Consider the following 461373-nt stretch of genomic DNA (forward strand, 5'->3'; position numbering starts at 1 on the left):
ACTGTGAGACTAAACAACGTTGGCGTGATGGATTTCGTTCTGTAGATAAATCGTCATAAGTAGAGTAAGCATAAAAAAACCCGCAACATTGCGGGTCTTGAATCATCTGTGTGCAATTATGCAACTTGAACAGGGATACAGTTTGCTGTGTGATTTACTGTATTGTCTGGATTTGCATATACAAGACGTGGTTTATGCGCATCAGCTTCAGCATTGGTAAAATCACCAAATGTGGCAATAATCATTAAATCACCAACATCAGCTTGAAGTGCAGCGCCACCATTGACTGAAATGATGCCTGAGCCTTCTTCGCCACGAATCGCATAGGTTGTAAAGCGCTTACCATTAGTCACGTTCCACATATGAATTTCTTCATATTCACGGATACCAGCTAAATCCAAAAGAATACCGTCGATTGCACAAGAACCTTCATAATGTAATTCTGCTTGTGTAACAACACAACGATGGATTTTTGCTTTTAATAAACGAGATAGCATGATTTGCGTCTCCAGAGTAGCCCTTACAATTGTTATCTTGTGTTGAATCAACAATTTTCAATGGGGGGATGCATTTGAAAGCGCATTTTGCTCTTAAAAATGAATCATGGCAAGAAAAATTGTTGAACAAAGAACATAAAATTTAGGTTTAAATTATGCTTTATAAGCATTGATTTGATTCATTGCTTGCTGAATCTCACCATTAACCAATAATTTTGTTTTGCCTAAAGCATGGTGTATTGCATCATCCATTAAAGTCTGTTCACTGCTTGGTGCTTTACCAAGTACATGTCCTGAAACTTTTTCTTTAGCGCCGGGATGACCAATGCCAATACGTAAGCGATGAAAATTAGAACCAATATGAGGAACAATGTCACGTAGACCATTGTGACCACCATGTCCACCGCCAGTTTTTAAACGAATGACGCCCGGATTCATATCCAGTTCATCATGAGCGATGAGAATTTCTTCTGGTTTAATTTGGTAGAATTTTGCAAAGGGAACAACACTTTGACCAGAAAGGTTCATAAACGTTGTGGGCAATAGTAGACGAACATCTTGTCCTTCAATATTACCGCGACCACTGATTCCTTTGTACTTTGAATCAGTTTTTAATGTAATACCATATTGTTCTGCAAGGCGTTCGACGAACCAAAAGCCTGCATTATGGCGGGTTTGGGCATATTCAGAACCTGGATTACCCAAACCAATAATCAGTGAAAGTTTACTCACTCATTTACACCATTTAACACTTATGCGCGTTTAAAGTCAGCGTGCATTGGTGTGTTTTTAGCTGGGTGACGTTGTAAAGCTTGGATTTTAACGCTTTCAACTTTACCTTCGATGTTAAGATCGATAACTTCTTCAAAGAAAGAGTTGTTTTCTAAAGCTTTAACAAGCTCGCGAAGTTCTAAAGTAACCGCTACAGGTTCAGCAGAACCACCATAGATGATTGCTGGAACTTTATTTTGAAGACGAAGGCGGCGGCTCGAACCTTTCCCTTGAACTGCTTCTTCACGTGCTACTGCATTTAATACGAAGTTTGCCATGATGACATTTCCTCATTGAGTGTAATTGACTGAACTTTCGACCAGCCCAGTGATATAAAGCCCTACCAAAGAGTAGGGCTTTGAAAATTTGGCGCTATTATAGATAAGAATCGAACATTGCGCTAATAGATTCTTCGTTGTTAATACGACGAATTGTTTCAGCAACCATACTTGCTACTGAAACTTGGCGAATCTTACCAAGTTTTAATGCTTCATCTGAAAGTGGAATTGTGTCAGTAACAACCAATTCATCAATTACAGATTTGCTTAAATTTTCGAGTGCTTTACCTGATAGTACAGGGTGCGTTGCATAAGCAACCACTTTACGAGCACCAAAAGTTTTAAGTGCGTCGGCAGCTTTACACAAAGTACCAGCTGTATCAACCATGTCATCAACAATCACACAGTCACGATCACGTACATCACCAATCAAATGCATCACTTGTGATTCATTAGCTTTTTGACGACGTTTATCAATGATTGCAAGGTCGATATCACCCATTTGTTTTGCAACAGCACGTGCACGAACTACACCACCAACGTCAGGTGAAACCACCATCAAGTTATGATGTTGTTGTTGACGTAAGTCAGCAAGCAAAGCAGGTGTACCGTAGATGTTATCTACAGGAATATCAAAGAAACCTTGGATTTGGTCAGCATGCAAATCGATCATTACAACACGGTCAATCCCCACAGTGGTGAGCATGTCTGCTACAACTTTTGCAGTAATTGGAACACGAGTTGAACGAGGACGACGGTCTTGGCGTGCATAACCGAAGTATGGAATTACAGCAGTAATACGACCAGCACTTGCACGACGCAAAGCATCTGCCATTACTAAGATTTCCATAAGGTTATCATTCGTAGGGGCACAAGTGGGCTGTACGATAAACACGTCTTTACCACGCACATTTTCAGTAATTTCGACAGTGATTTCACCATCAGAAAATTTACCTACAGCAGCAGCTCCCAGAGGGATGTGCAAATGGCTAACGACTTTTTGGGCGAATTGTGGATGCGCAGTTCCACTAAAAACGACAAGATTGGGCATGAAGCACCCTTGGCGGTTGGCAGATTTGAATTAGATGGCAGGGGCGGCTGGATTCGAACCAACGGATGCCGAGATCAAAACCCGGTGCCTTACCACTTGGCGACGCCCCTAATGCGGCAGAATTTTAGTGTTTTTGTATGTCTCTGTCAAGGTAAATCAACATTAAATACAAATTACTACGTTCTGTCTTTTTTGAGAAAATGGCAGGGGCGGCTGGATTCGAACCAACGGATGCCGAGATCAAAACCCGGTGCCTTACCACTTGGCGACGCCCCTAATTTGATGTTGTATTTAATGGCAGGGGCGGCTGGATTCGAACCAACGGATGCCGAGATCAAAACCCGGTGCCTTACCACTTGGCGACGCCCCTAAAATACAACGATCTACAGATGAAAAATGATGGCAGGGGCGGCTGGATTCGAACCAACGGATGCCGAGATCAAAACCCGGTGCCTTACCACTTGGCGACGCCCCTATCATTACACTGTAAAATGAGTGAGTGGTGATTCATTCAAACTGTTGACCAAATAGGCTTTGCAGGGTGAATGATTTAAAACATCATCAATCTTCATTTGTTCAGTGACTTCAACAAAAACACAAGCACCTGTACCTGTAAGCTTTGCTGTACCGAACTGATCTAAATACTGCATTGCTTCATCAACTTCAGGATATAAATTTCTTGCCAGTGGCTCAAAATCATTTCTAAAATTGGATGGCTTTAGCTGATAGGCGCAAAATTTAGTAGGCTTCGTATCTCTTGTCAATGTTTTTTGCGAAAAAAGTCGTTGAGTGCTGATAAAACAATCAGGTTTTAACACAATGTATTGTTTTTGATCTAAGTCTATGAATGTTAAGTGTTCACCTATACCTTCCGCCCAAGCATTACGACCATGAACAAAGATTGGAACATCTGCACCCAATTTAACCCCAAGCTCAGCCAGTTGTTCAGTATTTAAACCACACTGCCAAAGTTGATTGACCACAATCAATGTGGTGGCTGCATTGGAAGAACCACCACCTAGACCTGCACCCATTGGAATATTCTTTTCGATACGAATTTTTAAACCAGTCGGCTGTGTAGCATAAGGTTTTAAAATTTGAATCGCTTTATAGATCAGATTATGTTCCAAATCGACGTTACTCAAACCTTCAAGACTGAATTCAGGTTGAGAATGTTCTGTTTGGGTGAATTCTAACCAGTCATACAAATCAATCAGCTGAAAAATACTTTGCAACTCGTGATAGCCATTTTCACGTCGACCTGTGATATGCAAAAACAAATTCAATTTTGCTGGAGAGGGAACACGAATCATAGATTTCATTGTCTAAGGTAAAGATTTAGCGGTTTTGAATCACCATTGTAATACGATTTTCCTGACCAGATTCAAGTTGTTGTTTTAAAATCAGCTTATTGGGCAAGCTCGCTTGATTGTTATAACTAAAATCTACAGTCCAGCCATCTTCAATGATTTGAGCAATACGTTGAGTATTATCTCGGGTGATTTGTGCATTTTCAGTGGCAGGGTAAGCTTGAACCCAATCGACAATATGGGTAATAGGTGCAGTCCAGCCTGTGGCTTTTTCAAGCAGCTCTTCTGGTGTTTCAGCCGAAATCGAACCTGTTTTAGCGCTATTGAGGGTAACTTCTCCAGATTTTCCTTCAATAATAGTTTTGCCAATACCTAAGATCCCATTCAACTGGATATTAAAATCTTGTTGGTCTTGTGTCCATGTATAGAATGCACTGCCAGACTGTTTCGGTGTTTTTACCCCAATTTTCCCTTCAAGATTAAATTGATTTGACGGTTTTTGTGGGGGCGTTGTGGCATCAGTGGGTGCTGTAAGCGTAGGTGTGGTTTGTGCTGGTTTTACGACTTGTTGACAACCTGTGAGGGTAAAAGCGGTTACAGCAGTTAGGGTGCAAAAGATCTGTGGAATGTGACGCATACAAGTCATTAACTCTTTTTAATATGTTGCGGTAATATTAATGAATCTAATTGATTTAATTGAGGATCATTTGGATGGTTTTGTTTGAGTTGTTGTAACACTTCATTAAATTGAGCTAAGGCACCTTGCATATACAACGATTTTGCATATCGAATACCAATGTTTACACTATGACTCAAATTATAAGCTTTCGATAAAATGTTCGAGGCGGCATCAAAATCATTTTGCAAGAATGTAATATATCCCAGCGTATCTAAAATCGAAGCCTGATCTGGCGCAGAATCTAAGGCATGTTCAGCATACTTTCGCGCTTCATCTAGACGTCTATTTTGTAGTGCAAGCGTATAGGCATAAGCATTTAAATAAGCAGGATTATTTGGCTCTAAAGTTAAGAGTTGTTTCAATGCTTTATCAAGTAAATCACGATCCTCAAATGGATCAAGAAGCAGTATTTCTGAATAGAGAATTTCAGGATCATCAGGCAAGTTCTTCACTGCTTCCGTGAGTAATCTCAGCGCTGCTTTTTTATTGCCCATGCGTTTTAAAATCTCGGCTTGAGCCTGATATAAGAAACTTGCATGTTGTGGATAATTGACACGTTCTTGGGTTAAAAACCGCAAAGCATCATTCATCTTGTCTTGTCTTTCAAAAATCGAGACCAGATTACGGCGTGAAACCGTATATAAGTTCCCATCAACCAAACGATAATAGGCTTTTGCCGTTTCATCATTTTGCTTTCGTTCAGCATTTACTGCCAAATAAAAATAAGCTTCGTTTTGATAACGTGACGAGTAGCGTAACTCCACTAAATACTGTTCAGCTTGATCCAGCTTTTTTAAATCAATCGCAGTTAAACCTGCAATAAATAGAGCCTCTTCAGCATCTGGCCAAGCTTGGATAATCGATTCTAATTTGCTTAAGGCCAATTCAGATTGATGAATCTTGATCAGATATTTGACTTCTGCCAGACGGATATCATAGTTGTACTTGTTTTTACGACTGCTTCGATCATACCAATTTAAAGTCGCCTCTTGGTCACCCAAAGCCTCTAATAAATTGGCTTTCATCAGAATAAAGCCAGTCACTTTTGAACGTTTTTTTAACGCTTTATTGACGGTTTTTAAGGCTTGTTCGATTTCATCGTTTTGCGCTTCCAAACCCGCAATTAGAATTAAAACAGAAGGGTTGTTTTTTTCTTTACTTGCTCTCAGCGTATTGAGCAGATTTTGACGATCTACTTCTGATTCTGGTGCAATTCCCTCTAAAATCTTTTCTAAATCAGCGTTGGGGTCAATATTGAGAATACTGTCCAGAGTCTCCGCTGCAAGCTCATATTCATGTGATTTGAGCGCGATATGCGCCAAATAAAATTTTGCAGGAACGTCCTCAGGTTCTTGTACAACCCAATGGGTGGCAATGTCTAAAGCTGCTTTTAAATCGTTTTGTTCAATTGCAACATTCAAGGCACGTTGCTTAATGGTGGTTGAATTACTACGAATTGCGAGCACAGTATAATTGTGTAAAGCAGTTGCAGTATCATTATAAGCCAATGAAAATTCAGCAATAATACTTTGTTTTAATGCATTAGTATTATATTTAGCATGATAAAATTCTCCAGATGCTCTAATATGAGCACTAGAAGCCATGCTACCAACCAGTAAGAATGTGGTAGAATATTGCTTAATTGTCATGCCGCTTAAGCGGTTGTTTATTTGACGCAATTTTTCCGAATCCAAGTATGCTTTTTATGACACCGTTATTGCACAATAGCACAAATTTAGCGAAATGATGATCTGATATGTCTTTCTTTGCATTGGGTGTCAACCATCAAACTGCTTCTGTTGAGCTACGTGAGCAAATCGCTTTTAATCCAGAACGATTAAAAGATTTATTTGCCGTAGAAAGCCTTCGCCAAAATTTGAATGATATGGTGGTGGTGTCAACATGTAACCGCACTGAAGTCTATGCCATGGCTGAAAATGCCGATATGGTATTAAATTGGCTCGCCCAAACCAATGGTATTGATGTAAAGCAATTGTCAAATCATGTATATCGTTATGAAAATACCGATGCAGTTTCGCACTTAATGCGGGTTGCCAGTGGTTTAGATTCATTGATGCTGGGTGAACCGCAAATTCTTGGGCAGGTTAAAACAGCACTATCAATCGCAAAAGATGCTGAAATCGTTTCGCAAAATCTGAATCAAATATTTGAATATGCTTTTTATGCAGCCAAACGTGTACGTTCTGAAACGGCAGTCGGTAGTCATGCTGTCTCAATGGGATATGCTGTTGCTCAACTCGCATTGCAAGTGTTTAGTAAGCCTGAACAGCTTACAGTCATGGTGGTTGCCGCAGGTGAAATGAACAGCTTGGTGGCAAAACACTTGGCTGAAATGGGCGTTGCAAAAATCCTGATTTGTAATCGAAGCCGTGGACGGGCAGAGAAATTAGCACAAGAAATAGCGCACCGTGTTGAAGTGGAGATTATTCCATTTAATGAACTCACTACTCAGCTTTATCGTGCGGATGTAATTTCCAGTTGTACAGGCAGTTTGCATCAAGTCATTGCTTATGCAGATGTGAAATTCGCTTTAAAAAAACGTCGTTATCAACAAATGCTTATGGTCGATTTAGCTGTACCTCGTGATATAGATCCAAAAGTTGAAAGTTTGGATGGTGTGTATTTATACGGTGTGGATGACCTACAAAGTGTAATTGATGAAAATTTAGCACAACGACGTCAAGCTGCGGTTGAAGCAGAGGTTATGGTCAATCAATTGGTAACTCAGTTGGTGACACAGCAAAAAGTAAAAGATGCTGGTGGGACGATTCAACAGTTTCGTGAGCACGGTGAGGAACAACGCCAGATGGAGTTGTCGCATGCCTTAGAGCGTATTCAGGCAGGTGAGGATACGCAACATGTACTTGAGGATTTTGCACATCGTTTGACGCAAAAGTTATTGCACCCATCTTCAATTTTGCTACGCCAAGCAGCACAGGATGAAGATCCTTCACATTTTGAATGGATGAAAGAAAATATTCAGGATATTTTTGAACAAGAAAGAAAACCAAAAGCGAAGTGATTATTTTTTAAAACGAATGTGATTTAATGTTTTTGCTTCACCAGCTATTATTGGTGTATATATTAGTGCCATCAAATTAGAACCAAGCAATTAAGGATCTACATAGCCTCTCTACGCAGGGTGGAATTATGGGGGTAATTGATTCAGTTGATCGATGCTATAAGAATCCCAAAAAACCTAAACTATATTGCTTTTATCTAGATTATTCAGGGCGGATATTTGATGCACTTATGGTCGAAAGTATAAATGCACACTCAGATTCTAATTACCCCACCAATGCGTTTTTTAGTGATGAAAACTTTCAAAAACGTATATTTATAAACCTATATAAGCCTTATGACTCCTCAATGGAAGAGGCCAATAGCCATATGAATTTTTTGTATTTCAAAATACTTGATAAGCTCAATGAAGCGTTTATAGAAAATTAATGATGTACCAACTTTAAACTAATTTGTTTAGTCAGTTCATTGAGCTGTTTACGTAAATTACGTGATTCACTCAATGAGGTTGGTGCTTTAAGCTTTAATTTTAAATATTTCTCTTGCAAGGCCAAAGAGTAATCTGAAGCCAATTTATCTGCCATTTCAGGCGCTTCAGCCAAAGCCTGGATATTGGTACGTTGTATGATTTCAGAGAGTTCCAAATGATAAGCACCACATGCACCTAAAATATAATAGGTTGCAAGTTCCTGATCATCTGGTAGATCATCAAAGATACGGTCAAATACCGCTAAGATTTGCGCCAATAACTCATCTGGTTGAATCAATGCACGTAATACTTCAAAGTGAATATATAAAAACGGATGTTGCATCAAAATCGCCACAGCAAAGTCTTCATCTTTGGTGCGAATATTAAAAGACAATGAGGCATCTAAGCTGACTTGAGGTTGCCATTTTCGATTAAAACCTAACTTTTCTTTAAAAAATTGTCTTAATAAATAGCGGTAAGAACCTTGTTTAGGCAATAATTCAGTCAGTTGATTGAGTTCAGCCATCACCTGACTTTTACCTTCAGGTGTAGCAACATCATAATTTTGACTCAATAAAGCAAAGACGAAATCCGATAATAAAGGGGATTGTTGCCATATTCGTTGAAACGTTTCAAAACCTTCCTTACGAATCAACGAATCTGGGTCATGTTCTTTGGGTAGAACAAAGAATTTAAGTTCACGGCCATCATTCAATAACGGTAGAGCAATTTCTAAGGTTCGACGTGCTGCTTTTTGTCCAGCGGCATCACCATCAAATGCAATCGTGATTTGATTGTTCTGCTTAAATAAAATAGTTAAATGATCTGCATTACTGGCCGTACCTAATGTTGCTGTCGCACCAGAAATCCCGTTTTGTTGTAAGGCGATCACATCCATATAGCCTTCAACCATGAGCCAATTTTGCGCACGGTCTTTACGCCCTTCATACAAGCCGTAAAGCAGTTGGTTTTTATGGAACACTTCAGAATCAGGTGAGTTAATATATTTCGGTTTGATTTCGTCATTCAATGCACGACCACCGAAACCTACAACACGACCTTTGTTGTCTCGAATCGGGAAAATCACTCGATCACGCAACAAATCGAAGTCACGACCACTATCACTGGTACGAATCAGACCCAGCAGTTTTAAACCTTCAATATCTTGTGGGAAAGCTTTTTCTAAATGTTGCCAATCTTCTGGCGCATAGCCTAAGCGCCAATATTGGATTGTTTCGGCGCTTAAACCACGATGTTTAAAATAATTCTGCGCCACTTTACTGTTTGGTAATTGGCGTTCATAAAACTGCGCAATATTTTCTAACAGATCATAAAGGTTGCCATCTTGAGGGATCTGATCAAAACCTACTGAGTCAAACTGGGTTGGATCGAAATGCTCAGGATCTGGATATTGGCTAAAGGCTTCAAAAGGGTCAATTTCAAGGGGCTGAACAGAATCTATTTTTTGCTCAGCGGGTTTAGAATCGACTACTTTATCTTCTACAGCCTTCACTGCTGGTTTAGGCTTGGATACTTCACGCTTATACGACAGTTTTTTATTGTCATGATTGTCTTTGGGAAGTTCGACACCTGCATGGCTGGAGAGTTCTTTCATGACATCGACAAAATTTCGATTATCAATATCCATTAAGAAGCGAATGGCATTGCCATTTGCCTGACAGCCAAAGCAGTGATAATACTGTTTATCACGGTAGACATGAAAAGAGGGTGACTTTTCCTGATGAAAAGGGCAACAGCCTGAATAGGTGCGACCAGTTTTTTTCAATTTCACACGTTGACCAATCAGATCGACAATATCTGTGCGATCCAAAATTTGATCTATCGTGTGCTGAGGAATAGCCATAAATTTAATGTCATGTATCGTTTAAACCAATTTAAAGTTTAACGTAGTTTTGAGTCTAAAAATATCTATGAATAAAAAAGACGGGTAAAAACCCGTCTTGATTTGTCGCAATCAATATTTATTTACGTTGTCCATCATACAAACTTTCATCTGCACGTGCTGGCTCTTTAGACACTTCACGATTTGGACGATCAAGTAAGCCAAAACTCACTTTATTTAACAAGCTTGATTTTTGTTCTGCTTGATCAGACGTTTCAGAACTCGCTTCTTGTGATACTTCTGCTTTATCACCACGACCTAAAATACCTAATGTTGCACGGTTCCACCAACTTGCTTCTTTACGTGCTGCGCGGATATTCACTTCACCATTAGATTTAACAAGGTTTGGGTAGTTTTGCTTAAGCACGCTAATGTACTGTTGTGAGGTTTCTTTATCGCCCAACTTGTCATAACCATATGCCATTGTTGCTAAGGCTTCAGGAACTTGAGGCGTTTGAGGATAGTGTTCAATCACCCATTGTGAACGTTCAATCGCAGCCAAATAGGCTTTACGTTTAATATTGAAACGTGCAGTATTCATTTCACTTTCAGCCAGTTCTTGCCCGATGTATTTCATTCGTTGTGCAGCATCAACTGAATATTGGCTTGAAGGATAGCGACGAATTAAGTCGACAAAATTTTGATAGGCAATTTTTAAATAACCTACATCACGATGTGCTTGTTTTAATGAGGTATAGCGAAGCAAACTGTCATAATTTTGCTCCATATTGGCTACGCCACGGACATAGTAGGCATAATCTAAATTCGGATGTTGAGGATTTAAACGAATAAAACGATCTGCCAGTGCAATTGTGCCTTCATAATCTTTTTGCTTAAATTTTGTGTAAAGCAATTCAAGCTGAGCTTGTTGTGCATATTGCCCAGTCGGGAAATAAGTATCCATTGCTTCTAATGCTTTTGCAGCATCGCCATATTGTCCACGGTCTAATGATTTTATCGCATTATTGTAATAAGTCTGCTCATTTGATTTCGGGCCTGTATCAACAACATCCTTCTTCGGATTGCTGCTACAGCCGACAAATGCAGTTGCTAAGCCTACAGTTAAAGCAAGCATTGTGACTTTATAACGTGGTAGCGACATAAAAATTCCTCTGTTTATACGGGCAATAGGCTACAATTGCGCTATTAAACCACTTTTGTCCGAATGAGCAAATGACTTCAGCACACTCTTCTAATTCTAATTTCCCAGAAAATGATTTCAATTTACTTGAAGATTCTGAGGATGCAGATAATCATAATTCTGCGCCGACTGCAACACGTTTATCGTTGCAATTTCAACTGGATGAAAGCTATTTAGGGCAACGTATTGACCAAGTCGCAGCACTGGTTTGGAACGAGTTTTCTCGTGAAAAACTCAAGCAGTGGATGAAAGAAGGTCATTTGTTGGTAAATGGTAACATTGTCAAGCCTAAGTATAAATGCGAAGGCAATGAACTTCTATGTTTAGATGTTGAATTGGAAGCACAAACGTCGGCACAACCTGAAAATATCCCTTTAAACATTGTTTATGAAGATGACGATATTATGGTCATCAATAAACCTGTTGGTATGGTTGTTCATCCTGGTGCGGGTAATCCAAATGGTACTTTGGTGAACGCCTTGCTTTATCATTACCCAAAATCTGCCGAATTAACTCGTGCAGGTTTAGTACATCGTATCGATAAAGATACCAGCGGTTTATTGGTTGTTGCTAAAAATTTAGAAGCACAATTTTCTTTAAGTAAACAGTTGGCTAAAAAAACAGTTTACCGTGTATATGACTTGATTTGTTATGGTCATATTATTGCGGGTGGAACGATTGATGAACCGATTAAACGTCATCCTGTAGATCGTGTAAAAATGGCTATTTTACCGGGTGGTCGTGATGCTGTGACGCATTACAATGTTAAAGAACGTTTTCAGCATTTCACCCGAGTACAGGCACAACTTGAAACAGGGCGTACTCATCAAATCCGGATTCATTTCACCTATATTGGTTATCCATTGGTGGGTGATCCAGTTTATGTTAGCCGTGTTAAAGTACCAGCAGGTGCTTCTGAAAAATTGAGCAGTGCATTACGTAACTTTAAACGCCAAGCTTTACATGCCTCTAAATTGGGCCTAGTTCACCCACGTACACAAGAAGAAATGATGTTTGAAGCACCGTGGTCAGACGATTTCGTTGAGTTGGTTGAAGTGTTACGCTCTGAAAATAAAGCCTATTAATTGATTTGCATGATAAAACTGCTCAATGAGAGCAGTTTTATACATTGATTTAGTTAGCACAAGCATCTTTTGTACCTGTAGGAAAAGTATTGGTAAATTTTGATTTATCCGTGACCAATTCTAATGACATGGTTTTATTTAGGTATGGAGAGTTGGCTTCAAAACCACTGAATAGTGCTTGAGGTTGAAAAGTTAGTGACTTAATTTTTGAATTAATCGTAGCTACATAACCTAAATTTTGTTTATTTAAAATAAATCCAATTTGATTGGCATTTTGATTGATATACACCCCTACATTTTGTGTAGCTGAAGCATCGTAAGGTTGTAGATAAGCATAGGTAATATCATTTTGATTTGTGATAGGATTCTTTTGCATCACCCAAATCAATAACGGTTTCTTATAATTCTGTATTGCTGAATTATTTCAATACATAATGGCGATAACACCCATGGTTTGATTGTTTTGATCAAACATTAATAAATTCATCCCTTTGCCGATATTATTAGTTCCTGTTAATTCATTTGAAATTGTATCAATATTAAATTCCAATCCAACAATCCCCGTATTTGCAATCGGGAGTGTTCCTGTCGCAATATTATTGCTGGAGCTGAAATTGCTATGGGTTGCTGAATATGTGATTTGGTTGGGTGCATTCAGTATTTTATAAGCAACTTTTTGACCTGATACAGTAGGAAATTTTTGTGCTGCTGGATTAGCAGGTTCAGGCAAAAAACCTTCTAAATCATAACGACATAGTGCAAATCCTTGCGTGCTGATAACACTCAGACTCAATAAAATAGAAAGCTTTAATTTTTTCATGGTTTTTCTCACTTTATTCTTTTATCAAACTTTGCTTAAGTTCTGAAATTTCATTAAAAATAAAACTTTAAGCTAAATTATTTAGTTCCCACAAATATCTTTTGTTCCTGTTGGGTAGGTATTTTTAAATTTAGATTTATCTGTTACCAATTCAATTGATACCTCCTGATTTAAATCTGATGCTGCAATATTACCGTATACAACAGGGATCATAAAAAATAAGTTGTCTAGTTTTGATGGGAGTGTCCCGATATAACCATAATTTTGATGATTAAAGATTAGCCCCACTTGGTTTGTTGATTGATTAATATAAACACCCATTCTTTGATAACCATCAAGTGTATTTTGCACATCTAATGATGATGAAAAGTTTTCAGGGGTAATAGCGGATGAACCATGTTGAAAAAATGCTCCAAGAAAATTGGTAGTATTTGTCTCATCTGGATTATTCATATAAAGAATATAAATACTTGTTAGCTTATTGTCTTGCGATTTACCTGAAATCATAATTGGGAAAGATAGTAATTTGCCCTTTCCTTTTAAAGCTTTTGGAACTTTAAAGTTGAGTTCAAAAGCAACAATACCCGTAGACGGAATTATTTGGTCTCCAACAGCAGCAATGGCATTACCCGCCAATATATCTTTAAGTGCATTGGTTTGTTTAGAATTAAAAGCCATAAAAGCTGTATTTGAGTCTGTTAATTTAAAGCTAACTTTTGAACCACTTTGCTGGGGGAAGCGACCAATTGTTAGAGAATCTAAGGCTTGTGGATTGCCTGGTTGTTGATTGATTGCAATAACTTGTTCAGTAGTTGCATCAAATTTATACTCACAAACTGCTGAATGGGCATTAGTTATGCCTAAAAACGAAGTAACAATAGCCAATGTAATTTTTTTCATATCCACGCTCCGTGTGTTTTAATTTTTTTTAAATATAATATTAGAATAAATTAACAATTGTTGGTTTTTTGTATAAATTTTACTCAATCAAAAAAGGATTTTCAAAAGCTTTGTTAAATCAGCTTATGATAAGTTTAATAAAAATATTTCAATGAGCGTCACATGAAATTTGTTCAAGGATTACCTCAAGGTGTATATGCAGGCCAGACACATATACATCACCCAAAGGCTTTGCCATCTGTACAGCCTGAGCTTGAAGGTTTTAATTTGGCATTGCATGTAAATGACGATCCTCAACGGGTACAACAACACCGTATGATTTTATTGGATGAGTTTGCAGAATTGGGTGTTAGTAAAATTACATGGATGACGCAAACCCACAGCACAATATGTCATACCATCAATGAAGAAATGACATTTACTGCATTGGAGGGGGATGGCTTGGTCACACAGACTCAGGGGCATGCCTTGATGATGATGACTGCTGATTGCTTACCCGTTGTTTTAGGCAATGCCGCGGGTACTGAGGTTGCCAATCTACATGCAGGTTGGCGCGGTTTAGCAGGGGGAATAATTGAAAATACCATTGCCAATATGAAGTCTCCACCTACTTGGGCTTGGTTGGGTGCAGCAATCAGCCAGCCTTGTTTTGAAATTGGCGCAGAAGTGAAAGCTGCTTTTTGTTCTAAATATGCTGAACTAGACACTGCATTTATAGAGAGTGAGCAAGCAGGTAAGCACTATGCGGATTTGTATGCGATTGCGCGTTATATTCTTAAACAACATGGGGTGAATGTGGTTATAGGAGGAGATCAGTGTTCTTATCGTCAAGATCAGGATTTCTATTCTTATCGTCGCCATGCAAAAACAGGGCGTATGGCTACTTTTGTATTTATTCGAAATTAAATCTTTATTTTTAAATAGATTTATCGTTGTTTTAAGCGTTATGTCATAGGTTTTCTGAAGATTACAAGAATTGTTTAAAAATGAATTGATGTTAAACTTGACCAAATTTGTTTGTTTTCAATTGATATGTCTTTATCTGCTAAATCTATCGCGATCGTTTACCACAGTCCATTTGGTCATACTGCAAAAGTTGCGAATTATATTGCACAAGGTGCAGAGAAGATCGGTGTAACTGTTCATCAAATGGATATTGAGCATATTGATTGGGATATTTTAGATCAAGCGAATGCCATAATTTTTGGCTCACCGACCTATATGGGAAGTGTTACAGGTCCATTTAAAATGTTTATGGACTCTACATCTAAACGTTGGAAAAATCGTGATTGGCAGGGCAAACTAGCTGCTGCATTTACCAATTCAGGTGGTTTAAGTGGCGATAAGCTATCTGTACTGCAACAGATTAATATCTTTGCAATGCAGCATGGTATGTTATGGTCTGGACTCCCTTTAATGCCTACCGGTGTTAAACCCACTGATTTAAACCGTATGGCGGGTTATTTAGGGTTAATGACACAATCAGATAATGCACCAGTTGAAATTACACCGCCTTCTGGTGACTTGCAAACCGCAACATGGTTTGGAGAGTATATTGCGTTACTCATAAATAAAATTACGCCGTAATTGTTCGGTGTAATTACATAAAAAAACAAAAAACATCATAAATAAAAAGCCTTTAGAATCATTGTAAAAGTTGAATTATTGAGTGAAATATTTTGTTAATTGAAGGCTAAACTGGGTTTTGCCTTTTTTTTATTGTCGTTTTCATATAATTTTTACCAATAAGAAAAAATCTGAGAAGATGATATGGGTATTAAAGATAGAAAAACAATTAAAATCATAAGGATGTTTTTAACTTATGGTCTGTTGTTTTCTCCAGTTTATTGTTTTGCAAACTCTTTTCAATCTGAAGGATTAACTGAATTAAATGACGCTGAGCTTTCTAAAGTTAGTGGTCAAGCCCTGATGAGTTTGAGTTATATTGCACCTAATGATTCCGTCAATAAAATGCAAGGGCAAGGTATCGGTTTTTATAAACTTGGACTCGAAGCTGATCTTGAATTAAATGCCAATATTAAAAAATTGCAGCTCGGTTGTGGTGGGGTAAACGGTGCAGGCGGTTGCGATATAGATATTGATAATTTGAGTCTTTCAGGTATAGCAGATACCCGTGAAGGACGTGTAGGTTCAAGTGCAAAATTGACCAATCCATTTATAGAGTTTGCGATAAAAAATCCCAATTCTGCGTCAACACGAGAAGTAGTTGGTCTAAGATTAAGTGCTGAAAAAGCATTAGGTTTGTTAACAGCAGGTACTGAAAACTCAGATTTGCCAAATGGTATTAATAGCCTGAGTGGTGCTTTAAAAATTAAAGCAACAACAGGTAGTGCAAATACGACTGCACGGAATTTACAATATGCTGATACAAATATGTCTATTAAAGGGAACATTAAATTAGGTATTCTTCCGACAACAAGTTTTCAGACAAATGACTATAATCTAGGATTGCAATCGACTGGCGCTACATTGGCTGTTAATGGGAAAACTTTATACGGCAATCGTATGACGAGTGCTCTTTTGACTGGAACAGCTAAAATTGATGAACTATTTTTTAGAGGTTCAATCAAACCAATTCTTGCAGGTATAGATTTATCATTTTTAACATTGAATGCGAGTGGTAGCATATCGGGTTTAACTGCAAATTTAGATATTAATCAAAGCTTGGGATATATTCATAAGCTGCAATTGAATAATCCATTTTCTTTATCATTACAACAACAGTCTGTGTGGTGGCCAAATGCTGAAATTGCTGCTCAAAGAGGGTGGTGGTTAGCGATTGAAGATGAAATTGATATTGGTAAAGTCACACCATCAAATACGATTGATGTAACCAATGATGTTTTAAAACAAGTTGTACCAAGTTTAAATGAATATCTTGCTAAATCTGAGAATACTGTGAAATGTCCAGGTTTAATTGGCTTATCTTGTATTGCGAGTGAGGTGGCAATTGGGCAAATTAATTTATCAGGTTCAAATCCACTATATTTCCCGATTAATGATTTGAAATTGGCGACTCAAGATTTTGCGCCTAACTGTTATGGCAATCTAAAATTCTGTTAAATCTTTGAGACTAAAGAAAGCCTCCAGATGGAGGTTTTTATTGGGTATAGCTTGATATGCGTTATATCGCAGGAGTCAATAATCCACTTGTTGAAAACGTATTATGCATTGGTGATTTATGATCAGCTTTGGACGGATTATTGCAATACTATTAAGTATAAATATACAATTGTTAAAATTAGTTACATAAAGTAATATAAGTAAAAAATCCTTTAGAATCATTATGAGAGTGATATTAAATCATATAAAAATTATAAAATATAAATATTTACGATGAAGTGTTATTTTCTTTATTTAACACTTAGTATATTTTTTATCCATAATAAGATCTGAGAAGATGGTATGGATATCAAAAAAAACCGAGCAATTGATAAGAAAATCATTAAAATTGCAAAACTGGCTTTCATTTGTACAGGATTGTTTTCTTCAATCCATTGTTTTGCAAGCACTCTACATTCTGAGAGTTTAATGCAATTAAATGATGCTGAACTTTCGGATGTGAGTGGTCAGGCACTGATGAGCTTGAGTTATATTGCACCTAATGACTCAATCAATAACATGCAAGGACAGGATGTCGGTTTCTATAAACTTGGACTGGAAGCTGAGCTTGACCTAAATGCCAATATTAAAAAATTACAACTGGGTTGTGGTGGGGTAAACGGGGCAGGCGGTTGCGACATTGATATTGATAATCTGAGTCTTTCGGGTATAGCCGATATGCGTGAAGGGCGTGTGGGTTCAAGTGCAAAATTAACCAATCCCTTTGTAGAATTTGCGATAAAAAATCCCAATTCAGCGTCAACACGAGAAGTGGTTGGTCTACGTTTAAGTGCTGAAAAAGTTTTAGGCTTATTAACTACAGGAATAGAGAACTCTGATCTTCCCAATGGGATAAATAGTTTAAGTGGGGCAATTAAAATTAAGGCGACCACAGGAACGGGATTTACAGCTCCAAGAACGATGAGATTTAATGATACAGGAATGGCTATGAGTGGCCGAATTAGAATAGGTTTTGTTGCACCAACTTTTACTACAAATAACTATAATTTACAGTTGCAATCAACTAAAGCTAATTTATTGATCAATGGTACAACCTTAACAGGTACACGTTTAACTTCTGCAAAATTATCAGGTACTGCATTGATCGATAATTTAAACTTTGGTGGAAATATTACTGCAAGAGTAAATCTACCATTCGTTTCATTGATTCCTTTGAGTATTAATTCAAATGGCTATATATCAGGCTTAAGGGCTGACTTAGATATTGAACAAGATCTTGGATATATTCATAAATTCCCTTTAAACAATCCATTTTCTTTATCACTACAGTCGACTCAAGTTCACTGGCCTGGTGCTGAATACGCCTCGAATCGTGGATGGTGGTTAGCCATAGAAGATGAAATTGATATTGGTCAAGTTGTACCTAAAAATCAGATTGATGTAACCAATGATATTCTTAAACAAGTTGTACCCAGTATTAACAATTATTTGACAAATAACCCACCGACCTGTCAGTTAGCAATTGGATGTATAGCTCTTGGTCTGAATATTGGTAATGTCAATTTATCATCGGCAAAACCACTATATTTCCCAATTAAGGATTTACCATTAGCAACTCAAGGCTTTGCACCTAATTGCTATGGTAATCTAAAATTCTGTTAGACCTTTAAGACTAAAGGAAGCCTCCAGATGGAGGTTTTTTTATTGTTTGATCAGGATTGAGCTTTATCTCTTTACCAACTATGACGACTTACAATAACCCCTTTGATGACTTGAAAACCATACGATGTGCTGAAAAGTAGATTGTATTACTATTAAGTATAAATATACAATAATTAAAATTAGTTACATAAGTAAATATCAATAAAAAGTCTTTAGAATCATTGAGAAAGTAATCTTGGTTTGCATAATTATTATAGTATTGAGATATTTAATTCACTTTTCTATTTGCTTTATTTGTATTTTAGTATATTTTTTATTCATAATAAAATGAGATTAGCTGATATGGATATCAACTATAATAGAATGATTGATAAGAAAATCATTAAAGTCGTAAAGAATGTTGTAATTTATGCTGGATTGTTTTCTTCAATGCATTGTTTTGCAAATTCTCTATACTTGGAGAGTTTAACTCAATTGAATGACTCTGAGCTTTCCGATGTTCATGGTCAGGCACTGATGAGCTTGGGTTATATTGCGCCAAATGACTCAGTCAATAAGATGCAGGGGCAAGGCGTTGGTTTTTATAAACTCGGACTTGAGGCCGAACTTGAATTGAATGCCAACATTAAAAAGTTACAGCTCGGTTGTGGTGGGGTAAACGGGGCGGGTGGTTGCGACATTGATATTGATAATCTGAGTCTTTCAGGTTTGGCTGATACGCGTGAAGGGCGTGTGGGTTCAAGTGCAAAATTAACCAATCCATTTGTAGAATTTGCGATAAAGGATCCCAATTCTGCTTCAACAAGAGAGGTGGTTGGCCTACGTTTAAGTGCTGAAAAAGTTTTGGGAATGTTGACTGCAGGTACTGAAAATACAGGTTCGCCAAACGGAATTAATAGTCTCAGTGGTTATATGAAAATTAAAGATACTACTGGCACAGGCTATACTCAGGCACGTAATATGTCTTATTCAGACACAGGTAAAACTATTGATGCAAATATTAATGCTCAGATTTGTGTAATTCTTTGCTTAAATATTCCTCTTGGGGTGAGGTCAAATAACTATAGTTTAAATTTAGATTCAGCTAAGGCTGATATTTTTATTAAGGGACAAACTATATCTGGAAATAGAATGAATAAGGTACTTTTAAATGGTTATGCAAATATTAATAGAATTAATTTTTCGGGTAATCTAGAAGCATCGTTGAATATTACAGCTGGCTTATTTAAGCTTCAAAAAACGGTTGATGGTAATATTACGGGGTTAAAAGCGAATGTGTCTGTTGATCAAAATTTAGGTTATATCCATAAAATTAATTTAAATAACCCTTTTTCATTATCTCTGCAAAATCAAAATGTATGGTGGCCAGGAGCTGAAGTTGCTGCGCAAAGAGGCTGGTGGATGGCATTTGAAGATTCTATTGATATTGGAGATGTTACACCTAGTCAAAAAATTATTATTACCAATGATGTACTTAAACAAGTGGTAGATCCGATTAGTAATTACTTAACCTCAAATCCGATTCCATGTAGTGGATTGGGTGGGTGTTTAGGTGGTTATTTGGGTATTGGAAATGTCAACTTACCCAATACATCAGTAAACTTTCCATTAAAAGATCTACAACTTAAAAATCAAGACTTTGCTCCAAACTGCTATGGTTCGTTAAAATTCTGTTAAAAAGAAAAAACCTCCATTTCGGAGGTTTTCGTATATCAAACAGATTATTTATGCATGATTCGTGATTTATCACGTTGCCAGTCGCGATCTTTTTCAGTGGCACGTTTGTCATGTAACTGCTTACCTTTTACCAAAGCAATCTCAAGTTTAGCCAAATGACCTTTCCAGTAACACGCCAAAGGTACGCAGGTATAACCTTTTTGATTGACAGCACCCAGTAGCTTTTCAAGCTCACGGCGCGAGAGCAACAGTTTACGGGTACGTGTCGCTTCAGGGACTACGTGCGTAGATGCTGAAAGTAAAGGTTGAATTTGAGCACCGAAGAGAAATGCTTCGTTATTTTTAAAGGTGATATAGCTTTCAGTAATGGTCATCCGCCCAGCACGTAATGACTTGACTTCCCAACCTTGTAAAGAAAGCCCAGCTTCAAATTTTTCTTCAATAAAATAATCGTGGCGTGCACGTTTATTTTGTGCAATCGTCCCACTATTATTTTTTTTAACGACAATGTTTTTCGACATAATACAAATATTCCAAGAATAGCCTTATTTTGCCTCAAACTTGGCTTCAGGTGAAGTCATTTCACAATTAAAGCCAAAGCTAAATCAAAAGAGGTTATTCGCTAATATTTAAGTTTTTGTTAAACTATAGCCCTACATAACAAACTAGAGTACAAATGGATGTCTAAAACTCGTGTCATCTATCCAGGAACTTTTGATCCAATTACCAATGGCCATGTTGATTTAGTCGCACGTGCTTCACGAATGTTTGATGAAGTTGTGGTCGCAATTGCAATTGGGCATCATAAAAATCCAGTCTTTAGTTTGGAAGAGCGTGTAGAGTTAGCAAAGATATCACTCAAACATTTACCCAATGTTGAGTTTGTCGGTTTTGATGGGTTATTGGTCAATTTTGCACGTGAACAACATGCTACAGCAGTGTTACGTGGCTTAAGAGCTGTTTCAGATTTTGAATATGAATTTCAGCTTGCGAATATGAATCGTCAGCTTGATCATGATTTTGAAACAGTATTTTTAACACCATCAGAGCAATTTTCATTTATTTCTTCGACGATGGTTCGAGAAATAGCACGATTGAAAGGTGATGTGGCAAAGTTTGTTCCTCAATGCGTTGTCGAAGCCTTCCATCGTAAACATCAACAAGGTTGGTAGCGTGTCTTTAATTATCACTGATGAATGTATCAATTGTGATGTATGCGAGCCTGTATGTCCAAATGATGCCATTTTTATGGGGGAGGAGATTTATGAAATCCATCCAAACCTATGTACAGAATGCGTCGGGCATTTTGATCAGCCACAGTGTGCGCTTTTCTGTCCAGTCGACTGTATTCCGCTCGATCCGAATCATGTAGAGAGCCAAGACGACTTGATGGAAAAGTATAAAAAACTAATTGCTCAAAAAAGCGCAAGCAATTAGCCGAGAAATTTGTTAAGATACGCCCCGAAGTGAGCCAGACGATCGCTGCTGTGGAGATCTCCGTGATTGAAGCAGGGGAGGAAAGTCCGGGCTTCATAGGGCAAGGTGCCAGGTAACGCCTGGGCGGTGTGAACCGACGGAAAGTGCAGCAGAGAGTAGACCGCCTTCAATAACGTTTCTTTTCGGAGAAATGGAAGGTAAGGGTGAAAGGGTGTGGTAAGAGCGCACCGCATGGCTGGTAACAGTTCATGGCATGGTAAACCCCACCGGAAGCAAGACCAAATAGGGATCCTATAGGCATGGCCCATGCTGGATCCGGGTAGGTCGCTTGAGCGTATGAGTGATCATGCGCCTAGAGGAATGATCGTTCTAGACAGAACCCGGCTTATCGGCTCACTTCGATGAATTTTATTTTAATTAGTGCTTGACGTAACATTGTTTACAGCAGATAATGCGCGCACAGTTTTAGGCTATGTAGCTCAGTTGGTTAGAGCACCGCACTCATAATGCGGGGGTCACAGGTTCAAGTCCCGTCATAGCCACCATTTTTATAGACCACGTTTCCAAAAACGTGGTCTTTTTTTATCTACAAGATTTAAACTTTAACAACGAGACTAGGTCTTGTTTAAAAACCAAGGTTTAGCCTTGTACTCTCCCCAATATAACTTAAGCTACTTTTAGGCGTCTTTTTATAATCATAAAGCGTTGTTTTTGATAATTTAGCCAAGCCAAATTGATAAGAAAAGTTAAATTGCACCTGATTGATGTGGTATTGCGTTAACACCTCAGCGTGTTGTTGATCAATCTTTTTTAGCAATGTTTCGGCACGCTCAAGGTCATCCAGATAATCTGGCTGATTCACATTTAAAATAAAAACCTGATTTGTGGATTCGGCTTCTCCGATGTATGTATGGCGACTTTCAACTTGAGCATTTTTAATGTCATCGGAGATCAAATTAAAATCATTGGCTGACATTGCTTTGCTTTGGAAATAACCCCATAAATTGACGGAAAAAATCACAATCGATAACAGTGCAATGATGTAATAATGAATACGCCACACAGATTGGCGTGGAATATTGGATTGAGCATTTCTAAGGATTTGAGTTTTACTGAGCAGGTCGTGCAGAGATTGTTGGCTATTTCCATTAAAAATAGCCAAGTAGAAACAGGCAAAAACAATACTTTGAAAAAATGCCACAAGTAGGCTGAGTGAAAGATGCTGAGTTGAATATGTTTGTAAATAACCTGCAAAGCAAAATGGAATGATAAAGATACTTGATCTAACCAGAGAACGCATAAATGGAATTGAAGCACCATTTAAATCTTTTACCCTAATTTTGCAAAGGATTTTCCCAATGGTTTTACCATTACCGATATGGCTGTTAAAAGCAGCAAAATAAAATAGACAGAGAAGCGTACCTATATATTGGAAAATAAAAGGAGAATTTTCAAAATATGGGTAGAGTATTTTACCCATCACTAAACAGGCTACGCCGACGGTAATACAGTCGATGATAAATGCGAATATTCGCGGAAATATAGGGGCGGCTTTTTGAGTTTCAGGAGTAATTTTAGACATGGTATTGGTTTAATTAAGCTTATGAAAATATTAATAATTAATATAAATTCATTATATTATAAGTTTTTTAATGAAAAATAACCAGAAAAATATAGTTGAGCTACCACGCTTTTTAGCAAGACGTATTGAACTTTGCGTTATTTGTAAATTGGCGATTTATAGATGATTTACAAATTTTAGGCATAAAAAAACCAGCTTATCACTGGGTTCTTTATTGCACCATTTTAATAAGATTTAAAATGGTGCCCGAGGCCAGACTCGAACTGGCACGCTTTGTGGGCGGGGGATTTTAAATCCCCTGTGTCTACCGATTTCACCACTCGGGCATGTGCGCAATAATAAAGGACAGTTTTTCTCTTGGCAAGCGTATTTATATCGATTTGCTTTCTTTTCAATCAATTCATGTGCTTATGTTTGAAAATAAAGCATTTTAAGCCGTTGAATGGGTATTTTGTCATGATTTTTTCATCAATTTGAGATTAAAGCGAAATATTAAGCCTTTAAATTGATTGGATAAAAAAACTTAGAGGAAACCAACTTCAATGCCAAACTCAATTTCACGCCGTGAACTTATTCAAAAGTCATTAGCCAGTTTTGGGGCATTATCTATACCAGTGTCGTTGACTGCTTGTGGGAGTGATAACAACGATTCAACATCTCCTACAACAAAAGTTGAATTTTTACATGGTGTTGCCAGTGGCGACCCATTAAAAGATCGTGTGATTTTGTGGACGCGTATTACCCCGCAGGATACGTCTTTGCGTTTAGAAGTGGTTTGGGAAATTGCTACAGATGATAAATTTACGCAAGTGATCAATACTGGAAAAGTACAAACAGCATCAGCTCAGGATTTTACTATTAAGGTCGATGCAGACAAGCTTAAGTCTGGGCAAACTTATTATTATCGTTTTAAATTTGGTTCGGTGATTTCACCAGTAGGGCGTACCAAAACATTACCTGAAACCACCAGCTCGGTGCAGTTTGCGGTGTGTTCATGTTCAAACTATCCTGCTGGCTATTTCTATGTATATAAGGAAATGGCAAAACAAGAGGTCGATGCGATCATCCATTTAGGGGATTACATCTATGAATATGGTAAAGATGGATATGCCACAGAAGAGGCGGTAAAGCTGGGTCGTACCCTCGCTGCTGACAATGATAAAGAAATTATCAAGTTGGATGATTACCGTAAGCGTTATGCACTTTACCATACTGACGCCGATCTACAGGCCGCACATGCCCGTCATCCTTTTATCGTGATTTGGGACGACCATGAACTGGCAAATGACGCATGGAAAGACGGTGCAGAGAACCATCAAGCCAATGAGGGTAATTTCTTAGACCGTAAATTGGCAGCTTTACAAGCCTATTTTGAATGGATGCCGATTCGTCCTGTATCTGCAACAGATCACTTGAATATTTATCGCCAGTTTGACTTTGGTTCATTGGTACAATTGACCATGTTAGATACCCGTATTTTGGCACGTGATAAGCAACTCGATTATGCCAATTATATGACGGCTTCGGGCTTGGATATTGCTAAGTTTCAGGCAGATTTAACCAGTACTACGCGTACACTGATGGGTTATACCCAGCGTGAGTGGCTACAAAAGAAACTGGCACAATCTACAGCGACTTGGAATGTATTGGGTCAGCAAGTGTTGATGGCAAAAATGTTAATCCCTGCTGAATTGCTATTGTCTTTATCTGCAATTACCAGTGGAAATGTCACAGCCGAAACTTTGGCAAAAATGAATCAGCAGATCATCGAGTTAGTTACTTTAAAAGTTCGTTTGAAAAGTGGTGATCCAACATTAACCGCTACAGAAAAAGCCCGTGTAACCACAGTTGCACCCTATAATTTAGATGCTTGGGATGGCTACTATGCAGAACGTGAAATTTTATATGGCACACTTAAAACATTAAATAAGAAAGTTGTGGTGTTGGCGGGGGATACCCATAATGCATGGTCTGCTGACTTGCATACTCAAGCAGATGATTTTGTTGGGGTTGAATTGGCAACCAGTTCGGTCTCTTCACCTGGGATGGAAAAGTATTTAAGTATTCCTTTGGCACAGTTACAACAATTTGAAATGGCCTTCACCACACTCATTGATGAATTGAATTACACCAATTTAAATCAGCGAGGCTACTTAAAAGTCAGCTTTACAGCACAACAGGTACAAGCGGATTGGATTTTCTTAAATAGCATTAAGGAAAAAACCTATTCAGTGGATACGGCTCGTGCCCATCAAGTGGTTTTAAATAACAATTTGGTTGATGTAAAGACTGTTCAGAAAAGTGCATAAATTTTCAAGCCTAAAAAGCCGAGTTTAGATCACTCGGCTTTTTTAACGCTATAGATGGATTACATCATACTGTCCATATAGGCATCTAAATCTTCATATTTATAGGTTTTACACATTTCATTTTCATATTTTAATAGTTCTAAATGTAATTCTAAAAAGGTGACTAAGCGCTTTTGATAAAATTGATATTTCTCAGAATCTTTGCCTAAGAATCGCATTTTGAATTTGGCTTTCTTGGCTTGTTTATAAGCCCATAAACAGCTTTTTCGAATTTGTTGTAATTGGTAATATTCAGTGTCTTTGGTGCTATCTCTAAATAAATTTTCTTTATAAAATTTGACAAAACCAAAGCTCATTGCAAAGAAAAATAACAGGCCTTGTAGCAGGGTGCTTTCTATAAAATAAAGATTGAGTGCTTGTAGGACGATCAGTACCGCAAGCTTAAGCGGAATATTATTGAGTTGTTGGTATAAATGCGTTGAACTGTGTTTTATTTGTTTGATAATGATCGGAACAATAATCATAAAAAATAACATAATCGCTAAAGCGGCAATGCCATTGGCTTGAAAGCTGTCGAATTGAGGAAAATGATTAGCAATATACTGACCTAAACTAAAATAGATGCTGCAAAAAATCATAATCGACAAAATCCAAGGAATAAATTCCTTTGCTTCATCTAAAAGCCCTTTGGTTTTAATTTGACTATAAAATAGAAAGTTGCGCTTAAATGCTTGTGGGTATTGTTGTTGTAATTGATTTAAATAGAGGGAAACTTGCTTGTTTTGAATCATATAGGCTTCGCTTATCTAAATTTCACTTTGGATATTAACATAAAAAACAATATAAAATTTTAGGCATAAAAAAACCAGCTTATCGCTGGGTTCTTTATTGCACCATTTTAACAAGAATTAAAATGGTGCCCGAGGCCAGACTCGAACTGGCACGCTTTGTGGGCGGGGGATTTTAAATCCCCTGTGTCTACCGATTTCACCACTCGGGCTTTACAAGATTGGAGGCGGAGGTCGGAATCGAACCGGCGTACACGGAGTTGCAGTCCGCTGCATGACCACTCTGCCACCCCGCCATGTCTTGGTGATGCACATATTAGCAATCTTTGAAAAAAAAACAATACTATAATTCATGCATATGCACATAAATTCAGCATATGAAAGAAAATTGTCTAAATAATCATGTATTATTTGCAAAATTGATTCATATCTACTTTGGAGATGTGCCGTGGCATTGGTATTGGATGGTCGCGCATTAGCGAAACAAATTGAAGCAGACTTGTTGACTCGTGTTGAAGCTATAAAAGCAAAAACAGGTCGTACCCCAATTTTAGCGACTATTTTAGTGGGTGATGATGGTGCATCTGCGACATATGTACGCATGAAAGGAAATGCTTGCCGTCGTGTTGGTATGGATTCTTTAAAAGTAGAGTTAGGTAAGGAAACCACAACTGAACAATTATTGGCTGAAATTGAAAAATTAAATGCCAATCCTGATGTTCACGGTATTTTGCTCCAACATCCTGTGCCTGAACAAATTGATGAGCGTGCTTGCTTTGATGCCATTTCACTTGAAAAAGATGTAGATGGGGTAACTTGCTTAGGTTTTGGTCGTATGGCAATGGGTGAGGCTGCTTATGGTTCGGCAACACCTGCAGGTATCATGACGATTCTTCAAGAAAACAAGATTGAAATTGCTGGTAAACATGCAGTTGTGGTAGGGCGTTCGGCTATTTTAGGTAAGCCGATGGCAATGATGCTACTTCAAGCCAATGCAACAGTGACAATCTGTCATTCTCGTACACAAAATCTTGCTGAATTGGTAAAACAGGCTGATATAGTTGTCGGTGCAGTCGGTAAAGCTGAATTAATCCAAAAAGACTGGATTAAGCAAGGTGCTGTTGTAGTTGATGCTGGATTCCATCCTCGTGACGGTGGTGGTGTGGGTGATATCCAATTGGTCGGTATTGAAGATGTTGCTTCAGCTTATACACCAGTTCCAGGTGGTGTAGGCCCGATGACGATCACAACATTGATTCGTCAAACTGTGGAAGCAGCTGAAAAAGCGTTAGCTTAAGTCCTGTTTTTATTCTGGGCACAGTGAAAGCCATGCATTCACTGTGCTTAAATTCAGCCTACATTTACACAGCAATGTTTATTTTTCAGTAAAAGTAGGCAATATTGTCATTAGTTTAATGGTCATTGGCTTAACGCGTTTAAGATCTACTTTTAAGTATCTGTATCTGAGACTTAACAAGAAGTATCGTCTCGAACCTTAGCACATGGTGTTACTGTCTATCGAATATGAGGAAGAAGCTGTATTTCCTCAATATCAAAATAATAATTTTGGTCATATTTTGCATGAGCTGTACTTATCAATTTTCTAAAGCCCCGCAACATTTACTTGATGCTTTGCATGAAGTAATTCCTCAATGCGAATTATTGGCACAGCAGTTGCCTGAAAGCCCAATTTCATTATGGTTGATTCCACCAGTTTTTCCAACAGATCGTTTGGATGATGAGGTGATTCGCCGTATTTGGAATGATACACCGTATTGGATTTTTTGCTGGGCTTCAGGTTTAGCAATGGCGCAATGGTTGATTGCAGAGCCACAGCATGTAAAAGATAAAGTAGTGCTGGATTTTGGTGCTGGATCAGGTGTGGTTGCAATTGCTGCCAAAATGGCAGGTGCAAAACGTGTCATCTGTTGTGATATTGACCCAATAAGTTTGGATGCTTGTCGTGAAAATGCCTTGCTCAATGATGTTGAGCTTGAATATCTAGATGATTTATATAAAGCAGAACAGGTTGATGTCTTATTGGCTGCCGATGTTTTATATGATCAATCTAACCGGTTCTTCTTGGATGAGTTTTTAAAATTTGCACCAGAAGTATGGGTGGCAGATAGTCGAGTGAAAAACTTTAGTCATCCAAATTACCAAAAATTGGATGAACGAAGTGCAACCACTTGGCCTGATTTAGATGAAGCCAAAGAATTTAGAAATGTGAGTTTTTATAAGACGCTATGACAGCGTCTTATTTTATTCTGCGATACAAATACTTTAAATTAAGAACAGGTATAACGTACCACATGTAAAGTGCTTGGACGGGTATCTAAGGCTTGGCGTGTTGCATAATCTTCACTGTTATTTAGACTTGGCGTGTTGGAAAGCCCAAAAGATGTACGGCTATGCCCAAGTTGAACGCCAGCCTGATCTTTTGCAGTTTGCGGATTGATAATTTCATTGGTACTTAATACAGAAATTTTATAGTTTTTGTTTGCACCCAAAACTTTTTGACATGCGCGCTGTAATTTATCCGCATCCAAATCACGATCAGCACGACCTGAAAGGGTATACGCAAGTGTTGCACTATCTGCTGTTTGATTTTCAATTTGATAACCTGTTACGCCATTGTATTGACGCGGGGTTGTTTGACATGCAGATAAAGCTAAAACGATTAATCCTAAACCTGCATAAGTGATTTTTTTCATCTTTTAAAGTCCTAGCTTTTTGAATTATTTTTAGTATGCCATAGCTTTGCAATTTTCACGATAAGTGAATTGCTTAAATAAAACAGCTTTTTCATGTGAATAAAAAAGCTGTTTTAAATGAATTAGATTGCAAAGTTTACTTTGAATTAATCATCTGTAATCAGGCTATGTTTTTTGGTATCTTTCATAAACACATAGGTGATTAGAGATAAACCGATCATAAAGGTAATGTAATAAAAGAAATAGTTTTCATGCCCGGCATTTTTAAAGCTTAGTGCAACTAATTCAGCCGTACCACCAAATACAGTGTTGGCTAGTGCATAAGGTAAGGCAACACCTAAAGCACGAATATGCGGTGGAAATAATTCAGCTTTTACAACCGCATTAATAGCTGTATATCCAGTCACAATGACCATACCACTCATACATAAGAAGAAAGCCGTTTTAGGGTCCGTTGTCGAGCCTAAACAATTGAAAATAGGAACGGTAAATAACACACCGAGTACACCAAAAGTGATCATAATTGGTTTACGACCAATTTTGTCTGAAAGTGCACCGACTGCAGGTTGAATCAACATAAAAATAAAGATTGCAGCTGTGGTAATTTCAGTTGCGGTGGTTTTTTCAAAACCCGAAGTGTTGACTAAGTATTTTTGTAAATAAGTCGTAAATGTATTGAAGGCTAAGGTACCGCCTGCTGTTAGCATAATGACTGTAAATGCTTGTTTAGGATACTTGGTGAATAAGGCTAAAGCACCAGATGTTTCACCACCATTTTTAGCTTGTTGTTGCGCTTGTTTAGATGATTCTGTTTCAACCAGACCACGACGAATCCAGAACACAACAATTGCAAGTAATGCACCGATAAAGAAAGGAACACGCCATCCCCATGCATGTAAGGCATCTTCAGAAAAATTATGTTGCAGGATAATCAGCACGCAGAGTGCAAGTAATTGACCTGAAATCAGGGTGACATATTGGAAACTTGAGAAAAATCCGCGGTGATTTTTACCTGCCATTTCAGTTAAATAGGTGGCACTAGAGCCATACTCACCACCAACACTTAAACCTTGTAATAAGCGCGCAAATAAAAGCAGTGCAGGAGCAAACATTCCGACTGAATCATAAGATGGCGCACAAGCAATGATTAATGAGCCAACACACATCAATGAAACAGAAAGTGTTAAACCCGCTTTACGACCTTTACGGTCAGCATAAACGCCCATGATCCATGCGCCGATCGGACGCATTAAAAAGCCTAAAGCAAAAACTGCAGCAGCTTGGAGAAGTTTGACCGTTTCATTACCTTCTGGAAAGAACACAGGGGCAAAATAGAGAGTAAATGCGGCATAGACATACCAATCATACCATTCGACTAAATTACCAGCTGAACCACCAAGTATAGATTTGAAACGAGTTTTTCTATCAAGTTGCGAAATGGCAACTTGAGGAGATGAATTGGACAAGGCAATTCTCCAAAAGAATATGCAAAATATAGCCTGTTTAACTTTCATTTTGGATGAAAATCAAAGCAGAAAAATCAAAAAGAGAGAATTTCAGTCAGTATGACGAGGGAGATACAAATAATTACAATGCTCGTTATACGCTTGAATGAAAGCAGATCTTATTAGACTTTGGTCTTAGCTGTGTTGAGGGTTTATTGTTGATCTAGAATGAGAAATTCTAGAAATAAATGAATAATTTTTTTAAAACAGCTATTTAATTTGAAATATTTTATAAATTATAAGAATTTAGCTTAAAGTTAAAGCATATTTTCTTGCGTCTAAATGTATGAAATGTACACAATTTAATAAGCTGAATTGGATGAATTTAAAAATTTAATCTAGTCGTACAGTAAGCAGTCATGCTATTTATAACAGCTAAATGTTCATTTTTGAAAATAAAACAATAAGGTTTCACATCTATGGACTTGATGATTCGACAACAGCAAACATTAGCGTTGGTTAAGGCTCGGGGCTATGTCAGTATTGACGAGATTGCACAGCATTTTGCAGTTACCCCGCAAACTGTACGGCGGGATATCAATCAATTGGCAGATGCCGGACTGTTACGCCGTTATCATGGTGGTGCTGCGGTAGACTCAAGCGTCACCAATACAGCGTATAGTCAACGGATTAGCCATAATTTAGCGGAAAAACAGCGTATCGCAACAGCGGTCGCAAACGCAATTCCCGATCACGCATCTTTGTTTATCAATATTGGTACCACAACCGAAGCTATTGCCCATGCTTTATTGCAACATCGCGGTTTGAAAGTGATCACCAATAATTTAAATGTGGCGAAAATTTTGAGTATGAATGATGATTTTGAAGTACTGATTGCCAGCGGAAAAGTGCGCCCCGATGGTGGTGTGATAGGGCAAGCCACCTCTGAATTTTTTAAACAGTTTAAAGTTGATTATGCCCTGATTGGTATTAGTGGGATTGATGAAGATGGAACCATGCTCGATTTCGATTTTCAAGAAGTGTCTGTCTCGCAAGAAATTATTTTAGGTGCTCGGCAGGTATTTTTAGCAGCAGATGAGAGCAAGTTTGGTCGTCATGCAATGATGCGTTTAGGCCATCTTTCTGAAATAGATCGGCTTTTTACCAATAAAGAACCCACTGAGAATTATTTAAAACAAATTCATGCAGCAGAAGTGGCTTTAACTGTGGTTTAGGCTAAATTTAAAACCGATAGTGAAAACATGATAAACGTGAAATTGATCATTTTTTGATAGACATCGATTAAAAAACTATCTATTATTTTCTTAAATGAAAACAAACGAAAATATATTCTCACAAATGGTTGTGAATATATGCAAATGATCAAAGGTGGTGGCGTTTATGACACAAATCAATGAGCAACAAACTTATTATGATATTGCTGTAATTGGTGGTGGAATAAATGGTGTTGGTATTGCCAATGATGCTGCAGGGCGTGGTTTATCAGTGTTCTTGTGTGAAAAAGATGATTTAGCCAGCCATACCTCATCTGCAAGCAGTAAGTTGATCCATGGTGGTCTGCGTTATTTGGAACATAAAGAATTTCGCTTAGTGCGAGAAGCCTTAGCTGAGCGAGAAGTCTTACTGGCAAAAGCACCGCATATCATTCGTCCTATGCGTTTTATCATGCCACATCAACCTCATTTGCGTCCTGCTTGGTTGATTCGTACGGGGCTGTTTTTATATGACCATTTGGGCAAAAGAGAGAAGCTTGCAGGTTCACATTTGGTTGAATTTGATCCTCATACTAGCCCACTAAAAACAGAGATCACACGCGGATTTGAATACTCAGATTGTGCTGTAGATGATTCACGCTTAGTGATTTTAAATGCAATGCAAGCACGTGAAAAAAATGCCACTGTGGTTACGCAAACACGCTGTATTTCAGCACAGCGTGAAGATGGTTTATGGAATATCCAGTTTGAAAATGAGCAGGGCATTTATCACATACAAGCGAAGGCTTTGGTCAATGCTGCGGGGCCTTGGGTTGCACAATTCATTAAGCAAGAGCTTCAGTTAAAATCGCAATATGGAATTCGTCTAATTCAAGGCAGTCATATTATTGTGCCGAAAATATATGACGGCGATAAAGCCTTTATTATGCAAAATGATGATCAACGTATCGTGTTTGCAATTCCTTATCTCAATCAATACACCATGATTGGTACAACTGATCGTGAATATTTAGCAGATCCGAATAATGTTGAAATTAGTCAGCAAGAGATTGATTATCTGCTTGATGTATCCAATGATCATTTTAAAGTGCAACTGACTCAAGCCGATATTATTCAGACATTCTCAGGGGTACGTCCATTGTGTGATGATGAGTCTGATAATCCAGCCGCAATCACCCGTGACTATACTTTGGCTTTATCACAAGATCATGAAAATGATGCACCCTTACTTTCTGTGTTTGGTGGCAAGTTAACTACCTATCGACGCTTGGCTGAATCTGCCATGGAGCATTTGCAGAAGTTCTTCCCTAACGCTGGGAAAGCTTGGACTGAAAAATCATTACTGCCAGGTGCTGAGAATTTAGTTTCAATTGATGGATTGGTTTTAGAAATTCAAAATAAAATCAAAGGGCTTGATCATGAAACTGCAAGCCGTTGGGCACATGCCTATGGAACTTATACATGGAAATTTTTAAATCATTCGACATCTGTTCATGAACTTGGTCAAGATTTTGGCCATGGTTTATATGCCCAAGAGGTCGATTATTTGGTTGACCAAGAGTGGGCGATCACCAGTCAGGATATTTTAAAGCGCCGTAGCAAGTTATATTTAAAATTTACCGAAGCTGAAATTCAAGCATTGGATGAATATTTGCTTGAATTGCATGAACGCCGCTTACAGAAAGATGTTGCCTAAGCAAAAGTGGAAAATATATAGCTTTGCACAAGGTACGTTATGACCAATCAAAGGTATATAAAACGCGTCGGGTTTCAGGTTGGTAATACATTAAAATCCAATCTGCCCCATGTGAACAATATTCCCAGCCAGCAACAGCTGCAATAAAATAATAACGCTTGCCATCACGGTCATAAATATGAACTTCTTGATCATCGCGGTCTGCGGTGATGTAGCGTAAATCAAAATGTTCATCAATCGGATAAGTCCAGTTTCCACCGCCACATTCACCCCCTAATTGGTCAAGCAGGGTTGTTGCAGAATCATTTTGGTATTCAATGCGTGATGTTGAAATGACTTTTCCAGTTTCAGCAAAGCGCTGTTTAAGCTGCAAGTAATCTTCATACATTTCTTTATGATGGGTTTTTAGATCGGCCTCGCAATCAGGATTCTCTAAAGCAAAATATCTTTTGTTTGCTAACCATTCATATTGATTTTGTTGATTTAATTGCATAATAAACCAATTTTCATTGGCAAATGCATCAGAAAATTCTGTGGTATCACTTCCGATATAGCATTCATAAGGCTCAATCGGATTGAGCAAATGAATTTTTCCTTGCCATGCTGGATTGATTGCAGATAAATCAATTGAAATAAGTGGAAGTAAATGCTGAGCTAGAAATAGACTTGAAGGGGCGAAGACGACTTCGTGGTCAGGTAACAGAGTTAGATAAGGTTGAGTTGTGGTAATGTTTTTAATTGCTGTCATTGCGCTTATTTTTAGATATTGAATGGTTGCATTAAATCACAAAAAAGACCGAACACGTCGGTCTTTTTGCTCGGCTTAATCAGTCAGCCATAAAGCGCCTAACTTTTCATCCCACTCACTTGGGGTGATGACCATACGACCTGCATTGGGGGTTAAGGTAATCTCACTAAAGAAAACATCGTCTTGAGATAATAAGAAATCGATTCGGCTATAACCATATTTAAAACAAAGATCTTCTGACAGTTGAAGCATTTTATTTAATTTTTGCGGTCGTGCTAAACAGCTTGGCGTATTGCTTTTTAGATCAACGGTAAAGGGTTGCAGCACCCAAGATGTGTCATACATATTTGAATAATCCACGCCTTGGCTGTCTTGTACATCGACTTCAATATATCGAGGCTGACCTTCAAAACAATGAACACGGCATGTTGTAATGGTCAGCTTATTGTCTTGATCAACAAATAAATCAATATGTTGTTCGGCCAAAATTAGAGGAACAATATCTTTGTAATGCCATTCTCGTTTTCTAAAATACATATTTTGTTTAAGGTGGTGATTGAGTTTGTGCTGCGCTTTTTTGATATCAAATTGCGCTTTATCATTACAGACAATCGCACTGCCACTGTCATGATTGCATTTTAAAACAAACTTGTTAGGAAGTTGATTAAAGTCAATTTCCTCAAAGCACTTATATACACCAATCAGTGGAACAAAATGGGAACAACAAATTTTCTCTGCAAGCATTTCGCGTACAGCAAATTTATCTGCTAATTTCGTATGTAAAGGTGCTCTTTCATAGATCATTCTGGCGGTGACTTTTTCATTGAAACTTTTAGGCTGATCAAAGTTCGGGGTATAACCCAATTTAGCAATAAATCTTTTGGTGAGATAACTTCTATCTGAGACAAATTTGGCTCTAATAACTTTTGCCGAATAAATAATATTTTCTAACATGATTAAAAAAAATCAATAAAATAAAGTAATGTTTGAATTATAGAGAAAATATGAATTTTGTACATGGAAACAGTAATCATTTGTATTTTTATTACATAATTGTAATGAATACCAAAGCAATAAAGTGAACTGTATCACACTAAGCAAAAAAGACCGCTATGTAGCGGTCTTTTTGTATGTCTTAATTTTTAGCGATTAAGCAGATTTTTTAACAGCCTCTAAAAGCTCATTTTGACGAGTTTTAAGTGCAGCTGGTAAGCGCTCACCAAGTTTATCAAATAACTCAGTGTGGCTCTCAATCTCTTTGATCCATTGATCTTTGTTTTGAGAAGTCACAAGATTAAATTGATCTTTAGTGAAGTCAGAACCTGTCCAGTTCAATTGCTCATAAGTTGGAACAAAACCAATCGGTGTTTCCACTGCTTCAGCACGACCTTCACAACGGTCAATGATCCACTCAAGCACACGCATGTTTTGACCAAAACCAGGCCATACAAAGTTCCCTTCAGCATCGCGACGGAACCAGTTTACGTTATAAATGCCAGGAAGTTTATTGCCTGCAGCTTTTGCTTTAGCACCAACTTCTTCACCCATTTCTAACCAATGAGAGAAATAGTCAGCCATGTTATAGCCAGCAAATGGAAGCATTGCAAATGGGTCACGGCGTACAACACCTTGTTGACCTACTGCAGCTGCAGTTGTTTCAGAACCCATTGTTGCTGCTTTATAAACACCATCAACCCAGTCAAAAGCTTCTGAGATTAAAGGTACTGTATCTGCACGACGACCACCGAAGATGAACGCAGAAATTGGTACGCCAGCTGGATTTTCCCAGTCAGCATCAATAGAAGGGCATTGACCCGCTGCAACGGTGAAACGCGCATTTGGATGTGCTGCTTTTTCACCAGCAACATGCGGTTGGCCTTTCCAGTTGGTCAAGTTAGCAGGCGCTTCTTTGGTTAAACCTTCCCACCATACGTCGCCATCTTCTGTTACAGCAACGTTTGTATAGATGACATCTTTGTGAAGTGTCGCCATACAGTTTGGATTTGTTTTGATGTTTGTACCAGGTGCGACACCAAAGAAACCAGCTTCAGGGTTGATTGCATATAAGCGACCATCTTCACCTGGTTTGATCCAAGCAATATCGTCACCTACAGTTTCAATTTTCCAACCTTCATAACCTGCAGGTGGAATCAACATCGCAAAGTTGGTTTTACCACATGCAGATGGGAATGCTGCTGCAATATAGTGTTTCTCACCTTGTGGATTAGTCACACCAAGGATCAACATGTGTTCAGCTAACCAGCCTTGTTGACGACCCATAGATGATGCAATACGTAAAGCAAGGCATTTTTTACCCAATAATGCGTTACCGCCGTATCCTGAACCGTAAGACCAGATCTCACGAGTTTCTGGATAATGCACGATATATTTTTCTGGGTTACAAGGCCATGCAACATCTTTTTGACCTTCAGCCAGCGGAGCGCCAACAGTATGTACGCAAGGAACATAGTCGCCATCAGTGCCTAGTACGTCATAAACAGCTTTACCCATACGAGCCATTTTACGCATACTTACAGCAACATAAGGAGAATCTGTAATTTCGATACCGATGTGAGCAATGTGAGAACCTAATGGACCCATAGAGAATGGAACCACGTACATGGTACGTCCTTGCATTGCACCATCAAACAAACCGTTAAGGCGAGTACGCATCTCAGCAGGAGCTTCCCAGTTGTTTGTCGCACCAGCATCTTCTTGTTTTTCAGAGCAGATGTATGTACGACCTTCAACACGCGCTACGTCAGACGGATCAGAATTCGCTAAATAAGAACCAGGATGTTTTTCTTGGTTCAACGCTTGCATAGTGCCGTTAGCGATCATCAAGTCGATATAACGTTGATTCTCTTCTTCGCTTCCGTCACACCATTCAATTTTTGCAGGTTTAGTTAATTTAGCAATTTCTTCAACCCATGCAATGAGCTTGGGATGACGAACGAATTCTGGTGCGTTCACTTGGGTCATGGTGAGGCCTATCTAAAATATGTACAATTTTGTGTACAAATAATAATCTGAATGAAGGGATACTACATTCAAATTTAAGTATGAAAAAAAGTGGTGGTATTAAAACATATATTCATAAAAAAAATAAGACTAAAGGCTTAAAAGATACCAATGCTCGAATTTTCACTAAGTGTTTGATTTGTATTATCTAACATGGATTATTGTTTGATTTTTATTGGTATTTTTAAATAGAATGTAGGGTATTTTAATTGTAAATAATAATAGTTTACAATAAGTTGAAATTATAAGATTTACTAAATTAATTATTGATTTAATAAATGGGCATAATTCGAATTTTACATAAAGGTGCTTTTATTTGTTTAGAAAATCGACGAAATTAGTGCAAATACTTCAAAATAATCAAGCTTATGGACACAGAACTCAAGCCTCTTTCAATGATTTACAATGAAAAGTCAGGTTTTCATGCCAATCAGAAAGATGATATTTATGAAAAACTCATGACCATCTGGACTTCACATGGTTTTGAAATTCAAGTTTTTGATATTGGTTCAGAGCCTGATATAAAAACCCTGATGCAAAAAATCTTTCAACGTCATGCACAATACTCAGATTGTGGTGTCATTGTCGCTGCTGGTGGTGATGGTACGTTGAATGCAGTCGCCTCGCAAATGTTAAAGCAAAAAATTCCTATGGGAATACTACCTTTGGGTACTTTTAATTATGTGGCGCGTGTTCTACATATCCCTTTGAACATTTTAGAGGCAGCCAATGTGATTGCCACAGGGGAGCCGCGTGCCTCACATGTGGCCTGTATCAATGATCAAATTTATTTAAATAATGCCAGTTTAGGTTTATATCCTTTGTTTATTAAAAAACGCGAAGAATATAATCGTCGGTTTGGACGCTTTCCTTTAAATGCGTATACGTCTGGTTTGGATGTCCTGATTCGTGATCGTAAAGAACTCAAATTAGAGATCGAAGTAGATGGGCAAAAGTATCCTGTAAAAACACCACTGATTTTTTTTGGTAATAATCAACTGCAATTAAAAGAATTAAATTTAAAAATTTCGAAATGTGCAGAGGTGGGGGAGATTGCCGGTGTGGTGATCGCCAAAGGAGATAAAGCCACTTTATTTAAAACCTTGTTTCAAACCATTCGTGGAAAATTGGAAAACGCTTCCGATGTGTATAGTTTTGGTGCACAAAAAGTCATTGTCTATTCAAAAAAGCCTAAACTGACCGTTGCTGTCGATGGAGAAATTGTTTCAATGACGACCCCATTAACCTTACACGTAGAAAAAAATGCTTTAAAAATTATGGTGCCGCATGTTATTGCATCTGTCTGATCTACATTTTGGTACTGAGCGTCCAGCGTGTATACGGGCGATTCAAAAGTTTTGTGCTGTGCATAAACCAGAAGTGGTTGTGGTGAGCGGTGATTTAACTCAACGTGCTAAATTTAAAGAATTCTATGCATGTAAGCAGTTTTTAGAATCACTAAACATCCCTTATTTTGTGGTGCCTGGCAACCATGATATTCCTTTGTATCATGTCTGGAATCGTGCCTTTAGACCATTTGGCTTATATCAACTGTTCTTTGGCAGTTTAGAACGCAGCTTATTTACAGAGCATTTTTATTTAATTGGCATGAACAGTATTCGTCGCCGTTATCACACACGCGGACATATTTCTTTTGAGCAAATTCAAAATGTAAATCAGTTGTTGGCCAATGCACCAAAAAATAAATTAAAAATAATCGTTAGTCATCAACCTTTTTATACCTCAAATGAAGACCATCACTTAAAAGATTGTCCAGCTTTAGGGCAGTTTGCCATTAAAGAATGGGGACAACATCAACTGTATGCTTTATTGCACGGTCATTTACATTTAGTTGCGGTCTATGATCTGAATCAAGCCTTTGCGCTAAATTTAAAACAACCGGTTTATGAGGTTCATGCGGGTACAGCAGTTTCTCGACGTTTGCATAAAAATATACCCAATAGCTTTAATGTGATTCACCAAGATGGGCGCTTTGAACATTATTTTTTTGATGAACAATTACAGGAATTTATTGCCAAAACTGCGCTAAAAAATTCTGAATTAGACATGATTTGATACAAAAGAAGAAAAAACATACAAATTAAATAAATTTTTTTTCGTTTTCCCCTTGAAGCGTTTATTTCCATCCCCACAAATGTGACATACAAATATTTTGTCGATGACCTAGGAATAAGAAGTCATCTTCGCTGAGTAATCAATGACATTTTAAAATGTCTATGGAGTTAGAAATGAGCAAGATTCGTCCTTTACATGACAACGTTGTGATCCGCCGTGTTGAAAAAGAAACTAAAACAGCAGGTGGTTTGATTTTAAGTACTTCTGCAGCTGAACAGCCTGCTCAAGGTGAAATTCTTGCTGTAGGTAATGGCAAAATCACTGATAACGGTGTACGCGCTTTAGACGTTAAAGTCGGCGATAACGTACTGTTTGGTGCTTATGCGGGTACTAAAGTTAAAGTTGATGGTGAAGAACTTCTTGTGATGAAAGAATCTGACATTTTAGCGGTATTGGAAGGTTAATCTTCTGCTGTTGAGATGGGTTTTCATCCAAACATATTGGTCAAAATTTAAAATTTATAAAGATATCTGGAGTTTAGTATGTCAGCTAAAGACGTAAAATTTGGTGATTCAGCGCGTTCAAAAATGATCGCGGGTGTAAACGTACTTGCAGATGCAGTAAAAGTAACTTTAGGCCCTAAAGGTCGTAACGTTGTTATTGATCGTTCTTTCGGTGCACCGCACATCACTAAAGATGGTGTAACTGTTGCTAAAGAAATTTCTTTAAAAGACAAATTCGAAAACATGGGTGCGCAATTGGTTCGTGAAGTTTCTTCAAAAACCAATGATATCGCAGGTGACGGTACAACAACTGCAACTGTACTTGCTCAAGCGATTTTAAATGAAGGGATCAAATCAGTCACTGCGGGTATGAACCCAATGGATTTGAAACGTGGTATCGACCTTGCGGTTAGAGCTGTTGTTGAAAATATCAAAGCAACTGCTAAACCAGCTTCTGATACTAAAGCAATTGAACAAGTCGGTTCGATTTCTGCAAACTCTGATGAAACTGTAGGTAAGTTGATTGCGCAAGCAATGGAACGCGTTGGTAAAGAAGGCGTGATTACCGTTGAAGAAGGTTCAGGCTTTGAAGATGCGCTTGATGTTGTAGAAGGTATGCAGTTTGACCGTGGTTATATCAGCCCGTACTTCGCAAACAAACAAGATACTTTGACTGCTGAACTTGAAAATCCGTTCATTCTTCTTGTTGATAAGAAAATTGGTAATATCCGTGAATTGATTACAGTTTTAGAAGCTGTTGCAAAAACAGGTAAACCATTACTCATCATCGCTGAAGATGTTGAGGGTGAAGCGCTTGCAACACTGGTTGTAAACAACATGCGCGGTATCATCAAAGTATGTGCGGTTAAAGCACCTGGTTTTGGTGATCGTCGTAAAGCAATGCTTCAAGATATCGCAATCTTGACAGGTGCTACTGTGATTTCTGAAGAAGTGGGCATGACTTTAGAGCAAGCAACACTTCAAGATTTAGGTACTGCACATAAAATCACGATTTCTAAAGAAAATACTGTGATTGTTGATGGTGCTGGTGATGCAAATCAAATTGCTGAACGTGTAACTCAAATTCGTGCTCAAATCGAAGAATCAACATCTGAATACGATAAAGAAAAACTTCAAGAGCGCGTAGCTAAACTCGCTGGCGGTGTTGCTGTAATCAAAATTGGTGCTGCAACTGAAGTTGAAATGAAAGAGAAAAAAGACCGTGTAGACGATGCGCTTCATGCAACGCGTGCTGCGGTTGAAGAAGGTGTTGTTGCAGGTGGTGGTGTTGCGTTGGTACGTGCAGCTAAAGTACTTGACGGTCTTGTTGGTGCAAATGATGACCAAACTGTAGGTGTGAACATCCTTCGTCGTGCGATCGAAGCGCCACTTCGTCAAATCGTGTCTAACGCTGGCGATGAGCCATCAGTTGTGATCAATGCAGTGAAGAGCGGTGAAGGTAACTTTGGTTACAATGCTGCAACTTCACAATATGGCGATATGTTAGAAATGGGTATCCTTGACCCTGCTAAAGTAACGCGTTCTGCACTTGAGCATGCTGCATCTGTTGCTGGTTTGATGTTAACAACTGAATGTATGATTACTGATATCCCAGAAGACAAACCTGCTATGCCTGATATGGGCGGCATGGGTGGTATGGGCGGAATGATGTAAGTCATTCTGATCTCAGATCATAAAAAATCCTCGCTTTATGCGGGGATTTTTTATGTAAGTTGTTTCATCCTTGTCTTTTTGTGTGTTTTTTATTATGATTTTGTACTGTTCGGTAAATATAAATACAACACGAAAACTGAGGGGAACTAAAATGAAAAGATTAATCTTCATTATTGCAATCAGCCAGATGCTAACGGGATGTTTAAGTATCATGGGACAAAGACCCGAAACAAGAAATGATTTGATGCAGTCTTGGGTGGGGAGTACAGAAGAAGAACTAATCAGTAAATGGGGCCCACCGTATAGAAGCTATGCACTCCCAAATGATGCAAAAATTATTTCATATAACGATGGCTGGAATGCTTGTACAAGGAAATTTATGTTTGAACAAGGCAAGGTCACCAAATGGGGATATAGTAATTGTTCTATGCATCTCAATCGACCTGGCAAAATTGACAAGAATATCCCAATTCCAAAACCATCACTTTAATCCATTGTTTACAGAGATAATTTTAAGCTAAAAGTGCGCTGTTCGAGTTAAAAGTTCGTGGTGCTTAGACTGGATTAGTGCAGCAAAGCAAAATTAGGCTGTTATCAATTTTTATCAATTGACATTTTACCTGTGGGCGAATGTCAATATTCTCTCTAATTTTTTAAAAGAATACTTACCTAACAAGATTATTTGATCTAGAAAAAATAACTTATCTAAAAAGAATAACCTATCTAAAAAGAATAATGGCCCAGGTAAAGAAAATAATGGCTTGAGCTACGAACTGTGCAGCACTTCCCATATCTTTGGCATTTTTTGACAGTGGATGGCGTTCTAAAGAAACACGGTCAACCACAGCTTCTAATGCTGAATTAAACAATTCTACAATGATTGCCAATAAGCACACCGCAATCATCACTGCCTGTTCAACAGAAGAGACATCGACAAAAAACGTAATCGGAATTAAAACAATATTAATCCAAACAATTTGACGGAAAGCCGCTTCATTTTGATATGCAGCTTTAAATCCTGCTAAAGAATAGCCTGTTGCATTGAGAATGCGTTTGAAACCCGTCGTACCCTTAAATGGAGAATAATCACTCATAAATCAAAGCAGCTAAAGTTTTTAAGAAGTGTATTATTCTAAACTTAAATCGGAATTAATTTTAAACAAAAAACACCAAGTTTAGAAACAATTAAGCAAATGTTTGAATCATTTGCTTAATTGTTTGAAAAAATCAGCTGTTACTTGGTATTTGGATTGGCTTTCCAGTACGCATCTAAAGCTTTGCGACCTAAACCGGGATCATCGGTAAATACACCATCCACGCCAGCTTTAAAATACATCTCATATTCTTTGTTCGCTCCAGCTTCACAACGCTTGGCTGCATCTGCTTCAGCTGTACTACATTTTAAATTGCTGGCAAGGAAATTATTTTCAGGACGGAAAGTATACGGATGGACTTTTAAGTTCACTGCATGCGCATCTGTAACGAAAGAAGAGGGTGCAGTATAGCTATCATTAAAAATATAGGGTTTCCATGGACCAACACCATCAGCATATTTGGCGACGTCTTTTAAACCTTGTGCTGTGGCCATATCGCCATAAGTGGTTTTAATTCCTTGCGCGACATAATCTGCTGGGCTGATTTTCTTATCATCATAAAGCTGAATGATTTTGGCATGCTTTAAACTTTTATGCGCTGTCAATTGCTCCTTAAAATACTTTAAATTATTAACTTCGAAAGACTGTAGATAAATCGGCGCAATTTCACGGCTATATTGGTACTTTGCCAAAGTCTTCAGCAATGGATCTTCCATGGCTAAATTTAATTTTTGAAAATATGTTGGGTGCTTGGTTTCGATGTAGAGCCCAACCACTTTACCGGTTTTTTTATAATTCTTTTCCGCCAGTTCAATAATTTGCTCAAGGGTAGGGATATTCAACTGATCATTGTATTGGGTATTGTTTGGGCGTAACGCTGGAATACGCTCGCGGGCTTTAAGTTGATTTAACTCACTTAAAGTAAAGTCTTCTGTAAACCATCCCGTTAATGATGTCCCATCGATGATTTTTGTTTTCTTGCGATCTGCAAATTGGCTGAATGTGCTGACATTGGTTGTGCCACCAATTTCATTTTCATGACGTGCAACCAATACGCCATCTTTGGTCGATACCAAATCTGGCTCAATAAAATCAGCACCATCATCAATGGCTTTTTGATAACTTTCAAGGGTATGTTCAGGGCGTAAAGCACTCGCCCCTCGGTGACCAACAATAATGATTTTAGGTTCTTTGTATTCTGGTGTGACGTTTTCTGATTTTTTATCATCATCATTACAAGCGGTTAATAGCGCCATAATACTGATCATTAACCCAGTATTTTTAATCATATTTTTCTCAAATTCTTATATGGAAACTGTGCATAGCTTATGTCATTAAATTGACACTGTGATGACATCAAGATGAAAAATTAATGAAATGCTTTTGGTAGATTTATGCCTAGAAGAAAAAAATTCTTCATAGTTTCTTCATATTTAAACTTATCATTCGCTTTTCTGTTATTTTTCCTTGAGTTTTTAGTTTAAGTCACAGAATATCCATATAAAGTCGATTTAATTGCTCCAACAACTTTACCTCAATCCTTTGACGCAGAACCTACTCTGATGCTCTCAAAATTTTTTATTCAACGTCCTATTTTTGCCTGTGTACTTGCAATTATTGTCATGGCTTTAGGCGTATTTTCAGTCTTGAATTTACCGATAGAGCGATATCCAGATATTGCTCCGCCAAGGATTACTGTTTCTACAACCTATACAGGTGCAGATGCTGAAACTGTTGAAGAGAGTGTTACTCAGGTTTTAGAGCAGCAAATTAAAGGGATCGACAACCTGCTGTATTTTAGTTCGAGTAGTGACTCATCGGGTCGTGCCAGAATTAGTATCAGTTTTGAAAACGGAACGGATCCAGATACCGCACAAGTCCAAGTACAAAATAGTATTAATGGTGTACTCAACCGCTTACCAGATGATGTACAGCGTCAAGGTGTAACGGTGAATAAATCGCTTGGCGATACCTTTATGGTGGTGGGTTTGTATGATGAAACAGGTAAAAGTAACAATATCGAATTAGGTGACTATTTATCTGACCATATAGAACAAGAAATATCACGGATTGAAGGGATTGGTGAAGTTGATGTCTTCGGTTCTCAATACGCCATGCGAATTTGGCTGAATCCGAATTTACTGCGACAGTATCAATTGATGCCCAGTGATATTCGCACAGCAATAGAAGCACAGAATACACAGGTTGCTGCTGGTGGTGTGGGGGATTTACCGGTAACTGCTGACCAATATTTAAATGCAAAAGTCACCGCTGGTTCACGTTTAAGAACAGTCGACGAATTTAAAAATATTATTGTTAAATCCAATACCGATGGTAGCTATATCTATTTAAAAGATGTGGCGCGTATTGAGTTGGGTGCGGAAAATTATCAGTCGTTTAATACCATTAATGGTTATCCTTCATCGGGCATGGGGATTTCTTTATCTTCAGGTGCAAACGCTTTAGCAACCTCTGCATTAATTAAAGCCGAATTGGCAAAGATTTCTGAAAAACTGCCACAAGGCTATAAGATTGTTTATCCACGAGATAACACGCCGTTTGTGCAAGAATCGATTAAAGAGGTGGTCAAAACCTTATTAGAAGCCATCGTATTGGTGGTTCTGGTCATGTTTATTTTCCTACAAAGCTGGCGTGCCACGCTGGTTCCAACCATTACTGTACCGATTGTGATTTTAGGTACCTTTGCAGTACTCAATGTGCTTGGTATGAGTATTAATACATTGACTTTATTTGCCTTGGTGTTGGCAATTGGTCTGTTGGTTGATGACGCTATTGTGGTGGTGGAAAATGTTGAACGTTTGATGCATGAGCAGGGCTTAACTGCAAAACAGGCATCTATCGAGTCTATGCAGGAAATGACGGGAGCTTTGATCGGGATTACTGTGGTCTTGACCGCAGTATTTATTCCGATGGCGTTCTTTACCGGTTCGACAGGCGTGATTTATCGTCAATTTTCCATCACCTTAGTGGCGGCAATGGCTTTGTCATTGTTAGTTGCATTGATCCTAACCCCAGCACTCTGCGCCATTATTTTAAAACCCAATCCTAAACCTATGCGTTGGGCCACTTGGTTTAATCGCAAACTTGAAAATCTAAGACAAGGTTATATTCGCCTGATTCAAAAGACTTTAAATTTGAAATGGGTGATTTTGACGATTTTTGTGGCTTTGATTGCTGTATTTTCACTGATCTATCGGGCTTTACCCACCAGTTTTATTCCAAGTGAAGATCAGGGCATGTTGAGTGTACAGTTCCGTTTAGCTGATGGTGCACCGATGTCGAGTAGTCAGGTGGTTGGGGAAAATATCCGAAAATATTTCCTTGAGCATGAGAAACAGAATGTTGATATTGTCTTGATTCGTTATGGGCGTAATTTTTCAGGTACAGGACAAAATTTAGGAACAGGCTTTGTGGCTTTAAAGCATTGGGATGATCGCTCAGGTACACAAAATTCTGCGCAAGCGATTCGTGAACGTGCGACAAAGTATTTTAGTCAAGATCGCAATGCTCGGATTACAGTCAGTTTGCCTGCTTCTGTAAATGGTTTGGGGGATAGTGATAGTTTAGAATTTTGGATTCAGGATATTAACGGTCAAGGACGGAAATATTTAGACCAACAATTCACTACATTGCAGGCACAAGCCAAACAGTTCCAATCCTTTGAAAATTTGGATAAAAAATCCAATCCCGATAAATCTAAGTTAAAAGTTGATGTCAATCAAAAATTGGCATTGGCAAATGGACTGAGTCAAACCGCGATTAACAACACCTTATCAGCAGCATGGGGTGGTTCTTATATAAATGACTTTATTGATCGTGGACGAATTAAACGCGTGATGATGCAGGGCGATGCAGAGTTTCGTTCAAAGCCTGAAGATCTACAGGTATGGACAGTGCGTAATGCACAGAACCAGATGGTGCCATTTAGCAATTTCGCAACGACGCGCTGGGAAGGTGGGCCAGATGTGGTCAATCGTTTCCAAGGTTATACCGCCTTGCAAATGGAAGCCAATGCTGCAGCGCATACAAGTTCAGGTCAAGCCATGAAAGATATTCAGACCTTGATTAGTCAACAAGATGGAATAGATGTTGCGTGGAGTGGCTTGTCATTTGAAGAACAAAAATCAAGTAGCCAAGCATGGTTACTGTATTTGATTTCGATCGGCTTTATTTTTCTTTGTCTCGCAGCCTTATATGAAAGCTGGTCGATTCCAACTGCTGTGATAGCGGCAATTCCTTTGGGGATTGGGGGCAATATTATTTTCAGTAAATTGGCGGGTTTTCCAAACGATATTTATTTTCAAATTGCATTGCTGACCACGATTGGTTTGTCGTGTAAAAATGCAATTCTGATTGTTGAGTTTGCCGCTCTGTCTCAGGAAAAAGGTAAAACAGCGATTGCTGCTGCATTAGAAGGCGCAGGGTTGCGGTTACGGCCAATTCTGATGACATCCTTGGCCTTTGGTGCAGGGATTATTCCCTTGGTTGTTGCATTTGGTGCAGGTGCTGCCAGCCGTCAAGAAATAGGGGTAAGCGTATTGGGTGGGGTGATCTTCGGAACAGTTTTAGTTTTGCTGTTTATCCCATTTATGTATGTGCTGGTTCGTTCAATTTTTAAATCAAAAGCACCCTATGAGTAAGGGTGTTGATTGATGAGCTTCGCTTGTTCAATGCTCTTTGATGAGGATTGAGCAAGCTTAAAATCATATAGAATCTTTAAAATATGTTTCACAACAAAAAACATCTTTATTTTCGTGGGATTGCAGTCCAACATGTGGCAAAAGTTTGATGGAATTTGGATCATCCTATGCAATTTTCTTTGGCACTCGTTTCAGAAATAGAAAAAGCCATTCAAAACCATCAATTTGATCTCATTGAAAAACAATTTGAACAAATCAATGACGCCGATATCGCGAAAATTTTGGCAGATTTATCTTTAAATGAACAGCTGGCATTGGTGGAGTATTTACCCAATGCTGCCTATATTCTCGAGTTTTTATCACTCGAACAACAACTTAAAATTTCTGAACATTTACCAAAACAGCTACTGGTCAATATCATTTCTGAGATGCACTCGGATGATCGTACAGATTTATTTAAGTACTTGCCTTATGCATTACAGCAAGCTGTTTATGCCGATTTAAGCCCTGAAATACAACAGCAGATCCAACATTTAGCCAGATACCCAGAAGAGTCTGCTGGTGCAATCATGAGTTCAGATTATGTGACATTGTCACCTGATTTGAACATGACACAAGCCATCAAGCAGATCAGAGCAATTGCCACAGATCGTGAAACGGTCTATTTGATTTATGTGGTCAATGCACAAGGTAAGTTACTCGGGGTTGTGTCCTTACGTGAAATTATTCTTGCTGAGCCTGAGCAAACCATTGCTGAAGTCATGAGTACGGATTTGATTGTCGGGGACGTGAATGAAGACCAAGAAAGCATTGCAGAAAAGCTGCATTATTATGACTTTATTGCGCTGCCAATTGTTGATGAGCAACAACGTCTTCTAGGTATTGTTACTTATGATGATGCCATGGATGTCGTCACTGAAGAAGCCACAGAAGACTTTTTAAAATCCAGTGCAGTCTCATCGTCTCCTAAAATGAGCATTAAGACAGCGCCGATTCATTACCTGTATAAAAAACGGGTATTTTGGTTGGTGATTTTAGTTTTTGGTAGCTTATTGTCTGGATTCGGGATTGCCCATTTTGAGGATATTATTGCAAAGAATATTGTGCTGGTATTCTTTTTGCCGCTTTTGGTCGGGAGTGGCGGGAATGCTGGCTCACAATCGGCCACCTTAATGGTACGGGCATTGGCAACGGGTGATGTGCATTTAAAAGATTGGATGTATCTGATTGGGCGTGAAAGCTTGGTTGGTTTATGTTTGGGTGGAACAATGGCAATTGCAGTGTCCATTCTTGGTTACTTTAGAGGCGATGCAATGGTCGCTTTGGTGTTAGCTTTAAGTATGATGGGTATTGTATTGATGGGCTGCTTAATTGGGATGAGCCTGCCATTTATATTGAATCGTTTAAAGCTGGATCCAGCAAGTGCTTCGGCACCTTTGGTCACCTCGATTTGTGATGCAACAGGTGTCATCGTTTACTTATGTATTGCATCGATTATTTTATAAGACATGGCTGAATGGTTAGCTTTAGAAATGCTTGGCTGATCATGTTCAATCCGCAATGTCTTTTCTTAAATCTCGACAACTGGGAATATCGGTATAGCGATATACCTGATAACCTGCTTGTTCTAACATCTCGTCACGTTGTGCATCGATATGTTCTTTGCCAAGATGACTGGGATCATCGAGTTCAATAATAGCAATCACTTCAAGCTGTTTGTCGAGTAGCACAAAGTCAGTCACTTTACGATTGAATTTGGAACGCAATTTAAATTGATTGCAATCAATTAACGCGCTAAACGCGACTTGCGCAAGTACATGATGTTGAGGAAAGGCTTCATTTAAACGGAAAAACATTTTCTGTTCAAAAGGGGTGATCACACGTTTTGCATAATAATGTTTATTTCGAAATAAATACTGACCAAAGCAGGCTAGCAATAAAGCAATGGTTGCGATACTGCCAATCAATAAAAATAAAATTTGATGTAAATCGAGAGACATAGGGGATCGGTATCGTATAGACAAGAAAAAACCCACTCAATCATGAGTGGGTTTTTAAAATCTGGCTCTCCAACCTGGGCTCGAACCAGGGACCTGCGGATTAACAGTCCGTCGCTCTACCGACTGAGCTATTGGAGAATCTGGAACGCATTTTAGGGATGAAATGGGAATGGGTCAAGGAAAAATTGTTAAATTCATCATAAAAAAGCATTATTTGCTAAATATTTGATCATTCTGAATAAAAGTAAATCTGAATAAAAGCAAAGTTGTTTTAAGCGTTCTAAAATTTAGGTGTAAGCCGAAAAGCGCTTAAATCTTTTCTTTATAGAAAATAAAGATATAAAAAAGCCCACTTCATTATGAGTGGGCTTTTTAGAATCTGGCTCTTCCACCTGGGCTCGAACCAGGGACCTGCGGATTAACAGTCCGTCGCTCTACCGACTGAGCTATGGAAGAATAGATGGCTCTCCAACCTGGGCTCGAACCAGGGACCTGCGGATTAACAGTCCGTCGCTCTACCGACTGAGCTATTGGAGAATCTGATGCGCATTTTATGGATGAAAGCCAAAGTGGTCAAGTGAAATGATAAGAAAAAAGGCTTAAATGTTTTTTTATTGTCCGAATTTAAAGAGTTTGTATATATATTGATTATTTTTAAAGTTTTCCAGTTCTTTATTCGAGATTAAATGATCATAAGTGATTAAATTTTGTTGCAGCTGAAGAAGGGTTTGTATTCGTTGTGATGTTTTCATTCGGACTAAAGCGCTAAAAATAATCGCGATTTCTAAGATTTGAATATTTTTAAAAAGCAAGTTTGATGAAATCACTATATTTTTAACCCTATAGGCTTTTTTCCACAAAAAATGTTGTTGCATAATGTGATCAATAAAAATTAAGTCAAGTTCGTAACACATACCAAAAGAAAAGCCTCGATGTTCTTGCTGTATTTTACGCATGCTGAAAGCAGAAATTTGTGCATAATTAATGGTGATTTTTATTGCATACATTTGAATTTGGCAAAACTCGGAATGAAAACATATCTGTGGTCGTCCATGTTTGATCAGCAAAGACAATGAAATAAGTTCAAACAACACAATAAACAGCCAAAATAGGACCACAAAAATAAAAGTGAAGCTGATATCGTCCGTGTCGGTAATATAGAGATAACAGGGGATCTGAATAGCGCTAAGCATTGCATAACTATAAAAGATTTTTATTGGATCTGCTTTTACCGTGTAATTAGGATTGATCATATTTGAATTGAAAAAATTGAATCGCATAAAAAGGCCATTCTAATCAGAATGGCCTTTTTACAAAAATAAAATGCTGAGATCTTATTTTTCAACACCAGCTTCTTGGCCCGCATATTTCGCGTTTGCATAGTCCCAGTTTACAAGGCTTTCTAAGAAAGTCGAAATGTATTTAGGACGAGCATTACGGAAGTCGATGTAATAAGCATGTTCCCAAACATCAATTGTAAGTACCGCTACTTTGCCATGTGCAAGTGGAGTATCTGCATTTGAAGTTTTAAGAATAGAAAGCTCGCCATTCACTTTATCAGCAACTAACCAAGCCCAACCTGAACCGAATTGAGTTGTTGCAGCAGCTGCGAACTCTTCAGCAAATTTTTCGTAAGAACCGAAAGCTTCATCAATTTTAGCAGCTAAAGCGCCAGTAGCTTTACCGCCACCGTTTTTAGCCATACAGTTCCAGTAGAATGTGTGGTTCCAAACTTGTGCAGCGTTGTTGAATACACCTGCTTTAGAAGCATCGCCAGCAACAGCAACAATGATCTCTTCTAAAGTTTTACCTTCAAGATCAGTACCCTTGATTAAGTTGTTTAAGTTTACAACATAAGTATTGTGGTGCTTGTCATGATGGAATTCTAAAGTTTCTTTGCTGATGTGCGGCGCAAGATCTTCATAGCCGTATGGTAAAGCAGGTAAAGTAATGGTTGTCATGTTTTAAATTCCTTGCATTTAGCTGGGTTTTAACATTAAGTGGCTTTATTGTAATGGATTCTTTCAACAATTGTGCAAGATGTTAAATAACAATACACAATTTATTTCGATTTAATACGTATATAGAAAATCTAAAAAGTGCATCGCATTTTTATGGAAAAGTGTCTAATCGGCAGAGCAATATTTGCCAAAAAATACGCTACATTTTTTAGGATAACGCTTAAATCGGGTTGTTGAGTTCGAAATAACTAGCGTCAATATTGAACTGTTCCGCGATCGCTTGAGCAAGTTGTTGAACACCATAACGCTCTGTTGCATGGTGACCACATGCATAGTAATGCACATTTAACTCTTTGGCTTCATAAAAAGTACGCTCGCTGACTTCACCTGAAATATAGGCATCACAATTCATTGCTGCCGCTTTGCCAATAAAATCCTGTGCTCCACCTGTACAGAAGCCGACTTTTTGAATCAATGATTTTTCTGCATTGAGATGAATGGTATCAAAGCCTAATTTTTCAGTAAGAATATGTTTAAAATCCTCTGGTGAGATCGGGTTTTTTAAATAACCAATATTACCAATCGGGTTACGTTCGCTTGGGTCTAAAGCTTCAATATTTTCCAGCCCCAGGATTTTGGCAATCATTGCATTATTCCCCAATATTGGATGCGAATCTAAGGGGAGGTGGTATCCAACAAGTGAAATATCATTTTGGATTAATGCTTTGATTCGTTTGCCACGCATACCTGTGATTGGATAGGGTTCACCTTTCCAGAAATAGCCATGATGAACCAAGAGCAGGTCTGCTTGTTGTGCAATCGCTGCATCAATTGCATCCTGTGACGCCGTGACTGCACACAGAATTTTTTTTACTTCAGATCGTCCTTCGATTTGTAATCCATTGGGTGCGTAATCTTTAAATTCATGTGATTTTAAGGTTTGATCACACCACTGGATGATATCTTTGAGTAAAGCCATGAATAACCTTTATTTAAATGAAGTGTGTTAAGAACATCAAAACATATTTTAAATTGTAACTAAAGCTGAACAAAACTCTTTGTGTTTTTTATGTTTCTTGATTGATTTGCTTTACAATATACAAATTGCTTTTGCATCAACGAATTAAAAAATTCTTAGAGGAATAAAAACGTGCGGCGTTCATTTACTTGGCTCCCTTGGGTTTTACTGATACTGGTTATTATTTGTTTTGTGGTTTGGCAAAAACTTCAACAGCCCAAAGCACCGATTGCTGCTGATGGTGTGAAGATGCCTGCTGAGAAAGTTGAGCCTTTGGTCAATACATCTCGAACGGGTGGTGTGGTGTCCTATAGTGCTGCCGTTAAGGTTGCCGCACCAGCAGTGGTGAATATTTTTACCACTCAAAAAGTAAAACAAAATCATCCATTGCTCAATGATCCTGCGTTTAGAGAGTTCTTTGGAAATCAGATCCCTGAACAAAATCAAAACCAGAATGAAAACAGTTTAGGTTCTGGAGTGATTGTGCGTCCAGATGGTTATATTTTGACAAATAACCATGTGATTGCTCAAGCAGATCAAATCGTTGTTGCCTTGCAAGATGGTCGCCGTGCAGAAGCCACTGTAATCGGAACGGATCCTGATACAGATTTGGCTGTGATCAAAATTGAATTGAAAGAATTACCTGTCTTGCCATTTAAATTGAGTGGCAATGAAGTTGGTGATGTTGTGTTGGCCATAGGAAATCCATTTGGTGTCGGGCAAACGGTAACGCAGGGGATTATCTCTGCGACAGGTCGTTCTGATCTCGGTATTAATACTTACGAAGACTTTATTCAAACAGATGCAGCCATTAATCCGGGTAATTCGGGTGGTGCATTGATAGATGTGGCTGGGAATTTGATTGGTGTTAATACTGCAATCTTCTCACAGTCAGGTGGTTCGTTGGGGATTGGCTTTGCCATTCCTGCCAAAATCTGTCAGCAAATTTTAAATTCAATTTTAAAAGATGGTCGTGTGATTCGTGGATGGATGGGCATTAGTTTAGTTCCGCCAACGCAAGCGGATGTATTACAGCCCCGTCAACCAGGTGTTGTGGTTGCTGATGTATTGAAAAAAGGTCCTGCGGCGGAAGCGGGGATTAAAGTGGGCGATCGTATTGTTAAAGTGAATAATGAAGATATTACTTCAACCTCACATTTAATTAATTATGTTGCACTCCAAGCACCGAATACCGATATTCAAGTTGAAGTCATTCGTGGCGAACAAACCGTCAATCTCACGGTTAAAGTGGGTGAGCGTAAAGTTCAAAGTGCTGACTCACAATTTATCCCTTTACCACGACGTTAAGTATCGCGAAAATTTTAGCCCTGATGAATCAGGGCTTTTTTATTTGAGATTGCGTATTTGAATGACTTTATCAATGTTGGAGAATAGAGCGTTCGTAGTTGTTGATTCATATCGGCATGCAATAACGACTGCATGTATGATTAAATAAATTAAAAAAGCAAAAACAGCTTAGGGTATATATGTTGAATGTTCACTTACCAAAATTTCCACCAAGCTTTATCTGGCCAATTGGCACAAGGGTTAGGTAATACATTGTAAATTTTGATAATTTCATCGTCTGTGAGTTTTCCATCTTGATTTTCATCTAGATAGTTAAATAATTTAATGTTTTTATCTTTGCCTTGAAACTGTCTGTCATCTGGCCAAGGATAGGGTTCAAAGTCTTTAACCTTTAAAAATTCATTGAGCTCAAAGGTATCATTCTTATTTAAATCATAGGTTTTATGGAATTTCTCCCAGTCTAAAGAAGCCGGATCACAGGCAAAGCTAAAGCTTGAAAGTGCGCTACAACTGAGAATGAGACTATAGATTATTTTATTCATTTGTTTTATCCCATTTTTTTAATTAGCTTTGATTATAAAGACAAAGTGATTTTAAACGAATGGCTGCATCTCAACAAAACTATTTCCGTCTTGATTTAATCTATTCGATAGAAAGTACTATATTTTTAAAACAAAAAAACAGTGCCGAAGCACTGTTTTTTAATTGCAATAAAATGCTATTCAATTAACTTTCTTGTTGAATTCCAGCAACTAACCAGTCTTGCGTAGACCCTGCTGGTTTAACAAAGTGCCATACTTCTGAGAACGGTACAGGTTGACTATTTAAGTCTTCGCTGACAGTGCCAGTAAAACGAACACTCACCACGTATTGTCCATTTTCTGTCGCGCTATCCAATACCAATGCATTTAAGTTTGAAAACTCAGCCACATCTTGATCTTGGTTTGCCATGATATCGCTGTACATTGACTGATAAAGATCGGCTGTTAAATAGCGTTGAATTTCAGCAATATTGCTCACTGAGTTCATTGACTGAATATGGTTAAAGCGTTGACGAGCAACACGCAAGAAAGCAGCAGGTTCAGTTCCATCCGGAAGTTGATTGCCACTTTGCATAGACGCTGCGCCAAACGGTGCTTGGGTTGTAGTACCACCATTGACAGACTGACCAAAAATATTGGTCGCGTCGTTTGAACTACGTGCCGTATTGTTTTGCCCAAATGGCGCAGATGTTGGACCTGTGCTATTTGGTGCATACGGATTATTGCTGGCTAATTTTTTTTTTGCGCCGAATTTGCGGAACAAGAAGAATGCAGCACCTGCGATCAGGATTAACCAGATCCAGCTTGGAATTCCACCTTTTTTCTCTTCTTGTTGAGCAGCTGCTTGTTGTTTCGCTAATTCAGCATCATTGGTTTGTGCTTGGGCATTACCATTATGATCATCAGCCATTGCATTTGCCGCAATCGCACCTACTGCTGCACCTGCAACACCAGCAGCAACCATTTTACCTACACCAGAACCTGATTTTTGTTGTCCAGGTTGAGCAGGCGTTGGTTGTTGAGCAGGCGTAACTTGTCGAGGTTGAGAATAAGACTGACTTGAACTCGAAGAACGGCTCATGCCATGGCTTTTACCACCACCTGCACGTTTTGCTTCAGCCAAAGGTGCTACAGCCAAAGTTGCCATTAAAATACCTGCGACCAAGCCGCGCTGTCGAACTTCCATTGAATCTACCTATATTAAAAAAATATGTTGATGAATATGAGTGCAAGCACATTACTGTAATTGCTTTTCATAGTTCTCTTTATGCAGTCTTTTTAAGAGAATTTCAATGTTTTTAAGATTTATTTGCACATATATTCACATAAACATAACGAATATATTGCTGGGCTTTTAAAGTCCAATACGGATTTTCTAATCTATTGAAATAATTAAAACTATCAATTTAAAAAGGCTTTTATCATATCGGTGGAATTGTGCTGTGATATACAAATTTAATGCAGCAATTTATGACAAAAATTCTCATGATTTAATGGATAATTTATAGCGTGTAGTAGCCAGTCTTTTACCTTTAAATTATTTGAATAAATATCGATCGATCAATCCGTTATAAAAATGATTAAAGCAAAACTGTTGTTTTAACTTTAGTCAGAGATTTAATTTTTATTAGATCTGTGAGGGTTCATTTAATGAGGGAGAAGAGGAAATTTTTTATTTAAGCTCTCTATCAAAGCAAGCTTACTTCCTTGTAAGGCTTGGTGTTATTTTATCACGTGATAATTAGACCTCATCACTCAATTGCATGGCTTCTGTTAATGCCTCATGCAGTCGAGCCACTGCAATGATTTGTACACCTGCAATAGGCTTTTGTGGTGCATTGCCTCTAGGTACGATGATGTATTTAAAACCATGTTTTATGGCTTCTTTTAAGCGTTCTTGCCCATTGGGAACAGGGCGTATTTCACCTGATAATCCCACTTCACCAAACACAGCCAATTGTTGCGGTAAAGCTTTAGAGCGTAAACTTGAAGCACAGGCCAAAAGTACCGCAAGATCAGAACCTGTTTCGGTAATTTTTAAGCCACCCACGACATTGACATAAACGTCTTGTCCAGATGTCTGTACACCACCATGGCGATGCATAACCGCAAGCAACATATTTAAGCGGTTTTGTTCTAAACCCAGTGCGACCCGACGCGGTTGTCCATGCGCGTCATCAACCAGTGCTTGAACTTCAACCAATAATGGCCGTGTACCTTCACGACTGATCATCACCACTGAACCGGGAATCGCTTCATCATAACGACTTAAAAAGATGGCAGACGGATTGGCGACTTCTTTTAAGCCCTTATCTGTCATGCCAAATACACCAAGTTCATTGACCGCACCAAAACGGTTTTTAACAGCACGAATCATACGATAGCGGGAGTCAGATTGCCCTTCAAAATACAGTACACAATCGACCATATGTTCAAGTACACGTGGACCGGCCAAGGCACCTTCTTTGGTGACGTGACCAACAAGAAATAACGCTGTACCACTATTTTTTGCAAATCGAGTCAATAGTGCAGCTGACTCACGAATTTGCGAAACACCGCCGGGAGCAGATTGTAAGGTTTCGGTATATAAGGTTTGGATTGAGTCAAGGATGGCAACAGCAGGGCGCAATTGTGCGAGGGTATCACAAATTCGTTCTACACACGTCTCAGCCATGACTTGTAATTTATCGGTAGCTAAGTCAAGACGATTGGCACGTAAAGCCACTTGTGAAAGTGATTCTTCCCCTGTGACATAGAGCGCTGAATTCTTCGCAGCAGCCATATGGGTTGCGGTTTGCAACAGAATCGTTGATTTACCAATACCGGGGTCACCCCCGATCAGGACGACAGAACCTGTGACTAAACCACCACCAAGTACTCGGTCAAACTCGCCTATACCCGTAGCTAAACGTGTTTCATTGGACACGGTAATCTGGTTAAGCAAGGTGACATTGGCTGCTTGTCCAGCATACCCACCGCCCATAGGTTTGGCACGATGTGATACGACAGGTTCAATGCGCACTTCAGTCAGAGAATTCCATTCACCACAGTCTGAACATTGACCTGCCCATTTTGGATGGTCTGTACCACATTGTTCACAACGATAAACAGTTTTGACTTTGCCCATTTTGAGTGCGTTCACCTTTTGAATGATGTGCTGAATGTACCAATAGCGCCATTGAAATACAATTTTTTGCTTAACATCTCGCCAAAAACTATTTTGGCACGTAAACTGCAAATCGAAGGAACGGTAAAAATAAGAAAGGTAAGGGATAGTCGTATGACTATTAAATAAGCTAAAAGATGAAAAAACTTAGATATTTTAAGTATTCATTGAAAAAGGCTTTTTTATTTTTTTTGTTTTAAGCTACTTTTAAACAACGAAATCTGAGAGAAGAATATAACAATGTCAAATGAAAACCTCAGTTCTTCTGCGGAAACAGGTGAACTAGCAAGAAGTTTATCGAATCGTCATCTACAATTAATTGCAATTGGTGGTGCGATTGGTACAGGCTTATTTATGGGTTCAGGGAAGACGATCAGTCTTGCGGGACCATCCATATTATTTATTTACATGATCATTGGTTTGATGGTTTTTTTCGTCATGCGTGCGCTTGGTGAACTGTTACTTTCAAACTTGCAATACAAGTCATTTATTGATTTTTCTACAGATTTGATCGGACCATGGGCCGGCTATTTTGTCGGATGGACTTATTGGCTGTGCTGGATCACAATTGGTATCGCAGATCTATCTGCAATTATCTATTACTTACAGTTCTTCAATAATGGGGTGCCCTTTACCCCAACTGAAGGGGCAATGATCAGTGTTGCCGCAATCTTCTTTATTTTAGGGTTGAACTTAGTCACAGTAAAACTGTTTGGTGAATTGGAATTCTGGTTTGCACTGATCAAAATTATTGCCATTGTGGTGTTAATTTTGGTGGGTTTCTGGATGATTTTTACCGGCTTTACTTCGGCAGCAACAGGTCAAGTAGCGTCATTTACCCATCTTTGGGATCATGGAGGAATGTTCCCGAAAGGCTTTGAAGGCTTCTTGGCAGGCTTCCAAATCGCCATTTTTGCTTTTGTCGGTGTTGAACTTGTTGGTACCACCGCAGCAGAAACCAAAGATCCAGAGAAGAACCTACCTAAAGCAGTTAACTCAATTCCAATCCGTATTATTTTCTTCTATGTATTGGCGTTAGTGATTGTTATGTCAGTTACACCATGGAATATGATTGATCCTAAAGTTAGCCCATTCGTGAACTTATTTAGTCAAGCGGGAATTGCTGCGGCTGCAATCATTATGAACTTGGTGGTACTTTCTTCTGTAATGTCTTCAATGAACAGTGGTGTATTCTCAACAAGTCGTATGCTGTTTGGTCTTTCTCGTGAAGATCAAGGTCCTAAAGCATTTGGTCTGTTAAATAAACGTGCAGTTCCAGCGAATGCTTTATATTTCTCTGGTGTATGTCTATTGGGTGGTGCGGCATTACAATACTTTGTTCCAAATACAGTCGAAGCATTTACTTTAGCAACCACACTGTCCACGATCTTGTTTATCTTGGTATGGATCATTATTTTGTGGAGTTACTTGGTGTACTACAAAACACGCCCAGAACTTCATGCAAAATCAGTGTTTAAATTACCAGGTGGACCGATTACTTGTTATATCGTGATCATTTTCTTTGTCGGTACGATTGGTATTCTTGCATTAGAACCAGATACAATGAAATCATTGATGGTCAGTCCGATCTGGCTCATTATCCTTGCGATTGGTTATTTCTGTTTTTATAAGAAAAAATAGTCATTAACGATTTCAATGATATTGATAAGAAAACGTCAGTAATTTACTGGCGTTTTTTTTATTCTCATTTTAAGCTTTAAGGCTTCCGCTTTGGTCTATATTTTAGATTCAAGGTATAAGGTATACTGACGAAAATTTTGGAAATAGGTGAACAAATGCGTTTTGCAATTTGTGGCATCGGTTTAGTTTTAGCAAGTGCGGTGTTGGTGGGTTGTGGTCAATCAGGCAATTTGCAGTTGGCAAACAGTCAAGACTATGACAAACGTGCCAAATATTTGCTTTATTCAAAAGATGCCAATAAAGCTGCCCAAAGCAAGGCAAAAGTGCAAGATCAGACAGCCATTGCAGATCAATCTGTGCCAGCGTCTCAAGCCACTTCAAACTAAACCTAATTACACTTTCATTGAAAGGATAGATTCATGAGTTTCTCCCGCATTCATGGGGTATTGCATGCAGAGCAATGTTCTTTAGATCAACTCGCGCAGCAATATGGCACACCGCTTTATGTTTATTCAAAGGCAACTTTTGAAAAGCATTATTTGGATATGGATCAGGCATTTAGCTTTATCGATCATCAAATTTGTTTTGCGGTGAAGTCAAACTCAAATCTTGCGGTATTGAATGTATTGGCAAAATTAGGCTCAGGCTTTGATATTGTTACAGGTGGTGAGCTTGCGCGAGTCCTTGCCGCAGGTGGAGATGCTACAAAAATCGTATTCTCAGGTTTAGGCAAACAAGAAGCAGATATTCAAAAAGCCCTAGAAGTGGGGATTGCATGCTTTAATGTGGAATCCCATGCTGAACTTGATCGTATCCAGAAAGTTGCGGCAGGTTTAGGCAAAAAAGCTCCGATTTCGTTACGGGTAAACCCAGATGTAGATGCGAAAACCCATCCGTATATTTCGACAGGTTTAAAAGAAAATAAATTTGGTATTCCATCAGATTCAGTTTTTGAAACCTATCAATATGCGGCGTCTTTACCCAACCTTGATGTGATTGGGATCGATTGTCACATTGGTTCGCAATTAACTGAAACACAACCTTTCGTAGATGCGCTTGACCGCGTCATTATGATGATTGCAAAATTAAAAGAATTGGGCATCCAGCTGAAACACATCGATATTGGTGGCGGTTTAGGGGTGACCTATAAAGATGAAACACCGCCAAGTGTTGCAGAATATGCCAACGCAATGCGTCCAGCTTTAGAGAAATTAGGCTTAAAAGTCTATATGGAACCGGGGCGGAGTATTTCAGCAAATGCTGGGGTATTGGTGACGAAAGTTGATTTGTTAAAACCAACCAATTATCGTAATTTCGCAATTATTGATGCTGCAATGAATGACTTGATTCGTCCATCGCTTTACCAAGCGTGGATGGACATTCAAGCTGTGGTATCGCGTACAGATGTTGAAGCAAAAACTTGGGATATCGTGGGTGCCATTTGTGAAACAGGCGATTTTCTCGGTAAAGAACGTGAACTTGCCATTCAGGAAAATGACAATCTTGCTGTTTTAGGCGCAGGTGCGTATGGTTTTGTTATGAGTTCAAATTATAACAGCCGTGGTCGTGCTGCTGAAGTCATGGTCGATGCTGACCAGTCGTATGTGATTCGTAAGCGAGAAACCATTGAATCACTTTGGGAAAATGAAAGCTTATTGCCTTAAGGAGCCATTTTAAATGTTATTAGAATTTACCAAAATGCATGGTCTGGGCAATGACTTTATGGTGGTTGATTTAATCAGCCAGCGTGCATTTTTTGATGCGATGACCATTCGCCGTTTGGCTGATCGCCATTTCGGGATTGGTTTTGATCAACTGTTAATTGTTGAACCACCAGATTTTCCCAATGTTGATTTTAAATATCGTATTTTCAATGCAGATGGTTCTGAAGTAGAGCAATGCGGCAATGGGGTGCGTTGTTTTGCACGGTTTGTTTATGAACGTCAGTTGACCAATAAAAAGCGTTTTAAGGTTCAAACCAGTGCTGGTATTGTCGAACCTGAGTTGGGTGAAAATGGTTGGGTGCGTGTCAACATGGGCTATCCAAAATTTTTACCCAATGAGATTCCATTTCTTGCAGAAGAACCAGATGCATTGTATGACATTGCATTGCAAGATAATGAATTACTGACTATTGATGTGGTCAATATGGGCAATCCACATGCGGTGACAATCGTTCCCGATGTTTTAACTGCAGACGTTGCCAAAATTGGTCCTCAAGTAGAAGCACATGCGCGTTTTCCGCAACGAGTAAATGCAGGCTTTATGCAAATTGTTGATGAAAAGCATGCGCGCTTACGTGTGTTTGAACGTGGTGTCGGCGAAACGATGGCATGTGGTACAGGTGCTTGTGCAGCCGCAGTCTCTGGAATGCGTCGTGGTTTACTTGCCAATAATGTCGAAATTGAGTTGGCTGGTGGTAAATTACAAATCGAATGGAAAGAAGGCGATGTGGTTTGGATGACAGGGCCGACTGCAACCGTTTATGAAGGTCGTTTAGATTTACGTTATTTCCAAGGTTGATCTGCTTTTCTTTTTACAGCTTAGAGCAAAGCCCTGAATTAATTTTGGGGCTTTTTTTATCTTTAATTGCTTAGTTTTTGGATTAAAAAATATAAAATAAGTGTTTATACTGTTTAAAGATCTAAATAAATAATCACAAGGAAAAATAAATAATGGCAATAGATCGTATTGATTGGCATGGCGAATCCGCAGAGCAAGCAGGCTTTCCATATGAAAATGGTGGGACACATATTGGAATTTATTTAGCCTGGATTATCAATAACCAATTGGAAGGTGAGTTTCATCAAGAAGAAAGTGTTGATGAATTAGAACAAGTCCGCACACGTCAAATGACTGGACGGCAGTTTTTGATCAATATGTGTGATGAAAAATTTTGGGAAGAAGATTTAAATGAACAAGGCTTTGAATTTACCCAAGCCTATTATGAGAGCCATGAATATTTTAAAGATTATGATGAAATCTTAGTTGATGCTAAAGGTTTGACAGATACCTATGCTGTGGATGATACATGGGATAATTATGATTTGATGGCAGTCGTGATTAGTCAAAAATATGCACAATGGCAGCAGAACCGGTCATAAATCTATGCGCTTTAAGCCAATAGATACTTTCTCTAAGATAAGCTTTTGTAATCAGTCTCTAATTTACCCATAAAAAAACACAGTCCAAAATGGGTAGGACTGTGTTTTAACGTAGATCTGTCTGGAGACCAAATCAACGTTAAGTAACCACACTTACAGCGCGCATACTTGTATAATTTATATATGAGGATACTTGTGTATTTTTCAACCAGTTCAGTTGCCAATTTTAAATTGGCAATAGTCGTTATGTTCACTCATCATTAATTCATTGAGTGAATACCGAACATATTGCCTTCAGTATCAATGGCTAAAACAATATGCCCATGAGGCCCAATCGACATTTTTGTTTGATGAACTTGACCGCCAGCGGCTGCTACTCGGGCTTCTTCAATGGCACAATCCTCACTACTAAAATAAACAATTGTACTGTTTCCACCAGCAGAAATGCCTTCCATTTTAACCAATGAGCCTGTTGCGCCGTATTGGCTCATATCCGATGGAAATGTCCACATTTCCACTGATGAATCGTTTGGATCACTGAGTAAACTCAGCTCAACACCAATCACCGTTTGATAAAATAATTTTGCCCGTGCCATATCATTGACATAGATTTCGAACCAACACACTGGATTTGACATAAACGTGTCCTTTTATTTTGCTGTTATCGGTTTTATAACCATACATGGCTGTATTTATAAGCTTAAGGGCAGTTGAGCCTTTAAACACTATTTTTAGACTTTATTGTGATTAGCTTATGACAAACTTAACTCAAGCGTAGCTGTATTTTGTAAATAAGTTTATTTTTTAATCAAAATTATAAGGAAAAATTTAGAGAAACAATAGATTATAAACACAAAAAAAGAACGCCGAAGCGTTCTCTTTTTCGATCATTGGATCAATGACGTGCAGCTTTTTTGCCTTCATCAACCGCTTTAACGATTGGTGCTTTGACCAATGGCGTAGGTTGTTCAACCAAAGCAAGTGGAAGAATCTCATCGATGCTTTTCACTGCTTTAATTTCCAAACCATCTTTCACGTTCTGAGGAATTTCAGCTAAGTCACGAACGTTTTCGTGTGGGATAAACACCAGTTTAACGCCACCACGATGAGCTGCTAAAAGTTTCTCTTTTAAGCCACCAATACGCATTGCTCGGCCACCTAAGCTGGTTTCACCTGTCATTGCAATATCAGGACGAATTGCAATCCCTGTGAATGCCGAAACCAGAGCAGTGGTTAATGCCAAACCTGCAGATGGTCCATCTTTCGGTGTCGCACCTTCAGGTAAGTGAACGTGTACATCAGTTTCTTCAAAACGAGAAGCTTCAATACCCAATTCATCAGCACGTGTACGAACCACAGTCATTGCCGCAGTAATCGACTCTTTCATTACATCGCCGAGTGAACCCGTGGTAATAAATTTACCTTTACCTTTTACTGCTGCAACTTCGATAGTCAATAACTCACCACCGACAGAAGTCCATGCCAAGCCATTTACACGACCCACTTGAGCTTCTTCTTCCGCCATACCGTAATCAAATTTATGCACACCTAAATATTCAGGTAAGTTTTCAGCAGTGACATCAATATGTAAGTTTTTCGCTTTCTTACTGACTGATTCTTTTACCACTTTACGTGCAATCTTAGATACTTCACGTTCAAGGCTACGTACACCAGCTTCACGGGTATAACGACGTACAATGTCACGAATCGCTTCTTCATGAACAGTCAATTCTTTGCCACGTAAGCCATTGTTCTTGATTGCTTTTGGAACAAGGTAACGATCAGCAATATTGACTTTTTCGTCTTCGGTATAACCCGGCAAACGAATTACTTCCATACGGTCCAATAAAGCCTCAGGAATATTCATGCTGTTTGCAGTACAGATAAACATCACTTCAGACAAATCAAGATCAAGATCTAAGTAGTGATCGTTAAACTTGTTGTTCTGTGATGGATCAAGTACTTCAAGCAGGGCAGAAGCTGGATCACCACGATAATCCTGTGCCATTTTGTCCACTTCGTCGAGCAAGAACAGTGGGTTCTTAACGCCAACTTTGGTCAATGACTGCACAATTTTACCCGGCATCGCACCAATATAGGTACGACGATGACCACGAATTTCTGCTTCGTCACGGACACCACCGAGTGCCATACGAACGAATTCACGACCAGTTGCTTTGGCAATTGATTCCCCGAGTGAGGTTTTACCAACACCAGGAGGACCAACTAAACAAAGGATTGGACCTCGAAGTTTTTTCACGCGTGATTGAACTGCTAAGTATTCAACAATACGTTCTTTAACTTCATCCAAACCATAGTGGTCTGTATCTAAAATTTCCTGAGCTTTTGCTAAGTTAATGCTGACTTTGCTGGCTTTATTCCAAGGCGTATCTAAAATAGCCTCAATATAGTTGCGTACAACAGCTGCTTCACTTGACGCAGGTTGCATTGCTTTGAGTTTACGGAATTCATTTTCAGCTTTTTTACGCACATGTTCAGGTAAATCAGCTTCCGCTAAACGTTTTTCAATTTCAGCAACATCATCTTCCGCACCACCATTCATATCGGAAAGTTCACGCTGAATGACTTTCATCTTCTCATTGAGGAAGTATTCGCGTTGGTTCTTTTCCATTTGGCGTTTTACAGAGTCATGCAATGTTTGCTCAATCTGTTGTTCTTCAGATTGTTGCAATAAATAAGTCATCAGCTCTTGTAAGTGTGCTTCAAACTCATCGTGCTCTAGGAATTTTTGTTTTACATCGATATTTAAAGGTACACGGGTTGCAACAAAGAACAACAATTGTAATAAATCGTCGATTTTATTTGCTGCTGCAATCAATTCACGTGCATTACGTAATTTGGCTTCTGCATACTGTGAAAACAGTGCACGTAATTCTTCTACACGTGTTGCTTGAGTATCTTTATCTACAGATATGGTCATTGGGCTTAATGCATGTTCAGCCGATAAGTATTCATCATTGTCGATGATTTCAACCAGCTTAGAACGATGTAAGCCTTCAATCAGTACCTTGATACAGTTTTCATCATTTTCATGATTCACAACTTGTACAATCTTTGCGACGGTACCATATTGATATAAGTTGTCGTGATCAATTTCTTCTGTAAGCGAATCTTTTTGCGCAACTACAAATACTAAATTGTCACTGTTACGAGCCACATCAACTGCATTGATCGATTTTTCACGACCCACAAATAGCGCAATTTGCATATGTGGGTACACAACCACGTCACGCAACGCTAAAAGCGGTAATACACTTGGAACCTGTGGCTCTAAGTTTTCTTGATTCATAATAATCTCAGACATGGGCACTCCTAATGAGTGACAACGGTGTTGCCATGTTTTTTATAGTGATGTGTATTTCAAAAATTACAAGGGCTTTGCCAAATAAAAAGTTTAAAAAATCGCAACTATTTGATTAACAATTAAACCTATTTACATTTATTGGTCAAATTAACGGCGAAAATAATAGGTTTTTGCTGGGGTAATTAAGCTATCTAAGGGCTGATCCCATGGATTTCTTTTTAGCTCATGGGTGAGTAACTGAAAATTATGCGCTAAACCAAGCCGATGTGGGCGGTGTGTAGCTGATGCAAGCGTTCGATCATAGAAACCGCCTCCCATACCCATACGACTACCTTTTAAATCACAAGCCAATAAAGGCATGATCACCAGATCGAGTATTGAAATATGTTTAGCACGACTTGCCATAGGTTCTAACATCCCAAGACGATGTAAAGAAAAGCGTCGATTGCGAAACTGCCGATTTGATATTTTGACCCAAACCAGTTTTTTGTTCATATTGCAGATCATGGGCAAATACACGATTTTTCCAATCGCACAGCAATATTCGATAAGCAATTTGGTTTGAATTTCACCAAAAGCATCTAAATATAATCCGATTTTCTGCGCATTCAAAAAATGGCGATGGCGTAGCATCTGTTTAAAGCATTGCCGTTCAATCGTTGTGTGTTGATTACGGGTCAGCTTTTGTCGTTGTTGTCTTAAAGATCTACGCAGTTGTGAATTTTGATCCATGTTCTGAATGCTAAAACTAAACTGTTGCCAGTATACAATGAATTGATAAACAGCATTTATAAGGAAATGATCAAGATGTTATTTTGATTATCTTTTATTCATCAGAGTTTGCGATAAATGGGTGGTTTTAAGCTATTATTCTAATCGTTTGATAAAACAAGATTAAATATTGATGTTCTACATTTTAATTCCAGAGTATCTATTCTGACAAATGTAGGATTTTGCTCAGTCAATTGCAAATGAAAGCACTTCAATTAGGCTGAGAAGAAATTCACGTGAGTGATGATTATGGATAAGCACGAAAATAAACAGGAAAACACCATGCAAAGTCAGCTAAAACAACAATCTCATACCTTGTCACGACGGTTTGTTATCTCAATGCTCGCATTGGCAAGCAGTTTACCGCTGATGAGCTATGCCGCTCCAGCAGCGCCAAAATTGGACCTTGAGTTATCTGCACATTCAAAAAATAAAATTAAAACCTTAATGAATGATCCAAAAGTTTGGCAACAGATTCCCAAAACAGTCACGCTGTGTGTGTATTCTCCTGATGGCGCCAATAGTGAAGCTTTTGAACAAGCGACCAGTTATATCAGTGAATTGCCACGAATTACACAGATTGCTAAAGAATTTGGGGTGGATATGAAAATTACCCGTCCAACCAAATTGTCGATGCATATTGATTTAAATTATCCAAAATTAAAGAAAACCGCATCTACGGATATTAATTTAAGAGTTTATACCGATGAGCGTGTATTGACTGAGGATTTCCGCAGTAAACGCTGTGATGGTGCTGGAATCAGTAACATTCGTGCACGTCAATTTAATCCGTTTGTTGGCAGTATTGATGCCATTGGGGCAGTACAAAACTATAAGCAATTAACCACTGTGATCCAGTTACTTGCACGGCCTGAGTACGATGCAAAAATGGTCAATCGTGATTATGAAGTGGTGGGGATTATTCCTTTAGGTGCTGCGTATATTATGGTCAATGATCGCCGTATTGATACCTTATCAAAAGCAGCAGGGAAAAAAGTGGCGGTCATGAACTTTGACGGTACTCAAAAGAAGTTGGTGCAAAATGTTGGTGCACAACCTGTTTCAGTTGATCTATTAACTGTGGGTGGAAAGTTTAATAACAAAGAAGTGGATATTATGGCGGGGCCTGCTTTGTTATTTAAGCCTTTAGAATTGAAAAAGGGTATGACTGATAAAAATGGCAATGTGGTCGGTGGTATTATTCGCTTTCCTTTGATACAGGTGACAGGCACATTAATCATGCATCGGAATAAGTTCCCTGCAGGTATGGGACCAATCGCACGGGAAATGATTTCTAAACAACTCAGCCCAGCATTTCAGTTTGTCGATAAACTGGAGCGAGAAGTTCCAGATAAGTATTGGTTTGATATTCGTGAAGCAGATAAACCGGGCTATATCAAGATTATGCGTGAAGCACGTATTCAGATGACCAAAGAAGGCTTCTACGACCCAACAATGATGAAAATTTTGAAAAAGGTTCGATGTGGTCAAACCCCAAGTAGTTTTGAATGTGCTTTAAATGATGAATGATCGTGTTTTGCTCTTGTCTTGATGATGGATTAAGTTAAAAGCAAAATCACAAACAGCTGATGTTTTTGATTTGAATTAAAAGCTAAAGGAGCAAAATGAAAGTTTATTTTGCTCCTTTTTTATTGCAAAGTTTAGGCAATGCTTTACTACTCTGTTAGATTAAATCCAAGATAAATAAGATCAAAATTAAGATTTAAATGATGTTAAGAAAACCGTTCAAACTCTTGTTGCTGACAGTGTTGTTTTACGTTAACTCGATATATGCCGCAGAGTATCAGACAGGGGATATTATTTTTCATAGCTCTAAATCTGCACAAAGTCTTGTGATTCAAAAAGCCACCCATTCGCCATATAGCCACATGGGAATGATTGTGATGAAACAAGGTCAAGCTTTGGTTTTGGAGGCGATTCAGCCTGTGAAATATACGCCGCTTCAACAATGGATCAATCGCGGTGTAAATAAAGCCTATGTCGTAAAGCGTTATCAAACGCAGTTGACCGTAGAGCAACAACACAAGTTAGTCAAACAGGCCGAGACTTATTTAAATAAACCCTATGATGTTTATTTTGAATGGAATGATGACGCAATTTATTGCTCTGAAATTGTATGGAAAGCTTATCAATATGCTTTAGGAATAGAATTGGCGCCATTGGAAAAATTACAAAGTTTTGATCTCACAGATCGAAGTGTTAAAGCACTTATGCAACAACGCTATGGACAGCATATTCCATTGCGAGAAACTGTGATTGCGCCAAGTGCAATTTTTAATTCAAAGAAATTGAAAATGGTTGACTCGGTTGCTGGGTTGAATTGATTGAAAATATAGCAGACATAAAAAAACCTGAGTCATGATGCTCAGGTTTTTTATAAGAAGCGGTATATACATACATTCTTGAATGTGGCGACCCTACGGGGATTCGAACCCCGGTTACCGCCGTGAAAGGGCGATGTCCTAGGCCTCTAGACGATAGGGTCAATAAATTGAGGCAGACACTTGAAACTAAACCATTAAATTAATGGCGACCCTACGGGGATTCGAACCCCGGTTACCGCCGTGAAAGGGCGATGTCCTAGGCCTCTAGACGATAGGGTCGTTTCAGAGGTGGGCGTATATTAGGGCGAATACCGGCAGGTGTCAAACTTTTTTCCACAATAAAAACTGAAATTGCGTTTATATGGATAAAAACAAAGCAATATGAGCAAAGTGGTTAAAATTAAGACCATTATTACGGCTTGGGGTATAGAATGGGATCTAAAATATTTTGAATCACCGCAGGATGTTGTAAATAGCCCGCGATTTGATGAGGAGTATGAATAAACGTTGAAATCGCGGTATTTAAAATTGCCGGTTGAAAGTCAAAGGGTGCATTGATCAACGGAAAAGCGGTTAAAAAATCATCTGGAGAATAGAAATTATGCCAATCACCATTTAGACAATTTGGTCTTTTGATGGGAAGTGTTAGTTTAGACTGAATCACTTTAAAGGCGAGTGGTGAGCCTAAGGTAATAAAGCGTTGTATCTGGTAGTTTGCTTGTAGCTGTTGTAAAAGATTATAGGCAATCACGGTTCCTAACGAATGCGCAACAATAATATGCGGTTGATCGGGTTCTAAGCTAGCGAGTATCCGTTGGTGGACTTCATCCATAAACTGAGGATTGGCGAGGTATAAATAAGTTTCGATCAGAAATTTATGAATCAGACTTTCATGAAGTTTTGGAAAATTATTTAAAATTAAAGAGAACTCTTTAAGCGCCTTATCTTTTAACAATTGCGAAGCCAAATACAAGCGTTTAGACAGTTTTAAGTCATGCTCAGGCATGAAGTAGGGCAGTATTGGAATTGCGGGAGCGACATTTAAAGTTGTCGTGGCTGGCGTTGTTGTATGTTTATGAAAGTGAAAGTTTACCCATGATTTAGGCAGAAAGCTTTCTAAGTCAAAGCGATTGCTTAATTGGTGTTTACTGATTAAATCACCATAAAAAGCCAAGCGAATATCTAATTGTGCGGTTGAAATAGGCAGTTTAAGTTCATCGATTCCCTGTTGAAGAATATCAACCCAATGTTGCTTTAAACTCTCAGCATTATAATTCTGCTGGTTCATACCATGAATAAAAATAATCTTCATTGGGGTTTTTATAGATTGTTATGTTTAACTATTAAATTACGAGTTTAAACTAATTTTGACTATCTATGAATGTACAAAAAGTGTAGCCAATGGCTACACTTTTTGTTTAGGCATGATCAGTTAGATCTTGTTTAGGGTTGTGATTGATCTTTATATAAAAATGCGTAGCTGATATAGCAAATGGCAATAAAGATTAAACAACAAATAAAGCCAACCACCATCTCAGGGTCAAATACCATACTGATACAGGTAATTAAACAGAAGATAAAACCTAAGATCGGCACAATTGGAAACAATGGTGCAGCAAAGCCTAATTCAGCTTTGGTATGACCTTGTTTGTACCATTGACGTCTAAAATTAAACTGGCTCAGACAAATACTCATCCACACCACAACCATGGTAAACGCAGCCACACCCAACAAGTTTTTAAAAATAGTCTCAGGTGCAAATTGCTCTGAAAGCAGACCAGGTAATGCACCGAACATGGTGACAATCACCGCAATATATGGAATACCGCGTGCATTGACCCTAGAAAATAATGCTGGAAGCTGTTTCTTGGCTGAGAGCGACCACATCATACGTGATGCAGCAAATAGCCCTGAGTTGGCCGCAGACAACAACGCAGTGATGATCACAAAACGGATAATGTCTTCTGCATATGGAATACCAATATGATCAAATACCGTAACAAATGGGCTGCTACTGACCCCTTCAGCATGTAATCCTGCCATTTGGTGAGGTAGCAGTGCACTAATTACGATGATCGTACCGACAAAGAAAATCAATAAACGCCAAATAGCAGTATTGATGGCTTTAGGCACATTTTTCGCAGGATCTTCAGTTTCACCTGCTGCAACACCAATTAACTCTGTACCAGAGAAGGCAAAGTTTACGATTAACATGGTGGTGAAGATTGGGAATAGACCTTGTGGGAACCAGCCTTCATCAGTCAAATTACTAAATAACGGTGCTGAAGTATGTCCTTGATAATTTAAAATACCAAAAATTGCCAAGAGACCAAAAAGAATAAAAGCGATTACCGTGATGACTTTAACCAAAGAGAGCCAGAACTCAGATTCGGCAAACCATTTGGTTGAGCTCATATTTAAGCCAAACACGATTGCTGCAAAAATCAGGGTCCATAACCACATCGAGATATGCGGAAACCATTCTTGCATTAACAAAGCCGCAGCAGTAAATTCAGTGCCTAGTGTTGCTGACCATGTTAGCCAATACAGCCAAGTAACGGTGTATCCAGTACCTGGACCAATGTATCGTTGTGCATAAGTACCAAATGAACCAGACTCAGGCATATGAACCGCAAGTTCGCCTAAGCACAGCATTACCATATAGGCAATTACACCGCCGAGGATGTAAGAGATAATGGCACCAATCGGACCGGTTTGTGAAATTACTTCACCAGAACCTAAAAAAAGCCCTGTACCGATTGCACCACCAAGCGAAATCATCACCAAGTGACGAGTACTCATTGCTCGTTTGAGTGGTGAAGAATTAGATGATACCTGAGCATCATTTTGATTTGGTGATGACTGCATAAGCTTCAGATGGAAATAAAACAAGAAGCGCGCTATTTTAGCCCAATTCATAAATAGTGCAATGATTGAGTGTTGCTAATGCTCAATAAGCAATACTATAAATCACCGTGATTTTATGGTTTTTATAAATAAATATTTAAATCAATTATTTATATTTAACTCAGCACTGATTATTTTAAATTAAAAATTCAGATTATTGATGAAAAAACAATTTTTTAAATATGAAGGGATGGTAGTTTTTAACTGCTTTAAATATGATAGATATAAAAAAGCCTGAGTCGTATTGCTCAGGCTTTTTTACGAGAAAGTTTTATGTTGGAAACAATCTCAAATATGGCGACCCTACGGGGATTCGAACCCCGGTTACCGCCGTGAAAGGGCGATGTCCTAGGCCTCTAGACGATAGGGTCGTAATGAGGTGATGCGTATATTAAGGATAAAAGACATTTTTGTCAAAATGGATTTATCGAAAAAGCGTTTAACTGATGAATCTATAAGCGAATTATCATGTATTTGTTTTTAATTTAGCCATAAAGCTATTTTTTGTTTTTTAGAAGAATCCAAATCAAATAAAAACGGCTTGATTTATATATGAATGACTTAAAAATTATGCTGCGGATTAAAAGCCTAAAATAGAAAAGCCCGTATGAATACGGGCTGATCAGTAATTTACACTGCGACTTAATTTTTCTGATGATAAAGCCAGTAATAAGTTGCATAACATGCTGCCATAAACACTAAACAACCAATAAAGCCAGAAAGCATTTCCGGATCTGCTGCCATACTTAAACCGGTTGCGGTACAGGTAATAAAGCCAAGAATTGGTACAACAGGATACCACGGCGTTTTAAATTTTAAATCAGCCAGTGTTTTACCGCTGGCTAGCCATTTACGACGGAAATTAAACTGACTCCAGCAAATACTCATCCACACGATAACCATGGTAAATGCTGCCACACCGAGTAAGTTTTTAAAGATGACATCTGCGCCAAATTGCTCCGACAGTAAACCGGGTAAACCTCCAATCATGGTCACAAAAATCGCAACAACAGGGGTGCCTGATTTGGTCAGTTTGGAAAAAACTCGAGGTAATTGTTTTTGAATTGAAAGCGCCCACATCATACGAGATGCCGCATATAGGCCTGAATTTGCAGTGGACAAAAGTGCTGTAATGATCACAAAACGCATGATGTCTTCTGCGTAAGGAATTCCAATCAAGTTAAATACAGAAACAAAGGGACTATTACTGATCCCTTCACCATGCGCGGCTAGGCCAGCATCTTGATAGGGCAATAATGAACTGATGACAATAATAGTACCAACAAAGAAAATCATTAACCGCCAAACCGCAGCATGAATCGCTTTTGGGACATTTTTTTCAGGATTTTCAGTTTCACCAGCAGCAATCCCAATCATCTCAGTACCGTTAAAGGCAAAATTTACAATCAGCATGGTGGCAAAAATAGGAAATAAACCATTGGGTAGCCAGCCATGTGCGGTTAAATTACTGAATAAAGGTGCAGTTTCATGACCATGGAAGGGGATTAACCCAAATATTGCGGTTAGGCCGAGTAAGATAAATACCAATACCGTTGCAACTTTAACAAAAGACAACCAAAACTCTGACTCTGCAAAAAAGCGTGTTGAGGTTAGATTGGAAATCAAGACGGCAACAATAAAGACCAAGGTCCATAACCAGATGGAGGTTGTTGGAAACCATTCCTGCATCAGCATGGCTGCCGCGGTAAATTCAGTCCCCAAGGTGGCAGACCAGCCAAGCCAGTACATCCACGACACCATGTAACCTGTACCCGGTCCAATATTTTTAGCTGCAAAAGCACCAAAAGATCCAGTCACAGGTTGATTGACGGCAAGTTCGCCTAAGCACAGCATCACCATATAGGCAATTAAACCACCGATAATATAGGCAATCACTGCACCAATCGGCCCAGCTTGTGCAATCACTTCACCTGAACTTAAAAATAAGCCTGTACCGATCGCACCGCCTAATGACAACATGATCAGATGGCGTTTGGTCATGGATCTTTTTAAGACAATAGTTTGCCCATCAGCGACAGTGTGCTGATTCGATTGATCAGGTGATTGCATATTTGATGTCATTGAACTTTAAAGAGATATTTTAGATTAAAATGCCAAAATTGACAAAATAAAATAAACCGTCAGCTTCTAAAGTCTAAAGAAAAGGGATGAAATAAAATAATTGAATCAAGAAGATCAAAAAAGAGAGAAAGAAATTATAAGAAGAATTAGATGGCGACCCTACGGGGATTCGAACCCCGGTTACCGCCGTGAAAGGGCGATGTCCTAGGCCTCTAGACGATAGGGTCGTTTAGAAGATGGCGATATCTTATTGATCCGCCACCAAATTGTCAAGTAAGTGAGGTGCCAGTTTGTTCAAAATATAGCAAAACAGTTCAGCCGTCTTTTGAGTATCGTACAAGGCCGAGTGTGCTTCTTTACCATCGAACTCGATTCCAGCTTGAATACATGATTTAGCCAAAACAGTTTGACCAAACATGACCGCACTTAAAGTCACAGTATCAAATACAGAAAAACTATGAAAAGGGTTTTGATTTTTACTGCCAGTTCGCGCAATTGCAGCTCTTAGGAAGCCTAAATCAAAGTGGGCATTGTGTCCGACCAAGACCGCATGGGTACAATGTTGCTGACGACGTACTTCATTGACCGCCTTAAAAATACGCTTTAATGCTGTTTTCTCGTCTTCAGCCATTGCCATACGCATGGGATTAAATGGATCTACACCAATAAAGTCCAAAGAACGGCGATCTAAATTTGCACCTTCAAAAGGATTGATGTGTGCATGATGTGCTTCACCTGGAACAAATTTTCCTTCAGCATCATACACAATCGGGATGCATGCGATTTCAAGCAATGCATCGGTATCTGCATTAAAACCTGCTGTTTCAACGTCAACCACAACGGGTAAAAAACCACGAAAGCGTTGTCCAATCACAGGTAATGTTTCAGTTGTCACACCTTTCTCCATTGGATGGTTTTTCCAGCATAAAGTGGAATAATGTGTTCACCATCCAAATAATCTAAACTTTCAGGGATTACCTGATCTTCTTTCACAAGGGTAATCTTATTTGTGTTGCGAGGCAAACCATAGAAGTCTGCACCAAACATACTGGCAAAACCTTCTAGGCGTTCGATTTTGTTGACTTGATCAAAAGCCTGAGCATAAAGCTCAATTGCTGTAGGTGCACTATAGCAACCTGCACAACCACATGCATTCTCTTTGGCATTTTTAGAATGTGGTGCACTGTCAGTACCTAAGAAAAACTTAGGGCTACCGCTTGTGGCAACTTCAAGTAAAGTTTGTTGATGAGTTTGACGCTTTAAAATCGGTAAACAATAAAAGTGCGGTTTTATACCACCGACCAACATATCATTACGGTTAAACAGTAAATGTTGTGGTGTGATCGTCGCAGCAACATTACGATCTTGTTCAAGCACAAAATGCGCGGCCTCACTGGTGGTAATATGTTCTAACACCAATTTTAATTGCGGAAATTGTTTCAGTAACGGTGAAAGTACTTCGTCTAAAAAGCGTTTTTCACGATCAAAAATATCCACATGCTGATGAGTAACTTCACCATGTAATAGTAATGGCACTTGATGTTCTTCAAGCTGTTCAATCACTGCATAGACTTTACGAATGTCACTGACACCATTATCCGAGTTGGTTGTTGCACCAGCAGGATAGAGTTTAATTGCATTGACGAATTGAGACTCTTTGATTTTGCGAACTTCATCTGGAGAAGTATGGTCGGTAAAATACAGTACCATACGTGGGTCAAAATCAACCCCTTCAGGGACATGTGCCATAATACGGTCACGATAAGCATTCGCTTCATCTACAGTTTTCACAGGTGGAACGAGGTTCGGCATACAAATCGCACGGGCAAATTGTTTGGCTAGATCTGGAACTGTACGTTTTAAGGCAAGACCATCACGCAGGTGGGCATGCCAGTCATCTGGCTGAAGCAAAGTGATCGTATTCAAGGCAATTCTTACTGACAAAATAAATGAGATGATAATCTATAACACTTTAAAATGATAACAGCTATTTCTAATCAATAATTCAAATTAAATGATTAAAAACAAATCTAAAGCTTATATTTTGTTCGGATTGGTCATGTGTGTGTCATGATTGGGTGCTAATGCTGAGTAGAAAATCTACAATTGTATAACATGGCAATGATTTTCAATTGCTTAATTTGAATTTATTTTAAAATTACCGTTTTTAAATGATTAAATAGTCAAAATGTACTATTGCATATTTTTCTTAAAAAATGATAATAAAGTCATACAAAGATAAACTTCCAGCATACATAATTTTCATTTTATGAATAAACACACTATTGATTTTATACAATTGTGTTTAAAGCCTTGAGAATATAAATGATCGTTCAAGGTGTGTGTGACGTCGCTTTTATTGTTCGAGATCAGTATACTATGTATCTGTAATACAATAGTTTATTAGATAAGTACATCAATTATAATATTGAGTTAATAGAGAGCTTTATATGGGCAAGTTTCTGCCAAACCTGATTTGCATCATGTGTCTTGTGGGTTTAAATATTCAAAGTCAAATTTTTGCCAAACAAAATGTAAAAGCTGATAAAAGTCAAGAAGCGATAAAAGCGGACTTAAAACAAGATTGGTCAGTGAATAGTATCAATACCGCCAATTGGTCTGAAAATATTGGCAGAGGGCAATTCCCTGTTTATGCCCGTGCACAAGTGATGCTCAATAATTTACATGCTTCGCCAGGGCCAATCGACGGTAAAAGTGGCAAGAACTTTTTAAAAGCACTTGCTGCGTATCAACAGATTAAAAGTTTACCGATTAGTGGTGAACTGGATAAACAGACTTGGGACAGTTTGTTAAAAAATCAAAAATCCGCAGCGTTTGGAACTTATCAAATTACTGCAGCGGATATTAAAGGGCCTTATGCCAAATCAATTCCGCGAAATTATGCCCAACAAGCAAAAATGCCGGGTCTGTATTACACCCGTGTGACTGAAATGTTAGGTGAAAAGTTTCATATTGATGAAGACTTTCTTAAACAACTCAATCCAAAAGCTAACTTTAAAAAAGTAGGCGAAACCATCAATGTACCGATTGTACGCAATGATTTGCCTGAAGGTGTGGCCTTAATTATTGCGCATAAGCCTGCTCGACAACTTTATTTATACAATAGTGCAAATCAAATGATTGCATCTTTTCCTGCCACAATTGGGGGTTCTGGTACACCATCCCCGAAAGGGACGCATAAGGTGATTAAAGTTGCGCCAAATCCAGTTTATGGCTATAACCCGAAAAACTTTGTCCAAGGGAGCAACCGTCAAAAGCTGGCATTACCACCTGGGCCAAATGGTCCTGTTGGCAATATGTGGATTGCTTTAAGTAAACCGACATTTGGTATTCATGGTACGCCGAATCCTTCATTAATTTCAAAGACCGCTTCTCATGGTTGTATTCGTTTGACCAATTGGGATGCCAATGATTTAGGTCGTAAGGTTCAACCGGGGACTGTGGTTAAGTTCTTAGATTAATCCAGCTGTATATCTGAAAAGGCTGAGTACTTTAAAAGAGGGCTCAGCTTTTTTTATAACGCTGATAAGATTTTGCTACTGTAAATATTAAACTTATACACAACATACTGAATTTATTGGGTATGATCAATTTAACTTAACCATGTCAAAAAGATTGAAATCTTTATGGGTACAGAAAAAAAATTATCTACTCAAGAAGTCATTAAACTTGAACGAGATTTGGCTAAATTTGCCAATATGATGGATTCAGTGGTGCGTATTCCATTTACCAAACAAGGGGTTGGGGCAGATGCCGCACTCAGTACTATACCGATTGCTGGTGATGTCGCGGGTTTTGTATTGACCTGTTATGCGGTTTATAAAGCCAAACAGATAGGTGTGCCTCAAGCAAAACTCAATGGGGTATTAAAACTGGCTGTGATTGACGGCGTTGTGGGGTGTATACCGATCGCTGGTACTTTATTTGATATTTTTATTCGGCCCAGTCGTAGAGCTTTAGACGTTGTACATGATCATATTCAAGAAGAATATCAGATTTATAGCGATGATCATGTGGTTCACCCATTTTTACATGAGAAACTAGAACAAAAGCAACAGCAATCTGCATTTTGGCGTAATCCTGTCATTGCTTGGATTTGGATTCATATTCCCGATATTTTAGGCTTGATTGTTTTGATCCTGATTGGACTTGCGATGTGGTTTGGCGTAAATATGTTATGGGATTGGTATCAAAGCTATCGTGCTTAAATTTCAACATTGAATTGATTTGAAAATGTAGATATTAAAATACAGAGGTGATCATGCAAGATTATATTTCGGCCAACCTTCCTGCTATTGATTTTGATCATACTCGTAAATTTTATGCATTTTTAGGCTTTCAGTGTGATTATCAGTCCGCAGAATGGATGATCTTAAGTAAAGACAGTTTGCTGGTTGAGTTTTTTCATCACCCCAATTTAAATCCAAAAGAATCATGGTTTAGTGCCTGCTTAAGAACACATGTGTTGAAAGATCTGTTTCATTTTTGGCAAGGCTTGGATTGGACACAATTCCCAGAAGCGCGAATAACTGAAATTCAGTATCTCGAAGAAATTGATATGTTTTGTGTGATAGATCCGAATGGAAGTTTAATCCGTTGTATCCAATTAGATTAATTCCTCAAATTGGTATTGGTATTGAAAGAAAGATAGTAAATAAATAAGAAAGATAGCAATTGCACGTTAAATATCGAACAAGCAAAAATTAAAAATATGATGTGCACATAAACAAAGCCTCCATATTGGAGGCTTTGTTTTTCTAACGATCACTACGATTGAGCGAACGTGTATAGATTAAGGTAAATTGAGTTGGCGTAAAGCGGCAACACGTTGCTCGATGCTTGGGTGAGTTTGGAATAAAGCAGCCAAACTAAAACCTTGCTCTTTACCTTCTGCAATCGCAAAAGCTTTCATTTCTTTCGGCATTTGATCTGGCATTTCAGATTCAGCCTGTAGACGCAATAAAGCGGAAATCATGGCTTCTTTACCTGCAAGTTGAGCACCAGCTTCATCTGCACGGTATTCACGATAGCGAGAGAACCACATTACGATTGCCGAAGCCAATATACCGAAGACGATATCAAGCACGATGGTAATTGCAAAATAAGCCAATCCAGGCGCTTCACCATCTTGACGACCAAAGACATTACGGTCAATAAAATCACCAACCACACGGGCAAAGAACATTACAAAAGCGTTCACTACACCTTGAATAAGGGATAATGTGACCATGTCACCATTGGCAACGTGACCAATCTCATGCGCAAGTACGGCACGCAATTCATCTTTGTTCATGCGTTCGAGCAAACCTGTTGAAACCGATACCAGCGCATCGTTTTTGTTCCAACCTGTCGCAAACGCATTGGACTGATAAGATGGGAAAATACCAACATCTGGCATTTGAATACCAGCACGTTGTGAAAGTTGAGCAACCTCTTGTAATAACCAAACTTCGGCTTGGTTACGAGGAGCATTCGGGTCGATTAATTCAGTACCTGTGGTTTTTAGCGCCATCCATTTGGACATAAATAGGGAGATTAAAGAACCTACCATACCAAACACTAAACAGATGACCATCAGGTTGCCTAATTTAAGACCGCCAGCGCCGTAGTAACTACCAACACCTAATAATGATAGGATAATGCCAGCTACAACCAGTACCGCGAGGTTGGTTAGCAAAAACAAACCAATCCGCATCATGGAGAGAATCCTCTTATAAATAATAAATAATATGACGTATTAAATAAATCATGAAATTCAATATGAGGTTTAGATGATTAAAATTCAAGAATAATGGGAAAAATCTAGCGGGCAAAAAATAACAAATTCAAATGAAATGGATAGTGGATAAGCAATTTATTTAAAAAAATAGGCAAGTTAAAAAAAGATTCTCTGTATTAGAGAAAACATTATTTTTTTTAGCAATTTGTTGAAAATATGTAATTGCACAAATTAAGTGCATTATTTACTATTTTAGCAACATAATTTTGGGGATATTAAGCGCTTAAGTGATTAGTTGCCAATGGTGATTTGTGCTGTCGCACTGGCATGTGCTGTTGAATAAGAACCCGCAGGAGCATCTGTGTATGTTCCATCCGAAGCAATAATAATTGGTCGAGAACTGTATTTTAAGGGTTGAATATTTGAACTGTTGTTGATTTGCGGTGTTGGCTCTACTTGATTGGAGAAATCATTTTGATTTGATTGGGCAATGATTTGTCCAGTACTGGTTGAAGTGCCAAGATTATTTGCAGATAAATTTAAACCACCAGCATATAGGTTGTTTAAACGACTGGTGACACGTTTGACATAGTCTTGGGTTTCACGGAAGGGAGGAATACCGCCGTATTTATCGACATTCCCTTCACCCGCATTATAAGCCGCTAAAGCTAAACTGGTATTGCCATTAAAGCGTTTCATTAACCAACTGAGATATTTGGCACCACCAAAAATATTTTGCTGTGGATCATAAGAATTGGACACATTGAAGCGACGAGCCGTTGCAGGCATCAGTTGCATTAAGCCTTGTGCACCGACAGGAGAACGGGCATTGGTATTAAAGCCAGACTCAGTATGCATTACTGCTTTGATTAAGCCTTCAGACACACCATGCGTCTGCGCAGCTTGGCGGATAATACTGTCAAAAGAGTTTTTACTTTTACTATAACTTGGTAGTACTGCGGATTCTGAGCTGCCCCAGTTGCTATAACTATGAATATTACTGTCTTTATAATAAGTCACTTTGACTTTTTGCAGTGAACGATCCGAATTTTTGCGATTGGTTAGTAAGGTTGTCCCATTTTGGTCTTTGTAGAAATAAATTTGACCTGCAAATGTTTGCGATGTAAATGAAGCAAAGCTCATACACCCTAAAATAGACACTAGCGAACCCGTAATTAATTTTTTCATTTTGTAGTAATTAAAATATTTCCCCAATTTTTGGGAGTTTAACAAAGTTATTGAACAAGAAAAACTATGAATTGAGTTTTAACAATACAATCGCGAAAAAGCAAGTGCTATTTGTTGGCATATTAATCAAAAAAAATTTTATATTTTTTTTAAAATATATTTATTGACTATGCTAAACAATTGAAAAATATATATAAAATATAATGGTTAAAAAATGATCAATCTAAAGAGAATGCCCATCATTGCGTGAGAAAACTTTGTCAAGCCCCAAACAATCCACAATTTTATCCACAGGTTTTGTGGAAAACTGTGGAAAAGTCCAAAAGATAAGCACTTCGGCTAAAAAATGAACTGAGCCGTCTATTTTAAATGTGGAAATACGACAGGAAGATGACCAGATAAAAATTGATGCAAAATAAAAAAATCTTTAGATGCGGTTAACGTTCAAATCAGATAAAATTGCCCAGTATTTTTTTATGGGTTTATCTCGTCTATGTACTCGCCAGTTGAGTCCGAACAAGGATTTAATTTTAAACCAGAGCTTCCAACAAGTTCAGCTTATTATCGTCTTTTGAAAAAACTTCGTCGTCAAGTCGGCCATGCAATTCGTGACTTTAAAATGATTGAGGAAGGCGATAAGGTAATGGTCTGTGTTTCTGGTGGGAAAGACAGTTACACCTTGCTTGATATTTTGTTGCAATTTAAACGTATTGCACCGATCAACTTTGATGTTGTCGCAGTGAACTTGGATCAAAAGCAACCTGGTTTTCCTGAAGATGTGTTACCGAAATATTTGGAAGAAAACAATATTCCTTATTATATTTTGGAAAAAGACACCTATAGCATTACCAAGCGTTTGACACCTGAAGGGAAAACTTACTGTGCAGTGTGTTCACGTTTACGCCGTGGTTCACTCTACGGTTTTGCGCAAGAGATTGGTGCGACCAAAGTGGCATTGGGTCATCATCGCGATGATATCATTGCAACGTTCTTCTTGAATCTATTCCATGGTGGTAGTTTAAAAGCGATGCCACCAAAATTATTGTCTTCGGATAAAAAGAACATTTTGATTCGTCCTTTGGCTTATGTCGAAGAAAAAGACATCATCAAATATGCTGAAATCCGTAAATTCCCGATTATTCCATGTAACTTATGTGGTTCTCAGGAAAACTTACAACGTGCCATGTTAAACGACATGCTACGTGGTTGGGATAAACAATATCCAAAACGTTTGCATAGTATTTTTGGTGCATTACAGAATGTTTCACCATCACAATTGGCTGACCGTGATTTATTTGATTTTGAAAAATTGGATGAAGAACGCGAATTCGATATGAAATGTGATACGGAAGAAATGAAAAAGCGTTTAGATGTTGTAAACCTTAGTTTTGCAGCAGATTGATCTTTTTTGCCAATTAAATGAACGAATCGGGCATTCATATTGAGATGAGTGCCTGATTTAAAAAAATAAAACGATAAAACCGATAAAACATGAACAGTCCGTACAAAAAACTTTAGCCCAAATTGAAATTATCATGCTATAACATTGGGCAAGCAAAACTGCTTCAACCTGATGTTGTCTGGATAGATAACACAATAAATTGAATAAATAATTTGAGGAATGAACATGCCTGCATTTTTAACTGATGATTGGTTTGCAAATGTTGAAAAATTAACTGCTGAAGCAGGTGATTTAAACTTACCACCAGCACTTTCAGGTTTAGCAATTAATTTGGTTGTTGCAGATGCAGATGGCAACACAGAGCTTGCTTTAGACGGCGGAAAAATCGTCAAAGGTAGTTCTGCAAATGCGAAAACAACATTGAACATGGATGCTGAAACACTTCGTAAAGTATTCTTAGAATTTGATATGGCTGCTGCAATGCAAGCATTTATGACAGGCAAAATCAAAGTTCAAGGTGATATGTCTCAATTGATGGCTTTACAAACAGCGAAGCCAAGCCAAGAGCAAAAAGATTTATTTAAGAAAGTATTAGAGCAAACTGCTTAATCTTTTTACAATAAAAAAGCTTACCCGAGAGTAAGCTTTTTTATTGTCTGATTTTTACAAATCCAATCGATTTAAAATACAGATTAAATTTCAAGTAACCGAGGTGTGGTCTTAATGTGTTCTAAATAAGCCCGGATACGTGTGACATACTGTACAGCTTGTTTATAACGACCATTGCTTGCTTGATTACGTGTCAAATAATTATAAAGATTCATCCAGTCATTGGGATCTTTACCTTGTGCTTTAATGCGCTTTTGAATACCTTCAACTGCACCAGGCCCCATATTGTATGCAACCAAAGCATACCAATGACGATCTGGATTACGAATATAAGAATAACGACTCAACATCATATCAAAATATTTTGCGCCGCCTTGGATACTCTGAGCGGGATCACTACGATTACTGACACCCATTTCTTTAGCTGTAGTATTGGTCAACATCATCAAACCACGGACACCTGTGGGAGAAACAGAGTCTGGTTTTAAATATGATTCTTGATAACCAATTGCAGCAAGCAGGTGCCAATCTAGGCCATATTGCTGCGCAGAGCGCTTAAAGCTGGCTTTATAAATCGGTAGACGAGAACTTAGGTCACGTTGGATCACGTTCCAATCGTCTTTCTTAACGACATTACGATTATAAAATGAGGCAAGTTGCTGGGTTGAGCCATTTTGTTTGCTTTGGCAAATGAAACCACTTGCTGTTGCTGTTAATGGATCTTCAGCTTGTTTAAATACCCAATTTAATTCTGGGTTTAAACCATTACTTTTTAAACTGTTGAAATCACCACAGCTTGCTGAAAATGAGGTTAAGCGTTCTGCTTCGATGCTTTGCATATTTGCGGTGGTAATCGCAAAATTCGCCTTACCTTGAGCAACCATTTTCAATGCCGTTGCATTGTCAGAAACAGTTTTAAACTCAAGTTTAACATTTAAACTTTCAGCATAGTTATGGGCTAAGTCATAGCCGAAGCCATGCTTATAGTCTCCATCCTTAAACACGATGCTTGGATTGGAAACCGCAACTACAGTCAATTTACTCGAATTAACTACAGCATTGTATTGATTGTTCTTACTCGCATTAATACTAAAAGGAATTAATGCAGTGGATAAAACTAAAGTTTTGATTGGCAGCGCACGAAAAAATGAGTTAAGGCTAAGCCTCGACCCAGAGGTTGAACTACTGTGCATGTTGTCTCCGCTACAAGTAATTTATTGCCCTAAAAAGTAATAAGCACAAAAACGCTTAAAAACTTCTTATAGTTGGTAAATTCAATAAGGGTGGGCAGTCATGAACGTCATTCAAAAAATGACATGTGGGATAGAAAGATTTTGCAGAAAAACTACAAAATTAAAAAAATAAACTCATAAAACATGTGCGCATAATATAGGCGGTTTTTAGATCTGTCAAACTTTGTATGAAAAATGATCAATTTAAAATATTTAAGATAATGATTTTTAAAGAAATATTTTTTTAAAAATTGTAGGAATTTTAAAACTGAAATACGCTGCCAAAAACTGTAAGCAAATGTTCCAAATGTAAGTTAAGAATTACCGCTTTTAAAAGGTTTTCCGATTGAATTTTCTGCCTGAATTTAAATAGGAAAAAAACGATTTTATTGCTTTTTAAAACTTAAAATGCGCTATTTTTGAGCTGACATCTTTACGCTATTGGCTGTAGACTGTAGCAACATTTTTTAAAAAATAAGTATCAAGTGCATATGTATTTTAAATGGTTTTAAATCATGAAATCTAATTTAATTACCCGTTCAGGGCATGATCTGTTGGTCGCTGAGTTACAACATCTCTGGCGCGAAGAGCGACCTGAAATTACCAAGAAAGTGACATGGGCTGCCAGCCTAGGTGACCGTTCTGAAAATGCTGATTACCAGTATAATAAGCAGCTACTTCGAAAAATCGATCGTCGTGTACGTTATTTGGGGAAGCGTTTAGAAGAATTACGAATTATCGATTTTTCTCCAGAACAAGCAGGTAAAGTGTATTTTGGTGCTTGGGTTGAAATAGAAAATGACGAAGGAGAACAAAAAACCATACGTCTGGTCGGGGTAGATGAAATTTATGATCATCATCCGCAACATGTCTCAATTGATTCACCGATGGCAAGAGCTTTATTGTCTAAACAAGTCGATGACGAGGCAGAAGTGGATACACCGTCAGGGAAAAAACGTTGGTATATCAATTCAATTCGTTATGAATAGCTTGAATATTCATCAAATTAGCGAGATTTGACTTTATTTTGTACATTTGATTGAAGAAATACTGAAAAAGATTTGCCAAGTTGCAATTTTATTTATATGATAGCCGCCATTGGAAGCGTGGCAGAGCGGTTTAATGCACCGGTCTTGAAAACCGACGAGGGTGTGAGTCCTCCGTGAGTTCGAATCTCACCGCTTCCGCCAAATATTAAAAAAAGCCCTTGTATTAACAAGGGCTTTTTTCTTACCTAAGTTTTTGTCCCACATAGTAACCCACATAAAACTCTGGATTGAATAGAGCAGAATTAGAATGGATTGGATAGATTTAGACTCCAGTTTAATTCTCTGTTTTATAATTAACTTTTTGAATCTAATTCCTGAACTTTTATCACTGAAATTGCTTCTTCTATTTTTATTTTAATATCTTTATATAATTTGTCTCATTTGCACTTAATCAAATGGCTTAAGATCAGATGGTAAGGCTGCTTTAGTAATGCAAATTTTGAGATGAGTTAAATTAAAGCAATATTCGATACCTTAATTATTTAGCTCTAATTCTTTTTACACTTTTTCTTTTAAAAATAAACGCTTCACACAATAATCTAGACTTAGGTAGCGCCCACCGCCAAGCACAATTAATGCTAACAGCATGACTAAGTAGGTTACGGCAAACTCAATACCATTATTTAAGATGACAAATGATCCACTTGAGGTTAACCAATCATAATTTCCATACGTTTCTAAGATTTGACGCGCCTTTTCTAACTTTTCAGTTGAAGCGAGGACTTGAGCACTAGCAAATGGAGCATTGGAATCAGCAATTGCTTGCCATCCATTTGGTAAATGTACTGTAACGATGGCAACAAGCATGGTGATAATGAGTGGAATGCTAATTAAGCGGGTCAAGAAACCAAGGGCTAATAGAATTGCTCCTATAATTTCAACTGAAGTAGCAAGGGTTGCTAACAGCATCGGGAATGGTAAACCTAAGCCCCAATCTGTATTACCAAACCATTCCACTGTTTGTTGAAAATGCGCAAGTTTGTTTGTACCTGCCATCCAGAATATAGGGACTAAATAAAGTCTCAGTGTAAGTGCTGCGATACCATCACCATGTTTTATGAGACTACAAAATATTTGGTATTTTTTTGATAAAGCATAAATAAAATTGTTCACGATAATTTCACACCGACTGCGATTGAATAGTAATTAGTCGGGTGATAACTGTGTTTCTTACACAATTTTTAATTTGGACTGTAATAAATGGCAGTTTAAGTCGTCTAACTATATGTACCTGAGTACAACACGGTAAATTATCTTAAAGGAATAGAACAATGAACAAACTCAACTCAATCACATCAGTCGCAGCACTGCTAGCTTTATCTGTAGCTGGTGTAACTCAAGTATCAGCAGCGCCAACAACGCATGCGACAGAAACCCATGCGAAGAAAGCCAGTGATGCAAAATGTGGTGAAGCCAAGTGTGGATCGAACAAAATGACTAAATCACAAAAAGCGGCTGAAGCAAAATGTGGTGCTGATAAAAAAGCAGCAGATGGTAAATGTGGTGCAACGAAGAAAGCAACGGATGCGAAATGTGGTGCTGATAAAAAAGTTGCTGATGGCAAGTGTGGTAGTAAATAGTCAATCAGTTAAACAATGATGTCGCTGTGAATCACATAGACGGCATCATTTCCAAAGTTGGAGTATCACCATGGTTAATTTGGCTGGTGTAGGGCTTGGGCTAAGAAGAGATTTTATTGATGAATTTCTAAGTGCTAAAAAAGTGCCAGATTTTATTGAGATCGCGCCTGAAAATTGGATAGGTTTTGGTGGCCGGCATGCAAAGTTATTAGCTCAGTGTGTGGAAAAAGCTCCTTTAATCTGTCATGGGCTGTCTTTATCCATTGGAGGACCACATCCACTCAATTTAGAATTTATTCAAAAAATTAAAGGGTTTTTAGATGATTATCATATCCCGATTTATTCCGAGCATTTAAGTTATACCCATGATCGTGGTTACTTATACGACTTGATGCCAATTCCAATGACTGAGGCTGCAGTTAAATATGTAGCAGAACGTATTTTACGTGTCCAAGATATTTTAGGCAAAAGGCTGGTGATCGAAAATGTCTCAACCTATTTGATGCCAAATGCTGAAATGAGTGAGGCCGATTTTGTATCTGAAGTGCTTCAGCAGGCGGACTGCGAGTTATTACTCGATGTGAATAACGTCTATGTAAACAGTATAAACCACGGCAGTGATGGGTATGCCTTTATTCGAGCAATGCCAAAACAGCGGATTCGTTATATACATATTGCTGGGCATGAACAAGTTGAACCAGATCTATTGATTGATACACATGGTGCAGAAGTATGCGATTCTGTCTGGCAATTATTACAATATACTTATCAAGTGTGTGGCGTAAAACCAACATTACTTGAGCGTGATTTTAATATTCCAGCATGGCAAGAGTTACAAGATGAAATGACGAGAATTAAAACAATTCAGCAGCAGGAGAGTGGTGATGAAAACAGAGCAAATATCTTTCCAAGCTACACAGCAGCAGTTTTGTAATTGGATTCGCTTTCCTCAATCTGTGTTACCCAAAGCTCTTCCTGCGGAACGAATGCAGATTTATCGAGATTTACTTTTTAATAATGTTTGTTCTTTTATTGATTTGGTCTATCCCATTACTCGTGCAATATTGCCTAAGATACAGTGGGAAAAGCTATTAACTGAATTTTTTCAAAAAGCACAATGTGATTCACCATTTTATAATGATATTTCCTTACAATTTAGGGAGTATCTGACAGATTGCCAACATCCCAGTTTACAAGAATATCCTTGGTTAGCTGAGCTATTACAGTTTGAATGGCTTGAACTCTATTTAGATACAGTTGAAATTGAAAAAAAATCCCTTCGGCGGAGTGAATGGCAGTTAAATACTCAAGTCTGGGTGCTCGTTTATCAATATCCAGTTTATCAATGGTCGTCAAGCATGATCATTGCTGAAGCTGAGCCTATGCCTAGTGTTATATTGGTTTGGCGAAATGATCAAGATAATATCTGCGTAGAAAGCTTATCTGTTTTATTCGCTGTGGTGATTGAACAACTCAATCAACAAGAGTTAGTTGAACAAGATATTAGAAATTTAATAAAAGCGACGTTTCCTGATTTTTCTAGCATTCAAATACAAACTCAGATCGATGAGTTAAAAGTACTATTAATTCGATTGAAATTGTTAGATCTACCCCATAAAAATGATGAGGAAAATGGATGAGCGTAGAGCCTGCAAATGCGAATCAAGAAATATTACAACAACTACAAAATCCAGCCTTTGTAATAGAATTACGACAACAAATGTTGAAGTTTGCAATTCTACAACTGTCATCATTACAGCAGGCTGAAGATGCTGTTCAAGAAGCATTAATGAGCGCATTTCAACATATTGATTCTTTTACTGGCCGAGCAGCTTTTAAAACGTGGGTTTTTGCGATTTTAAAAAATAAGATTTTCGATTTAATTCGGCAAAAATCTCGTTTAATGACGATGAGTGAATTGTTTAATGACGAAGACAGTGAACAAAGTATAGATGCATTATTTGATGCTTCTGGACATTGGAATAAATATGAAGCACCTCAAGCATGGCCCAGTCCAGAAGAAATATTGGAACAACAAGATTTTTGGCTTATTTTTGATGCCTGTTTGAATCATTTACCAGCCAAATATGCACAAGTTTTCATGCTCAGAGAAATGATTGAACTCAGTTCAGATGAAATTTGTGAAAAGCTAGGACTGACTGTGACTAATTTAAATGTGCTCATGTATAGAAGTCGAACAAGATTGCGTGAATGTTTAGAAAATAAATGGTTATTGAAGGATGATTGCTCATGTTAACCTGTCGCCAAGCCACCCAGTTATTATCTGAAAGATTAGACCGAACACTTCAATTTCGAGAGCAGGGCAATTTACAAATTCATTTATTGCTTTGCCGTTCATGCCGCCGCTATGGAAAACAAGTTAAAACACTAAGTCAGCTCTCTAAAGCATTTAAAAAGTTTGATGACCGTAAGTAGCTAGTAAAGACCCTTTCAATATAAAGTTGCTTGCGCTCAAGTTGCTGTGAATAAGGTAAGCAAGCCATTACTTCGAGTTATTGAATAGTGTCATAATTTGAATTATTTTTTAATAACCAGCATCAGCCTAAAGATCTGTTTTATTTTTTGAATATAAAACCAATATAATCATTTTATAATATCAAGTTGATTGTTTTTGTTCCTTATATTCTGTTCACAGCCTGAATAGGGTATCGTATTAAAGTGAATATAAAAGGTCTAAAAATTGACATTGTTAGCTCCATTCAGTTGTCAGTACCATTAAAAAAATTATTTACTTCACATAAATTTCATTTCGAATTGATTAAACTCTTTTATACAAAATCTGATGATTAGAAAATTAGGATCAGTCTATGTTGAATCGTGTTATGCAGTGGATAGACAGTTGGTCCAAACCGATTCAGGCACAGTCCATTTCATCTGAGAATAAGCAGATTCAATGGGTGCGTATTATTCCTTTTATCATTTTGCATATTGCATGTCTGGCGGTTTTTTATGTGGGGATATCTTGGTTTGCCCTTGCTTTTATGCTGATGTTTTATCTGATTCGGATGTTTTCTATTACTGCATTTTTCCATCGTTATTTATCTCATAAGACTTTTAAAACTTCTCGAGTCGTTCAATTTATTTTTGTATTGATTGGAACAATGAGTGCCCAGCGTGGACCATTGTGGTGGGCAGCGCATCACCGTTATCATCATCGATTTACGGATACAGCACAAGATCCACACTCGTCTACACATGGTTTTTGGTACAGCCATATAGGGTGGTTTTTAAATGATTATAATTTTGCCACACGTAAAGAGGTGATTAAAGATTGGCTCAAATATCCTGAACTAGTTTGGTTGGATCGTTTTAGTTTGATCATTGTGCTTCTTACCGCAGTAGCGATTTATGCTTTCGGTGAATGGCTGGCGGTCGTATATCCATCACTTGCAACATCAGGTTTACAGCTGTTGGTTTGGGGGTTCGTTGTTTCAACAGTTTTATTAATTCACGCGACGTTATGTATTAACTCTCTGGCGCATTTATATGGAAGTCGAGATTTTGAAACAGAAGATCAAAGTCGAAACAACTTATTTTTATCTATTATTACTTTGGGGGAGGGATGGCATAACAACCACCATTATTATGCAGGAAGTGCAAGACAAGGTTTTTATTGGTGGCAAATTGATATCACCTACTATGTTCTAAAAATTATGTCTTGGGTCGGTTTGGTCTGGGGGTTGAAACCAATACCTGCACGAGTGTATGAGGTCAGTAAAATTGCTCAATCAGCAAGTAAAGTAAACATATTTATTAAAACAAAGACCAAGAAAAATTCAACTGGGGAATCTACATGAAAATTGCGATTATTGGTTCAGGTGTTTCTGGATTGTATGCCTCATGGAAACTTTCAAAGCATCATCAGGTAACTGTATTTGAAAAAAATAATTATTTTGGGGGACATACTGATACTCATGACTTGATGATTGATGAGCAAAAACTCGCTATCGATAGCGGATTTATCGTATTCAATAATTATAATTATCCATTGTTTAGCAATATGCTCACCGAGCTAGGAGTAAAAGCACAAAACAGTGATATGAGTTTTTCAGTCAATAATCAGGTCTCAGGATTACAATATAATCCGTCGAAAAAAATTTCTTTGCTGAGCAGGCCACAAAACTTTTTAAAATCTAATTTTAGAGCCATGCTCTCTGATCTTTTTAAATTTTATGCCGCAAATAAAGACGTCATTGTGGATGAGCATGATACGACATTGAGTATTGAAGCCTATTTAAATCAAAATGCTTATTCCGAGGCTTTTCGCCGAGAGCATTTATATCCAATGTGTGGGGCATTATGGTCATGTCCAATTGATCAAGTGGGACAAATTCCTTATAAATTCGTTGTGAGCTTTTTTCAACATCATCGCATGTTACAGCTTAAAGATCGTCCACAATGGCAAACCGTCAAAGGTGGTTCTGCACGTTATGTTCAAGCCATCCAGCAGCAGTCAGCAAATATTGAGTTTAAAAAACTGGCGGTGATCGGTGTGTCTCGCTTAGCTGATCAAGTGATTGTGCAAACAGAATGTGATGCACAGCAATTTGACTGGGTGGTTTTTGCTAGTCATGCCGATGATAGCCTAAAGTTATTAAATGATCCTACCGCACAAGAGCAAGAGGTGTTGTCTAATTTTGCTTATCAAGATAACAAAATGGTGCTACATCGTGATTTGACTATTATGCCAAAGTGTAAATCTCAATGGGCGAGTTGGCATGTGCATGTTACTGCAGATCAAGCTAATTTTGATAGAAGAAGTTCGAAGTCTACGGTTCATTACGCGTTTAGTTATTGGATGAACAAACTACAAAATTTATCCTGTCAAACACAAATATTTGCAACGTTGAATCCTAACTTTCAAATTGATCCAAAGCAAATTTTAGTCGAACGTGATTATCGCCATCCTGTATTTAATGCTCAAGCTATAGAAGCGCAACAACGTTGGTCAGATATTAATGGCCAAAATCGAACATCATTTTGCGGTGCTTATTGGGGCTGGGGTTTCCATGAGGATGGGGTACGCAGTGCTGCTCAAGTAGTAGAGCAATTAGAAAAACATATGGCTGATGTGATTTAGGAGTAGGCAATGTTGATGACTAAACTCGCTGTAGCCCCTGTAGTGATACGGCATCGACGCTATTTGCCTAAGTCACATAAATTTGAAGCTCAGTTGAATTATTTATGGTTTGATCCAGATCAAATCCTATCTATTACCCAGCAATCTTATTTATGGTCATCTAGCCGATGGAATCTGCTTAAACTTGATCCAAATGATTTTTTAATCGAAGAACATGGTTCAATTCGGCAAAAGATTCAAAAAATAATATTAAAACAAGCCAATAGTTTAGTGGCTTCAGATACACAGATCCGAGTTTTAGCGCTACCGCGGACTTTAGGTTTTCGTTTTAACTCAGTGGTTTTTTATTTTATTTTTGATGCCCATGAACAGCCACTGTTTATTCTGAGTGAAATAACCAACACGCCGTGGGATGAACGTAAAGTATATGTGCATGATTGTCGTAACAAAGTAGTACAACATTCGCAGTTTAGCAGCTATCGATTCAAGTTTAAAAAATCATTTCATGTCTCGCCTTTTATGCCAATGGACATGAATTACCTGTGGAATTTTAGTTTTTCTAGCCAGCAAAATGTCATTCATATGCAACTTTTTCAACAAGATGTACTGCAATTTGACGCGACTATGCAATTTTTATTAGTACCCATCACAGTTTCTTCACAGCAGCATCGATATGCTATTTACAGTGTCTTTGAACCTTTCAAAATGATGGCAGGAATTTATCTGAATGCTTTTCGCTTATGGAGGAAAAAAGTACCATTTTATCGACATCCTAAAAAAGACAAAGGAAAAACAATGCCATGAAAGCACTTATTTCCACTGAACAAGACTCACTGCCTTTGGTTTTACAAAGTTTATTAAAGCTCCGTCATGGTCAAATTATATTTCAAGGGGTGTGGAATGGTTTTGTCGGCGACAATATGGAGTTAATTGCGGTTGTTCAGGTTCATGATAAAAAACTGGTGGACTTGATTTTTAAGCATGGCGTTTTAGGTGCAGCCGAAGGCTATATTCGAGGTTATTGGAGTACTGATCATTTGGTTGAGATGATTCAAATTTTGGCACGTAATCGTGATCTTTTGGATACGCTAAATCAAAATATTATTGCTCAGGCAAGTCAATTTTTTTTAAAAGCTTGGTATAAAAAACGCAACAACTCAATTGATGGCAGCCGTAAAAATATTGCAGATCATTATGACCTGAGCAATGATTTCTTTAAATTATTTCTTGATCCATCAATGATGTATTCCAGTGCTGTGTTTAAAGATGCTGAAATGACTTTGGAGCAAGCTTCTGAGTATAAAAAAGATTTGATTTGTCAAAAATTACAACTAAAACCGATGGATCATTTGGTCGAAATTGGTAGTGGCTGGGGTGGTTTTGCCCTTTATGCTGCACAAAATTATGGTTGTAAAGTGACTACGATTACTATTTCACAAGCGCAATATGATGAAGCAGTAGCCCGGATTCAAGCAGCAGGTTTAGCACATCGGGTAGAAGTGCAATTAAAAGATTATCGCTTACTGGAAGGTAAATTCGACAAACTGGTTTCCATTGAAATGATTGAGGCAGTAGGTGAGCAATATTTATCAACCTATTTTAAACAATGTTGCAGTTTGTTGAAACCGCAAGGATTAGGACTGATTCAAGCGATTACCATTGAGGATGCACGTTATAAAAAAGCCTTAAAAACTGTGGATTATATTAAACGTTATATTTTCCCTGGCAGCTTTATTCCGTGCATCAGTGTATTAACTCAAACTGCATCTGAACAAAAATTGCGTTTAAAACATTTAGAAGATATTGGGCAAAGCTATGCACAAACATTACATCTTTGGCGGAAAAACTTTTTAGCTGCCCGTGAACAGGTTCTAGCACTTGGATTTGATGAAAAATTTATTCGGATGTGGGATTTTTATTTGTGCTATTGCGAGGGCGGTTTTAAAGAAGGAGTGATTAGTGATGTGCATATGTTGTTTGAAGCCAACGTTTATTAACTTTTAAACATCCATGGATATGCCAAGGGGTGAGCAAAATGTTACTCAAGTTGTTGTTACTAGATGTCGTGATTATGCTGATATGTTGGCTCATCGTGACCTATAACAGTCGTGCAGGTTTAGTCGATGTTGCATGGAGTTTCTGTATTACGCTGAATGTCATCATTGCAGCATTTTTGCTGAATACAGCACCTATCGCTGTACGTATATTTATTGGACTTGCAAGCAGCATTTGGTTCTTACGTTTGACTTCGCATTTAGTGCGCCGTTACTGGCATGAAACAGAAGAAGACCGTCGTTATGCCAATATGCGTCGTGCAATGGGGCAATTTAAACATCTGGGCTTTTTGAGCTTTTTTATGTTTCAAGCAGGACTGGCGCTTTTGTTTTCTTACCCTATGCTGTCCTTACTGAGTTCCCCAGCTACACAGTGGAATGAATGGACGAATTGGGCATTGGTCGTTGCGATAATCATTATGTTGCTGGCTTTCATTGGTGAAAGCACGGCTGATCAACAACTGTATCATTTTAAACAGAACCCAGATCATCACGGTCAAACCATGGATCAAGGTTTATGGAAGTATTCACGGCATCCAAATTATTTTTTTGAATGGTTACATTGGTTTGCCTACCCCATTTTAGGTTTGGCCGCAGGGCTTTATCTGTTATGGATTTATCCATTACTGATGTGGGCATTTTTATATTACATCACAGGTATTCCGTTTAGCGAACAACAAGCATTACGTCATCGTGGTCAAAATTACCGAGATTATCAACAACGAACGTCAATGTTTATTCCGTGGCAACCTAAAGAGTAGATCACAACATGGATTTTATTATTCAGCAGTCTTTAAAACTGGTCGAAAGTGGCTTGGTTCCAGATCAGGCGATACGTGCAGCGATACGGAGCTTAAGTAAAAAGCGCTTAATTCAAGAAGGTCGTTATGATCCTGAACAGGGCAGCAAGCGTTATATGGATGTCCTGCGTATGCTAAAGTGCAGTGAAATTGCGATTGAAACGGATAAGGCCAACCAACAGCATTATGAGCTTCCCACTGAGTTTTTTCAGGCAGTACTGGGTAAACGCTTAAAATATAGTGCGAGTTTATTTCGCGATGCTCAAACGAGTTTGGATGAAGCCGAAGAATTGGCTTTAGCAGGTTATTGTGAACGGGCACAATTAAAAGATGGTCAACATATTTTGGAAGTTGGCTGTGGTTGGGGATCTTTAAGTTTATGGATGGCAGAGCATTATCCAAATGCAAAGATTACTGTTGTATCGAACTCCACAACCCAACGAGCCTATATTCAACAACAAGCTAAACTACGACAGTTCAATCATTTGACGGTCATCACCTGCGATGTCAATGTGCTAGAACTTGAAAGCGGTTCATTTGATCGTGTGGTGTCGGTGGAAATGTTTGAGCATGTGCGTAATTATCAAAAGCTATTTGAAAAAATAAATACTTGGCTTAGACCTGATGGATTATTGTGGTGTCATATTTTTTGCCATCGTTTTTTGCATTATCCATTTGAAATTAAAAATGAATATGATTGGATGTCGAAATACTTTTTTAGTGGTGGCCTGATGCCATCTGCATCAACTTTCTTACATTTTCAAGATCACTTGCAGTTAGAACAGCATTGGCAGTGGTCAGGTACGCAGTATGAAAGAACGGCGAATGCTTGGCTTGAAAATATGGATCGACAGCAACAACGTTTAAAACCATTATTTGAAAAAACCTATGGCAAAGATGCAGCAGCTTGGTGGCAACGTTGGCGAATCTTCTTCATGGCTTGTGCTGAACTGTTTGGTTTTGAACAAGGGCAAGAATGGGTGATTGGTCACTTTTTGTTTCATAAGAAAGCCGTATAATCTAAATTGAATGTGTTGTTCAGTGGGTCATACAAGGGATATATTTATGCTGAGGCTTTTTAAGGGCAACCGTACTCATCCCTTGGGTGAAGTTTTTAATCGTTATTACTGGTTGCAAATCGGATTGATCGCTTTGTCGATTGTGATTGGTATTGCATGTAGTGCATGGGTGATTAAAGGCACGTTATTGAAAACTGCGCTTGAACAGGAAATGGAACATTATTGGATGCGTGTGGAACGTAATCCAAATGCAGATTTGCCTGACACCAAAAATTTATATGGATATCGCTGGAGTAATGTCACCCCCACTAGCTTTCAAAACATGCATTTAAAAGCAGGAGTTGGTCGCCATTTTGTCGATGGTAAAGAACGTATGACCGTCTATGGTGAGCGTAATGGACAGCATGTTCTTTTGGTTTTTGGTGAAAGTAATGTCAATAAACTAATATGGCTGTTTGGTTTAGCACCGTTAATGCTGAGTTTGTTTGTACTTTATAGTGTGTTGTGGTGGTGGAATCGGCGTGCGCGTCGTTATTTTTCTCCGATTACTCGACTTGCCAATGCTTTAGAACACATCGATTGGGAACATCAGAACAAAGAAGCATCACCTTTTAAAGACATCAGCACTGATGCAAATATGGAAGCAGAATATTTAAAACAAGCATTAGAAAAATATCATCAGGTTTTGAGTGAATTTATTAATCGTGAACGTGAGTTTAGCAGTGATGTTAGTCATGAACTACGGACACCATTAACAGTTCTAAAAGGCAATGTTCAGCTTTGCCAAGCCCGTTATGGCGATAACAAAGCTTTTATTCGTCTGGGTAATACCATTGAAGATATGCAGTTACTGGTTGATACCTTATTGGCAATTGCGCGTAATACCACCAATACGCTCACTCCAGAATACAGATCAATATTCAATATATTACATGAATTACAAGTTGATTTAGAAAGTGTGGGGCAGGTCAAGGGAATACAGATCAATCTTCAACAGGATCTGAATGAACAGACACGGCTATTGTATCCATCTATGACAAAAATGGTTTTTGGCAATATTTTACGTAATGCCTTAAATTATTCTCAAGGTTCAGAAATTGATATTATTGTGCAAAAAAATAAAGTCCTGATCGCCGATAATGGTATAGGCATCAATTTACCCAATGACGTTAAAGTACACGAGTTATCTTGCCCTCAATTAAAGTTACAAACCAAAGGGCATGGTATTGGACTACAATTAGTACAGAAATTGTCTAGGCAATTGGGTTGGCGTGTGGAGTTGTTTGATCGTCAATATTATTTAACTATTCACAATGATATTGCTTTAATGCCTTCCACGGGATTGGTCGTGGTGGTCTATCTTAACTAAGTGAGTCTAGTTCAAGCGAAATTTTTAAGCCAACGCCAGACACTGTATGAATCAATTTCTGATTAAAAGGCTTATCAACCATTTTACGTAAATTATAAATATGGCTGCGTAGAGCATCACTTTCAGGCTCTGTATCACCCCATAATTCTATTACAATTTCTTGTTTAGTAATGACTTTAGGTGAGTTTCTCATCAATAACTTCAAGAGCTTAAATTGAATCGGTGGAAGTTCAATATTTTGACCAGCACGGCTAATAGTTTGTCGTGCACTATCTAAAATTAGGTCGTGAATTTGTAATTGGCTATTAGAAACCTCACCCATTGATCTTTTAATCAAAGCCCGAACTCGCATAACCAATTCGTTAAAGTCGAATGGTTTGACCAAATAATCATCGGTACCTGAACTAAAACCTTTCATTTTGTCATCTAAGGTATCACGTGCTGTGAGCATGAGTACGGGGATGTCTAAGCCTTGTTCTTTCCTTAACCAATGACAGAGATCGTAACCTGAGCCATCTGGTAAATTAATATCCAATAACAGAATGTGATAAGGATTGTGTTTTAATAAATTTCGAGCTGTGTCTAAATTACGGGCATGATCTATTACAAAACCATGTGCTTCTAAAAACTCACAGAGGGTAGATGCTAATTCGTAATGGTCTTCGACCATAAGGATAAAATGCTTTGTCATTACAATAACTTTATGTCGTTAATTTAAGAGCTGTTGTTTCAATTTAGCATTAAAAGGCTGTGAACCTAACCAAATTTTAAAATATTGATTGGCATCATCATTTTGGAGATGACCTAGTGTTTTCTGATTCAGTAAAAGGGTTAATGTGTGGGATGAATGGACGTAGCTTAAAGTGTATAAATCGCCATTTTTAACTGGTTTATAAAGCTGTGTAATTTGGTTTAAAGCATATGTCTCTTTAAAATCAGGAATATTTTTCTTTAAAAAATGTTTGGCTGCACGTTTAAATGCCCATTCTGGAATATCTTGAGTATAAGAAAAATTCATTTGAATACTTTGCATATCCCAGGCTTTTTTACAAGACTCTGCAAAGTAGCTTACTTGACCGACTTGTTTTTTCCCGATTAAAAGGGCTGCTGTTGCACATTGTTGTATAGAGGCAGCATGAGTTGTTGACGTGCTGATGGATAAACCAGTCATACACACAATACTTAAGATGATTTTTTGAATGTTAATAACCATGAATAAGCACCTCCTACATAAGGCAATTGACGATATAGACCATTTGCAGGATCCCAAAAGTCTTGTTGAAAAATAATTTGGTTATCTTTATTTACCTTAATTTCACTAATGCCATATGACGCCATTTTTCTTTGCACACCAAAAATTTTGAACTCATAAGCCATATACCAATGTATATATGCAGAATCTTGCTGATAGGTAGTGTTCAATAATTTTACTTTGACATTGCTAACACGCTTATTCATACCTTTGAAATGTTCTAGTAAATTTTGTCTTGATGAGAACTGGGAAAGTGTGTCATTGATAAAAAGGTGCTCTGCATATAGAGAACTGGCTTTATTTATGAATTCTGGTGTACCTAAAGTATTGAAGGTAGATATGAAACGAGTGCCAATCTCTAATGCTTGGGTTTCTGTCAATGTCATACCCGTAATATTATTTCTGGCGGAACTATAATCTGAGGAATAACTTGGAATGCTTTTACATCCTGATAAACACATCAGTGCCAACATAGAGGCAAAGATTTTTTTTGGGTTTTTCACGATCATTATCCATTTTGAATCTTATTTAATACTGTAGATAAATCGGTGTGAACGAGATGTGAAGTTGGATAAAAAATTATCATTTTCGCTACATTAAAGCTGTCAGAGACATAGCTAAAAGTATGTCAGTACCACGAATCCAAGTGTTATAGGGATGCCGCTTCCGCCAAATATTGAAAAAGACCCTTAAATTTTTAAGGGTCTTTTTTTGCTTAGATTTTGTCTCACGGACTCTATATAAATTTTGGATTGAAATAGAACAGATCAGATTGAGTTAGATGATCATCATGTTGAATCTCTTTTTACAGGCGAGGGCAACAACCCAAAAATTTACATTCATTTATAATTATTCCATTTAAATTCAGCATTGATAAAATAAGTACGTTCCAGACCATTTAAACCACTATACGCAGCTCTATAGGTGGTATTGCCGAGGTTACGGATCCCCGCACTTAAATTGACATATTTATGATTAAAACCCGCATACAGGCTACCGATGGTATAAGAATTAAAGCCGCCTTTTTGTATGACTTGAGGTTCATTAAATACGGTCTGAATTTTGCCTTTCACCCATGGCTGTAACGGCAATTGGCTAAAGGTATATTTATAATGGCTGTTAATATCAATTGGATGTGCCGCAGCTTGTACAAAAACATCTTCAGAATCAATTTTATTAAAACTACCTGAAATACCAAAGTCATGCACTTCATCCATATAATTGGCACTGAATTCCATCCCCCAATTATTGACTTGGTCGGCATTATAATATCGGGTGGTGTCTTGGAAAAAGTCAGATTCACGATCATTAAAATCGCCTGTCGCTATATTGCATTTACCGATGCGGATACAACTTTCCAAACCAGCCCGATCAATAACTCTACGATTGGTTTTCGTCCAAATATATTGGTCAAAGTCGCTATAAAACACACTGGTATTTAAGGCCCAATGATCATTGAGGTATTTCCAAGCCACTTCGGCATGGTAGCCTTCTTCAGGTTGTAAAGCTAAACCTCCACCCAAAAAGCCACCAAACGTATAGCGTTCATACAAATCAGGTGCGCGGAAAGTACGGCTGATGTTGGCAGAAATATTTTGAGTATCGGTGAGGTGATATTGTGCTCCAAGTGCCCATGTTGGTTCGAATATGGTTTTTTCAGGGGTAATTCCTGAAATACCGATGAGTTGTGAGGCAAGTTCAGCATTTGCACCTGGCAGTAATTTTTGTCGGGTTGCCCAATAATTGGCGCGTACTCCTGCAAAACCTGTCCATGTGCCGAAGTCATATTCTAAATTGGTAAAACCTGCATAATAATCTTGTTCAGAAAACACCGCAGTGACGGCTTTATCTAAAATAGCTTCCAGACCAAAACTGGCTTGTAATTGATGCCAGTTTAAAAATAGATTGGCGTTAAAATTATCACTGTCTAAGGTTTCGGTATAACCGCCTTCTTGTTGGCGTTCTAATAAGGACTGTTTGTTATATTTAAATGAGAAGTTATTAAAAATACCCAGATTGTCTTTACGATAAGTGATGGATTTTGATTCACGCTCTTTGCGTGCCAACAGCATCACCATTGCATCTTGCATGGTATTTCCATGCGCTGATGCAATATCTTTACCGATCCATTGGTCATAATCGAGATCAATTTGGCTATCTGCAGCAAATTTTCCTGATAATTTGGCACTCAGTGATTCGGCGTCATAACCCAAATCTTTGACGGTTACTGTGCTATTCACTGCATTTAATGCATTGGTTTTACTAATCGCATATTTTTTATCAGCATCACCACGGACCCGATAGTCATTGGACGATTCTTTGGTATAAGTCACCTTTGCACCAAAATTATCCATGCCTGCGTTTAGACTGGTGGTGGAACTGGTTTTGTCATAACCCTCATCATAAGCGAATTTTTGACTGACCCCGATGCCTTGACTCATTTGTACAGGTTTGGTCTTGACGATAATCACGCCACCTGATGCACCCGGGTCGTAAATCACCGCAGGACTACCTTTTACCACTTCAATCATTTCAACGTTGTTAATATCCACCTGATTGATTTCACCAGAACCTGAATGGTCTAAACCTTGATTGGCGATTTTGATGCCATCGACAACACTGACCACGCGTTGCCCAGTCAGACCACGAATTTTTACATTTTTACCGAAAGCCCCAGTTTCGGTAATGGAAACACCCGGAATATCCCGAATCGCTTCTTTGACATCGGCTAAGCCTTCCTGTTGAATTTTTTCCTGACTGATGATCTGTTTGGAATAGGGTTTGTTAAACATTTCTTGTTGATTTTGTCGCTCTGCCTTGAGGACTTTTTCTGCTGTGACTTCGATGACAGGCAGTTTAGTGGGGTGTTCATCATTTATGTCGGTATCTTTCTTATTTTCTGCTGCATAGAGATGATAGAAAGGAGAGTATCCACCAGCAATACACATGGCCAATAATAGATAGCGTGGGAGAAAGGGAGGTGTGTTCATGACAGAAATCCAGTCAAAATAAACGCAGGGTTGCTGCCCCATCTTAAGAATGGAAACAGCAACCCGATTGAATGAGTATGTATGGCTTAGTCAGTAATCCAAGAACCATTAATTTCATTGACTTTTTTCAATGATTTTTCTTTTTCTGAGAAGCCACTGGTCAGTAAAGGAACACCAGCATGACTACCTGTCATATGCAAGCCAAATAGACCACCAATCCCAGCCAAAGTGACATTACCTGAAGCGTCAGCAGTGACATTGGTAATTCCACCCTCTAGATCCTTGATGTTACCCATGAGTTTGCCCGTGGTGGCATTGACAATACTACCGACTGTGTCAGTTGGATCTGTTGCCTGATTGGCACGTTTGTTCCATAACAATACATTGCCTTCATAAACACCATTGGCACGGAATGCAGTGCGTTCAAAGTACATACGGCCAATCGTTGGAGTGACGCTGGTTTTGCTGGCTGTTGGCGCATTGAGTGGTAATTTATAAACGTTATAAACACGGGTTGCTGCTGCAGTTGGATTGGTCTCATTGATATAGACATAATCACCGACTGCCACCGCAGGTACTCGCATTGAAGTAAAGTATGGAATATCCTGATCAATGACAGCATTATCCAACGCTGTTTTTGTGGTTGTGGTTGCAGTATTTAACCAGCCTTGTTGATAGTTAAGGTTCATCTTGTCTTTAGATAACTTGGCCGCTTCGACAAATAAATAACCATTTTTGACCGCAGTAAGGTTCAGGTTATATGACAAAGCCACATTGCTTGAATTATTGGCTAAATCCGTACCAGTGCCATTATCATAAATTTTGCTTGCGCTGGTGCCTGTCAATTTCAGAATTTCGGCATTTTTAAAGACATAGGCGTTGCCAAATATGGTATGGGTGATCGCTGCATTTTGTGTATCAAGGTTATAATTAATCAATAAATAACCAGTATTACCTTCTGCCAAATTATCGACTACATTTGGCATGTTAAAGAAATTACTAAAGATACCCGCACCACCATGTCCACCACCAAATTTAAGTTGATGATGTTCAGGATTATAATTTGCAGGGTATTCTGCACCTGTTACATTCGCTAAGGTTTTTGCAGTTTTATCATAAGCATAAAGTGTTTTTACCCCTTCTTTTGCCAGATAAATATGGCTATCATTTTGCGCTAAGAAGTAGTATTGACCTGTTCCTCCACCAATATCAGTACAGGTGACCAAATCAACGGTACAGCTTTGTAAACGCGCAGCTTCATTACTTGCGGTTGGGTAGCTTCCTTTGACATAGGCAGCACTGTAGTTGACCAATACTGAATCAGTATTACCAGTCGTGTTATTGACAACCGGCTTAATGGTTCGACCTTGTGTCACTTTGCCATCTGATAAGCGTACAGTGATATAGGCATTTTTAATATTGTCAGACAGTTCGCCTCTAAAAATATCAGGTAGTTTGGCAAACGTACGCAATTGCACATAGGAATTATCAATATCGATTTCATTGAGATACATGGTTTGTGTATCACCAATCGCGGTCATTCCTGCGGCTGTTAATGCAGCTGGTAATGATGTTTTACTAAAAATGATGGCTTGACTGTTTGGATTACTTGCATCAAATCGTTTTAGAATATTGTCGGTATAGAATGTATATTCAGTTGCTGTTGTTGCACCAGCTGGTGTGTAATTACGCGTTTCTTTAGATGCATTTGGGTCAAGGAAAATCGCATATTCTCGTTTTTTATAAACCGTCTTATCGCCATCTTTTGCAGCACTCATCACAAAGACACGATTACCTAAAATCACATTGCTGATACTGCTGTAATAGTCCTGTTTTTCGTTGTTAGGGTCATAACGGACAATTTGAGAGTTACCTGTTTCTGGGTTGGTGACTTTGTAGAATTGATAATCAAACACCGACTCAACTTGGGTATTAATCGTAATGCTCAGATCTGTGCTCAGTGAACCATCACTCACACTCACCACAAGTGTATCTGCGCCAACCACATTGCCTGCAATATAAGTAATCACACCTGTTTTACTGTCAATGCTGGCAGTGCCTAATTTTGGCGCAGTTTTGATGCTATAGGTGAGCGCGTTGTTCTCAGCATCTTTCGCCGTTACGCTAATTTTTTTACTATCTAGGGTTTGTATGGTCAATGGGCTGATTGCATCAATTGTGGGCGCAGTATTGCTCGGTTTGCTTTCTCCACCACCACTACCACCGCCACCACAACCAGCAAGAATGGTACAGATTGAACTCGCAATCAGGGTTTTATGACCTATTTTCATTTTAGATAACAACATTGCTTTATCCTTTGCTTGATAAAAAAACTGGACAATCATCGTGGCTAGAAAGGGCAATGCTTTGTTGGCTATATGATAATGATAATTATTTACATTAAAAATACTAATCTAATACAAAAACAGAGTCAATATAATATTTCTGTTTAGCATGTTGATATTTATTGTGAATTGATGAAATGTCTTTTAACTAGATTAGCGTGGTGCCCAATTTTTAAGCGTGGAAAATTTTTATTGCTGTCACACAAGTACTTTAAGATGAAGCGATATTTTGCAAGCCTTCACTCACAAAATATGTCCAATCTAGCTAATTTAAATTATTGTATAGTCACCAATTTTTTGACTACTTCTTCGCCTACTTCACGTGGTGATTGAGGATTTTGCCGTCAGCAAATAATAGTGTATGCATATTATGATATTCAGGGCTGTCCAATTTAAACCGCAAAGCTAAATAAGCTGCTACAGATTGGTTTGTGCAACAAAAGCGAGTTGGACAAGGGCGTGGTTAAGATGAAAATAATGATTGAATTTAGCCATTAAATTACTGATAATAATTATCATTCGCTTAAATAAACTGTTTCCATGTCTGCGTCGCTTTCCAATCATGATATTGCTCAGCTTTATCAAGAACATCATTCTTGGGTATATGCATGGCTATATAAAAAGTTAGGCAATAGCTCTGATGCAGCTGATTTGGCACAAGATACTTTCTTAAGAGTGATGGCACGACGACAGCAAATTGAATTATTGCAACCACGTGCTTATTTGACCACTGTAGCCAAAGGCTTGATGATTAATTGGATTCAACGGAAGCATATTGAGCGAGCATATTTAGACGTACTGGCGCTACAACCTGAACTCGAAGAAATCTCTCCAGAACAGCACTGTTTGATTATTGAAAGTTTGCTTGAAGTGACACAATTGCTAGAGCAATTGCCTGCGGTGGTACGCGATACTTTTCTCTATGCACAGCTCGAAGGGCTGAAATACAATGAGATTGCAGTCAAATTGGATATTTCGCTAAGTTCAGTCAAACGCTATATGAAAAAAGCGTATGTACATTGTCTGTCTGCGATGTTGGACGACTAAACCAATGTCAAAGCAGAATGAATCTGAACAACAACACAATCAAAAATTAGTTCAAAAACAAGATCAACAACAGACGCAACAAATTTTAAATGAAGCGGCTGATTGGTGTATGCGTTTAAGCCAAGGCGAGTTGAGTCCGCAAGAATTACAGCAATTACAGATCTGGCAGCAACAAAGTTCAGTGCATGCTAAAGTTTGGCAAAAAATGCAGCAACTGCATCATACTTTTGATCAACTGCCAACAGAAGTAGCACGGCCTATTTTAAAGCAAAGCACATCATCCTCATGGAGAAAACGCCGTCATTACATGTGGGTTTTGGCTTGTTTACCCTTACTGTATTTAGGCTATAGCTTAAATCAGCAGCAACAATGGACGGCGGACTATCGTACAAAAGTGGGTGAAATTGAAAAAATTAAACTCCCCGATGGCGGTGAACTGTATTTAGACAGCGCATCGGCAATTGATCTGGACTATAGCGCTAAGCAACGTAATGTCGTGCTAAGAAAAGGTCAGATCTGGATTAAAACTGCGAAAGATCAACAGCAACGCCCATTCTTTGTGCAAACCCAACATGGGCAAATGCAGGCTTTGGGTACTGAATTTTCAGTAGAGCTTGATCCAAAGCAGTCGTGGGTGTTCGTCGAACAAGGTGCGGTGAAATTACAACCACAACGTCATCCAACTCAGGCAGTGATTGTTGCGGCGGGTCAGCAAAGTCATTTGAATCACGAGCAGGCCGCCGAGGTTACAAGTGCTGATCTTACACGCAACAGTTGGACGCAGGGCTGGATGATCGTGAATGATCTGCCGTTGTCTGAATTCGTACAGCGTATAGGAAAATATCAAAAGGGTTATATTGCTTTAGATGATGATATTGCTCAGATTAAAATATCAGGGACTTATCCAATCAATGATTTGCCAACGCTATATAACATGTTGGCTGTCACCTATAAGTTAGACATCAATCGCTATGCACAGGGCTATTGGGTCAGTATTGGTGAAAAAAAATAATTTAAGGTTGACACTTTTTTAAAACTCAACTGGCAAGGCTAATAAGAGAACTCATTGGTATTCAATAGGGGGTTATGGTGTCTCTAGCATTGCAACACGCAAAAAAATTGAAAAAACCGAAGCCATATAAAATAAGCCGCGAGAAAAAAATGCGTTATTCAGTCATGCATTTATTGGTACTGAGCAGCATGTTGGGTGTCAGTGCATTTAGCCATGCTGAAGCAGCAGCAAGTCAAAAGCATTATCAAGTGGCTTCAGGGGATTTGGGACAGGCGCTTTCTAATTTTGCTCTACAGTCTAATATTGCATTGTCTTTTGATCCGAAATTGACGCAGGGGTATAAAACCAACGGTTTAAGTGGCAGTTTTGATATTGCTCAGGGTTTTCAACAGTTATTAAAAGACACAGATCTACAGCTTGTTCAACAAAGTCCACGGGTGTGGCGAATTGAACGACGTCAGATGTCGAAAACCACAACAGTTGCAAACACGGCAACGGATTCAGCCGTGGCAACAAATTCTCACACTGACAATCCAGCAGCGAAACTTGAGACCATTGTTGTGACTGCTAATCAGTTGGGGGAAATTACTGAAAATAGTGGTTCTTATACACCCGGTAAAATTGCCACCGCCACGCGTTTAGTGCTTACACCGAAAGAAACACCACAAACCATTAGTGTGATTACGCGACAGTTGATGGATGATTTTCAGTTAAATAATATTGATCAAGTCATGTCGCATACCCCCGGGATTACCGTATCAGCTTACGACAGTGAACGCACCAGTTATTACTCACGCGGTTTTGCCATTAATAATTTCCAATATGATGGCATTCCTTCTACGACTCGAAATGTCGGTTATGCCGCAGGTAATACGCTCAGTGACTCTGCTATTTATGACCGTGTCGAAGTACTCAAAGGGGCAACCGGCTTACTTACAGGGGTGGGCTCTTTAGGGGCAACCATCAACTTAGTACGTAAAAAACCAACCGCAGAGACTCAAGCATCGCTGAGTTTAAGCGCAGGTTCTTGGAATAATTACCGTGCTATGGCAGATGTCAGTGGTTCACTGAATGATGAGCAAAGTATTCGTGGACGTTTTGTGGCTGCGGGTCAAGACAAAGAATCTTTTATGGATCGTTATGAACGTAAAAGTGCTGTATTTTATGGCATTGTTGAAGCTGATTTAGGCGATAAAACTTTAGTTACACTGGGTGCAGATTACCAGAACAATGACCCTAAAGCATCGACATGGTCAGGCTCTTTTCCTTTATTTAATGGTGAAGGGGAACGTAATCCTGATCCAGATCGCTCTTTTAATAATGGTGCCAATTGGAGTGAATGGAAACAATATACCCGCACTATTTTTGCCAATGTACATCATAAATTTAATGACGATTGGGCAATGACTCTGCAATATGACCATAAAATTAATGGTTATGATGCAACGCTAGGCACCATCCAAGGCTATTATCCTAAATTAGATGGTTCCGCTAATCTTTGGCCTTCTCAATATATCGGTCGTACCGTCAGTGATTCATTGGAGTTGTATAGCACAGGTAAGTTTGCGCTGCTTGGTCGGCAACATGATTTGGTCTTAGGCGCAAGTGGGTCTTACTCTCGTTGGAAGGGGAAAGATTGGTACGGTGGCATGCAGGGTTATGATTCACATATTCCCGATTTTAGCCAATGGGATGGCAATATTGCACAGCCAAATTGGGGTGAGCCAAATGCCTATACCCATGACCGTACTTCGCAATATGGTGCCTACGCCAGTACACGTTTAAATCTGGCGGATGATTTAAAGGTGCTTTTAGGCACCCGTATGATCAACTATAAAATGAAAGGCTTACAAGGTGCTGTGGAGGAAAAGAATCGGTTCATTCCTTATGTGGGGGTGGTCTATGACATCACTGATCGAGTCAGTGCTTATGCCAGCCTCAGCGATATCTTTATGCCTTATGATATCTGGTATAAGTCTTCAGCCAATAAAATCCTAGATCCAGACGAAGGTAAAAACTACGAAGGCGGCTTTAAGTTTCAATCCGATGATGCCAAGTTAAATGCCAGTATCGCTTATTTTGAAATCCATGAATCCAATCGTGCCATCGAGGACATTGTTTATAATGGTGCGCCAAGTAATCCCGCTGTTGATTTTGCATGGATTGGTGCGAAAGCCAAAACTAAGGGGATAGAGATCGAAGCTTCAGGTGAGGTTTTCCCCAATGTCCAAGTGCAAAGTGGTTATACCTACAAGCAAATCAAGGACCATGATGGTGAAAAGATTTCTACATGGGAACCAGAACATCAATTTAATCTCTCTACCCAGTATAAATTTGATCAGCAACTTGATGGTTTAAGCGTGGGCGGGAATGTGCGTTGGCAGAACCATGGATGGCAAACGGTGTATAACAATGTCAAAAAACGTAGTGAAGTGATTGATCAGAAAGCCTTTGTATTGGTCGATCTAATGGCCAACTACCAGTTTAATGAACATTTAAGCACTGCGATTAATTTAAATAATATTTTTGATCAACACTACTTTACCAACATCGGCTTCTATAACTCTGGGGTCTATGGTGAGCCACGTAATTTTATGCTCAGCGTGAAATATAAGTATTAAGTCGTAAATGAAGGTGGGGAGAAAACTGCTCATCTGAAACCAATACTCAACTAGGCAACTACTCCTCCCTTTTTTGAAAAGGGAGGTTAAGTATAATGCTGCTTAGTTTAAAAAAAATGTTTGTGAGACTGGTTATGATCAGGTTGTACAGAATGGCTTATACAACACAATCATGCTGAATAAGCCCATTTAAGATCGTTAATCAATATCTGGATGCTGCTTGGCGAGATGATCACGCTTTTCTTGCAACTCTTCAATTTTTTGATCAATTTTTTCGATTTTTTGCTCAATATTTCCATGATATTGTTCGAGAAGTTCTTCAGCTTCTTCAGTATCAACAGCCATTGGTTTTGCACCTTTGAGCGGTAAGTTGGCTGTTTCTTTAAGATAAATTGCAGTAATCACCCCAAAGCAACCACAAATTATCAAATAATAGGCAGGCACCATAATATTTTGAGTGGTTTCAACCAATGTCGCTGTGATGGTCGGGGTTAAACCTGCAATCACCACAGAAATATTAAACGCGATTGCAAGTGCACTATAACGAATTTCAGTTGGAAACAATGCAGGGAGGGTTGAAGCCATTATCCCAATCAACATATTCAGTGAAAGTGCCAACATCAACAGACCTAAGAAAATTAAGTAAACATTATTGGTGGCAAGCAATATAAAGGCAGGGTATGACAAAACAATCAGGGCAATGCTCCCTGCAAAGACAAATGGGCGACGGCCAATTTTGTCACTAAGCATACCTACAAACGGCTGTACAAAGAGCATTCCGACCATTACTGCAATAATAATCAGAACGCCGTGATTTTCTGAATAGCCTAAGTTATGTGAGAAATAACTTGGTAAATAGGTGAGTAGCATGTAGTAGGTGACATTGGTACATAGTACGAGTCCAACACAGACCAGTAGACTGCGTTTATGTTCACGGAAAATTTGTTTAAAACCGACTTTTTGCGGTTTTTTCGATTGTGACTGTTCTTCAGCATGCGCCTGAAAGGTTGGTGTCTCATCTAAAGAGTGACGTAAATATAAGCCAATCAGTCCCAGCGGTAGTGCTAAATAAAAAGGAATACGCCAGCCCCAATCGACAAAGGCTGCCTCTCCCATGGAAAAGCTGATCATTGAAACGACGCCCGCTCCAACAACAAAACCTAAAATAGAACCAAAATCCAGCCAGCTTCCCATGAAACCACGCTTTCGATCTGGAGAATATTCCGCGACAAATATTGCTGCTCCAGCATATTCTCCTCCGACCGAAAAGCCTTGAGCAATTTTTACAATGAGCAGCAAAATAGGGGCCCAAATCCCTATACTTTCATAAGATGGAATCAAACCAATACCAAAGGTACTGACCGACATGATAATAATGGTGATGGCCAGAATTTTTTGACGACCGTATTTATCGCCTAAATGCCCGAAAAATAATCCACCCAAAGGTCGAAATATAAAGGGTATAGAAAAGGTGGCAAGGGCCGCAATCATTTGTATACTGGGTGATGAATTGGGGAAAAAGACTTTACCCAATACATAAGCGACATAGCCATACACACCAAAATCAAACCATTCGATGGCATTCCCTAAAGCTGCGGCTTTAATGGCTTTTTTAGTCTTATCATAATCAATAATTTCGACATCATCGATTTCAAGTGGTTTGATTTTTCTTTTATACATAAATGGCTTAATCCTAATGAATGACAGTGTTAAAAAACCTCTTTAAAACACAATCAAAAAAAATTCATCATGAGCAGAAATGATTAAAAAATATAACGCTAGGTTACATTTAAGATTTCAATGTCATAGAATTTTAATAAATATCAATTGATTATAATTTTAGTTTTTTTGTGAATTTTATGTGTTGGGTAATCATGAACAAAATGTATGAGATCTGATGCAATTATGTAATAAGTTTAACGTATATAAATCAATCAAAAGGCTTGAGAATAACAGTTGTGTCTCCTTTAGCTAACTTTGTTTTAACAAGGCTTAAAACTAAATTGAATAATAAAAAAATACTGAGATTAGAAACAGGGTATTAGGATGGTGACTAAAGTAATGGATAGGCATTGACCCTCACAATTCAGCAAAACACATCAAAAAATTATTTCACATAAAACTTCTACTTATACAGTCGAATTATAAAAAATCCGGATTTTTGACAACCTGCAACAGCTGAGGATTATCGATTGGAATTAAGAATATCACTCCATTGGTACTTTGAACAAAAACAATATGGTCTTTAATAATCGCCTTACAAAAAGGGTTACTGTTCTCCAAAAACAAAAACCACTGTAACTCATTTTTTAAAAACAGACCGACCACACCATCCCCACCAAAACTACCCTCACCATATCTTATCTAATAGTCTGCATAACTAATCTGTCCCATATAATCAAAATCAATAAGATCCGCTTTCTTCACTTCGTCATCAAAGAAATTTAATTTCCTTACGATATCCACAGTTGCGTTATCTTTGTTTCTATAATCGAGAACAAATATTTCTCCATTGTGCAGAAAAATTCCATTTATAAATGGACATTGAAAATTATTGAATATCTCTGTTCGTTTCATATATGCAGTCCTTGACTCGTTGCTGAACCCCGTTTGTGTAAGTCCTGATTATATTTTTTGTAAAAATAAATGACTGAATCTTAATAAAATTTACAATTTTAATGATTAGTTAGACAAAGTATCCCCTTGTTGAGAAGTACAATTTTAGCAAAGTAAGCTCTTTTTTTTGATTTTGTTTCCTGATTTTGTTTTATGGAAAGCCATTATGTTTTCAAATTATATCCATCCATTTGTTTTGTTTTTTTCATTACTCAATCCGTTTTTAATGAGTATCTATATGATCGGGATGATTCGTCATACTGAAACCCATGTATTCAATAAAGGTTTAGCCCAAGGTGCCTTGATTGCTTATGTGGTTTTTATGCTTTTTGCATGGGGTGGTGAAGCCATTTTTAGTACTTATTTAAATGTTCGTTTTGAGTCATTTCAGATTTTTGGCGGATTAATTTTCTTAGTGATTGGCTATCGCTTTGTATTTCAAGGCGCGGATACCATCGGAGAAATGAGAGGAACACCTGCACATTTGGCCAGTACTATGGCGATGCCATTTATGATTGGTCCTGGCACAATCAGTGCAGCTGTCGTAACAGGAGCGAGTATGTCTTTACTCGAATCCGCTGTGTTGATTGCTTTTACCTTATTTATTAGCTGTGGCATTTTAATGATCATGAAGTATGGGCATGACCATTTACGTTATAGCCATGCAAAATATATTGATCGCTATTTTGATATTGTTGGACGTTTATCTGCCTTGTTAATTGGCACAATTGCGATTGATATGATCGCGACTGGGGTTATTGGTTTGCTTGAAAAGTATTAATAATTATTTATTGGTTTTCATATTTTTTGAGGTAATTATCAAATAAATGCGATGACATGATTTACGCTGAGGTGAGGGATCTACATCAGGCCATGTCAAAGTTTATTCAGTAATATCATCGAGAAATCTTCGTCTTAGCCTTTCAATCTGAAAGGCTTTTCATTTCATAGCTTTGTCTAACAAAACGAATTTGAATTAGAAAATAATGGAGGAATGTAGAGATATATGTTGTTTTTATGTGAAATATAACGATAATGATTTTTATTTAGATTAAGAGTTTTATTTCGTGAATAAATGGATTTCTCAAAATCGAATCTTTGCTAAAAGTGCAATTTATCTTGCACTTTATAGTTGTTGGATTGGGACAGCTTATGCTGTGACAGAAGCAACAGCAGAACAAACACATGCTTTACCCATGATCGTTGTCACAGCAGAAAACAATACAGAAAATAACTACACTAAAAAGAATGCCAGTACATCAACTAAACTCGATTTGAGTATAAAAGAAACCCCACAATCGGTTTCAGTGATTACCCGCAAACAAATCGAAGATATGGGTGCCACAAATTTGGGTGATGCACTTTTAAATACAACAGGGATTTTGCTAACAGGGGATAATACGGAGAGGACCAACTTTTCAATCCGAGGCTTTAATGTTGGAGATGCTTGGAATTCAAATATATTGCAATATGATGGCGTTGCTGTAAATGCAAGTAATGTCACCTCCTCTAAACCAGATATGGCAACCATTGAAAGTATTGAAGTATTACGAGGGGCAGCAGGATTGATGCAAGGATCAGGAGAACCTTCTGGTGCAATTAATCTTATTCGTAAAAAGCCAACGGAAGCTTTTCAGGCGAGTGGTGCTGTCAGTTATGGTTCATGGAACACAGTACGTGGAGAAATGGATGTTTCTGGTCCATTGAATCACTCTGGAAGCGTGAGTGGTCGTTTAGTGGTGGCAGGTCAAGATGGTGATTCATTTATGAAATCTGTTACTCGCGATTCTAATGTTTTGTATGGAATCGTGAGTAGTGATTTAACTAAAAATACGCTATTGAATATTGGATATTCACGTCAAGGTGAACATGCAGTTCCCGTCAATACAATACCTAACTATTTCAATGGTAGCAAAATAGGCATCGATAACTCTAACTGCGGTTGTGATTACAGAGATTTTTGGGATAAAACCAATACACAAGCTTTCTTAGATATAAGCCATAAATTTAATAATGGATGGGAAGTAAAAGCCAGCTATATGAAGGCAAACTATGCCATGGATATGGCATTTACTTCATTGAGCGTGGCTCCAAAAACCACAAGTGCTGATGATGCTTTAGCAACTGTTTATAAGTACGGATATAACTATGAGCAAAAATTAGATATTTATGATTTTTTTGCAAAAGGGACATATCAATTATTCGGTCGTGAGCATGACTTGGTATTTGGTGCAAACCACAGTAAAAGTAATATTACAGGGGCATGGACAAGTTGAGATCAAGTGCTAGAAGATTATAGTTTGGTTGGCGGAGGGGAAACACCGACACGTGACTATTTATACGTCAATATTAAAAATTACAGTCCTTATCAGCTACCTTATATCGCACCACGTTATCAAAATAGCCGCGTTGATCAGGTACGTCAGACAGGATACTACCTTACCACTCGTTTAAATATTATTGATCCCCTCAAAGTTATTGCAGGTGTGCGCCAAAGCAATTATGAAAGTGTCAATGAATATAAGAAATCAAATATTTTAACACCATACTTTGGGCTTACTTACGCTATCACTGATGCATTGACTGCATATGCGAGTTATACCGATACTTTTGTTGTACAAAATGTCAAAGATCGTAATGAGACATTACTTGATCCAGTACAGGGTAATGTTTATGAAATTGGGTTAAAAGCAGGGCTTTGGGATGATCGTTTAATTGCATCAGTTGCAGGATTTAAAACCAACCAAATTAATCGCTCAATACGAGATGAAAGCACCAAAGGCCAATGCCCATTTAATGGTGGCGAGGCTTATTGTAATGTTGCATCGGGTGAGGTGATTAGTAAAGGGATTGAAACTGAGATTCGTGGTGAAATTATACCCAATCTTAATTTGAGTCTTGGCTACACGTACAATACTACGGAATATGCGAATGATCCTACAAATCAAGGTTTGGTTTTTAATGAGGATACGCCTGAACATATTGCGCGCTTATTTGCGACCTATAAATTTGCTAATAATTTAATCCTAGGCGGCGGTGCAAATTATCAAAGTACTTGGAAAGTGGGTCGTTATAGCGAACATCCTTATAGTCAGCCCGGATATACGATTGCTAACTTGGTGGCAAGCTATCCACTAAGTGATAAAGTGAATATTGCATTGAATATCAATAATATTTTTGACAAAGAATATTATTCACAAATTTATAGCGATGGAACTATTCGTTTTGGTAATCCTCGAAATGCAACGCTTACCTTACGTGCAAAGTTTTAAACCAATCGAAGGATGGCTGATATTTTCAGCCATCCTCTCAAATAATAATCTAATTTACTCTCTAATAAGCACTTAAGCCCTTCGACTATCTTACTTAATTAAATTTTTTATAAATTTATAGACGACTGGTCTATTATTGATTTATAGTGTGTACATGAAACGATCAGATAAAAGTGAAGCGACTCGCCAGCATATCTTAAATACCAGTTTTAAGCTGGTATTACATAAAGGTTTTGTTGGCGTTGGCTTGCAGGAAATTTTAACGACTTGTGGTGTACCCAAAGGTTCGTTCTATTATTACTTTGCTTCCAAAGAAGCATTTGGTTGTGCACTTTTACAGCAATATCTTGCTGATTATAAAGTGAAAATCGATCAATTGATTCTACAAGAAGAGCGGAGTGCTTATGCGCGCTTAGTTGCGCTTTGGCAAGCATGGATTGATGATCCATGCCATAACGATGGTGGCTGGGCTGAGAATTGTCTGATTGTAAAACTTGCCGCAGAGGTCTCTGATTTATCGGAAGATATGCGTCAGATTTTAAATTTTGGTGTGACAAAGCTGACAGAACGCATTGCAAATTTACTCAGTGACGGGCAACAGGATGGCTCAATTCCACAACATATTGAGCCTGAGAAAATGGCACAAACCATGTATCAACTCTGGTTAGGCGCAGCTTTATTGGCGAAACTGGCGCAGAACAAACAACCACTTTATTTGGCTTTAGAAACCACACAGCAATTACTAAAACCTATATAGGAACAACAAATGAAAAGTATTATTCATCAAGTTTTTGGCGAACCTGTCGACGTATTAGCATCTGCAGACATGCCAAAGCCAGAGCCTAAAGCAGGCGAAGTTCGTATTAAAATGATTTTATCTCCAATGCATAACCATGACATTTGGACGGTGAGAGGCAATTATGGCTACAAGCCGACACTTCCTGCGATTGGTGGGAGTGAAGCTGTTGGTGTGATTGATGCTGTCGGTGAAGGTGTCGATGCAGTGTCCGTCGGGCAGCGTGTTGCAGTTGCAGCAGTCCACGGCAGTTGGGCTGAATACTTTATTGCACCTGCACATGGTGTTGTGCCTTTAATTGATGCAATAGATGATGAAACCGCTGCTCAATTGATTGGTATGCCGATTAGTGCACTGATGCTGTTAGATTTTATTGATTTAAAACAAGATCAGTGGCTTATCCAAAACACAGCCAATGGCGCTGTGGGTAAAACTGTTGCGATGATTGCAAACGCCCGTGGTCAAAAAGTCATTCATTTGGTTCGCCGTAGTGATGCGATTGCAGAAATGAATGGTTTAGGTATTCAAAATGTAGTGGCGACTGATCAAGCGGATTGGAAAGATCAAGTAAAAGCGATACATGCAGATCAACCTTTAATCGCTGGGGTAGATTCGATTGGCGGTAAAGCCAGTGGTGAAATGTTAGCTTTACTCAGTGAAAATAGTGTCTTGGTTTCATTTGGTAGTATGACGGGTGAACTGATGCAAATTTCATCAGGTGATCTTATTTTTAAACAAGCGACAGTCAAAGGCTTCTGGGCAAGTGTGGTCAATAAGCAATTGTCTGCGGAACGCAAAAAAGAGTTAATTGTAGAATTGGTGACTTTAGCTGCACAGAAAAAATTAATATTACCTGTTGAAGGGGTATTTAGTTTTGATCAAATTCAACAAGCCGCTACCAAAGCAACCCAAGGTGCACGTCAAGGCAAAGTGTTATTAAAACCATAAATGTATTTGACATAGATCAGTTGCAAGACTGATCTATCAGCGTTTTTAAAAATAAGGAAAAAACGATGATTGGACAAATTTTAATTGCCTTAATTGCACTGCTACATGTGTATATTTTAGTTTTAGAGATGTTTCTATGGGATAAACCTTATGGTTTAAAAGCATTTGGCAATACACCTGAAAAAGCACAGCTCACCAAAGTCATGGCACAAAATCAAGGCTTATATAATGGCTTTTTAGCAGCCGGCTTATTTTGGTCTTTATGTGCACCTACAATTTATGCCTTATCGTTAGCGAATTTCTTTTTAGGCTGTGTATTGGTTGCTGGGATTTATGGCGGCCTAACTGCAAGTAAGAAAATTATTTATATACAAGCGATTCCAGCAGCGTTGGCGTTACTTGTCGTAAATTTGCATTACTAAAGTAAGGGGAAAATCTCGCCCTTACTTTAAATTTATTGATAAAATCAATTTCATAAGATTATCAGAGAGATCAATAAGTTTTCTCGCTTCATCTGAATCGTTCAGAAGATGATCTTAATTGATTGCTATCCCTGATGTTGGTGAATTTCAATTGATGGTAATCAATGTACTATCGTTAAGCTGTTAAAAAAACTCAAACACAAGAATTTAATTTAATTAATATTTTTAATTAAATCAATCACATAGAAAAACAAATTATTTGATGATAAAAATGCTTGCAATGCCATATCTTACATTCAAAGTTTAAAATCCCTTTGCGTAGGCGATGCCTCACTCTTGCTCATGTTGGGCGAGGGTATGTCCTGATGAGAACGTTTGGAAATCAAATTGATGGATAATTTACACTCAGCTTACAAGTGGCTGATTAACAATCTTCGTAAAATGATTTGATCTTTTATATTTCTGAGATTTCGTTTAAAAATATTTCAGACTCATCATTGAGTTTAAAACGAATATGAGCTTAACTGTCCATCAAGTTTCTTAATTTATCTAAATCAGATTTATTTTGCTTCTAAAAAGAATATAATTCAAATAAAAACCAAGAATCATCACCATAAAAATTTTGAAAATAAATTTCGATTTCATCTTTTTTAAAAGTAAAACCTTTGTCCAACTTGTTATTTTAACTTTGGATTTATGATCTGTTTTTATTATTTTAGTGGACTATTAAATTTTTTTAAGTTATTTTTAAATATAAAAACAGTAGGTTTTTGACATTTTTTAATTTCATATTTAATCTTTGTGTGGGTAAGGAAGCTTAACTTTAAGGTGTATTTAATCAGGTTTTTATTATGAATATAACTCTGATATTGATTATTTTTTATTTGTATGTAAATGTAATTTTTGAATTTAATTTTAGGGGTTGCTAATTTTTATTTGAGGTTTAAATTTTTTTAATGGATAAGATTAATTTATTGAATATTTATGTAATATTTTATGTTCTAATACTTGGCTGTTTTTATAAAAATGAATTTATTTTTGTTAATTTTTGATTTTTGTTTTAAAGGTTTTTACAATGATTAATTGTCACATAATAAGTATTTTTTAAAATTTATTTCTTATTAAGATTGGTTTTTATAATGCTTTGGTTTTTATTTTGGAAATATTTTATATGATTAATTTCTCAAAAAATATAAATTTATTCTATTGTTTTGTATTTTTATTATTGTTCATCTGGAATATAGATAAATAAAAGATTTTTTTATTTAATTTACAATTGGTCTTATTTTTTTTCATAGAATAACATATTTTTATTTTGATGAAATAGGATGGATATTGACTCAAAACACCGGCGATCAATAGATTGTTGCTAGTAAATAATTTCATAATAATTATACACTTGCTTTATGTTTTTTGTGTATTTAATTCAGTGAAATTAAATACTTAACTTTGAAATATTATGAGTTTGGTGATAAATAATACTCACGAATTTGAAATGGAAAATTTTTCATCAACCTATTGAGCGATAAACAACTCTACTCATAAATAGTGGGTGTGTATGATAAAGATCTATGAAATGATTTTTCATAAAGGAATGGATGAAAACTCTCATTTTTTTATGCGGTTAATAATCAGGCATCTCGTCAGCATTTTATTCGAATGCTGAGAAAAGAGATTGATGGTGAGCTGGGTGATTTTAAACAGAGTTGTATGAAAGATAATCGACATGACCTCACATGGCTTTATGAGGAAGTGAGCAGGGAAAGTCATTTTTACTTGGATATTATGGAAAATGATTTTATTTATAATGCCGTTGCTGCATTAGGTTTACATATTTCGCTGAGAGTGGAAGAACAAAATGTATTGGAAGCACAAGAAGGAGATGAATTTTTATAGAATTATATTTAAGTTAAATTATTGAAATTTAAATTGACGAATTTTATCTTTTTTGTCAATTAAAAGTTTTCGATCAGCATGTTATAATGCCATATCGTCGCCCATTCTCCCCCTAAAAATTGAATGGGTTTTTTTTGCTCAGCATGTTTGTAAATCTTGGGTTTGTAGTTAATTATATAGGTATATATCTATAATAATCTTAATTATTTTAGTGTTTTTTATGTGTTTAAATCTTTGGTGTAATTTAATTCATATTAATTTGAAAATTTATTTTAAAATATAAAAACTTATATTTAATCGATGGTGTTTTTTAGTGTATTTATTGAACACATATTTATCACATGCAATTATGTAGATGCTTTCACACTTCTTGTGTAAAAGTTAATAAATAATACATACCATGGGATTTAATATGAATATTTTTACAAAACTAACCCTTACTATTTTATTGGGTACAGGGTATATCGCGACTACACAAGCAGCAGTGACGGGTCAGGTTGATGTAAAACTGAATGTTTCAACGGGTTGTACTGTTGAAGGTTCTACAGTGAATGGCAATATCAACAAATTTGGTGAATTGAATTTTGGTAAAACTTCTGGCACTTGGACCAATACCCTTACTGCACAAGTTGCTTCATCTGGTACGGGCAGCCATCTCAATGTGAAATGTGATGGTACAACAGATGTTAACTTTACTGTTGCCATTGATGGTGGTCAACGCGCTGATCGTAGCCTTAAACATGCAACTGCTGCAGATGTAGTTAGCTATAACGTTTATCGTGATGCTGCTCGTACCAATCCATATGTCATTAATACAGCTCAGACTTTCACTGCTGCGTCAGGTGTATCTCAAGAAGTTCCAATCTTTGGTGCAATTGCTGCAAATAGTGGCACTGCAAAAGCACAGGGTGATTATACAGACACTTTATTGGTGACTGTTAATTTCTAATCAGTATACGTAACAGTGAACAGGCTTGTTGTTGAACAGGCCTGTTTTAAGGAGGAACGTATGCACCTGTTACTTAAACAATGCGTGGGATTGCTGGTTTGTGGTTTTATTTCGTCATTCACCAGTGCAGCACAGTTGGCAGCCAAATTAAACTTACAGATTGAATTAGAACCCTCATGTGAAATTAATAATCAGTCTGTCAATAATGGAACAAATGGTTTGAATTTTGGTCAACTGGATTTCGGAGAAACCACAGCCACATTTAATAAAGTGATTGAGACCAGCTTAAGTAATGCTTCTACTTCAGGTTTGACCATTCAATGCCCTGGAAATTCCCCAATAAAAGTTACTTTTGGTGCGGGTCAGAATGACAGCAAGGTTCCAGCGCCTTTTAGCGCAAATTATTTTCGTGCAATCAGTAATGGCACAGATTTTCTTGCCTACAACATCTTATATGGAACTGCTCGCGAAGCACTCAAACCCAATCAATCGATTACTTTGACCAATAATGGTCAGCCGCAAACGCTTAATCTCATGGGCCAAACTGTTAATAATGGTCGGTCAGTCTCGCTTGGGCAATATACCGACACTATTCCAATTACCATCGAATTTTAAAGAACGAAATCATGAAAAAAATAGGTTTAAGTGTTCTGCTGATGTTGGCTGTGCAGTGGGTATATGCTGAAACAGATGCAACTTTTACAGTCCAAGCAACCATTGCTAATGGGTGTGGGTTAAGCAATGTTGAACAACAACTGGATTTTGGTCGTCATCCTGTTGTGACGCAGGGAAAGTTGAGTGGATCAGTGATCAATACGACACAAAGTTGGAATATCCAATGTACTGCACGGCTACCCGTACAGGTGATGTTGAATGGTGGCGATCACTTTTCAAATAACTTTCGGCGGATGAAACATGAACAGCAGAATGAGTTTGTGTCTTATCAGCTTTATCAAGACAGTAATTCTCAGCGTGAATATACCAGTGGAGACACTTATCCACTCACGGCAACAACTGCTTTGGACACCGTACTGGGTTTTGCAGTTTACGGTGTTGCAGACTTGAATAATAACAATCAACCACGATCAGCAGGCCTTTATAAAGATACGGTCGCAATAACGATTACATGGTGATTCTATGAGCTTAAATAAAATGAAAATATGGTCGGGCAGGACTTTCTCTGCGGCCGCGATATTGATGGTTACTTCACCGGTATTCGCACAGGCCACTTTTTTAATCTGGCCAATCTATCCAAAAATTGAAGAAAATGAAAAAGCCACTGCAGTATGGCTACAAAATACCGGTAACTCTGATGCCATGGTACAGATTCGGGTATTTAAATGGGATCAGAATCATCAGCAAGATGCTTATGCGGAGCAAACTGAGGTTATTCCAAGTCCGCCAGTGGCAAAGATTAAAGCGGGTGAAAAGCATATGTTGCGTTTGACCCGCTCGGCTGCTGTACCTGATGCCAAAGAACTGGCCTATCGAATTATTGTTGATGAATTACCGATTAAGCTCAATCCAGAAAAGGATAAAGAAGTATCTACGGTCAGTTTTCAGATGCGTTATTCCATTCCTTTGTTTGCCTATGGCAAAGGGCTTGGCAGTGGTTTAACCGAAGTTTCACAAAAAGCCAATGCTAAAAACCCCTTGGCTAAACCGATATTAAGTTGGTGGATCAAGAATAATGAACAGGGCAAACCTGAACTTTATATTAAAAATACCGGTTCAAAATTTTCACGACTTTCGGGCATTAAATTAACCCCGACTTCAGAACAAATGGCTTTTGGGAAAACCACCTTTGGTTATGTGTTGGCAAACAGCACCATGAAGTTTGATTTGGACAACAAGTTTGTGAATAGCCTGAGTGGTCAAACCAGCTTGTATGGGGTTGACAGTTCAGGGGCGAAACAAGACTTGATCGAGATTAAAAAAGAAGGGGGAGGATAAATGGGTTATCTATCAGGGTTAAATTCACCTTCCTTTTTATGCAAAAGCCTGACGTTGATATTGTTTGTGAATATCCCATTGTGGAGCTGCAATGTCTATGCAAATGGTTTACCCCCGCCACCACGAGATGTTTCAGAAGTGAATAGCTTATTTAAGCTCTATCTGGACTTGGTGATCAATCAATATTCGACGCGACAAGTGATCCCCGTCATTGTCAAAGGAGATCATTACTTTATCCAACAATCGAAACTGGATGAGTTACAGATTAAGCTGCCTAGGGATGCACTTCAGCAACAATCAGAAAAAAACCTGACCGATCTGGATGTGTTTACACTCGGCTTTTCGGGCAAGGCTGCAGATTGGGTCAGTCTCAATCAGATCCCAGAATTAAAGTATGAGTACAATTCAGCGCAACAGTATTTTAGTCTGGATCTACCTGCTAGCTGGATGCCGGTGCAGATACGCGGCTTAGATTCTTGGTATCAACCTGAAACAGCGCAGTCGGGTATCGGTTTATTAAATAACTATGACTTTTATACCTACCGCCCAGAGAATGGTGGCTATAGCAGTACGCTGTTTACAGAGCAACGCTTTTTCTCACCTTATGGGTTACTAAGAAATTCAGGGGTTTATAGCAAAACTGATTTTGACTCATCCAATCAAAACAATGATGGCTACCGTCGTTATGACACCACTTGGCAATATGATGATCCTGTCAGTGTGCTTTCATTCTTAGCAGGTGATGTGATTACGGGAAGTAAAAACGCATGGGGAAGTTCAGTGCGTTTAGGTGGATTACAGCTCCAGCGTAATTTTGGTACCCGTCCAGATTTGATAACCTATCCTTTACCTCAGTTTAAAGGCGAAGCGGCCTTACCAAGTACCGTAGATTTATTGATCAATGGACAGAAAGCCAATTCAACTGATGTTCAATCTGGTCCTTTTATTCTCAATAATGTTCCGTTTGTCAACGGTAAAGGCGAGGCGGTGATTGTCACCACCGACAGCGTGGGTCGTCAGGTGGCAACCTCAGTGCCATTTTATATTTCGAATACTTTGCTTAAACCCGGATTATTGGATTATTCCGTGTCCATGGGGCAGATCCGCGAAGATTATGGGATAAAAAACTTTGAATATGGCAAATTTGCCAGTTCGGCGGATGTACGTTACGGGATTAACGATTGGCTCACGGCTGAAGGGCGGGTTGAACTATCAGATTCAATTCAGTTGGCTGGACTCGGTTCAGTGCTTAAGCTAAATCAGTTTGGGGTATTAAGTGGCTCAGCAACTCAAAGCTGGGCAGATCGTGAGTTTAATCGAATCAGTAGTCAAGACCTAAAGGGAAATCAATATACTTTAGGCTATAGCTATAACCAGCAGCGTTTTGGATTTAGTCTCAATCATACCCAACGTGATCAGGGTTATTATGATCTTTCACGCTTGCAATATAGCAATTTGATCTCAGCCAACAATCATAAAAGTTCGGTTGCCAACACGTATTTTGCCACAGATAAATCAGGGACTTTTGGGGTGGCTTATATCCAGACCAAGAACCGTGACATTGGAAATAAACTGATGAATCTGTCGTGGGCACCGATACTCCCGTCTTATATGCGTGGTGCGACAGTGTCGTTAAGTGCCAATCGGGATTTTGTAGAAAAAGAGTGGAGTGCTGCATTTCAGTTGTCGGTTCCATTTTCCAAGAGCAGATCCATAGCCAGTCTAGGCTATAGCCAACAATCCAGTGGCGATTATGGTTATGTCAACTTTAACCGTAGCACACCGTTGGCAGGTGGTGTTGGTGTTGATTTAAGTCGACGTTTTAATGAAAACAGCGATGACTACAATCAAGCACGTGTGAGCTACCGTAACCAATATTTTAATAGCGATGTTGGTATGTCGGGTAGCAATGATTACAACTATTGGTTTGGACTTTCCGGTTCGGTGGTGTTGATGTCAGGCAATATTTTCGTTGCCAATCGACTGGGCGAGTCATTTGCTTTGATTGATACTAATAAAGTTGCAGATGTACCCGTGCATTATGAAAACAGTCTAGTGGGGCGGAGTAACGCCAAGGGCTATGTTTTTGTACCGTCAGTGACGCCTTATTACGCGGCTAAATACAGCATCAACCCGATCGATTTACCTTCCAACTTTAATGCAACCCAAGTTGAAAATCGGATCGCAGCAAAACGAGGTTCAGGTGTGGTGATTGGCTTCCCAATCAAACAGTCTTATGCGGCAAATGTGTACTTGGTACAAAGCAATGGGCAAGCGGTTCCAGTGGGTGCGGTGGTACATCGAGCCGATCAAGAATCGAGTTATGTGGGAATGGATGGGATTGCTTATCTTGAAGATCTGAGTGCAGAAAATAGCATTCGGGTGCAACTATCAGATCAGCGCATATGTGAAGCAAACTTTTCGTTGGATTTAAAACAAGCGCAACAACAGATTGCAGTGGTTAAGTCGGTTGTTTGTCGTGAGGTGGCTCAACCATGATTACTTTAAAAAAATTAATGCCTGCAGGTCTATTATTCTCTGGGTTGATATTGCTTACTGCTCAGAGTCAAGCGGCTTGTGTTATCACCTCAAGTGGTAATGTTTCTATGGGTACGATTTCATCTATGACGCTGACGGAGCAAGGAACTAAATCCCATCAGTTTAGTGCGGGTTTAAGGTGTGAAGGGTTTAGTATGGCTTTTGCGAATATGACTTATTTGAAGTATCGGGTTGATCAAATACCAGACAATTATGAAAATAGCCTGACGGGTGAAACTTTGTTTGTCAATTATTTGGATACTAATAATCAAGCAATTGGTCTGGGTAAAGAAATTGATATGAGTACGTTTACTCTCCTTAAAATCTTTTCTGGCGTAGATGGCTCTTTACCATTTTATGCTGAAATTAACCCAGGACAGACTGTATCACCTGGGAGATATACAGCGAACAAACCTTTTAAAGTCAAATGGTATTACTCTGTACCTTCGTTTGCATTTATAGGAGTAGGCACCTTTTTTGAAAGTCCGGGTTTTAACCGTGGTGGTCTAATTACTGCTTTCAATTGGGGCGCCGGGAGTGATGCAAACTTGAACTTATATATTGACGTTTTACCTGATTGCCGTATTTCCACCAATGCTGTTAATTTTGGAACATCACCTTTTGCAGATGTTTTTACACCAGTTCAAACCTCTCTAGGCGTACGTTGCTCAGTATATACACCTTATTATGTTGGTTTAAATAATGGACTCTATCCACAAACTGGCAATCAACGTGCAATGAAGGCGAGTAATAGCAATAATTTTCTACGCTATGAGATTTATAAAAATGCAACGACGGAACGTTGGGGCAGTAATGGCAATGAACGCTGGTCAAGTCTCGAGGCGACAACGAATCCGGGGCAGCATAATACCAACCAGCAGGGTTTTTCCTTTACTGCAAAAGTTCTGGACACGAATTCACCAAGTCTGCCGGCTGGTAATTATTCAGACACCATAACGGTAAATGTTGAGTTTTGACGATATAAAGCCATGATAATAGTTTTTATCATGGCTTTATTAAGTGGTAATTTTACAGTTTATTTTTTTATTGATATTAAATAAAAACTCTCTTTAATTATATTTTTTTATAAAAATATGGTAGCTGTTCACTTTATTTAAACCCTTTTTTAAAATTATTTATTATACATATACAAGTGTATTTTATTTTTTATTATGCATTTTTTATGTGAAATATCTCAATATTAAAATAATTTGGTGAAGGTGTTTAAAGGTGTTGGCATTGGCACAATATTTGTTTTTTTTGTTTTTCGACTATTCTTTTATGGTCTTAATTTGTGTTTTAATTTTTTAATTAAAATATGGGTTTAAATAATTATTTATTATAATGGTGGGTGGTTATTTGGCTGTGTTTTAAATCAATTGTATGTTTTATACATATTTGTTTTTCTAAAAAATACTGAATATAACTGTTATTATTTGAAGAGGGCTTATTGTGCGGACTTATGCATACTTCAGAATTGATGAATTCTCAATGGATGAATTTAATTATGCTGACTATATTCTTGGGTATGGTTATGAAATACCGAAAAATAGGCTTGTATTTGAACAGGTGAAAATAGGTATACCTTTAGAATTTAGGCATAAGCTTATAAATTTGATTAATTACACACTGGAAAGCGGAGATCTTTTATTAATAGATGGAATAGATTCTTTGGGTAGTGATTTCAAAGAAATATATTCGAGTGTCAATTTTATTTTTAAAAAGGGAATACGTTTAGTCTGTTTGGAATTTTCAAAGAAAGAGATTAAAGGAGACATAAAAAAGATTTTTTTTCATTTTCTAAAAATCTGTTCTGACTTCGATGGAAAACTTCAATCGAATAGAAAGATTGGTAACAAGAATATAAACAAAGTCGGTCGGCCAGAAATTTTGAATAAAGCCCAGAAAGATGAGGTTTTAGAAAAGTTTAAAAATGGTCAAAGTGTCTATTCTTTAGCTAAGCAGTATTCAGTTACAAGAACAGTCATTCAAAGACTACTTTCAAAATCATCAGACCACGTTATTGGTGAGGATTAAATGACTATGAACGTTCAAATGAATAACAAGGCTAAAACAAGTAGATTGGTTGTTGCAAAACAAATGAGCAATCTGGATAAGATATTCGTTGTTCAACTCAAATATTGCCTAAATAATAAGTCGAGAATTGTTGATGATGCCAATGAAATTGAAATTAGCTCTGTAAACGGATTGATTGATTATGAAATTCACAAAATCGAACATGAGGAAAAGAAAATCATTTTTTTATATGGTTCTAGTCCATATGTTATAGATTTAAGCCGTTAATGGTTTAATTAATTTTATTTACGGTCATAAGTTAAAAGCTAAGTGTTTTTAGGTTTGAGGTTGTGATTGATTGTTTTAAAATTTATTCGGATTTTTGTAGATAGCTAAACAAAAACATTCAAAATACTTTCTAATAAATATTTTAGGGTTTAAGATTTTTATTTTGGCTGATTTAAGTTTTTATAATTCTTTATTGAATTTAAAAAATCACGTCAACTATGCAAGAATTTTAATCTTTTATATAAAGTGATTTTTTTATAAGTTTTTTATTTGAAAGCTTAGTTGTCTTAATGTTATATTTAAGCGTGTTGAGCTAAAATTTATTTTAAAATCAGGTCGGAATTACATTTAATTAATTTTTAAATTTAAAATACTAAAAATAATTAACTTTCAATTATTCTGAAATAATTTTACTTATCTGAATTTATGTTGAATAGGAGTAAAAATCATTTTAAAAAGATCAGTATAAGCTATTGATAATATATTTAAATAGCATCTGCTACTGCTTTAAATATTTGAAATGAAGTTTTGGGTAAAGAAATATTATTTGTTTAAAACGACATGAAATGTCGCTTTAAATAATAAAATAGATTAGAAATATTGAGATTTTCAATTAAATTGTTTCTATAAAAACTTTATGACCACTAATAATATGGAACAACTTAACCCATCAGACTTAAAAGCCATTCTTCATTCAAAAAGAGCAAATCTTTATTATTTAGAACATGCACGGGTGATGCAAAAAGATGGCCGTGTTTTATATCTAACTGAAGCAAAAAGTGAAAATCAGTATTGGAATATTCCCATTGCCAATACGACTGTGATTTTGTTGGGAACTGGAACGTCGATCACTCAGGCTGCAATGCGAATGCTCTGTAGCGCAGGTGTTTTGGTTGGTTTTTGTGGTGGTGGGGGTACACCATTATTTTCAGGCAGTGAAGTGGAGTGGTTAACGCCACAAAGTGAATATCGTCCAACTGAATATATGCAAGGCTGGATGAGCTTTTGGTTTGATGAAACGAAACGTTTAGATGTGGCAAAACAGTTTCAGGTTGCGCGGGTTGAATATATTCGTAAAGTTTGGGCAAAAGATCGGGACTTACAGGCAGAAGGATTTTATTTAGATGATCAGGATATTCAGCTGGCTTTGACTGGTTTTGAAAAGAAGATTCCCAATATGAGCAAAGTTGGCGATTTACTTCTTGCAGAAGCTCAGACCACCAAGCAGCTTTATAAAATCGCTGCAACACGTTGTAAACTCAAATTTGAACGAAATGCTGAATATGGTGATTTAGCCAATGACTTCCTTAATCATGGTAATTATTTGGCCTATGGTTTGGCTGCAACCACACTTTGGGTCTTAGGCATTAGTCATTCATTTGCAGTGATGCATGGTAAAACTCGACGCGGTGCTTTGGTTTTTGATATTGCTGATTTAATCAAAGATGCAGTGGTACTGCCATGGGCATTTATTTGTGCCAAAGAAGGTTTTAAGGAGCAAGACTTTAGAGCCTTGTTATTACAGAAATTTACCGAGCACAAGTGTCTGGATTGGATGTTTGATCAGGTGAAATTGCAAGCTTGTAAAAATCATGATGACGAGGATGAGGCATTATGATTGTAACCTTCATTTCCCAATGCGAAAAGAAAGCTCTTTCTCGAACGCGTCGTGTACTGGATGCATTTGCCGACCGAATTGGTGATAACACTTGGCAAACGGTGATTACCGAAGATGGTTTAATTGCAGTTAAAAAGCTGCTTAGAAAAACAGTGACTAAAAATACAGCGGTGTCTTGTCATTGGATTCGAGGGCGACGTCGAAGTGAGTTGTTGTGGATTGTTGGGAATAGAAATAAGTTTAATAGTGAAGGCATAGTGCCTGTAAACACGACCAAGAAAAGCCTTGCTCAAAATAAATGGGAAAATGACTGGCATTATTTGCCTTTAATTAAAGCACTAGTGGCTGTGTCTGCCTTATTACATGATTGGGGTAAGGCAACGGTTTTATTTCAAAAAAAATTATTGGAAAAAAATAATCAGTTTAAAGGTGATCCCTTACGGCATGAGTGGATTTCATGTCTATTGCTAAATGCTTTAGTGCATTCGTCTGGCAATATTGAGTCTGATGACGCATGGCTAAAATTATTGATACAACAAAGTTGGGATGAAGAACTTCTCAAGCAAACCATTAGTAAAAATTCAGATCAATCTAAAGTTTTAGATCAACTTCCACCTTTAGCACAGTTGGTTGCATGGTTGATTATATCGCATCATCGTTTACCTGCGTTAAAAGAAGAACAACGACGCAAAGATTATGCTGAACTGAACAAAGAAACGGTTACAAGTTTATTTAAAAGCATAAAAGCAGACTGGGGTTATCAAAATAAATTTGATGAAGATGATTACAGGCAACGATTAAAGCTTTGTTTTGAGTTTGATCAAGGGTTATTAAGTCAGTCTATTGAATGGACAAAGCAAATTAAAAAATGGTCAGCACGTTTATTACAAGCGTCTGATGTCACAGAACAAATTTTTGCAGATGGCAGTTGGCGAGTCATTTTACATCATGCCCGATTGTGTCTCATGTTAGGTGATCACTATTATTCATCGTGCAATGCCGATAAAAATTGGAAAACAAATTTATTGTTGAGAGCAAATACTGATCCAAAAACTAAACAGGCCAAACAATTTTTAGATGAGCATCTTGTTCGGGTGAGCGACAATGCTATGCGAGTTGCACAATCATTAAGTCGTTTGGCAGATGAGATGGAGCCAGCTTATGATATCCAAAAATTAAGAAAGAAGAGTCCTCAAGGTTTTGAATGGCAAGACCAAGCTGTAAAGGGAATTCAGCAATTTATTCAAAAAAATGAAAGTGCTGCAAATCAAGGCTGGTTTATTGTCAACATGGCGAGTACTGGTAAAGGTAAGACCATTGCCAACGCCAAAATTATGCAAGCCTTGTCTAAAGATGCTCAATCATTACGTTATATTCTGGCTTTAGGACTAAGGACATTAACCTTACAAACGAGCGATTCTTATCGCCAAGATATTGGTTTAAGCCATGATGAGCTTGCGGTTTTAATTGGTTCAAAAGCCGTTCAGGAATTGCATCATAAAAATACAAATGAACGTCATCAAGATGAATTTTATACTGTAGAAGAAATAGGTTCAGAATCATTAGAAGCTTTATTGGACAATGAATTGAATTATGAATCTATGCCACAAGCAGACTTTATGAATGCATTATTTCCACAACATCAGGAGGAACGAAATAAAGCCTTTTTATATAAGCCAGTTTTAGTATGTACGATAGACCATATTATGGCTGCTACAGAAACCAAACGTGGCGGAAAATATATTTTACCAAGTTTAAGGCTTTCATCTTCCGATCTGGTGATTGATGAAGTCGATGATTTTAATGGTCAGGACTTAATTGCAATAGCTCGGCTTATACATTTAGTTGGGATGTTAGGTCGAAAAGTAATGATTTCTTCAGCAACGATTCCACCTGCTTTAGCTGAAGGTTTTTTTAATGCATATCAGCAAGGTTGGGCTTTGTACTGTGCATTTAAGAAATTAAAGAATACCGATACAGTTTCGATGTGGGTTGATGAGTTTAAAACACAAATTCAAACGATAGATTTGGCTCAGCAAAAAGAGGCAATACAACAATATAAAAATGCACATGATCGCTTTGTAGACATTCGTGCAGCTGCATTAAGTAAACAAATAATTAAGCATAAAGCTTATCTTATTGATTGCTCAGATCTTGTTGCAGAAAAAGAAATCCAGCGTATAGATCAAAGTTTACAAGCTGAATATTTTAAACGGATTCAACAGAATGTTGAACATTTACACCATGACCATCACAGTATAGATGTTAAAACTGGAAAAAAAGTTTCTTTCGGTGTCATACGGGTTGCCAATATTTCCCCATGTGTTGCTTTAACTCGATCTTTGCTTAAGACCGAATGGTCACAAGATATTATGCCTCGTGTGATGGCATACCATAGCCGTCAAGTTTTATTGTTACGCAGTAAACAAGAACAACATTTAGATCATATTTTAAAACGTAAAGAAAAAGCAGGAGAACAAGCAGCTGCATTTTCAGATGAGGTGATTCGTCAACATTTAGATTCGACGACTGGTGAAAATGTCATTTTTATCTTGGTTGCCACACCTGTGGAAGAGGTGGGGCGAGATCATGACTTTGATTGGGCAATTGTTGAACCCTCTTCTTATCGCTCGATTATCCAATTGTCAGGACGAGTTTTACGACATCGCAAACGAGATGTAGACATTCAAAAACCAAACATTGCCTTATTGCAATATAACTTAAAAGGCTTGCACCGAGCTAAAGTTGCCTTTGAGAAACCTGGCTTTGAAGTTAATTCTGCTAAAGGAAACTTTATATTAGAAACAAAAAATTTATCAGAATTGATTGATACTGAACATTTACAGCAAATTAATGCCATTCCAAGAATCAAAGCAAATCAGCCACTACAATCCATAAAAAAATTGGCAGATTTAGAGCATGCTGTTATGGCAGATGCCTTAACTTCATATAACAAAGTCGGGGCAAAACCACTCAATGCTTGGTTAACTCAAAAATGGTTTTTAACAGCTTTGCCTCAGCAATTTAATCCGTTTAGGCAAAGTTCAGCCAATATTCAGCTTTTCGCAATCTGGAAAAATCACAAGCTTATATTTTGTGAAAAAGATGATTTTGGGGGGTATATTGATCGAAGTGGTTTATACAAGATTCGCGAGATTGACTATTCTAAATTGAGTGAATTAGAACAACAACGATTATGGTTGAATCGAGATTATCACGACATCTTACGTCGTTTAGCACTTGATAAATTTCCTGAAAATGAAGATATTGAGGAAAAGATAGAAAGATTATCAGAGCGTTATGGGGAGATTATGCTGCCCGAATATGACGAAGATAAGCAACTTATATATTCAGAACAGTTTGGACTTGTTGTTTTAGATCAATAATTAAAGAGGGAAGCATGACAGAACATATTCATCATTTTTTAAATGAACGAAAAGATCTTTGGTTGAAATACCGTTTAAAAAAAGCAGAAAGTGAAACTGTAATTGCAGAATTACAACGTCAAGCAGATGATAAATTTAGTTTGAAAGTGTGGTTACCTGACGCAGCAAAACGTGTTGCGCAGCTTTTTATGGTCAGTCATCCAAGTAAATTTAGTCATCCAAGCGCAAAAACGTCAAGTGTTATTGCTCAAGCGAAACAGCAGAATGATGGTTACTTACGTAGCGGAAATGTGAACTATTCATTCGATGTATTTGGTAATGCTGCTGCAATGGACGTATTTAAATTTTTATCTTTACCGCTGACAGAAAAACTTACGGTATTAGAAGGTTTTGAACAACAAGATGAAGATTTAAAAAAGCTGCTTATGGATGATAATTTAGATTTTGAGTCATTCAGCGCAGCATTTTTAAAAATAAAGGCAACAGATACATCAGTAAAAACCGATCACTTAGTGAAGCAGGTTTATTTTCCCATTGATCAGGACGAATACCATTTATTGTCGATCTTAACACCATCAGGATTGGTGACTAGATTAAAGCAAACAATAGATGAAATACGTTTTTCAGAGGCAACTAAACAAGCCAAAGAATTTCGTAAGAAAAATGAGCATCATACAGAGGGATACGCCGATATTTATGAGCTTACAGTAACTGCGTATGGCGGTACACAACCTCAAAATGTCAGTGTTTTAAATAGTCAAAATGCAGGGCGAGCTTATTTGTTATCTAGTTGCCCACCTGTTTTTGAAAAGCGTAAAGTCAAACTGCCTAATAAAGACTTTTTTAAACAGTGCCTTTATCGGAAAAATTTTACTAGTGAATTTAATGAGTTGAAAAAATATATTCATGCTGGTGATAAAGAGCTAAGTATAAATAATAGACACACCCGCAAAAAAATAAAAAGGCTATTGCAACAAATTATTCAAGAAATTTTATTCAATGCATTTTGTATTCGTAAAAATTTAAGAGGTTGGACCGAAAGGGAAAATTATCAGAATTTAATTTTAGAGCAAAAGATTTGGCTTGATGATTTGAATTTTGAGAAAAGAGAAATCGAGAGTGAGTGGCGTGATGAAATTGCTCGAAGGATAGCGAAATGGATATTAGATAGTTACGAAGATTTTTTAGGTTCAAAAATGTTTGGTAGTCCTGAACTTATAGAATTAAAAACTATTGTTGTCGAAGCGTTAAATGAAGATAAGGAGTATTTTTAATGCGTCATTTTTTATTGATTCCTCATTTAAAGCTTCACAATGCCAATGCAATGAGTAGTCCTTATACCATTGGATTTCCAGCGATGACGGCTTGGCTGGGCGCAGTCCATGCCTTGCAGCGTAAGTTAAAAAGTAAAAACTATGACATTTCTTTAAACAAAGTGGCGGTGAGTTGTCATGACTTTAATTTGCAAACCTATAAAGGGCGAGGAGATTTTGTTCATTCGATCGTAGCTACAGCGAATCCTTTAGATAAAGATGGTAGTAGACCCGCTTTTATTGAAGAAGCACGTTGTCATTTGGAGGTGTCTCTTTTAATTGAATGTCAAAGTATAGATCCAGATGAAAAAGAACAATTTTTAGAGGATGTTTATAAGCTTATTTGTAGTATGAAGTTTGCCAGTGGAGATGTTTTAGATGTTAAAAACTGCCAAATACTGCAATTTGATGAAGAAGAACATCAGGATCGGGAATTAAAGCCAATTTTAAATAAATTGATGCTTGGACATGTGCTGATTGAGTGTCGAGATTTAGTGATCGAAAGTATGAATGAAGGTAAAGATGCTTTGGATGCTGTTTTAGATTATTTAAAAGTCACACACAGTTCTGAGGTTGATGATGACGATAAAGTGACATGGGCATCAAAGCGTAAAATGAGACGGTGGTTAGTTCCAATTGCCGTAGGCTTTCAGGGGATTTCTAATTTGGGGTTGGCGAAAAATCAACGTGATGTCAGTACACCACATCGTTTTGCTGAAAGTGTTCTTACATTAGGCGAATTTGTAATGCCTTATCGTATAGAACATATTGATCAATTGTTATGGCAATATCATGTTGACTTAGAAAACAATTTATATCTTTGCGAAAACATCACAACAAACTAATTTGATATCAAAAAGAGGAAAAACTCATGGCTAAAAATGAAAAAGCGGTTGCAAGTGTGCTCGCATTTGAAAAGAAACTTGTCCCATCTGATGGTTATCTCTATGGTACGAGTTGGGAGAAACGGACTGAACAAACAGCATTAAAACTAATCGAAAAATCAGTGCGAGGGACAATTTCAAATCGCTTAAAACCCGCTGTAGCAAGTGATCCATTAAAATTAAATGCAGAAGTTGAAAAGGCAAATTTACAAAAAGTAGATGCATGTGCTTTAGGTGAAAATCAAGATACTCTAAAAGTTTCATTCACACTTAAAGTTTTAGGTGGTGTTGAAAATCCATCTGCTTGTAATAACGAAAGTTTTTTAAATTCATATCAAGCTGCTGCTAAAAATTATATTGAGCAATATGGCTTTAACGAGCTTGCTAAACGTTATGCATTAAATATAGCAAATGCGCGTTTTTTATGGCGTAACCGTGTAGGCGCTGAAAAAGTTGAAGTTGTTGTAACGATTAATGATCAACCTGCGATTACATTTAATGCATTAGCATATCCATTAAATAATTTTGATCAAGCGGATGAAAAAGTACAAGTTTTAGCAGATCAGATTGCACAGGCGTTAAAAGGTGAAACACCTTATTTATTGATTAAAGTTGATGCTTATGCACTGGTGGGTAAAGCTCAGCAAGTTTATCCAAGTGAAGAGTTAGTACTAGATAAAGGTAAGGGAGACAAAAGTAAAATTCTTTATCAGGTTAATGATGTTGCAGCAATGCATTCTCAAAAAATAGGGAATGCATTGCGTACTATTGATACGTGGTACCCTGAATTTGATGAGAAAAAAATGGCAATTGCAATTGAGCCATATGGAGCCGTAACCAATCTTGGAAAAGCTTACCGTACACCAAAAGACAAAAAAGACTTTTTTACCTTATTCGATAAATATGCTTTAGGTGAATCTTTAGAGAATACAGAGCAAGAACATTATGTTATGGCTGTTTTAGTTCGTGGTGGTGTATTTGGTCAAAGTGCTAAGGACTAATAATGAAATGTTATCAAGAAATCACACTGATTGATCAGGCTGAGATTTCGCCATATTTTCTTTGGTCAAAAATCTATACCCAGCTGCATATCGCTTTTGCTGAACAGACAGATGAGCAGCAAAAGATCCCTTTCGGTGTATCTTTTCCTCAATATGTTTACGAGAAGATAGAAGGCAAGAAATCTCGTATTGGTATTGGTAAAAAAATACGCGTATTTGCCCAATCAGAAGTAGCACTGGAAACATTGAATATAAGAAAATGGTTAGATCGGTTTCCTGATTATGTGCATATCACAGGTGTGCGGCCCGTTCCTGAAAAAGTAATGGGTTACGCAGTTTATAAACGTAAACAAGTTAAAACCAACGCTGAGCGTTTGGCACGCCATCGAGTGAAAAGAGGGGATATCAACTTTGACGAAGCATTGAGTCGTTATCTTCAAGTGGTGACGACAACTGATTTACCTTATGTTCAGATGCTAAGTTTAAGTACATCGGATGAACAAGATAAAAAGCGCTTTAAGCTATTTATAGAAAAGCAGATCACTGAAAAATCTGAAACTCAGGTTTTTAGTACGTATGGGTTAAGTTCTGTGTCTACAGTACCCGAATTTTAACCCAATATTTTTTCACTCTTTAACAGTTTAATAAAATCAATAAGTTATGATTGTGGGTTAAAACTTTGGTCTTTTATAGGTTTTTAGTCTTAACTCACTGTTATAACTTTATTTTTTGTTTTAAAATTATAGTTCACTGCCGCATAGGCAGCTTAGAAAATCGAGTTGATTGCTGCATTGCATAGCGTTGGGTTCACTGCCGCATAGGCAGCTTAGAAATGTCTGCCGTTTATAATTCTGTTGCATCTGAGGTTCACTGCCGCATAGGCAGCTTAGAAAAAAGGTAATAGATATAAAGCATTAGGCAATTCGTTCACTGCCGCATAGGCAGCTTAGAAAATTTCAGTAGGTTGCTCACTGATTACATAAGGGTTCACTGCCGCATAGGCAGCTTAGAAAAATTGCAATCTGTTCTCATGGCGGTCATGCAAGTTCACTGCCGCATAGGCAGCTTAGAAAATACTCAAGCCCTCAATAATCAAACTGAAAACGTTCACTGCCGCATAGGCAGCTTAGAAATAATTTCGATAATGGTGATGCGTTTGTATTGCGTTCACTGCCGCATAGGCAGCTTAGAAATCATCAACATTTTCGCCAAATGCTTTACTAGAGTTCACTGCCGCATAGGCAGCTTAGAAATATTTAGTTCAACACTGGATCACAAACGCGGGGTTCACTGCCGCATAGGCAGCTTAGAAAATATTGGCGTTTTGTATCTATACGAAAGCCTGGTTCACTGCCGCATAGGCAGCTTAGAAAGAATGACTGACTTGACCACCCAGACCAAATGTGTTCACTGCCGCATAGGCAGCTTAGAAAGCAGATTCAAGATAGAAATACATGCGCTTGGTGTTCACTGCCGCATAGGCAGCTTAGAAATCTGCATCGGTTAAAGCCCCCAAGCCTCTCATGTTCACTGCCGCATAGGCAGCTTAGAAATGTTTGCTCTTTAAGTTTGTATGATAAATTTAGTTCACTGCCGCATAGGCAGCTTAGAAAAATTTTTTCAACTCGACAACTGCACTGATCAAGTTCACTGCCGCATAGGCAGCTTAGAAATGTTTTGAATATTGAGACTGGACGTATGTATTGTTCACTGCCGCATAGGCAGCTTAGAAAATTTGGTGTATCAAAAGCAATACCATCCGATTGTTCACTGCCGCATAGGCAGCTTAGAAAATAGGCTCAAGACGACAATACTTCCAACCTAAGTTCACTGCCGCATAGGCAGCTTAGAAATTGGCTGGGTAGTGATTCGAGGTACTACAGAAGTTCACTGCCGAGTAGGCAGCTTAGAAAAATCGTGCGGTGGATGTTCAAAGTTTGGGAAAGTTCACTGCCGAGTAGGCAGCTTAGAAATTAGTAAATGGATTGAGCTTGTATTGATTAGCGTTCACTGCCGAGCAGGCAGCTTAGAAAGTTACCATTGTCTGTAAAAACCAGTTTATTACGTTCACTGCCGAGCAGGCAGCTTAGAAATTATCAAGTAATATTTTCAACAGATGCAAGTTGTTCACTGCCGAGTAGGCAGCTTAGAAATATACAGAACGAACGACCTTTACCGTTAGGACGTTCACTGCCGCATAGGCAGCTTAGAAAAAACAGGTATTTTCCATTCGATCTTTTGAATCGTTCACTGCCGAGTAGGTAGCTTAGAAATGTTGGATATTTATCATCGCATCGACTTGGGTTGTTTACTAGCAGAGGTTTAGCTAACTTAGCTTCTGTAAACTACAATGAACTTGATTGAGAAGATATTAATAAATGTCCAGTTATTTTAGATGTTCTAGAATATCAATCCGACGAGTAATTAATTTGATTTTGGGGGAGCAATAGCCCAAGCTATAGAGGGCTTTATGGATACAAGATTCACCATGACTATTAAAAATTGGACTCCACCAATCTCATTAGAAATTAAGCAATTACGCATTGCTAATGATTTAACACAAGCTAAGGCTGCTCATTTATGCAGGATCGGTTTAAAAACTTATCAAAAATGGGAATCTGGTGATGCAAGTCCAAGCCAGTCAGCATGGACTATTTATCAATTCGAATTACAGGCTAAGAAATTAGGTTTTTTTTCACTCGAGCATTTGGTTGAAGACGTTGAAAATAACCTGAATAAATAGGTTAAAGAGTTTGAGACGGTAATCGCACTGTCTGACGTAATTAAGTAAAAATAGGTATTAATATAATCTTTAAAAGCGCTGCAAATGAGTGTTTGAAAAAAATCGTACTGCTCGTTGATTATTTCCAAAATATTTAATCACTTTATTGTTAATAAGTATTGTGGACTTAACCAATCACTATCAATCATAGATGTAATGCTGTCATACAAAGATCATTGCCACAAGCAACCTAGAAAACACAAGTACATCAAATCATTTTTACAGCAATATTTACTGCCACATAGGCAGCTTAGAAAATAAAGATTGGCAGCAACAAAAAATCTTGTTTAGTTGATAGTGGAAAGGTTTGGGATTGCAGGTTGGTTAGAAATATTTTTTAAAATAACTTTGGGGTTGTTGAATTAATATAACTCTAGGGTTATATTTTACTCATCAAGACAGATGGAGCTGAAATGAAAAGTCTGGAATTGATTAAGATGATTGAAGCAGGCGGTTGGTATGAGGTTAGGGTTAAAGGTAGTCACCACCATTTTAAACACCCGGCCAAAGAAGGTCTGGTCACAGTACCTCACCCTAAAAAAGATTTACCAACTGGAACTGTTAAAAGCATTTTAAAGCAAGCAGGTCTTGAGTGACCCACTGCATCCAAACTTCATTTTCTCCAAAAGAGGTGAGTATGTTATATCCAATTGCAGTAGAAAAAGGTTCGAATGATGAAGCCTATGGCGTGATTGTTCCTGATATTCAGGGATGTTTCTCTGCTGGAGATACTTTTGAAGAAGCATTAAGCAATGCTAAGGAAGCAATTGCAGATCATTTGGAAATTCTTGCAGAAGATGGCAAAAATATTCCATTGGCATCAGAAGTAAGTAAGTTTCTTAATGATGAAGATTTTAAAGGCTTTATCTGGGCGGTTGTAGAAGTTGATGTGAATCGTTATTTAGGTAAGGCTGAAAAAATTAATGTCACCTTACCAAGTCGATTGATTTATCTCATAGATGATAAAGTGGGCAAAGATAAGCAGTATAAATCCCGTTCTGCATTTTTAGCAGCTGGTGCTGAAAAAATATTGCAAGCTTCATCTTAGCTAACCAAAGAAACCCACTCAATTGAGTGGGTTTCTGAATATTTAAAGAAAAGTGAGTGAGTATTAAAACTAATAAGCTACAAGGTGCAAAACATTTTTAGAAAGGCCTCCGTTCACTGCCGAGCAGGCAGCTTAGAAAATCCAAGCCAGAAAAGGAACTTTCCTTTCAGCGTTCACTGCCACATAGGCAGCTTAGAAAACCACGCCATTTGCCAAAGTTGAAAGTAAAGTGTTCACTGCCGAGTAGGCAGCTTAGAAAATATGATTGGCGATTTTGGCTTCCGTTTTACTGTTCACTGCCGAGCAGGCAGCTTTAAATAAGCCAACACAACACAAATATTAATATGTTAAATAATTCACATTTTTATGAGAAAAAATATTTATATGATTTTGAACAGTAAAAATTTGAATATCATATAGACTGTTTTGAAAAATTCATTCCTTAAACTCATATATAAATACCATGATCGGGCATCTTAACAGCGTTACTTTGCAAACGCTGGTTAGCGAAAATACAAAATTCAAGCGCAACATCAATGATTAAAACAGTGCCTAAAGCATGGATATGCCTTGTTTGATGGACTTTGTGGAGTCATAAAGGTAAGTTTTTGAATTGCTATTTTTAGCCTAAATTTCTAAATATACATGGCTAAATTGGAATAGGGTCGATGAGATCAATTTACATAAAAGCATGAGCTAAACGCATCAATTTAATTCTAAATTGATGCTGAAATAACGTGAGGTTCAATTTTTTATGTAAAATTTACAAAAAAAAATTCTTTAAATAAAACTGAAATATGAATTTAATAATTATTTAACATACTGAAATATATAATTAAAATATTTTGCTCAAAAAATACAAATTTATATACGCTTGTATCTATTTGCTGTAAAAAGTGTGACATTGTTTACATTTTTGTTTCAGTGTGCATAATAGCCAACGACCGAAACGAATCATTTTTTTGTCTGTATAGGATACTTGGTATGAAAAATATTTTTTTAGCAGCATCAGTTTCAATTTTAGCAATGTCTAGCGCTTTCGCAGCGGACGGCACAATCACAATCAATGGTCTAGTAACTGACAAAACTTGTGATATCGTGACTCCACAAGGTAAAGATTTCACTGTAACGCTTCCAACAGTTTCTAAGCAAACTCTTGCTAAAACTGGTGATATCGCGGGTCGTACGCCATTCACAATCAACTTGGCTAACTGCTCTGAAGGCAAAGTAGCAACTTATTTTGAACCAGGTTCAACAGTTGATTTTGGTACTGGTCGTTTAAATAACACAGATGCAACTGGCGCGAAAAACGTTCAAGTTCAATTGTTAGGTTCAAATAACCAATTCATTCCTGTACTTGCTGCTGGTGCTTCTGGCGCGCAAACTAACTCTCAATGGGTAGATGTTGCGGATAAAGGTGCAGCTGATCTTAATTACTATGCTGAATATTATGCAACTGATGCATCTGCTGCTGGTAAAGTAACAACATCTGTTCAATATACTATTATCTATCAATAATTTTTTATTGAATGGTACGGAGCTAGGTTGTCTGGCAACCTAGCTCTTTTACTTTATTTTAGATATAGAGATAATCGTTATGTTCTTGAATCATTCCTTTCTTAAAAAAGGTTTACTCGCATTTTTAATTCCGTTTGGTGCAGCGAATGCTGAAATCATCATTCATGGTACTCGTGTCATCTATCCATCTGATGCACGTGAAATTACTTTACAGGTAAGTAATAACGGAAATAATCCTGCATTGGTTCAAGCATGGATTGATGAAGGAGATGCGAAATCTACTCCAGATCAATCGAAAGCGCCTTTTATGATTACACCGCCTATATCGCGTGTGGAAGCTAAAAAAGGGCAGTCTTTACGTATTACTAGTTTGCCGAATGCAAATGAGTTAAGTAAAACTCAAGAAACACTATTTTGGTTAAATATTCTCGATATTCCACCAAAGCCTTCTGCGAAAGATCAGAATGTTGTACCAGATAACTTTTTACAACTTGCGATTCGATCGCGTATTAAGTTTTTTTATCGCCCAGCTGGACTTAAAGAAGATGTCGCTTTGGCACCTGAAAAATTACAGTGGAGCAATAACGGTACTCAGTTAACCGTAAAAAACCCAACACCATTTCATATTACCTTGACCTCTATTATGCAAGATCAATCAGGCAAACGCGTTGATTTGATTTCTCAAGGCTTAATGTTGAAACCATTTTCTGATGGAACGGTGAGTTTAAAAAATTCCAATGTCGCTAAGATGACCTTTACCACGATCAATGATTATGGTGGTCGTGTAGAGCGAAATATTAAGTTTTAATAGATTGAACAAGTCGTTAAATTTCTTCAATGCAAGAAATTTAAAGCACCTTCGCAATGATGATTTAATCATTTCATTTATCTGAGAGTAAGCGAGTAAAAAAACCTATTCATTTGTTGATAGGCAGACTTCTTTATGCAAAAAAATGAACAAAGCTACAAGTGGATCAAGCGACATATCAGTTATTATGTGGCTTGTGGGGTTATTACGCTCAGCATTCCTGCTTTAGTTAATGCATCTGAAACTGACTTAAAAGAGGCTGAAAAGTCTCCGACTGCTGCAGAAGCAGAATTTGATTCGGCTTTTTTAATTGGCGATGCCAAAAAGATAGATGTAAATCGCTTTAAATATGGCAATCCTGTGTTACCAGGTGACTATAATGTGGATATTTATGTCAATGGTAACTGGTTTGGTAAACACCGTATGGTGTTTAAAGCGACTGAAAATAATCAAAATGCGTTTACCTGCTTTAGCTCAAACCAATTATTAGAATACGGCGTTAAAGCAGACGTGTTAAAAAAAGGCGAAAGTTTTGCTTTGACTGGTTGTCAGAAAATTGAACAGTGGGTTGAAGATTCGTTTTATGAATTTGATACTTCACGTTTACGTGTCGATATTTCGATTCCACAAGTTGCGATGCAAAAAAATGCGCAAGGCTATGTCGACCCTAGTGTTTGGGATCGAGGGATCAATGCTGCATTTCTTTCTTATAATGCCAGTGCATATAAGACATTTAATAAAACCCAAGGTGGCGAAGAAACCACCAATGCATTTACTTCGATAACTGCTGGTGCAAATTTAGCAGGTTGGCAATTGCGCCATAATGGTCAATGGCAATGGCAAGACCGCACCACCACAGATAATCAATCTAAATCAAGTTATGACGCGATTAACACCTATGTGCAACGCGCATTCCCGCAATACCGTGGTGTATTGACTTTAGGTGAAAGCTTTACCGATGGTGAAATCTTTGATTCATTTGGTTATCGTGGTTTCGATTTTTCCAGTGATGACCGTATGTTACCTAACAGTATGATTGGTTATGCACCTCGTATTCGCGGTAATGCAAAAACCAATGCCAAGGTTGAAGTACGTCAGCAAGGTCAGTTGATTTATCAAACGACTGTTGCACCGGGTAGTTTTGAAATCAATGACCTCTATCCGACAGGATTTGGTGGTGAACTCGAAGTTTCTATTTTAGAAGCCAATGGTGAGATTCAACGCTATTCAATTCCTTATGCATCTGTTGTACAAATGCTCCGTCCAGGAATGAGCCGTTATTCTGTGTCAATGGGTCAATTCCGTGATAAAGATATCGATCTAGATCCTTTTATTGTACAAGGGAAATATCAACGCGGTATCAATAACTCGATCACGGCTTATGGTGGTGTACAGTTCTCAGAAGACTATTCAGCAGTGACATTGGGCAGTGCTTTTGCAACACCGATTGGTGCAATTGCACTCGATGTAACGCATTCACAAGCAGATTTTGAACGTCGTAAAAGTGAAAGTGGGCAAAGTTTCCGTATCAGTTATAGTAAATTAATTACACCGACAGATACCAATTTGACCTTGGCAGCATATCGTTATTCTACAGAAAACTTTTATAAGTTACGTGATGCGATATTGGTACAAGACCTTGACAATAAAGGTATTAGTTCAGCTCATGTGGGTAAACAACGCAGTGAGTTTCAGATCACGCTGAATCAGGGTTTACCACGTGATTTAGGCAATATTTATGCAACAGGTTCGTGGGTTGATTACTGGAATCGTCAGGAAACAACCCGTCAGTATCAAGTCGGTTATAGCAACAGCTATCGTGGTTTGACTTATGGTTTGTCAGCAATCAAACGTATTGTTGAAAACAATGCCACAAGTATCAGCAATAGTGATACTGAGTATATGCTGACCATGTCCTTACCGCTTTCATTTAAGAAAAGCTCAGCGAACCTTAACTCGATTATGACGCAAGATAATGCGACTGTTGGTGTGAGCGGTGTGGTTGGTGATCGTTTTAACTATGGTACATCTGTATCGACACGCTATGGTGATAATCCAAGTGCCAATTTAAATGCTCAGTATCGCACCAACTATGCCACTGTTGGCGGATCATTCAGTGCGGCTGACAGTTATCAACAAGCAATGTTGACTGCACGTGGTAATATTGTCGCGCATCCTGAAGGTGTCTTGTTTGGACCAGATCAGGGGCAGACCATGGTGTTAGTCTATGCACCTGAAGCAGCTGGTGCAAAAGTAAATAACGCGACAGGTTTAAGTATCAATAAATCTGGTTATGCGGTGATTCCATATGTAACACCATATCGTTTAAATGACATTACCCTTGACCCTCAAGGAATGTCGACAGATGTAGAGTTAGATGGTACAAGTCAGCGTATCGCACCCTATGCAGGTTCAATTTCACAAGTGAGTTTTGCAACGAAAATTGGTAAAGCAATTTATATTCGCAGTAAAAAACAAAATGGTGAAACTTTACCTTTTGCAGCAGAAGTATTTGATACAAAAGGTGAAAATATTGGAATGGTTGCACAGGGTAGTATGGTTTATTTAAGAACCAATACCACTGCAGACTCGGTTACAGTGAAATGGGGCGAAAATGCCAACGAACAATGCCGAATTCAATATGACGTTTCTGCGCAAGCAGCAGACAAAAAGCAAAATATGATTATGGCGGAAGGTGTATGTCAATGAACGTTAAAGTTTTAAATCGTATGCTCTTGCTCATTGCTGGGACCGTGAGTTCAGGCGCATATGCAGCTTGTGTACCCCAACGTGGATTTACACCACAAGATGTGAGCATGTCTGTTGGTCGTGTTGTGGTGAGACCGAGTGATGCCGTTGGAACGATTTTACGTAAAGCGACATTTCCAATTTCATCGAATGGATCTACATATTCTTGTGATTCTTCAGCAGGCACAATTGAAGCCGTCTTGCAACAGAGATATCCTATAAGCCCATCAGGTAATTCAATTTATAGTACCAATATTGAAGGAATTGGTATTCGTCTATACCGAGAAGCGGCAGATAATTCTAACTTTTCAGGTTATTACCCTTATACCAGAAGTTTATCTAGATATACCACTTATCGTTTATCGCCTGGATATTTCGTTGTAGAAATTGTTAAAACTGCACCATCCACAGGATCAGGTGCATTGGTCCCAGGACAATATAGTCGTTATAACGTGATTGGTTATCCGAATCAGCCTTTTTTAACCAGTACGGTATATGGTAATGCGATTACCATTGCTTCTTCATCATGTGAAATCCAAGGCAATATTAATAAAACGGTGACACTGCCAACGGTAAATAAGGTTGATTTTAAAGGTGTCGGCTCAACGCAAGGTGAGCAAGCCTTTGATCTCAACATTTTGTGTAATGGTGGAAAAAACCCAACGGGTTATGAAGAAAGCAATAAAATCAGCCTAAGCTTTGATTATGATGCTGTAACCAATACCACAAATGTTATTAGCAACAATGCTGCTGCGGGAAGTAATGCATCAGGTGTTGGCGTACAATTGCTTTCTCAATATAAAAACTCGAATAAAGTGATTGCTAAAAATGACAAGCTAGAATTAGGCACGTTAAAGTCAAATGATAATATTCAATACAATGTGCCAATGACTGCGCGTTACTATCAGACTGCAACTAAAGTGATGCCCGGAAAAGTCCGAGCTATGGCAACCGTCACAATTGAATATGATTAATTGACGTGAATCATATTTTTTAAAATTATTTTTTTATTTATTGATTGGAAAATCTTGTATTAATAATAAGGTTATGTAATTAATTAACTACACCATTTCTTTAGAGGGGAATGAGATGGAGTTAAATAAAAAACTATCCTTTTTATTAATAACATTTACAACGATATCGAGTTTAAGTTTAGCCACATACGCAGAGGAGGTTCATTTTCAAGGACAGATTGTAGAATTTACATGTGAAAAGGATTCTAATAATTCTAATTGCAAAGTGATTGATAATACAATTGATGTGCTGAGAAAAACCACAACATTAAATAGCTTTAATTTCAATAGTTTAATTGAGAAAAAAGCCAATAGTATGGCACATTTAAAAATTCAAGATTTAGAAAGCGACCAGCATAAAATATTGGTGGTGGATTATTATTAAGTCAGTTAATTTGTGAAATAAATAACATAAATTAAAAATTATGCTACGCGATAAGTTAAAATATAATCTGATTATTTTAGTTGGATTATATTTTAATTCGTATTAAAAATAGTCAAATTTTTAAACTATATTAAATGGCTGTACATTATTTTATCGGTTGAACGATTTTCTTTAATATATGCATAAAGGTTTTTAAGATAATATTGTAGTTTTTCCCTTTGTGGGTGATTAAGCATATCGGTGTACTGTAATGCATTCTCTCTTGTAAAATCGGTTGCATCAAACCATCTTCGACCCATTTCTTTGCATAATGATCAGGTAAAAAACCCATAAATTTTCCTGAGAGAATTAAAAACGCGATACCTTCTCGGTCACTGGCTGTCGCTGAACAGTTTAGTCGTTGATGCAACTTCATTGCATCGGGGGTGATGGCATAATTCGGAAGAACCGTATTGCATTGTTTTAAGTCTTCTAAACTTATTTCACCTAAATGCTGAAAGAGCGGGTGGTTTTGCCCACAATAAAGAGAAGATTCTTCGTTATATAAATGAAAATAATCTAGACCAGATAGTGGACTGACCAAAGGAATCGCCCCAGCATGTAATCGATTGTCCAAAACACGACACTCAATATCTGACAGTGTGCTCATACTAATATTAATAACCACCTCAGCATTTTCTTCTGCAAGCTGTGCCAATGTATTGGTGATATAGGCACTGGGCATCGTGACTAAGTTATTAATAATGCCAATATTAAATTCGCCTTTAAGCTGATTATGCATTTGATTGATTTTGGCACGAAAGTCCTCAATCGAAGCGGTCAGTACTTCTATATATTCTAAAACTTCCCGACCTTCATCGGTGATGGAAAAGCCTGCTCGACCGCGTTGGCAGAGGCGAATCCCTAGGCGATTTTCCAGATCACTCATATGCAAACTTATCGCAGAACGGCTAATTCCAAGGATACTTTCGGCAGCAGTGAAGCTGTGACAATCACAGACAGTTTTAAATATTTTAAGTAACTTTATATCAAAATCAGTCACTTGGTTTAATTTTTTAGGTTTCATTTAGTTTTGCTTTTTTATATCTAAACTCAAGATATTTTGAATTTATCAAAACTATAGCGCTTTGTACACTCAACAGATAACCACAAAACAAGAAGAGTGCTTATGTTTGATATCGATACCTCAAATGACCGTGATGACGCATTGGAAGCCAGTCAGTCAAATGTGCAGATGAACTTAAATTATCAAGCCCATTGGATGCCATTTTCTGCAAATCGTAATTTTCATAAAGATCCGCGCATGATCGTGGGTGCAAAAGGATCGTATTTAGTTGACAGTAATGGACGAGAGATTTATGACTCATTGTCAGGATTATGGACGTGTGGTGCAGGACATACACGACCTGAAATCCAACAGGCTGTGAGTAAGCAATTGGCAAAATTGGATTATTCACCTGCATTCCAATTTGGACATCCTTTATCTTTTCAATTGGCTGAAAAAATTATTCAGTTGATGCCTGAAAAACTACAACATATATTTTTTACCGACTCAGGTTCAGAATCTGCGGATACTGCGATCAAGATGGCACGTGCATATTGGCGTATTCAGGGCAAACCAAGCAAAACCAAATTGATTGGACGGGCACGTGGCTATCACGGTGTAAACGTAGCGGGAACCAGTCTAGGTGGCATTGGCGGAAATCGTAAAATGTTTGGTCAATTGATGGATGTTGATCATTTGCCTCATACCTTGCAAGCGCATTTAAGTTTTACCAAAGGCTGTGCGGAGACGGGTGGGGTTGAGCTGGCAGATGAAATGCTCAAACTGATTGAATTGCATGATGCTTCTAATATTGCAGCAGTGATTGTAGAACCAGTTTCAGGTTCCGCAGGCTGTATCGTGCCACCAGTCGGCTATTTACAACGTTTACGTGAAATTTGTGACCAACACGATATTTTACTGATTTTCGATGAGGTGATCACTGGCTTTGGGCGTATTGGTAAATGGACTGCGGCTGAACATTTTGGGGTTACACCAGATCTTTTGACCTTTGCTAAACAGATTACCAATGGCGCAATTCCATTAGGTGGTGTGGTGGCAAGTCATGAAATTTACAATGCGTTTATGCAGCAAGAGCTACCTGAACATGCGATTGAATTTACCCATGGCTATACCTATTCGGCCCATCCTGTTGCCTGTGCCGCTGCTCTCGCCACCTTAGATGTACTCGAAAAAGAAAATTTAATTTCGCAATCTGCTGACTTAGCGCCAATTTTAGAAAAGCTTGTCCATGAATTAAAAGGTTCCCCCCATATTGTCGACATCCGTAACTGCGGATTGATTGGTGCCTTGCAATTGGCACCGCGTGATGGTGATGCCACGATTCGAGGTTTTGAAATTGGAATGAAGCTGTGGAAAGCAGGTTTTTATGTGCGTTTTGGCGGGGATACCCTTCAGTTTGGTCCTATGTTTAACAGCACAGAAGCGCAATTAAGCAGCTTGATGAATGCCGTAGGTGAAGCACTTTATCAGGTGAAATAACTTGGGTGAGCCCCCTAAGCAAAGCTACACGGAACAGATAGACCATAGACAAGGAAAAGTAATGAACAATTTAGAAAATTTTAGTGATGGCGAGCCGTCTAATACCGAAACAGTTGAAGCAGTGCAACCGATCACACTGGTTGGGCATTTTATTCAAGGGGGACTTGTAAGCAAGACCTCAAGAACACAAGCTGTATACCACCCAGCCACTGGTGCGATCAGCAAAGAAGTTGCGCTTGCAGATAGCGACTTAGTCAATCACGTGGTTCACATTGCACAACAGGCTTTTCCAGCATGGCGTGATACCCCTGTGATTAAACGTGCACGAGTGATGTTTAAGTTTAAACAACTGCTAGAAGACAATGCTGAAAAACTCTGTGAGTTGATTGGACAGGAACATGGAAAAATTTGCCATGATGCGCAAGGTGAGTTACAACGCGGAATTGAAAATGTTGAATATGCATGTGGTGCACCTGAGTTTTTAAAAGGTGAATACTCAAAAAATGTTGGCCCAGATATTGATTCATGGAGTGAATTTCAACCTTTAGGCGTGGTTGCTGGGATTACACCATTTAATTTTCCAGCAATGGTGCCATTGTGGATGTTCCCAATGGCGATTGTTTGCGGAAACTGCTTTATTTTAAAACCTTCTGAAAAAACCCCATCCGCAGCATTATATTTGGCGGAATTACTTAAACAGGCAGGTTTACCCGATGGTGTGTTTAACGTCATCAATGGTGATAAACAAGCAGTGGATGCCTTATTACATCATCCAAATATTCAAGCGATCAGCTTTGTTGGTTCAACCCCGATTGCTGAATATATTTATCGTACAGCAACTTCAGCAGGCAAACGCTGTCAGGCACTAGGTGGGGCAAAAAATCACGCGATTATCATGCCCGATGCGGATATTGATAATGTGGTGAACTCATTATTAGGTGCAGCTTTTGGCTCCTCAGGTGAACGCTGTATGGCTTTATCTGTTGCCGTGGCAATTGGCGATGAAATTGCGGATCTGGTGATTGAAAAACTGACTCACGAAATGCAACAACTCAAGTTTGGTCATTATACAGATCAACAAAATGACTTTGGACCGCTCATTTCTCAAGCACATAAAGATAAAGTTCAAGCTTTTATCCAAAGTGCTGAACGCCAAGGTGCTAAAATCGTTGTCGATGGTCGTGACGCCAAACCTGTCGGTTATGAAACAGGTTTTTTTGTTGGCCCAACGCTGATTGATCAGGTTTCATCAGACATGACCAGTTATCAGCAAGAAATTTTTGGCCCTGTTTTACAAGTGATTCGTGTAGAAACCATGCATGAAGCAATGCAACTGATTAATGACCATGAGTATGGAAATGGTACCTGTATTTATACCCGTGATGGGGAGGCTGCGCGCTATTTTAGTCACCACATTCAAGTGGGAATGGTCGGTATAAATGTGCCATTGCCTGTACCTGTTGCATATCATAGTTTTGGTGGCTGGAAACGTTCGTTATTTGGTGACCTCTATGCCTATGGGCCAGATGGAGTGCGTTTCTATACACGTCGTAAAACCATTACCCAGCGCTGGCCAGCTACACACGTTCGTGAAGCCAAGCAGTTTTCAATGCCAACTTTAAATTAATTTTTGCTGTATAGAGGGAAGATTATCGATTTTCTCTCTTTTGAATAAGGATTTAATAATGTAAATCACGATTTTAAAAGTATTTTTAAGGAATAAAATATGAATGGTGTTAAAACAACAAAATTAGGTGAAGGACTTTCCAACCGACATATCACGATGATTAGTATCGGTGGCGTTATTGGTGCAGGTTTATTTGTCGGCTCTTCAGCTGCAATTGCCAAAGCAGGGCCTGCTGCTGTACTGGCTTATATTATTACCAGTATTATCGTTTTTTTTGTGATGCGTATGCTCGGTGAAATGGCCGTTGCTCAACCAGATACAGGTTCATTTTCCACTTATGCACGTAAAGCAATTGGCCCTTGGGCTGGCTTTACCGTGGGTTGGTTGTATTGGTGGTTTTGGGTTTTGGTAATCCCTATTGAAGCAATTGCTGGTGCGGAAATTTTACATGCATGGTTTCCTCAAGTTTCCAGTGCTATTTATGCTTTTGCTTTTATTATTTTACTCAGTTTAGCCAATTTCTTTAGTACTAAAAGTTTTGGTGAGTTTGAGTTTTGGTTTGCTTTAATTAAAGTGGTTGCGATACTGCTGTTTATTGTGATTGGTGCATCGGCTGTATTCGGTCTTTGGCCTTTGGCTCGTGATGTCAGCGGTGTGGGGCATTTATTTTCAAATGGCGGTTTTATGCCGCATGGCATGGGTGGTGTTCTCTCGGCGATTTTAATTTCAGCATTTTCATTTTTTGGTGTTGAAATTCTGTCGATTGCTGCGGCAGAGTCTAAAAATCCACAAGAGAAAATTAAACGTGCCACCAATCTGGTGCTGTATCGCATCATTTTATTCTTTGTCGTTTCGATTTTTCTAGCAGTGGCTTTAGTCGATTGGCGTTCGCCTGATTTACAAAAATTGGGGACCTTTCAGTATGTCTTGGTCAGCCTCAATGTGCCGCAAACCAAATTGATTATGGACATGGTGGTGTTTATTGCGGTGGCAAGTTGTATGAATGCGGCTGTATATACTTCTTCACGGATGCTGTTTGCATTGGGTGCACGTCAAGAAGCCCCGAAAGTTGTGACTAAAATTAATGATGCAGGTGTACCAACAATCGCAGTGTTTGCTTCAACCTTGGTTGGACTGATTTGTTGCGCCGTGAATTATATGTTTCCTGGGCAAGTTTTTGGATTTTTACTTTCAACAACCGGTTCAATTGCCTTAGTGGTTTATTTAGTCATTGCTGTGTCACAACTACGCTCAAGAGCTAAACTGGAAAAAATAGGCGCTCAAGTGACCTTTAAAATGTGGTTATTTCCTTGGCTGACATGGTTTGTCATTGTGGTGATTATGAGTGTATTGGGCTATATGTTTTTATCGCCTCAATATAGTTATGAAACGACTTTGTCCTTAGGGGTAACCTCCATTGTGGTGATTTGTGGTCTGATGGTGACACGCAAGAATAAAACCGCGAAGCGTATGGCCGTCCATTTGGATTAAATCATCATTAAACAGCGCAGAACAAGCAGCAAACTTTGTAGGTTAAGGATAAAACCAGCAGTACAAAGTTTGCTTGTTATAATTTCATTTATTAAAAGTAAAAAAATCAATAACTTAAACTATATCATCTACGTTACTTTATCGTGAGTTAAGCGATTTTAGCCAGTTAGGCATCAAACCTATCGAGTTCCGTGTCAAACTTTTCATTTATATCGCGTTTATTATTGATGTTTTGTTTTCTCCACATGGAAGGTGAGACGCCATTCCAGTCTTTAAAAGCACGATTAAACGAGGTTTGATCTTTATAGGCGAGTAAAAAAGCAATTTCTGTAATGGAGATTGTAGGATTTTGAAGATGTTTTTTGGCTAAATTTTGACGAATATTACTGAGGATGTCTTTAAATGATAGCCCTTTGCTTTTTAAATTTTTTTGCAACATGCGGGCAGAGGTATTTAACGATTTTGCGATAGTGTGAATTTGCACATCATTGCGTTCAAGTGCTTGTATCGTCCTTAGTGTGATCAGCTCTAAAAAAGAATCTTCTTGTGGCATTTTACTGAGCATTATATCGGCATGATTCAATAATATGTCTAAAAGAATAGGGTCATAATATTTTAATTGGACATCCAATAATGAGTTGGGTAAAACAATCTGAGTTTTTTTCGCATTAAATCTAATGGGGCATTTAAACAGTTGTTGGTATTTTTTTATATCATTGGGCCTAGGTATCGCAAGCTCTAAACGATGAAAAATATTTTCATCTGAATCAATGAGTTGTTGTAAATGGTGGTAGAGCGTAGATACCTGTATTTCTTCAACGATGGTGGTTTCTTCAATATATAAACCCACTTGCAAATAGGCGGGTTTGTCCCACGAGATTGAAAAGTAGTGTTCGTCAAGCTGGACTTTTTTGGGGATGTAGTTAAACCAAAGTTTTTCGTATTGAGACAGTATTTCAATATAGTCAAATAAAGTGTCACTTGATTGTGCCATATAAGCCACAATGCCGATGTGTTTTGGCTGAGCTAAAGCACCAATGTCTAATCCAACACCAATTTGGGGAAATTGTTTATTGATTTGTTTTATTCTCTTAAGCCATTCTCCAAATGGAATGTGATCATTGAGTGAATATTCAGCATCGCTTGAAACATCTAAGCCTTTTTTTTTACAGAAATCGTCTAATAAAAGTGCCATTCCTTTATTCACACTTTTTATTTTAAAAAAAGTTTTCATGAATTCTCCCAATACTCATTCGATGTTTCTGTGTATTTATTTTTTATTTAAAGTAATCAAAGATTTGTCTTTGTATTCGCGCTATTCATTTTTCTTTAAAGCGGTGCGGAGATTTGAATGATGAAAATAGATAAAAGTTGTCAGCTATTTTCTATGTTGTTCAAATAAGAATGATGAATTCTTAATGCTTCGCCTTAAAGAGTTTGAATATTCAATCGTGTTAACCGTCAATCATGAATCGCGTTATGCGTTTAATCATATTGAATAGAAAATTGAGCATTTGCATTTGCAATGCCTGCAAGGGCTTGCGCTTTGGTCACAATATAATTTGCATAAAAGAGTGCTGAAACATTGCCATTGATATCTGTACTAAAGGCTTCGCTTTTCTTACCTAAAGGCAGTCTTTTTTTATCTTGATCTCGGATTTCTATGGCAATATTTTCAGCTTTATTGGTTAAGGCATCGAGCGCTAAAAGTTCAGCATTTTCGTTATTTCGAGGCCCTTCAAAAGTGATGGTCACAGATCCATTCGGTGGGCAGTTACTCATCTCAAAATGGATTGGTGTAGGCTTCGATTGGCTGCCTACACTGGGTAAGTCTTTGCTGGCAACAGTGCCAAGCTGTATATATTTATCTTGTTCAGAACTTAACACGCCACATGTTGCTGTCGTCACGATCCCTGAAAGCTCAATATTCACTCGACCCAGCTCTACATTGCTATTTTGAGCATGAGAGAGTTGATGAATATTTAAACAACATATCGTTGTGGCAACTGCCATATATCTTGCTCTGTTTTTCATGGTGGTCTCCTAATCAAAATCCACTCTGAGATATCCTCTAGACTTAAACGGACCAATTACTGGTTTATTTCCAGTGATACTGACGGGCCAAGCTTTGATGGTCACGTTGGCTGGTTGTTGATTGAGATTAAACGGAATCACACTATTGATATTATTGGGCAATAACACATTGTCGTTTTGATCTGACATCTTAAAGCCAATATCTGGATTATCTGAGATCATCATATCTCCAGTGGCTTTTTCAGCCTCAAGCCGAAGTGTCAGCATTGCTTGGGCATCAATATTGGTACATTGAATTGCTAAGGTATGACTCTGTTTATTGACATTGTTGGGTTTATTGCCTGGACCTGCCTGACTAAAGGCATAGGCTGGAATTTCCCCAAACTTAATTTCTAAAAAGTCACCTGTGCCAATTTTGCAACTTTGTGGAACCGTAATAGAACCGCTGTAACTGATCTTATAAACAGGGATACTTAAAGGATCTGCTGAACCTGTTGTGACATACACAGTAAACATGGTTTTTTTCGGAATAGGCACAAAGTCAATAAAAGGTTTAATCACTTTGAGGCGGAAGGTAAAGTTTGAATCCCAAATACCAAAGGGTTGACCTCTACTTACATTGGGGTCTGTACCCATCTGTACATAGTTTGCAGGCGGATAAAAGTCTCCTGCGAAGCTATCGGTAATTTTCATGGCACCGACCAAATAATCGTTGATCGGCAAGTATTTATATCGATCAATGGTTTCTACCACAGAGTGGTCAGAAACATAACTACGCATGGTTCTATTTCGACTAATACTGGAGTTATGAACTGGGCAGGTTCCATAGACCTGTGAACTAAAGTTTCTTTTAAGCTCTACAATTTTACCTACAGCATTATTGGAGCTGTTGAAACTATTGGATAGATCATAAAAAACTTCATCCACCACACCGTTCCCTTTACTGTTCCAACAGACAACTGCAAAAGATGGGGCAGAAGTAAGCAACAACATACTAGAAATTAAAAGCTTAAATTTCATATGATCTCTCCTTATTGACATTCAAGATCAAATTGAATAACGGGTTTGCTGAGATCCATGTCTGAAATATCGTAGTTTGCCAAACATTTTCCTTCAGCAGATTCACCCCAATTCACTTGCAGTGTGCCTTTGAGCGGAAGTCCTGTTAAATAAACTCGTCCATCATCTGCAACGATACTGGTGGCTGAACTTTCCTTTTCGATTACACTGCTTGCATACGGGATAAACTTGCCGTTATGCGATAAGGTGATAAGTGCTCTAACACCTAAACTGGTATTAAACGTCGCTCTGGCAATCGCCCCTTTGATTGGAACGACATTTTCAACGTTATTGCTGATTTCGAGATTATTACTGAAAGTATTTGAATTGAGTGCAACACGATTGGCACGATATTCAGTGGCATAAGGAACGATGGCATATCCACGCCAATCGGTTTTAACGCCGGTATAGTTTTCGATATTTACACCTTTTGCACCGGGTGCTTTGACCAAAATTGAGGTGCTACCTAACGGTTGACCAAAGGTAATCCCATCACGGTGCGCTAAAATACCGCCAGATGCGTTATAGGTAAATTGATTTGAGTTCTTTTCGTAGCTATAACCTGCACCTAAAGTACCGTAACTGCCATTGTAATTTAGGCTGACTGAACCAATATCGCCTTGCTTACTGACTTGTCCCTGATTGATGCTATAACTTAAATTACGATCTTTCAGTAAGGTGCCACTTAAACCTGCCATATAGGACTCATTCCCATTTGAATTTTGTGTGGTCGAAAAAGTGCTGTATGCATTTTGGATTGGATGATTACGGAAATTCGCTTTCGGCCATAATTTATCTAATGGGAAAGACAGATTCATGGCATACATGGTGTCACTTTGATTAATCTCAGAATATTTATTACGGCTGACTGAGAATGAATAATTCAGTGCTTTCCATGAGTTTGCATAACCCGCTTGAACCCATTCATTTTTTTTGTTGGTGTCCCAATAGGTTTGCTGATTTCCGGAGACAAATAAAGAACCATAGTTGCCAAGTGAATGCGAGATATTGACTTCAAAGCGACCTTTTTTAGAATTATATAAATTGTAGTAATCCGTAATGATCGGGGTATTGGCTTGATTTCCGTCTTGAGTTTCGGAAACGTGATAGCCACTCATACGATTATAAGCAACATCATTTAAGGTATAGAAACCTTTGGTGGAATAACGATAGCCCAATAACTGGAAGGTGGTTCCAGAGCTTAATAATGATTTTGAATATAAAAAGCGCAGAGACTGCCCACTGCTCGTGGATCGATCCGCCAACTCGCTGTCCGCATGAGTAAGGTCAAAAGACAGAGCACCATAATCGCCGAGGTTAGCACCTAGACCCACCAATGCACTCTTATATTTTTCTGATAATTGTGTCCCCGCATAAACGGATATACCATTTTTTAAACCGTGAATTGCTGTTGCCTGTAGCAATGACGGATTATCTTGAGAATCCAATCCGCTACGGTACTCACCCACCACCACACTATATTTTGTACGTCCTTCACGTTGTAGCACTGGAAGGCTTGAATAGGGCACTTGAAAGCTTTGAATCGAACCGTCATTTTCTTCAATCGTAACCAAAAGGTCACCACTGATTGAGGTTGGATTTAAATCTTGGATAAGGAATGGTCCGGGTGCGACATTTACCTGATGGATTACAAAACCATTTTGTTTAATCACCACTTTTGCATTGGTTTTTGCAACCCCACGAACTGTAGGGGCATAGCCTTGCTGACTGTCTGGATACATTGCTTCAGAAGTCGACAAATGTGCGCCACGGAAACCAAAGCTATCAAAAATTTCGCTACTTGTTGAGCCGTCACCAATCACCAGTTGGCTTTTTAAAGGAATAATGGTTTTTTGTACATAGGTGTTTAAATTATTCCATTGATTTGTGGTTTTACCATTGTGTGAATTGGCGTTAAAACTGCCTGAATGTCGGAACTGCCATGAGCCAATATTGAGTCCATTATCCAGACGTAAAAATAAACTGTTGGTATCTGTTTTAGAGTTGTCATAACCCGAAATATTATAGTTGGTATAAAAGCCGTTGATCCCTTCATCCCATTGATCGGGTGGAATATAGCCGCGAATTTGGTTGCGTAAAGACGCTTGTGGCAAGCTGATCAATAATTTTTGTTTATCAAATTGAAAGTGGCTATTTGCACCGTCAATGATTGAAATAAAATCTACACATTGTGGGTTTGAGCTAGACAATTGCTCGTATTGGGCAATATTGACCCCAAATCCCTGCAATGTTTTGCTGTCTAAACACGGAAATAACCCCGTTGTATCTTGAATGCCTGATTTTTCAATAAAATTGATGTCGCGGGTAAACGCATATTGATCGTTGACATACACATCAACCCGGTACACGCCCGGCAATTGATGGGTCGATTTCTCAAATCTGCTCAAATCAGAAATTTGTGAATTGGATAAGTTATCTGTTAAAAATGCAGGGTTAAACACCTGTTCTGCATGACTGGTTCTTGGGACTACGATTGAAATCAGCATAGTCACTGCGATACCCACTGGATATCGCTTGATATTTCTCCTTACGCATACAACATTGTATGGCATTGAAAATAGACTATTCATAATTATTACTTCAGTTCTAAATCAACTTTAGCCGTTAAACCACCGTAATCATTGACCGTTTGATAACTCAGCTTATTGCCTGAAGTCGCTGAAATTTTTGTTTGAGCAAAAGGACTCGCCATCACATTTGGCACTTTTTGGTTATCAACAAAAACGTTCACAAAAGAAACGTGATAAGGAGATGGATTATTCACCATGATTCCTTCTGCTGATTTTGAAAACTTAAGTGTTTCTAATGCGGCTTCAGGTTTGGTTTTTAGATTTATTGGACGAACAAACAGTTTGATTCGAGATAAAACAGCAAGTTGTAAAATATTCTTGTCAGTCAAAGTCGATTTATCAATCGAAGGAATTGCCTTGACATTGACCCAAAATACCGACTCTCTATCTTGTGCTAAGTTGGTGGCAACATTGACAATTCTTAATGTATTTTCGCTATTTGCTTCTGCGACAAATAAGGGCGGAGTAATCAGAAAATCTTTTGATTTTTCATCTAAATTATTTTCAATCCATGAGTTAATTAAAAAGCGTTCTTTATTGTTGCTGTTGACAATAGCTAATGAAACTTGCTTGGCATCGGTTGGGTAAATAACACGAGTTGCCCCAAGTGATATACCGCCAATAATATTGTTATTGGCCAAGCTGGTAGATGCTAAGCAGGCTAAGGTTATACTAAGAACACCATTTTTAAATAAGTTCAGTTTCATATAAGTCCTTAGAATTCATTTATGGATAAAAAACAGAAATTAAAATATTCGATGCTTGAGCGGATGGCTTTTCTGAGGTTTGGTTGAGGAGAATACCAATCCTATTTTTAGCGAAACTGTCATAACGTTCAGGTCGATCAATTTGTCGAATAAATTTCTGATCCAGACGGGTCTGTTCAAAATCTTGAATGTTTAATTCTTGATGAATATCAAAATCATTTCTTGCTTTTGGATCTGTATAAAACATCTCATGGGTTGGCTTATTTTGTTGAGATAAACCAATGGCAAGATTGTCGTAAATGCTCACAGGACATAATGAAAAATTGATTTGAATTGGAGAATTGGGAGTTTTAATAGATACAGCAGCATTATTCTCAATCAAGATTGAGCAGCTTTGATTTATCAAAACTCCCTGAAAATGAGCTCTTCCACCAAATACATAACTCTCTGCGTAAATATGAGTACTTACTAATATTCCAACAATCAGGGTTATATACTTTTTCATGGTAAATAAGCTCATGTAATCAAGTAGTTAATAATTATCTTAGGCAGATAAATTATTCATATTTCACTACAAAAGTTGCATCAGCATTTGCTTGACCAGGTGTAGATGCACCAGTCGCTACATAACGAGCGCTGAATTGAAGTGTGTTATCACCAGTGATCAATGTTTTAGGTGTAGAGAAACTAGCACCAGTAACACCTAGGATTTTTGAAGTGTCATCAGCAATCTCAATCCCTACATTTGTTGCAGCAGTAGAGTTTGTACCACCAGCAGCAACTGAAAGTAAGTTTGCATTAGACGTTACAGACTGACCATAAAATGCAACAGCAGCAGTTGCTTGAACTGTTGGATCACAGTCAACAAGTTTGATTTGGAACGGTACTGGAGTTGTTTTATCGCCAGCAACAGCTAAACGTGCAGTACGGTATTGGCCTAAATCAACAGTTTGATTTGAAGATTCTGTACTTACAGCACATGCTGCATTTACGATTTCACCAGTAAAATGTACTGTACCGCCGTTAACTGTTACAGGATCAGCAGCAAAAGCTGAAACAGAAAGCGTTAACGCAGATAAAGTTGCAGTACTTAATAGAGCTAATTTCATAGTAAAACCCATTCATTTTTGAAGGTTGATTTTTAATATTTATTTAAAATCATTTTTTATGATTTCAATAAATTACATTTAGTCGCACTGTTTAATAAAATAGTAATGTACTTAAATAAATGCAGTGTTATAGTGACGCACATCACAATAGATAACTTTGTATTTTGTGCCTGATTATTTTGTATTTGACGACCTTATCTTTTTTTATGAAAAGTATATGAGTTAATATGATTAGCCGAAGGGCTTCTTTTTAGATGTGTTGTGTAGAGTGTTGTTACCTGATATTGATATAAGTTGGGAGGGGTTTTTGATCAAAAATGCTCATTGCATTTGTAGATCTAAGCTGAGTTCGAGATAAAATTCTTGATGAAATAGGATATTCGAAGTTGGGCGAGGGTACGTCCTGTACCTCCGCATTCCCACACACAAGGGCGCGACATCCATGTCGCCACACGTTAGGATCATCATCTAGGATTCAAAAGTACAAAAAATGAATTGATAACCAACTGTTTATAAAAGTTCATTCAAAACATAATTTTCATTTATGCTTGATGACTTGATGCAAATCACTTGTATGAATAATTAGGTGCTTTGACTATAGCTCGGAAGACAGACTTAACCCATAAGCGTCAGCTGTATCACAACAGCACTCAAAACTAGACGATTTATACATCGGTTTATTGTGTATAACGCTTTATTTTTTTATCTGAGATGGCATTCCAATTTGTGCAGCCAAAGGCGAAAAAATCACTTTAATTGGAGAATTAGCTTGGCTTTGCTGTACATCAGGCCCTATATAATTCTTTCCTTGAGATGTTGCAAAACTACGATGCCACACACTAAGTTCAGTGTCTGACAGCCACGCTATGTGCAAAGCATTATCCTTTGCGCCAAAGTCGATGGTTTTTACATCAAATTGCGCCAAAGCATGAATAAATGAACGACATTTTTCAGTTTCACCTTTTTTCAGAACTGAAATCTGAACTTGGGTTGCGCCACCAAACATTACATCATTGGCTCGGCACTGAAGAACTTCCACATGAAAACGACCATCAGGAGAAGGCAGATCTCTTGTCAGCTTATTCACAGTACTGGATTGGCATGCCGTTAATACCATGGGCAATATCAGTAAAGTGCTTATCCTAGTCAGTTTCATTTCATTCCTTGCTATGTAAATACATGACGATTTTTGTTTTATCGCTTTATTCAAATCGGTCAGTCTGCTTTTAGACAATCCGATGAGTGATCAAATTGCACTATTTTTCACAATTCAGGCTAGTCATTATATGTGTTGCATGTTTGCTGGCGATTTAATGAGTGATTACGTGTTTAAGTTTATCTATATTTTTCTGTTTTAAAAATATGTTTCTGTGTTGATTTTTCACATGATTTAATTATTGTGTTTAGCCGTTCTGCATTTAATCTTACTGGGAATGCTTAGAGAAAATTTAATGAATAAAAAAGGGCTTGCAGAAAAAAGTTGTAGAAGTTTTAATCTAAGTTTGAACGTTAGATAAAATATTAACATTCCATCAATCAGAAAATTGATCATATATTGTTTGTTATTTTGGATAGTAATCATTCAATTTGTTAATGATTATTGGCCATGAGGGCTTTTATTATGTTTAAAACATTCACGATCACAGAGCAACACTATTTTAAACAATTCATGGGGATTGCAAACACGCTTGTGTTGGCGTTTGTTGTTTTGATGTGGTCAGGCCATGTGGCCGCAGAGGGCAATTGTCCTCCTGGTTATTATCCAATTGGTGGGCAAGGCCTGCAAGGGTGTGCACCGATTCCAAGTGGCGGTAGTAATGGTGGTGGCGGTGGTGGCACATATAAATGGGAACCCTCACTTTGGGAAAAACGTTGGGGCGCGATTGCTGAAGATAAGACAGCACCTTCTCGACCTACAGGTTATGCCCAAGCGACACGAACCGAACGTGGGGCAAAAAAAGTAGCCTTGGAAAATTGCCAAAAAAAGGGAGGTAAAAATTGTGAAGTCATCTTTACCTATAACAATAAATGTGTTGCCTTGGCTGATCCGACTCAAGGTGGTCAAGAGTCTGTGATTAGAATTGATCGTACGCCCGCAGGCGCCAAAGCATTAGCTGCTTATGAATGTCAAAGTAAAAACAAGCAAGAGTGTAAAGTGGTTTACTCAGCATGTAGTACTTATTACGAGCCGGGCGCCAGTATATTTTATTGGTGGTAATACATAGCGGTTCTGCTTTAAGTAACATCGCCTATTGTGATAAACCCGAGATAAGTATTTGAAGTAAAATATATTTAAATAAAAGATCGGATCTTTTTAAAGGATAAAAATGATGAAAGCGGTTAATTTTTTACTGGGCAGTATTTTAGCTTTGCCCTTGTTTGCACATGCAGATGCCTTGAAACTGCAAAAAAGCACACAGGAATTTGATCAATATCGTGGTCAAATTACAGTGAATGGAGAATATTCATATTATTTTGATGATGAAGTGGCAGGTGATGTTATCTGTTTTCATCCGAGTGCACCTTCAGATCAGTTGATACCGCGTAAGCCGGATGATCGCCGTTCACGCTGGTTTTGTTTCAGTGACACTCAACAGGTAGCTCAGGCATTAAAACTCAACAAAAGACCTAAGGAAGGCTATATTGGCTATACAGGACATGCAACTGTAACGGTTGGAGAATATGCGGTTTATAAGGGCGAAAGTGATGGTACTGATCTGGCAAAATTGGTATCAGTCCAAAAAGCAGATACAGCTAAACTGGTTAAAAGCTCAGGTTATTAAAGCGCATTGTTATCGCGATGTTAAATTAAATACATATTTAAAGTTTAAAGGAAATAAATCATGAAAATTGTTAGTTTTTTACTGGCGGGCATGCTGATTACGCCAATTGTTGCACAGGCAAAAACACCACAACAATGGGCTGACTGTGCCGATAAGGTTGGGCGTACTATCGATGTACAAGAAGTTGGTAATATCGGCTATGAGTCAGAAATCAAAAGCAAGTGCGGTACACGTCCTGTTTCAACAACGGGTATGGCGAAACCAGATGGTAAACACCCGCATGACGTTATACAGGCAGCACCTTGGAAAGCTCGTTTTCAGCAATTAGTTGGTAAATCATATGCAAATATCACTTCAGCTTTAGTGGTATCCAGTGCAATGCAGCGTCAAGGTGATTGGCTGGTAGGCAGTGGTTATGATCCACGTGGGGCGGGTGCAAGTAAGGCTGTCATTGCGATCAATACCAAAACAGGTAAAGTCATGGCAGCTTATTCAGATACTGAAGATGGTGTTAAGTTCTTTGGCTTTGATGAAAATACCAAAGGTGTTCCAAGTAAATTTTCACAATGGGTTGCGGAAAGTGCAGCAGGCTGATTTGTTATAGTCAACCTGTAAAAAAACTCATATACAAGAAAATAATTTCTTTTAATTAATATTTTTAATTAAATCAATTGTATTGGGAAATAAATTGTTTGATTATCAAAAAGCTTGCAATGCCACTCCTTACCTTCAAAGTTTAAATATCTTTGCGTAGGCGATGCCTCACTTTTCGTAGGGATATGCCAAACATGAGCAAAAACAAAGCCGTGCTTTGTTTTTGCTCATGTTTGGCGAGGGGTACGTCCTGTACCCCCGCATTCCTACACACATAGGGCGACATCCATGTCGCCCCCACGGTAGGACTAACCATCTAGGATTCAAAAGTATAAAAAAAGAATTGAGAACCAATTAAAATATTCATTGTGATTTAAAATCAGCAATTACAGGAAAATTACAATCTAGTGTTGTATAAATAGCTGTGTTCAAAGCTTAGGTTTGTTGTAGCAAAGATATGCTGGTTAGAGAGTAATCGACTGTTCAAAATACTGTGTTATTTCGAATTAATATTTTGTATAAAACCCTGAGTCTGTCATCAACACAGTCATATAAAAAAATAGCATTACTTAGCGATAATTAACAGTAAACAAGCTTTTAAAATAAGTTTTATAAGTATAATACGCCACTTGATGAAATGGGATTGAATAAACTGTTGCAGTAAAAAATAGTGTTGCAAGAGGATCTTTTAATTAAGAAACCAATTGTTAGACAAAGTTCAATTGTATTTTTTGTATTTATTGTTATTCAAATGTTATAATTTGTCTAAAGAAGGCTTTTTAAGCCAATTAAATTAGCTTATGTTGATGAATAAAACATGCTTCAATTAAATATTTCTAGGCTCACCTTGAGCGAAGATGGTGATACATTTTTAGCACTTGAAAAAATTCCTGCGATGCAACGTAGACGGTTATCAAGTATTGCTAAAATTGCACTGAATAGTGCAATTCAAAGTTTGCAGGGGATTCAGGTCGACTATATTGTTTGGAGCTCACAATATGGCGATGAAGAAAAAACACTTAAAATTTTACAAGATGTCTTGTCAGACCAAACCCCATCTCCGACACTTTTTTCAACCTCTGTACATAACGCAGTTTCAGGTTTGTATTCTATATTTTGTCAAGATGATACGCTCGCGACCAGTTTGGCAGCGTCATGGTCTGAAGCTTTAGTCGAAGCTTATGCTTATTTAAAAAACCACCACAATGCCAAAAATGCCTTGGTGATTTATTATGACCAAGCCTTACCAGAAATATATGATGAGTATCAAAATTTTAAAGCTTTTTCATTGGCTGGAGTGGTCAGTTTAGAAAATGCCAATTTAAAAATTGCTGTAGAAAATCTGCAACTGCAACAGAGCAAATATTTAGAGGCTCAAGATTTTAATGCGTTTTGGCACAATCAAAACCTGATAGAAAAGGGTGCTTGGGTCAAATGCTAAATATCAATAAAGTAAAGAAAAAGTTAAATTACGCTTGGCGTGTTGGTGCTACAGGTTTTAGTTTTGCAAGTTTTGGCTTGGGCGGAATTGTGATTGGGGGTGTGGTTGCACCATTGGTGAAAGTCAGCACATTTGATACAAGAAAAAGACAAGATCGTGCGCAAAAAGCCATTAAATATAGCTTTAAAGGCTTTACTGAAATGATGGTTAAATTGGGCATCATGACCTATGAAGTCGAAGGCTTGGAAAAGCTGGCCCATAGCCGTCAAGAGTTAGTCATTGCAAATCATCCAACCTTGATTGATGTGGTGATTTTGATTGGCTTAATGGAGAAGGCCAACTGTATTGTAAAAAAAGCACTTTGGCGCAATCCATTTACATTGGGGCCAGTACGTAGTGCAGGTTATATTTTAAATGAGGGATCTGAGCAATTCATTTTGGACTGCGTTAAAAAACTCCAAGAAAAAGATGCAGCCTCATTATTGATATTTCCAGAAGGGACACGAACAGAAAAAGGCGCATCACTGAATGAATTCCAACGTGGTGCGTCAAATATTGCGATTCGAGCGAATGTTCCAATTCGTCCGATTTTGATAGAATGCACGCCCTCGACACTGACCAAAAATGAAAAGTGGTATCACATTCCAAATGAACCATTTCACATTCAGATTACAGTGTTAGATGCGGTACATGTACAGGATATATTGGATGATGCTGCTGTGAACTCAAAACAGGTGAAACAGCTCAATCATTTTTTGCACAACTTATTTAATCAAGCGTTAATTAAACAAGAGTTATCTACAAATGAGCAATCTTGCTGATGAGTTAAAAGAAATGATCATTGATGTGCTGGCATTGGAAGATATTTCAATTGAAGATATTGATACCAATGCACCACTCTTTGGTGATGGATTAGGGCTGGATTCTATTGATGCCCTAGAATTAGGTTTAGCTTTGAAAAAACGCTATAACATTCATTTAAATGCTGAATCACAGGAAACCAAGCAACATTTCGCCTCTGTGCAAAGTTTAGTGGACTTGGTTGAAGCGCAACGCGCTGCTTAAGAGGTCGTTATGTTATCTGAAGAAATCGTCTTAACAAATCTACGTGAGTGGATGGAAGAACTATTTGAAATTGAACCTGCTGATATTCAGCTTGAGTCAAACCTGTATTCTGATCTGGATGTTGATAGCATCGACGCTATTGATTTAGTTGTTAAAATTAAAGAATTAACCGGTAAGCAAGTTAAACCTGAAGATTTTAAAAATGTCAGAACAGTGCAAGATGTTGTGGTTGTGATTCAAAATATGTCTGCAGAATGAAGCATTTGATCCGCAGTGGAGTCACCGTCTTATTTCTACTTTACCCATTTATCGTGGGCTACAGCCTAGCGCATGGTCATTTTATTTGGGTGAGTGCTTTGTTGGTTCTGCTCGGTGGATCACGCTTATTTTTTAAAAAAAGTGATCTTATGTGGCCATTAACTTGGTTTGCCATTATTTGTGGTGGGCTGAGTTTGATTTTAAAAGATCATGCTTGGTTAAAGCTGTACCCAGTATTGATGAGTGTGGGCGCGTTGATAATTTTTGCGACCACCTTAATCAAACCACCCTCAATGATTGAGCGTTTTGCACGTTTGGTTGAACCTAATTTACCCGCGTCTGGGGTGATCTGGACCAAAAATGTTACGATTGTTTGGTGTGGCTTTTTTATTTTAAATGCCTGTATTGCGCTTTATACAGTGTTATTTAGCAGTACTCAAATGTGGGTACTTTATAATGGTTTTATTTCTTATCTTTTGATGGGTTTGTTATTTGCAGGTGAATTCGTACTGCGAAAAATTCATCAAGCTAAAAATCATACGAGTTAAAATAAACGCTTATGTTGTGTCATTTTCAAAGCCACATTCATGCTGAAAAATGTCTGTGTATCACCTCTGATTTTAGTGTCAAAACATTCTCCCAATTTTGGCAGGAGGTGTTGAGTGAAAAAACACACATTGAACAATCCGCTGAAAGTGCATGGGCCTTGTGGCAAAATGACAGTTATGATTTTTTAGTGTTATTTTTTGCAGTTTTACTGGCAGATAAACAGGTGATTCTCCCGCCAAATCGTGTGCGTGATTTGGAAAAAAGCTTAGCAGCTCAGAATATTTATTTTATTGAACGACAAAATAAACAGATTAATCCTGTGGTTGAAGACACTCAACACATTGATCTAAATGATGATTTTTTAAATCGTGCAGCAGTGTTTTTTTATACTTCGGGTTCTACAGGGCAACCTAAAAAGATTCCGCGTACCCTAAAACAGCTGCTTAATGAAGTACAGGGTTTAGATCAAAGTTTTGATCTAGCAGAAAATGCACTAGCGCTTGCTACAGTCAGTCATCAACATATTTATGGTCTATTGTTTAAATTACTTTGGCCACTTGCCAGTGGCAGAGCTTTTTATAATCCGCAATTGGCATTTCCTGAAGATGTGGTTGAAGCACAAAAAAAATTACAGCATTTAAGCCACGATCACTTTGGTTCAAATCATTATGTGGTTTCCAGCCCAGCACTTTTAAAACGTTGGACCTCTGATGTATTACTTGAACAGTATTCAGTGGTTTATTCTTCAGGTGGTAAACTGGATGCTGGAGTGCGTCCGCTGCTCAATGCCAGTATCACCGAAATTTTTGGTAGTTCCGAAACGGGCGGTATTGCTTATCGCACACAAGATGAGGCGCTTTGGACCCCGTTTGCAGATGTCGAAATTAGTGTTACAGATGCGGGTGAACTGGGTGTCTTGACTCAACATGCCTATATCAATGATTGGATCTATACCGCAGATAAAGTTGAAGTGTCTGTGCCTAATGATCGAAAAAGTCAGTTTCAGCTTCAAGGACGCTTAGACCGTATTGTTAAACTTGAAGAAAAGCGTTTAAGTCTCGATTCTATTGAAAGTGCTATTATTGAATTGCCAGAAGTCAGTGAATGTCATACATTGATCTTTGAAAAGGATCATCGACAAATTTTGGCATGTGTGGCGGTATTGTCTGAACAAGCTCAATTAGAACTTAAACACAGCCATAAGCGTGCATTTGTCGCAAAAATAAAACAACAACTTGCAGATAAATTGGAATATATTGCGATACCGAGGCAGTGGCGTTTTTTAAGCCAATTACCGAAAAACGCCCAATCAAAGCTCAATAAAAATTATATGAAATCATTATTTGAAAACTTAAATTTACCCGTGGTTTTAGCATCGCATATTGATGCGAATAGCGCAGAATTTAAATTAGAATTTATTCCTGAACTGGCTGCTTTTAGTGGGCATTTTCCTGATCACCCGATTTATCCTGGTGTTGGGCAAATTGCTTTTATTCAAAAGTTCGCTAAAGAGATCTGGGCTGATCTAGATTGGTGTACAGCATTAGAACAAATTAAGTTTCAGGAATTGATCCAACCGCATGCCGTGGTTTTGCTTAAACTTGAGCGTAAAGCAGATAAAATCAGTTTCCAGTTGCAGCAGGCTGAACAATCTTTAGCATCAGGACGTTTGGTTTTTGCAACTACGGTTAAAGCTTAGGAGACAGATGATGCAGCAATATCAATTGGGTTTTGTGATTCCTGTGTATAACCATCCACATTATATCAAAGCATTACTGGACTATATTCATCCTTATGGTTTGCCAGTGGTTTTGGTCAATGATGGTAGCGATATTGAATGTTCGACCTTGTTGCAAGAATTGGCGCAGCAGCATAAAAATGTATATCTGGTCGAGCACGCGACCAATCAGGGCAAAGGTCAGGCCGTGATGACAGGTTTATATCAGGCACAAGATCTTGGCTGGACACATGTTTTACAAATTGATGCAGATGGACAGCACGATTGGCAGGATATTGAAAAATTTATCACCATCTCAGCACAACATCCTCAAGCAATGATTTTGGGACAGCCGATTTTTGATGAAACGGTGCCGAAAAAGCGTTTGTATGGTCGTTATGTTACCCATGTCTGGGTTTGGATTAATAGCTTGTCACTTGAAATCAAAGACAGTATGTGCGGTTTTCGTATTTATCCGCTTGATCAAACTATTCACGTCCTCAATCGAGCAAAATTCCAACCACGCATGGGCTTTGATAGTGAAATTTTAGTGCGTTTAAAGTGGGAACAAGTTCAGTTTATCAATGTACCCACTGCCGTGATTTATCCAGAACAAGGTATTTCACATTTTAATGTGTGGAAAGATAATTTAGGACTCAGTAAAGCACATGCGCGGCTTTTTGCAGGCATGTTAATTCGCTTACCTAAATTATTGGCACAAAAAACCAAAGGTTCAGCACATGACTGAATCACATACAAAACGATGGAGTGAGCTTAAAGAAAAGGGTGGAATGTGGCCTTTGATGTTAATGCTGTGCTTCTACCGTTTTGGTGGGCGTTTTTTATGTAAGCTGGTGCTGTATTTCATCATCATGTGGTACTGGATTTTTTCTCGCACAGCGCGTCAGGCTTCATTGCTTTATTTACAAAAGTTGCATCATTTTGCTCAAGAAAAGTCACCATTTTCACATCAACCGAATATGAGTCATTCGTATATTCATTTGATGACATTTGGTGAGTGTATTTTGGATAAAATTGAAGGCTGGCTGGGAAAAGTAGCAGAAGAAAAGCTGATCTTGCATGGGCATGCGCATTTTCGGGAAAATTATAAAAAAGGTGCGATCATTGTGGTATCGCATTTTGGCAATATCGAATTGCTACGTGCGATCAAATCTGATCACCAACAAAAAATCAATGTATTGGTTTATCAAAAACATGCCAGTAAATTTAATGAATTTCTTAAAAAGCTCAATCAAAAAGCCGATGTGCATTTGATTTCGGTTGATGAACTTGGCGTTGATACTGCGATTCTTTTGCAGGAGAAACTGGATCAGGGTGAGTGGATTATCGTGGCAGCAGATCGCGTTCCAGTTCAATCGCAACGTGTCGAAAATCTTAAATTTTTAGCTGATGAGTCCGCTTGGCCGCAAGGACCTTGGATTTTAGCAAGTTTACTGAAAGTTCCGATATTGGCGGTTTTCTGTTATCGCAAGCAAGACAACTTTCATGTGCATATCCATTCAATCGCTCAAAAACTTAATTTTCCGCGGCAAACCCGCAACCAAGCCATAGCTGAAGTCATGCAACGCTATGCTCAACTGGTCGAACAGCATTGCGTAGATGCACCTTATCAATGGTTTAATTTTTATAATTTTTGGAACAAATAAAAATGCAGTCACTTGTCATCGGAGAAAAACCACTTTCAATTGAAGAGGTTGTTGCTGTCGCAAATCAACAGCTCAAAGTGGCGCTGCCTAAGTCTGAAAGTTGGCAGGCATTGATTCAACGAGGTGCTGATTTTCTCGATCAATTATTGCAAGAAGAAGGCGTCATCTATGGGGTAACCACAGGTTATGGCGATTCTTGTTTGGTTGAAGTGCCTGCACATCAGGTCAATGAATTGCCTTTGCATTTATCTCGTTTTCACGGTTGTGGTTTAGGGCAAAATCTGGACTTGATCACTGCTCGTGCTGTGATGGTGACTCGATTATGTTCTTTGGCGCGTGGCTATTCAGGGGTATCGCATGCTTTACTTGAGCGTTTGGTTTGGATGCTCAATGAAAATATTATTCCAGTGATTCCTTCAGAAGGTTCAGTCGGCGCCAGTGGTGATTTAACCCCATTGTCCTATATTGCAGGGGCATTGGTCGGTGAACGGGATGTTTACTATCAAGGCAATATCGTGGCAGTCGCAGATGTTTATGCTGAATATGCGATACAGCCTTTGGCACTCAGACCCAAAGAAGGGCTTGCCATTATGAATGGTACTGCGGTGATGACCGCAATGGCCTGTTTAAATTATAAAAAAGCTGAGCAGATTAGTTTGGCAAGTACTTTAATCACAGCATTAAATGTGTTGGCATTAGAGGGCAATCCAAGCCATTTTGATGAAGTGTTATTTGCCCAGAAACCACATGCAGGTCAGCAAGAGATTGCCAAGCAACTGCGTGAATGGTTAAACGATAAAGTACAAACAGAGCATCAAAGCCCACGTTTGCAAGATCGTTATTCGCTGCGTTGTGCACCACATATTATTGGAATCTTTGAAGATTCTAAAACTTGGCTTAGACAATTTATTGAAAATGAATTGAACTCAAGTAATGACAATCCGTTAATTGATCCGATCAATTTACGCGTGTTACATGGTGGGCATTTCTATGGTGGACATATCGCACAGGCTATGGATAGCTTAAAAATTATGATTGCCAATATTGCTGATTTGATGGATCGTCAGCTTGCACAGTTGGTCGATCATAAAATGAATCATGGTTTACCGCGCAATTTGACTGGTGCTAAAACTGATCGCTTACCGCTCAATCATGGTTTTAAAGCCGTACAGATTGGAGTGTCAGCTTGGACTGCCGAAGCGCTTAAACAGACACTTGCAGCTTCAATTTTTTCACGTTCAACCGAGTGCCATAATCAAGATAAAGTCAGTATGGGTACGATTGCCGCACGTGATGCCAGTCGGGTGATTTTATTGACCGAACAAGTGATTGCTGCATTGAGCTGTGCTGCGGTTCAAGCAATTGAACTGAGAGGATTGGCACAACAATTAAGTCCAGTGCTGGGTTTGTTTAGACACTGGGTACTGAAAGAATTTCATTTTGTTGAAGAAGATCGTCCATTACAAAAAGAGCTACAAGCGATAGTGGATCATCTTGAAAATCTCAGTCTGTTAAACTGCAATCTGTTGCAGCACAAGCAGGAGAACGCTGATGTATGCTGATGTCATTATTGATATTCCATTTCATGATGTCGATACCATGAATGTGGTTTGGCATGGGCATTATCTCAAATATTTTGAAATTGCCCGTTGCAAATTATTGGATCAATTTGACTATAACTATAATCAAATGAAAGATTCAGGTTATGCATGGCCAGTGATTGAAAGTTATGTCCGTTATGCGCAGGGTATTATTTTTGGGCAACATATTCGAGTACGTGCGACTTTAAAAGAATGGGAAAACCGTTTAAAAATCGAGTATCAGATTTTTGATGCAGAATCGGGTAAACGCCTCACCAAAGGTTTTACCAGTCAGGTGGCAGTCGAGATAGAAACTCGAGAAATGTGCTTTCAGTCACCACAAATATTTTTAGACCGCCTATATGCCTGGTCTGAATTTAAGACCAAATAGGGGGGCATAAAAAATGTTGAATTTTAAAAATAGAATCAAACTGATCATTACCAGTATGATGTTTATGGTTATGACGACACTTCCTTTGGCAAGTTATGCAGAAAGTTCTAAAGTTGGGCAAATTTTTCAACAGCTTTCCCAAACACCTGTTGTTCGTGCCCATTTTGAGCAGCAAAAAAAGCTCACCTCGTTAAATAAAACTTTTAGCTCAAATGGGCAGGTTTTATTTTCCAAAAGCCAAGGGGTAATTTGGCAGATTCAAAAACCTGTTCAAGCAGATTTGATTGTTACCCCCAAAAAGTTGCTACAAAAAACCCAGCGAACCATGAGTCAACTTGAGATTAATAATAGTCAATATGGTTCAGTGGCGACCATGTTTTTACAGTTAATGGCAGGTGATGAAACGGCCTTAGCCAAAAATTTTAATGTGGTTGCCGCCAATTACACAACATCGGCTTGGGATGTCACATTGACCCCAAAAAGTGCGTTGTTTAAAAAATTGTTTGTCAAAGTGAATGCGCAAGGTGGACGTTATGTCAATCGTATTGTGATTACTGAACAAGCCAATAATATGACGATTATTAATTTTAGTCAGCAGACGGCTCAACCTCAAACTTTATCGGCGTCTGAGAATGCACTTTTCCAATTGGCAAAATAAACTCACTGCAATTTGGTTGATATTTTTAGTCATCATTGCGATCGGACTGGGATTTACATGGATGCAAAAAGGCATTCACATCCAGACCAATATTTTTGCTTTACTGCCAAAAGTAAAGCAGGACAAACAGCTTGAGCAAACCGAACACTATGTCAGTGAGCAATTGAACAATAAAGTGTTCTTGGTGATTGATGCAAAATCATCTGAACAAATTGATCAAGCAACACAGATATTAAGGGCTGGTGTTCAACAGTCGAATTTGTTTGAGCCATTAAAAGCACAAGTTGATACCGAAGATTTTGCCAGAACTTTATATGCACATCATGCAGGCTTAATCAGTTCGCAAGATCAAGCAATCTTAAAACAACAGGATTATGCGGCACTGACTGAACAAAGTTTGATGCAAATCATGAGCCCGGGTATGCCAATCACTGAGGGCTTACTTCAACAAGATCCATTGTTATTATTTCCACGTTATGCCATGGGGCTTGCAAGCCTGCAACAGCATTCAAATATCGAAATACAAGATGGTTTTGCCACAATTGCGGATGAGCAAGGTTATTCCCGACTATTTAATTTAGAACTTTTAAAAAGTCCTTATGATATTGAGTATCAAGAACAAACTACCCAATGGATGACTAATGTTAATCAGCAATTGAGCAAGATCGGGGTGAAACCGCACTGGACTGGAACAATTGTTTTTTCGCATTTTGGTACCCAATCTGCAAAGAATGAAATTTCTACAATCGGCGTGGGTTCGAGTATCGGTGTCTTGCTTTTGGTCTGGTTTGGCTTCCGCTCCATTCGCCCGATGTTGACTGAGTTTATTGCGGTTGCCACTGGGTCAATGGTGGCTTTTGCTGTAACCCACTGGATATTTTCCGAAATACATCTGATGACTTTGGTTTTTGGTGCAAGTCTGATTGGGGTATGTGTCGATTTTTCCTTTTACTTTATGGCGATGCAATCGCAGCAACGACATCTCAATGGATTTGCCGTATTAAAGCCGATTTTACCCAGTTTGTTGATCGGGCTTTCAACCACATTGCTGGCTTATTTATTTTTAAGTTTCACCCCTTTTCCGGGCTTTAAGCAGATTGCCGTATTTTCAATGGTGGGCTTAACTGCCGCTGGAATCACCAGTCTATTATTACTACCGCGTTTACCTGCCTTAAATGCTGAACCCGCAATACGCAGATTAAGCTTTATTGGCACATGGCGTAATTATTTTTTAGCGCACGCAACAAAGCGTTATCTGTTGATTTTTGTGATCTTTGTGGTTTCAGGATCAAGTTTGCTGCTGATCAAAAGTAATGATGATGTGCGTAATTTACAAAGTATGGATCAACATTTAAAGCAGGAAGATCAATATATCCGTTCTCGTTTTGGGCAAGCGCAGGGCAGTGATTATTTTGCAATTTATGCAAATTCAGCAAAGGACCTTGCAAGGCAAGAACAACACTTGATCCATGCGCTTTTTCAGTTAAAACAACAGGGCAAAATTGACGGATTTCAAGCAATAGGGCAAACGATTCCTTCGCTGGAACAGCAACAGCAGAATGTTGAAGCGCTACAGAAAATTCCAAAATCAGTACTGGTGGAATATGCAAGCGCGATGCAACTTGATCCTAAAGATGTCCTGAGTTGGCAAGCAAGATTGTCTCAACAATCATTGTTAAATTTAGATCAGTTTGCTGCCCATCCTTTGGCATTCTTACAGGTTAATTCGCAGCAAAGATTGATTTTGATTCAAGGCATAAAAGATGTAACAGCTGTAGAGGCTTTGCAAGATCAGCAGAATAAGCTGGTTCGCCCTGTACATAATTTATCGCGCTTATTCCAAGACCATCGGATCCAAGCTGAATATCTTTTTGTTTATGCATTAATTGCCTTAGCGATCGGTTTAATGCTGATCTATGGGATTAAATCGGTGTTTGCTTTGATGGTGCCTGTGACTTTGGCGTTGATGAGCACTTTTGCATTACAGGCATGGATGGGCGTTGAGATTAATCTATTTAGTGTAATGGGGGTTTTTCTCATCTTGGGGATTGGTGTGGATTACGCCATTTTCTACCGTCAAGGGCACAATCATCCGCATGTGGTCGGGATGGCATTATTTCTCTGTATGATGTCGACGTTGTTGGGGTTCGGTTTATTGGCGTTAAGCCATACTTATGCAATACATTGTTTTGGGTTAACGGTTCTTTTTGGGGTAATTTTTTCGTTTATCTATGCCACGCTGTTTACTCCGGCAGACTCAAAATTAAATCAAAATCAATTAATCAGTCAAAGAACTGAACATTAAGGTGAATACATGAAGGGTTTAGATTTACAACAAACAGATGTCGTGATCATCGGGGCAGGACCATCGGGAAGTTCCGCAGCAGCACTGCTTCGACACAAAGGTTATCAAGTGGTGATCATTGAAAAGCAGCATTTTCCTCGCTTTTCGATCGGTGAATCACTTTTGCCACAATGTATGGTGTTTTTAGAAGAGGCCGGTTTATTAGACACAGTTCGTGAACATGTTGAAGAATATGCATTTCAATTTAAAAATGGAGCAGCATTCTTACGTGGTCATCAACGCAGCTACTACGATTTTACTCAAAAATTTAGTGAAGGTCCTGGAACGACATGGCAGATTAGACGTGCCAATTTCGACCATCTTTTAGCACAGCAAGCTGAACAATATGGGGCTGAAATTCGTTTTGGACATGAGGTTGTTGCAGTTGATGTAGAGCTTGATCATCCTCTATTAACGGTTAAAGATGAGCAGCAAAATATCTATCAAATTCAGGCTAAATTTTTACTGGATGCCAGTGGCTTTGGCCGTATTTTGCCGAAACTTCTTGATCTGGAAAGTCCTTCAAATTTTCCAGTACGCCGTGCGGTGTTTAGTCATATTGAAGATGGGATCTTGGATGATCCTGAATTTGACCGAAATAAAATCCTGATTACGGTACATGAAAAAGATCACCGTGGCTGGTATTGGTTAATTCCGTTTGCAGATGGTCGTTGTTCATTTGGGATTGTGGCTGAACAGGATTTCTTTGATCATTATGGTTATATCTCTGATGAGCCTGAAGCCTTATTGGCTTTATTTAAAGATATTCTTGCAGATGAACCGAGTTTGTCGCAGGTACTGCGCAATATGAAGTTTGATACGCCAATCCGTACTTTGGTGGGCTATTCAGCAAATGTTAAAACCTTGGCACAGCGCAATTTTGCTTTGCTGGGCAATGCGGGTGAATTTTTAGATCCTGTGTTTTCATCTGGGGTGACCATTGCACTCAAGTCTTCAAGTTTGGCGGTACCTTTAGTCGATCAAGTCTTACAAGGTGGGCAAGTAGACTGGATGCAAGAATATGAAAAACCTTTGCGTAAAGGAATCAAAGTATTTCGCGCTTATGTAGAAGCATGGTACGACGGTGAGTTTCAAGATGTGGTATTTTCAAAAAATCAAAATGAAAAAATCCGTCGTATGATTGCGTCATTATTGGCGGGCTATGCTTGGGATGAAACTAATCCAATCTATCGCAATGCACGACAACGCTTAAATACCTTGGCTGAGTATTGTCGTCATGATCTGGAACAGAGCAAAATACTTGAGAGCGAATAATGCAAATTTGGTTAAAAACAATGAGCATCAGTCTGTTGTTAGCGCTGGGTGCCTGTCAAAGTATGTATCCACAGCCACAAGGTCTGGTTCCTGTGGTTTGGTCTGCTGATCCAGCCTTGGCGCATTATCAGCGTCAAGATCAAGTTGAAGTTGTCTGGAAAAATCAAAGTTTTAGCTTTTTACTCTACCAAGAACAGCAGGCGAAAAACTTGCAAATGTTTGCTTTAAGCTTAACTGGACAGCAACTGTTTAGACTGGATTTCGATGGTCAAAAAGTACAGGTGCATGAAAGGATAAAACCGATGCGTTTGTTACCCTTTGATTTTGTGGTTCGAGATATTCTGTTTGCAACTTATCCTGATTTTGCAAAAAATCATTTAGAAAATGTTAAAGTGAAACAGGGCGTTGATCAGACTGAAATTGAGATTGATCAAAAAAATGTTTTAACGATAAAAACGCGTGCTGATCATATTGAGCTGGATAACCTGCAAGTTCCTTATCAAATGATCTTTAGCCCTGTGGAAAATACTTTAAAAGACAATTCATTAGAGCAAAATGAAGTGGAAGATCTGCAAAAAAATGACAAAAAAGATTGATTTAAACCATCCCGCTGTAGGCATTCATTGTTCAGCCAGTTTATCTGCTTTAGGTGATCATCCTGAACAGGTCAAGGCACAATTGACCTCATTGGAAAACAGTTTAACCCTGAATAAATCTTTGATTTTTGATCAGCCCGTATGGGTGGGTGCTTATGCACATCCGTTATGTAGCGATATTCCAGTTGCGCTACAAAACTATGACTCGCGTAATTTACGTTTTGCTTTAACTGCGCTTGCACAATGTGAATCTGAGTTACGTGACTATGTGGCTAAGTTTGATAAAAAACGACTTGCGATCATTGTTGGGACTTCAACTTCGGGTATTTCGGACAATGAACCCTTATTAAAAGCTTACTTTCAAGGCCAAACTGAAACCGTGATTCAACAGCAAAAGCAGGAAATGGGTAATCTCGCCAAAGCTTTGCAAATTTATTTGGGCTGGGACGGTCTTGCGTATACGATTTCTACGGCTTGTTCTTCAAGTGCTAAAGCTTTTGCCAGTGGGCAACGTTTGATTAATGCAGGGCTTGCCGATGCTGTATTGGTGGGTGGCGTAGATACCCTCGCTAAACTGACCTTGAACGGCTTTAACAGTCTGGAAAATTTGAGTACAGGTATCTGTAGCCCGTGTGGATATCAGCGGGATGGGATCAATATTGGTGAGGCCGCAAGCTTATTTTTACTCAGTAAAGAACCAGCGCCGATCATGTTGATTTCTGCTGGTGAATCCATGGATGCATGGCATATTTCTGCTCCGCATCCAGAGGGCAAAGGCGCAGCAACTGCAATGCAAAAAGCACTGGATCAGGCACAGTTAAAATCTTCAGATATTCATTATCTTAATTTGCATGGCACCGCAACCACGCACAATGATGATATGGAAATTAAAGCAGTCCGACAGGTCTTTCAGGACTATGCTGTTCCATTGAGTAGTACTAAGCATAAAACTGGACATTGCTTGGGTGCTGCGGGTGCATTGGAGGCCTATATTTGTACACAAGTGCTTAAAGATCAAAACTGGTTACCCCTTCATCAAAATGGTGTGATTGATCCTGAATTGGATGATCAGCATTACGTTGAACAGGATGATTTAAATCAAACTACTCAATCTGATCCTGTGCGTTTTGTGATGAGTAATTCATTTGCCTTTGGCGGTAGTAATGTCAGCCTTATTTTTGGAACTGAAATCAAATGAGTTTAGATGCTATTCAATTTATTCCGCATGAAAAACCGATGGTTTTTGTTGATCAACTGCTTGAGCTAGGGGAAAATTTTGCACTTGCCAACCTAACCATTACACCTGAATTGATGTTTAGTGATGAACAAGGTTTGCCGACTTGGAGTAGTATTGAACTCATGGCGCAAACCATTAGTGCCTTTGCTGGTGCAAAAGGACAAAAAATGGGGCAAACGCCACAAATTGGCTATTTGCTCGGAACACGCAAATTAAATTTACCTTTGGCTTATTTTGAATTTGGTAAAACATTGACCATTCGGGCTGAACAACAATATTTACATGAAGGCTTGGCACAATTCTCTTGTGAAATAAGCTATGAAGAACATAAAATTAGCGCAGTTTTAAGTGTTTATGAACCACCTGTGAAAGCTGAGCAATAAGTAGGAATTAAGTGTGTCGAGAAGAATATTAGTGACGGGATCTAGTCGAGGAATTGGTAAAGCAATTGCTTTAACTTTAGCAAAATCTGGCTTTGATGTGGTGGTGCATGCACGTTCTAGACGTGCAGATGCTGAGCAAGTGGTCGCTGAAATCCAAGCGTTGGGGCAAAACAGTTATGCGCTACTTTTTGATGTCACCCAACGTGAAAATACCCGACAGATACTGGAACAAGATATCGAGCTTCATGGTGCATTTTATGGTGTAGTGCTAAATGCAGGTTTAACCCATGATGGCGCATTTCCAGCTTTAACCGACAATGACTGGGATGAAGTAATTTCGACCTCATTGGATGGTTTTTATAATGTATTAAAACCTTTAGTGATGCCGATGATTCGCCTAAAACAAGGCGGGCGTATTGTGACGCTTTCTTCTGTTTCTGGCATTATGGGTAATCGTGGTCAAGTCAATTATAGTGCGGCAAAAGCGGGATTGATTGGTGCGACCAAAGCTTTGGCTTTAGAACTGGCAAAAAGAAAAATTACCGTGAATTGCGTTGCACCGGGGCTGATTGAAACGGAAATGGTCACAGAAGAAGTAAAAGAACATGCTTTAAAAATGATTCCCTTACAACGTATGGGACAGGTCGATGAAGTGGCGCATACCGTGAACTTTCTCTGCTCTGATCACGCAAGCTATATTACTCGGCAAGTCATTTCTGTGAATGGGGGATTGATTTAATGAAACGTGTTGTTGTGACGGGAATGTCGGGAATCACCTCACTGGGTGAAACGGCAGATGAAATTTTTGCCCAATTCCAAGCATCAAAAAATGGCATTCGTGCGATGCCTGATTGGGAAATTTATACCGATTTACGTTGTAAAATTGCAGGCCCAGTAGAACACTTTGAGATACCCAAACATTTTAATCGTAAAGTGACACGAGGTATGGGACGAGTTGCATTGATGTCGGTGATTTGTGCTGAAAAAGCATTGGCAGATGCAGGCTTGATCGATCATCCTATTTTGAAAAGTGGCGATGCTGGCGTTGCTTTTGGCTCTTCTGCGGGAAGTGTCGATGCGGTCAAAGAGTTTGGGAAAATGCTCATAGACAACGACATGAGCCGTTTAAATGCGACCACGTATATTCGAATGATGTCACATACCAGCGCTGTGAATATGACGGTTTATTTTGGTTTAAAAGGTTTAACCTTACCCACATCAAGTGCCTGCACTTCAGGTTCAATGGCCATCGGACAGGCGTTTGAAGCAATTAAACTAGGTAAACAAACGCTGATGCTTGCGGGTGGTGCTGAGGAGCTCAGTGCGACAGGTTCAGCTGTATTCGATGTGTTATTAGCCACCAGCGGGATGAACGACACCCCTGAAAAAACACCACGGCCATTTGATAAAAATCGTGATGGATTGGTGATTGGTGAAGGTGCTGGCTGTTTAGTGCTAGAAGAGTATGAACATGCACTGGCCCGTGGTGCAACGATCTATGCAGAAGTCATCGGTTATGCCAGCAATACCGATGGTGAGCATGTCACTCGTCCAAATTCAGAAATGATGGAAAGATGCATGCGCATGGCACTTAAAGATGCCGCAATTTCTGCGCAAGAGGTTGATTATATCAACGCGCATGGGACTTCGACAGATCAAGGCGATGTTGCCGAAACCCAAGCCACTGCACGTATATTTGGTAAAAAACCGATCAGCTCATTAAAAAGTTATTTTGGACATACTCTAGGTGCATGTGGTGCAATCGAAGCTTGGCTGAGTATAGAAATGCTGCAACGCCAACAGTTTATCCATACTTTAAATTTGGATGAAATTGACCCATTATGTGGTGATTTGGATTATATCGTGCAAGAGCCACGAGAGATGAATGCAAAAACCATCATGACCAATAATTTTGCATTTGGAGGGATCAACACCTCCATTATTTTAAAACATACTTAAAAGAGGAAAAAAACGATGTCATTTAAACACTTGGTTGTTGCTTCAACTTTATGCTTTGCTGGAATCGTCTCTGCACAGGCTGCGGACACTGTTCATAATCTCAATTTTAAAGCAGCTGTAGATCAAGCTGTGGCTGATGGATTTTTAGATGGATCGGTAAAATTTTATCTTGCTGGGACTAAATCTGGCGGTCAAGTTTTAGAAAAAGCGGTTGTCAGCAATAAAAAAACCAATGGTTTTGGAAAGTCTGCGGAAAAGGCTTGTGATCATGTATTACGTTCAGCATTGATCCAATTGCAAAGCGCAGCAAAAGACAAAGGTGCTAACGCAGTGACCAATATTGTGAGCTATTTCAAAGCAAATGAATCAAAAAACACCACCACATATCAATGTTATAAAGGTACAGCACTTGCGAGTGTGGCTTTAAAAGGCGATATCGTTAAATTCTAAGCTGTAAACATGTGCCAATGTCTAGTAATCTTTTAGAATAAGATATGGACATTGGCTCATACTTTTGAATCTATTAAAAAAATAATATTTAACGATTAAAAATTTCATTAGCCTATTCATTTAAATGTCCCGTGCATTGTGCCGAAATGTTTTTGATTTGTGCCGTATCCAGTTCTAAGTTATCCCATTTGCACATTTGTTGAATAATCCATTCAAAATCATCTGGTTTAGGTCGCTCCTGTGTCCCAAAAGAACGAATAATATTTTGTATTTTATGAAACGCATAGGTATGCACCAAATGTGAACAGTTGAAGCGGATAATCTCGCTGTCTTCTAACATGTGCCATATAGGTTGCAGTGATTGCAAGGTGCTTAAATCATGCTGTGCTTGCTGAATCGCCGTCTGCAATGCATTTAAGGTATTCGGATGTTTGTTTGCCCATTCATGGGTGGTCGCCAAAACTTTATCCGCGACTTCAGGAATAATCTGTTTACTCTCAGCAATCACATAACTATAACCTTCAATCTGCGCTTGGATATTCCAAGGTTCACCGACACAGAATCCATCAATCAGTTGTGATGAAATCGCATCCACCATATAGGAAGGGGGCAGTGTGGAGGGTTGATATTTTTTTGCCAAATCTGGGTCTGCCAAAGCCAACCATTCTCTTAAACAATAATGGTGGATGGACTGTTTAAACACATGAGCCAGTTGTATTTTATCGCCTTGTTTTAAGGCTTGAACCACTTTCACTGCTGACGCTTGCGCAGTATCTTGCGTGTGAATTTTTAACTCATAACACAATTTTTGACTCAAGCTGATAAATGCGCGATTGGTACTCAACACCAATGCGGTCTGTAAGGGAATGCCCAGTTGATCATTACCTGTTGCAGCAGCGGGAAGCATGGCAGAAAGACAATGTGCGGCATCTAAAATACCAAAAGCTAAACGGTCACGTAGACTGGCCCATGAAGGCTCTTTTACCAACGTAACATTCAGACCTTGCTCGGTAAAATAGCCTTGATGGTGTGCCCAAAGTATTGCAGTGCAATCCAATAAAGGAATATAGCCTAATTGAATGTCTGTGGTTTCAAGTGTATGCATTGTTTATTCCTTGAAATTAGCTTGGAGCAAGGCTTGGGCGTCGATTAACTTTCTTGCCATTTCCCCCATGGTGATACGGTGACTCATGGCATTTTTTCGTAACAAACTGAAGGCTTGTTCTTCTTTAATTTGATGCATTTGCATCAGCATCACTTTGGCTTTTTCAATATCTTTACGGTCTGCCAGTTTACATTTGGTTTCATTGAGATCTTTTAACAGTTTTTTATGTTTTTTAAATTGCTCAATCGAAATTTCTAAAATACTTTCCAGTTTTTCAGGATCAATCCCATCGACAATATAGGCGGTTACACCCGCTTCAATGGCACTTTTGATGGTGTCTTTTTGCGAGTTTTTAGTGAAAAGCACAGTGGGCAAATCAAACTGACTTACACAGCTTTCAATAATATCTCGTTGTGGATGGTCCATATCCAGCAAAATTACATCGGCATGTAATTGTTGAAGATCGGTACTGTTTAAATGGTCAATCATCAGACATGCGACCACCTCGAAACCATGTTCGATTAAAGAGGATTTGATAAAAGATGCCCGCTCTATATCATCATCGATCAGGGCAATTCTTAATTTTGGCATGTCGCTACTCAAGTATGTCCTGACATGAACTTTCAGCATATAAGCAATTTAGATGCCAATATCTCTGGTTAAAATTGCTGTTTAAAGCATAGCCGCAGGATGTTAAAGAAATGTGATGCACTTTATTGACGCAATTTGCTTCCTAAACATGCAGTTTTATGGCTTACATTTTAGATGCACTGATCAACAGTGTGACGTTTTATTGTGCAATCTAGGTACGATCATTTAATCATAAGTACTGAGTATTCAAGCAAAATAAAACCATAAACAGTCAAAAATATAAAATTGGCATGAACCATGCATATATTTAATCAAGTCAAAGAAGACTTTCAAAATTTGTAAGACGGCCAACGACGTCCGTTCTGATCGTTACTGATATGCCTCGTGCATAACAGCAACTTATATACGTTCAGTTCAGGAGATCGAAGCTATGTCTTCAAATTTAGATGCGAAAAAAGCAACAAAGATTCATCTTTTCAATTTTAGCAGCGCAGCAATGCGGGCCTTCCATATGAGTTGGCTCGCCTTTTTTGTCTGTTTCTTTGCATGGTTTGCTTGTGCGCCGTTAATGCCTGTGATTGCAGGTGAATTCCATCTGACTAAAGATCAAATTGCCAATATCAATATTGCCGCGGTGGCCATCACGATTTTAGTCCGTCTGATCGTGGGTCCCTTATGCGACAAATACGGTCCGCGTAAAACCTATACCGCATTACTGATTATCGGCAGTATCCCTGTATTTGGTGTGGCATCTGCCAATAGTTATGAATCCTTTCTATTTTTCCGTCTATTGATAGGTGCAATTGGTGCCAGCTTTGTCATCACGCAATATCACACCAGTATTATGTTTGCGCCAAATGTGGTGGGAACTGCAAATGCAACCACCGCTGGTTGGGGCAATGCGGGCGGTGGCGCAACTCAAGCCTTGATGCCATTGATGCTTGCCGCATTGGTGATGTTTGGGGTTGAACAAGCCATGGGCTGGAGAATTGCACTGATTGTACCTGGTGTGCTGATGTTAATCGTCGGTGCAATGTATTGGAAGTTTACGCAAGATTGCCCACAAGGTGATTTTAAAGAACTTCGTGCACAAGGTCTGCATGTGGGCAGTGATAAAAAAGGTGGTATGGCGATTTTACTGCATGCTGCAAAAAACTATCGTGTTTGGATTCTGTTCGGTGCTTATGCAGCTTGTTTTGGTATCGAAATTTTTATTCACAACATTGTCGCAATGTACTACGTAGATCATTTCAAATTTGGTTTAAAAGAAGCGGGTATGGCCGCAGGGATTTTTGGCTTACTGGCGCTGTTTGCCCGTGCACTTGGCGGTATTGTTTCAGACAAGGTGGCGACTAAAAAAGGTCTCGATGGCCGTACTAAAGTATTGTTTGCCATGATCCTGTTAGAAGGCGTATTTCTGATTGTCTTTTCTCAAATGAATACCGCAATTCTGGCGATTTTGGTCATGACCGTATTTGCTTTATTTACCCATATGGCTTGCGGTGCGACCTATGCACTGGTTCCATTTATTGATCGTGATGCTTTGGGTGGTGTGGCTGGCATTATCGGTGCAGGCGGTAATGTCGGTGCTGTTGCTGCTGGTTTCTTATTAAAAGGCATGTTGGATATTCAAACGACGCTGATGGTTTTAGGTGGTTTGGTGGTGATTGCTGCAAGTTGTGTATTGATGATCCGTTTCTCGGTTGAACATAAAGAGAAAGAGCAAAAGTTATTTGAAGCTGCAGTGCTTGAGCGAAATAGCATGGAACAAAATGCTGTAAGTCTTAAACAAAACAGTGCGACTTAATTGAATAACAACAGCAAGAATTAAGGAGAATCGATATGAAATTAGTGATGATTGGTCATGGAATGGTTGGGCACAAATTTATTGAATCTGTGCTGGAACATGCAGGTGATGAAGTTGAAATCACGATTTTGGCAGAAGAGCCCCGTTTAGCCTATGACCGTGTGCATTTGACCGAATATTTTACAGGCAAGTCTGCCAAAGATTTAACCCTCTGTCGTGCTGACTTTGCCGATGCTTATGGTATCGATCTGCGCTTAAACACCAAAGCCACGGATATAGATACCCGTAATAAATGCATCACCACCAATCATGGCGATGTGATTGGCTATGACAAATTGGTGCTTGCGACGGGTTCCTATGCTTTTGTTCCGCCAATTTCAGGTCACGACCGCAGCAACTGTTTTGTTTACCGTACTATTGATGACTTGGATGCGATTCGGGCAGCGAGTTTATCGGCAAAATCAGGTGTGGTGATTGGCGGTGGTTTACTGGGTTTGGAAGCGGCCAAAGCGCTTCGTGATTTAGACTTGGAAACCCATGTTGTTGAATTTGCCCCCCGTTTAATGGCAGTACAAATTGATGATTTGGGCGGTAAAGTTTTACGCGCCAAGATTGAAAATTTAGGTGTGAAAGTCCATACCCAAAAGGCCACTTCGGCTATAGAAGACGGTGTGAATAGCACCCATGTGATGAAGTTTGCAGATGGTTCAGAACTTGAAACAGATATTATTTTATTTTCCGCAGGGATTCGCCCACGTGATGAATTGGCGCGCCAAAGTGGTTTAGCTTTAGGTGAACGTGGCGGTATCGTGATCAATGATTACTGCCAAACCTCAGATGCAGACGTATATGCAATTGGTGAATGTGCCTTATGGAACAATAAAATTTATGGTTTAGTGGCGCCTGGCTATGACATGGCACGGATTGCGGCAAAACATGTGATGCAACAAAGTTGCCCTACATTTGCTGGCGCAGACATGAGCACCAAGCTAAAACTGATGGGTGTCGATGTGGCATCGGTAGGCGATGCGCATGCCATGACTGCAAATGCATTGAGCTATTTCTATGCTGATGAAGATGCAATGGTCTATAAAAAGATCGTGGTCAATGCAGAGAAAACCCAGTTACTAGGTGCGGTACTGGTTGGTTGCGCCAAAGAATATAACGACTTATTGCAAATGATGCTCAATGGACTGGCTATACCTGAAAATCCAGAAAGTTTAATCATGCCGGGCTATGCGCAATCTTCAGCAAAAGTGGGAGGTAGTGGTGTAGATTTATTGCCAGACAGTGCCACGATTTGTTCATGTAATAACGTGTCTAAAGCCGATATCTGTAGTGCAATTGCCGAGGGTTCGACCTCATTAGGTGCATTAAAAAAATGTACCAAAGCCGCAACCGCATGTGGTGGATGTGCACCCTTAGTGACCCAAGTTTTAAAATCTGAATTACAACGCCAAGGGGTAACGGTCAATAATCATCTTTGTGAACACTTTGCTTACTCACGCCAAGAGTTGTATCACTTGGTACGGGTCAATGAAATTAAAAGCTTTGATGATTTGATTCAACAACATGGGCATGGTTTAGGTTGTGATATTTGCAAACCAACAGCGGCCAATATCTTGGCATCTTGCTGGAATGACTTTGTTCTCACCGCAAATCATGCTGGGTTGCAAGACAGTAACGACTACTATCTAGGCAATATTCAAAAAGATGGTTCTTATTCTGTTGTACCACGTATGGCAGGCGGTGAAGTGACGCCAGATGGTTTGATTGCAGTCGGTCAGATTGCCAAAGAATATGGTTTATATACCAAGCTAACCGGTGGGCAACGGGTAGACTTATTTGGAGCACAAGTCCATCAATTGCCAGAAATTTGGGAAAAGCTGATCAATGCGGGGTTTGAGTCTGGTCATGCCTATGGCAAGTCATTACGTACCGTTAAATCTTGTGTTGGGAGCACATGGTGTCGTTATGGTGTCGATGACTCGGTCGGTTTAGCCATCTTCCTTGAAAATCGCTACAAAGGTTTACGTTCCCCACATAAATTAAAAATGGCAGTTTCGGGCTGTACCCGTGAGTGTGCCGAAGCACAAAGCAAAGATGTTGGGGTGATTGCCACTGAAAAAGGCTGGAACTTATATGTTTGTGGCAATGGGGGAATGAAACCTCGCCATGCAGAACTTTTAGCTTCTGACCTAGATACGCAAACTTTAATTCAATATATCGACCGCTTTTTTATGTTCTATATCCAAACAGCGGATCGTTTACAACGGACTTCAGTATGGCGTGACAATATGGAAGGTGGTTTGGATTATCTTAAAGATGTTGTTGTGCATGATTCCTTAGGGGTTGCTGCTGAACTTGAACGTCGAATGAGCCATGTGGTCGGCACTTATCAAGACGAATGGCGCACTGCGGTGGAAGATCCTGAAGTACGTAAACGTTTTGTGACCTTTATTAATGCCAAAGCTGAGCAACAGCAAGATCCACATATTCAGTTTGCCCAAGTCCGTGGGCAAATTCGCCCAAAAACTGAATCAGAACGTGATCAGAGCCGTATTCCTGTAGTTGAAGCATAAACATATGAACACTGGGTTTATTGGCCTTATTCCACAGCTTAAAAACAAGTCTCGTGGAAGATCTGATCAACGGTGTTAAAAGGATAAATACAATGACCATTTTAAAAGATATGAATGAACTCGACTGGCTGGATATTTGTGCATTACAAGACATTACGCCCAATACAGGTGTAGGCGCATTACTCGGACAACAACAAGTGGCTATTTTTCGGGTAGGCAGTGAAAAGCGTGTATATGCGCTGAGCAACCAAGACCCATTTAGCAAAGCCTTTGTGATGTCGCGTGGAATTATTGGTGATTTACAAGGTGAACGTGTAGTTGCATCACCGATTTATAAGCAACATTTTAGTTTAGCAACAGGCCGTTGTTTAGAAGACAAAGATCAAAAATTATTGGTTTTTCCAAGCAAAATTGAAAATGGTCGGGTTTGGGTCAGTCCAACCCCACAAAAAACTTATATCACCAATAATGGTACGGCTCAGGAAAAAATCAATTTAGTTCTGGTGGGGAACGGATTGGCAGGCATGCGTTGCTTGGAAGATTTGTTGGATATGGCACCTGATCGTTATGAAGTGACGGTGATTGGTGAGGAGCCTTGGGGTAACTATAACCGGATTATGCTGTCGCCTGTCTTATCAGGGGATAAAACCATTGATGACATTATGCTACATCCCCATTCATGGTATGCCGAGAAAAATATTCGCTTTATTGCGGGTGATGCTGCGGTACGTATTGACCGTCCGCGTAAGCAGGTCTATACCGCAAAAGGTGTGGTGGTGAGCTATGACCGTTTGATTTTAGCAACGGGTTCAAAACCATTTATTCCACCAGTCAAAGGCTCAGATTTAGATGGCGTGTTGAGCTTTCGTGATATTTATGATGTCAATAATATGCTCGACTACTGCAAATCTAAAAACAATGCCGTGGTGATTGGTGGTGGTCTATTGGGGCTAGAAGCCGCATATGGTTTAAAGCAACGTGGTATGAATGTGACGGTTTTGCATTTGATGGATCGCATTATGGATCGCCAACTTGATGCCAAAGCCAGTCAAATGTTGAAAACAGCAATTGAGCAAAAGGGCATTCCGATCATCACCGAAGCCAATACAGAAGAATTACTCGGTGAAAATGGTCATGTCACCCAGGTTCGGTTAAAAGATGGCACGCTTTTAGATGCAGATCTGGTGGTTTTTGCCGTGGGTATTCGCCCAAATATGGCTTTGGCACAAAGCGCGGGTTTACGCTGTAATCGCGGTGTGTTGGTCAATGACACCATGCAAACCTATGATCCAAGTATTTATGCAGTGGGTGAATGTATTGAGCATCGTAACCAAACGTTTGGTTTGGTAGAACCTTTATGGGGTCAAGCCTTTATCTGTGCATCACATTTGGCTGAACACGGCAGTTTGACCTTTAAAGCACCGACTGTTCCAACCCAGTTAAAAGTCAGTGGTTGTGATGTTTTTTCAGCAGGCCGCATTGATTTAGAAAACAGTCAACCGCTAGAAGATTTCGAAGACATTATTCTGAATGATGAAAAACGCCAAATCTACAAACGCATTATTATTCAAAAAGATAAAGTCGTGGGTGCAGTACTGTTTGGTGATACAGAGGATGGTACTTGGTACGCTGAATTGATTGCTGATCAAACCCCAATTTCTTCGATTCGCAATAAATTGTTATTTGGTCGGGATTTTGCATTAAAAAAAGCAGGCTGATTTATATCGCTTAACCCTCTTCATTTTAACAGCAGGGGGAGATTAAAAATGAAAGTCATATTTAAGTGAATGTATAGCATTGAGGAGCACAGCAGCAATGAATAGTATCCCTGTAATGGAACTGCCTAGCTCCACAGAACATAAGATCATAAGCACACAAACCACTTGTCCTTACTGTGGTGTAGGCTGTGGTGTCACAGCAACAGTGCAAGACACCACGCTAGGACAAAAAGTGTCTGTGGTTGGCGATGTCAATCATCCCTCGAATTACGGGAAACTGTGTATTAAAGGCAGTAATTTAGCCGATACGCTGGGGTTGGGCACACGTGTTTTACATCCGATGCTTGGGCGTCATCCCCATCAGCAAGTCACAGATTGGGATAGCGCAACAGATTTAATTGCCAATAAATTCCAACACTATATCGAGCAATATGGTCGTGACAGTGTCGCATTTTATGTTTCGGGTCAGTTGTTGACGGAAGACTATTATGTGGTAAATAAATTCGTTAAAGGCTATTTGGGCACAGCCAATATCGATACCAATTCAAGATTGTGTATGTCTTCGGCGGTTGCCGCACATAAGCGTGCTTTTGGTGAGGATCTAGTACCTGCAAGTTATGATGATTTTGAACATACTGATATGGTGATTTTGGTCGGTTCAAATACAGCATGGTGTCATCCCGTGATGTATCAACGCATCATGAAAGCCAAAGAATTAAGACAACAAAAGCAAAGTGATTTATTTGTGGTGGTGATAGATCCACGCTTTACTGCCACATGTGAAGCAGCTGATTTGCATTTGCCTATTTTGATTGGTCAAGATGTTTCCTTGTTTAATGGGTTATTACAATATTTACATCAACAGGGTTATGCGGATAGCGCATTTGTTGAGGCTCATACCCAAGGGCTAGATACGGCACTAAAAAGTTCGCAAGCTGAAACAGATATCCAAGATGTTGCAGTGAAAACAGGAATTTCGCTAGAAAAACTCCAGCTCTTTTTTGAAAAGTTTGCCCAAACTGAAAAAGTCATGACCCTATTTTCAATGGGGGTAAACCAGTCTTCACGTGGTGTGGACAAAGCCAATAGCATCATTAATTGTCATTTGTTGACGGGTAAAATTGGAAAGTTGGGCGCAGCACCGTTCTCTATAACAGGACAACCTAATGCAATGGGTGGGCGTGAAGTGGGTGGTCTTGCCAATATGCTGGCAGCACACATGGACTTAGACAATCAACAACATCAACAGCTTGTGCAAAGTTTTTGGAACAGTCCAAGCATTGCCAAACACGTTGGATTAAAAGCCGTTGATCTTTTTGAAGCAGTGGAAAGTGGCAAGATTAAAGCCATTTGGATTATGGCGACCAATCCGGTGGTCAGCCTCCCCAATGCCGATCAGGTCAAACGTGCTTTAAACAGTTGTGAGTTTGTTGTGGTCTCTGATATTTGTAAAGATACCGACACCACTCAGTTTGCCGATGTGCTCTTACCCGCATTGGGGTGGGGGGAAAAGGATGGTACGGTCACCAATTCAGAACGCCGTATTTCACGACAACGTGCTTTTTTAGACCCACCTGAGCAGGCCAACGCGGATTGGTGGGCTGTGGCACAAGTGGCTAAAAAGCTTGGATTTACTGGCTTTGATTTTGCAAATAGTCACGAGATTTTTAAAGAACATGCACAGTTATCTGCCTATCAAAACGCAGAGATTAATGCGCGATCAAATACACAAAGCTTTCGTTACTTCAATTTACAAGGTTTAACTGATCTTACATTGGATGAATATGATCAATTGGCGCCCATTCAATGGCCTGTGATCATGCGCAATCAGGCTGAGCATGCATACGCACAATTGTTTTCACAGGGGCAGTTTAGCCATGCAGATGGCAAAGCTAAATTTATTGCCACGATGGCGATAAATCCAGTCCATCAAAGCAATACTGAATATCCTTTAATTCTCAATACAGGACGGATTCGAGATCAGTGGCACACCATGACCCGCACAGGTTTATCTGCCAATTTAAGCACCCATAAAGCAGAACCCTTTTGTGAAATTCACCCCAATGATGCATTGAAATATGGCTTGAAAGAAGGCGAATTGGTCGAAATCAAATCGGCTTGGGGCAATTGTGTCTTACGTGCTGTACTCAGTGACAATATCCGCCGTGGACAAATTTTCGCCCCGATTCATTGGAATGATCAATTTGCTTCGGATGCCCGTATTGGCAAAGTGGTCAATCCTGTAGTGGATGCAATTTCAGGCGAGCCGGAATTCAAACATACCCCTGTGCTGATTCAGCCATTTTATACCCAGTGGCAAGGGGTATTTTATGTCCGTGAAGGGTATGAACATATTGTTAAAAATAGCATCGAAAATACGGTGTGGTGGACAAAAATTCAGACCGCCAAAGCAGTGCGCTATGAATTGGCGGATCGTCGTCGTTTTACCCAAACCACTCAACATCTCAAACAACTTTTACCCTTTGAAGATGAGAGTTTTGAGTGGCTGAACTTGGAAGATCAAACTGCACATATCAGCCATAGTGTGGTGTTAAAAGAAGGTCGCCTTATTGCAAGTTTATATATCGCACCCAAAGCCTTATTGCCTGATCGTGATTGGGTTGCCAGCTTATTTAAACGTGATCGTTTAAGTGCGATGCATCGTAAAGCCTTACTTGCTGGACAAGCCATGTCGATGGGCAATAGTGATGGGCCGTTGGTGTGTAGTTGCTTTAAAGTGGGTAAAAATCGAATTATTCAAACCATTAAAGAAAACAATATCAATCATGAAAAACAAGTGACTGCATGTTTAAAAGCAGGTGGTAATTGTGGTTCATGTCTACCTGAAATTCGCGGATTGATTAAAGCCTGTCAAGCGGAGCTTACACAATGAAAAGATTCATAAAACCGAGAAGACCGAGCCAATATCCACAAACTGATCTTGTCATTCTTGCGGGTGGTCAGGCAAGGCGTATGAATGGAATCAATAAACTGTTACAGAAGTTTGATGATCAAATTCAACTAATTAAGATCCATCAACAACTAAAAAATCGAGTCGCGCAAATTTGGGTCAATAGCCACCGTGATTATTCAATTTATCAAAAACTTATTCCCAGTTTGTATTGCTATCAGGATGATGAAAAAGGCTTTTATGGCCCGCTGATGGGAATAAAGAGTGCCTGGTCTTATGTGACATCTGACTATGTACTTTTTGTGCCCTGTGATGTGACCTTTATTCCACCTGGTGTTCTTGAAAGCTTACATATGGCTTTAGCGGGTCATCCCTTAGCACAAGTGGCTTATGTCAATATCAATGGCAAAGCCTTATATCCATTTTGCTTGTTAAAGCGCAGTGCTTTAAATCAAATCTGCACTCATCTTGAACAAGGACAACGTAGTTTAAAGGCATGTTTTTCTGATTTGCACGCTCAGGAAGCGTTATTTGAAAATTATGCACTGTTTTTTCACAGCATCAATTCTTTGGACGAATTACAGCAATATCAACAGCTCAAGTTTTTACATTGATTGGCTTGGTTTGGACTCGTTTTTTGCAAATCTCTATTTTTGAGAGAATTCGAGCAGGTTTTAGCTGAAGCGCATTGGTGAATGATCAAAGTTGGAACACTTTTTGCAATTTCAAGATCAATAAAATAGCGCAGATTTTAAATTTTAAACAATCTTGAATTTAAATCGTGCTTGGGATGTGTAAATGAACGCAATGACACAATACGAAGTGGGTACGGCTTTTGTCGATCAATATGGTCGTAGCAAGCGTAAACTCCGAATTTCAGTGACAGATCGCTGTAATTTTAAGTGTGTCTATTGTATGCCCGAACATCCTGAATGGATGAAAAAACACGATTTACTCAGTTTTGAAGAACTTTATGTGTTTTGTGAGTTTATGGTGCGACATGGTATTGAACAGATTCGGATCACTGGTGGTGAGCCGTTAATGCGTCAAGGTGTGGTGCACTTTATTGATGAGCTACAAAAATTAAGAAAGCTGGGGCTTAAACGTATTTCAATGACCAGCAATGCACACTATCTTAAACAATACGCAAGCCAGTTAAAACAAGCGGGTTTAGATGACTTGAATATCAGTCTGGATAGTCTAGATCCAGCACAATTTAAGGCACTGACTCAAAAAGAATTACATCCCGTGTTAGCGGGCATTGTCGCAGCACAACAAGCAGGCTTTAAGATCAAGATCAATGCTGTATTGATCAAAGGCATCAATGATGATCAGATTTTGCCCTTAGCACACTGGTCGATTCAACACCATTTTACCGTGCGATTTATTGAATTTATGCCTTTGGATGGTGCTGGTCTTTGGTCGCAAGCTAATATTGTCAGTGAGCAAGAAATTTTAGCTCAATTAAAGCAGGACTTTGTTGTCACTTTACAGCAAGGACAGTCTTCCGAGCCTGCACGGCAGTATTTTATTGATGGTTATCCGATTGGCATCATTTCGACCATTACCAATTCATTTTGTGGCACATGTGACCGTGTACGCTTAACTGCACAAGGTGATTTTTATAATTGTCTATTTGCGCCAAAGGGGATCAGCCTCAAAGCGCAAATTAAGGCATTGGATCAGGATTTCCCTGTTTTAGAGCCTCTCCAATTAGCACAAATCAGTTCACCAAATGCAGCTGTATATTCGCCAATAACATTAGATTCGCCACAGCATCGACAATTACAAGATACTTTATCAGATTATATTTGGCAGAAAAAACAAGGCTTTGATGAGATTTATCAACAGCCAAAATCAAAACATTCATCATCTCGAAAAATCAGTATGTACATGATTGGAGGTTAATATGTCAGATCAATTTACCATTCTAAATACACCAGACTCGGCAAATATTGCCAATCAATTCAAAAATATTCAGCAGCAGATGACTGTAAAAATTGAATGCTTTGGTGCAATTGAACGTTTACTGCCGAATGATTTAACCCTGCAATGTGAGTCTGAAATGAGGATTTCGGATGTTTTGGATTATGTGGTACGTGCTTATCCACATGCAGGAAACATGCTTGAGCGTTGTGCATGTGCAATGGGCGAAGACATTATTCCACGTCAGACCTTATTAACATCGGACAGCACCGTGGTTTTACTGTCACCTGTTGCGGGAGGTTGATATGCATACATTTGTACAGACGCTTAAACAATTCAACAGAATTCAGGATACTCCTTTAAGCCAAGACAGTTTTGATCCGATTCAAGACTTTCCTGAATGCGGAGGTATTGGCATCTTTATTGGAACAGTACGTAATCACCATGAAGGCAAAGCAGTCAAAGCGTTGAAATATACTGCCTATGCACCTGTTTCAGAAAAAATGATTCGTCAAATTGAACAAGAGGTTCAACAAAAATTTACGGTGGCTTATGTACGGGTTATTCATCGTATTGGTGCTTTAAACATCGGTGAAAAAGCCATTATTGCGATTGCTTATGCAGCGCATCGCCGTGAAGCATTTGCTGCCTGTGAAGAAGCCGTAGAACGAGTAAAACATGAGGTTCCCGTATGGAAAGAAGAGTTTTATCTGGATGGCACGAGCCAATATGTTGCGGGTTGTTGTATTCGAAAAGATGATATGGAGCAGGATCTGCCAATACAACAGGATTTATCTAGCCAACATATTTGTAAACATGAACATGGCGCTTCTGATGACCATTTATCTCAGCACCATTCATCTCAGCACAATCACCCTCAACCTCAGCATTCTTTAGTAGGTCATTTCACATCTGTACATTTAGGACACACGCATTCAGAACACAGCAGTCAACAACAGGATCATGAACGAGAACAGCACGTGTTATTTCGCAAACAGTGTGAACAGACAATTTATCAATGGCATATGTAAAACATATTTAGCAACTTGGTAAAGTGTCTTCTTCACAAAATATATTTTGCCATGTAAAAGATCTCGTCATACGATTACACAGGTGATGTATATGAATCAGGGGAGCATCCTTGAAACTCCCATGAATTTTTTATCTCAATATTGAAAGTACACTCAACAACAAAAGCACGTTTATTATTTTGAACGTGATTCATTATGCTTATTTTTTAATTTTTCTACATAATAAATAATTTTTAACCTTGGATTTGGTTAAAAAATCTTATATATTTTTTCATTGAACGCTTTCAATCATATCCAGTAAGTCAAACAACAATACATATATCTAAGAAAAACAGATCAATTCACTGAACAGTAATATTAAACATACCCTCGGGCAAGCACCACAATAGATCTATACAAAAAAGATGATGAGCAATCATTTGACCCTCAGAGAAAGCAATTGCTCCATTATTTTAAACCATACTGAAAAGAGGAAAAATAATGTTATTCAAACACTTAATTTTAGTTTCAACTTTATATTTTGGAGGAGTCATATCTGTACAGGCTGTTCAGCATATTGGCTCTAAAACAACTGTAGATCATACTGTTATTGATGGACTTTTGGCTAAGTCGACGACATTCGATATTGTTGGAATTAAATCAGCTGGTCAAATTTTAGGAGTAGAGCGTGTGAGTAATCAAAAAAACAATAGTTTTGAAAAACCTGCTGAAAATGAAATACAGCTAAACAGATATAAACGCGGTTGGGACAAACTCAAAGAAATTGATGGAGAAGCAGGCGAAAAAGTTATTAATAGCCTAAAAGATATTTCGCCTGATTTAGGAACATATATCATTGAATATGCTTTCGGCGATGTTTATTCAAGAGATGGACTTGACTTAAAATCCAAAGAAATTGCCGTTGTGTCTGCCTTGACAGCTATGGGGAATGCGCAACCACAGTTAAAAGTTCATATAAATGGCGCATTAAATACTGGAAGTTCGATTAATGAAGTCAAAGAAGTGATTTTACAAATGTCTGTTTATTCAGGTTTTCCAAGTAGTATCAATGCAATGAATGCTTTAAAAGAGGTTTTAGCAGAAAGAGAAAAACACGGAATTAAAGATCAAATCGGAAAAGCAGCAAGTAAAGCCAAGCAAACCAATCGATTAAAATTGGGTGAACAAGAATTATCTAATTTGGACAGTCGTCAAGTTGAACGATTAAAAGCGGCTTATAATACTTTTTCACCTGAATTGGTAAAATTCACGCTTGAATATGGTTATGCTGACATTTTTTCAAGAGATAATTTAAGCAAAAAGTACAGACAAATCGCCACGATTTCAGCATTAACTGCGTTGGGGACAGCACAACCACAATTGAAATTTCATATTAATGCGGGTCTAAACATTGGACTGACCGAAATTGAAATAAAAGAAATCATGCTTTTGATGACCGTCTATTCAGGTTTTCCATCAGCCATAAATGGAATGCATGTGCTCAAAGAAGTATTGGCAGAGCGTATGAAAAATCAAAACAATTAAAGCTATGCGTATTTACTGTATTTTCAAGTTTCATTGATGCCGATGAGTTGATCTATTTAAATGCACTGTCGTTATAGATCGATCAAGGGAGCATTCTTGAAACTCCCATAAATTAGTTATCTCAACAGATGCTAAATCACTTGGCGTAAATCTCGTGCTGTTTCTTGCAGTAACGGCAAGATATGCGTAATTAAATAATCTTTGGTGGTGCGTATAGTGGGGGAGACAATATTGAGTGCGGCAACAACAACCGCATTTGAGTCATAAATCGGAACTGCCACAGCATGCACCCCCAATTCGTGTTCTTCACAGGAATAACACCAATCTTGTTCTTTAATCTCATGCAGTAATTCTATAAAGGCAGCACTTTCTGTATGGGTGTATTTAGTGAAACGCTTTAATGGATATTGGGTCAGCCACTGTTTTTGTTCTTCAATCGTTAAATGCGCCAATAAAATTTTCCCCGCAGAGGTTGCATGCGCAGCTAGACGATTGCCTAAATGTAAGCCATAGGGATTAACTCGGTCTGTTTGTTGGTGTGCAGCACTCCGTGCAATAGTAATCGCTTCATAACCATCGAGAACCATTACGGAATAAATCAGCGAGGTTTGGTTGGTCAATAAATTTAATAAGGGTTGGCAAATTTTAGGTAAAGGGGAACCATCTAAATAAGCGCCAGAGAACTTGAGAATTTTCGGGGTTAAATAATAATAATGTCCGTCAAAGTCTAAATAGCCTAAGTATTCTAATGTTAGTAAATGGCGACGCGCTGCGGCACGGGTCATTCCTGTTTTCTCAGCTGCCGTGCTGATGTTAAAACGATGCCGTTCAGGTCCAAAACATTCCAAAATCGCCAAACCTTTTGCAATCCCTGCAATAAAATCCTCATGGCGAATGATCTTTTTATTTTCAGTATGATGGATAAATCGGGTGGTTTTTTTTTGGTCATTGTCCATAACGCAGATCCTTATTTTAAATCAGATTCCATAAAATTATTTTAAACCGAAAGTAGACTGTTTTAGTGGGATAAAGTTCGATCATCGAACATAAAAAATAATGATCGAACAAAACCTCCCTTCAAGCCTAGAAGTAAATACAAAATTTATCAAGAATGAAGATAAGAAATCCGAACAAAACACTCAACTTATGTTTCATCGGTTTCTAGGATGAAACAAATGAGTGATTCATAGTACAGGAAGTAGTCAGATGATTGATAAAAGCGCGACCTCATTGATCGAGGTTCTGTCCCACATCAAAGATGGTGCAACCATTATGATTGGTGGCTTTGGAACAGCAGGACAGCCCGCAGAGCTGATCGATGGGCTGATTGAACTTGGCGTTAAAGATCTGGTGATTGTCAATAACAATGCAGGCAATGGCGATTATGGTCTGGCTAAACTGCTTAAATCAGGTGCAGTCCGCAAAATCATTTGTTCTTTCCCGCGTCAGTCGGACTCTTGGGTATTTGACGAACTCTATCATGCGGGCAAGATCGAACTGGAACTGGTTCCTCAAGGTAATCTCGCGTGTCGTATTCAAGCCGCAGGAATGGGCTTAGGGGCAGTATTTACCCCAACAGGTTTTGGCACCTTATTGGCAGATGGCAAAGAAACCCGACATATCGATGGCAAAGACTACGTGCTTGAATATCCAATTAAAGCAGACTTTGCACTGATTAAAGCACATCAAGGCGACTGTTGGGGCAACTTGGTTTATAACAAATCAGCACGTAACTTTGGCCCAATTATGGCGATGGCTGCAGATGTCACCATTGCACAGGTTTCGGAGATTGTCGAATTAGGTCAACTTGATCCTGAGCATATTATTACCCCAGGGATTTTTGTTCAGCATGTGGTTGCAGTTGATGCAGCCAATGGTAATGGAGAATAACAATGAGCTACCAAAAACTAAGCCGTGACCAAATTGCTGAACGTGTTGCCCAAGATATTCCCGATGGTGCTTATGTCAATTTAGGTATTGGTTTACCGACCAAGATTTCAAAATATCTACCAACAGACAAAGATGTGTTTCTACATTCTGAAAATGGTTTATTGGCTTTTGGCCCTCCACCCGCCAAAGGTGAAGAAGATCCTGAGCTGATTAATGCAGGCAAGGAATATGTCACCATGCTAACGGGTGGTTCATTTTTCCATCATGGTGATTCTTTTGCCATGATGCGTGGTGGACATCTGGATATTGCTGTACTGGGTGCATTCCAAGTGGCGGCTAATGGTGATCTTGCCAATTGGCATACCGGTGCGCCAGATGCGATTCCTGCGGTGGGTGGTGCAATGGATTTGGCTGTAGGGGCCAAGAAAGTCTTTATCACCACAGATCATGTGACTAAGCAAGGTGAACCTAAGATTGTTGAAGAACTGACTTATCCAGTAACAGGTAAGCATTGTGTTGATCGTATCTATACTGACTTATGCGTGATTGATGTGACCACAGATGGCTTAAAAGTACTTGAAAAAGTTGCAGGTCTGAGCTTTGAAGAATTACAGGCTTTGACGGGTGCTCAATTGATTGATGCGACACAACAGAATTAATGGATGAAATCCCCCATTGCGGAATGATTAAATCTCTCCTAACGGAATGATTAAATCTCCCCTAACCCCTCTTTATGAAAGAGGGGAACTTCTTCTTTTACAAAGAGGTGAGCTGCGGTAGTAGCAGCGCAAGGGAGATTATTTAAGGATATAAACAACATGAAAAACGCTTACATCATAGATGCCATCCGTACTCCATTTGGTCGTTATGCTGGTGGTCTTGCGCCAGTACGTGCAGATGACCTCGGTGCTATTCCAATTCAAGCATTGATACAACGTAATCCAACGGTAGATTGGCAGCAAGTCGATGATGTGATTTATGGCTGTGCCAATCAGGCCGGTGAAGACAATCGTAATGTTGGGCGTATGTCAGCATTATTGGCAGGTGTGCCATACCAAGTGCCAGCAACCACTGTGAACCGTCTATGTGGATCGTCACTGGATGCGATTGCCATGGCAGCTCGCGCCATTAAAGCCAATGAAGCAGATTTAATCATTGCCGGTGGTGTAGAAAGCATGAGCCGTGCGCCTTATGTGATGGGCAAGTCGGACAGTGCTTTTGGACGTAGTCAAAAGATTGAAGATACGACTATGGGCTGGCGCTTTATCAATCCAAAACTCAAAGAATTGTATGGTGTGGACAGCATGCCACAAACCGCTGAAAACGTGGCAGAGCAATTCAATATTAACCGTGCGGATCAAGATCAGTTTGCGCTGAATAGCCAACAACGTACTGCGGCAGCACAAGCTCAAGGCTTTTTCCAAAATGAGATTGTGCCTGTCACTATTCCACAGCGTAAAGGTGATGCTGTGCTTGTGGATACCGATGAACATCCACGTGCATCAACCACTTTAGCAGCACTGACAAAACTTAAAGGCGTGGTCAAAGCTGATGGTACGGTTACGGCGGGTAATGCATCAGGGATTAATGATGGTGCAGCGGCATTATTAATTGCTTCAGATGAAGCCGTAGAAAAATACCAATTAAAACCACGTGGCAAAATTATTGCAGCAACCACGGTGGGGGTTGAACCAAGAATTATGGGCTTTGCACCTGCGCCTGCGATTAAGAAACTGCTTAAACAAGCTGATCTTAGTTTAGCGCAAATGGATGTGATTGAGCTGAATGAAGCTTTTGCAGCCCAAGCTTTGGCCGTAACCCGTGATTTAGGTTTGGCAGATGATGATGCACGTGTCAATCCCAATGGTGGGGCGATTGCTTTAGGTCATCCTTTGGGTGCATCAGGTGCCAGACTGGTGACCACTGCCTTAAATCAACTTGAACAGATCAAAGGTGAATATGCCCTATGTTCAATGTGTATTGGGGTAGGTCAGGGTATTGCATTAATTATTCAACGTGTTGAGTGAGGTATCTGATGAGCCAGTTATACGCCAGCTTATTTTATCAGCCTGATGTGACAGCAATCTTTAGCGATCATGCCTTATTGGCTTATATGATCCAAGCCGAAGTGGCTTTGGCAAAAGCACAGGCGCAAGTGGGTGTGATTCCACTATCTGCAGCCAACATCATTGAACAAGTTGGACAACAGGCCCTAGCAAAAATTGATTTTGAAGCATTGGCAACCGCGACGGCTCTTGCGGGAAATATTGCGATTCCTTTGGTTAAGCAATTTACTGCGATAGTAAAACAACAGGATGAAGACGCAGCGCGTTATGTACATTGGGGCGCAACCAGCCAAGATATTATTGATACAGCCACGATTCTGCAATGCCGTGATGCTTTGGGGCTGATCGAAAAACAAGTACAACAGGCTTATCAAGTTTCATTAGACCAAGCACAACAGTATCGTGCCCAAGTCATGATTGGTCGGACTTGGTTGCAACAAGCCTTACCAATTACTTTAGGGCATAAGTTTGCACGTTGGGCTGCGGCATTTAAACGTGATCTTGATCGTCTAAGCGAGATGAAAAGTCGCGTTCTTACTGCTCAACTCGGTGGGGCTGTGGGTTCATTGGCATCATTACAAGACCAAGGTTCCGCGGTGGTTAAAGCCTATGCTGCGGCATTGAATTTAACCTCTCCTGAGTGTACATGGCACGGTGAGCGTGACCGTATCGTTGAAATTGCCAGTGTACTTGCCCTGATCGTCGGTAATGTTGGCAAAATGGCAAAAGACTGGTCTTTGCTGATGCAAACTGAAATTGCTGAAGTTTTTGAACCCACTGCAAAAGGCCGTGGTGGCTCATCCACCATGCCACACAAACGTAATCCAGTTGCAGCCGCTTGCGTACTTGCAGCAGCCAACCGTGTGCCTGCATTAATGGCAAGTGTCTACCAAAACATGTTGCAAGAACATGAACGTGCTTTAGGTACTTGGCATGCAGAATGGTTGGTGATTCCTGAAATTTTCCAGTTATGCGCAGGTGCTTTAGAACGCACGACAGATGTACTTGAACATATGCAAGTCGATGCAGAAGCGATGCAGCGCAACCTTGAGTGTACTCAGGGCTTAATCATGGCAGAAGCTGCAATGATGGCATTGGCAGCTAAAATCGGACGCTTGAATGCGCATCATTTGGTTGAGCAAGCTTGTCAGCAGGCTATTGCGCAACAGCAGCATTTAAAAACAGTGTTGTCAGCAATGGCTGAGGTGAATGTTCATCTAAGTGCACAGGAATTAGCAGAGATTTTTAAACCAGCCGCTTACTTGGGCAATATTCAGGCACAAATTGATGCCGTACTACAAGCAGCACAAGGAGTGTCTAAATCATGAAAGTCAGTATGAAAATTAAAAATCGTCAAGGACAGCAATTTGCCGTTCAAATCCACGGCGTAAAAGATGCACCCGTGATTATATTTTCGAACTCACTCGGAACAGATCATGGGATGTGGCAAGCACAAGTAGATGCTTTAGCACAACACTATCAGATCATTACTTATGATACTCGTGGGCATGGTGCAAGTGATGTGATTGCCAACAGTACGCTGCAAAACTTTGCCGACGATGTGATTGATATCTTAGATACATGGCATATTGAAAAAGCACATTTTTGTGGAATTTCAATGGGTGGCATCACTGCACTCACACTGGCTATTCAATACCCTGAACGCTTTTATAGCATCACTGTGGCAAACTCAGCCGCCAAAATTGGTACAGCTGAAGCATGGAATAGTCGTGCTGATAGCGTAGAGCAAGATGGGCTGGCTGAAATTGTTAAAACCACACATACCCGTTGGTTTAGTGGGCATTTTGATTATGCACATGATGTGCTTGCTCAAAAAACCATACAAAGTTTAGCGGTGACACCTGCACAAGGCTATGCCAATGCCTGTCGAGCTTTGGCAGGTGCTGATGTTCGAGATCAGCTCAATCAAATTCAAATCCCAACTTTAATTATCGCAGGTCAATATGACCCTGTAACGACGGTTCAAGATGCAGAGTTTATGCATCAATCCATTCCAACCAGTCAACTTGAAATCTTGGCAGCGTCTCATTTGTCCAATATTGAACAACCACAAGTGTTTAGTCAGGCATTGTCTAAGTTTATTCAGAACATATAACCGTCTAGGGTTAGAAAGGAATTCGCCTACAAGGAGGCAACTATGGCACAGGAATTTGCTGCCCCAAAAAACAGTATGGATGCTCAGGCACTCATTAATGATGCACCGATCAGCAAGTATCAATGGATGATTGCAATCATTTGTTTTCTGATTGTATTTGTTGATGGAATCGATACGGCTGCAATGGGCTTTATTGCACCAGCTTTGGCACAGGATTGGGGGATTGATCGCTCTCAACTTGGGCCTGTGATGAGTGCAGCACTGGGTGGAATGATCATTGGTGCATTGGTTTCAGGACCTACTGCGGATCGTTTTGGACGCAAGATTGTATTAACTATCTCAATGTTGATCTTTGGTGGCTTTACCTTGGCATCAGCTTATGCGCCAAACTTAGACAGTTTGGTTGTACTGCGCTTTTTAACTGGTATTGGCCTAGGCGCAGCAATGCCAAATGCCACCACATTGTTTTCAGAATACTGCCCGAATCGTGTTCGTTCACTGCTCGTGACTTGTATGTTTTGTGGCTATAACTTGGGTATGGCAACAGGCGGTTTTGTCAGTAGTTGGCTGATTCCTACCTTTGGATGGCACAGCTTATTTTTGCTCGGCGGTATTTCACCGTTGATCCTGATGCTGTTGGTAATTGTACTGTTACCTGAGTCATATCGCTTCTTGATTGTTAAAGGTCGAGATGCTGCAAAAGTTCGCAAAATTCTAAGCCATATTGCACCTGAAAAAGTACAGCTTGCTGACAGCTTTTATATCCCAGAAGAACAGTCTGCTGTGGCACAAAAGAAAAATGTATTTGGCATGTTGTTTTCGCAAAAATTTGCCAAAGGCACAGTGTTGTTATGGTCAACCTACTTTATGGGTTTGGTGATGATTTATCTACTGACCAGTTGGTTACCAACTTTGATGCGTGAAACCGGCGCAACCATGGAACGCGCAGCATTTATTGGCGGTCTATTCCAGTTTGGTGGTGTGTTGAGTGCGTTATTTATTGGTTGGGCAATGGATCGTTTTAACCCGAACCGCATTATTTCAGCATTCTATTTTATCGCAGGCTTATTTGCTGTTGCCGTAGGTCAAAGCCTCAGCAACCCAACATTATTGGCCATTTTGGTGCTATGTGCTGGTGTCGCAATCAATGGTGCGCAATCTGCAATGCCAGCATTAAGTGCCCGTTTCTACCCAACTCAATGTCGTGCAACTGGCGTGGCATGGATGACAGGGATCGGTCGTTTTGGCGCAGTGTTTGGGGCTTGGATTGGTGCTGTTTTACTGGGCAATGATTGGTCTTTTACCGCAATTTTAAGCTTATTGATGATTCCTGCAACCGCTGCGGCTGTGGCAATTTTTGTTAAATCCTTAGTGGCGCATACCGATGCAAGCTAACTTTCTCAAGATCAGAAATAAGATCACAAAGAGGGACAATTTCAATGAATGATGAACAACGTTACCAACAAGGACTACAGGTCCGCACCGAAGTATTGGGTGAAAAACATGTCGGTCGTTCTTTAGAAAACTTGAATGACTTTAACCAAGATTTTCAAAACTTTATTAGTCGTTTTGCTTGGGGGGAGGTGTGGTCACGTGAAGGTTTACCACGGCATACCCGCAGTTTAGTCACCATTGCCATCTTATTGGCATTGGGACGAGAAGATGAACTCAGAATGCATCTACGTGCTTGCTTTAACAATGGTGTTACCAAGGACGAACTCAAAGAACTGATTTTACACAGCTCACTGTATGCAGGACTACCAGCCGCAAATGCAGCAATGCACATGGCTGAAGATGTTTTTAAAGAACTCGGAATAGAAGTGCAACCTGTCGCTGCACAACAACAGGATTAAGGAGATAGGCATGTTAAGTCATACATTGGGTGCATATCCGCAACGGAATACAGAAGATCACCCGTCAGCATATACACCAGGCTATAAAACCAGTGTATTACGCTCGCCCAAAAATGCATTGATCTCGATTAATGAAACATTAACTGAAGTCACTTCACCGCATTTTTCACCTGAAATTTTTGGTGCAAAAGATAATGATTTGATTTTGAACTATGCCAAAGAAGGGCTCCCAGTCGGTGAGCGAATTATTGTGCATGGTTATGTGCGTGACCAGTTTGGTCGCCCTGTAAAAAATGCCTTATTGGAAGTTTGGCAAGCCAACGCATCGGGTCGTTATCGCCATCCAAATGACAAATTTATTGGCGCAATGGATCCTAACTTTGGTGGTTGTGGTCGTACCTTAACTGATGAAAATGGTTTTTATATTTTTCGTACCATTAAACCGGGGCCATATCCTTGGCGTAACCGAATCAATGAATGGCGTCCAGCGCATATCCATTTTTCATTGATTGCCGATGGTTGGGCACAACGTTTGATTTCGCAATTCTATTTTGAGGGCGATACCCTAATAGATACTTGCCCGATTTTAAAAACCATTCCATCTGAAGATCAGCGTCGTGCCTTGATCGCATTAGAAGATAAAAACAATTTCATTGAATCAGATAGTCGTTGTTACCGCTTTGATATTCATCTGCGTGGTCGTCGTGCGACTTATTTTGAAAATGATTTGACTTAAGGAACTCAGACAATGAATGCATGGAATTTTCAGGAAATTAAGGAAACCCCATCACAAACAGGTGGTCCTTATGTGCATATCGGTTTATTGCCACAACAAGCCAATATTGAAGTATTTGAACATAGCTTCGATAACCAGTTGGTGAAACAACACACTCAAGGTCAACGTATCCGTATTGAAGGTCAAGTGTTTGATGGACTGGGTTTACCATTAAGAGATGTATTGCTGGAAATCTGGCAAGCCGATGCCAATGGGGTTTATCCAAGTCAGGCCGATACCCAAGGCAAAACAGCCGATGCTCATTTTCAGGGCTGGGGGCGTACAGGCGCAAATTTTGAAACAGGTTTTTGGAGTTTTGACACCATTAAACCGGGGGCTGTCGCAGGGCGTAAAGGTTCAACTCAGGCACCACATATTGCAGTCGCACTCTTTGCTCGTGGAATTAACATTGGTTTGCATACCCGTATTTATTTTGACGATGAAGTGGAAGCAAATGCCAATGACCCTGTACTCAACAGTATTGAGTGGGCAGTCCGCCGCCAAACCCTGATTGCTAAACGCAGTGAAGTCGACGGTGAAATCGTGTATCGCTTTGATATTCGCATTCAAGGTGAAGACGAAACCGTGTTTTTTGATATTTAACAATCCTCAAGATCTCTCTTTTTGAAAGGGAGGTCTTGTTTTGGAATCATCTCAGTCTTGAGATTCGCGATACTCCTCTTTTTTTAAAGGTAAGGAACGATTGAGGTTCCGCAAGAGAGGGATTTGGAGGAGTTAAGATCGACGAAAAGCACTTAAATGAAATCGCAATCAAGCGAAAACGCGATATACAAACGGATAATTTATTCAGGAAGATGAAAATGAAATTACAAAAACTTGCGGCATTGATGCTTGCACTTAGCCCAATATTTACCCTTCAAATGGTACAGGCTCAACCTGTTTCACCAAGCCCAGTTGAACTTGCAGAACTGGCAAAACTCCCAGTAAAAACCATCGTCCCGATTACAGCAAAAACCAAAGAACAAGCCTTAGCACAGGCAAAAGTCATTGCCAGCAATCCAGATGCTGATTTGGCAGAGTTCCGCATAGATCTGCTTAACTTTGCCAGTGACACCAAGCAAGTGATTGCTTTGGGACATGAGCTAAAACAGATTTTAGGGTCTAAACCCATGATTGCCACTATTCGTACCCATAACGAAGGCGGACAACTGACCATCAGCGATGCGGATTATGGCAAAACTTATCAAGCCTATTTACGCCAACCCTTTATGGACATGCTGGATGTGGAAATGTTCCGAGATCCGCAAGTGGTGAAAAACATCGTTAAATTGGCACATCAGCAAAAAGTATTAATTGTGATGTCCAATCACGACTTTAAAAAGACCCCTGATGAGGCAGAAATCGTTCAACGCTTGCTTAAACAAGATCAGCTTGGTGCCGATATTCTTAAAATTGCAGTGATGCCACAAAGCAAACAAGATGTATTTACTTTGATGAATGCGACCTTAAAAGTCAGTCAGCAATCTAAAAAACCATTGCTCACCATGTCGATGGGTAAACTCGGCACGCTTTCTCGAATTGCCACCGCCAATATGGGCGGCAGCTTTAGTTTTGGCATGATCGGTGAAGCTTCTGCACCCGGTCAAATTGATGTGACTCAACTGAAACAGTTATTAAAAACCGTTCAACCTACACCATAAATTAAAAGGATTTTTTAGACATGAAAATGATTTCATTACGTTTAACCACATTGGCACTGGGCTTAGCGATTTCTGGTTTGGCGATGGCTGAAAGCTATGTGGTAGACCGTTATCAGGATGACAGTGAAAAAGGTTCACTGCGTTGGGCGATTGAACAAGCCAACAGCAAGCCAAGTGAAGCCAGTGAGATTTTGATTCAAGCGGTTGGACAAGCACCCTATGCCATTAAGGTCAACAGTCCACTGCCAGAAATCAAAGCACCGGTAAAAATCATCGGTACACCGTGGGCAAAAACCGGTGAGTTTATCGCGATTGATGGCTCAAATTATATTAAAGGTACAGGCGTAGAAGCTTGTCCGGGTGCGGTTGAAGGGCAGTTCGGGACCAATGTTCGTACCACGACTTTACCGGGGATTGTGTTACGTGACATCAACGGGGTCAGTATTCAAGGACTAGAGATTCGTCGTTTTTGTATTGGGATCTTGATGAACCGCGCCAGCAATAACCTGATTCAAAATAACCGAATTATGCACAACTACGGTGGTGCAGGGGTAATGTTGACAGGCGATGATGGCAAAGGTAATCCGACTGCGACCACCACCAATAACAACAAAGTGCTGAATAACTATTTCCAAGACAATGGTGATGGACTTGAGTTAACCCGTGGTGCCGCATTTAACTTGGTTGCCAATAACCACTTTATCTCAACCGCTGCCAACCCAGAACCATCACAAGGCATTGAAATTTTATGGGGCAATGACAATGCAGTGATTGGCAACAAGTTTGAAAACTATTCAGATGGCTTACAGATCAACTGGGGCAAACGCAATTATATTGCCTATAACGAACTGACCAATAACTCTAACGGCTTTAACCTGACGGGTGATGGCAATATATTTGACAGCAATAAAGTCCATGGCAATCGTGTCGGGGTTGCGATTCGTTCAGAAAAAGATGCCAATGCACATATCACTTTAACTAAAAATCAAATCTGGAATAATGGCAAAGACATTAAACGCTGTGAAGCGGGTGGAAGCTGTGTGCCAAATCAACGATTAGGTGCAATTATCTTTGATATTCCGGGATTAGAACATGCGCACTTTGTTGGTTCACGTGGTCATGGCGTAAAAATTGATCCAGCAAACTTACAAAAGACTTGCCAGCAACCCAATGAACAAGGCTGTAATCCACAACCAAATCAAAATATTCAAGCACCTAAATTGACCTTAGCAAAAGGTCAAATTGCGGTAGAAGTAAAAGGACAACCAAATCAACGTTATCAAGTTGAATTTTTTGGCAACTCACAAGCAAGCGCAAATGAAGCCGAGTTTTATTTAGGCTCAAGCACTGTTGCAACCAATGCCCAAGGCACAGCAACAGTGACTTGGAAACCGACAATGAAAGTTGCATCAATCACAGCCAATATCACAGATCGTCTAGGCGCAACATCTGAACTTAGCTCAGCGGTAAAACTGAAATAACAAATAATAAGGAAGTAATATGAGTTTAAATGGATTATCGATCAAACTGAGCTGTTTAGCCGTTGCATTGTGTATGGCTCAGAGTAGTTTTGCTGAGCAAGCTTGGTCACAAGATCGTCAATGGTTATTGGGCGATTGGAATGGACAACGTCAACAACTGGAAAAAGACGGTTATAAATTTACGGCCTCTATTATGAGCCAAGCTGCAACCAATTTAGACGGTGGCTATCACGACAACAACAGCTTTGAAAATGCAGCGCAATTGGCGTTGGGTGCAAACTTTGATTTAAATAAAATCACGGGCTGGAAAGACACCACAGCCAATATCTTAATCACCAAACGTGATGGTAATGCTTTAACTTTAGAAAGCATTAAAGACCCACGTTCTGGTGCTTTAGGCAATTCACAAGAAATTTATGGACGAGGCAAAATCTGGCGCCTGACCCAAGCATGGGTCAAAAAGGGCTTTGCTGACAATACGGTTCAATTCAAGATTGGTCGTATGGGCATGTCGGATGACTTTAACGGTTCACAATGTGAATTCCAAAACCTATTACTTTGTGGCGGACAACTGGGCAAATCCATTGGTTCAATTTGGTACAACTTACCCGTAGGTTTATGGGGAACCAATGTGAAGTACCAATTTGCACCAGAGTGGACACTCGGTGTCGGTGTTTATGAAGTCAATCCTGACAACATTAAAACTGGCAAAAACGATGGTTTTAACTTGGATATGCGCAATGTTAAAGGTGCCACTATTCCAGTAGAGCTGGCATGGCGTCCAAAACTAGCAGCATTTGATGGTTTAGCAGGCGAGTATAAAGTCGGTGCGCTGTACTCGACAGCTGAAGCCAATGATATTGCGATCGCAGGAAAGGTACATGATAGCAAACATAGTTTTTGGCTTAATGCACAACAACAACTGAGCCAAAAAGGGCAGGACCCTAAACGTGGTTTGTTCGTGAGCTTTAATGCAGTTGTTAATGATAAAGCCACCACGGCAGTACAAAGTACCCAACAACTTGCACTCTGGTACAAAGGACCTTTTGACAGTCGCCCTAATGATTCAATCGGATTTGGGCTTGCAAATTATATGGTCAATGATCGTTATAAAGATCGTCAGATTGCCATCAATAACAGCCGTGGTTATGACCAGTACGATAGGTTTGCAACAGATTATGTGCCTGTGCAACGTGATGAGCTCAATGTTGAATTGAACTATACCTATCAATGGTCACCTGCAATCATGCTACGACCAAACCTACAATATATCCATCAGCCTGCGGGTGTAAAAGAAGTGGATGATGCATGGATTGCTGGTTTAAGCATGCGTGTGAATTTCTAATTTAGGAGTATGACCTATGACTGAATCTACAAGGACACATACCGTATTAAAAATATGGTGTTTTATCTTAGGTTTGGCTTTGCTTGTGACAGGAGCCTTTTTTACTGTAGGCGGAGTTAAGTTGGCGACACTGGGAGGATCATGGTATTTCGTGATTTCTGGTGTAATCACATTGGCATCAGCAATTTTTATCTTTAAGAAAAAAGCACTCGGTGTCTGGCTGTTTAGTTTGGTTTTTGTGGGCACCATCATCTGGTCATTGCTGGATGCAGGTTGGGAATTTTGGCCATTATTTTCAAGACTGATGTTTCCAGCAGGTTTATTCGCTGCATTGATGTTTACTTTGCCCGCGATTCGCCGTTACCAGTTTCAACCGAGTGCAAGCTTGCCAGCTTTTGGCTTGGGTGCACTCACGGTTTTAGGTATGTTGATTGGCCTTTATCAAATGTTCCAACCGCATCCAACGGTTGCCGCATCTGGTCAGGCATTGCCATTGGTTCCTGTTCAAGCAGACCAGCAACAAAGCAATTGGCAACATTATGGTCAGGATTCTGGCGGCAGTCGCTTTGCTGCACTTGATCAAATCACCCGTGAGAATGTCCATCAACTTAAAGAAGCATGGCGTTTTCGTACAGGTGATTTCACTACAGGTTCAGGCAACGGTGCAGAAGATCAAATGACCCCTTTACAGGTGGGCAACAAGATTTACTTATGTACGCCACATAACAATATTTTTGCTTTAGAGGCTGACTCAGGTAAACAGCTTTGGAAAGCCGAAGTAAACTCTAAATCGGATGCATGGGAACGTTGTCGTGGTGTGGCTTACTTCGATTCAACTGAACCTTTAACCCAACCGACGTTGGCAGGTGCAACACCTGTTCAAGCTGTTGCAAACAATACCGCTTGTTTACGCCGTGTGTATACCAACACACCAGATGGCCGTTTAATTGCGGTCAATGCTGACACGGGCGAGCGTTGTAAAGATTTTGGTGTAGATGGAACGGTTGACTTACTTAAAGGCTTGGGTGAGGGAACCACCGCACCACGTTTTGAAGTGACCTCTGCACCAACCATTGCGGGCACAGTGATTGTGGTGGGTAGCCGTATTGCCGATAACCTTGCCGCAGATATGCCGGGTGGGGTGATTCGTGCTTATGATGTGATCACAGGTCAATTACGCTGGGCATTTGATCCACGAAATCCTGATCCAAACCATGTGTTAAAAGAAGGCGAAACCTATAAACGCAGTTCAGCTAACTCATGGGCTGCGATGTCGTATGACCCAAAAATGAACACGGTATTTATGCCAATGGGGAGCTCATCTGTAGATGTGTGGGGAGGCAACCGCCAACCTTTGGATCATAAATATAATTCATCTGTCTTGGCATTAGATGCAAGCACAGGTAAAGAAAAATGGGTTTATCAAACTGTTCATAATGACCTATGGGATTTTGATTTACCGATGCAACCAAGCTTGGTCGATTTCCCAATGAAAGATGGTAAAAATCAACCTGCTGTGGTGATTGGAACCAAATCTGGACAATTCTTTGTGTTGGATCGCTTAACAGGTAAACCATTAACCCAAGTGATTGAACAACCTGTTAAAGCTGCCGATATTCCAGGCGAACAATATAGCCTAACCCAACCACGTTCAGTTGAAATGCCACAAATTGGCAATCAAACTTTAACTGAATCGGATATGTGGGGTGCAACGCCGTTTGACCAGCTGATGTGTCGTATCGGCTTTAGATCCATGCGTTATGAAGGACTATATACTGCACCGGGTACAGATAAATCGTTAAGCTTCCCCGGCTCTTTGGGTGGCATGAACTGGGGCAGTATTGCCTTTGATCCAAGCCACCAATATATGTTTGTCAACGATATGCGTTTAGGTCTATGGATTCAGTTGGTTGAACAAACCCCTGAAGATTTGGCAATTCAGGCAAATGGTGGTGAAAAGGTCAATACAGGTATGGGTGCTGTACCGATGAAAGGTACACCATATAAAGTCAATAAAGATCGCTTCTGGTCGAAGTTGAATATTCCATGTCAAAAACCACCTTATGGCACCATGACAGCCATTGATATGAAAACGCGTCAGATCGCTTGGCAAGTACCAATGGGAACAGTGGAAGACACTGGACCTATGGGCATAAAAATGGGATTAAAAGCACCGATTGGTATGCCAACCATTGGTGGTCCAATGGCAACACAAGGTGGCTTAGTGTTTTTTGCTGCAACGCAAGATTACTACTTACGTGCCTTGGATTCTTCTTCAGGTAAAGAGTTGTGGAAATCACGTTTACCTGTCGGTAGCCAAGGAACACCAATCAGCTATGTTTCACCTAAAACAGGTAAGCAATATGTAATGGTGACTGCGGGCGGTGCTCGACAATCTCCTGACCATGGTGACTATGTGATTGCCTATAGTCTGAAGTAAGCTTTAAAGTAAGCTAAAACTGTTTAAAAAATGGAACTGCAATCGTTAATCGATTGCAGTTTTTTTATGGGTTTAAAATTGAATTGGCTGGGTGCCAATTAAGTCGCTTTGCTTTTTACATCATTGAATTACACCGGGTCTAGCTACCGCATGGCGACATGGATGTTGACGTTGGGGCGATGGAATTAAGTGAAACACAATTAATTTGAGTAATGGAAAGCTCCCTCCTTTGATAAAGGTGAGAAGTATTACTTCGCAAGGGGGAGGATTTAAATCCTATTTAACTTTTTGCTGCGCAAGTGGAGAAACAGAGAGAGAATCATTTTGATGGTAGCTTTCTTGAAGCTCAATATCCTGCTTTTGCAAACCCTCAAGAATTGGACAATTCGGTCGATGATCACCCGCACAACAATTGATGAGGTTTTGCAAAGTATTGGTCATCTTCTGCAATTCAGTAATACGGATTTCCAATTTTTCGATATGCGAGAGCGCGAGTTGCTTTACATCCGCACTGTGTCGATTTTTATTGTTCCATAAATCCAGAAGATCTGCGATTTCTGCAACCGAGAAGCCGAGCGATCTTGAGCTTCGAATAAACTTGAGCCGTTCAGCATCTTGGTCGGAATAAGAGCGATATCCTGCATTACTTCGCCCCACGGCTGGAATCAGACCAATTTGCTCATAATAACGAATCATTTTGGCAGAGATTCCAACAGTTTGAGACAGTTTTCCAATATTCATGGTGATTCTCTCTACAAGCTTCTACTCGAAAGTAGAAGCGGGTTGAAAGCGACGTAAACGTAAGGCATTGGCCAAGACGAATACACTGGATAAAGCCATTGCACCTGCTGCAAAGATTGGCGAAAGTAGGATTCCATAAGCAGGATAGAGTAGTCCTGCCGCAACTGGAATCAGCATGGTATTGTATGCAAATGCCCAGAATAAATTCTGATGAATATTGCCGATAGTGGCTTTTGATAAAGCAATGGCATTGGCAACACCTTGCAAGTTACCTGACATCAATACAACATCCGCCGACTCAATTGCAACATCGGTACCTGTACCGATGGCAAGCCCAACATCGGCTTCAGCCAGAGCAGGGGCATCATTGATCCCATCACCGACAAATGCAATATTGCCATATTTTGCTTTAAGGCTTTGTACCGCTGTTACTTTTCCTTCAGGTAAAACTTCCGCAATCACTTCGTCAATGCCCAATTGTCGAGCAATCGCTTGGGCTGTACGGGCATTATCACCTGTGACCATGGCAACTTTAAGACCGAGTTGATGCAAGGCTTTAATTGCACTTGGCGTGGTTGATTTAATTGGATCTGCAACCGCGATAATTCCTGCCAGCTTGCCATTGATTGCCACATAAAGTGGTGATTTGCCTTCATCACCTAAACGTTGTGCCGCACTTGCAAAAGGTGAAATATCAATATTGAGCTGGAGCATATAGCGATCCGCACCTATATGAATTTCGCCATTTTCATCTATAGCTGCATAGACGCCCATACCTGTCACAGAATCAAATTGATTGACTTTGGGTAAGGTTAGGTTTTCTTTGGTTGCGGCATCCACAATGGCTTTGGCAATTGGATGTTCAGAACGAGATTCAACGGCTGCCACCATACTTAAGATATGATCACGTTGAAAAAATTCAGTGACCTCAAAATCTGTTAGTACAGGATGGCCTTCAGTTAATGTACCTGTTTTATCTACAGCAACCACTTTGGCATCTTTCAGTAGTTGTAATGCTTCACCTTTACGGAACAGTACACCGAGTTCGGCACCACGTCCTGTCCCGACCATAATTGAAGTTGGGGTTGCTAAACCCATTGCACAAGGGCAGGCAATAATCAGCACAGCAACAGCATTGACCAAAGCAAAAGTTAAAGCAGGGGAAGGGCCGAAAATCAACCAAATCAAGAAAGTCAGTACAGCAGCAGCCATCACAGCAGGTACAAACCATAAGGTAATTTTATCAACCACAGCTTGGATCGGCATTTTCGAGCCTTGTGCTTGCTCAACCAAACGAATGATTTGTGCAAGCATGGTTTCGCCACCTACAGCGACAGCTTTAAAGCTTAAGGTGCCATTTTGATTGATGGTACCACCGACAACATCACTGTCTACTTTTTTCTCGACAGGGATGGGTTCACCCGTAATCATCGATTCATCGACAAAGCTTTTGCCTTCAATAACTTTTCCATCTACAGGAACACGTTCACCCGGTTTAACAATGATAAAGTCACCAACTACAACTTGGTCAATCGGAATATCTATGATTTGATTCTCACGAGAAACATGTGCAACTTTGGCTTGTAAACTGACTAAGCGTTGAATGGCTTCAGAAGTACGCCCTTTGGCTTTTGCCTCAAGAAAACGACCGAGTAAAATTAAGGCAACGATAACCGCAGCGGCTTCATAATAAACATTGACTGTTCCAGCTGGTAAGATGCTGGGCATAAATGTTGCGACGATGGAAAATAGATATGCTGCCAAGGTACCTACAGCAACCAATGAATTCATATCTGGTGCTAAACGCAATAAAGCGGGTAAACCATGTATATAGAATCTACGCCCCGGAATCACCAACACCAGTGTGGTCAGAATAAACTGTAAATACCAGCTATTTTGTACCCCGATGGTCTGAGCAATCAGGTGATGCATGCCGGGAATAAGGTGTGAACCCATTTCTAAAATAAAAACTGGCAGCGCAAAAATCGTGGCAAGTATCAGATCACGTTTTAGTTCAGCACGTTCTTGATCTTTTTTTTCGAGATGTTCTACTTGATCTGGAATAGCGTTTTGAATTTGTTTGGCGTCATAACCCGCCTTATCAATCGCTGCAATTAAAGCTGCGACATTGGCTGTGCCTGTGATTGTTGCACGTTCAGTTGCAAGATTTACATTTGCTTCTTTGACACCGGGAACGGCTTTGAGCGCTTTTTCAACACGACTGACACATGAGGCACAAGTCATGCCATCAATCGATAATTCAGTGGCTGCATCAGCAACTTCATATCCAGCATGTTCAATCGCATTGATCAGTGCTTGGCGATCAATGCTGATATTCGATGTAATATCAGCACGTTCAGTGGCTAAATTCACGGATGCTTGAGTGACGCCATCGACTTTTTTAAGCGCTGTTTCTATTCGACTGACACAACTTGCACAGCTCATGCCCTTGATTTGTAAACTACTTTTCAAATCAGAAACACGATCTTGTGATCTATTTTCCATAAGTCATACCTATAAGTCTTATTCCATGATCTAAATCCTAAACTTTGACATAATGGTAAGGTCAAGTAAAACAATTCAAGTTTTTATAGGTTATTGTTATAAATGTAAATTTTGTTTAAGGGTGACCGTCAATAAGATTATTTAAAGACAATATGTAGCATATACAGGCTGTCTTTAAATGATGGCTCATTATTGTTTATATATTAGTCTTCTTTTATTAATCATTTTTAAAAGCAAAAATTAACATAAAAGCGCTCTCATCCTAGCCTTCTCCCGAAGGGAGAAGGGACGTTCAATACCCATATAATTCATTCAATATGATCATCTTTCATTTAAGCAAAAGCAAAGCTTGCTTTGCTTGTAGCGCAAGATAATAACATAAATTCAATAACCTATAATGTTTTGTCTCGTTTGGAAAAACATCTAAAGCTATACTCTCAACGTTTATTCATATCCGTATTTTTTAATCAATCCCAACCACTGTGGTGATGTAACTTGTGGTAAGTAGAATCAATAAACCCAAATACATTTCAAATAAAATGGCACAACTTAAATATTGCGCAAATAAAGGTTCTTCAATTCGTGGAGTAAGAAACCATTTATTGAAAGCAGCAAGTAATAAAATACTCCCCACAAATGCCAGTTTAAGAACAAAACCATGACCATATGAGGTATAGATTAAAGTATTCAGATCCTTAAATAAAAATAATGCAATGGTGATACCACAGAGGATTAATATTCCGACAACAAAGGCTGCAATTCGGCCAAATGCCTCCATGAGTTTTCTTAACGATCGACCACTGATTTTATGGCTCATTTTCCATAAAGGATAAAGTGAGCCCATCCATAACGACATGAAAAAAACATGAATGCTGAGTAGAATTTGAGCAAAAAATGCTAAGTTGGTGACATGCCCGATTTGGGAATAGCTATAAAGAATCGGAATCAGCAATACCGCAAATAGTATTTTTTCAAAAGTAGTAATATGGGTGGTTTTTTTGCCCAATTTGATCGTTAAAAGCAGAAAAATTAAGGCAAAACTGATAATTCTGACAATGTGTATTTGTCCAGTGTCTGTATTTAAAAGGATACTGAGATAGGTTTGATCAAAAATGCCAGAAAGCCCCGCATTGGCAAAGCTACCTACTAAAATAAAAAAGCCTAAAGTGCTTCCAACCAGACCTAATGTCGCACCTAAGTGCATATACTTGAGTAGTGTTACTTTTATGCTGGAATAACGCCAAAGTAAAAAATAACAAAAAGCACCGCCAATCATAAAAGCAGTACTGAGATATAAGGTAATTTTTGTTAGCCAAGTTGACCAGATCCAGAATTCGAACATTATTTTTTTCCTTTATTCGAGTCTGTTGACAATTCGTCTCAGTTTGCGACAATTCAGACCATTGATGAAATGCCAACACACCCTAACAACAGTTCAGTCGCTTGCTGAATGTTGTTTATCAATCTTCAATTTCTTTGGTTTTATTTAATTGTGAAGCTATATTCATTGTTCATGTTATGCCCATCTTTGCCCATTGTTGTCCAAACAACAAAATATTTGCCTTTTTTAAGTGCGGGAACAGGAACATTAAATATTTTTTTTAGATCATGATTCACTTTATAGTTAAGTGGAATATTGGTTCTTTGTGCATCCAGGACCTTAATATTCATTAACATGACTTCTCCACTAAAATTAAGCACTAAACTTTTCGGCGCAGTGGTAATGGATGCATTCATTGCAGGGGTACTGCTGGTTAAATCAACATGAGCCATAGCATTGGTCGCGCTAATGAGTATCACTGTACCCAATAAGGCATTACGTAGTTTGGTCATGTTATTTTGTGAGGATTTCATTGAATGTTCCTTTTACTGGTGTGTTTAGACCTTGATTATTAAAGAGCGTGATAGACATCAGAATGACTTTAAAATTACACTTTTGTTATTTAGAATAGCTAAACAATTTGTGGTATTAAAAGATTTTTAAGGCAAATTAAATACATACTAATCATAAAGGTTTATTTTTTTTTAATAATGAGTTTGTGCTTCAATTTTTACAGCTGTATTTTCAACAGCTGCTTAAAGGTGTGATTTTATTTAAGATACTTTTGCGCTGTATATCATGTTGGAAGATATTCATTTTTAAAAACAACTGTGAAGATCACTAAACCATCTCGTGATTCTGCTTGGATGGTTGCACCATGTAAGGCCAATATAGACTTGGTAATGGCAAGTCCTAAACCTGTACCATCTTCAACACGTTGACGAGAGGCATCTGTTCGATAGAAACGGTCAAACAGCCGAGATAATTGTTCAGGGGATAAGGTAGGACCTTCATTTTCAACTGAAAAACTGGTGTGATCTGCTGTTTGTTGACATTTAATCTGAATAACAGAATTCGACTTGCCATATTTAATTGCATTGGAGATTAAATTGCTCAACGCACGGCGTAGCATCGCAATATTTGCATTGACTTTTCCGGTACCGACCAGATGAAAGGTCATATATTTTTCGGCTGCTAAAGCATCATAAAACTCAAACAAAGTGTTGAATTCTTCGTATAAATGAATGGTTTGTACATTTTTAAGGTTAAGGCCATTTTCTGCTTTCGCCAAAAACAGCATATCTGAAACGATTCTTGCCAGATGTTCAAACTCTTCTAAGTTTGAAAACAAGACTTCTTTATAGGCATCGATATCTCGACTACGAGACAAACATACTTGGGTTTGTGTCATTAGGTTGTTGATAGGCGTGCGAATTTCATGTGCAAGATCCGATGAAAAGTCGGAAAGTTTTTCTAAAGCAAACTCTAAGCGGTCAAGCATTTCATTAAAGGCGATGGTCAGTGATTTTAATTCTGTTGGAGTATTCTCAACTTCTAAACGCTCAGATAAATTTTGTGCTGAGATCCCTTCTACAACTGCCGCTATTTTTTTGATCGGGCGTAATCCTCGCCAAACCGCAAACCATCCTAAAAACATTAAGCAAAGTGCACCAATTAAACAAATATAAACCAGTTGACGTTTGAATGCATTTAAAAAAAGCATGTGTTCTGAAGTATCAATCGCAACAACAATTTGGGTAGATTGTGCATCTTCATCATCTTCAAAAATATTTTGATAGACTAATCCACGATAATTTTTATCTTGGACCTCCCATCTAATCCATTGATCCAGATCTGGGTTGGCAATGACCTGTGGTGCGATCGCCATTTGTGCAGAATTAAATACAATTTGATTCAACGGTCGTTCAACTTGCACAATCAGATTATCATGTCCAATAAGAGAATCTTTTAATGCAACATTGAGTTCTTTAGAGTTGCTTGGATTCTGTTTTAATAGATTTTGTATAAGCTGAATTTTTCCCTCAAGGAGTACTCGATCTTCACTTTCAAAGTGTTGTGTGACTCCGAGGTGTATCACGAAGCCCATAATAATTAAAATCGTTACAGTGGAGAGGGAAAAAATAATGGCGATTCGGAAACTAATCGCATTGAACAGCTTACGCCTCATCTTCAACCTCTAAAACGTAACCCATTCCTCGAATATTCTGAATCAGTTTAGGTGTAAAGTTACTGTCAATTTTATTTCTTAAACGTTTAATCGCAACTTCGACCACATTGGTGTCACTATCAAAGTTCATATCCCAAACTTGTGAGGCAATCAGTGCTCGCGGCAAAATTTCACCACGTCTACGCATAAATAATTCCATCAATGCAAACTCTTTCGCGGTCAGGTCAATACGTTGTCCTTCACGCGTTACACGTCGTTTTCTGATATCAAGTTCAAGATTGGCAATACTAATTAAGTTACTGTCTTCTCTTTGCTGTCCTCGACGAAGTAAGCTTTTTATTCTTGCGAGAAGTTCAGCAAATGCGAAAGGTTTTACCAAGTAATCATCCGCACCCAACTCTAATCCTTTTACGCGGTCTTCAATTTGATCTCGCGCTGTTAAGAATAAAATCGGCATGGTTTTTCCATTTTTACGGACAGCTTCTATAATATGCCAGCCATCTACCCCAGGTAGCATCACATCTAATATGATGACATCGTAATCTTCAGAAAGTGCATACTGTTTACCTGTGAGCCCATCTGTAACCCAGTCAGTAATATAACCTGCTTCAGATAAACCTTGCTTAAGGTAGTCCCCAGTTTTTTGCTCATCTTCGACTAATAATATTCTCATGTTTGCTTCCTAGAATACTCTTTAAAAATATAATAGCGTGATAAAACTAAAGAAAGGTATAGATTACATAAATGTCATTTTCAAGTCATCTTAATGTTCAATAGTTCGATTTATTGTACCACTTAAGAATCTCAAGCTTGGAGAGGTACAAATGCGAGCGATTTTACCCCGCAGTTTAATCAACATGGTCTGTATGGGGAGTCTGATAATTGCGACTCAATCTTGGGCAGATGCCTCTAAAATGCCGAATAAAACGGATCCTCAAACTGCAGAAAAAATGCCAATGCAATGCTCTATAAAGCCTTGTAATGCGCAGCATGAAACCAAAAAGTCTAACAATGAACATGCAGAGCAACAGCATGTACATTCAACTGAAATGGCACAAACAACTCAATCGAGTGGGGTTGATATGGCACATGTGATGATGAAAATGGATCATTCAAACATGACGATGCCTGTTGCCTCTGCGACAGCAAGTAAGTAACACAATAAAAGATTCATGTTGAAATTCAAAGCTTAGGGGATAGATGGCAAAGTTGGTTCATCTATTTTGAAAGAAAGTAAAATTCGCAGGATGCGTTTAATTATAAATTTTATTTAAAAACGATATTTTTTAAGTATTTAAAAGTTTTGGGAGCGTAATATGTCTAAAATTCAAACCTTACAAGATCCGCTGTTAAATTCTCTCCGAAAAAAGCATATTCCAGTTTTTATTTTTCTGACCAATGGGATTAAATTACAGGGGCATATTGAATCTTTTGATTCATATGTCGTGTTACTAAGGAACAGTGTAGGGCAAATGCAAATTATCTATAAACATTCAATTTCTACTGTTTTGCCTACACGCCATCCTCGTTCAAATATTAAAGCCTCCCTTGCAAAATTTGATCATCAACACAGTTACAATACCTTTGAAAATGATCGTGAATATTCATTTAATAGCCAAAATGACTTTGGTTATGAAAATGGTTTTAATGATGAAAAACACTTTGAAGATATTCCTGAAGATGAAAATACTTGAAAATTAGATTATCAAAGGCTTGATCAAATATATCAACAATTGAGTGGCTTTATCTAAGTGGTCGTTTGTCTATATAGACTGTATGAGGATTTTAGTCTGAGTTTTTAAGTCTTTAACATTCTCTGTTAAATATTAGGCTTCTTTATATAAGGCTTTTTAAAATCCATAGAGCAAGATGAAATCGCCCTCATCTTATAGTCAAACCACTTAATTATTCATACGAGTGATTTATATCAAATCACTGATCATAAATGAAGCTCATGTTTTTGTATGAATTTTTAGAAACTATTGATTATTCCTTCGGTTTTTGTACTTTTGAATCCTAGATGGTTATCCTATCGTGGGGCGACAGGGATGTCGCCGTTAGGCGGGGGTACAGGACGTACCCCTCGCCAAACATGAGCAAAAACAAAGCACTGCTTTGTTTGCAGCGCAAGGTTTGGCATCCCCAGCAAAAAGTGAGGCATCGCCTACGCAAAGCTATTTAAACTTTGAACGTAATGTGTGGCATTGCAAGCTTTTTTATAATCAAATAATTTAATTTTCTATGTAATTAATTTAATTGAAAAATATTGATTAAGAGAAATTATATTCTTGTTTTTGAGTTTTTGAGTTTTTGAGTTTTTGAGTTTTTGAGTTTTTGAGTTTTTGAGTTTTTGAGTTTTTTGAGTTTTTTGAGTTTTTTGAGTTTTTGAGTTTTTGAGTTTTTGAGTTTTTGAGTTTTTTGAGTTTTTGAGTTTTTGAGTTTTTGAGTTTTTGAGTTTTTGAGTTTTTTGAGTTTTTTGAGTTTTTTTGATAGGTTGACTATATTTAAGAGATAAAAAAAGACCCACAAGATAAGTGGGTCAATAAGATAAAAAACATAGGCAGATTTAAATTTATCTGCCTTCAATTCACATAATTATAAAAATACAAACAGTAAAATAATACCCAATACCACACGGTACCAAGCAAACACTCTCAACGTATGTTTTTCAACAAATTTTACCAAAGCTTTGACCACCAAGAGCGCAGCAATAAATGCAGCCACAAAACCCACTGAAATATTAATCAGATTGTCTGAGGTTAAAACATCTGCATTTCGAATTAAATCATAGGTTGCTGCGCCTAACATGGTTGGCATTGCAAGGAAAAATGAAAATTCGGTTGCCGCTTTACGTGATAAACCAGACAACATCCCGCCAATAATGGTGGCGCCTGAACGTGATGTTCCCGGAATCATAGCAAGACATTGAGCAAACCCAACCAGAATTGCCTGTTTTAAGGTAATGTCTGTGGCTTCAATGGTTTTAGGTTCAAACTTTCTGGCTTCTACAGCAAAAATAATGAAGCCCCCGATGATTAAAGCAAAAGCCACAACCAAAGGACTAAACAGCACTTGTTTAATAAAATCTACTGCTAAGACACCAATCACCACCGCAGGAATAAATGCAACTAAGACATTAATCGCAAAACGTCTGGCTGCTACATCGCCTGAGAAAAAGCCGCGAATTAATTCGATGATTTTTTGTCGATACAGCCAACATACAGCCAAGATTGCCCCCAACTGAATCACCACCTCAAACACACGTCCCGAATCTGAGTGAAAATCAATGAGATGACCAAATAAGATCAGATGCCCTGTACTTGAAATGGGTAAAAATTCAGTTAAGCCTTCGATTAACCCCAAAAACAATGCTTTAAGCAGTTCAAAATTTTCCATAAATAAAATAAACAAGCGTTCTAAAATTTGAACCTTTGTAATGTATTTAACGCTGTTTATAAATCAAAAAAGACAAAATTTTACGAAATTTTTACGCGGCTGATCTGACTGTAAATAGAGAGTTTACGGGGTATTTTCGGATACTGAGTTGTGGAATATCCCAGCGTTTAGGATGAAAAAGATGAGTGCTAAATATATAGCGCATCAACAAGTACAGCATCCAAAATTATGCGTACTTCAAAAACATATAAATCATTGCAATATCGACATTTTTAATTTGAGCCAATCAAGTTGGGGGGGAATGTCATGTTAGAGTTTATCTTAGTCTTGGTGATTGTGGTGCTTTTGGCTTTTCCTTTAGGGAAGTATCTTGCCTGTATCATGCAAAACCGAAAGATGAAAATTGATCCAATTTTTAACTGGATTGAAAAACCGATTTATCGTGTTTTGGGTACACATCCTGATCAAGGGATGAATGCAAAAACCTACTCACTCAGCTTTGTCGCGAGTTGTATCGTCATTGGATTGGTCACTTGGCTGTTGTTTATGTGCCAAGCAAGTTTGCCACTCAATCCAAATAATGCGCCGAATATGTCATGGGATTTAGCCCTGCATACTATGATTTCATTTCTGACCAATACCAACCAACAGCATTATTCAGGTCAGGCGCAACTGTCATATTTATCACAGATGGTTGGTATTGTTGGATTGCAAATCATTACCCCAATGATGGGTTTGGCAATGGTGGTGGCAACCGTCCGTGCTTTGTTTTATCCGCAATCGAATCGGTTGTCAGAAAACGATCAAAACCTAAGCTTTCAAAATAAAGTTCAACAAATCAATGTCGGTAATTATTGGGCCGATGTAATCCGCCCAACCTTTCGGTTTTTAATCCCGTTATGCATGATTTGGTCATTACTCCTCAATAGCCAAGGTGTGCCATCAACCTTTCAAGGTGGCCCAGAAGTTCAAGTGATTGACCAAACCACTGAATTAAAAACTCAAAAAATTCCACTTGGTCCTGTTGCACCCATGGTTGCGATTAAGCAATTGGGCAGTAATGGGGGTGGTTGGTATGGACCTAACAGTAGTGTGCCATTGGAAAATCCAACGCCATTTTCAAATTTCTTAGAAATGATTGCGATTTTACTTATTCCTGTCGCCGTGATTTTTATGTTGGGTTTTTTAACCAAACGCACAAAATTTGCTGGCTTTGTTTTTGGCTCAATGTTGCTGATGTCGGTTGTTTCAGCCACCGCGGCAATCTGGTCTGAAAGCCTGTCATCTACCGCGATGCAAATTTACGCTATGGAAGGAAAAGAGGTGCGTTTTGGTGAGGCATCTTCTGCACTTTGGGCCGCTATAACCACACAGGTTAATAATGGTTCAGTCAATATGATGCATGATTCTGCATCGCCATTAACAGGTTTAGTGGCGCTGGCGAATATGTTGATTAATGCGATTTGGGGTGGGATCGGCTGTGGTTTACAACAATTTATGATCTATTTGTTTTTGGCTGTATTTATTGCAGGCTTGATGACGGGGCGTACACCTGAATTATTTGGCCGCAAAATTGAAGCAGGGGAAATTAAATTACTTGCTGTGGTGATTTTGATTCAGCCGATTACGATTCTCGGTTTAAGCTCAATCGCTTTGTTTTTCCCTGAACTTACAGGCAATAGCAATCCGCAATATCATGCGATTTCACAAGTGCTATATGAGTATGTTTCGGCCTTTGCCAACAATGGTTCTGGTTTTGAAGGTTTAGCGGACAATACCGTATGGTGGAATGTTACCTGTGTGATTGCTTTACTGCTTGGACGTTTCCCAACATTGATCATCCCTTTAATGATTGCTGCGCGTTTAGCTGCAAAGCGTCAAGCTCCTGAAAGCACAGGTAGTTTAAAAGTGGAAACACCAACCTTTGCTTTCACCCTGATTGCCATTGTGGTGATGTTGACCTTATTACAATTTATGCCAGTCCTTGTTTTAGGACCGATCGCTGATCAGTTGTTATTGGTACAAGGTTAGGGTGAATAACATGAATCATTCAAAACAATCTACGCAAAATAAATCATCAACTTTATTCCAAGGTGAAGCTTGGAAAAATGCCTTGATTAAGTTGTTACCGCAACATGCGATTAAAAATCCAGTGATGGCGATCGTATGGCTGGGTACCCTCATCACATTGGTCAGTACTTTAACGGGGCAAGCCGATACTGTATTTGGCTTAGCGGTGACATTGATTTTATTTATCACAGTGTTATTTGCCAATTATGCCGAAGCCATTGCAGAAGCCAAAGGTCGAGGTCAAGCCTCCTCCTTAAGACAAGCGCGTCAAAACTTAACCGCACGTCGACTCAGTGCTAAGGATGACTTAGAGGGTGTGCAAGTCGCTGCAACTTTATTAAAAATGAATGATCTGATTGAAGTCCGTGCAGGGGAACTTGTTCCTGCGGATGGTGAGATTATTCATGGTTTTGCGACCATTAATGAAGCTGCGGTAACCGGTGAGTCAGCGCCAGTTTTACGTGAAGCAGGTACCGATAAATCGGGTGTGATTGGGGGAACTAAGGTTTTAACGGATCGTATCGTGGTACAGGTGACTGCTGAAGCGGGTAATAGCTTTCTTGACCGAATGATTGCTTTGGTTGAGGGCTCCAATCGTCAAAAAACACCAAACGAAATCGCACTGGGGATTTTACTGACTGTGATGACTGTGACCTTTATCGCGGTGGTGGTGAGTTTACCTTTTATAGGGCATTTCTTAAAAATTGAAATTAACCCGATTCTGTTGGTGGCTTTGTTGGTGTGTTTAATTCCAACCACCATCGGTGGCTTGTTGCCTGCAATCGGTATTGCGGGGATGAATCGGGCATTAAAAGCCAATGTGATTGCAAAATCAGGTAAAGCTGTCGAAGTGGCAGGTGATGTGGATGTGTTGTTACTCGATAAAACAGGAACCATCACCTATGGTGACCGTCAGGCAACAGCATTTTTCCCACTGACAGGTGTGACTGAGTCGGAACTACGTCAAGCTGCGATACTCACATCACTTGCAGACCCAACGCCAGAAGGTAAATCGATTGTGGTTTTGGCAAAAGAGCAAGGTGAACATATTGTTGAACCTGTACAGGCCGAGTTTATTGCCTTTAATGCCGCAACGCGAATTTCAGGTATAAATTTAGTCAGTGGTCAGCAAATCCGTAAAGGGGCAGTAGATGCGATTATCAAATTTGCTTCACAGAATATTGAACATCATAGTGAGCTTAGAGCGCGGGTAGAACAGGTTGCTTCAAAAGGTGCAACGCCGTTAGTGGTGGCAAAAGATCAAAATATTCTTGGGGTGATTGAACTTTCAGATGTAATTAAACAAGGCATCAAGGAAAAATTTGCCCGCTTACGTGAAATGGGTATTAAAACACTCATGGTTACAGGGGATAACCCTTTAACGGCTGCTGCTATTGCAGCTGAAGCAGGTGTCGATGACTACATCGCTGAAGCGAAACCTGAAGATAAGTTAAATTGTATTCGTCATGAACAGAATAAAGGTCATTTGGTTGCCATGGTTGGCGATGGAACCAATGATGCACCTGCTTTGGCACAAGCGGATATTGGTTTGGCAATGAACTCAGGGACACAGGCTGCAAAAGAAGCGGGCAATATGGTGGACTTGGATTCAGATCCAACCAAATTATTGTCTGTCGTTGAGATTGGTAAACAGCAGTTAATTACCCGTGGTGCATTGACCACCTTTTCCTTGGCCAATGACGTTTCCAAATACTTTGCCATTTTACCTGCTTTATTTGTCGCAGCCATCCCTCAAATGCAAGCCTTAAATGTGATGCGCTTGGGAAGTTCAGAAAGTGCAATTCTCTCAGCACTAATTTTCAATGCCATCATTATTCCATTATTGATTCCAATTGCTTTACGTGGAGTGAAGTTTAAGCCTTCAACATCAACGCAATTGTTACGTCGAAATATGCTGATTTACGGTGTGGGTGGTGTGTTGTTACCGTTTATTGCGATCAAGCTGATTGATCTGATGATCAGCCCTTTATTGGCACTTTAGAAATTTTGAGGATGATTAAAATGAATACTGAAAATAATCGATTGGTTGAGTCATCATTCGCTGGACTAACACGGGCATCGCTGGGATTAACCATTGTCGCATTGGGTCTCTGTGGCTTTGTCTACAGTGCTACGGCAACAGGGTTGGGACAAGTGCTTTTTGATCAACAAGCCAATGGCAGTTTGATCGTAGAAAATGACCGAGTTATAGGTTCTCAACTGGTTGCACAGCCTTTTGTACAAGCGCAATATTTCCATCCACGACCTTCTGCTGCCAATTATGATCCAATGGCCATGGCGGGAAGTAATATGGCACGAACCAATCCTGATTTACATAAAGCAGTAGAGGAGCGTTTAAACAAAATTGCGATACAAGAGCAGGTTGAAAAAAGCGCGATTCCTGCAGATTTGGTCACGGCTTCAGGCAGTGGAATTGATCCTGAAATCAGTGTGCAATCTGCAATGATTCAAGTAAAACGTATCGCCAAAGCCAGACATTTGCCAGAACAGGATGTGCTAAGGTTGCTGCAAGAAAATAGTATACAACCGACATTTGGAATTTTAGGGCAAGCCAGAGTCAATGTACTTGAATTAAATTTGGCTTTGGATCAAATTGGAACTCAATAAATGGATTGAGATCAGCAAAGCAAAATGAATCTGTGCTGATCTAATTGATTCTCTATGATTGTTGAAAAGTGGGCATTGTTGGGATTTTATTTTCGTATAAATTTACAATATTCCCTCTTTGAGATTGTAGATGATTCAAGCTGAATCAAACGACGGTTTTCTGTGTTTCTTTGTTGGCCTGTGTTTTTTGCTGTATTGAATGGTCGCAAAGAAACACCACAGTGATGTAATTTTTAAACAAGCAGACAGCGATGAGCGATTATAGAAATAATAAAGCAGATGTTTTGCTACAACACACTCAGCGTTATCAGTCTGGGCGCCTCACTATATTTTTAGGAGCTGCACCTGGTGTGGGGAAGACGTTTGCAATGTTAGTGCGTGCGCACGAACTGGCTTTGCAAGGCATTAACATTGTGATTGGCTATGTTGAAACCCATGGTCGCATTGAAACTGAAAACCTCATCTCGGGTTTGGTGATTATTCCAAGAAAGGCGATTGAGTATCAAGGGCATTATCTTGAAGAAATGGATCTTGATGCTGTGCTTGCAAGCAAACCCAGCATTGTTTTAGTGGATGAATTTGCGCATAGCAATATGCCAAATAGTCGTCATGAAAAACGTTGGCAAGACATCAATGAATTACTGGATGCGGGTATTGATGTATTTACCACGATGAATATTCAGCATCTCGAAAGTTTAAATGATGTGGTCTATCAAATTACGGGTATTCGGGTGACTGAAACTGTACCTGATCGAGTCTTTGAGCGGATTCGTGATATTCGATTAATTGATTTACCAGTCAATGAATTACTTGAGCGTTTAAATCAGGGCAAAGTCTATGTGCCTGAGCAAGCTGAACAGGCATTGCAACGCTTTTTCAACAGTTCAAATCTGACCGCATTGCGTGAATTGGCAATGCAAACTGTTGCCAGTCATGTCGATACCGATGTTCGAGAAAATTTTGCTATACAAGGGCTAGTCCCCATTCCTTTAAAAAATCATATTTTAATTATGATTGAGGGCAATGGGCAGGCAGAGGCGTTGGTTCGCGCAGGTTGTCGTATTGCCGAAAATCGGCAGGCAAATTGGACGGTGGTGGTCTTTTCTAAAGATTCAAAAATAACCGAAAAACAAGACAATTTATCTGGTCGAGAAATTGAACGCGCTTTAAACCTCACCCGTCAATTGGGCGGGATGACGGAAATCCTTTATGGTCAACAACATGCAAAAACGTTGTTTGATTATGTGATGGATCGAGGGATTTCAACCTTGGTGTTGGCACAATCGCATCGTAAAGCCTTTGTATGGGGTGTAAACGTATGGGGTGTAAATTTTGTTGATCAATTACTTAAGTACCAGCCAAGTTTTGAATTGAGTATCGTCCCGATTCTTGCAGAACATCGCCAGCAATCATTTTTTCAGGATACGCATTCATTTCTAAATCTTAGAGAAATATTATTCGTTATATCAACCACAGTGGTCAGTATTGTGATTGCCAGCTTAGGTGAAAAGTATTTAGGAATCGAAGAGCTTTCGGTGATATTTATCACTGCTGTAGTTTTTGTGGCATCTAAGACACGCATGCTGGCTGCGGTATTTTCGGCACTGTTGTTCTTTTTGGCTTATAACTTTTTCTTTATTTCACCCAAATTCACTTTGCAAATTTCTGCACATCAGGGCGTGATAACCGTGGTTGCCTTTTTAGGCGCAGCGTTGATTTCAAGCCGTTTGGCATCAAGACTGAGAGAACAAGTGACTGCTTTAAAGGCTGCCAATAGCTATAACAGCATTATGCAGGATTTAGGTCAAAAGCTGTCTATCGCAATTGATTTAAAGCAAGTGCAGGAGATTGCAGAAAACAGTTTAAGTAAAAACTTAAATGCCGAAATCTGGTTTTATTTCCCAGAATCGTCAACGTCATCACTTGAGGTGATTAACAATAAAGAAAAAATTTCAGCGGATTGGACATTTAAGAACCATCAACCATCGGGACGGTTTACCCAAACCTTAACTGAAAATGATTGGTGGTTTTTACCATTATTGGCGTCTAAACAGTGTTTTGGTGTGGTCGGGGTTAAGTTTCTTAAAAATGTATCGGTTTTAAATACAGAACAGAAGCAATTGACTGAAACCATGGTTGAATATATTGCTCAAGCGATTTCTCGAACCCAACTCACTAAAGCATTGGAAATCGCCAATGTCAGTTCAGAAACAGAGAGATTGCGTTCGGCCTTGTTATCCTCCGTCTCTCATGATTTACGTTCACCTTTAGCCTCTATGATTGGTGCAGCTGATACTTTGAGTAATTATCGGCATTCGATGGATGAACGAGATCAAGATAGTTTGTTGGAGGCGATTCATTTGGAAGGCGAACGGCTGGATCGTTATATTCAGAATTTATTGGATATGACACGCTTAGGCCATGAAGGTTTAAGTCTTAAACGAGATTGGATTGGTGTCGATGAGTTGATTGGTTCAGCGGTACGCCGTTTAAAACGTTATATGCCGCAAAGTCTTGTTGAGGTTGATTTACCTGAGCAAACCTTGAGCCTATTTGTGCATGCAGCTTTGATCGAACAAGCGATTTTTAATGTATTGGAAAATGCAGCCAAGTTTTCTCCAGAAAATAAAGCGGTAACGATTAAAGTTTTACAACTCAATGAAAACGAAATTGAAATCTCAATTAGTGATCAAGGTTTAGGTATCCCAGAAGATGAACGAGAGCGTATTTTTGATATGTTCTATACTATGGAACGTGGCGATCGCGGGCAGTATGGTACGGGGTTGGGCTTAACCATTGTTAAAGCCATTATTGGTGCGCATATGGGTAAAATTTCGGCATCTTCAGCCAAGAATAATCAAGGCACCTGCATCCGTATGCAATTGCCGATTCAGCAGATTGGATAAGTGCACATATTGATTTTAGGAAATAGCATGCCAGAACATAATGTATCGACAAGTTCCATGACCAATGTATTGATTATTGATGACGAAACTCAAATTCGTAAGTTTCTCGATATTGCACTTAGGGCACAAGGGTATAAAACCCTACTGGCTGAAAATGGTCAAAAGGGCTTAGAGCTTTTGGCTTTGCAAGGTGCTGATTTAATTATTTTAGATTTAGGGCTACCTGATTTAGATGGTTTAGAAGTTTTGTCTGAATTGCGAGCGTGGTCACATGTCCCTGTGATTGTTTTGTCGGTTCGTTCTAATGAGGAGGAAAAAGTTAAATTACTGGATGCTGGCGCCAATGATTATGTGACGAAACCTTTTAGTGTTCAGGAGCTGATGGCGCGAATCCGTGTATTACTCAGACAATTTCAAAATATTGCTGTAGAGTCCGCTTTTTTTGATGATGGATTTTTAAAAATTGATTTTGCCCAAAGACAGGTATTTCTTAACCAACAACTGATTTCACTGACACGTAAGGAATATCAACTGCTGACTTTATTGGCGCAACATAAAGGGCAGTTGATTACTCAACCACAAATTCTCAGTGATTTATGGGGGCCTACTCATCAGGAAGATACCCACTATTTAAGAATTTTAGTGGCCAAATTGCGTGGAAAACTGAATGATAATGCGGTACAACCCAAATATATTGTGACTGAACCAGGCGTGGGCTTACGCTTTGTAGGCTAAGCATGGCTAAATCCTTTTTGAGATCATTGCTCTTTTAATGGTTTTACAGTGGATCATTAATATTAAAATAAAGCATTCTTTGCAAAAGGTAGAGTTGGGGCATTTAAATGCTGGAAATCAATAGGTTTTTTATCTTAAATCAATTGGTTATGTTATTTATTCTGGCTTGAACGAGCACCTGTATTTTAAATTTCACTAAGAATTTTGGCCTTATATGGATAAGACTTTATGATTTGAATTTAGAATTGTGAGGATTGAATAAATAAAGCGTAATCAAATATATTTTATCCGCTTTCATCTGCTGATCTGTGTTAACTTAGCTTTGATCGAATCCGTAAGCGAAACGGAAGTGTTTAGGTTGTTACAGGAATTGCGTATTCCCTCTAAATAGATTTAAAACCTAAGCAGTTAACGCCGAGCATGAGATCGCAGCATGCCGATCTATAAAAGCCCGCACTATTGTGGGCTTTTTTTACATCATGAAGAAAATGAATATTTTGAGTTGATACAGTCTGAATTTATATAAGCAACAACGAAAAAGACTTACCAAACATCGGTAAGTCTTTATAGATTAAGCTTTAAGGTCTGTTGAATTTTAGCCTACAAGCTAAGCCATTTATGAAATATCAAATGACCTTGGTATTATTTAGGCTTATTTGTATCAGGTTGCTTAACCTCTTTATTGTCCTGATTTGGATTAGGCGGTGTAGCACCAGGAGTTGCTTGTGGCGCATCTTTAGGCGGAGTTTGCTCAACGTTTTTAGTATCAGAATTTGCTTGAGCCGAATTTTGCGAAAAACTTTTAAATGACATTATAATCTTCTTAACTGTGAAGTGAGTCTGGATAATAGCCTTTTAATCCACTTACATTAAGGTAGTTGTGAGAGCCATATGTGGAGATATGTTGGCTAAACTGAGTTTATATCGACAAAATATATTTATAAAAATATCAAATGTTTGTATTGTGTTGTTTTAAATGGTGATATAAATAATCACTCAATATAGGCCTGTACATAAACATCACAAAGCCATTATATAAAGAAGAACTTTTAATTTAAAATAATCAAATGTTATTTAAGTTGCATAATCTGCTGAATGAGCGTATTATGAAAAATACTAAAGCAGATGTGCTTAATATATAAGCAAGACTTGAAGGTTGGCTTCAACTCTGACTTCTGCAATATCAAGCTGATGTAAATATCAAAAGTTTAAATTAAGGTTAGATGCCTTCTTATCGTTAGTTCCAAAAATATATCTGTTGGTCTTAATAGTTAAATACTTCTCTGTTTGCAAAAGCTCAAAACAATTGAGTGAAAAAATGAATATTTTAAATGGCTGGACAATAGCCTCTGCAGTAAATGGCGATGAAATTCGCGTAAAGATCGTTCCTTTAAAAAGACAACAAAGCAACCGTACTGGTATGAGTTGGGTCGAAGTAGGGAAAAAGATTGAATTAGAATCTGGTGACGATCGTCAATTTAATATTGATGGTTCATCTTTCTATCTTAATCAAAATCAACTTTATCGTATTGCGATATAAATCGTAATCAATGTTTTAGAAAAGCTCATCGTAAGATGGGCTTTTTATATGGCTGAACGAAAATAAAAGGTAATATAAAAGGTAATATAAAAGGTATAGAAAGTTAAAGAATGATTTCTGATCTGTGTTGATTGATCAATACTCGATAATTTTAAAATGATTAAATGGAATTAAAATCTCATAATAAAAACTTACCATGTGACTGTTTGGTTAAATACCGAAATAGATTAAATCAGCCATAACACTGAAATTTCGATGATTTATTTGAAACTTTGAAATCAAATGTAATAAAGTTTCACATAAACTTGCATAACTCACATATCGAAATACTTTATTGGAAATTTAATGTTATTCCTAATAGACGTTATTCAATTCAGTATGAGGTATATCATGTTAAAGACCGTAGCATTATTAGGGACTGGAATCGCAATTGCTTGCTACTATCAGTCACATAAAAATAATCCTCAGAAAACCAAGGGTAAAAATTTAGCCAAAACCAAAGATGATGAGCATAAAGAATCCTCAGCAGAAGCAGTACATTAAATTTAATGAAAAACCACCGATTCGGTGGTTTTTTAATATGGGTATGGCAATCGTAAAACTTAATCATGCTTAACTGATTGTCGATACAGTGATAAAAGCTCTTTAAAGGACTTTTTATAATATTAAACGATAGCGTATTTGATCTTAATTTTGATGTTGATAAAACCAATTTGTCGCATGTGCAACTGTTCTGTCTACAATATCGGGTTGCTCGTAATACTGGAAATGGTTGGTTCCATTTTCCCAGATAAGCATTTTATCTGATGTTGGAATTGAATCGAAATGACGACGAGCCGCTGCTGGATTCATACAGGTATCCGAATGAATGATAAGCGCGGGTTTCTTTAGTTTTGCAACGCCAGCTACAGTTGAATAAGAAAAATGATCAAGATCACTCATAATTGCGTAGCGATTCTCCCAGTTTTTTAGCGTCCATGCTCCATACCAACTCCATATAATTGGACCAGGTAAGCCTGCATTTGAGCCTTTGACGCGATCACCGAGGTCTGGCGATACGAGTGGCTGATAGATCACTTCACCTGTTGTCTCGTAAAGAACTTTGGCATCCTGTGCTTTCTTTAAACGAATTGCTAATAAGGCTTCTAATTCTTGGATTGTTGGTGCAGATTCAATATCAAATGGATTTTCTGTCACACCTGCCGCAAGCATAAATAAATCAGTTTCTCTATCTCGATAATATCCAGTAACAGAAACAACGGCTTTAACACGCGCTTCATAAGATGCGATATCCAGCATTTCAGGTCCACCTTGGCAAACCCCTAATAGAAATATTTTATCGGTATCGACATCGTTACGGGTAAAGATGTAATCAATTGCAGCAATGACATCTTCATTTTTCATTTTTGGATTTTCAAGGCGACGTGGCATGCCTTGGCTCTCACCAACAGTTCTTGGATCAAATGCGAGGGTAATAAAGCCTTCATCTGCTAAACGTGTCGCATACTGAGTGGGTGCCTGTTCTTTTTGAAAAGAATATGGCCCAAGAATAATAACAGCGGGGAGTTTCCCATCGGTATTTGGCTTATATAAATCGCCAACCACTGTATCACCATGTGAATCAAATGTTATTTTTTCTACAGCATAGTTACCATGTTTGGGCATTGTAATTTTCCTTATCGTCATTAATTTTGAGTACCCATTCAGCCTATATAAATATATTATTGAGAACAATCTCATAAAACTTTATAGAATAGTGAAAATGGCTCATCAATTGAAAAGCGGTGAACTCTTTGCTTTAACAATTTTTTTATCTGTGGCCTCTCATCGGAACTTCCGTGCAGCTTCGGTTGAGTTAAACGTCACACCTTCAGCAATTAGTCATGCCATAAAAGGTTTGGAAAGCCGCTTAAATGTTCGGCTTTTTAATCGAACCACACGCAGTGTTTCTTTGACTGATGCCGGAATCCAATTAGTTCATTCACTTCGACCATCCATGGAAAATATTTCAAATGCGCTAAATCATTTAGATGATTTTAGAGATCAGCCGAGTGGTGTACTTAGAATCAATGCCAGTGAAGGGGCGGTTAGGTTGGTTTTAAAACCTATTCTTAAAAAGTTCTTACAACGTTATCCATTGGTTCATTTAGATATTGTTTGTGATGGTAAATTAACCAATATTGTTGAGGAAAATTTTGATGCAGGCATACGCCTTGCAGACGATATACCTAAAGAAATGGTTGCAATCCGTTTGACTGAAACCGCACGCTTTGTTGCTGTCGCATCCCCAGACTATTTATTAAAAAATTCTACGCCACTTGTTCCGCATGATCTTTATGAACATGATTGCATTCGTTTCCGTTTTGATAGTGGCTTAATTTTTCGCTGGGAATTTGATATGAAAGGCATTATTGAAAAGATAGATGTCAAAGGACCTTTAACACTTACAGATCAAACATTAATGGTTGATGCTGCAATAGATGGTATTGGTATCGCATTTGTACCCGATCATTTGGTGAAAAATGCTGTGGAAAATCAGAAATTAAGTATTGTTTTGGAAAAATTTAGCCCAGTGTATCGTGGTCTTAGCCTTTATTATCCAGGCTATCGTCATGTATCCACTACACTTAAGGCACTGATCAATATGATTCGTGATTCATCAAGCTATTGATATTCATTATGTCCATTTCCAAAAGTTGCAAAAAGCTTGGCTAAAAAGTTCATTTTCGAATTCAACTTATTTGCCTATATCAAGCGATCTAAACAGAAATAACGAATCATTTCAAAACGAACTTTCCATTCCAGATGGAGATTCAATTGAATGTAAAACGTGGCTGAGCCGCTTACATTTTAGATATGGGTTTATTACATTTTAGGCATAAGGAAATAGTAAAAAATTAAAAAAATACTAGCTTTTATATAAATCCATACATTTTTTAAGGTTTTTAAAAATATATCGCAAAACAGTGACAATTTTATCTCAAAGTGCTTTGCTTAATTTCTAAAAATAGGACATAACTATTAAAGTAAAATTTTTAATTACAAGGGGAATAAAAAATGCTTTTAAAATTTGCCACTCGATTCGCAAGTATTTTATTTGGAATATTGACTTTAATTGCGATCGTGATCCATTTTGTTTTTTCGAATCAGTTATCCATTGACCTATGGATTGTGCTTTTCCCAGTTATTTTAGCAGTTCCAATTTTAACAGCAGTTTTGATGACTGGTGATGATGAGTTAGGTGTTCAATCTAGTGAGTGGAACAACTCATAATTTTTAAATCTAAGCTCATCGAAAGGTGGGCTTTTTTACTGTATGAAAGAATTGATTTTGAACCTGTTAAGTTATCTAACTTTATCTTTTAATGAATTTAGGAGGGATATAGACAGTGACACCAACAAGTTTTTGACGGTATACAGGTATAGTGAGCCCAGTTATGCTCTAGCTTAAACTTGTATTTGCAGTATTTTACTTCAACAACTGGATCGTTGATGAGGAGAACCACATTGCGATATTTATTGTTTATACTCAGTTTTTTACTATGTGTTGAATTGAAAGCGCAAAGCCCATTAGACGAACCTTTTTTGCAAGCCGGTGCAGTTGATGATCAGTTCAATATCATCAATCTCGAATTGTATAATGGTTTAGTCAAAGCGATTAATCACAGTTTTTCGAGAATTAAGCCCAATCAATCAGATGATTTAACAAACATTTCTAGAATTAGATTGACTAGCAATGAATTGTTGATTGTCTCTGATTTAAAGAGTATTGAGTCTACAAAAGATCTAAGAGAGAAATTTGATGAAAACAAGTATAAAAATCTGTCCAAAAATAACATCTGTAGTAAAAGTGATTTATTTGAGTCTGAAGTATTTAAAAAAACAACACAAGGCAATATTGTTTATCAATTAAATAATGCTAAAGGTGAGTTTTTGAAAAGTTTCACAATGAACTATAAAGAATGTTTATAGATATTAGGTGTTTAAATGAATACCTTGGGATAATTACTATATATTTAAATACTTATTGTACAGTCGAATTTTTTGTAGCTCAGACTAATTTATAATTTTTAAATTAACCCCAAAAAGTAGAATTCCTTAGCCATTTCTAAGGGATAGCAAAATGTGGAATTTCATCAAAAGCTTTAATTGTATAAATGTATGGCTAATCATATCTTTGATTGCTCTTGGATTGGTATTGTTTCTATATTTTTCTTAGGCTTAGATGATTTATAGCAATTCAGAGGCAGTAACATAAGTTTGAAGTATCGAGCTTGTATAGGGCATAGCGATATTTTAGCTCTAGTGGATGTGAAGTTGGATGATGCAGATTTATAGGTTTTAATAGAATAATGAAAAGAAATTATACTATTCAATAAAAATAAATATCTAATTTATATCGTGTGTAAACAATGATGTTTGTGATTTTAGTAGATCGTTTGGAAGCATGGCGCTAGATGAACTCTATGTATATAATCAATGTAATTAGAAAAATTCTAAGGACTATAAAAATGAAATTGAGAATTTTATTGCTTTTATCATTTAGCCCGCAAATTTATGCAAATCAAATAGATCATTGCAAAATTATTGCAGAAAGCGCTGGAATGATCATGCAGTTAAGACAGTTTGGTGTTGATTTAAATACAGCATTTAATTTAAAAGGCGAACTAAGTAATAATGCAAAAAATTTAGAAGTCATCATTGCTGATGCAGAATCAAAACCCGTGTACGCCACAAATTTAGGTAAACAAAAAGCAGAAGAAGAATTTGCAGCTGAATGGAAAAAATTGTGTTTGGAATCAGTTCAGTTTTTGAATGATGGTGCAGGTCCGACTTAATCAGTTTATCGCGTGGATCAAAGAGAATAAGATTGTTGTTTCGCTATAACCTATAGGTAGGGCTATATTTTTGGAAATGTAATCAAATATAGATTCCCGCGTATCTTTATAATTTTTATTTTATAAGAATTTAAAAATAAAACACTCCAGAGATGCCGCTGCATGGTCGTTACCCTGAACCCGATGAGTTCAAGGTGGACGCGACGTACACTTAATGGGTTTCCCACTCAAGGTGGGCATACACTCAAAATATACAGAACACATCCATAAGTTTAAGTATCGGCAGGGGAATAGACGTACTGGCGAACACCCTAGAGTTGTATTAAGTATACATAATTTGGAGATTGTGGCAAATCACCAATGCTCATAATTTATAAATACAGCATAAAAAAACCAATCAATTGCACGAAAAAAAAGCGGTTTATCCCGCTTTTTCAACATCTTCTAACATGGTCGCTAATAAACGTTCGCATTGTGCATATTCTTGTAACGATTTATTCATGCCTAAAACTTCTTGCATCAGTTCTAAAGCCACCATGATCACCAATTTATTGTGTTCAACATTGGGTGCTTTACGGCGGAATTCTTGAAACTTTTCATTTAAAAGTCGACCAGCACGTTCGAGTTCTGGTTGCTTATCTGTTGTGGTGCCTAAACGGAAACTTTGTTCGATTAAGCGTAATTCTACAGTCACATGTTCAGTCATACTCATACTTCCTCATTAGACTCTGATGGATGAGCAAGCTGTTGGATTTCTTGCGCATGATGATCTTGTTCAGACCCTAAAATCGAAAGGCGTTGAATAATGGCTTCCACTTTTGTTTTGGCATGTTCATTTTTTTGAATTAAACGTTCACGCTCATCTTGAAGACCTTTGATGTCTTGTAAGTGATGGCGCTGCTCATTTGCCATTTTTTCTTTAACCACACGCAATTCATTACGTTCAGCCAAAATTTCCTGAAAACGATTTTTTAAATCGGTACAGCTTTTTTCCAAACGCCCATAACGCTCAGCTAAAGATGTGGCATCTGTATTGAGCTGTTGAAACTGATTTTGTAACTGAGAGAGTTGCTCAGTGAGCGTATCAATTTCATCTTGTTTTTGGGTGATAATGCTATTTTTATGGCTAATTTGAGCATGAGATTGCTCTTCGCTGTTATCCTTTTCTTTTAACAGCGATGCATTTTCTTTCTCAACAGTTTCAATTCGTGTTTTTAAAACACCAATATGCGTCTGTAGACGCTGTAATTGTTCTAACATAACGGGTCGCACAGATTTGCAATCAAAGGTAATATATACAGAAGTATAGAGATTGGATAAACGAATGCAAGACGATATTTCAGGTTGGTCAGATTGGAATCAAAATTTTGAGGGGATTGAGGAAATTTCAAGCCCGAGTGAGTTACATGGCTTACTGACAGGTATAGTTTGTGTTACTGAAGTTCCGACTCGAGATGAATGGTTACAAATTTTATCTACGCTTGATGTGCCAAAATTAGACGATGAAGCGCTTGCACTATTGTCTGATGAAGCCGAGGACGTATCACATGCACTTTCAGATGATGATTTAGACTATCTTCCAATGCTTCCAGATGATGAGCATACATTGGCTGAGCGTGTGCAATCACTGGCAGATTGGTGTGCAGGGGTTGTGCTTGGCTTTGGTTTGGCTTCTGGGCATATTCGCGCAGATGAACAAGAACTCATTGAAAGTTTACAAGATGTCGCGTCTGTTGAGTTTGATGAATCAGATGATGATGATGAGGGCGAAGCAAGCTATCTTGAGTTGTATGAATTTGTACGCTTGATCCCTGTGTCATTATCAATGGGACGAAAAAAAGTTCCAGTATCTGAAAGCCCTTTATTGCAAAATTTTCATAGCAAAATGAAACAAGCAATTGATGCTTCTGAAAGTAACAATGTTGTAGAGATGTTTACTCCACATCGCCCAAGCTAAAACTAAGAAAAAAGCTAAGAAACTTAAACTTTGAGAACATCTATGTTTGATGAGCAGCCAGTTTTACAGCGCCCTTTACAGTGCTTTTTTATTCGCTTTAAGAACATCGAAGTTGAATAAAGTAGTGATGTAAAGGGTTAAATTTTTTTAATTTGGAATGATTTGCTTGTTCTGTTGTCGCGATTTAGCGTAGAGCAAGAGAAATAATAAAATTATTTTAAAATATGCAAATATTGAGTCATCTGTATTTGCATTCATCTAAGCGTAATTGTAAGTTAAAGCTTCTTCCAAATTAATCATCTGAAATACAAGCTGAATAGAGAATGAAATTAACTCAAGCAGATTTTCAGGAACGTCGTGACCGCCTCGCTGAACAAATGGGTCCCAATAGCATTGCAATTATCTCAACCAGTCCAGAAGTCATGCGTAACCGAGATGCTGATTATAAGTTTCGTACGGACAGTAGCTTTTTCTATTTAACCGGTTTCGCAGAGCCACAAGCAGTTGCAGTCATAGAGACAGATGAAACTGGTGAGGAATATATCTATAGCTTGTTCTGTCGTGAACGTAATCGCGAGATGGAAATTTGGAATGGTTACCGCGCTGGAATTGATGGTGCGGTTGATGATTATGAAGCAGATGAAGCTTATGCGATTGATCTGCTTGACGAAGAAATTATTGCTAAAATTTTAAATAAAGAAAAATTATTCTATCGTATTGGTCAACGATCAGATTTTGATGCCAAGGTCAGTACTTGGATCACTAAAGCCAATGAATCTGGACGTGGTTTTGGCGTTCCATCGCAGTTGATTCAACTTGATCAAATTTTAGATGAAATGCGTTTGCATAAGTCCGATCAAGAAATTGAATTGATGCAAATTGCCTCAAATATCAGCGCAGATGCGCATACGCGTGCCATGCAAAAAGTTCATCCTGACATGATGGAATATGCTTTAGAAGCTGAGTTGAATTATATCTTTGGTCAGAGTGGTTGTGTTCCTGCTTATAACAGTATTGTGGGTGGTGGAAAAAATGGCTGTATTTTACATTATGTTGAGAACAACCAACCCCTAAAAGATGGTGATTTGGTGTTGATTGATGCGGCTGCTGAGTATGAATGCTATGCCTCAGACATCACTCGTACTTTTCCTGTAAATGGTAAGTTTAGCCCTGAACAAAAAGCGCTATATCAAATTATTTTAGATGCACAAATTGCTGCGATTGATGCAATTCAAATCGGTCATTCTTATAAAGAACCGCATAATGTTGCAGTACGCATCATGGTAGAAGGTTTGGTCAAGCTTGGTATTATGCAAGGTGATGTTGATCAAATTATTGAATCTGAAGGCTATCGTCAGTTTTATATGCATGGTACAGGGCATTGGCTCGGTATGGATGTGCATGATGTTGGCGCATATAAAGATGAAAATGGTCAATGGCGTAGCTATGAGCAGGGTATGGTTGTTACTGTTGAACCAGGTTTATATATCGCACCTGATGATGAAACAGTGGATGCAAAATGGCGTGGTATCGGTATTCGGATTGAAGATGATGTGGTTGCAACTGAACAGGGGCCATTGGTCTTGACCAAAAATGTGGTGAAATCGATTGAAGATATTGAAGCATTGATGGCAAAGTCAGTATAAGTTTTTAATTTGAAAGGTGAGTATGTATGGATACTTACACCGTTTTAGCTAAGCCAGTAGAAACAAATCGTTTGATTTTACGCAAGTTTGTTCACGGTGATGAAATCTCACTTTTTCATGAGTATTGCGGAGACAGGGAGTCTTCGAAATACTTACAAAGGCGACCACATGCCAATATTGAGCAAACCAAGTGTATGTTTGAAAATTGGAGTGGTACAAAATGGGAAAATAATGATAAAGATTTTGCTTGGATTATTGGTGAGCGCAAAACCAATTTAGCCATGGGGCTTGTGATGTTTATTCACAAAGGAGATCATGGTGAAATTCATTTTGGGCTTGGAGGTAAATTTCAAGGGCAGGGCTTTATGAGGGAAGCAATCACTGCTGTCATTGTCTATTTAAAAAATAACAGTAGGCTTAAAAGAATTGAGACTTTTTGTGATGCAGAAAATTTGAAATCACGAAACGTTCTGATTGAAACAGGATTTACTGAAACAACCTTGTTAAAGCATTGGGCTATATTTCCAGCTTTGGGAGATAATCAGAGAGATTGTCTAGCTTTTATGATTGAAATCAATTAAAAAATAGATGCCAGTCAAGTAAGTTTACAAATAACAATACTCAAGTAATGAGTCAGTACTTTTATTGATGCTGCATATTTAAACAATACCTTTAAAGTGCCATATCGGTCGAGCTAAATAACACTCTTAATTCTTTGACTGAAATTCTCATTTTTCATACTTATGTTAAAAATAGCGTATTGATTCAGTACAAATACAGCCAACAATTTCCTATTTCAATATAAAAATGACTTTGCTTGATGTAATATGAAATCAATCAAGATTATAAGTATTCAGTACGCTGAATCACATATAGAAAGGATAAAAGCATGCAACAAGAAGTCATCATCGTCGGCGGTGGAATGGTTGGGCTGAGCTTGGCTCTAATGTTGGCAAAAGCCAATATTGCGGTAAAGCTTTTAGAGGCTGTGAAATATCCAAATTATGATGATGCCAATCTTGCACCTTACCATTCCAGTTTTGATGCACGGAATACCGCACTGTCACGTCGTACCGTACAAATTTATCAAAAACTTGGTCTTTGGGATGCCTTACAAGAACATGCGACTCCTATTCTCGAAGTGCATATCACTGAACAAGGCAGTTTTGGTAAGGCACGCTTAGTCGCAGATCAAGAAAAAGTCGAAAGTTTTGGGCAAGTGATCGAAAATGCATGGCTAGGCCGTGTACTACTGACTCAAGTTCGCCAGCAAGCTTTAATTGAATTGATTGACGGTGTACAAGTCACCTCACTAAAACAAGAGGGTGACTATGTATATGTTGAAGCCAATCGTGGTGAAGAATATACCCATTCACTTAAAGCCAAACTGTTGATTGCTGCAGACGGTCGTGATTCTTTCTGCCGCCAAGCTTTAGGTGTTGGTGTGGATGTACATGATTATGATCAGGTGGCAATTGTCACAACAGTACAAACTTCTAAACCACATCATCAAGTGGGCTTTGAACGCTTTAGCCATTTAGGTCCATTGGCATTGCTTCCACTGCCTGGGGAATGTCGTCGTTCAGTGGTTTGGCCAGTGAAAAAAGGCACAGAAGATGAATGGTTAGGTGATGAAAATGACCAACATTTCCTCGATGCTTTACAGCAAACTTATGGTGATCGTGCAGGAAAATTCCAAAAAACAGGCAAACGTTTTAGCTTCCCATTGGCACAAGTACTTGCTGAAAAACAAGCGGTGGGTCGGGTAATTTTGATGGGCAATGCTGCACATACCATTCATCCTGTTGCTGGGCAAGGTTTTAACTTGTGTATGCGTGATGCAGATGTGCTGATGCGTTATATCACAACGCAAATTGCGCAATCTGATGATATTGGTCAACCTGAGATGTTAAAGGCCTATGAACAATCTCGCTTAACTGATCAGCAGCGTGTGATTAAATTTTGTGATTCTGTAGTGCGTGGATTTAGTAATCAAAATCCAGTCTTGAAATTATTGCGTAATACTGGCTTGGTGGCTTTTGATGTGATTCCGGGGATTAAACCTTTGGTTGCCAATTATGCGATGGGATTAAAAGCATGACACAGCAAGATATGTTAGATGTGGTGATTGTTGGTGGTGGTCTGGTGGGTGGCTTAACCGCATTACTTCTAGCAAAAGGTGGTGTGCAAGCCACTGTTTTAGATGCAGCCCCTATTTTAGATGCTGAAAAGACTTTAGATGTTGCTAATCCGCGGGTTTTAGCGCTGAGCCAAGCCACGATTCACTTGTTAAAAACGGTGAATGTGTGGGAAAAAATCGCTCGCCAAATGCCTTATACAGGCATGCAAGTCTGGAATAAAAATGGCTATGGTGAAATTAACTTTGGGCAAGCCTCAGAAAACTTTCCCACAGCTGAGCAAAGCTTAGGTTCAATGGTTGAACCAAGTTTATTAAACCTTGCCATCCAACAGGAAATGTTGGAGCAACTGCAAGATTATCGTACTCAAGTTAAAGTTGTGCGAGTAGAGCAGGGTGTAGGCTGCTGGATCATTAAACTTGCAGATGGGACTGAGCTAAAGACCAAGTTAGTGATTGGTGCAGATGGTGCAAATTCATTTGTGCGTGATCAAGCATTTATCGATCTTGATGTTTTAGATTATCAACAGGCAGGTTTGACCTGTGCGATTCGTACCACACAACCACACCAATATGTGGCTCGTCAGATTTTCCATCCGACAGGCCCATTGGCATTTTTACCGATGGCGAGTTTAAAGCCAGAACAAGCTGAACACTGGATTTCAATCGTTTGGACCTTACCTGATGATTATGCAGAAGAATATGCGCGCTTAGATGATGCTGATTTTTGTGAATTACTGACACGTGAAAGTCATCATATGTTGGGTAAGATCGTTGAAGCGACACCACGGGCTCAATTTCCACTTAAGGCGCGTGCGGCACAACGTTATGTAAAAGATGGGCTGGCCTTGATTGGTGATGCAGCGCATGTAATTCATCCTTTAGCTGGGCAAGGCGTAAATATCGGGTGTTTAGATGCTGCTATTCTGTGTGATGTATTACTTAAAGATAAACAGCGTGGCGTATGGGCACATGAACAAACCTTAAAGCGTTATGAACACCAACGCAAAGGGCAAAATGATGCCATGATGCATAGCATGTCGATGATTGGTTTTGTAGAAACTGCGGAAATATTTCCATTGGTTTGGGCGCGTAACTTTGGCTTAAAACAAGTTGAAAATATGCCATTTTTAAAAGATCAATTTATAGCACAAGCCAATGGGCTGGCAACTTTAAAAAGCACGCAATATGCCATTTAATTGGATTTCTGATATTTTTTAACCAATCATTTAAACAACATTACGAATTTGATGAAAAAAAACACGATTTTGTGTATCTAGATACTAGTCGAATGGCGAAGAGCTTGATACATTTCTCTGTAAAACATCACCATTTTTCGGATGGTACATTGACGTCATTGATGGGGAGTTAAAGATGACAGATACAAATGATTATGATGATAATTCAGAAGATCATGCAGTAGACGATGATGAAGCTAAAGCGGCTGAAAAAGGCGCTGCGGCAAGTGATTCTACAGTTTCAGACACAGATTTAGCTGAAGCTGAAACACTCACCGTGACAGCGAAAAAAAGACAGCGTGAAGCGTTGGAAGATGAAGTCGCTGCATTTTTAGCGCGTGGTGGGAGAATTACCGAAGTTCCTCCAGATGAATCTGCTAAAGATTGATTTTAAAAGCACCGAAAGGTGCTTTTTTAAATTTGGTTGGGATGCTGTCTATTTTTTCTTAGATGTTTAAAGCTAAATCCTGAATGTATGATTATTTGTGCCTTTTCGCTTGAATTTTTAAGAAAATAATCATTTTGTAAATGACTGATGATAGCGAGTTGCTTTAAAAGCATGGCTGCGTAAATCATCAGTAATCTTGTACTTTTAATTATTTGTTTATCTGTGTCAGCGCTTATACGTGCCAGATTGATCAGTGTAGGATTAAAATTTATCGTATAGAGATTAAGGCTTGGTGGTGAAAGCGACTAGAACAACCAGTCACTTGCAGAAAAGCAGATTGAGAAATGCTTATACAGGCATTTCTCAACTCAAGAAATAAAATTATTGTTGATTAGTCAGTTCTAAAGCACGTTGATAAGCGATTTTCTTTTTGATACCAGTTAGATCCGCAGCCAGTTGTGATGCCGCTTTGACCGATAAATCTTGTAATAAGCGATTTAAAAGTTGATCTAATTTCTCTTGTTCCACATCTTGATCTTTGGCATCTGGCGCACCACCAATGACTAAAACAATTTCACCTTTTTGCTGATTACGATCATTTTCAATAAATGTCACCAACTCGCCCAAAGTCATTTTTTTAATCGTTTCAAATGTTTTGGTAATTTCACGTGCAAAACCAACAGGGCGATCTGCACCAAAAACATTAGCCATATCTTTGACACTGTCTAAAATACGATGAGGCGCTTCATAGATAATCATGGTTTGTGATTCATGTTTTAATTTTTCTAATTGAATCAATCGTTGCGATTGTTTAGATGATAAAAAGCCTTCAAAGCTAAAACGATCACTGGGTAAACCCACCGCACTTAGCGCAGCAATAGCAGCACATGCACCCGGCACAGGAATGACGCGAATACCATTCTCCTGAGCAGCACGGACCAATTTAAAACCCGGGTCACTAATCAATGGTGTACCAGCATCACTAACCAGCGCAATATTCTGACCACTTTTTAATTTTTCAATAAGTATATCAATTTTGTTACTTTCATTGTGATCATGACACGCTGTGAGCGGAGTTGAGATATTATAGTGCTTTAATAATTGAGCAGATTGACGTGTATCTTCTGCCGCAATAACAGAAACAGACTTTAAAACTTCAATAGAACGAAAAGTCATATCATCTAAGTGCCCAATTGGGGTCGCTACGACGAATAATTGAGCACTCATAAAGGTCTCCATGAAGAATAAGTTAGTGTTGAACAGTATTAAAAGAGTGGTTGTGTTGGGAATGGTTGGATTTACAATCCAAGTTCACGCAGAAATTCTGGTTATATTACCTGAAACAGGCCCTATGTCGCGAGCGGGTTTGAGTATTAAACAAGGAATATTAAGTGCCGCGCAGGCCTCAAAGAATGAAATACCCTTAAAATTTGTCGATTCAGATCAAAAGACCATCAAAGCGCTGTTAAAGCAGCATGTCAATAAAAAGACTAAAATGATTATTGGGCCTTTGGCTCGTCCTGATGTTGAGGCTTTAATTAATTTAAAGCCTAAAGTACCTGTATTGGCACTTAATGAAGTTTATCCAAGCTATAAAAGTGTTTGGCAGTATAGCCTTTCTAAAAATGACGATGCTTTGGCACTGCTTGACTATATCCAGCATGATAAAGTCAGCAAACTCTATGTGGTGCGTGAAAAAGGCACAGAAGCAGAATCTATTAACTTTTTAAATGCATTATTTGCCAATTATATGGGGGAAGTTGATCCTGTAGAGCATATGCCAAAGTCGATTTCGGATCGAGAGGGTATTTTATTGTTAGGTTCAAACCAATGGTTGACTAGTTTTCCTAAATTACAGAAGAAAAAAATTTATACCCAAGCCATTGCTGTTGATGAAAAAAAGGCCTTGCCTAAAGGGATGAAATTCTGTGATGTTCCAGCCTTATACATCGCCGAATGGGATGATGTGGTCAAAGCTTATAAAGATAAACCGACCTCGTTGCCGTATCAGCGTTTATATGCCTTTGGTGGAGATGCTTGGCATATTGCTGAGCAATTTGTTTTGGATCCGAATGTAAAAAGCTTAACCTTTAATGGGCGCACTGGAAAAATTAAAATTGATGGAAATCGTGTTGAACGTATTCCGCAATGTTTTGAACGCTCAAAAAATAATTTAGTGCCTTTGTGATGACAGGTTTCTCATGGCAAAAAATAATTTAGGACAATGGGCGGAGCAAGAAGCAGTGAAATTACTGCTTCAACATGGCTACGAGATTGTAAAATTGAATTATTTCTCGCGCTTTGGTGAAATAGATATTATTGCGCAGTCTAAACAAGAGTTAATCTTTGTTGAGGTGAAAGCAAGGACCCCGACAAAAATGGGGCGTGCTTTTGAAACGGTAAATCAATCAAAGCAACAAAAAATGATTAAAACGGCGTTTAAGTTTTTACAAGAATATCCACAATATGAACAATATTATTGCCGTTTCGATGTGATTGGTTTTGATTTACATCATAAAATTGCAAAAAACGTACAGCAAGACCTCAGTAAAATCTCTTATGATCAATCTTGGATTGAAAATGCATTTACTTTAGATGCAGACTTGATTAATCTGTGACTGAAATTCATGTACGGTTATTTCAAAAATAAATATATTTTCCAGCATGTTAACGACGTTTAAATGGGTTGTTTAGCAGGCTGAAATTAATAGGAGTCTTGCTGAGTGTTAAAACGTATTGTCATCACCATGATGTGTGTAGCAAGTTTGTCTGGTTGCGCGAGTTTTATCTCAGGTGGTACTGGTTCTTCACCAGTGGGAACAGATAGTGGTGTTCGATCTTTAGGACAAGTGTTTATTGATTCTTCTATTGAGCGAACTGCGAAAATCAACTTGTATAAGTTGGATGCTCGATTTAAGCAATCTCGTGTCAATATTAATAGTTTTCATAGCAATGTGTTACTGACAGGGCAAGTGCCAGATGCACATTTAAAACAGTTGGCAGAAGATAATCTACGAGCAATGAGCGATGTAAAAGCAGTCCATAATTACCTGACTGTAGGCAATCAAATCGGTTATAGCACCATCATGCAAGATGCATCAGTTACTGTGAATACTCGTGGTTTAGTGATGAAAGCGCCTGTAGTTTCAGACAATAAAGTCTTGATCCATACAGAAGACGGCGTGTTGTATGTTTTAGGTCGTTTAAACAATGCTGAAATTGCAGATTTAAATGATGTTTTACAAAAAGTTGGAAATGTGACTAAAATTGTGACCTTGATTGATAACATCGAACAAGCAAATAATTCAGTCCAAACTTCATCTTTCACAGCACCTGTGGTAAATAATGTACAACAACCTGATGTACAGACACCTGTTGCGATTGATCCTAATGCTACAGAGCCAAATAATAATGTTATTCAACAATAGGTTAAAAGTTTTAAAAGTTAGATTTGGAAAGCAGTTTGAACACCTAAAATCTCAATTTAAATCGCACTATCAAGATTTTCGTTTATACGATTTAGGCAGTATTACCATTAATGGCTTGACCCCTAAAAAGGGTTATTCCATTCAGCATAATATTGCCTATGGCTTAAAGGCGAGACAACGTTTAGATTTATATATTTCTAATAAAAAGCAACAAAATGCGCTGATTCTTTTTGTTCATGGTGGGGCATGGAGTCATGGCGATAAAAGTGCTTATAAATTTGTAGGCGAGGCGTTTAGCCGTTTTGGCTATAACGTGGCAGTGCTGAACTATCATTTGGCACCTGAGCATAAATTTCCAAGCTATATTGATGATCTTGCTGTTGCATTGAATTATTTGGAGCAACAACAAGCACGTTTCGGTATTTCAATGGATAAAATTGCCTTGATGGGGCATTCAGCAGGCGCATTTAATATTGCGTCTTTGCTTTATCATCCTAAGCACTACCAACTGGCCATCAAACAAAATATTAAAGCTTTGATTGGAATCGCTGGACCTTATCATTTTGATTATAAAGGCGATGCTTTAGCCGAAAATGCCTTTGATCAAAGTATCCCTTATCAACAAGTAATGCCGTATTATTTTGTTGAAAAAAATGAGGTAAAGCATTATTTGTTCTTGGCAGAAAATGATCAGATTGTTAAAGCCAAAAACTCTTTAGATTTTAAACAGCAATTACTTGAACAAGGCAATCATTGTGAAATTTACACGATTCCTAAAACTGGTCATATTTCAATTATGGGCAGTGTTTCAAGTCTGTTTAGTCGATTCTATAAAACCCGACCTGAAATTATTAAGGTTTTAAATGAAGCAATGAAAAATGCCTAGCAATCGCTAGGCATTTTTGATTTGAACATGTCTCAATCAAGATCAGTCTTTATGCATTGGTCTATTGTGAATCACATGTTCAATCATGGCATGGGCGATACTGCCACTAAAAGGCGTTTCGGGTAGCTGATCAAACTTAAAGAACTGAGCTTCACTAATTTCTTCTTCTTGCAAGACGATTTCACCAGATTCATATTCAGCCTTAAAGGCCAGCATAAGATTACTTGGAAAAGGCCAAGGTTGGCTGGATAAATATTGGACATTTTTGACATGTAGGCCAACTTCTTCCAACGTTTCTCTTTTAACCGCTTCTTCCAGTGTTTCACCGACCTCAACAAAACCCGCAATAAGGCCATACATCTTGCTTTTATTCTTGGCATTTTTTGCCAATAGAATTTCGTTATCGCCACGAGTAATCACGGTGATAATACATGGTTGTACACGTGGGTATTGATGATAACGACAGCTAGGGCAGACCATAGCATATTCAGTGGGATGAACTTCGGTTTCGTGTCCACAGTGGCTACAAAACTTATGGTTTCTTCGCCACTCTAGCAATTGTACAGCACGACTGGCTTGTTCAAATTCAGATTTGGTCCATTGTGAAATCAATTGACGAATCGGGATCAGTTGATATCCCGCTGGAATTTGATCTTCGATAAATAGATCTCGGGCAATAATCTGATCACCCGAGTTAAAGCTGATATCACTTGCTAACTTTTCAACTTTAGGCAGTTGTAAATTTTCATCCACTAAAAGTTGTTGATGGTGAAAGATATATGCAAGTGATAATTCTGACATTAGGCTACCGATTTTAAATTTTGACTACTTGTTAATGCTACATCAAACATGGCTTGTAAAACAGGTTGTTTATTTTGTAGATTTTCAATCATCATGTCTGCACTGGCTAAAACATCCAGCAGTTTATTGACTTGTGCAAGGTTAAACACGTGTTCTTTGTTAAGACCCGTTTGAATAAACTCCGCAGAGAGCAGCAATGCTTTTTGACCATCTTTTGCTGCAAGGAACAATAGCGCCCCACCAATTTCACTTAATTGTGATGGAAGTTGGTCTAGGCTTGTGCTTTGAGGATCTTGTAAATATTGCACCAATGTTTGCGAGCTTAAATCAACCAGCGCTTTGGTCTCAGTCAATAATGCTGCATGTGCTTCATCTAGACGATCTAATGAAATCTGCAAGTTATTCACTTTTAACTGTAGGCGACTCGATGTGTAATTACGCTCTAAGATACCAATCGAATTCATCGCTGATAAAATACTGTTCATCAACTGTTGCGCATAATTTTCATCTTTGAGCATGTTGTCTTGAGACAGTAGGTCAGCCTGTTGTTTCAGTCCGCTATAGGCTTCATTAAGATTCAAGACTTTAAATACATGTGCAAGATCGGTCAGTTTGCTTTTCAATTCTTGGGTTTTTTCATCACTCATATTTTTGTAGTTAAACTCAATATCATTACGGATTTGCGACATTTCGTCCGTAATCAGTTGGCTCACACTATGAATGGTTTCAAAATCAGGGCCATATAAATGGCGGCTAAATATTTGTAATTGTGTGTCAGTCAGAATATCTTCACCAACATTGATCTGTTCGCGGATGTGTTGTGATATTTCATCTTCTTGGCTGATACAAATACTTAGGATATTGGCCGTATCTAATAAAGATGGCTTGAATCCGCTTAGATCTTTAAAGAATAAAGACATATTGGTTTCAATGCTGATCAACGTTCTGAGGCGTGTGTCATTGAGAATGATGTTTTCAATGTGATTTAAAGCAACTGAAACCAAAGCCCAATATTGTTCACTTGCTTGGCCTTTGGCTGCATTTGCCAAATAAGCCCCAACCAGCTTGATACCTTGTAAATCTAAATCTGTTTCTTGCTGTTTGAGAAGTTTATGTAAGCATAATTTATACAGCTTATGTACATACACTGAATGCTCTAACTCAGGTGATTGTGGCAAGTTAAAATTCGGTGTTACACAGTCGAGCAGTGGAATAATTGCTTGGCCTTCTGGTGTTAAGTCTAGACCTAAAGAAAGCTCTAAGCGATTTAAGGTGTCATGCAAGAATTGTGGCGCTCTGACTTCACGAAGGCAAATAAACTCGATATAGCGTTTGAGCATGGTTGTGCCTTCACTCAAAGCAATCACTTCTTGAGTATTGATCTCATGTGGGTTTTGCATCACTTTACGCATCACCGCCGCTGAGAGTTGCGCAATTTTAGCAACATGCGGCATATCGATGAGCATCAGCACATTTACACATTGTTCAAATTGAAGCAAAGCATCATCAATACCGAAGGGTAAAGTTTGGTCTTCAACTAAACTACTGACAGCAGATTCTACCTGTAAAATTGAATTATCGACTTCTTTTTTAATAATAAGTAATGCTGTCGGATCAAAATGTATAGAGGTTTGGTAAGACATTGATCTGCACCTATCCTGGGTATCTGAATGTTTTATTTCATAGCCTCAAAATGAGGCTAATTTTCTAAGTTTTAATATAGCCGAAGAAGACCATCTTTACAGAAAAAATAGCCATCAATTTCAAATTTTATTTTGCAAAAATGCAGGCTTCCCCATGTTTTTCTTGAAATTGTTTGACCCAGTTCTCATGTGCTTCTAATTCTTCATCTGAAGGCAAAATGATTGGGGCATTGATTTCAATTTTTTTCCGAGTTGTATTTCTTTGCGCCTGATCAGTATGTGCAGAAAGAGCATCCATGTCAAAGGATACTTGGCCGCCTGTCATGGCGAGATAAACGTCAGATAAAATTTCAGCATCGAGTAAGGCACCATGGAAAGTACGATCTCGTTGCGGAATTTCATAACGGCGAACTAAGGCATCCAAAGAGTTCTTTTGTCCGGGATGTTTGCTTTTCGCCATCGCCAAGGTATCAGTCACTTCACATACTTCTGAGAGTGCCTGTAGACCACTGCGCTTGAACTCCATATCTAAGAAGTTCATATCGAAGCTTGCATTATGCGCAATAATTTCACTGCCTTTTAAGTAGTCAAATAAAACTTGCGCAATTTCGCTATATTTTGGCTTATCTTTTAAAAACTCATCGGTAATACCATGGATGGCTTCTGAGTCGCCAACTGGTTTTTCTGGATTAATATAGATATGAATCGAACTGCCAGTCAGTTTACGATTGACCATTTCAATTGCGCCAACTTCAACAATTCGGTCACTGTCCTGATAATAGAAACCGGTGGTCTCGGTATCCAGAATAAACTGTTTAGGACCATGTAACTGGACCGTCGCAGGTGTAATCACAATTTGTGGATGAATATCTCGCATTGCGGGTTGGCTCATTGCTGGCTCATCATTTTCATTGATATCTTGGTTAGATGGTTGTTCCATCTCAATTTCATGAGCTGGCATAACATCCTGCTGAGGGTTAATTTCCGATTCTATCATTTCTTCTGATTCAATCAGGTCAAATCCAAAGGGATCGTCAAGCAGCCAGTCTTTTTCATGTTTTTTTTTATCATCGGCCACTGCCAAGGATTCAGTCAGTTTGGTTGGCGCAGTGGTGTTTTTTTTTGCGTCAAGTATTTGCTGTGTACCTAAATTCGCCAATTGATCTGCCATTTCATTGCCTGCATGTCCAGCATGGCCTTTAATCCAGTTCCATTCAATTTCGCGACCTTGGCAGGTTTGATCGAGTTTTTTCCAAAGATCTGGGTTTTTTACATCTTTCCAGTTTTTCTTTTTCCACCCTTCAATCCATTCGGTAATACCACGTTTTACATAGTTGGAATCGGTCCAAAGCACTAATTTTGCTTCGGTTGGGCAAAATGCGATCCCTTCAATGGCCGCGGTAAGTTCCATGCGGTTATTGGTTGTATCAAGTTCACCACCACACAACTTATGTTCTTCTGTTTCAGTGATGATATAAGCGCCCCAGCCACCAGGACCTGGGTTGCCTTTACAAGCACCATCGACATAAAGTGTGATTGTTTGTGACATAGTAATAACCAATGAAAGTGAATTAAGAGTTGAACATCGTGGTTTAAGAATTTATTGTATACGCAAATCGGCGTTTTCTACGCATGAACTGAGATTTTTTTAATTTCTTGTAACATTTGTATGCAATTCGCATTCAAAATTTGCCTTGTAAGCGCGTTTAGCTCTACTAAAATGGCAATGATAAAATAATTTACTAAATGTTGTTCGGAACTCTTATGTTTAAACCTACCACAATGGTGTGGCAACCTACTGCGACTGTTTTCTTTAAATTATCCTTATTAACATCTGCATTCGCAGCATTAGGGTTGACTGCAGGGTGTTCTTCGACGTCGACAACATCAAAAGTTCAAACATCAAAGTCAGCGGGCATGTTGGATGCCAGCAGTCTGGATTCTCTAGAAGATCTACTTTCTGCAACTGATATACGTGCGGTAGAGGGCGATCGTCTATTGATTTTAAAACATGGTGACGTATGGAAGCGGATGTCAGTTGGTTTTAAAATGGATGAAAACCATTGGGATCCTCGTATCGATGCGCAACGGAGTTGGTTTGTTTCACGCCAACCTTATATTGACCGTCTAAGTGCCCGTGCATCACGTTATCTTTACCATACGGTGAAAGAAGCTGAACGCCGTGGTTTACCTACTGAATTAGCACTGTTGCCGATTATTGAAAGCTCTTATGACCCAGCAGCAACCAGTAGTGCCGCTGCAGCAGGGATGTGGCAATTTATCCCAAGTACAGGGAAAATCTATGGTCTAAGACAAACCAGTTTATACGACGGGCGTCGTGATGTGGTTGAATCAACACGTGCCGCTTATGAATTTTTAGGCAGTTTATATAATCAATTCGGTTCTTGGGAGTTGGCTTTGGCTGCCTATAACGCAGGTCCAGGGCGTATCCAGCAAGCAATTAACCGTAACCAAGCTGCGGGCTTACCAACAGACTATTGGTCATTGCGTTTACCGCAAGAAACCATGAACTATGTACCACGCTTTTTAGCCGTGGCGCAGATTATTAAAAGCCCATCTAAATATGGGGTGAGCTTACCGCCGATCGCCAATCGTCCGCACTTTAGAGAAGTTGCAGTTCCACCGGGCGTACAGCTCAATCAAATTGCTTCAATTACCAATTTAAGTCGTGCTGAATTATATGCTTTAAACCCTGGTCATCGTGGTGAAGTTGTTGATCCATCGAGTACCTTACGTATTTTGATTCCTGCGGATCTTAGTCCGACCATCGATGCAAAATTAAGAGTGTTAAAACCGGGTTCTGATAGCGGTTTATGGGCAAGCAATACTGCGCCAACCACAGCTACACGGACTTTAACGCCTACAGCGGTCACCTCGACAGTGACTCAATCGATTACTCCAAGTAAAGCGACACCACCTGCTTTAACAACAGCAAAAACCACCACGACAACCACAGGCACATTGAGCACGCTTAAAAATACACCACAAGGTTCGGATGCGTTAGCGCAATTTGCTGCCAATGCCGATATTCCAAGTGCGCCACGTATCCCAGTTGCTGTGACCAATGCAGCCAATGTAAAACCTGTTGCCGCAGAGCCGCCAATTTCTGCACGTGAAAAAGCACAAATTCTTGCCGCAGTAAAAGCTGAAGGTGAAAAGGAAACGGTTAAACAAGTTTTAGAACCTCAAGCCACCCAAGCTGAAAAAGAAGAAGTGGTTAAAGAGATTAAGGCGATTGCACCACAAGGGACAGAAGTGCTTGACCCATATGATGGTAAAATTAAGCTGACTGCAATTCAAACCAGTCAATCGGTTGCTGAGGTTCAAGGTAAAGAAAATACGGTTGGATTCTCATATCCTAAAGGTTTAGCAGATACCACACCTGCAAACTCGGAAGAAGCCAAACTGAATCAAGATAAGAACTTTAAGAAAACCGAAACTGAAGTTGTGGTTGAACCACCAAGAGGTAAACGCAGTACTTATACCGTTTTGGCAGGGGATACTTTAGCAACGATTGCTTTAAAGAATGGCGTAAATTGGCGCGATATTGCTAAATGGAACCAAGTTGATCCAAACGGAACTTTATTTGTTGGGGCGACTTTGTATTTATATGATGCCAAACCACAAATTGATACCCCTGTGGTTTCTCGCAAAACCACGGATTCAGCTCCAGCCAACTATGTGGTTAAACCAAATGACAGTTTAACCAGTGTGGCAAATCAGTTTGATTTATCTGTTTCACAATTGGCAAATTATAATAATCTGAATACCAACAGTAATTTATTTGTCGGTCAGAAATTAAAACTCAAAGATGCTTCAGATGATAAATTATCTGAAATCAATAAGGCAGTGGTTCGTGCAGATACCTCTAAGCCTGTTGCAAAAATCAAGACCAAGGCTTATGCAGTTAAACGTGGCGAATATCTTAAAGTGATTGCCGATCGTTATGCTTTATCTGTACATGAACTTGCTGATTTGACTCCAGGTCTAGATACCTCAAGTAGCTTATTTGTGGGACAAAAGATCAATGTGCCACTCAATGAAGTTAATGAGCCAGAAGCTAAACTTGACTCTAAAGTGATTGATCAAAGTAAGTTTAAGAATGTGAAAGCTGAAACAAACTATAAAACTGAGAACTATAAAGTTCAAAGTGGCGACAGTTTATCCAGTATTGCGGTTCAGTCTAAATTAAGCTTGGCAGAATTAGCCGAGTTAAACAAAATTTCGACATCTAAAAACTTACTTGTAGGGCAAATCATTAAGATCCCTGCTGGAACAACAACACCCGAAACCTATACTGTGCAATCTGGTGATAGCCTGATTGCGCTGGCAAATAAGTATAATTTGCAAGTCAATCAAATTGCTGATTTAAATGGTTTAAAGAGTACATCTGGTTTGTTTGTTGGGCAGAAATTGAAGTTGACTGGCACGCCTGAAACCAGCAGTAAAGAGAAAGCACAAGCGAGAAATGAGTCGAAATCAGAAGGCGCTAGCAAAGATATCCATGTGGTCAAATCAGGTGAAACACTGGCAAGCGTTGCAAAAAAATATAAACTGCAATTGTCTTATTTAAGTGAATTAAATGGTTTGTCGCGTAATCAGGCTTTGGATATTGGACAACGCTTAAAGCTTGATGGGGAATTACCCAGTAAATCCACGCTATCTAAAGAAAAAGAAGACCTAAAGGCGACTGCGAAAGCAACAGCTAAAGCTTCGAGTAAGAATACTGAAAGCTATGCGGTGAAGTCTGGTGAGTCGTTAAATGCGATTGCAAATCGTGTTGGCATGTCAGTTCAAGAACTGGCTGAATTGAATGATTTGAGCCCACGTGCGGGTTTACAACGTGGACAATCTATTCGTATTCCTAAAACAGTGACTGAATACAAAGTGAAAAGCGGTGATTCATTGATTCGTTTAGCCAGCAAGTTTGGGATTGATACCAGTGCACTTGCTGAGATGAATGAATTAAAACCAAACGCATCATTACGCATTGGCAGCATTATTAAAGTTCCGAATCTTTAAGCGCCATTTTATTGGAGCGACGTTTAAAGCTTAACATTTCAAAAACTTTTTTGAATAAAGGAAAATAGGGGAATGCGCCTAAGTTTTGCATGTGTCAGCCCGATCGGGCTGGCATTGGAATTATGTGTTGCAAGCTTAAATGTTGATGCTGCTCTACAGACAACAGCATATATTGCTGTACATAATGCTCCACAGTATGACAAAGCTCAGGCGATGCCTTATGCCAATAGCAATGCACCCAAAGGCGGCTATATCAGTACAGCGAGTATAGGCACCTTTGATAATCTCAACAGTATGAATGGCAAAGGCAGTTCAACTGAAGGGATTAATTATCTATTTGATAGCTTAATGGATAGCTCACTGGATGAGCCGGGTGTGTTATATCCGCTTCTCGCTGAAAAAGTCACTTATGATCCTGTTAAAACCAAATTTGTTATTTTCCATTTAAATCCTAAAGCCCGTTTTAGTGATGGTTCACCCGTCACGGCTGAGGATGTTAAATTTAGTTTTGATGCCATTCAAAGCAAAGCCAATCTGGGCTTTCAAATGTATTTGTCTGATTTAGCCAAGACTGAGGTATTGTCTAAATACCAAGTGAAAATGACATTTAAATCAGACCACAATGCAGATATGCCCTTTATTTTGGCAAAAATTGCGATTTATTCAAAAGCAGATTGGAAAAATAAAGACTATAGCAAAGTGACCTTGCAACCGATTTTAGGATCGGGGCCTTATCTGATTGAACGTATTGATTCTGGGCGCAGTATTAGTTATAAGCGCAATCCAAATTATTGGGCAAAGGACTTAGCCATCAATCGTGGTCGTTATAACTTTGATCACATGAAATATGTTTATTATCGAAGCCCTGAAATCGCTTTTGAAGGGTTTAAATCTGGACAATATCGCTTTTATCAAGAAAAAAATGCCCGTAACTGGGTCACTGAATATAATTTTCCTGCGGTAAAACAAGGTTTGGTGAAAAAATATATTTCTAAGATTGAAACACCAGCGCTCACGCAAAGTTTGGTTTTTAATACCCGAAAGGCGCCATTCAATGATCTCAATTTTCGCCAAGCATTAACCTATGCTTATGATTTTGAATGGATCAACAAAGCATTGTTATATGGTCAAAATATTCGCTTGCAAAGCCACTTTCAAAACAGTGAGCTTGCTGCGACTGGAAAGCCAAGCGCGAAAGAACTTGCAATTTTAACGCCTTATTTAAAGCAATTGCCTGCATTACAACGCCAAGGTGTATTGGCAGATTGGAAATACCCAGTTTCAGATGCCAGTGGATTTAACCGACAGAATTTATTGATTGCACGTTCGATGCTATTAAAGGTGGGTTATCGTTTTCACAATGGACTATTGGTGGATAGACAAGGTCGCCCCATTCAAATTGAATTTCTGATTCATCAAGATGGCGCGCTACGGACTTTGTTGCCATATATTCGTAATTTAAAAAAACTTGGGATTCAGGCAAATATTCGTCAAGTCGATTTACCACAATATACAGAGCGTATGCGCCGTTTAGATTTTCAGATGACCGCTATCGATATGCCGCAATCATTAACACCAGGTGCTGAACAGGCACAGATGTGGGGCAGTAAAGCTGCCGATGAAGTGGGCAATTACAATTATGCGGGTATCAAAAGCCCAGTGGTCGATCAGCTGATTCAACAGATTATTTACGCACCGAACCGTGAACAATTGGTGCTTCGTACCCGAGCACTGGATCGGGTATTACGTGCAGGCTATTATCAAATTCTGACTTATGGCAATGATAAAAACTGGTATGCTTATTGGAATATGTATCAGCAACCCAAAGTTAAACCAAAATTATCCCTCGGTTTAGAATATTGGTGGGTAGATGCAGATCAAGCGAAAAAAGTAGAGCAATATTTAAAAAATCGAGCATTTTAAAAGCATAATTTTAAATCTTCATGGTTAAAACATCAGTGGCTCAACGTGAGTGATGTTTAAATTGACATATCTACCCTCATGAGGTCATAAGGAACATCGTTTCAATGGGCACATATATACTCAAAAGGCTGTTACTGATCATCCCGACATTGTTCTTTGTTCTCTTGATCAATTTTGTTGTGGTTCAAATTGCACCTGGTGGGCCTGTTGAACAAGCCATTCAACAAGCGGAAAACTTCCAAGGAGTCAACATGACTGCTGGGGGGCTATCATCTTCGGTAAATAACCATGAGTATCGTGGTGCACAGGGCTTAAGCGAAGATATGGTCGATAAAATCAAACAGCAGTATGGCTTTGATCGACCTGCACATGAACGATTCTGGTTGATGTTAAAAAACTATTTAGCTTTAGATTTTGGTACAAGTTTTTTTAAAGATAAGCCGGTGACTGAGCTGTTATGGGAAAAAATGCTAGTTACCATTTCCTTGGGTGCGTGGAGCACTTTTTTAATTTATTTAATCTCAATTCCTTTAGGGATTAAAAAAGCCAAGCAGCATGGCTTATTTTTTGATAAATCAACCTCATTACTTTTGGCTGTGGGCTATGCCGTTCCCGCTTTTGTATTTGCAATATTGTTGATCGTATTTTTTGCTGGCGGTTCTTATTTACAATGGTTTCCATTACAAGGCTTTGTTTCAGACAACTTTCACAGTCTCAATTTATTTGAAAAAATAGCAGATTATTTTTGGCACATGGCTTTACCTTTGCTCGCCATGGTGTTGGGCGGATTTGCAAGTTTAACCTATCTGACTAAATATTCATTTATGGAAGAGCTCAATAAGCAGTATGTGCTTGCAGCACGAGCAAAAGGCTTAACTGAAAATGACGTGTTATATAAACACGTATTTCGCAATGCATTGTTGGTGATTGTTGCCGGTTTGCCTGAAGTATTGGTTGGGGTGTTCTTTGTTGGAAATCTGCTGATTGAAATTATTTTTAACTTGGATGGCTTAGGCTTGCTGGGTTTTGAAGCCGTACAACAACGTGATTATCCAGTGATTTTTGGCGCTTTGTTCTTTCTGACCTTATTTGGGCTGATTTTACGTTTGATCTGTGATGTGGTTTATCGTGTGATTGATCCGCGAATTGATTTTGAATCGAGAGGTGCAAAATAATGTCACTGATCATGCAAGCACGAATACAGAAATTTAAGAAAAATCGCTTGGGTTTTGTCTGTTTCATCGTATTTATCGTTTTATTTATCCTTTCAATTTCTGCCGAATTTATTGCCAATGATAAGCCCTTATTGGTCAAATACGATCAGCATTATTACATGCCAGTTTTAAAGGCTTATCCTGAAACACATTTTGGTGGGGTCTTTGAAACAGAAGCTGATTATCGTGATCCGGTGGTTCAGCAGTTGATTGATGAAAAAGGTTGGTCGATTTGGCCGCTGGTCCGTTACTCCTACCAAACCCCCAATTTGGATTTAGCCGTTCCTGTTCCTTCGCCACCCACTGCACAAAACTGGTTAGGTACAGATGATCAAGGGCATGATGTATTTACCCGTATTCTTTATGGTCTACGCATATCACTGTTGTTTGGTTTGGCATTGACACTATTTGCTGCATTTATTGGAATTATTGTTGGGGCGATACAGGGCTATTATGGCGGATGGGTAGATTTAATTGGGCAACGTCTGCTTGAAGTTTGGGGTGGTTTGCCGACTTTATTTATGGTGATCATCTTGGTCAGTATATTTACCCCGAGTGTTTATTGGCTATTTCTGATTATGTTGATTTTTGGCTGGACAGAGTTGGTCGGTATAGTGCGTGCTGAATTTCTTCGCGCCCGTCATTTAGATTATGTTCAAGCAGCACGTGCCTTAGGAGTGAGTGATTTGGTGATTATGTTCCGACATATCTTGCCCAATGTGATCAGTTCAAGTTTATCTCAACTTCCATTTATGCTGACTGCAAATATCACCGCACTTACTGCATTGGATTTTTTAGGTTATGGGCTACCACCAGATGCAGCCTCCCTCGGTGAATTGTTATTACAAGGTAAAAATAATTTAAATGCGCCGTGGCTGGCTTTGTCAGGATTTTTTACTTTGGCCTTGGTGCTATCTTTATTGATTTATATTGGGGAGGCGACACGCGATGCATTCGATCCAAGACGTCAAAAATGATCCATCTTTGTTGCTATCTGTCCAACATTTGCATATTGAAAATCAGCGTAAAGAGGTACTGGTCAATAACCTTAACTTTGACCTACATGTCGGGGAAACTGTTGCGATTGTCGGGGAGAGTGGTTCAGGCAAATCAATCAGTGGTTTGGCGCTGCTTGGCTTACTTCCTGAAAATTTAACTGTGACTGGACAAGCGTTATATGATGAGCAAAACCTATTGTCTCTTAATCAAAATACGCAGTTGGCGATCCGTGGTAAAAAAATTGCCATGATTTTTCAAGAACCAATGACTGCACTCAACCCGCTACACAAGGTTGAGCGGATTATTGGTGAGACTTTACTTTTAGACGGGATGTCCAAGGAAAAAGTCAGAAAACGTGTCTATGACTTATTGTGTGATGTCGGAATGGACGAACCTGAGGATAAGTTGAATCGTTATCCACATGAGTTATCAGGTGGTCAACGACAACGTGTTTTGATTGCATCGGTTTTGGCACAAAAGCCTGAAATTATTATCGCGGATGAGCCGACAACAGCTTTAGATGTCACATTACAATCTCAAGTTTTAAACTTATTACAACTGCTTATTCTAAACCATAAAATGGCCATGATTTTGGTTAGTCATGATTTGAATTTGGTGCGTAAATATGCCAATCAGGTGATTGTGATGAATCAGGGGCAGGTTGAAGAAAAAGGCACAGTTCGAAATATTTTTCAAAACCCTAAAGCCAGCTATACCCAATATTTATTGGATCATGATTTTGGTGAAGCCAATGCTTTACCGCATAAACGTAATTTAGTTTTATCTCTACATCGTGTTGGGGTGAAATTTCCAATAAGAAAGGGCATATTTAATCGAGTTAAAGATTATTTTGTTGCCGTTCAACCGCTCAATTTACGTTTAGATCGCGCTGAGTCCATCGGCATTGTCGGAGAAAGCGGTTCTGGTAAAACCTCTTTGGCGTTGGCAATCGCACGACTGATACAGTGCTCGGGCAATGTTTTTCTACTCAATCAAGACTTGAACAGATTGAGTCAGCGTAAATTACGTCCGCTTCGATCCAATTTTCAAATTGTATTCCAAGATCCGTTAAGCAGTTTAAATCCACGCATGACTGTCGACCAGATTATTCGAGAGGGCTTGGTGCTACAACATCTAAAAGAAGCTGAAATGCTGATTCGTATCAATGAAATTTTAGACAAAGTAGAGCTCCCTATAACGATTAAACAGCGTTATCCGCATGAATTGTCTGGCGGTCAACGGCAACGTGTGGCTTTAGCCCGTGCAGTGGTATTACGCCCTAAATTATTGATTCTTGATGAACCAACCTCGGCTCTTGATCGGACAACACAGCGTGCGATCGTAAAATTACTGCGTCAGTTGCAACAGGATTATCAAATGAGTTATTTGTTTATAAGTCATGATTTGCAGGTTGTAAAAGCGCTTTGTCAGAAAGTTTTGGTATTAAAAGATGCTAAAGTTATCGAGTTTCAAGACACCCAAGCCTTATTTGATAAACCTTTAAATGACTATACCAAGCGATTAATTGCAGCGAGTCAGTATTAACGCTGTATAGATGGTTTGGTTTAAAAAATATTCACATTAACAAAGTTGACAAAATGCATTGTCAGATTTACGCTTGAACTATTATAAATTTAAATTAGAGTAAAAGCTCTAATCACTAAAGAGATTTGACCATGAGCCATCTTGCACAAGCATTAGAAATAAAAAACACCTCATTTAAAAACCGAATCATTAAAGGTGCAATGAGTGAAGCATTGGCCAATCATGCAGGGCAACCGAACCAATTGCATTTAGGTTTATATGATGCTTGGGGGAAAGGCGGCTTGGGTTGTGCCATTACGGGTAATGTAATGGTGGATTTCCGTGCCAAGAATGAGCCGGGTGTTGTTGTAGTTGAAACGGAACGTGATCTTGCCAAATTGACTGAATGGGCAAATGTGGGTAAAAAGCACGGGATGGTACAACTGATTCAGTTATCACATCCAGGTCGTCAGTGTCCAAAAGGACTCAATAAAGAAACAGTAGCACCTTCAGCAGTGCCTTTTAGTCCAATGCTGGCAACGACATTTGGTACACCACGTGCACTCAATGAAGCAGAAATTTTGGACATCATTCAACGATTTGCTGAAGCTGCGCGGATCTGTGAAAAAGCAGGTTTTGAAGGCGTACAGTTACATGGTGCACATGGTTATTTAATCAGTCAATTTCTTTCACCATTGACCAATAAACGTCAAGATCAATGGGGTGGTTCGATTGAAAACCGCATGCGTTTCTTATTAGAGATTTATGCAGCAGTGCGTGCTAAAACCTCAGAAAACTTTATTATCTCAGTCAAACTGAACTCTGCAGATTTCCAACGTGGTGGAATCACAGAAGAAGAAGTGGTTCAAGTATTTAAAGCCATTGATACAGCAGGGATCGATTTGATCGAAATTTCTGGTGGTACCTATGAAGCACCGGCAATGGCAGGCGCAAAAGCGGATAAACGTAAGCAAAGTACGATTGCACGTGAAGCATATTTCTTGGATTTTGCAGAAAAAATTCGTAAAGAAGTTAAATGTCATCTTATGGTGACAGGTGGTTTCCGTACAGCGCAAGGAATGAATGCGGCGTTAGACAGTGGTGCGTGTGAGTTTATTGGGATTGCACGCCCTCTTGCGGTAGAACCTGAAGTCAGCAACAACTTGATTGCAGGTCAGGACGTTCGATATGCAGTAGAACAAATCAAAACGGGTATTCCTTTTGTTGATAAAATGGCGATCATGGAAATCCTGTGGTATGCCGCGCAGTTTAAAGCGATTGGAGAAGGGAAGAAGCCAAATCCTAAGCTTTCTCCACTCAAGGTTTTCTTTAATTATGCAAAAAATAATATCAAAGCGGTGATTCAAGGACGAGTGAACTCACGCAAATCAGCCTAATAAAGATTGAGAAAAGCATAGTCGCGACTTTGAAAATTGATTTTTTAAGCGTGCTACTAGTCTGCTTTAGACCAATACGATTTAAATGTGTCAGCAGACCATTGTCCTTTCACTAAAGCCGTTTGAAAGGCGGGTCTGCTTTCTATTTGCAAAAGATAGCGCTGAATTTCTGTGAACTTTTGATATCTTGGGTGAAGTTCAAAACAGGCTTTCAGTGGAAACCAAAGTAACAGATCTGCGATGGTGAAAGAGCCTCCAGCAATCCATGCTTTATTTTTTAATTGCAAATGAATCGATTGTAGTTGTTGCGCTAAAGTGTGATTAAGAAAGCCACGATCAAATCCATGTTTAAGTAGTCTTGTCAAAATGTGTATCGGAAAGGGTGTGCGTTGGACCAACTGATAAAAGATTTGTTTAAGGGCTAAATTTGGCATGAAGTTAGAATCTGCAAAGTTTTTCCAAAAATAAAAGTCTATGATCTCTTGCTGATTTAAACCTTGTATACCAAACTTTTGCGTACTAAAACTTAAATATTCAATGATTGCTGAGCTTTCTGTCAGTACCGTTGTTGTTTGATCAAGAAGATCTGTCATGACCAAGGTTGGAAATTTAGCCTCAGGATTGAACTGTTTTAATTCAGCATCTTCATGCTCTAAAATATGCTGGGTATAGATTTTAAGCTGATAAGGCAAATTTAATTCTTCTAATAGCCATAGAATTCGTTGTGATCGTGAGTGCGTGAGATGATAGAGGCTAAGTTGCATAATCAAAGTGATAATTTTTAATGATGCATCCAGAGATAACAGCTTATTCAACCGATGTAAATTTTAATTCTAGTTAAAAGGTTTAAAACAAAAAAATCCACGTTTCAACAAGGTTTAAATTAAAAATGTTGAACGGCTTATGATTACGAAACAAAGCAATCTAGGTATTGGACAATTGGTTAATGTGCACAAAAAGCCATATTAAAATATTCAAATAATTCAGGCGTGTTCAACCACAGCATACTTGACAGCCCGAACAGAATAACAATAACCAACCAGATACTGAGCTTGAACCACGAGAATGAGTTAGTCATTAACCACAGCCTCTTCATTAACAAAGAAATGCACAATAACACCGACTACACACAAGGCAATTGAGCATCCCCAAATGATGTTGTAGTTACCCGTTATATCATGATTTAAACCGCCTAGCCATCCACCAAAAAATGAACCGATTTGGTGAGTGAAAAACACTAGGCCGCTTAGCATGGTTAAGTATTTTACACCGAACATATTGGCCACAATGCCGTTGGTTAGAGGTACAGTCGAAAGCCATAAGATCCCCATAACGATACCAAAGGCGTAAACAGTCCAAATACTCAATGGCAGCATCAGAAATGCAACAATCGCAACGCCACGTAAACCATATAAACCCATAAGCAGATGCGGTTTGGAATACTTACCACCAAGCCAACCTGCGGTATAGGTTCCGATAATATTAAATAGACCAACCAATGCAAGAAAAATCGTTCCAGTGGAGGCATCAAAACCATGATCAATCAAATAACCTGGTAGGTGAATGCCTAAAAAAACCACTTGGAACCCACACACTGAAAAACCAAAGGCCAACCATAAAAAGGGTTTATGCTGAAAGGCAATTTTAAGAATCTGTTTAAAGCTTAAATTGGGTTTTATCGCTTGTTTAATTGCACTTGGTGGTACATACATAGGTGCTTTAAGCATCCATGCCAATGGAACAATCAACACGATCAGCATTGCTGTAATGACCAGCGCAGATGACCAGCCGAAATTTTTAATGAGAAGCAGGGTGGTTGGCAACATAATGAATTGCCCAAATGAACCAGCTGCACTGGCAATACCCATTGCCATACTGCGCTTGCTTGGATGCGCTGCTCGTCCTACGGCTGAAAGTAATACCGAGAATGAGGTTGCAGAGAGGGCTAAGCCGATAATTAAGCCGACACTGATATCTAGTAACAGTACATTTGAACTGATGGACATTAACAATAGACCAATGGTGTAGAGCACCCCGCCTATTGCAACAATCTTCTTACTCCCATATCTGTCTGCAAGCGCCCCAGTAAAAGGTTGTACTGCGCCCCAGAATAGATTTTGTATGGCAATGGCTAAACTAAAAACTTGATGACTCCAACCAAACTCATGGCTCATGGGCACAAGATAAAGCCCAAAACCGTGACGTACACCTAAAGAGAGTGCCAAGATAAAAGCACTTCCAATAAGCATATAAATGAGTGGTTTAGAGAAACGCGTGTCGTCCTGTTGTACTGACATAAGCTATCCATTGAATCATCATATGAGAATTGTAGATGATTCAATGGGACTTAGCGATAGAATAAAAATTTATCAATCGATAAATTTTAGTGATCAATCAACACATTTTAATGAAAATAAATTTAGCTTTTAGAAACGATAACCCACACCCACATAAGTAATCAGAGGATCAATATCAATTTTGGTTTTAGCGCCGATGAGCGATTTCCCTGTATTGTTGTCAACGACAGTGATTTTGACATCACCACTCATTGGTGCATAAGTGACAGAGCCTACTCCAAACCAACGATCATTAAAATCATAGGTTGCACCCAGTGTTGCCATAGGCGCTATAGCATCGTCGGCTTTTACTTTAACGCGAGGATCAGCTGATGATGTTTTGCCTTCTAATGCTGCACCTGCCTGACCATCAAGAACATTTTGAACCATATGGCCTGCAGCGATTAAATCTTTGTTGATACCAGAGTCAATTTTTACATTGGTAAAATGCGCATACATGACACCGACGCCGACATAAGGTCTAAGTTTATTTACACCAGATTTACCAAATTGATAATGTATTTCAGCAGCAGGTAACCATGCTGTTGCAGATGCTGCTTTTTTCGATTGCTCTAAATTGGTAATCGGGATTTGTGTATCTAAAGGAATACCGCCAATGCCATTAATTAAGCCATTGGCAATTCCACCAATGATCGGTGTATCCAGTTTACCTTCAGGTGTCGCAATACCAAGTACAGGGGCATTAATTTGGCCTTGTCCTTTAATATCAACTTTAGGGGGAATACCTGCTTTAAATTCCAATGAAATATTATCGGTAAAGAAGTAATTTGCCATGATCCCTAAGGTATCAACATTATCTGCTTTCAGTCCTGCATCTGCATTATTCCAGCTTTCTAAACTGGTAATATTGGCTTTACCACTCATGTTTGAGGTTAATGTTCCATTTTTAATTAAGCCTAAAGTTTCACCAAGTTTTGCCACACCCAATAACTTTTCTTTTTTGGCGGCACCTTCTTCGGTATTGGCAATTGCATTGGTCACAGTGTCAAGTTGCACATCACCAACCGCATAATCGCCTTTCTTAACACTGGTATTGATGTTTACACCATTGGGATTACCTTGCGGCATTGCATGTAGCCAACCTGCTGAAACAGAAAAGCGTTTAAATCCATCACCATCTTTCAGACTAAAATAGGGTGAATCTGCATGGGCCATCATCGGTAAAGTCATGCATGAGGTCATGATGCAAAGTAATGATTTTTTCATAGGTTTGGACTCCATGTCCGTAATTGATACTAATTTTTATGCGTTTTTATTATTAGAAGTTTTTGCTGTTAATTAATGTAGTCTTTACAAAGGCTTTTTTTAAGTGAATGTTCTTTTTTTAATGTTTTATTTATCATAAGTTTATAAATGTAATACAACTGTAATCGTGTTGTCATGATGTTACATGCTAAAAATAGGCCATGATCTCGGTTAAAAATAACCATAAAACATTGACTTGGCAGATAAGGAAAAAATCAAGCCATAACAAAAGGCCATATAAATATGACCTTTTGTTAAGCAGCATAAGTCATTTTAGTCAATGACTTTCGTTATTTTTGAAAACGAGATAGATCTTCTTCAGGGCGTGCGGTTAAAACTTCTACACCGTCTTTGGTCACCAGCAGGGTATGTTCGTATTGAGCTGAAAGACTATGGTCTTTGGTTACCACCGTCCATTTATCACCCATTAAACGTGTTTGCCAAACACCCGCATTGACCATTGGTTCAATGGTAAAGGTCATACCTTCTTCCAAAACCATGCCTGAATTAGGTTGACCATAGTGAAGGACTTGTGGCTCATCATGGAATACTGTACCAATACCATGACCACAATATTCACGCACCACACTAAAGCGTTCTGATTCAACATATTTTTGAATCGCTGCGCCAATATCACCAATGGTTGATCCCGGTTTCACCGTTTCCATACCACGGTACATTGCTTCTTGAGCAACTTTACATAAACGTTCAGCAATAATCGATGTTTCACCACCAACCACATACATCATATTGGTATCGCCGTGATAACCATCTTTGATCACAGTCACGTCAATATTGAGAATATCGCCTTTCTTTAAAATTTTACTTGCAGATGGAATACCGTGACATACCACATGATTTACAGAGGTACAAATCACATGTTGGAATGCAGGGCGACCAGGTGCAGCGCCATAACCTAAACATGCAGGTATAGCGTCTTGTTTGTTGACAATATAGTCATGACAAATCGTATCCAATTCAAGTGTACTGACACCTGGTTTGATATGCGGTTTGATCATATCCAAAACTTCTGCAGCCAATCGACCTGCAACACGCATCTTTTCAATTTCATCTGCGGTTTTGATTAATCGACGTGGTGCTTCGTAAGTACTGTTCATGATCTTTAAAAACTTTTGGAAATTTGTATGTGACTATGGTATAAATAGCCGCCCAATTTATCAAATGCTTTCTGTGACTTTCTTTGTGAATGGTTTATGGAAATATTGATAAGGGTAATTTAAAAATCCGCACATATGTCGTCACATTACTCTGGGTGCCTGAAAGGGTGGAGAATGCGGACATATGGAGGCCTAACCCAAACTTTTAAGGTAAAGAAAATGGCAGATTACAACGTAAGCATGCGCGACCTTCTTCAAGCTGGCGCGCACTTTGGTCACCAAACTCGCTTCTGGAACCCAAAAATGCGTCAATACATTTTTGGTGCGCGTAACCGTATTCACATCATCAACCTTGAACATACTGTTCCTGCGTTAAATGATGCTTTGAATTTTGTTAACAATCTAGCAAGCAAAAAGAACAAAGTATTGTTCGTTGGTACAAAACGTGCTGCTTCTAACATCATTCGTGAACAAGCTCAACGCGCTGGTCAGCCTTATGTTGATCACCGTTGGTTGGGTGGTATGTTGACTAACTGGAAAACTCTTCGTCAGTCAATCAACCGTTTGAAAGATCTTCAAACTCAATCACAAGATGGTACTTTTGCTAAACTTACTAAACGTGAAGCATTAGAACGCGCTCGTGAAATGGAAAAACTTGAACGCTCTTTAGGCGGTGTTAAGAACATGGGTGGTTTACCTGACGCATTGTTCATCATCGACGTTGATCACGAAGCAATCGCGATTAAAGAAGCTAAAAACCTTGGTATTCCAGTAATCGGTATCGTTGATACAAACTCTAACCCAGATAACGTAGATTTCGTTATTCCTGGTAATGACGATGCGATCCGTGCTGTTACACTTTATGCTTCTGCAATGGCTGATGCAATTCTTGCTGGTAAAGAATACGCTCAAACTCAAGCGAATGCTCAAGCTAAAGGCGAAGAAGCTGCGAAAGAAGCTCCTGAGGCTTAATGCGTTTTGACGCAAGCTTGTCATTTTTGTGATTTAAAATGATGACAAATTGAGCGTCGAGAAAGCAAAACGGCCCAGAGGAACCTTTGGGCCGTTTTTGTTGAACAGATTCATATTCTACCGTATTTAGGAGAACAACATGACTGCAGTTACTGCGAGCATGGTAAAAGAATTACGTGACCGTACTGGTCTTGCAATGATGGAATGCAAAAAAGCATTAACAGAAGCAGACGGTGACATCGAATTAGCGATTGATAATCTTCGTAAATCAGGTCAAGCAAAAGCAGCTAAAAAAGCTGGTAACATTGCTGCTGATGGCGCGATCACAATTGCTCAAGAAGGTAACAAAGCAATTCTTTTAGAAGTAAACTGTCAAACTGACTTCGTTGCTAAAGACGAAAACTTTGCTGGTTTCTCTGCGAAAGTTGCTGCTGCTGCACTTGCTGCTGGTGTAACTGATGCTGCTCAAATTGCTGAATTGAAACTTGAAGATGGTTCAACTGTTGAAGAAGCTCGTATTGCGCTTGTTCAAAAAATCGGTGAAAACATTCAAGTTCGTCGTGCTGCAATTGTTGAAGGTGAAAACCTTGCAGTTTACAAACACGGTTTAAAAATCGGTGTTGTTGTTTCTTACACAGGTTCTGCTGAAACTGGTAAAGGTATTGCAATGCACGTTGCTGCGTTCAACCCAGTTGCTGTAACTGCTGAAGATGTTTCTGCTGATCTTATCGCGAAAGAGAAAGAAATTGCAGAAGCTAAAGCGATTGAATCTGGTAAGCCAGCGAACATCGTTGAAAAAATGGTGACTGGTTCAGTTGAAAAATACTTGAACGAAGTTGTTCTTGAGCGTCAACAATACGTAATCGACAACGACAAAAAAGTTGCTGAAGTATTGAAAGCGACTGCAACAACTGTAGCTCAATTCGTTCGCTTCGAAGTGGGTGAAGGTATTGAGAAGAAAGCTGAAATGAGCTTTGCAGAAGAAGTTGCTGCTGCTCAAGCGGCTGCTAAATAATTTTTACTCACTGAGTATAATTATTGAAAACCCCTCTTTAGAGGGGTTTTTTTGTCTGTAATTTAATTGAAGTAGATTTAGAAGAATTAATTCATACATATCTAAAAGATTATTCTTTTATAATTCCACCATGAACATTGATTAGACTCAAACTTTATGGCAAATAAAACACAACTTGGTATTGGTGCTGTAATTGCAGTGATCGTCGCAGCTTATCTGGGTGTTGATCTCAATCAACAAAAAAATCAAACAACTGAACCCTCTAAAGTTGAATCGATCGATCAGCAAAACAATCATTTACAAGACAATACACAGCATGTGGATGAGCAGGGTAAAGATAACCAATTTAAAGATAAGCGGTCTGCCAATAGTCAAAATCAAAATGGTCTTGAGGTTATTCGAAAAGCCTATGATGCAAAACTCAGTAATGTTCAAGTACAATCCATCGGTCGAGTAAAAGCCGTGTTGCGTGATGATAATGAAGGTTCACGTCATCAAAAATTTATTCTTGCACTGGATAATGGCTTAACTGTATTGGTTGCACATAATATTGATTTAGCACCCCGTATCGATAATTTACGTAAAGGCGATACTGTCGAATTTTTTGGCGAATATGAATATAGCAATCAAGGTGGCGTAATGCACTGGACACACCATGATCCAAAGCGTCGTCATCAAGATGGTTGGCTAAAACATAATGGAAAAACCTATCAGTAATCTATTGGTTGTTTTCTTATGTGCACAAAAGATCTTTGTATTTTCCATGTCTAATCGTATAGATAGCAATTTTGTTCTATACGCTTTTTATAAACATGCTATTTTTAAATTATTATCAAAAGTCTGAATAGAAAAAATGCAGGAGTGGGCAAGCTACTTTCACCTAAAAGAATTGGGTGGATTAGAGTTATTAAAAGCACAGTATCACCATAAGCAATTTTCAAAGCATGTGCATGAAGGTTATTGTATTGGTGTGATTGAAGATGGTGCACAGAGTTTTTATCGGACTGGGCAGTTACATACAGCACCGAAGGGCGACATTATATTAGTCAATGCTGATGAAATTCATACAGGTTCATCTGCTGTCGAGTCAGGCTGGAAATATCGCGCAATTTATCCAACGCCAGAAATGTTATTAGATGCAGGGCAAGATTTTTTTAGTGTTAAAAATAGCGTACCGTGGTTCCCTCAAGCTGTTGTGCAAGATGTTGGATTGGCACAGCAACTCTGTTTACTTTTTGATTTATTAGAACAAAAAGAAAATACTTTACTAAAAGAGAGTATGTATTTATCCACTTTAGCCCGCTTAATCAGTCGTTATGGTCGTGCCAAATTAACACCTGCTGAATTACCAGAAGCACAACGGAAAGTTGAAATAGTCAAAGATTTATTAAGCAGTTTTCCTGAGCATGATTATTCGCTCACTGATTTGGCGACATATGTAGGATTAAGCCCTTGGCATTTTTTACGTGAATTTAAAAAATATACGGGATTACCACCGCATAGCTGGTTGGTTCAGGTCCGTTTACAGAAAGCGCGCCAATTATTAAAACAAGGTCAGAGTATTGCAATGACTGCCCAAAATAGTGGTTTTTCAGATCAAAGTCATTTTAATCGGCATTTTAAAAAAGCAGTCGGGGTTACACCTTCTCAATATTTAAGTACCTTAAATATTTAATAAATGTATCCGGGAATAGCCATTTAAACGTTTACAGCTCCTGACCAAATAGCAATTTCATTCAAGCGATCACTGAGCATTTATAAGATACTGCTTAAATTCTTAGATTTGGATTTTGCAAATGAGTGATCAATTTGAATCTTATACTGCCGAGATTGAGCCGAAGTCTAAACAAAATAAAAAGGCATTTTTCCAAGGTGTGGTCGATATTTTACCTTTATCTATTGCCGTACTGCCTTGGGGTATTCTGGCTGGATCAATGGCAATCAATGCTGGATTAAGCTTTGCACAAGCATTCTCAATGTCCGCTGTTGTATTTGCAGGTGCAGCACAGTTAGTAAGTTTAGGTTTAGTCATGTCACATGCATCGGCCTTGACGATTATGATTACGGTATTTTTCTTAACCAGTCAGCATTTAATATATGCGCTTAATTTTCGTCAAGATGTCAGTCGTTTTCCGTTTAAGCAACGTATATTAATTGGCTTCTTGCTGACAGATGAACTGTTTGCTGTCGGTATTGGCAAAGATAAACAACGCAGCTTTGCTTATTTGTTGGGTGCTGGGCTGTGTTTTTATTTGGCTTGGTGCCTATTTAGTGTGTTGGGCATTGTACTGGCTAAATCAATTCCAAATTTAGAAAGCTTACATTTAGATTTTTCAATTGTTGCGGTATTTATTTTGATTATTGTGCCTATGGTGAAAAATAGCGCAACTTTGGTAGGTGTTATGTGTACCTTGCTATCTGCCTGTATTTTTAAATATTTTCAATTTGAAGGGGGCATTGTGCTATCCGGGATTTTGGGGATGTTTAGTGCAATGTGTACGGCAAAGATCGTCGGAGTAAAAAACATAGGCGTAGCAAAATGACATGGACTTTATTGTTAACTTTGGCAGCCATTGTATTGATTAACCGTTACTTTTTCTTAGAACCTAAAATCGCCCTGAAATTACCTCGTGTGATTGGAAATATGTTGCAGTATTCGGCGCCATGTTTGCTGACTGCAATTTGTGCACCAATTGTATTTTTTAGTGGAGATCAATTGCGTGCATTGCCTTTGGATGCCTATTTTTTAACAGCAATGATCTGTGTTGTTTTAGCACTTATTTCTAAGAAAATTCTAGTCAATTTAGCTTTAAGTTTATTGTGCTTTTACGGGTTATTTTATCTGTTAAATTGAAAAAAATGGAGGGAAAAGCCAAATTGGATTTTCCCTCTGGTTTATTTGCGCTAAAAAGCCAGTTTCTGGCGAGTTTTCCATTTGGGTAGTACTTTACCAAGATAGGCATCCATACACCATACAGGGCCAATGAGGAGGAATTGAAGGTCTTTAAAGAAAGAAGGCTTTTTACCTTCGACTTTGTGACCATAAAATTGACCGATCCAAGCCAAGATAAACACTCCAATATAGAAACCAACACCGACAGGAAGTAAGTAAATGATCCATGCCATGACTGCAATTAATGCGGTCATTGCTACAGCAAGAACAATATCCAAACGGGCATAGAAAACGAGGGTTAGAACCAGAAGCAGAGCGGTAAGCAAAGCACTAAAATGTGCAAGAATCCCAATGATGGCAAATAAAATCGCGGGAACACAAGCCCAATGGATGGCTTTATTGGTTTTGTTTTGATGACTTGCGCTATATTCATCGAACCATTCGGTGATTGTTTTCATTTGGCGCTCCATGCATGTGGTTGGCTATATTTATTTTTGCTGAAAACAATATAAATCAGAATAATGTTTTGGTCAAAATAGCGGCTTTAAATAAAACCAAGTGCTGGTCATGGGTATTTCAATGTGTGGCCTGATAGAAATTTAAAATATCACGTGCCCAAGTTTGATGTTCTGGTTTAACTGTGACTTTGATTTCCTGAAAATTGGTGACATCGTTGCCATCACTTTCATCGGCATAATAGGCGATCCCATGTGTTTTGTTGGGATAGTTGGGAATTTGATAGCTAAAATACACTTTATTTTTATTGGCTTTGACGATGTTTAATAGATGGTTTTTATCTTCAATGGCACCAAATTCATTGTCTAAACTGAGCTTTTTGATATTGGGGAAATATAAACTTGCGCTATGCATGGCACAGCCAGCACACGCGGATGAATTATAAATGGTGATGGCTTCATCTTTTTTACGGCTTGCCAGCACAGCATACGCAACGCCAGAAGGTCCCATATCCGTGCTGATCACTTGCCATGATAGGGGGACAAGTACAGGACCAATACCCGGCAGTAAGATGATTTTAAAGTTTTTTGCTTGAGTCGCAGATAATGTATAACTGAACTGACATTTTACTTGCTGGGTATTGTTGATCTTACAGATGGCATCATCTTTGTAGAATCCTGTATCGTTAAAAGGATTGGGAATTGCTGCAATATAGGTATCCACTGTTACATTATTGCTGAGTGTAGTTGCAGGAAGTTTTTCAAGCTGGTGTTGTGGGTGAGGTGCTTGGTTGGTTTTTAGATCAGGAAAAGTGGCTTTGAAAATAGTGATATCTCCATAAGCAAAACCACTTAGGCCCAATAGTATGATTAAAAAATTCGAATTGAGCATGTCCTATCCCGACTATCCTTTACTGATCCTTATTGGGGACTTTGATAAATCAATTGACCTTCTTTGTAAGTTGCCAATATTTTGATGTCTTTAATCTTTTGAGTGGGCACTTTTAATGGGTCTTGATCTATCACTACAAGATCCGCCAATTTGCCTTTTTCTAAGGTACCTTTGTCTTTTTCTTCAAAGTATTGGTATGCAGCCCAATCTGTGACTGATTTTAATGCAATATAAGGACTGACTTTTTGATCCTCACCTAATACATCTCCAGAACGGGTGGTACGATTGACGGTTGCATCAATCACCATCATATTTTTAGGAGGGATGACTGGAGCATCATGGTGCTCAGTAAAAATCATATTTTTTCTTAATGCAGAACCTGTAGGGGAAATTCGGTTGGCACGTTCTGCGCCGAGCGTTTCATGTTTATGCCAATCGCCCCAGTAGTAAGTATGTAATGAGAAGAACGAAGGAATAAGCCCTAATTTCTTGGCTTGATCTAATTGATCCTCACGCATGGTTTGCGCATGAATAATCACATTGCGGCGATCTGCTTGGCCATATTGTGCATTGGCTGTCTCAATAGTTGCGAGATATTGGTCAATTGCAGCATCACCATTGGCATGCGCAAGAATTTGCCAATGGTTCTTATAAGCCAGATTAATTGCATCTTGAACCATTTTTGTATCTGGGTAGGCTGGATAACCACGATAGTCTTTAGGTTTTCCCTCTGGTGGGATGAAGTAAGGCTGCGTTAGCCATGCGGTTTTGCCTTGTGGGGAGCCATCTAAGCTGATTTTAACCCCACCAATTCTAAAATGATTTTGATAATTGAGACTACTGCCATTTTTCAGCATGTAATCTTTTTCGTTGATAATATCTGGATAAACCACGACATCAATATTCAATTGATTGATGGCCGCAAAACTTCGCCATAATTCAGCGGTACTATGATCTGCACGACCTTCTTGTACAGTGGTATAGCCATTTTTGATATAGGTATTCAGTGCTGTTTTTGCCATATTTTGCATGATTTCAGGTGGAACTTTGCTAAACGCAGTTGCCATTGCTGAAAAAACAGCAGCTTCTTCAAGTACACCATTGGGTTCTTGAGAATTTGCTTTACGACGAATAATCCCGCCAGTTGGATTGGGTGTATTTTTATTGATGTTTAAAAGTTCAAGAGCCTTATGATTGACAGAGGCTAAGTGTCCGGACTGATGTAAAACAATAATCGGGTGATTGGTGGAAACCAAGTCTAAATCATCTGCTGTAGGATGCCGTTTTTCTTTAATTTGGGCATCATCATAACCATTTCCAATAATCCAACCTGAGGTTGCTTTGATAAAGTCAGGATTGTTTTGTTGCCATAATGAAAGTTCACGAATCAATGATGCAATATCTGAAACGTTACCATCGGGCGTAGGGTAGAGATTTGCCACAGTTTGCTGTAGACCGACACTATTTAAATGGCTATGCGCATCAATAAAACCAGGCAGCAGGGTATGACGGTTTAAGTTAACCTCTTGGGTATTTTTTTGTTTTAATTTTTGCGCTTGTTTTAAATCACCTGCAAAGACAATTCTTCCATCCTTGACCAGTAGCGCTTCGACATAATGGGGTGACATGCCTTGCATGGTTAAAATTGAGCCACCGTAAAATAGCGTGTTTGTTTGCGTCAATGTTGCAAGATCAGCGGTTGTATTCGTGTTTGTTGGAGATACTGTGGTACATGCGCTAAGCGAACCAAGGCCAATTACGCAGATGATGGGTGCAATTGCACGGACAAGTTTTGATGGGCTACTGATTTGAAACATGAATAATCCCCAAATTTGTTTTATTAAATATTGTTTATTTTATTCAAACTAGCAAAGATTTTGATCTGCGTATAGGTTTGATATGTGTTTAAAAAATGATAAGTGTTTTGTATTTGAGCAATGATCTTGATTTATCCTAAACGATTTTTTATTTATATACAGCCTAAATAAATCTTTTTCTAAAATAAATCACAGATAACAGCGCCAGTGCTAAACCAATAAATGAGGGACCATAACCGATAGGAGCAGCAAGTAAGCCAACAATTACAGCTCCTGCTACAGCCCCGCCATAATTAAAAATATTCACCCGTGCGATAATTTCATCGCGTCGATTTTCATCTAAACGACCTGCTGCTGAAAATGTCAGCGGGACTAATGCGCCTACCGCAACACCAGCCAGTGCAAAACCGGCAATGACAATCGCCAATGAATGCCCTAAGCCAGCTATGGCACAGCCTGTTGCACCAATCAGCGTTGTGATCAAGGCAACCCATGCAGCGCTTTTAAATTTTAAAAGATAATCCAGACTTAAACGGGTGAGTAAAATACCCATTTGGTATGCGGCATAACCCAATGGGGCGACTGTGGCTGAGCTTGCTAAAATATCTTTAAGATAAATTGAACTCCACGTGCTGATTGCTGAATCGACAGTAAAGGCGATGAGAATGATCACACCAAAAATAAGCAATTGTTTATGCGGAATTGGTGATCGTTGTTGAGGATGTAGGGCAGCATTTTCTTTTTGTTGAAATAACCAACGTTTTGACACTTGCGATGTAATCAAACATATCGTGACAGCAATGCACAATGCCGCTGTTGCCCCAAGTGTAGTTGAAACTGTCGCAGACATGATTAACGCGCCAAGGAAAGCTGCAGCGGTATAACAGGCAAAGAAACCGCCCAAGGCGCTTTTCCCAAGTTTTTGTTCCATCATGACAGCTTGCATATTCAATGCAGCGTCTAAACATCCGAGTCCAAGCCCATAAAGTAAAAAACTAGCGACCATGATCATGACACTGGGACTAAATGCTGCAATTGCAATACCGATGGCTTCAAATAGCAAGCCAATGACAATTGCAAGCCTTGAACCTAGTTTCACAGCAAGTCGATCTGCCAAAATAGAACCCAGTGCTGCTGCAATACAGACACCAAGGATAATAATTGACAGTTGATCATCTGAAAGTCTGAATCGGCTTTTGATTGTGGGAAGCGCGGTCATGACGCTGGCATAACCCAAGCCTTGCGCGGCAAAACCAAGTGCGATTACTTTTTGGGTTTTGCTGAGGGATGTATGCGCGAAGTTTGGGGTATTGCTGTTCACGTCCATGCATGGCTCACTTTTTTTACTTTTAGAATTTAAACTTCGGTTTTCGTTTTCTGTTTAGTGATACATCCTGTATCGACTCACATTTTATTTTATCTGGAATGCATTGAAAGAAAAGGGGCATAACTGGAAAGTTAAGGGGGCAATTCGGACATCTATATTTTTATTTTTATAATAAAAAAGCCACTGGAAAGTGGCTTTTGTTAAATGCATGCAGTGATTTACGAGTTTGGACCATCTACGCGTTCAATATTAACGCGTGCTGTTCCTGAATTTGTAATACCTAAACGCTTAGCAGCGCCGTAAGAGAGGTCAAGTACACGGTTACCATGGAAAGGACCACGATCGTTGACTTTAACCACTACGCTTTTACCATTGTCTTTATTGGTTACACGAATAAAGCAGTTTAATGGCAAGCTACGGTGTGCAGCAGTCAAATCATTCATATCGAATGTATCACCGCTTGCGGTTTTACGGCCGTGGAACTGACGACCGTACCAAGATGCAACACCAGTTTGGCTAAATTTGCGAACTGTGTTTGAAGCAACTTCATTAAGTTTATCAATTACTGAAGGCTCATCTTCAGGAACTTGAATCTTTGCTGCAATAGTTTGACGACGGACTTGATCGCCAGAACGTTCAGTAATTGACAAACTGTTTAGGTTTGAAAAATGAGAGTTGAAATTTGTTGAATCTTTGCTAATCACACGAGAAGCTAGACTCGAACTATCCGAATCATTGTTTAAGTATGATGACTGAACCATTTCTGAGTTGACTTGCGTCATACTCAGACCCATGGTCAGGGCCATCATATATTTTAGTGAAGCATGCATCGTTTAACTCCTTGGAACCTCAATTTTAACTTTCTAAGTCGCTGAAAATTAACCATAGAGGTCTGTAAATTCACTTGTGCAACTGCATTTAACGGAAAGGATAATATTCAAGCTGGAATAAATGTGTCTAGCATTATTTAAGAAACAGTTACAAAAAGGACAAATTCTTACAGGTTTTGATTAAAAAATAACCAATATTGTAACAAGGTGTGAAAAAGTATTAAATGTGATCAAATTAACATAAAAAAATCTTGACTTATTTATTGTTTGGGAAATTGCAAGTCTTAACGACTTACAATTTCGGTGCCTAAAAGCCATAAAGCAGTGGCATACATACGGCTTCTATTATATGTCGTAATCACTTGAAAATTAGGATAAGTAATATAATAAATAGGGCCATTGCTGTCCTGTAATTGAATCACATTAACCAAATCTAAGTCATCAATTTTGACGATTGGATTTAATGGAGAAATCCCTAAATTTTTAAGTGATCCATAGGGAACAGGCTGAGTTAAATCTTTTGCAATAACCGCCTCAGGATTGTTGCCTGTATAACGCGCTAAAAACGCAATAGGGCGATCACGCTGCCAGCCATGTTGAGCCAGATAGTTGGCAATTGAACCAATCGCATCGACAGCAGAGTTACGTAAGTCAACATGACCATTTCCATCGTAATCCACGCCAAATTTAGACACATTACTTGGCATAAATTGCGGATAACCTACTGCACCTGCATAAGACCCAACAATCGAATTGGTTGGAACGCCATCTTTATATGACCATGCAATTAAAGCACCCAACTCATCTTGGAAATATTGCGCACGGCGGGGATAACCAAAACCGAGGGTTGCAAGTGCATCACGGGTGATAAAGGAGCCCTTATTTGAGCCATAACCTGTTTCGACCCCTAGAATGCCTAGGATGATCGCTTGAGGCACCCCAAACTGCTGTTCTGCGCGATTTAGTGTATCTGCATATTGTTGTTTAAAACGTACACCACGTTGGATGGTGCCTTCAGCTAAAAAATTAGTTTTGTACTGATACCAAGGCTTACTTTCACCTGGTCGTTCCATAATGCTGATGATATTGGGTAAATTGCGTGAGCCGTTCATTGCCCAATCAATTTGTTCGCTACTTAAACCATAGGTTTGCATGGTTTTGGCTTTAAAATTATTGTATTCAGGGTTGCTGGCAAAATCATTGGCTTGGCAGAAACTGGTCAGTGAAAATGCAGCTGCACAAAAAGTGATGTTTTTAACCTTCTGTAAAAGCCCAAAAGTAAACATAGGTTATATTTCCTAATTATTTATGATAAAAAATTAACGATGTGTATGAATCGACATCACAATGCCAAAAGTGGCCATTAAAGTAATAATTGCAGTACCGCCATAACTCATAAAAGGTAATGGCACACCGACTACAGGTAAAATACCACTGACCATGCCCGCATTTACAAATACATAAACAAAAAATGACAAAGCAAAAGTACCCGCAACCAAACGACCGAAATTATGGAAGCATTGTAAACTCATTTGAAAGGTTCTAAAGATAATACAAAAGTAAATGATGATCAGAAGCAGGATACCAATCAGACCGAATTCTTCAGAAAATGCGGCAATAATAAAGTCAGTATGACCCTCGGGTAAAAAATGTAAGTGCGATTGAGTGCCTTCCAAATAACCTTTACCCATAAAGCCACCCGAACCAATTGCTGTTTTAGACTGAATGATGTTCCAGCCTGTGCCTAAGGCATCGGCTTCTGGATTAAATAAAGTTAAAACCCGTTGTCGTTGATAGTCATGTAGTAGAAATTCCCAAGCGACTGGAATCACTACAGCAACAGCACTTACTGCACCTAAAATCATTTTCCAAGAAAGACCACTCAGAAATAGCACAAAAATCCCACTGGCCAAGATGAGCAGTGATGTACCTAAATCGGGTTGTTCTGCAATCAGGATAAAAGGAATGCCGATCATGATCAGTGATAAAAACACATTTTTAAAACTAGGTGGTAGAGGATTACGGGATAAAAACCATGCAATCATCAATGGCATACCAATTTTTAAAAACTCACTGGGTTGCACACTGCCAAAACCAGGAATCCCTATCCAGCGTTGAGCACCCATGCGAACCTCACCAAACACTTTAACTGCGACTAAGCAGACCAGTCCGAAGAGATAAAAGTAGGGGGCAAAAGCTTGATAAACTTTAGGGGGAATTTGGGCTAAACCACACATGACGAGAAAACCGATACCAAAGCTCATGGCTTGTTTGGAAACCAGCCCCATATCTTGTGCAGACGCACTATAAAGGACGGTTAAACCGAGCATCGCGTTTAAAATTAGAAATAAGCTCAACCAAGGGTCAATATGGAGTTTTTGCCAGCGTGAGGGGATCATGGCAGTACTTAGACCATCACGAGGAGATTGACGTAAAAATTTATATTGAGAGCTTGGTGCCATTGGTCTATTTTGTGCGGGAAATGTGTTTTGCGCATGCTATCACAATCCCCCCCGAAGGCAATGAATATCAATACTTTGCAACAAAATTATGAGCTGAATTTTGTGATTATTTTAAGGGTGAAATATTTAAATTAGAAAATAGTGGGTTAAATAGATTGAATTAAATGGTTTTGAATTTGAATAGGTCTTAGATAGATCTAGGAATAATGTTTTATCATGGTTTTAAGTTTATGAATTTAAAGGTTAATTACTACAGCTGAAAGTATAAGCCGATAAATATAAAAAATGCCCTTACAAAGAAGGGCATTTTTTATATTTAAAAATCCAATTGAATTTTAACGATCAATTAAAAAATAAAGTATCGTAATATTCTGCAACAGCTGTGATTTCATCTTTATTTAAATTTGGAATCAACTTATCAATTGCCATATGCACTGCTTTGCCTACAGCAGACGCGCCAATATCCGCAGCCTTACGTTTGATCATACCCAAATCCAGCGTTTTATTAAAATCACGCATAAAATGGTTAATCGTTGCATCTGAGAATTGTTTGAATTGTTCAGACAATACAGCGCGATTCACATCCCCATTTGCTTGAACTTCAGCAAAACTATTTTTGAGATTGGTGACTAAACTTGCGTCTAAATTCACACCGACACGGAATTGGCCTTGTGGGTCTTTAAATAGACTACGTTCCGAAAACTCTACAGACTGACGAACCACATCATTGTCTGCCTTACTTAATAATTGTTTAAGTAACACAGCAACAGTCGATTTGACATAGCCTGCTAATTTTTCAGCAGTATCTCGTTTGTCACTTGCAGGGAAGCGACGAACAAGTTCAATCAAAAGCGTATCAATAATTTCTTCATTAATGAGTAAGGCAGTTTGATCACGTAAAGGATAAAGTGGTTCGTTAGAGTTTTTTTTCTCAATACCGGTCTGAATGTTCTTTAATAGTTCTTCAGAAGGTACAAAACCAAAAAAAGGCATGTTTTCAACCTCAATGTTTATTGTCGCGCCAATCGAATTGGGCTTGGCATCCATGATTCATCAGATACACGACATGGGTTAATATCTAAACCGCCACGACGTGTATAAGTTGCATACACCATCAGCTTTTCAGGTTTTAAATTTTGCCAAATATCGGCAAAGATTTGTTCCACGCATTGTTCGTGAAAACCGTTATGCTGACGATACGAGATAATATAAGCTAAAATACTACGATAACAAGGTTTTTCGCCTTGGTATCGGATAAAAACAGTGCCCCAATCAGGTTGTCCAGTCACAGGGCAATTGCTTCTTAATAAGTGTGAATACAGTTGAATTTCAACGCTTTCACCGTGTTGTGTATTTTCTTGATCAAAGGCCAAAAGGCTTGCATCTGGATGATTGACCAGCTGGTCAGGTTCTTGATCATCAATACAAATACCCGTTGGTTTGCTAATCTCTAAATCATCAACTTGAAATAAAGTTAGCGTCACTGGGGCTTGTGCAGCAGCAGATAAGTCTTTTTCAACGGTATTGATAAAAGCTTGATGAGAGTCAAACTGGGTAAAGTTCATACTATTAAAGTAGAGCTTTAACGACTTCGACTCAATCAAATTTGGTGATGTTGCAAGGAGTGCAATACGCCCAATGGCAACTTGCGGGATCCCTTTGCTATTCAGCCAAGAAATTTCGAATACATGCCACCAATCTTGACCTTTATATATACCCGCTACATCCGCATATTGCTCACGCGCTTGTGCACGCGCGATCGGGAAAAGAATTTCGGGTTGATAGGTAGTTGGGTAATCGGTTTCTTTACCCAATAAAGATTTTTCAACAGACATTATTCACGCATTCCTGAACCACGAGAAAGTAAATAGTAAGCAATCGCATACAGTACGCCACAGAATAGAGTCACAATAAGTAAAGACAATGAAACATTGACATCACTATGACCTAAAATTCCGAAACGGAAAGCATTGACCATATATACAATCGGGTTAATTAAAGAAAGATTTTGCCAAAATGGGCTTAAAGCACTAATTGAGTAAAACACACCGCCTAAGTAGGTGAGTGGTGTTAATACAAAGGTTGGGATAATCGAAATATCATCAAACGATTTTGCATATACAGCATTGATAAAACCACCTAAAGAGAACAATAGTGAGGTAATAATAACGGTATATATCGTGACGAAAATATTATGGATATAAAGGTCAGTAAAAAACAAACTCATTGCAGTGACAATTGCCCCAACAAGAACACCACGGGCAACACCGCCAATCACATAACCACACAAGACCATATGTAATGGAACTGGGCTCATGATCAGTTCTTCGATGCTTTTTTGGAATTTAGCACTAAAGAAACTTGAAGACACATTGGCATAACTGTTTGTAATCACCGCCATCATGATAAGACCCGGCACGATGAATTGCATATAGCTAAATCCACCCATTTGCCCAATACGAGAACCGACCAAATTACCAAAAATCACAAAGTACAAGCTCATGGTGATCGCAGGCGGTAATAAGGTCTGTGGCCAAATTCGCATAAAGCGGCGGATTTCTTTTTGAACTAATGTATAGAGTGCAATACGTAGTTGAGTAAAATTCATTCTGCAACTCCTTCAAGATTTTTCTCAACCAGTTTCACAAATAACTCTTCAAGACGATTTGATTTATTGCGCATACTGCGAACACGAATGCCTTGCGCTTCTAAAAGTTGAAATAAATCATTTAAAGAATGCGCTTTATCCATCGTGACTTCTAAGGTCATGGGGTCAATCAGATTAAATTTCACACCAATGATATCAATCATGATCGGTTCAATCGGATTTTCTAAATCGAAAATAAAAGATTCTTCACTCAATTGGTTTAAGAACGCTTTCATCGAGGTATCTTCTTTGATAACACCACGGTCAATAATCGCAATCTGACGACAAAGCATTTCTGCTTCTTCTAAATAATGCGTGGTTAAAATGATCGAAGTGCCTTTTTCATTCATTTCTGTAAGGAAATCCCACATTGAACGGCGTAACTCGATATCTACACCTGCAGTGGGTTCATCTAAAATCAAAAGTTTAGGTTCATGCATCATGGCACGCGCAATCATTAAACGGCGCTTCATACCACCAGACAACATACGACCTTGAGTATTACGCTTATCCCATAAACCTAATTTTTCTAAATATTCTTCAGCACGTTGTTGTGCAATTTTAGGTGGAATGCCGTAATAACCCGCTTGAGTGACTAAGATGTCAAAGATCTTTTCAAATTGACCAAAGTTAAATTCTTGAGGAACAACACCTAGACATTGCTTTGCATGTGAAGGATGGGTATCTAAATCGTGACCAAAAATTTCCACAGTACCCGAGGTTTTCCGCGCCAAGGAACTGATAATACTGATTGTTGTCGATTTACCAGCGCCATTTGGTCCTAAAAGTGCATAAAACTCTCCTTCTGGAACAGTCAAATTGATTCCTTTAAGTGCTTGGAATCCATTTCTATAGGTTTTAGATAAATCTCTTAACGTCAGAGCATCAGTCATGAAATTCTCACTTGGTTTATGGAGTGTGTATTGTGAGCGATCTTTTTAAATAAACCAAGTAAGTTAGGAGGAATTCTGCATTGCAAATATGCAACATTGCTTAAAGCATGAGCATCAATCAAAAGAGTTGTTTTATAAATGCTTTACCTCGCGGTTTTTTTTGTTATGATGTGCCTTCTCAATTTAAGCGCCCATAGCTTAACTGGATAGAGTGCAGGTTTCCGAAGCCTGTGGAGTGGGTTCGAGTCCCGCTGGGCGTACCAAATTTATGAATAAAATCAATAGTTTAGTGGTTATTTTGACGTAAAAACGGCACATAATCACTGAAATCTCGTGATACGATAAGAAAATAATTCAGGACTTTCTTGCTCATATAAAATTTCTTGCATAGCCAAGCGACTAATTAAAGGCGCGAGAGTGACTGCTGCATGCATTGAAATGAGATAAAGTCCAGAGTCATCATTCATCGTACCAACAATGGGCATATCATCGAATGGGATAGGGCGCATTCCTACAGCCACGTGATCAACAGTTATAGATGATGTTAATGTCGGTGCTATCGCATTAAAATGTGCTTGAATCGTTTTTAAAGCATTCAGAGTGATCAGTTCTGGCGTATTGACTGCTGTGTCATCGATATAATCTTCTGCCGCTAAAAAATGTTCTGAATCAATCGAGCGAATCTCCATCTCTGGTGTCGAGATAATATGCTGTGCGAATTGATCTGATTTTTCATGCTTAAAGCGAATAATAATAGCTGGCAAAGATGCTAAAGGTAATTCGATATTGATGGTTTGCAGTAAATCCTTATTAACCACTCCTGCTGTTAAAACGACTTTATCCGCAAAATAATCCTTATCTTGACTACGTACACCGATCGTTTGACCTGATTCATTTTGTAATATTTTAGAAACTTTAGTTTCTGGACAATAAGTTACGCCTTTTTTAATGGCATCCTGAAGCAGCGTTTGAATCACCCAGATAGGATCTATCGCACCTTCTTCGCCAGCAAATGCAACCACATTCGGCGCTTTATCAAGCAAAGGTTCTTTTTTTGCAAGATTCTCTTTTGTTAAAGATTCGACATTAAAAGACAGCTCACTGTGGGATTGGATAAACTGTAATGTCTCTGCATTCGTTTCCTGCCAACTAATGGCACCTCGCCAATGAATTTTTAATGCGCCATTCATCTCTGCATCTAATCTTCGCCATTCATTCAAGGATTTTGATCGTAGTTTTTGGTAGGCATCAGGACGCCCATATGAAACATTAAGCCATGCAAAAGAATGTTGGGAAACACCGCTTCCTGCCTGCTTTTGATCTAATAATGTCACTTCTGCATCGGAATAAGTGGCGAAATACCATGCTAGAGTAATGCCAACAATACCAGCACCAACAATAACAATCTTTTTTTCTTTCATTTTGAGCTTCTGTCGCATTAATAAATCAAATTTCATATTATTTTGAATATGATAAAATGATTCTATCAAAGAATTTAAAATGGATAATTTTAATTATTGCTTTACAGGCTGCATTACAAGTATTTTTATAATTTATTGAACGATTAATTTTTAAATAGTTATTTTTCTATTTCGAAGAGCAATGGGCGTACTATATTGTTGTTCCTGACTGTACCAGTTTGTCTAAAAACCCTTTATATTATAAGTATCTAGGCATTCTCTTTGTCGCGGTTTGTTCTTCTTTATACTTTGATAATAAGGGTACATTTGGGGGTATGTTGTAAAATCTAATAAAAATGTACCCTCAAAATGGAAAATTAATAGTAGAAAAAACTCAAAATATTAAATTTGAAAATTTATATCTATATGATTTCTTCAAAAGCAGTATCTTGGTTAAATTCAAACCAATCAGTGAATCTACTTAACTTTTCCAGTAATTTATCTATGCATGAAAACACACGGCTAAATCGCCGTGCTTTTTTAATTAATCGGATCTGTAGTGCATTGCCTCATTACTGTGAAAGTATCCTCATATTCATGCATCCCCTTATTCCAGATATCCTTTTTTGGTGTTATTTTCATTCCAATAATCGAATTAAGAACTATAACATGCTCTATCGTTGGTTCTCGTTGATCAATTCTTTTTATAACGCCATCAGGGGCAATAAAGGTAACTTTAAATTCTCCAAAATCTGTTGTATTCGACGATTTGCTGTAGGAGGGGCTTTTTCGATAGGTTGGTTCATCTAAATACACAAAATCAATTTTCTTCAAGGCTTTTTTTATTGATTTGAACTTTTGTTGAACTTGGTATGCATTTGACTTTATCACCAATTTGCATTCATAGATTTTTTCTTTTTTTGTATTTGTAGCATTTATATGAAAAGGCTGATCTGCTGAGAATCGAGTAGGTACTCCATTTTCTTTGTATGGTCGTAGTTTAGCGTTTAAAACTGCATTTTTGATCAATTCATCTGTTTTAGCATTTCCAGTACTACTAATCACTTTTGCAGATGTCACATTACCCATTCCATCTGATTCAAAGCGAATCACAGTATCAAATACATTTGGAGTATCAAACTGATTAATAATTTTTGGTATTTTAGGATTTATTCGCCAGCTTACTCCATCATTTTTTGTTAGATCAAGAGATTCTTCTGCTGCATTTGTTAATAAACTACAAAACAAAAATGGGATATAAAATAAATGCTTCAAAATGTACACCTTATATAAAAGTTAGTATGCAATATCTTTGTAAGTTAAATTATTGTGCTCAAGTTTATAGCAATTTTTCACACAATTCATTACTACAGCTAGAAGCTGAATTCCATAGCAGATTGCTAATGCGACTGTAAGGCATAAGTGATTATTAAATTAACACTGAACTTTAAAAACTTTGTAAAATGCCTGAATCTGATTTTTGTTAGGCACACGCCTAAATCAAACATTGGTTAATTAAACGCTTAAGCTAATTCAGACAAAATTGAGGTAGATCTTTCAGCAGTTTTTCTAAATCAATAAACTGATATTTTTTAATGAATACACCACTAATTGAAGGCGGGTTTGAACGCTGAATTATTGATGTAGTTATCAATGAATTAATTAATTATCAATTAGAGTATTGATGAAGAAAGCATAAAATGGTTCAGTCTAAATAACCATATAAAGTTATGGATTGATCAATATAAGTCATTGATGGGTGACTATTCGTAATTTTAAAATTTTAAAAATATAAAAGTAATTTGAACATTAAAAATTGGATGATCTTTTGGAAATGCTTTAAATAGAGTTACTTTGTTGGTGAAGTTTTTTATAGCCAACCACTCGATAAGATTGATCCTAAAAAGCATAAATTAGTAGCAGAATACAAAGTACTTAAGTAAAACTCGTATCTATCAAATCATTTGTAATACTGTGATTAAGCTAAATATCTAAAGAATTTAAGTCTCTTATTCACCTTCATATTGAGTATTTTTCACCAATTAAAAGCAAGCTATAGCACTTGTTATATATTGCCACTGACAAATAAAATGAAACCCTAGTAAAATACTAGGTATTCTTCCTATTACTGAATTATCGGTTTTTGCCTGCATTCTTTCCCCAAAGATGCAGGTTTTTTTTGCCTTAATGCTTCAATTATTCATAGCATAGCCTTAGTGGGCTGTTTTTTTCATAAAATCCTTAAGCGGTTAAGGATTTTGAATTTTGCTCAAAGTTCATAAAATAGAGCTGAATGCGGTAGTATAGTGATTAACGACAAGAGTAATCATTACGATGAATGAAACCTTTACATATTTGTATACCCACGTGGGTATATTTGGGTCCTTACCTACACACAAAGTATTTACCAGCGATAAGAGCAATAGAACAAAATTAATTTTTGCTGATAACACATTTATTTACAGTTTAATTTCTTCTTGGGCCTTAAGTAACTCTGATTTTGATAGTGGAAAAGTAACATGGAAAGAAGAGCCACAAAGCTATCTAGAAAATGAAATAAAAAAATTAGCGATTTATAAAGCGAATCATCCCTTATTTATCACTGAATCATAAGTTGATGTAGTCATAGAGTGAAGTCACCGCTATTTTAAAGATTGATGAAAGGTAGAGCAAAATATTGAAGAATGCCTTGCAGAAATGTGAGGCATTTTTAATCGCTTAATTTTTCTTAACGCGCCAAAAAAATGTCATAAATGAGTGTTATATTGCTTAAAACAATTGAGGGGAGCCAACATGGGTATCGATCTAAAAGAACTCAATAAGCAAATTGATGATTTTAAAGAAAGTAAGGATCCACAAAGATTAATTATTGGTTATAAAACTTATTCTAAATTAATGAAAGAGAATAAGTTTTTAGATAAAATTAGCAAAGATGCAAATGACCCAATGATTAGATATTATAAAGAAATAAAGATAAAAATAGTCACAGAAAAGCATTTTTTTGAGATTGAATAGCTGAATAAGCAATATAAGTTGAAATGAGTGGTAAATAATGAAGTTTGTGGTGAGGCGCTTAAAGCGTCTTTTTTTATAGCAAAAATTATTATAGATACTTAACAGGTATTTATAGACAGGGAAGTATCGATAAGAAAAGGAAAGAGAGAAGTAATTATTGCAAAATGTTTTACTATTTAAGCAGCTTACTAAGCGATAGATTTTAATGTGATTTATTTATCCATATTAATGATTGAAAATTTCACGTTATTAGTGTATAAAAAATCAACAACAATAAAATAAGGGTGATTACATGATATCTAAATCTATAAACATCGCATTCTTCTTTTCTATGTTTATTGTTCTTACTTTGCTTATCCATTTATTTGGTAATATCCCTTTAGGGATATGGGTGTATAAGTAAATACAAATGGGCCTAAAAGCTCATCAAAAGGTGGGCTTTTATGAATTTTAATATGTTGAAATGTGTTGAAAATAATTTTTCTATTATGCTGCGGATCATATATTGATAGATGCTTAGAGATGCTTTGCTCTTTAACAACTTAGATCATGGCATAAAAATTAACGATGTCTGGTGTTAAATATGATGTTGTGGATCTGGCGAAAGAGATTCAGTCTAATCACTCCGAAATTCTCTGTTTTTATATTTTTCTATGCATACACAAAAACAATGCATAAAAGTACAAATATTGTGTGAATAGAATACTTAAATAGGGCTTTTTGAGATATATATTGAATAAAGGTTGTATTACTTGCCTTTAAGGCGTATAAAGTCACTTCGTTGATGCGGGATGGAGCAGTCTGGTAGCTCGTCGGGCTCATAACCCGAAGGTCGTTGGTTCAAATCCAGCTCCCGCTACCAACGAAAAAAGATTCAAAGTTTATAGCCTAGTTTGCTTCATGCTTACTAGGTTTTTTTATACTTAAAATTTATTGCATTGAATTTAAGCGCTTTAGAATAGCAAAGATATAAAAAGCGCACTCAATCAATCTGCTTATTTATGCTGGGTATTTGAAGATAAGTAGAATAGTGTTATTTAATGAGTTTTCACTTTTAGCTTAAGTATTCTATGGCTCAATCTAATCTATATAAATTACCTGCTAAATATTGGATGGGCCGAATAGCAATTGGATATGGCATTGGCTATTTTGAAGGAGCTGTTGGTGATAACTCTCCACATCGTCATCACGCACATCAGTTAAGCTTTGCAAAACAACAGGGAGAGCGGATTCAAGTTATTGCTGATGATTATTGTATATGGAGTAGTGGGGTCTATATCGCAGCAAATACTTTACATCATTTGCAACCAGGAACTTACTGTTCGATCTATATTGATCAAACACATTTTCTTGCTGATGTCATTCAGCATTATTTACAAGCTTACCTACAACCAGACTCGTCGATTATGATATTGCCTGAAAGTTTGGTGACGATTCTTAGAGTATGTTTTATAGAACAAAATCAAACATTTGAATCTTTTCAAAAGCTTTTAAGTTATTGCAGTGAATCTAATTTCAAAGCTCAGTCAGTTAGAGAAGAGCGTCTTGCAAAATTTCTTATTCTCAACCATCAACAGAATTTGACAGTGAAACAAATCGCCACACAATTCAATCTTTCAGAAAGTCGTTTTAGTCATTGGTTTAGTGACAATTTTGGTATTTCTTATCGTAGTTATCGGAAATGGTTACGCTTATTACAAAGCTTTCAAGCCATAGATCAGGATATTAGTTTAACCAGCATCGCTCATCACGCTCATTTTTCTGATCAGGCGCATTTTAGTCGAACCTGCAAACAAATGTTTGGCATTCAACCTTCACTATTAAAATTTATTCCATCCATTGAGCAAATGCCAATATTACTTTTGTCAGATTAAAAGCTATAAGTGATATAGCGGTTTCGTTCAATTTTTCTATCCAGCCAGTCAGCATACTCCTAAAACGTATTCTGTTGATTGGAGTTATCAATGAGCGCTTTTGTTAAAATATCTCTGCGATATTTATTTTATCCGCTTTGTATGCTGTTAACCGTATGGATGATGATGTTCATCGTCTCAGGGCAAGTTCTGTATTGGCCCAGTTCAATATTGTTTATCTTGCTAAGTGGCGTAGTGATTGCATGGGTTGAGCACTCTTTGCCTTATCAAGCAAAGTGGTTGGATACACATCAAGATTTTGTTACAGATATCATCCATGCAATTTTTAATTTATTTTTGATTGTTTCTGTCTCAAAAATTATTGAATGGTTTGATCTTTTTCGATTTATTCCACGATTATGGCCCGACCATATTTCGGTATTTTGGCAGATATTGATTGTTGCTGTGGTGATTGATTTTGGACTATGGTTCATGCACTACCTAAGCCACAAATACCAGTTTTTATGGAAATTACATGCGATTCACCATCAATCACGCCGTTTATATTGGTTAAATGCTGAAAAGCGGCATCCCCTGAGTGCAATCGTACTTGCTGGACCTAGTTTGATCATCCTCGCGCTTTTTGGGGCTCCAAGTTTGCTGATTGGTTGTTGGATGATATTTATGGCCGTGCATTTGTTTTTTCAGCATGCAAATATTGATTATCGTGTTGGTCCTTTCAAATATATTTTTGCTGTAGCTGAAGTACATCGCATCCATCATAAACATGGATTTGGTCGTAAGAATTTTGGAGAAGTGTTCATATTTTGGGACATCTTGTTTAGAAGTTTTCACTATGAAGATCAAAAAATTAAAGATGATCAAGTTGGTGTGCGTAGTCAAATACCCAACCAATATTTGGCTCAACTCCGCTGGCCATTTAAAAAGTAACCCTAAAGTAAGCATAAGAAAAATTGATGTATAGAACATTGGTATTTTTTTCTTGTGAAATAGAAAGCCAATTGGCTTTCTATCAATGATCGAGAAAAGTAATTTATTTGAGCAAGCTCTTGCAAAAGGGCTATTCTAAATAGATAAGTTACTCTTTATCCATAATAAAGTTAAATATGTATAAGAAGGCTTGATTATTTATTTTTTTCCTGTAAAGTAAAGCCAACTAGAAAAAAGTCATGTTTTGGTAAATCTTCTCTAAGTATCGCAGTTTTAGTCATAATCCTTCGTTTTATTCAGATTTTAAGTTCAATTCTTTATTATTTTCGACGTTATCACTAGTCATAAAATGGCTTAAAATTTTTAAATCTCAGTAGGATTGATTATGTCAAACTCAAATGTTGTTAAAGGTACAGTTAAATGGTTCAACGAAACTAAAGGTTTCGGTTTCATTCAACAAGAATCAGGTCCAGACGTTTTTGCTCATTTCAGCGAAATCGCTAACTCTGGCTTCAAAACTCTTGCTGAAGGTCAACAAGTTGAATTCAGTATCACTCAAGGTCCTAAAGGTCCTAACGCTGTAAACATTACTCCGCTATAATTCAGAGTAAGTTGTAAAAAAAGCACGATATCGTGCTTTTTTTAACGCTAAATTTTTATTTTAATTCATATTTATACATTTTAATTATTTCTATAACTTTTATCCTAGTGTCAAAGCTATATTTATACTGAAATACTGGACCTGTTTAAAAAATCCATCATTCGCCTATCAGCAAAAATTTAAGCACATCTAATCAATTGCTGTGTTAAAGCTTGTCTTTTCTAAGCGGGGGGACCGTGCGGCTGCTGTGCTATTTCTAGATCAATAAACAAAAAGAAACCCGCATCATGCAGGTTAGTAGGGCCTTTCTTTATTGTCTATAGACCACTCTCTCCAATGGTCACGGATACTATACATCTGTTCTTTAATAATAAAAACGCAGTAAAATAGTCGAGATAAATGTATAGCGTCTTTCTGGTTGAATATGATTGATAAACCATAATAATTTAGATAAGTGAATAGAATCTAGTAGACTTTTCTTTTATGTCATATTTTAAAACGATTTAATTAAAAAATATTTAAAATCAGTTGTATAGAATTTAACTTTTGTCCTTCTTTACGCGCAGCATTGGCTAGTGTTTTTCATTGTTTTTATAGAGGCTGTATTTGTGAGCATACGAAGTCTCGATCATTGAGTGAATAAATTCTGATATTTGTATTGTTGTAAAATTCAATAGCCGATGAATGGTATTGAAAGTGAGACTCTTGTTATGTAAATTAAGTTTAGCTAAACATATATCACAAGTTTATATACCCACTTACTCTATCGGTGGGTATTTTTTTATACAGGTAATGAAAGGGTTGACGACAATTTAATTTTAAAGTAAATTTAAATTGTTATTTTACTAATAATAAATAACAAAAATCCTTAGTCAGCGCAAAATTAAGGTAAAGCCTTACAGAAATGTAGGGCTTTTTTTATCAGCTCAGCGCAAGTTTAGAATAAATCCGTTTTTGAGGCTGATGATTGGTCTACATACTAGAGTGGACATTGGTCTTTAAAGCAGCTTTGCAAGTACCGAAGCAGGGGATTGTTTAATTGTATTCAAGTAACTGAGTATTATTGTTGAATTATCAATATTGATGCATTTGCAGTAATTGAAGCCAAAAGCTAGCGTACATCTGAACGGACTTAAGTAATGAATATTTTTATTGATATGACAAGTAAAAATGAATTTGTTAAATTAAGTGAACGATACAAAGGATGGTAATGCGATGAAAAAATTAATTTTAGCTGGGAAGCTGGTTGAGGCAACCTTAGAGGGTGACCATGTCACAAGATTACTCATCGGAAATTTAGTCAGTTTTCTGATAAAAAATGGAACAGTGAATTATGAAGACTATTTTCAATTTACCCAACAAACAAAAAAATACTTGATTGAAACGTCTGAGGATAGCAGTGAATCCAAAGTAAAAATGATTGAAAGTATTTTTGATCTTCATCTTGATGATTTAAAGGAGATAAAAGCAATAGATCTTAAAAAACCTGAGTAGCATCAAGAAGCAATCTTTTTGATAAGCACTTAAAATGTAAGTAAATAAAAATTTTTATAATAATTTACTGTTTTTGCAGTATATTGAATTGCGTTTGATGTACAAGCATAAATTTAATAATCATTGAATGTTTTGGTTAACAGTTTTAGCTGTTTTTATTTAATTTTTTAAGGTATTTTTTATGAATAAACTCGACATAAATGTAAAGGATCAATTTGGAAAGTGTTACGCAGTTGAGGCAACATTAGATGATGTTGTGATAAATCCAAATAAAACTCATGAACGTATCAAATATATTATTGTTGAAAATGAACTTTTGCGTCCTAACTTCGAAATGCTTTTTGAAAGCAGCAAGAATGGTAAAATTTATAAGATTTTGGAACCTATGATTTAAATCGAGCCACCTACGGGTGGTTTTTTAATTGCTTCAAGTTATATAGCGACTAAGGCAAATCTTCGCTGTTGATTTGAACATTGTTTTGCAGCACGCTTTGGCTAATTTTTGTTACATAGTTTAATTTAATTAATAAATAAAGGCTGATATAATTTTTATTGAATTGCTGTGCGACTCACACATCATTCATGCGCCTCCAAAAAATAAGCCCACTTTTTAGTGGGCTTTCTAATGCTATACAATGACTGGTTGAATTAAATTATTATTTGGGTAAGCGCTAAAGATGCCTTGATGAGAGTAAAAGTATAATAGTCGCTATCGAAATATTAGGTTTTTAATCTTAAGTAAAAGGTTAAGCTGTTGTGTTTTGAAGTTAAAAGAGCATACGATAATCAGTCAACAATGAATGGTTTTAGAGTGTTCTGGATGCTCATCAATAATTCTTTTAAACATATATAGAATAAAGGTTGTATTCCTTGTCTTTAAGGCGTATAAAGGTGCTTCGTTGATGCGGGATGGAGCAGTCTGGTAGCTCGTCGGGCTCATAACCCGAAGGTCGTTGGTTCAAATCCAGCTCCCGCTACCAACGAAAAAAGATTCAAAGTTTATAGCCTAGTTTGCTTCATGCTTACTAGGTTTTTTTTATGCTTTTAAATTAGTTAGCTTTAGAAATTTATAATCAAAGCGCGGATAAATGCCGTGAAAAAATGATAATTGAAGGCGCATTTCAACGTTGTTGTCTAAGTTAAAATAAAAATAATATGTAAAGTGTGCTTTACATGGTGCGCTATTTGATCTAAATTTATGTAAAGCTTACTTTACATGGTTGCCGTATGAAAAAATATAAATCTCTGATTGAGTTTAGTGCATCAATACTGCTTTATGTTGTTGTGCTTATTTGTTCATTAAATTATTTAAAGAATGACGATATCCGTTATTCAACACAAATTTTTGTGACATTATTGCCGATAATTCCCTGTATTTTGGTGGGCTGGAGTGTACTCAGACAATTAGCACGCTTAGATGAAATGCAACAACACATCCAATTACAAGCTTTTGCGCTCGCATTCGTAGGTACCGCACTGATTACATTTAGCTATGGATTTCTTGAAAATATTGGCTTTCCACATCTTTCTATGTTTTTTGTATGGCCTCTAATGGCAACGTTGTGGGGTGTTGGTATTGCAATTGGGAGCTGGCGTTATCGATGAAAAATATCTTATCTGAATTGAGAGCACAGCAAGGTTGGTCTCAGCAACAATTAGCAGAATATTTGGGAGTCTCTCGCCAGACAATCAATGCGATTGAAAAACAGCGCTATGATCCTAGCTTACCTTTGGCATTTAAAATTGCGAAATTATTTAACCAATCAATTGAAGCAATTTTTGAAGATGAAGAAAGTTTTGACAATGAAAGTGACGTTATAAAAGCAGAAAATTCTGCCGCTAAAAAATAGTGTATTTGAATATTTTTAAAATATTATTTTATCGATTTGAGCAAGTTTTACTAAGGAATGACCAATTTTTCTTATTGGGTTTAGTCAGTGAAATAGGCATAAACGGTCCAGCTGAGCATAAATTTTTAAGCAAGCCTCCACTTCAGGAGGCTTGCTTTTGAGCAGACTTTCATTTGAAGCACATGAGTTTGACATGTGTATCTATACTTACACTTTATAAAAAAAATCAGTAAGCTATGGCTTAAAATCAATGTATTCCTAAAAACTGAAATGGCTTTGATGCTTTAAAATAAGCATTTGATTTCCCAGAATAGGTGATTGCTTGGTCTTTACCTAAGGTCAATTTTTTGGTTTGTCCATCTTTGAAATTAATCTCTTTTAAATCCACCCAAAATACATTGGGTGATACCGCAGATTCAAAAAAGTAAAGGCTTCTCTTATGGTCAACCACAGTACGCCAACGTGTAGAAGAAATATTTGGTTCTTCCGCTGTATTTAATCCAAAGGGTACAGAGACATTTCTGATTACACCAAAAACACTGGCGATAGAATGCTCAGGTGAAGCATTTTTAGGTATTGCATTGATATAAAATGATGCTCTTGCAAAGCGATCTGAGGCACGATTGGTTCCCGGTAGCATGACGGTTCCGCCGATTTGTTGCCAATAACTGTTCAGCGCCAATTGCTGATCAAAGATTGGGGAATTGGTCATCACCTGATATTTGCGGTTATGATGAATCACTTGCTTGCCGTCAATATACTCAATAATTGCACTATCACCAGATGCATCAGAAATAGAGAGGTGCAGGGTAGTAAGTCGTGTATCACCTGGAACAGTATCTGTAACAACAATAAAAGGCTGTTTTTCTAAAGCACGTGCAGCTTCATCTACAGTTGCATAGTTATCTAAAACATATTGTGCCCACAGTGAAATGCTCAGTGGTGGTTTGTTGTTCTTTTTAGGATCTGGATAATCAGATTCGACTAACCAGAGTAAGTTAGCCACTAATCCTTTTTCATTTACCCCATCTGTTGTGGATACGCCATAACCTGTTGCCACAACGCTCCCATATTTGGATGCCCACTGAATAGAATTTGGACCAGCTAAGCCTGTACGTTTGACATTACTGGGTAAAATCCATAAATCTGTCCCTACGTCTTGTTTCCAGTCCATAGAGCGTGCAGTAATGACCTCATTATTGTCACCTAGATACACTACACGTGTACATGCAGTGCTGACTTCTGCTGCGACGAGAACGCCCGCAGCAAGTAATATTTTTTTCAAAGCATTATTCATCATCATTCCCTCTCAAAAAATTGGTAAATTAATGCCCAGAACAGGGCCTTGTTGTGAAATATTCCAATGAAAGTTATTGGATTTATAATTTTTTTCAAAAGCAAAGGCAGGTAAATTAATATTTAACTTTGTCGTAACATCAAAAGAATTGCTGAAGCATTTTGCAAAAGCAAGCTGATTCAAAATAATACCAATCGTTATATATAAATATTTATTAAAGTTCATAAAATTTCACATTTTTTGCTATGTGTCTAATTATTATGCTAGCACTGATTTTTATATTTTAGATAGAAATATTTTAAAAAAATGTTGCTGATAAAACGCCTGTTATTTAATATTTTCTACATTTATTTATTAATTTTATTAAATATTCGCAATATCTATGCTATTCTGTAAAGTTATTTTTAATAAAATATGTGTAGACCATATCAATATGAGTCTAATAATTATTGATATATAGAAATTTTAATATGTTGTAAATGTTAATTTTAATGAGTAAGTAGTAAGGTGGAATAATTTTTTAGATTTAAACTATTTTTTATATGAGGTTGATAAAATATTTATATATATTTTAAATTATAGAATTTAAATAAAATAAATAACTGATATAAACCAATGCTGTTGTTGTTATAAATATATCTTGATACGTGTTAATACTATCTATTCATTTAATAAAGGCGCATCTTGAATGAGTCATTAATATGAATGACAAAAAAAGAGATATCACTATGTCAAATTTTAACAAGCAAGCAAGTAGCACTCAGAATAACCAACCTGATGCTAATCAAGGCAATCAATCACAAGCACCGCAGCAGCAACAAGCAAATAAAGATCAGCATAAACAACCTGATAGCAATCAAAGCAATCCATCTCAAGCACAGCCAAAGAAAGTTGAAGAAACCCAAGAGCAAAAAAAATAGCGTCTAGGTTTTTATTGAGTTAAGGGTAAATTGAAAGAAGGAAACTTTTTCAATTTACTTAGGAGTTTAAATAATGATTAAAAATGTAACTGTGCATAAAATGTATGAAGAATTTCAGCAGTTTCCAGTCATACAATATGTAGGAGAATATGATGATTCATTTAATTTAATCAAACTATTTAATCCATTTAATCAGGAATTAAGTAGAGTGTTTGGAACATATCAATGGGTTTTAATTGGTACTGATGAGGTGTTTTTTGTAGAGGAAGATTCGGACTTTCAAGAAAGAACCATCTAAAGAAAATAAATTACACAAAATTTTAATCATTTTTGATAAAATAATATATTCAATTTCTTTTATAAATAAAAAATCATGTTGAGTGAGTAAATGGTTATTAAAATGCCTTCTTCCTTTGGAAGAAGGGTAGGATATGGGGCTTTTACATTGATTTATGATTTTAAAATGGCTTATAAAAGAAGCCTGTTTGTAAACTTTAAATTTATTAAATTGGTGTTTTAAAAATTATAATTTTATATTAAGAAATTTATTCAAGGTATTTTTTTGATCTATTGTTACTGTGCTGAGAATATCATGGTTTTTGATTTATTGGCTACTATCAAAACCTAAAAAGTATGTTTATCTTCAAATTATTTATTTGTAGCTATTTGAGTGATTTTTATACTTGGTTCTGCGAGTGTTCAAGTCGATAGAAAAATTAAAATGTACGACATGATAAGTCGCTCTAAGATTGAAAAAGCACTGAATAAGTATTGTAATGGGCTCTCGTTATTTTCAGAATAAAGACTATGGCTAAAAAGCAAATCATTACATTTGATGAGTTTACTCGTGAACAGTTAATTTTTTCATTGAAAAAATATGCCTTAAAGGAACTAGACTTGGATCTAGGCAACTTTCCAGCGCAGTTTTTATTTGATTTTATTGTAGACGAGTTTGGGCATCATTTTTACAATCAAGCGCTCAATGATACCCATGAATGGTTGGCAGAAAGATTTGCTCACTTAAATGAGGATTTATTTATCTTGTCTAAAGAAAAAGTAAACAAAGCAAAATAAACAGCATCTTAGAAATCGTATCCAGCATGATTTCAGTACTTGATGTTATAAGGTTAGCAGTAAGCTTACACTGATTTATGATCATTCATGCTGAGACGCTTTTAGAAAGCCCTACCTAAGTATTTTAGGATAGCGCTTACTTCGGTTCTTTCGATAGAGGATTTAATGAACCGATATCTGAAAAAAAGCTGATTGCTTATAGTGATCTCATCATCCAATTGAAATCCGAGTGAATAGAACTCTGTTCACTTTTCCGTGTTGGCGATAATAAAATTGTGATCGAGTCAAAGCCCATCTCGTTAAAGGTCTGGTTTATAATTTTATTAAAAATTTGTTTATCCATTCCTCAATATCGAGGCTAACATTAAAGCTAAGTCGGCATCTCCATGTTCATCCTGTAATCCTCCCTAGATTGCTGGATCGCAAGTATAGCGAGCAAGTGATGTTGCTTTTAGTTCTAGCCGATGTGCTCGGTGAAGGCTTCTATTGACTCTCTAATTTTACTTTAAGCGCATGATTCATTCGTTCAAAACCGGGTTTGGTTTTGGTCTGTAAGTTCTTAAGAAATGGTTTGACTAAAATGCCACTAAACGCTTCACTATGGATCAATTTGGTTTGATTATTGGATATTTGTTCTAATCTAAATTTATGTTCTCCATCAAATATTCCCTTCACCAATAATTTTCCGCGCCAGCTAAATTGTTTATTTTCTTGATTTTCAAGCACAAGCGCTTTAAAAGACATTTTACTTGTCGCATCATTTTGTATGGTGACATTGATCTTGCCACCTTGATGGGTTTCTCCTGAAACATTGATGATAAATGGATTCCAATTTTTATAATCTTCAAAATTTGTGAGGGTTTTCCAAACAATATCAATGGGTGCATTGATCAAAATTTCTGTGGTTATTTCAAATTTCATATTCGCTCTTTTGACTTGCTTGTATTTTATCCAATATACACTTATTTCAATTTTTGAATATCGCTAAAATTAACCTTACTTTGTTAAGAAGTTGGTTATATTAAATCATTGAATAAAATGATAATTATTGGTTTTTTTGCATTGTTCTAAGCTGCGTCTTGATATGATTCATTTTTTATACTTAAAAAGCAATCAGCATAAAGGATAAATTCAATATTTTAATCAATAAAAAATAGCTTCATTTAAAACTATAAATTGTTGAGCATCTTATATGATTCTGCTCATAAAAGAGTTTTAATTTATTGTGATATGTTTCACTTAATTTTTTGTTAGTTTGAATCGTGACTGGTTTTTGTGTAAACTAGACAGGTGATTTAGTGGTTTTATAGAGGTAATTATGATGATTTTTTATGATGGAGAGCATATTTTCCCAGAGCGTGCCAATGAATTTAAAAACTTTTTAAAGAAATACTTGATGGAACATCAAGCTGAATATTTATTAGAACAAAAAACATTTGTATACGATAGTGACTGTGACGAGTTTTTAGAGTCAGATATTCAGGAGTTTTATAAAATTTGGTTGATGGCTTAATACATAACATCCTACTAAGTGAGTTCTAAAAAACTAGCTTAGTCAGAAAAGTATAGAGCTTGTTCTTCTAGGTTGGTTTTTACAATGACATAGCGCACATCGTCTATATTTTAAGCATTTTATTTACTTATATGGAAATAATGTTGATCGCAGGGCATGTTAAATATATAAATGAAAAGAAATATAATAAATACCTTAATAAATATTATATATATTTAAAACAGTAAAGATTTAAAAAATTTCCTTGTTAATTGCTCAGTAAATTAAGGTTTTAGAATAAATATTTGTATTTTAATTATTTTATTGCATGTTTTTAATTTTGCATATTTTAATTTATCGAAAAATAATGCGTTTATTTACATTTATATTCATACTTTTTTATACAGAATTAAAATTTAATCAGTGCTTTTTATGCCAGATAAAAAATTTTAATTGTGGATTAATACTGATCTAATCCTTTGTTTAAATTAAAAAAAGTTACAAATTATTATCATAAAATAATATTATATTATAATTTCATGATACTTTTTAAACATGAGGGTGCTTTAAAAGCGACTCATATTATCTCCACTTAATAAAAGGCATATATAAATGGCTAAAATTGACTTAACACCTTTAACAGAAATTGACGGGTTCACGGCAACAGCACTTGTTGATAGCACAAGTGGGTTATCATTGGCTTCATATGGAACGGGAATTGATTTGGAACTTGCTGCTGCTGGAAATACGGAGGTTTTAAAAGCAAAAATGAAAACAGCAGAAGCTTTAAATTTACGCGATACGATTGATGATATTTTAATTACCCTAGGAAAACAGTATCACTTATTAAGACCTCTAGATAAGAACAGTAATTTATTTTTATATTTAGTCTTAGATCGCCAAAAATCTAATTTGGCAATGGCACGGCATGAACTCAGAATTTTTGAAAAAGAATTAGATTTCTCTTAAGTATCAATGTTTGGCTATTGCATCGCGTTGTTGTAATAGCCTTTCAGGTACTTTTTCGCTTTAAAATTAAAATATTCAATAACATTCACAATAATTTATAGCTGATTTATTGCTAAAATCAGAAAATAAGTAATTTAAATTCAATGGTATATATTAAGAAGTGTGTGTTTTTAAATAAAAACTATCATTGAAAAAAATTTAAATGTTATTACAATTTTATTTCTAATAAATTTAAGGGAATAAGCTATGGAAAACAAAACGGCAAGATTAACAATTTTAATTGATCCAAATAAAAAACAAGCTTTTGAGGACTTATGTAATCGTCAGGATTTAAAGCCATCTCAGGTTGTTCGTCAATTGATTCGTGAATATTTAGATAAGCATGATGTTGAATATTCAACTCAATTACCCATAAAAAAAAGCAAATAGAGTACAGCTTTCTCTGTTTATAAATATTTTATCGAGCCGTAAGGTTTGTTTGATCTTTCTAATTATTTTTAGCGCATAAAAATAATGCATTAAAACGAAAATGATCATTGCGTGCGCCATATTTTTTTGATGATTAAAATTTTTAAGCAATCATATAGAATAAAATGAGTCACGCCCAAAAGTGGCATAAGCTGTTGAAAAATTTTAGCTGACAGACCTGTATATTTATTTTGCTTTAAAAGATCAGCGCATGTTAACTCCCTTATTTGTTATCAAATTATTTTTAAAAATAAAAATAAAAATAAAAATAAAAATAAAAAATAGGAAAGTTTAAGCTAGGATTAGCTTCATCATGTTCTATAAATTTATCCACCTATGGTCAAGCAAATCATCCATTATAAAGGTTTAATCTTTTTTGCCATGCTTATTGCATTTGGTCTTGGTATTTTGCTCAGTAAAGCAGAGCTCCCTCTATCACAAAAAGGACTTATTGAGACGGAATGTTTCGGTATACATATTCCTGAAAATTTAAAGTACACGCAGTCTAGACAATATTGTAGGTGTTTTAAAAGCCATTTGAATTACAGCAGTAAAAGTAAAATCGAGAAAATGTGTTTAGATAAATAGAGGGAGAAGGGGGGCTATCAATACCAATATGATTCACTCAGCATGATCACTTTTTGATTTATGAAAAAGAGATTTAATGATGTCGATGATATATAAATTTTAATGATGATCTAATGCTATAGGTGATCTCGTGTGGCAGATTTATAGGTTATTTTTATAAAATAATTTTTACTGGTTCGTTTTTATTTAATGTTATTTAGATTTTTTAAGGTTGATCAATATTAAATTATAGTCAATCAAACTTATCTATTATCTACCAATTAAAAAAATATTCAATTTCAAAATTGCTGTGATATCGTTCAATAATGTTACTGCATCTTGCAGATCAAAGCGCATCTGACTATATTAAAACTACAGTAGGTCGCTAAGACGCTACGAAGTAGTTGGACAGATCAATGACGGCTTGTTGAATTTGTGACTCCAGTTCAAATAAAAAATAAGCACTAGCTTTCCAACATAAAAAGCTCGCAGAAATGCGGGCTTTTCTTTTTCTGATTTTTGAAACGTCATGAAATAATTGAATCAAGCTATATTTACACAAAGCATTCAAAGTAACTCTATATTTTATAAATAAAAAACATAGTAATGTAGCTAATTTTTAACATTGCCATAAAATCTAACAACTTTAAGCTAATTTTTAGTTTGGCGCATGCTATAAGAAAACAGTATATAAAAAAGAGGACAGAAAAATGACTGAAATGATTACAGTAAGGGTCAAGGATCAATATAGTAATGAGCTGAATGCGATGGCTTGGTTAAATAAACTGCAAGAGCATGAGGACACAGATAATTTATCATTGTTCCAAAAAATTGATCATATCGTTGTGGATGGTGAGAAGATCTTACCAAGTATTGAGTTGCTTTTTGAAAGCAAAGAAAGTGACAGTATTTATCGTGTGATTGAACAAGTCAGCTAATTTTTATCATCAATTAAAAAACGTGTTGGGTTAAAAAGCCCAACACGTTTTATTTTTAATCAGTTTAAAATGATATAAATATTAGGGTCTGTTGACAATTCGTCTACGTTTGCGACTACGTGTGTTTTTTAGGTGATACTAGGCGCGAAATACGAAATTTAGTCATTCTAAATGAGTAGTTCGTAACGACGTAGCGGCAAAAAACACGCTAGTCCCGAAGGGTTGTGGCTAAAATTATCTCAGCCTTCGTTATGAAACTCGAAAATAGTCTCGCTATTCTCTTCGTTTCATGCCTTGCCTGCTCAATTTTAGCCTACAACGCAAGCCATTTATGAAATGTCAACAGACCCTAAGCAGTTTTAAAATGATCGAGTGTAACGGCAACAAGATGATATAAGGCCAAACGGTTTTTGTTTGCATGCTCAATTGCATTTTTTTCAATTTTAAACTTATCTTGAAGTGTCCCTCGAGAATAGCTTTCAACCAAAATATGTTGAGATGAAATAGGATCGCTTTTGATACGTAAATCTTTTTGATATTTAATATTGGATACAGCATTTAAACATTGTTCAAACGTTGGATAAAAATTTGAAAGTTCTAAAGCTGTTTGGTTGGTCGATTTTGTAAGGTATTGAGTCATAATTGTCTAATTGTTTTAAATCATTGGCGTGCCCATAATTCTACAGAATGCGTGTAAAACAGACAATGTGATTTTGTAAAGAGATATGAATGTCTGGGAATACGCTTAAGTCGGCTTAAAAATTAATCGGTATTACTCCCATTTAAAATTGCAAAGTCGGGATAATACTGTCCTAATAAATCATCTCAATATACATAAAACTTTGATTTATTGGCGATAGCTTATTTGGCTTTAAGATTTTGATATTCGGAAATAAATCAAAAATACCCTTAAATAAAAAGACTTAGAATGACTTTAAAGCACTTCATTTGTCATTCTAAGTGGGTAAATTGAAATAAATATTTAGGATCGATTTAAGATGATTGTAAATGTTGGAGTGAATAATTAATTTGTTGCATGGTTTGATTTAATTCTTGAGGAGAAATTCGACTTTCTTGAAGTGCGGTAATCCACTGCATTTGGCAAAATTTGATATCTCGAATTGATTTTGCCTGCTGTATTTGCATGACCAATTGTTTGGTCATCAAGCCGCAATGCGTCTGTAGCAGGGTAGACATTTTGTGTTTGATGTCATCAAAATTTATATAATTCAGTTCAGGCGTCGTTTCGGCATGCGCTACCTGTGTAGATGTGACAGTGTTAACGCTTTGCTGGATGGGGTTTGGATCTGCTGATTTTGTATTTTGACTGAGCTGGGTATCGTTAATAATTGTTGGATTTTCAACAGCTTTAGGCGACGGTTTAAAGCCTATTTCAGTTGTCAGATTTGAAGGGGTGCGCTGATTTGATTGTTCAATCTTGGACGATTCTGATGTTATTTTTGACTTAACTTGAGGCGCACCATTCACTTGATTCTGAAAAATTAGACCAAGCTCTTCTAATTGTTGAATAAGTTCTGGTGTTGCAAGCCGTTGCTTTAGTGCACTATTCAAAATTTTAAAATCATCTGTGCCGATTAGAAGCAGTAATTGTCTTTGGCGAGCAGTGAGTTGAATTGAGCGGTGTTTTAAAGTCTGAATTCCCAAGTCAGTTTTAAAATAGTGATCCATGAGTCAAATTATTCCCCAATAAATTGACCCTAGAGTAAAGAATGAAAATTACACTAATATGACTTTATTGTTACAAATCATCAGCTTAAAGTGTGACGATGTTTGCATTCTCTAAAGCTTTGCGTAAATAAGGGTCAAGTTCATCTTGACGAAGCAACCATTGCACATAGTCTTTGGGTAATTCTGCAATCGCTGTCCCACGATGCTTACCAAAGTTAATACTGCGTGGGATACGTGCATCTTCTGAGGCTTCATATAATTCTTCAATGCTTTGGATTTTGAGTTGATAAACAATATGCATGAGAATATTTGCCGTTAAAATAATATCGGCATCTGCACGATGTGCACCTTTTAACATTTCACGTGCTTTCTCACTGCCTTTACTGATCATATAAATCAGTGCTGATATATTGTGTGCTTCAGCATCAGGCCAAACAAGACGAGCAAGCGCCAGCGTACAAATGGCTTTGATATGAGCAGTATCTACGCCACATCGTTGTATAGCCTGAATATCGTAATCAATATTATGCCCAATGATATACTGGGTATGCTGAGGAAGTTCAAAGCTGGAAAAATTAGGTTGTCCGACAAGATCAGACTCTAGGATATGGTGAACGGCCATTGAGCCAAAAGAAATTTTTTCATTGCCAATACTATAAAGTTGATCGAACATTTGTTCCCGATCTAAGCTTAATTTCCCTTCTTGAATTTGAATCGGTGCATAAGCAATTTCAATGGGTAATCCATTGAGTGTATGAGTTTCAGTATCTAGAATGATTGCTTGCATACCTTTGTTCCTCAACAAATAGATAAGAAAGAGCGCCTTCATAAACTAGCTTTTTTAGACGCTAAATACAAATGAAACCCATCTAAAATCCAGATAAGTGCTGGCTTTTGCTTAAATCACACGCAAAATCATTTTTTTAGTGTGATTTATCTTTAAAATACTTAAAACCATTACTTAAAAATTAATTGAAATTTGAATAATAAGATTGATCATTGATAAGAATCAATTCATTGTTAAAACTGTGAAAAATATATTAAAACCTGAATATTATGAAATTAATTTATGCTGATTGCTCTATAAAAACCACATTAAATTCAGTTGATTAATAAATAAAAAATTGGATTGATGAGATAATTTAATATGTTTTAAAGATTAAATCTCATTTGATAAATTTATATTTATGACTTAATTGTAATAAAGCCTAGCTTAAATATTGCCAGGTATTATGAAGTAATAACAACATAAACATTAAACTAAGATGAGTGATCTATTGGATCAGCGCTGGCAAACGATGGGTTGACCCTGCTGACGTGATAGAAAAAAAGATAAAAGGGAAGAATTATATGAAATTAAAATTACTTTCAGTGTTATTGACTGGATCTACGCTATTTCTAACTGCATGTGGTGGTGATGACGATAAAAGTGATCATTCATCGGCAGGTTCAGATGTAGATGTGAACAATATTCAAAATCCAGTGGTCAATACACCAGTACCCTATAATATTAAAAATGATGTTCTTCCACCCAATGCAGATGAAAGTGTGGTGATGACTTATAAAATGAAAGGCATCACAGGACAAGAAACTCAGGCAACCGCATTGGTCTTTACCCCTAAAACTGCACCGCCTGCTGGAGGTTGGCCAATTGTGGCTTGGGCACATGGAACGACTGGTGTTGCTGACAAGTGTGCACCGAGTAAAAATAAATTATTTGTACCTCTAGTCGATGTGCATACTCAAAAAATGGTCGATGACTTTGTTAAAGCAGGTTATGTGGTGGTTGCGCCAGATTATGAGGGTATGGGTGAACCGAGCGAGAAGGAGATCCATCCGTTTTTAAACTTAAAAAGTGAAGCTTATTCAATTACCGATGCGGTGGTGGCAACCAAAAGTTGGTTAGGCAATAAAGCGTCCAACAAATGGGCGGTTGCTGGGATCTCGCAAGGCGGCCATGCGGCATTAGGTGCAGCGCAGTATGCAGCCCGTGCCAATATGGACTATAAGGGTGCAGTTGCAATGGCACCAGCAAATAATCTGGAATTGATCGAAAACCTGTCAGAAATGGCTTTAGCAGATGCGGATGGGTTAATTCAGATCGGCGGTTATGCTGCACTGGATACTTTAACAGCTTATATGGCAGCGGGGATAAAGGCAGTCAATCCAAGCGAGGCTGTATATAGCATTATATTTAAAACACCCACTGATAAAATTGCTGAAAAAGCAGAAAGAGAATGTATTGCAGCAATGGGAACAGCTTTTATATTGCCAATGACTGCTTATAATATTAAGAACGGAAATCTTAAAGGTTATCCGCGTAAAAAAGAAGGCTATAAGAATGATCCAATCGTAAGACAGTTTCTGACTAAAGATTCACAACCGTTACAAACGCTCGTTAAAACCCCAATTATTATTTATCAGGGTGGTAAAGATACTGTTGTATTACCACAAGCAACGGATGCTTTGGTGGCTCAGGCACGTGCTATAACCACCAAAATTGATTATAGAACCAATTCGAGTTGGGATCATACGGGTTCATTTACCGCCAATGTTGATAATGGACAACTGCTAGAGGATATTAAAAGCTTGCTTGCCAATTAATTTTTGTGTGTTTCAGTTCGAATAATAGGCTGCTTTTATAAGGTTTTTTAAACGCATAGACCAACAATAAATCCCCCTCATCCTAATCTTCTCCCGTAAAGGGAGAAGGTACCTTTAATACCAATATGATTTATTTAACAAGATCATTTTTTGATTTTTAAATCCTCTACTTTGCAAAGTGAATACTGCTTATTTTTTTAAAGAAAGGCGTTTTCTATGGTTAATCTAAATTGAGTCTGGTAAAAGTGGCATTTTTCTGGTTTGGACTTTAAGGAAGGAGAGTGCTTTGTTACCGAAATATCAAATCAAATTAGGTTATGGTTCTGAATTTAATTGTATTTGGTCAAAATTTTTTATGTATTTTCCTTGATAAGTCTAAAGGTTAATGCTCTTAAATTGGTTGAAATTTAAACATGTTTTGTAACTATTGTTAAGATTTTTTTAAATTAAAACAATCAAAAGTATCTATTCTTACCGCCATAATTCACAATATTTAAATAAAATGTGAATTGTAAATAAATTATTTATAAATAAAAAAGTGAGTATAAGGCTATATGAATACGACAGTATTTTCGTGAATTTATACGCAATTACTTAATTTTTTTAAATATTTTAAAATACTCAAAGGTCAAATGTAACTTGCTAAATTTTATTTTATGGCTAAATTATAATAAAGCTGAGCTTAAATATTGTGCAGTTGTGACGTAATTTAAAAAGTCATCAAGCAAAAGATCAGTGATCTAAGGGGATCTAGTTAACAAATGATTTGTTAGCAATAAAGTAATAGAAAAAATGATAAACAAGGATGAATCATATGAAATTAAATTTACTCACCGTAATGTTGCTTGGATCTGGTCTATTTCTTACTGCCTGTGGTGGTAGTGATAACAAGGGGGATAATTCATCCACAAGTACAAATGTAAATGCAGATGTCAACAACATTCAAAATCCAGTGGTCAATACACCAGTGCCATATGAGTATACAGATGACTATCCATCGAATGCAGCAGAAAGTGTGGTGATGACCTATAAAATGCAAGGTATCAAAGGGCAGGAAACTCAAGCAACCGCATTGGTCTTTACCCCTAAAACAGAACCACCCGCTGAAGGTTGGCCAATTGTGGCTTGGGGACATGGTAGTGTGGGGGTGGGAGACGAATGTGCGCCAAGTAGAAATCCATTAATTATAGATGGGGGCTTTATTAAAGATCTACACACTCAGAAAATGATCGATAGTTTTGTTCAAGCAGGTTATGTGGTGGTTGCCCCCGATTATGAAGGTCTGGGTGAGCCGAGTGGGGAAGAGATCCATCCGTTTTTGCATTTAAAAAGCGCAGCCTATTCGATTACAGATGCTGTAGTCGCAACCAAAAACTGGTTAGGCAATAAAGTATCGAATAAGTGGGTGGTTGTTGGTGCCTCGCAAGGTGGTCATGCAGCATTAGGCGCGGCACAGTATGCAGCCCGTGCCAATATGGACTATAAAGGTGCAGTTGCATTGGCACCGGCAAATAATCTGGAAATGATTGAAAGCTTATCAGATCTGGCGGTGGCAAATAATAAGGATGTACAAGCTCAAATAAATAGCTATATGGTACTGGATACTTTAACAGCCTATATGGCAGCAGGGATGAAAAGTGCTTATCCGACTGAGCCTGTCTACAGTATTGTATTTAAATCACCGACGGATAAAATTGCTGAAAAAGCAGAAGGGAAAAATCAATGCCTTATATCGATGGCTTTTAATTTTAGGACACCAATGAGAACTTATGCTAGGAATAATGAAGGAAGTCTAGTTGGCTACCCTCGTAAAAATGAGGGGTATACCCAGCATCCGATTGTAAGGCAATTTCTGGATAAAGACTTACCACCACTACAGACGCTTATTAAAACCCCAATTATTATTTATCAAGGTGACAAAGACCTGATTGTATTACCTCGTGCAACTGATGCTTTGGTGGCACAGGCACGTGCTTTAACCACCAAAATTGATTATAGAAAAGGTCCTGATTGGGATCACCTTACTGTATTCAGTGCCAATGTTGAAAATGGACAGTTGTTAGAAGATGTTAAAACCCTGTTAGCTAAATAATTTTTACGTGGGTTTTGGTTCTAATAATAGACTTCTTTTATCAGTACTTTTTTAAACGATTGATCAACAATAAATCCCCTTATTTTGGTCTTCTCCCGTAAAGGGAGAAGGCACTTTCAATACCAATATGATTCATTTAACAGGATCATTTTTTGATTTTTAAATTCTCGCCTTTGCAAAGTGAATACTGCTTATCTTTTTAAAGCAAGGCGTTTTCTATGGTTAATCTGAATTGAGTCTGGTTAAAGTGGCACTTTTCTGGTTTAGGCTTTGAGGGAGTGGCTTTAATGCAGAAATATCAAATTGAGATAGGTTTAACTTTAATTGTATTTAGTCGCAGTTTCTATATGTTTATCTCAGATAAATCTAAAGATTAGTTGTCTTAAATTGGTTGAAATTTAAACATGTTTTGTGAATATTGTTAAGTTTTTTTTAAATTAAAACAATCAAAAGTATGTTTTCTTAACGTTATAATTTGCAAAATTTAGATAATGTGTGAAATAAAATACACTTGTATATAAATGTAAAAGTAAGTGTAGTGTTGTAAAAATATAGCATTATTCTAGTGAATGTGGTGCTAGTTACCTAATTTTTTTAAATATTTCAGAATGCTTGAAGATCAAATTTCACTTGCCATATTTTTATTTATGGCTAAATTATAGTAAAGCTGAGCTTAAATATTGTGCAGTTGTGACGTAATTTAAAAAGTCATCAAGCAAAAGATCAGCGATCTAAGGGGATCGTGCTAACACATGATTTGTTAGCAATAAAGTAATAGAAAAAATGATAAACAAGGATGAATGATATGAAATTAAATTTACTCACCATAATGTTGCTTGGATCTGGTCTATTTCTCACTGCCTGTGGTGGTAGTGATAACAAGGGGGGCAATTCATCTACAAGTACAAATGTCAATGCAGATGTCAACAACATTCAAAATCCAGTGGTAAGTACACCAGTAGCATATAAGTTTACACAAGACTACCCACCAAATGCAGCAGAAAGTGTGGTGATGACTTATAAAATGCAAGGTATCAAAGGGCAAGAAACTCAAGCAACTGCATTGGTCTTTACCCCTAAAACAGAACCACCCGCTGGAGGTTGGCCGATTGTGGCTTGGGCACATGGTACGGTGGGAGTAGGAGACGATTGTGCGCCAAGTAGAAACCGATTAATCGTGGAGGGTCTCCTCCCGGATGTACATACTCAGAAAATGATTGATAGTTTTGTTCAAGCAGGCTATGTGGTGGTTGCACCCGATTATGAAGGGCTGGGTGAGCCGAGTGGGAGAGAGCTACATCCCTTTTTAAATTTAAAAAGTGAAGCCTATTCGATTACCGATGCGGTGGTAGCAACCAAAAGCTGGTTAGGCAATAAGGCATCGAATAAATGGGCAGTTGTTGGTGCCTCGCAAGGTGGTCATGCAGCATTAGGTGCAGCGCAGTATGCAGCCCGTGCCAATATGGACTATAAAGGTGTTGTCGCTTTTGCTCCCGCAAATAATCTGGAAATGATTGAAAGCTTATCAGATATGGCTGTGGCACAGAGGGGGCTGTTTAATCAAATTTTAAGTTATTCTGTACTAGATACTTTAACTGCCTACATGGCGGCAGGGATGAAAAGTGTTTATCCGACTGAGCCTGTCTATAGTATCGTATTTAAATCACCGACGGACAAAGTTGCTGAGAAAGCGGAATCAGAATGTATTCTGGACATGGCTAATAGTATGTCGAACTCAATGTTTACATATTTGGGTCAAAACGAGAATTTAGAGAATTATCCACGAAAAAACAAAGGTTATACCCAGCATCCGATTGTCAGGCAATTTCTGGATAAAGACCTACCACCACTGCAAACTGTGGTTAAAACCCCAATTATTATTTATCAGGGTGATAAAGACCTGATTGTATTACCACGGGCAACAGATGCTTTGGTGGCGCAGGCACGTGCTTTAACCACCAAAATTGATTATAGAAAAGGTCCTGATTGGGATCACCTCACTGTATTCAAGGATAATGTTGAAAACGGGCAATTGCTAGTGGATATTAAGACCTTGCTTGCTAATTAATTTTTGTGTGGGTTTTGCTTCTAACAATAGACTTCTTTTATCAGTCCTTTTTAAAACGATTGATCAACAATAAATCCCCTCATCCTAACCTTCTCCCTGAAAGGGAGAAGGTACTTTCAATAGCGATATGATTCATTTAACAGGATCATTTTTTTATTTTTAAATTGATTGAAAATTAAATAATAAAAATAAATTCGGATTTAGCTCAGAACTATAGATAGGTAAATAGGCTAACCTGACTTGATATTTACTTGCGAGCGCATCTACTTTATATACCAGCCTAATTTTTTTAAAGCATACAAGATATTTGGATAAGAGATAGCATAGCTAAAATTCTGCTCAAATGTGGCTCAAGGTCTTTCGCTTGAATAAAGGGCGTCGTTTCTACAAAGCATTTTAAATGCTTGCACGTCTTTAATTTTATAAGGTCGATCTGCTTTTCAGAATACGGTCGCTTGGTATTTTTTTTGAGATTTTCAAGTTGAATTCAATCATTTCGGGTCGTTCTTACGATGTTAAAGATGGCACAAGTTTTAGACTTATTCTGGCCTTTTTTATAGTCTAGCAAGCTTTTTACTCTTAGTTATATATTATTAAAATTTTTGAATAAATTAGTTCTTTTGGACGATTTAAGTTTATTCAATTTTGTTATCAAATATTCATTCAAAATACTAAAAAATATTATATGCAAGGATGAAATAAATGAAATTAAACTTACTCTCAATCATGTTGATTGGATCAGGTCTATTGCTGAGTGCCTGTAATGGTAGTGATGATAAGAGCGATAATCCATCTACAAGTTCAAATGTAAATACAGATATAAACAAGATTCAAAACCCAGTGGTGAACACACCATTACCCTATAAGTTTACAGAAGATTATCCGCCAAATGCCGCAGAGAGTGTGGTGATGACCTATAAAATGCAAGGTATCAAAGGGCAAGAAACTCAAGCAACCGCATTGGTATTTACCCCAAAAACTGTACCACCCGCTGAAGGTTGGCCGATTGTAGCTTGGGCACATGGCGCTGTAGGTGTTGCCGACAATTGTGCACCCAGTAGAAATCGATTAATCGTGGGAGGGTTTCTTCCAGATGTACATACTCAGAAAATGATCGATAGTTTTGTTCAATCAGGCTATGTGGTGGTCGCACCCGATTATGAAGGTTTAGGTGAACCAAGTGGTCAAGAAATACATCCATTTTTGCATGTAAAAAGTGAAGCCTATTCGATTACCGATGCTGTAGTGGCAACCAAAAGCTGGTTAGGTAATAAAACATCGAACAAATGGGCTGTTGTTGGGGCCTCACAAGGTGGTCATGCAGCATTAGGTGCGGCACAGTATGCAGCACGTGCCAATATGGACTATAAGGGGGCAGTTGCAATGGCGCCTGCAAATAATCTGGAAATGATTGAAAGCTTGTCAGATATGGCTTTGGCAGATAGGGCTGTGTCTGGCCAAATTTCAGGCTATGCGGCACTTGATACATTATTGGCTTTTATGGCAGCAGGTATGAAAAGCATTTATCCAACTGAACCCGTATACAGTACGGTATTTAAGTCACCAACAGATAAAGTTGCTGAAAAAGCAGAATCAGAATGTCTGATAGACATGGTTAATAACTTTACCACGCCGATGGTTAATTACTTTTTACCGAAGGGGAATTTAACGGATTATCCACGTAAAAATCAGGGGTATACCCAGCATCCGATTGTAAGGCAGTTTTTAGATAAAGATTCGCAACCGCTACAAACTGTGGTTAAAACCCCGATTATTATTTATCAGGGCGGCAAAGACCTGATCGTATTACCACGGGCAACAGATGCTTTGGTAGCACAGGCGCGCGCTTTGACCACCAAAATTGATTATAGAAAAGGTCCTGATTGGGATCACGTCACTGTATTCAAGGATAATGTTGAAAATGGGCAATTGCTAGTAGATATTAAAACGCTGCTTGCCAATTAATTGTGAGTGTGTTTTGCTTCTAACAATAGACTTCTTTTATCAGTTCTTTTTAAAAGCATAGATCAACAATAAATCCTCTCATCCTAACCTTCTCCCTGAAAGGGAGAAGGCACTTTCAATACCGATATGATTTATTTAACAGGATCATTTTTTATTTTAAATTGATTGAAAATTAAATAATAAAAATAAATTTGGATTTAGCTCAGAACTATTGATAGGTAAATAGGCCAACCTGACTTAATATTTCCTAGCGATCGCTTTTACTTTATGTAACCAGCCTAATTTTTTAAAGCATACAAGATATTTGGATAAGAGGCGGAATAGCCAAAATTCTGCTCAAAAAGTGACACAAGATCTTTAGCTTGAATAAAGAGCGTCGTTTCTACAAAGTATTTTAAATGCTTGCACGTCTTTAAATTTATAAGCTCGATCTGCTTTTTCATAATACGGTCGCTTGGTATTTTCTTTGAGATTTTTAAGTTGAATTCAATCAATTCGGGTGTTTCTTGCGATGTTAAAGAAGGCACATGTTTTAGATTTATTCTGGCCTTTTTATAGGGTCTGTTGGCAGAGATTATTAGAATATTGTATAGGTACGAAAAGTTTCTGTGCATTTTTACTGTGTAGCAAAACTATTACTCTTAGCTATATATTATTATTAAAATTTTTGAATAAATTAGTTCTTTTGGACGATTTAAGTTCATTCAATTTTGTTATCAAATATTCATTCAAAATACTAAAAATTATTATATGCAAGGATGAATCAAATGAAATTAAATTTACTCTCAATCATGTTGGTTGGATCTGGTCTATTACTAAGTGCTTGTAATGGCAATGGAAACAGTAATAATTCATCCACAGGTTCAAATGATGGAAAACCCAATGTAGAAAAGCCTGGTGAAGTCATCTCACCTGATAAAGGTAAGCCAGGTGAAGTCATCCCACCTGATGAAGGTAAGCCTGGTGAAGTCATCCCACCTGATAAAGGTAAGCCTGGTGAAGTCATCCCACCTGATAAAGGTAAGCCTGGTGAAGTCATCCCGCCTGATGAAGGCAAGCCCGGTGAAGTAATTCCACCAGATAAAGGCAAGCCTGGTGATGAAAAACCTGTTGAAGAAAAGCCAAATGTAGATGTCAACAACATTGAAAATCCAGTGGTGGGTACACCTGTAGAATATATGACCACAACAGAAAATCCACAAAATGTAGCCGAGAGTGTGGTGATGACTTATAAAATGAAAGGCATCAAAGGAACAGAAACACAGGCAACCGCATTGGTGTTTACCCCTAAAACTGCACCGCCAGTTGGTGGCTGGCCAATCGTGGCTTGGGGACATGGTACAACGGGTGTTATCGACCAATGTGCACCAAGTAAAAGTAAAGCGATGTTAAGTTTGGATACAGGTGCTTTTAATATGATCAATAACTTTGCTCAAGAAGGCTATGTTGTGGTTGCACCCGATTATGAAGGTTTGGGTGAGCCGGGTGGTCAGGAAATGCATCCGTATTTGCATTTAAAGAGTGCAGCCTATTCAATTACCGATGCGGTGGTGGCAACTAAAAGCTGGTTAGGCAATAAAGTATCCAATAAATGGGTTGTTGCTGGAGCCTCGCAAGGGGGGCATGCCGCATTGGGTGCAGCAGAATATGCGGCGCGTGCCAATATGGACTATAAGGGTGCTATTGCTTTGGCGCCAGCAAATAATTTAGAAATGATTGAAAACCTAACAGAAACGGATTTGGCGAGTAAGACTAGAGTCGAGCAAATGGTCGGCTATCCAGTGCTAGATGCTATAACCATCCTTGATGGCAGCGGGGATGAAAAGTCTTTATCCAAACGAGCCTGTTTATACTAGCTTATTCAACACACCGTATGATACCCCCGCTGCACGAGCAGAAGAACGTTGTCTTCCTGGGTTAGTGTTGGCTTTTACTGACCGGACAAATAGGACTGAAAGGCCATTAGGAAGTCCTATCGTCAACTTTTCACGGCGTAAAAAAGCGGAGTATAAAAATAATCCGATAGTGAGGCAATTTCTAGATAAGGATTCACAACCACTGCAAACGCTAGTGAAAACGCCGATTATTATTTATCAAGGGGGAGCGGATAAAATCGTATACCCACAGGCAACCGATGCCTTGGTGGAAAAGGCACGTGCTTTAAACACCAAAATTGATTATCGAACTGATCCAGTTTGGAATCACATTAATGTACATGCGACTAATGTTCAAAATGGAAACTTGTTAAAAGATATAAAAGCCTTACTTGCTGATTAATTTTTGGAGTGTGTTTTAGTTCTAACAATAGGTTTGTTTCTTCGGTTCTTTTAAAACCATAGATCAATAAAAAATCCCCCTATTATGAAAAATAGGGAGATTTTTTATATTGCTTTGCAGTATGTTGAAATTTTAGAAAACAATATTTCAGCATCTTTGTTTTGATTGAGTCATTGATTATTTCTATCGAAATTAGCATTGGTTTTTAATTTAGCTATTATCTGGACTGTTTTTTAGTATATTATGATTGCAAAGTTTAAATATTAATCATCTTGAATTAATTGAAACTTAAATCATGAGATGGTTGTTGATAAGAATTTATTTAAAATAAAAAATCAAACATATATTTGTATCACCTCCCTAATTCACAATATTTGTAGAATATATGCGATATATAACACTTTGGGTCAATAATAAATAAATATGAGATTTTATAAATACAACAATATTTCAGTGAATTTAATAGCAATATATTGATTTTTAAAATAATTTAAAGTTTTTGAATATTAAATTTCACTTGCCAAATATAATTTCTCGCATAATTATAATGAAGCACAGTTTAAAAGTTGCACAATGTGAGGTAAGCAAAAAAAACATTCATTATGTCTGCGGCTGGCGCTTCATTAATTAGAGTTGGCAAATTAAATTTGTTGGCACTGAAGTCATAAAAATTATTATATGCAAGGATGAATCAAATGAAATTAAATTTACTCTCAATCATGTTGGTTGGATCTGGTCTATTACTAAGTGCCTGTGGTGGCAATGGAAACAGTAATAATTCATCCACTGGTTCAAATGATGAAAAACCTATTGTAGAAAAGCCAGGTGAAGTCATCCCACCTGGTGAAGAAAAGCCTGGTGAAGAAAAACCTGGTGAAGAAAAACCGGGTGAAGAAAAACCACCTGAAGAAAAGCCAAATGTAGATGTCAACAACATTGAAAATCCAGTGGTGGGTACACCAAGCGCATATCAGAGTGCAGCAGAAAATCCACCAAATGCAGCAGACAGTGTGGTGATGACTTATAAAATGAAAGGCATCAAAGGAACAGAAACTCAGGCAACCGCATTGGTCTTTACCCCTAAAACTGCACCGCCAGCTGGCGGCTGGCCAATCGTGGCTTGGGGACATGGTACAACAGGTGTTATTGACCAATGTGCACCGAGTCGAATGAAATTAATCACCACTACCATTCTAGGCGAAGATCGATCTACTCATGATATGATCGATAGCTTTGTTAAAGAAGGTTATGTGGTAGTTGCTCCCGATTATGAAGGTTTGGGTGAGCCAGGTGGTCAGGAAATGCATCCGTTTTTGCATTTAAAGAGTGCAGCCTATTCAATTACCGATGCGGTGGTGGCAACTAAAAGCTGGTTAGGCAATAAAGTATCCAATAAATGGGTTGTTGCTGGAGCCTCGCAAGGGGGGCATGCCGCATTGGGTGCAGCAGAATATGCGGCGCGTGCCAATATGGACTATAAGGGTGCTATTGCTTTGGCGCCAGCAAATAATTTAGAAATGATTGAAGACATAACAGAAAAGGATTTGGCGGGCAAGACTAGAAATCAGCAAATGCTCGGATATCCAGTGCTAGATGCCTTAACTTCCTTTATGGCTGCGGGGATGAAAAGTCTTTATCCAAACGAGCCTGTTTATACTAACTTATTCAACACACCGTATGATACCCCAGCTGCACGGGCAGAAGAACGTTGTCTTGCAGGGGTAGTGTTGGCTTTTACTGACCGGACAAATAGGACTGAAAGGCCATTAGGAGCTCCTATAGTCAACTTTATACGGCGTAAAAAAGCGGAATATAAAGATAATCCGATTGTAAGGCAATTTTTAGATAAGGATTCACAACCACTACAAACGCAAGTAAAAACCCCGATTATTATTTATCAAGGGGGGGCGGATACGATCGTATACCAACAGGCAACTGATGCTTTGGTGGCACAAGCCCGTGCTTTAAACACCAAAATTGATTACCGAACTGATCCGACTTGGAGGCACGTCACTATACATGCGACCCATGTTCAAAATGGAAACTTGTTAAAAGATATAAAAGCCTTACTTGCTGATTAATCTTTTGAGTATTGAGTACTTATTGTAACAATAAAAAATGCCCTTATTACTGGTTGATAAGGGCATTTTTGTGACCTATGTTTAAATCTCATAAAAAAGATTGTTAGAAAAATGATTATTTGATCTTGCTATTTATACTTCGCATGATTGTTCAATGTTTTCTGTAGAGGTGAACGGTTAGCGTTGCGATAAGACATAAGTTAGAAATAAAATGAGAGTCAAAATAAGCTGTAGCTTGGGAAAAGATTTTATTAATTATTATGTTGTTGATTTTAAATATGAAAAACTTTAATTTTTTGAAAAAATTAAATTCTGATATTGGCATCAAAGGCTAAAAAATTGCTGTTGCTTTGCTTTCTATTTTAAAAGAAGACGTACATTTTAATCTATTGAATAATGTTTAAAAAATAATAAGAAAAAAACTTGTATAACAGATTTTTTTGACGTATTTATGAAAGAATTATACGTGCTCAGCCGTATATATAACTTTAAAAAAATTGTGCTTTAAGGAATAAGTCACATGAAAAAAAATGCATTATCAATTTTAATTCTAAGTTCAGGTTTGGTTTTATCCGGGTGTAATAACGGTGGTAGTGGGGGAAATTCGTATGAATCACCTTCAAATACGGATCTAAACACTATCGCAAACCCTGTTGTTGGCACACCTACAGCATATACCAAGACAGATTTTTCTGCTGTGGCGGCAGATAGTGTAGTGATGACCTATAAAATGAAAGGGGTGAAGGGAACTGAAGTACAAGCAACCTCATTGGTATTTACCCCTAAAACTGCACCACCAGCTTCAGGTTGGCCTATCGTGGTTTGGGCACATGGTACAACTGGTGTCGCTGATATATGTGCACCAAGCCGTAACGCAATGAATGTTTATATTAAAGGAATGATTTCTAAATTCCTTGCAGAAGGCTATGTGGTTGTTGCACCCGATTATGAAGGTTTAGGCGAACCGAGTGGAACTGAACTCCATCCATTCTTAAATGTAAAAAGTGAAGGTTACTCGATTACAGATGCGGTGGTTGCAACACGTAACTGGTTAGGCAATAAAGTATCGAAAAAATGGGTCACTGTTGGGCATTCTCAAGGCGGTCAAGCAGCTTTAGGTGCTGCACAATATGCTGATCGTGCCAATTTAGATTATAAAGGTACAGTTGCAGTCGCGCCTGCTTCACAATTGAGTTTAATTTTAAATGCGGGGCAATTATCAGTTGCAGATGCACCACCAGCACAACAAATTCCAGTCTATGCATCATTGGATACATTTACAGCGTTGATTGCAGCGGGTTTACGTAATTCAAACCCAACTTTAGACTATAGCCAAGTATTCAAAGTGCCAACCGATGCAATCGCAAAAAATGCTGAATCCGTTTGTTATGATACACTTGGTCAACAGTTTGGCGTGGCAATGGGGCAATATGCGGCTGTGAATGGCTCATTGAAAAATTATCCAAGAACAACCGATACCTTTATGTCTTTGCCAGCCGTTAAAACTTTCCTAGAGAAAGACTCACAACCGTTGCAAGTGCTCGTCAAAACACCAGTGATTATTTATCAGGGGGGCGCAGATACTACTGTACCGAAAGTGGCAACAGATACTTTATACGGTACGGCGAAAGCACTGACGACGCAGGTGAATTACATTACCAATCCTACATGGGATCATAGTACGGCTTATGCCTTGAATATCGACAATATTGTGGCTGATGTAAAAGGAATGTTTGCAGCGCAATAACGATTTTAAATTGTAGATTTGAGCAAATGGCTTATGTTTTCAACATGAGCCATTTTTATTTAAAACGGAGCAAACTTCATTCTGTTTAATTACAAACTTCATGCTACAATACGCGCAATCTTAGCACGGCTTAAAAGCCCTAATTCATAGGACCTCGCTAATGTTCGCCAATATCTCTATTTCTGAATTTGATCCAGAAATTGCTCAAGCAATCACTCAAGAAGATGCCCGTCAAGAAGCTCATATTGAGTTAATCGCATCTGAAAACTATTGCTCACCAGCTGTTATGGAAGCACAAGGGTCAAAACTCACTAACAAATATGCGGAAGGTTACCCTGGCAAGCGCTATTATGGCGGTTGTGAATATGTTGATGTGATCGAACAATTGGCGATCGATCGTGCTAAAGCATTATTTGGTGCTGACTATGCAAATGTTCAGCCACATGCAGGTTCTCAAGCAAACTCAGCAGTTTATCTTGCTTTACTTAACCCAGGTGATACTGTTTTAGGCATGAGCTTGGCACATGGTGGTCATTTGACTCATGGTGCTAAAGTCAACTTCTCTGGTAAATCATATAATGCTGTTCAATATGGTTTAAACGTAGAAACTGGTGAAATTGATTACGAAGAAGTTGAGCGTTTAGCTGTAGAGCATAAACCACGTATGATCGTTGCGGGTTTCTCTGCATATAGCCAAATTGTAGATTGGCAACGTTTCCGTGAAATTGCGGATAAAGTTGGCGCTTACTTATTTGTAGATATGGCTCACGTTGCTGGTTTAGTTGCTGCTGGTGTATACCCAAGTCCAGTGCAAATTGCTGATGTAACAACCACAACTACGCATAAAACTTTGCGTGGTCCACGTTCTGGTTTAATCCTTGCAAAAGCAAACGAAGAAATTGAGAAAAAACTTCAGTCTGCTGTATTCCCGGGTAACCAAGGCGGTCCATTGGTTCATGCGATCGCAGCAAAAGCAATTTGCTTTAAAGAAGCAATGATGCCTGAATACAAAGAATATCAAAAACAAGTGGTTGTAAATGCTAAAGCGATGGCTGAAGTATTGATTTCACGTGGTTATGATGTTGTATCTGGTGGTACAGAAAACCATTTATTCTTGTTGTCTTTAATTAAGCAAGATGTGACAGGTAAAGATGCTGATGCTTGGTTAGGCGCTGCTCATATTACGGTCAACAAAAATGCGGTACCAAATGATCCACGTTCTCCGTTTGTCACTTCTGGTATCCGTATCGGTACGCCAGCAGTAACAACACGTGGTTTTGGTGAAGCTGAAGTTCGCGACTTGGCAGGTTGGATTGCGGATATCCTCGATGCAAAAGGTGATGAAGCTGTTATCAATGCGGTTAAAGCGAAAGTTGAAACAGTCTGTGCAAAATTCCCCGTTTATGCTAAATAAGCATTAACTTGAGAAGGCCTCCTCTCAAGGGGGCTTTTTTTATGGTTGTTCAATAAGTTTAAAAGCTTAAACATTGCAGAAAATATCTGTTATAAAAGAAGTAGATTATTGGAGTTTATTGATACTTCGTTTCACGTTTCCGACAGACAGGTTGCATGCTGAAATTTACGGCTTGTGGCTTAATTCATTTATGAAATGTCAACAGACCCATTATAAACATCGCTGCTATACCCAAATGATGTGAAAGATCGAAGGAATTAGGCACATGGCTAGTAAACCAAATATTATTATTTCAGAACAAGATTTACATCGCTTAGAAACGATGTTGGAACATCAGTCGAAGTTGACTGTGACAATGCAGCATTTAGAAGAGGAATTGGCACGAGCAGATGTGGTTGCACCTCAAGATATGCCGCCCAATGTGGTGACGATGAATGCAAAGGTTTTAATCACCATTGCACCTTCTACGGAAGCAACCGAAATTACCTTGGTCTATCCGCATGATTTTCGTGGAGAGGCAGGGCAGGTCAATGTGGTTGCACCTGTAGGTACCGCAATTCTTGGCTTGGCTGAAGGACAGGAAATCGAATGGCCGCAGCCTGATGGTCATTTGATGAAAGTTAAAATTGAAAAAATATTATATCAGCCTGAAAGAGAAGGCGATTATCTCTAATACTTATCAAAATTAACCGCATTTAGCTGATTAAAATAAAAGCCCAGTCATGACTGGGCTAAATTTTGTATAAAAACTTCAAGTTAAAACCCTGAAGTTCTTCCTTTGCTTGGATATTTAAATTGATGCTGGATATCTAATTTATAAATCTGCTTCGGATTTAAATCAATTTGCCATTGGTTGATATTGGGTTGCCCATTCCATTGTGTTGCAGTCGGTGGAATATTATAGGTCGATTGTGTGCTGAGTTTACCGTTCTGGCTTTGTGGTTCAGCTTCAAAAATCGTAACTTGAATTGGGTAGCTATGTAAGTTTTGCACTGAATATTGCTGTTTTCGGATGGTTTCAGATTGAGTACCTTTGACTGGATTTTTCTTGTCAGTTAAATCAGTCACTTTAACTTGAATTTGATCATCTGTACCAAAGCTCATTTGAAGTGCTTCATCTGCGCTATTGCTCCAAGCTCTTTGTCCAATATAGTCGCCGTCACGATAGAGTTTTACTGTTCCAGAAGGCCAATTTTGATCAAGCTTTGAAATTTCAGCGTTAATTGTCGCTTGAGTGCTTTGCTTAGGAATTGCCCAAACTGAAAGTTTTGCGGCATATTGTTCGGTACTTAAAGGTAAAAAGATTTGCTGTTGACTGCTAGGAATGGATGCTTTGGTCTCTGAACGGAATTCAGTGCTAAAATTTAAATCAGCTGCTTGAAATTGTGGAAATTGAGGCGGGGCTTTTTTGGCCTTAGCAGTCGACTTTTCATCATAACTCATTTCAGCTAAAGCCATAGGCGCTGGTGCAACGGGATAAATTGGTCGTACAGGTTCAGGTTCATAATAGTTGACCCACCATTGTTGTGGCTGCACTTGTTGAACGTAGTTTTGCGGTGTTGCTGTGGACAATGCCAATTTAACATTGTTCCAGTCTTCCCCAGTTTTTTGTGCAATCATTGCCATACGGGTGAGTTTAATTTGCTTGGTTTGGGTATTTAATTCGGCTTTATATATCGGTTGCCAACGCGCATAAGGCACCATATAGCTAATTTTAATTTCACCACGTTGCGGGGCATTGACATAAAACTTAAGTGTGCGCTGGTTAAACTCGCTGTCGCCAATGGCATTTAAGTCTTGTTCAAGTTCTTGTAAACGTTGTTGTAACTTTTCTTTTTCTGCCTTGGCTTGATCAATCGCAATAAAGGCCTCATACGCTTGTTTACGTACTTTTGGCGCAGAGCCTTTAATGACATTTTCTAAAAACTTATTTTGTAATTCAGCCGCTTGAATAATTGAGTTTTGTTCAGAAATTTTCTTTTTAATATCCTCTATATTATTGCGTAATTGAGACGACTCATTTCCAGCGGGTTTATCCAGTGCGCTATCTGTATGAGAAACCGCATTGACTTCAATATTACTACTTTGATATTGCAGTTGATCGATATTGAAGTTTGCCGCAAGGCCATTCAATGTGACAAGTTGTTCTCCTGCTTGTACTGGAATGGTTCGTTCAATTTTTGCCAGTGTAGGATACAGTGTGACTTGTTGAATCGGTGAATTGGATAAGTTAAGTGCAAAGCTATATGTTGAAGGAATGCATAAAATGCTGAGTTGTAGTGCTGTTTTTATATTCATTATGCGAGGCCCTAAAATACCTGAGATCAGTGTTAATATTTAAAATGTAGCAGAAAGTGATACAAATCAAAATAGTGATTAAAACAGAAAACCAGTTGGTGTGAAGTGGATGAAATAAAGTTATCTTAATTTTCACTTGAATCTCGCGTTTCATTGTTTTTATTTTTGATGGATTATTCATGCAAATTTAGTATTTAGCAGATCAATTTAAACAAAACAAAAAATTTCAGTTACACTAAGTCATCCAAAATTTGAAGGGCTGAACATTGAAACAATCATGCACAATACGGGATAAGACGTTTCCTCCTGAATTAAAAACATGGTTGTATGCACAAGGTTCACTGACTCAGCAGTTGACTGATATCGCGGGTGGTGTTTTTAAAGTTCAACCGATTCAAGAGCATTATCAAAGAATGAGTGTGCTGGATAGTCAATGGATGCTGATGCCACAGCAACATACCTCATGGGTACGTGAAAGTTACTTATTTGGTTGCGATGCACAGCCATGGGTAAAAGCAAAAAGTATTTTTCCCATTCTCAGTATCCATGGCAAAGCACGTTTGTTTAAGCATATTCGAACCAAGCCGATCGGAAAATTTTTATTTCAACGTACCAATCCGTTGTGTGAACGGCGTGTTTTAAAATTAGCAGAAGGTTGGACACGTCAAAGTTGTTATACTTGGCATGGTTGTAAATTTATTGTTCAAGAAACTTTTTTACCTGCCTTTGAGCAATTTTTGCAACAACAGCATATTTCAAAATAGAGTATTGAAGGACTGTCATGTCGATCGCGCAACACACCACTTGGCAACAACGCTTAGAAGCTTATTATTATCTGTGTCGTTTTGATAAACCAGTTGGGACAGAATTGGTTTTATGGCCGACCATGTGGGCATTATGGATTGCTGCAGAAGGTATCCCCGATATTGTGACACTGGTTGCAATGGTCTTAGGGACAATTTTTATGCGCGCAGCTGGTTGTGCGATCAATGATTTTGCTGATCGTAAAGTAGATGCACATGTGGAACGAACTAAAAATCGTCCACTGGCTACTGGGGTGATCTCAGCCAAAGAAGCAGTCTGGGTGTTTATTGGTTTGGTGGCCGCCAGCGCATGTACTTTATTTTTCTTACCGATCGCAACTTTTTACTGCGCGCTTGCAGGATTAGTCCTCGCCTTTATTTATCCCTTTATGAAGCGTTACACCCATTTACCACAAGTGGTCTTAGGGATGGCATTTTCTTGGGGAATCCCTATGTCGTTTACCGCAATGGGAAAACCTTTAGACTGGACCTGTTGGTTGCTTTATTTTGGCAATTTAGCATGGACGGTGGCATATGATACCCAATATGCAATTACAGATCGTGAATATGATTTAAAAATTGGCGTGAAATCAACTGCCATTCTTTTTGGAAAATACGATATTCAGATCATCTCTTTATTGCAATTGACCAGTGTCTTGTTGATTGGCACAGCATTGTATTTAGAAAATATATTGATTCCATTTGGCTTGATTGCCTTGTTATTGGTTGTTGCGGATTTTATTTATCAATGGACAAAAACCAAAGCGCGCGATCCACAACTATGCTTTTGGGCATTTAGACATAACCGTTGGGTTGGTTTAATCATTTTTGTTGGTATTTTTATTGCATTATTTTGATTTTAAATTATTAAAATAAACCACTTTTGAAATTTCATCTGTATTTATAATAATACGAAATATTGATGAAATTTCACGAGATAAAGAAAAATAATAATTTATAAATGTGAGATATTCCTCTGTTTTATTAAAAAATATTGTAGCAAGACGCATTTATTTATGCTTAATTAAGGGTGAACACGGAGCTGTTCAAACAATAAAAAAATTGAGGAATTTGTAATGAAAGCAATATTTAAACAAACCCTATTGGCAATAACTTGCGGTTCAGCATTATTCTTAACTGCATGTAATGATGATGATAACAAGGATAACTGGGGTTCAAATAAAGATTATGTGTCTGAAAGTACCTATAATTTAGGTCGCATGCCTGAGGCTGAATCAATCAAAGTCATGACCTATAATATGCCCTATGTACTTGGAGGAACTAAGAAAGCTACAGCTATGGTTTTTGTTCCAAAAACCAAGAGACCTACTGATGGTTGGAAGGTAGTGGTTTGGGAGCATGGTACTGTAGGTGTGGGTGATGGTTGCGCACCGAGTAGAAATGAAATTAGTGATCGATTTATACCGATGGCACAGAGCTTATTAAAAGAAGGCTATGTGATTCTCGCCCCTGATTATGAAGGCTTGGGCACGCCAGGTATGCATCCATATTTAAATCTAAAGAGCGAAGCAAACTCAGCAATTTATGCAGTGAAAGCATATAAAGAGCGTTATGGTAATAAAATCAATGGTCAATGGATGTCGGTCGGGCAATCTCAGGGCGGACAAGCGTCTTTAGGTACAGCAGAATTTTCCAATAATGATGCCAACTATAAAGGTGCTGTGGCAGGCGCACCAGCCTCAAGTTTGGGGGAGATCATTGCTGATGTTGCACCGAAAGCGATTCAAGGTATTCTTCAAGATGAGCAAACAGGGAAAAAACCAGTAGGTACTGCAGCTGGAGTTTATGCTACGTTATTGACCTATACATCTTTTGCTGTTGTTGGTGTGACTGCTTATGAGCCTAAGTTTAATTATCGAGATGTGTTTAAAGAGCGTTCAAAAAGTATTGTTGCATTAGCAGAAGGTTCAACGGGGGAGAACGGTTTATGCTTTGTTGATTTGCAGAAAAAATTTGTCGATGATATTAATGACTATACCGCTAAAAATGCAGGTAAAACCGTTTTAGATTATCCAGGCTTAATTGATAATTTCCAAGAGAATCCGACCTTGAAAAAATTCTTGGTAGATAATCAACCCGCAACGAAAAGAATTAATACACCTGTGATGATTATTCAGGGAACTGCTGATACGTCTGTGCCTTATACGGTTACAGATAAATTACAACAGGGCCTAAAAGCAATGGGAACAGATGTCACATTCTTAGCTGTGAAAGATGCAACGCATACTGGAGCGATTATGGAGAAGAATGCTGAACTGGTTGATTTTATTAAAAAACATATGCCGACTACGAAATAATTGTTTTTAGAAAATCATCAAATTATTTGGTTTTATCTATAGTTAAAATTGTCAGTGACCTTTTATAAAAAGCAGGGTTTCCATCGAAACTCTGCTTTTTTTTATATTTATATATGCTCATTTATACGCTTTTAAAGAAGATTTGATTGGCTTTTGATCAAGGCTATTTACGAAGCATGATCACTATCTCTCTCAACTGGCATTCGAGAGCACATTTTTTTTGAGCTATTTCTATGATCCATAATGATGTATTTCTGCGTAATCCGTGGGATGGTTTAATGACTGATGTTGGCGTTTCTATTGCATGAATTTGGTTTAATCTAATTTAAATTAAAGATAAGCATTTGTATCTATATATTATTTTACTCTTTGGTTAAAAGTATCCTAGCAAGATACCTTTTTTTATGTTTAATTAGTAGCTTGAACACGGAGTTGTTCAAACAATAAAAACTGAGGAATTTGAATGAAAACATTATTTAAACGAACATTATTGGCAATGACCTGCGGTTCAGTATTATTTTTAACTGCATGTAATGATGACGATAATAACTGGAATAACTGGGGTTCAAATAAGAATTATGTATCTGAAAATACATATAATTCAGATGTAATCAATGAGGCTACATCAGTCAAAGTGATGACTTATAATATGCCAAATGTACTTGGTGAAACCAAAAAAGCCACAGCAATGGTTTTCATTCCCAAAACAACACGACCTGCAGATGGTTGGAAAGTTGTGGTTTGGGAGCATGGTACAGTCGGTGTGGGTGATAGTTGTGCGCCAAGTCGAAATAAATTTAATCCGCGATTTAAAAATATGGCACAAAGCCTGTTAAATGAGGGTTATGTGATTATTGCCCCAGACTATGAAGGCTTGGGCACACCGGGTATGCATCCATATCTAAATTTAAAGAGTGAAGCAAATTCAGCGATTTATGCAGTGAAAGCATATAAAGAGCGCTATGGTAATCAGATCAATGGTCAGTGGATGTCTGTTGGCCAATCGCAGGGTGGGCATGGTTCTTTAGGAACTGCTGAATTTTCCAATACCGACTCCAACTACAAAGGTGCTGTCGCAGGCGCACCTGCCTCAAGTTTGGGTTATATTATTTCTGTCGTTGCGCCACAAGCAATTCGAGATATCCTTCAAAAAGAACAAGCTGGAACAGCCCCAGTAGGTACTGCTGTTGAAGTTTATGCTGAATTATTGGCATATGCTGCTTATACCACAGTTGGTGTGACTGCCTATGAACCTAAGTTTAATTATCGAGAAGTTTTCAAAGATCGTTCAAAAAATATTGCAGAATTTGCGGAAGGTTCAACGGGTGAAAATGGCTTATGTCTAGATGAATTGCATAATAAATTTGCCGATGATATCCGTGATTATATTGTTAAGAATGGAGGAAAAACTGTTTTAGACTATCCTGGATTAGTCGATAATTTCCAAGAAAATCCGACGGTAAAAAAATTCTTAGCTGAGAACCAACCTGCAACCAAGAAAATTAATAGTCCTGTGATGATTATTCAGGGAACTGCTGATATGGCTGTACCTTATCCTGTCACAGAAGCATTACAACAACGCTTAAAAGATATGGGTACTGATGTAACATTCTTACCTGTGAAAGATGCGAGTCATACTCAAGCGATTGTTGAAAAGAATCCTGAATTGGTTGCTTTTATTAAAAAGCATATGCCAACCACAAAATAATGGTTTTAAGAAAAGCATCCAATCATTTGCTGTTCTTAGCAGTTAAATAGAAAGAAAAAAGCAGAGTTTTTATTAAAACTCTGCTTTTTTTATCTTAATGTATGGCCGTTTGTACATTTTTGACTGAAGATCGAACAGGTTTTTTACCAAATGAAAGGTGATTAAAGAAAATATTGAGTAATACTGCTGCTATACAGGTCGCACTTATTCCTGAATGAAATAAGGTTTGGAATACTTTGGGAAAGGCATGAAAGAAATCAGGGCTGATTAAAGGAATTAAGCCGACACAGATCGACACAGCAACAATGATAAGATTGGATTGGGTTTGATAATCCACTTTAGATAATGTACGAATACCGCTTGCTGCAACGCTACCAAATAAAACAATACCTGCGCCACCTAAAACAGGCATTGGAATCGCAGCAATTAAGCGTCCGAAAATCGGTAATAAACCCAGTACAACTAAAATAGCACCACCTGTTGCTACCACAAAACGACTTTTAACCCCTGAAATGGCAACCAGTCCTACGTTTTGAACAAAAGCACATTGCATAAATGAACCAAATAATGGCGCAATCGCAGAAGATAGCATGTCTGCTCTTAAACCATCTGCCAAACGATGACTATCCATTTTTGTATCAACAATTTCACCAATCGCTAAAAGGCTGGCTGTTGTTTCAGTAAGGATTACGATGGTCACAATACACATGGTTAAGATCGCGGACATTTCAAAGCTGGGTAGACCAAAAGCAAATAGATGTGGGAAAGCAAATAAATCACCATTGCCCACTTTTGAAAAGTCGGCAACACCAAGCAGGATGGTAAAAATTGCACCAACAATAATTGAAATGAGTACGCCTAGGCGCGCCATTGTAGCTGAACCAAAGCGGCTCACCACAAGTAGTACACCGAGGGTAAAGGCTGCAATCCCTATATTTTCTAGGGAGCCCCATTCGGGTGCTTTAGGGTTACCGCCCATAATCCAGCGGATTGCAACAGGTAAAAGTGAAATTCCAATAATGGTAATAATTGAACCCGTCACAATCGGTGGAAAGAAACGTACTATTTTTGAGAAAAAGGGGGTAATCAATATCCCGAAAATAGAACTGACAATCACAGCACCGAAAATCGTTTGAATATTTCCCCCAGTTGTACCAATTGCAATCATGCTTGCGACAGCAGCAAATGAAGTGCCTTGTACAATTGGAAGTTTTGCACCAAACCACTTTAGTCCAAGCGTTTGTAGTAACGTTGCCAAACCACCCACAAGAATAGATGCCGTAATTAATAAGGCAATTTCAGCTGCATTTAGACCAATCGCCGTACCTACGACCAAAGGTGCCGCAATCAGACCACCATACATGGTGAGTACATGCTGTAAACCAAATGTCAGGTTCTTTCCTGCACTTAAAACTTCATCTTCAGGTTGAATTTTTTTAATTTCAGTATTCATCTTAAAACCTTTATGACTTTGCCATCCCTGCATTACAAAGAGCAATTTATATGCCAAATGGTCAATAACTGTGAGCAAAGTACTTTAAGTGAAAGCTAAAACTTATGTGTTTGAGATTGATATTTAAATTATTTCTTTGTGCAAAACCGTTACTTTACGATGGATAAGGCTTAGCGTGTTTAGATTGGCGCGATTCTAAAACGAAGCACTAGGCTTCTTTCATCTGTCCTTTTTTAAAGCATAGATTAAGATAAAGCACCCTCATCCTCATCTTCTTCAAAGGGGAGGAGACGCTTTTAATAGCAATATGATTCATGCAACATGATCATTTATTTTAGCTTTTATGCAGTTGTGCTTGATGGGTTTGAGAATAGATAAAAAATTGTGCTGTACCTACAGCGAGTACACATGAGGCAAGTATAAATTGCTGATGATAGGAGACACCCCAATGTTGCAAGCTACTAAAACAGATTCCACCAACCAATTGGGTTACGGCAAAAGCTAATGTTGCTATGCTCCATAGTTTTTTATAGGCCACATGATAAAGATGTAAAATGGTATATGAAGTAAGGAAAACCACAGCAGGATTAAGCAAACCTGTAAAAAAGGATGAGGTATAGGTAAGGATTGGATGGGTTGAAAAAATCGCAATGAAGATCGCTAAAACATATAGGCTATATAATATTTTTAATGCGGTAAAATTGCCAAATTTTCGTGCCAGTAAGTAAGCACTGATTGCACCTAAGGCACTGCCTGAACCATACAAAATCCAATTCAAGTTAATTAGATATAGATTAAGATGTAGGGTGTTTTTAAGATAATCAATCCAAAACAATGAGTGGGGAACATAGGCAAAAGCGCTTGAAGCATAGACAATCAGCAAACTAAAATACATACCATTGACTGCCCCCGTCTGATTGTTTGCTACGCTGATATGATCTAGATGATCTTTAAACAGATTGAGTAAATAAACAATGATCAAACAAATGACAGCAGAGAACGCAAATAAAATCATCCATGCAGATTGTGTGTTGATTCTGTCGAGATAAGGCAAAAACAGGGTTGCCAATAATACCCCAATGCCAATACCACTAAAGCCAATAAAGTTGATGGTTAAACGTTCTTCAGCTTTGCTGCAATGTGCAACGATACTGGGAGCTAGGATCATCAATAAGCCACCACTGATGCCTGAAATGACACGCCAAAAGACATACCAGCTTTCGGGAAGACCTGAAAAAGCACAACTGAGTAAACTCACCGTTCCAGAAAATGCCGCCAAAATGATATATCGAGGCATGGTAAAGTTTTGAGGCAGTTTCATTGCCCAAAATGCACCAATTAAATACCCCAACAAATTTGCACTGCTTAATATACTGGCAAAACTGGAGTCCCAATGATAAGCAAGACGGGTAGAGGGCAATAATGCAGTATAGGAAAATCGGAGAATGCCAATGCCTAAACACATACACAGGCATAGAAAGATACTCAGCTGAATTTTATTCGATCCGATCTTGGTCATTGTGCAGATTATCCATTTTCCGTTAATTTACCTTAAGGTGAATTTAAAAAAATGACAATAAATAATCAGTATTTAGTTTGGGAATAATCAGGGCTTATTCACACAACTTAACCAGTTGGTAAAATCGCAGCTTATTACAGGATATGTATGATTAATATCAAGGGCTCAGTCTGTTTAGATTATTGAACAATTATGAATTAAACATGATTTAAAACAGGTTGGCCCATCGACAAGCAAATTTCGTAAGGATTAAGCCTATAGATTAGAGATTGGCATCTACAGGATCTCCGATCGTATAGTAATGTCCACCTGCAACATGATGTAGGCTTTTCCATTCAGCGCCAACTTCATGGTAATACCAGTGGCCATTGCGAAATACGCGATCATCCGCATAAGCAGCGACGACTTTGCCTATAAATAAATCATGGCTTTGTTGATTATGCGGTTCAGGAATCAGTTCACAGATCAACCATGCAGCGCAGCCTTCAACCGCAGGGAGATGAAATCCCTCAAATTGGAAAAGTGGCGTATGGCAGTGTGAGAGTTTTTCAGGATCATTAAACTGACTGATTGAGCCTAATTGTTGTACCAGCTTAAGTTGTTTGAGTGTCGGTACTTGTAGGATGAAATGCCCTGACTTTTCAACTAATTCACGAGTTTTCGTACTTTTGTCTAGAACTACACTCACTTTGGCAGGCACAAGTTCTAAGGCACAAGCCCAAGCTGCTGCCATAACATTGTTTTGGTTTTCATACTGGGCTGAGACAAGCACGGTTGGACCGTGATTTAACAGGCGATAAGCTTTAGAAAGTTCAACAGTTTGGATATGTGAATTCATGAGATTGCCTATATTCTGAGTGTTAGTCTTTATTTGTATAAGCTTATACAAAAAATTCATGAGTGCGCTAAAGTGATGTTTTTATTATTAATAGTGCATGTTGAGAAAACAACACTTAAATATCAAAAAATGCTAAAGACTATTGGATATTTCACAATAAGCTTATAATAAAACGATCAAAACTATTGGAACTCGAATGAACTATACGCTCATTTTGAATATTGTCATATTCATTGCCTTGATCATATTGCTGATGCAAACCAGAAAGACAGATTGGAGTCTGGCTAAAAAAGTGTTTGCCGGTTTATGTTTAGGTGTGGTATTTGGGCTAGGATTACATTGGGTTTATGGTACAAATTCTGAAATTTTAACTGAGTCTATTCAATGGTTTAATATCGTTGGAAATGGTTATGTTAAGCTTTTGCAAATGGTGGTGATGCCATTAGTGCTGGTCTCGATCCTGAGTGCTGTGATTAAGTTACATAATGCATCTTCATTAGGCAAGATTAGTATTTTTAGCATTGGTACATTATTAATCACCACGTTTATTGCCGCTTTGGTTGGCGTGTTCGTGGTCAATCTATTTGGATTAAGTGCGGCGGGTCTTGTACAAGGGACACAGGAAACAGCACGTCTTGAAGCAATTCAATCTGAATATATTGGTAAAGTCACAGACTTAAATGTACCTGATTTTATTTTATCTTTTTTGCCAACAAACCCATTTGCTGAACTCACTGGGGCACATCCAACCTCAATCATTAGTGTAGTGATCTTTGCTACGATGCTCGGTTTGGCCGGGCTTAACCTGATCAGAGATGATGCCGAAAAAGGGCAACGTATCGTCACTGCAATTGATACTTTACAAGCGTGGGTGATGAAGTTAGTTCGATTGGTGATGACGCTTACACCTTATGGTGTATTTGCCTTGATTACGAAAGTCGTGGCAAGTTCTAAAGCCGCTGACATTGTTAATCTCGGTGGTTTCTTGGTTGCCTCTTATCTGGGTCTAGCTATCATGTTTGCAGTACATGCAATTGTATTGCTGCTGACAGGCGTTAATCCAATCCGATTCTTTAAAAAGGTTTTACCTGTATTAACCTTTGCTTTTACCAGTCGTTCGAGTGCGGCAAGTATTCCATTAAATATTGAAGCACAAACTCGCCGTTTGGGTGTACCTGAGTCTATTGCCAGCTTTTCTGCTTCATTTGGTACAACGATTGGGCAAAATGGTTGTGCGGGTTTATATCCAGCGATGCTTGCGGTGATGGTTGCCCCAACAGTGGGGATTAATCCACTTGATCCGATCTGGATTTTAACTTTAGCTTGCGTGGTGACTTTAAGTTCAATTGGCGTCGCAGGTGTCGGTGGTGGCGCAACCTTTGCTGCACTGATTGTTTTACCGATTATGGGTTTACCAGTGACTTTGGTCGCTTTACTGATTTCCATTGAGCCTTTGATTGATATGGGGCGTACCGCGTTAAATGTTGATGGTTCGATGACTGCAGGTGTTGTGACCAGTCAATTGATGGGACAGACAGATCAAAGCATTTTACTTTCAGATGAGAGAGAAGAGTTAAAACATAGTTAACCTATTTTTCTATATTATTTAAACGCCATAAAAAACACCTAAATTAAATTTAGGTGTTTTTTTTCAACTCAAGTTTATCAAACATACTCTGATTCATTAAACGCATATTCATTAAGCGCTGATTTATTAAAACAAGTCAGAGTATTCTCGACTATAAATAGCAGTTTATCACGATCATATTGCTGATAAATATGATGACCTGCTGGCGCTAAAAGGTTCTATTTTGCAGCTTGATTACACTCAGCCAATTCTTTGGAATTTTTTGTCCAAATTTTTCCAGCAGAATTTTTATAGAAGGTGATTTTCCCAATTCGGGAGACTAAACTTTGACATGAGTCTATTGAAAGTTGATTGCCCCAAGGACCAGACATTCGACATACAGTGCCATCGCATTTCCAAACCACATTAGGGCCATTCTCTATTGGTACGGTCACTGTCCCTTTATGTGTGGTTCCAGCAATCCAAATGGTATCGGCTGCAAAAGTCAGTGGAGAACATAGGATTAGGCTGCTTATAACGACGCTTTGGAGTTTTATGCTTATTTTCATCGTGCTTATTCCATAATTATTGATCTAGGAAAGGTTATAAACTTCAAATGAATCTATAAAACAGTTGTATTTTAAATGGTCTATACGATCAAGCTCAAGTTTTAACTGTAACCATTTTAAAACATAGACTGTATCTGTAATCATTTTTAGTATCACTTAGAATAGATTAAAATGAGGAGTTTTGACAATGAAAATGTACCAAGTTGATGCTTTTACACAACAATTGTTTAAGGGCAACCCTGCTGCTGTATTGGTCTTAGATGACTGGCTGGATGATGCTTTGATGCAAAATATTGCCTTAGAAAATAATTTGGCAGAAACTGCTTTTGTAAAACGCATTGATGATGAAAATTATCAAATTCGCTGGTTCACACCACAAGTTGAAGTCGATTTTTGTGGGCATGCAACTTTAGCTTCAGCTTTTGTTTTATTTAAAGACTATAGTCAAGCGAAGACGATTCATTTTCATGTTAAAGATTTGGGTATTTTTATCATCCAGCAAGCTGAGGATGGAAAGATCCAGATGAATTTCCCGATTCGCCAGCCACAAAAAGTAATCGATTATCCAGAATTATTGAATCATGTCATTGATCAGCCTTTTAAAGAAGTCTATCTCAATGCGCAAGCGTATATTTTAGTTTGTGAATCTGCACAAGACGTGATAAATGCAACACCAAACTTAGCCAATATCCGAAAAATTGCAGAACAATATCATGTGAGTACCGCATTAACTGCGGAGTCTGCAGGCTATGATGTGACCATTACCGCAGCTTCAAATGATTATGATTATGTGGCTCGCTATTTTGCCCCGCATAAAGGGATAGATGAAGATCCTGTAACAGGTTCTATGCATACAGGTTTAGCGCCTCTATGGGCTGAAAAGCTGGGTAAAACACAACTTATCGGGTATCAGGCATCAGCGCGCGGTGGAAAATTGTTTTGTGCTCTTCAGGATGGTCAATCTATCGAAATTTCAGGCTATGCACAGTTATTTATGCAAGCTGAGATTTTTATTTAGATTGATTTTAAGATAAAGATGTTCAAATCATTACAAAAGCCGTTGAAATAAACGGCTCTTTTTTCAAAACTTTACTATAAATTTTGTTCAGAATTTCTTAAGATGTTTAGCTTATAAATGTTTAAAATTTAAAAAATTCTGGATTCTCCTATGCTCATGCAGTTGAAAAAACTCACCTTGTCGCTTTGTATTCTTGGTTTTAGTGCGTCTAGTTTTGCTCAAGCCATCCTGGTTAAATCTGAACATAATATCGAAGAATATAAGCTAGAGAATGGCTTTAGAGTTTTACTTGCACCGAATGACAAAGAAAGTAAAGTCTTTATGAATACGGTTTATTTGACCGGTTCATTAAATGATCCGCAAGGCAAAGGTGGCCTCGCACATTTACTTGAACATTTAGCCTTTAAAGGCACACAAGATGTAAAAGGCGAAGAGTTTCAACGCCGTTTAGATCAATATACGTTAATGACCAATGCCAGTACCGATTATTATTCGACTAAATATACCAATATAGTACGTCCAGACCAAAATACCTTAAACGAAGTGATTTATTTAGAGTCACAACGTATGGACAAATTGGTGCTTCAAGAACAATTCGTTCCTTCAGAAATCAATATTGTGATGCGTGAACGCGAAGTGCGTATGGATCAGCCTTTTGCTGTGCTGATGGATCAAATGTGGAAAGCAGCCTATGGCAACAAGTCATTAGGTCGTTTACCGATTGGTGATCTTGCTGAACTACAGTCAATTAAAATGAATGAATTGAACAAATTCTATAAAGACTGGTATGCACCGAATAATGCGGTGATGGTGATTGCTGGTAAATTTGATAAAGCAGAAGTTTTAAAAGCCATTGATAAAAACTTTAGTGCGATAGCTGCACGTAAGATTCCTCAACAAGCAACAGTACCTTTACTTGATTCTTCAACCATAAAAAATCGTAATTTTGTGGTGAAAAAGGGCAGTGATCTTGCCAAATTCAATATTTATATGAATGGTAAGAATGAAAAAATTCAGCCGGTATTAGCACTTGCGCCATATTTATATACCTTACAACCGAGTGGTCATCTATATTCCAGCATGGTAGAAACTGGTGTCGCGACCAATGTCCAGTCTACAACATGGTTAGATGATGATTTTAACTTGGTGTTTATGGGGGCAATATATGCACCAAACCATGATGCTCAAAAAATTGACAGTGCGTTGATTGCAGGTGTAGAGAAAAATAAAAGTTTTGATGATGTTGAATTAAAACGGGTTAAAAATCTGATCCAGAATGCCAATGAAAGTTTATTGACCAGTGCTGCTGCTGTTGGTGGTATGTTGAGTGATTATGTGGTGTCATCGCATGGCAATTGGGCACAATATTTTAAAGATCAACAAGCCATTCAAAAGTTAAGCGTAGCTGAAACTAATGCAACTTTAAAAGCATTTTTAACTGAGCAGCACCGTTTTAATGGTGATATTCAACCGACACCTGAAGATCAGAAAAAGGCCTTGGAGCAAAAGCAAGCTGCTGAAAAACCAAAAACTTTAGATCAACAAGCTGCTGCAGTAGAACCGTTAAAAGATGTCAGTGTTTATCAAGCCGAAGTTGCTCAATATGTTGAAAAATCGAAACAATATTTAACTGCAACAGAGAAAAAGATTCAACGTGGCACTTTAAAAAATGGAATGAAGTATGCTTTATTCCCAACCTCGACACGTGATGATAAAACCTATGCAACCATTGAGGTTAATTTTGGTACAGCTGAATCTTTAATGAATAAGGCACAAATCCTCGATTTTACCGCTTATTTATTATTACGTGCTTCTGAGCAATATAGCTTACAGAACATTGCAGATAAAACCATTGAAGCAAGTGGTGGAGCAACGGCAACGGCATCGGATAACGGGATTACTATTCAAATTTCAGCGAAAAAAGAAAAATTTGAAGAGTTCTTTAAATATATCGTGTCGGTGATGAAGAGCCCTAAATTTGAACAATCACAATTTGATTTAATTAAATTACAAAGCTTATCTAGTTTGGATCGACCATATACTGAGCCTGAAACAGTATCCTCTTTAACCATTGCACGCTTACTTGAAACCTATCAGCCGGGTGATTTACGTTATCATTTTGAACCAGAGTTGGCTAAACAACAGATTCAAGCAGCAACCAACCAACAAGTTATTGATTTATATAAAACATACTTTGCAATGGACCATGCCTTTATTTCTATCACTGGGCAGTATGATGCAAAACCGATCAAGAAATTACTTGAGCAACAATTTGGCAATTGGTCAGCTAAACAACCTTATCAGCGTCTATCAACAGAATTTACCACGTATAAAGCGCAGAAAGTGCATGCCCTTTCAGAACAACGTGAGTTTGGTAGTTATCAAGCTTTGCAGACTTTGCCTGTAGGTGTAGACAATAAAGATGCCGCAGCATTGATTGTCTTTAGCTATATTTTGGGCGACTCGCAATTGTCTTCACGTTTAGGACAAGAGCTTCGTGAAAAAAATGCGTTGGTTTATGGTTTTGGTAGTCAATTAAACTTAGACTCTTTTAATGAAGCCGGTGCATTGTCGATCGAAGCCAATTACACAGCAGGAAAATCTGCTGAAGTATCGCAAGTGGTGCGTAAAGTGCTGAATGACTTATTAGCGACTGGAGTAACCAGTCAGGAGTTGGAAGCGGCTAAAGCCAATATCATGAAGCAACGTGTGACGTCTTTAGAAGATGAGCGTGTGATTCATCGTATGTTAAACAGCCAGCTTGAACGCAATAAGAAAATGGATAGTCGTGCTTTAAGAGATCAAGAGTTTGCTCAACTGACCAAAGCGGATGTGGATGCTGTGATTAAGAAGTATATTAAACCTGATCAATTGGTTGAAGTGATGGCTGACCAATATGGTCAAGCTCAGAAAAATCTAAATTGATGATTAAAATGACTCATTGACGCAAGGAAAGCCATACATGTGTATGGCTTTTTTATAACGATACAAGATCAATAAAAATGAGCCATGGCAATGTCAATGATTGAAAATTTACTGAGTATATCGGGACAATAATTAGAACAAGTTTATTCTTAGTTATGAAATAATAGAAGCCTATATCTATACTGATCAAGCACATGATCAATCGAGAGCTTTGGATATAGATTATGATTCAGGTATTCCACATGTACACGATTCGAAAAGAAGTGTTATTGGTAAGCTTATTAGAGGTTCTGGAAGATCGTATGAACCTGATAATGATAAATATGTTAGGTAAAAATTAGAGTTTTTTATGAGTTTAAAAAATTTATTAAAAATAATTCATGATGGTGTAATTGAAGGGGTATTCTTTGATAATAAACAAGATATCCTTATACTATTTGTGAGAATAGATTATGAGGTTAGATATGAATTAGTATTTAAAGGAGTTTTAGAATATAGGGTATTAGATTTTGGAAAACAAAACATTATTTCTAGAGTAATTAATTATCAAAAAGATAATTTTTGTCACGATGAAATATTTGAATTATTAAAATGGGTTTCTTCAAATTCTGATTCATCAACATATTGGTCGAATGATGAATTAAGAAAAATTGTCGAAAAAATTAAATCAAATGATTTAGCCCTACTTTATTTGGAACCTAGTGCTGGTGCAGAAATTGTAATTTTATTTTCAGATTGTATTGTAAAAATGCGAAATTAATATAATACAGTTTATGTTAGATATTTGAAATTTTTCCTTTATCAAGAATTGACAATAACTGGATTGAATATCAAATAAATCTGTGGGCTTTGGGATGTAAGAAATGACTGTTTGCAGGCTTACTTATAAATGGACAGAGAGCAGAAAATATTATGACTTTAATCCAGTTGGCTAAGCTTAATGGTCTGGATATGCCTATTTAATAGATGTACTTTCAAGATTATTGACTCATGAAATGAAAGATATCGAAGAATTACTGCTGTATAAGTGGAATCCTGCTTGAACTTAAGTGAGGTTCAAAAAGCTGTACTAATTTATATTCATTAAATTCAAAAAAACCGAGGTATTCAACCTCGGCTTTCAATTTAACGCTGCTTAAAAAATAAATTACTTTTCAACAAAAGCGCGTTCAATCACGTAGTCGCCTAAAACGCCCATTTTAGGGGATTCTTTCAGACCGTGTTGGTCAAGCAGCTCGACAACATCGTCAAGGAATGCTGGGCTACCACAAAGCATTGCGCGGTCAGTTTCAGGATTAAAACGTGGTAAGCCAATTTTTTCAAATAATGCACCAGATTCAATCGCAGTGGTTACACGACCTTTGGTATGGAAATCTTCACGGGTCACAGTTGGGTAGTAAACCAATTTGTCTTTAATCCCTAGCTCTTCAAAAAACTCATTGTTTGGAAGTTCGTTGAGAATCAGGTCTTGGTAAGCCAATTCAGAAATAAAGCGTGTACCATGTACCACGATAACTTTCTCAAAACGCTCATAGGTTTCTGGATCGCGAATCGTTGATAAGAATGGTGCTAGCCCTGTACCCGATGAAAGAAGGTATAAGTTTTTACCCGGATTCAAATCATCAAGCACTAAAGTCCCTGTAGGTTTTTTAGAAATTAGAATTTCATCACCAACTTTTACTTTTTGCAAAATAGAAGTTAAAGGACCATCAGGCACTTTAATTGAGAAAAACTCTAATTCTTCTTCGTAGTTAGCGCTTGCAATAGAATATGCTCGCATTAAAGGCTTACCATTGACTTCAAGACCAATCATCACAAATTGACCATTTTTAAAACGTAATGCGGTATCACGTGTGGTCTTAAAACTGAATAGAGTGTCATTCCAGTGGTGTACGTGAGTAATCTTTTCGACGTTGAAAGCAGCCATTAAAGGTCTCAATAAATTATCAAATTAGAACAGCCTGCTATTCTAATCTAAAATCATTCTCGATAAACTGAATATATTTAATTGAACTTATCAGAAAAAATGATTATGACTGAGTTAAGTCTCCCGATTATTGGGATTATGCGTTCTCCTTATGTTGAAAAATTTGGTATTCCTCGACAACCAAATCTGGTTCAGGTGGAGTCTTTTATCGAAATGCATGCACCCTACAATGTCTTGGAAGCATTTGATGGAATCGAGGAATTTAGTCATTTATGGTTGATCTGGCAGTTTCATGACAATAAAAATCAACAAGATAAAGATAAGTTCCGACCTCAAGTGAGGCCACCGCGTTTAGGTGGAAATAAAAAAATCGGTGTATTTGCAACACGCAGTATGTATCGTCCAGCACCGATTGGTTTATCTGTAGTACAACTTAAAGCCGTCAAAAAAGAGGGGAATGCTGTTCGTGTATATGTGACAGGCAGTGACCTTTTAGATGGTACGCCGATTGTCGATATTAAACCTTATATTCATTATTCAGATGCTGTGGATGTGGCGCAAAGTGGTTATGCCCAGTATGAGCCTGTTCGTAAACAGGTTATTTGGTCTGAGCATGCACAGCAATTAAGAAGTAAATTTCTTCAAACAGCTGACATGGACCCAAAATATATCGCTGAACTTGAGTCGGTACTGGCTCTAGATCCTCGACCAGCTTATCAGCATGATGATGCACGTATTTATGGGATGCGTTTTGGGCAATTTAATATTAAATTTAGCTGTGCAGAAGAGGCGATCCTGATACAGGGCATTGAGTCGTTTAGTTATTGAAAACGTGATTCCATATCCTGCTTAAAAACTTATGCGCTTTTGTCCGCTGTGATCGGAGCATCTCGGTTTAAAGAGCAGGATAGTAGCTACAATTACTCTAAAACGGCTGTCTTGGCAAACTGCAGCAAATCTTGTTGTGATTTCAGCAAAAGCCGTTGCTGTTCTGCGGCAATCCAGCCCAAAGCAAACCAGACTTGGGGTTCTGTTTTGACCAATTTTTTTAACACATCTTCAGCAACAATCAGGTCATTGTAGAGACCTAAACTTTCTTGAGCAGGTTTAATGGCTTTTAAATATTTTTTGACTTGGCTTTTATCTGATAATGATGCAACAAACTCAATACTATAACGCAAACGCTTTAAGTTTTTACGAGTACGGTGCCGAGCTTCGATGTCTAAATTTAAATAATTTTCTGCGTCAGTTTGAATTTTGCGATGTAATTGTCTAACTTTTTTAAATGCTTCTTTATGTACAGCTATTTGAGATTTTTCACTTGATTCTTGGGCAATAAATTGAATTAGGGATAGGACCAAATAATTAAAATTAAAAGATCTAAACAGTTTGGTTAATTTTTGCGAATCGACATCTTGTGGTTCTGGAAGTTTAAACTTAGGTGCACCAGCAGCCTCAAGCTGAGGTAATAACTCCTCTCGAATCATATCTAAATCACGAGCCGAACCGAGTTGCCTAAATAATTCAGTTAACTGGGTTTGCCAAGTGGGATCGATATGCAAAGACCAATTCGAAAAGGTTTTTAATGCACTTCTTAAGCGACGAATTGCCACACGTGCCTGATGAATATGTTTGGAATTAAAGTTTCCAGATGCAATTGCTGTACTGTTGGGGAGTAGATGCGATAAGCAATTATTTACGATCTTTTTTAATGCATTCTCAGGATGATCCTTTGAATCAAGAATAAGTGGCGTTTGCAACTGTACGGGATTGTCTGGAGTATTTTGTGCAAGCTGAAAACCTTGCTGTGCTTTGCTACGGGTGTCAAGCCATAAGTTATAGCGCTTCATCCGAGGTAAGATAAAAGAAATAAGATCTTGAACAGTACCTTGTTTCAGTTCAAATTCTAATTCACGTAATGCGAGACGCTGTTGATGGGCGATGATATGACCATGATCATAACTGACTTCAATTTCACTATTTTGAAATTTAAATAAGCTGAGCTTTCTTTCGATGTCTGTTTGAAACTGAACTTCTAATCCGTTTTTATGTTGCTCTAATAAGTGTTTAATATTTTTAGCAATATGCTTATTGCTGAGATAATTTTTTAGATCTAAGCCTGTTTCCGCGTTTCCGATATTTTCCTCAAATTCAGCACGTTTAAGCCTTTGTTCTGTTGGAAGTTTGAGGGTTTGTACCCATTGCTGCTTTTCTTGATCATCTTCAAGGCGTTGACGAAGCGAAATGGAATGCTCAGACAAAATAAATTGTGCCGTATCATAGTATTTGGCTTGTAAGTGTTGAATATTGGTATCTTTTCTTTGAAACGCTTTAATGAGCATTTCTTGCTTTTCTTCAGGTATTTGGAATTTCAATTCAATTTCAAACATGCTTATCGTTCCATTCTTATTTTCTCGATTTTAATCCGATAAATTGTTTTTTTTGAGTTTTTAATGAATGATTACAAATTCGCAACGTGAATACTCACGCGACTAGAAATATTCAATTTTATGCAGTATTTAAAGAGATGATTTTATTCAATAAAACCATCTCTTCTCGCTGTTGATTTATTTTAAAAACTTACGGCTAACCAAGAACTGTTCCGTCGCTTCAAGCAGTTTTTCCGCATAAGCTTCTTGTTTTGCGGTAAGCCAGCCTAAAGCAAACCAATCACTGGCTTCTAGGTCGGTTTGTTGTAGGTAAGAAGATGATGAAGCAAGCACTTGATATTGCTCACATGCTTGTTGAGCATCATTTAAAGATTTCGCATATTTCTGCAAGTTTTTAACATCATAGATATTGGTTAGGATCGGAAAGCTAAATTTTAATTCATTTAAATGCTGAGCCAGCGCTTCTAGACTTTCAAGGTCAGATAGATCGGCTTCATTTAAACTTTCTTGTAACTGTCGATACTGATTTTGCAATGTATTTTGCGCAAACCATTTTAAGTCATGGGTTGGCGCTTTCGCAGACTGTCCTAAACTGAACATGAGTAATTCTAAATAGTGCTGCACATTTTGAGTTGATTTGACCAAATTGATGAGTTTTTCATTGGCATACAAAATATCCCGATCTAAACTTTGCGCCGTTTTCGGATTTTGCAGTAAAGCACCTAATGTGCGTTGCATATGTTCAAAATGCTGTAAGTTTTTAAAGTGACTCTCAAACGCTGAAAGTTGATGTGACCATTTATCCGTTTTGGTATCTGTCCAATCTTTAAACAGAGAAAGACTTAAATGTAAATGGTGTAGGGCAGTCTGTGCTTGAATAATATGTTCAGGCTGGGCAACCTGTGCAGAAATCGCAGCAATATTGGGCAATAAATGCTGTAATTGACTGGCAATAAGCACCCGTAAGTTTTTATCTGCAGTGTCTTTTTTATTTAAAATGGTTTCTTTGCTGAGTTGTGCTGGACTGACTTTTTGATCCACAGTCAATAAGTGTCCAAACTCAGCTTTGCTACGTACATCGAGCCACAAATGATACTTTTTAACCCATTCAAAACTAAAGGCTAAAAGTGATTGAATTGAGCCACTTTTTAACTCAAATTCTACTTCATGAATTTCTTGTTTGGCGGTTTCAGTTCTAACTTCACCAATATCGAGACTGATTTCAATTTCAGCATCTTCAAACTGAATCACACGGATGGTACGTTGGATGTCAGTTTCAAATTGTAATTGAAGTTCGTCAAATTTATCCCCCAATGCATTTTTTAAAACAGCAAGTGCTTCGGGTTTATTCTGGTAAATATCAATATCTAAATGTGGGGCTTCAGCAAGCTCACCTAAATCAATATTGTCTTCAAAGCGTTGTAAATGGCTTTTGGTGGCGGCTTTTAATGTTTGTACCCAACGTGTTCCTTCTAAGCGTTGACGTAGTGCAGCGCCGTGTTGGGACATCTGACGTTCAGGTGTGTCGTAGTATTTTGCTTGTAATTGAATAATTTGGGATTTTTTAGGATCTAATGCTTTGAGGAGTGCATTGCGGCGGGCTTCCGGAATTTGAAACTTTAATTCAACTTCAAGCATGTGAGGGTCCTAAGTGTTAATCATGGTTATTAGAGAGTTAAACATTCTTGAATGTTTAATCTGGCATTGTAACTTAAAATGTGTCATCAGAAGACTTGTATAGCATGCCATTTGAGTATTTTTTACCGCTATATCGTTACTAATTAAATATTTAGAATGACAAAATTTCCTATTTCGTGACTTGTATGGTCTAGGCAATACTTGAAGTCGCAAATATAGATGAATTGTCAACAGACTTGATATTGAATTTGGCTGTTATTGCAGCATAAAATAAACTAAGCTGATTAAAAATAAAACAGGATGATTGATCATGAACGCGTATGTTGAGCCTAAATCGGAATTAGAGCAAAACCCGAAGTTTGAATTACCAATTAAAAACTATTCAGAATTTTATCGTTTTTATTTAACTGAACACCGTAGCATGATGAGTCGCCGTTTGCATGCAGCTGGAAGTAGTGTCGGTATTTATTTCTTTAGCAAAGCAATTCGTCAACGTAAAGCAAAATACGTGGTCTATGGACTGCTTTCAGGCTATGCGTGTGCTTGGGTGGGGCATTTTGTATTTGAGAAAAATAAGCCAGCAAGTTTTAAGCAACCACTTTATAGTTTTATTTCGGACTGGCGTATGCTTTCCGATATTGTACGTGGCAATTTAAGTTTAAAAGACCGTAGTCTAGATAAAATTGAGAGCTAATCTTGTCAGTATGGTAATAAATTAAACAAAAAAGCTTAGAGATTTCTAAGCTTTTTTGTTTTTGTCACGTCTTCGCTGAGAAAACTTGCTTATAATCCATTTATTTGATTGTTTGAGAATATTGAATGCGCGGTCTTTACCTGATTACCAACGACGATCCAATCCAATTATTATTAGAAAAACTCGAAGCTGCTTTAAGCACTAAGCAAGTCGCTATTCTTCAGTATCGCCGTAAAAAAGTCGCTCAATCTGACCAAGCCAATGAAGTGAAGCAGATCAAGCAACTGTGTGAAAAGTATCAGACACCATTTTTGATTAATGATGATTTAGATTTAGCTGAACAATTTAGTTTAGGTGTGCATCTTGGCCAGTCTGATGGTGAAATTTCAGATGCAGTGCAACGTTTACCACAAGGTGTCATCATTGGGCGAACGTGCTTAAACTCAATTGAGTTGGCTGAAAAAGCAATCGCTGAAGGAGCAAGCTATGTGGCTTTTGGCGCAATTTATGCAACATCGACCAAACCAGAAGCAGGTAATATTGGTCTAGCAGCATTACAGCAGGCATCTAAAAAGTTTGATTTACCTATTTGTGCCATTGGCGGTTTAACAGTTGAAAATTCTCAAGCTGTGATTGAGGCTGGTGCTGACCTTTGCGCAGTGATTAGTGATATATTAGCTCTATCAGTTGAAAATATTCCTGCCCGTGTCGCAGCTTGGGCACAGTTATTTGCAGAAACTGCAAAATCTTAATTTGTATCGTGATTTTTTATATCATTTTGAAATTTTAGTATACTACAGGATTGAGTCGATTTATGAGCCTATCTCCAAAACAAGAGCAATTGTTTAAACAAGCCAGTAAACATATTCCAGGTGGAGTGAATTCTCCAGTACGAGCGTTTAATGGGGTGGGTGGTACGCCAGTATTTATCGAAAAAGCCAAAGGTGCTTATTTATACGATGTCGACGGCAAGCGCTATGTGGACTATGTGGGTTCTTGGGGGCCGATGATTTTAGGTCATGCACATCCTGATATTATCCAAGCAGTACAAGAAGCAGCAGTTGATGGTTTAAGCTTTGGTGCACCGACGGTACATGAAACCACACTGGCTGATTTGATCTGTGAGATCATGCCATCAATTGAATTGGTCCGTATGACCAACTCAGGTACTGAAGCAACCATGACGGCTATTCGTTTGGCGCGTGGTTATACAGGTCGTGACATGATTGTGAAATTTGAAGGTTGCTATCACGGACATTCAGATTCTTTATTGGTTAAAGCGGGTTCAGGCATGTTGACCATGGGTGAGCCAACATCAAAGGGTGTACCTGCTGATTTTGCCAAGCATACGGTGACCTTGCCATATAATGATATTGAAGCTGTTAAAGCTTGTTTTGCGAAATATGGTCAAGAGATTGCAGGGGTGATTGTTGAACCTGTTGCTGGAAATATGAATCTGGTTAAACCAATCAAAGGTTTCTTAGAAACGATTCGTGAGCAATGTGATCAATACAAATCAGTATTTATTATTGATGAAGTGATGACCGGTTTCCGTGTAGCACTCGGTGGTGCGCAAGCATATTATAATGTAAAACCTGATTTAACGACTTTGGGTAAAATCATTGGTGCTGGATTACCAGTTGGTGCATTTGGTGGAAAACGTGAAATCATGGAATGTATCGCGCCTTTAGGTGGGGTTTACCAAGCAGGAACCTTGTCGGGTAATCCATTGGCTATGCGAGCAGGGATCAAAATGTTTGAAACCCTTCGCCAACCCAACTTCTACACCGATTTGTCTGCAAAATTAGATCAATTATTACAGGGTCTACAAGCGGCTGCGGATGAAGCTGGAATCCCATTCTTTACTCAACAAGCTGGTGGTTTGTTCGGCCTTTACTTTACTGATCAAACCGAAATTAGCAGTTTTGACCATATTTTAAAATGCGATAATGAAGCATTCCGTAAATTCTTCCACGGGATGTTAAATCGTGGCGTAAACCTTGCTCCATCTGCATTTGAGGCAGGCTTTATTTCAGCTGCACATAGTGATGAAGATATTCAGTTTACCATTGATATGGCTAAACAAGTCTTTGCTGAAATGCAAGCTTAAGGGGATTTAAGGCCGCTTCGATTGCTTGAATAAATGAGCAGAATGGACAGTCTTTTTGAATCAAGTTTGATTTAGAATAAAAGCCTGTAGTCTAAGGACTACAGGCTTTTTTGTGATTTTAGACATTATAATTCAGGAAGAAAATATGCAAACCAAACACTATTTAACCTTATCTGATGCAGAGTTTTTATTGAATAAAGCACATCAATATGCAATTGATCATGCTTTTAATGTCAGTATTGCTATCGTTGATGAAACGGGCAATTTATTGGCAATGAAGCGTATGGACGGCGCTTCTGCATTGACGTCGAAATTCTGTTTGGACAAAGCCAGATGCTCTGCATTAAGTCGTAGACCGTCGGGATCATATGAGACCCTTATCAAAAATGGTCAAATGGGATTTTTAACCATGCAGAGCGGTTCAGGGATGTTAGAAGGTGGTGAGCCTATTTTGTATCAAGGTCAGTTGGTTGGTGCAGTGGGTATTTCAGGAGTGAAATCATTTGAAGATGCTGAAATTGCACGACATACAATTCAAGCCTTTCTTTCGCAGTTCAATTAAACTTCTATACTTAAAAAATTATGTGTATCAGTAAATAAGTTTGAAGAGGTGTTTAAGTAACACCTCTTTTATCTTGTAAAATTACAAACGATAAAATTGTTTGGCATTATGGTGGAAGATATTTTTCAGTGCATTTTCATCATATTGCATCACAATATCACTAAACGCATCAATGATATTCACCAGACTGGTATTGACCCGATCCATTGGGAAATTAGAAGCAAACATCACCCGATAGGTGCCAAAACTTTCCAAAGCATGCAGAATCAATGGTGCAACAAGATCAATGATTTGTTGTTTAGAGGCCAGTTGTTTTTTCTTATAAAATTGATGACCAAGCACTGGCATAAATAGACCAGACATTTTGGTATATACATTTGGATAAGCGGATAATTCAGCAATAGCATCTTGCCATTGATAAAAAATATTTTCACGTGCTGTTTTAGACAGGCCTGTATTTTGTCCAATTTTACCAAACAAGCCTGCTGGTGTACCAAAGTGGTCTAAAACAATAGAGGTTTCTGGGAACTTTTTTGCCAGCTCAATTACATCGGGAATTTGATGAGAATACACCCAAGCATCAAAACTCAGGTTATGTTGTGCGAGTTGTTCAAAGCCTTTTAAGAACTTTTTCTCAGTATACAGGTGCGGGATATCTGTCCAATTATGCACGCCTTTATCTTCATGAAAAGCAGCCATACGGCGTATACCGCGCAAACGTTTAGATGCTTTTTGGTGTAACTTTAAAATCTTTTTGAAATTAGGATTGCACGGGTCGGCGGTAGCCACGATGCCACCAAGTTTTACAGTATTTTCATTAAAGGGTAAGGATTCAATAAATTCTGTTTCACCCACAACAGCTTTACCTTTCTGTTTGGCCCAACTGGCTTCAATATGCACCACTTGTTCGACTGTATATGATCCAAGATCATGTTTATAGTCTTGTGGTAAATAGGGGCGGGTAATGTGCTCAGTTAGTCCAACCGTTTCAATCAAATCTTTAGTTTTGACTAAACGCACTATTTTATCGAGTAGGAATGGACGCTTGCCCAAAAGCTTTACCGCAAATGCTGCTGCATGAGGGGTGTTGTAGGGATCCCACTGGTGAATATGTGGGTCAATGATTGGAAAATTCAAATCTTGCATATAACGTCCAAATTGTTATTTATTATCAAAATACAATACATGAATTTTATAAAAGGTGAATATTGTCACTTGGTAAAATTTAAGCGGTAAAGCCATTGGGGGAATCAGTTGATTTTATTGTTTTGGGATGACTGCTAAAAATTGTTATAAAAAAAATAGCCTCATTAAAGAGGCTATTTCATCAATGCTTAGATCAATCTAATATGAATTAATTCAATCAGTGTTGATGATCATGGCCATCATGATCATGTTTGTGGGTATGAAAATCTTCGTTTTTACGGAAACGGAGATAATTTTCAAACTGCTCACAATATTCATCATAATTGTCTTCAAGCATCATTTGGAATTGTTGCAATATATAAGACATGACTTGTTCTTTGGCGTCACGCATTTCATCACCATCTTTAAAGGTGTTTGCAGCAACCCAGGTATTAAAACGTGCAGTAGCGAAGAGCATTGCTGAGCTGACTTGTCCACGAAGTTCTTCTGGCTTAGGTTGCTGTCCTTTCGCTGGGCGGCAAAACTCATTGGCTTGTTTGATAAACTCATCCGCACGCTCAAAAAAAACAGCATTTAAAGCTTCTTCTTCGGTGACATCAGTAGCATCGATTTTTTGAGACATGACTTTTCCACATAGCGTATTTCATTGGTGGGCTATTATAGGCAATCCAAGGGTTAAACGAAACGCTTTACTTCTTCTGTATCTGAATTTGCAAAATAGCTGTCAAAATTTTCTTGATATTCATCAAGATGATCTTCAAGCATGAGTTTAAATTGTTCTACATAATAGTCTAAGATGACTTGGCGATCCGCTTTAAAATCTGGCGCTTGATTATAGGCACATGCCGCATGCCAAATACTATAACGGGCATTGGCATACATAAATGAAGCACTGATCTTTCCAGGATGTGCTGTCAAATGCGAAACTTGATGATTTTGATCTGCAAATTGATTGGCGAGAGCAATAAATTCATCAGCACGCTCATAAAAGTATTCGTCAGATTCAACTTCTTCAGTTTCTTCAAAAAAATCATTATTTTCGGACATTATCATTCCTTTTCATAGACTTGTTTCATTGATATAACTATAGCATACTCAAATAGCCTAAGCTTAATAAATACTCAAGGAGTAGATAATGCAAGATGCGATTGCCATACAAAGCTTGAAAAGTGATATTGCATTATTACGCCAAAATATTTGGCCGCCTGTAGATTTGAGCAATGTTGAAGGTTTGCCAATTTATTATGGAACCCAATCCGCAGTAGAGGCCTACTATAAACAGTGGCTTGGATTGCTTGAAAGGGCACAAACCTTGTACCAACCTTTTATGCAGGATGAGGCTTTAGATGTGGCTCAATTACCCAGCCATTTAAATTTACCTTTGTTCTTTTTTCATGTAGATCGGATTCGAATTAATAAAACCCGTGCCAAAGAATCAAAAACTTTTCGTGGGATTGCTTCACTGGTTGAGAAATGTGGGCAATTTGAACCCAGCCAAATTAAAAATATGTCACAGTGGTTAAACAGTGATGATAGCGCAGCCTTGGTTGCGCATCGTGAGTTTATTGATTTAAGAACCTATATTTTTCAGTTTGGACAAAGTGAATATACAAGAACACGATTTTATGTGAATGGTTTAGTGCTGAGCACTGAAAAAGATTTTGAATTGGTCGATGCTCGCGATAAACCGCGCAAGCCACGTAATGATAGCTATGCTGATCCTTTAGCGGATAACAATCTCTGGAAAGTATTTGGTAAATATCGTTAGGCGGTTGTGAAATAGATGGTTGTAGATTTTGTTAAATAGGCTGTGATTTTTAACTTTGTTGTTTTTCTAGCTACAAAATGAAACGAGTAAATTATTTTAAGCACTGACTAAAAAATAAGATTTAGTCAGTGCTTTTATATAAAAGAATATCTTTTATTTTACAGCATCAATTGCAACACTTGCTGTTTTGTTAAACAGCGTACATTCTGACTTTAAGCCATTTAGATAAGCTTCTGCTAACTGCGCATTTATACTGTTTTTACCAGACTCAGCAACAGCATCTTGATAATCTCGTTCATATTGCTTAATTTGGTTTGCAAGTATGTCATATTCACCCGCAGTATAATAACTTGCTGGGTAATAGTCAGAGCCGATTTTAGCTACGGCATCAACTGATGTATTCAGTTGCATATCTCTGGATAAATCTAAGTTGAACTTTCCTAGCGCCGTTGAAATATAACCATCTTTAAAATATTTTGATGGGTCGTAATTATTCAGACGATAGCCTGAATAAAAATCAGCAAAGTTTGTATTTGTTGAAGAGGAAATTGATCGTAAACACGTTGATCCAGACGGGAATGTTTTACCTTTTAGTTTTTGCACATAATATGAAGAATAAGCGCCAACTACTGAGCTAAGTGCTATATTTGAACCAGCATAATGCTCAAATCCATTGATGTATGGACTAATTGCTTTGCCTGTTAAGTTGACTGTTTCAAATTTTTCAGTTAATTCCAATTGGTTATAATTACGAGATGAATAGGGTGTAAATGTCCAAACTGTCGCTGTTTTCGATTTCAACGTTGCATATTGATAGCCCAAATCAGTTTTACTTTTAGGTGCATCATAGAGCCCATCTGTTGCTAGATAATCACTTAAAAGATCTGATGAAAGGAACTGTGTTGAACCATCTACGTTATATTCACCATTGATGTACATCTGCTTATTGTTAAAGCTAAACTTTACTTTAGTAAAGAGGTTAATGTCTTGGGTTGAAGCGCCAGTTTCATACCCAAACCATTCAGATTCGTTGTTTGTTGTATAATCCCCAGCATCTGAATCACCTCCACATGCGCTTAAAAATAATGAAGAAATGACGGCAAAAGACAGTAATTTAATTTTCATGAATTATTCCAAATTATAAAATATTAAAATTTATGAGTATAAAAATTCTCGCTGTCATCATATTTAAACATTTTATTTTTTCAATGTTTTTTTTGATGAAATTTTAAAATTCTGTTAATTTTTATAATTATATATTGATCGAAAACTTAAAATGATTTTGCTGCTTTTCAATTTCATCCTTGCAAAAAAGTGCTTTTAATATTGAAGAGCCCAAACAAAAACGATGATAAACATGGTCATATGCAAAATTTGAATTGGAGCAAAGATCAAGGCATAGCGGCTGCCACCACTTAAAAATGCATTGATCGATTTCGCAATGGCATGTGCTGCTAAACCCAAAACAAAGGCGAGAGATAAGATGTGATTACTCGGTTCTCCCTGAATGACAATTGTGGCCAAAGCGCCATGAATTTCAAATAATGAGGCCAAAAGCGTACCGGCAATTAAACCCGCATCACCCAATAAAAGATTTAGCCCATATACACCCGCCTGAATCAAGGTTAACGACGCTGCAATAATGGCTGCTTCTTTTAGACTAAACATACGACTATCTGTAAGCTGATTATTTTCAATCGGTTGTGTGTGACGCATAAACCATAAGGCAAAAATGGTCAGGATCGCGATAGCGATTAGACTGGGCAGTACAATGAGCTTGAACCATGTAATACTGACACCAATTACAATAATCATGAGTTGTATTAGAGTTGCCACGCAAGACATTAATGCTGCCCCAGCATTGGCTTTGGCATCTGCACGTCCATTTCTGACTTCTAAGCCTAAGCTGGCAATGGTAGCGGTACTGGAAACAAAACCTGAAGCAAGCGAAGACAACAGCATGGCATTTTTTGATGACAATAATCGTTTGGCAATATGTGCAAGTGCTTGTACCGCCAAGATTAAGGTGAGTAATTTTAAAATAACATAGGGGTTAAGCACAGCACCCCACAAAGCTTTGTTTGGTGTCAGTGGCAATGCAATTAATAACAATGCCAGTAAGAAAATTCCATCTTTAAATTCAGATTCTGTAATCCATTTCCCGGCAATGCCATGCATAGAATGTTTAGTCATCAACAAGATAGTGAGGATGACTGATAAACCTGCGGCAAAAGAAATATTCCAAACGCACATTCCACCGATAAAATAAGTGAGGATAAATGCAATTTCAGTGGTTACACCGGGATCATCAGTTTGATTCTTTAAAGAATAAATGACGATACCACCTGTAATGAATGCACCCGCAATGCCAAAATAGGGACCAAACAAAAAACAAACAGCACCTAGTAAAGCGCAAATGGCAAATGATCTTAAACCGGCAAAACTATTTTGATTTTCACGTTGCTGACTTCGTTCACGTTCAAGACCGATAAGTAGACCACAACCCAATGCAGCCGCAATGATGGTGAGGAAATCGGTATAAGAGCCAAATGGAAATGGATATAGCGATATAAAATTCATAGTGCTCTCCAAATAAGACCATGAATTAATAGAATGATTTCAATGTATCGCAAAGTTTTAGAAAAACAAAAGTTTATTTTTTAGCCTTACGCTAAATACATTATTGAATTTAGAAAATCCAAGAAATACAACAATTAATTTTGTTATAGTAGATTGAGTTTTGGGGATATAACAATGCAATTTAATTTTGAAATCGATACAGCTTGGTGTTTAGAACAATTATTAAAAGATGGTCGTATTACAGAACGTGAAAAACTATTGGTACAAACCACGCATCGACAACGCGATCAGTTGAAGTGGCATCCTTTGCAATGGATAGCCAGCTTTAAGCTCGTCGATGCTAAAAATCCAGTGAAAAGACTGACATTGACCACACTGACAGAATGGTTAGCTGAAAAAGCCGAACTCAATTCATTTACAATTGATCCGTTAAAGGCCGATGTGACTTCACTGACCAATGTCATGTCGCAAGAATTTGCAATAAGAAATAAAATTTTAGCAGTTGAGGTCAGTGCCGATAAAATTCTGATTGGTACAGCACAGCCTTTTATGACGGATTGGGTACATAATTTAGAGCGTAGTTTAAGCCCCAAAAAAATTGAAAAAGTAGTGTTAAATCCTGAGTTATTACAACGTTATTTAACTGAGTACTATCAAGTTAGTAAAGCGGTCAGCAATTCGCAAAAATCCAGTGCCTATGATAAAGAAAATAAGGGTGTAGAAGCACTTTTACAATTGGGTGATACCCAGAATCCAGATGCCAATGATCAGCATATTGTGAAACTGGTCGATTGGGTTTTACAGTTTGCTTTTGAGCAAGGCGCAAGTGATATTCACTTTGAACCGCGTAAGGAAAAAGGCAAAATTCGTTTTCGTATCGATGGGGTACTGCATACGATTTATAATATGCCAGCCAATACCCTAACCGCGGTTATTTCACGGATTAAAATTTTAGGTCGCATGAATGTTGCAGAAAAACGTAAACCGCAGGATGGGCGTTTAAAAACACGGACACCGAAAGGACAAGAAACCGAGCTACGTCTTTCAACTTTGCCGACTGCTTTTGGTGAAAAGTTGGTGATGCGTATTTTCGATCCAGAAGTTTTGGTGCGAAGTTTTCAACAATTGGGTTTTGATGAACATTTATTGGCACAATGGCATGCTTTAACTCAACATAGTCATGGCATTATTTTAGTGACTGGCCCCACTGGTTCAGGTAAAACCACCACGCTTTATTCTTCGTTAAAACAATTGGCAACCGAACAAGTGAACGTCTGTACCATTGAAGATCCGATTGAGATGTTGGAGCCAAGTTTTAACCAGATGCAGGTCAATCAAGGGATTGAGCTCGGTTTTGCCGATGGTATCCGTGCTTTGATGCGTCAAGATCCAGATATTATTATGGTTGGGGAAATTCGTGACCAAGATACTGCCAACATGGCGATTCAGGCAGCATTAACAGGTCATTTAGTACTTTCAACTCTGCATACCAATGATGCACCATCAAGTCTGACACGTTTGCATGATTTAGGCGTGCAGCCTTTTTTAACCGCTGCAACGATTTTGGGAGTATTGGCTCAGCGTTTAGTGCGTAAGCTTTGCCCTCATTGCAAACAAGAAACCTTTATCAATGAACAAGAGTGGAAGCATTTGACCTTTGGCTATCAGACCAAAATGCCTAGTTTTGTATATAAAGCAGTTGGATGTGAGGAATGCCGTCAAACAGGTTATAAAGGTCGTGTCGGGATTTACGAGTTTATGCCGATTAGCCTTGAAGCAAAGCAGAGAATTAGTGCGGGCGTGACTTTAGATGATTTAAAAATGCAGGCAAAAAAAGAGGGTATTGAACCATTAAGAATTGCTGGTGCACGGAAAGTATTGGAAGGCGTAACTACGCTGGAAGAAGTCCTTAGAGTTGTACCTTTAAATTAATTTTGACTTAAAATAGCAAATGAAGAAATCCTAAGATTCACCTCATGTTGGTTTGTTTTAATGCTTCTATCGAAACGATGAACCGATATGAGGATACAACAATGAACGTCATTGCGAAAACAATTTTAACCACAAGCTTGATTGGTTTAACAAGTTTTGCCACTGCAAACACAGCAATAAATCAATCAGCGCTTACACCAAGTTTAACCACAGTAAAACAGGCGTTAACATTAAAAGACGATACTAAAGTGCAGCTTCGTGGCAATGTGGTTAAAGCAATCGGTGATGAAAAATATCAATTCCGTGATAGCACAGGTAGCATTACTGTCGATATTGATGATGAATTATGGCAAGGTAAACCGATCGCGGCAAATGCTACAGTGACATTGTTTGGTGAGGTCGATATCGACTATAAACCGACGAAACGTGTAGAAATTGATGTAGATGCGGTGAATTTTTAATTATTTTATCCATTAAAACAAATCACAGCAGATTCTCGTTATATTCGCTAAGACTACATGTGTATGCATGTGGTCTTTACCTATGTTCAACAAGTATGAACAGCAACAAAGTGCAGATTTTATTTTGATCAAGGCTTTATCTGCCTAAAAGAGAGATGGTCTATGCGAATTTTGCTCGCTGAAGATGATAGTTCACAAGCTGAAAGTATTAAATCTTGGTTGGAAATGGATGGCTACAATATAGATTGGGTCGAACGTGGTGATCATGCAATTCTAGCCATAGAACAGCATCAATATGACTGCATCTTGCTAGATCGTGGTTTGCCCAAAGCCACTGGCGATGAAATTCTTAAACTGTTAAAACGTCAATTTCCAGAAATTCCTGTGATTTTTCTTACGGCGAGAGACAGTATTCAAGATCGTGTGCAAGGTTTGGATCTCGGCGCAAATGATTATTTGGTAAAGCCTTTTAGTTTAGAAGAATTATCTGCCCGAGTACGGGCACAACTCAGACAAACCCAAGTCACAAATTTACATGAAATAAAATATGAAAATTTAGTATTAGATACTCAAGCGAAAATGGTATTTCAGGATCAGCAAGTTGTTCATCTCACCGCAAAAGAATTTCAAATTTTATATAAATTGATGCAAAAGCCTGAACATATTGTGACACGTGAGCAATTGGAAGAATCTCTTTATGCTTGGGGGGATGAAATTGAAAGTAATGCGATTGAAGTTTATATCTATCAATTGCGTAAGAAGATTGGTGGATATTTGATCAAAACAATCCGTGGCTTGGGCTATCGTATGAATAAAGAGCAAGATTGATTATTTCACCGAGCACTTTGAATGATTTCAATAGGATGAATATGACCCAAGCAGTATCACTACAAACCAAGCTGATTAAGACCTCCATGCTCAGTTCAATTGTGGCAGGTATTTTTGCGCTGATACTTCTGGTCAGTCTTTCGATTTATCACAACATGAAGGTACAAGATGAAATCATGGATGAAGTTGCAGATATGCTTCTGATTTCAGATTTAAGTGCGACCTCTGGTTTTCAATTGGATGAGTTAAGTGATGAATTTGATATTCAGTACCGATTGATGAATGGTGAGGTGATGTTGACCCAATCCCCTGAATTTGATTTGCAACAAGAGCATGACAATCTTCTGGCGAAGGGTGAAGACAATGGATATGCATTTATTTGGGCAGAAAATAAGCTGTTACGTAGTTACCGAGCAATTGATCAGGATTCTCAGTTAAGCGTCTATGTCATACAGCCCTTAAGTGTCCGTTTTAAAGACTTATTGCAAAGTTTTATCAGCTATTTATTGGTTTTATTGAGTCTCTGGTTGCTGCAATGGCTGATTTTACATTTCTCAGTAAAAAAACAATTTAAATCTATTCAACTGCTTTCGACAGAAATTGCAGAGAAAAATGCCAATGATCTCAGCTTAATTCAGCAGCAGCCTGCCTTTAAAGAACTTGAGCCAATGGTCAATCAGCTCAATCAAATGCTTGCGCGACTGGATCAAGCTTTAATTGCTGAACAACGCTTTACCGCAGATGCATCACATGAATTGCGCTCGCCGCTTTCTGCGATACAAATGCGTTTGCAGTTATTACAACGCAAATATGCAGAGGTTCCTGAGATTTATCAGCAACTCAATAGTATTCAAAATGATGTGAATCGAGGAACGCTGGTTCTTGAAAATCTTTTGCTTTTGGCACGATTAGATCCAGCGGATGCCAGTGAATTACCGAAGACTTGGATAAGTCTAGAGCAAATGACTCAGCTTGTGTTAAGTAGCTTAGATCCATTTATAGATGAAAAGCAGGTTCAGATTCATATCCAAAGTGAAGATGTTCAGGTCTATGTAAATGAAGAATTACTGTTTATTTGTATTCGCAATCTTGTCGATAATGCGATTCGTTATACGCCAGTACAGGGCAATATTTATATTCAGATTGGACCTTTAAACAATAGCAATAGCTTTGAAATTCAAAATGATGGTGAGGGTATTCCTCAAGACATCTTAGATCGTTTAGGTGAACGTTTTTATCGAGCGTTGGGGACCAAAACACAAGGTTCAGGTTTAGGTTTGTCAATTTGTAAAAAGGTGATCGATTTACATCATGGACAGATTCAGTTTGCTGCTTCCAAATATGGCGGTTTGAGCGTTTGTGTTTATTTACGTTAAAGTTGTGCGATTGAATCGGGCATTTTTATTGAATGTTTAACATTTCATTGGATCGTTTTATAGAGATAGGGTGTTGTATAAAAATCAACAGACAAGCATTAAAAATCAACTGACAAAATTAAAAAGCAGTATGCGCTGATTCATACTGCTTGTTCCCACGTTTTTTGTTTTAACTTAATGTTTTTATAGTTATTTGGTCAAAATTAGACGATTGTTACGTGTTAAACGTAAGCGATATTCTTCTCCAGCATGCATGATGCGAATTTCGCGCCCTAATGCAAATAAGTTATTTGAATGTAACATCGGAAGAGATTGGTGAGCTTCAGTGTTACGTGTGAATAGGCTAAAAGGTGCGTTCATTATTGTTACTCCGTGTGGGGTGCTGTCTAAGTGATTTAAATGATAATCATTATCGAATAGGTCTGTCAACGATAATTTTTATCATTTATAAAATTTCTATAATTGCTTACAATTCATTAAAAATTCAGGTGTCGATTTTTATGTCTAAACCCAGTATTCATGTGGCTATCGCTTTATTACTTTATCGTGGGAAAGTGCTGGTCGGTTGGCGCAATGCAGATCAGCATCAGGGCAATAAATATGAATTTCCTGGTGGCAAAATTGAAGCAGGGGAAACGCCTGTTGAAGCATGTCGTCGAGAGATCTTTGAGGAAGTGGGAATTGGCATCCAGCAATGGCATGCTTTTGATGTAATTCATCATGTTTATGATGATGTTGAAGTGTTTCTCCATCTTTTTCATGCCACGGTTCCTGAACAATATTTGCATGATATTCAGAAACCTTGGACATGGTATGGACGTGATCAACTATTCGCGCTGAATTTCCCCAAAGCCAATCAAGCGATTATTCAACGCTTGTACTGGGCGCATCAAATTAAAATCTCCGACAATCTTTCAGCATTGAGCATAGAAAAAAGTCTAGATGACAACGCGCAATTTTTTTATTTTAGAACGACTGCAGATCAGGTTGCTGTAACACAAATTTCGCAGTTAGCTGCAAATGCCTTATCTCGCTTGATCGTCAATATAGAGCTATGGCAACAGTTGCCTGAGTATCTTCAAAAAAGTATAGCTGCTGTACATTATAAACAGCATCAATTGATGGATTTACACATCGAGCAGTTACCAATCGGTCTACGTTGTATAGCAGCATGTCATGATCTGGTATCTTTACAGCGAGCACAGACATTGGGTTTTGATGCTGTGATTTTAAGTCCAGTATTTGCAACCCAGACCCATCCTGAAGCCAATGCACTTGGATGGGAAAAATTTGCTGAATATGCCAAGACCTGTGATTTACCAGTCTTTGCATTGGGGGGATTAAGCCAAGCTGATTTAGCGATTGCACAACAGCATTATGCATACGGGATTGCTGGGATTCGAAATTTTTAATCGAGCAGAGATATTGGCTTAAACAGTTATAAACGTTGTAACTGTTTTTGCGCTTCTGCGATGGTCTGTTGATTTTTTAATTGTTGAGCAGCCTGCAAGATAACATTCCAAAAGGTTTTCTTCTGGGATGGACTTTGCGCATAACTTAAACCACGTCGCGCTAGAGATTCAGCATTTGCATATTGTTTCTTCTGATTGGCAATTTGAGCCAAATAAGAGAACACTTGTGCCGATTGTGGTGCTATACGTTGTGCGTGGATTGCATAACGTTCAGCTTCATCCCACTGGCCCTTTTGATACGCAGTTTGAGTTTGTTGGATGAGTTGTTTAAAGGCTGGGATATTTTCTCCATCCTCAAATTTTTGCGTTTGAGGCTTGGATTGTGGCGCAATCACAACAGGAACTTTTTCACGTTTAATTTCAGGGCGTTCATAAGGGGTAATTTTTACCCCATCTGGTGTCGCAACCCGATGGTCAGGCTGTTCAGATTTTGGCTTTTCAACAGATTTGCTTGGTTTAGAATTTTGTTGGGGTGTTGTTTGACACCCGGCCAAAGTTAATATTCCACTTAAACTTAGAATATAAGCGATTGTGCTTACATTTCGTTTCATCACAAATTCCTATTTAAAAGCCAATTTACCTGTATATCCAACACGTTTAGATTAGTTGTTATAACTACCACTTGAGATCACATGACCTCTTGAGTCCTGATCTAAACTGTCTTCACTTTCGCGAATATAGTTTTCTATACTATCACTTGAATGCGGCTGTGAAGTGTTTTGTTGCGTATCAGGTGTGGATTGAGGATCGACTTGATAATATGGCATGCCGCACTCTGTCGCACGATTAGGGACAGTGTGGCGTAATAATGGAATATATAGCGCGCCTTCACAGCCTTGTGCTGAAAGCTCCCCAGTACGAGAGTCAATCCATTGCCATGAAATATCATCTGTTTGACGTAAATTCACAGGTTTTTGACGTAACTGCTTCATGACATTGATCCAGACAGGTAATGCACCTGATGAACCTGTAAGCCCAGTGATTTTATTGTTGTCTAAGCCTAACCACACCACTGCTAAATTATTTCCTGAATATCCAGCAAACCAAGAATCACGGGTATCGTTGGTTGTACCTGATTTACCCGCAAGTTTGAGATCAGCAGGTAATGTGTTGTAAGCCGCTTTACCTGTACCCGCAGACATGACTTGTTGTAAGCCATAGTTCAATAAGAATGCAGCAGAAGGGTCTATGGTCTGTTGTACATTTAAACCAAAACGTTCCAATAAACGACCATTAGAATCTACAACAGTACGGATGGCTTTGGTTGGATATTTAAATCCACCTGTTGCAAAGTTACCATAAATACTCATCACTTCCATTGGCGACATATCAACCGCACCAAGGAAAATAGACGGGTAGTTTGGAATCTTTGAGGTCACGCCAAATTTAGACAAGTTATTGCTAAATGTAGAGATCCCAAATTCGTTCCCTAAACGCACAGCAGACAAGTTATATGAGTTTGCTAAGGCTTGAGACATCGGAACATAGCCATGACCTGTTCCACTATAGTTCTTTGGTGTCCAGGTTTGATTACCACTGACAGGTAAACTAATTGGCGCATCTTCAATTTGTGATGCCCAGTTATAACGACCTGATTCCAACGCGCTTAAATAAATCACAGGTTTAAGCAAAGAACCCACTTGACGTTTAGCATCTACGGTACGGTTAAAGCCAGTAAAGTCTTGGGTTGAACCAACAGCGGCAATCAATTCGCCATTTTCAGGACGAGTAACTAAAACAGCACCTTGTAGGTCTTTTAATCTTGCTGGGTTTGCATTGGCTAAACGGCTCACCGTTTCTCTAAAGCTCTTTTGCACTCTAGTTTGTGCAATTGGATCAAGTGTTGTAAAAATTCTTAAACCTTGATTGGTTAAATCTGATTCTTGGTATTCGGTTTTAAGTTGACGACGTACAATATCTAAGAAGTCTGGGAAGCTTGCTGTACCTAATGTTGGTTTACGCACCACATTGAGCGGACGTGCAATTTCTTTTTCATATTGCGCTTGGTCTAAGTATCCCATCACCAACATATTATTCAGCACAATATCGCGACGTTTTTTTGCGCCTTCAGGATTTTTCCAAGGGTTAAATAGGGTAGGGCCTTGAACTAAACCGACCAAAAATGCTTGTTGTGAAATATTTAATTCACTGAGCGGTAAGCCGAAATAGAATTGTGAAGCCAAGCCATAACCATTGACAGAGTAGTTACCACTTTGACCTAAATTCACTTCATTTAAATAGGCTTCTAAAATTTCGTCTTTACTGTAATGAAGCTCTAATAACAGCGACATCAGGGCTTCATTTACTTTACGTTTTAAGGTTTTTTCAGGGGTTAAGAAAAAGTTCTTAACCAACTGTTGCGTCAGTGTTGAACCACCTTGACGTTTACCACCAGTCACATTACTAAGTAAAGCACGCGCTGTACCACGGAATGAAATACCATGATGACGATAAAAGTTTCTATCCTCTGTTGCGATTAATGCTTCAATCAAAGGTTTAGGAACTTTATTTAATTTGATGAGGACACGGTCTTCATTGTGTTGTGGGTAGATACCACCAATCAACATCGGTTCTAAACGTGCGATTCCTGTATTGGTTGGTTTGGTGGCTTTTACATCTGTAACTGTATTGCCAGCAAAGGTTACTTGTAGGACTTGTTCTGGATCTACACTGTCACCAAAGTCAAAGCCACGTGTATGTACGTAAATTGTATTCGGTTGGGTAATATAGGTTCCCGATTTGGTATAGCTATCACTGTTTTTATAACCGAGTAATTTGAGCTCTTGTTCAAACTCTATTTGGGCAATTGGCGCAGTTGCATAAATTTCTAATGGGCGAGCGAATACTTTCGCAGGAATATCCCAGCGATTGCCTTCAAACTTATCTCGAATAACATTGTCGAGGCGAATTAAGTAGACGCTAAATGCGAGAAATACTGCAATAATTAATACACAAAAAATCAGTGCAATTAAGCCTATACCACGTTCGGTCTTCATATACAGATAATAATACCCAAATTTATTTTCGCTAATCATGCGAAGCTTTTCTTAATTTTGCAATAATAAATCTGTGAAATACACAAATTTAAAGGCTTTTTAAACATTCTCGTTATTTTTCGTATATGAATGATTTTATAAACATATACTGAGAGTGCTATTATATCTCAGAATTTCAGTGGAGCTACCGCATCTGTGCAAATTTCACCAAAGACCTTTCGTAATATCGGTTTAATTGGAAGACCAGATAAATCATCTGTGGTTGATACGCTTTGTCTTATACACGATCATTTATTAAGTTTGGGTCTGCATCCAGTTTTTGATACAGCTACAGCACAACTTGTACCTTATACCAATACACAAACTGTCAGTAAGAATCTGCTCGGTGAAGTGGTTGATTTGGTTATTGTCGTGGGTGGTGATGGTTCTTTATTACATGCTGCACGTGCATTGGTAAAATACAATATTCCTGTACTTGGGGTAAACCGCGGTCGTTTAGGGTTTTTAACAGATATTAAACCCACTGAAGTGCTGTTTAAGTTAGATCAAGTTTTAAAAGGTGAGTTCCAGCTTGATCGTCGCTTTTTATTGGAAATTGAAATTCGCAGTAAAAATGAAATAATTTATGATGCAATTGCTTTGAATGATGTGGTACTTCATTCTGGTAAATCTGTACATATGATTGATTTTGAGCTGAACATTGATGGGCAATATGTTTATCGCCAACACAGCGATGGTTTAATTGTATCGACTCCGACAGGTTCAACGGCATATGCCTTATCTGGTGGTGGACCGATTTTACATCCAAGTATGGATGCAATTGCTTTGGTTCCAATGCACCCACATACGTTGTCATCAAGACCGATTGTGGTGGGTGGGCAAAGCGAAATTAAGATATTGATCCGTGAAAACCGTGTGTTGCCGATGGTCAGTGCCGATGGACAGCATAGTGTTTCATTAAATGTCGGTGATAGTTTGCATATTCGTAAACATCCCTTCAAACTAATACTTTTACATCCACCAGGTTATGACTTCTATATGGCTTGTCGTACTAAACTTGGCTGGAATCAAGATTTTGATTCTTTTCAGCGGGATTGACCATGAATATTGAACAGATGCTTTCTATTTTAGATGCTGACATTGTCGAGCGTTTAAAAACTGCGGTAGAAATTGGTAAATGGCCAAATGGTGTGGCGTTGACTGCTGAGCAACGTCAAACCTGTATGCAAGCAGTGATTGCTTGGGAACATCAGAATATACCTGAAAAAGAACGTACAGGTTATATCGATAAAGGGCATAAAGAAGAGGGTGAGGAATGTGATTCGCATGTGCCTGAGCCAGAATTTAAACCGATTCGTTTTATCTAACTGAGCAAAAGATCCCTTGAATCACAGAGTAGTTTCACTTTGTGATTCAAACACTCAATTTAAAAAACAATAATATTTAAACTGTTTCAATCATGATGCTGTTAAAACGATAACTATGTTAAAACGAGAAGTGCGTAATAAGGTGATAAAGATATTCAGCATGATAAAAATATTAAAAACGATAAAGAGGCTAAAATGCTCAAGTTGCTCAAAACAATAACGCGACTAAAAACAATAACGCTAACTCGACTCAGTTTATTCTGTATCACTGCAATTTCGACCAGTGTATTCGCTGAGCGAACAAGTGATGCAAGAAGTATTCAATGTTTATTAGATGTTACCGTAACCGCAAGTCAAAATTTCCAAACGCCAGTCACACAATATACATCAATTAAAAATGATGGTTATCCCATGCTGTTAATTGGTATCAAGATCCGTAATGCTTATACAGCCGACGCATCAAAAAAGATAAAAACCCATCATCTGTATTGTTTAAGTCTGATTGGTAAGCAAAAAGATGCTTATTTATCTGGTCCTTATCAACCCAATAATATCGATGTCAAAGTGGGAGATCAGTTGCAACTTATCAATATTCATTCTTCAGGAAAAATTTATCCCTATTGGGCTGATTTTTATTTTATCCAAAAGCGTGATCAATAACGTTCACGCTTGTGTTTAAAGATGAAATTAGAAACGCGTGTTCCAAAGATACTTTGCTTTACTCATGGCTTCTGGATAGTTATTTACAATACCCATGGTATATAAAGCAATGCCCATTGTTTCAGTGATGGCAATTTCTCCATACTCATGTGCTTGTTGGCCTTCCCAAACCGCTTTAAAAACAGCGAGATCAAGCTGTTCTTCTGTTGGGCTACGGTTATCGGTTAATTTAGGCAATTCATGTTCATAAAGTTCACCATCTTGAATACCACAGATAAGAGTTTTGGCATCAGGATTACGCTCAAACTCGCCACCTTCACCTTTAATCACAGCACTATTTTTATAACCTAATTGAAAGGCAGCTTGTTGGTGTGAACTACGATAAGCAGGGTGGAAAATTGCCTGTAAGGTTGCTTTGGCATTGAATGGATTAATCAAACGAGCCAGTGTGTGAATCGGGGAGCGTAAACCCATCACATTTCTAAGATTGATCAAATCTGCCAAGATCGGAGAAATTACATTTAAAGGCAAATAGGCAAAATTTTGCGTGTCTAGTTGCTGTTTGACTTGTGCTTCATTTTGGCAAATTGGAAAGCCCAAGTATTCTAAGACTTGTTCAGTATAGACACGGTTCATGGTATGGCCTGATGCACCATGCATCACGATTTTATAACCATGCTTTGAAAGTGTTAATGCTGCCAATAAAAACCACGGGTAATGTTTGCGTTTACCCGCATAAGAGGACCAATCTAAATCCACAGCAAGTGGTTGAAAATTCAATTGGTCTTTGGTCGCTTGGACAAAACCTGTCAGTTCATCTACAGATTCTTCTTTGACCCGAAGCAACATTAAAAATGCGCCAAGTTGTACGTCTAAGACTTCATTTTTCAAAATCATTGAAAAAGCTTGATAAGCTTCATCATAAGTTAATGATCGTGCACCATTTTTCCCTTTACCGACAATTCGCACAAACTGCGCAAAAGGATGTTCAAAGTCTTTATAAAGATTGCGTTTTGTATTCATGTCAAATGGATCAAGGGAGAGGAGACAGTGGAATACACTATGCCATAAATGGATCTGAATCGTATAGATATAGACGATATTAGACTAAGGTCTAAGCATAAATTGCACAGATGTTAGGCGAAATTAACATTTGCATAGAGATTGATCATCAAAAATTAATTAAAATAGCCTTGAAGAGCGTTTTATTTTTTATCTCCTGTTCTGTATTTATTCTTTTGGCCAAGGTGCCAGCGAGAATAAATCTTAAACATCGTCATTCGTTGTCATTGTTTTGGAAAACTGTCGTTTTCTGAAGGGATTTTTATTTGCTAAAAACCGACTTCCCAGAAGTTTTTATCGGGATTTTGGGCTGTGTCAGCAAATGGTAGCATTAACATTGGATATTTCTTCAAACAGAAATATAGAAAGAAGTAATTATCATGGCTAAGAAACCGCTGTATAAGTCACTCTATTTTCAAGTGATTGTTGCCATTATTTTGGGTGTGATTGTAGGGCACTACTTTCCAAGTGGTACTCAATTGATCAATGGTGTAGAGAAAAGTGTTCCTGGTTTAGGCGAACAACTCAAACCTTTAGGTGATGCTTTTATTAAGCTCATTAAAATGATTATCGCCCCTGTGATTTTCTGTACCGTGGTCAGTGGGATTGCGGGCATGGAAAGCATGAAATCAGTGGGTAAGACCGGTGGTATTGCACTTTTATACTTTGAAGTCGTGTCTACCATTGCCCTGATTATTGGTTTGGTTGTTATCAATATCGCCAAACCGGGCGTTGGTATGAATGTTGATCCTGCGACTTTAGATACCACAGGTATCAGTAAGTATGTGGAATCAGGTGCATCACAGTCTACCGTTGATTTCTTTTTGCATATCATTCCAAATACCGTTGTGGGTGCATTTGCAGAAGGTGAAATTCTACAAGTTCTTTTATTTGCCTTATTGTTTGGTTTTGCATTACATAAACTGGGCGATGCTGGAAAACCAGTATTAAGATTGATTGATCAAATTTCGCATGTGTTCTTTAACATCGTGAATATGATCATGAAACTTGCGCCAATCGGTGCTTTTGGTGCGATGGCATTTACCATTGGTAAGTATGGGATTGGTAGCTTAGCGCAACTTGCACAGTTAATTCTTTGTTTCTATATCACGTGTTTGTTGTTTATCTTTATTATTTTAGGTTCGATCAGTCGTTTCTGCGGATTTAGTATTTTAAAAATGATTCGTATGATTCGTGAAGAATTGCTGATTGTATTGGGTACATCGTCTTCAGAATCTGTATTACCACGTATGCTGAAAAAGCTTGAAATTGCTGGCTGTGAAAAGTCTGTGGTTGGTTTGGTAATTCCAACAGGTTATTCATTTAACCTTGATGGTACCTCTATTTATTTGACTATGGCGGCGATCTTTATTGCACAAGCAACCAATACTCAACTGGATATTTGGCATGAAATTACCTTGCTTGCAGTCTTGTTGATTTCATCAAAAGGCGCAGCAGGTGTAACTGGTTCAGGCTTTATTGTCATGGCAGCAACTTTGGCTGCTGTAGGCAATATCCCAGTCGCTGGTTTGGCTTTGATTTTAGGTATTGACCGTTTTATGTCTGAAGCGCGTGCATTGACTAACTTGGTCGGTAACTCTTTGGCAACGATTGTAGTTGCCAAGTGGGTTGGAAAGCTGGATGTTGATAAGCTCAATGATGCTTTAAATAACCCAGCTGAAGTGGATCGTAAAATGCTTGAAGAATCAAATCAACCTCAATTGGATTTGCAGAAGTCTTAATTTTATTGTGTTGTAAATCAAGGAAGCTCAGGCTTCCTTTTTTATTGTTGTGATAAAATCGTGTTTCGATTAGAAATCAATTTCTATAATCAAAACTATCTTTAATTAGGTATTCAATGGATAAAAATATTCAAGATATTGCATATCAATTATGTGCGGAATTTATACAAGCAGTTTGTCAGAAAAATTTTAAACAACTTCATTTAAAATTTGGAATATCTCAAGCCGTTTGGGATGAAATTCAAGAAGACGTTTTACATTACTATTTTGATCAAAACATTCCTGAACTAACAATTTCAAATGAGAATTTTGAAGTTTTTCAATATTATCAAGGTGGTTATGGAATAGAGGCCAAATTAGAAACCACGTTAAATGATGAAACAGGAAAATGGGCAGATTTAACATTAAGTGCTGAGCTAATTGAAAAAGAAAATAGAACGTTTCAATTTGCATATCGTTTAATTGAAGTGATGTAAAAACATCACTTTTTAAATGCTCGGACGGCATTGCCTCGCTCGATCAACGCATGTTGTAAATGTTGAGCGTGTTTCTGATGGGCTTGCTGGCTCTCCATCTGTTGTTGTAGTTTGAGAGCAATTAATTCTTTTGCCACACGCTTATTGGCATGTTGGCTCCGTTCAGACATGACCTTTACACTTATTCCAGATGCAACATGCGTTGCATGGACAGCGGAGTCTGTTGTGTTGACATGTTGTCCACCAGCACCTGAAGCACGGCAGGCCTGAAAAGTGATGGTGTCATCTGCAGGGAGTTGTAACGGTGTATCAAATAGTGTGATGCCTACAAACCAGTTTTTACGTTTATGTTGTGGACGAATTGGACTTTGAAAAGTCCATTGAATTGTACCAAGCCAAGTATTGAGCCATGTTCGGGCATTCTCATCGACACTGAGCAGTACCGAGGAATAACCATATTGAGTTGCATGGCTTTCAATTGTTTGGAGATGGATCTTTTTTGTTTTGGCTTCTTTGTGCATTTCTTCAAGCGTATATTTTACAGCAAGTTCACATTCTGCGGGTCCAAGCGCAGCACTGAGTTGGACGATAGACAATATGAGTGTTCCTTAAAATTAATCTGGACGATCGAAAATCAAAAAATGCATGCGAATAAACAGAAATTGTGAGATTCATTAAAATAAGCGTGATTTAATTTTGAATTATTGATTTTCAGCGAACTGATTATAGAAAAATATGTGAATAAAAAACAATCGAAATCGAATAAAAATATGTATTATCAAGCCTCTCACAATAAATGTTTAAGAAAATTCATGCTTAGCTGAATAATACTATTCGAGAAATTTTTGAAAATATGGCAGAATATGGGGTTTTAAAGATTTTAGAGGATTGGCAGCATGCGCTTTGTTGATGAAGCAGTCATTACCGTAGAGGCTGGCGACGGTGGCAATGGCGTAGCCAGTTTTCGCCGTGAAAAATTTGTACCATTTGGTGGCCCAGATGGTGGTGATGGTGGTCGTGGCGGCAGCGTATATATTCAAGCTGACGACGATACCAGTACCTTAGTAGATTATCGTTATACCCGTAAATTTCGCGCTGAACGTGGTAAAAACGGTGCTGGCGCAAACTGTGCTGGTCGTGGTGGTGAATCAGTTATTCTGAAAGTTCCAGTAGGAACAACCATTGTAGATACAGAGTCTGGCGATATTATTGGTGATTTGGTTGAAGATGGCCAAAAGGTTTTAGTTGCACATGGTGGCGATGGTGGTTTGGGGAATACTCATTTTAAATCATCGACTAACCGTTCTCCGCGTAAATGTACACATGGTATCAAAGGTGAATACCGTGAAATTCGTTTAGAGTTAAAAGTTCTAGCGGATGTAGGTTTATTGGGGATGCCGAATGCAGGTAAATCTACCTTTATCCGTGCAGTATCAGCAGCTAAACCAAAAGTTGCAGATTATCCATTTACAACAATGGTACCGAACTTGGGTGTGGTCGATGCGGATCGTCATCGTTCATTCGTTATGGCGGATATTCCAGGATTGATCGAAGGTGCAGCAGAAGGTGCAGGTTTAGGGATTCGCTTCCTTAAGCATTTGGCACGTACACGTATTCTTTTGCATATTGTCGATGTACAACCGATTGATGGTTCAGATCCTGCCTACAATGCCAAAGCGATTGTGGAAGAATTGAAAAAATTCTCACCAACATTGGCTCAATTACCGATTGTTCTTGTTTTAAACAAACTTGATCAATTAACTGATGATACTCAAGAAGAATGGTGTAATCATATTCTTGAAGAATTACAATGGGATGGTCCTGTATTTAAAACTTCAGGCTTGCTTGAAGAAGGTACCAAACCTGTTGTGTATTACCTCATGGATCAAATCGAGCAACAACGTGAGTTGGAAGACGAAGATCCAGAGTATGCAGCGAAAATGAAAGCATTCCGTGATCAGCTTGAAGCTGAAACACGTGAGCAAACGATTGCTGCAAAAGAAGCTTATCGTGAAATGCGTCGTCAACAACGTCTTGCTGGTATTTTGGCAGAGGAAGAAGATGATGAGGATGACGATGGCGAGGATGATGGCGAAATGGAAGTGTACTACGTACGCTAATTTCTAAGGGTATCTATCATTTCTAAAGATACCCATTTAGAAAAGAAAGACCGAGGACAAGATGATAGAAGTGGTAGATGGGCAACGTCAGCTCAAGGCTTTAAAACGTATCGTTGTTAAAATCGGATCATCTTTACTCACAGCAAATGGGCAAGGTTTAGATTTGGATGCAATTTCGCATTGGGCGAAACAAATTGCAGATCTACACAATGCAGGACACGAGATTATTCTTGTGTCTTCAGGTGCTGTGGCTGAAGGAATGGTTCGTATGAAGCTAGAGAATCGACCCACCGATTTACCCAGTCTACAAGCTTGTGCTGCCATTGGTCAGATGGGGCTAATTCATACGTGGTCAAGCGTGTTGGAAAAGCATTCTATCCAAACGGCACAAGTCTTGTTAACTCATGATGATCTTGCGGATCGCCGCCGTTACCTTAACTCATGTGATGCACTGCAGAATTTAATTGATTGGAAAGTGATTCCTGTAATCAATGAAAATGACACAGTGTCTACTGATGAAATTCGCTTTGGTGATAATGATACGCTTGCAGCAATGGTTGCAGGGCAAGTTCATGCAGACTTACTGATCATTTTGACTGATCAGCAAGGGATGTTTGATTCAGACCCGCGTTCTAATCCAAATGCAAAATTATTCCATACTGTTCGCGCAATGGATGAAACCTTGTTTGATATGGCAGGCGGTGGTGGTAAGTTTGGTCGTGGTGGTATGTTGACCAAAGTTCGCGCTGCTCGTCTGGCTGCCAAGTCAGGTTGTCCAACGCTGATTGCCAGTGGTGAAAGTGACAATGTATTGGCTCGTTTAATGGCGGGTGAATTATTGGGTACTTTATTCATTACTGATGATGATCGTGTTACAGCACATCAACAGTGGTTAGCTGCACACCTTCAAACTGCAGGGCGTTTGGTTTTAGATGATGGTGCTGTCAAAGCCATTAAAGAAAACCATCGTAGTTTATTGCCTGTAGGGGTAAAAGCTGTTGAAGGGCATTTTGATCGTGGTGATGTTGTGGAATGTGTTGATCAGTATGGTCATCGAGTCGCGGTTGGACGGGTGAACTTTAGTTCGCGTTCTGCTGAAACTGTTAAAGGTTTAGCTTCGGATAAGGTGTATCAGGTGTTAGGTGAAGCACGTTCTTTAGAAATGATTCATCGTAATCACATGTCGATTTATTGATTAGTTTTAAGATTTCTAAGAAATATAACCCCGCTTTGGCGGGGTTTTTATTTGGGTATGATTAATGGTGCTTTTTCGTTGTATAGATCGGATTTAAAAAATTTATGGCCGACCCATGACTTTAAGTAAAAATGTTGATCATGGAAACGAGAGCCTCCTTGTACACCTTTACCAAAATTTTCATCGTTATTTAATTTACGTTTGATCGCACTAAAAAAACTTTTAATATTTTTATCGGGTGTTTTTGAGATGATTCTTAAACTTATTTTTTCTAACGTATCCTCTGTTTCTCGACCACCTTCACCTGCAATCGCATATATACAGTATTCATCTTTGTAGATTTTATCTTTACTGATGTTTTGAGCTTGATCGAGAAAATAGAAGCCAAGATTAGGATGATCATATTGGCTAAGTTGTTCTTGTAAATTATCAGGCGTGGCAATTTTCATTTGAATTTTATGATTTGAATCAAAATATTCTATTGCCATTTCAATTTGATATTTCTTTAACTCGTGTTGAATATAGGGATAGAATTCAGAGAGTGGCATGATGATATTGATATAGGACATTGAAAAATCTCAGTGCTGAATTACGCAAATTTTTTTTCATCTTCTAAATAGGGTAAAACCTGATCCTTACCAACCATATATTGATAGTCGGCCAAATGAAGCATATCTAAATCTTCTTCACTGTTCCCATAGGCGAATATTTTATTATATTGATCTAAATCATATCTTTCTAAGATACGAAGTCGTTTTTGTTCACAACTGCAATCTGGCGTGGAATAGTTGCCAGTAAATTTGCCATCTATGACTTCAGTACCAGTACAGATCAAATCGATATCTAAGATTTGGCAAATGATTTTGAGGTAAATATCTACAGATGCTGAAACCAAAACAACATCATCGCCATTTGTTTGATGTTTTAATAACTGCTGATAAAGATTTTGATCCAGTTGTCGAACTAAGCGTTGAGCGTATTCGTTTGCAATATCTTGAATTTCATTAGCATCGGCTTGTTTAAACATTGCATTAAATAATTTGATACGCATGGAGTTGGCAGGGTAGATATTTAAATAATAGGCCTGAATCCACGGTAAAATTTTGATGCCTTGCTTTACGATATGTCTTTTTGATAAAGCATAGAAAATAAACCCTGTGAAACTGTCTTTTTTACACAAGGTTCCGTCAAAATCAAATAATGCTAAATTTTTAAACGTTTTGCTCGGTGCATACATGTTTCATATCGTCCGTTTACGCGGCTTGCGTACCAGTTAGTATTATAATCACGACTCAATTTAGGCCCAGAAATGACAACTTCTGGCATTATGGCATACATTGGATCTTTACCTGTTTTATTCTTATAAAGTTTAGATACAGCGATATAAGTTTGAGTTTTTTCAAAATCTTGCTGTTTCTCGTCTTTTAAATCACTACGTAACTGTCTAGGCGTAACTAAAATATTATTTTTTGAAAATAAAGCAGTGAGAGCTTTTTCTGTATCAGTTATCGCTGGACGTGGGTCGCCATTTTTGTCATACGAGAGTAAATCACCATCGAGTGCCAGATCAGCTTCAGTGAGCTTATCAATCATTTTTTGAAAAGCGGCATTTCTGCTCGAATACATCCCAGAGTTATAGTCAGCAAAACGATAAATCGGTTTATCATAATCTGCTGGATACATCATTAAACGATGGATTCCATAGTATAAACCACCAAATTCAGTATATAGATCATCACGTAATTCATTGATGTTCATACTGGTGCGTTTATGCTCTTTGGCATAATTGATATGAACCTGCATTGAACCTAATGTTGTGATTGGGTTCATTTTTTCAGCAATATCTTGACCAACAAATTTTGCCGCACCCGTCAGCGCACTCACATGATAATGCTTTGCCATATAATCAAAGATTTCACGATAAAGTACGTCTAAATCTTTTTCAGTGCGGACACGACTCATTTGTTTTAAATAGTTATCATCAGGCGAGGGCTGATTTTTTAAAACATTCTCAAAATATGAAGCAACAGTGCCACCAATTGTGGTTCCAAGTTTATCTTCAAATTTCTCATTTAAACGTGTGGTGACTTCTTTTACCGCTTTATCCCCCAAACCTGGCACGACAGGATTGGCAACAAAGTTAGATTCCTGATCAACCACCGCAATGATGGTACAGATATTTTCTTTGTTGGTTGGGATTTTTAATTCATTGGAAATATCGTAGATGTCTTTTGCCCACGAGTCACGTTGATTGACACGATTTGGAATCAGTTTTCTGATTTGCTCTTGTTTTAATTGTTCATCATCTTCATTGGCAAACCATGAACCTTTACCACAAGCGACTAGGCTTAAAGAAAGAGCTAACACGCTGAAAGATTTAAGAAATGCGTGATGTCGAACTAATTTTTTCATGTCGAAGAAAACATACTCAGAAAATGATGAGCCACTATGGCAGATGCAGTATACTATGAAGGTCTAAAAATGTATGAATATATATGTATATTGGTCCTTATCAACTGTCAAATAATTTAATCGTTGCACCTATGGCAGGTGTGATAGATGTTTTGGTGATTTTATTAAATATTAAGTAGTTGGATTGATTTTTTGGTGTAAGGCGCAAATATGGTGCAGTAAATACAAGATTTTTCGATAGATCTTAAAAAATACTATCTAAGAGCAAAAAAATAGAGAGTGAAATTAATTATAAATTCACTCTCTAATTTAATCAAAATTCACTATTATTTAATACCTAAAATTTCTTCTTTTAGCTTTCTTTAAATAGTACTTGTTAAAAACAAGAATCCCAGGCAATAGTGAAAGAGCAAAACAGATTAGATTAAAAAAGAAATAATAATTATTTTTAGATATCAATTCCTTATAGCCATTAATTTCTGATCCAATAATCAGTGGAGCTCCAAAGAAAGGAATCATGAGTAGATAAACAAATATTCCCATTAAATCTCTTATTAAGCCTTTTTTGTGGCTTATATCCACAAGAATTTTTGAATATACATATACTATAAACATAAAGTATAAACAAAAAATTAAAAAGAACAAAAATGCGTTAAACCATATCATGGAGCACATCCTACTTGTATATCGTTTGGTTTCAAACCACCACCAATGAATTCAGATGAGCCAACAACTGTACCTTCGAATACAGCACCTGCAAACATACCAGGGGTGCGGTTGTATCCACGAGTACCTAATGGTTTACCTATCATATTTACTCTAGTACCAAATCTACTTAATACATGATTTACTGGGCCACCAGCTGCACCACCTACCATAGCGCCACCTGCAGCATAGAAATTATAATTTTCCATGGCCATAACATCTCGATTTTGTACAATATTACCTGTAGCTTGACCAGCCAAGCTTGCTACTCCTGAACCAATTGCTGCTCCTGCTGCTGCTCCTACAGCATGAGATGAGGTTGGCATTAAAGCACCTACTGCAGCACCTGTAGCAGCACCAACTAATACTCCTTGCCATCCGCCAGTGATTCCTCCACCAATTCCACCTGCAATTGCACCATATATAGCGCCAGGAATTCCCCATTGACCCTGATAATCTACAAAGCTAATAGGATTGTTGCCAACATATGCATAGGTATTTGTACCACCCGCTAGTCCTACAGGATCACTTTGTGTATAACGGCCAGTCGTTGCATCGTAATATCGATTCCAGTTGTACCATAGATTACTTTCTGCATCATAATATTGACCTGGAAATCCAATATTAAACTGGCCAATATTGCTTTGAATTACATATGAGTCATAACTAGTATGGCGAGATTCCCATACGACATCTTTGTTAGAATTGGTAAGCTTATGAGGTCTACCTAAGTGATCGTTATGGACATAGTTAAGCTGATTACCGCGAACCATACCTATAATATTTCCACCTAGCCAAATATATACAGTATTCAATGAACCATTTTGAGTTGTTGCTAGATCTGTTTCAGCTACTAAACGGCCATCAGGAGAATGAACATAATTCACACTACCTGCATTACTACTTTTACGACTACGAAGATTAAATGCATCATAATCATATGTAGTTATTGTTGAGTTATCATTTACAGTGTTTAGACGATTAAAACCGTCATAAGTGAAATTCAAATTTCCCCCATGACCTGTTTTTTGAGTAATATTTCCTAAATCATCATAAATAAAGGATTTTGGTTCAATATTGGTGGTATTTGATAATTTATTGCCTGAATTAGTTTGATAAAAAGTATATTGATTATTACTTGTGCTTTTAGTTCGATTACTATTTTTGTCAAAATGCCAGACTTCACTCAACTCGAAATTTTCAGAAAAAGCGCTAGATAAAACCAATTGTCCAATATCATCATGCTCATATATAGTTAGATCTTGAGGTTTGGTTCTATCGTAAATCTCTCTTATCAAATTATTCACATCATATGAGTATGATAAATTATTTAAACTAGTTAAACGATAATTTGTATCGTAGTTTGCTACTCTTGTTAGACCATTTCCATAAGTCCAATTTTTAATTCCACCATATGGTTCATATTCAATACCACGAACTACTGTATGTTCTACACCATCAATTTTGATTTTGACACTATTTACGCGACTCAAAGCATCATAACTATAGGTAACTTTATAAGATTCGTTCTGACGACTTTCACTTTCTAAGCGTCCGTAACTATCATATGTCCAATAGACTGGATAACTCACACCATTAATCGAAGTTGTTTGTACACTTATTTTTCCATCTTTAGTATATTCATAACCTTTTGCTGTTACACCATCGGATGTACCACAAAGTCGTCCTATTCCATTAGTACATTGATCATAAATCCATGTCTGAACGGATGTACCAGTAATTGCTTTTGTTCGTCGATTCAAAGCATCATAAGTATAAGTAGTTACAACACCATTTGATCTAGTCAGTTTAATGGATATTTCCATTTAAGTCATACTCGTAAAAACTGTTACCAGTATCAGGGCTACTAATACTTAATAGGTTACCAAACCCATCATAACTATATCTAGTTATGTTTCCATTTCCATCCCGAACAAATGCTACATTCCCTGATTGGTCATAGATAGAACCAATCGTTGAGCCATCTGGGCGATGTTCTTCACTCATATTATTATATTTATCATAAATGTATCTTGTAACTTTTTTTGAAGAATCAGTTTTTTTTATTATATTACCATTTGCATCATATTCGTAACGAACATTTTGGTTGTTATTTCCTTTACTAGCTGTTGTCCATCCTAATTGATTATGAGAAACGCTTTGACTAAAGCGAATGTTATTACCTTCTCTATACTCAACGGTCAGTAATTTACCTAAATTAGAATATGTATAAAATTGCCCACTAATTACTTGATCTCCTACGCCATGTGTAATATTTGATATATTTCCAAAATCGTCATAATTTATGGTTTCTCTCATGCCATCTTTTTCAATTTGGGTTATTCCAAAAGGACCATATTTATAATTTTCAATTCTAGTATTATTTTCAGATATTGTATTTCTTTTACTTATAATACGAGATCTAGCATCGTAAACAAATTCTATTATCATCCCATTTGGATCAATAATTTTTCCTACATTACCTAAGTTATCATAGTCACTATACTTTATGGTATGTCCTGCGGAATTTACCTGTTCTATCAGATTTCCTATATCATCATAAGTATATGATATTGATTTTGAGTTTTTAACAATGGAAATATTTTTGAGCATGCCATTATTATGTAAAGTATAGCCGTAACCAGTAACACTGCAATTTGAAGTCCCCAATTTACTACATGATGTTATGCTTTTAATTCTATTTTTTGCAGGTTCATTCTGTGAATAATAATTATAATTAATTTCTTGAATTGCATTATTGTTTTCTAGAATTTCAATTTTACTAAGTAAGCTAGGTGAATTTAACCAGTAATATTTTATAGTCTTATCAATATTTTTTTCTTCCAATAACCTACCATCCGAATCATGAGTATAGAAAGTTTCTATATTATTCCAGTCAACTTTTGATTTAATATAACCATTATTATCATAAGTGACAGTGGAACTGCTATCAGGACAATTATTTACCCCACTTCTTTCAATTCTTGATAATTTGCTTTTTGTGTTATCCGTATAAATATATTTAGATATTGCTCCCAAAGGATTAGTTACTATAGTGTAATTATTACCATAATTTAAACTGTAAGTTTGAGTTCCATTGCTACGTCCACTTTGTGTAGCTTTATCACCTGTATAAAGGTAGGTAGTATACCTTTTATCATTAATTGAAATACCAGTTAACTTTTTCTCACCTGCGCCATTTTCACCATAATGAAAGGACTTACTTCCTAAGTTATCTGGATAAATAATTTTAACTAAATCCTTTTTGTCATTATATATATAAGTATATATATTGTTCGCGGGATCAATAACTTGAGTTGTAAATGAGTCAATATTTTTAATTTTAATTTTTTTACCATTTGTGTGAATTATTTCTGTTCCATTATTTTTAAATTTTTCCCAACCAATACCATGCATATTTTTCCGGCTTCTTAATATTCCGATATCTAACGCAGATAATCCACCACTGTAAACCTCATATGTCTCAACACTTCCATCCAGATTGGTGAACGGTTGTGATAATTTACCCGGATCTCTATATTCAGCAAAAGACATCTGCCCATTCGGAAGTGCACGTGCCAGTCTTACCTTTCTATTATTCGAGCTAAGGCCAGTTGGATACATCATAGTTCCGAAGTTATTTTGCCAGCCTGACTTTAATGTCTTTATCTTTAGAATGATAAAAACTGGAATATGACAGCGGCATTTCCCAACCAGTCGTGAATATTGGTTCTTCATGCAATTTTTCTCCATTTGCTATCTCAATTGGATTGGGTGTAGTGCAATTAGTTGCAGAAGAAACGATAGATGGGGAAATATTGGGCATATTTGCAAATCCATAATTCCTGTAACTATTTTGTTGTAATAGTTGAGACATACTATTTATTTGAGAAATATCTAAAGTTGGGGGGCTTGATGTATTGCCATAGAATACTAGTGGGGGCATTGTGTAATTCGCATAAATATTTGAAACTATGAGATTACCTACCAGTAATGTAGATATAAATTTTACATGTTTTGAAAAGTTCAAGTTTTATTACCTTATATTTAATAATTGAGTAAGTTGTGATGTTGAAACACCTTTATGGTAATGATAATCATTTGCTTTTATGTAGTCTAGTTTTATAAGAATTTATGTGCAAATTCATATTAAATTATTGTTTATAAATTCAATTTAGAATAATTAAGTTTGTATCTAAAATTTATCATTCAAAAAATGGTCTTCCTATAATCGAATTCCTATCATTCTCGGAAATATCTTTATTGAGGGATCATCTAGCTCTATGACGATTAGAAGCAAATTTTAAAAAGTTCAATAAAATTTTATGAATTACTAAAAGTGATAATGTGATTAGGGGGCAGTTTGGTAAAAATGGGCAGCTTACCACTGAAGGAATTTGGTCGAAAAAACATAGGATTGTTCCGATGAGTGAATGTGATATGTCCTTTATAAATTTTTAATTATTATGTACGTGTATGATTTTGGATGGTGAAAGGTTTAACCAGCCAAACATACTCAGCATAAACAACTACCACTTTAATATAACTCATATCTTTTAAAGTAGTAGTTGACGCAACACCATCTACACCTTTCAATGGTTCGCCCTTACGAAGTGAAATAACATTTTCTGAAAAATCTTGACGAGTTAAGGAATAGATATTTTTCTCAGAAATCTCTAAACTAGCAATGTGAGTAGTAAGTGCACCAGTCTTAGTCCGTGCAAAACTATCCGCTTCTTCTAAATACTTATGAATAAACTCGACCAAAGTACGATGCTTTAGTTCTTCTTTTGGATTGAGCATCATTTCTAGGTTTAATTCGATTTCAGCTTCAGTTCTTTTAATCCACTCATCAGCTAATGATTTTTTGCTGAAAGTTTTTTAAAACTGCATAGGTGGATAGTTTTCACGTTGTAAGCATATTTAGGTACCATAACACAAAGTACCATCTTTATTGACTATCTAGTGGCTGTACCCATGCAAATTGCATCATAAATATTTTGCGGTGCAAATAAAGTGCAACAAATGAGCATTAGAAGTCAATAACAGGCGATTCAAAGAAGTTTAAAGAGGTCACAGAAATTGAGTCAAAACAACGTTATTACAGAATTGTTTGATAAATCAATAGATAAGAAACTTTGGGTCGCACCTATGGCTGGAGTCACAGACCGTCCGTTTAGGACACTGTGCAAATACTTTGGTGCTGGGCATGCGGTAAGTGAAATGATGACCTCTGATCAGACCTTACGTATGACCAAAAAGAGTTTATATCGGGCAAATTTTGATGGTGAATTAGCGCCGATTTCAGCGCAAATTGCAGGATCTGAACCAGATCAGTTGGCTGAGGCAGCACGTTATCAAGTTGCAAATGGTGCGCAAATTGTTGATATCAATATGGGATGCCCAGCAAAAAAAGTTTGTAATAAACTGGCAGGTTCGGCATTGCTGAAAGATGAAGATTTGGTTGCCCGAATTTTAGATGCAGTGGTAAAAGCGGTTGATGTGCCTGTGACGTTAAAAACGCGGTTAGGTTTTTTAAATGGCCATGAGAATATTATCCGTGTGGCGAAAAGAGCAGAAGAAGCCGGAATTGCAGCCTTAGCTTTACATGGTCGAACTCGTGAGGATATGTATTTAAATACGGCACGTTATAGTTTGATTAAAGAAGTCAAACAGATGCTCACTATTCCTGTAATTGCCAATGGTGATATCGACAGTCCAGAGAAAGCCAAATATGTATTGGACTATACTGGTGCTGATGCCGTCATGATTGGACGTGCAGCCCAAGGGCGTCCGTGGATTTTTCGTGAAATTGCTCATTATTTAAAAACAGGTGAATATTTAGCAGCACCAGATATTCAAGAAGTAAAACACGTATTACTGGGCCATTTGTCTGAACTTTATCAGTTCTATGGTGAATACTCGGGTTGCCGAATTGCACGTAAGCATATTGCTTGGTACACCAAAGGCTTACATTCTAGTAATGAATTCCGTCAAAATATGTACAAAGTGGAAAGCACGATAGAACAAGCAAAAGTTGTTGAGGCTTACTTTAATCACTTGCTTGAACAAGGCAATACGATGAGTGATGTACAGGTTGAGTCGCTAAATTTATTGGATGTGTAATCAATAAGGTGTAATTAGTATGGAAGCGAACTCCCATACTGAATCAACCAATCACCAAATGTTTTTTTAATGCATCGTTTAAAGGATAAATACGTTGTTTAGGCAAGAGCTTTTCAGCGTGTTTATACTGTCCTAGACGTCGAAATTGCGCCATCTTATTTACAAGAGGCGTGATATCTTGGATTGAGTGAATCGCCGTGTTGTTAAACGCTTGAATTAAAAAACGACTCATCCCAATTTGAATACTACGCTGTTCAAGCTTAGTTCCCTTTAAATTCCGTTCAGGATCCCACTGAATATGAACTTTGGCATTTTCAAAAGACTCAAACCAGTGTTCGCCATTTTTATGCGCAGAGAGTGTCGGGTCGGTATGGATACTTTGCTGGAGTAAATATTCCCAAAAATCACGTTGAATACGGATTGCCAAAATATGATTTTGGTTGGATTTTGTTGCCCAATGACTTCTTTCCATTAGCCATAAAAATGAAGGTTTTATCCATGTCATTCTGTGAAAGGAAAAGGGCGAAACAAACTTTTGTTGTTGTACCGCCAATTGTGCAATTTGTTGGTTATAGGCTTGATAAACTGTAATCGTGTCACGGTCATATAGCGCACGTATTTGATGATATGCAGACATGATAAATCTCACTTGTATTTTGAATAAGTTGTTAAAAAATTTAAAACTTAATCAAATAAGTGGAAAATGATTCACCGATTGGCAAAAAATTTGATTTAACATGAGCATCAAGCTAGCTTTATTGATTTTGTCGCTATTCTAGTCAAAATGGCATTTTTATCAAGCTGATCAGGGTCTGTTGACATTTCATAAATGGCTTGCGTTGTAGGTTAAAATTGAGCAGGCAAGACATGAAACGAAGAGAATAGCGAGACTATTTTCAAGTTTCATAACGAAGGCTGAGATAATTTTAGCCACAACCCTGAGCAAGAACAAAGCACTGCTTTGTTTGCAGCGCAAGGCGCAGCGGGGGACTAGTGTGTTTTTTGCCGCTACGTTGTTACGAACTACTTATTTAGAATGACTAAATTTCGTATTTCGCGCCTAGTACCGCCTAAAAAACACACGTAGTCGCAAACGTAGACGAATTGTCAACAGACCCTATATTTCATATACCCACAATGATGGTTTATTTAAGTCATGAATAAAGACTCTTTCAGAATACTGGCACAATACAATATCTGGGCAACCCAGCGTCTTTGTGAAAGTTTAAAATCTGTATCCGATGATGATTTTAACAAGGATGTTGGTCTTTACTTTAAAAGCATTGTTGGCACCTTGAATCATCTATTGTTGGGTGAGCATTATCTCTGGTATTCACGCTTTAAGCAGGGGGTATCACCTGCAATTGCATTAAATACAATGATCCAAACCGGAAAAACACTATTACTAGATGAATTACAAGAGAAGTCGAAGAATTGGATTGAGTTTCTAGAGCAGTTAGATGAAAAAACCTTAAATGCAGATTTAACCTATAAACGCGTTTCTGGACAAGAACTGACTTTGCCTTATGCTGCCACACTTATGCATGTATTTAATCATGGCACACATCATCGTGGGCAAATTACCGCTGCAATGACAGGATTGGGGTATGCATGCCCTGAATTAGATTTAGTGTATATGTTAGCTGAACAAAGCCAAGCATAATAAGTATAAATAGAAGCTGCTGCAGTTCAGCTTCTATTGACAGCTGAGTTGAGCATTAAGAATGGTTCATTTCCACAACCAATTGATTAACCAGATCCTGAGCCTCTAATTCACGAATCTGTCCAACATTACTTCCAGCCCAAAATGCACCAAAGCCAGTATCACCATGTTGCACCGCGAAAGCATTTAGCTGTTTTGCCAAATCATAAGCATAAGGGTAGGCGGCTACATGCGGTCGGTCGGGCTGATCAATCCTCGCTTGCCAATGATTGATGATACCGCGTGCTGGGCGACCTGAAATGCTTGAGGTAATTTGAGTGAGTGGGTGATCAAATAAGGCCTTGCGATATGCTACATTGGCGTTTGATGTTTTACATTGCACAAAAGCTGTTCCCAATTGCACGGCATCAGCACCAAGATTTAACATGGCTTTGGCTTGTTGCCCATTCATAATACCGCCTGCTGCAACGACAGGCAGTGAGCTATGTTTTTTGATAAGCGTGACTAGATCTGCGGTTTTAATTGCACCATCAATTTGAGCGTTAAAAATACCGCGATGCCCACCGGCTTCGATACCTTGAGCCACAATAATATCAATCCCAGCTTCTTCAATAGCCAGCGCTTCAGCCAGATTGGTTGCAGAAACTAGAGTGATGATACCGGCTTGTTTTAATTTTTGAATTTGATATTGATGCGGGATACCAAAATGAAAACTTACCGCTTTGGGTTGAGTGTCTAAACACAGGTTTAAAAAATCATCATTGTCTTTAAAGCTCGGGTAGATGCATTTTAATTCTGTGGGTGGATTTGCGCCAAATTTTTTAAATTCAGCAGCTAAATGTTGACTCCACAGCGTATTAGATTCAGTGTTTAATGCTGTTGATTCATGACAGAAAAAATTTAATTGAAAAGGATGTGGTGTTAACGCTTGGGTTTCTTGAATTTGTTGAAGTGCAGAATCTATGGTATTTGCACCGAGTCCTAAAGCGCCTAAAGCCCCTTGATTTGATACTTCCGCTGCCAATAGTGGGGTAGAAACGCCTGCCATTGGTGCAAGTAAGATGGGATGTTTTATCCCTAATTGTTCTAATAAAGACATACTTAAGCTCCTTGAGTTTTAAGTTACTTTGCCCAAGCCAATTGGAATAAGCAAATTATGTTCGGTATTTATTATAAAAATATAATTCAAATACACCTTTAAGGTGTAGCTTATTTTATACAGGCTTAGATCACATCGGAGTGACTTGGAACAGAGAACCAATCCAGCTTGAGAACGCCATTGCGATAATTCCCCATACCGCCACACGGAAACTACCCTTGAGTATTGATGTGCCCGCAAAATAGCTGGATAAGGCACCGAGTATGACCAGAGATAAGATACCGACTACTAAAACAATTTTTTCTAAATATGCTTCGGGGCTAAACAGAATCGACAATGTTGGAAATAAGGCACCTATTGAAAACGATAACGCTGAAGAACCAGCAGCTTGTAATGGTCTTGCCGCAGTTGCTTCATTGATCCCAATTTCATCCCGTGCATGCGCTTCTAAGGCATCTTTTTCTGTGAGTTGAACGGCAACTTGATGTGCCAATTCGGGATCTAAACCGCGTTGAATATAAATGTGAGTCAGTTCTTTAAGCTCTAAGTGCGGGTTTTTTTCTAATTCGCGAGCTTCGATTTTTAAATCCGCCGCTTCAATATCTGATTGAGATTTGACGGAAATATATTCACCGGCAGCCATTGAGGTTGCACCTGAAATCAATCCCGCAATACAGGTAATCAATAGCGTGTGACTAGACGCACCACTCGCTGCCATTCCCATCACTAAACTGGTCACAGAAATGATGCCATCATTTGCACCCAAGACCGCTGCTCTTAACCAGCCTGTACGTTGTATAAAATGCTGTTCTAGGTGATGAGAATGTGGCATAAACAAAACTCCAAGTAACTGAAAGCTGATTCATTGATAATCTAAATATATGACAAATATAAAAAAGCTCCTATATTTAGGAGCTTTTTTTCAGATTAAAACTATTGGCTTGCTTTTTCTTTAACGTCCGCAGCACCTTTTTCAACAGCACCAGCGGCAGTTGCAGTGGCATCTTTAGCAGCATCAACAGTTGCATCGGCAGCATGTGCAGTTGCATCAGCGGCATGATCTACAGCAGTCGCAGTTGCATTTGCTGCATTATCCGCGGCTTTCGCCGTCGCATCAGCTGCATTTTGAGCGGCATGTTCTGCATCATGTTTTGCTTGTTCTACGGCATTTTCAGCATGTTCACCTGTGGTCGCCCCTGTTTCTGGCGCTTTATCTTTATTACAACCAACAAGTGCAATCGTTGCAATCAGACCAAGAGAGAGTAGAAGTTTATTCATTGTCTTGTACCTTTTTTAAATTAATTTTTGGCATCCAGCAGTTGGATGAAATAAATATAAACACAAAAAATAACCAAATCAAAAAATAAAATGTAAAGTTTTTATAAGATCAATTTATCTTATATCGAATAATAGCGCACAAATCTGCTTTTAATAAAAGCTTAATATAATATCAATAAAGTGATTTTATAGTTTAACTGCTAATATCAATAAAATAATCAATGGTAAAATTTAAGCTTGTTTTAATGCTGTATCGTTAAAATTAAATCAGATAAGGTGTAAGATGCACTCAATTTATGATATTAGTTATTTGAAAGTGACCTTGTTGAAAAAAATCTGACAATTTGAAGCTTTGTGGCGCAATATCAGTGCTCAAAAAATTAAATTAAAAGTGAAAAAACATGTTTACAAGCCAATAAAAACAGATAGAATTGAGTGTAAAATGTGAAGTATATCAAATAATTCTGTTGCTGGAAAAAGTCTGAAAAACCTGTGTTTTCGGCTTTTGAAAATGCTGGATTTACAAATTAATTTATGGGGTTTTCTTGAATATGCTTGACCTAAACACATCTCGAAAAGTACCTGATGATTTTGTAGCATATGCTGAAAAACAAATCAGGCAGCTTTTGAACTCTGTCAGTGGTGTAGAGTTCATCATGTTGTGTACTTCTGATGGGTTTGAAATTGCTTTAGTCAACAAGAAAAATATTAGCAATTCTGGAAAGATTGCCGCAGTGAGTAGTTCGATTTTAGCCCTAGTAACCGCATTTGTTTCAGAAATCAATCTCGTTGGATGTCAAACAATTACCTTGGATGCTGAGAACGGAAAAGCACTTTTGACAGCCATTCCTCATCCAAAGCATCCACTGGTTTTAGTGGCGATGACCAACAAAGATATTTTATTGGGACAGATGCTCTATGAGCTTAAATCCACCTCAGAATTACTGATGAGAAATATATAGATAAGCCATTGTGAAAAATGTAACTTCAGTTGCATTTTTTTTGAAAAATGAGATTTGTACTGGGTTTTTTCTATCCGGTATTTGTTGGGTTTTTTCAAAAGTTTTAAATAGTCAAATTAGTCATTTATTTTTTAAATTTCTATTGAATAGTTAATATTTTTTATGCTATTAAAATGAGTGTGGGAAATAATTAATTAAAATTGATTATCAAATAAAATTAAATGGGTATTCAAAAAAAGAATACTAATTTATCCATGTTAGTTAGGAATGAATATTTTTAGCTAAATAGTAAAGTGTTTTAGTAAAGCAAAATAAAAATTGAATTACTAAAGCGAACAACAATGTTGAAAGAAACGGGGATGCTCATGGCTCGTATTACACTAGATCAATTAACTGATATCGATGGTTTCGTTTGTGCTGCATTAGTAGATAGCGAAAGTGGTTTATCTTTAGCGACTGCAGGTGCAGGTTTAGACTTAGAATTAGCAGCAGCAGGTAATACTGAAGTTGTTCGTGCTAAGCGTAAAGTAGCAAAAGCACTGAAATTAGATGATGTAATTGAAGATATTTTAATTACATTAGGTAAACAGTATCATTTGATTCGCCCACTTGATTCAAATGAAAACTTATTCCTTTATCTTGTTTTAGATCGTTCTAAATCAAACTTAGCAATGGCTCGCCACGAGTTAAAAGCATTTGAAAAAGGCTTAGACTTTTCTTAATTTAAAAATTGAAAAGCATAAAAAACTCGTCTACGGACGAGTTTTTTCTTTGGCTATCCTGTATAACATAGATATCGTATTTAGAGTGTTGAGTGTAGATGTTAAAAGCTGGAATTTATAAACATTATAAAGGTAATTTATACCAAGTCTTTCATGTCGCAACACACAGTGAAACCCGTGAAAAAGTTGTGGTTTACCAATGTTTATATGATGATTATTCAATCTGGGTTCGACCTTATGAAATGTTTTGTGAGCAAGTCACATTAGAAAATGGTCAAGTCCAAGCAAGATTTGAATTTTTACATGAGGTTTGAGTTGTACTTGCTAGATTTTACCGAATGATAAAGTCACGAAATAAACCGTAACGATGTAACTTGTCAAAAGCTATGTATTGTCATAGCAATGACGTAAATGATTGAAATAATAACAATGATAGTGAAAAGGAAGATCTAAACATGAGTTTAAGTAACCCATTTTTGCAACGATTGAATGAACTATATCAATCCTTTATTAAGTTTGATGCTACACAGTGTGATCGTATTAAACGCTATCGAAATATTGAACCTGAATCAGCATTGTTTTTAGCCATGCAAGTGCGAATTCAGCAATCTAAGAAAATTTTAGAGATTGGGACATCAACAGGTTACTCTACATTGTGGCTTGCGGATGCAGCCAAAGTCACAGGTGCCAAGGTGACAACGCTAGAGATCGATGAAAAAAGAACTCAGCAAGCGCAACTGCATGCTCAAGAGTTACAGGTTGATGACGTGATTGATTTTTGGGTAGGGGATGCGCAAAAATACTTAGAACAGTGTCAGGAACAATATGACTTTATTCTACTGGACGCTGAACGCAATGCTTATTTAAATTACTGGGTATATCTACAGAAGATGCTTGTAGAGCATGGTGGGGTATTGATTGTAGATAATGTGATATCACATGCTGCTGAAGTAAAGAGCTTTATCATGGAAGTTAAACGAGATGAAAGGTTTATGACCACAACCTTGTCGATTGGGTCTGGTCTGTTTGTGGTGACATTTAAAAACTAATCGAGTTTTTACATCAGGGAGAAATCTCCCTGACTTTGCTTTAAAAGCACAGTTCTAAAAAAACTATAAAATTGAAAGTCGCTTAAAATGTAAATCGTATTCTAGGTATTTATGCACGAATGCTGTTTTATCACTACATCGTAGTAAATTATTGTATATAAATTCTGGGACAGGATGGTAAAGTTCACCAGAACCATTGTTATAAAAAATTTTTAAATACCGTGAAGAAGCATTGTACTTCCAAGAAGTCACGGTAATCATTGATCCCATAAGCAACCCCTTAAACTTTTGATTGTTTTACAGAAAAATGTATTCTGTATCTTTTGAAATTAGTCTATTCACTTAAAGAAATGTATAGTGGTTTTGTAAATAAAGCTGTTTATATTCTGCTAAAGATATTCATATTTTGACATTACAGATTCTGGGTAAGATAAACACTTAAAAAATCATCAGTAAATGAGAAAATTGGTATTTTATTTTAGTCATTAATAAGTCATTAAGAGGTAGATCATGATTCTTGCAATAGACGTTGCCTATATAGATAACTCTGCACAAGTTGCTGGTGTAGTATTTGAGTCTTGGGTGAGTTCAGCTGTATTGAATCATTACCTTATCACCATCAACCCAATTGCTGACTATGAGTCAGGTCAATTTTATAAACGTGAATTGCCGTGTATTTTAACGTTATTGGATTTGGTGAAAGAACCCATCGATATGATTGTGATTGATGGCTATGTCTATTTAGGCACTGAACAAACAGCAGGCTTAGGGCAGCACTTATATGCTGCCTTAGTTGATAAAATCCCTGTGATTGGGGTGGCTAAAAATGAATTTAGGGGAACGCCAAAGGCGTTTGAAATTTTACGTGGACAAAGTGTTAAGCCATTATATGTCTCTGCCATCGGCATAGAATTAGTGCAAGCAAAACATAATGTACAGTCCATGTACGGGAAATATCGTATTCCTGAGTTACTTAAGCAAGTTGATCGTTTGAGTAGAACTACGCAAAAATAATTTTTTGCTATCCTATATTCAGTGGTTTAAATGTATTATCAATTGACTCATATTTTATTTTCTATAGAACAATATTTTATAAATTTAAGGAGAAACATCGATGGATCAGTCAGCGGCTCGTCAAAAAATTTCCATTAACTATATTGAATTTAAGGTGAAAGACGTCGTACAAAGCAAAAGGTTTTATCAAAACTTAGGCTGGACTTTCACCGACTTTGGCCCTGAATATTGTGAGTTTGATTCAGGGGAGATAAAAGGGGGCTTTGCTCAATCTGATGATGTGCAAAGTTCTGGTGGCGCATTAATTGTTTTGTATAGTGCCCAATTAGAACAAAGCTTAATGTGTGTGAAAGAGGCGGGTGCAACCATCGTACAAGAGCTTTTTAGTTTTCCAGGTGGACGTCGTTTTCATTTTAAAGATTTAGATGGATATGAAATTGCAATTTGGTCGCATTAAATAAAAACCTACAAACACAAAAAACTATACATAAAATCTAATGCAAAAAAACCACGCTAAAAAGCGTGGTTTTTTTATGTGTTTAATCTAATTTAAGAATTAGATTTTACCAACTAAGTCGATTGAAGGAGCAAGAGTTGCATCGCCTTCTTTCCATTTAGCTGGGCAAACTTCGCCAGGATGACCGTGAACATATTGAGCTGCTTTAACTTTACGAAGAAGTTCAGAAGCATCACGACCAATACCACCAGCATTAATTTCGATGATTTGGATTTTACCTTCAGGATCGATAACGAAAGTACCACGATCAGCAAGACCAGCAGATTCAATTAAAACTTCGAAGTTTTTAGCAAGAACCCAAGTTGGGTCGCCAACCATTACATATTCAATTTTTTTGATTTCTTCAGAAGAGTCGTGCCAAGCTTTGTGCGTGAAGTGTGTATCTGTAGAAACAGAGTAGATTTCAACGCCTAATTTTTTGAATTCAGCATAGTTGTCAGCAAGGTCACCAAGTTCTGTTGGGCAAACAAAAGTGAAGTCAGCTGGATAGAAGAAAACTACAGACCATTTACCTTTAAGATCGGCTTCTGTAACTTCGATGAATTGGCCGTTTTGGAAAGCTTGTGCTTTAAAAGGTTTAACTTCAGTATTAATTAAGCTCATCATTATCTCCATGATTGAGGTGTTTATCTAATATTTAACTAGAATAATGAATTTTAGATTATTGGGGAAATAGTATTTTTTTATCGCTAAGATCGGAAAATCAAATTAACGTACTCCAGATACATTTCACCAAAAACCGTTGTTTTGTCAGTATTTCATCAACTAAAGCAAATAAAGATGATGTTTGAATGACAAAGCATCCTTTTTTAATCTGTTACAAACATGATGCTTCTGGGGCTATATTTCAAGGGCGATTTCTAAAAAAGATATAAAATTTATTTCAATGTATAGAATTTGTTCATATAAGATAAATTGAATTTTAACTCCATCACATTTCAATGTTGTATAGCGTGCAAATGATATGGGTGGCTGCTGTTTTGTACTTAAGCATCACCTCAAGCTACCTGATTGATGTAGATCAACCGCAACAGATCTAGGTCTATATGAGTATTTGCAGCCACAGACAGTTGCTTGGTTGAGTGAACTTTAGCAGCTTTTAAATATTATTTTTATAATACATGTATAACGTAAACATGAATTCACTTTGATTGGACTATCTCTCGTGTGCTTTGCAGCGTAAAATATTCCGTTCAATTTTAAGTATTAGGATAATGCATCTGTGCCAAATCAGTTAAATGTCGATCAATGGGTTATGGTACGAGATCGCCATCGTTTAAATCGACTGAAAAAAGGAAAAGATGCTCATCCTGAAAAATTCCAAGAACTGTTTGAGAAATCAAACCGTCAAGTCAAAAAAAGATTAGCCAGTCTACCGACAATTAAACTCAATCAGGATCTACCGGTTACCCAGTATGCAGATAAACTGATTGAAGCGATTCAAAAGCATCAGATTATTATTGTTGCAGGGGAAACGGGTTCTGGTAAAACCACGCAATTACCACAGATAGCAATGCTTGCAGGTCGTGGTTTAACTGGGATGATTGGTCATACTCAGCCTCGACGTCTGGCAGCACGAAGTGTATCGCAACGTATTGCTGAAGAAGTTGGTGAGAAGCTGGGTGAAAGCATCAGTTTTAAAGTGCGTTTTAATGAACAAGGATCAAACGATTCAATCGTTCGCTTAATGACGGACGGTATTCTTCTTGCTGAACTTTCTAATGATCGTTATTTAAATAAATATGACACGATTATTATTGATGAAGCGCATGAGCGTTCATTAAACATTGACTTCATCATGGGTTACCTGAAGCAACTGGTAAAAAAGCGCCCTGATTTAAAAATCATTATTACTTCAGCGACATTAGATGTGAATCGCTTTAGCGAATATTTTAATGGCGCACCGATTTTTGAAGTGGAAGGACGTAGCTTTCCAGTAGAACTGCGTTATCGTCCAATTTCTGAGATGACGATCGGCGGCAGTGATGATGATGACTTTGATGATTTTGAAGAAAATTTACCACGCGCAGTGGTACAAGCTGTAGAAGAATGTTTTAAGGATGCTGAATCTAAGGGGCATCCTGAACATGCGGATATTCTTATTTTTTCAAGCACTGAACAAGAAATTCGAGAACTACAAGAGACCTTACAAAAATTTGGTCCTAAACACACGCAAATTTTACCGTTATATGCACGTTTAGCTTTGGCCGAACAGCAGAAAATCTTTAATCCCTCTGGTGGTGGGCGACGTATTATCATCGCGACCAACGTCGCTGAAACAGCATTGACTGTACCGAATATTCGTTATGTGATCGACAGTGGCTTTGCGCGTATTTCTCGCTATAACTATCGTTCACGGGTGCAGCGTTTACCAATTGAAGCGATTTCTCAAGCTGCTGCAAACCAGCGTAAAGGGCGATGTGGTCGTATTGCACCAGGTGTTTGCATTCGCTTATATAGTGAAGATGATTTTCAAAGTCGTCCAGATTTTACTGAACCCGAAATTAAACGAACCAATTTAGCATCGGTTATTTTACAGATGCAAAGTCTCGGTTTAGGTGCTGTAGAAGATTTTGATTTTATTGAGCCACCAGACCATCGTTTGGTCAATGATGGACGTAAGTTGCTGATTGAATTAGGTGCTATCCATGAAGTGCAAAATTCAAATAATCTTCCTCAAGCGGTTGCACAAAGTGAAAGTGCGGTTTCCCAACAGGGAGCTGTAGTGGGTGCTAAAGCAAAAAACCTTGCTCAACCTGTCACTAAAAAAGCCGAACTTCAAAACAACAGTTTAACCAAAATCGGTCTACAAATGGCAAAAATGCCAATAGACCCACGCCTTGCACGGATGATTCTCGGTGGTGCTCATTTTGGAGTACTGAATGAAGTTTTGATTATTGTTGCTGCGCTTGCAGTACAAGATCCACGCGAGCGTCCTGCTGATAAGCAAATGCAGGCGGATCAAAAACATGCATTATTTAAAGAAGCAGATTCAGATTTTCTATTTTATATTAAACTGTGGAATACACTGACTGAAAATCGTGAAACTTTAAGTGAAAGCAAAAGACGTAATTTTGCCAAACAGCATTTTCTTAGCTGGTTGCGCTTACGCGAGTGGAAGAAAACGCATGAACAATTACTGGATTTAGCACAGGGCTTAAAACTTTCATTCAATGAAAAGACAGCCAGTTATGAAAATTTACATCGTGCTTTATTGACAGGATTATTGTCTTTTATTGCCAATAAAACTGACGAACGTAATATTTTTATGGCAGTTCGTCAGCAAAAAGCCCGAATTTTTCCTGCATCGACCTTACATAAAACCAATACCCCATGGGTAATGGCATTTGAAATGGTCGAAACCTCACAGGTGTATTTACGCACACTGGCAAAAATTGAGCCTGAGTGGATTCTTTTAGCTGCGCCTAACTTATTAAAACATCATTATTTTGAGCCACATTGGGCGAAAAAACCGGGTGTGGTCAATGCTTATGATCAGATTTCATTATTTGGGCTGATCATTGAACCGAAACGCGCCACCAACTATGAAAAAGTGGACCAATTGGCTGCGCATGAAATTTTCTTAAGAGATGCACTAACCACAGGAAACTTGGGAACAACGCCACCATTCTTAAAACATAACCTATTAAAGCTTGAAGAAGTTGAGCGTGTGGAAGACAAACTGCGTCGTCGTGATTTGGTCGTCGATGAAGAAACCATTTATCAGTTTTATGCCGCAAAAGTACCTACAGAAATTGCCAGTCGGCGTAGTTTTGAAGATTGGCGAGCAACAGTAGAGCCGCAGAATCCTCGTTATCTGTTTGTTGATGATGATGATTTATGGATGAATGATCGTCCAACCACGCAACAATTTCCAGATTATTTACATAATGGACAATTACGTTTAGCTGCCAGCTATCGTTTTGATCCAAGTCATGATGAAGATGGCGCAACAGTAAAAATTCCGGTACAAGCCTTAGCGCAAGTTGATGAAAATATTTGGTCTTGGGGAATTCCGGGTTGGCGTTTGGATTTAATCGAAGCGTTATTAAAAGCCTTACCAAAAGATAAACGTCGTAATTTGGTGCCGATTCCAGATACAACCAATAAATTGATCAAAGCAATTGATGCGCAACATTTGCATCAGCATATTTTTGAGTTTTTGGCATTTCAATTACGTGGTGAACAAATTACCAGTAAAGATTTTTCTTTTGAACGTATTGAACAGTACTTAATTCCATTTATCAAAGTAATTGATGAAAAAGGCCGCGTGATTGAAAAAGGTCGTGATCTTGCCGAACTTAAAGCACGTTGTCGTACTGAAACACACAGTCCCGTCAAACAGTTAAAAGGTGAGTTTACTACTTTCCCTGAAAGCTTTGTATTTGAGGCCTCTCAGAAGGTGACAGGGGTTGTGGTTAAACAATATCAGGCATTGGTCCCGAGCAAAGACTTTGCTAAGTTAGAGTTGAAAGATGACTCTGGTATTGTGATTCAGACTTTTAATGATCAAAGTGAGGCGATTAAGCAGCACCGTGAAGGCGTAATTCGTTTGATTCATATGCAATTGGGGGATTTGATTCGTCAATTGAAAAAGCAAATTTCCAAGCCACTGGCATTGGCATATTCACCTTTGGGCGATAAAGCACAACTTGAGCAAATGTTGGTGTACGCAACATTACAAATGGCAATTCAAGATTTACCCATTAATGCTGAAGAATTTGCGATAGTCATGGCTGATGTGAAAAAGTCATTTTTAAGTCATGGTCAGGAAGCATTAAAGCTGATCAGTGAAATTTATATTCAATGGCAGGAAATACGTCAGCAATTGCTGATGTTGGATCAAGATGTATTTGCTAAAAATATGAATGATATTGAAGATCAACTGGATTTAATGAACTTATCCAATTTTGTTTATTCAAAATCTTCCGATATTTGGCAGGAATATCCACGTTATTTAAAAGCATTGTTATTGCGTTTAGATCGATTGCCGAATAATCTAAATCGTGATGATGCTGCAATTAAAGAAGTCGATCCTTGGATGGATAAACTGTTTAAGTTTAAGTCGGATGTTCGTGTTAAAGAAGTCTACTTCATGGTTGAGGAACTACGTATTTCATTATTTTCTCAACCAATGAAAACCAAGATGCCGATTTCGTCAACCAGAATACAAAAAGTATGGGAAAAGCTTGGAATCGGTTAGAATAGAAATAATTTGAAATATTTGTGAATTTAAAAAAGGAGTTTTACATGGGCATCCGTATTACAGGTACAGGTCTGTACCATCCTGAAGAAGTGATTACCAATGAAGAATTGGTGGATTGTTTAAATGCTTATGTGGAACAATTTAACAGTGAAAATGCTGAAAAAATTGAAGCGGGTGAAGTTGTTGCCCGTCGTGGTTCAAGCGCAGAATTTATTGAAAAAGCATCAGGCGTAAAGCGTCGTTATGTCATTGAAAAATCAGGTGTCCTAGACATTAATCGCTTACGTCCCCGTTTAGAAGAACGTTCAGATGAAGAGCTTTCAATCCAAGCAGAGTGGGGCGTAATTGCAGCAAAACAAGCGATGGAAAATGCAGGCGTAACTGCAGAAGACATTGATGTGGTGATTTTGGCTTGTTCAAACTTACAACGTGCTTATCCTGCTGTTGCAATTGAAATTCAAACGGCATTGGGTATTCAGGGCTATGCCTATGACATGAATGTGGCGTGTTCAGCTGCTACATTTGGTTTAAAACAAGCCTACGATGCTGTAAAAACGGGTGCACGTCGTGTGCTATTGGTTAATGTAGAAATTACCTCGGGTCATACTGACTATCGTTCACGTGACTGTCACTTTATTTTTGGTGATGTTGCAACAGCTTCAATTATTGAAGAAACGGACAGCAAAACAGGGTTTGAAATCGTAGATACCCATTTGTTTACCCAATTCTCCAATAACATCCGAAATAATTTTGGTTTCTTAAATGGTTCAGAATTAACTTCTCGTGATGATAAGCAATTCCGTCAAGATGGCCGCAAAGTATTTAAAGAAGTGTGTCCATTGGTTGCGAAAATTATTTCTACGCAATTGGAAAAGAACAGTATTCAACCTGAAAACGTAAAACGTTTTTGGTTGCATCAAGCCAATGCCAATATGAATGAATTAATTTTAAAACTCATTGTCGGCAAAGAAGTTGCAGAAGCGGATCCTGATTTGGTACCAATCATTTTAGATGAGTTTGCCAATACGTCTTCAGCAGGTGTGATCATTGCATTACATCGTAGTGCGGATCAGGTGAATGATGGCGAATATGGTGTGCTGTGTTCATTTGGTGCAGGTTATTCTGTGGGTTCAATCCTTGTGCAAAAGCATGTTGCTTAAATCATAATTTTATAAAATCTCCCTCCTTGTGCCGCGAAAAGCGCAGTTCAGCTACTTTGAAAAAAAGGGGGGAGATTGTCGAGGATTTAAGTTATTTTATTTGTGTAAAGCTCTTCCCTGAAAAAGGAGGAGTCATACGCTTAAGGCCAAGATCAAATAATGTTGAAAAGTATTTGTAGAGATACAGCATGACTGAAAAAACCTTGAAAATACGACACAACGCTAAATTGATTCGATTAATAAGCAGCTTACAGCGCTTTTACTTTCGTCCAACATTTTTAGGTACTGAAAATTTAGTGCCGAATAAACCAGCCATGTATGTCGGTAATCACACCATCTATGGTGTTTTAGATTCTCCGATTCTGATTGATTATTTATTTACAGAACATAAAATCGCAGTGGTCAGTTTAGCTGATCATATGCATTTTCATATTCCGATTTGGAAAGAAGTGGTTAAACGTGTCGGTGGGGTTGATGGTGTACAAGAATATGCCAAAGAAGCGATGCGACAAGGTTATTCGATTCTGGTTTTTCCAGGCGGCGGTCGAGAAGTCATTAAACGTAAAGGTGAAGCCTATCAACTGATCTGGAAGCAACGCTTTGGTTTCTTAAAGTTGGCTCAGGAATTTGGTTATGAAATTGCTCCTTTTGTGGCTTTAGGTGGTGATGAAGTTTTTGATTTAGCTTTTGATGTAAACGTGCTGCTTAAACAAAAGTGGTTTAATAAAATATTATCAAATCCCAAAATAGGTTCATTGCTTAGACAAGGTGAAGTTATTCCTTCGATTCCGAAGCATATTATTCCAAAGCGAATCCCTTTTTATTTTAAATTTATGCCACGGTTATCTATTGACCAGATAGAAAACATGGACGATATGATTGTATTTCGTGATCAATTGCAAGCGAGCATTTATACTGAAATTGAGTCGTTAAAGTCCTATCGAGCACATGACTTGGAACAAAAAACTTAGAACAAAACCCTAGAACAAAAAAACAACCTTTGAGATCGTATAATGTTTGAACTGCATACCAATTTTAAACAGATACTTAATCTATTCAATCTGCGAACTCAACCCATTCAAAGTATTGTGCCTTTTCTTGAAGATCCTTATTATCTCGAATTTTTAGGACAGTGTAGCGATACTGAAATTACCCCTGATATTGATTTATTTGGCTATGAAACTACGATAAAGGAAAACCAGTATTTCGCAGAGCATGTGGAAAATTTATCCCAACAACTATGGAAAATTGGTCGTACAGGTCAAGGTGATGAATGGTTTTTAGATCGGAATAGTTTTGATATTTTATTCTATGATCATGATTTAGGTATGGACTTGGATGAGAATTTAAAACGCGATCAGTTTCAGTCGATGCAAATCAACTTTTTTCAATTTTTACAATTTGCTTTACTTCTGCAAGCGCTGGAACAACACTTGGATAAAAATCCATTATCTACGATTGAGTTAGAGCAATTTCAAGATACCGTGAATCGCATCCATCCTGAACTTTTTTCACGTTATCCATTTGATTATTTATAAGTTATAAGCGTTACAATTGATTGATAAAATGAGTTTACTCACAATATAGAGGAATAAAAATGTATACAGCTTCATGCCTTTGTGGTGGTATTCAACTGAGAATTCATAGTGAAATCCCTCAAATATTTGTCTGTCATTGTCAGCAATGTCAAAAAGCCCAGGGTTCAGCATTTGTGGCGATTACTCCTATTCAGACTAAAGATTTAGAGATTGTTCAAGGACAGGCATTGTTTCAAGAATATTATGCCACTGAAAATAAAAAGCGAACGTTCTGTAAAAGATGTGCATCCCCATTATTTAGTGCGCGTTTAGACCTACCTGAGGTCGTGAGATTACGTGTAGGCATTGTAAATGAGCCTGTTCAAGGCAAGATAGTTTCACATGCGTTTACTGATAACAAAGCTGCTTGGTTTGAAATTTTGGATGATGCCCCACAATTTGCTCAAGTGCTTTGTTAAAGAGTGAAGTTATATGTGAACAACAAGAATGCTGGATATTTATTGTTTAAATAAGATTTTGTGCGCTATCTTACTTATTTTTAAGTATCTGAATTTTATATTTTTATAAATAATTCAGAAATCAGTTTAAGTCATTTGTATATATAAATACCTTCTGTATAATTTTAAAAAAATACACTTTAAATGAATAGAAGGTATAAATGACAAGAATAGTCGTCGCTGCAAAACAAGACAAAATATTACTACAGGATTCTCAAGCAAAAACGGTCAGTTTAGATCAACCCGCTATTATTCAAATTGGTGTCACACAACAAGATGTGAAAACACTAGAGCGACTAGGCGATAAGCTGATTATTAGTTTAAATAATGGTGAGCAAATTGTTTTAGAGGGCTTTTTTCAAGCCAATTCAACCACAACGCATTCTTTAACGTTCCCCAAAGCAGATGGAAGTTTCTCACTTGCTCACTTTGATGCCAATGGAAAATTTACAGACTATAGCGGTTTGCAAAAACTCGATACTTTACTCTATGAAGGCGCCAATACTGCGGCTGTTCAACAAGTCTCTGCCTACGAAGACTCAACCCCTGAGTTTTCATTTTCAAGTCTATTTTCTTCAAGTGCAGTGAAAGCAGGTGTCGGTCTTGTTTCTGCAATTGGTTTAGGTTTGGCATTGATTGATGATGGGGGAAGTAATCAATCAAAGGGTATTACCGACATTATTGCACCGAAAACACCGACTGCAACTTTGAATGCAGAGGGTACTGAAATTAAGGGTACCGCTGAAGCGGGTGCGACTATTTATGTGATTGATAAAAACCAGAAAGTGATTGCCACAGCAGTGGTCGATAAAGATGGAAATTATTCTTTGACATTGCCAGAGGCTTTGCTAAACAACAATACTTATTATATCAATGCAAAAGACAAAGCTGGAAATGCTTCAACCTATACCTCGGTTGTTGGCACGAAAGATACCATTGCACCCAATGAGCCTCAAGGGCAGTTAAATGAGCAAGGAAATATTGTTACTGGTAAAGCAGAAGCGAATGCCACAATTAATGTGTATGACTCAGCAGGTCAACTGATTGGTACTGCAAAAGCCAATGCGCAGGGACAATTTTCTGTTGCCATTTCTCCTGCTTTAACCGCAGGCCAGATCGGTACAGTCGAAGCAATTGATGCATCTGGAAATAAATCAGAAAAACATAATATTGAAGTGGGTAAAGATACTATCGCACCTGATCAACCCAAGTTTGAGGTGTCTAAAGAGGGGACCTCAATACACGGAACAGCAGAAGCAAATGCTAAAGTGATTATTCAAGACTCAACAGGTGCGGTGATTGCAACGGGTACTGTAGACGCCAATGGTAAATTCAATATCACTATTTCTCCTGCTTTAGATGCAAGCAAGACTGGCAAAATTATTATTGAAGATGCTGCAGGAAATAAGTCGAGTGCTGTAGAAATTAAAGCAGGACAAGATGTTTTAGCACCAGATAAACCCGTGGCCAATTTAAATGCTGAAGGCACTGTGATCACGGGTACCGCTGAAGCAAACTCCAAAATTTCAGTCTATGACAGTGCCAATAAATTATTAGGCACAGCAACAACGGATGCAAACGGAAATTATTCTGTCACACTTTCAACAGCGTTGACTGAAGCAAAAGTCGGCAGTGTATATGCAACAGATGCAGCTGGAAATCAGTCAGCGCTTAGCTCTGTAACAGGTACCAAAGATGTAACCGCGCCTGCTAGTCCGAAAATCACAGATGTGGTTGATGATGTGGGGGCAACGGTAGGTTCTGTTGCTGCAAATGGGACGACAGATGACAAGCGCCCTGTGATTTCGGGAACCGGAGAAGCTGGGGCAACTTTGATTATTTATGACAATAATCAGGCGATTGGAACGGTCACAGTCGGTGCAGATAGTAAATGGTCATATAGTTTTGCTTATGATTTAACTCTGGGGAGTCACAGTATTACCACTGTACAAACGGATAAAGCAGGGAATACCAGTTTAGTGAGTGATGCACGAACATTTACTGTAGTCGAAATCGCTGCAAAAATGGCAGTTTTTGATGAAGCGTCAGCTTTTCATGCTGATTTAGCTGATTCAAATATTAACTCAGCTAAAAGTGCTGATGCGATTGGATCAGGTATTTTACATTCTGAGCCAGAAAGTAGCGCTCAAGTATTCGATCAATCGACACCAATAGAAAATCAATTCTCGCAGCTCCATTCAAATGTTTCAGATTTAGATCATACCGCTATAGCTGGCAGTTCAGCTATTCTCAGTACAAGCATAGCGACTGTACTGCAAGATGCGCTTGAGAATACCAAAGTTGACGATATCAAGGTTGACAATATCAAGCTAGCCAATACCAATTCTTATGACAGCACGGCTATTTCAGTCGATGAATTATTGGCAAAGACTTCAGTCAATGATTTAACTACAAATCAGATTGATGATGTGCTTGCTCGAACAATTGATCAAAGTGCTACAACCGTTGTCGATGATGTTAAAAATACTGAATTGGTCGCTTTCAATAAAGCCGAAAATCTATCAGCGCAAGATATACCTGTATTGCAATCTGATCTGATCAAAGATTTGTTTGATCCACAATTACTAACCTTTTGATTGAAAATAACCAGATAAGCACCTACGGGTGCTTTTTTATTGAAACATGGTTTTATAGTGCTTGTTTAGCTTAAAACTGATGCATAGGGCTTTCTTTTCAATAAACGCTGAATAATTTCATTCAGTGTTTATTGTGTTATCTATAACGTGAATTAATACATGCAAAATACCCAATTTCAGGTATATCTCTCTATTCCCTCATTTGATCTAATGATTGATATTTGATCAAAAAGTAGATTTGGGGATTATCATGAATAAAATTTATAAAGTTATTTGGAATTCACAACTTAGGTGTTGGCAAGCCGTTTCAGAATTGGCGAAAAATCATAGCACTTCACAAAGTACTGTAGACCATAAAAACGCACTGAAGGGCGGTGTTCACAAAGCATCAGGGATAAATTTAATTCGATTGGCTTTTTTGGGGCTGGCTTTATTGCCGTTATCGATTTATGCCGCAATTTCTAATACTGAACTGCCTACAGGCGCCAATATCACTCAAGGTTCAGCCAACATTTCCCAAAATGGCAACGTTTTAAATATTCATCAAAATAGTCAAAACCTTTCGACCAACTGGAATACTTTTAATATTGGTAAAGATGCAACGGTTAATTTTAATCAGCAAAACCAGTCATCTATAGCCATTAATCGGGTTTTGGATAGCAATGCATCGCAGATTATGGGGCGTTTAAATGCCAATGGGCAGGTGTTTTTACTCAATCCAAATGGTGTGGTTTTTTCTAAGACAGCTCAAGTGAATGTTGGTGGTTTGGTTGCTTCAACTTTAAGTTTGAACGATGCGGATATTCAAAATGGAAAATATACTTTAAAAGCCAATGCCAATAGCACAGCAACGATAGAAAATAACGGTAGTATTCAAACTTTATCAGGTGGAACTGTTGCGCTGATTGCGCCCAATGTTAAAAATACTGGCTCTATTGTGACACCGAATGGCGTTACTCATCTCACTGCTGCCAGTCAAGTCACTCTTGCTTTACAGGATGGTTCACTCACCCAGTACCAAGTTGATCAAGGGGTATTAAAAGGCTTGGTGGACAATGGTGGTGCAATTCTTGCCGATAATGGGGCTGTATATTTAACTGCAAAAGCCAAAGACAGTTTAAGTAAAGCCGTGGTCAATCATAGTGGGATTATTGAAGCCAATCGCTTAAGCCAAAATGCCAAAGGTGAAATCATTCTGTTAGGTGATATGCAAAATGGTGAAACAAATGTCAGTGGCCTGCTTAAAGCTGAAGGGAAAAATGGTCAAGATGGTGGGTTTATTGAAACCTCCGCAGCTCAAGTAAAGATTGAGAATAGTACGGTGGTGTCCTCTCATTCTGAGGGCGGGAAAATCGGAAACTGGTTGATCGACCCTACCGATTTCAGTATTAATTCGGGTAATGCATCAGCAAGCAGTAGCGGCATAGGCGCAACCACTTTAGCAAGCAGTCTTGCAACCAGTAATGTCATATTGCTAACTAGCTCTACAGGTAACCAAAAGGGTGATATCAATGTTAATGCTGATGTAACTTGGGGGAGTGCGACCAGTCTGACTTTAAATGCACAAAATGACATCAACATTAATGCCAACATTACAGCGACCAATAACAGTGGCAAACTTAATTTGATATATGGACAAAACACGGCCAATACCAGCGCAAATTATTATATTAACAATGGCGCAAAAATAAACTTAAAGGTTGGGCAGAATTTTAGTACCCAAAAAGGCACGGCTGCTACCATTAACTATCAAGTCATTACGGCTTTGGGTGCACAGGGTTCGACAACAAGTCAAGATTTACAAGGGATCAACGGGAACCTGAGTGGTAATTATGTGTTGGGTGCAGACATAGATGCCAGTAGTACGGGGCTGTGGAATGGTTATACCGGATTCGACCCAATTGGCTTTTATAATGCAAATTTGAGTCCAACGGATCTCTCACAACAGGCTTTTCGTGGACGGTTTGATGGATTAGGTCATGCGATTAGTGGATTAAGTATTGACTCTATGTATCAGGGCATTGGACTGTTTGCGATTACGCATCAGGATGCACTTATACAAAATGTTGGACTGAATAATATAAGTTATTCAGGTTATGGAAAAACAGGCGGTATTGTGGGGATTAATCTAGGCACGATTAATAATGTTTATGTCAATGCAGGCTTAGTCACAGGTAATACCGAGCACTATGGCGGATTGGTGGGTTGGAACTATAATTCAGGAAATATCTTAAATTCTTATGCCAATGTAACTGTAAAAGGAAAATATTCGAATAATAATTATATTGGCGGTCTGGTTGGTTATAGTGATGGTGTTGTAAGTTCTTCTTTTGCAACAGGCGCGGTGACAGGAAATAATTATGTTGGCGGTTTAATTGGTGGTATATCAGGACAAATTAACAATTCTTATGCAACAGGTACTGTTATTGGAAGTCAGTATGTTGGAGGATTGGTGGGTTTCAATGGTGGCAGTGTTGACAAAAATTATTCTTCAGGAAGTGTAACTGGGGGGCAGTATGTTGGTGGTCTTGTTGGTGGTGGTAATGGTATAGCCACAAATAGTTTCTGGAACACCAGTACTTCTGGGAGAACAAGCAGTGCGGGTGGTGTAGGAAAAACCACAACAGAACTTCAGCAAATTTCAACTTTTGCAGGTTGGGATATTGATGATGCAGGTGGTACAGGAAAAGTTTGGCGTATTTATGAAGGACGATCTGCGCCGTTACTACGTCATTTCCTAAAACCCTTGGTCACAGAAATTGTCGCTAATTTTTCTGACAAAATTTATGATGGATCGATAGCTTCTGGAACGCTGGCTTCAGGACTGAATTATAAAACAACCAGTAAAAATGCAGGGATTTATAGTTTAAATGATGGCTCAATTCTGATTAGTGGTGTTCCAATCGCGGCAAATACAACACAGTTTGGCGATGATGTAATTTATAAAGAAAATGGTGGTTCAGGTTCATTAACAATCGCGAAAAGAGATTTAAATATTAATGGCTTGAGCGCTGCTGACAAGGTCTATGATACATCAAAAGTAGCAACCTTATCGGGTACTGCGGGAGTGACAGTGCTGTCAGGTGATTCAGTGACACTTTCGGGTATTGGATTTGGATCATTTACTGATAAAAATGTGGGCAATAATAAAAATGTGATTGTGTCGGGTTATACGCTGACTGGAACAGATGCTTTAAATTACACCTTGCTACAGCCGACAAATCTTAAAGCCAGTATAACGCCTGCAGTTTTAACCATTAATGGAATAAGTGTTGCAGATAAAACGTATGATGGTTTGGCTATTGCGACCTTAAATGGCACTGCTTCAATCAATCCGTTTGCTGGAGACTTTGTTGGATTGACTGGTAGTGGTATAGGAACATTTACAGATAAGAATGCAGGAATCCGGTCTGTGATCGTAACAGGCTATAACTTAACAGGTGCGGATGCTGGAAATTATATTTTTAGTCAGCCTATAGGTTTAAGTGCCACAATTCACAAAGCGCAAGCCATTGTAAAGGCCAATAGTTTAAATACCGTCTATAACGGTAAAGATCAAACTGCTGCTGGTTTTAGTGCTTCTGGTTTAGTCAATGGAGAGACAGAATCTGTATTATCTGGTGTCAGCGCAACGGTTACTGGCAAAGATGCTGGTAAATACACCAATAGCGCAACGGGTGTAGACAAAAACTATGAGCTAACTTTTGTTGATGGTGCATTGGATATTGCGAAAGCGAAAGCCACCGTAACCGCCAATAGCGTATCAACCACTTATAACGGTAAAGATCAAACGGCTGTTGGCTTTAGTGCAACAGGCTTGGTCAATGGTGAAACTACAACTGTATTGTCAGGTGTTTCGGCAACTGTCACAGGTAAAGATGCTGGTAGTTATGCCAATACAGCCACAGGTACAGATAAGAACTATGAGCTCAGTTTTGTTAATGGCTCTTTGAATATCGCCAAAGCTAAAGCGACAGTAACAGCCAATAGTGTATCAACCACCTATAACGGTAAAGATCAAACAGCTGCTGGCTTTAGTACAACAGGTTTGGTGAATGGTGAAGATACATCGGTACTCTCAGGTGTAAGCGCATCGGTGACTGCTAAAGATGCAGGCAAATACACCAACACTGTAACAGGTGTAGACAAGAACTATGATCTGACGCTTATTGATGGCTCATTAGATATTGCTAAGGCCAAAGCCACCGTAACCGCCAATAGCGTATCAACCACCTATAACGGTAAAGATCAAACGGCTGCTGGCTTTAGTGCTATAGGTTTAGTCAATGGTGAAACTGAATCTGTATTGTCAGGTGTTTCTGCAACTGTCACAGGCAAAGATGCAGGCAAATACAACAACACAGTAACAGGTGTAGACAAGAACTATGATCTGACGCTTATTGATGGCTCTTTGGATATTGCTAAGGCCAAAGCCACCGTAACCGCCAATAGCGTATCAACCACCTATAACGGTAAAGATCAAACAGCTGCTGGCTTTAGTGCAACAGGCTTGGTCAATGGTGAAACTACAACTGTATTGTCAGGTGTTTCGGCAACTGTCACAGGCAAAGATGCAGGCAAATACACCAACACAGTAACAGGTGTAGATAAGAACTATGATCTGACGCTTATTGATGGCTCATTAGATATTGCTAAAGCTAAAGCCACCGTCACCGCCAATAGCGTATCAACCACCTATAATGGTAAAGATCAAACGGCTACTGGCTTTAGTGCAACAGGTTTGGTGAATGGTGAAGATACATCGGTACTCTCAGGTGTAAGCGCATCGGTGACTGCTAAAGATGCAGGCAAATACAACAACACAGTAACAGGTGTAGACAAGAACTATGATCTGACGCTTATTGATGGCTCATTAGATATTGCTAAGGCCAAAGCCACCGTCACCGCCAATATCGTATCGACCACCTATAACGGTAAAGATCAAACAGCTGCTGGCTTTAGTGCAACAGGTTTGGTCAATGGTGAAACTGAATCGGTATTGTCAGGTGTTTCTGCAACTGTCACAGGTAAAGATGCAGGCAAATACACCAATACCGCCACAGGTATAGACAAGAACTATGATCTAAGTTTTGTTGATGGTTCCTTAGATATCACCAAAGCTAAAGCCACTGTCACCGCCAATAGTTTAAATACGGTTTATAACGGTAAAGATCAAACAGCTGTTGGTTTTAGTGCGACAGGTTTGGTCAATGGTGAAGATACATCGGTACTCACAGGCGTTTCAGCAACCGTAACAGGCAAAGATGCAGGTCAATATACCAATACCGCAACAGGTATAGATAAAAATTACGATTTAAGCTTTGTTGATGGTTCCTTAGATATTGCTAAAGCTAAAGCGACTGTCACCGCCAATAGTTTAAATACGGTTTATAACGGTAAAGATCAAACAGCTGCTGGCTTTACTGCAACAGGTTTGGTCAATGGTGAAACAGAATCAGTATTATCCGGCGTAAGCGCAACGGTAACTGCTAAAGATGCAGGCAAATACAACAACACAGTAACAGGTGTAGACAAGAACTATGATCTGACGCTTATTGATGGCTCTTTGGATATTGCGAAAGCTAAAGCCACTGTAACAGCCAATAGTGTATCAACCACCTATAACGGTAAAGATCAAACAGCTGCTGGTTTTAGTGCGACAGGCTTAGTCAATGGTGAAACTGAATCGGTATTGTCAGGTGTTTCAGCAACGGTGACTGCTAAAGATGCAGGTCAATATACCAATACCGCAACAGGTCTAGACAAGAACTATGAGTTAAGTTTTATTGATGGTTCTTTGGATATCGCCAAAGCTAAAGCCACTGTCACCGCCAATAGTGTATCAACTACTTATAACGGTAAAGACCAAACGGCTGCTGGTTTTACTGCGACAGGCTTAGTCAATGGTGAAACTGAATCAGTATTGTCAGGTGTTTCAGCAACGGTGACTGCTAAAGATGCTGGCAAGTACACCAATACCGCAACAGGTATAGATAAAAACTATGAGCTAAGCTTTGTTGATGGTTCCTTAGATATCGCTAAAGCCAAAGCCACTGTGACCGCCAATAGCGTATCAACCACCTATAACGGTAAAGATCAAACGGCTGCTGGTTTTAGTGCGACAGGTTTGGTCAATGGTGAAACTGAATCTGTACTCTCAGGTGTAAATGCAACGGTGACTGCTAAAGATGCAGGCAAATACACCAATAGCGCAACAGGTATAGACAAGAATTATGATTTAAGTTTTATTGATGGTTCATTAGATATCGCCAAAGCCAAAGCAATTGTGACCGCCAATAGTGTATCAACTACTTATAACGGTAAAGATCAAACGGCTGCTGGTTTTACTGCGACAGGCTTAGTCAATGGTGAAACTGAATCAGTACTCTCAGGTGTAAGTGCAACGGTGACTGCTAAAGATGCAGGCAAATACAACAACACAGTAACAGGTGTAGACAAGAACTATGATCTGACGCTTATTGATGGCTCTTTGGATATTGCTAAGGCCAAAGCCACCGTCACCGCCAATAGCGTATCAACCACCTATAACGGTAAAGATCAAACAGCTGCGGGCTTTACTGCAACAGGTTTGGTCAATGGTGAAACCGAATCCGTATTGTCAGGTGTAACTGCAACGGTGACTGCTAAAGATGCTGGCAAATATACCAATAGTGCAACAGGTATCGACAAGAACTATGAGCTTAGTTTTATTGATGGTTCTTTGGATATTGCGAAAGCTAAAGCCACTGTCACCGCCAATAGTTTAAATACAGTCTATAACGGTAAAGATCAAACAGCTGCTGGTTTTACTGCAACAGGTTTGGTCAATGGTGAAACTACAAGTGTATTGTCAGGTGTTTCGGCAACTGTTACAGGCAAAGATGCAGGCCAATACACCAATACCGCAACAGGTCTAGATAAAAACTATGAGTTAAGCTTTGTTGATGGCTCATTGGATATTGCTAAGGCTAAAGCGACAGTAACTGCCAATAGTGTATCAACTACTTATAGCGGTAAAGACCAAACAGCTGCTGGTTTTAGTGCAACAGGTTTAGTCAATGGTGAAACTGAATCCGTACTCTCAGGTGTCAGTGCAACGGTGACCGCTAAAGATGCAGGTCAATATACCAATAGTGCAACGGGTCTAGACAAGAACTACGAGCTAAGTTTTGTTGATGGCTCTTTAGATATCGCTAAAGCCAAAGCCACTGTGACCGCCAATAGTTTAAATACAGTCTATAACGGTAAAGATCAAACTGCTGCTGGTTTTAGTGCTTCTGGTTTAGTCAATGGTGAAACCGAATCTGTATTATCTGGTGTAAGCGCAACGGTGACTGCTAAAGATGCTGGCAAATACACCAATAGCGCAACGGGTGTAGACAAAAATTATGAGCTAACTTTTGTTGATGGATCGTTGGATATTGCTAAGGCTAAAGCCACTGTGACCGCCAATAGTTTAAATACAGTCTATAACGGTAAAGATCAAACTGCTGCTGGCTTTAGTGCGACAGGCTTAGTCAATGGTGAAACTGAATCTGTACTCTCAGGTGTCAGTGCAACGGTGACTGCTAAAGATGCAGGTCAGTACATCAACACTGCAACGGGTCTAGATAAAAACTATGAGCTAAGCTTTGTTGATGGTTCATTGGATATTGCTAAGGCTAAAGCCACTGTTACCGCCAATAGCGTATCAACTACATATAACGGTAAAAACCAAACGGCTGCTGGCTTTACTGCAACAGGTTTGGTCAATGGTGAAACTGAATCAGTACTCTCAGGTGTCAGTGCAACGGTGACTGCTAAAGATGCAGGTCAATACACCAACACTGCAACGGGTCTAGACAAGAACTACGAGTTAAGTTTTGTTGATGGCTCATTGGATATTGCTAAAGCCAAAGCCACTGTAACCGCCAATAGTTTAAATACGGTTTATAACGGTAAAGATCAAACAGCTGCTGGCTTTAGTGCGACAGGTTTGGTCAATGGTGAAACCGAATCTGTATTGTCAGGTGTCAGTGCAACGGTTACCGCTAAAGATGCTGGCAAATACACCAATACTGCAACAGGTATAGATAAAAACTATGAGTTAAGTTTTGTTGATGGCTCTTTAGATATCGCTAAAGCCAAAGCCACTGTGACCGCCAATGGTTTAAATACAGTCTATAACGGTAAAGATCAAACTGCTGCTGGTTTTAGTGCTTCTGGTTTAGTCAATGGAGAGACAGAATCTGTATTATCTGGTGTCAGTGCAACGGTTACCGGCAAAGATGCTGGCAAATACACCAATAGCGCAACGGGTGTAGACAAAAACTATGAGCTAACTTTTGTTGATGGTGCATTGGATATTGCGAAAGCTAAAATTAACCAAGTGACAGGCATTAGCGCCAATAATCGTATTTATGATGCAACCACCAACGCAACATTAAATACTGGATCAGCACAATTCACTGGTATGGTTGCAGGCGATGAATTGAAAGTTGCTTCAGCAACTGGACAATTCAGTGATAAAAATGTGGGTATAGCAAAACAAGTCTCGATTCAGGGTGTCAGTTTAAGTGGTGCAGATGCACACAACTACGAGTTGGTGAATAACACTGCACAAACTACGGCAGATATTCGCCAAGCCAATATTCAAAACATTGCTGGAATTACGGCCAACAATCGTACTTATAATGGATTAACTGCCGCTGAGCTTAATCTCAGCAACGCACAATTCAACGGCATCTACGCTGGGGATAATTTAAACGTTGCAACAGCAACAGGACAATTTGACAGTGCGACCACAGGGCAAGCAAAAAATGTATCGATTACAGGTTTAAGTCTAGGTGGCTTAGATGCTCAAAACTACAAACTTGTGGATACCACCGCTGTGACCACAGCTGATATTTATCTGTTAACCCCTGCAGCGTATTTACAAGCCATACAATTCAAACGACCTCGTTATTTGCCTGAAACCAATAACGTCTTAAATACAGTTGATTTAGATGTACGCCAAGGTGGAGTTAACACTGCAGGTATTCAAATTTTGGCAGGGGAGCACTAATTGATGAAACAACAACACAATACATTGGCAACATCTGTGGCTGCTTGTCTGATGCTTTTGAACAGCAGTAACCATGCAGCGCCAGCACCTAATGCGGGTCAACTGCTACAACAACAGCAACAAGGACAAAGCCTTGAACCACAGGCTGCTGTTCAGGTAGAAAGTTCAGCAAGTAATAACGTACCTAATTCACCTGATATCCAAATCTCTGTACGCAAAATTGAAATCACTGGAAATAGTCGTTTTAGCACAGCGCAATTGCATCACTTAGTGGCGGATGCCGAAGGTAAACAATTGAGTCTTCAGCAACTTTGGCAAGTAGCCCAAAAGATTACCACTTACTACCAGCAACAGGGCTATGCCTATAGTCGGGCTTATCTGCCTCAGCAGAATCTAAGCCAGGGTATAGTACGTATCAATGTACTCGAAGCGTATTATGATCAAACCCAGATTGATAATCAAAGTCGAACGCAAAACTGGCTAATTGAACAAACCGTTGCACCACTTAAACAAGGTGAGCGGATCAACAGTGACCAGATGCAACAACAACTCAAACTGCTCAATCGTTTAAATGGAGTCAATACCCGAAATGTTTTGACCCCTGGTGCAACAGTCGGAAGTAGCCAACTCAATGTTGAAGTACAAAATGCAGCCATGTTGAATGGTTATATTGGCGCAGATAACTTTGGTAATCGTTATACCAGTCAAGTGCGTGGAACCGCTGGAATTTCTGCCAACAACCTTGCAGGCTTAGGCGATGAACTGAGTTTAGATGTAATGACTGCAGGCAAACGCATGAACTACGGGCGCGTGGGTTATGCCTTTACCTTTACAGGAATGGGTACTCGGGCAGGCGCAAGTTATTCTTATCTAGATTATGAACTTGGAAAAGAGCTAAAAAACATTGGCGCAGAAGGGAGTGCTGCACAAAGTAGCGTATTCATTAGCCAACCTGCCTTACTGACCAATAATGCAGAAGTCCTTCTCAGCTTACAATACGACCATAAACAACTGAAAGATGATATTCAGCTCAATCAATATTACAAACATCGAAATATTGACGTGGTGACTGCCCGACTGGATGGCTCGCAGTTTGATCAATTCTTGGGTGGAGGCTTAACCCAATATGGTGCCTCAACCAGTTATGGTCGTGTGAAATTTAAAAACGATGATGCCGCTGCTTTAGATGCGCAAACAGCGAAGACAGCTGGAGACTACTATACAGCTACATTGAATCTGTCACGCTTACAAAACCTAAGCAATAAGGGCACGCAAGGCTATTTGGGAATTTATGGACAATACAGTCCTTATAATCTAGACAGTGCAGAGCAATATCTAGGTGGTGGTCCATTTAATGTTCGTGGTTATGAATCGAGTCAATTTGCAGGCTCTACAGGTTATTTGGCCACGGCAGAACTGAGACAAAGTTTATTTGCCGATGCAAAGCATCAGCTAACAGCGAAAGTATTTATCGATACAGCAGAAGTCACGTTAAATGCTAAGCGTTGGGCAGGTGTGACAGGTGATAATCAAGTTCAAATCAGTAGTGCAGGTTTAGGTTTGAACTGGACGAGTGCGTGGAATATTCAAGCCAATGCAGAAGTTGCCTTTCCAATTGGAAATACGCCAGAGCAGTTGCAAGACCGCGATAATCACCAGTACTGGTTGAGTTTAAGAAAGACTTTCTAATTTGAGTAAGGGAAAACCCCCTCCTTGGGAAAAGGAGGGTTGGGGAGGATTTGAACAATCTGTGTCGAAACTTCATAAGGGGGCGGATTTACAATCTGAGTAAAAACTTAGCAAAGGGGATTTAAAAACCTAGCTGATGAGAATAAAACTTACACAGCCACACTTTACATTTAAAGTTTAAATTCTTTTGCGTAGACGAAGTCAAACCTTGCGCTGCAAACAAAGCCGATTAATATTCGTTGGGTGACCGCTACACCATCTATGATTAAATGATGCAAAAGCAAAATGAGTAAATTGATATAAGTTGGAATGCCATTGATGAGTAATGGATATTTTTATCATGATTATTTGTATAGGCTTGTATATACAAATAACATCGACTCAAGATACAATGAGTTAGAATATTTTGTATGAGTTTTAGCCAATGTCAAGAGCGTCAAAGCACAATGATCTAGACTTATCTCTAGAAGAAGATAGTCCTGTTCCTTTGTATTTGCGCGTAAAGCAAATGATTTCACAAAAAATTTATGAAGGAACATGGACTGTAAATAAAAAAATTCCTTCAGAAAGTGAGTTGGTGAATTTACTGGGTTGTAGTCGTATGACGGTCAATCGGGCATTGCGCGAACTGACCAGTGAAGGTTTATTGGTGCGTATACAAGGTGTTGGCTCTTTTGTCGCTGAAGGGCAAGGTCGTACAGCATTATTTCATGTGAATAATATTGCAGAAGAAATTATTGCGAGAAATCATAAACATCATGCTGAAGTATTGGTACTTGAACAAATTCAAGCCAATGAAGAACAAAGCCGATTAATGCAAATTCGAGAAGGACAACGACTATTTCACTCGATCATTGTGCATTATGAAAATGATGTGCCAGTGCAGATCGAAGATCGTTTAGTTGATCCCGTACTGATTCCAGATTATTTGGCACAAGATTTTAAAACTATCACGCCTAATGCCTATTTAATGTCAAAAGCACCTGTTACTGAAGGTGAGCATGTGGTTACTGCGATTCTTGCTTCAGCACAAGAATGTAAATGGCTAAAAATCAATAAAACAGAGCCTTGTTTATTAATCCGTCGTAGAACATGGTCCAATAAACAACTGATCTCCAGTGCAAGACTGATTTATCCTGGCAGCCGCTATTATTTGGAAGGTAAATTTACCCAATGATTGAGCTTTTAAAAGCCAGCCATTACAAAAAAATGCGATGGAAAAATGGGGAAGGCTATACGCTTGAAATCGCCCGTAGTGTCGGTGAAAGCTTAGCTGAGTTTGATTGGCGGATTTCGATGGCCGATGTGAAAACATCGGGTGATTTTTCCAAGTTTAATGGGATGAATCGCTTTTTGACGGTATTGGAAGGTCAAGGTCTTTCACTGCGTATAGATGATGATTTTAAGCATTTAAAAACATTGCAGTCCGTCGAGTTTGGTGGAGACAGTGTGGTCAGTTGTGAATTGTTGGCAGGGCACATTCGCGATTTTAATTTGATTTATAATCCAAAAAAGTTTGATGCACAGTATCAGTGGATTTTCTCTCCAGAAGCCTTAGAAATACCCATATCGTCTGACGTGATGTTTATTTTTAATCAGAGTGTTGAGGTGTTAGTTATCGAAATTGGTCAACAAGTTTTTCATTTGGAACATCAGGACAGTCTTAAACTTGAAAATGAAAAATCATTGCAAGCTATCACATTAAATCAGCAATTTTTAAAGCAAACTTGTCTCATACAACTCACAAAAATCTAAATTTTATTGATTTTACTTAAACGCATACAAGCTGAAGTTGTCTGCGTTTTTTTGTTTTTATGAAAAATAAATCTATTTATTTTATATGTTTATAAATTTTTTTAAAAATAATTTAAAAAGCATCTTTTCAATATTAAAGATTTGTGTAGTATATAGATGTATATACAAGTTAGTACATTGCTATACAGTGAATGCAGTTTAATTTGCTGGTTTAAACTCAAAGGAAGGAGTCCTATTGTGACAACAACGACAACAAAATTTCGTGATGTAGAAATTCGCGCACCTCGTGGTACTAAGCTCAATGCAAAAAGTTGGTTGACTGAAGCTCCACTGCGTATGTTGATGAATAATCTTGATCCTGATGTCGCAGAGAATCCAAAAGAGCTTGTTGTTTACGGTGGTATTGGTCGTGCTGCACGTAATTGGGAATGTTATGACAAGATTGTTGAAACACTTAAAACTTTAGAAAATGACGAAACTCTATTGGTTCAATCAGGTAAACCCGTTGGTGTGTTCAAAACACATAAAGATGCACCACGTGTTCTTATTGCCAATTCAAACTTAGTTCCACATTGGGCAAATTGGCAACATTTCAACGAGCTAGATGCTAAAGGCTTGGCAATGTATGGTCAAATGACCGCAGGTTCTTGGATCTATATCGGCAGCCAAGGCATTGTACAAGGCACTTATGAAACTTTTGTTGAAGCTGGTCGCCAGCACTACAACGGTGACTTAACAGGTCGTTGGGTGTTGACTGCTGGTTTAGGTGGAATGGGAGGGGCTCAGCCTTTAGCCGCGACATTGGCAGGCGCTTGCTCGCTTAATATTGAATGCCAGCAAGCCAGTATTGATTTCCGTTTACGTACACGTTATGTCGATGAACAAGCTACAGATTTAGATGATGCTTTGGCGCGTATTGACCGTTATACCAAAGAAGGCAAGGTGATTTCGATTGCGTTACATGGCAATGCAGCTGAGATTTTACCTGAATTGGTTCGCCGTGGTGTTCATCCGGACATGGTGACGGATCAAACCAGTGCACATGATCCACTCAATGGCTATTTACCAATTGGTTGGACATGGGAAGAATATCGTCAACGTGCCAAAACTGAGCCAGAAGCAGTGGTAAAAGCTGCAAAACAATCTATGGCAAAGCATGTACAAGCGATGTTGGATTTCCAAAAAATGGGTGTTCCAACCTTTGACTATGGCAATAATATCCGTCAAATGGCGCAGGAAGAAGGCGTAGAAAACGCATTTGATTTCCCCGGTTTTGTACCTGCCTATATCCGTCCATTATTCTGTCGTGGTATTGGACCATTCCGTTGGGTTGCACTTTCAGGTGATCCAGAAGATATCTATAAAACAGATGCAAAAGTTAAAGAATTGATTCCAGACGATGAACATTTACATCGTTGGTTAGACATGGCAAGAGAACGGATTAGCTTCCAAGGCTTACCAGCACGTATTTGCTGGGTTGGTTTAGGCTTGCGTGCAAAATTAGGTCTGGCATTTAACGAAATGGTACGTAGTGGTGAGCTTTCAGCGCCAATCGTCATAGGTCGTGATCATTTAGACTCAGGTTCAGTTTCCAGTCCAAACCGTGAAACTGAAGCAATGCAAGATGGTTCTGATGCTGTATCTGATTGGCCATTGCTGAATGCTTTACTTAATACAGCAGGTGGTGCGACTTGGGTTTCATTACATCACGGTGGTGGTGTAGGAATGGGCTTCTCTCAACACTCAGGTGTCGTGATTGTTTGTGATGGTACAGATGAAGCAGCAGCACGTATTGCTCGTGTGTTGACCAATGACCCAGCAACAGGCGTAATGCGTCATGCAGATGCTGGTTATGATATCGCTGTTGAATGTGCCAAAGCGCAAGGTTTGAACTTGCCGATGATCACCAAATAAAAGACAAGGACATTACGATGCTTTTTGCAATTGTGTAAACAGCATCGTAAGAGAACAATATAGCGCAAAACAGGACGTCAAAATGGAACTCTTAATTCAACCAGGCAAGCTCACACTCGCAGATCTTCGCCAAGCGTATTTAAATCCAATCAAAGTTAAACTGGATGACAGTGCTTATGCTGGCATCAATGCAAGTGTTGCATGTGTCGAAAAAATTGTGAATGAAGGACGTACAGCGTACGGTATCAATACTGGCTTTGGCTTACTCGCTTCATCTAAAATTGCCCCTGAAGACTTAGAACAGTTACAACGCTCATTGGTACTTTCTCATGCCGCTGGTGTGGGCGTACCTTTAGATGATGCGATGGTTCGCTTAATTATGTTGTTAAAGGCCAATAGTTTGGCACGTGGTTTTTCTGGTATCCGTCCTAAAGTGATTGATGCAATCCTTGCCTTGATCAATGCAGAAGTTTATCCGCATATTCCATTAAAAGGTTCAGTCGGCGCTTCAGGTGACTTAGCACCCCTTGCACATATGTCTCTGGTTTTACTCGGTGAAAGTAAAGCACGTTATAAAGGGGAATGGTTACCAGCAGTTGAAGCACTTAAAATTGCAGGATTAGAACCCATTACTTTAGCGGCCAAAGAAGGTTTGGCACTTTTAAATGGTACACAGGTTTCAACAGCATACGCATTACGTGGTCTATTTGAAGCAGAAGATTTATTTGCTGCTGCGACCGTTTGTGGTGGATTAAGCGTTGAAGCTATGCTCGGTTCACGTGCACCATTTGATGCACGTGTTCATGAAGTTCGTGGTCAGCGTGGTCAAATTGATGTTGCCGCTGCATATCGTGACTTATTGACTGAATCAAGTGAAATCGCACATTCACATGAAGATTGTAGCAAGGTTCAAGACCCGTATTCACTGCGTTGCCAACCTCAAGTAATGGGGGCTTGTTTAACGCAAATTCGTCAAGCAGCAGAAGTATTAGCGATTGAGTCGAATGCAGTTTCAGATAACCCATTGGTGTTTGCAGCAGAAGGTGACGTAATCTCAGCAGGTAACTTCCATGCTGAACCCGTAGCAATGGCTGCTGATAATTTGGCCTTAGCGATTGCTGAGATTGGCTCACTGTCTGAACGTCGTGTTTCGATGATGATGGATCGCCATATGTCACAGCTTCCTCCATTTTTGGTTGCCAATGGTGGGGTGAATTCGGGCTTTATGATTGCTCAAGTAACAGCCGCTGCGTTAGCCAGTGACAATAAAGCACTTGCACATCCTGCCAGTGTTGATAGTTTACCGACCTCTGCAAATCAGGAAGACCATGTTTCCATGGCGCCTAATGCAGGAAAACGCTTGTGGTATATGGCTGATAACGTTCGCGGCATTCTCGCAGTTGAGTGGTTAGGTGCATGTCAGGGACTTGATTTCCGTGAAGGATTGAAAAGCTCTCCTAAACTTGAACGTGCCCGTAAAATTCTGCGTGATCAAGTGGCGTATTACAGTGAAGATCGTTTCTTCGCGCCAGATATCGAACAAGCAAGTGAATTGCTCGCAAGTGGTTGTCTGAACGAACTGCTGATTGCGAAGCTACTACCGAGCTTGTCTGAAGTGTGATCAATAAAACGGTCACATGGAGTGACCGAATCTAACTAAATTTCCTCAAGGATTGGAGATTATAATGTCACAACACTCCACATTACAGCGGGGGTTAAACACCCGTCATATCCGCTTTTTGGCATTGGGTTCAGCGATTGGCACGGGGCTTTTCTATGGATCAGCAACGGCAATTAAAATGGCAGGTCCGTCTGTTTTAATTGCTTATATGGTTGCAGGGATTGCAATTTATATTGTGATGCGAGCATTAGGGGAAATGGCTGTTCATAACCCCGTATCAGGTTCTTTTAGTGAATATGCCTCGAATTATCTTGGCCCTTTAGCTGGTTTTACTACAGGCTGGACCTACGTCTTTGAAATGATCATTGTCGCCTTGGCTGACGTGACTGCTTTTGGTATCTATATGGGGTTTTGGTACCCCGATGTGCCACGATGGATCTGGATTTTATCGCTGATTATGTTCTTAGGTGCAATTAACCTGATCCACGTTAAAGTCTTTGGTGAAGTCGAGTTCTGGCTATCCATCGTCAAGGTCAGCGCTATTGTTGCCATGATTTTGGGTGGTTTTGGTCTAATGATCTATGGCTTTAATGCAGATCACACCGGCTTTGTACCTGGTATTCAAAACTTATGGATTCATGAGGGTTTTATGCCCAATGGGATTATGGGTTTAGTTGCCTGTTTATCTGTTGTGGTATTTGCATTCGGTGGCATCGAAATCATTGGGATCACAGCGGGTGAGTCACAAGATCCGAAAACGTCGATTCCACGTGCAATTAATGCGGTTCCTGTACGTATCTTACTTTTTTATATTCTGACAATTTTTGTATTGATGTCGATTTTCCCATGGAATCAAATTGGTAGCCAAGGCAGTCCATTTGTACAAATTTTTGAAAACTTAGGCATCAAATCTGCAGCAACTGTTTTAAATATTGTGGTCATTACAGCTGCAATTTCCGCGATCAATAGTGATGTATTTGGTGCAGGGCGTATGCTGTATGGTATGTCTAAGCATAAACAAGCACCTCAAGTGTTCCAGAAACTTTCACGTAATGGTGTTCCTTGGATGACTGTTGTAGTGATGGCAGGTGTGTTACTTGTCGGCGTCGTGCTTAACTATCTGATCCCTGAAAATGTATTTATTATCATCGCCTCAATTGCAACATTTGCAACAGTTTGGGTGTGGTTGATGATTTTACTTTCTCAAGTGGGTATGCGTCGTAAATTGTCTAAATCAGAAATTAAAGCATTAGATTTTCCTGTGATTGGCTGGCCTTATGCACCTGCATTTGCCATTGTATTTATGCTGTTTATTTTAGCCATGATGGGATATTTCCCAGACTCAAGACCTGCACTTTATGTCGGTATAACATGGTTAGTTCTACTTTGGATTGCTTATACGATATGGGTGAAGCCCAAGCAAAACTCAGTAAAAGAAAAATCAGAGCCTCAACAAAACGTCGAAATGGAAAGCTGATACTGAAGCTGCCCAAGCGTGATTAACGCATGGGCAGCAAGAGGAAATGTCAATGAAAAAACTTTGGACAAATTGTCATATTGCAACTATGCAAGATGGGCAATATTCCAGTATTGAATCTGCTGCAATTGTCACTTTAGCGCAACATATTCACTGGATTGGCGCAGAAAAAGATGTTCCTGTAGATGACTATGCTGAGATCATTGACCTCAATGGCGCATGGGTGACTCCCGGTTTAATTGATTGTCATACGCATAGTGTATTTGGTGGAAATCGCAGTGTTGAGTTTGAAAAACGTTTGCAAGGTGTCAGTTATGCGGAAATCGCAGCGAGTGGCGGTGGTATTGCAAGCACTGTACGAGCAACACGTGAAGCAAGTGAGGAACAGCTCCTTGCTTCGGCACTCAAACGTATTCGTTGTATGCTTAAAGATGGTGTAACCACCATTGAAATCAAGTCGGGATATGGTCTGGACTATAGCAATGAACGTAAAATGCTCCGTGTGATTCGTCAAGTCGCTCAAACTTTACCGATGACCGTAAAAAGTACGTGTTTGGCAGCGCATGCTTTGCCACCTGAGTATCAAGATCAAAGTGATGCTTATATTGAGCATATCTGTACCGAGATGTTACCCAAACTGCATCAAGAAGGTTTAGTCGATGCAGTCGATGCTTTCTGTGAACATTTGGCATTTTCTCCTGCGCAAGTTGAACGTGTTTTTAAAGCAGCTCAAGCATTAAACTTACCGGTTAAATTACATGCAGAACAACTTTCATCTCTCGGTGGTTCAACACTTGCTGCACGTTACCATGCTTTATCCGCAGATCATTTGGAATACATGACCGAAGCTGATGCCAAAGCTATGGCTGCTTCTGGCACAGTTGCTGTGTTATTGCCGGGGGCATTCTATTTTCTAAGAGAAACCAAGTATCCACCTTTAGACAGTTTGCAGCAACATGGTGTGCGTATCGCATTATCCAGTGATTTAAATCCAGGAACATCACCAGCCTTGTCATTACGTTTAATGCTGAATATGGGCAGTACATTATTTCGTTTAACACCAGAACAAGCACTCGCAGGTGTCACAACCCATGCCGCTTATGCACTTGGCTTACAAGACACGCATGGCACATTAGAACAGGGTAAAGTGGCGGATTTTATTGCTTGGGATATTGAGCATCCTTCTGAGATTGTGTATTGGCTTGGCGGTGATTTATCAAAACGAATCATCCAACATGGAAATGAAATCTTGATCTCAGCTTGAGATTAATTTTTATAGAGTGATATTAATAATGAATCATTCATTTAAGTGGCAAGGACGACAAGATGGGGAAGGTGATGCTCATCTTCGTCTCCATCAAGTGATCAATACCAGTCATCAGGCATCTTTTGCTTTTATTGGCTTTAGCTCAGATGAAGGTGTTAAACGCAATCATGGACGCTTAGGTGCAGCTGATGCACCAGATATGATTCGTGCGCAATTGGCAAATTTACCTGTACATCAACCTGTGACCATTATCGATTTAGGCACAGTGCTTTGTGATCATGCTGAACTTGAAATAGCACAGGCAGAATTGGCGCATCAAGTCGAACGTAGTTTAAATTCCGATATGAAGCCGATTGTGTTAGGCGGTGGGCATGAAGTTGCCTTTGGCAGTTTTTCTGGCTTATTTCAATACATTCAAAATAATCATCTGAATAAGAAAATCGGCATTATTAACTTCGATGCACACTTTGATTTGCGTGAAGCTGAACAGGTCACTTCAGGCACACCTTTTTTAAATGCAGCTAAACTATCAGAACAGTTTCATCAAGAATTTAACTACATGTGTATCGGCGTTGCCAAGCATTCAAATACTAAAATTTTGTTTGACACAGCAGAGCGTTTAAACTGTAATTATATTTACGATTATGAATTAAAACTGCAAAATGTTGAAAATTTAATCTTAAGAATAAATAATTTTATTAAAAAAGTAGACTATTTGTATATTACGGTTGACCTTGATGTATTTAACGCTAGCATTGCGCCGGGTGTCAGCGCACCTGCGGTGAAAGGAATCGATTTATCTATTTTTGACCCATTATTAGAAGCCATTAAAAAAACTGGCAAGATCAAAGTTTTTGATGTGGCTGAATGTAATCCGCGGTTTGATTTGGACAACAGAACTGCCAAATTAGCCGCTTATATCATTTTTAACTACATATTTGATTGATGATTCAAGTGACTTCATCAAAAGGATAAGCAAAGTATGTCTAATTTATCTTATATCTCTCAAAATAACGGTCCATGGTCTACCTACCTCGAACAAATCGAGCGAGTTACACCATATTTAGAACATCTGAAAGATTATGTCGACACGTTAAAGCGACCAAAACGTGCTTTGATTGTCGATGTACCGATTGTAATGGATGATGGCACAATCCGTCATTTCGAAGGCTATCGCGTTCAACATAACTTATCGCGTGGTCCAGGTAAGGGCGGTATTCGTTACCATCCAGATGTAGATCTCAATGAAGTGATGGCACTTTCTGCATGGATGACCATTAAAACTGCGGTTTTAAATCTACCTTTTGGCGGTGCAAAAGGTGGTGTTCGTGTTGATCCTCGTCAGCTTTCTCCACGTGAGTTAGAGCGCTTAACACGTCGTTATACCAGTGAAATTAGTCATATCATAGGCCCACAAAAAGATATTCCAGCGCCGGATGTTGGTACCAATCCCAACGTTATGGGCTGGATTATGGATACATATTCTTCGGGTCAAGGCCATACCGTAACAGGTGTTGTTACAGGTAAGCCGATTCATTTAGGTGGTTCTTTAGGGCGTATTAAAGCAACAGGCCGTGGTGTATTTATTACTGGTCAACAAGTTGCTGCAAAAATTAAACTTCCTTTAGAGGGTGCACGAGTTGCTGTCCAAGGTTTTGGTAACGTTGGTAGTGAAGCTGCATATCTATTTGCTGATTCAAAATCTATTATTGTAACGATTCAAGACCATACAGGGACGATTTACAACCCTCAAGGTATTGATTTGGCAGCTTTAAAAACCTATCTAGAAAGCAATCAAGGTGTGGGTGGCTTTGCGGGTGCTCAAGCGATTAGTGATGAGGATTTCTGGGATGTTGAAATGGATATCTTGATTCCTGCCGCATTGGAAGGTCAAATCACGGTTGAACGCGCACAGAAATTAACAGCGAAATTGGTACTTGAAGGTGCAAACGGTCCAACTTATCCAGAAGCAGATGATATCTTAATCCAACGTGGTATCACGGTTGTACCTGATGTGATTTGTAATGCGGGTGGTGTAACGGTCAGTTATTTTGAATGGGTTCAAGATATGTCGAGCTACTTCTGGTCGGAAGAAGAAATCAACCAAAGACTCGATAAATTAATGGTTCAAGCGATTAATGACGTATGGCAGACCTCAAATGACAAAGTATGTAGTTTAAGAACGGCTGCCTTTATTTTAGGTTGTGAGCGTATCTTAAAAGCACGTATGGAACGCGGTATTTTCCCGGGCTAATTTATTTGTTGTAAGCGTGACCTTAGCGTATCTTCGCTAAGGTCATTTTTTTTTCTGTTTAAAACGCATTTTAACAGTCTATTTAAACAGCGAATTTACACAATCTATTGAATAATAATAATCTTATGTAGCGTCTTGTATTGCACAGTAATAACATCTCAAAAATCTGAGTTCATCTTAGCATCAACTTTGTACTGCCTTATTTTGCATATAGATTTGTGCTGTTAATTAGATAGTAGCAACACGCTGATCTCCACGCGATATCTAGCACTACAGGCCAAGCAGTGCTTTGTTCTCGTTCAGTATGCAATGTAATAAAAATTCATAGGCTTAATTTTAGCAAGGTCGAATTGTATGGATAAACCTAAATATAGCCTGAATAAAATGTCTTAAATTTTGTAAAGTATTTGCCTTTTTATGGTTTTAATTTCACATGAATTAAACTATAAAGTATAGCTAGTATGTGAATAAATTATAAACACTTCTGCAATAAACTTTTTTAGAAAGTGGTTAAGAATATGAATAAAATATACTCAAAATACATCTATATTTTGAGCATTGGTAGTTTATGCAGCTTTGCGACTTTGTTATCAGCTGCACCGACATTGCAATACTCAAAAACCTACCAAAGCTGTATAAATACAGCAAAAACCACAGGGAACAAGCAACTGTGTATCAGTGCAGAGCATTTAGGTCAGAATGAAAGATTAAATCAGGCCGTAAAAAAACTAGCACCTAAGCTCTCAGCATATCAACAAAGTAGATTAACTGATGCTCAAGCAGAGTGGCGATCTTTGCAAAATTTTAAAGATGATCAATGCGATCAAGCTGCATTTGATGATGAAAATGCAGTTAAACCTTCGGGTAAAAACTTGAGCGCATTGGATTGTGACCGACAGTCGCTTGAACGTGTGGTTGAACGCGCTTATGAGTTGGAACAAGGCAATGTGCGGGCTGAATATTATCTTGATCCATAATTTATGATTGCTCATGATGTCTAAAGCATCGAAGTGTTTTATAAAAAAAATTTATTGGTTTTAGTATAGATAAATCACCAACGTAAGCAAAAGGAAACTTTCTTATGATCAGTAAACAACAATTGACAACCAGTACAAGCAATAGCCGACAACACCAGAATAGAGGGGGTAAACATAGAGCCGCAGCTATTTGGACTGTATTTACATTCGGCTTGTTACTCACAGGCTGTGTTTCAACACCTAATCCTGTACAACAGGCTGCTGATAAATTGATTGGGCAACATGTCAATAAAGCAATCGGAATCTTTGGCTCACCAACTTATCGCGTCCCAGCAAGTAAATTAGGTGGCTCTGCAATGTGGGAAAATTCGATTGTTTCACAACGTGTCGTACAGCAATTTGTACAAACGGGAACTGAATATGCAGGTCAGCGTGTCGTTGGCCAAACCGGCGGACAAGGGGTTGTAGGCGCTATTTATGAAAATCAATATCGTCCAACAGGGTACTATCAAAATGCCGTACAAGAGCATGCTCAATACCTTTGTAATATCACAGCACTGACGGGTCCAGGTGATATTATTACGAGTATTATGGTGATTGGATGTAAACAGAGCAAAGATGGTTTGTGATCCTTAAAAGCCAAATATAGCTTTAATCTGACAGATATACGATAAAATGGATAACTGTCAGATACGGTTGGCGAGAGTATCATTTTTAGAAGGTAACGATGATCAAAATATTCTGTTCAAAGGCGCATACATCCATTGAGCAAAATAATTCTTATTCATGTGTCTTTTCTATTTGTTTTTCCCTAAATTTTTCTAGGGTGGAACAGTTAAAATAAACAAAGATAATAGTGTGATTTAAATCATTTTAAGCATTTCACTCAATAGAACATATGACTTTCGAAACACACTAAAATGATGTACAACTTCAAGCAATTCTTAGTTAGCCTCATGATATCTGTAGTGCCTATAGTAAAGGCATATAGCCATGGGGAAATAAAATAATACAGGTATTTTTCTGGTTTAATTTACAGCTTATTCAGTTTATTTTTATGAGGCAATATATTCGTCATTTGCACACTTTCGCATGGTTTATATACTGAGTTAAAGTCGCTAAAACACCATTGACCAAAGCCAGATGATTATCTTCAAGAAATTTTCTTAAAAATTATGTGAAGGGAAACCATTTAAAAATCATGAAAATAAATTAAACAATGGTAAAAATATTGTAGTAATACTAAGTAAAAAAGAATAAAATTCAATCAAATGCTGTTTTGCAAATGACCTCATGAAACTGAAAAAACTCATATTTTGTTTAAAGTTAAATCTGAGAAAACTTATTCTTTTTTTAGCAATATTCAGCATCGCCATTCTATTTATTGCTTCACTTTTCGTGAATTATTCTATTCAAAAAAAAGAACTATTAGATACTTCTCTTTCAGTAAATATGGAATATGCCACTAAGATTGCCCAAAAAACGGATTCTCAAATTCAGACTGTATTAAAGCAGTTAAATTATAGTGCCACTTTACTGGGGGATTCATTTAATGACGAGCAATTTAAACAGTCAGAAGTAGACCGACTTAAATTTCAATCGAATTACTTTGACAGTGTGATTATTTCAGATAAATACGGGCATGTACTGAATTATTCACCGTCAAAAATTGCCATTAATAAAAATGTGGTGAATACAACACTTGGGTTTAAACAATCCATTGAAACGCAAAACACGGTGATCACAAGCCCATATTACTCAATCAAAAACAATTTAATTGTTTTTATTTCACAGCCTATTTTTGATAAAAACAAAAAATATCTGGGCTTTATTGGTGGGGCAATTTATTTAAAAGAAAAAAATATCATTAATGAATTATTAACACTGAGCTTTAACTATAAAGACAGCTATATGTATGTATTGGATAGCAATAGAAAAATTATTTTTCATCCCGATGCGAGTCGAATTGGTACTCTTGCAACAGACAATACTGGTCTTAACTATATGACCAGTCATATGATTGGAAAAATAAGACTGATCAATAGTAAAGGGGTAGATAATTTAGCGGGTTTTGCCCGAGTAAGCCATACCAACTGGATCATTGTTTCGCAACAACCAACCCATAAGCTTTTAGAAAAAGTTCCATATCTGATTTATAAAATTATTGCTTATATGCTTGGTTTTTATATTTTAATCTTTTTGATTATTTGGAAGATATCCTATTATATCTCAGCACCATTAAACCGCTTAGCAACCATGGCGAGTCATCTCAATAATCCAGAGACCGCAACTCAAATTAAAAATGTAGATGCCTTATATTATGAGGTGAGAAATTTTAAACGCTCACTGTTACAGAGCTCTTCAAATTTTAAGAAAAAAATATCTACGCTCAATCATTATGTAAATACAGATCCGTTAACAGGATTTTATAACCGTAGAGGGATGGAGTTACATATTGAACGCTTAATGAAAAATGACGCACCATTTGCAATTATTGCTGTGGATATCGACTATTTTAAAAAAATTAATGATCAATATGGACATGAAAAAGGCGACTTAGTCCTGACCAAGACTGCACAAAATATTAAAGATTGTGTCAGAAGTATTGATGTTTGTTGTCGGATTGGTGGGGAAGAATTTGTGATTCTAAGTCCTATCGATAGCCAAAATTTAACCATTAATATTGCAGAACGGATTCGGCAGGCATTAGAAGTCACGCCAATCGGAGAAATACCTGCGATTACCGTGTCGATAGGAATAGCACATTGGCCTGAAATTTCTACCGACATCCATAAGGTGTTTAAAGCTGCTGATGAATATTTATATCTGGCAAAAAAAGATGGGCGTAATTGTATTCGTTATAAAAAATAGCATTTAAAAATGCAAACTTATCTTCAATATGATTGTATGTTTTTCTCTTTAAAAAACTGTCCATAATCTATGTTATGGACAGTTTTTAAGTAAATTTAAGTATTATTTCAATCTTAGGATAAAAAGTGAAAAACTGTGTTGAGGCTATATCTCCGTCCAAGGGTGACATTCATGTCTTCACAAAATAACCATAACCCGTAGGATTGAATGAGATAAAGAAAACAGTTTAATTTATATTCTGTTGATTGCTATAAATCAGGCTGATGGCTTAGCAACTCCGCCAATGATTAATTCAATAATCGAATCGCCATAGTTTTTTAAACCTTTCAGATCTTCAGGGTTGGCTAAAAAGCGTAAAGCCCCATTGGTAATCATCCCAATGATATTATGCCCCGTATTTTCACAATCTAAATTCTCACGAAAAAAGCCAGAATCTACCCCATGCTTTAAATAGTTGGCAGTAAAAATACCCGCCATTTGCATCAAGTTTTGAATAAATCTGGTCATTTCAGCATCTATTGAGGTTGCTTCAAGTAATAATAATTTTAGAGTTAGAGGATTCTCTTGTGCAAAAAGACGGAAGCGTTCAGAAATTCGCTGACATTGTTCACGGTACTCTTCAATATTATTCACTGCTTGAGGTGCATTTTCACCAGTAAGCAATGCCATGATTTTTTGCATGGTATCAGAAATAACATGCTGCAAGATATCGCGTTTATTTTCAAAATGGCGATAAAAAGTACCATGACCAATGCCTAAGCGTTTGGCTATATCTGAAATCGCTGTTTGATGGTATCCACGCTCAGAAAATTCTAAAAACGCAGCTTCTAAAATATCAGCTTGTAATTGGATACGTTGACGTTCTGCACGAGTTAAAGTTGGTTCATTCATAGGCAAAGAATACCAAATAAATATTCAAAATTGTTAAACAATGAAAATTGACAAGTCATTCCGTTTTTGACATTGTATTCCTATTGTTTATATTCTAAGCGATTTTCAACATGGAACAAATGAAAAAAAGTACCAAAGATAAAAACTTTTATAAAGTGATTATCGTGGGTGGTGGTTTTGCTGGTCTTGGTGCCGCAATCAAATTAAAACAAGCAGGGATTGAAGATTTTATATTGCTGGAAAAGGCTGCTGAAATGGGCGGGGTCTGGCGTGAAAATACCTATCCAGGTTGTGCCTGTGATGTACCATCGGCGCTCTATTCATACTCTTTTGAACAAAACCCTGCATGGTCACGGGTCTTTGCACAGCAAAAAGAAATTAAACAATATTTATTTGATGTGGTTGATAAGTACAAGGTCATGCCACATGTGCATTTGAATCGTGAAGCTTTACAAGCACAGTGGTCAGATGTGGAAAATTGCTGGATTATTCAAACCAAACAGGGCGATTTGCGTTCTCAATTTGCAATTCTTGCTTGTGGGCCTATGCATGAACCTGTATTGCCTGATGTTAAAGGTATTGAAAGCTTTAAAGGGGAAATTTTCCATTCTTCACAATGGCGACATGATCTGGACTTAACAGCTCAACGAGTTGCGGTGATCGGAACAGGTGCTTCGGCCATCCAGTTTGTACCGCAGATTCAACCACAAGTTAAACAACTAACGATCTTTCAACGCACTGCACAATGGATTTTGCCAAAGTCAGACATGCCATTACTTGCACCTGTTCGTGCCATGTTTAAGCTGTTACCGCTGACTCAACAGTTGATGCGAGGCTCAGTCTATGGAATTTTTGAAACGATAAATGGTGGAATTCAAAGTCCTGCGGCAATGAAGCAATTCCAAAAATTAGCCAAATGGCATTTAAATTACCATATTAAAAATCCGCGCCTACGAGAAAAATTAACCCCCAATTTTATTATTGGTTGTAAACGTATTTTGCAATCTAACAATTGGTATCCTGCTTTAGCACAAAACAATGTAGAAGTGATTGCCAGCGGTTTATCTGAAATTAAAGGGCATACTTTAATTGCAAGTAATGGTGAACATTGTGAAGCTGACGTAATTATTCTGGGTACGGGGTTTGAAATTGCAGAACCGCCAATCGCCAATCGTGTCTATAACCGTTTTGGACAGCGTATGTCAGATGTTTGGCAGGGGAGTCCTGAGGGCTATATGGGGACAATGGTAGAAAATTGTCCAAACGGCTTTCTGATGTTTGGTCCAAATGTCGCTGTGAGTTCTTCAGCATTTATCATTATTGAAGCTCAGCTTGATTACATTATCGATGCTTTGAAACAGGCAATTCGATTGGGCATCAAGACTATTGAACCAAATCCACAAATTACCAAAGCCTTTAATGAAAAAGTCCAAGCAGCTTTGCAAACCACAGTATGGAATAAGGGTGGATGTCAAAGCTATTTTATTGATCGCAATGGACGTAACAGTACAGTTTGGCCATGGTCAACTTATAAACTCCGAGAAAAGATGAAACATTTTAATTTAGCTGAGTATCTGATTGATCATCAACCTGAACCAAGCACAAGCTTAAAGCAAGCAGATGTTGTATGAAAAAGAGATTTTAACTTTCATCATATTCAAACCTAAATAAAGAGGATGGATATGAAATTTACCAAGATTTTAAATAAAGGATAACGCAATGTTTAAAAAACAAAAATTAAAAGACAAAGTGATTGCGATTACTGGTGCCGCACGTGGTATTGGTTTAGCTACCGCGGAAGCTTTAATTGCACAAGGTGCAAAAGTCAGTATTGGTGATCTCGATTTAGCACTTGCTGAAAAAGAAGCACAACGTATTGGTGCCAAAGCTTTTAAAGTGGATGTGCGTGATCGTGAATCATTTGCTCAATTTATTCAAAACACCATTCAACATTATGGCAGTCTTTATGCTTTAGTGAATAATGCGGGGATTATGCCGATGGGGGCTTTTCTGGATGAAGATCCCGCTTTAGCAGATGCACAGATTGATATTAACTTTCGTGGTGTCATCATTGGTATGCAATTGGCACTTCCTGAACTGCTTAAATATAAACAAGGCCATATTGTTAATATCGCATCACTTGCAGGGCGTTTTGCCTTACCAGGTTCTGCGGTTTATTCAGGGACTAAATTTGCTGTGATTGGTCTCACCGAAGCAGTTGCAGGTGAGTTTCGTGATTCTGCTATTCAGTTCACTGCAATTTTACCCAGTAAAGTGCTAACAGAGCTCACCGCTGGAACAGAAAATGCGGCAAAAACGATTCCAGCGGTGACACCACAGCAGGTTGCCGATGCAGTTGTGAGTGCTTTAATTAAGCCGCGGTTATTTATTGCGGTACCTGATTACTTGCAAACAGTACATAGTGCTTATGCTTTATTGCCGCAATGGGCGCAAACAGGTGCCCGTCGTATCTTGGGGGATGATGGTATTTTGACTAAGCTTGATCATTCTGCCCATTCAAGTTATGCCAAGCGAATTCATAAGTTGGCAGAATAATTGCTTATCAAAAAGAAACTTTTTAAATTAGTGCATTTGACTCAAAGTAAATACTCCACTTTGAGTCGTTTTTTTATGGGTGTGGCTAAGATGGATATCATTGGATATACGTTGATACGTATTACTATATAGCTGGTTCGGCTACATCTTATTGAAAACGTTTAAATTTATATTAGGTTGTTTGGTTTTATCTTTTGGAGCTCAGCATGATTTGTGTTGCTAAGCCAAAAAATACCGTACCCATAAACCATTTTTGTACTTTTAGCCAAAGTGCATGACGATTTAAAAATTGGGTAAATGAACTGGCAGTAAAAATCAACAGCATGTTGACGAGTAGACTAATCACAATTTGCACAAAACCTAAACTCAGCGTTTGCACTAAAACATCGCCTTGGTGTGGTTTGATAAATTGTGGCAGTAAAGCCAAGTACATCATCGCAATTTTAGGATTGAGTAGATTGGTCAAAAAGCCCATCAAAAATAGTTTTGAATTAGAATAAGACTGTTGACTGGCAATCTCAAAAGGCGAGTGAGGAGAGCGAATTGCTTTCCAGCCAAGATAAATTAAGTAGAGTGCACCAGCAATTTTTAAAACATCGTATGCAATTGGAATGGTCATTAATAAAGCGGTGATCCCAAAAGCAGCACATAGCATATAAAATATAAAACCGAGCGCTGTGCCGCCCAATGAAACCATTCCCGCAGTTTTGCCCTGACACAAGGACCTTGAGATCAGGTAAATCATATTTGGGCCAGGGGTGAGTGCCATACCTAAGGCAATCAAGGCAAAAGCGAATAAAGTAGAGTCCATATGTGCAATATCAATTATTTTGTAGGGTGATGTTCTGTTGAATACATTCAGCCAGTTTGACTTTATCTTGTGGATGTAAAGTAATGAAGTAAGCACCTACACGATATTGCTCATTATCAGCAGTTTCTGAGTACGCAATTTGTGCCGTTGCTGCAATATGGAAGAAATTTTCAGGATGACTCAGGGTGACATGAATAAAGCTACCTTGTTTCAGGTATTGTTGACTGGTAAAACTGAAGCCACTTTCAGAAAAATTGACTTTTTGTGGCGTTGGTAACATGGTTTGTACAATAGAATCGTAAAGAGAACCAGTAATAAGGTTTAACTTTTGGTTGAATAAGGATAAGATTCGAGCAATTTGTTGATCTTTTTCATTTAATTGTTCTAATTCGTAGTGAAGTGCATGATCAAATTGATCTAATTCTGCAAGTAGTAGAAAATAGCGCGGTAATACAAAATTAGCATCATATGGATCGTTCAGCGCAACTTCTTCAGAAATGATTTGATAGTTGATCCTTAACGCAGCATCGATTCGTGACATGACACGACGTTCATTTGCTTCATTTTGATGCTGTAACGCTTCCATAAAACACCTCGGACTAGAATGGTATGTTTAAACCAATCTCGCTGTATATAGGGTTGAGATACACTCGCGCACGGCGTAGTAATCACTTTATTTCTTTTATCGCTTTGGTTTCCATGATCGGTCTAACCTTAGGGGTTGCTGTACTGATTACAGTTTTATCTGTTATGAATGGTTTTGACCGAGAGTTAAAGAACCGTGTTTTAGGTATGATACCTCAAGCCACTGTTTCTTCAACACAAATTCTAACAGACTGGCCTGTGCTTGCAAAGAAAATTGAACAACATAAGCATGTGACTGGTGTTGCTCCATTTACACAACTACAAGGTATGCTTACCGCACAAGGACAAGTCGCTGGGATCATGGTGACCGGTATTGAACCTCAATATGAAAAGAAGGTTTCAATTATCCAAAATCATATGGTGGAAGGTAGCATAGATCAACTAAAAAAAGGTGAATATGGCATTGTTCTAGGCAAACAAATGACTGATGCGTTAGGCCTTGGTCTAAATGACAATGTTACCTTGGTTTTACCTGAAGCAACTCCTTCGCCAGCAGGCGTTGTACCCCGTTTTAAACGTTTTAAAATTGTCGGTATTTTTAGTATAGGTGCAGAAGTTGATTCGAGTTTAGGTTACATCGCACTCAATGATGCATCTACGCTATTACGTCTACCTGACGGTGCGCAAGGTGTGCGTATGAAACTGGATGATATTTTCCAAGCGCCACAGGTTGCCAATGAAATTGTTCGTGAGTTACCGAGCGGTTTCTATGCCTCAGATTGGACCTATACGCATGGTAATTTATTCAGCGCAATCCAAATGGAAAAGGCAATGGTCAGTCTATTGTTATTCCTCATCGTGCTGGTTGCTGCATTTAATATTGTGTCTTCATTGGTCATGGTTGTGACGGATAAAAAATCAGATATCGCGATTCTAAGAACATTAGGCGCGTCACCAGCAACAATTACCCGCATTTTTATGGTGCAAGGGACTGTGATTGGTGTGGTTGGAACGGTTGCTGGTGCAATTTTGGGGATTATCTCTGCATTAGGAATCAGTAACTTTATTGGCTGGTTGAATACTGCATTTGGATTACATTTATTCGATGCTTATTTTATCAACTACTTACCTTCTTATTTAAGATGGCAAGATGTAGTGGTGATTGTCAGCTTGTCCTTGGGGCTAAGTTTTATTGCAACCATTTATCCTGCATTGCGAGCAGCTAAAATTCAACCTGCGGAGGCGCTTCGTTATGAATAGTGCTACACAAAGTCCAGTGGTTTTAGAGGCACAAAATATCTATAAGTCGTTTACGGATGGTAAGTCGCATGTAGACGTGATTACAGGTTTATCTTTGCAAGTCGCGCAAGGTGAGTTTGTCTCTATCGTAGGTTCAAGTGGTTCAGGTAAAAGCACACTCTTACATATTTTGGGTGGACTCGATCGTCCGACCCAAGGCCTTGTCAATTTAAATGGCAGACGTTTTGATAACTTAGGTGAAGCTGAACGTGGTTTCTTACGTAATGAACATTTAGGTTTTGTTTATCAGTTTCATCATTTACTGCCTGAATTTACTGCCCTTGAAAATGTCGCGATGCCGTTGATGTTAAGAAAAGATGCCGAATATAAAAAGGTTAAAGAACGTGCTGAATATTTGCTTGAACGGGTTGGATTATCACATCGTTTAACGCATCAACCTGGTGAGCTATCGGGGGGTGAACGTCAACGTGTGGCTTTAGCACGTGCCTTGGTCACACAACCGAAGTTGATGTTAGCCGATGAGCCGACAGGAAACTTGGATCGGAAAACAGCAAAATCTATTTTTGAATTACTGCGTGATTTACGTGAGGAATTTAATATGGCTATGTTGATTGTGACGCATGATGAGCAACTGGCAAAATCAGCAGATAGAATCTTGCATATGCAAGATGGTATCTGGATCGATGGTTAATTCAGCATTTATTTTGATGATATCATGCTGAATTGATGTATAATTTTTAGACTTAAGCCCAATCTGATTGGGCTTAATCAATAAATAAACACTGAAAACAATAAATAGAAAACTATGTATATGTACATTGCTTTAATCGGATGGATATTGGGTATCTCGTTTATGGGATATTATTCACCCGCTTATTTAAATCTCTTGATTTGGATCAGCTTAGCATTAAGCCTAGTGTTATGTGTAGGTCGATGCTTAAACTATAGCTTGATCAATTCTGTTGTATTTAAGTTGGTTTCTCTCAGTGTTGTGGGGATATCAAGTGGTCTCCTTGGTTTTTATTATGCAGATTCCGCACTCGAAAAAAGATTAAGTTTACGTGATACACCACCTCATCAAATTGAAAAAATTATTTATATTTCTAACATAAATAGCATTAAGCAAACAGACTCATCCTCCAATACTCAATTGCCAAAAGCTCAACAGCGTATCCAACAAAAAGTATTGCTACTCGAACCCAACAAAGTCAGACAAATATTGATGTATCTGGATGGCTCACAGTCTGAAATGATCCAGCTGGGGCAATATTATCGGGTTACAGGGCATATCAAACCGATTCATGGTTATGCTGTAGCTGGGGTGTTTGATAAAGAAAAATGGTTTCTACAAGAAAATATTCTGGCTGTATTCAAGCCCCAGTCAGTTGAACATATCGATGAAAATCAAGTGAAGCAATTGGGCTATAGCCCCTTTGTTGAGCAACAAAATAGCGTGCGATATAGAATTCAACTTAGTATCGAGAACTTACGTTTAAAGTTTCGCGATTTAATTGCCGATTCTTCATTAAAAAATAAGGGTTTAGTCCTCGCATTATTGACAGGGGATGAAAGTCTCTTGGCAAATGAAACTCAAGACCTGTTTAAGAGCATGGGTATTTCCCATTTACTTGCAATCTCTGGGCCGCACGTATTAATTTTTGCAACATTGTTTTGCTTTCTATTTAATTCAATCATTAAAAAAGTTTATCCACAGATTTTTTTGAATATTCCACAACCTTATTTATTGGTTTATCCATTTTTAGCCTGTGTGGTGTTTTATAGTGCTTTTGTTGGTTTTGAAATTCCTGCATTAAGAACCATGCTAACAGTCTCAATTCTAAGCGTTATTATTTTATTCAAGCAAAAAATTCAACCACTTAAACATTTATTATTGACGGCCAGTATTTTATTGCTGCTTGATCCTTTTAGTATCTTATCTTCTGCTTTCTGGCTGTCCTTTGGTTCATGTTTTATTTTGATTCGCGTCTATCAAACGGTTCAACAACATGCTCTCCCAACTGTAGAGACATGGAAGACCAAGACCAAGCTATTTATACGGGTATTGATTGATTCACAATGGAAAATATTTATTGCATTACTGCCAGTGGTGCTGTGGATTTTTCAACAATTTTCATGGATTACACCCTTGAGCAATTTGCTTGCAATTCCAATGATTGGTGCACTGATTGTTCCCATTGAAGTTTTGGCCGCATGTATAAGTATGCTATTTGAACCTTTGGGATTATGGCTTTTCACGATTTCTGATCTTTTATTGTCTATGTTGCTGTACCTACTGGAAAGATTAGATCAGCTACTCAATTTTAAATTGAATTGGTGGGCGTTTACTTCTCTAGAAATTGTTTGCATTGCTTTGGCTGTGTTTATTTTATTTTTGCCCAAAGGTGTGCTGCCAAAATTTTGGGCAATACTCTGTTTAATCCCCTTAGTGATCTCGCATAAGAGTTCTGCAATATTTCAACTGGATATCATAGATGTTGGGCAAGGGCAGGCTATTTTTTTAAACCTACCCCAACATAAAATGCTGATTGATACAGGCGGTTCATTTGATGAAGCAAGATTTAGTATCGGCAAAAATGTCATCATTCCATATCTGATGCGACAAGGGATTGCCCAATTGGATCAGGTGCTTTTGACGCATTTAGATCAAGACCATAGTGGTGCATTTGCAGAAATAGAGAAAGTAATCAAAATGAACAAAGTCTATTCAAATGAAACAGATGCACGTTTTAACCTGCACGACTTTGACTATTGTCATCAAGGACAATATTGGCAATATGAAGATGTTCGAATTTCCGTCTTGGCGCCTACTAAAAATAGCCTAAGTAAAGCTGCCTATGATCGCAATGAACTGTCTTGTGTGATCTATATCCAAGTCCCTCAGTCAAAGTCATATCAAAACTTTTTATTGATGGGGGATGCTGGTTGGGAAACAGAATTTAATCTGTTAACACAATATCCCGATTTAAAGGTTGATGTCTTAGTACTGGGCCATCATGGCAGTAAAAATAGTTCTTCTTATGACTTTTTAAAGCAGTTACAACCTAAACTTGCGATTGTATCGGCTGGATATGCCAACCGTTATGGCCATCCACATCCGATTGTATTGAAACGGTTAGACGTGTTGAACATTCCAGTCAAAACCACGATTGAACAAGGCTCTATTCAATTTAAGCTAAATCCGCAAGGGCAGATGGCGGTGACGGGTTATCGCCAAACTTTAAAGTGGCTCACTTTCCGTAATCGCATCATTGCGGACTGAAGTGACCATTTCCATGGCTTCTTTATTGGGTACATTATAAATTTGTTTAAGTTTTGGATGAGCTTTAAAGCGTTTATAACTCCAGTGGTAGTGTTCTGGATATTGGCAGATTAATTTTTCCAGCGCAGTGTAAATGATATGTGTGCCTTGATTGGCATCCACCTGATAGATATTTTCATCAATCGGCTGAACCACCATATCAAAACCTTGATTGTCGTTTCGGATTGCATATAAGAAAAGTGCTTTGGATTTGGTTTTTTGGATTAGTTTGGCACTTAAATTACTCGAAGAGAGTGGAATCCCAAAATATTCAATCAGTTCTCCACCTTGGTGAGGTGAATGGTCAGGCAAAATCACAGTTGTACCACCTTGTTTTAACGCCTTAAATATTTGTCGTACCCCAGACTCATCTGTTGGAACCAATGTGGCATTTTCACGACTTCGTGCTGCACGTACAAAACGATCCGCACTTTCATCCTTAATCGGTTCATACATAATGGTCATTTGGGTATATTGGGCAAACCATGCATTCATAATTTCCCATGTACCGAAATGAGGCACGATCAATACCAGCCCTTTTTTTTCAGCAATGGCCTCATGAAAATAGTGTTCACCTTCAACATGATGAATACGATCGATATTTTTTTGATTGGAACTCCCCCAAACCGTAAAGAACTCCATATAAGATTGGAGTTCGTTACGAATCGCCTGTTCTGTAATTTTCTCGCGTTTAGGTTTATCAAGATCTGGAAAGCAAATTTCAATATTTAGACGAATGGTTTCAGATGTTTTTGTGATATGTAATAAATTGACCAGTCCTGCCAAAATACGTGCGATAAAACGCGCGATTGGGATCGGCAGTCGGCTGAAAAAATTGAGGAGTCGCGAAGTTGTAGTCTTATGTTTATCAGTCATCTGGATCTAAAATTAATGCAGAAGTTAAGTAATGGTGAGATTTAGCAAATTATTATAAGTTAAATCGTAATGATTAAATAGATTATACGGATTCCGTGTATATAATGAAGCATGAATAATTAATTTGGATGGTATAAATGTCAGATTGGCCGCCGAAACCTCAAAATGACAATACAAATTTGAATTCCTCTGCGGGTCAACAGCCTACAGGTCAGGAATGGAAGATCTTAGAGAAAGCTGTTCTTGCTTCAGTTGAAGAGCAACGTCGTACTCGTCGTTGGGGGATCTTCTTTAAAATACTCACTTTTCTTTATATTCTGTTTGTCTTAGTTGCACTGGGTAAGAGTTGTTCATTATCTGGTTCAGATGATGCAACAATAAGCTCAGAGAATCATTTAGGCGTCGTCAATATTGTTGGTACGATTGATTCAAGCAGTCAAGGCGTAAATAGTACTGATACGATTAAATCATTAAAGAAAGCCTTTGAAGCAAAGTCTGCCAAAGCTGTTGTATTGAATGTGAATTCACCTGGTGGATCACCGGTTCAGTCTGATGATATTTGGCAAGAGATTCAGTATCTTAAAAAACAGAATCCAGAGAAAAAAGTCTATGCTGTGATTGGTGATATGGGTGCTTCAGGTGCGTACTATATTGCATCAGCAGCAGATGAAATTTGGGTAAATCCATCGAGTTTGGTGGGGTCAATCGGTGTAATTATGCCGAATTATGGTGTAAATGGTTTAGCCCAAAAATTAGGTGTTGAAGACCGTACCATGACTTCGGGAAGTAATAAAGACATACTCAGTATGACCAAGCCGATTAATCCAGAACAACGTGCGCATATTCAAGCTTTATTGGACAATGTTCATGATCACTTTATCGATGCTGTGAAAAAAGGCCGTGGTGAAAAGCTGAAATCGAAAGATCCAGCGATCTTCTCTGGCTTATTTTGGACAGGTGACCAAGCCATTAAATTGGGTATCGCAGATAAAGCAGGAAATATCGAAACATTGAAACGCGAACTAAAAGTGAAAAAGACAGTCAATTATACAGTTGAGCGTAGCCCATTTGACTCCGTTCTAGGCCGTTTAGGTTCAGAAATGGGGAATGGCTTAGGTGAAGCTGTGAGCCAAAAACTTGGTATGAACCAAGATGTGAAAATGCAATAGTCTAGGTTTTATGGATCAGTAAACAGTAATATAGTGGTAGCATTGCTGTTTACTGATCCAACCTGTATGAAGTAAAAACAAAGTGTATGAAAAAAAGAAAAATGAAAAATTAAGCCAAGCACAATCTTAAAGCGCTATTTTCTTGTTAGCTTAAGCCTTTATAACTGCTTTAAACCTGTTTAATTCATTTGAGTGGCATTACTAAGTGCAAAACAAGAGCACGGAGTTCACTTAAAATGTTTAACTGAATCCTATTTATCAGCTACAGTATTTTCAATTCATCATATTTAGAGTGTAAAGCAAGACATGGTTAGCCTATCTCACATGAAACCTGTTATTCATTTTGCCCATGCCAATGGTGTGCCATCTCCAGTCTATACCAAACTGTTTGATTTACTGAAAGATCAATATGATGTGATTTATGTTTCTCTGTTAGGTACAGATCAACGTTATCCGATTGATAGCAATTGGTCGAATTTTGCAGATCAAGTGATTGATAGTATTGTGCAACAGTCTAATGGACGTAAAGTAATTGGTTTAGGCCATTCATTAGGCGCTGTGGCAACCTTTTTGGCTTCATTTAAGCGCCCAGATTTATTTGAACAAGCAATTTTATTGGATCCTCCTTTGATTATGGGGACAGCCTCCTTGGTTTTTAATCTTGCAAAGAAATTTTATCCTCAAAAAATCGATGCAATGACACCAGCGCATCTCAGCATACGCCGTCGAGATCATTGGGAATCACGTCAACAAGCCGCAGAGTTGTTACGTCCAAAGGGGTTTTATCAGCATTTTGATGCAGATTGCTTTCAGGCTTATATCGATTATGCGCTAACAGAAGACCATGTTCGTGGTGGCGTAACTTTAACTATTCCTAAAGATGTTGAAGTTGCAATTTTTAGAACAGGTCCTTCTTATTGGTGGTTACCGCATCCACAGCCACAAGTTCCTGTAGATTTGGTGATTGGTTCAGAGAGTCCTTTTTTAAAACGTAAATTTCCACAAATTGCCAAAAAGAAATTTAATATTCCTTTTACCCTGACGGCTGGAGGACATATGTTTCCGTTGGAACATCCAGTTGAAACAGTTGAATTAATTAAAAAGCTGATTCAACAGAATTTATCTAATACCCATAAATCAGTCGTTGAATGAGTGGCAGGTTGTACCTCTCGCTAAATAAAGGTTTTTTATTACGGCCTATCGCTAAAAAGTCAGCTGTTTTTCCCATAAATTGATTCAAATCTTTTTATGTCAAACGTAGCAGTTCAAGCAACTTTGCTGCTATAAACTTATTGTTATATAAGGTTACTGCACAAAAAAATTTCGTTTAGCCATAAAAAATGCATCCGAGGATGCATTTTTTTCGACAGTATTTTAAATCAAGCAATACTTAAAGCTGGCAAAATTGAATTGGTTGTTTAAGTGCTTGTCCCTTATATAAAACCTGACCATTTTCCAAGTGTTGAATGGTGCCATTACAGATCCACTCGACCGCTTGAGGATAAATGAAATGCTCAAGTACATGTACACGTGCTGCAAGGGATTGCACATTATCATGTAGATCGACTGTTAAAACACCCTGAGTCAACGCTTGTCCAGCATCTAACTCAGCAGTGACATAATGCACAGTACACCCGTGTAAAACATCACCGGTATTTAAAACACGTTGATGTGTATGCATGCCTTTGTAATAGGGCAATAGTGAAGGGTGGATGTTGACCATTTTCCCTTCCCATGCTTGGACAAATTTGGCACTGAGAATACGCATAAAACCAGCGAGAATGACTAAATCAACATCCCAATCCAGTAATTGTTGATGCATGACAGCATCAAAAGTTTCACGATCAGGATAGTGTTTATGCTCAATCACCGTGGTTGCAATGCCTGCTTTTGCAGCGCGTTCTAAGGCAAACGCTTCAGGTTTATTGGAAATGACCCCCACGATTTGCCCTGAAAGATTGGCATCAATCAAGGCTTGAAGGTTACTTCCACTGCCTGAGACAAGTACAGCAATTTTAATCATGTGAGAGACTTATGCAAAAATCACACGAATTTTTTCATCTGCGCCTTCAATAGAAGCCGCATTTTCTTGAATATGACCAATTGTCCATGCTTTTTCGCCTTGAGCAGTCAAAACTTCAATAGTTTTGTCAGCATCAGCAGCATCAACTGCGATGACCATACCCACACCACAGTTAAATGTACGGTACATTTCAAATTGTTCTACAGCACCTTCACGTTGTAAAAGTTTGAACAATTCAGGCCATTGCCAAGACGATTCATTAATCACCGCTTGAGCACCATTTGGAAGTACGCGAGGTAAATTACCAGGTAAACCGCCGCCTGTGATGTGTGCCATTGCATGGACATCAACTTGTTTGCACAGTTCAAGCACTGGTTTTACATAGATACGTGTTGGTTCCATTGCAACATCAGCAAGCGGACGACCATCTACAATTTGAGTTAAATCGACGTTTTTCACGTCTAAGATTTTACGAAGTAAAGAATAACCGTTTGAGTGTGCACCAGAAGAGGCTAAGCCGATTAGAACATCACCTGCTTTTACTTTGGTACCATCAATGATTTTGCTTGCTTCAACTACACCCACAGAGAAGCCTGCGAGGTCATAGTCTTCACCTTCATACATTCCAGGCATTTCAGCAGTTTCACCACCGACCAATGCGCAGCCTGCAAGCTCACAACCTTTACCAATACCCGTCACAACATTTGCAGCAACATCAACATTTAAATGTCCAGTTGCGTAATAATCGAGGAAGAATAGAGGTTCAGCACCACATACAAGAAGATCGTTTACACACATTGCAACCAAGTCTTGACCAATCGTGTCATGACGATTTAAGTTCAATGCTAAACGTAATTTTGTACCGACACCATCTGTACCAGATACAAGAACAGGTTCTTCATAACCTTTAGGGATTCTGCAAAGTGCGCCGAAGCCGCCTAAACCACCCATTACTTCAGGGCGTGTTGTACGTTTAGCGACAGATTTGATTCGATCGACAAGTGCGTCGCCCGCTTCAATATCGACACCAGCGTCTTTATAGCTTAAACCAGTGTTTGGGGTAGAAGTTGAGTTGCTCATAATTGAAGTCTCCGCATTCGCGCGGGGATTATACCCGAATATACGAAACTCTTATGTTATTTCTGCACTAAAATGCTATCTTTATGAAAATATTTTCCCCTCCATAACGAATAAATTTGAAAAAGGCGTGATTCGATGCACGATCGGACTTTAAAACGAATTTTTATCCTTGCTGGAATTGCTTTAGTTTTATGGATTTTATATTTATTAAAACCTGTAGTGATTCCTTTTGTTGCGGCTTTTCTGGTTGCCTATTTATTTAGTCCAGTGGTGGATAAGCTGTCAAAAGTTTTACCAAGGTGGCTCTCTATTTCGGTGGTCTTTATTGGAATAGGCGTGTTACTGACTTGGGCAATATGGTTTGTTGTGCCCTTGGTTTGGAAACAATTAATTTATGCCCGTGACAGTATTCCTGCGGGAATACATTGGGTGAATTCTACTTTCCTACCGTGGTTATCCAACAATTTCAATGTTGAACATATGGAATTGGATACAGACCAAATTTCTAAAGTAGTGATGGAGTATGTTCAGACCAACTATAGTGCGGACAGTATCCAAGCGATGGCTTTAAAAATTGCCCAATCTGGACTGAGTTTTATTTCGATTGGCGGAACAATTGTTTTAATTCCAATTATTGCATTCTATTTCTTGCTTGATTGGAAGCGGATGTTGGAACACTTGAAAAGTTTTATTCCTCGTCAATATGAAAGCAATGTACTTAAAATTGTTGGTGAATGTCATAGTGTTTTGGGAGCTTTTGTCAAAGGACAGTTCCTTGTGATGATTTTATTGGGAATCGTCTATGCCGTAGGCTTGCAGTTGGTGGGGTTAGAGGTCGGATTAATTATTGGTATGATTGCGGGGCTGTGCAGTATCATTCCATATCTTGGCTTTGGTGTCGGAATTATTGCAGCAGTGATTGCCTGTTTTTTCCAGTTCGGCTTAGATCCAAAACATTTATTAATGGTTCTGGCTGTATTTGGTGTAGGGCAGCTCATCGAAGGATATATTCTTCAACCGTTCTTATTGGGCGATAAAATTGGTTTATCTCCTGTAGCTGTGGTATTTGCAGTACTTGCGGGGGCTCAGTTGGGTGGCTTTGTCGGGATGTTGATCGCACTGCCAGTTGCAGCTGTTATCGTGGTTTTACTCAAGCATCTCAAAGATTTATATCAAGAAAGTCAGTTCTTTAAAGCAGAGGATACTTTAGTGACCATACAAAATAATGGCACTACTGAAACAATTTCAGTCGAAAGCGACAAAGTTGATCTTGATATTGAAGTTAAAAACACGCAAGATACTGATCAATCGATTAAAAATGATCAAAATCCACTTTAGGAATGATTTGAATATATGCGTCAATTACAGTTGGATATAGAACCACAACTGGATGCCAGAATTAGTGATTTTTCTGGGCCAGGTTGGGGACCTGTAATTGATGCTGTGCGTCAGCTTCATGCAGGGCTGATGAATCGTTTCTACATCTATGGTGGTGCTGGAACTGGAAAAAGTCATTTACTCACGGCGATTTGCGATTCTTATTTAGAGATTGGCAAATCTGCGATTAAAGTATCGCTGTTAGAATTACTTGATGCGCCCATCGAGGCAATTACCTCATTAGAAAGCTATGATTTGGTTGCCTTGGATGATATCGAGGCTATTAGTGGTGTACCACATTGGCAAAAAGCGGTATTTCATCTGATTAATAACAATAACGAAGATGGCGGACAGTTGGTGTTTTCATCACGATTTGCGCCGATAGAATTAAAGCTAGAATTACCAGACCTACAATCTCGCCTTACTCAGGCAGTCAGTGTAAAAGTACCGAGTGGACAGTCCTATGCAGATCGACATGCTTTATTGCATTCTGTGTTGGAACGTCGGGGTGTACATTTTGACCCACAAATAACGGAATATTTGCTATTACATGGGCCACATCAAACGAGTACACTACTTCAGTCTGTTGAACAGCTAGAAAAGTTATTAAAGGGTGAGAAGACTAAATTATCTCATGCAACTTTAAGACAGCTCTATGCATTGATTGATGAATATCGACAATAGTTGATTTTTACTATTGTTGAGTGCGCGTAACACAAGAAGTGAAGTCAATAGATCGGCCGATGAAAATTCTTGAGAATTTTTATTGTGTGTGACAAAGTACGCAAAAAGGACTGATAGCAAAGCGTAATGCTGGCTAATAAGAAATAATTAAAAGAAATCAAGGAGACTATAATGCTCAAACGGGGCATAGGCTTAGGATTATTATGTATTACTGGTCAGGCATTTAGTGCAAATATTACTGTGACTACCACAGACGATATTGTAAAAGCTGATAATCAGTGTTCATTAAGAGAAGCAGTTGAATACGTCAATCAGGGAATGCCTGAAGCTGGCTATAATGGTTGTGGTGGCGGCAAAGAGGTGACTGCAAAAATTATATTACAAGGCAATAAAGAGTATTCACTGAATAAGCAAATCCGAATATTAAAGGATGTCGCATTTGGTTCGACCTATGAAAGTAACGTAAATAATACACAAACGCTTGTAGGTAAAAACAATGCCATTATTAAAATGGTTGGAAAAGAACGTTTATTTCAGATCGAAAAAGATATAGATGAGAAAGCAGAGACACCACCTGCAATGCTGAAAGTTTCATTTGATGAAATTACCCTGAAAGGCTGTGGCCAAGATGTATGTGCTGAGCAAGGTGGTCTGATCTATAACAAAGAAGCATTGGGGATAAGTAATAGCCAACTTTTAGATGGTCATGCAAAAGAAGGTGGGGCAATCTATAACGCAGGTATTTATGCAGCGAATACCGCATTAAGTATCGTTGGGATTAACAAGACCTTAATCAAAGGCAATAAAGCAGAAAAAGGTGGTGTAATTTATACCGAATTACCTGCATTTGTTATCACACAATCATTGATTCGAGATAATGAGGTTACTGATGCTACAAGTTCAAATTTTGAAACAAAAAATCAATTTTCTGAAGATGCATTAAAAGCCTTTGGTTCTACTGCGCCCTATGGGATTGAAAATAGTACGATTTTTAACAATAAAGGCTATGTGGTTAAAGTCTACGATGCTATGCAGCTCAACAATATCACCATGATCCTCAATAGTATGGGCCTTATTGTAGACGCCCCTCAAAAGAAAGGTTTTGTCGCAAATAGTATTATTGCCAAAAATGGTACACAAGATTGTACGATTGTGTCTGGTGGTGAAGCAGAACAGATCAGCAATAACCTCTATTCTTCAGGATGCAATGGTTTTAAAGCGACAGCATTGGGTAATGCGCAACTGATTGCTGGAAGTACCACAGAAGGAAAATGTGACTTTAGTACTAATGGGATTTTATGCCCATTTGCTGAGTCACCGAGTGTAGCCTTAGGTTATTTTTTACCAAGAATTTTACCAAGTTATAACTCGGCTGAAGATTCTGTGATTATTAATCACGGTCCAGAACCTCAAGATAAAATAACAGCTTGTTCGACTCTTGATCAGCGAAGTAAACAGAGAAATTCCAATTCAGAATTATGTGATCGTGGTGCGATTGAACTGGTGATTGATCTTGGAAACATTTCGACCGTAGGGCAAGATATTTTATATGGTGAAACAGCTAAATTTTCAATTTCTGATCAATTACAAGATGGTGAACTTGTTAGTGCTGAAAAGTGTAAACAAATTTTTAATCGCGAATTGGATGACAATGGTAAGCCTTGGCAAATAGGTTGTTTAAAGATTATTCAAACCAATACGCCATCTAAAGGCACCATGACGATAAATCAGGCAGGTGATATTGTGTATACACCGAACGGTCAATGGCAAGGTTCTGATGAATTTAAAATTAATGTGGTGACATCGACCACAAGTTTTAATAAATCGGATAATCCTTATATTACGATTCCTGCACGAATTGTACAAAGAAAGCCAGATGATTTTAAAAACTATAAAGTAAAGACCTCTGGTGGAAGTCTAGGATTTCTTTCAATCATTGGACTGATTGGTTTAGCTGGCTATCGACGGATCAAGTATAAGTAAAGGATTGCACATGAAAAATTATAAAAAAGGATTTCTGACACTTGTTGTATTGTCGACCATGTCTTTGATGGCGGCAGAAGATAAAACGATTTATGTAACCACCTTTGATGATGAGGATGGGACAAATCCTGACAAGTGTTCATTAAGAGAAGCATTACACGCCGCCGCGACACATAAAGCTTATGGTGGCTGTAGTGCAGGACAGGTTTATTCAACAGTACCCAATGTAATTCAGTTGGAGGCAGGTGAATATAAGCTGACTAAAGAATTAAGACCCAACTCAGATGTTTCTATCATTGGTAAAGAGCCAGGTGATTATAGTCGCCCAGATGTATTGACCAATAATTTCCCTGCTGCAACCCCATTAAAAACTACAATTTCAGGTCAAGGAAACTCACGTATTTTCAATACCATTTATGAAAATAAGCCGAGTCTAACGCTGAATGATGTAATTTTAAAAAATGGCTCGAGTTTAAATGACAGCAATAATAATGTGGGTGGAGCAATTTATGCTGGCGGTGCACTCACCTTAAATAATGTAAATATTATAGATTCCAATGCGAAAGCAGGTGGGGCAATTTATTTAAATGATGTTTCAAGTTCTCTGACCATAAATTATGGTGTATTCCAAACCAATAAAGCGGAACTGGGCAGTGTACTTGGAATGACCTGTGCTGATAATTTAGAGTTTACCAAACGTAATATCGCAGTGAGTGGGGTAACATTTATTGGCAATGGTGCTGCAGATAGTTTAAGCATGCTTAATTTTTGTGGGCAACCTGCAGTGACTTTTTCTGCAAATACGATTACTGACAATATCGCAAGTGCAAGTCAAGGTCGTATCATTCAATTTAGCCAATTGACACCACAAGGAAAAGTTAATTTTAGTGATAATTCTTCTTTATCACTGATCAGTAATACCATTGTCAATAATAAAGCTTGGGCAACATTATTGTATGGTTACAATGGTATAAAAGCATTAAGTAATAATATTTTGGCTTACAATACTGGAAAATCTTGCCGTTATGCAAATGGTGATGTCAGTAAAGTTGAAGGTTCGCGTGTAGTGCTTGTATACAATGCTTTAAAATTGGCTGCTGGTGATGATCAATGTGAGGTTGCAGAGGAAGTAAGGAAAGAGGATAAAGATCATACATTTGATGTGAGTAATATTGCATTCACAACTATTTTAAATAAGATAGAACCACCAAGTGAATCTACAGGCTTTATGCCGATGTATTTCCCTATAAACTTAGGCACAGACAAAGACTTGGTTGATGTTGGTTATACGGGCTGTAGTGGCGTTGATCAGCGTGGTGTTACACGCGTGATTGCGGAGAACTCAAATGGTCCCAATGATGTGGCAAACTCATGTGATATTGGCTCGACAGAGGTTTTACGTCTCACTGCCAATAACCTGAGTGCAAGTAATACTTCGGTTGTTGTGGCACTTAATTCTTATCAAAACATATTGGATAATTATAATAAGTTGATTGCAGATCCAGCGACCAAACAAGAATATATTCCTTTTTATAAAATCCAATCAGAGTTGTATAGTAATTTAATCAAATACACCAAATCAGACCAGAAATATCGCACGATCTTTGTCGATCCTTTTGTAGCCAATTTGCCTGCGGAAATTATAACCAAAGACGCTAATGGTAATGATGTGCGAGTGGTAAAACATTTAAGTGCGGACAATTATAATGTGATTGTAGAACCACTTGGTGTCGGAGTATTAAATGATAAGAAACAATTTGTAGGTAAAAAAGAGCCAAAATTCGATTGTGTATGGAATAAAGACTTAAAGAGAATTATGTTATGGCGTATAGATGACAATGTTACACCATCAGGTGACAATGAATTCTGTAGCTATAAACTAGAGTTAAAGACAGATCAAAGCATTAGCTCTTCAGCCTATATCATTGGAAGCTTTACCAATATTGCACCTATTGCTAAAGATGCAACATTTAATATTGAACAAGGCTCAACCAAAGCGATTGATGTAGATCTACTGCAATATGCAAATGATGATGGTGACGGTAATGCTGCTGCGTTAACAGAGAAGCCAAATAAACCAAAATTTTATGTCAATACAGATGGGGTTGAATTGCCAATTCGAATTGGAACAAATATTGATCCTGTGGTCATTACCGCGGATCGTAGTGGGCCTTGTCCTGGTAGCGATAATAAATATACCTGCTATGGTGGCAAAATCCATATCCAACTTAGAAATACACTTGATCCATTTAGTTATAAATTTACCTATTATGTGTATGATGCGGATGGAAAAATTTCTACTCCTGAAAATAGTAGTGTTGAAGCGGCTACCGTTACTTTGAAAAACTCAGGTACTGCGCCAGGAAGCCCACGGGTCAGTGGCGGTGGTTCATTGGGTTGGTTGAGTCTTCTTGGGCTGTTAGGGCTGACAGGTTATCGTCGTTATCAAGCGAATAGACAGTCAAAGCAATAACAGGAAACTCAATATACCTAAAATAATCGTTTTAACGCATTGTGTTATAGCAAAAAGCCAGTTTTTATAAACTGGCTTTTTGCTATCTGTATGTTTTTTGCTATCTGTATGTTTTTTGCTATTTGTATGGGCTTTCTTCCTAATTTGTATTATAAGTTTTAAATAGAAAGGGTTTGTTGATTGATTTCCCTTAAATCATTGAAAAGTTATTCATTTTGAATTGATATGAAGCAATTTACTGTACTTACACCGCTTGAACAGATCCCATGTAGTTCTGATGAATTACTTTCGATTAAAAGAAATGATTTGGTTCCACTACTCGACAATCAAACACGACTGAATTTGTATGCTGATCAGTTGATTCAAGCACAATCGGTACTGTTAAAAGCCATTGATCCAAGTTTGACGCAAAAGCTGAGTCAAATTATTGCACATATTATTCAGCAATTATCTGCATCCAAGAAAAAGCTAAATCAACGTAAATTCAATGCGATACAAAAATGGTTAGGCTTGGATTTGGAGTTTAGTATTGGACAAGTCAAATATTTAAATGATTTGGAAAGTTTAATTGATGAAGCCAAACATTTGAGTCAAAGATTACAAATCGAAATTCAAAAGTCGGAAGCAAGATTCCAACAAGCCAATGGCTTAAGAGAGCAAATGGCGAAATATATTCGTGCAGCGCAGGAATTTTTACATGAATATCCTGCTTTTGTACAACATCGTCATCCCTTGGATAATTTTGCAGATCGGCTGTCTAAGAAAGTTAATACGCTACAAACGCTACAAGCCAGTAATGATATTGCGTTAGCACAAATGCAGTTAACACAACAGCTTTCATTGAGCTTACTTGATCGCTTTAATGAAGCTCAGCATGTTCTGATTCCTGCATGGCAATATCATGTCAAACAGAGTAGTGCGCAGAATTCTTTTACAACGACTGAAGAATTGGATAAAAGTCGTGATAAATTAATTCAATCATTAAAGAAATCATTAGAAAATAAATAGGATAGAAGTATGAGTGATTCGAATCATCAAGCATTAACTGAACAATCCAATACGCCGTTGGAATTACAAAAGTTTGAACAATTGAATTTGAAAGAAATAGGTTTAAACACCGAAGATTTTAATGAGGTTGTTAATGCGCATAAAGACCTAGCCAATATTAATCATGCATCCGTTGCTGAATATGGTAAAAATATTGCGACCAAAACATCCTCATATACAGATGAATTACTCAACTTGGTCAAAAATAAAGACTTAGATGTGACTGGGCAAAAATTAAATGAAGTTGTGCAAGTTGCTCAGCAATTGAATACATCCAGCATTTTGAATCAATCAAAAAACTCAGGATTTATTGGAAGCATACTCAGTAAATTTAAAGGTGCTAAGCAAAGTTTTGATCAACATTTTAATACCACCAAAGAGCAAATAGATTCATTGGTCAAGGAAATTGAAACATCACAAACAGGTTTAAAAGCGCGGGTAGATACATTAGATCGTATGTTTAATGGGGTTCAAGAGGAATATCGACAGTTGGGTATTTATATTGCCGCAGGTCGAATCAAGCAAGTTGAAGTACAGCAAGAAATTGCCACTTTATCTCAGCAAGAGCAAGATCCTAAAACCAATCAGCGTGTTTATGACCTTAACCATTTAGCCAACAATCTAGAAAAGCGAGTTAGTGATTTACAAGTCTTGCAACAATCTGCAATGCAAACCTTACCGATGATTCGTATTATTCAATCCAATAATATGATGTTGGTCGATAAATTTTATGCGATTAAAAATATTACGCTACCTGCATGGAAAAACCAGATCAGCTTGGCGATTTCTCTAAATGAGCAACGTAATAGTGTACAACTTGCCAACAGGATTGATGATGCAACCAATGAACTATTAAAACGCAATGCAGATTTACTTCATCAAAATTCTGTGGATACTGCCAAAGCCAATCAACGCTCAGTGATTGATATTGAAACGCTTGAACATGTTCAAAATACCCTGATTAAAACTGTAAATGATGTCATTCAAATTCAGAAAGAGGGCATGCAAAAACGTGAAGAGGCTTCGACTCGGATTAAAGCGCTTCAATCGAATTTGCAACAGTTGGTATTAGATACCAGTACACATCAATCCTAAGCCAAAGCTTAAATCTTGGCACAATCTCATCTAAAGGTGTAAAGGTTGACTGAAAAAACTCAATATCCTGTAGATATTCAACAGATCGAGCATGGATTAAAAATACTTCAGCATCGAAAACGGAATTTGATGGTTTCGGCTGTGGTTTTATCCTCTGTGGGTATCGCAAGTTTAGTTTCTGTTTTTTTTCAACAGGAATTGGTTTTTAACTTGTTTGGTGTGGCACAACAGGTTCATCAATTGCACTTGCCATATATTCTAGATCAGCAGTTAAGAGAATATATCCATCAACCAGACTACCTCATGAATGCATTGTCATGGTTTGGTTGGTTGATCTTAAAATTAATAGTGTCATTTATTGGCGCATTTATTATTGTGGGTGTATTAAAAAAAATTCGCTTTTTTAAAGTGCGCTTTCAATCTTTTATCCTTAAATTTGTTGCATGGCTTTTATCCTTGATTGTGCTCTGGTCTGGTTTGGCTTATGTGCAATATGATCTGAAAGATGATGAAGACAAAGAGTTAAAATCATTTATAAAATATGATCAAAACATTCAGCAAAGCGCTATTTATCAATATCTGCAAAGATCGGATGCGCCTGAAACAGTACAAAGCTATTTATTGGCACAAACCGCATTGATGCATAAACCAGTTGATAAGGTCGTGGCTACGGTTTACACAGAAAAATTGATTAAAGCGGAGCAATCTGATTCGCGCTTTTTAGAATACGGCTTTAAACCTGAGCAATTATGGACAATTCAACATCAGGTATTTAATCGAGCGCTTTCCCCGATTGCGCAAGGTGTTGAAGCGCAAGTGAGTCGTGCAAGCTTTTGGTCGAACATTGTTGAAAAGGTTTTATGGGGAATTTCAGCACTCAGTTTATTTTTTAGCTTGATGATTTATTGGGTAGCAAATCGAATTGCGAAACGTTTACATCGAATTGGTCATCGTATCGGTTAGTGCAACGCACAAAGCTTATACTTTGTAAAAATTCTGATAAAAAAGCACTTTTGTGATGAGCAAAAGTGCTTTTTTATTGCTGTAAAAATTAAATCTCGTTGTCCTAAGCGACATCTTTCGCTCGGTTGGTAATCAGGTCTTTCAGTTCTAAGGTATCAAAGGTTTTATCCCAAATTTCACCGTCTACAATATAGTAAGGCGTTGGGTGTTTACCGAAACCTTGTACATAATGAGTAATCTCAGTTTGTTTGTCTGCGATTTCCTTATGTTGAATAGAACGTAGAACTTTCGTGCCATCCAAGCCCATACCTTCGATGATTTGTTTCAGTACTTCAGGGTTGGCAATGTCTTTACCATGGGCGAATATGGCGTGGAATAAAGCCTGCGTTAACGCGAATTGGTCAAAGATATTGTCTAAAGCCAATATCGCTTGATGGGCTAAACGGCTATTGGGCATACGCTTCATATGCTCAATATCTACGGTTAAATCTTGACTATAAGCAGCAAATTTTGCCATATCAAGTTTGCGATTGGCTTCTTTGGTTCCATATCTTTCAGTCAGGTATTGATAAACATCTAAGCCTTGTTCTGGAATTTCTGGTAAAACTTGCACAGGTAATAATTCGATTTTTTTCGCCATGGGTTGATTCCAATGTTGTTTGAGTTTTTCAAACGCCACATAACTCATTGGATAGACGATATCGAATACGAACTCTATTTTCATTGTTTTACCTCTTCACTTATTTATACAGGAATTGTGAATAAGTACACCTTGTTGTACTTAATTGGAGAAACCACAACATAAATTTAGCTTAAAACTTTGTGGCTTGGCTGCGCATGATTTTTTGTAGAGAGATGGTCGAAGAAATATTATTTTTGTTGAAAATTAATCTAATTTTAAGTTTCGAGGAAGTCGGGGATGTCTATTGATTTTCTAGCCAATGCCCATATATATACCAGCATTAAAGAATTTAAATTTGAGAATAGGGGGATATGCTGATGAGAACGTGGCTGATTTTTGTTAAACTAAAAAACCGATTGATTTAATAAAAACAAACTGTTTTATCTATTTTTTAAATAGACGTAATATACATTCAACGAAAGAAATTTACTCCCTTGGAGATTGTTAGCATGTTAGATACAAATACTTCTGCTCAATTAAAAACATTGTTAGAGCGTCTTGAGAGCCCAATTGAAATTGTTGCTTCTTTAAATGGTTCTGAAAAGTCAGACAAAATTAAAGAGTTGGTGACTGAAATTGCTGCGCTGTCAGATCAAGTGACTGCACGTTTCGATGGTCAGAATGATCGTAAACCGAGCTTTGGTATTGCAAAAGTAGGTGAACAACCTCGCGTATTCTTTGCTGGTTTACCGATGGGTCATGAGTTTACCTCGTTAATTTTAGCTTTATTACAAGTATCAGGTTATGCGCCAAAAGTTTCTGATGAAATCTTGGCTCAAGTTAAAGGTTTAAACCTGACTGCAAATTTTGATGTATTCGTTTCTTTAAGCTGTCACAACTGCCCAGATGTTGTTCAAGCACTTAACTTGATTGCAATTAATAATCCAGGCACTACAGCAACCATGATCGACGGTGCATTCTTCCAAGATGAAGTTGAAGAACGCAAAATCTTGGCTGTACCTATGGTTTTCCAAAATGGCGAACATATTGGTCAAGGTCGTATGACTTTGGAAGAAATCGTTGCGAAATTAGACAGCGGTGCTGCGGCTAAAGATGCTGAAAAGCTGAATGCTAAAGACGCGTTTGATGTATTGGTGATTGGTGGTGGACCTGCTGGTGCAACATCTGCGGTATATGCTGCACGTAAAGGGATTCGCACAGGTATTGTTTCTGAGCGCTTTGGTGGTCAGGTCATGGACACCATGGATATTGAAAACTTTATCTCAGTACAAAAAACACAAGGTCCTAAGTTTGGTTCAGATATGGAAGCGCATGTACGTGAGTACGGTGTGGACATTATGAACTTACAAAAAGTGAAAAACATTGTTGGTGCGGATCAAACAACTAATGGTTTAGTTGAAGTTGAACTGGAAAATGGTGCAAAACTTGAATCAAAAACGGTCATCTTATCTACAGGTGCACGTTGGAGAGAGATGAATGTACCAGGTGAGAAAGAGTACAAAACACGTGGTGTTGCGTATTGCCCACACTGTGATGGTCCATTATTTAAAGGCAAAAAGGTTGCCGTGATTGGTGGGGGTAACTCAGGTGTAGAGGCCGCAATTGATCTTGCAGGTATTGTTGAACATGTCACATTGATCGAGTTTGATACTCAACTTCGTGCTGACCAAGTGCTTCAAGATAAATTGAATAGTTTGCCAAATACCACGGTGATTTTGAATGCACTCTCTACAGAAGTGATTGGTGATGGTTCGATTGTGACAGGGTTGAAGTATAAAGACCGTGCAACAGACGAACTGCATACCATTGAACTTGCGGGAATCTTTGTACAAATTGGTTTATTACCAAACACAGATTTCTTAAAAGCAACTGCTGTAGAGCTTTCAAACCGTAATGAAATTGTGGTAAATGATCGTAATGAAACCAATGTAAAAGGTGTATTTGCTGCGGGTGACTGTACAACAGTGCCTTATAAACAAATCATCATTGCCGCTGGTGAGGGTGCAAAAGCCTCTTTATCTGCATTCGATTACATCATTCGTTCAGGTCAATAATCTTTCAATGATTGCACGTTGAAAAGCAAGCCAAAGTGTCGCAATGATAACTTTGGCTTGTCTTAACATTTATTTCATGTTTTACCCTTGATAGGAATTGAGTTGCTAACAGCTCAATTCCTTTTTTTGTGTTGGAGATTGAATACTATTGAAGAGAGCTTGCGAAAATAAGCTTTGTTAATGTTGCAAATCTTGAACAAGTGCAATGGTTTTTTGTTCTGCAGCTTGGATCGATTGTGCTAACAACTCGCCACCAAATTCCTGATACTCAATTGCGATTTCATGAAATTTTTCGATACCTATAAAATTGAATGCTGTTTTTATTGCGGGTTCAGCATGATTGGGAAATGGCGCATCAGCTGAATCAAAGTCATGCCCACCACGGGCAGAAAGGATAATCATAGTTTTTTGATGATCCAAAAGCCCTGAGTACGGTTGCTCTTTGCTAAGATCAAATGAGTAGGTTTTATTCATTCTCACGATGTGATCAATATAGGCTTTTAGATGAGCAGGTGTGCCAAAGTTATACATCGGTACGCCAAGCACAATAATATCTGCCCAATGTAATTCTTCGATAAACTCATTGCTCAGTTGTAGGCGTTGTTGTGCCTTTTCTTCAGATTCTGCATAGCCAAATTCAGAAATGATCCACTCTTCATCAATATAAGGGGGTGGATTTCGACCTAAATCACGATGTTTAACTTGCACAGATGAATCAATTTCATTCCATTGATCAATAAATAATTCGGTTAAGCGTCGGCTTAAAGAACCATGTGGGTGCGTACCTGAAATACCTGTTCTTAAACTAGTATCTATTTTTAGTATATTTGCCATGATCATTACTCAATTTGTTGTTTGTTCAAATTGATTTTTATAGAATATGAAAAAAACAACAAACGATAAAAATACATGTTATAACTGAATCTAATTCATTTATATTTTACACGGTGATCTTCGGTGGTTTTGCATAATTCCTTGGAGCAATTGTTGGCCTTTCAGCATGTCGCTGAACAACTCAGCTTTAAGAAAGCAGCAGACCAATTGTTTTTAACACCTACCGCCTTAAGCCATCGTATCAAGAAGCTGGAACAGCAATTGAATATACAGTTATTCGAACGACGTACACGCTCGATTAGCCTAACGCCAGAAGGAGAGTATTTGCTTAAGCATGTGCAATCAGGTTTTGGACAGATTCAAACTGCTTTGTTTCAACTTGAGCAAAATAAACAAAGATTATTTACCATTACGACAACACCATCCTTTGCAAGTGAGTGGATTATTCCCTATTTGCCAGAGTTACAAAGTCGCTTTCCCAATATTATGTTTCGAGTACATGCGAGTTATGACCTCATCAATATGACGTCTGGTCTCTATGATTTGGCGATTCGGTATGGTTCAGGGGGCTATCAAGATGTTGATGCAGAATTATTTGCAGTTGATGAATATGTGGCTGTCGGGCATCCCTCTTTGGATATTGCAACTATGAACTGGACGACTGTGCCATTGATTCACTTTACCTGGGGAGACGAATACTGTCCAAATCGAGTCAATTGGCAGAAATGGTTTGAAAAACAAGGCTTACATATTCAAGCAGGGCAAGCGCAGGTATTTTATACGCAAGAAAGTCATGCAATTCAGGCTGTATTGTCTGGACAGGGTATTGCATTATTAAGCCGCATTTCGATTGCCAATGATTTACAACAAGGGCGGCTGAAAATTGTATCGCCATGTGTTGAAACGGCATGGAATTACTATTTTTTAACTTTGCCAGATGCTGATTTTATTGTAAATGAAGTCAAACAGTGGTGTAAGGAGAAGTTTTCGCAAAATTTTGCCCATGAATAAAGATCTATGAATTTTTTTCGTCGCTTAGCTTTTTGCTTATATTGCCTATCTTGAAATTAAAATCAAAGGTGATTTTTTAAATAAGAAAAAAGCCAAAGTGTTCCCCAAATACACCTTGGCTTTTCCCTAATGTTGTTGTTTTCCCCTTTTCATGAGCTGTGTTGCCATACAGCTCAGCTCCATTTTCTTTATTGTTATTATTATCTGAACCTATGCATTAACTAAGCAAAATACGTTCCAAGATTAGAATTGGTGTCGCATTTTGTCTTAACCAAACAAACTTAGATAATGAAAGCGATTTAATAATTGCGCTTTGCTTTCTATATGTTGTGGATTTTGAACAATACATTCAATTGGACAGACATCTACACAGGTTTGATGCTCATAAAATCCGACACATTCAGTACAACGCTGTGTATCAATTTCATAGAACTTTTCTCCCTCAAAAATTGCCTGATTGGGGCATTCTGGTACACACATATCACAATTGATGCACTGGTCTGTAATCATTAAAGCCATTTCGATATCCTAAACTGCTTGGTAAGCCAATGATGATGCTGAAATATCAGCAGTCGAATTTGGTAAGTTTCTAATTAATAAGGCATATTGCATATCAATATCAGCAGGAATTGGAATTTCTACAATATATCCTGAGCCTTTTGCATCTATGATCGGTTGTCTGTTTTTATCTAAAATTTCATGAAGAATAAATGTGATGTTGCCAGATGTGGTCATGAGTTCCATAGAGTCACCCACAACAAAACGATTCTTTACCTCAATCTTGATGTAATCATCGTTGCGTTCAAGCACTTCACCAACAAATTGCTGATGGTCAAACTGAGAAGATCCCGTTGCATAGTTTTGATATTCGGCATGGACATGACGACGTAAGAAACCTTCGGTATAACCTCGATTGGCTAAACCTTCGAGTTGTGACATTAACGCCCGATCAAACGGTTTTCCTTGTAGCGCATCATCAATCGCTTTGCGATAAATTTGTGCTGTTCTGGCGCAATAAAAGTAAGATTTGGTGCGTCCTTCGATTTTTAAGGAATGAATGCCCATCTTGGTTAAACGATCTACGTGTTGAACTGCACGTAAGTCTTTAGAGTTCATAAAGTAAGTGCCATGTTGGTCTTCTTCAGCAGCAAACATGTCTTCTCTATGACGTTGTAATAAAACCGGTTCGCCAAATTGATGTTGTTGTATGGCGTGTTGCTCGTCGGCATCTTTATTGTTGCAACAGTCTGATGCTGTCTCCAGTTGTTGGACTGGAATGACATCCCCAGATGCATCTTCTGTTGCTTCGTGAATATTGTATTCCCAGCGACATGCATTGGTGCAAGCGCCTTGATTAGCATCACGTTTATTCATATAGCCTGAAAGTAAGCAACGACCGGAATAAGCCATACAGAGTGCACCGTGTACGAAAACTTCGATTTCCATATCGGGTACATTCTGTTTAATTTCTTCAATTTCCTCGATAGATAACTCACGTGACAAAATGACACGGGTGAGTCCCATATTTCTCCAAAATTTTACGGTTGCCCAATTGACCGCATTTGCCTGTACAGACAGATGAATGGATATTTGTGGGAAGTTTTCTCGAACCAGCATGATCAAGCCCGGATCTGACATGATCAGTGCATCAGGTTGCATGGCGACCACAGGTTCAAGATCACGAATAAAATTTTTTAATTTAGCATTATGCGGTTGAATATTTACCACTACATAAAATTTTTTGCCTAAGGCATGCGCTTCAGTAATCCCTATCTTTAAATGATCATGATCAAACTCATTATTACGAACTCGCAAGCTATAGCGAGGTTGACCTGCATATACCGCATCGGCACCGTAAGCAAATGCATAACGCATATTCTTCAATGATCCAGCTGGTGATAGGAGTTCAGTAATGTGTGAGATGCTCATATAAATTTAAAAGGCATACTAAAAATATGGTTTTATTGTAAGGGTTTGAAAATAAGATTCAACCTAGTAAAACACTCAGGATTAATTGGATGAATTTTTATTAAAAAACTTAATATTCAATATCTTATGTTTAATTAATCGGGTTTTTTGAAAACCCTAAAAAATTATTTAAGCCTTTTTAATTGCTGATCGATAATAATTTCACCATCTTCTTTACTAAAAGCAGCACGTTGTGGCGCAGATAAGAGATCTAAAACCAATTCAGATGGCCGACATAAACGAACACCCAATTCAGTCACGACAAAGGGGCGGTTGATTAAAATCGGGTATTGCAACATGAAATTAAGCAGCTGATCGTCAGTCCATTCTGTTTGATCTAGTTTTAAGGTTTTATAAACATCAACATTTTTACGTATTGCATCTCGTACCGACAAAGCAGATTGCTGAATCAAATCGATGAGTTGTGCCTTGCTTGGCGGATACTGTAAATATTCGATCACTTCTGGTTCGATACCAGTATTTCGAATGAGTGCAAGGGTATTGCGTGAAGTCCCACAGGCAGGATTATGATAAATCTTAATTTGAGATGACATCGATCGACTCTCTGTTAAAAAGCAATATTGCATTTATATATGGATATGCGTATATTCGCAATAGTGAATATGCTAAACCATAAAATTGAGTAATTGCGATGGATCAACCCGATTTCTTTAAGTGCTTATCTGACCCAACTCGTTTGGATATTTTAAAAATTGTGTTGGCACAGGGGAACGTTTGTGTTTGTGAAATCACTGAAGCCTTAAATTTAAGCCAGCCAAAGATTTCTAGACACTTGGCTTTGTTGAGAAATTTGTCCATTTTACTTGATCAACGCAAAGGCCAATGGGTGTATTACCGTTTAAATCCTGAATTACCAGAATGGGCCAATGCAGTATTAAACATAATTGCAGCGCAAACTGCGAATTCAGTTATGGGTAGTTCAGACTTTAACCAAATCAACAGCTGTTGTGAGTAAGCTGTCATGAACTCAAATCAGCCAACTTCGCGGCTTTCTTTCTTAGATCGCAATTTAACTTTATGGATCTTTATTGCGATGGTAATGGGGATCTGCATCAGCGTATATTTCCCGCAGGCTTCTGTGGCTTTAAATCGTTTAAGCGCAGATTCAGTCAATATACCCATTGCGATAGGTTTAATTTTGATGATGTATCCGCCACTTGCCAAAGTGGATTATGCGACCTTAGCTGTAGTCTTCAAAGACAAACGAACGTTGACTTTGTCTTTGCTACAAAACTGGTTAATCGCGCCGTGCCTGATGTTTGCTTTAGCGATCGTGTTTTTACATGCTTATCCTGAATATATGACGGGTTTAATTCTTATTGGTTTAGCCCGTTGTATCGCGATGGTCTTGGTATGGAATAACTTAGCAGGTGGTGACAATCAATATGTCGCAGCTTTAGTCGCTTTTAATAGTATTTTCCAAATTGTCTTTTTTAGTACTTATGCTTGGTTGTTTTTAACAGTTCTACCACCGTATTTTGGTGTAGCAGGAAAAGTTATTGATGTCAGCTTTTGGACGATTACACATGCGGTTTTCATCTATTTAGGTATCCCATTTTTATTGGGCTTTCTAAGTCGGATCATTCTGGTTAAACGCAAAGGATTAGACTGGTATCAACAAACGTTTATCGCTAAAGTCAGTCCACTGAGTTTATTGGCATTGTTATTTACCATTGTGGCGATGTTTAGTTTAAAAGGGGTGGATGTAGTTAGCCTACCATTCGATGTATTGCGAATTGCCATCCCATTAACTCTGTATTTTGTGGTGATGTTTTTCCTGAGCTTTTTTATGAGCAAGTGGATGGGCAATGATTATCCTAAAACTACAGCGATTTCTTTTACCGCAGCGGGAAATAACTTTGAATTGGCACTTGCTGTTGCGATTGCAACATTTGGATTGGCTTCACCTGTCGCATTTACCACAATTATTGGTCCTTTGGTAGAAGTTCCAGTATTGATTGCGTTGGTTAGTGTTTCGCTATGGCTGCGCAAATCTGTTTTTAAATCAGCACATCGACTCAATCAGCAGAGGGAATAGCCGAGAGACTCATTTAACACAATATAAATTATTCCGATGCTTCAAGTTTTTTGACAATCTGACAATGATCAATGGTGGTGTTCGAGGAGCAGGATTGACGTAATTCATGCAGTTGCGATTTAAAATGTTGTAATTCATATATTCGAGTTTCTACATGTCGAATATGTTCTTCAATCAATTGGTCAATGATTTTACAGCCTTGTTCAGGATGTTGTAGATGCTCTAAAAGTTGAGTAATTTCATGTAAGGTCATATCTAATGCGCGGCAACGTTTAATAAAAATAAGCCGCTTTAATGTTTCATCATCATAATATTTATAATTATTATCTGCACGATAACTGGATCTGATCAGATTTTTTTTCTCATAAAACCGCACAGTATCCGTCGACAGCTGAGTTTTTTTAGCGAGATCACTAATTAAGTATTGCTGCATGCTTTATTTTCCTGAATCAACTTGACCTTGGACTAACTCCATAGTTTTAAATAGCAGTATAGCTGAATTTTTCATCATTGTTGAAGCATGTGCTGATTTTCTTTAAAGCACCAACTTGACTGAAAAAAATAAGCAGATAAGCCCATTTATATTGAATCAAGGAGAAGTGTCATGGCGTGTACATGTAGTCATGAACCTGCACCACAGAAACCGAATAGCAAGTTTAGAACGGCTTTGTGGATTGCACTGTTTATTAACCTTGCCATGTTCTTTGTTGAATTGATTGGTGGGGCGTATGCACATTCTTCTGCACTTTGGGCCGATTCTCTGGATTTCTTTGGTGATTCCATCAATTATGCCGTTTCTTTAGCGGTATTAGGCGCAACGCTGTATTGGCGAGCGACTGTTGCCTTGTTTAAAGGGGCAATCATGGCAATTTTTGGTTTTGTCGTGATCGGCAAAACGATCTATGCCTATACGAAAGGGATTCCGCCAGAAGCGATTACCATGGGAGCGATTGGTATACTGGCTTTAATCGCCAATGTGATTTCAGCCCTTGTGCTTTATGCTTTTAGAGATGGCGACTCCAATATGCAGTCTGTTTGGCTGTGTAGTCGTAATGATGCGATTGGAAATGTCGCCGTAATCTTTGCAGCTATTGGGGTTTTTGGTACAGGAAGCATGTTGCCAGATATTATTGTGGCTGTGATTATGGCGACTTTAGGCTTAACCGGCGGTTATCAGGTGATGAAGAGAGCACTACAAGAACGTAAACAAAATATGCCAACTCAACACGTCTTACAATGACGCTCAACGACTCCACAATAAAGTATTTTTGATCTCAGTAATGGGATCAAAAAACCATCATGAAGTAAGCGTTTAAATTTCAGTTATACGCATTGCCATTTTGCTCCAGAAATTATTCCAGAGTGCTAAATACTCAGACTGGACTTGGTCCAAATACTGTTGGTCGTTTTGATCATAGCATTGTATCAGTAGGGTCCAAATGTCATCTTGATGGTTGTCATCATTGGCAAGGGTCGCGTCATTTTGATCAGCCAGACCATGACAAGCATAATAACCTTCAATAAATTTACTGTTGTAAATCGACATGTTGTTACGGAGTGCTTCACTAAACTTTATGACTTGCAGCTCTGTACAAGCCAAAATAAGCAATAATTCTGTATAAGAATTGATGTGTTGGTGAATAAATTGGGCCAATGCGAAAGCTTCTATTTCAGTCTGTTGCTGATCCAATGGATCTAATTCCAACTGCTGCATCAATTTTAAAAAATAAACCAGATGTGATTTGGATGCAGCACTTTTTTCGAGTTGGTGTGTATTGAAACCCAGTTCATCAATTAAGTTTAGCGACAGTAAATAGCGTGCATATATTTTCGCTGCAATCCTATTTTCTGGATGAATATTATGGTTTTTTTCGAGGCTAACGGCTTGATAAATTACCATGCTAAGTGCATCTGTAAAATTTTTAACAATCGCCGTAAAATAATTAATATGAATAAATTTAAGTTGTTCAAGCGTCAGCTGGCTTTGATTCAACTGGACTAATATTGGGTGCTTAAATAAAACATGACAGTGTGTTTGTCGCTTTAAATTTGCGATAGCTTGAGTATTTTGCTGCCATAATTCAGGTTGCAAGGAATTTTGAATGAAATGCAGCAACTCGAAACGAGTATGTTCAGATTGCGTGAAAGATAATATGCTCATATGCTGCATTAAAATTTTAATTTTGCCGTTTTTATAATAGTAAAAAACAAATTGTTTTGCTAGTATTTATACAGGTTTAATATTTTATATTTCATATACTTGCCTTTGTAGTCTTGATGTTTTTTTATAAAAACTCAGTATTCATATGAATTTAAGATATAATTCTTAGCATACACTTGAAGTAATTCGTATTTATGTGCTGTTCTTATAAGCTAATGCTTTAATTTTAATCTTAAATTTTTGTACATCAGGTAAAAACAAATGTCAAAAAAAGAGGACATCATTAATACAGCGTTGAATCTCTTTAATACATATAGTTATAATTCTATCGGTATAGACCGAATTATTAGTGAGTCTGGCGTTGCAAAAATGACTTTTTATAAATATTTTCCATCTAAAGCCAAATTGATTGAAGAATGTTTGGTCACGAGAAATCTCAATTTGCAAGAATCATTAGATGCTGCAATCGCTAAATGTGATCCACAAGATTATTTATCTCATATTAAAGCCATTTTCACATGGTACAACGCATGGTTTCATAGTGAAGATTTTAATGGTTGTATGTTCCAAAAAGCCGTAGAAGAAATTTCAAAAGTTTATCCGTCATCACTTCAACCTGCAACTGACTATAAAGAGTGGTTAAAAGGGCATTTGAGTAATGCGTTGCGTCATTTAGGTGTTAAACAAGATATTCAACTTGCTTCTTTCTTGTCGAGTCTTCTTGACGGAATGACGATTCAAGCGCAAATAGATCCTCAGCAAGTGTGTTTGGATGATTATTGGAGACGGGTAGAGACCCTGATTCAGATGGAATTGGCTCTAGCCCAACCGAGTTCAGTTTAACCTTTAAGTTTGTTGAATAATCGCAGATTGCAAGCGTAATCATTATTTGCGCTTGTTGATCTGTTTAGGGGCTGTTGAGATTTCATAAATGGCTTGCGTTGTAGGTTAAAATTGAGCAGGCAAGGCATGAAACGAAGAGAATAGCGAGACTATTTTCGAGTTTCATAACGAAGGCTGAGATAATTTTAGCCACAACCCTTCGGGACTAGTGTGTTTTTTGCCGCTACGTCGTTACGAACTACTTATTTAGAATGACTAAATTTCGTATTTCGCGCCAAGTATCGCCTAAAAAACACACGTAGTCGCAAACATAGACGAATTGTCAACAGCCCCTAATTTACTCCTTAAAACTTGAAAATAAAAAAGCGCGATCACTTGAAGTGAATCGCGCTTTGCTGATAAGTTTTTTATATACCTGATGATTTATTGTCATAACAATAAATTATCAGGTAAAGAGATGCTTGAAGCATCTTCTTATATTTATTCTTATACCCTCTGAATGCACATGTCATTCGTTTTTTTCAGCAAATTATACAGACTTGTCTGTTTAGTTGGATTATAAAGATTTTGTTGTTTTTTACAACAGAATCTTTGTGAATTTGTTTGTTTTTTTATCAATCGGCTTAAATATTAAAAAAAATATCTAATTTTTGGTACTTTGCGTTTAATTTTATGGGTGCTGATATCGTTTAAAAGCCAGTTCTTGATCTTGTAGATTAGGCTAGCAGACTTCTATTGATCTTTAAATGGCAGTAAATTGCTATACGCGAAGCATGTGGTCAAGAATTTGAAAATTGAAATGAATAATTGTAAATAAATATTAGAGATAAAAAGTCAAAGACCATGAAAAGTGCTTATGCTGTTTGGAATATCAATATTTAAGCATTAGTGATTCATTCTTCGGGCTAAAATTCTAGGATCATTGCTATTGAGGATTTGTTCAATTTTGCCATTAGGGTGCTGAAGAATCGTTTGATCATGCGTATAGACTTTGCCATTACGAGCAATCGCATTTTGATCATTGGGCGGGGTAAATAACCATGTTTCATCTTGTGTAAAAGGATGAACCAGTAAATTGAATTCAGTATTTGCTGGATATTGAATACCGCCTAAGGTTAATTTTTCTGCCAGTGTGCCATTTTCAATCCCGATGAGTTGTTTATTTTGATCCAAATAGACATTTGCCCATTGTAGGGAAACAGCTTTGTATTGGGTGAGGGGATTGTGAATCCGCCAGTAATCTGTAGAAACAAAGTTGTCTGGATATTTTTGATATTTAGAACGCTCGATACCTGCCTGTGCCATAAGCGTAATATTGTCTAGCTGCGTATCTTGAGCAAGATTACAGTGCTCTAAACCAACGATGTTGCCAGCATCATCTAAATAGACTTGAATATAGCTCATCAGCTGACAATTCCAACCTTCGATCGTATCCTTACCTGTCCCCATTAAGGTGGTGGAACGATCATCAAAAAGTTCCAAATCAATACCACGAGGAATTTTCATGCTGTTAATTTGTAGCTTTCCAAATAATACGGGTTGGGGAAATTTGGCTTGTCTCAATGAGGACAATTGATTGGGTGCAAATAATTCAAGTTCAGTCCCTTGTGGCATTTGGATGCCTAAAATTTTCTCAGGCGAACTTAATGTTTTATGTAGGGAATGATGCTCTTTTTCAATCTCATTTTTTGTATATAGAACAAGAAAATAAAGTGCCAAGCTCAAAAAAACGCAGAGTACACTACAGACAAATAAAGACTGAATAAAAATATTGCCATGCCTAAGGGCATTTCTGAATTTTGAGCTAAATATTAATCCAATCGCAAAGAGACTAAAAATAATGGTCCCAAAGCCGGCGACAAAGAAAATCCAAAGATAGTTAAAAGAAAGTGGAATCATGCTACTGAGAATCGTATTTTTATATTTGCTAAGATTCAGGATATTGTATGCAATATCCTGAATTATTTTCAATCAATCAAAAATCTTATGAAGCGCTTGGAACGGTAAAGTCACTACATCAAAAGCGACAGCAAAAGGGAATAACACCAGTTTATCTGCAGTTTTACTGCCAGCCTTTGAGTAATCTTTGACCTCTTGAGTGGTATAGATACTGACTTGATAGGGTTTACTCAGTGCTTTTAGTGATGAAATATTAGAAGCAGAAGGGTAAACCAGACCAGATAAGGCAATGTTAAAACAGAAACGTTGTGCTTTTAGACGTTGATCACTTGAAGTGGTACATTCTTCTGCACCATTTTCAATAAAGAATGCACGATCTTGTTTAGTGACATCTTCCGAAAGTTTGACATATTTGAGTGGTAGGATTCCTGAAAAATGCCCATCATTTTTTTCTGAATTGAAGGTCAGCGCTTTATCAATTTGAATAAATTTTGGATCAAGTCCTGTGATCACTTTGACAAATCGAGTACCACCACTGGTGATGACATAACTATTTTTTTGTCCTGCAATAACAATGCTGTCAGAAGGTAGTGCAGAAATTGCTTGTGATGGTTTGCCAAATGCTAAAACCGTATCATTGACCAATACGGTTTGAACATTACGGGTACGGACACCGTTGTCTTTCTTTAAAAGGGTTGAAGTTGCACAGCCGGTCATGGCAAATGCGGAAATAATACAAATGGACAATGTAGATTTATAATTTAATTTATTCATATTTTGCTCATTTAATCTTAAGGTATTGTTTATACCATTAAAAAAATAGGGTGTTAAGTTTTTAGCCTACCAAAAAATAGACAATAATTTATTTTTTCAATGAATTAATCCAATTTCTCCACAATTGATTGGCAAAATGTATCTAAAGTTTTTGATTGTCTTGTAAATTGCCAATGAATTTAAAGCAATTGTACGATTTATTATTCTTTCTTTAGAATAATCGAATAAATCAGATAATTTTGATTGTAATTTCATTCCAAGATTCTTAGAATTGCCTGCTTGTTTGCGTGATCATTGGAACTGAACTTTGAGTAATTTTCTAACCGAACACCTGATCCATCGTGATGATGATTTTATGGTGATCCATAAGCCAGCAGGTATACTCACAGTTCCAGGAAAAACAGCAGATTTACAAGATTGTGTTATCAACAGATTATTAAAAATCGAGCCTAAGACTTTACTCATTCATCGTTTAGACCGCGATACCTCTGGAATTTTGGTATTCGGACTGAGTAAATGGGGACAAAAAAGTATTTCTAGACAGTTTCAAGAACGTCAAACCTCTAAAACCTATCAAGCTGTTGTTGCTGGCACTTTACATGGTGAAGGCACAGTTGATGTTCCTGTGATTTATGATCCAGAACATCCACCCTTACATATTGCTGATCCAGAACATAATAAGCCTGCATTAACACATTGGAAAGCAATCCAACATTTTCAAATTCAAGGACAGGCTGTAACCCGTGTTGAGTTAACTCCAATTACAGGACGGTCACATCAGTTACGCGTGCATATGCAATATTTAGGACATCCTATTATTGGTGATACTTTATATGCAACTGTAGAACAACAGCAGCTTATGCCACGACTTTGTCTACATGCACAACAACTGAGTTTTCATCATCCTAAAACAGAGGAGCTTGTACAATTTGATTGTCCAGTTCCGTTTTAGTTTAGATTTTTAAGTTGAAATTAAGTCGCTCAAAATTTAATGAGCTTTATGTCAAAAAGTATTGCGTAATGGGTATAAACTTTGTTCAAATATTCTCCTGATTTGAGCAACCGTGTTTTAGCCCTAACATGAGATAAAGGTGGAAAAATTGCAACAATTTGCTATAGGTCAACGTTGGTTATCGGACACAGAAACTGAGTTAGGTTTAGGTGTATTGATTGACGTCGATGAACGTTCAATCAGTATTCTTTTTCCAAAAAGTGACGAAACTCGTGTCTATGCACGTAATAATGCCCCATTATCTCGTATTGTTTTTAATATCAATGATGAAGTTCAAGACCAAGAAGGCATCAAGTGGATTGTCGAGTCTTTAGACGATCGCAGTGGTGTGATTCGTTACAATGTTATTCGTACATTGGATAGTGGTGAACAAGAGAAGAAAGCATTAAACGAAACGCGTATTGGCGCACAAATTCAATTGTCAAAGCCTTTAGAACGTTTATTGGCAAGCCAAATTGACTATAAAGAATGGTATGACTTACGTATTGAAGCGATGCAAATGCAAGCCAATATGCAAACGTCACCATTACGTGGTTTGGTTGGCGCGCGTGTAGGTTTGATTCCACACCAGCTGTATATTGCCCATGAAGTGGGTAAACGATTTGCACCTCGTGTACTACTTGCAGATGAAGTCGGTTTAGGTAAAACAATCGAAGCGGGACTCATCATCCATCAACAACTCAAAACGGGTCGTTCTGAGCGAATTCTGATTCTTGTACCAGATTCATTACAATATCAATGGATGATTGAAATGCGTCGTCGTTTCAATTTGAATTTCTCATTGTTTGATCTGACTCGTACAGCTTCAATCAAAGAGCATGATCCTGAACTCAATCCATTCCTGACTGAACAATGTATCATTGCTTCAGTAGATTTAATGATTGACCATGATGATTTACGTGAGCAAGCCATTGAAGCTGGTTTTGATCTGTTAGTGGTCGATGAAGCGCATCATTTGATGTGGAGTGAAGAAGAAGGCGGTAATGACCGTTATGATCTGGTTGAAGAGCTTGCTGAAAAAACTGAAGGTGTGCTGCTTTTAACGGCAACACCTGAACAGTTAGGTGTAGAAAGTCATTTTGCCCGTTTA

General features: G+C 38.2%; 401 protein-coding genes, 19 tRNA genes, 2 other RNA genes, 6 pseudogenes and 1 CRISPR repeat array (2 of these 429 only partly in view). Of the genes and pseudogenes, 269 read left to right on the forward strand and 159 right to left on the reverse strand.

Annotated features, from left to right (window positions below; all coding sequences use genetic code 11):
• Window positions 1–59 carry the 3' end of a GDYXXLXY domain-containing protein gene (locus AC07U8_RS05005; protein ID WP_494737428.1) on the forward strand. Its footprint begins 556 nt before the window's first position, so only the last 59 of its 615 coding nucleotides appear in the window; its start codon lies off the left edge, out of view; its stop codon occupies window positions 57–59.
• Between the two features lie 57 nt (window positions 60–116).
• On the opposite strand, the gene panD is transcribed toward AC07U8_RS05005, so the two are convergent.
• From panD to AC07U8_RS05060, 11 genes are all read right to left on the reverse strand, one after another.
• Complete coding sequence (panD, locus tag AC07U8_RS05010) at window positions 117–497, reverse strand: aspartate 1-decarboxylase (RefSeq protein WP_004722504.1); 381 nt, start codon at window positions 495–497, stop codon at window positions 117–119.
• Window positions 498–650: 153 nt separating this feature from the next.
• Window positions 651–1229: an aminoacyl-tRNA hydrolase gene (gene pth / locus AC07U8_RS05015; RefSeq protein WP_004722502.1), complete on the reverse strand. Its 579-nt coding sequence runs from the start codon at window positions 1227–1229 to the stop codon at window positions 651–653.
• A gap of 20 nt (window positions 1230–1249) precedes the next feature.
• On the reverse strand, window positions 1250–1546 hold the full coding sequence (gene rplY, locus AC07U8_RS05020; RefSeq protein ID WP_004722499.1) for a 50S ribosomal protein L25: 297 nt from the start codon (window positions 1544–1546) through the stop codon (window positions 1250–1252).
• A 97-nt stretch (window positions 1547–1643) separates the two neighbouring features.
• On the reverse strand, window positions 1644–2597 hold the full coding sequence (locus AC07U8_RS05025) for a ribose-phosphate pyrophosphokinase (RefSeq protein ID WP_004722497.1): 954 nt from the start codon (window positions 2595–2597) through the stop codon (window positions 1644–1646).
• Window positions 2598–2632: 35 nt separating this feature from the next.
• Window positions 2633–2707: transfer RNA gene (locus AC07U8_RS05030), tRNA-Gln, on the reverse strand.
• 91 nt (window positions 2708–2798) lie between these two features.
• A tRNA-Gln gene (locus AC07U8_RS05035) sits at window positions 2799–2873 on the reverse strand.
• Window positions 2874–2892: 19 nt separating this feature from the next.
• Window positions 2893–2967 (reverse strand) — tRNA-Gln (locus AC07U8_RS05040).
• Window positions 2968–2997: 30 nt separating this feature from the next.
• Window positions 2998–3072 (reverse strand) — tRNA-Gln (locus tag AC07U8_RS05045).
• 4 nt (window positions 3073–3076) lie between these two features.
• The gene (gene ispE, locus AC07U8_RS05050; protein ID WP_494737429.1) at window positions 3077–3910 is read right to left on the reverse strand and encodes a 4-(cytidine 5'-diphospho)-2-C-methyl-D-erythritol kinase; all 834 of its coding nucleotides are present in this window, start codon (window positions 3908–3910) and stop codon (window positions 3077–3079) included.
• Window positions 3911–3935: 25 nt separating this feature from the next.
• Entirely contained in the window at window positions 3936–4544 is a 609-nt protein-coding gene (gene lolB, locus AC07U8_RS05055; RefSeq protein WP_034617524.1) for a lipoprotein insertase outer membrane protein LolB, read from the reverse strand.
• Window positions 4545–4552: 8 nt separating this feature from the next.
• Window positions 4553–6235 carry a tetratricopeptide repeat protein gene (locus AC07U8_RS05060; RefSeq protein WP_004819617.1) on the reverse strand — a complete coding sequence of 561 codons (1683 nt, stop codon included), beginning with the start codon at window positions 6233–6235 and terminating at the stop codon, window positions 4553–4555.
• Window positions 6236–6342: 107 nt separating this feature from the next.
• On the opposite strand from AC07U8_RS05060, the gene hemA reads away from it, so the two are divergent.
• Window positions 6343–7629: a glutamyl-tRNA reductase gene (hemA, locus tag AC07U8_RS05065; RefSeq protein WP_494737430.1), complete on the forward strand. Its 1287-nt coding sequence runs from the start codon at window positions 6343–6345 to the stop codon at window positions 7627–7629.
• Between the two features lie 424 nt (window positions 7630–8053).
• Here hemA and AC07U8_RS05070 read toward each other — a convergent pair whose 3' ends face one another.
• Both AC07U8_RS05070 and AC07U8_RS05075 read right to left on the reverse strand, forming a co-directional pair.
• Window positions 8054–9961 (reverse strand): DNA primase, encoded by a 1908-nt coding sequence (locus AC07U8_RS05070; RefSeq protein WP_494737431.1) that lies wholly within the window; start codon window positions 9959–9961, stop codon window positions 8054–8056.
• 118 nt (window positions 9962–10079) lie between these two features.
• Window positions 10080–11102, reverse strand: a complete 1023-nt coding sequence (locus AC07U8_RS05075) for an outer membrane protein assembly factor BamD (RefSeq protein WP_151801297.1) — start codon at window positions 11100–11102, stop codon at window positions 10080–10082.
• A gap of 71 nt (window positions 11103–11173) precedes the next feature.
• Between AC07U8_RS05075 and rluD the strand changes: the two genes are divergently transcribed.
• Window positions 11174–12226, forward strand: a complete 1053-nt coding sequence (gene rluD / locus AC07U8_RS05080) for a 23S rRNA pseudouridine(1911/1915/1917) synthase RluD (RefSeq protein WP_004722483.1) — start codon at window positions 11174–11176, stop codon at window positions 12224–12226.
• Window positions 12227–12275: 49 nt separating this feature from the next.
• On the opposite strand, the gene AC07U8_RS05085 is transcribed toward rluD, so the two are convergent.
• The 3 genes from AC07U8_RS05085 to AC07U8_RS05095 form a co-directional block, all read right to left on the reverse strand.
• Complete coding sequence (locus tag AC07U8_RS05085; protein WP_494737432.1) at window positions 12276–12602, reverse strand: DUF4882 family protein; 327 nt, start codon at window positions 12600–12602, stop codon at window positions 12276–12278.
• A gap of 48 nt (window positions 12603–12650) precedes the next feature.
• Window positions 12651–13046: a hypothetical protein gene (locus AC07U8_RS05090; protein WP_494737433.1), complete on the reverse strand. Its 396-nt coding sequence runs from the start codon at window positions 13044–13046 to the stop codon at window positions 12651–12653.
• Window positions 13047–13127: 81 nt separating this feature from the next.
• A complete protein-coding gene (locus AC07U8_RS05095) occupies window positions 13128–13946 on the reverse strand; it encodes a DUF4882 family protein (protein WP_494737434.1) in 819 nt (272 codons plus the stop codon).
• A 162-nt stretch (window positions 13947–14108) separates the two neighbouring features.
• Here AC07U8_RS05095 and pgeF point away from each other — a divergent pair, with 162 nt between their 5' ends.
• The 5 genes from pgeF to AC07U8_RS05120 all read left to right on the forward strand — a co-directional run bounded on the left by pgeF (window position 14109) and on the right by AC07U8_RS05120 (window position 20369).
• On the forward strand, window positions 14109–14852 hold the full coding sequence (gene pgeF / locus AC07U8_RS05100; RefSeq protein ID WP_494737435.1) for a peptidoglycan editing factor PgeF: 744 nt from the start codon (window positions 14109–14111) through the stop codon (window positions 14850–14852).
• A 126-nt stretch (window positions 14853–14978) separates the two neighbouring features.
• Window positions 14979–15533, forward strand: a complete 555-nt coding sequence (locus AC07U8_RS05105; RefSeq protein WP_034617506.1) for a flavodoxin family protein — start codon at window positions 14979–14981, stop codon at window positions 15531–15533.
• Window positions 15534–15716: 183 nt separating this feature from the next.
• Window positions 15717–17030 carry a hypothetical protein gene (locus AC07U8_RS05110; RefSeq protein WP_494737436.1) on the forward strand — a complete coding sequence of 438 codons (1314 nt, stop codon included), beginning with the start codon at window positions 15717–15719 and terminating at the stop codon, window positions 17028–17030.
• Between the two features lie 342 nt (window positions 17031–17372).
• Window positions 17373–18692, forward strand: coding sequence for a hypothetical protein (locus AC07U8_RS05115; protein WP_494737437.1), 1320 nt, complete (start codon window positions 17373–17375; stop codon window positions 18690–18692).
• Window positions 18693–19034: 342 nt separating this feature from the next.
• Window positions 19035–20369 carry a hypothetical protein gene (locus AC07U8_RS05120; RefSeq protein WP_209826676.1) on the forward strand — a complete coding sequence of 445 codons (1335 nt, stop codon included), beginning with the start codon at window positions 19035–19037 and terminating at the stop codon, window positions 20367–20369.
• A gap of 44 nt (window positions 20370–20413) precedes the next feature.
• On the opposite strand, the gene smpB is transcribed toward AC07U8_RS05120, so the two are convergent.
• Window positions 20414–20890: an SsrA-binding protein SmpB gene (gene smpB, locus AC07U8_RS05125; protein ID WP_004722477.1), complete on the reverse strand. Its 477-nt coding sequence runs from the start codon at window positions 20888–20890 to the stop codon at window positions 20414–20416.
• Window positions 20891–21049: 159 nt separating this feature from the next.
• On the opposite strand from smpB, the gene coaD reads away from it, so the two are divergent.
• The 4 genes from coaD to AC07U8_RS05145 all read left to right on the forward strand — a co-directional run bounded on the left by coaD (window position 21050) and on the right by AC07U8_RS05145 (window position 22351).
• Window positions 21050–21541, forward strand: a complete 492-nt coding sequence (coaD, locus tag AC07U8_RS05130; RefSeq protein WP_004722475.1) for a pantetheine-phosphate adenylyltransferase — start codon at window positions 21050–21052, stop codon at window positions 21539–21541.
• Window position 21542: 1 nt separating this feature from the next.
• The gene (locus tag AC07U8_RS05135; RefSeq protein WP_004722473.1) at window positions 21543–21806 is read left to right on the forward strand and encodes a YfhL family 4Fe-4S dicluster ferredoxin; all 264 of its coding nucleotides are present in this window, start codon (window positions 21543–21545) and stop codon (window positions 21804–21806) included.
• Between the two features lie 26 nt (window positions 21807–21832).
• Window positions 21833–22210: RNase P RNA component class A (gene rnpB / locus AC07U8_RS05140), an RNA gene on the forward strand.
• Window positions 22211–22274: 64 nt separating this feature from the next.
• Window positions 22275–22351 (forward strand) — tRNA-Met (locus tag AC07U8_RS05145).
• Between the two features lie 80 nt (window positions 22352–22431).
• Here AC07U8_RS05145 and AC07U8_RS05150 read toward each other — a convergent pair.
• Window positions 22432–23388, reverse strand: a complete 957-nt coding sequence (locus AC07U8_RS05150) for an RDD family protein (RefSeq protein ID WP_494737438.1) — start codon at window positions 23386–23388, stop codon at window positions 22432–22434.
• 240 nt (window positions 23389–23628) lie between these two features.
• Window positions 23629–23714, reverse strand: a tRNA-Leu gene (locus tag AC07U8_RS05155).
• A 216-nt stretch (window positions 23715–23930) separates the two neighbouring features.
• On the opposite strand from AC07U8_RS05155, the gene AC07U8_RS05160 reads away from it, so the two are divergent.
• Window positions 23931–25697: an alkaline phosphatase D family protein gene (locus tag AC07U8_RS05160; protein WP_494737439.1), complete on the forward strand. Its 1767-nt coding sequence runs from the start codon at window positions 23931–23933 to the stop codon at window positions 25695–25697.
• A 59-nt stretch (window positions 25698–25756) separates the two neighbouring features.
• Here AC07U8_RS05160 and AC07U8_RS05165 read toward each other — a convergent pair whose 3' ends face one another.
• The 3 genes from AC07U8_RS05165 to AC07U8_RS05175 all read right to left on the reverse strand — a co-directional run bounded on the left by AC07U8_RS05165 (window position 25757) and on the right by AC07U8_RS05175 (window position 26781).
• The gene (locus AC07U8_RS05165) at window positions 25757–26488 is read right to left on the reverse strand and encodes a hypothetical protein (protein ID WP_056514323.1); all 732 of its coding nucleotides are present in this window, start codon (window positions 26486–26488) and stop codon (window positions 25757–25759) included.
• A 123-nt stretch (window positions 26489–26611) separates the two neighbouring features.
• A tRNA-Leu gene (locus AC07U8_RS05170) sits at window positions 26612–26697 on the reverse strand.
• 10 nt (window positions 26698–26707) lie between these two features.
• A tRNA-Cys gene (locus AC07U8_RS05175) sits at window positions 26708–26781 on the reverse strand.
• Window positions 26782–26933: 152 nt separating this feature from the next.
• Here AC07U8_RS05175 and folD point away from each other — a divergent pair.
• A complete protein-coding gene (folD, locus tag AC07U8_RS05180) occupies window positions 26934–27782 on the forward strand; it encodes a bifunctional methylenetetrahydrofolate dehydrogenase/methenyltetrahydrofolate cyclohydrolase FolD (protein ID WP_004819653.1) in 849 nt (282 codons plus the stop codon).
• 284 nt (window positions 27783–28066) lie between these two features.
• Window positions 28067–28735 (forward strand): class I SAM-dependent methyltransferase, encoded by a 669-nt coding sequence (locus tag AC07U8_RS05185; RefSeq protein WP_096733444.1) that lies wholly within the window; start codon window positions 28067–28069, stop codon window positions 28733–28735.
• A gap of 38 nt (window positions 28736–28773) precedes the next feature.
• Here AC07U8_RS05185 and AC07U8_RS05190 read toward each other — a convergent pair whose 3' ends face one another.
• Window positions 28774–29199, reverse strand: a complete 426-nt coding sequence (locus tag AC07U8_RS05190; protein WP_004722461.1) for a hypothetical protein — start codon at window positions 29197–29199, stop codon at window positions 28774–28776.
• A gap of 146 nt (window positions 29200–29345) precedes the next feature.
• A complete protein-coding gene (locus AC07U8_RS05195) occupies window positions 29346–30665 on the reverse strand; it encodes an MFS transporter (RefSeq protein WP_494737440.1) in 1320 nt (439 codons plus the stop codon).
• 458 nt (window positions 30666–31123) lie between these two features.
• On the opposite strand from AC07U8_RS05195, the gene AC07U8_RS05200 reads away from it, so the two are divergent.
• Complete coding sequence (locus AC07U8_RS05200) at window positions 31124–31879, forward strand: DeoR/GlpR family DNA-binding transcription regulator (RefSeq protein ID WP_494737441.1); 756 nt, start codon at window positions 31124–31126, stop codon at window positions 31877–31879.
• 166 nt (window positions 31880–32045) lie between these two features.
• Window positions 32046–33575 (forward strand): glycerol-3-phosphate dehydrogenase, encoded by a 1530-nt coding sequence (gene glpD / locus AC07U8_RS05205; protein WP_315079887.1) that lies wholly within the window; start codon window positions 32046–32048, stop codon window positions 33573–33575.
• 37 nt (window positions 33576–33612) lie between these two features.
• Here the strand turns inward: glpD and AC07U8_RS05210 are convergent, their stop codons facing one another.
• The 3 genes from AC07U8_RS05210 to AC07U8_RS05220 all read right to left on the reverse strand — a co-directional run bounded on the left by AC07U8_RS05210 (window position 33613) and on the right by AC07U8_RS05220 (window position 37305).
• The gene (locus AC07U8_RS05210) at window positions 33613–34323 is read right to left on the reverse strand and encodes a hypothetical protein (protein WP_494737442.1); all 711 of its coding nucleotides are present in this window, start codon (window positions 34321–34323) and stop codon (window positions 33613–33615) included.
• A 75-nt stretch (window positions 34324–34398) separates the two neighbouring features.
• Window positions 34399–35277: an ATP-grasp fold amidoligase family protein gene (locus tag AC07U8_RS05215; RefSeq protein WP_494737443.1), complete on the reverse strand. Its 879-nt coding sequence runs from the start codon at window positions 35275–35277 to the stop codon at window positions 34399–34401.
• Between the two features lie 195 nt (window positions 35278–35472).
• Window positions 35473–37305: a phosphoenolpyruvate carboxykinase (GTP) gene (locus tag AC07U8_RS05220; protein WP_004722449.1), complete on the reverse strand. Its 1833-nt coding sequence runs from the start codon at window positions 37303–37305 to the stop codon at window positions 35473–35475.
• Window positions 37306–37712: 407 nt separating this feature from the next.
• On the opposite strand from AC07U8_RS05220, the gene AC07U8_RS05225 reads away from it, so the two are divergent.
• From AC07U8_RS05225 to AC07U8_RS05245, 5 genes are all read left to right on the forward strand, one after another.
• On the forward strand, window positions 37713–38651 hold the full coding sequence (locus tag AC07U8_RS05225) for a diacylglycerol/lipid kinase family protein (protein WP_004819665.1): 939 nt from the start codon (window positions 37713–37715) through the stop codon (window positions 38649–38651).
• The gene (locus tag AC07U8_RS05230) at window positions 38632–39420 is read left to right on the forward strand and encodes a metallophosphoesterase family protein (RefSeq protein ID WP_209826668.1); all 789 of its coding nucleotides are present in this window, start codon (window positions 38632–38634) and stop codon (window positions 39418–39420) included. Before AC07U8_RS05225 ends, AC07U8_RS05230 begins: the two co-directional genes overlap by 20 nt.
• Window positions 39421–39593: 173 nt before the next feature.
• Window positions 39594–39884, forward strand: coding sequence for a co-chaperone GroES (locus AC07U8_RS05235; RefSeq protein WP_004722444.1), 291 nt, complete (start codon window positions 39594–39596; stop codon window positions 39882–39884).
• Between the two features lie 78 nt (window positions 39885–39962).
• Entirely contained in the window at window positions 39963–41597 is a 1635-nt protein-coding gene (gene groL / locus AC07U8_RS05240; protein ID WP_494737444.1) for a chaperonin GroEL, read from the forward strand.
• Between the two features lie 151 nt (window positions 41598–41748).
• Window positions 41749–42087, forward strand: coding sequence for a hypothetical protein (locus tag AC07U8_RS05245; protein WP_151802325.1), 339 nt, complete (start codon window positions 41749–41751; stop codon window positions 42085–42087).
• 229 nt (window positions 42088–42316) lie between these two features.
• Here the strand turns inward: AC07U8_RS05245 and AC07U8_RS05250 are convergent, their stop codons facing one another.
• On the reverse strand, window positions 42317–42691 hold the full coding sequence (locus AC07U8_RS05250; protein WP_151802324.1) for a diacylglycerol kinase: 375 nt from the start codon (window positions 42689–42691) through the stop codon (window positions 42317–42319).
• A 140-nt stretch (window positions 42692–42831) separates the two neighbouring features.
• Window positions 42832–43980: a glycerophosphodiester phosphodiesterase gene (locus AC07U8_RS05255; RefSeq protein WP_151802323.1), complete on the reverse strand. Its 1149-nt coding sequence runs from the start codon at window positions 43978–43980 to the stop codon at window positions 42832–42834.
• Between the two features lie 273 nt (window positions 43981–44253).
• On the opposite strand from AC07U8_RS05255, the gene AC07U8_RS05260 reads away from it, so the two are divergent.
• Window positions 44254–47352, forward strand: a complete 3099-nt coding sequence (locus AC07U8_RS05260; protein ID WP_494737445.1) for a multidrug efflux RND transporter permease subunit — start codon at window positions 44254–44256, stop codon at window positions 47350–47352.
• Between the two features lie 167 nt (window positions 47353–47519).
• Window positions 47520–48857 carry a magnesium transporter gene (mgtE, locus tag AC07U8_RS05265; protein WP_151802321.1) on the forward strand — a complete coding sequence of 446 codons (1338 nt, stop codon included), beginning with the start codon at window positions 47520–47522 and terminating at the stop codon, window positions 48855–48857.
• A 45-nt stretch (window positions 48858–48902) separates the two neighbouring features.
• On the opposite strand, the gene AC07U8_RS05270 is transcribed toward mgtE, so the two are convergent.
• From AC07U8_RS05270 to AC07U8_RS05300, 7 genes are all read right to left on the reverse strand, one after another.
• On the reverse strand, window positions 48903–49352 hold the full coding sequence (locus tag AC07U8_RS05270; protein WP_270386290.1) for a DUF2726 domain-containing protein: 450 nt from the start codon (window positions 49350–49352) through the stop codon (window positions 48903–48905).
• Between the two features lie 62 nt (window positions 49353–49414).
• A tRNA-Asn gene (locus AC07U8_RS05275) sits at window positions 49415–49490 on the reverse strand.
• A gap of 242 nt (window positions 49491–49732) precedes the next feature.
• A tRNA-Asn gene (locus tag AC07U8_RS05280) sits at window positions 49733–49808 on the reverse strand.
• A gap of 5 nt (window positions 49809–49813) precedes the next feature.
• Window positions 49814–49889: transfer RNA gene (locus AC07U8_RS05285), tRNA-Asn, on the reverse strand.
• Window positions 49890–49963: 74 nt separating this feature from the next.
• On the reverse strand, window positions 49964–50446 hold the full coding sequence (locus AC07U8_RS05290; RefSeq protein WP_494737446.1) for a hypothetical protein: 483 nt from the start codon (window positions 50444–50446) through the stop codon (window positions 49964–49966).
• Between the two features lie 240 nt (window positions 50447–50686).
• A complete protein-coding gene (sodB, locus tag AC07U8_RS05295) occupies window positions 50687–51313 on the reverse strand; it encodes a superoxide dismutase SodB (protein WP_004722425.1) in 627 nt (208 codons plus the stop codon).
• Window positions 51314–51533: 220 nt separating this feature from the next.
• Window positions 51534–52292: a Nif3-like dinuclear metal center hexameric protein gene (locus tag AC07U8_RS05300; RefSeq protein WP_419263318.1), complete on the reverse strand. Its 759-nt coding sequence runs from the start codon at window positions 52290–52292 to the stop codon at window positions 51534–51536.
• A 171-nt stretch (window positions 52293–52463) separates the two neighbouring features.
• Between AC07U8_RS05300 and AC07U8_RS05305 the strand changes: the two genes are divergently transcribed.
• The gene (locus AC07U8_RS05305; RefSeq protein WP_004722420.1) at window positions 52464–53639 is read left to right on the forward strand and encodes a S1C family serine protease; all 1176 of its coding nucleotides are present in this window, start codon (window positions 52464–52466) and stop codon (window positions 53637–53639) included.
• Between the two features lie 194 nt (window positions 53640–53833).
• On the opposite strand, the gene AC07U8_RS05310 is transcribed toward AC07U8_RS05305, so the two are convergent.
• The 3 genes from AC07U8_RS05310 to radA all read right to left on the reverse strand — a co-directional run bounded on the left by AC07U8_RS05310 (window position 53834) and on the right by radA (window position 57308).
• Window positions 53834–54181 (reverse strand): EF-hand domain-containing protein, encoded by a 348-nt coding sequence (locus AC07U8_RS05310; RefSeq protein ID WP_151802319.1) that lies wholly within the window; start codon window positions 54179–54181, stop codon window positions 53834–53836.
• 184 nt (window positions 54182–54365) lie between these two features.
• Window positions 54366–55367: a Tim44 domain-containing protein gene (locus AC07U8_RS05315; RefSeq protein ID WP_494737447.1), complete on the reverse strand. Its 1002-nt coding sequence runs from the start codon at window positions 55365–55367 to the stop codon at window positions 54366–54368.
• A gap of 555 nt (window positions 55368–55922) precedes the next feature.
• Window positions 55923–57308: a DNA repair protein RadA gene (gene radA, locus AC07U8_RS05320; protein ID WP_004722416.1), complete on the reverse strand. Its 1386-nt coding sequence runs from the start codon at window positions 57306–57308 to the stop codon at window positions 55923–55925.
• Between the two features lie 279 nt (window positions 57309–57587).
• On the opposite strand from radA, the gene AC07U8_RS05325 reads away from it, so the two are divergent.
• From AC07U8_RS05325 to AC07U8_RS05345, 5 genes are all read left to right on the forward strand, one after another.
• The gene (locus AC07U8_RS05325; RefSeq protein ID WP_004819689.1) at window positions 57588–58988 is read left to right on the forward strand and encodes an amino acid permease; all 1401 of its coding nucleotides are present in this window, start codon (window positions 57588–57590) and stop codon (window positions 58986–58988) included.
• A gap of 155 nt (window positions 58989–59143) precedes the next feature.
• Window positions 59144–59374 (forward strand): hypothetical protein, encoded by a 231-nt coding sequence (locus tag AC07U8_RS05330; protein WP_004819690.1) that lies wholly within the window; start codon window positions 59144–59146, stop codon window positions 59372–59374.
• A gap of 33 nt (window positions 59375–59407) precedes the next feature.
• Complete coding sequence (gene lysA / locus AC07U8_RS05335; RefSeq protein WP_034617487.1) at window positions 59408–60652, forward strand: diaminopimelate decarboxylase; 1245 nt, start codon at window positions 59408–59410, stop codon at window positions 60650–60652.
• Window positions 60653–60665: 13 nt separating this feature from the next.
• The gene (gene dapF, locus AC07U8_RS05340) at window positions 60666–61511 is read left to right on the forward strand and encodes a diaminopimelate epimerase (RefSeq protein WP_004722412.1); all 846 of its coding nucleotides are present in this window, start codon (window positions 60666–60668) and stop codon (window positions 61509–61511) included.
• Between the two features lie 152 nt (window positions 61512–61663).
• Window positions 61664–62092, forward strand: coding sequence for a DUF7832 domain-containing protein (locus tag AC07U8_RS05345; RefSeq protein WP_004819693.1), 429 nt, complete (start codon window positions 61664–61666; stop codon window positions 62090–62092).
• Window positions 62093–62352: 260 nt separating this feature from the next.
• On the opposite strand, the gene AC07U8_RS05350 is transcribed toward AC07U8_RS05345, so the two are convergent.
• The 3 genes from AC07U8_RS05350 to AC07U8_RS05360 form a co-directional block, all read right to left on the reverse strand.
• Window positions 62353–62730, reverse strand: a complete 378-nt coding sequence (locus AC07U8_RS05350) for a VOC family protein (RefSeq protein ID WP_034617484.1) — start codon at window positions 62728–62730, stop codon at window positions 62353–62355.
• Window positions 62731–62987: 257 nt separating this feature from the next.
• Entirely contained in the window at window positions 62988–65417 is a 2430-nt protein-coding gene (lon, locus tag AC07U8_RS05355) for an endopeptidase La (RefSeq protein WP_494737448.1), read from the reverse strand.
• 147 nt (window positions 65418–65564) lie between these two features.
• Window positions 65565–66149: a 5-formyltetrahydrofolate cyclo-ligase gene (locus AC07U8_RS05360; protein WP_494737449.1), complete on the reverse strand. Its 585-nt coding sequence runs from the start codon at window positions 66147–66149 to the stop codon at window positions 65565–65567.
• A gap of 378 nt (window positions 66150–66527) precedes the next feature.
• On the opposite strand from AC07U8_RS05360, the gene AC07U8_RS05365 reads away from it, so the two are divergent.
• Both AC07U8_RS05365 and AC07U8_RS05370 read left to right on the forward strand, forming a co-directional pair.
• A complete protein-coding gene (locus AC07U8_RS05365) occupies window positions 66528–67718 on the forward strand; it encodes a putative solute-binding protein (RefSeq protein ID WP_494738579.1) in 1191 nt (396 codons plus the stop codon).
• A gap of 200 nt (window positions 67719–67918) precedes the next feature.
• Complete coding sequence (locus tag AC07U8_RS05370) at window positions 67919–68533, forward strand: YiiX family permuted papain-like enzyme (protein WP_494737450.1); 615 nt, start codon at window positions 67919–67921, stop codon at window positions 68531–68533.
• Between the two features lie 85 nt (window positions 68534–68618).
• Here the strand turns inward: AC07U8_RS05370 and AC07U8_RS05375 are convergent.
• From AC07U8_RS05375 to pyrC, 9 genes are all read right to left on the reverse strand, one after another.
• Window positions 68619–68694: transfer RNA gene (locus tag AC07U8_RS05375), tRNA-Glu, on the reverse strand.
• A gap of 42 nt (window positions 68695–68736) precedes the next feature.
• Window positions 68737–68812: transfer RNA gene (locus AC07U8_RS05380), tRNA-Glu, on the reverse strand.
• A gap of 133 nt (window positions 68813–68945) precedes the next feature.
• A complete protein-coding gene (locus AC07U8_RS05385; protein WP_494737451.1) occupies window positions 68946–69845 on the reverse strand; it encodes a lipase family protein in 900 nt (299 codons plus the stop codon).
• Window positions 69846–69976: 131 nt separating this feature from the next.
• A complete protein-coding gene (locus tag AC07U8_RS05390) occupies window positions 69977–71401 on the reverse strand; it encodes an amino acid permease (protein ID WP_034618380.1) in 1425 nt (474 codons plus the stop codon).
• A 334-nt stretch (window positions 71402–71735) separates the two neighbouring features.
• Window positions 71736–71811: transfer RNA gene (locus AC07U8_RS05395), tRNA-Glu, on the reverse strand.
• 271 nt (window positions 71812–72082) lie between these two features.
• Window positions 72083–73510 (reverse strand): amino acid permease, encoded by a 1428-nt coding sequence (locus tag AC07U8_RS05400; protein ID WP_105713078.1) that lies wholly within the window; start codon window positions 73508–73510, stop codon window positions 72083–72085.
• A 163-nt stretch (window positions 73511–73673) separates the two neighbouring features.
• Window positions 73674–73749, reverse strand: a tRNA-Glu gene (locus AC07U8_RS05405).
• Window positions 73750–73769: 20 nt separating this feature from the next.
• Complete coding sequence (gene rnt / locus AC07U8_RS05410) at window positions 73770–74429, reverse strand: ribonuclease T (RefSeq protein ID WP_004722393.1); 660 nt, start codon at window positions 74427–74429, stop codon at window positions 73770–73772.
• Window positions 74414–75448, reverse strand: coding sequence for a dihydroorotase (pyrC, locus tag AC07U8_RS05415; protein ID WP_096733465.1), 1035 nt, complete (start codon window positions 75446–75448; stop codon window positions 74414–74416). Before pyrC ends, rnt begins: the two co-directional genes overlap by 16 nt.
• Before the next feature lie 524 nt (window positions 75449–75972).
• Here pyrC and AC07U8_RS05420 point away from each other — a divergent pair.
• The 3 genes from AC07U8_RS05420 to AC07U8_RS05430 all read left to right on the forward strand — a co-directional run bounded on the left by AC07U8_RS05420 (window position 75973) and on the right by AC07U8_RS05430 (window position 78158).
• Complete coding sequence (locus AC07U8_RS05420; protein WP_494737452.1) at window positions 75973–77004, forward strand: L,D-transpeptidase family protein; 1032 nt, start codon at window positions 75973–75975, stop codon at window positions 77002–77004.
• Window positions 77005–77169: 165 nt separating this feature from the next.
• Window positions 77170–77751 carry a DUF4112 domain-containing protein gene (locus tag AC07U8_RS05425; protein WP_494737453.1) on the forward strand — a complete coding sequence of 194 codons (582 nt, stop codon included), beginning with the start codon at window positions 77170–77172 and terminating at the stop codon, window positions 77749–77751.
• 53 nt (window positions 77752–77804) lie between these two features.
• Entirely contained in the window at window positions 77805–78158 is a 354-nt protein-coding gene (locus AC07U8_RS05430) for a bleomycin resistance protein (RefSeq protein ID WP_494737454.1), read from the forward strand.
• 177 nt (window positions 78159–78335) lie between these two features.
• On the opposite strand, the gene htpX is transcribed toward AC07U8_RS05430, so the two are convergent.
• Both htpX and AC07U8_RS05440 read right to left on the reverse strand, forming a co-directional pair.
• Window positions 78336–79241, reverse strand: coding sequence for a protease HtpX (htpX, locus tag AC07U8_RS05435; RefSeq protein ID WP_004819720.1), 906 nt, complete (start codon window positions 79239–79241; stop codon window positions 78336–78338).
• Between the two features lie 312 nt (window positions 79242–79553).
• On the reverse strand, window positions 79554–80405 hold the full coding sequence (locus tag AC07U8_RS05440; RefSeq protein ID WP_494738580.1) for a lytic transglycosylase domain-containing protein: 852 nt from the start codon (window positions 80403–80405) through the stop codon (window positions 79554–79556).
• Between the two features lie 538 nt (window positions 80406–80943).
• Here AC07U8_RS05440 and ttcA point away from each other — a divergent pair.
• Window positions 80944–81852, forward strand: coding sequence for a tRNA 2-thiocytidine(32) synthetase TtcA (gene ttcA, locus AC07U8_RS05445; RefSeq protein WP_004722379.1), 909 nt, complete (start codon window positions 80944–80946; stop codon window positions 81850–81852).
• A gap of 225 nt (window positions 81853–82077) precedes the next feature.
• On the forward strand, window positions 82078–82461 hold the full coding sequence (locus AC07U8_RS05450; protein ID WP_004722377.1) for an SCP2 sterol-binding domain-containing protein: 384 nt from the start codon (window positions 82078–82080) through the stop codon (window positions 82459–82461).
• An 83-nt stretch (window positions 82462–82544) separates the two neighbouring features.
• Here AC07U8_RS05450 and AC07U8_RS05455 read toward each other — a convergent pair whose 3' ends face one another.
• Window positions 82545–83654 carry an MltF family protein gene (locus AC07U8_RS05455; RefSeq protein ID WP_151956186.1) on the reverse strand — a complete coding sequence of 370 codons (1110 nt, stop codon included), beginning with the start codon at window positions 83652–83654 and terminating at the stop codon, window positions 82545–82547.
• Window positions 83655–84208: 554 nt separating this feature from the next.
• On the opposite strand from AC07U8_RS05455, the gene greB reads away from it, so the two are divergent.
• The gene (gene greB / locus AC07U8_RS05460) at window positions 84209–84682 is read left to right on the forward strand and encodes a transcription elongation factor GreB (protein ID WP_004722375.1); all 474 of its coding nucleotides are present in this window, start codon (window positions 84209–84211) and stop codon (window positions 84680–84682) included.
• A gap of 111 nt (window positions 84683–84793) precedes the next feature.
• A tRNA-Ser gene (locus AC07U8_RS05465) sits at window positions 84794–84883 on the forward strand.
• 357 nt (window positions 84884–85240) lie between these two features.
• On the opposite strand, the gene AC07U8_RS05470 is transcribed toward AC07U8_RS05465, so the two are convergent.
• On the reverse strand, window positions 85241–85855 hold the full coding sequence (locus AC07U8_RS05470; RefSeq protein ID WP_494737455.1) for an HvfX family Cu-binding RiPP maturation protein: 615 nt from the start codon (window positions 85853–85855) through the stop codon (window positions 85241–85243).
• A 158-nt stretch (window positions 85856–86013) separates the two neighbouring features.
• Between AC07U8_RS05470 and AC07U8_RS05475 the strand changes: the two genes are divergently transcribed.
• The 12 genes from AC07U8_RS05475 (at window position 86014) to AC07U8_RS05530 (ending at window position 96665) form a co-directional block, all read left to right on the forward strand.
• Entirely contained in the window at window positions 86014–86322 is a 309-nt protein-coding gene (locus AC07U8_RS05475) for an HvfA family oxazolone/thioamide-modified RiPP metallophore (RefSeq protein WP_096733471.1), read from the forward strand.
• Window positions 86323–86392: 70 nt separating this feature from the next.
• Window positions 86393–87256, forward strand: coding sequence for an HvfB family MNIO-type RiPP peptide maturase (locus AC07U8_RS05480; RefSeq protein WP_494737456.1), 864 nt, complete (start codon window positions 86393–86395; stop codon window positions 87254–87256).
• Window positions 87207–87962: an HvfC family RiPP maturation protein gene (locus AC07U8_RS05485; protein WP_494737457.1), complete on the forward strand. Its 756-nt coding sequence runs from the start codon at window positions 87207–87209 to the stop codon at window positions 87960–87962. The genes AC07U8_RS05480 and AC07U8_RS05485 overlap by 50 nt, the downstream gene beginning before the upstream one ends.
• Window positions 87959–88579 carry an RNA polymerase factor sigma-70 gene (locus AC07U8_RS05490; RefSeq protein ID WP_419262565.1) on the forward strand — a complete coding sequence of 207 codons (621 nt, stop codon included), beginning with the start codon at window positions 87959–87961 and terminating at the stop codon, window positions 88577–88579. The genes AC07U8_RS05485 and AC07U8_RS05490 overlap by 4 nt, the downstream gene beginning before the upstream one ends.
• Window positions 88573–88758, forward strand: a complete 186-nt coding sequence (locus tag AC07U8_RS05495; RefSeq protein WP_494737458.1) for a zf-HC2 domain-containing protein — start codon at window positions 88573–88575, stop codon at window positions 88756–88758. Before AC07U8_RS05490 ends, AC07U8_RS05495 begins: the two co-directional genes overlap by 7 nt.
• A gap of 392 nt (window positions 88759–89150) precedes the next feature.
• The gene (locus AC07U8_RS05500) at window positions 89151–90140 is read left to right on the forward strand and encodes an acyl-CoA desaturase (protein WP_419262567.1); all 990 of its coding nucleotides are present in this window, start codon (window positions 89151–89153) and stop codon (window positions 90138–90140) included.
• On the forward strand, window positions 90137–91423 hold the full coding sequence (locus AC07U8_RS05505) for an NAD(P)/FAD-dependent oxidoreductase (RefSeq protein WP_096733477.1): 1287 nt from the start codon (window positions 90137–90139) through the stop codon (window positions 91421–91423). Before AC07U8_RS05500 ends, AC07U8_RS05505 begins: the two co-directional genes overlap by 4 nt.
• 9 nt (window positions 91424–91432) lie before the next feature.
• Window positions 91433–92227, forward strand: a complete 795-nt coding sequence (locus AC07U8_RS05510) for a DUF1365 domain-containing protein (RefSeq protein WP_096733478.1) — start codon at window positions 91433–91435, stop codon at window positions 92225–92227.
• The gene (locus AC07U8_RS05515; RefSeq protein WP_096733479.1) at window positions 92224–93420 is read left to right on the forward strand and encodes an SAM-dependent methyltransferase; all 1197 of its coding nucleotides are present in this window, start codon (window positions 92224–92226) and stop codon (window positions 93418–93420) included. Before AC07U8_RS05510 ends, AC07U8_RS05515 begins: the two co-directional genes overlap by 4 nt.
• A 38-nt stretch (window positions 93421–93458) precedes the next feature.
• A complete protein-coding gene (locus tag AC07U8_RS05520; RefSeq protein ID WP_096733480.1) occupies window positions 93459–94238 on the forward strand; it encodes a DUF1295 domain-containing protein in 780 nt (259 codons plus the stop codon).
• Window positions 94239–94246: 8 nt separating this feature from the next.
• A complete protein-coding gene (locus AC07U8_RS05525) occupies window positions 94247–95296 on the forward strand; it encodes an SAM-dependent methyltransferase (RefSeq protein WP_096733481.1) in 1050 nt (349 codons plus the stop codon).
• A gap of 46 nt (window positions 95297–95342) precedes the next feature.
• On the forward strand, window positions 95343–96665 hold the full coding sequence (locus AC07U8_RS05530) for a sensor histidine kinase (protein WP_419262576.1): 1323 nt from the start codon (window positions 95343–95345) through the stop codon (window positions 96663–96665).
• Here AC07U8_RS05530 and AC07U8_RS05535 read toward each other — a convergent pair.
• From AC07U8_RS05535 to AC07U8_RS05555, 5 genes are all read right to left on the reverse strand, one after another.
• Window positions 96658–97356, reverse strand: coding sequence for a response regulator transcription factor (locus AC07U8_RS05535; RefSeq protein WP_419262578.1), 699 nt, complete (start codon window positions 97354–97356; stop codon window positions 96658–96660). The genes AC07U8_RS05530 and AC07U8_RS05535 overlap by 8 nt on opposite strands.
• A gap of 18 nt (window positions 97357–97374) precedes the next feature.
• On the reverse strand, window positions 97375–97878 hold the full coding sequence (locus AC07U8_RS05540) for a chalcone isomerase family protein (protein WP_494737459.1): 504 nt from the start codon (window positions 97876–97878) through the stop codon (window positions 97375–97377).
• On the reverse strand, window positions 97848–98426 hold the full coding sequence (locus AC07U8_RS05545) for a nuclear transport factor 2 family protein (RefSeq protein WP_494737460.1): 579 nt from the start codon (window positions 98424–98426) through the stop codon (window positions 97848–97850). The genes AC07U8_RS05540 and AC07U8_RS05545 overlap by 31 nt, the downstream gene beginning before the upstream one ends.
• A gap of 330 nt (window positions 98427–98756) precedes the next feature.
• Window positions 98757–100907, reverse strand: coding sequence for a TonB-dependent receptor plug domain-containing protein (locus AC07U8_RS05550; protein ID WP_494737461.1), 2151 nt, complete (start codon window positions 100905–100907; stop codon window positions 98757–98759).
• 86 nt (window positions 100908–100993) lie between these two features.
• On the reverse strand, window positions 100994–103213 hold the full coding sequence (locus AC07U8_RS05555; protein WP_494737462.1) for an Ig-like domain-containing protein: 2220 nt from the start codon (window positions 103211–103213) through the stop codon (window positions 100994–100996).
• Window positions 103214–103792: 579 nt separating this feature from the next.
• Between AC07U8_RS05555 and AC07U8_RS05560 the strand changes: the two genes are divergently transcribed.
• The 3 genes from AC07U8_RS05560 to AC07U8_RS05570 all read left to right on the forward strand — a co-directional run bounded on the left by AC07U8_RS05560 (window position 103793) and on the right by AC07U8_RS05570 (window position 107932).
• Complete coding sequence (locus tag AC07U8_RS05560) at window positions 103793–104299, forward strand: sigma-70 family RNA polymerase sigma factor (RefSeq protein WP_494737463.1); 507 nt, start codon at window positions 103793–103795, stop codon at window positions 104297–104299.
• Window positions 104300–104303: 4 nt separating this feature from the next.
• Window positions 104304–105311, forward strand: a complete 1008-nt coding sequence (locus AC07U8_RS05565) for a FecR domain-containing protein (protein WP_494737464.1) — start codon at window positions 104304–104306, stop codon at window positions 105309–105311.
• A 74-nt stretch (window positions 105312–105385) separates the two neighbouring features.
• Window positions 105386–107932: a TonB-dependent siderophore receptor gene (locus tag AC07U8_RS05570; RefSeq protein WP_494737465.1), complete on the forward strand. Its 2547-nt coding sequence runs from the start codon at window positions 105386–105388 to the stop codon at window positions 107930–107932.
• Between the two features lie 198 nt (window positions 107933–108130).
• Here AC07U8_RS05570 and proP read toward each other — a convergent pair whose 3' ends face one another.
• Both proP and AC07U8_RS05580 read right to left on the reverse strand, forming a co-directional pair.
• The gene (gene proP, locus AC07U8_RS05575) at window positions 108131–109612 is read right to left on the reverse strand and encodes a glycine betaine/L-proline transporter ProP (RefSeq protein ID WP_209826633.1); all 1482 of its coding nucleotides are present in this window, start codon (window positions 109610–109612) and stop codon (window positions 108131–108133) included.
• Window positions 109613–110296: 684 nt separating this feature from the next.
• Window positions 110297–110509, reverse strand: a complete 213-nt coding sequence (locus AC07U8_RS05580; RefSeq protein ID WP_494737466.1) for a hypothetical protein — start codon at window positions 110507–110509, stop codon at window positions 110297–110299.
• A 205-nt stretch (window positions 110510–110714) separates the two neighbouring features.
• On the opposite strand from AC07U8_RS05580, the gene AC07U8_RS05585 reads away from it, so the two are divergent.
• The 28 genes and pseudogenes from AC07U8_RS05585 (at window position 110715) to AC07U8_RS05720 (ending at window position 144130) form a co-directional block, all read left to right on the forward strand.
• Window positions 110715–111329 carry a MarC family protein gene (locus tag AC07U8_RS05585; protein ID WP_034615920.1) on the forward strand — a complete coding sequence of 205 codons (615 nt, stop codon included), beginning with the start codon at window positions 110715–110717 and terminating at the stop codon, window positions 111327–111329.
• 286 nt (window positions 111330–111615) lie between these two features.
• Window positions 111616–113820: pseudogene (locus tag AC07U8_RS05590) on the forward strand (TonB-dependent siderophore receptor).
• A 154-nt stretch (window positions 113821–113974) separates the two neighbouring features.
• On the forward strand, window positions 113975–114577 hold the full coding sequence (locus AC07U8_RS05595; protein ID WP_096733492.1) for a TetR/AcrR family transcriptional regulator: 603 nt from the start codon (window positions 113975–113977) through the stop codon (window positions 114575–114577).
• A 9-nt stretch (window positions 114578–114586) separates the two neighbouring features.
• On the forward strand, window positions 114587–115564 hold the full coding sequence (locus tag AC07U8_RS05600; RefSeq protein WP_209826631.1) for a zinc-binding dehydrogenase: 978 nt from the start codon (window positions 114587–114589) through the stop codon (window positions 115562–115564).
• Between the two features lie 65 nt (window positions 115565–115629).
• Entirely contained in the window at window positions 115630–115986 is a 357-nt protein-coding gene (locus AC07U8_RS05605) for a DUF1304 domain-containing protein (protein ID WP_151803013.1), read from the forward strand.
• Window positions 115987–117645: 1659 nt separating this feature from the next.
• Entirely contained in the window at window positions 117646–117882 is a 237-nt protein-coding gene (locus AC07U8_RS05610) for a hypothetical protein (RefSeq protein ID WP_494737467.1), read from the forward strand.
• Between the two features lie 412 nt (window positions 117883–118294).
• Entirely contained in the window at window positions 118295–118831 is a 537-nt protein-coding gene (locus AC07U8_RS05615) for a Csu type fimbrial protein (protein WP_419262616.1), read from the forward strand.
• A gap of 60 nt (window positions 118832–118891) precedes the next feature.
• A complete protein-coding gene (locus AC07U8_RS05620) occupies window positions 118892–119446 on the forward strand; it encodes a spore coat protein U domain-containing protein (RefSeq protein WP_096733498.1) in 555 nt (184 codons plus the stop codon).
• A gap of 11 nt (window positions 119447–119457) precedes the next feature.
• A complete protein-coding gene (locus AC07U8_RS05625; protein ID WP_096733499.1) occupies window positions 119458–119964 on the forward strand; it encodes a Csu type fimbrial protein in 507 nt (168 codons plus the stop codon).
• 19 nt (window positions 119965–119983) lie between these two features.
• On the forward strand, window positions 119984–120784 hold the full coding sequence (locus AC07U8_RS05630; protein ID WP_096735486.1) for a fimbrial biogenesis chaperone: 801 nt from the start codon (window positions 119984–119986) through the stop codon (window positions 120782–120784).
• Window positions 120785–123283, forward strand: a complete 2499-nt coding sequence (locus AC07U8_RS05635) for a fimbria/pilus outer membrane usher protein (RefSeq protein ID WP_494737468.1) — start codon at window positions 120785–120787, stop codon at window positions 123281–123283. It begins immediately after the preceding gene.
• A complete protein-coding gene (locus tag AC07U8_RS05640; protein ID WP_419262620.1) occupies window positions 123280–124299 on the forward strand; it encodes a Csu type fimbrial protein in 1020 nt (339 codons plus the stop codon). Before AC07U8_RS05635 ends, AC07U8_RS05640 begins: the two co-directional genes overlap by 4 nt.
• Window positions 124300–124774: 475 nt before the next feature.
• Window positions 124775–125359 (forward strand): recombinase family protein, encoded by a 585-nt coding sequence (locus AC07U8_RS05645; RefSeq protein WP_096733502.1) that lies wholly within the window; start codon window positions 124775–124777, stop codon window positions 125357–125359.
• Window positions 125360–125365: 6 nt separating this feature from the next.
• On the forward strand, window positions 125366–125626 hold the full coding sequence (locus AC07U8_RS05650; protein WP_227548133.1) for a hypothetical protein: 261 nt from the start codon (window positions 125366–125368) through the stop codon (window positions 125624–125626).
• A 652-nt stretch (window positions 125627–126278) separates the two neighbouring features.
• Window positions 126279–127244 carry a type I-F CRISPR-associated endonuclease Cas1f gene (gene cas1f / locus AC07U8_RS05655; RefSeq protein ID WP_494738581.1) on the forward strand — a complete coding sequence of 322 codons (966 nt, stop codon included), beginning with the start codon at window positions 126279–126281 and terminating at the stop codon, window positions 127242–127244.
• Window positions 127241–130630, forward strand: a complete 3390-nt coding sequence (gene cas3f, locus AC07U8_RS05660) for a type I-F CRISPR-associated helicase Cas3f (RefSeq protein WP_494737469.1) — start codon at window positions 127241–127243, stop codon at window positions 130628–130630. Before cas1f ends, cas3f begins: the two co-directional genes overlap by 4 nt.
• A gap of 14 nt (window positions 130631–130644) precedes the next feature.
• Complete coding sequence (gene csy1 / locus AC07U8_RS05665; RefSeq protein ID WP_494737470.1) at window positions 130645–131904, forward strand: type I-F CRISPR-associated protein Csy1; 1260 nt, start codon at window positions 130645–130647, stop codon at window positions 131902–131904.
• Complete coding sequence (gene csy2, locus AC07U8_RS05670) at window positions 131904–132788, forward strand: type I-F CRISPR-associated protein Csy2 (RefSeq protein WP_494737471.1); 885 nt, start codon at window positions 131904–131906, stop codon at window positions 132786–132788. Before csy1 ends, csy2 begins: the two co-directional genes overlap by 1 nt.
• A gap of 26 nt (window positions 132789–132814) precedes the next feature.
• Entirely contained in the window at window positions 132815–133828 is a 1014-nt protein-coding gene (csy3, locus tag AC07U8_RS05675; RefSeq protein WP_494737472.1) for a type I-F CRISPR-associated protein Csy3, read from the forward strand.
• A 2-nt stretch (window positions 133829–133830) separates the two neighbouring features.
• Complete coding sequence (cas6f, locus tag AC07U8_RS05680) at window positions 133831–134442, forward strand: type I-F CRISPR-associated endoribonuclease Cas6/Csy4 (RefSeq protein WP_494737473.1); 612 nt, start codon at window positions 133831–133833, stop codon at window positions 134440–134442.
• Window positions 134443–134573: 131 nt separating this feature from the next.
• A CRISPR array of direct repeats spans window positions 134574–136101; the repeat unit is 28 nt; unit sequence GTTCACTGCCGCATAGGCAGCTTAGAAA.
• A gap of 197 nt (window positions 136102–136298) precedes the next feature.
• Entirely contained in the window at window positions 136299–136571 is a 273-nt protein-coding gene (locus AC07U8_RS05685; protein WP_494737474.1) for a helix-turn-helix domain-containing protein, read from the forward strand.
• Window positions 136572–137023: 452 nt separating this feature from the next.
• Complete coding sequence (locus AC07U8_RS05690) at window positions 137024–137206, forward strand: type II toxin-antitoxin system HicA family toxin (RefSeq protein ID WP_494737475.1); 183 nt, start codon at window positions 137024–137026, stop codon at window positions 137204–137206.
• Window positions 137207–137247: 41 nt separating this feature from the next.
• The gene (locus tag AC07U8_RS05695; RefSeq protein ID WP_494737476.1) at window positions 137248–137658 is read left to right on the forward strand and encodes a type II toxin-antitoxin system HicB family antitoxin; all 411 of its coding nucleotides are present in this window, start codon (window positions 137248–137250) and stop codon (window positions 137656–137658) included.
• A 984-nt stretch (window positions 137659–138642) separates the two neighbouring features.
• Window positions 138643–139176 carry a fimbrial protein gene (locus AC07U8_RS05700; protein ID WP_096733505.1) on the forward strand — a complete coding sequence of 178 codons (534 nt, stop codon included), beginning with the start codon at window positions 138643–138645 and terminating at the stop codon, window positions 139174–139176.
• Between the two features lie 79 nt (window positions 139177–139255).
• Window positions 139256–139984 (forward strand): fimbrial biogenesis chaperone, encoded by a 729-nt coding sequence (locus AC07U8_RS05705; RefSeq protein ID WP_004722241.1) that lies wholly within the window; start codon window positions 139256–139258, stop codon window positions 139982–139984.
• 135 nt (window positions 139985–140119) lie between these two features.
• Entirely contained in the window at window positions 140120–142693 is a 2574-nt protein-coding gene (locus AC07U8_RS05710; RefSeq protein ID WP_494737477.1) for a fimbria/pilus outer membrane usher protein, read from the forward strand.
• Window positions 142690–143706 (forward strand): fimbrial protein, encoded by a 1017-nt coding sequence (locus AC07U8_RS05715; protein ID WP_096733507.1) that lies wholly within the window; start codon window positions 142690–142692, stop codon window positions 143704–143706. Before AC07U8_RS05710 ends, AC07U8_RS05715 begins: the two co-directional genes overlap by 4 nt.
• 115 nt (window positions 143707–143821) lie before the next feature.
• Window positions 143822–144130 carry a hypothetical protein gene (locus AC07U8_RS05720; RefSeq protein ID WP_494737478.1) on the forward strand — a complete coding sequence of 103 codons (309 nt, stop codon included), beginning with the start codon at window positions 143822–143824 and terminating at the stop codon, window positions 144128–144130.
• A gap of 145 nt (window positions 144131–144275) precedes the next feature.
• Here the strand turns inward: AC07U8_RS05720 and AC07U8_RS05725 are convergent, their stop codons facing one another.
• The gene (locus tag AC07U8_RS05725; RefSeq protein WP_315078703.1) at window positions 144276–145196 is read right to left on the reverse strand and encodes a LysR family transcriptional regulator; all 921 of its coding nucleotides are present in this window, start codon (window positions 145194–145196) and stop codon (window positions 144276–144278) included.
• 96 nt (window positions 145197–145292) lie between these two features.
• Between AC07U8_RS05725 and aptA the strand changes: the two genes are divergently transcribed.
• From aptA to AC07U8_RS05740, 3 genes are all read left to right on the forward strand, one after another.
• Window positions 145293–146675, forward strand: a complete 1383-nt coding sequence (aptA, locus tag AC07U8_RS05730) for an omega-aminotransferase AptA (RefSeq protein ID WP_494737479.1) — start codon at window positions 145293–145295, stop codon at window positions 146673–146675.
• 61 nt (window positions 146676–146736) lie between these two features.
• Window positions 146737–148302 carry a CoA-acylating methylmalonate-semialdehyde dehydrogenase gene (locus AC07U8_RS05735; protein ID WP_494737480.1) on the forward strand — a complete coding sequence of 522 codons (1566 nt, stop codon included), beginning with the start codon at window positions 146737–146739 and terminating at the stop codon, window positions 148300–148302.
• Window positions 148303–148401: 99 nt separating this feature from the next.
• Window positions 148402–149793 (forward strand): amino acid permease, encoded by a 1392-nt coding sequence (locus AC07U8_RS05740; RefSeq protein ID WP_494737481.1) that lies wholly within the window; start codon window positions 148402–148404, stop codon window positions 149791–149793.
• A gap of 166 nt (window positions 149794–149959) precedes the next feature.
• On the opposite strand, the gene AC07U8_RS05745 is transcribed toward AC07U8_RS05740, so the two are convergent.
• The 8 genes from AC07U8_RS05745 to AC07U8_RS05780 all read right to left on the reverse strand — a co-directional run bounded on the left by AC07U8_RS05745 (window position 149960) and on the right by AC07U8_RS05780 (window position 158410).
• On the reverse strand, window positions 149960–151027 hold the full coding sequence (locus tag AC07U8_RS05745; RefSeq protein ID WP_494737482.1) for a helix-turn-helix domain-containing protein: 1068 nt from the start codon (window positions 151025–151027) through the stop codon (window positions 149960–149962).
• Window positions 151028–151278: 251 nt separating this feature from the next.
• Window positions 151279–151827: a fimbrial protein gene (locus AC07U8_RS05750; protein WP_096733513.1), complete on the reverse strand. Its 549-nt coding sequence runs from the start codon at window positions 151825–151827 to the stop codon at window positions 151279–151281.
• Between the two features lie 9 nt (window positions 151828–151836).
• Window positions 151837–152847, reverse strand: coding sequence for a fimbrial protein (locus AC07U8_RS05755; RefSeq protein ID WP_096733514.1), 1011 nt, complete (start codon window positions 152845–152847; stop codon window positions 151837–151839).
• An 11-nt stretch (window positions 152848–152858) separates the two neighbouring features.
• Complete coding sequence (gene fimD, locus AC07U8_RS05760; RefSeq protein ID WP_494737483.1) at window positions 152859–155477, reverse strand: outer membrane usher protein FimD; 2619 nt, start codon at window positions 155475–155477, stop codon at window positions 152859–152861.
• A 5-nt stretch (window positions 155478–155482) separates the two neighbouring features.
• Window positions 155483–156184, reverse strand: a complete 702-nt coding sequence (locus AC07U8_RS05765) for a fimbria/pilus periplasmic chaperone (RefSeq protein WP_494737484.1) — start codon at window positions 156182–156184, stop codon at window positions 155483–155485.
• A gap of 19 nt (window positions 156185–156203) precedes the next feature.
• A complete protein-coding gene (locus tag AC07U8_RS05770; RefSeq protein ID WP_494737485.1) occupies window positions 156204–156689 on the reverse strand; it encodes a hypothetical protein in 486 nt (161 codons plus the stop codon).
• A 52-nt stretch (window positions 156690–156741) separates the two neighbouring features.
• A complete protein-coding gene (gene fimA, locus AC07U8_RS05775) occupies window positions 156742–157293 on the reverse strand; it encodes a type 1 fimbrial major subunit FimA (protein ID WP_016539504.1) in 552 nt (183 codons plus the stop codon).
• Between the two features lie 694 nt (window positions 157294–157987).
• Entirely contained in the window at window positions 157988–158410 is a 423-nt protein-coding gene (locus AC07U8_RS05780; protein ID WP_494737486.1) for a hypothetical protein, read from the reverse strand.
• Window positions 158411–158914: 504 nt separating this feature from the next.
• Here AC07U8_RS05780 and AC07U8_RS05785 point away from each other — a divergent pair.
• From AC07U8_RS05785 to AC07U8_RS05890, 22 genes are all read left to right on the forward strand, one after another.
• Window positions 158915–159511 carry a DUF4189 domain-containing protein gene (locus tag AC07U8_RS05785; RefSeq protein WP_494737487.1) on the forward strand — a complete coding sequence of 199 codons (597 nt, stop codon included), beginning with the start codon at window positions 158915–158917 and terminating at the stop codon, window positions 159509–159511.
• Between the two features lie 112 nt (window positions 159512–159623).
• Entirely contained in the window at window positions 159624–160076 is a 453-nt protein-coding gene (locus AC07U8_RS05790) for a hypothetical protein (RefSeq protein WP_494737488.1), read from the forward strand.
• A 60-nt stretch (window positions 160077–160136) separates the two neighbouring features.
• Complete coding sequence (locus AC07U8_RS05795) at window positions 160137–160670, forward strand: Ivy family c-type lysozyme inhibitor (RefSeq protein ID WP_096733521.1); 534 nt, start codon at window positions 160137–160139, stop codon at window positions 160668–160670.
• Between the two features lie 817 nt (window positions 160671–161487).
• Window positions 161488–162111 (forward strand): beta-ketoacyl synthase chain length factor, encoded by a 624-nt coding sequence (locus AC07U8_RS05800; RefSeq protein WP_494737489.1) that lies wholly within the window; start codon window positions 161488–161490, stop codon window positions 162109–162111.
• Window positions 162105–162932 (forward strand): lysophospholipid acyltransferase family protein, encoded by an 828-nt coding sequence (locus AC07U8_RS05805; RefSeq protein ID WP_151956574.1) that lies wholly within the window; start codon window positions 162105–162107, stop codon window positions 162930–162932. The genes AC07U8_RS05800 and AC07U8_RS05805 overlap by 7 nt, the downstream gene beginning before the upstream one ends.
• On the forward strand, window positions 162916–163176 hold the full coding sequence (locus AC07U8_RS05810; protein ID WP_004819853.1) for a phosphopantetheine-binding protein: 261 nt from the start codon (window positions 162916–162918) through the stop codon (window positions 163174–163176). The genes AC07U8_RS05805 and AC07U8_RS05810 overlap by 17 nt, the downstream gene beginning before the upstream one ends.
• Window positions 163177–163185: 9 nt before the next feature.
• On the forward strand, window positions 163186–163434 hold the full coding sequence (locus AC07U8_RS05815; protein ID WP_004819854.1) for an acyl carrier protein: 249 nt from the start codon (window positions 163186–163188) through the stop codon (window positions 163432–163434).
• Window positions 163431–163982 carry a COG4648 family protein gene (locus AC07U8_RS05820; RefSeq protein WP_494737490.1) on the forward strand — a complete coding sequence of 184 codons (552 nt, stop codon included), beginning with the start codon at window positions 163431–163433 and terminating at the stop codon, window positions 163980–163982. The genes AC07U8_RS05815 and AC07U8_RS05820 overlap by 4 nt, the downstream gene beginning before the upstream one ends.
• Before the next feature lie 11 nt (window positions 163983–163993).
• Window positions 163994–165682 (forward strand): ApeI family dehydratase, encoded by a 1689-nt coding sequence (locus AC07U8_RS05825; protein WP_494737491.1) that lies wholly within the window; start codon window positions 163994–163996, stop codon window positions 165680–165682.
• A 10-nt stretch (window positions 165683–165692) separates the two neighbouring features.
• Entirely contained in the window at window positions 165693–166448 is a 756-nt protein-coding gene (locus AC07U8_RS05830; RefSeq protein WP_494737492.1) for a glycosyltransferase family 2 protein, read from the forward strand.
• Entirely contained in the window at window positions 166441–167367 is a 927-nt protein-coding gene (locus tag AC07U8_RS05835; protein ID WP_494737493.1) for a lysophospholipid acyltransferase family protein, read from the forward strand. The genes AC07U8_RS05830 and AC07U8_RS05835 overlap by 8 nt, the downstream gene beginning before the upstream one ends.
• A gap of 2 nt (window positions 167368–167369) precedes the next feature.
• Window positions 167370–168929 carry an HAL/PAL/TAL family ammonia-lyase gene (locus AC07U8_RS05840; protein ID WP_239046171.1) on the forward strand — a complete coding sequence of 520 codons (1560 nt, stop codon included), beginning with the start codon at window positions 167370–167372 and terminating at the stop codon, window positions 168927–168929.
• Complete coding sequence (locus tag AC07U8_RS05845; protein ID WP_270386109.1) at window positions 168919–169338, forward strand: acyl-CoA thioesterase; 420 nt, start codon at window positions 168919–168921, stop codon at window positions 169336–169338. Before AC07U8_RS05840 ends, AC07U8_RS05845 begins: the two co-directional genes overlap by 11 nt.
• Window positions 169339–169393: 55 nt before the next feature.
• Complete coding sequence (locus AC07U8_RS05850; protein ID WP_244015956.1) at window positions 169394–169996, forward strand: LolA family protein; 603 nt, start codon at window positions 169394–169396, stop codon at window positions 169994–169996.
• Complete coding sequence (locus tag AC07U8_RS05855) at window positions 169971–172301, forward strand: MMPL family transporter (RefSeq protein ID WP_494737494.1); 2331 nt, start codon at window positions 169971–169973, stop codon at window positions 172299–172301. The genes AC07U8_RS05850 and AC07U8_RS05855 overlap by 26 nt, the downstream gene beginning before the upstream one ends.
• Window positions 172302–172310: 9 nt before the next feature.
• Entirely contained in the window at window positions 172311–173615 is a 1305-nt protein-coding gene (locus AC07U8_RS05860) for an NAD(P)/FAD-dependent oxidoreductase (protein WP_034613976.1), read from the forward strand.
• Window positions 173615–174211, forward strand: a complete 597-nt coding sequence (locus tag AC07U8_RS05865) for a DUF3261 domain-containing protein (RefSeq protein WP_034613973.1) — start codon at window positions 173615–173617, stop codon at window positions 174209–174211. Before AC07U8_RS05860 ends, AC07U8_RS05865 begins: the two co-directional genes overlap by 1 nt.
• Entirely contained in the window at window positions 174195–175409 is a 1215-nt protein-coding gene (locus AC07U8_RS05870; protein WP_494737495.1) for a beta-ketoacyl-[acyl-carrier-protein] synthase family protein, read from the forward strand. Before AC07U8_RS05865 ends, AC07U8_RS05870 begins: the two co-directional genes overlap by 17 nt.
• Window positions 175406–175831: a hotdog family protein gene (locus AC07U8_RS05875; RefSeq protein ID WP_034613969.1), complete on the forward strand. Its 426-nt coding sequence runs from the start codon at window positions 175406–175408 to the stop codon at window positions 175829–175831. Before AC07U8_RS05870 ends, AC07U8_RS05875 begins: the two co-directional genes overlap by 4 nt.
• Window positions 175832–175844: 13 nt before the next feature.
• Entirely contained in the window at window positions 175845–176570 is a 726-nt protein-coding gene (locus tag AC07U8_RS05880; RefSeq protein WP_004819879.1) for a 3-ketoacyl-ACP reductase FabG2, read from the forward strand.
• Window positions 176570–177790 carry a beta-ketoacyl-ACP synthase gene (locus AC07U8_RS05885; RefSeq protein WP_270386116.1) on the forward strand — a complete coding sequence of 407 codons (1221 nt, stop codon included), beginning with the start codon at window positions 176570–176572 and terminating at the stop codon, window positions 177788–177790. The genes AC07U8_RS05880 and AC07U8_RS05885 overlap by 1 nt, the downstream gene beginning before the upstream one ends.
• A gap of 15 nt (window positions 177791–177805) precedes the next feature.
• Window positions 177806–178240, forward strand: coding sequence for an excinuclease (locus AC07U8_RS05890; RefSeq protein ID WP_034613965.1), 435 nt, complete (start codon window positions 177806–177808; stop codon window positions 178238–178240).
• Between the two features lie 112 nt (window positions 178241–178352).
• Here AC07U8_RS05890 and AC07U8_RS05895 read toward each other — a convergent pair whose 3' ends face one another.
• Window positions 178353–179345: an ABC transporter substrate-binding protein gene (locus AC07U8_RS05895; protein ID WP_494737496.1), complete on the reverse strand. Its 993-nt coding sequence runs from the start codon at window positions 179343–179345 to the stop codon at window positions 178353–178355.
• 3 nt (window positions 179346–179348) lie between these two features.
• Window positions 179349–179936, reverse strand: coding sequence for an ANTAR domain-containing response regulator (locus AC07U8_RS05900; RefSeq protein WP_270386117.1), 588 nt, complete (start codon window positions 179934–179936; stop codon window positions 179349–179351).
• Window positions 179937–180366: 430 nt separating this feature from the next.
• Between AC07U8_RS05900 and AC07U8_RS05905 the strand changes: the two genes are divergently transcribed.
• The 9 genes and pseudogenes from AC07U8_RS05905 (at window position 180367) to AC07U8_RS05945 (ending at window position 193435) form a co-directional block, all read left to right on the forward strand.
• A complete protein-coding gene (locus AC07U8_RS05905) occupies window positions 180367–181743 on the forward strand; it encodes an MFS transporter (protein ID WP_004819891.1) in 1377 nt (458 codons plus the stop codon).
• Between the two features lie 35 nt (window positions 181744–181778).
• Window positions 181779–184325, forward strand: a complete 2547-nt coding sequence (gene nirB / locus AC07U8_RS05910) for a nitrite reductase large subunit NirB (RefSeq protein ID WP_270386118.1) — start codon at window positions 181779–181781, stop codon at window positions 184323–184325.
• 92 nt (window positions 184326–184417) lie between these two features.
• Window positions 184418–186043 carry a nitrite reductase small subunit NirD gene (gene nirD, locus AC07U8_RS05915; protein ID WP_270386119.1) on the forward strand — a complete coding sequence of 542 codons (1626 nt, stop codon included), beginning with the start codon at window positions 184418–184420 and terminating at the stop codon, window positions 186041–186043.
• 97 nt (window positions 186044–186140) lie between these two features.
• Entirely contained in the window at window positions 186141–188936 is a 2796-nt protein-coding gene (locus AC07U8_RS05920) for a nitrate reductase (protein ID WP_270386120.1), read from the forward strand.
• Window positions 188933–189568 (forward strand): molybdenum cofactor guanylyltransferase, encoded by a 636-nt coding sequence (mobA, locus tag AC07U8_RS05925; RefSeq protein WP_270386121.1) that lies wholly within the window; start codon window positions 188933–188935, stop codon window positions 189566–189568. The genes AC07U8_RS05920 and mobA overlap by 4 nt, the downstream gene beginning before the upstream one ends.
• A gap of 184 nt (window positions 189569–189752) precedes the next feature.
• The gene (gene moaA / locus AC07U8_RS05930) at window positions 189753–190862 is read left to right on the forward strand and encodes a GTP 3',8-cyclase MoaA (RefSeq protein ID WP_494737497.1); all 1110 of its coding nucleotides are present in this window, start codon (window positions 189753–189755) and stop codon (window positions 190860–190862) included.
• A 79-nt stretch (window positions 190863–190941) separates the two neighbouring features.
• On the forward strand, window positions 190942–191184 hold the full coding sequence (locus tag AC07U8_RS05935; RefSeq protein WP_270386128.1) for a MoaD/ThiS family protein: 243 nt from the start codon (window positions 190942–190944) through the stop codon (window positions 191182–191184).
• Between the two features lies 1 nt (window position 191185).
• Window positions 191186–191642, forward strand: a pseudogene (locus tag AC07U8_RS05940) (molybdenum cofactor biosynthesis protein MoaE); the annotation flags it as partial.
• 749 nt (window positions 191643–192391) lie between these two features.
• Window positions 192392–193435, forward strand: a complete 1044-nt coding sequence (locus AC07U8_RS05945; RefSeq protein ID WP_270386124.1) for a carboxymuconolactone decarboxylase family protein — start codon at window positions 192392–192394, stop codon at window positions 193433–193435.
• Between the two features lie 131 nt (window positions 193436–193566).
• On the opposite strand, the gene pcaU is transcribed toward AC07U8_RS05945, so the two are convergent.
• Window positions 193567–194391 carry an IclR family transcriptional regulator PcaU gene (gene pcaU / locus AC07U8_RS05950; protein WP_270386125.1) on the reverse strand — a complete coding sequence of 275 codons (825 nt, stop codon included), beginning with the start codon at window positions 194389–194391 and terminating at the stop codon, window positions 193567–193569.
• Window positions 194392–194641: 250 nt separating this feature from the next.
• Between pcaU and AC07U8_RS05955 the strand changes: the two genes are divergently transcribed.
• From AC07U8_RS05955 to AC07U8_RS06015, 13 genes are all read left to right on the forward strand, one after another.
• The gene (locus AC07U8_RS05955; RefSeq protein WP_270402710.1) at window positions 194642–195325 is read left to right on the forward strand and encodes a 3-oxoacid CoA-transferase subunit A; all 684 of its coding nucleotides are present in this window, start codon (window positions 194642–194644) and stop codon (window positions 195323–195325) included.
• Between the two features lie 2 nt (window positions 195326–195327).
• A complete protein-coding gene (locus tag AC07U8_RS05960) occupies window positions 195328–195984 on the forward strand; it encodes a 3-oxoacid CoA-transferase subunit B (RefSeq protein ID WP_151803554.1) in 657 nt (218 codons plus the stop codon).
• A gap of 159 nt (window positions 195985–196143) precedes the next feature.
• A complete protein-coding gene (gene pcaF / locus AC07U8_RS05965; protein WP_419309894.1) occupies window positions 196144–197352 on the forward strand; it encodes a 3-oxoadipyl-CoA thiolase in 1209 nt (402 codons plus the stop codon).
• Between the two features lie 8 nt (window positions 197353–197360).
• The gene (gene pcaB / locus AC07U8_RS05970) at window positions 197361–198719 is read left to right on the forward strand and encodes a 3-carboxy-cis,cis-muconate cycloisomerase (protein WP_494737498.1); all 1359 of its coding nucleotides are present in this window, start codon (window positions 197361–197363) and stop codon (window positions 198717–198719) included.
• 8 nt (window positions 198720–198727) lie between these two features.
• A complete protein-coding gene (pcaD, locus tag AC07U8_RS05975; protein ID WP_494737499.1) occupies window positions 198728–199507 on the forward strand; it encodes a 3-oxoadipate enol-lactonase in 780 nt (259 codons plus the stop codon).
• A gap of 42 nt (window positions 199508–199549) precedes the next feature.
• Window positions 199550–200902 (forward strand): 4-hydroxybenzoate transporter PcaK, encoded by a 1353-nt coding sequence (gene pcaK, locus AC07U8_RS05980; protein WP_494737500.1) that lies wholly within the window; start codon window positions 199550–199552, stop codon window positions 200900–200902.
• Window positions 200903–200946: 44 nt separating this feature from the next.
• Window positions 200947–201360 (forward strand): 4-carboxymuconolactone decarboxylase, encoded by a 414-nt coding sequence (gene pcaC / locus AC07U8_RS05985; protein WP_004722141.1) that lies wholly within the window; start codon window positions 200947–200949, stop codon window positions 201358–201360.
• Window positions 201361–201370: 10 nt separating this feature from the next.
• Window positions 201371–202096, forward strand: coding sequence for a protocatechuate 3,4-dioxygenase subunit beta (gene pcaH / locus AC07U8_RS05990; RefSeq protein ID WP_494737501.1), 726 nt, complete (start codon window positions 201371–201373; stop codon window positions 202094–202096).
• Between the two features lie 12 nt (window positions 202097–202108).
• Window positions 202109–202738: a protocatechuate 3,4-dioxygenase subunit alpha gene (pcaG, locus tag AC07U8_RS05995; protein WP_034617756.1), complete on the forward strand. Its 630-nt coding sequence runs from the start codon at window positions 202109–202111 to the stop codon at window positions 202736–202738.
• Between the two features lie 218 nt (window positions 202739–202956).
• Complete coding sequence (aroD, locus tag AC07U8_RS06000; RefSeq protein ID WP_494737502.1) at window positions 202957–203796, forward strand: type I 3-dehydroquinate dehydratase; 840 nt, start codon at window positions 202957–202959, stop codon at window positions 203794–203796.
• Between the two features lie 20 nt (window positions 203797–203816).
• On the forward strand, window positions 203817–205277 hold the full coding sequence (locus AC07U8_RS06005; RefSeq protein ID WP_494737503.1) for a NosD domain-containing protein: 1461 nt from the start codon (window positions 203817–203819) through the stop codon (window positions 205275–205277).
• Window positions 205278–205296: 19 nt separating this feature from the next.
• Window positions 205297–206622: a carbohydrate porin gene (locus tag AC07U8_RS06010; RefSeq protein ID WP_494737504.1), complete on the forward strand. Its 1326-nt coding sequence runs from the start codon at window positions 205297–205299 to the stop codon at window positions 206620–206622.
• A 16-nt stretch (window positions 206623–206638) separates the two neighbouring features.
• A complete protein-coding gene (locus AC07U8_RS06015) occupies window positions 206639–209062 on the forward strand; it encodes a glucose/quinate/shikimate family membrane-bound PQQ-dependent dehydrogenase (protein ID WP_494737505.1) in 2424 nt (807 codons plus the stop codon).
• A 276-nt stretch (window positions 209063–209338) separates the two neighbouring features.
• On the opposite strand, the gene cueR is transcribed toward AC07U8_RS06015, so the two are convergent.
• From cueR to AC07U8_RS06045, 6 genes are all read right to left on the reverse strand, one after another.
• Window positions 209339–209803 carry a Cu(I)-responsive transcriptional regulator gene (cueR, locus tag AC07U8_RS06020; RefSeq protein ID WP_034618209.1) on the reverse strand — a complete coding sequence of 155 codons (465 nt, stop codon included), beginning with the start codon at window positions 209801–209803 and terminating at the stop codon, window positions 209339–209341.
• Window positions 209804–209824: 21 nt separating this feature from the next.
• Window positions 209825–212308, reverse strand: a complete 2484-nt coding sequence (locus tag AC07U8_RS06025) for a heavy metal translocating P-type ATPase (protein WP_494737506.1) — start codon at window positions 212306–212308, stop codon at window positions 209825–209827.
• 463 nt (window positions 212309–212771) lie between these two features.
• Window positions 212772–213650 (reverse strand): copper resistance D family protein, encoded by an 879-nt coding sequence (locus tag AC07U8_RS06030; RefSeq protein ID WP_494737507.1) that lies wholly within the window; start codon window positions 213648–213650, stop codon window positions 212772–212774.
• A gap of 140 nt (window positions 213651–213790) precedes the next feature.
• Window positions 213791–214162 (reverse strand): copper resistance CopC family protein, encoded by a 372-nt coding sequence (locus AC07U8_RS06035; protein ID WP_034618205.1) that lies wholly within the window; start codon window positions 214160–214162, stop codon window positions 213791–213793.
• Between the two features lie 263 nt (window positions 214163–214425).
• Complete coding sequence (locus AC07U8_RS06040; RefSeq protein WP_494737508.1) at window positions 214426–215817, reverse strand: heavy metal sensor histidine kinase; 1392 nt, start codon at window positions 215815–215817, stop codon at window positions 214426–214428.
• Entirely contained in the window at window positions 215807–216490 is a 684-nt protein-coding gene (locus AC07U8_RS06045) for a heavy metal response regulator transcription factor (RefSeq protein ID WP_004722117.1), read from the reverse strand. The genes AC07U8_RS06040 and AC07U8_RS06045 overlap by 11 nt, the downstream gene beginning before the upstream one ends.
• Window positions 216491–216641: 151 nt before the next feature.
• On the opposite strand from AC07U8_RS06045, the gene AC07U8_RS06050 reads away from it, so the two are divergent.
• Together AC07U8_RS06050 and hfq are read left to right on the forward strand one after the other, a co-directional pair.
• Complete coding sequence (locus AC07U8_RS06050) at window positions 216642–216974, forward strand: hypothetical protein (RefSeq protein WP_315075685.1); 333 nt, start codon at window positions 216642–216644, stop codon at window positions 216972–216974.
• 159 nt (window positions 216975–217133) lie between these two features.
• On the forward strand, window positions 217134–217511 hold the full coding sequence (gene hfq, locus AC07U8_RS06055) for an RNA chaperone Hfq (protein ID WP_096733545.1): 378 nt from the start codon (window positions 217134–217136) through the stop codon (window positions 217509–217511).
• Window positions 217512–218056: 545 nt separating this feature from the next.
• On the opposite strand, the gene AC07U8_RS06060 is transcribed toward hfq, so the two are convergent.
• Entirely contained in the window at window positions 218057–218344 is a 288-nt protein-coding gene (locus tag AC07U8_RS06060) for a hypothetical protein (RefSeq protein ID WP_494737509.1), read from the reverse strand.
• A gap of 68 nt (window positions 218345–218412) precedes the next feature.
• The gene (locus tag AC07U8_RS06065) at window positions 218413–219213 is read right to left on the reverse strand and encodes an undecaprenyl-diphosphate phosphatase (RefSeq protein WP_056516247.1); all 801 of its coding nucleotides are present in this window, start codon (window positions 219211–219213) and stop codon (window positions 218413–218415) included.
• Window positions 219214–219519: 306 nt separating this feature from the next.
• Here AC07U8_RS06065 and kdpA point away from each other — a divergent pair, with 306 nt between their 5' ends.
• The 5 genes from kdpA to AC07U8_RS06090 all read left to right on the forward strand — a co-directional run bounded on the left by kdpA (window position 219520) and on the right by AC07U8_RS06090 (window position 227552).
• Window positions 219520–221244 carry a potassium-transporting ATPase subunit KdpA gene (gene kdpA, locus AC07U8_RS06070; RefSeq protein ID WP_494737510.1) on the forward strand — a complete coding sequence of 575 codons (1725 nt, stop codon included), beginning with the start codon at window positions 219520–219522 and terminating at the stop codon, window positions 221242–221244.
• 10 nt (window positions 221245–221254) lie between these two features.
• On the forward strand, window positions 221255–223285 hold the full coding sequence (kdpB, locus tag AC07U8_RS06075; protein WP_494737511.1) for a potassium-transporting ATPase subunit KdpB: 2031 nt from the start codon (window positions 221255–221257) through the stop codon (window positions 223283–223285).
• A gap of 20 nt (window positions 223286–223305) precedes the next feature.
• A complete protein-coding gene (kdpC, locus tag AC07U8_RS06080; RefSeq protein ID WP_494737512.1) occupies window positions 223306–223911 on the forward strand; it encodes a potassium-transporting ATPase subunit KdpC in 606 nt (201 codons plus the stop codon).
• A gap of 251 nt (window positions 223912–224162) precedes the next feature.
• Window positions 224163–226817 (forward strand): ATP-binding protein, encoded by a 2655-nt coding sequence (locus AC07U8_RS06085; RefSeq protein ID WP_494737513.1) that lies wholly within the window; start codon window positions 224163–224165, stop codon window positions 226815–226817.
• A 27-nt stretch (window positions 226818–226844) separates the two neighbouring features.
• Window positions 226845–227552 carry a response regulator gene (locus tag AC07U8_RS06090; RefSeq protein ID WP_034618127.1) on the forward strand — a complete coding sequence of 236 codons (708 nt, stop codon included), beginning with the start codon at window positions 226845–226847 and terminating at the stop codon, window positions 227550–227552.
• A gap of 642 nt (window positions 227553–228194) precedes the next feature.
• Here AC07U8_RS06090 and AC07U8_RS06095 read toward each other — a convergent pair.
• Window positions 228195–228365, reverse strand: a complete 171-nt coding sequence (locus tag AC07U8_RS06095; protein WP_004722100.1) for a hypothetical protein — start codon at window positions 228363–228365, stop codon at window positions 228195–228197.
• Window positions 228366–228870: 505 nt separating this feature from the next.
• On the opposite strand from AC07U8_RS06095, the gene AC07U8_RS06100 reads away from it, so the two are divergent.
• Window positions 228871–229092 carry a hypothetical protein gene (locus tag AC07U8_RS06100; protein WP_004722098.1) on the forward strand — a complete coding sequence of 74 codons (222 nt, stop codon included), beginning with the start codon at window positions 228871–228873 and terminating at the stop codon, window positions 229090–229092.
• Window positions 229093–229482: 390 nt separating this feature from the next.
• A complete protein-coding gene (locus AC07U8_RS06105) occupies window positions 229483–229635 on the forward strand; it encodes a hypothetical protein (protein ID WP_167468933.1) in 153 nt (50 codons plus the stop codon).
• 144 nt (window positions 229636–229779) lie between these two features.
• Here AC07U8_RS06105 and AC07U8_RS06110 read toward each other — a convergent pair whose 3' ends face one another.
• The gene (locus AC07U8_RS06110; RefSeq protein WP_494737514.1) at window positions 229780–230757 is read right to left on the reverse strand and encodes an alpha/beta hydrolase; all 978 of its coding nucleotides are present in this window, start codon (window positions 230755–230757) and stop codon (window positions 229780–229782) included.
• A gap of 97 nt (window positions 230758–230854) precedes the next feature.
• On the opposite strand from AC07U8_RS06110, the gene AC07U8_RS06115 reads away from it, so the two are divergent.
• The 4 genes from AC07U8_RS06115 to AC07U8_RS06130 all read left to right on the forward strand — a co-directional run bounded on the left by AC07U8_RS06115 (window position 230855) and on the right by AC07U8_RS06130 (window position 233929).
• Window positions 230855–231763, forward strand: coding sequence for a LysR family transcriptional regulator (locus AC07U8_RS06115; RefSeq protein ID WP_494737515.1), 909 nt, complete (start codon window positions 230855–230857; stop codon window positions 231761–231763).
• Between the two features lie 386 nt (window positions 231764–232149).
• Window positions 232150–232365, forward strand: a complete 216-nt coding sequence (locus AC07U8_RS06120; RefSeq protein WP_494737516.1) for a hypothetical protein — start codon at window positions 232150–232152, stop codon at window positions 232363–232365.
• A 233-nt stretch (window positions 232366–232598) separates the two neighbouring features.
• On the forward strand, window positions 232599–233063 hold the full coding sequence (locus AC07U8_RS06125) for a hypothetical protein (RefSeq protein WP_494737517.1): 465 nt from the start codon (window positions 232599–232601) through the stop codon (window positions 233061–233063).
• Window positions 233064–233602: 539 nt separating this feature from the next.
• The gene (locus AC07U8_RS06130; RefSeq protein ID WP_494737518.1) at window positions 233603–233929 is read left to right on the forward strand and encodes a hypothetical protein; all 327 of its coding nucleotides are present in this window, start codon (window positions 233603–233605) and stop codon (window positions 233927–233929) included.
• A gap of 139 nt (window positions 233930–234068) precedes the next feature.
• Here the strand turns inward: AC07U8_RS06130 and ssrS are convergent.
• From ssrS to AC07U8_RS06145, 3 genes are all read right to left on the reverse strand, one after another.
• A non-coding RNA gene (gene ssrS / locus AC07U8_RS06135) (6S RNA) lies at window positions 234069–234250 on the reverse strand.
• Between the two features lie 100 nt (window positions 234251–234350).
• On the reverse strand, window positions 234351–234635 hold the full coding sequence (locus tag AC07U8_RS06140; protein ID WP_004819948.1) for a cell division protein ZapA: 285 nt from the start codon (window positions 234633–234635) through the stop codon (window positions 234351–234353).
• Window positions 234636–234637: 2 nt separating this feature from the next.
• On the reverse strand, window positions 234638–235189 hold the full coding sequence (locus AC07U8_RS06145; RefSeq protein ID WP_494737519.1) for a hypothetical protein: 552 nt from the start codon (window positions 235187–235189) through the stop codon (window positions 234638–234640).
• A gap of 64 nt (window positions 235190–235253) precedes the next feature.
• Between AC07U8_RS06145 and AC07U8_RS06150 the strand changes: the two genes are divergently transcribed.
• The 6 genes from AC07U8_RS06150 (at window position 235254) to AC07U8_RS06175 (ending at window position 241295) form a co-directional block, all read left to right on the forward strand.
• Window positions 235254–235886 carry a UPF0149 family protein gene (locus tag AC07U8_RS06150; RefSeq protein WP_004819950.1) on the forward strand — a complete coding sequence of 211 codons (633 nt, stop codon included), beginning with the start codon at window positions 235254–235256 and terminating at the stop codon, window positions 235884–235886.
• A 323-nt stretch (window positions 235887–236209) separates the two neighbouring features.
• Entirely contained in the window at window positions 236210–237532 is a 1323-nt protein-coding gene (pepP, locus tag AC07U8_RS06155; protein WP_494737520.1) for a Xaa-Pro aminopeptidase, read from the forward strand.
• Between the two features lie 26 nt (window positions 237533–237558).
• Window positions 237559–238113, forward strand: a complete 555-nt coding sequence (locus tag AC07U8_RS06160) for a GNAT family N-acetyltransferase (RefSeq protein ID WP_494737521.1) — start codon at window positions 237559–237561, stop codon at window positions 238111–238113.
• Between the two features lie 308 nt (window positions 238114–238421).
• Window positions 238422–239633: a 2-octaprenyl-6-methoxyphenyl hydroxylase gene (gene ubiH, locus AC07U8_RS06165; protein WP_034614245.1), complete on the forward strand. Its 1212-nt coding sequence runs from the start codon at window positions 238422–238424 to the stop codon at window positions 239631–239633.
• Complete coding sequence (locus tag AC07U8_RS06170; RefSeq protein WP_494737522.1) at window positions 239630–240868, forward strand: FAD-dependent monooxygenase; 1239 nt, start codon at window positions 239630–239632, stop codon at window positions 240866–240868. Before ubiH ends, AC07U8_RS06170 begins: the two co-directional genes overlap by 4 nt.
• Before the next feature lie 175 nt (window positions 240869–241043).
• Entirely contained in the window at window positions 241044–241295 is a 252-nt protein-coding gene (locus tag AC07U8_RS06175) for a hypothetical protein (RefSeq protein WP_004722066.1), read from the forward strand.
• Window positions 241296–241676: 381 nt separating this feature from the next.
• Here the strand turns inward: AC07U8_RS06175 and rsmI are convergent, their stop codons facing one another.
• The gene (gene rsmI / locus AC07U8_RS06180) at window positions 241677–242522 is read right to left on the reverse strand and encodes a 16S rRNA (cytidine(1402)-2'-O)-methyltransferase (RefSeq protein WP_327858373.1); all 846 of its coding nucleotides are present in this window, start codon (window positions 242520–242522) and stop codon (window positions 241677–241679) included.
• 10 nt (window positions 242523–242532) lie between these two features.
• Here rsmI and AC07U8_RS06185 point away from each other — a divergent pair, with 10 nt between their 5' ends.
• The 4 genes from AC07U8_RS06185 to AC07U8_RS06200 all read left to right on the forward strand — a co-directional run bounded on the left by AC07U8_RS06185 (window position 242533) and on the right by AC07U8_RS06200 (window position 245609).
• Window positions 242533–243483, forward strand: a complete 951-nt coding sequence (locus tag AC07U8_RS06185; RefSeq protein WP_096733564.1) for a penicillin-binding protein activator — start codon at window positions 242533–242535, stop codon at window positions 243481–243483.
• Between the two features lie 13 nt (window positions 243484–243496).
• A complete protein-coding gene (locus tag AC07U8_RS06190; protein ID WP_494737523.1) occupies window positions 243497–243913 on the forward strand; it encodes a YraN family protein in 417 nt (138 codons plus the stop codon).
• A 105-nt stretch (window positions 243914–244018) separates the two neighbouring features.
• Window positions 244019–244723, forward strand: a complete 705-nt coding sequence (locus tag AC07U8_RS06195) for a BON domain-containing protein (protein ID WP_419262662.1) — start codon at window positions 244019–244021, stop codon at window positions 244721–244723.
• Window positions 244707–245609: an alpha/beta hydrolase gene (locus tag AC07U8_RS06200; RefSeq protein WP_034614258.1), complete on the forward strand. Its 903-nt coding sequence runs from the start codon at window positions 244707–244709 to the stop codon at window positions 245607–245609. The genes AC07U8_RS06195 and AC07U8_RS06200 overlap by 17 nt, the downstream gene beginning before the upstream one ends.
• 42 nt (window positions 245610–245651) lie before the next feature.
• Here AC07U8_RS06200 and nudC read toward each other — a convergent pair whose 3' ends face one another.
• From nudC to dnaQ, 3 genes are all read right to left on the reverse strand, one after another.
• Window positions 245652–246410 (reverse strand): NAD(+) diphosphatase, encoded by a 759-nt coding sequence (gene nudC, locus AC07U8_RS06205; RefSeq protein WP_034614261.1) that lies wholly within the window; start codon window positions 246408–246410, stop codon window positions 245652–245654.
• A complete protein-coding gene (locus tag AC07U8_RS06210; protein ID WP_151802357.1) occupies window positions 246410–248053 on the reverse strand; it encodes a chemotaxis protein in 1644 nt (547 codons plus the stop codon). Before AC07U8_RS06210 ends, nudC begins: the two co-directional genes overlap by 1 nt.
• 127 nt (window positions 248054–248180) lie before the next feature.
• Window positions 248181–249602, reverse strand: coding sequence for a DNA polymerase III subunit epsilon (gene dnaQ, locus AC07U8_RS06215; RefSeq protein ID WP_494737524.1), 1422 nt, complete (start codon window positions 249600–249602; stop codon window positions 248181–248183).
• 215 nt (window positions 249603–249817) lie between these two features.
• Here dnaQ and AC07U8_RS06220 point away from each other — a divergent pair, with 215 nt between their 5' ends.
• The 6 genes from AC07U8_RS06220 (at window position 249818) to AC07U8_RS06245 (ending at window position 260153) form a co-directional block, all read left to right on the forward strand.
• Window positions 249818–253096 (forward strand): LysM peptidoglycan-binding domain-containing protein, encoded by a 3279-nt coding sequence (locus tag AC07U8_RS06220; RefSeq protein ID WP_494737525.1) that lies wholly within the window; start codon window positions 249818–249820, stop codon window positions 253094–253096.
• A gap of 72 nt (window positions 253097–253168) precedes the next feature.
• The gene (locus AC07U8_RS06225; RefSeq protein WP_494737526.1) at window positions 253169–255019 is read left to right on the forward strand and encodes an extracellular solute-binding protein; all 1851 of its coding nucleotides are present in this window, start codon (window positions 253169–253171) and stop codon (window positions 255017–255019) included.
• A 104-nt stretch (window positions 255020–255123) separates the two neighbouring features.
• Window positions 255124–256194, forward strand: coding sequence for a microcin C ABC transporter permease YejB (locus AC07U8_RS06230; RefSeq protein ID WP_494737527.1), 1071 nt, complete (start codon window positions 255124–255126; stop codon window positions 256192–256194).
• Window positions 256194–257210, forward strand: a complete 1017-nt coding sequence (locus AC07U8_RS06235) for an ABC transporter permease (RefSeq protein WP_494737528.1) — start codon at window positions 256194–256196, stop codon at window positions 257208–257210. The genes AC07U8_RS06230 and AC07U8_RS06235 overlap by 1 nt, the downstream gene beginning before the upstream one ends.
• Window positions 257182–258777, forward strand: a complete 1596-nt coding sequence (locus AC07U8_RS06240) for a dipeptide ABC transporter ATP-binding protein (RefSeq protein ID WP_494737529.1) — start codon at window positions 257182–257184, stop codon at window positions 258775–258777. The genes AC07U8_RS06235 and AC07U8_RS06240 overlap by 29 nt, the downstream gene beginning before the upstream one ends.
• Before the next feature lie 131 nt (window positions 258778–258908).
• A complete protein-coding gene (locus AC07U8_RS06245; RefSeq protein ID WP_209826534.1) occupies window positions 258909–260153 on the forward strand; it encodes an NADH:flavin oxidoreductase/NADH oxidase family protein in 1245 nt (414 codons plus the stop codon).
• Between the two features lie 56 nt (window positions 260154–260209).
• Here AC07U8_RS06245 and AC07U8_RS06250 read toward each other — a convergent pair whose 3' ends face one another.
• The 4 genes from AC07U8_RS06250 to map all read right to left on the reverse strand — a co-directional run bounded on the left by AC07U8_RS06250 (window position 260210) and on the right by map (window position 264873).
• A complete protein-coding gene (locus AC07U8_RS06250) occupies window positions 260210–260917 on the reverse strand; it encodes a glutathione S-transferase family protein (protein WP_494737530.1) in 708 nt (235 codons plus the stop codon).
• Window positions 260918–261223: 306 nt separating this feature from the next.
• Window positions 261224–262450 carry an MFS transporter gene (locus tag AC07U8_RS06255; protein ID WP_494737531.1) on the reverse strand — a complete coding sequence of 409 codons (1227 nt, stop codon included), beginning with the start codon at window positions 262448–262450 and terminating at the stop codon, window positions 261224–261226.
• Between the two features lie 129 nt (window positions 262451–262579).
• On the reverse strand, window positions 262580–263716 hold the full coding sequence (locus AC07U8_RS06260; RefSeq protein WP_004820002.1) for an OmpW family outer membrane protein: 1137 nt from the start codon (window positions 263714–263716) through the stop codon (window positions 262580–262582).
• 329 nt (window positions 263717–264045) lie between these two features.
• Complete coding sequence (gene map, locus AC07U8_RS06265) at window positions 264046–264873, reverse strand: type I methionyl aminopeptidase (RefSeq protein ID WP_004722029.1); 828 nt, start codon at window positions 264871–264873, stop codon at window positions 264046–264048.
• 219 nt (window positions 264874–265092) lie between these two features.
• Here map and rpsB point away from each other — a divergent pair, with 219 nt between their 5' ends.
• The 6 genes from rpsB to AC07U8_RS06295 all read left to right on the forward strand — a co-directional run bounded on the left by rpsB (window position 265093) and on the right by AC07U8_RS06295 (window position 269714).
• Window positions 265093–265845 carry a 30S ribosomal protein S2 gene (rpsB, locus tag AC07U8_RS06270; protein WP_004722027.1) on the forward strand — a complete coding sequence of 251 codons (753 nt, stop codon included), beginning with the start codon at window positions 265093–265095 and terminating at the stop codon, window positions 265843–265845.
• A 139-nt stretch (window positions 265846–265984) separates the two neighbouring features.
• Complete coding sequence (tsf, locus tag AC07U8_RS06275; protein WP_004722025.1) at window positions 265985–266860, forward strand: translation elongation factor Ts; 876 nt, start codon at window positions 265985–265987, stop codon at window positions 266858–266860.
• Between the two features lie 156 nt (window positions 266861–267016).
• Window positions 267017–267577, forward strand: a complete 561-nt coding sequence (locus tag AC07U8_RS06280) for a DUF3465 domain-containing protein (protein ID WP_270386178.1) — start codon at window positions 267017–267019, stop codon at window positions 267575–267577.
• Window positions 267578–267713: 136 nt separating this feature from the next.
• Window positions 267714–268535: an AraC family transcriptional regulator gene (locus AC07U8_RS06285; protein ID WP_004722023.1), complete on the forward strand. Its 822-nt coding sequence runs from the start codon at window positions 267714–267716 to the stop codon at window positions 268533–268535.
• Window positions 268536–268656: 121 nt separating this feature from the next.
• On the forward strand, window positions 268657–269403 hold the full coding sequence (locus AC07U8_RS06290) for an AzlC family ABC transporter permease (protein WP_244015432.1): 747 nt from the start codon (window positions 268657–268659) through the stop codon (window positions 269401–269403).
• Window positions 269400–269714, forward strand: a complete 315-nt coding sequence (locus AC07U8_RS06295; RefSeq protein ID WP_494737532.1) for an AzlD domain-containing protein — start codon at window positions 269400–269402, stop codon at window positions 269712–269714. Before AC07U8_RS06290 ends, AC07U8_RS06295 begins: the two co-directional genes overlap by 4 nt.
• 50 nt (window positions 269715–269764) lie before the next feature.
• Here the strand turns inward: AC07U8_RS06295 and AC07U8_RS06300 are convergent, their stop codons facing one another.
• The 11 genes from AC07U8_RS06300 to AC07U8_RS06350 all read right to left on the reverse strand — a co-directional run bounded on the left by AC07U8_RS06300 (window position 269765) and on the right by AC07U8_RS06350 (window position 281076).
• Window positions 269765–270211, reverse strand: coding sequence for an Mpo1 family 2-hydroxy fatty acid dioxygenase (locus tag AC07U8_RS06300; protein ID WP_494737533.1), 447 nt, complete (start codon window positions 270209–270211; stop codon window positions 269765–269767).
• A 118-nt stretch (window positions 270212–270329) separates the two neighbouring features.
• On the reverse strand, window positions 270330–271100 hold the full coding sequence (locus AC07U8_RS06305) for a DUF4850 domain-containing protein (RefSeq protein ID WP_494737534.1): 771 nt from the start codon (window positions 271098–271100) through the stop codon (window positions 270330–270332).
• A 29-nt stretch (window positions 271101–271129) separates the two neighbouring features.
• Window positions 271130–272917, reverse strand: a complete 1788-nt coding sequence (locus tag AC07U8_RS06310) for an amidohydrolase (protein ID WP_494737535.1) — start codon at window positions 272915–272917, stop codon at window positions 271130–271132.
• A 163-nt stretch (window positions 272918–273080) separates the two neighbouring features.
• The gene (locus tag AC07U8_RS06315) at window positions 273081–274244 is read right to left on the reverse strand and encodes an MFS transporter (RefSeq protein ID WP_494737536.1); all 1164 of its coding nucleotides are present in this window, start codon (window positions 274242–274244) and stop codon (window positions 273081–273083) included.
• Between the two features lie 218 nt (window positions 274245–274462).
• The gene (locus tag AC07U8_RS06320; RefSeq protein WP_004722011.1) at window positions 274463–275074 is read right to left on the reverse strand and encodes a septal ring lytic transglycosylase RlpA family protein; all 612 of its coding nucleotides are present in this window, start codon (window positions 275072–275074) and stop codon (window positions 274463–274465) included.
• A gap of 284 nt (window positions 275075–275358) precedes the next feature.
• Entirely contained in the window at window positions 275359–276360 is a 1002-nt protein-coding gene (gene mltB / locus AC07U8_RS06325; protein ID WP_004820018.1) for a lytic murein transglycosylase B, read from the reverse strand.
• A 33-nt stretch (window positions 276361–276393) separates the two neighbouring features.
• The gene (gene rodA / locus AC07U8_RS06330; protein ID WP_004722007.1) at window positions 276394–277536 is read right to left on the reverse strand and encodes a rod shape-determining protein RodA; all 1143 of its coding nucleotides are present in this window, start codon (window positions 277534–277536) and stop codon (window positions 276394–276396) included.
• A gap of 342 nt (window positions 277537–277878) precedes the next feature.
• A complete protein-coding gene (locus tag AC07U8_RS06335) occupies window positions 277879–278529 on the reverse strand; it encodes a hypothetical protein (protein WP_004820022.1) in 651 nt (216 codons plus the stop codon).
• 17 nt (window positions 278530–278546) lie between these two features.
• Window positions 278547–279371: an NADPH-dependent 7-cyano-7-deazaguanine reductase QueF gene (queF, locus tag AC07U8_RS06340; RefSeq protein ID WP_270386174.1), complete on the reverse strand. Its 825-nt coding sequence runs from the start codon at window positions 279369–279371 to the stop codon at window positions 278547–278549.
• A complete protein-coding gene (locus AC07U8_RS06345) occupies window positions 279371–280144 on the reverse strand; it encodes an ABC transporter permease (protein ID WP_004820027.1) in 774 nt (257 codons plus the stop codon). Before AC07U8_RS06345 ends, queF begins: the two co-directional genes overlap by 1 nt.
• Entirely contained in the window at window positions 280141–281076 is a 936-nt protein-coding gene (locus AC07U8_RS06350; protein ID WP_004722000.1) for an ABC transporter ATP-binding protein, read from the reverse strand. Before AC07U8_RS06350 ends, AC07U8_RS06345 begins: the two co-directional genes overlap by 4 nt.
• Before the next feature lie 187 nt (window positions 281077–281263).
• Here AC07U8_RS06350 and AC07U8_RS06355 point away from each other — a divergent pair.
• A tRNA-Arg gene (locus AC07U8_RS06355) sits at window positions 281264–281339 on the forward strand.
• Between the two features lie 57 nt (window positions 281340–281396).
• On the opposite strand, the gene AC07U8_RS06360 is transcribed toward AC07U8_RS06355, so the two are convergent.
• Complete coding sequence (locus AC07U8_RS06360) at window positions 281397–282497, reverse strand: NAD(P)/FAD-dependent oxidoreductase (protein WP_494737537.1); 1101 nt, start codon at window positions 282495–282497, stop codon at window positions 281397–281399.
• A 519-nt stretch (window positions 282498–283016) separates the two neighbouring features.
• Entirely contained in the window at window positions 283017–283751 is a 735-nt protein-coding gene (locus tag AC07U8_RS06365) for an energy transducer TonB (protein WP_270386172.1), read from the reverse strand.
• A 1059-nt stretch (window positions 283752–284810) separates the two neighbouring features.
• Here AC07U8_RS06365 and AC07U8_RS06370 point away from each other — a divergent pair.
• The 11 genes from AC07U8_RS06370 (at window position 284811) to AC07U8_RS06420 (ending at window position 292240) form a co-directional block, all read left to right on the forward strand.
• Window positions 284811–285089, forward strand: coding sequence for a hypothetical protein (locus AC07U8_RS06370; RefSeq protein WP_270386171.1), 279 nt, complete (start codon window positions 284811–284813; stop codon window positions 285087–285089).
• Between the two features lie 180 nt (window positions 285090–285269).
• Window positions 285270–285491: a hypothetical protein gene (locus AC07U8_RS06375; RefSeq protein ID WP_034614325.1), complete on the forward strand. Its 222-nt coding sequence runs from the start codon at window positions 285270–285272 to the stop codon at window positions 285489–285491.
• A 785-nt stretch (window positions 285492–286276) separates the two neighbouring features.
• A tRNA-Met gene (locus AC07U8_RS06380) sits at window positions 286277–286353 on the forward strand.
• A 208-nt stretch (window positions 286354–286561) separates the two neighbouring features.
• A complete protein-coding gene (locus AC07U8_RS06385; protein ID WP_270386170.1) occupies window positions 286562–287365 on the forward strand; it encodes a helix-turn-helix domain-containing protein in 804 nt (267 codons plus the stop codon).
• Between the two features lie 90 nt (window positions 287366–287455).
• Window positions 287456–288295, forward strand: coding sequence for a sterol desaturase family protein (locus AC07U8_RS06390; RefSeq protein ID WP_494737538.1), 840 nt, complete (start codon window positions 287456–287458; stop codon window positions 288293–288295).
• A gap of 385 nt (window positions 288296–288680) precedes the next feature.
• Window positions 288681–288896 (forward strand): cold-shock protein, encoded by a 216-nt coding sequence (locus AC07U8_RS06395; RefSeq protein WP_004721990.1) that lies wholly within the window; start codon window positions 288681–288683, stop codon window positions 288894–288896.
• A 1215-nt stretch (window positions 288897–290111) separates the two neighbouring features.
• Window positions 290112–290390: a hypothetical protein gene (locus AC07U8_RS06400; RefSeq protein ID WP_270387614.1), complete on the forward strand. Its 279-nt coding sequence runs from the start codon at window positions 290112–290114 to the stop codon at window positions 290388–290390.
• Window positions 290391–290571: 181 nt separating this feature from the next.
• Window positions 290572–290784, forward strand: a complete 213-nt coding sequence (locus tag AC07U8_RS06405) for a hypothetical protein (RefSeq protein WP_004721987.1) — start codon at window positions 290572–290574, stop codon at window positions 290782–290784.
• Between the two features lie 509 nt (window positions 290785–291293).
• A tRNA-Met gene (locus AC07U8_RS06410) sits at window positions 291294–291370 on the forward strand.
• Window positions 291371–291617: 247 nt separating this feature from the next.
• A complete protein-coding gene (locus tag AC07U8_RS06415; protein WP_034618282.1) occupies window positions 291618–291995 on the forward strand; it encodes a hypothetical protein in 378 nt (125 codons plus the stop codon).
• On the forward strand, window positions 291992–292240 hold the full coding sequence (locus AC07U8_RS06420; RefSeq protein WP_270387617.1) for a helix-turn-helix transcriptional regulator: 249 nt from the start codon (window positions 291992–291994) through the stop codon (window positions 292238–292240). Before AC07U8_RS06415 ends, AC07U8_RS06420 begins: the two co-directional genes overlap by 4 nt.
• A 247-nt stretch (window positions 292241–292487) precedes the next feature.
• Here the strand turns inward: AC07U8_RS06420 and AC07U8_RS06425 are convergent, their stop codons facing one another.
• Window positions 292488–293537 carry a linear amide C-N hydrolase gene (locus tag AC07U8_RS06425; RefSeq protein ID WP_270387619.1) on the reverse strand — a complete coding sequence of 350 codons (1050 nt, stop codon included), beginning with the start codon at window positions 293535–293537 and terminating at the stop codon, window positions 292488–292490.
• Between the two features lie 12 nt (window positions 293538–293549).
• On the reverse strand, window positions 293550–293762 hold the full coding sequence (locus AC07U8_RS06430) for a hypothetical protein (RefSeq protein WP_270387621.1): 213 nt from the start codon (window positions 293760–293762) through the stop codon (window positions 293550–293552).
• Between the two features lie 503 nt (window positions 293763–294265).
• On the opposite strand from AC07U8_RS06430, the gene AC07U8_RS06435 reads away from it, so the two are divergent.
• The 3 genes from AC07U8_RS06435 (at window position 294266) to AC07U8_RS06445 (ending at window position 295531) form a co-directional block, all read left to right on the forward strand.
• Window positions 294266–294457 (forward strand): hypothetical protein, encoded by a 192-nt coding sequence (locus AC07U8_RS06435; protein WP_270387625.1) that lies wholly within the window; start codon window positions 294266–294268, stop codon window positions 294455–294457.
• 73 nt (window positions 294458–294530) lie between these two features.
• Window positions 294531–294755, forward strand: a complete 225-nt coding sequence (locus AC07U8_RS06440; protein WP_270387626.1) for a hypothetical protein — start codon at window positions 294531–294533, stop codon at window positions 294753–294755.
• Window positions 294756–295264: 509 nt separating this feature from the next.
• The gene (locus AC07U8_RS06445) at window positions 295265–295531 is read left to right on the forward strand and encodes a DUF2164 domain-containing protein (RefSeq protein WP_004820051.1); all 267 of its coding nucleotides are present in this window, start codon (window positions 295265–295267) and stop codon (window positions 295529–295531) included.
• 483 nt (window positions 295532–296014) lie between these two features.
• Here AC07U8_RS06445 and AC07U8_RS06450 read toward each other — a convergent pair whose 3' ends face one another.
• Window positions 296015–296452 carry an SRPBCC domain-containing protein gene (locus tag AC07U8_RS06450; protein ID WP_270387628.1) on the reverse strand — a complete coding sequence of 146 codons (438 nt, stop codon included), beginning with the start codon at window positions 296450–296452 and terminating at the stop codon, window positions 296015–296017.
• Window positions 296453–296849: 397 nt separating this feature from the next.
• Between AC07U8_RS06450 and AC07U8_RS06455 the strand changes: the two genes are divergently transcribed.
• The 4 genes from AC07U8_RS06455 to AC07U8_RS06470 all read left to right on the forward strand — a co-directional run bounded on the left by AC07U8_RS06455 (window position 296850) and on the right by AC07U8_RS06470 (window position 299965).
• On the forward strand, window positions 296850–297044 hold the full coding sequence (locus tag AC07U8_RS06455) for a hypothetical protein (protein WP_004721972.1): 195 nt from the start codon (window positions 296850–296852) through the stop codon (window positions 297042–297044).
• A 591-nt stretch (window positions 297045–297635) separates the two neighbouring features.
• Window positions 297636–297992 carry a roadblock/LC7 domain-containing protein gene (locus tag AC07U8_RS06460; protein WP_034618275.1) on the forward strand — a complete coding sequence of 119 codons (357 nt, stop codon included), beginning with the start codon at window positions 297636–297638 and terminating at the stop codon, window positions 297990–297992.
• Between the two features lie 246 nt (window positions 297993–298238).
• Window positions 298239–298421 (forward strand): CopG family transcriptional regulator, encoded by a 183-nt coding sequence (locus tag AC07U8_RS06465; RefSeq protein WP_034618273.1) that lies wholly within the window; start codon window positions 298239–298241, stop codon window positions 298419–298421.
• Window positions 298422–299737: 1316 nt separating this feature from the next.
• Window positions 299738–299965, forward strand: a complete 228-nt coding sequence (locus AC07U8_RS06470) for a hypothetical protein (protein ID WP_004721965.1) — start codon at window positions 299738–299740, stop codon at window positions 299963–299965.
• A gap of 349 nt (window positions 299966–300314) precedes the next feature.
• Here the strand turns inward: AC07U8_RS06470 and AC07U8_RS06475 are convergent, their stop codons facing one another.
• The 3 genes from AC07U8_RS06475 to AC07U8_RS06485 form a co-directional block, all read right to left on the reverse strand.
• Window positions 300315–300605: a hypothetical protein gene (locus AC07U8_RS06475; RefSeq protein ID WP_034618346.1), complete on the reverse strand. Its 291-nt coding sequence runs from the start codon at window positions 300603–300605 to the stop codon at window positions 300315–300317.
• A gap of 353 nt (window positions 300606–300958) precedes the next feature.
• Window positions 300959–301654 (reverse strand): hypothetical protein, encoded by a 696-nt coding sequence (locus AC07U8_RS06480; protein WP_270387530.1) that lies wholly within the window; start codon window positions 301652–301654, stop codon window positions 300959–300961.
• Window positions 301655–301739: 85 nt separating this feature from the next.
• On the reverse strand, window positions 301740–302441 hold the full coding sequence (locus AC07U8_RS06485) for an exonuclease domain-containing protein (RefSeq protein ID WP_270387524.1): 702 nt from the start codon (window positions 302439–302441) through the stop codon (window positions 301740–301742).
• A 563-nt stretch (window positions 302442–303004) separates the two neighbouring features.
• Here AC07U8_RS06485 and AC07U8_RS06490 point away from each other — a divergent pair.
• From AC07U8_RS06490 to rnk, 9 genes and pseudogenes are all read left to right on the forward strand, one after another.
• On the forward strand, window positions 303005–304258 hold the full coding sequence (locus AC07U8_RS06490; protein ID WP_034618349.1) for a serine aminopeptidase domain-containing protein: 1254 nt from the start codon (window positions 303005–303007) through the stop codon (window positions 304256–304258).
• Between the two features lie 814 nt (window positions 304259–305072).
• A complete protein-coding gene (locus AC07U8_RS06495) occupies window positions 305073–306350 on the forward strand; it encodes an alpha/beta hydrolase family protein (RefSeq protein WP_270402680.1) in 1278 nt (425 codons plus the stop codon).
• Window positions 306351–307155: 805 nt separating this feature from the next.
• Window positions 307156–308418 carry an alpha/beta hydrolase gene (locus AC07U8_RS06500; protein ID WP_494737539.1) on the forward strand — a complete coding sequence of 421 codons (1263 nt, stop codon included), beginning with the start codon at window positions 307156–307158 and terminating at the stop codon, window positions 308416–308418.
• Between the two features lie 702 nt (window positions 308419–309120).
• On the forward strand, window positions 309121–310383 hold the full coding sequence (locus AC07U8_RS06505; RefSeq protein ID WP_494737540.1) for a serine aminopeptidase domain-containing protein: 1263 nt from the start codon (window positions 309121–309123) through the stop codon (window positions 310381–310383).
• 767 nt (window positions 310384–311150) lie between these two features.
• A pseudogene (locus tag AC07U8_RS06510) lies at window positions 311151–312660 on the forward strand (alpha/beta hydrolase family protein).
• A 695-nt stretch (window positions 312661–313355) separates the two neighbouring features.
• Window positions 313356–314741, forward strand: a complete 1386-nt coding sequence (locus AC07U8_RS06515; protein ID WP_270385488.1) for a serine aminopeptidase domain-containing protein — start codon at window positions 313356–313358, stop codon at window positions 314739–314741.
• A gap of 520 nt (window positions 314742–315261) precedes the next feature.
• A complete protein-coding gene (locus tag AC07U8_RS06520; protein ID WP_494737541.1) occupies window positions 315262–316488 on the forward strand; it encodes an alpha/beta hydrolase in 1227 nt (408 codons plus the stop codon).
• 160 nt (window positions 316489–316648) lie between these two features.
• Window positions 316649–317902, forward strand: coding sequence for a serine hydroxymethyltransferase (glyA, locus tag AC07U8_RS06525; protein ID WP_004820090.1), 1254 nt, complete (start codon window positions 316649–316651; stop codon window positions 317900–317902).
• Window positions 317903–318167: 265 nt separating this feature from the next.
• Window positions 318168–318575, forward strand: a complete 408-nt coding sequence (rnk, locus tag AC07U8_RS06530; RefSeq protein WP_004820092.1) for a nucleoside diphosphate kinase regulator — start codon at window positions 318168–318170, stop codon at window positions 318573–318575.
• Window positions 318576–318658: 83 nt separating this feature from the next.
• Here rnk and AC07U8_RS06535 read toward each other — a convergent pair whose 3' ends face one another.
• Window positions 318659–320200: a DUF4139 domain-containing protein gene (locus tag AC07U8_RS06535; RefSeq protein ID WP_096733608.1), complete on the reverse strand. Its 1542-nt coding sequence runs from the start codon at window positions 320198–320200 to the stop codon at window positions 318659–318661.
• A gap of 266 nt (window positions 320201–320466) precedes the next feature.
• Between AC07U8_RS06535 and AC07U8_RS06540 the strand changes: the two genes are divergently transcribed.
• The 4 genes from AC07U8_RS06540 to AC07U8_RS06555 all read left to right on the forward strand — a co-directional run bounded on the left by AC07U8_RS06540 (window position 320467) and on the right by AC07U8_RS06555 (window position 325029).
• On the forward strand, window positions 320467–320964 hold the full coding sequence (locus tag AC07U8_RS06540) for a chorismate--pyruvate lyase family protein (protein ID WP_051670999.1): 498 nt from the start codon (window positions 320467–320469) through the stop codon (window positions 320962–320964).
• A gap of 17 nt (window positions 320965–320981) precedes the next feature.
• On the forward strand, window positions 320982–321860 hold the full coding sequence (ubiA, locus tag AC07U8_RS06545; RefSeq protein WP_034612270.1) for a 4-hydroxybenzoate octaprenyltransferase: 879 nt from the start codon (window positions 320982–320984) through the stop codon (window positions 321858–321860).
• 219 nt (window positions 321861–322079) lie between these two features.
• Complete coding sequence (locus tag AC07U8_RS06550) at window positions 322080–323321, forward strand: alpha/beta hydrolase family protein (RefSeq protein WP_270385480.1); 1242 nt, start codon at window positions 322080–322082, stop codon at window positions 323319–323321.
• A 463-nt stretch (window positions 323322–323784) separates the two neighbouring features.
• Complete coding sequence (locus tag AC07U8_RS06555) at window positions 323785–325029, forward strand: alpha/beta hydrolase family protein (RefSeq protein ID WP_270385477.1); 1245 nt, start codon at window positions 323785–323787, stop codon at window positions 325027–325029.
• Between the two features lie 94 nt (window positions 325030–325123).
• Here AC07U8_RS06555 and AC07U8_RS06560 read toward each other — a convergent pair whose 3' ends face one another.
• From AC07U8_RS06560 to AC07U8_RS06570, 3 genes are all read right to left on the reverse strand, one after another.
• Window positions 325124–326482 carry a nucleobase:cation symporter-2 family protein gene (locus tag AC07U8_RS06560; protein ID WP_096735489.1) on the reverse strand — a complete coding sequence of 453 codons (1359 nt, stop codon included), beginning with the start codon at window positions 326480–326482 and terminating at the stop codon, window positions 325124–325126.
• 334 nt (window positions 326483–326816) lie between these two features.
• A complete protein-coding gene (locus tag AC07U8_RS06565; RefSeq protein ID WP_270385471.1) occupies window positions 326817–328001 on the reverse strand; it encodes a YbfB/YjiJ family MFS transporter in 1185 nt (394 codons plus the stop codon).
• A gap of 262 nt (window positions 328002–328263) precedes the next feature.
• Window positions 328264–328839, reverse strand: coding sequence for a flavin reductase family protein (locus AC07U8_RS06570; protein WP_270385469.1), 576 nt, complete (start codon window positions 328837–328839; stop codon window positions 328264–328266).
• 196 nt (window positions 328840–329035) lie between these two features.
• Between AC07U8_RS06570 and AC07U8_RS06575 the strand changes: the two genes are divergently transcribed.
• Window positions 329036–330427 carry an L-cystine transporter gene (locus tag AC07U8_RS06575; protein ID WP_034612245.1) on the forward strand — a complete coding sequence of 464 codons (1392 nt, stop codon included), beginning with the start codon at window positions 329036–329038 and terminating at the stop codon, window positions 330425–330427.
• 218 nt (window positions 330428–330645) lie between these two features.
• Here AC07U8_RS06575 and AC07U8_RS06580 read toward each other — a convergent pair whose 3' ends face one another.
• Window positions 330646–330975 carry a DUF8200 family protein gene (locus AC07U8_RS06580; protein ID WP_004820122.1) on the reverse strand — a complete coding sequence of 110 codons (330 nt, stop codon included), beginning with the start codon at window positions 330973–330975 and terminating at the stop codon, window positions 330646–330648.
• A gap of 187 nt (window positions 330976–331162) precedes the next feature.
• On the opposite strand from AC07U8_RS06580, the gene AC07U8_RS06585 reads away from it, so the two are divergent.
• The 4 genes and pseudogenes from AC07U8_RS06585 to AC07U8_RS06600 form a co-directional block, all read left to right on the forward strand.
• Window positions 331163–331993 (forward strand): PhzF family phenazine biosynthesis protein, encoded by an 831-nt coding sequence (locus tag AC07U8_RS06585; RefSeq protein WP_270385463.1) that lies wholly within the window; start codon window positions 331163–331165, stop codon window positions 331991–331993.
• Between the two features lie 150 nt (window positions 331994–332143).
• A complete protein-coding gene (locus tag AC07U8_RS06590) occupies window positions 332144–334918 on the forward strand; it encodes a M16 family metallopeptidase (protein WP_270385459.1) in 2775 nt (924 codons plus the stop codon).
• A 349-nt stretch (window positions 334919–335267) separates the two neighbouring features.
• Complete coding sequence (locus AC07U8_RS06595) at window positions 335268–335678, forward strand: hypothetical protein (RefSeq protein ID WP_034612234.1); 411 nt, start codon at window positions 335268–335270, stop codon at window positions 335676–335678.
• Window positions 335679–335725: 47 nt separating this feature from the next.
• Window positions 335726–335961, forward strand: a pseudogene (locus AC07U8_RS06600) (transposase domain-containing protein); the annotation flags it as partial.
• 104 nt (window positions 335962–336065) lie between these two features.
• On the opposite strand, the gene AC07U8_RS06605 reads toward AC07U8_RS06600, so the two are convergent.
• A complete protein-coding gene (locus tag AC07U8_RS06605; protein ID WP_270385455.1) occupies window positions 336066–336845 on the reverse strand; it encodes a ferredoxin--NADP reductase in 780 nt (259 codons plus the stop codon).
• A 99-nt stretch (window positions 336846–336944) separates the two neighbouring features.
• Here AC07U8_RS06605 and tsaA point away from each other — a divergent pair, with 99 nt between their 5' ends.
• A complete protein-coding gene (gene tsaA, locus AC07U8_RS06610) occupies window positions 336945–337673 on the forward strand; it encodes a tRNA (N6-threonylcarbamoyladenosine(37)-N6)-methyltransferase TrmO (protein ID WP_494737542.1) in 729 nt (242 codons plus the stop codon).
• A 92-nt stretch (window positions 337674–337765) separates the two neighbouring features.
• On the opposite strand, the gene AC07U8_RS06615 is transcribed toward tsaA, so the two are convergent.
• Together AC07U8_RS06615 and AC07U8_RS06620 are read right to left on the reverse strand one after the other, a co-directional pair.
• Window positions 337766–339235 (reverse strand): CYTH and CHAD domain-containing protein, encoded by a 1470-nt coding sequence (locus AC07U8_RS06615; protein ID WP_494737543.1) that lies wholly within the window; start codon window positions 339233–339235, stop codon window positions 337766–337768.
• Window positions 339236–339412: 177 nt separating this feature from the next.
• Window positions 339413–340873, reverse strand: a complete 1461-nt coding sequence (locus tag AC07U8_RS06620; RefSeq protein WP_494737544.1) for a CYTH domain-containing protein — start codon at window positions 340871–340873, stop codon at window positions 339413–339415.
• A gap of 310 nt (window positions 340874–341183) precedes the next feature.
• On the opposite strand from AC07U8_RS06620, the gene AC07U8_RS06625 reads away from it, so the two are divergent.
• From AC07U8_RS06625 to AC07U8_RS06640, 4 genes are all read left to right on the forward strand, one after another.
• Window positions 341184–341567 (forward strand): Mpo1-like protein, encoded by a 384-nt coding sequence (locus tag AC07U8_RS06625; protein ID WP_004721901.1) that lies wholly within the window; start codon window positions 341184–341186, stop codon window positions 341565–341567.
• Window positions 341568–341692: 125 nt separating this feature from the next.
• Window positions 341693–342319, forward strand: coding sequence for a thiamine phosphate synthase (gene thiE, locus AC07U8_RS06630; RefSeq protein ID WP_239046077.1), 627 nt, complete (start codon window positions 341693–341695; stop codon window positions 342317–342319).
• 62 nt (window positions 342320–342381) lie between these two features.
• Complete coding sequence (gene hemL / locus AC07U8_RS06635) at window positions 342382–343677, forward strand: glutamate-1-semialdehyde 2,1-aminomutase (RefSeq protein ID WP_494737545.1); 1296 nt, start codon at window positions 342382–342384, stop codon at window positions 343675–343677.
• 145 nt (window positions 343678–343822) lie between these two features.
• Window positions 343823–344239, forward strand: coding sequence for a GlcG/HbpS family heme-binding protein (locus AC07U8_RS06640; RefSeq protein ID WP_494737546.1), 417 nt, complete (start codon window positions 343823–343825; stop codon window positions 344237–344239).
• Between the two features lie 81 nt (window positions 344240–344320).
• Here the strand turns inward: AC07U8_RS06640 and AC07U8_RS06645 are convergent, their stop codons facing one another.
• The 3 genes from AC07U8_RS06645 to AC07U8_RS06655 all read right to left on the reverse strand — a co-directional run bounded on the left by AC07U8_RS06645 (window position 344321) and on the right by AC07U8_RS06655 (window position 346432).
• Window positions 344321–345385, reverse strand: a complete 1065-nt coding sequence (locus tag AC07U8_RS06645) for an amidohydrolase family protein (RefSeq protein ID WP_494737547.1) — start codon at window positions 345383–345385, stop codon at window positions 344321–344323.
• 217 nt (window positions 345386–345602) lie between these two features.
• Window positions 345603–346007: a DUF3144 domain-containing protein gene (locus tag AC07U8_RS06650; protein ID WP_004820141.1), complete on the reverse strand. Its 405-nt coding sequence runs from the start codon at window positions 346005–346007 to the stop codon at window positions 345603–345605.
• A gap of 53 nt (window positions 346008–346060) precedes the next feature.
• Window positions 346061–346432 (reverse strand): DUF3144 domain-containing protein, encoded by a 372-nt coding sequence (locus AC07U8_RS06655; RefSeq protein WP_004820143.1) that lies wholly within the window; start codon window positions 346430–346432, stop codon window positions 346061–346063.
• An 88-nt stretch (window positions 346433–346520) separates the two neighbouring features.
• Between AC07U8_RS06655 and AC07U8_RS06660 the strand changes: the two genes are divergently transcribed.
• Complete coding sequence (locus AC07U8_RS06660; protein ID WP_239046075.1) at window positions 346521–347153, forward strand: hypothetical protein; 633 nt, start codon at window positions 346521–346523, stop codon at window positions 347151–347153.
• Window positions 347154–347306: 153 nt separating this feature from the next.
• On the opposite strand, the gene AC07U8_RS06665 is transcribed toward AC07U8_RS06660, so the two are convergent.
• Window positions 347307–348278 (reverse strand): hypothetical protein, encoded by a 972-nt coding sequence (locus AC07U8_RS06665; RefSeq protein WP_034612195.1) that lies wholly within the window; start codon window positions 348276–348278, stop codon window positions 347307–347309.
• Window positions 348279–348473: 195 nt separating this feature from the next.
• Window positions 348474–349733, reverse strand: coding sequence for an MgtC/SapB family protein (locus AC07U8_RS06670; RefSeq protein WP_494737548.1), 1260 nt, complete (start codon window positions 349731–349733; stop codon window positions 348474–348476).
• 174 nt (window positions 349734–349907) lie between these two features.
• On the opposite strand from AC07U8_RS06670, the gene tfpB reads away from it, so the two are divergent.
• The 4 genes from tfpB to AC07U8_RS06690 all read left to right on the forward strand — a co-directional run bounded on the left by tfpB (window position 349908) and on the right by AC07U8_RS06690 (window position 354330).
• Window positions 349908–351665 (forward strand): type IV pilus assembly ATPase TfpB, encoded by a 1758-nt coding sequence (gene tfpB, locus AC07U8_RS06675; RefSeq protein ID WP_494737549.1) that lies wholly within the window; start codon window positions 349908–349910, stop codon window positions 351663–351665.
• Window positions 351666–351766: 101 nt separating this feature from the next.
• The gene (locus AC07U8_RS06680) at window positions 351767–352126 is read left to right on the forward strand and encodes a NirD/YgiW/YdeI family stress tolerance protein (RefSeq protein ID WP_004820153.1); all 360 of its coding nucleotides are present in this window, start codon (window positions 351767–351769) and stop codon (window positions 352124–352126) included.
• Window positions 352127–352288: 162 nt separating this feature from the next.
• The gene (locus tag AC07U8_RS06685; protein WP_034612187.1) at window positions 352289–352954 is read left to right on the forward strand and encodes a response regulator transcription factor; all 666 of its coding nucleotides are present in this window, start codon (window positions 352289–352291) and stop codon (window positions 352952–352954) included.
• A gap of 41 nt (window positions 352955–352995) precedes the next feature.
• Entirely contained in the window at window positions 352996–354330 is a 1335-nt protein-coding gene (locus tag AC07U8_RS06690) for a sensor histidine kinase (protein WP_494737550.1), read from the forward strand.
• A 189-nt stretch (window positions 354331–354519) separates the two neighbouring features.
• Here the strand turns inward: AC07U8_RS06690 and hemP are convergent, their stop codons facing one another.
• The gene (gene hemP, locus AC07U8_RS06695; RefSeq protein WP_004721884.1) at window positions 354520–354690 is read right to left on the reverse strand and encodes a hemin uptake protein HemP; all 171 of its coding nucleotides are present in this window, start codon (window positions 354688–354690) and stop codon (window positions 354520–354522) included.
• Window positions 354691–354830: 140 nt separating this feature from the next.
• On the opposite strand from hemP, the gene AC07U8_RS06700 reads away from it, so the two are divergent.
• Window positions 354831–355742 carry an NUDIX domain-containing protein gene (locus AC07U8_RS06700; RefSeq protein ID WP_244015535.1) on the forward strand — a complete coding sequence of 304 codons (912 nt, stop codon included), beginning with the start codon at window positions 354831–354833 and terminating at the stop codon, window positions 355740–355742.
• 26 nt (window positions 355743–355768) lie between these two features.
• Here AC07U8_RS06700 and AC07U8_RS06705 read toward each other — a convergent pair whose 3' ends face one another.
• Together AC07U8_RS06705 and mrcB are read right to left on the reverse strand one after the other, a co-directional pair.
• On the reverse strand, window positions 355769–356353 hold the full coding sequence (locus AC07U8_RS06705) for a tetratricopeptide repeat protein (RefSeq protein WP_004820161.1): 585 nt from the start codon (window positions 356351–356353) through the stop codon (window positions 355769–355771).
• Between the two features lie 51 nt (window positions 356354–356404).
• Window positions 356405–358798 (reverse strand): penicillin-binding protein 1B, encoded by a 2394-nt coding sequence (gene mrcB / locus AC07U8_RS06710; RefSeq protein ID WP_494737551.1) that lies wholly within the window; start codon window positions 358796–358798, stop codon window positions 356405–356407.
• Window positions 358799–358993: 195 nt separating this feature from the next.
• Between mrcB and AC07U8_RS06715 the strand changes: the two genes are divergently transcribed.
• From AC07U8_RS06715 to AC07U8_RS06725, 3 genes are all read left to right on the forward strand, one after another.
• Window positions 358994–359896: an NAD(+) kinase gene (locus tag AC07U8_RS06715; protein WP_004721877.1), complete on the forward strand. Its 903-nt coding sequence runs from the start codon at window positions 358994–358996 to the stop codon at window positions 359894–359896.
• Between the two features lie 2 nt (window positions 359897–359898).
• Complete coding sequence (locus tag AC07U8_RS06720; protein ID WP_004721875.1) at window positions 359899–360165, forward strand: YeaC family protein; 267 nt, start codon at window positions 359899–359901, stop codon at window positions 360163–360165.
• A 195-nt stretch (window positions 360166–360360) separates the two neighbouring features.
• A complete protein-coding gene (locus AC07U8_RS06725; protein WP_494737552.1) occupies window positions 360361–360825 on the forward strand; it encodes a hypothetical protein in 465 nt (154 codons plus the stop codon).
• Between the two features lie 27 nt (window positions 360826–360852).
• On the opposite strand, the gene AC07U8_RS06730 is transcribed toward AC07U8_RS06725, so the two are convergent.
• A complete protein-coding gene (locus AC07U8_RS06730; protein ID WP_494737553.1) occupies window positions 360853–361848 on the reverse strand; it encodes a glycosyl transferase family protein in 996 nt (331 codons plus the stop codon).
• 419 nt (window positions 361849–362267) lie between these two features.
• Here AC07U8_RS06730 and AC07U8_RS06735 point away from each other — a divergent pair, with 419 nt between their 5' ends.
• Together AC07U8_RS06735 and AC07U8_RS06740 are read left to right on the forward strand one after the other, a co-directional pair.
• Window positions 362268–363629 carry a dicarboxylate/amino acid:cation symporter gene (locus AC07U8_RS06735; protein WP_096733633.1) on the forward strand — a complete coding sequence of 454 codons (1362 nt, stop codon included), beginning with the start codon at window positions 362268–362270 and terminating at the stop codon, window positions 363627–363629.
• A 116-nt stretch (window positions 363630–363745) separates the two neighbouring features.
• Window positions 363746–364105 (forward strand): hypothetical protein, encoded by a 360-nt coding sequence (locus AC07U8_RS06740; RefSeq protein WP_034612168.1) that lies wholly within the window; start codon window positions 363746–363748, stop codon window positions 364103–364105.
• Between the two features lie 5 nt (window positions 364106–364110).
• Here AC07U8_RS06740 and prfH read toward each other — a convergent pair whose 3' ends face one another.
• Window positions 364111–364701 (reverse strand): peptide chain release factor H, encoded by a 591-nt coding sequence (gene prfH / locus AC07U8_RS06745; protein ID WP_494737554.1) that lies wholly within the window; start codon window positions 364699–364701, stop codon window positions 364111–364113.
• Window positions 364702–365001: 300 nt separating this feature from the next.
• On the opposite strand from prfH, the gene cgtA reads away from it, so the two are divergent.
• Together cgtA and proB are read left to right on the forward strand one after the other, a co-directional pair.
• Window positions 365002–366225 (forward strand): Obg family GTPase CgtA, encoded by a 1224-nt coding sequence (cgtA, locus tag AC07U8_RS06750; RefSeq protein ID WP_004820174.1) that lies wholly within the window; start codon window positions 365002–365004, stop codon window positions 366223–366225.
• A 61-nt stretch (window positions 366226–366286) separates the two neighbouring features.
• A complete protein-coding gene (gene proB / locus AC07U8_RS06755) occupies window positions 366287–367420 on the forward strand; it encodes a glutamate 5-kinase (protein WP_004721861.1) in 1134 nt (377 codons plus the stop codon).
• 47 nt (window positions 367421–367467) lie between these two features.
• Here proB and AC07U8_RS06760 read toward each other — a convergent pair whose 3' ends face one another.
• From AC07U8_RS06760 to AC07U8_RS06770, 3 genes are read right to left on the reverse strand one after another with little or no spacing between them, the layout of a single operon-like run.
• Window positions 367468–367989, reverse strand: a complete 522-nt coding sequence (locus AC07U8_RS06760; RefSeq protein ID WP_494737555.1) for a hypothetical protein — start codon at window positions 367987–367989, stop codon at window positions 367468–367470.
• Window positions 367990–368009: 20 nt separating this feature from the next.
• Window positions 368010–368657: an HAD-IB family hydrolase gene (locus tag AC07U8_RS06765; RefSeq protein ID WP_004820178.1), complete on the reverse strand. Its 648-nt coding sequence runs from the start codon at window positions 368655–368657 to the stop codon at window positions 368010–368012.
• On the reverse strand, window positions 368624–369832 hold the full coding sequence (locus AC07U8_RS06770; protein WP_419338497.1) for a DUF1615 domain-containing protein: 1209 nt from the start codon (window positions 369830–369832) through the stop codon (window positions 368624–368626). Before AC07U8_RS06770 ends, AC07U8_RS06765 begins: the two co-directional genes overlap by 34 nt.
• Before the next feature lie 83 nt (window positions 369833–369915).
• On the opposite strand from AC07U8_RS06770, the pseudogene AC07U8_RS06775 reads away from it, so the two are divergent.
• Window positions 369916–369981, forward strand: a pseudogene (locus AC07U8_RS06775) (hypothetical protein); the annotation flags it as partial.
• A gap of 513 nt (window positions 369982–370494) precedes the next feature.
• On the opposite strand, the gene AC07U8_RS06780 reads toward AC07U8_RS06775, so the two are convergent.
• From AC07U8_RS06780 to AC07U8_RS06790, 3 genes and pseudogenes are all read right to left on the reverse strand, one after another.
• The gene (locus tag AC07U8_RS06780; protein WP_494737556.1) at window positions 370495–372363 is read right to left on the reverse strand and encodes an RHS repeat-associated core domain-containing protein; all 1869 of its coding nucleotides are present in this window, start codon (window positions 372361–372363) and stop codon (window positions 370495–370497) included.
• Window positions 372347–374275, reverse strand: coding sequence for an RHS repeat domain-containing protein (locus tag AC07U8_RS06785; protein ID WP_494737557.1), 1929 nt, complete (start codon window positions 374273–374275; stop codon window positions 372347–372349). Before AC07U8_RS06785 ends, AC07U8_RS06780 begins: the two co-directional genes overlap by 17 nt.
• 768 nt (window positions 374276–375043) lie before the next feature.
• Window positions 375044–375516 (reverse strand): annotated as a pseudogene (locus AC07U8_RS06790) (tyrosine-type recombinase/integrase); the annotation flags it as partial.
• A gap of 130 nt (window positions 375517–375646) precedes the next feature.
• On the opposite strand from AC07U8_RS06790, the gene dusB reads away from it, so the two are divergent.
• Window positions 375647–376663: a tRNA dihydrouridine synthase DusB gene (dusB, locus tag AC07U8_RS06795; RefSeq protein ID WP_494738582.1), complete on the forward strand. Its 1017-nt coding sequence runs from the start codon at window positions 375647–375649 to the stop codon at window positions 376661–376663.
• A 43-nt stretch (window positions 376664–376706) separates the two neighbouring features.
• Here dusB and AC07U8_RS06800 read toward each other — a convergent pair whose 3' ends face one another.
• Window positions 376707–377300, reverse strand: a complete 594-nt coding sequence (locus AC07U8_RS06800) for a DUF4291 domain-containing protein (protein ID WP_004820193.1) — start codon at window positions 377298–377300, stop codon at window positions 376707–376709.
• 519 nt (window positions 377301–377819) lie between these two features.
• On the opposite strand from AC07U8_RS06800, the gene AC07U8_RS06805 reads away from it, so the two are divergent.
• Window positions 377820–378326 carry a DinB family protein gene (locus AC07U8_RS06805; RefSeq protein ID WP_494737558.1) on the forward strand — a complete coding sequence of 169 codons (507 nt, stop codon included), beginning with the start codon at window positions 377820–377822 and terminating at the stop codon, window positions 378324–378326.
• 55 nt (window positions 378327–378381) lie between these two features.
• Here AC07U8_RS06805 and AC07U8_RS06810 read toward each other — a convergent pair whose 3' ends face one another.
• The 3 genes from AC07U8_RS06810 to AC07U8_RS06820 form a co-directional block, all read right to left on the reverse strand.
• On the reverse strand, window positions 378382–379425 hold the full coding sequence (locus tag AC07U8_RS06810; RefSeq protein WP_494737559.1) for an NAD(P)H-dependent flavin oxidoreductase: 1044 nt from the start codon (window positions 379423–379425) through the stop codon (window positions 378382–378384).
• A gap of 130 nt (window positions 379426–379555) precedes the next feature.
• A complete protein-coding gene (locus AC07U8_RS06815) occupies window positions 379556–380257 on the reverse strand; it encodes a VIT1/CCC1 transporter family protein (RefSeq protein WP_004820198.1) in 702 nt (233 codons plus the stop codon).
• A 101-nt stretch (window positions 380258–380358) separates the two neighbouring features.
• A complete protein-coding gene (locus AC07U8_RS06820) occupies window positions 380359–380703 on the reverse strand; it encodes a hypothetical protein (protein ID WP_004820201.1) in 345 nt (114 codons plus the stop codon).
• A 551-nt stretch (window positions 380704–381254) separates the two neighbouring features.
• On the opposite strand from AC07U8_RS06820, the gene AC07U8_RS06825 reads away from it, so the two are divergent.
• The 4 genes from AC07U8_RS06825 (at window position 381255) to AC07U8_RS06840 (ending at window position 383436) form a co-directional block, all read left to right on the forward strand.
• On the forward strand, window positions 381255–381665 hold the full coding sequence (locus tag AC07U8_RS06825; protein WP_004721835.1) for a roadblock/LC7 domain-containing protein: 411 nt from the start codon (window positions 381255–381257) through the stop codon (window positions 381663–381665).
• A gap of 365 nt (window positions 381666–382030) precedes the next feature.
• Window positions 382031–382387: a hypothetical protein gene (locus AC07U8_RS06830; RefSeq protein ID WP_004721834.1), complete on the forward strand. Its 357-nt coding sequence runs from the start codon at window positions 382031–382033 to the stop codon at window positions 382385–382387.
• A gap of 98 nt (window positions 382388–382485) precedes the next feature.
• Window positions 382486–382701: a DUF1653 domain-containing protein gene (locus AC07U8_RS06835; RefSeq protein WP_004820203.1), complete on the forward strand. Its 216-nt coding sequence runs from the start codon at window positions 382486–382488 to the stop codon at window positions 382699–382701.
• 141 nt (window positions 382702–382842) lie between these two features.
• The gene (locus AC07U8_RS06840; protein WP_270385373.1) at window positions 382843–383436 is read left to right on the forward strand and encodes an O-methyltransferase; all 594 of its coding nucleotides are present in this window, start codon (window positions 382843–382845) and stop codon (window positions 383434–383436) included.
• Between the two features lie 63 nt (window positions 383437–383499).
• Here the strand turns inward: AC07U8_RS06840 and AC07U8_RS06845 are convergent, their stop codons facing one another.
• Window positions 383500–383706, reverse strand: a complete 207-nt coding sequence (locus AC07U8_RS06845) for a KTSC domain-containing protein (RefSeq protein ID WP_004721830.1) — start codon at window positions 383704–383706, stop codon at window positions 383500–383502.
• 240 nt (window positions 383707–383946) lie between these two features.
• On the opposite strand from AC07U8_RS06845, the gene AC07U8_RS06850 reads away from it, so the two are divergent.
• The gene (locus AC07U8_RS06850) at window positions 383947–384450 is read left to right on the forward strand and encodes an endonuclease V (RefSeq protein WP_494737560.1); all 504 of its coding nucleotides are present in this window, start codon (window positions 383947–383949) and stop codon (window positions 384448–384450) included.
• 100 nt (window positions 384451–384550) lie between these two features.
• Window positions 384551–384907 (forward strand): VOC family protein, encoded by a 357-nt coding sequence (locus AC07U8_RS06855; protein ID WP_494737561.1) that lies wholly within the window; start codon window positions 384551–384553, stop codon window positions 384905–384907.
• Window positions 384908–385006: 99 nt separating this feature from the next.
• Here AC07U8_RS06855 and ahpC read toward each other — a convergent pair whose 3' ends face one another.
• On the reverse strand, window positions 385007–385570 hold the full coding sequence (gene ahpC / locus AC07U8_RS06860) for an alkyl hydroperoxide reductase subunit C (protein ID WP_004721823.1): 564 nt from the start codon (window positions 385568–385570) through the stop codon (window positions 385007–385009).
• A 619-nt stretch (window positions 385571–386189) separates the two neighbouring features.
• Between ahpC and AC07U8_RS06865 the strand changes: the two genes are divergently transcribed.
• From AC07U8_RS06865 to AC07U8_RS06955, 19 genes are all read left to right on the forward strand, one after another.
• Complete coding sequence (locus AC07U8_RS06865) at window positions 386190–390170, forward strand: DUF3418 domain-containing protein (protein WP_494737562.1); 3981 nt, start codon at window positions 386190–386192, stop codon at window positions 390168–390170.
• A gap of 47 nt (window positions 390171–390217) precedes the next feature.
• The gene (locus AC07U8_RS06870; RefSeq protein ID WP_004721819.1) at window positions 390218–391333 is read left to right on the forward strand and encodes a beta-ketoacyl-ACP synthase III; all 1116 of its coding nucleotides are present in this window, start codon (window positions 390218–390220) and stop codon (window positions 391331–391333) included.
• A gap of 188 nt (window positions 391334–391521) precedes the next feature.
• Window positions 391522–392304, forward strand: coding sequence for a lysophospholipid acyltransferase family protein (locus tag AC07U8_RS06875; protein WP_056515955.1), 783 nt, complete (start codon window positions 391522–391524; stop codon window positions 392302–392304).
• Between the two features lie 42 nt (window positions 392305–392346).
• A complete protein-coding gene (locus AC07U8_RS06880) occupies window positions 392347–392871 on the forward strand; it encodes a hypothetical protein (RefSeq protein WP_494737563.1) in 525 nt (174 codons plus the stop codon).
• 59 nt (window positions 392872–392930) lie between these two features.
• Entirely contained in the window at window positions 392931–393329 is a 399-nt protein-coding gene (locus AC07U8_RS06885) for a GFA family protein (protein WP_494737564.1), read from the forward strand.
• A 200-nt stretch (window positions 393330–393529) separates the two neighbouring features.
• Window positions 393530–395965, forward strand: a complete 2436-nt coding sequence (gene blp2, locus AC07U8_RS06890; RefSeq protein ID WP_494737565.1) for an Ig-like repeat protein Blp2 — start codon at window positions 393530–393532, stop codon at window positions 395963–395965.
• Window positions 395966–396215: 250 nt separating this feature from the next.
• Complete coding sequence (locus AC07U8_RS06895) at window positions 396216–405008, forward strand: MBG domain-containing protein (protein WP_494737566.1); 8793 nt, start codon at window positions 396216–396218, stop codon at window positions 405006–405008.
• A 3-nt stretch (window positions 405009–405011) separates the two neighbouring features.
• Entirely contained in the window at window positions 405012–406697 is a 1686-nt protein-coding gene (locus AC07U8_RS06900; protein WP_494737567.1) for a ShlB/FhaC/HecB family hemolysin secretion/activation protein, read from the forward strand.
• Between the two features lie 424 nt (window positions 406698–407121).
• On the forward strand, window positions 407122–407874 hold the full coding sequence (gene hutC / locus AC07U8_RS06905) for a histidine utilization transcriptional repressor HutC (protein WP_004721807.1): 753 nt from the start codon (window positions 407122–407124) through the stop codon (window positions 407872–407874).
• Complete coding sequence (locus AC07U8_RS06910) at window positions 407871–408452, forward strand: HutD/Ves family protein (protein ID WP_034617552.1); 582 nt, start codon at window positions 407871–407873, stop codon at window positions 408450–408452. The genes hutC and AC07U8_RS06910 overlap by 4 nt, the downstream gene beginning before the upstream one ends.
• 237 nt (window positions 408453–408689) lie before the next feature.
• Window positions 408690–410366 carry a urocanate hydratase gene (gene hutU / locus AC07U8_RS06915; protein WP_004820229.1) on the forward strand — a complete coding sequence of 559 codons (1677 nt, stop codon included), beginning with the start codon at window positions 408690–408692 and terminating at the stop codon, window positions 410364–410366.
• 82 nt (window positions 410367–410448) lie between these two features.
• Window positions 410449–411987, forward strand: a complete 1539-nt coding sequence (gene hutH, locus AC07U8_RS06920) for a histidine ammonia-lyase (RefSeq protein ID WP_056515934.1) — start codon at window positions 410449–410451, stop codon at window positions 411985–411987.
• A gap of 64 nt (window positions 411988–412051) precedes the next feature.
• A complete protein-coding gene (locus tag AC07U8_RS06925; RefSeq protein ID WP_034617557.1) occupies window positions 412052–413464 on the forward strand; it encodes an amino acid permease in 1413 nt (470 codons plus the stop codon).
• Window positions 413465–413516: 52 nt separating this feature from the next.
• Window positions 413517–414728 (forward strand): imidazolonepropionase, encoded by a 1212-nt coding sequence (hutI, locus tag AC07U8_RS06930; RefSeq protein ID WP_209826467.1) that lies wholly within the window; start codon window positions 413517–413519, stop codon window positions 414726–414728.
• Between the two features lie 28 nt (window positions 414729–414756).
• Window positions 414757–415677 carry a formimidoylglutamase gene (gene hutG, locus AC07U8_RS06935; protein ID WP_244015557.1) on the forward strand — a complete coding sequence of 307 codons (921 nt, stop codon included), beginning with the start codon at window positions 414757–414759 and terminating at the stop codon, window positions 415675–415677.
• 36 nt (window positions 415678–415713) lie between these two features.
• Window positions 415714–416985: a Glu/Leu/Phe/Val family dehydrogenase gene (locus tag AC07U8_RS06940; protein WP_004721791.1), complete on the forward strand. Its 1272-nt coding sequence runs from the start codon at window positions 415714–415716 to the stop codon at window positions 416983–416985.
• Between the two features lie 518 nt (window positions 416986–417503).
• Window positions 417504–417962, forward strand: a complete 459-nt coding sequence (locus tag AC07U8_RS06945) for a lysozyme inhibitor LprI family protein (protein ID WP_494737568.1) — start codon at window positions 417504–417506, stop codon at window positions 417960–417962.
• Between the two features lie 104 nt (window positions 417963–418066).
• The gene (locus tag AC07U8_RS06950; protein ID WP_494737569.1) at window positions 418067–418591 is read left to right on the forward strand and encodes a hypothetical protein; all 525 of its coding nucleotides are present in this window, start codon (window positions 418067–418069) and stop codon (window positions 418589–418591) included.
• A 664-nt stretch (window positions 418592–419255) separates the two neighbouring features.
• A complete protein-coding gene (locus AC07U8_RS06955) occupies window positions 419256–420833 on the forward strand; it encodes a sensor domain-containing diguanylate cyclase (RefSeq protein ID WP_494737570.1) in 1578 nt (525 codons plus the stop codon).
• Between the two features lie 255 nt (window positions 420834–421088).
• Here AC07U8_RS06955 and AC07U8_RS06960 read toward each other — a convergent pair whose 3' ends face one another.
• On the reverse strand, window positions 421089–421724 hold the full coding sequence (locus AC07U8_RS06960; RefSeq protein WP_004820248.1) for a TetR/AcrR family transcriptional regulator: 636 nt from the start codon (window positions 421722–421724) through the stop codon (window positions 421089–421091).
• A 110-nt stretch (window positions 421725–421834) separates the two neighbouring features.
• Between AC07U8_RS06960 and AC07U8_RS06965 the strand changes: the two genes are divergently transcribed.
• Together AC07U8_RS06965 and AC07U8_RS06970 are read left to right on the forward strand one after the other, a co-directional pair.
• Window positions 421835–423355, forward strand: a complete 1521-nt coding sequence (locus tag AC07U8_RS06965) for a flavin-containing monooxygenase (RefSeq protein WP_494737571.1) — start codon at window positions 421835–421837, stop codon at window positions 423353–423355.
• Window positions 423356–423443: 88 nt separating this feature from the next.
• Window positions 423444–424280 (forward strand): SDR family oxidoreductase, encoded by an 837-nt coding sequence (locus AC07U8_RS06970; protein WP_096733656.1) that lies wholly within the window; start codon window positions 423444–423446, stop codon window positions 424278–424280.
• A 187-nt stretch (window positions 424281–424467) separates the two neighbouring features.
• Here the strand turns inward: AC07U8_RS06970 and AC07U8_RS06975 are convergent, their stop codons facing one another.
• Complete coding sequence (locus tag AC07U8_RS06975) at window positions 424468–425091, reverse strand: LysE family translocator (protein ID WP_096733657.1); 624 nt, start codon at window positions 425089–425091, stop codon at window positions 424468–424470.
• Window positions 425092–425101: 10 nt separating this feature from the next.
• On the reverse strand, window positions 425102–425677 hold the full coding sequence (locus AC07U8_RS06980) for a PilZ domain-containing protein (RefSeq protein ID WP_494737572.1): 576 nt from the start codon (window positions 425675–425677) through the stop codon (window positions 425102–425104).
• 23 nt (window positions 425678–425700) lie between these two features.
• Between AC07U8_RS06980 and AC07U8_RS06985 the strand changes: the two genes are divergently transcribed.
• The 3 genes from AC07U8_RS06985 to AC07U8_RS06995 all read left to right on the forward strand — a co-directional run bounded on the left by AC07U8_RS06985 (window position 425701) and on the right by AC07U8_RS06995 (window position 430216).
• On the forward strand, window positions 425701–426936 hold the full coding sequence (locus AC07U8_RS06985; protein WP_004721775.1) for a lipoprotein-releasing ABC transporter permease subunit: 1236 nt from the start codon (window positions 425701–425703) through the stop codon (window positions 426934–426936).
• Window positions 426929–427627 (forward strand): lipoprotein-releasing ABC transporter ATP-binding protein LolD, encoded by a 699-nt coding sequence (gene lolD, locus AC07U8_RS06990; protein ID WP_096733658.1) that lies wholly within the window; start codon window positions 426929–426931, stop codon window positions 427625–427627. Before AC07U8_RS06985 ends, lolD begins: the two co-directional genes overlap by 8 nt.
• Window positions 427628–427747: 120 nt before the next feature.
• Window positions 427748–430216 carry a DNA internalization-related competence protein ComEC/Rec2 gene (locus AC07U8_RS06995; RefSeq protein WP_494737573.1) on the forward strand — a complete coding sequence of 823 codons (2469 nt, stop codon included), beginning with the start codon at window positions 427748–427750 and terminating at the stop codon, window positions 430214–430216.
• On the opposite strand, the gene AC07U8_RS07000 is transcribed toward AC07U8_RS06995, so the two are convergent.
• Complete coding sequence (locus AC07U8_RS07000; protein WP_096733660.1) at window positions 430175–431131, reverse strand: lysophospholipid acyltransferase family protein; 957 nt, start codon at window positions 431129–431131, stop codon at window positions 430175–430177. The genes AC07U8_RS06995 and AC07U8_RS07000 overlap by 42 nt on opposite strands.
• Window positions 431132–431268: 137 nt before the next feature.
• Between AC07U8_RS07000 and sppA the strand changes: the two genes are divergently transcribed.
• On the forward strand, window positions 431269–432300 hold the full coding sequence (sppA, locus tag AC07U8_RS07005; RefSeq protein WP_494737574.1) for a signal peptide peptidase SppA: 1032 nt from the start codon (window positions 431269–431271) through the stop codon (window positions 432298–432300).
• 324 nt (window positions 432301–432624) lie between these two features.
• Window positions 432625–433452: an alpha/beta fold hydrolase gene (locus AC07U8_RS07010; RefSeq protein ID WP_494737575.1), complete on the forward strand. Its 828-nt coding sequence runs from the start codon at window positions 432625–432627 to the stop codon at window positions 433450–433452.
• A 238-nt stretch (window positions 433453–433690) separates the two neighbouring features.
• Here AC07U8_RS07010 and purN read toward each other — a convergent pair whose 3' ends face one another.
• A complete protein-coding gene (purN, locus tag AC07U8_RS07015; protein ID WP_494737576.1) occupies window positions 433691–434323 on the reverse strand; it encodes a phosphoribosylglycinamide formyltransferase in 633 nt (210 codons plus the stop codon).
• Window positions 434324–434332: 9 nt separating this feature from the next.
• Window positions 434333–435403, reverse strand: coding sequence for a phosphoribosylformylglycinamidine cyclo-ligase (purM, locus tag AC07U8_RS07020; RefSeq protein ID WP_004721761.1), 1071 nt, complete (start codon window positions 435401–435403; stop codon window positions 434333–434335).
• Window positions 435404–435538: 135 nt separating this feature from the next.
• On the opposite strand from purM, the gene cxpE reads away from it, so the two are divergent.
• The 7 genes from cxpE (at window position 435539) to AC07U8_RS07055 (ending at window position 445025) form a co-directional block, all read left to right on the forward strand.
• A complete protein-coding gene (gene cxpE / locus AC07U8_RS07025; RefSeq protein ID WP_004721760.1) occupies window positions 435539–436741 on the forward strand; it encodes a chloramphenicol efflux transporter CxpE in 1203 nt (400 codons plus the stop codon).
• Window positions 436742–436756: 15 nt separating this feature from the next.
• Window positions 436757–437464: a DnaA regulatory inactivator Hda gene (gene hda, locus AC07U8_RS07030; protein WP_004721759.1), complete on the forward strand. Its 708-nt coding sequence runs from the start codon at window positions 436757–436759 to the stop codon at window positions 437462–437464.
• Window positions 437465–437635: 171 nt separating this feature from the next.
• A complete protein-coding gene (rbtA, locus tag AC07U8_RS07035; RefSeq protein ID WP_494737577.1) occupies window positions 437636–439447 on the forward strand; it encodes a rhombotarget A in 1812 nt (603 codons plus the stop codon).
• Between the two features lie 10 nt (window positions 439448–439457).
• Window positions 439458–441920, forward strand: a complete 2463-nt coding sequence (locus tag AC07U8_RS07040; protein ID WP_270384516.1) for a CSLREA domain-containing protein — start codon at window positions 439458–439460, stop codon at window positions 441918–441920.
• 225 nt (window positions 441921–442145) lie between these two features.
• A complete protein-coding gene (locus AC07U8_RS07045; protein WP_270384518.1) occupies window positions 442146–442928 on the forward strand; it encodes a tellurium resistance protein in 783 nt (260 codons plus the stop codon).
• Between the two features lie 9 nt (window positions 442929–442937).
• Window positions 442938–444062: a toxic anion resistance protein gene (locus AC07U8_RS07050; RefSeq protein ID WP_034613209.1), complete on the forward strand. Its 1125-nt coding sequence runs from the start codon at window positions 442938–442940 to the stop codon at window positions 444060–444062.
• A gap of 45 nt (window positions 444063–444107) precedes the next feature.
• Complete coding sequence (locus tag AC07U8_RS07055; RefSeq protein WP_034613212.1) at window positions 444108–445025, forward strand: hypothetical protein; 918 nt, start codon at window positions 444108–444110, stop codon at window positions 445023–445025.
• 103 nt (window positions 445026–445128) lie between these two features.
• Here the strand turns inward: AC07U8_RS07055 and AC07U8_RS07060 are convergent, their stop codons facing one another.
• Window positions 445129–445749: a DsbA family oxidoreductase gene (locus AC07U8_RS07060; RefSeq protein ID WP_004721747.1), complete on the reverse strand. Its 621-nt coding sequence runs from the start codon at window positions 445747–445749 to the stop codon at window positions 445129–445131.
• Window positions 445750–446156: 407 nt separating this feature from the next.
• On the opposite strand from AC07U8_RS07060, the gene ahpF reads away from it, so the two are divergent.
• Window positions 446157–447722, forward strand: a complete 1566-nt coding sequence (gene ahpF / locus AC07U8_RS07065; protein WP_034613215.1) for an alkyl hydroperoxide reductase subunit F — start codon at window positions 446157–446159, stop codon at window positions 447720–447722.
• A 177-nt stretch (window positions 447723–447899) separates the two neighbouring features.
• On the opposite strand, the gene AC07U8_RS07070 is transcribed toward ahpF, so the two are convergent.
• The gene (locus AC07U8_RS07070; RefSeq protein WP_004820284.1) at window positions 447900–448556 is read right to left on the reverse strand and encodes an FMN-dependent NADH-azoreductase; all 657 of its coding nucleotides are present in this window, start codon (window positions 448554–448556) and stop codon (window positions 447900–447902) included.
• A gap of 153 nt (window positions 448557–448709) precedes the next feature.
• Here AC07U8_RS07070 and AC07U8_RS07075 point away from each other — a divergent pair, with 153 nt between their 5' ends.
• Window positions 448710–449567: a LysR substrate-binding domain-containing protein gene (locus tag AC07U8_RS07075; protein ID WP_081407376.1), complete on the forward strand. Its 858-nt coding sequence runs from the start codon at window positions 448710–448712 to the stop codon at window positions 449565–449567.
• Between the two features lie 267 nt (window positions 449568–449834).
• Here AC07U8_RS07075 and AC07U8_RS07080 read toward each other — a convergent pair whose 3' ends face one another.
• The 3 genes from AC07U8_RS07080 to arsC form a co-directional block, all read right to left on the reverse strand.
• Window positions 449835–450086: a YfhL family 4Fe-4S dicluster ferredoxin gene (locus tag AC07U8_RS07080; RefSeq protein ID WP_004721738.1), complete on the reverse strand. Its 252-nt coding sequence runs from the start codon at window positions 450084–450086 to the stop codon at window positions 449835–449837.
• A gap of 9 nt (window positions 450087–450095) precedes the next feature.
• Window positions 450096–451496, reverse strand: coding sequence for a prephenate-dependent tRNA uridine(34) hydroxylase TrhP (gene trhP, locus AC07U8_RS07085; RefSeq protein WP_034613222.1), 1401 nt, complete (start codon window positions 451494–451496; stop codon window positions 450096–450098).
• 164 nt (window positions 451497–451660) lie between these two features.
• On the reverse strand, window positions 451661–452089 hold the full coding sequence (gene arsC, locus AC07U8_RS07090; RefSeq protein WP_004820291.1) for an arsenate reductase (glutaredoxin): 429 nt from the start codon (window positions 452087–452089) through the stop codon (window positions 451661–451663).
• A 98-nt stretch (window positions 452090–452187) separates the two neighbouring features.
• On the opposite strand from arsC, the gene AC07U8_RS07095 reads away from it, so the two are divergent.
• Together AC07U8_RS07095 and arsB are read left to right on the forward strand one after the other, a co-directional pair.
• On the forward strand, window positions 452188–452511 hold the full coding sequence (locus AC07U8_RS07095; RefSeq protein WP_034613227.1) for an ArsR/SmtB family transcription factor: 324 nt from the start codon (window positions 452188–452190) through the stop codon (window positions 452509–452511).
• Window positions 452512–452517: 6 nt separating this feature from the next.
• Window positions 452518–453594 carry an ACR3 family arsenite efflux transporter gene (gene arsB / locus AC07U8_RS07100; RefSeq protein ID WP_494737578.1) on the forward strand — a complete coding sequence of 359 codons (1077 nt, stop codon included), beginning with the start codon at window positions 452518–452520 and terminating at the stop codon, window positions 453592–453594.
• 28 nt (window positions 453595–453622) lie between these two features.
• Here arsB and AC07U8_RS07105 read toward each other — a convergent pair whose 3' ends face one another.
• Window positions 453623–454027 carry a Cd(II)/Pb(II)-responsive transcriptional regulator gene (locus AC07U8_RS07105; protein WP_004721728.1) on the reverse strand — a complete coding sequence of 135 codons (405 nt, stop codon included), beginning with the start codon at window positions 454025–454027 and terminating at the stop codon, window positions 453623–453625.
• A gap of 171 nt (window positions 454028–454198) precedes the next feature.
• Between AC07U8_RS07105 and AC07U8_RS07110 the strand changes: the two genes are divergently transcribed.
• Window positions 454199–454834 carry a cation efflux transmembrane domain-containing protein gene (locus AC07U8_RS07110; protein ID WP_004820297.1) on the forward strand — a complete coding sequence of 212 codons (636 nt, stop codon included), beginning with the start codon at window positions 454199–454201 and terminating at the stop codon, window positions 454832–454834.
• A gap of 72 nt (window positions 454835–454906) precedes the next feature.
• Here AC07U8_RS07110 and AC07U8_RS07115 read toward each other — a convergent pair whose 3' ends face one another.
• Window positions 454907–455755 (reverse strand): hypothetical protein, encoded by an 849-nt coding sequence (locus AC07U8_RS07115; RefSeq protein ID WP_034613234.1) that lies wholly within the window; start codon window positions 455753–455755, stop codon window positions 454907–454909.
• 261 nt (window positions 455756–456016) lie between these two features.
• Here AC07U8_RS07115 and AC07U8_RS07120 point away from each other — a divergent pair, with 261 nt between their 5' ends.
• Window positions 456017–456598, forward strand: coding sequence for a TetR/AcrR family transcriptional regulator (locus tag AC07U8_RS07120; protein ID WP_004721722.1), 582 nt, complete (start codon window positions 456017–456019; stop codon window positions 456596–456598).
• A gap of 885 nt (window positions 456599–457483) precedes the next feature.
• Here the strand turns inward: AC07U8_RS07120 and AC07U8_RS07125 are convergent.
• Window positions 457484–458212 (reverse strand): hypothetical protein, encoded by a 729-nt coding sequence (locus AC07U8_RS07125; protein WP_227504284.1) that lies wholly within the window; start codon window positions 458210–458212, stop codon window positions 457484–457486.
• Window positions 458213–458569: 357 nt separating this feature from the next.
• Window positions 458570–459271 (reverse strand): YidX family protein, encoded by a 702-nt coding sequence (locus AC07U8_RS07130; protein WP_034617784.1) that lies wholly within the window; start codon window positions 459269–459271, stop codon window positions 458570–458572.
• 307 nt (window positions 459272–459578) lie between these two features.
• Between AC07U8_RS07130 and AC07U8_RS07135 the strand changes: the two genes are divergently transcribed.
• Together AC07U8_RS07135 and rapA are read left to right on the forward strand one after the other, a co-directional pair.
• Window positions 459579–460223 (forward strand): RluA family pseudouridine synthase, encoded by a 645-nt coding sequence (locus tag AC07U8_RS07135; RefSeq protein WP_004820305.1) that lies wholly within the window; start codon window positions 459579–459581, stop codon window positions 460221–460223.
• 139 nt (window positions 460224–460362) lie between these two features.
• A protein-coding gene (rapA, locus tag AC07U8_RS07140; protein ID WP_034617785.1) for an RNA polymerase-associated protein RapA crosses the window boundary here: on the forward strand, window positions 460363–461373 show its beginning. It continues 1827 nt past the right edge of the window; the window shows 1011 of its 2838 coding nt (coding positions 1–1011); its start codon is at window positions 460363–460365; the stop codon falls past the right edge of the window.

It is taken from the genome of Acinetobacter sp. GW821-FHT01E09 (assembly GCF_059422385.1).

Coding starts and splice junctions, on each gene's coding strand:
- panD (WP_004722504.1), bottom strand. CDS start 497: ATGCTATCTCGTTTATTAAAAGCAAAAATCCATCGTTGTGTTGTTACA.
- rplY (WP_004722499.1), bottom strand. CDS start 1,546: ATGGCAAACTTCGTATTAAATGCAGTAGCACGTGAAGAAGCAGTTCAA.
- AC07U8_RS05025 (WP_004722497.1), bottom strand. CDS start 2,597: ATGCCCAATCTTGTCGTTTTTAGTGGAACTGCGCATCCACAATTCGCC.
- ispE (WP_494737429.1), bottom strand. CDS start 3,910: ATGATTCGTGTTCCCTCTCCAGCAAAATTGAATTTGTTTTTGCATATC.
- lolB (WP_034617524.1), bottom strand. CDS start 4,544: ATGCGTCACATTCCACAGATCTTTTGCACCCTAACTGCTGTAACCGCT.
- AC07U8_RS05060 (WP_004819617.1), bottom strand. CDS start 6,235: ATGACAATTAAGCAATATTCTACCACATTCTTACTGGTTGGTAGCATG.
- hemA (WP_494737430.1), top strand. CDS start 6,343: ATGTCTTTCTTTGCATTGGGTGTCAACCATCAAACTGCTTCTGTTGAG.
- AC07U8_RS05070 (WP_494737431.1), bottom strand. CDS start 9,961: ATGGCTATTCCTCAGCACACGATAGATCAAATTTTGGATCGCACAGAT.
- AC07U8_RS05075 (WP_151801297.1), bottom strand. CDS start 11,102: ATGTCGCTACCACGTTATAAAGTCACAATGCTTGCTTTAACTGTAGGC.
- rluD (WP_004722483.1), top strand. CDS start 11,174: ATGACTTCAGCACACTCTTCTAATTCTAATTTCCCAGAAAATGATTTC.
- AC07U8_RS05085 (WP_494737432.1), bottom strand. CDS start 12,602: ATGCAAAAGAATCCTATCACAAATCAAAATGATATTACCTATGCTTAT.
- AC07U8_RS05090 (WP_494737433.1), bottom strand. CDS start 13,046: ATGAAAAAATTAAAGCTTTCTATTTTATTGAGTCTGAGTGTTATCAGC.
- AC07U8_RS05095 (WP_494737434.1), bottom strand. CDS start 13,946: ATGAAAAAAATTACATTGGCTATTGTTACTTCGTTTTTAGGCATAACT.
- pgeF (WP_494737435.1), top strand. CDS start 14,109: ATGAAATTTGTTCAAGGATTACCTCAAGGTGTATATGCAGGCCAGACA.
- AC07U8_RS05105 (WP_034617506.1), top strand. CDS start 14,979: ATGTCTTTATCTGCTAAATCTATCGCGATCGTTTACCACAGTCCATTT.
- AC07U8_RS05110 (WP_494737436.1), top strand. CDS start 15,717: ATGGGTATTAAAGATAGAAAAACAATTAAAATCATAAGGATGTTTTTA.
- AC07U8_RS05115 (WP_494737437.1), top strand. CDS start 17,373: ATGGATATCAAAAAAAACCGAGCAATTGATAAGAAAATCATTAAAATT.
- AC07U8_RS05120 (WP_209826676.1), top strand. CDS start 19,035: ATGGATATCAACTATAATAGAATGATTGATAAGAAAATCATTAAAGTC.
- smpB (WP_004722477.1), bottom strand. CDS start 20,890: ATGTCGAAAAACATTGTCGTTAAAAAAAATAATAGTGGGACGATTGCA.
- coaD (WP_004722475.1), top strand. CDS start 21,050: ATGTCTAAAACTCGTGTCATCTATCCAGGAACTTTTGATCCAATTACC.
- AC07U8_RS05150 (WP_494737438.1), bottom strand. CDS start 23,388: ATGTCTAAAATTACTCCTGAAACTCAAAAAGCCGCCCCTATATTTCCG.
- AC07U8_RS05160 (WP_494737439.1), top strand. CDS start 23,931: ATGCCAAACTCAATTTCACGCCGTGAACTTATTCAAAAGTCATTAGCC.
- AC07U8_RS05165 (WP_056514323.1), bottom strand. CDS start 26,488: ATGATTCAAAACAAGCAAGTTTCCCTCTATTTAAATCAATTACAACAA.
- AC07U8_RS05185 (WP_096733444.1), top strand. CDS start 28,067: ATGAGCTGTACTTATCAATTTTCTAAAGCCCCGCAACATTTACTTGAT.
- AC07U8_RS05190 (WP_004722461.1), bottom strand. CDS start 29,199: ATGAAAAAAATCACTTATGCAGGTTTAGGATTAATCGTTTTAGCTTTA.
- AC07U8_RS05200 (WP_494737441.1), top strand. CDS start 31,124: ATGGACTTGATGATTCGACAACAGCAAACATTAGCGTTGGTTAAGGCT.
- glpD (WP_315079887.1), top strand. CDS start 32,046: ATGACACAAATCAATGAGCAACAAACTTATTATGATATTGCTGTAATT.
- AC07U8_RS05210 (WP_494737442.1), bottom strand. CDS start 34,323: ATGACAGCAATTAAAAACATTACCACAACTCAACCTTATCTAACTCTG.
- AC07U8_RS05215 (WP_494737443.1), bottom strand. CDS start 35,277: ATGTTAGAAAATATTATTTATTCGGCAAAAGTTATTAGAGCCAAATTT.
- AC07U8_RS05220 (WP_004722449.1), bottom strand. CDS start 37,305: ATGACCCAAGTGAACGCACCAGAATTCGTTCGTCATCCCAAGCTCATT.
- AC07U8_RS05225 (WP_004819665.1), top strand. CDS start 37,713: ATGGACACAGAACTCAAGCCTCTTTCAATGATTTACAATGAAAAGTCA.
- AC07U8_RS05230 (WP_209826668.1), top strand. CDS start 38,632: ATGTTATTGCATCTGTCTGATCTACATTTTGGTACTGAGCGTCCAGCG.
- AC07U8_RS05235 (WP_004722444.1), top strand. CDS start 39,594: ATGAGCAAGATTCGTCCTTTACATGACAACGTTGTGATCCGCCGTGTT.
- groL (WP_494737444.1), top strand. CDS start 39,963: ATGTCAGCTAAAGACGTAAAATTTGGTGATTCAGCGCGTTCAAAAATG.
- AC07U8_RS05245 (WP_151802325.1), top strand. CDS start 41,749: ATGAAAAGATTAATCTTCATTATTGCAATCAGCCAGATGCTAACGGGA.
- AC07U8_RS05250 (WP_151802324.1), bottom strand. CDS start 42,691: ATGAGTGATTATTCTCCATTTAAGGGTACGACGGGTTTCAAACGCATT.
- AC07U8_RS05255 (WP_151802323.1), bottom strand. CDS start 43,980: ATGATTAAAAATACTGGGTTAATGATCAGTATTATGGCGCTATTAACC.
- AC07U8_RS05260 (WP_494737445.1), top strand. CDS start 44,254: ATGCTCTCAAAATTTTTTATTCAACGTCCTATTTTTGCCTGTGTACTT.
- mgtE (WP_151802321.1), top strand. CDS start 47,520: ATGCAATTTTCTTTGGCACTCGTTTCAGAAATAGAAAAAGCCATTCAA.
- AC07U8_RS05270 (WP_270386290.1), bottom strand. CDS start 49,352: ATGTCTCTCGATTTACATCAAATTTTATTTTTATTGATTGGCAGTATC.
- sodB (WP_004722425.1), bottom strand. CDS start 51,313: ATGACAACCATTACTTTACCTGCTTTACCATACGGCTATGAAGATCTT.
- AC07U8_RS05300 (WP_419263318.1), bottom strand. CDS start 52,292: ATGGCTTTACTCAAAGATATCATCCAGTGGTGTGATCAAACCTTAAAA.
- AC07U8_RS05310 (WP_151802319.1), bottom strand. CDS start 54,181: ATGAATAAAATAATCTATAGTCTCATTCTCAGTTGTAGCGCACTTTCA.
- AC07U8_RS05315 (WP_494737447.1), bottom strand. CDS start 55,367: ATGGAAGTTCGACAGCGCGGCTTGGTCGCAGGTATTTTAATGGCAACT.
- radA (WP_004722416.1), bottom strand. CDS start 57,308: ATGGGCAAAGTCAAAACTGTTTATCGTTGTGAACAATGTGGTACAGAC.
- AC07U8_RS05325 (WP_004819689.1), top strand. CDS start 57,588: ATGTCAAATGAAAACCTCAGTTCTTCTGCGGAAACAGGTGAACTAGCA.
- AC07U8_RS05330 (WP_004819690.1), top strand. CDS start 59,144: ATGCGTTTTGCAATTTGTGGCATCGGTTTAGTTTTAGCAAGTGCGGTG.
- lysA (WP_034617487.1), top strand. CDS start 59,408: ATGAGTTTCTCCCGCATTCATGGGGTATTGCATGCAGAGCAATGTTCT.
- dapF (WP_004722412.1), top strand. CDS start 60,666: ATGTTATTAGAATTTACCAAAATGCATGGTCTGGGCAATGACTTTATG.
- AC07U8_RS05345 (WP_004819693.1), top strand. CDS start 61,664: ATGGCAATAGATCGTATTGATTGGCATGGCGAATCCGCAGAGCAAGCA.
- AC07U8_RS05350 (WP_034617484.1), bottom strand. CDS start 62,730: ATGTCAAATCCAGTGTGTTGGTTCGAAATCTATGTCAATGATATGGCA.
- lon (WP_494737448.1), bottom strand. CDS start 65,417: ATGTCTGAGATTATTATGAATCAAGAAAACTTAGAGCCACAGGTTCCA.
- AC07U8_RS05360 (WP_494737449.1), bottom strand. CDS start 66,149: ATGGATCAAAATTCACAACTGCGTAGATCTTTAAGACAACAACGACAA.
- AC07U8_RS05365 (WP_494738579.1), top strand. CDS start 66,528: ATGCTCGCATTGGCAAGCAGTTTACCGCTGATGAGCTATGCCGCTCCA.
- AC07U8_RS05370 (WP_494737450.1), top strand. CDS start 67,919: ATGTTAAGAAAACCGTTCAAACTCTTGTTGCTGACAGTGTTGTTTTAC.
- AC07U8_RS05385 (WP_494737451.1), bottom strand. CDS start 69,845: ATGAAGATTATTTTTATTCATGGTATGAACCAGCAGAATTATAATGCT.
- AC07U8_RS05390 (WP_034618380.1), bottom strand. CDS start 71,401: ATGCAGTCATCACCAAATCAAAATGATGCTCAGGTATCATCTAATTCT.
- AC07U8_RS05400 (WP_105713078.1), bottom strand. CDS start 73,510: ATGCAATCACCTGATCAATCGAATCAGCACACTGTCGCTGATGGGCAA.
- rnt (WP_004722393.1), bottom strand. CDS start 74,429: ATGGAGAAAGGTGTGACAACTGAAACATTACCTGTGATTGGACAACGC.
- AC07U8_RS05420 (WP_494737452.1), top strand. CDS start 75,973: ATGGGCAAGTTTCTGCCAAACCTGATTTGCATCATGTGTCTTGTGGGT.
- AC07U8_RS05425 (WP_494737453.1), top strand. CDS start 77,170: ATGGGTACAGAAAAAAAATTATCTACTCAAGAAGTCATTAAACTTGAA.
- AC07U8_RS05430 (WP_494737454.1), top strand. CDS start 77,805: ATGCAAGATTATATTTCGGCCAACCTTCCTGCTATTGATTTTGATCAT.
- htpX (WP_004819720.1), bottom strand. CDS start 79,241: ATGATGCGGATTGGTTTGTTTTTGCTAACCAACCTCGCGGTACTGGTT.
- AC07U8_RS05440 (WP_494738580.1), bottom strand. CDS start 80,405: ATGAGCTTTGCTTCATTTACATCGCAAACATTTGCAGGTCAAATTTAT.
- ttcA (WP_004722379.1), top strand. CDS start 80,944: ATGTACTCGCCAGTTGAGTCCGAACAAGGATTTAATTTTAAACCAGAG.
- AC07U8_RS05450 (WP_004722377.1), top strand. CDS start 82,078: ATGCCTGCATTTTTAACTGATGATTGGTTTGCAAATGTTGAAAAATTA.
- AC07U8_RS05455 (WP_151956186.1), bottom strand. CDS start 83,654: ATGCACAGTAGTTCAACCTCTGGGTCGAGGCTTAGCCTTAACTCATTT.
- greB (WP_004722375.1), top strand. CDS start 84,209: ATGAAATCTAATTTAATTACCCGTTCAGGGCATGATCTGTTGGTCGCT.
- AC07U8_RS05475 (WP_096733471.1), top strand. CDS start 86,014: ATGAACAAACTCAACTCAATCACATCAGTCGCAGCACTGCTAGCTTTA.
- AC07U8_RS05480 (WP_494737456.1), top strand. CDS start 86,393: ATGGTTAATTTGGCTGGTGTAGGGCTTGGGCTAAGAAGAGATTTTATT.
- AC07U8_RS05485 (WP_494737457.1), top strand. CDS start 87,207: ATGAAAACAGAGCAAATATCTTTCCAAGCTACACAGCAGCAGTTTTGT.
- AC07U8_RS05490 (WP_419262565.1), top strand. CDS start 87,959: ATGAGCGTAGAGCCTGCAAATGCGAATCAAGAAATATTACAACAACTA.
- AC07U8_RS05495 (WP_494737458.1), top strand. CDS start 88,573: ATGTTAACCTGTCGCCAAGCCACCCAGTTATTATCTGAAAGATTAGAC.
- AC07U8_RS05500 (WP_419262567.1), top strand. CDS start 89,151: ATGTTGAATCGTGTTATGCAGTGGATAGACAGTTGGTCCAAACCGATT.
- AC07U8_RS05505 (WP_096733477.1), top strand. CDS start 90,137: ATGAAAATTGCGATTATTGGTTCAGGTGTTTCTGGATTGTATGCCTCA.
- AC07U8_RS05510 (WP_096733478.1), top strand. CDS start 91,433: ATGTTGATGACTAAACTCGCTGTAGCCCCTGTAGTGATACGGCATCGA.
- AC07U8_RS05515 (WP_096733479.1), top strand. CDS start 92,224: ATGAAAGCACTTATTTCCACTGAACAAGACTCACTGCCTTTGGTTTTA.
- AC07U8_RS05520 (WP_096733480.1), top strand. CDS start 93,459: ATGTTACTCAAGTTGTTGTTACTAGATGTCGTGATTATGCTGATATGT.
- AC07U8_RS05525 (WP_096733481.1), top strand. CDS start 94,247: ATGGATTTTATTATTCAGCAGTCTTTAAAACTGGTCGAAAGTGGCTTG.
- AC07U8_RS05530 (WP_419262576.1), top strand. CDS start 95,343: ATGCTGAGGCTTTTTAAGGGCAACCGTACTCATCCCTTGGGTGAAGTT.
- AC07U8_RS05535 (WP_419262578.1), bottom strand. CDS start 97,356: ATGACAAAGCATTTTATCCTTATGGTCGAAGACCATTACGAATTAGCA.
- AC07U8_RS05540 (WP_494737459.1), bottom strand. CDS start 97,878: ATGGTTATTAACATTCAAAAAATCATCTTAAGTATTGTGTGTATGACT.
- AC07U8_RS05545 (WP_494737460.1), bottom strand. CDS start 98,426: ATGATCGTGAAAAACCCAAAAAAAATCTTTGCCTCTATGTTGGCACTG.
- AC07U8_RS05550 (WP_494737461.1), bottom strand. CDS start 100,907: ATGAACACACCTCCCTTTCTCCCACGCTATCTATTATTGGCCATGTGT.
- AC07U8_RS05555 (WP_494737462.1), bottom strand. CDS start 103,213: ATGTTGTTATCTAAAATGAAAATAGGTCATAAAACCCTGATTGCGAGT.
- AC07U8_RS05560 (WP_494737463.1), top strand. CDS start 103,793: ATGTCTGCGTCGCTTTCCAATCATGATATTGCTCAGCTTTATCAAGAA.
- AC07U8_RS05565 (WP_494737464.1), top strand. CDS start 104,304: ATGTCAAAGCAGAATGAATCTGAACAACAACACAATCAAAAATTAGTT.
- AC07U8_RS05570 (WP_494737465.1), top strand. CDS start 105,386: ATGGTGTCTCTAGCATTGCAACACGCAAAAAAATTGAAAAAACCGAAG.
- proP (WP_209826633.1), bottom strand. CDS start 109,612: ATGTATAAAAGAAAAATCAAACCACTTGAAATCGATGATGTCGAAATT.
- AC07U8_RS05580 (WP_494737466.1), bottom strand. CDS start 110,509: ATGAAACGAACAGAGATATTCAATAATTTTCAATGTCCATTTATAAAT.
- AC07U8_RS05585 (WP_034615920.1), top strand. CDS start 110,715: ATGTTTTCAAATTATATCCATCCATTTGTTTTGTTTTTTTCATTACTC.
- AC07U8_RS05595 (WP_096733492.1), top strand. CDS start 113,975: ATGAAACGATCAGATAAAAGTGAAGCGACTCGCCAGCATATCTTAAAT.
- AC07U8_RS05600 (WP_209826631.1), top strand. CDS start 114,587: ATGAAAAGTATTATTCATCAAGTTTTTGGCGAACCTGTCGACGTATTA.
- AC07U8_RS05605 (WP_151803013.1), top strand. CDS start 115,630: ATGATTGGACAAATTTTAATTGCCTTAATTGCACTGCTACATGTGTAT.
- AC07U8_RS05610 (WP_494737467.1), top strand. CDS start 117,646: ATGCTGAGAAAAGAGATTGATGGTGAGCTGGGTGATTTTAAACAGAGT.
- AC07U8_RS05615 (WP_419262616.1), top strand. CDS start 118,295: ATGAATATTTTTACAAAACTAACCCTTACTATTTTATTGGGTACAGGG.
- AC07U8_RS05620 (WP_096733498.1), top strand. CDS start 118,892: ATGCACCTGTTACTTAAACAATGCGTGGGATTGCTGGTTTGTGGTTTT.
- AC07U8_RS05625 (WP_096733499.1), top strand. CDS start 119,458: ATGAAAAAAATAGGTTTAAGTGTTCTGCTGATGTTGGCTGTGCAGTGG.
- AC07U8_RS05630 (WP_096735486.1), top strand. CDS start 119,984: ATGAAAATATGGTCGGGCAGGACTTTCTCTGCGGCCGCGATATTGATG.
- AC07U8_RS05635 (WP_494737468.1), top strand. CDS start 120,785: ATGGGTTATCTATCAGGGTTAAATTCACCTTCCTTTTTATGCAAAAGC.
- AC07U8_RS05640 (WP_419262620.1), top strand. CDS start 123,280: ATGATTACTTTAAAAAAATTAATGCCTGCAGGTCTATTATTCTCTGGG.
- AC07U8_RS05650 (WP_227548133.1), top strand. CDS start 125,366: ATGAACGTTCAAATGAATAACAAGGCTAAAACAAGTAGATTGGTTGTT.
- cas1f (WP_494738581.1), top strand. CDS start 126,279: ATGGAACAACTTAACCCATCAGACTTAAAAGCCATTCTTCATTCAAAA.
- cas3f (WP_494737469.1), top strand. CDS start 127,241: ATGATTGTAACCTTCATTTCCCAATGCGAAAAGAAAGCTCTTTCTCGA.
- csy1 (WP_494737470.1), top strand. CDS start 130,645: ATGACAGAACATATTCATCATTTTTTAAATGAACGAAAAGATCTTTGG.
- csy2 (WP_494737471.1), top strand. CDS start 131,904: ATGCGTCATTTTTTATTGATTCCTCATTTAAAGCTTCACAATGCCAAT.
- csy3 (WP_494737472.1), top strand. CDS start 132,815: ATGGCTAAAAATGAAAAAGCGGTTGCAAGTGTGCTCGCATTTGAAAAG.
- cas6f (WP_494737473.1), top strand. CDS start 133,831: ATGAAATGTTATCAAGAAATCACACTGATTGATCAGGCTGAGATTTCG.
- AC07U8_RS05685 (WP_494737474.1), top strand. CDS start 136,299: ATGGATACAAGATTCACCATGACTATTAAAAATTGGACTCCACCAATC.
- AC07U8_RS05690 (WP_494737475.1), top strand. CDS start 137,024: ATGAAAAGTCTGGAATTGATTAAGATGATTGAAGCAGGCGGTTGGTAT.
- AC07U8_RS05695 (WP_494737476.1), top strand. CDS start 137,248: ATGTTATATCCAATTGCAGTAGAAAAAGGTTCGAATGATGAAGCCTAT.
- AC07U8_RS05700 (WP_096733505.1), top strand. CDS start 138,643: ATGAAAAATATTTTTTTAGCAGCATCAGTTTCAATTTTAGCAATGTCT.
- AC07U8_RS05705 (WP_004722241.1), top strand. CDS start 139,256: ATGTTCTTGAATCATTCCTTTCTTAAAAAAGGTTTACTCGCATTTTTA.
- AC07U8_RS05710 (WP_494737477.1), top strand. CDS start 140,120: ATGCAAAAAAATGAACAAAGCTACAAGTGGATCAAGCGACATATCAGT.
- AC07U8_RS05715 (WP_096733507.1), top strand. CDS start 142,690: ATGAACGTTAAAGTTTTAAATCGTATGCTCTTGCTCATTGCTGGGACC.
- AC07U8_RS05720 (WP_494737478.1), top strand. CDS start 143,822: ATGGAGTTAAATAAAAAACTATCCTTTTTATTAATAACATTTACAACG.
- AC07U8_RS05725 (WP_315078703.1), bottom strand. CDS start 145,196: ATGAAACCTAAAAAATTAAACCAAGTGACTGATTTTGATATAAAGTTA.
- AC07U8_RS05735 (WP_494737480.1), top strand. CDS start 146,737: ATGAACAATTTAGAAAATTTTAGTGATGGCGAGCCGTCTAATACCGAA.
- AC07U8_RS05740 (WP_494737481.1), top strand. CDS start 148,402: ATGAATGGTGTTAAAACAACAAAATTAGGTGAAGGACTTTCCAACCGA.
- AC07U8_RS05745 (WP_494737482.1), bottom strand. CDS start 151,027: ATGAAAACTTTTTTTAAAATAAAAAGTGTGAATAAAGGAATGGCACTT.
- AC07U8_RS05750 (WP_096733513.1), bottom strand. CDS start 151,827: ATGAAAAACAGAGCAAGATATATGGCAGTTGCCACAACGATATGTTGT.
- AC07U8_RS05755 (WP_096733514.1), bottom strand. CDS start 152,847: ATGAAATTTAAGCTTTTAATTTCTAGTATGTTGTTGCTTACTTCTGCC.
- fimD (WP_494737483.1), bottom strand. CDS start 155,477: ATGAATAGTCTATTTTCAATGCCATACAATGTTGTATGCGTAAGGAGA.
- AC07U8_RS05765 (WP_494737484.1), bottom strand. CDS start 156,184: ATGAAACTGAACTTATTTAAAAATGGTGTTCTTAGTATAACCTTAGCC.
- AC07U8_RS05770 (WP_494737485.1), bottom strand. CDS start 156,689: ATGAAAAAGTATATAACCCTGATTGTTGGAATATTAGTAAGTACTCAT.
- fimA (WP_016539504.1), bottom strand. CDS start 157,293: ATGAAATTAGCTCTATTAAGTACTGCAACTTTATCTGCGTTAACGCTT.
- AC07U8_RS05780 (WP_494737486.1), bottom strand. CDS start 158,410: ATGGTATTAACGGCATGCCAATCCAGTACTGTGAATAAGCTGACAAGA.
- AC07U8_RS05785 (WP_494737487.1), top strand. CDS start 158,915: ATGTTTAAAACATTCACGATCACAGAGCAACACTATTTTAAACAATTC.
- AC07U8_RS05790 (WP_494737488.1), top strand. CDS start 159,624: ATGAAAGCGGTTAATTTTTTACTGGGCAGTATTTTAGCTTTGCCCTTG.
- AC07U8_RS05795 (WP_096733521.1), top strand. CDS start 160,137: ATGAAAATTGTTAGTTTTTTACTGGCGGGCATGCTGATTACGCCAATT.
- AC07U8_RS05800 (WP_494737489.1), top strand. CDS start 161,488: ATGCTTCAATTAAATATTTCTAGGCTCACCTTGAGCGAAGATGGTGAT.
- AC07U8_RS05805 (WP_151956574.1), top strand. CDS start 162,105: ATGCTAAATATCAATAAAGTAAAGAAAAAGTTAAATTACGCTTGGCGT.
- AC07U8_RS05810 (WP_004819853.1), top strand. CDS start 162,916: ATGAGCAATCTTGCTGATGAGTTAAAAGAAATGATCATTGATGTGCTG.
- AC07U8_RS05815 (WP_004819854.1), top strand. CDS start 163,186: ATGTTATCTGAAGAAATCGTCTTAACAAATCTACGTGAGTGGATGGAA.
- AC07U8_RS05820 (WP_494737490.1), top strand. CDS start 163,431: ATGAAGCATTTGATCCGCAGTGGAGTCACCGTCTTATTTCTACTTTAC.
- AC07U8_RS05825 (WP_494737491.1), top strand. CDS start 163,994: ATGTTGTGTCATTTTCAAAGCCACATTCATGCTGAAAAATGTCTGTGT.
- AC07U8_RS05830 (WP_494737492.1), top strand. CDS start 165,693: ATGCAGCAATATCAATTGGGTTTTGTGATTCCTGTGTATAACCATCCA.
- AC07U8_RS05835 (WP_494737493.1), top strand. CDS start 166,441: ATGACTGAATCACATACAAAACGATGGAGTGAGCTTAAAGAAAAGGGT.
- AC07U8_RS05840 (WP_239046171.1), top strand. CDS start 167,370: ATGCAGTCACTTGTCATCGGAGAAAAACCACTTTCAATTGAAGAGGTT.
- AC07U8_RS05845 (WP_270386109.1), top strand. CDS start 168,919: ATGTATGCTGATGTCATTATTGATATTCCATTTCATGATGTCGATACC.
- AC07U8_RS05850 (WP_244015956.1), top strand. CDS start 169,394: ATGATGTTTATGGTTATGACGACACTTCCTTTGGCAAGTTATGCAGAA.
- AC07U8_RS05855 (WP_494737494.1), top strand. CDS start 169,971: ATGCACTTTTCCAATTGGCAAAATAAACTCACTGCAATTTGGTTGATA.
- AC07U8_RS05860 (WP_034613976.1), top strand. CDS start 172,311: ATGAAGGGTTTAGATTTACAACAAACAGATGTCGTGATCATCGGGGCA.
- AC07U8_RS05865 (WP_034613973.1), top strand. CDS start 173,615: ATGCAAATTTGGTTAAAAACAATGAGCATCAGTCTGTTGTTAGCGCTG.
- AC07U8_RS05870 (WP_494737495.1), top strand. CDS start 174,195: ATGACAAAAAAGATTGATTTAAACCATCCCGCTGTAGGCATTCATTGT.
- AC07U8_RS05875 (WP_034613969.1), top strand. CDS start 175,406: ATGAGTTTAGATGCTATTCAATTTATTCCGCATGAAAAACCGATGGTT.
- AC07U8_RS05885 (WP_270386116.1), top strand. CDS start 176,570: ATGAAACGTGTTGTTGTGACGGGAATGTCGGGAATCACCTCACTGGGT.
- AC07U8_RS05890 (WP_034613965.1), top strand. CDS start 177,806: ATGTCATTTAAACACTTGGTTGTTGCTTCAACTTTATGCTTTGCTGGA.
- AC07U8_RS05895 (WP_494737496.1), bottom strand. CDS start 179,345: ATGCATACACTTGAAACCACAGACATTCAATTAGGCTATATTCCTTTA.
- AC07U8_RS05900 (WP_270386117.1), bottom strand. CDS start 179,936: ATGCCAAAATTAAGAATTGCCCTGATCGATGATGATATAGAGCGGGCA.
- AC07U8_RS05905 (WP_004819891.1), top strand. CDS start 180,367: ATGTCTTCAAATTTAGATGCGAAAAAAGCAACAAAGATTCATCTTTTC.
- nirB (WP_270386118.1), top strand. CDS start 181,779: ATGAAATTAGTGATGATTGGTCATGGAATGGTTGGGCACAAATTTATT.
- nirD (WP_270386119.1), top strand. CDS start 184,418: ATGACCATTTTAAAAGATATGAATGAACTCGACTGGCTGGATATTTGT.
- AC07U8_RS05920 (WP_270386120.1), top strand. CDS start 186,141: ATGAATAGTATCCCTGTAATGGAACTGCCTAGCTCCACAGAACATAAG.
- mobA (WP_270386121.1), top strand. CDS start 188,933: ATGAAAAGATTCATAAAACCGAGAAGACCGAGCCAATATCCACAAACT.
- moaA (WP_494737497.1), top strand. CDS start 189,753: ATGAACGCAATGACACAATACGAAGTGGGTACGGCTTTTGTCGATCAA.
- AC07U8_RS05935 (WP_270386128.1), top strand. CDS start 190,942: ATGACTGTAAAAATTGAATGCTTTGGTGCAATTGAACGTTTACTGCCG.
- AC07U8_RS05945 (WP_270386124.1), top strand. CDS start 192,392: ATGTTATTCAAACACTTAATTTTAGTTTCAACTTTATATTTTGGAGGA.
- pcaU (WP_270386125.1), bottom strand. CDS start 194,391: ATGGACAATGACCAAAAAAAAACCACCCGATTTATCCATCATACTGAA.
- AC07U8_RS05955 (WP_270402710.1), top strand. CDS start 194,642: ATGATTGATAAAAGCGCGACCTCATTGATCGAGGTTCTGTCCCACATC.
- AC07U8_RS05960 (WP_151803554.1), top strand. CDS start 195,328: ATGAGCTACCAAAAACTAAGCCGTGACCAAATTGCTGAACGTGTTGCC.
- pcaF (WP_419309894.1), top strand. CDS start 196,144: ATGAAAAACGCTTACATCATAGATGCCATCCGTACTCCATTTGGTCGT.
- pcaB (WP_494737498.1), top strand. CDS start 197,361: ATGAGCCAGTTATACGCCAGCTTATTTTATCAGCCTGATGTGACAGCA.
- pcaD (WP_494737499.1), top strand. CDS start 198,728: ATGAAAATTAAAAATCGTCAAGGACAGCAATTTGCCGTTCAAATCCAC.
- pcaK (WP_494737500.1), top strand. CDS start 199,550: ATGGCACAGGAATTTGCTGCCCCAAAAAACAGTATGGATGCTCAGGCA.
- pcaC (WP_004722141.1), top strand. CDS start 200,947: ATGAATGATGAACAACGTTACCAACAAGGACTACAGGTCCGCACCGAA.
- pcaH (WP_494737501.1), top strand. CDS start 201,371: ATGTTAAGTCATACATTGGGTGCATATCCGCAACGGAATACAGAAGAT.
- pcaG (WP_034617756.1), top strand. CDS start 202,109: ATGAATGCATGGAATTTTCAGGAAATTAAGGAAACCCCATCACAAACA.
- aroD (WP_494737502.1), top strand. CDS start 202,957: ATGAAATTACAAAAACTTGCGGCATTGATGCTTGCACTTAGCCCAATA.
- AC07U8_RS06005 (WP_494737503.1), top strand. CDS start 203,817: ATGAAAATGATTTCATTACGTTTAACCACATTGGCACTGGGCTTAGCG.
- AC07U8_RS06010 (WP_494737504.1), top strand. CDS start 205,297: ATGAGTTTAAATGGATTATCGATCAAACTGAGCTGTTTAGCCGTTGCA.
- AC07U8_RS06015 (WP_494737505.1), top strand. CDS start 206,639: ATGACTGAATCTACAAGGACACATACCGTATTAAAAATATGGTGTTTT.
- cueR (WP_034618209.1), bottom strand. CDS start 209,803: ATGAATATTGGAAAACTGTCTCAAACTGTTGGAATCTCTGCCAAAATG.
- AC07U8_RS06025 (WP_494737506.1), bottom strand. CDS start 212,308: ATGGAAAATAGATCACAAGATCGTGTTTCTGATTTGAAAAGTAGTTTA.
- AC07U8_RS06030 (WP_494737507.1), bottom strand. CDS start 213,650: ATGTTCGAATTCTGGATCTGGTCAACTTGGCTAACAAAAATTACCTTA.
- AC07U8_RS06035 (WP_034618205.1), bottom strand. CDS start 214,162: ATGAAATCCTCACAAAATAACATGACCAAACTACGTAATGCCTTATTG.
- AC07U8_RS06040 (WP_494737508.1), bottom strand. CDS start 215,817: ATGAGGCGTAAGCTGTTCAATGCGATTAGTTTCCGAATCGCCATTATT.
- AC07U8_RS06045 (WP_004722117.1), bottom strand. CDS start 216,490: ATGAGAATATTATTAGTCGAAGATGAGCAAAAAACTGGGGACTACCTT.
- AC07U8_RS06050 (WP_315075685.1), top strand. CDS start 216,642: ATGCGAGCGATTTTACCCCGCAGTTTAATCAACATGGTCTGTATGGGG.
- hfq (WP_096733545.1), top strand. CDS start 217,134: ATGTCTAAAATTCAAACCTTACAAGATCCGCTGTTAAATTCTCTCCGA.
- AC07U8_RS06065 (WP_056516247.1), bottom strand. CDS start 219,213: ATGGAAAATTTTGAACTGCTTAAAGCATTGTTTTTGGGGTTAATCGAA.
- kdpA (WP_494737510.1), top strand. CDS start 219,520: ATGTTAGAGTTTATCTTAGTCTTGGTGATTGTGGTGCTTTTGGCTTTT.
- kdpB (WP_494737511.1), top strand. CDS start 221,255: ATGAATCATTCAAAACAATCTACGCAAAATAAATCATCAACTTTATTC.
- kdpC (WP_494737512.1), top strand. CDS start 223,306: ATGAATACTGAAAATAATCGATTGGTTGAGTCATCATTCGCTGGACTA.
- AC07U8_RS06085 (WP_494737513.1), top strand. CDS start 224,163: ATGAGCGATTATAGAAATAATAAAGCAGATGTTTTGCTACAACACACT.
- AC07U8_RS06090 (WP_034618127.1), top strand. CDS start 226,845: ATGCCAGAACATAATGTATCGACAAGTTCCATGACCAATGTATTGATT.
- AC07U8_RS06095 (WP_004722100.1), bottom strand. CDS start 228,365: ATGTCATTTAAAAGTTTTTCGCAAAATTCGGCTCAAGCAAATTCTGAT.
- AC07U8_RS06100 (WP_004722098.1), top strand. CDS start 228,871: ATGAATATTTTAAATGGCTGGACAATAGCCTCTGCAGTAAATGGCGAT.
- AC07U8_RS06105 (WP_167468933.1), top strand. CDS start 229,483: ATGTTAAAGACCGTAGCATTATTAGGGACTGGAATCGCAATTGCTTGC.
- AC07U8_RS06110 (WP_494737514.1), bottom strand. CDS start 230,757: ATGCCCAAACATGGTAACTATGCTGTAGAAAAAATAACATTTGATTCA.
- AC07U8_RS06115 (WP_494737515.1), top strand. CDS start 230,855: ATGGCTCATCAATTGAAAAGCGGTGAACTCTTTGCTTTAACAATTTTT.
- AC07U8_RS06120 (WP_494737516.1), top strand. CDS start 232,150: ATGCTTTTAAAATTTGCCACTCGATTCGCAAGTATTTTATTTGGAATA.
- AC07U8_RS06130 (WP_494737518.1), top strand. CDS start 233,603: ATGAAATTGAGAATTTTATTGCTTTTATCATTTAGCCCGCAAATTTAT.
- AC07U8_RS06140 (WP_004819948.1), bottom strand. CDS start 234,635: ATGACTGAACATGTGACTGTAGAATTACGCTTAATCGAACAAAGTTTC.
- AC07U8_RS06145 (WP_494737519.1), bottom strand. CDS start 235,189: ATGTTAGAACAATTACAGCGTCTACAGACGCATATTGGTGTTTTAAAA.
- AC07U8_RS06150 (WP_004819950.1), top strand. CDS start 235,254: ATGCAAGACGATATTTCAGGTTGGTCAGATTGGAATCAAAATTTTGAG.
- pepP (WP_494737520.1), top strand. CDS start 236,210: ATGAAATTAACTCAAGCAGATTTTCAGGAACGTCGTGACCGCCTCGCT.
- AC07U8_RS06160 (WP_494737521.1), top strand. CDS start 237,559: ATGGATACTTACACCGTTTTAGCTAAGCCAGTAGAAACAAATCGTTTG.
- ubiH (WP_034614245.1), top strand. CDS start 238,422: ATGCAACAAGAAGTCATCATCGTCGGCGGTGGAATGGTTGGGCTGAGC.
- AC07U8_RS06170 (WP_494737522.1), top strand. CDS start 239,630: ATGACACAGCAAGATATGTTAGATGTGGTGATTGTTGGTGGTGGTCTG.
- AC07U8_RS06175 (WP_004722066.1), top strand. CDS start 241,044: ATGACAGATACAAATGATTATGATGATAATTCAGAAGATCATGCAGTA.
- rsmI (WP_327858373.1), bottom strand. CDS start 242,522: ATGAGTGCTCAATTATTCGTCGTAGCGACCCCAATTGGGCACTTAGAT.
- AC07U8_RS06185 (WP_096733564.1), top strand. CDS start 242,533: ATGAAGAATAAGTTAGTGTTGAACAGTATTAAAAGAGTGGTTGTGTTG.
- AC07U8_RS06190 (WP_494737523.1), top strand. CDS start 243,497: ATGGCAAAAAATAATTTAGGACAATGGGCGGAGCAAGAAGCAGTGAAA.
- AC07U8_RS06200 (WP_034614258.1), top strand. CDS start 244,707: ATGTTATTCAACAATAGGTTAAAAGTTTTAAAAGTTAGATTTGGAAAG.
- nudC (WP_034614261.1), bottom strand. CDS start 246,410: ATGTCAGAATTATCACTTGCATATATCTTTCACCATCAACAACTTTTA.
- AC07U8_RS06210 (WP_151802357.1), bottom strand. CDS start 248,053: ATGTCTTACCAAACCTCTATACATTTTGATCCGACAGCATTACTTATT.
- dnaQ (WP_494737524.1), bottom strand. CDS start 249,602: ATGTCACAAACAATCACACTTTATGTCGATGGTGCTTGTAAAGGCAAC.
- AC07U8_RS06220 (WP_494737525.1), top strand. CDS start 249,818: ATGTTTAAACCTACCACAATGGTGTGGCAACCTACTGCGACTGTTTTC.
- AC07U8_RS06225 (WP_494737526.1), top strand. CDS start 253,169: ATGCGCCTAAGTTTTGCATGTGTCAGCCCGATCGGGCTGGCATTGGAA.
- AC07U8_RS06230 (WP_494737527.1), top strand. CDS start 255,124: ATGGGCACATATATACTCAAAAGGCTGTTACTGATCATCCCGACATTG.
- AC07U8_RS06235 (WP_494737528.1), top strand. CDS start 256,194: ATGTCACTGATCATGCAAGCACGAATACAGAAATTTAAGAAAAATCGC.
- AC07U8_RS06240 (WP_494737529.1), top strand. CDS start 257,182: ATGCATTCGATCCAAGACGTCAAAAATGATCCATCTTTGTTGCTATCT.
- AC07U8_RS06245 (WP_209826534.1), top strand. CDS start 258,909: ATGAGCCATCTTGCACAAGCATTAGAAATAAAAAACACCTCATTTAAA.
- AC07U8_RS06250 (WP_494737530.1), bottom strand. CDS start 260,917: ATGCAACTTAGCCTCTATCATCTCACGCACTCACGATCACAACGAATT.
- AC07U8_RS06255 (WP_494737531.1), bottom strand. CDS start 262,450: ATGTCAGTACAACAGGACGACACGCGTTTCTCTAAACCACTCATTTAT.
- AC07U8_RS06260 (WP_004820002.1), bottom strand. CDS start 263,716: ATGAAAAAATCATTACTTTGCATCATGACCTCATGCATGACTTTACCG.
- map (WP_004722029.1), bottom strand. CDS start 264,873: ATGAACAGTACTTACGAAGCACCACGTCGATTAATCAAAACCGCAGAT.
- rpsB (WP_004722027.1), top strand. CDS start 265,093: ATGGCAGATTACAACGTAAGCATGCGCGACCTTCTTCAAGCTGGCGCG.
- tsf (WP_004722025.1), top strand. CDS start 265,985: ATGACTGCAGTTACTGCGAGCATGGTAAAAGAATTACGTGACCGTACT.
- AC07U8_RS06280 (WP_270386178.1), top strand. CDS start 267,017: ATGGCAAATAAAACACAACTTGGTATTGGTGCTGTAATTGCAGTGATC.
- AC07U8_RS06285 (WP_004722023.1), top strand. CDS start 267,714: ATGCAGGAGTGGGCAAGCTACTTTCACCTAAAAGAATTGGGTGGATTA.
- AC07U8_RS06290 (WP_244015432.1), top strand. CDS start 268,657: ATGAGTGATCAATTTGAATCTTATACTGCCGAGATTGAGCCGAAGTCT.
- AC07U8_RS06295 (WP_494737532.1), top strand. CDS start 269,400: ATGACATGGACTTTATTGTTAACTTTGGCAGCCATTGTATTGATTAAC.
- AC07U8_RS06300 (WP_494737533.1), bottom strand. CDS start 270,211: ATGAAAACAATCACCGAATGGTTCGATGAATATAGCGCAAGTCATCAA.
- AC07U8_RS06305 (WP_494737534.1), bottom strand. CDS start 271,100: ATGCTCAATTCGAATTTTTTAATCATACTATTGGGCCTAAGTGGTTTT.
- AC07U8_RS06310 (WP_494737535.1), bottom strand. CDS start 272,917: ATGTTTCAAATCAGTAGCCCATCAAAACTTGTCCGTGCAATTGCACCC.
- AC07U8_RS06315 (WP_494737536.1), bottom strand. CDS start 274,244: ATGGACGTGAACAGCAATACCCCAAACTTCGCGCATACATCCCTCAGC.
- AC07U8_RS06320 (WP_004722011.1), bottom strand. CDS start 275,074: ATGCATGCTTCACTAAAATATATGATGGCCCTGACCATGGGTCTGAGT.
- mltB (WP_004820018.1), bottom strand. CDS start 276,360: ATGTTTACTTTTGGGCTTTTACAGAAGGTTAAAAACATCACTTTTTGT.
- rodA (WP_004722007.1), bottom strand. CDS start 277,536: ATGGCACCAAGCTCTCAATATAAATTTTTACGTCAATCTCCTCGTGAT.
- AC07U8_RS06335 (WP_004820022.1), bottom strand. CDS start 278,529: ATGCCTTTTTTTGGTTTTGTACCTTCTGAAGAACTATTAAAGAACATT.
- queF (WP_270386174.1), bottom strand. CDS start 279,371: ATGTCTGTTGAAAAATCTTTATTGGGTAAAGAAACCGATTACCCAACT.
- AC07U8_RS06345 (WP_004820027.1), bottom strand. CDS start 280,144: ATGAATTTTACTCAACTACGTATTGCACTCTATACATTAGTTCAAAAA.
- AC07U8_RS06350 (WP_004722000.1), bottom strand. CDS start 281,076: ATGACTGATGCTCTGACGTTAAGAGATTTATCTAAAACCTATAGAAAT.
- AC07U8_RS06360 (WP_494737537.1), bottom strand. CDS start 282,497: ATGAAAGAAAAAAAGATTGTTATTGTTGGTGCTGGTATTGTTGGCATT.
- AC07U8_RS06370 (WP_270386171.1), top strand. CDS start 284,811: ATGAATGAAACCTTTACATATTTGTATACCCACGTGGGTATATTTGGG.
- AC07U8_RS06375 (WP_034614325.1), top strand. CDS start 285,270: ATGGGTATCGATCTAAAAGAACTCAATAAGCAAATTGATGATTTTAAA.
- AC07U8_RS06385 (WP_270386170.1), top strand. CDS start 286,562: ATGGCTCAATCTAATCTATATAAATTACCTGCTAAATATTGGATGGGC.
- AC07U8_RS06390 (WP_494737538.1), top strand. CDS start 287,456: ATGAGCGCTTTTGTTAAAATATCTCTGCGATATTTATTTTATCCGCTT.
- AC07U8_RS06395 (WP_004721990.1), top strand. CDS start 288,681: ATGTCAAACTCAAATGTTGTTAAAGGTACAGTTAAATGGTTCAACGAA.
- AC07U8_RS06400 (WP_270387614.1), top strand. CDS start 290,112: ATGAAAAAATTAATTTTAGCTGGGAAGCTGGTTGAGGCAACCTTAGAG.
- AC07U8_RS06405 (WP_004721987.1), top strand. CDS start 290,572: ATGAATAAACTCGACATAAATGTAAAGGATCAATTTGGAAAGTGTTAC.
- AC07U8_RS06415 (WP_034618282.1), top strand. CDS start 291,618: ATGAAAAAATATAAATCTCTGATTGAGTTTAGTGCATCAATACTGCTT.
- AC07U8_RS06420 (WP_270387617.1), top strand. CDS start 291,992: ATGAAAAATATCTTATCTGAATTGAGAGCACAGCAAGGTTGGTCTCAG.
- AC07U8_RS06425 (WP_270387619.1), bottom strand. CDS start 293,537: ATGAATAATGCTTTGAAAAAAATATTACTTGCTGCGGGCGTTCTCGTC.
- AC07U8_RS06430 (WP_270387621.1), bottom strand. CDS start 293,762: ATGAACTTTAATAAATATTTATATATAACGATTGGTATTATTTTGAAT.
- AC07U8_RS06435 (WP_270387625.1), top strand. CDS start 294,266: ATGTCAAATTTTAACAAGCAAGCAAGTAGCACTCAGAATAACCAACCT.
- AC07U8_RS06440 (WP_270387626.1), top strand. CDS start 294,531: ATGATTAAAAATGTAACTGTGCATAAAATGTATGAAGAATTTCAGCAG.
- AC07U8_RS06445 (WP_004820051.1), top strand. CDS start 295,265: ATGGCTAAAAAGCAAATCATTACATTTGATGAGTTTACTCGTGAACAG.
- AC07U8_RS06450 (WP_270387628.1), bottom strand. CDS start 296,452: ATGAAATTTGAAATAACCACAGAAATTTTGATCAATGCACCCATTGAT.
- AC07U8_RS06455 (WP_004721972.1), top strand. CDS start 296,850: ATGATGATTTTTTATGATGGAGAGCATATTTTCCCAGAGCGTGCCAAT.
- AC07U8_RS06460 (WP_034618275.1), top strand. CDS start 297,636: ATGGCTAAAATTGACTTAACACCTTTAACAGAAATTGACGGGTTCACG.
- AC07U8_RS06465 (WP_034618273.1), top strand. CDS start 298,239: ATGGAAAACAAAACGGCAAGATTAACAATTTTAATTGATCCAAATAAA.
- AC07U8_RS06470 (WP_004721965.1), top strand. CDS start 299,738: ATGACTGAAATGATTACAGTAAGGGTCAAGGATCAATATAGTAATGAG.
- AC07U8_RS06475 (WP_034618346.1), bottom strand. CDS start 300,605: ATGACTCAATACCTTACAAAATCGACCAACCAAACAGCTTTAGAACTT.
- AC07U8_RS06480 (WP_270387530.1), bottom strand. CDS start 301,654: ATGGATCACTATTTTAAAACTGACTTGGGAATTCAGACTTTAAAACAC.
- AC07U8_RS06485 (WP_270387524.1), bottom strand. CDS start 302,441: ATGCAAGCAATCATTCTAGATACTGAAACTCATACACTCAATGGATTA.
- AC07U8_RS06490 (WP_034618349.1), top strand. CDS start 303,005: ATGAAATTAAAATTACTTTCAGTGTTATTGACTGGATCTACGCTATTT.
- AC07U8_RS06495 (WP_270402680.1), top strand. CDS start 305,073: ATGAAATTAAATTTACTCACCGTAATGTTGCTTGGATCTGGTCTATTT.
- AC07U8_RS06500 (WP_494737539.1), top strand. CDS start 307,156: ATGAAATTAAATTTACTCACCATAATGTTGCTTGGATCTGGTCTATTT.
- AC07U8_RS06505 (WP_494737540.1), top strand. CDS start 309,121: ATGAAATTAAACTTACTCTCAATCATGTTGATTGGATCAGGTCTATTG.
- AC07U8_RS06515 (WP_270385488.1), top strand. CDS start 313,356: ATGAAATTAAATTTACTCTCAATCATGTTGGTTGGATCTGGTCTATTA.
- AC07U8_RS06520 (WP_494737541.1), top strand. CDS start 315,262: ATGAAAAAAAATGCATTATCAATTTTAATTCTAAGTTCAGGTTTGGTT.
- glyA (WP_004820090.1), top strand. CDS start 316,649: ATGTTCGCCAATATCTCTATTTCTGAATTTGATCCAGAAATTGCTCAA.
- rnk (WP_004820092.1), top strand. CDS start 318,168: ATGGCTAGTAAACCAAATATTATTATTTCAGAACAAGATTTACATCGC.
- AC07U8_RS06535 (WP_096733608.1), bottom strand. CDS start 320,200: ATGAATATAAAAACAGCACTACAACTCAGCATTTTATGCATTCCTTCA.
- ubiA (WP_034612270.1), top strand. CDS start 320,982: ATGTCGATCGCGCAACACACCACTTGGCAACAACGCTTAGAAGCTTAT.
- AC07U8_RS06550 (WP_270385480.1), top strand. CDS start 322,080: ATGAAAGCAATATTTAAACAAACCCTATTGGCAATAACTTGCGGTTCA.
- AC07U8_RS06555 (WP_270385477.1), top strand. CDS start 323,785: ATGAAAACATTATTTAAACGAACATTATTGGCAATGACCTGCGGTTCA.
- AC07U8_RS06560 (WP_096735489.1), bottom strand. CDS start 326,482: ATGAATACTGAAATTAAAAAAATTCAACCTGAAGATGAAGTTTTAAGT.
- AC07U8_RS06565 (WP_270385471.1), bottom strand. CDS start 328,001: ATGACCAAGATCGGATCGAATAAAATTCAGCTGAGTATCTTTCTATGC.
- AC07U8_RS06570 (WP_270385469.1), bottom strand. CDS start 328,839: ATGAATTCACATATCCAAACTGTTGAACTTTCTAAAGCTTATCGCCTG.
- AC07U8_RS06575 (WP_034612245.1), top strand. CDS start 329,036: ATGAACTATACGCTCATTTTGAATATTGTCATATTCATTGCCTTGATC.
- AC07U8_RS06580 (WP_004820122.1), bottom strand. CDS start 330,975: ATGAAAATAAGCATAAAACTCCAAAGCGTCGTTATAAGCAGCCTAATC.
- AC07U8_RS06585 (WP_270385463.1), top strand. CDS start 331,163: ATGAAAATGTACCAAGTTGATGCTTTTACACAACAATTGTTTAAGGGC.
- AC07U8_RS06590 (WP_270385459.1), top strand. CDS start 332,144: ATGCTCATGCAGTTGAAAAAACTCACCTTGTCGCTTTGTATTCTTGGT.
- AC07U8_RS06595 (WP_034612234.1), top strand. CDS start 335,268: ATGAGTTTAAAAAATTTATTAAAAATAATTCATGATGGTGTAATTGAA.
- AC07U8_RS06605 (WP_270385455.1), bottom strand. CDS start 336,845: ATGGCTGCTTTCAACGTCGAAAAGATTACTCACGTACACCACTGGAAT.
- tsaA (WP_494737542.1), top strand. CDS start 336,945: ATGATTATGACTGAGTTAAGTCTCCCGATTATTGGGATTATGCGTTCT.
- AC07U8_RS06615 (WP_494737543.1), bottom strand. CDS start 339,235: ATGTTTGAAATTGAATTGAAATTCCAAATACCTGAAGAAAAGCAAGAA.
- AC07U8_RS06620 (WP_494737544.1), bottom strand. CDS start 340,873: ATGCTTGAAGTTGAATTAAAGTTTCAAATTCCGGAAGCCCGCCGCAAT.
- AC07U8_RS06625 (WP_004721901.1), top strand. CDS start 341,184: ATGAACGCGTATGTTGAGCCTAAATCGGAATTAGAGCAAAACCCGAAG.
- thiE (WP_239046077.1), top strand. CDS start 341,693: ATGCGCGGTCTTTACCTGATTACCAACGACGATCCAATCCAATTATTA.
- hemL (WP_494737545.1), top strand. CDS start 342,382: ATGAGCCTATCTCCAAAACAAGAGCAATTGTTTAAACAAGCCAGTAAA.
- AC07U8_RS06640 (WP_494737546.1), top strand. CDS start 343,823: ATGCAAACCAAACACTATTTAACCTTATCTGATGCAGAGTTTTTATTG.
- AC07U8_RS06645 (WP_494737547.1), bottom strand. CDS start 345,385: ATGCAAGATTTGAATTTTCCAATCATTGACCCACATATTCACCAGTGG.
- AC07U8_RS06650 (WP_004820141.1), bottom strand. CDS start 346,007: ATGTCTCAAAAAATCGATGCTACTGATGTCACCGAAGAAGAAGCTTTA.
- AC07U8_RS06655 (WP_004820143.1), bottom strand. CDS start 346,432: ATGTCCGAAAATAATGATTTTTTTGAAGAAACTGAAGAAGTTGAATCT.
- AC07U8_RS06660 (WP_239046075.1), top strand. CDS start 346,521: ATGCAAGATGCGATTGCCATACAAAGCTTGAAAAGTGATATTGCATTA.
- AC07U8_RS06665 (WP_034612195.1), bottom strand. CDS start 348,278: ATGAAAATTAAATTACTGTCTTTTGCCGTCATTTCTTCATTATTTTTA.
- AC07U8_RS06670 (WP_494737548.1), bottom strand. CDS start 349,733: ATGAATTTTATATCGCTATATCCATTTCCATTTGGCTCTTATACCGAT.
- tfpB (WP_494737549.1), top strand. CDS start 349,908: ATGCAATTTAATTTTGAAATCGATACAGCTTGGTGTTTAGAACAATTA.
- AC07U8_RS06680 (WP_004820153.1), top strand. CDS start 351,767: ATGAACGTCATTGCGAAAACAATTTTAACCACAAGCTTGATTGGTTTA.
- AC07U8_RS06685 (WP_034612187.1), top strand. CDS start 352,289: ATGCGAATTTTGCTCGCTGAAGATGATAGTTCACAAGCTGAAAGTATT.
- AC07U8_RS06690 (WP_494737550.1), top strand. CDS start 352,996: ATGACCCAAGCAGTATCACTACAAACCAAGCTGATTAAGACCTCCATG.
- hemP (WP_004721884.1), bottom strand. CDS start 354,690: ATGAACGCACCTTTTAGCCTATTCACACGTAACACTGAAGCTCACCAA.
- AC07U8_RS06700 (WP_244015535.1), top strand. CDS start 354,831: ATGTCTAAACCCAGTATTCATGTGGCTATCGCTTTATTACTTTATCGT.
- AC07U8_RS06705 (WP_004820161.1), bottom strand. CDS start 356,353: ATGAAACGAAATGTAAGCACAATCGCTTATATTCTAAGTTTAAGTGGA.
- mrcB (WP_494737551.1), bottom strand. CDS start 358,798: ATGAAGACCGAACGTGGTATAGGCTTAATTGCACTGATTTTTTGTGTA.
- AC07U8_RS06720 (WP_004721875.1), top strand. CDS start 359,899: ATGAATATTGAACAGATGCTTTCTATTTTAGATGCTGACATTGTCGAG.
- AC07U8_RS06725 (WP_494737552.1), top strand. CDS start 360,361: ATGCTCAAGTTGCTCAAAACAATAACGCGACTAAAAACAATAACGCTA.
- AC07U8_RS06730 (WP_494737553.1), bottom strand. CDS start 361,848: ATGAATACAAAACGCAATCTTTATAAAGACTTTGAACATCCTTTTGCG.
- AC07U8_RS06735 (WP_096733633.1), top strand. CDS start 362,268: ATGGCTAAGAAACCGCTGTATAAGTCACTCTATTTTCAAGTGATTGTT.
- AC07U8_RS06740 (WP_034612168.1), top strand. CDS start 363,746: ATGGATAAAAATATTCAAGATATTGCATATCAATTATGTGCGGAATTT.
- cgtA (WP_004820174.1), top strand. CDS start 365,002: ATGCGCTTTGTTGATGAAGCAGTCATTACCGTAGAGGCTGGCGACGGT.
- proB (WP_004721861.1), top strand. CDS start 366,287: ATGATAGAAGTGGTAGATGGGCAACGTCAGCTCAAGGCTTTAAAACGT.
- AC07U8_RS06760 (WP_494737555.1), bottom strand. CDS start 367,989: ATGTCCTATATCAATATCATCATGCCACTCTCTGAATTCTATCCCTAT.
- AC07U8_RS06765 (WP_004820178.1), bottom strand. CDS start 368,657: ATGTATGCACCGAGCAAAACGTTTAAAAATTTAGCATTATTTGATTTT.
- AC07U8_RS06770 (WP_419338497.1), bottom strand. CDS start 369,832: ATGAAAAAATTAGTTCGACATCACGCATTTCTTAAATCTTTCAGCGTG.
- AC07U8_RS06780 (WP_494737556.1), bottom strand. CDS start 372,363: ATGGAAATATCCATTAAACTGACTAGATCAAATGGTGTTGTAACTACT.
- AC07U8_RS06785 (WP_494737557.1), bottom strand. CDS start 374,275: ATGAAGAACCAATATTCACGACTGGTTGGGAAATGCCGCTGTCATATT.
- AC07U8_RS06800 (WP_004820193.1), bottom strand. CDS start 377,300: ATGTCTGCATATCATCAAATACGTGCGCTATATGACCGTGACACGATT.
- AC07U8_RS06805 (WP_494737558.1), top strand. CDS start 377,820: ATGAATAAAGACTCTTTCAGAATACTGGCACAATACAATATCTGGGCA.
- AC07U8_RS06810 (WP_494737559.1), bottom strand. CDS start 379,425: ATGTCTTTATTAGAACAATTAGGGATAAAACATCCCATCTTACTTGCA.
- AC07U8_RS06815 (WP_004820198.1), bottom strand. CDS start 380,257: ATGCCACATTCTCATCACCTAGAACAGCATTTTATACAACGTACAGGC.
- AC07U8_RS06820 (WP_004820201.1), bottom strand. CDS start 380,703: ATGAATAAACTTCTACTCTCTCTTGGTCTGATTGCAACGATTGCACTT.
- AC07U8_RS06825 (WP_004721835.1), top strand. CDS start 381,255: ATGCTTGACCTAAACACATCTCGAAAAGTACCTGATGATTTTGTAGCA.
- AC07U8_RS06830 (WP_004721834.1), top strand. CDS start 382,031: ATGGCTCGTATTACACTAGATCAATTAACTGATATCGATGGTTTCGTT.
- AC07U8_RS06835 (WP_004820203.1), top strand. CDS start 382,486: ATGTTAAAAGCTGGAATTTATAAACATTATAAAGGTAATTTATACCAA.
- AC07U8_RS06840 (WP_270385373.1), top strand. CDS start 382,843: ATGAGTTTAAGTAACCCATTTTTGCAACGATTGAATGAACTATATCAA.
- AC07U8_RS06845 (WP_004721830.1), bottom strand. CDS start 383,706: ATGGGATCAATGATTACCGTGACTTCTTGGAAGTACAATGCTTCTTCA.
- AC07U8_RS06850 (WP_494737560.1), top strand. CDS start 383,947: ATGATTCTTGCAATAGACGTTGCCTATATAGATAACTCTGCACAAGTT.
- AC07U8_RS06855 (WP_494737561.1), top strand. CDS start 384,551: ATGGATCAGTCAGCGGCTCGTCAAAAAATTTCCATTAACTATATTGAA.
- ahpC (WP_004721823.1), bottom strand. CDS start 385,570: ATGAGCTTAATTAATACTGAAGTTAAACCTTTTAAAGCACAAGCTTTC.
- AC07U8_RS06870 (WP_004721819.1), top strand. CDS start 390,218: ATGGGCATCCGTATTACAGGTACAGGTCTGTACCATCCTGAAGAAGTG.
- AC07U8_RS06875 (WP_056515955.1), top strand. CDS start 391,522: ATGACTGAAAAAACCTTGAAAATACGACACAACGCTAAATTGATTCGA.
- AC07U8_RS06880 (WP_494737563.1), top strand. CDS start 392,347: ATGTTTGAACTGCATACCAATTTTAAACAGATACTTAATCTATTCAAT.
- AC07U8_RS06885 (WP_494737564.1), top strand. CDS start 392,931: ATGTATACAGCTTCATGCCTTTGTGGTGGTATTCAACTGAGAATTCAT.
- blp2 (WP_494737565.1), top strand. CDS start 393,530: ATGACAAGAATAGTCGTCGCTGCAAAACAAGACAAAATATTACTACAG.
- AC07U8_RS06895 (WP_494737566.1), top strand. CDS start 396,216: ATGAATAAAATTTATAAAGTTATTTGGAATTCACAACTTAGGTGTTGG.
- AC07U8_RS06900 (WP_494737567.1), top strand. CDS start 405,012: ATGAAACAACAACACAATACATTGGCAACATCTGTGGCTGCTTGTCTG.
- hutC (WP_004721807.1), top strand. CDS start 407,122: ATGTCAAGAGCGTCAAAGCACAATGATCTAGACTTATCTCTAGAAGAA.
- AC07U8_RS06910 (WP_034617552.1), top strand. CDS start 407,871: ATGATTGAGCTTTTAAAAGCCAGCCATTACAAAAAAATGCGATGGAAA.
- hutH (WP_056515934.1), top strand. CDS start 410,449: ATGGAACTCTTAATTCAACCAGGCAAGCTCACACTCGCAGATCTTCGC.
- AC07U8_RS06925 (WP_034617557.1), top strand. CDS start 412,052: ATGTCACAACACTCCACATTACAGCGGGGGTTAAACACCCGTCATATC.
- hutI (WP_209826467.1), top strand. CDS start 413,517: ATGAAAAAACTTTGGACAAATTGTCATATTGCAACTATGCAAGATGGG.
- hutG (WP_244015557.1), top strand. CDS start 414,757: ATGAATCATTCATTTAAGTGGCAAGGACGACAAGATGGGGAAGGTGAT.
- AC07U8_RS06940 (WP_004721791.1), top strand. CDS start 415,714: ATGTCTAATTTATCTTATATCTCTCAAAATAACGGTCCATGGTCTACC.
- AC07U8_RS06945 (WP_494737568.1), top strand. CDS start 417,504: ATGAATAAAATATACTCAAAATACATCTATATTTTGAGCATTGGTAGT.
- AC07U8_RS06950 (WP_494737569.1), top strand. CDS start 418,067: ATGATCAGTAAACAACAATTGACAACCAGTACAAGCAATAGCCGACAA.
- AC07U8_RS06955 (WP_494737570.1), top strand. CDS start 419,256: ATGAAACTGAAAAAACTCATATTTTGTTTAAAGTTAAATCTGAGAAAA.
- AC07U8_RS06960 (WP_004820248.1), bottom strand. CDS start 421,724: ATGAATGAACCAACTTTAACTCGTGCAGAACGTCAACGTATCCAATTA.
- AC07U8_RS06965 (WP_494737571.1), top strand. CDS start 421,835: ATGGAACAAATGAAAAAAAGTACCAAAGATAAAAACTTTTATAAAGTG.
- AC07U8_RS06970 (WP_096733656.1), top strand. CDS start 423,444: ATGTTTAAAAAACAAAAATTAAAAGACAAAGTGATTGCGATTACTGGT.
- AC07U8_RS06975 (WP_096733657.1), bottom strand. CDS start 425,091: ATGGACTCTACTTTATTCGCTTTTGCCTTGATTGCCTTAGGTATGGCA.
- AC07U8_RS06980 (WP_494737572.1), bottom strand. CDS start 425,677: ATGGAAGCGTTACAGCATCAAAATGAAGCAAATGAACGTCGTGTCATG.
- AC07U8_RS06985 (WP_004721775.1), top strand. CDS start 425,701: ATGTTTAAACCAATCTCGCTGTATATAGGGTTGAGATACACTCGCGCA.
- lolD (WP_096733658.1), top strand. CDS start 426,929: ATGAATAGTGCTACACAAAGTCCAGTGGTTTTAGAGGCACAAAATATC.
- AC07U8_RS06995 (WP_494737573.1), top strand. CDS start 427,748: ATGTACATTGCTTTAATCGGATGGATATTGGGTATCTCGTTTATGGGA.
- AC07U8_RS07000 (WP_096733660.1), bottom strand. CDS start 431,131: ATGACTGATAAACATAAGACTACAACTTCGCGACTCCTCAATTTTTTC.
- sppA (WP_494737574.1), top strand. CDS start 431,269: ATGTCAGATTGGCCGCCGAAACCTCAAAATGACAATACAAATTTGAAT.
- AC07U8_RS07010 (WP_494737575.1), top strand. CDS start 432,625: ATGAAACCTGTTATTCATTTTGCCCATGCCAATGGTGTGCCATCTCCA.
- purN (WP_494737576.1), bottom strand. CDS start 434,323: ATGATTAAAATTGCTGTACTTGTCTCAGGCAGTGGAAGTAACCTTCAA.
- purM (WP_004721761.1), bottom strand. CDS start 435,403: ATGAGCAACTCAACTTCTACCCCAAACACTGGTTTAAGCTATAAAGAC.
- cxpE (WP_004721760.1), top strand. CDS start 435,539: ATGCACGATCGGACTTTAAAACGAATTTTTATCCTTGCTGGAATTGCT.
- hda (WP_004721759.1), top strand. CDS start 436,757: ATGCGTCAATTACAGTTGGATATAGAACCACAACTGGATGCCAGAATT.
- rbtA (WP_494737577.1), top strand. CDS start 437,636: ATGCTCAAACGGGGCATAGGCTTAGGATTATTATGTATTACTGGTCAG.
- AC07U8_RS07040 (WP_270384516.1), top strand. CDS start 439,458: ATGAAAAATTATAAAAAAGGATTTCTGACACTTGTTGTATTGTCGACC.
- AC07U8_RS07045 (WP_270384518.1), top strand. CDS start 442,146: ATGAAGCAATTTACTGTACTTACACCGCTTGAACAGATCCCATGTAGT.
- AC07U8_RS07050 (WP_034613209.1), top strand. CDS start 442,938: ATGAGTGATTCGAATCATCAAGCATTAACTGAACAATCCAATACGCCG.
- AC07U8_RS07060 (WP_004721747.1), bottom strand. CDS start 445,749: ATGAAAATAGAGTTCGTATTCGATATCGTCTATCCAATGAGTTATGTG.
- ahpF (WP_034613215.1), top strand. CDS start 446,157: ATGTTAGATACAAATACTTCTGCTCAATTAAAAACATTGTTAGAGCGT.
- AC07U8_RS07070 (WP_004820284.1), bottom strand. CDS start 448,556: ATGGCAAATATACTAAAAATAGATACTAGTTTAAGAACAGGTATTTCA.
- AC07U8_RS07080 (WP_004721738.1), bottom strand. CDS start 450,086: ATGGCTTTAATGATTACAGACCAGTGCATCAATTGTGATATGTGTGTA.
- trhP (WP_034613222.1), bottom strand. CDS start 451,496: ATGAGCATCTCACACATTACTGAACTCCTATCACCAGCTGGATCATTG.
- arsC (WP_004820291.1), bottom strand. CDS start 452,089: ATGTCATCTCAAATTAAGATTTATCATAATCCTGCCTGTGGGACTTCA.
- AC07U8_RS07095 (WP_034613227.1), top strand. CDS start 452,188: ATGGATCAACCCGATTTCTTTAAGTGCTTATCTGACCCAACTCGTTTG.
- arsB (WP_494737578.1), top strand. CDS start 452,518: ATGAACTCAAATCAGCCAACTTCGCGGCTTTCTTTCTTAGATCGCAAT.
- AC07U8_RS07105 (WP_004721728.1), bottom strand. CDS start 454,027: ATGCAGCAATACTTAATTAGTGATCTCGCTAAAAAAACTCAGCTGTCG.
- AC07U8_RS07110 (WP_004820297.1), top strand. CDS start 454,199: ATGGCGTGTACATGTAGTCATGAACCTGCACCACAGAAACCGAATAGC.
- AC07U8_RS07115 (WP_034613234.1), bottom strand. CDS start 455,755: ATGAGCATATTATCTTTCACGCAATCTGAACATACTCGTTTCGAGTTG.
- AC07U8_RS07120 (WP_004721722.1), top strand. CDS start 456,017: ATGTCAAAAAAAGAGGACATCATTAATACAGCGTTGAATCTCTTTAAT.
- AC07U8_RS07125 (WP_227504284.1), bottom strand. CDS start 458,212: ATGCCACAAGGGACTGAACTTGAATTATTTGCACCCAATCAATTGTCC.
- AC07U8_RS07130 (WP_034617784.1), bottom strand. CDS start 459,271: ATGAATAAATTAAATTATAAATCTACATTGTCCATTTGTATTATTTCC.